The organism is Bacillus sp. Leaf49 (assembly GCF_001426125.1).
Taxonomy (GTDB): domain Bacteria; phylum Bacillota; class Bacilli; order Bacillales; family Bacillaceae; genus Bacillus; species Bacillus altitudinis.
Genome location: NZ_LMRK01000001.1, coordinates 1 through 461,373 on the forward strand (window position 1 = coordinate 1; position 461,373 = coordinate 461,373).

Consider the following 461,373-nt stretch of genomic DNA (forward strand, 5'->3'; position numbering starts at 1 on the left):
ATTTTTCACATTAGAATATAGGTTAAGTCCTCGATCTATTAGTATCTGTCAGCTCCACGTGTCACCACGCTTCCACCTCAGACCTATCAACCTGATCATCTTTCAGGGATCTTACTTCCTTGCGGAATGGGAAATCTCATCTTGAGGGGGGCTTCATGCTTAGATGCTTTCAGCACTTATCCCGTCCGCACATAGCTACCCAGCGATGCCCTTGGCAGAACAACTGGTACACCAGCGGTGCGTCCATCCCGGTCCTCTCGTACTAAGGACAGCTCCTCTCAAATTTCCTGCGCCCGCGACGGATAGGGACCGAACTGTCTCACGACGTTCTGAACCCAGCTCGCGTACCGCTTTAATGGGCGAACAGCCCAACCCTTGGGACCGACTACAGCCCCAGGATGCGATGAGCCGACATCGAGGTGCCAAACCTCCCCGTCGATGTGGACTCTTGGGGGAGATAAGCCTGTTATCCCCGGGGTAGCTTTTATCCGTTGAGCGATGGCCCTTCCATGCGGAACCACCGGATCACTAAGCCCGACTTTCGTCCCTGCTCGACTTGTAGGTCTCGCAGTCAAGCTCCCTTGTGCCTTTACACTCTGCGAATGATTTCCAACCATTCTGAGGGAACCTTTGGGCGCCTCCGTTACATTTTAGGAGGCGACCGCCCCAGTCAAACTGCCCACCTGACACTGTCTCCCTGCCCGATAAGGGCAGCGGGTTAGAAGGTCAATACAGCCAGGGTAGTATCCCACCGATGCCTCCACCGAAGCTAGCGCTCCGGTTTCCAAGGCTCCTACCTATCCTGTACAAGCTGTACCAACATTCAATATCAGGCTGCAGTAAAGCTCCACGGGGTCTTTCCGTCCTGTCGCGGGTAACCTGCATCTTCACAGGTACTATAATTTCACCGAGTCTCTCGTTGAGACAGTGCCCAGATCGTTGCGCCTTTCGTGCGGGTCGGAACTTACCCGACAAGGAATTTCGCTACCTTAGGACCGTTATAGTTACGGCCGCCGTTTACTGGGGCTTCAATTCGCACCTTCGCTTACGCTAAGCGCTCCTCTTAACCTTCCAGCACCGGGCAGGCGTCAGCCCCTATACTTCGCCTTACGGCTTCGCAGAGACCTGTGTTTTTGCTAAACAGTCGCCTGGGCCTATTCACTGCGGCTTCTCGGGGCTTTAACACCCTAAGAAGCACCCCTTCTCCCGAAGTTACGGGGTCATTTTGCCGAGTTCCTTAACGAGAGTTCTCTCGATCACCTTAGGATTCTCTCCTCGCCTACCTGTGTCGGTTTGCGGTACGGGCACCTCTCACCTCGCTAGAGGCTTTTCTTGGCAGTGTGGAATCAGGAACTTCGCTACTAAATTTCRCTCGCCATCACAGCTCAGCCTTCACGGGAAACGGATTTGCCTATTTCCCAGCCTAACTGCTTGGACGCGGATATCCAATACCGCGCTTACCCTATCCTCCTGCGTCCCCCCATTGCTCAAATGGTGAGGAGGTGGTACAGGAATATCAACCTGTTGTCCATCGCCTACGCCTTTCGGCCTCGGCTTAGGTCCCGACTAACCCTGAGCGGACGAGCCTTCCTCAGGAAACCTTAGGCATTCGGTGGACGGGATTCTCACCCGTCTTTCGCTACTCATACCGGCATTCTCACTTCTAAGCGCTCCACCAGTCCTTCCGGTCTGACTTCACTGCACTTAGAACGCTCTCCTACCACTGTTCGTAAGAACAGTCCGCAGCTTCGGTGATACGTTTAGCCCCGGTACATTTTCGGCGCAGAGTCACTCGACCAGTGAGCTATTACGCACTCTTTAAATGGTGGCTGCTTCTAAGCCAACATCCTGGTTGTCTAAGCAACTCCACATCCTTTTCCACTTAACGTATACTTTGGGACCTTAGCTGGCGGTCTGGGCTGTTTCCCTTTCGACTACGGATCTTATCACTCGCAGTCTGACTCCCAAGGATAAGTCATCGGCATTCGGAGTTTGACTGAATTCGGTAACCCGGTAGGGGCCCCTAGTCCAATCAGTGCTCTACCTCCGAGACTCTTACCTTGAGGCTAGCCCTAAAGCTATTTCGGAGAGAACCAGCTATCTCCAGGTTCGATTGGCATTTCACCCCTACCCACACCTCATCCCCGCACTTTTCAACGTGCGTGGGTTCGGGCCTCCATTCAGTGTTACCTGAACTTCACCCTGGACATGGGTAGATCACCTGGTTTCGGGTCTACGACCACGTACTCATGCGCCCTATTCAGACTCGCTTTCGCTGCGGCTCCGCATCTTCTGCTTAACCTTGCACGGGATCGTAACTCGCCGGTTCATTCTACAAAAGGCACGCCATCACCCGTTAACGGGCTCTGACTACTTGTAGGCACACGGTTTCAGGATCTATTTCACTCCCCTTCCGGGGTGCTTTTCACCTTTCCCTCACGGTACTGGTTCACTATCGGTCACTAGGGAGTATTTAGCCTTGGGAGATGGTCCTCCCGGATTCCGACGGAATTTCACGTGTTCCGCCGTACTCAGGATCCACTCTGGAGAGAACAACATTTCAGTTACAGGGCTGTTACCTTCTTTGGCGGGCCTTTCCAGACCTCTTCGCTTATATCGTTCCTTTGTAACTCCGTATAGAGTGTCCTACAACCCCAAGAGGCAAGCCTCTTGGTTTGGGCTGTTCCCGTTTCGCTCGCCGCTACTCAGGGAATCGCATTTGCTTTCTCTTCCTCCGGGTACTTAGATGTTTCAGTTCCCCGGGTATGCCTTCTCATACTCTATGTATTCAAGTATGGATACTACTCCATTACGAGCAGTGGGTTTCCCCATTCGGAAATCTCCGGATCAAAGCTTGCTTACAGCTCCCCGAAGCATATCGGTGTTCGTCCCGTCCTTCATCGGCTCCTAGTGCCAAGGCATCCACCGTGCGCCCTTTCTAACTTAACCATTTCTTACTTTAGAAAGAATCACTATGTGTGATGAACTTTGCATTGCATTCAATGTGAATGTATTACTTATTGTTATCTAGTTTTCAAAGAACACGTTGGTGGAGCCTAGCGGGATCGAACCGCTGACCTCCTGCGTGCAAGGCAGGCGCTCTCCCAGCTGAGCTAAGGCCCCGATTTAATAGAAGATGGTGGGCCTGAGTGGACTCGAACCACCGACCTCACGCTTATCAGGCGTGCGCTCTAACCAGCTGAGCTACAGGCCCATCTTTCATATCGAAGATATGATGTTGTAGGATCTTTTGCAAGTTCCTTCAAAACTAAACAAGACGAAAAACGYACGCTGCTCCATATATCCTTAGAAAGGAGGTGATCCAGCCGCACCTTCCGATACGGCTACCTTGTTACGACTTCACCCCAATCATCTGCCCCACCTTCGGCGGCTGGCTCCATAAAGGTTACCTCACCGACTTCGGGTGTTGCAAACTCTCGTGGTGTGACGGGCGGTGTGTACAAGGCCCGGGAACGTATTCACCGCGGCATGCTGATCCGCGATTACTAGCGATTCCAGCTTCACGCAGTCGAGTTGCAGACTGCGATCCGAACTGAGAACAGATTTGTGGGATTGGCTAAACCTTGCGGTCTCGCAGCCCTTTGTTCTGTCCATTGTAGCACGTGTGTAGCCCAGGTCATAAGGGGCATGATGATTTGACGTCATCCCCACCTTCCTCCGGTTTGTCACCGGCAGTCACCTTAGAGTGCCCAACTRAATGCTGGCAACTAAGATCAAGGGTTGCGCTCGTTGCGGGACTTAACCCAACATCTCACGACACGAGCTGACGACAACCATGCACCACCTGTCACTCTGTCCCCGAAGGGAAAGCCCTATCTCTAGGGTTGTCAGAGGATGTCAAGACCTGGTAAGGTTCTTCGCGTTGCTTCGAATTAAACCACATGCTCCACCGCTTGTGCGGGCCCCCGTCAATTCCTTTGAGTTTCAGTCTTGCGACCGTACTCCCCAGGCGGAGTGCTTAATGCGTTAGCTGCAGCACTAAGGGGCGGAAACCCCCTAACACTTAGCACTCATCGTTTACGGCGTGGACTACCAGGGTATCTAATCCTGTTCGCTCCCCACGCTTTCGCTCCTCAGCGTCAGTTACAGACCAGAGAGTCGCCTTCGCCACTGGTGTTCCTCCACATCTCTACGCATTTCACCGCTACACGTGGAATTCCACTCTCCTCTTCTGCACTCAAGTTTCCCAGTTTCCAATGACCCTCCCCGGTTGAGCCGGGGGCTTTCACATCAGACTTAAGAAACCGCCTGCGAGCCCTTTACGCCCAATAATTCCGGACAACGCTTGCCACCTACGTATTACCGCGGCTGCTGGCACGTAGTTAGCCGTGGCTTTCTGGTTAGGTACCGTCAAGGTGCAAGCAGTTACTCTTGCACTTGTTCTTCCCTAACAACAGAGCTTTACGATCCGAAAACCTTCATCACTCACGCGGCGTTGCTCCGTCAGACTTTCGTCCATTGCGGAAGATTCCCTACTGCTGCCTCCCGTAGGAGTCTGGGCCGTGTCTCAGTCCCAGTGTGGCCGATCACCCTCTCAGGTCGGCTACGCATCGTCGCCTTGGTGAGCCGTTACCTCACCAACTAGCTAATGCGCCGCGGGTCCATCTGTAAGTGACAGCCGAAACCGTCTTTCATCCTTGAASCATGCGGTTCAARGAACTATCCGGTATTAGCTCCGGTTTCCCGGAGTTATCCCAGTCTTACAGGCAGGTTACCCACGTGTTACTCACCCGTCCGCCGCTAACATCCGGGAGCAAGCTCCCTTCTGTCCGCTCGACTTGCATGTATTAGGCACGCCGCCAGCGTTCGTCCTGAGCCAGGATCAAACTCTCCGAGGTATGCAGGATGCATATCACACATGCGTTGCTACACGRTGTAGCGAACTTAGCATGTGATCATTTCCTGCCTCGTCAGCGTTTGACTGACTACCTATGATGTATCATAGGATTTTTTTATAAAAACTCGAATTAACAGGTACGTTTTGTCTTGTTTAGTTTTCAAAGATCATNTCGTCAGCGTTTGACTGACTACCTATGATGTATCATAGGATTTTTTTATAAAAACTCGAATTAACAGGTACGTTTTGTCTTGTTTAGTTTTCAAAGATCATCTTCGTTATCGCTCAGAAGCGACTTTATTAATATAACATTCTATCAAGATGAAGTCAACAACTTTTTTCTTGAATGTTATTTCTCAACCGCGCTGTTTCAGCGGCGAATACAAATATAACACCTTTTAAAAGAAGAAACAAGTATTTTTTCTAAATAATTTATTTTTCCTGATCTCTTCCTATATATTCGTACAAAAAGGGCTTAACTCCGTAATTCACTATTGTTGATCCTGTAGGTCTTTAGTATATTTATAATAGATTGAAATTAAATAACCGCAGGGGGAGCTTTGTGCTGAGAGTGAACAATTCGTTGTTCTGACCCTTTGAACCTGTCAGTTAATACTGAAGTAGGAATGTGGAATCACTTGCATACATGGATTGTATTCAAGCCGATATGTTTTTCTATGAATCACATACTCATCCTGACATGGTCTCTCCTTGCACAATTTGTGAAAAGGGGATTTTTTTATGCAGCAATCAAATCAATTAGTACGACTGATGGAGATCGCCATCATGACTTCTCTTGCACTTGTTTTAGATTATTTATCAGGTCTCTTTTTAAGAATGCCAAACGGCGGGTCAATTGCACTGATCATGATTCCTGTCATTCTCATGTCCATTAGATGGGGCGTGTCTGCTGGATTTATCATCGGTGTGTTAATCGCAGGACTTCAGCTGATGAACAATCCTATTATTGCTACACCTGTACAAGGATTTCTCGATTACTTTGTCGCATCTGTTGTGATTTGTTTAAGCGGGCTATTCTCAGGATCAATTAAAAAAGCCATTCAGGATAAAAAGCGAAAGAAACAATTCTTCTATATTATCCTAGCTGTATTTGTCGCCAGTTTCTTCAGACTGCTGACGTTCTTTATTTCAGGTGTTGTTTTCTTTTCTCATTATGCACCAAAGGGAACGCCAGGCTGGGTGTATTCTCTAGTTTATAACAGCACATATATGATTCCTTCATTTATCATTTGTAGTATTGTTCTTTGTTTACTCATCCCTAGTGCGTCTCGTTTGGTTTTTCCTCGACAAAAATAACCCAGCTGTTTCAGCGGGTTATTTTTTTTATGCATAATTTGCTGCTCTATTGAATCTATTAATAGTAGAAGATTTCATGCTGGAGGTACGACAATGAATCCTTACTCCATTATGCTGTGCTGTTACATCCTCAGTCTCGCCTACTTTTTGGCCAGTTTCTATGAGGCATTAAAAATAGCAGGTATGAAAGGTAAAGTAGAGGCTTCTCCTTTTATATCTTATATTTTACTCGCCACCCTTTTTACTTTTTTCTCTCATTATTACTGGAAGCTGACGATATAATTTGTTGAACATGATCGCTTAGGACAGACAGTTCCCATCCATACCCTATTTCTTCATGGTTCTCACCAGCCAGCTCGAACTGGCTGGTGACGGCAAAACTAGGTTGAAGTTTTTGATAAAATTGCTTCGCTGAATTTTGCTCAAATACCCAGAGCAGCATATTCTGATAGCCTTTCTCTATTAAATAATCCACACCTTTTGCAATCAAAGCCATACCCGCTCCTGATTTCTGTTTTCTCTGCAACAAATAGATGGCATAAAGCTCACCATCATATATTGAATATCTCTCATCACGCTGTTTTCCGAAGGAAGCAAAACCAAATACTCCGTCAGCATCCTCTGCGACAAACGTGCCTTCAAGCGACCTGCTTCTCCAGCTCTCTTCCCGCTCCTCTACATTTAAAGCATCTAAATACTCTTGTGAAATAATGCCGTGATAAGTCGTTTGCCAGCTCTTCACATGAATTTCGGCAATTTTAGGAATATCATTATGTACTGCATGTCTAACCTTCATCTGCACACCCCTTTTAGCCATTTCTTACTCTATGTTTCATATGATAAGTTGCTATTTTATAAAATTCAATCCTTAATGGATATTCGTTGACATTTTGTCAACACCCCTATATATTGGGTACGACTTCTTCTATTGAAGAGTTGAACTTTATGAAAAGGGTGAAGAAAGAGATGGAATTTAAAACAACTGAGCTTCGGCAGTTTTTAAAAGAACAACTGCAAATACGTTCTCTTTCATTAAGAGAACTCAGTACACAAACAGAAATTGATAAAGCCACACTGTCTAGAATCATGAACGGAAAAAGAACACCGACTTTGAACCATTTACAGCGGCTTTCAGATGCTCTACACATTTCTTTAGATCATCTATTGGCCACGGCTGGATTTTCAATTAAAAACGAAAGAGTTCACGGTAATACGTTCATTCAAGCCGTAGAAGAGATTGAGCGAACGCTGAAAGATCATGATGTCTATGACGGGACGTTCAGCGAGAATGAATTGAAACAGAAGTTAAATGAATATGAGACCTATAGTCAATCAGAAGAGGGAAAAGAAACGATCTCAGCAAAGTTTGAAAAAAAGATAGATACGATAAGTGGTGTTGGGCCATTTCTTGATCAATTGAAAAGCATGTACTGCTCGTTCATGAGCGGACGGGGGACTTCTCGAGAATTGATGTTGATGGGAGGCGCATTACTTTACTTCATTATGCCCGTTGATTTAATACCAGATTATATTTTTCCGATCGGCTATATTGATGACGCTGCAGCGGTGCAGGTCGTATTAAACCAGCTGACAAATAGGTCATAGCAGGTGACAGAGACATGAAAAAACAGAACAGCATTGACTTCGCATTATTATTCACTGTCATTTGCTTCTTTGTGATCAGCCTACTGGCTGTGTATAGCGGATCGGGACAGTATGAAACGCAAGATATGTTTTATTTCGTCAAAAGACAAGTTTTCTGGTATATCGTCGGCTTTGGCCTTATGGCGGCAGTTGCTTACTTTGATTATGAACTGCTTGAGCGGTTATCTTTTCGATTATTTGCAGGTGGTCTCTTCCTCATCATTCTCGTTCATTTTTTTGGCACGAATCAAAATGGCTCCCAAAGATGGATCAACTTGGGGCCCATGAAAGTGCAACCATCAGAATTTATGAAAATTTTTGTCATTCTTCTGTTAGCGGCTATTTTAAATCGATACAAACATCAGCGCTTTTCGTTTAAAGAAAGCATGATTCCTACAATGAACATCATATGCTGGACCGCTGTTCCTTTTTTCCTGATTTTAATTCAGCCAGATTTGGGGACGGCACTTGTGATCTTGTCTATCGCTTTTACACTGATGCTTGTGTCAGGCATTTCAAGTAAGATGATCGCTGCATTAATCGCTTCTTTTCTCGCGCTTCTTGCATTTTTGACCTACTTGCACAATGAACATTTTGAGCACTTTACAAAAGTGATTAAACCTCATCAGCTTGATCGCATTTATGGATGGCTCTCTCCTGATGAATTTGATTCGACATATGGGTATCAACTGAAACAAGCAATGCTTGGCATTGGGTCAGGACAATTATCAGGAAGCGGGTATACAAAAGGAAATCAAGTACAAGGGGGAAATATCCCTGAAGCCCATACAGATTTTATATTTGCAGTCATTGGCGAGGAATTTGGTTTTATCGGCGCCTCCCTATTGATCTGTTTATATCTTATGATGGTCTATCGAATGATTCATGTGGCTATGCATGCGAATACCCTTTATGGGCTTTATATATGTGCTGGGGTGGTTGGGCTGATCGTCTTTCAAGTCTTCCAAAACGTTGGGATGACAGTAGGGCTAATGCCTGTGACTGGTCTTGCCCTTCCTTTTATCAGTTATGGGGGCAGTGCGCTTTTAACCAATATGATCGCCATTGGCCTTGTGTTTAGTGTCAATCTGAGGTCCTCATCCTACATGTTTGGACGTAACTGGGATTGAAGGTGATGTCATCGATTCTTTCTCACCTAAAAAAAATCGACCACATTCTTGCTGGGACGATTGTTTGTCTTTGTTTCTTTGGATTGCTGATGGTGTACAGTGCGGGTTATCCTTTAGGCGAAATAAAATATGGACAGGGCAGCTACTTTTTCATGAAACAGTGGCAATGGCTTTTGATTGGGTTCTTCTTTTTCATCGCTGCGGCCCTGGTTCCATATCAAGCTTACCGTAAATGGATTCGGTGGCTTGTGATGCTGTCACTGTTATGTCTTATCCTTGTCCTGCTTCCAGGAATCGGTGTTGTCAAAAACAATTCACAACGATGGATTCAATTAGGCTCTCTGATCATCCAGCCGTCTGAGGCTGTGAAATTAGTGATGATCATCTATTTCGCCTATGTATATGCAAGGAAACAAGCGTACATCACATCCTTTAAAAAAGGAGTACTGCCCCCACTTCTTCTTTTAAGTCTAGCTTTTTTATTGATTTTAAGACAGCCAGATTTAGGTACAGCAGTTTCTATTTTATTGAGCTGCGGTATCGTCTTATTATGTGCTGGACTTAAAACACTCCACCTCATTCTACTAGGTTCGACGGCTGCGGCAGGAATCACTTTTTTTGCTGTGACCGCTCCTTATCGTTTGAAACGAATCACTTCTTTTCGTGATCCTTTCATGTATGAGGATGGAGATGGTTATCAGCTGATCCATTCTTATCTCGCCATGAATTCAGGAGGGCTTACCGGGAATGGTTTAGGCGGAAGCATTCAAAAACTAGGGTTTCTTCCTGAAGCCCATACAGATTTTATTATGGCCATCATTAGTGAAGAGCTGGGAATCATGGGGCTGTTGTTTGTGATGGGTGCCTACCTACTCATCATGTATCGCGCCGTTCGAATCGTTCAAGGTTTACAAGATCCATTTGGAAAACTATTAACGATCGGGCTTACTTTTCAAATTATGATTCAAGCAGCCTTTAATCTCGGAGCTGTCTTTGGGCTTCTCCCCATTACAGGCATTCCTCTTCCCTTTATTAGCTACGGCGGATCTTCATTGGTGTTCATGATGATATCTGCAGGCATTCTTGTGAATCTCTCTTCATCTATCAAAAGACACCGGCATGTGCCCCAAGTAAAATAGACACCCTCTATCAGAAGGTGTCTTTTGATTTTTATTCTTCTATTTGACGATCAGCGATTTCTTTTTTTCTTGGCTGTTTGATTTCATTCGTCAGTTCTTGGATGCTTTGTTTCACATTGCCTTTGCCAGAGAAATTCTCAATAATTTCTTTAACATCAATTCCAGAAGAAGCTTTCAGACTTTCTTGAAGACTGGACATAAGGTTTGTCGCATAGCTGGTCACTTTGTTGGCACCGCTGCCTTCCCCGTTACCACCTGTATCAACAACTGTAATTTTATCAATGTTAGAAAGTGGAGCAGATACTTGTTTCGCATATTCAGGTAGCATTTTCACAATCATATCAAGAATCGCCGCTTGACCATACTGTTCGAATGCTTCTGCAATTTTCTCTTTCGCTTCTGCTTCCGCAAGTCCTTTCAACCTAATGACTTCTGCTTCTGTTTCCCCTTTTGCACGATCGGCTTCCGCTTTGGCAAGCCCGTCAATCCGAACTTTCTCTGCTTCTGCTTTTGCCATTGCTTCAATGCTGTATTTCTTCGCATCTGCTTCTGCAAGACGCTTCGCTTTTTCCGCCGCAGCCGACTGCTCAACAGCATAACGGTCCGCATCTGCTTTCTTTTTCACTTCAGAATCGTATTGACGCTCACGACGCTGGATCTCTTTTTCTTCTAATTCAATTTGCTTCTGACGTTCAATGATTTTGACTTGCATTTCTTGTTCAGTTACGTGCTGACGATTACGAGCTGTTTCAAGATCGTACGCTTGGTCAGCGCTTGCTTTTGCTGTATCTTGTTCACGTCTGAATTCTGCTCTTTTCAGCTCATTGATTTTTTCTGCTTCAGCGATTTCAGTGGCACGCTCAAGCTCAGATTTCTTCGCATCTTTATCTGCTTCTGCACGTTTGATACGTGTTTCTTTATCTGCTTCTGCTGTCGCAATATCTGCATCGCGTTTCACTTGAGCAATTCTAGGTTTACCTAGTGATTCTAAATAGCCATTTTTATCACGGACATCTTTGATTGTAAACGATACAATGACAAGACCCATTTTCGCTAGATCTTGAGAAGCGACACGCTGTACTTCTTGAGAAAATTTCTCTCTGTTTTTATAAATCTCTTCAACTGTCATTGACCCTAAAATGGAGCGAAGGTGTCCTTCTAGTACTTCTCTTGCTTCATTTTCACGATCTTCTTTTGTTTTCCCTAAAAACTGCTCTGCCGCAGTGGCGATTTCTTCAATTGATCCGCCAATTTTAATGATCGCCGTTCCATCGGCCATGACTGGTACACCTTGTTCAGTATAGACTTCAGGCGTTGAAACATCTAGCTTGCTAGATAGTAAGCTGAGCGGCTCTGCTTGTTGAAAAACAGGGAGTACAAAGGTACCTCCACCTCTTACAATCTTAATCTTGTTTCCACCTTCATCCACGTGGACATTTTTACTTCCGAGGTAACTTCCTGTGACGATTAATGCTTCATCTGGACCAGCTGTCCGGTATTTCGAAACAAATACACCAATAAGTGCAATGAGAATCACAAGCACAATTCCAATAATAATTAATATGGTTGTTCCTGGCATAGCATTCCCTCCTATATTTCTTCATTTGGTATAACAGATAACACGCCTTTGTTCACTTCGACGACCAGCACCCGGGTTCCATATGGAATCTCCTCTTCGTCGAAACTGACGGCAGGCTTTGAGATTTTCCCGCTGTTACTAATTAACAGCACTTCTCCAAACCCATCTTTTGGTACAGATACAATGATCTCCCCAGTTCTTCCTTTTAGGTCGGCCTCCGTATATGAAAGGGATTCTTCAGCAGAGGAAAGCGGGACTAAGACAAATACATTTAAACAAGTAACGAGAACCACTGCGAGAATGGTAGATAATACGGCGCCAAGTCCACTTCCTACAATTGCTGTTTTTTCAGAGATAAATCCTCCAGCCGAGAAAAAGGTAAGAAATGCGAGGATCAATGTTGGTTGAAGGAACGGGACAGGAATCGCTTCAAACAACCCATCAAATACATCGCCAAAAAAGACGAAAACAAGCGTCAGGATTCCTGATACCATCAATATGTATAAGTACAGCGTCTGAAGAGGCAGCCCAAACACATCCATCTTCCTCACCCTTTCTTTATGAAATGAGCAGCCTTTCATTCATTTAGACCATGCTCACATCCAAGTGTATTCCTTCTAACAGGTAATACGAACCACTTTTGTAAAGGTTTCAAATTTCCTCGCAATTCTTCAAAGGAATTCAACGATAGCTCAAGAATGATTGTCATGTACCAGTATGTTAAAATTTGATCTTGAGGTGATGAAAATGAGTTTATTACATGATGCAAGACAAGAATTGTGGCAAGAGCTGCAAGGTTTGAACGAAGAACAATTGAATCAAAAATTATCTGATGATACTTGGAGTATTCAAGAGGTGGCAGATCATTTAAAGAAGATGGACCTAGTTGCAGCAAAACATCTAGCTGCCGAGGGGAAAAAAGCACCGATTAAAGAATATGAGCCAAAGCCGGTGGAAATGGCAGAGGATCGTTCAAGAAAAGCCACTGCGCCTAGTATTGTTGAGCCAGAGCGCAAGCATGTGACACCTACACATTTAAAAGATGAGCTTGATACAGCTCGTGAGAAATTAAATCAAATTTTATCAACGTTTACAGAGGAAGATTTCAAACGCGTGATTGCACATCCTGTGTTTGAAGAACTTTCATTAAAGCAATACCTTGATTTTATCGGCGCACATGAAAAGCGCCATATTCATCAAATTAAAGAAATTAAAGAACAGCTATAAGATGTAAAAAAGACTCCCTTTTGGGAGCCTTTTTTCATTATTACACTGTTTTAGGTGTTAAATCAAAGCAGCGGGCGTAAATCCAGTTGTATGCTTTTTCGTTCAGATCTCTTGGGTTTCCAACTGTTTGCGGATCTTTCATTGCTTCTTTAGATAAACGGTCGATCATATCTTTTGGTACACCTTGTTCTTCTAATGAAGGAACTTCTAGGTCTTCCACTAAATCATACATCCAATTCACTGCTGCTTTTGCAGCTTCCTCTGTTGTCATTCTGCTTGTATCAATTCCGAATGCTTGCGCAATTCGAGCGAACTTCTCTGGGTACCCTTTCCAGTTATATTCCATGACAGGTCCCATCATTGCCGCTACACATTGGCCATGTGCGACAGGAATAATACCCCCAAGCGTTTGACTCATCGCATGGGCTGCACCAGCTGATTCACTGCCATAGGAAAGTCCGGCAAGCATCGCAGCTTGTGCCATGCCATATCTTGCTTCCAAATCCTCTCCATCGGCAAAGGCACGGCGAATATAATGAGCAGCATATTCAATGGCCATGAGCGCTACCGCATCTGTAATTGGCTGAGCAAACTTCATCGTATAGCATTCGATCGCGTGCGCAAGCGCATCGATACCCGTCATTGCCGTCACATGCGGCGGCATTGATACATGAAGCTCAGGATCAATCACTGTTAGGTGAGCTGCAATGAGCGGTCCACCTGTGTTGAATTTGAATTCCCTTTCTTCGTCAGTGATCACTGCCCACTGCGTGACCTCTGAACCTGTACCAGCCGTTGTCGGAATTGTGGTTAACGGAGGGATTCTATTTTCAAGCGGTTTTTTCCCCTCAGCCGCTTCGTAATCAAGAACTGATCCTTCATGAGTCGCTTCCACACCGATAGCCTTCGCTGTATCCATTGAGCTTCCGCCGCCTACTGCGACTAAACCATTACAGCCTTCTTTTTCATATAACGCAGATCCTTCATTCACTAAACGGACTGGCGGATTTGGTTCTACTTTATTAAATAGAACCACATCAACTTGCGCTTCTTTTAATGAAGCAATCACTGGATCTACAACACCTGCTTGATAAATACCAGGATCTGTGACAAGCAATACCTTTGAAACGCCGTATGCTTTCACTTCTTCCCCAACATGTTTCACTGCCCCAATGCCATGCTTGATGACAGTCGGAATTTCAAACGTATGGAATTTTTGCATGCTTTCAATTTTCATATTTAAAGTCATATAGAATCTCCTCCAGATAAGTGATATTTATTTAAACCAATGAACCGCTTCTGGTTTTGTATTTCGATATAAATGTTTTAGTTCCGTATATTCTTCAAGGCCCGTACGTCCTAATTCACGTCCAAGACCTGATTGTTTATACCCGCCCCACGGTGCTTGGGCAAAATAAGGATGGAAGTCGTTGATCCATACCGTGCCTAATCTTAATTGACGAGCCACTCGTTCGGCTTTGCCGATATCAGAAGACCACACCGCTCCTGCTAAACCATAAATCGTGTCATTTGCCAGCTCGATGACTTCTTCCTCTGATCGGAAGGATTCGACAGTGAGGACTGGTCCAAACACTTCTTCCTGTACAATTCGCATGTCTGATGTACAGCCTGAGAAAATCGTCGGCAAGTAGAAGAACCCTTTTTGAAGCTCCTCTGCTTCAGGTCGTTTCCCACCTGTTTCTAATGTTGCGCCTTCGTCTAAACCGATGCTGACGTATTTTTCTACTTTTTCTCGATGCTCAGCTGAGATGAGCGGTCCGCTCTGGGTTCCTTCATCAAAGCCGTTGCCTAGCTTGATTTTTTTCGTACGCTTCACCAGTTCTTCTAAAAATTCATCATGAATAGATTCTTCCACTAACAAGCGTGAACCTGCTGAACACACTTGCCCTGCATGGAAAAACACAGCATTCATTGCCTGGTCAACCGCTACGTCTAAATCAGCATCTTGAAAGACGATATTCGGGTTTTTCCCGCCGAGCTCAAGGGCGATTTTCTTCACATTCCCGCTGGCTCCCTGCATGATTTTCTTACCTGTTTCAATACCGCCTGTGAATGAAATTAAATCGACTTGGTCATTGACAGCCAGCTCATCTCCAACAGTTGCTCCAGGTCCAAGTACTAAGTTGGCAACGCCTGCTGGAACACCCGCTTCTTCCATAAGTTTGAAAACTTTGATCGTGGTTAATGGTGTAATTTCACTTGGCTTTAGTACGATTGTATTTCCAGCTGCAAGTGCAGGAGCGATTTTCCAGCTCGCTTGAAGCAATGGATAGTTCCAAGGAGTGATTTGACCGCATACACCGACAGGTTCTCGGACTAATTCACTTTTTGAGTTTGGAATAGGCGATGCAATGATTTCCCCGCCATCCTTATCAGCAAGCCCCGCATAATATTGGAACACGTTCGCAATATCGTCCATATCCGCTTTGCTTTCTTCTAATGTTTTGCCGGTATCAAGTGATTCTAATTTGGCTAATTCATCTAGGTCTCGCCTAATCAATTCAGCAATTTTAAACACAATATTTCCTCTTTCAAGTCCAGGCATGTTTGCCCAATCACCTTGATCGAAGGTTTTTCTCGCTGCCTTAATGGCTAACTGCGCGTCATTTCTTGATCCTTCACTGACTGTCGCGATCACTTCTTGATTAAATGGATTGATGATATCTCTTGTGTCGTCACTCTTAGCGCCAACCCATTGTCCATCGATAAATAGTGTTTGACTCATAGAAGGAACCTCCTCTGATTCTCTTTGGTAAGTTTGTTAAATAAAAATTTAACGTTTTGAACATAATTAACTTAACATGTTCAAATTTTTCTGTCAAAGGGGGATATGCTTCTTTTATTTTGACATTTTGCATTCTTTCGTTAACATATAGTCCATAAAGATTTTTTTGAACGTATTGAATTCACTTAATAGAAAGCAGGGACAAGATGAAAAAGCAGGAACAGCCACAAGCAGAAGAACGCATTTTAGCTGCTAAAGATCTCGTCATTGATTCCATCGCTGAAACAATGGATCTCTATGGCATTACTAGAAGTGCGGGTATTCTATATGGGACGATGTATTTAAATGAGGAAATGACGCTGGATGAAATGCGTGAAGAGCTGCAAATGAGTAAGCCTAGTATGAGTACGGGTGTGAAAAAACTGCAAGACATGAATATTGTCAAAAAGACCTTCCACCGCGGCCGAAGAAAACACAGCTTTGTTGCTGAGAAAGACTTTTTTAAGTTTTTCATGAACTTCTTCCCGCAAAAATGGGAACGAGAGGTCGAGGTTAATCTAGCAGCGATTGAAGAAGCGCAAGAACGCCTTCAAGATGTAGCTCGTGATGATCAGGCGGAGGAACATGAAAGAGAGGAAGCAAAACAGCTCATTGAACAGCTTGAAAGCTCAAAAGCCTATTATGACTGGCTTAGACGATTAGCCCACTCGGTTCATTCGGGAGACATCTTTGACTATATTCCGATTGATCAGAAAGAAAAATAGCCGGGGTGTTTGTGTTTTACAGCTTGAATTTTACAGGAGGATTGATTATAATAAGTTATGTCGTAATACTTCGGGGCATTAGCTCAGCTGGGAGAGCGCTACGCTGGCAGGGTGAACGACATAACCCGAAGCAAACAGACGTTCTCTGATAAAGACTGATTTAATAAGGTTCTATGATGAGCCTTTCTGAATAAATATTTTCATTTCTGAACAAAACTGAAAGGGTTGGTCCCCAATCCGTCCCCATAAAAAAACAGACCATGCAGGGTCTGTTTTAATTTTGCCTATACGTTTTGAGAAGTTGTGTTTCGATCGATCATCGTCGTGTTTCGATCGATTTTTTGTATTTCTATTGATGTCGTGTTTCGATCAGTTGCAATAGTGTACACTCCTGCAGCTGCAATCACAGTAAGAGCAATCATCGTAAAACCCTTCTTAAAACTCATACAAACAATCCCCTCTCTGAATTTTGAGTTGTGTTTCTAATACCTTTTGATAAGCAGCTGTTGCTTCTTCAAATTGACCTTGTTTCCCATACTCATCTGCATACACTATATAGCATGCCTCAGCGTAAGCGAAAAGCTGTTTCTGTTCTAGATACTGAAACACTTCGGCCAGCTGCTCCTCATTTATATTATTAACATAAACCGCTTCTAAGAAGGTAAATAGATTTTCATAAAGCTTATTAGGGGCATCCTCAAGTATATTAGTTCCTTGTTTTAAAGATGCTTCTCCTTCTTTAAGTCTTCCTGCTTTAAATTGCGTACAGCTAATCGCAAAATACAATTTGGTAAGAAGCTCCGAATCATCATCTGCCTTTTGAATAGCCTTCTCAAAATAATTGATAGCTTCATCCCATTGACCGTCTCTATCAAATGTATGGCCAATGTTCAAAAATGCTTTAGTTAGGATTTTTTGATCTCCAATTTTCTCTGCAATTTTAATTGCATTCTTTAGATGAGGAATTGATTTATCGTGTCGAGCCAAATCATCATAATTTCCTGCAATTACAAATAAGCATTGAATTTTTCTAATCTTGTATAACTCATACTGATCGTAAATTTCAAGCGCCTTAATGATATGATGCATGGAAACATGAGTTTGTTTCATAATATAGTAGGCTTCAGCCACCTTGAAGTGAAACTCGGCTTGCTCAATATCATCTATAACTAGCGTAAGTTGTTTCTCGGCTATTTTATAGTATTGGATGGCCTGTACATATTCTTTTATACTAAACTCATACATTCCGCGAAAAAACGCATTGTAATACTGCAGCATGCCCGACAATTTATGATTGGAGTTTTCTATTTTATCAACTAAGTCTGCAATGGATAAAGAGCGTTGATCTGAGGGTTTAATATAATCAAGCATAAGCTGATGACGAAAGCACATCAATTGATAGTAAATCAGTAAATCCTGGTCTTCTTCCATTCGTTCAATTTCTTGTTCTACCTCAGCTTTCAAAATCTCTGCATCCGGTACACTAAATTGACGAATCATTTTATACCATTCATTTATTTTCACACCAACATGTGAAGAAAGAACCTTCTCCATCCCCTTACTCCCCTTCCACAAAATTCCCTTATATTACATATATTATTACATACAGGAATTTACAAAGCACCGAAAAGAAACCGCAAATAGAACAAAAAAAGAGCTCCTGTAAAGGAGCCATGTGAGTAATACATGAGTAATAGTGGTTTGATAAAGAAGTAAGTAAATCATTGAAATATACGAATTTTTTATCCCGTTTCCGCGGGTAAACCGTATATAAATTTATTATAACTCAAACTTAGACACAGAACAAACATTCGGTTATAATTTCTTTTGAGGTGGACTAAATGTGGAATACAGAAAAGGATCAAAACCGTTGGAAGATGAAGTTTATATTGCCTGAGCATAACGAAGCACTAAGGCAACTTCATCTTGCAAAACATAAGATTGAGCGGCCAACATTAAGCCCAGAACAGATTGAAGAATTTGAATATACAATAGCGACTGCTATGAGCGAAGACTCGACTCTGAATTTCGAGCTATTTGATGATGGGTTTGTTCGAGAGGTATCGGGACAAGTTGTATACGTGGACCATATAAAGAAACTGTTTCATGTAAAAGATAGCCGTTCTGATACAAATTTAATAAAATTTGCAGATATACTTAATGTAAAAACACTTTAAACAAAAAAGCCCCCATCCATTAAGGACAGGGGCTAATTTCTTTTCCTGTAGTCATATCTATAGATTTTTATTTTAATAGTTTTTCGAGAGCGGCTTTTGTCTTCGGTCCGTATATGCCATCAGGTGTTAAGCCATTCATGAGCTGGAATCGCTTGACTGCATTCGCAGTCTTGGGTCCATAGTAGCCATCAATACCGTTGTTTTTTGCCTTTTTATCCGGGTAGTAGTAAACAGCCGCTAGGGCTTCTTGTACGGCTTTTACTGCTGATCCCTTTGTAAGAGGATTCGTGACTTTTAAAATGCCGGTAGGCAGGTTGTATGACTTTTTAGCAGGCTTGGAAACTGCTGTTTTGGATGGTACTGCTGTTGTTGGTTTAACAGTCGGCTTTTTATTTGTGTGAGCAACGGCGATCCCAGCTTTGAAGCTGTCCCAACGATTAAGCAGCTTTCGCGGACAATTTTTGCCGCTCCATCTCTTATGTGGCACAACGTTGGCCAATGGAATGCCTTGCTCGGTCATCAGCTGACGAATTAGCCATTGGGCGTTCTCAACTGCCTTTTCAAAGTCCCCATCAGCATTCTCACAAATTTCGATACCAATTGATTTCATATTGCCGGTTCCCCGACCATCTCCCGCATGCCAACCGTTTTCGTTTAGCGGCAAATGCTGATAGATACAATTTTCATCCACAGTAAAGTGCCAGCTTACCCCCGTGCTAGATCGCTTAACAAAACTAGCGTGATTAGCTGCGTCTGCTCCTTTTTTAGTATTAGCAGTATTGTGGACCGTAATATATAAAGGCTTCATGTAGTTGCCAGGACGGTTCTTGTTGCTTTTCGGAATATAATCTTTAATGATTTTTACCACGTTCATCGTCTCCTTTTTGGTCTATTAAATATAAAAAGAGCCACCTCATGGCAGCTCCTTACTTCGTTAATCCTTTTTGTTGCAGCGCTTCTTTTTGCAGCTTTCCTTTCTCAGTCACATAGTTGTTTTTGAACCATGCGACAAGGGTTGTTACTAACGTAAAGACCATTGAGAAGGCAAGGTACAATGTCTCAGCCAACGAAGTGACTTGGTCCTCACTGATTGGCAAGATTGGCTTGCCAAATACGATAAGCGCCTGGTTGATTAGTGCCATAAAAAGAAGCACTGTACGGATCACAGTGCCTTTGTCGAAGTTTTTCATAATTGTTTCCTCCTACTATTTTAAATTCCGTTCAATTTTATCGAGTTTATCGATCACCACGTCATACTTCTCACTAAACTTTGCTAAGACTTCATTTTGTGCCTCAATTTGCTCATTGAGCTTGTTTTCTCTTTCTTTTGTCGTGTTGAGAACATAAAACAGAACCCAACAAAAAAGAACCGCAAATGGTCCTTGTGTCATCAAATATTGAGCCAAATCCATTTCCACCATACTCACCTACTCCCTCACTTGATCACCCCCTTAAAGAAGGCAAAATAAAAAGCCCCTCTAGGCTTCGTACTGTTCTCCCGTTATTTCTTGATAGTCTTCTTTGTTAATCCAACCGATTTCTACATAAAAGGCAATGTCTTCAGGACCGTAACACTTCCACTCCCAAAACTGCTTTATATCTGCAACTGTTGGATATATCATGATTTTTCACCACCCTTCAACTCCTGAATCTCAGTCATGAGTTGGGCCAATTGTTTCGCCATTTGTGCTTCGCGCAGTTTGGCTGCAGCTGCTTCCTTTGACAGTTCAGTCAATTGTTTAGTTAAGACCGCATTTTGCTGCTTTAGTAACTCAATATCATACGGCGGTTGCTCTGTTTGTAAGCTATCAATGTATTCTTGGGTTGCCGACTCACTCCATGTCTTACTTGAAGGATTGTATTTTGCGATGTACAACCCTTCTTGCGGTTGAACATCTGTAAAACCCTCTGGAATTTCAGCATCATCGGGTATTTCTTTATCTCCACTAGGTATATACTTAAATTTCTCATCGTACGCGTATATTGGCTTCATATGGTTTATCCCTCCTTTGCCTTAAACATACAATTCACGACAATAAACTCAGTATTGCTGCTTGTGCTTTGTATGCAAAAACGGCCATCAGTTGCGATATATTGTCTACTATATTGAGGTCCTTTAAAACCACCGGTACTTGAAGCGACTCCAAGATTATAGAATGGAGCAACTGGTTCACATCCTTCTGGTAACGTAAAGGCAGGTACATCACCTAATGTTCCTCCGGCAATTGCTCCCTTAACAGTAACAGTTCCAAGCGCATCCTTTGCAACACGTACCCGATAATCATTATTGACCTCAGATTGATATGTTTTCCAACCGTTGCCGATTGTAGGGTACTTCCAATTGAGTTTTGCATCTGCGTCAGTAATAACACGTTTCCAACCTGTGAAATTCCCCTCTGTATGGACTGTTCCGAACCAATGTAAATTATCAAAGCTTCGACAGACATGAATGTCTTTTCTTGTTACAGCAGTATCAACATCGATATTAAACCAACCTGAATCATTGGTTGTCGGCATGTTTGTAAGATATTGACCAGCTGCATAATAACGGCCAGGAGGCAATGATAAGACATCTGTTCCGTTTAATACTTTGGGGAGCGGTTTTCGTTCACCCGAATCTTGAGTCAATTTATAGAGTTGGCCATTGTTCCATTTATCTTTTTCAACTACTGTCGGCAGCTGCGTCCAAGTGATAGATATATGGTTAGAATTATAGTAAAAGTAATACGCATTACCTGACGTGTCTACCGCAAAGCCAGTGCCAATCTTATCTTGGCCAACTGTCTGTATTCCTCTTAAATAAGCATTGCTAGGTGCAGGGGAATCTTCTACCCCTGGGGATGCAATGAAAGTACAGGTCCCCTTGTCTTTTATCGCATCATAAATATTTTTGTCAGCTGGAACAGAGATCAAGTATTTGCCGTCATCAGCTGTGATTTTATATAGCTGCGATTCATTCCATTTCTTCTTCTCTGCTGCAGATGCATGCGGCTTGGTGTCATCAATATGGCCAATGATCTGATCTAACAATCCAGAGTCATTCTCAATCAACACTTTAACCATGTCATTGAACAGATCCGCATGAGCCTTGTCACTTGTTTCAAACACTTTAGGAGATTTAATGTCCATCGATGAGCACTCCTTTCCTAGTAAATATCATCAATCTCAAAGATGAATTCAATGTCACCATCTTTTTGCTTGTCTGTCATAGTGCGGATGGCGGTGAATTTACCGTCTTCGTCGACAAGTGCTATTTCGTTGATCACTTCTCCTGCCAGTTCTCCTTCAGCGATGGTGCACGTGTATCGGATCTTCGCCGGCTCCATGAATTTATAGGAATCAATGTCCTTTTGAACAAGTTCATTTTTGAGTTCTTGTTCTGTTCCATCCAGAGAGATTGGCTTTCCGTCCTTAGTTCCACCATTCCCAAAAGCCATCTTGACCACTTTTGTGAGCTTCGTTCCCTCCGCTCTAGCCTTCGCCATTTGTTGGCGAGCATAAAGCGTTGTAACGGTTAATTGATCAGCCATAATGATCCTCCTTTATAAATCTATTTGTTTGGACGTGGCAGCTAGATATTTTGAACCGTCGAGCGGTACCGATCCATCAAGCGTCCAATATTTCTGCTTAATGATTACACTTCCGCTTTGCTCATTTGATACATGAGCAGCCATGCGGAATGTCATTTTCTTTTTTTCTTTCCTAACATGATTGAAGCGTGATCGAAGCGTAAGAGCAGCTTGTTGATCCGTTTCGTGTTTGGCTCCTACCATGACATATCTTGTACGTCCAAGAACTTTCATTTCTTTTTTGAGCTTCATGGCCAGCTTTAAAGATTGCCGGAAGCGCACTGGAATATCTGTTGAATTGCGCGATCCGCTCAAATAAAAAGTGCCATTAAGTAAAAACTCTCCATTCAGCAAGATTGGGATGTGATCAAAAAAGCCCACTCTGCTACGCAGTGTGATCCTGTTACGATAGTCTTTGATTTCATGAACATCCGTATGATGAACGCTTGTGAATTTGTAAGCCAAGTGTGCAGGCTTTAAGTTTTCAAGCGTCTCTACAATGTATCTGGTGTTCTGCAGGTCATCCAAATTAACACGAAGGGAGAAATGATAGCGGCCTGTCGTTAGACGAACCACTGCGCTAGGGTTCTTCAAGAACCGGTTCACTGCTCTTTCTAGTGATGCATACGTGATCGGTGGAATGTTTGACATGAGATTCAATACACGTGCCCTTCTCAATTCAATCGAGTCACCTGACTCACGCTGCACCTTCAGCATTCTTTCCCATCGATCCAATCCCCATGTTGCTGTGATCGGAAAAAGCTGATCAGTCATATCAAAAATAGAATCGTCTAGCCTTTCCATTTCAGGGGCTTCGGATTTCATTAATTCATCAAATTCAGTGATCTCCGTTAGATAGGAAGGTAAATAGGCCTTCATATCATCATACTTGCTCATTGACGATCACCTGCCCTAGACGCGGAATCTCAATGTCCTGAAGCGGCAAGTTTTTGGCTTCACCGTTGATCAAGACATCCGCATAATCAGAGACACTATCCGCATGATACAAAATATCATTGATCGCTGACATTCTGATCACGTTCTCCTCAAAAGCAAGTGATTTCAGGAGAGACTTGATCTTCTCTTCTATCTCTTGTTGAGCATCTTCAAGTGAATAGTCCATTTTAAGCTCCACTGATAGGGACACCTCAACATCTTTCCACTTAGCACTCTCGATGGTTGCGGTGGCTCCAATCGGTGCTTGGCCTTCCCCTTCGCCCGGAACCGGATCAATGTACTCCCGCACCTTATTGACAAGCAAATCTGTCGCAACGTCAAAATTCCCGTCAGTGATGACAACTTTTACTGTGCCTTCACCATTCCAAAGTGGAAACACCTTCGCCCTGCCAACTCCTTCTACTTCTTCAGCCCACTTTTTATAATGAGCTTTGTTGGCACTAACAGCCTCCCGCCTTGCCCTCATCAAGTACCGCTCATAAAGAGCTTCATCGTCTTCTTCCTCTTGCCCTGGTATCTTCAATTCTTCAAAGATGACAGACTCTAATCCTGGTATGTTATCGAGTGATAAGAGCGGCAGCTCTGCAAAATTCCCATTGCCTACAGCACCAGTCGTTTCACATTTCAAAGTTCCATCAGATTCAAACTGAAAATATAGACTATCAATGTAGAACCTTGATCCCGTTGGTATTCTTATACCTTCGGGCGAGACTTCAACGGACCATACAGCACTTGTGGCCGCTTTACGAGTGATTCCAACTTCAGCAGCTCGTCTATCTAAAAATTCTCCCTGCGCTGTATCCGCAAAGACAAGATCGAATACCTGATCAAGCCATATATAAGATTGAGCAAGTTCCGCAGCTGCAGGAGCCAACGCATTCCATATGACGCTGTTTTCACGTTTATCAATATCATCGGGTATACGTTCCAACATGCGTTCCATGATGGCTTCATAAGACTGTTCTTCAAACATCTTCGCCAATCACCTCCTCGATCTCCAAGGTTCCCTCATCTGTCACAACATTAAAGACCACCTTAAAAGTTGCCCCTTCTTTAGTGATCTCAAAATCTTGCACACTTTCAATTCTTTCATCAACAAGAAGTGCTTCTTCTATTAGACGCGGGATCTCCATCTCCTTGTATTCATCAGTTGCTTCTTCATCAGATACCGATTCCTGCACCTCACAACCAACATCATGGCTGTAGATAGGATGTGCATACCGCTCTGTCCTAAGTGTGATGTAAACGAATTGGCGAATGGCATCGAGACCATTAATCTTTTCATTGGTTAGACGGCCAGTTTCAAAGTCGATTCGGTAGGTAGTCGAAGGTTCAACAATATCATCTTCATCTTCCTCAAAATCTTCAATTTCCTCTTCTGGAGAGAGTGCCATCATGAACCACCTCCTACTACTTTATCTAAGATGTAAAACATCTGACCGCCTGTCATCGCAAGGACCATGACACTATCGCCTTCTTCTAGCTCATCATCTTCCCCCTCATCTAATCGGGTTGGCCAGATAAAGAGTTCTTCAGGAATGATGAGTTTGTCATTTTCGTTGAGCCTAACACTAAGAGGAGAAACAGACACCACATCACCGAGTATCAATTCCATTGGTGATTGTGCATCAACAGCATCGACAGCCAATCGCTTAATTGCCTCGCTTAGTTTCATGTCTGGTTCCCCGTTGGGATCGTATTCTTTTCAACGACATCAATCGTCATGGTGTGTTTGGTTCCTTTAAATTCATGGCTGTCTTGATCGATCCAGTACGTTTTTTTGATACCGATATCAGGAATGATGATGCGTATTGGCATGCCGCTTTGCAGTTCAGGGATTCCGAGTGCTTGGATACTTTTGAGTTCTTTTTTCACGCCCTTTTTCTGTGAGAGACGAACATCAGCCCTCTTTTGCAGCTGTGCCTGATTGATTTCCCCTGACACTCTTTCGACGTGCTGCAGGATGCCGTATTTACTTCTAGCAGCACTATCATTCGCCACAGCCAGCATCTCAATCTCTTTCTTTTGCGTAACAGTTTTCGGCTTCGTAGGTTTGGTCGTTTTCTTATCTTTTTCTTTATCTTTGTCAGTAGTCTTAGATTTCTTTTTTTCCTTCTTCAGCACCTTAATTTTTTCCACATGTGTTGCTCTCATCTTCACACGTGTGGCTGTTTCCTCAATCGAGGTGCTGTACTGATAATCAATGAGATTCACGCCTGATTCAATGACCCATACTTCGGACGGATCAGGCCATGCTCTAAGCCCCATCTTTCCTTTAGCAGAATAGATTTGATAGTTACGTCCTGTTTGCTTTTTTGTTTCCCTGAGAGCTTGCAAGATGATGTCATATAGGCTTGTATCGTTTTTGAATACAAGTGATTTAATGACATGGCCAGTGTTAGCGATCGACGTCATCGGGATCTGAAAATCTTGACCAAGCCGCTTCATTATCTGATCAGCTCTCTTATTGGAAAAGACATAGACATCCTGGTTCTTCACCAAATACTGAAGCATGTCATAAGCAGTAAAAGTGAGCTTTTCATCTTTGGGCGTTCTTGCAAAGACTGTACCTCGAAAGAGTTCTTTTCCTTTCCACTTGAAAAGAACAGTGTCACCCTCTGTGATGCTGTAATACTTTTGAGAACCCTGTTTTATCACGATCGTTGCTTGTATTGAGCGGGGGGCCTGATACCTTTGCCCCCGAAGTGTCACACTCTCTGTCACAAGCTCATACATGGTGCCGCTTCTGATGGCAAAAAGCTCAATCAATGTCAGCCCCCCTATTGTGGTATTTTTAATTTTTGACCAGGGAAAATCCAATGCCCTGGTTGTCTAATATTGCGTCTACTTCGTTTGATCATCGCGGCTTTATTCGCATTCCAAATGCGCCGCCATTTTGTGCTGTCACCATAGAAGCGACCAGAAATATCCCACAATGTATCACCCTTTTTAACGGTGTACACCTTTGGTGCGCCTTTTGAGCTGCGTTTTTTGCTGCTCTTTTTGGCTTTTCGTTTGATTTTTCTAGGTGATGCGGTTTTGTATTCCTTCAGCTGCAGCGTAAATTCACGATCGCCCACATCATAAGTACCTTCGCTATGGTTAAAACTCTCTATGCTGCATTGCATATTGATTTTGGTCCCTGTGACAATAAAGCGTACAGGCTTCTTTGAACGCATCATTCGTTCAATTTTGGCTATTGCATTCTCTGGTGATGGAATGCTTTTATATTCAGCGATCGGTGTATACTTCTTCGGAAAAAAGGCTGTAAATGAAATTTGACGAGCTCCTGGTACATCCAAGAATGTGAGCTCGCCAAATTTTGATACTTTGATAGATTCAATTTGTACGTTGTTATTGAGTTCTAATTTCTCAGGAAGAACAGGGAATCGCAGTTTGTCCTTCCCTTGCGAAATCCATAATTGATATTTTGATTTAGCCATCGATCACGACTCCCTTCGTTCCTGTGTTGATCTCGACTTCTAGTTCTTCAGCTATTGATCGTTTGATCTTTTCAACAAGTGAATCTTCATCTTGGCCGTTATGGAAGTGCTGATCACCATTAAAGTTAATGATGACCTGTTTTGATCCGCTGGAAGCAGACGGTGCATTTGCTGTGCCAGCTGTTACTGTTTGCACCTGCCCTTGTGAAAGCTCAGATGATGCAGCAGTGGCCGGATCGTATACGTCCATTCCTAAAGCCTGTGCAGCTTGAGCCAACAAGTAGCGACCACGTATGCCACGCTCTTCAGGAATAATCCATTCACGCTTGTTTCCTTCACCGACTCTGGCGATTTGCTCTTGCGTGATTAGACCACCGTTTGCATAACCCTTATATGGTCCGCCATTTCTGATACTTCTTAATCCAGGCGTATTATAGACACTTCCATATCTGCCTTTGATGTAGTTGATAGCAGCTGCAGCATTATGGATTGGGTTCCAGATGTCGTTCATGCCGTTGACTTTATTAGAGTTAAAGGTCGGATCAATGGTCTGCATCAATCCTTTAGACGGCGTTCCTCTCTTCGCATTAGAATCCCATAGGTTGATCGCTTTCGGGTTTCCACGTGACTCATTCTGCGCAATCGTCATCAAACCAGGTAGCCAGCTCATAGATGTGCCGGTTGCCATTAGAGCAGCCATGAGCCATTGTTGAACACTCAGATTAGATGCACCCATACCACTAAATGCAGCGATTAAGGAACCAGCTTGATTCTCTGCGAATTTCTTCACGTCAACTGAATCAAGACCTTTGACGACTCCGATCGATGCGAATTTTCCAAGACTCATCATGACACGTGAAGGAGAATGAATGTCTAGCTCTTCCCTAAACGCCTGTTCTACCTTCTTGGCCATGTCCTTAGCCGCTTGTGTCACTTCACTTCCTTTTGACCTCATACCGCTATTAAATGCGTCAATCATTCCTGCTCCCCAGGTAGGTGACTCTTGGCGAGCGGATAAGAAAGGTTGTCTTACATTTTGATCTAAGAATTGACCTGTGCCAGTTGGTGTCATGTTTTGACCTGCAGCAAAGCCGGTGACAGTTTGCGCTCCATACTGCGGAGTCGATGTCTGAATTTGAGTAAATGGTTGCTTGATATTGGCTTGTTTCCACTGTTCAAGCGAAACGCCTTTGCTGTTTAACCCTTTTTCAAAATCAGTGCTAAACTGTTCCCCGTATTTTGATGCGTTGCCCGCGTCTCCAATTGATACTGAGCCACTTGCAGAAGTGGAAACTGATGAAGCAGCTGCCGGTCTCATTGGAGAAGATGAGCTTGCTGGAGATGTTGGTGAAGCACCGCTCGGCACTACGGACATTCCAAGATGTGAAGCAGCCTGAGCAAGCAACATCTTCCCTCGTCCTCGGTTGTTTTCAGTCGGGATGACAAACTCTTTCCCAGCCTCGCCGATCCATGAAAGTGTTGGCTTTGTGATATAACCACCGGTGGCTCTCTGATCTGGCTTTTTCCCCTTAGTAGGGACTTTTTTCATACCTGTTTTTTCTTCACCTATTCCTTCAAAGAATTTAAATCCTTTTCCAGTAATCTCTTTTGCTTTACCAACCACTTTACCAACTAAACCGAAAAACCCATTCCATATTTCTGTGAGTTTTTCAGCATGACCCTTCAACGGTTTAAATACTTTCTCTTCAAACCATCCACTCACTGTTTTCCAAATACCCTTGATAATTCTCCAGGCATCTTGGAATTTCTCCCAAACGAAGGAGATTGCCGGCTCTGCATATTTCTTATATGGCTGCCAAACGTACTCATCAAACCATTTGGCAAGTATAATCCAAGTGGTTTTAATCCAATTCCACGTATTTTTAAACAAAATCCATATAAAGATAATGGCTGGCAAAGCGTAAGTTTTAAACGGCTGCCACACATACTCATCAAACCAAGCTGCAAGTATCACCCATGTTGTTTTAATCCAGTTCCATGTACCTTTGAATAGATTCCAGATAAACATGATAGCTGGAATGCCATATGTCTTAAATGGTGTCCACACATATTCATTAAACCACTCAGACAATACTCCCCATGTCTCTTTGATCCAATTCCATGTATCAACAAGTTTATTCCATACCCATCCAATGGCTTCTACTGCATATTGACCATATGGTTTCCATACCTTTTCCATGAACCAAGTTGATGCAACACCCCATATGGTTTTAATAATGTTCCAAGCAACGGTGAAAACACCAACCACAAAGTTGATGATTGGTACAACAAAGTTATAGATAGGTATGAATACTTTTTCCATGAACCAGTTAGAGACTTTCTCCCAAGTGGTTTTAATTTTTGTCCATGCTTTTTCAAAAAAACCACCAATTGGTTCAGCAACGTTGTCATTGAACCAAGTAGAAATATCTTTCCATGTATCTTTAATCCACTTGATTGCATCCTCTGACCATTTGACGATCTCGTCCCATTTCTTCTTGATGGTTCCATTGTCGAACATCTTTCCAATCCATTTGCCAAGATCACCGCCAAAGATGCTCCCTAAGATTCCACCGATAACGGTTCCGATACCAGGTGCGATCATTGTTCCGATTGCAGCTCCACCGATACCGCCTCCTAGATTTCCTGTGAATCCACCGATCTTTTCACCTTTATTATCATTGTTGATGCCGATCAGTTCTGTGGCCGCAATCAGTGTACCGAGAATAGGAATACGTTTTCCGATGCTCTTTGCGCCTTTACCAATATTCCCTAAGAATCCACCGCCACGCCCTTGGTTTGGAGTTGTTGGACGTACCGGCTCACCTCTATTGATCCAAGGCTGGCGATATTCAGGAGGTCTTGGGTTCCTTGGCGGTCGCCCTGCTCCTCCAGCTCCTCCGATTACACCACCGCTTGTTCCTGCTCCCATTCCTCCTCTTAAACCTTTTCCCCATTTGTAGGCAGCAAAAGCGCCAGAAAGAATGGATTTGAGCGGCTTTAATAACGTGGCCACTTTTCCGAGGAATGCGAGTGCAAATGCATTAGCAATCAAAGCACCAGCAATTGATCCTTCTCCTGTTAGGGCATTCCAGTTGATCTCGCCAATTTTCTTGGCGATCCGAATACCTAATTGCACAGGATCAAGAGCTTCAAGAAACGATTCAATGAATATCTTTCCTGCCTTTGCTCCTGCATCAGTGAAACTGTCCTCGGATGATTTGTCATCAATACCAAGTAGACCATTGATCACACCGTTTATGATGCCACCGTAAGTCTTCCCGACATTCTCGGCCATTTTGAAAAGACCAGGTTTCCCCGTCTTCTCCCACCATTGGCCAAATACGTCTTTCGTATTATCAAGGACAAGCTTCCACCGAGTTTCAAAGTCCATTTTTCTGTATTTTTCTAGCTGTTCAAAGTGCTTCTTCAACTTAGGATTGTCTTTAAATTTGACCTTCAGTTCTTGTGTCTGCTTCTTGGAGAGTTTTTCTCCTGGGAACAAAATTTTGAACTGATCACCAATAAATCCGAATACGCTTTTGGTGGGATTTAAAAAGCTCTTCGCAAAGGCTTTACCAGCCTTTTCAGCTTTGTTTGATAGATCAGTCAGCACAAAGGAATATTCCCCACGCCACGTTCTAAATGCTTCGAGAGCGGGCTGAAACGCAGCTGCTAGTCCCTTACCCCACGGCATCAAAATAGAGTTGTTGATGAATGATTTAACACCCAAGAACAAGTTGGCTAGGTTGTCCGACATTTTGATCATCATGTCGTTGTATTTGCCAAATTCCTTCGTGACTTCTGGCCACGTTTTGGAGATGTCTTTTCCGCTCTTGGCAAGTTTTTCGAGCTTACCCCTGGCATCACCAGAGATCGCCCCCATTTCTTGCAAAGCTGCCGTTGCGTCACCGATAGGACGCCCCGATTTAATGCCGTCATATAAACGCCCCATCCATAACGCAACTTCGGAAAATGGCCGTTGAACACCTGCAGCAACGTCCCCGACTAGCTTCATGCCTTCTGTAGTCGATAGAGCGTTCCCTGTGAATACTTGAAGGACACGACTTGACTCGAAAATCTCATCACGAGTAAATGGCGTTTGCCCGGCAAAGGCTGTCAGCTCGTCCAGACGTGCATCTGCTTTTCCTCTGCTGCCGAGCAGTGTTTCAAAAGCCGTGGTCATGTTCTGTCGATCCGCTACCATTTTGAGCGGCACGACAATACCACCTGTTGCACCGGCACCCACTCCAAGCAAACCAAGTGTGCTGGTGACAGCTGACACGATCCCTCTCAATGGCTTTGTGATAAGATCAAGGACCTTGATTGTGGTTGTGTAAGTCCGTCCCAAATGGGTATTTGCAAATGAGACAGCTCCACGTACTGGAGCGGTGAAACGGTCGATCGCATTGATCGCCACCCTGTATTCAGTCCCTAACGTGTTCCGTGTATAAGACGCTATACGACTGACTGTTCGTCGAACCATATCAACGGCTCTAATGGTATAGCTGTAGCCCCGGCCAAGCTGACGCGCTGCATATGAAGCAATACGTCTGATCCCTGCGGTTGCACGATCATGAACCGTTATGGCAAACCGTTCTACTTTACCAAATTTCCGATCGATGTAACGACGCAACCGAACAAGTCCTGGTGTTGCCTGATCTTTAATGCGCATCAGCACACTATGAGTACGCGGCATCTTGCGTTGTAAGAAGCCATTGAACTTTCGTAGTGCTTTTGTGGCCAGATCATTTACATCAAGCGTCAGCTGATAAGTTCGCGCAAGATCGCGCAATACAAACCGCTGCACACGTCTTAATGCAATTGTGGCATTGTCCCTGATTCTTAAAGTGATTGGCCGCTCTGATCTGCGGCGCAATCTATCAAGTCGTTCTAGGTCCCCTCTGATCAAACGCAATTTACGCGTGATGCGGTCTTGTAAATCAAACCGAGCTGTCAAACGAGCCATGTCTTATCCCCCTTTCTTCGATTCTTTTTCTAACACTTCAAGTTTGTGGGCTATCAACCCAAACAAAAAGGCCTTGAATTGCCTTGGCGCTTCATAGACCTCTAAGAGTTCAGACGGGGAGTAATGAAGCTCATGCATGCAGTAATAGAGATACACAGCCTCTTTGTTCCCGTCTTTTATTAGTTTTTTGCTTCAGTTTCTAAGTCTTCAATTTCATCTTCAAACCCGTTGACCTCAATGGCTTTGTTTAACCAGTTCGCATATTCACCGCCGACAGACAGGACACGCTTTGCCACTTCGACTGGATCTTGTGTGCTGTATGCTTCGCGCAGTTCTTTTGATTTGAAATCAGGGTAAATAGTTGATTCAACCGCAATACGTGCATAGAAGCGTTGAGAATCCAAGTCTTTTACACGTCCACGACCTTTAACATTTTTGAAAGTCGTGTTTTCTTTCTCCAGTTCATCGATGCGCTCTGTTGTGATCGCTTTGAATACGAATGGAATCACTTTACCTTCTTTATCAACGAAACGCTTTGAAATGATTGATTTGACCTCTTCCGCTTCTGTTGTTTGTCCTGGCATAAAGAATGAAAGATCATATGTGTTGTTTGTTTGTTTTTCGCTCATGTTTAAAAACTCCCTTTGATTTGTTTTTTTGAATACAAAAAAGCACATCCATTTTTTGAATGTGCTTTCCAATCTTTTCATGTATAATATAAATCGTACAATTGAACGGCTTACTCAAGGGTGGTCTGGCTCATCCCCGTAAGAAAGGGGGTGATGCTTATGTCAACGTTTCAAGCGATTTCGCTCATGCTTTTATTTGGGATGTTTATCCTTGCCCTGTTGACGTATATAAACAAAAAATAGGCCTCCCTTGAGCCTGGTAAGTTCGTAGGGATTGCCTATCCTTGTTGCTTCACCTGATTTAAGCCAGCCCCTTGAAGGGCCTCATTGTACATTGCCGGGATGTTGACGCATCCTGGCTTCTTTTTATTTTATGCAAATTGCTTTGCATGTAAACAAATTTTTTCTCAAAATGAAAAGGGAGGGTTCACTATTATCCCTTTTATCCCATGTATCCCATTTATCAAAAGTATATCATATTTGTACAAAAAAAGTGAAAATACTTTATTTAAAAACATTCACTAGTCAGTTCTTTTGTTACATTTTCTATAGTGATTAAATTTTAAAAGGAATCCTTCAGCTTCTCAGGAAGATCAAAGTCCTCAAACGTGAAAGGAACCTCTTCTTCCAGTGCTTCTGAATCCACATCAAGCCCCGCGATCTTTGCAGAATCGAAGTTCACATCAAATAATGTGACACGCTCTGTGCCGCGGCCGGATGATTTGTCATCCAGTACAGCTTGAATAGTGAAGTATGGGTCTTCCCCTTTCTTCACATAGTTGAGCATGAGCTGAACGAAACGTGATGTGACTTTATAGAATGTCGCCGTTCCTGTTCCATTTGCCCCCGTTGTTTTATGACCAGTCATTCGGCGGCCCATGACATTGACCTCTGATTTATTCTTCTCCACGTTCGCCTCAAACGTTTTAATGAACGCCATTTCCTCACCATCGAGGAATAAGCGTCCTTCCTTACCTGAAATGGTATTCTGCGCTTTAAAAGCCATCTTATCTCACCTCTACATTGAAATAGAATTTTTCAGCTGCATCAACTGGTTGAACAGCTAGATCAATCAAGAAACCGTCACGATCTTCATTTAAAGCGATCATGATGTCAGTCTCAGAGTCAAAGCCAGTGATTCCAGATCCATCTTGGAGCTGCGTGAGATATTGCGTGATGAGTGTTTTCACCAGCTGCAGCCCATCATCAGATGCCGGAATGTCATTTCCGTTGGCTTTACGTAATTTAATCAGATTCTTCAATTCGCGAGTGAGATCGTTGTTGATCGCATCGAGCACACGAATGATTTTGTTTTTCCCGAATGTCTTGTTTTTCTCCGTTGTATAGCTTGTCAGAGAGTTGATGTCCTTCTCAACGCTTACTGTGCGATCACGAGCATCAAACGTGAACAAGAATTCGCCTTGCGACAAGCGGTATTCCACTTGATCATTATCAAGACGTTCTAACGTATCAACAGCCCCTTCATATTCAACAAAGGTTAACGACTGATTGAAGTTTGCTCCTGCAGACGCACCGGCAACCCATGCAGTTGCTTTGGCTGGCGTGATCTCTGTGCCATCTTCTAGCAGCACACCACTTGTGACATTGATAATTCCTTCATGATCCGCTGCATAGTTCGGTAAAACACCTTGCACCTTACGCCCTTGATCATCACGCAAACGTTTGACGAAGGCCACAAATGTTGCTTTTAGTTGCTCGCTAGTGTTATTAGGCAGCGCGATCACGTCAAAGTATTCTGTTTCAGCTGCTTCTAAGAAAGCTGTATAATCTGCCACGCTTGGCACACCATTTTTCCCGCCGCTTAGTGTTACACCAGCGGTGATCGTCACTTCACCTTCACCGGAGAATGAAACATATTTGTTTTGCTTCAGCTCTTTGACATCAGTGACAACCTGCTTATCAACAATGTCTGTACCAACGTAAGTCACCACATCACGCTTGGAGCTATCCAATACGTTTTCAGTGACTTGGATCGTGACCTCATTCCCTTTCTGTCCACCATAATTAGCAAGAACGTTGAAATTCTCTCTGATCTGAGCCTTTGCTGGCTCACCTTCATTCAGACGGTAAAGCAAGACCGTTTGTGCTTTTTTCTTCGCTTCTCGGAAAAGAAGCAGTGACTTGTCATCGATATTTAATCCGACTTTTTTATTTAAGTCCTCGATGCCTGAGATAGAGATGAACGACTTAGGCTCTCCCCAGCTCATTGTGATTGGAAGTGCAACGGTTCCGCGATCACCTAAAGTGATACGTTGCTGTGCTGTGGTTTTGAAATTGAAGTAGATACCAGGGCGCTTCTTTTCTGTACCTGGTGTAAAAGTACCTCCATTCATGCTTAAACCTCCTTAGACAAAAAAGCATCAATCTGCTTCTTTGCTTCTGTTTTTGTAATTGGTTGATCTTTGATATAAAAAAGAGCACCTTCAAGAATTTCTGGCTTTACGCCAAACAATTCCTTGCTGTGCTCTTTCAAGGCTTCAAATGAAAATGCTGCTTCTTTAGGAAGAACTGGAGCGACTTTCTCTTCTTTCACCTGTGATTCATTTTTATTCTTGGCCACTTTTTATCACCCCATCTGAAAAATTTATGTCGTCTAGGCTCGGTTGCTCTTCTCGGTTGTACCAATAGGCGCTATCCCATGTGAGGACAATCGTTGCCACGCCTTGATCACCATTCCTAGTTTCTGCCCTCTTAATGCGAACATATTGATCGAGCGGTTCACCTTCTTCACTGACCATCGGAATAATATTCCGATCAGCTGACAAGGCATCTACAATCGATTCAGCTGCATCATGAGCCTGTCCAGAATCTTTGTGAAACACTTTAATATGCAGCGTGTAGGTTTTAAGAAACGTTGAAACAGTATCGTTTTTTGTATTTGTCCATGCTGCAGGAAAGTACATCGATGGGACCTGAAACTGTTCAGGAATCTCTTTTTCATATACTTTCACCGGAAACTGCTTGTAACAATAATTCATGATGGCGCCGACTTCTTGATTCATTTAATCACCGCCAAATTGTTCATCGATCCATTGCTGCAGTTTGCGGTCTAATGATTGTTCAAACATCTGTTCAAAAATTGAAAGTGCATTATCCCAATAGCCGCTCCCCTCAACCCATTGAAATTTCAGGAGCATCCCTGTTTCAGCATTTGGGTCATATTCAAAACGAGCACCAACCCATCTACCAGGAACCCATCGTCTATCCTGATTCTTGGAGGGATCAATGGTAAAATGACCATCATTTGTGTACGACGCGTATTCTAGGTTTGTCCCTACATCCAACGTCAGACCGCCACTGCTCATCGAAAAGACGTTTTCTTGGTCGCCTTTTTGGAATGAGTTGAGCAAACGACGAGCATCCACCGTTTTTGTACGGATAACTTCATCTTGAACGATGTCTAGGAACTCATAACCCATCGCTTCCAACCATTCTTCATATTCAGCTTGCAAGCCGCCATTAACAGCGGCATTCAAGTCCTCAATGAATTGATCAAGACCATCTATCCTCATAGGCTTTCACTCCTCATCGCTACCACCTCAATGTGGTGATTTTTGATCCGTCTGGGCTTTTGGAGTTTCAAAGTAATACCTTCCCATACCACTTTATCGTTCAGGCGGACATCAGCAGTAATAGGAAAATGAACAAGGTACGATTGATGAATGGTTGCGTTTGGCTCCTGCTGTGTGATGGATTGGTTTTTCTCCGAAAAATAACATGGCTGCGCAACTTGATCAGGCTCATCAGGATATGAAAAGATTGGCTGCGCATCCTGAACCGGCACACCAAAACGATCTTTTGACAGCTGCTCATTCTTTAAGTGGAAAATATCGCATCGATCCGTTAATAATGATTGATAGCTCATAATGATCTCAACCTCAATTTGACGTTGCCTGGATCTTCTGGCGGTTCCCCCGGCTCAAAGAAATCTATCAACAGGTTATACACATCTGGCTTTGAAACAGCGTTACCATCTGCCAAGGTGTATGAATAGTCACCAATTTTTTCAGACTTGTACCCTTTGATAATTGATTCATCGCCGTTGATCAATGCGAAAAACTGTGCCATTTTAATCAATGCGATCTTTGCTTTTTCAGGAAGCGGCTGATATTTTCCACTTGTGAAATCATGACCTGCGATCTTAAATACCTCAGCTTCAGCCTCAATGATGTCACTTTTCAATAGTTCATCCGAGCGGTTTTTCACGCTCTCGAATACGGTATACGCCCTAACTTCTTCAGGAGAGATCAGCATCGGCCTTACTCTCCTGTTTTTTCTTGTTGCTCTTGGCGCTCAAGGATGAAGGCAATTCTCTCACTCTTATCTTTGAGCTGAGTCGGATCGCCGCCAAGATCAATAACAATGGCTTCTTGTTCAGTTTTGTTCATGCCCTTCAGTTCTGATTCAGTGTAGATTTTTTGTTCTTGTTGGGGTTCTTCTTCCTCTTTCGCAGGCTCTTCATCTTCTTTTGGTTCATCATCCGTTTTTGAATCATCAGCAGGAGCTTTCACTTTCTTACAAGCGAAAAAGTCATTGCCATCGAGATATTGAAAAACCTTTTTCTCAATCTCTTTCTCCTGATTTAAATGAAAGACATGCCCCATCACAGAGTATGTCTTTCCTTTGATCAATTCAGCTGTATACATATTGATCACTCCTTGACCTTGATGATCTTAGCAACAGCATCCTCTTCCTCAAATTTGCTGTCTAGCTTCGCTGTCAGAACAATAATAAATTTACGTCTGCGGATATCCTTTTCAACCTCAATGCGAATATTGCGTGAGAAGCCAAGGATAATGTTTTTCGGATGAGTAAGTAAGATGTCCGAAACATCTGTGCCGTCCTCTCCCATTCCATATGGTTGCATGTTTGCAATACCTTTGACTGGAACACCGAATGCGGAGGAAAGTCCACCTTGTACAGCTGCATCCCCTAGATTCGTTTGACGATCTGCTACTTTGTCTTTCCATTCGACCTCTTGTCCTGGGGAAGTGTAGAAACGGAATTCTTGTGGAACTCGCAAGTATTTTGGCGGAACAGCTTTGTATCCTTGTTTGAATACTTGGCGTGTAAGTGGTTCGCCAGCTACATCTACGATATGGGATGTTGCTTGCTTACGAATACCATCAAGTTGCGCTAGATATGCATCACTAGATTTCGTATCACCATTCAAAATCAATTCTTCAATATCAACGGCTGCACGCTCAGCGAGCATTTGCATGATGGTGTTCTGTAAATTATCACCCTCGATGTTGTTTTCAAGTGTGTCATATGTGATATTTACTTCAGCGATGACTTCTTTTGCATTCAGCTCCACAGTGCTTGTTGTTGGCGCAGACTTTTGTTCATTAGTTAAACCTACACCTTCCTGACCAGCACGTAGAATGCGCTGACCAAAACCAATTTTCTCGATTTTTTGTGCATCGCTATCCATTGGAATGACACGTGCATCTTGTAGCAGTGTTGGTGCATTTTGCACCATACGAATAAATGTGCTAGATTGGGTTGGATTCATTAGACCGCCTGTTTTTAACGTCCCAAGCGTCACTTCCGCTTTGTTAATTACCTCTTGATTTCTCACTCTAGTTCCTCCTTTTTCTTGGCTTAAAGCAAGCCGCCCCATACAGTTTCAGATTTTTGTAAGTCTTGTTGTTGTGCATCCTCTACACCATTACCTTGCGGACGTGCTTTTTCAAGTGCTTCGACTCTTTCAACTACTGGAGCCAATGCCTTTTCTACAGCTGCGGCCATTTCTTTTGCGACCTCTTCATCAATTTGTTTTTCTTGCGGATCAGGTTGCTGCTCGCCTTCGCCTTTTTCAAGGTCTTCCAGTCGTTTTACGACTGGTGCAATTGTTTCATCTAGCATCTTTTGCAGATCTTCTTTGTTCACTTCTTCTTCCTCCTTCTCTTCCGCTTGACTCAACAGATTGTCGATAGCGGCTCTTGCATTTTTCAATTCAGTTAAGTTAGCAGCTGAAAACTTTTTACCTGCTTTTGCGACTTCTTTAGGTGGATCAGTTTGGATACCAGCCAAGTCATCAGTAAGCAAAATCTCTTGTGTGATTTCCACAAAATCTTGCAGTGCTGCCCTCACCTTTTCAGGATCAGTCTCCAAGTCTTCATCGTCGTAAGAATCCCATTTATACAAAACGGAATTCAGCGCCTCTTGTGCCGCCCAAAACTCACGACGCATGCGGCCTTTGTCGTATCTGTTCTTTACTTCTCCTTTTGATAAAAAGAAGTTTTTGAGCAAAGAAAAAAGCCCCTTCTCTTCAGAAGCTGGCTCACGCTCTTGTTTTCCTATGTCTGCTGTTCCGGCCATTGAATATCCGGTGATCTCACCCTTTTGAATCTGTTCCCAAATTTCATCGGAAGCCTTCGTCACAAGGACCCACGATCCTTTCTTGATCATCTCATCGCCCATTTCAAAGTCAGACGGAGCGATATAAGATTCAACGACTTCCCCGACACCGCCTTGGAAATCATGCTGCTTGTCGATCTCACGTGCATCCTTCAGGAACCCATGAGCCGCTTTCTCAATTTCTTCTGGTGTCATAAAGTCTCCATGTGCATCAGCTACGTTTGGTTCGTATACAATTCCATACACAAGACGTTGCACATCATCAGCCTTCGCAATGACTTTGATCTCTTTTTGAAAGTCTGGCTGTTTTTCTGACTTCATAAAAAAGAACTGCTTTTGATTAGCAGCCTTGTCCACGTATGAAACGTGTGTGATCTTTGCATTTATTAATTCCCTTGGCATATGTTCACCCCCTTTCAAAAGAAAAAACTGTCTTTTAATCAGACAGTTTTTCACCACTCATATAATAATCGCCAGTAATTTTTTGCAGCTGTTTAATTAACTTAATTACTGATGAACAGTATCTCATAGCTTCCTTATAATCAAGAAACACTGCATGTGGGTTTTTAACAATATCATTTCTTAGACTCCATAAGCCCAAAATGTTATTAGCCATATTCTGAGAAATATGTTCTTTGTACAGAAGATCTCTCACTATTTCAGGTATATCTCTTAAGTTATTCTCGCTTAATCTAACTACTACATACCTTAATTCTGCCTCAAGCTCCAGCCAAGCTGTATAAACAGCTTCCTCAGGAGACTTTTTTGCCAAACGCTCATAATGTTTTACATATCCAACATCCAGTCCGTTTGTTTCAGCATTATTATGACTATTTTTATTGGGGGCACTTTCATGTTGCTCATCTTCTTTTACATCTTCATTTTGCTCAATTTCATCTAAAGTTTTTGCAAAATCAAGATGAAGAATATCTTTATATTTAAAACTCAACAAATTACCAACTCTACTAAGAATTACTGTTATAGGTTGTTTTAAAATCAAAACCACTATAATAGTTGCTAACGAACCTGAAGTAAGTATTGAAGAAAAGAACTCAAGCCAACTCATATTTCCCCTCATTCCCAAAGTAATGAGGATATTATACTATTTCATTCCATGTTTTGTAAGACTCTTCTTCTAATCTCTTCTTTTTCCTCAGCTGACAATCCTAGTATTACAGGGTCAACCACAGGACCAACCGCACAATGGCAGTTAACCCGCTCTTTTGGCGTGAGTTGTGTATCTCTCGGAAACATGCACCGCTCTCCGCTGCCTGGTATCTCGAATTCCTCATCCAAAGGAATGATCGTGCCATCCAGCTGCACATGACTTTCTCTGGACTGATTCTTTTTCCCGCCGCTGTGTTTCCACTTCTTCCCCGTTACCGCCGGGGATTGGACATAGGATTCATGTTGTGCTACGGAAGAAGCGGTCAACACTTCAGTTACAGCTGTCACACGTGCGCGCTTGCGGCTGAATTCAGGAAGGTCCTTCAGCTCCAGTTCAATTTCTTGTATAGAGCGCCCCTCTTTGATGCCCTCTTTCAGCGTTTGCTCTATGGCTGTATGAGTATTCAGCTGCATCAGCTGCGCCAATTCCTGTGACCATGATTCAATCCACTGTTCAGTTTTCTCAGAAAGCACCTTGAATGGAATATCTGCATCGATGGAATGCATGATCTTCTCAGCCAACTGTGTGACGGTGAGTGTTAGAAAGACAGCCGTTTCTTTTCCAAACAGCTCCGTAAATTCATCAGCTGCAAACAAGTCATTTTGAAAGAACGCTAGAATTGATTCTAACGTCTCCGAATCGTCCTTGGATATAAAACCATTCAGTTCATTCAAAAACGTCCTGCGTTGCAATCTGAGAAGTTTTGCGGTGGTTTTCTCATACTCTTCCACCAAAGAGGGAACGTCCTTCAGTTCAGGGAAATCAGCTACAGCTGCTTCTAGTTCTTCAACCTCATCCGATTCCGCTTTTTGCACAAAGGTATTGATGTTTTTTATCAGTTGATCAATCTTGCTCATTTGTGGATCTCCTCTAGTTCATCCCTAACATCTTTTAAGAGATGGATCAGATCTTCCTGGGAACCCGCAGATTTTTGAAGAACCGTATCAAGCAAGCTAGTTGATACCTTTGGCTTAGCCTCAATTGGTCGGTGATATTCTTCCTCTGGCCATTCTTCAAGTGTCTTACCAAGAATACGCCCAGCCAGATCACGCAGGTCGTTTGGCGAAACCGCTCCTGCTTGAATAAACGGCGTAAGAACCTTTGCGATTTCGAGCGGATCACGAAAGTCAGGACCATTCAAAATGAGCCGCACATGCCAGAGATCAAGATCAGGAAGAAAGAGTGTATTGAGCTTGCCTGTGATGATCATTCTTTCTGGCTGAAATACCTGTTCCTCTGTCGTCTTTCGAGCGGTGTCAGCTGTCGCCTTGTTATAATCCTGTGATTCGCCTGTGTAGATCGGCGGCAGACGGAAAGAAGAACGTATCTTGTTTCTCGTCTTCTCGTCGTATTCAAGGAACAGCGCATCCTCCTGAAGAATCTCGGCCAGTGATTTTATATTCACCTTCACATTAGCCGGCTCTTCATCGTTCGATAGCTCATCCTTCTTCGGAATCCCTTCCACTTCGAGCAACAGGAATTTATGTGCATTGTCTGATCCTTCGATGCCGTTCATGTATTCCTGCAGCTGTTCATATGACGATTCAGAAAGCATCCCATTTTCCACTGTGATGGCTGCCGGCACATGCCGCCCTTGTTTAAAGTACAGATAGTTCAGCTCTTCAGCTTTTCGCGCTCCGTACATATTGACGATGTTACCAATCCAACGGGGAACACCATATGTACCGCTACCAATCTTGAAGTGAATGACTTCGCTTGCTACAAGTTCAGGGGGAGTTTTTTCGCTATATTCTCCCGTAGCAGCGTTCATTGTCCTTGGATCGCCGTACTCCTTAAAGAAAACTTTTTTAGTGTTGACCTGTTGCACATACTTCCTGAATCTTTTCTTCCGTTGCAATGACTTCACTTGTCCGCTTTCTGTGTATCGGAATTCGACATCAACAGGATCACTCAGCTTACAAACTCGTAAGTATTGTGCATCCAGATATTCAATACCTGCAGGTTTCCCTGTACCTTCTCGCAGCACTTCGACAAATCCATTACCTGTTTTCTCTCGGTCTTCTATCACATAACCAAGGACCACTTCGGCTGACTCATCATAGTTCATATATCTGGCAAACTCTTCAAGCCTTGTCCATTCCTTCTCGGCTGTCTTCTTTTTGACCGGTTTTACATCTTCCGCATTAAAATCAAAGGCGTATTCTACCCCAAAGCCAAAGCCTAGAATATTTGTTTTATATGCATCTATACATTGTTGAAGAATGGTAGAATACTCGGCCATTTGTTTGAGCTCTTTGATATTGTATGGCGGCTCGATCACATCATCAGCATCGTAATTAAATCCATCATCATAAATCTGCTTAGTGGTTTCAGACACATTGGCCTTCATCACTGTTGCTCTGACCGTTTTCATCAGCGTGACCTCCTTTCTCTGTTCGGGCGTGTCCGCTCTTTTGGTTTCTCTTTCAGGTCCGTTACCTCATAGTCATCAAGCGCATACCAGATGGCCGACAACGTATGGGGATCAATCTTAAACTCGTCTTCTATGATGTTACCGTTTTTATCAGTCTTGTAAGTAAGCGGCTGAAGCTCATAGATTGTGTTTTTGCATGCATCTGAACAGATGATCTTCTTGAACCGCTTGATCTTCTTGGTGTACTGCAAGCGTGATCCTTGAAACTTATGAGCGGCCACCATGTTGTATCCCATCTTCCTGAAGTATGCGATTGTTTTCGGTTCAGCTGCATCTGCTTTGATCAGCTCTTTTGTTTTGGCAAATTCGATGAGCTCTTGTACAGTTTCATCATCGGTTGTGCCCTTTTGATAATACTCCCAATAGATGTATAGATATTTCTTCTCGTGATCGACAGCCAGTCGAATCAAAGCGTTATATGACTCTACGAAACCAAAGTCCATGCCCGCTCTAAGTAAAGGCCGATTTATATTTGAGATGGCCAGCATCACATCTTCATGCGGCTGCACCTCGAATTGTGGCAGCACACGAATTCCATTTATGCCAAAATGACCTTTTCTCGCAATTCGATAAAGGTCGGGATCATATTCTTTCAGTTCATCCAGCTGCTTAATATAGCTGACCGGAAGGAATAAGTTGTCTTCAGCTGTAGAATGATGATAGTACGTATCGTTGATAGCGATCGTTCGCTCTTTATATAACCTTTCATCATCCAGGATAAATCGGTTGTTTTGATCATCCTTAAAGAAATGTCTGTACGTCCAATTATCCTGACCGACAGGGTTCGTTGATAAGATCATGTGCAGCTGCAACGTTGGATGACGCAAACGACCAAGCAGCTCCTTGAATCCCTCGTACTTAACCTCAGAACACTCTTCAATCCAAATGATTGAGATGTTGTTGATCGACTTCAATTTGGTTGGCTTGTCAAGACCTTTGAAAATGATCCGGCTCCCGTTATGGAATTTAAGCATGAGCGGTGAAGTCCGGCATTGAATGACATGATCAAGTCCAAGATCATTCACGATCTCTTCAAACAGCGAAAAGGTTGAATCCCTGTGTGTGTCATAGACTTCACGAATCACAAGAGCGGTTCGCTTTTCATCTAGTAACTTCAGAATGAGCTTCAGGGCAATGTGATAACTCTTAGATGATCCATAACCGCCCACCAAGAATTGAAACTTCTGATCCCAATCAAAGAGAAAATCTTCAAAGTGTGGATTGACTTCCTTCTCCATCATTTGAACCATCAGCCATCACCTTTTTTCTTTGCTCTCTTTATAGTAATTTGAACCGAATCATCGACAGGTCGAGCGGTGATCCGCTCCAGCTCTGCCTCTCTCGTTCTGTTTGCAAGATCAAGACCTCTGAGTCTCAATTCATGCTCTGACATAGTTTTCATAATTTCGTGTTTCTGCCTAATGGCTTTAAGACGTTTGTCTGTTACTCGCGTCAATGCTTCCTCTATTTCAAGGATGCGGTCAATCACAGGTAATTGAGTTTCTTCCACCTCAGTGACTACAAGACGTTCATTGATGATTGGAACGTATTTGACAACACCATTCTCACTTGTCGAAGGTGCGACATCTTTTGTTTTTCTAAGTTGCTGAAGAACACGTCGCTGATTATCGGTTAAACCATTTTCATACTTCATGATTCTATGCATCATACGCCGCTCTCGAATACTAAGCTCACGTATGGTCAATTCAATTTGATAGAGCGGATCGGTCTCAATCTGCTCAAAGAGCTCTTTTTCTGTGTCGTCCATATAATCGAACATGATAGATTCATATTCACCTGTCCGCACAGAATTTCTGTTCCCTTTTGGAGCACCACCAGTATTCCCTTTTGCATTTTGGTTACCTGGTGGCGCTTTACCACCTTTATTCCCTTTGGCGTTTTTACTCCCTTTGGGAGCCCCAGGGCGTTTAGTAACGTTACCATTGGTTTTCTCTTTGGGTTTAGTAACTTTACCATTCAATTTCTCATCCCAAGAGTCTTGGTTCTTCCATTTGCGGATGAGCGATTGTGAACACTCTAATTCTTCAGCAATGTCTTTCAGCAAACGGGTTCCGTTGCTTTCTTTCCACAATTGGAACGCCTGATCTCTTTTGGGATTTCGCGGTCTAGCCATTACATATCACCCACCTCCGAACTGCTTAATTAAGTTTGAGTTGTTTTCAAATTTCATCGTTCTTGAGTAAATACATTTCTAACTCAATGAGTTTTTTCAGATCTTCCACAGTAGTCAATTTGATGTTTCCTGCTTTGAAATCTCTGACCCATTGTGCAATACCTGCCTGCGTGATCTTTCTTAAATTCGCAGTGGCTTTCTCTATATCCTCAGCTTGTTCAGCCTGTAATAAAAGCAGCATTTCTTCTCTTTCTTCATCATAACGAGAACAAATGTTCTTATTTTCTCTTGTCATACTCCCTGTCCTCCATTACAATATGGTTTGAGAGCGTGATATTTTCCCACAAACGCGGCCGCGTCTTGATCACGCTCTTAGGCAGGGAGCTTCTTTCTGTCTTTGAAGGGAGGGTGTTGTCAGCACCCTCTTTTTTTATTTACAACGAGTCAACAAGCTCTGGAGTGATACCTGTGAATTCCGTGAATCGCTTTTTAATAACGTCACAGAAGTACGGATCAAGCTCTAATAAAAAAGCTTCTCTATCTGTTTGCTCACATGTCATAAGAGTTGACCCGCTTCCCCCAAAGAAATCCACCACTTTATCACCTTTTTTACTGCTATTACTCAATGGGATATTTATTAGCTCAAGTGGTTTTTGAGTTGGGTGTACATACTTTGATGTGTCACCACGCGAAACCTCCCACACAGTTGCAGGACCAGTTTCTTCTGTCAAATCCGTTCTCCAAACTGTAGTTTGTTTTCTATCCCCGTACCAATTAGGGGAATAACCTCTTTTAAATGCGTAGAAAACAGGTTCATGCATATATCGGTATTGTGCCCAACCAAATGTCGGTGAATTTTTCACCCAAACGCATTGTGATCTTATATCAATAGCAGCATTACGCATTTCATTTTCAAAAGCACGTTGATATGATGCAGCATGAAAAATATAGATAGCCGCCTTATCATCCATGATCCTTGAATAATTAAGAAAAATCTCTCTTAAAAATGAATCAAATTGATCATCATTCATCGAATCATTTAAGATCGATGCATGGCCATCATCTTTCAACTTCTTGCTATCACTTTTAACAGCCACATTATAAGGTGGATCAGTAATAACTAGATCGGCTTTATATCCCGACATTAGACGATCAACGTCAGCCGCTTTTGTGGCATCACCGCATACTAAGGTGTGGCGGCCAAGCCGCCACACATCTCCATACTTTGTTTCAGGCTCACTGATTTGTGATAGAGCTTCAGAAACATCAAAGTCATCATCTTCTACAACTGTATTTCCGTTGTCTACAGACAGGTTTTCTAGCAGCTCCTCATATTCTTCTTGAGAATACCCAATGATGTTTGTATCAAAATTGTTTTCCTTCAGCTCTGATAAAAGAGCCTCCAGTTTTTCCTCATCCCAATCGCCTTCAATTTTGTTTAATGCAATATTGAGCGCCTTTTCTTCTTTTTCGTTCAAAGAAACCACAGACACTTTGATTTCAGTTGGGTTCGATTCTAATAAAATTTTGAACCTTTGATGTCCACCTACTAAATTACCTGTCTTCTCGTTCCAGATAAGCGGATCAATATATCCGAAATGCTCTATCGACGCTTTCAATTCTTCGTATGCTTTGTCACCTGGTTTCAGATCAACACGTGGATGATAGGCAGCGGGATTTATTTGGCTGACGGGTATATCTTTTATGATCAATTGAAACACCTCTTGTATGATTTCATGTTGTTTACTTAAACCATTGCAAATGTATCTGTTCTGCGATCCGTTTCATCATTACTGGAGGAACGCTCATACCGCATACATACTGCGTTGATGCATCCATAAAGTCATAATCCAACGGAAAAGATTGCATCAAAATAATATCCCTTTTTGAGATGTAATATGGTTCGTCATATCTAATAAAGACAGAACCGCTCGCTAGTGTTGGCGGAACTAAACTGTTTTTAACTAATACTGTATTGAAATTCCGCTCTTTACCTTCTGTTCGTTTAGTTATGTCTCCAATGTTGCCGTCAGATGGCTGCCGCTTAATCCATCTTTTATACGTTTTACTCGATTCATTCAGCCTTGACCCATGTCCACTTCTAAACTCTCCATATGTGATTGGTGGTTCATTGAAAGCCAATTTCAGTGGTGGTAAGTTCAAGTCCTTTCGGCGGCCAATGAAAAAGACCCGCTCTCTTCTCTGCGGGACTCCCATTGTGGCAGCGTTCAGCAAGAACAGCTGAACGTCATACCCTATTTCTTTTGCACGCTCTATGACAAGTTTCACATACCCTTTAGCTTTTCCTTTGATCATGCCGCTTACGTTCTCAGCTACAAAGGTTTTAGGTTTCAAACGTTCCACAGCATCTAGGTAATGAAAGAACAAATCGTCTAGTTTTTGGACAGCTTGGCCCTCTCTGAACGCCTTTTCTCTTCCCCAATCCTCTTCTCTTTTTCCGGCTGTTGAAAACACGCTGCATGGCGGCGATCCGTCAAACACATCAAGATTCATGAGTTCTTCAGGAAGATCGGAGAGCGGGATCTGATTAAACTCTCTAATGTCCATGAGATAAGGATATTTCGGCTTGTGATTCTTTTTATAGATTTTCATCATTTGCGGATCGATCTCGCAGTTTCCCAGCAACTCAAACCCTGCTAATTTGTAGCCCATAGATGAGCCACCACCGCATGAGAATGTACTGAACACTTTCAACCCATTGGAAGGGATGTTTTTAAGATCACTCAATTTCCATCTATAGTTCATGTCGTCACCTACTCATTGTATGCAAAACCGCATTTAGGACACGTATGTTCAAATTGATCGTCTCCAAAGTCATCTAAATCAATTTCTTTACTTTCAGATACAGTTCCACCTTGCCCTGTATGCTCCAGTTGCTGCAATATGTCCTCTAGTTCTGTATCACTGAATCCTGTTGCACTTAAATCATATCCTGATTTCTCTAGTTCCTTAATTAGCTCAGTGAGTTTGTATTCATCCCAATCACCATCTATCTTATTAAGGGCAATATTCAAAGCTTTTTCGTCTTGTTCATTAAGCGATACAACTGATACAAGAATTTCACTTGGATTGTCCTCCATCAATACCTTGAAACGTTGATGACCTCCTACAAGATGGCCAGTCCGTTCATTCCATACTAAGGGATCAATGTATCCAAATTTTTTTATTGAGTTTTTCAGAGAGTCGTATTCAGGATCTCCTGGTTGCAGATCAATTCGGGGGTTATATGGTGATGGGTTAATTTTATGTACGGGAATTGTTTTGATGTTCATCGCTGTTTCCTCCTATAAAAACAAATGATGCCGCCCTGAAGGCGGCATCAACTGCTTACTTGATGTAAAATTCGCTAGTGTGGAATGTTCCAAGGGTTGCAACATGATTGCCCTTTTTGTCATAGCGTTCTACGTCCACTCTGAATCGATAAGTGCCTTTCTTGTTACCGAATGATTCTTTGATGTCAAATTGGTCATAAAGTTTTTCACCTGGGTTAAGCGGGTTCGGGGAATTTGTTTTAATTGTCTCCCACTTCCCATTAACCTTTCTTTGTGGAATAAGGTTGGGACCAGCACTAAAGTCGTTGTGGTTTTGCACCGCAATTCGTACGACCTTATCCTCTCCAATTTTGTGATTAGCTTTTGTCGGGTTCGCCGACACTCCAAATCCTGATGCCATGCTCATCATCTCCCTTTTTTATTTTTGCGCTCCTATCCCTCACCAAAGCACGTGCAGCCATACACCCAAAAGACGACTGTTCCCATTAGGTTATCGTTTCCTCCGGATACGGCCCCCTTGTCTTTGATACGTTTCGCGTCTCGTTCCCATGATTTCTTCCCAATCTCGCTTTGTTATCGGATCAGCATCGCTCTTCTTACTATTAGAACCAGGAGCAATGCTTTTAAATTGCTTTAATGTCTCTTTAGAAACAGAATCCCTGATCTTCATTTCACTCGCTCCTTGCCGAATAAGCACCACCTTACGCTATTCGCTTAAATAGATTTTGATTTTGCAATGATGACTACACTCCGAGAGGATGCCAAGTACAGTCAATCATCAATTAAAATGAAAAACTGTCCTCGATACGGCTGCCGCAGACCAGCTGCTATCCAGGCTCAGAATGTCCCTCTCGTATGGCCACATTCCTCAACACCTTTGTTCCGTATCCAGATACGCCATTGATAAGGGAAAGGCGCGTCTCCCAATAAAAAAAGCGGACACCAATCAAGGCACTTAGAGTGCTCAATGATCAGCGTCCGCAGGTTCTTCCTTCTGGACAAAATATTCACGTTCGTTTTGCTTGTCTCTATCATACGATGATCCACTTAGGAAAAAAGGTCCCCTTTTTATCCCCCTTTTTGTCGGTTTTTTCAAAAGATATTTAAGTACCAAAAAGCCCTTACATATTTCTCCTTATCTAATATTATGTCATGATTACAATTTTTTTTAGGAGTGTGTTCAAATGAGCTATAGGCGATGTTGTCGTTGTGGAGAATGGTTAGATGTTTGTTGTTGTATAAAGACAGTTTGTGTTCCTGGAAGGCGTGGTCCTGCAGGAATACCTGGTAGACGAGGTGCTACTGGCCCTGCGGGTCCCCCTGGTCCTACTGGTGCTACTGGAGCTGCAGGGGCTCCTGGTGCTACTGGTGCCACTGGTCCTACTGGCCCTTCAGGGGCTACTGGCGCYACCGGTCCTACTGGTCCTTCAGGGGCTACTGGCGCTACCGGTCCTACTGGTCCTTCAGGGGCTACTGGCGCTACCGGTCCTACTGGTCCTTCAGGGGCTACTGGCGCTACTGGGGCTACTGGCGCCACCGGTCCTACTGGTCCTTCAGGGGCTACTGGCGCCACCGGTCCTACTGGTCCTTCAGGGGCTACTGGCGCCACTGGGCCTACTGGCGCTACAGGGGCTACGGGTGCTACCGGTCCTACTGGCGCTACAGGGGCAACAGGTGTTACTGGCCCTACTGGAGAAGCCTGCTGTCCATGTACAAATCTATTAGCTAACCCTGGATTTGATTTATCAGCTACTGGGGCACCACCCGCATCATGGACATCCGCTACAGCTACTGTAGTTGATTTCCCAGATGCTCATAGTGGTCGTTTTGTTGGAAGTCCTACAACTCCAACCATACAATCGGTTAGTATTCTAGGTTTAGACCCTAACCCTCCTGTTGGAACAGTAGCAACTCCTGGCTTTATCAACCAAATTGTTCCTGTTTCAGAAGGTTGCTGCTTTACTCTTACGTTTGCAGGTGATGTGCGAGCAGGAGGAGTATTAGTTGCATCGGTTTCCTTCCCACCTCAAACATGCCCACCATTAATCACTAATACGGGTACTGCTGAAGGAACAGTGACAACTAACCCAATATTTACAGAGGATATTCCGCATATTATAGCGGTATCTAACCAACCTCAAAGTGTCTTTCAAAATTATTCATTAACAGTTTGTGCACCACCAGGAGCGACTACGGCTTGTATCACTTTCCAAAATATAGGTAACCCTGCTCCAGGGAGTCAAGCTTTAGTCGACAATGTCGTCTTTAAAAATGCAGGTGGCCCATGCGATACGTGTGTTCAAAACTTTTAATATTAAAGAATTGGCAAAGGCATGTGAGTAAATATGGCTAGAAACTGCGGATGCGGAAGAAGAGTTTATAAAGAAGGAGATTTCATTGTTAAAACGAGCTGCCCTGAAATCACTTTAGAAATTATCCAAAAGGAAGATTTGTGTTTTCAAGTTAAAGGAAAAGTATCATGCAATACACTTCCTTTACAACATGTGAATGTAAATTTATCAAGTTCATCTGAAAGTATTTTAAAACCTCAAATATCTACTACTGATAAAGATGGAGGATTTTCATCAGAATTAAATTTATTAGAGAATTCAGCCAAGGAAGTTGAAGTTACAGCAACTGTGATATCTAATAAATCACCTGTAAAAAAGTCAATAACAATCAACTTTTAGTTTTAAAACTTTTTCTAAAGATTAATAAAAGATACACTAAGATTTCTTACAAAGAGAGGGGTTAATTTCACACTACCCCTACTCTTTTTCTTAAAGACTTTACTCTTGCAGTAATTAAATGATTCCAAGCGCTGTCGAAAGGTTAAACGTCGCTTGCTTTTTCAATTTGTAATACCGGTCCTTCTTCAGCCCCAACTCTTCACATACCTCTAAATCTTTTACGAATCGTGATGAGAGATACTTCATGCGGATGATGTCTTGCTCAATTTCATCTAGGCTGTTTTCTAGCGCTCTTTCTATCTGTCGAACCTTCAGTTCATTTAAAACTTCCTGGTTCCTGAGAGAAGGAAAAAGGCCTGTTGCGCCGTTTGCCTGCTGTTCCTTTCTGTTTTCCTCCTTCACCTTAAGGGCCCTATAGACCTTCAGCTCCTTGATTAGAGCATTTCTTACTTGTTTCTCATCGATACCTGGCAGTAGACACAATTGTTCAGCTCCCATGTTTCTCACCCTCCTTCTATAAACAATGAAAGACATAGACCAAGGCAATTTTGCACCGATCTATGTCGTATGATTTATTCTTCTAATTGCTGAAAAGCTGATTCAATCTTTTCAAGAATCCCTTTTTCGATTTCAGTTAGCTTATGGCCGTGCATTTTTGTGTGTAGAATGTTGTCCTTGATAGCAACAAGTTCTGATCTATCAAATTTGAAAAATCCTTTAAAGCAGTCAGGAAGAATATCTATTTCCACTTCGTCTCCAAAAACGTCTTCATGCAAGAAGAGAAACCATGTATCTTCGTGATGATGCTCCCCTCGTTCCAAAATGTCTTCTTTTGTTTCCGCGACTGTTTGGAGCAGAAAGCCGCTCTCGTTGATTAGTTTAGTTTCATCTGATAGGTTTGATAATTTAATTGTCATTTCCGCACCTCGAATGACGGCGTATAGATATGGCCTTTGACGCCTGTCCAATTTTTATATTTATAGATGGTCATCTTGATACGATGCGTACCGGATGTGTGATTGACTATATAAAATTCTTTTGCAGGTGTGGCGTTCTTAAATGATCCAACCAAGCTGAACCGCTGATCTTTCCATTTGCCACCTACTCGTTTTTGCAAAGTGAAACGATAATATACCGTTTCAGAACCCGTTTTACTTGCTGTGACATCAATACTCTTGGCTCGCGGCGTATATGAATTGGCATCCGTTGATACGCTGACTGTATGTCCTCCAATTGTTTTATATCCGCTCGTTACTGCCGCAGCAGACGGCGCACAAAGCACCGAAGCAACAATAATAGATAGTGTGATTAGTAGTTTCTTCATTGTTTACTCTCCCTTTTCAATTCGCCAATTTTAGAATATATAGCTGCCATCACTATGCCTGTTTTAGTGATTTCAGGATCATTAGCAATTAACTTGTTTTGATTTAACCTTACTAATTGCTGTCTGGTGATGAGTTGCAAATTGTCTAGTTTTACATTGAGCTTATTCCCGTCTAAAAAAATTAAACAATGGCCACTTGGGATCGGTCCGTTTTCTTCTTCCCAAAGCACCTTATGCTTATGTTTCCATCGTTCTTGCGAAGGCCCATCATCAGACACCTTGATCAATATATAACCGTCTCGATCAACTCTTTCATAACCTACAGGCTTGTAATTTGAAGGCCTGTGTCCTGGTTTGAAAGATGTTTTATTTCCGCTAACATTATAAATGCCTTTTGTACCTTTATTGAGCGGTGCATGCCCTTTGGGGAAATAACCGCTTAAACCGCTAGAGATTTTACGATTATGCTTCCAGGTCTTCACTTGTTGTCTAGTAACATTTAAACCAAATTTCTGGTTGATCAAATCTGCTAGTTCTTGATTGAGTAAACCTGCAGCATGTGAACGGATGAAAGATTCTTGTTCTTCAGTGAATAACCTCACCTTTATCCCTCCAGCATTTTCGGTTTCTCAAGATCTTTTGATTTGTACTCTGTATGAAATTTTTGCGCTTGTAATACTAGTGCTCCATTAGAAATTATGCGATTGGCCACATCAGTAACAGCTTTGGAACGTTCAATTTCTTCTTGAAGTTCCTCACCTTTTAAGTCTTCGTCACTCAACCGCTCCAGCTGCGCAAATAAATGGTTGTTCAAGTCTCCTAATGTATTTCTCATCTTCATTCATCCTCCTCATGTCTTGCCTTGATCCTTTCAAATTCTTCGGTTGTATAATCTACATGAACAGGATCGTAACAGTTAGTGAGATCATTAATATCAAGAGGAGCATTGTGTTGAGACACTAGGTTGTAAAAATCGGTTAAATCTTGATCACTTGGCTTCTCACGATCTTTTCTAATGAGACACAACGCATCTATAATTTCTTTTACATCTCCATTAGGATCAGTTAAATCCATAAAATCAGGTCCATAGCTTAGATAGCGTTCAGTTCGTTTGTTTTTAAATACAATCGCTGGCACAGTTTTCATATCAGAAGCCCTCCTGCAAATCTTGTATATCGCCTTGATAAAACGTCTGTTGCTTAATTACTACAAATGTAATAGGGGTACTTCCTAACTGTGTGTAGGACCCGAATTGTTTAAGTAGAGCTTGTTTCGTTTCTTCCGCCGTTGGGTAGTGATCCCACTTCCCACAAGTGAATCTATCTAACACTTTAAGAACAAAAATATTCTTTAATTCCACAATAATCTCCCTCTCTTTTTTCACTCTGCTCGCTTGGCCTGTTCATTAAATCGGCGCAGCAGCTCATCTTTAATTGTTTCAGCTTTTGTTCTTTGTCCTTTGATGTAAGGGCTATTGATGCGATCACCAGACAGCACCGCATCCCCTATTCGTCGTTTGATGTCTTTCAGAGCCATCCAAAGCCCTTCATATGACATGTTTTCAGGTGGTTTAAACTCCATATGATCCTCCCTCAGAACAGTGTCAGCTGTTCCTGGTGTTGTTCTTTTTGCTTTATTAAAAAATGCCTGGCTTCAAATGCTCCATAGTGTGAGCCAGGACTATCAAATTTTGATACATAATAATGAGCGGAACCGAGAGGAAAGAGAAAGTACTCTACGCCCTTATCTAGCGGTGTAAACTCATTAGTGAGACATATTCCCTTCAAGGTCATGCCACGATTTCCCATGGCAACCGTTCAACCCTTTTCATACTTCCAGCACAGCCGACTTTACCAAGATTCCGACGTGCTGCTGGATAGGATTGATATGTGTCATACTCGCTCCATTTTGCATCTGTTAAGAGATCAGAACGCCAATAGGCAACGTATCCGCTCGCTGTATTGACAATACAAAATTCAGCAAATGGTGATTTTGAATACCAGATTTCTTTCATTTTGACTGCCTCCCTGCAGGAGGAAGCTCCTGCTATTTTATTTTGTGTGAACTGCTGTAATTCAAATTGGTGAATTGGCCGTCACGTGTAGTGATTTCCGTTTTCCCGTAAATGGGTGCTTCGGCCAAAAATGCTTGATTGGAATGGCCATCTAGGATAATGACTTTCACTTCTCCTTTGGTCATAAAGTTATCAATGGAGATGGTTGAGTCTGTAAGTTTGTAAGGATTCTTCATGCGCACAAGGCCTCCCATGTTATAATGAATTGTCGAGATTCATTAGAGCCGGAGCCTTGTGCTTTGGTTCTTTTTATTTGTCCAGAAAAGCTTGCAGATCACGTACGCACATTCTAAAGAGATGTTCATCATTTAAGTCTAAGGACAAATCGATCAGAGCCTTTAATTCATCTTTAGTGATCGTTACATCCAAGTTTTTAGCCCAATGTTTAGGAACAGCCGTAGACTTTCCTTTAGGCGGCTTCACTAAAAGTTCATATTCAGAGATTTTCACGACGTAACCAGATATATGAAACATTCTGCGATTAACTTCACCCAAAGCTTCCACCCAATCGCCTTCTACAATCTTTCTCATTTCCTGAAGCTCCTTCCACACTTCGAGCAGTAAGGACCATTGAAAACCCGCGTGCTAAATTCCAACCAATAACCACGCTGCACCGAAACTATATTTCTACATTTGAAGCAAAAGAAGTGCTTGTGTTTGAAGAAGAATTTGATTTTATTAATCATCTGACTATCCTCCATCCTTTCCTAATCCGACTGTGCAGTTCATATTTTTTAAGTGGTTCATAGAGGTGGACGCGCTGTCCATCCTCTTCGCGATAAAGCAAGAACCACCGTTTTGAGCGTTTGCGTGCCACCTTATGCAGCCCCGTCTTCCTCATCTTTTTGATCATCTTTAGGAAGATCGTATTCATCTGGAACGCTATCCTCTGAACCCTTTTCGTCTTCAGCTGCTTCTTCATTCTTGGTTTGCATCGGTTCAGCTTCGTTGGCTTGATCCTGCTTCCAGTCCCACCATGTTTCAGCGAGCGGAGCAACTGCTGCTCGGTAGTCATTGATCAGATCAACGATTGCACCGGAGGACATCTCAAGCTCTGTGGCCAACTTGCGGTATGATTCACCCTCAATTCGCCGTTTCGCAATGTCAGCCATATTCTCTGGGAAACCTTCCTGTTCTGGAGCCATGCCTTCAATGATGAATTGATCCACCACTTCACGCTTAATCTCCATCGGTTTTTCTTCAATTTTTGGTTTTTCTTCAGGCAAACCAAGTTCAGCCTCTAACTGTTCCGGCTCAGGATCAGCTATGTGAACCACGCCGCTCTGATCCACTTGATAATTTACAATTGGTCGTTCAGTGTTTGCGTTAATCTGCACGTTATAGCGGACAATATCGCTCTCAATTTCAACACGCACATCGTTATCAATCATTTCAGCAAGGTTTTGAATGCCGTTTCCCAGCTCCTTCGTTGAAATTTCAAGAACCAATTCAGTGACGCCTTTAGGCTTGTGATTCACTTTTTTAACGAAACCATCAAAATTTATAAAAGACATATTTTGTTCCTCCTAGTAATTAAGAAATTTTTTTCAAAGCTTCTTGTTGATATTTTGTTAAATCTACTTTTGTTTTTAATGAACGTGCTATTTGAGCCAAGACGAATGCGTCTATCACGTTGTCACTTTTATGTTCAAATCCCCAACGTTTATAAACAGGTACAGGTATTTGATCTTTTTTAACGTTTCCTTTTCCTGTTGCGAACTTTTTCAAAGTGGTTGGAGGAACGTCAACATAATCTATTTTTTTGTTTATAAGCCTCGCCCTTATTAACCAACCAATGCCGTATTGAGTGTCTACTGACGATCCTTTAGAACCGTAAGAAAACCCTTCAATACATACAAAGTCAGTTGGTTCTATTAAATTTATTATTTGGCTGGCCAAGTCCATAAAGCGTTGCGGATCTTCTTCTACAACTGAGGTGATTTCTTTGGTAAGAATTACATTTCCCATTGCATCTTGAATCACGAGCCCTGTTTTCGTTGAAGGATCAATGCCGACAAATCTCATTGTTCTTTTCCTCCTAAAACATAACGACTTTTCGCATGGTACAAGTACCCCTCTTCATCTTCATGATCCCAACCGTTTTTCATATCAGCAGGCATGATTTTCACCTTTGTTTCACAGTTGTCACATGCGGTGTATCTAAAGCCCTTATAAACCTGCTTGTCCTCTTTCAATCCACACTCAGGGCATTGAAATTTAGTCTTCCATTTCATGCGGTCAGGTTCCGGATTTTCCTTTTGAACCAGGGCTATGCTTTTGACTTGATCCATCACGCTCACGTGTTCTCCGATGCTCGCATTCAAAGTCCGTTCATTATTCAAAAGAGCAGTTGATCTTGGTCTCGTTCTCTTTGGTTCTGTTGATTTCGTGGGAGCAGGAATAGTTTTCTTCTCATCGTTTGACTTAGACATGGATTGATCTTGATGAAATGGCTTGCTATGATTGGTCGCTTTGTCAGTATGAGTTGGTTCTATCGCTCTGTTAACTGATGATGGTGCAACTGCTGAAGCCCTTTGTCTTCCGTTTGGATTTAAAGAACCTCTATGCATATACATGTCTAGTTTAGTGATCAACTGACCGACTTCTTCAGCAGTGTAATTATCCGCTTCAAAGTTCACTTCTTTACCATTTGAAAAGTCTTGGATTTGTAGTTTAATCATTCTGCTTCCTCCTCAATCGCCATCCTGGCATTGTAAGTTTCAATATCGTTCCCTCGCTCACATTTGGCTGTAATGACTAGCATTTCGAGCTCATAGAGCGGTTTTGTTGCGAGACTTTCAATCTCATTTTGTTTATATCCAAGACGCTTCAGTTCTTTGTGCAAGAACTGTTTGCGTTGCTCGCTATTGATTGTCATGTTCATTCCTCATTTCACATTGCGGCTTCCATTTGCCGCGATAAATTTACAAACTTCCCGTACTCTTTCGCAAATGCTAAATTTACTGTTCCAGTCGCACCATTACGATGTTTAGCAAAAATGATTTCAATAATATTTTTAGATTCGCTTTGCTTGTCATAATAGTCGTCACGATAGAGGAACGTAACAATATCAGCATCCTGCTCGATGCTTCCAGAATCACGTAGATCGGACAACATCGGACGCTTATCTTGTCGCTGCTCTACTCCACGTGAAAGCTGAGATAACAGAACAATTGGAACCTCAAAATGCCTGGCCATAAGCTTTAATTCTCGTGTTATTTCCGCAACTTCATGGTTTTTACTTTCTGGTTTCCCAATAGGAGTGATCAACTGTAAATAGTCAATGATCACTAAATGATCTTGATCAGGGTGTTCGTTCTTGGTTTTTCTAATTCTAGAACGAATATCAGCAACGGTTTGAGATGGCTTATCATGAATATGAATATCCAGGTTTTCATATACGCCCATTGCTTTAAAGGAGTTCTCATGATCATCCTCACTAAAGAATTTTTTTGGATTTCTCCACTTAGTGTTCTCGATTCTTCCGATGTTGCTTAACATCCGATGTGTCAATTGTGTATCAGACATCTCAAGGGAAAAAATATCAGTTACACCTTTTTTATAAGCATTGTTAATAGCTAGATTTAGTGCAAAAGCGGTTTTCCCCACTGATGGTCGCGCAGCCACAATGATCAAATCACTTTTTTGCAGACCGCCTGTCATAGCATTAAGGTCTGCTAGACCAGTGTCTACTCCAGTGACATCACCTTTTTCTTCTTCCAAACTCATGAAGATTTCTGTCAAAACATCTGTTTTCGTTCGGGTTGTAGTTACACCCACTTCCTGCACTTCAATGGTCTTTTTATAAAGATCTGTGATGCCTTCATCGCATGGGGAGTTAGCAAAAGCTAAAGCCGCACTTTGTAAATCTCTAAGTCTAAAAGCATCGTAGATTAGAGTTTCATAAGTTCCAAAAGAATGTATTGAGGGAACAGAACTTGCTAAGTTAGTTAAGTATTCGAATCCCCCAACAGCCGCTAAGGCTTCACCCAAGGAAGCTGATATATTTGCTAGTTCAACCTGTCTGCCTAGCTTGTCCACTTCCCTCATCGCTTTAAAAATCTGTTTATGTCGTTCCTCAGCAAAATGTTTGGGCTCAAGTGTAGTTTCTTTGATAAGGTCGCCCTCAATGATGATACAACCCAATAAAAACTGTTCAGCCTCTACGTTTCGCAAATTTTGCATTTCTTACCCACTCTTCCTGCTTCTCTAGAAATTCATTTTTCTCTGGTTGGTTGACCTGTATCTCAGCAATGACAGGTGGGAATCGTTTTTCAGCGATATGTTGATTGATCTTTTTTAAAACAGGTTCATATGGCAGTGCAGTTAAATGCTCTAGCCAAAGCCTGATTCTTTCTTTTCCGATCGCATCTGTAGAAAGTTCAAATCTAGGGTAGGCAGCAGCTATCCTTGTTAAGATAGCCATCGCTTGGTCCTTTGTCATGCTAATCATCCTCCTCCAAATTTAATGCCATTTTCTTTTGCATAAGCCTCTAATACTGATAGGTTGTCTTGTTGTCTCTTTGGTTTAAATTCAGATATGTTGCTAGGTGGATTTTGTTTAGCATGCCATCTATCAAGGATGCCCTTCTCCAGGTAAGAAAACGATTTGATGCCGTCCGCTCTATGTCTTGGTCGGTATTGATCGAATATCTCGTCGATCCACACCAATATGTCTTCAAGGGGTATCTGCTCCTGAATGATCCTCTCAATGGCCTGTGCATCATTAGGAGTGATCATCAATCCTCCACCTCTTCGTGATAGATACTTGTCTTCGATTTGTTGGAAAGGAGAATCATTTCCTACTGGCGATCTCTCTTCTTCCTCTTCTTTATATTCTTTAATTCTTGAATTCTTTAATTCTTGTTTTGGTTCTGCAATCGTTCCGCAATCGTTCTGCAATCGTTCCGTTGAAGGTTCATTAGCCGTTCTGTAATTAGAATTGTTTTGACCGTCTAAGCCTTGGTATGACTCGTATTTCACTATGGTGAATAGTGTTCCAATATCCGTTTCGCAAACGGTGACCATACCGTTCTCAACAAGTTTCTTTATGGAACGTAAAATTGTACTTTTAGATACTTTTTTCAGGGCTCTTCGTTCCTTATAACCAAGGTCCTCACACAACTTAGAATAGGAGCGGATATACTGACCCTTCTTCAATTCAATGCCGTTAATTTTGATCCCGTCTTGATGGCTTGCTTTCAATAACAACAATGTAAAAAGCCTAAAAGTAGTAACATCATTCCAGATTTCATGATCAAATATCTTTCGATGTAGTTTAATCCATCCAGTAGACAAACAAATTCCTCCTTCCCAACTATTTGCGTTTGAGTCTACAAATAGCGTATTTGCCTTTGATGTCGATCAATTCGAGATGCGGTTCATACTTGGCCATATATGTCGTGATATACATCATCAATACCTTTTTCCGCATTTGCGGAGCGGCTGACATCGCCAACGTAATAAAACAATAAGGATAAGCTGTTTTAAAAAGCTCGCTCATAAGGGAACATAGACAACCTTTCCTGTTTCTTTTGCTATTTCTTGTTTGAATAGTTGCTCATCACTGTTTGTGTCAGATAGGTGCAATAACCATATTTCCTGCACTTTTGACAAGTCATTTGCAGCTAGGAATGTCTTTACATTCTCAAGGCTGAAATGCGACTGGATGAGCCGGTTACGCATGCTTTTGTGAATACTCCCATTCTCAATATTTGCATCCAAGATTGCTTCAGAATAATTGCACTCAACCATGATGTGCGTGAGTCCAGGGAACTTGTATTTGATGTAATAGGTATCAGTAGCAAAGAGGAGCTTGTCTCCGTCTTCATTAGCCAATAGGAAGCCATACGGCTCTGATACGTCGTGTTGAACATCAAAGGGCATAATAAGCCACGTGCCGACCCTAAATGTTTGTCGGGCTTTTACAAGATTGATTCTGTGATGATTTTCCACTCCAAGAGCTTGTGCCGTCCCAAGAGACATATAACAATCGATTCCTGCACGCAAAACATCTTTTATAGCCTTGCAGTGATCACCATGCTCATGAGTGATGAGACAACCAGCAAAGCTCATATCGAAATCAAAAGCACGTTGCATCTCTTTGAAAGTGATACCGCACTCCAAAAGGAGCGGGGTTTTACCATCAGTCACCCGATAGCAATTCCCCTTACTGCTTGACGAGATAGCTTCGATCTCAATCAAAATGGTGGCTCCTCATTCAATGCAGAAGGCTTTTCATCATGTCCATTTGATGATTGTGGCTCAGGCTCTTCACGTTGCTTTATTTCAGGTGTTTCTTGGTGCTGTTCTGAATCTTCTTCAGGTTCATTGAAACCAACATCAATAATTTCTGAATTAGCATTCTCACTAATTTCTTTTTTCACTTCATCCGGTGTAACATCAACCCGCTCATTGTCATACTCATTCTCGGTTGAATTATTGATTGCTTGGACAAGTAGATCGCTGTCATCGCTTGTGTTTATATATCTTTTGGCAGCACGATTAATCACTGTTCTTTGGGCCATTTCCTGCGGAAACTTTTTCTGAACCGCACCACTTGTTTTCGATTGACTCCAAGCAGTTTCGATTTCTTTCTTTGTCATCGGGGTTAGTAGCTCAATGTCATCAATGGTTTTTACAACTGCATAAGCTCCAATGATGTCTTTATCTCGGTTTTCAAGCTTCGTTTCATGTTTAATAAGTTTTTCTTGCCCTCCATCAATCTCATATTCAAAGACATCCCCTTCATAAATCACGTTTGACCATATATCCTTGACATTGGTCAAACGTTTCAGCACTGCTTGTGTGCCAAAATATGAGCGGTTCATCTGCAATTTATTCCCGTACACAATGAAATAACATTGAGTTTTTGCAGGGCTTAAACCTTGAACGACCATATCTAGCAAGGAATTGGCAATAGATTCTCTGGTGCAGACTTCTAAAGCAGGCCTCCCTGATTTATCCTTCACTTCTTGAAGTTTAAAAAATGCACTCTTTAATGCATTGCTAGCATTATAGTTTGATGGCAGGACTAACCCTTCATCTTGTAATCTGCCTAGACTATTGTTCACATCATCAGTAATGTTTTTTTGTATATGTGCCAATTGATTCTGATTACTCATCCGTATCCTCCTCATAAATAAATCTGACCTTTTTGCCTTTATGCTCTCTTAGAAAGGTCTTTAGCATTTCAGCAAAATCCGATGGACCTTTTAAGTCTCTTTCCAAGATTGCATCTTCAGGACATTCAGAAAGCGGGCGAACGTCCATGACCTGTTTACCATCAATCAGAAGTTTTTCACGTTTGCAATCTTCCCAACCTATACCTGAAAGAACTTTCACCTCTACCACTTCACTCATGCGATCACCTCACAATCTACAGTCAGCAAGTTGTCATCAGTTTCAACTCGCAGCTGCTTGTCTGGTTTGGAAACTATCAAGCTGATAACTTGTGCATTGACTTCTATCAGATCAGTAACCGCCTCGCTGTTATCAACGAAGATCGGCGCAGAAATACCATAATGCTCATTTAACGTATTAATGATGTCTAAACCGACATTAATACGTGCCGCATTGTTTAGACCTTTAGAGTAAGGCACGCCTTCATAAAGCGTTTCACAGGTTTCTGTTAAACCGCCGTTGACTTGCTCTTCAAAGAGCTTGAAGCGGGCAAATTTGAATTTGCTGTTTATCTGTTCTTCCATAAGGTTCATTTTGGTGCGTATAAACTCCTCAATGAGATAAGTTTCTTGTTCTACTTCGTTATATTCATCAGCCATTTTACGTTCTTCTTCCTTTAGCTCCTCAATTCGGTTGAGGGCTTTTTGAGCTTGATCGATGCGAGAAAGATCATTGCGGATCAAGGTCATTTCCTGCTGTTTTCCCTTGATCTGTTCATTAATGGCTTGAACAGTTCCACTTGTCTCCTGCTCACCAGACTGGATCTCGTTATTGATCTTTTCAAGCTCCTCTACCTTGGCTAGATACTTTGGATTATCGGAAAGCGGAGCAATGGACGCTTCAGCTTGCTCCATATCTTCTTTCAGTTTTTCAACGGCTGCTGTCGTAAATTTCTCTTCCAAGATCAAAAGCTGAATCTTCTCATCAACCTCGTATAACTCGTTCTGCTTATTGTCATATTCAATCCCTAATTGCTTTCCCTTATCGACTATGCGCTCTAGGGATTCACTTTTTTGTAAATTGAATTTCTCAATAGCAGCTTGAATTTTTTCTTTTGGCAATGCCTGTCCACATGTTGGACAATCTGTTTGATGATCCTCAAACGATTCTTCGTACTTTTTAGACCATTCTTCTCGCAACTCAAAGCGCTCTTTATCTATTTGAGATAGAAAAGATGTTAAGTGCTCTTTCTTCGTGATCAAATTACTGAGATCATTCTGGATTTGAGAAAGATCGTTTTTCGCTTTGTAGTAGGCTTCTTTTTTCTCATTCACTACCTGAAATCTTTTTGAGTCATACTCATTCATAATTTGTTGCAGATCGCCTTCGAGCTGAAGCATACGCTTCTTTCTATCTGCTCCTGCATCCACTCTGATAGAGCGGGCTTCTTTCTCCAGATGATCTATCGATGTTTGGAGTGCTTTTAAATCTTCTTTCAATTGCTCCTGGTCTATATCCGTTACATCTTCAATAGAACGATTGATTTCGTCAATCCTGACTGGAAATTGCTCTAGGAGTTTAGTGATCTTTTTACGTTTTTCAGCAAGTATGCTCTTTTGTTCATCGAGACTTCTTTCATCTAAGATTGAATAGAGATCGGATAAAGAACTGTTCTTTTTAATTACGTCCTCATCAGTCACAGCTCCGCCGATCTCCATGAGTACGCCCAAACGATCCTGCCACTTCATCTGTTCATTGAAATAAGAAGGAGAAGTTATCAGTTTAAAAATATCCTCAGAGATGATCTCATTGACCTTCTCAGCAAACTCTTTTTTCTTAACTGGTACACCATTCACATGATAATTGGTGGTATGGCCAGAAAAGACTTGCTTTGCTGATCCCCGTTTCTTGGTCCATTTCTCTGAATAGACCTTTTTCAATTCGACAGACTTTCCGTCGATTAAGAGTACAGCCGATACCTCATGATCAACGCCGCTTACCGCTTTGTTATCTTTTGAGAGCGTCTTGATCTCAAAGTCTTTTTTGTTTTGACTATCTTTATCAAAGAGCAGCCACATGAAAGCATCAAATAACGTTGTTTTGCCTGTAGCGTTATCACCATAGACCTTTGCACTTTCTCCACCTGTTTCAAGGGTGAATGATTTTACACCCTTGAAATTCGATAGATGGAGTTCTGCCAACCTGATATTTTTGGTCATGAACAAGCCTCCATTGATTTACAGTGCCAACCTGCTATAATAGGGGTTGACACTTTTATTTTCTTTTTTTGTAATTGGTTCACTTGTGGGAGTGAACCTTTTTAATTTGCATTCACAAATTTGAAGTCAAGTTTCTCCTTCAAATAGCGGTTCAAATTGTCTAAGAGGATCATTTCTCCAACATTCTCATCAATGACGTATTCATCATTTGAGAAAATCTCATCCCCGAAGTAGTCAGTTCCAACAACATCAACCACTTCAACGCCCTTTGGGTATCCAGTGGCATTTATTTGAGTGATCATTGGATGTTCAATGTTCACGTTAAAACACCAACCTTTCTTCGGATCGCATCGGCTTTGAGCTTTTTGAATTTCTCAAAAGCCTCTTGATTAGGGAAATAGAAGTGCGGATTTCCATTGTTGTCCATGAGAATGGAGCCATTTACTTTAGATAGTCTTACTTGGTCGCCAGTGTGATCACTGAATGGTTGTATAACCGCTTTTTCAAAAAACATAATCTTCTTCCTCCTATGATTTATTGATGCTTATTCGCATCGTCCGACTGCGGATGGTGCATGATTTGAGGGGATGGGGTGTGTGCGCATTGTCCATCCGCAAGCCGGACGACAAGAATAAAACTTGTCGTGCTCTTTAAAGAGCGATATAATAAATTCGATCATTTCGATATTCGATTTAAGCAGTGAGTGTAGGAGCTTGCTGCTTTTTTCTTTGTCCTAAACCTAGTTGAGACTTTAAACGGGTTTCAGTTTGAAAATGAGAAATCTTCACAGCCTCGTCATCACGTAACTTACACATTTCCTTTACTTCCTTAGCCTTCATCAACTTGCTTGCAGTGAACATGTATTTCATTTAAATCAACCCTTTCATTTTGTTTTTTAGTGATTTTGGATATGTTACTGGCGTAATCTTTGCAACTGACATCAACAATTGCACCTTTGCTTGTTTTTCATAGCGCTTGATTTCTTTTAAAGATTTAGATATATCTTGATGAGTCGTTAACGCCGTCTCGGTATCACCTTTCTTTAAAGCTTTCATCAATCGTTTTTGCAGTTCTTCGATGCAAATCATTTCTCTTGTTATTGCATCGTTATTGATATTTTTGAAAATCGTATTTCGTTTCTTCATCTTCATCCTCCAAACAAAGCCATAATGGCGGTAATTTGCTGTGTGACTGCCAGTGGATCAATGCCGCATAATGTAGCAATCATTGCTTCTTTAGCGTTTGTGGCTTCCATCCACCGTACATATGTAGGTACATCAAGTACCTTCTGATCATTTTCGATCTTTGATATGCAGCTGCGAGAGCGGCTAAGCATTTCCGCTAACTTCTCTTGGGAAATGCCTGCCTGCACTCGGGCTTTACGAAGCACCACACCCAACTTCACAACCTCCCCACCCCCTTTCAATGTTCCTATCTGGAACATGTTCCGAATTGGAACAGCAAACCTCATATATCCGCTGTATTCTAAGGTGGTAAATTCTTAATCAATCACTGGCTGAAAGTTGGATTCCATTTGTGACATTTGCCATTCTTCAAGAATTTCTCGTTTAAAGAAAATTCTTTTTCTTACTCGGAAGAACGGTATTTGTCTTTCACGAACCATTGTGTAAACAGTGTCGTGATGGACTCCAAGAAAATCAGCCGTTTCTTGAACGTTCATAGTTGATTTTTCCGGCATTTTGAGAACCTCCTTCAGAATTTGTAAACCATAAGAACCGCAAAAATCAATTTATTAACCGGTATTCTCTTTTTCATTTTGTAACTCTTGTGTACCACTTAACTCAAAAAAAATATCCCTTGGATCTTTATTTAAAACACTTGCAATTCTCAGCATAGTGAAACCAGATGGCTCTTGTCCATGAAGTTCAATCTTCGTAATGTTTGCGCGAGACATTTCAGTTCTTCTTGCCAATTCAGATATTGACATTCCAACACCTTTTCTGATCTCACGTAATCTGTTAGTGAAAACCATGTGTTACACCTCCTTGAACAAATAGTAACACAAGGTTTACAGTAGTGTCAATCATGTTTTACACATTTTTTGTTTTAAAGAATTTAAATATAATGTAAACTACGTATTACAGGTGATGCTAATGTCCAAACTTGGAGAATATTTGATAAAAGCAAGAGGAAAACTGTCTCAAAGAGAAGCTGCCAAACGAATTGGCATAAGTCATACCTACCTTGGGAAAATTGAAAACGGGAAAGACCCAAGAACAGGTAAAGAAATCAAACCAACTCCAGAAACACTAAAATTAATTTCTAAAGCATATCAATGTGATTATGAAGAATTAATGATCAAAGCTGGTTACATCGATGAGAGTGAGACAAGTAATTCTGAAAGTCCCAAACTGACTCAGTATCAAAGAAAGATTTATGAATGGGCAAAATCCCATGATGGATTGTTCTTTGATAGTAAACCGGAAGATGTGGAAGAATTAATTGAAGAATTTGAAGTGGTATACGAGTTGTTTAAAAAGAGAAAAGAAAGAGAAAAAAAACAGAACAAATGATTCCTTTAGGGGGCAATTATGAGGAAGAAATTAATGTTTGTAATTTGCCTATCATTGCTCGTTCTCTTAGCTGGATGTAACTCAACTAAGACGACAGATGAACCTTCTGCAAACTCACAAGAAAAAGTTTCAGAGAAAAGGCAAAAAGAAGCTAATGAAAAACAGACAAATGACAGTTACAAAGATGATGAAACAGGAGAATTATTTAATTACTTAAAAAGCCAAGAAAAAATTAAATCACAGAAAATGGGCCCGCTCAATATAAATTTTGAACATGTCAACTTAATGAAGTTGTCAAATATTCCTGATGATCGACTAAATGAATATCAAAGTTTAACTGATTTAGAACTAACAAACCCTTTTCATTTTATTGATATTAAATTTTCTGTAGAGAATACAGATAAAGAAACTATCAATTTTTCTGGTATTAGTCATATAATTTTAGACACTAAAGAACAGATTAAGGTCAGTAATAATAACCTTTATACTGACATTGAACAATATGATATGAAACTTTTTGGTAACGCGAAAAGAGAATATCAAATTGCTGTACCTATTGATTCTGATGTTTCTAAAATACAAAGCGTTAGAATTGTGATGAGTGCTCCATTTGACGAAAATTTGGATAGCGTTTCCGAACCAAAAGAATTAACAGTTAATTTAAAATAAATGCTCGATAAGAGTATTTATTTTTACCCAAAAATAGAACACCAGTTCCCAAAACTGACTTGAAGGAGCTTATTAAATTGAAATATATCTATACTCATTTAGAAGATAACGTTAATAGACTATATGCAGAAATGAAAATCTTAAATCCTTCTGAACAATCTATTGATACTATTTCTGAAAAATTAGGGATTGAAGTTTGTTATAAAGACATTTCATCAAGAGCCATAATTAATCAAGATACCCAATTTATTATCTTAGATAAGAGGTTGAATAAAAGCATTAGATGGGAAAAGTTTTGTCATGAAGTTGGCCACATTCTTTTTCATAAGGGAAATCAACTGATGATGCCCGATTCATTTAGGTTATATCAAGAATGGAAGTCGAATAATTTTATGTACCATTTTGCAGTACCAACTTTTATGTTGAGATCAGTAAATATACCTGTGGACCCTGACCAAGCAATTCAATTTTTAACTAAAACTTTTAAAGTCACTCCATCATTTGCGAAGCATCGATTAAACCTTTACAATCAAAAAGTTTTTTCTCAGACAAGGAGCGTTTTATATGGCTAGCATTGAAAAAAGAGGCAGCAATTCTTTTAGATTAGTTGTTGAAACTGGATATGATGCTAATGGCAAAAGGTTAAGAAAATATAAAACTATTCGTATAGAGGATCATAAACTGTTAAAAACAAAAAGAAAATTGCAGGAATACCTTTCAGATCAACTCTATCAATTCAAGATGGAAGTCAATTCTGGAGAATATATCGAACCAGAAAAACTAACCTTTGAATCCTTCATCTATAAGTGGAAAGAAAAAAAGCTCTACCAAAAGAGTGGAAAACCTTATTCTTTGACAACATCGGATGTTTATTGGAGTCTCTTAAAAAATCACATTCTCCCCGTTTTTGGACATATGAGGATAGAACGAATAAAGAGTTTACATATCGTAGACTTTTTAGATGATTTATCAAAGGATGGTGCAAGAAAAGATGGTAAGCCAGGAGGATTAGGAGAAAGATCAATATTAGATATTTTTAAATTACTACAGGTGGTTTTTAAAACCGCAGCTGAAGAATGGAAGATTATCAAGATTGATCCAATGCAGGGATTGCCCTTGCCGATCAACGAGAAGAAGGAAATGAACTATTTTGAAGCTGATGAAGCTGCTCAATGTATTAAGGTTCTATATGAAGAAGTTGATATCAAATGGAGACTTTATTTCTTAGCAGCGATGATAGGAGGATTGAGACGCGGTGAAGGACTTGCACTCGAATGGCATTTAGATGTAGATTGGGATGCTGGTGGATTTAAAATTAATCGTTCACTTTCAAAGACAGTTGATGGCAAACCACATGTGAAAGAACCTAAGTCCAAAAGTTCAAAACGATTTGTGCAGATGCCAGATTGGTATATGAATGAATTGTCTCTGTTTTATCATATGTGGAAAAGAGAAAAGGAAAAGCTAGAGGATGCCTGGGAGGGTGGGGATCACCAATACATTTTTCATAGTGGGTTTGGAAAGCCTTATTATTACACAACACCAACTACCCAATGGAAACGAATCACACAAAAATATAAAATAAAAAATATCCGTTTACATGATTTGCGTCACACTATGGTTGCTTTATTGATGGAAGCTGGTGAAAGCATAAGTGCTATTCAAAGACGTGCTGGACATGCTAGCGCCAGAACAACAACTGATATATATGGCCATGTAACAGATGAAATGAAAAAGAGTGCAGCGAGTCACTTTAACAAGTTTGATCCTAAACATCTGAGAAACACAAATTCAGAGATAGGAAATTTCCGTCCCCAAGTCGTCCCCAAGGTTAAAAATAATGCATAATACAAATTTGAGAGTTTTCTCATCAAAAATAAAAAAATAGCCTTCCCCCTTGTATTCTAAGGGGGAATTAAATATAATAATATTTGTTGAAACATCCCGGGGCATTAGCTCAGCTGGGAGAGCGCTACGCTGGCAGCGTAGAGGTCAGCGGTTCGATCCCGCTATGCTCCATTATCAAAAGCCTATCCAATGATGGATAGGCTTTTTCATTTGATTTTACTCATAAAAGCTTATTTGTCTGGTTCTTGAATTGATAACCAAAGACTCCTTTTATCTCAACATCCCCACAGCCTTCTTTTTTAGTCAGTTTAATACCATGGGGTCTATAAATGTAGCGCCCACTTGATAAAATTCGGTCTGTTGCACTTAGATCATATTGGTTACCTGTATACTCTTTGACTGATGACGGAAAATCCGTTCCTGATAAGGATGTTCTGTAGAGTGTTACCTCTAAAGTACAACCCTCTGCATTTAGTATAGAAAATTGGTAGCCATAAGTAGATGGATATTGTTCAGGATTATTTTGACCTCCTGGTACCCACAAATCTTTTTCCTGTTCCGTCATGATGAAATCAACTTCTACTTCTCGATAAATGGTCTTAGCTGCAACCTTATCCATATTAAAATGGAACATGACAATGAAACAAAGAGACATCATTACACATATCCGCTTCATACAACCCCTCCATTCATTTTTACCATTATACAACAAATAACGCCAAAAATGGTTTTATTTTACTTTTTTATAATAGATAAGGGTTGATTCATTCCATATGTGTTAACTTTCTATGACCTTTCTTAATGTTTCTTTGGTCTTTGGACCATATATGCCATCTGGGGTTAACCCATGCATCATTTGAAATCGAGACACTGCATTCGCAGTCTTGGGTCCGTAGTACCCATCGATTCCATTATTGATCGCTCCCTTATCAGGATAAAAATAAATCGATGCTAAGGCTTGTTGTACGGCTTTTACAGCTGACCCTTTTGTAAGAGGCTTCGTCACTTTTAAAATACCTGCAGGCAAACTGTATGTTTTTTTGACCTTGTTGGTTTTAGATGTTGATCTCGTTGATATGGTTTTGATAGATGTTTCTTTCACAGGTTTAGCTGTTGTCATTTGACTTGATGCTGATGCAATACCAGCTTTGAAGCCATCCCACCGATTTAACAGCTTACGCGGACACTCTTTCCCGCTCCAATGCTTATGCGGCACCACGTTTGATAAAGGAATTCCTAAATCCCCCATCAGTTTTCGAATGAGCCATTGGGCGTTTTTAACGGCTTGTTCAAAGTTACCGCCTGCATTTTCACAAATTTCAATTCCAATTGATTTCATATTGCCGGTTCCCCTGCCATCTCCTGCGTGCCAGCCATTTTCGTTTAAAGGTAAATGCTGATAAATGACCTGATCATCGACCGTGTAGTGCCAGCTAACCCCGGTACTTGCCCGAGCAACAAATGCTGCATGATTTGCCGCATCAGCCCCCCGTCCAGTGTTCGATGTATTATGCACCGTAATATAGAGCGGCTTCATCCTGTTTCCTGGTCTGTTGCGATTTTGTTTTGGGATGAGTGCTTGAATGATCTTCACCATATTGTTTCTCCTTCAAAAATTATTTTGTTAACCCTCTTTGTTTCAGGGCATCTTTTTGCAATTGACCTTTATAGGTCACATAATTATTTTTAAACCAAGCGATCACGGCAGTGACCATAGTGAAAATTGTGGAACCTGCCACATATAGTGCCTCTCCTACGGTTTGCACTTGCTCCTCGCTAATCGGCAGCACTGTTTGTCCAAACATGACAAGCGTTTGGTTGATAAGCGCAATAAAAAGAAGCACTGTGCGAATCACAGTGCCTTTGTCGAATGTTTTCATGATGTTTTCCTCCTATTTTAAATTTCGTTCAATTTTATCGAGCTTGTCGATCACGACGTCATACTTCTCACTAAACTTTGCTAACACATCATTTTGCGCTTCGATTTGTTCATTGAGTTTGTTTTCTCTTTCCTTTGTTGTGTTTAATACGTAAAACAGCACCCAACAGAACAACACCGCAAACGGTCCTTGTGTCATTAAATATTGAGTCAAATCCATTTCCACTACACTCACCTACTCCCTCACTTTGCACATTCTAAAAGAAGGCAAAATAAAAACGCCTATTCAGCGTTAGTTGCATATTCTTCGTTTGTTATTTCTTTGTATTGTTCCGGCGTAATCTTCTCGAAACGAACAAATTTTGCTACATCTTCATTTTCATAACACTTCCATTGATAGAACAATGAAATACTACGGAACCAATCCAATTACATAACCCCCTTTTCAGTCAGCAGCATGACAAGTTCTGATGTTGTTTTTGATTGTTCTTTTGCTCTCTTTTCTGACTCGGCCAGCTGCTCAAGCAAATCGGCGTTTTGCTGTTTTAATAGATCCATATCTGATGTTGGCAGCGGCTTTACCTGAAAGTGATCAATGTATTCTAGAGTTGCCGACTCATACCATGCCCTTTTCTCTTCATTGTATTTACCTTTATACAAACCATCTTGAGGTCTTACATCTGTATGCCCTTTTAGGATGTCTTCGCCTTCTTCAATTTCTATTTCTTCTCCCGGGATGTAATTGAATTTATCATCGTATTTATATATCCATTTCAATTTTATCCCTCCTGTGCCGATATGAATTTAAAGCCGAAAGTAATAAATTCATTTGTATTTGTCGTATTGGAAACGCTTTGTATATACACATTACCATCAGTATTAATATGTGTCCTGTGTGTTTGCGGTGTTGAAGCAGCACCAATACTTGATGCTACCCCTATAAAATGCATCCCCTGTATAGGACGATAACCACTTGGCAATGTGAAAGCAGGTACTTCAAAACCTATAGTACCTCCTGTCATAGCTCCAATTAACTCCACCTCTCCAAATGGATTCTTATAAAATTGCACTTTTTGAGTGCCATATTGTTTCCATCCGTTTAATAGAGTGGTTGGGGACTTCCATTCTATTTTCTCTGTGTCGGTTAACAAACGTTTCCAGCCAGTAAAAACACCATCAGTATGCACTGTTCCAAACCAATGCATATTGTCATAACTTCTAATGATATGAAGAGTCTTACGTTTACCGGCTGCTTCTAGAATATCTACATTAAACCACGAGGCATCGGTCGTCGTTGGCATATTCACTGCATTCGTTCCAGAGACATAATAAAAACCAGAGGGCAAGGTGAGTATATCTGTGCCAGTTGGAATAAGCATTCTAGTTCCATTTGCATTTAATAATGGATGATCGTTCAGCCTCTTCCACCCGCTCCATTCTTGCTGAGTGCCCGTGACATCAGTCGTTGATCGATTGATGTACATATCACCTGTATTATTTGCCCCTATAATCCAGCCATAGGTATTTTCACTAAAAACAGATAAGGCTCTCATAGAACTTCTTGTTGGCAGATCAGGGTGTGCTTCATGGATATACCACGAATGGACGCCTGGTAATTTTGTGAGCTTATCTAAAATACTAGGATCATTTGCATTAATTCTTTCGTAAGCCCTTCCGTCATCAGCAGTAATTTTAGATAATTGTCCTGCATCCCATTTATTTCTTTCATTTTGAGTAGGTAATTGAAGCCAGTTGATTCCGACATCATTCACATGATAGGAAAAACAAAATGCGTTGCCCGATGTATCAATTGCAATTCCTACACCGATGTTATTTTGACCTACTAACTGAAAGCCTCTTAAAGCCGCATTCCCGATTGCGGGAGAATCGACTACTCCAGAACCTCCTGGCGCATAAAATGAACAGGCACCTAAAGATTTAATTCCATTATAAATACTCCCGCCAGCAGGGATATTAACCAACTGGGCCCCGTTATCATTCGTCATTTTATAGAGCTGGGATTGATTCCATTTCTGCTTTTCTGTTTCAGCTGCATGAGATGTTGTGTCATTTTTGTGTTGATTGATTTGGTCCAATAGTCCAGCATCATTTTCAAGAATTACTTTAACCATGTTATTAAACAGTTCCGCATGGGCTTTGTCACTGGTTTTGAAAATACGAGGTGTCTTTATCTCCATCAGATTCTCCTTTCACCTTTCAGTTTTATTACATTATCTTGTACTGAACTTAAAACCAAATGTAATAAACTCAGTGGGATTGGCATTATTTGAAGAAGACTGCACACATACATTTCCATTCTTATCTATTAATGTACGATGAAATTGAGGTACTCCTGGTGTCCCTATACTTGAAGCAACTCCTATAAAATGCATCGCTTGCTGCGGCCGATATGGTGCAGGCAAGTTAAACACTGGATTATTTCCTAAAATCCCACCTTTTATCGCACCTACGATCTCGACTTCCCCTAAGAGATTCTTTCGATATTTAACTGGTAAATTAACAGGATCATATTCTTGCCAGTTGCCTTTAATTTCTTTAGGTGTTTCCCAAGCACCATCTAATAAATCGGAAAGCGTTATTTGCTTCTCCCAAGGTGTCCATGATTCTGCATTGTGTTTAAGAACTCTAAAGTAGGTGTTCTTCCCATAAACAGATTCATAAGCTATTTGAACTAATGTATTGCCATAACTCATGACCAATAAAAACACTCGATTCAAGGAAGAAGAGGGACCGTTTACTCCTGTATTATATATGAGATACATCCCTGTCTCAGTAAGGGTATTGTAGTCTGTCTCGCTAGAAAATCCATGATAAAAGGGCTTTCCATTATCTTGAGTGATTTTTACTAATTGACCGTTATCCCACCTGTTTCTATCGCTTTCTGTAGGCAGCTTTGTCCAAGTAATCGATGTATGACCGGTCTGATAATAAAAGGAATAAGCAATCCCAGAACTATCCACCGCAAAGCCAGTGCCGATATTTTCTTGTCCTACTGTCTGCAGTCCCCTGATTGAAACATTCGATGAAGCCGGGGAATCCTCCACACCAGCAGCTGCATAAAATGTACAAGTTCCTTTATATTTTATCGCATCAAATATTCTTCCGTCAGTTGACACATTGATCAGCTGTCTTCCACTATCTGCTGTGATTTTATAGCTCTGTGAATCATTCCATTTTTTCTTTTCTATTTCAGATGCGTGTACTTTCGCATCATTTGTATGTTTTAAGAACTGCTCTATTAATCTATGATCATTTTCAAGAAGTACTTTGACCATGTCATTAAACAAATCAGCATGTGCTTTATCATTTACTTCAAAAGGCTTTGGTTCTTTTACTTCCATTCAATTTTCACTCCCTTTCTTTGATGCTTGGTGCCATTTCTTTCAGCTGCTCTAGAGTAAGAATTCTTTGCTCATATCCTTCATTTAAATCTTCCATTGAACAATCACCTAGTTCGACTGCTTGTTTGACCAATTCAGGGGTCACCCATTTAAAATATAATGCCATTACCCAATAATTCATGATTCACTATCTCCTTTAAATAAAAGGATCTCATTTTTTAGCTTCTTTAGTTCGCTTGTTAAATGATCACATTGATGTTCAAGCTGTTTTCTCATTAGCTTTTCTTTAGCTACTTCTTGTGCTAGATAATCTAGCGGCAGAGGTGGTTGATATCTTGGATTGATTTGACATTCCTCCCACCATTCTTTCAATTCTTCTACCGTTGGCTCGGGCACATCTAGATGCCACTCGTTTATATACGAACCGTCTCCGTCATTTCTAAGTTCAAAATCTTTTTGCGGGTCTGCATCGGGGTATTTATACTTAATGGCTTCATATAAAATCATCAGAATCCTCCTATACTCTCGGGAAATTTCGTCCGCCTATTTCTGTAATGTCGAAATAGTTGTACCAGCCTGAATTTTCCGACACATATCGACTAACGTCTCCGTCATACCCTACATATAGGTACATTTCTAAATAGTCTCCCTTATTCGCTGGCACATTGGCAGCACCATAAAGCCCGGTACTTAAGCTCAATGTATCAGATGGGCTTGCAGGGCTTTGTCTATGGTGAGCAATATTTTTATATCTTTTTCCATTCAAATAGATCGATAATTCAAAGTTCGCGTATCGTTGAAAGCTTTCAATATAAACACCTGCATTCACTGAATACATTCCGTTTTCAGGGCAGATGAACCGATTATTTTTGATATCAAAATTGTTATGACTGTCTTTAATTTTTCGATTAAAAAGGACTTTTTGATACTCTCCTTTGGTTAATAACTGCTTTCCAGTTGTACCTATATTGGCATGACAAAACCCTGAGATTTTGTGCCATTCAGTCCAGCCAGACCCCGTCCACCAGTGACGACACCACGTACCTGTACTATCAAAATAGCTGCCTGCTTCGTTTCCAGTTCCATAGTAATATTGAATAAATCGAAAGTTACTATATTTTTCATTTTTCACAAAGCCAAATCTCGTAGGATAACCGGTATCATTCGCTTGTCCAATATCCATAAACGTAATACCTATTGGATATTCCTCGCCGCTGACTGATGCATCTTGAATGGCTTGATCGCCTGTTAATTTGAATAAACTTTCATTCGTGATCCCTGCTATTTGTTGACTGAGCGCATTGTCATTCTCCACAAGTGTGTTGACCATCCGGTTAAATAAGTTGGCATGGGCTTTGTCAGAGGTTTCAAACGGTAAAGGTGATTTTATGTCCACTTCTTTTCCCCTCCATTAATAAATATCATCAATCTCAAAAACAAATTCGATGTCGCCGTCTTTTTGTTTGTCTGTCATGGTTCGGATGGCGGTGAATTTGCCCGCTTCGTCGACAAGGGCTAGTTCATTGATGACTTCGCCTGCGAGTTCTCCTTCAGCGATGGTGCAGGTGTAGCGGATTTTTGCCGGTTCCATGAAGGTAAACGAGTCAATATTTTTTTGAATCAGTTCTTTTTTGAGTGCTTGTTCGGTTCCGTCAAGAGAGATTGGTTTTCCATCCTTTGTTCCTCCACTTCCGAACGCCATTTTGACGACTTTTGTGAGTTTTGTTCCTTCTGCTCGTGCCTTTGCCATTTGTTGACGTGCATATAGTGTGGTTACGGTTAATTGATCAGCCATTGTGATCCTCCTTATAGGTCTATTTTTTTAGAAGTTGCTGCTAGCATTTTTGATCCATCAAGCGGAATGGATCCATCGAGAATCCAATAATGCTCCTTGATCAGTAAACTGCCGTCTTGTTCATTTTGAACATGTACCGGTAAGCGGAACGTCATCCTCTTTTTCATTTGATGTGAAAGCTGGTTCTTTGCGCGCAAAGTCAGCGTAGCTGCTTGCTTCGTTTCATGCGATGCTCCAGTCATGACATAATTCAGACGATATGCTGTTTCTTTCTCTTGTTGAAGCAGCATTCTCATCTTTAATGAATGCCGAAAGCGAGCAGGGACCTCCGTAGTACCTCGTATCCCGCTGAGATAGAACGTTCCATTTAATACGAATTCACCATTGAGTAAAATTGGAATATGATCGAAAAAGCCCACTCTGCTTCGCAGTGTGAGCCGCTGGTGATGATCATTTGTTTCATGAACATCGGTATGATGAATGGCGGTGAACGTATACGCCAAATGTGCTGGCTTTAACGTTTCGAGTATTTCGACGATATATCTTGTGTTTTGCAGGTCATCCAGGTTGACACGCAATGCAAAATGATAACGATTGGTTGTAAGTCGGATGATCGCACTCGGATTTTTAAGAAATCGATTCACAGATTTCTCTAATGACAGATACGTAATTGGTGGGATGTTCGACATCATATTAAGTAATCGCGCTCTGCGCAGCTCAATCGAATCATCTGACTCTCGCTGCACCTTGAGCATTCTTTCCCACCGATTCAATCCCCACGTCGCTGTTAAAGGGAAAAATTGATTCGTTACATCAAAAATGGATTCATCCAATTGTTCAAACTCTGGCGCCTCCGTTTTTAGTAAATGATCCACATCATAAATCTCTGTGAAATAAGGCGGCAAGTAGTTTTTCATTTCATCAAGTTTGCTCAATAACCTTCACCTGCCTCAGACGTGGTATCTCAATGTCCTGTAATACTAAGTTTTTTGACTCCCCATTCAATAAGACGTTTGCATAATCGGACACACTCTCTGAATGGTACAAAATATCATTTAAAGCGGACATTCGAATCGTACTTTTTTCAAATGCGATTGATTTTAACAGTGCTTTGACCTTTTCTTCTATTTCTTTTTGCGCACCCTCAAGTGTCCAGTCCATCTGAAGTTCGACGGACACTTCTACGTCAATATCCAGCCACTTGGCGCTTTCCACAGTTGCTTTTGAGCCAATAGGAGCTTGCCCTTCTCCTTCTCCCGGTACAGGATCGATATACTCCTGGACCCTTTTGACAAGAAGCTCAGATGCTACATCTAGATTGCCATCTGTGATGACAATTTTGACCGTTCCCTCTCCATTCCATAGCGGGAACACTTTCGCTCTGCCGACACCAACCACTTCCTCGGCCCACTTTTTGTAATGTGCTCTGTTGGCACTGACAGCCTCTCGCCTTGCGCGTATTAAATACCGATCGTATAATGACGCATCATCTTCTTCCTCTTGCCCTGGTATCACCAATTCCTTCATGATCATCGACTCTAGACCTGGAATGGTATCAAGCGATAGCAGCGGCTGACCTGTTAATTGCCCATTGCCGGCTGTACCAGTTGTCTCGCATTCTAGTGTACCGTCCTTTGAAAATTGAAAATAAACGTCTTCAATAAAGAATCTTGATCCTGCTGGAATGTTTACGTTCTCTGGTTGAATGGTTACGGACCACACCGCTTTGGTGGCTGGCTTTCGTTCAATCCCTACTTCTGCCGCTCGGCGATCTAAAAATTCCCCCTGTGCTGTATCAGCAAAGACAAGCTCAAACACTTGATCAAGCCAAATATACGACTGAGCCAGTTCAGCAGCAGCAGGCGCCAAGGCATTCCAAATGACGCTGTTTTCTCTTTTATCTATGTCATCTGGCAGCCTGTCCAGCATTCTTTCCATCAACGCCTCATACGTTTGCTCCTCAAACATCTCCCTCCATCACCTCCTCTATTTCTAATGTGCCTTCATCTGTGACAATGGCTAGTTTGACTTGAAAGGCATCATTTTGCTTCGTGACCTCTATCTCTTCAATATGATCAATCCGCTCATCAACGACCAATGCTTCTTCTAGCAATCTTGGAATCTCCATTTCTTTGTATTCATCTGTTGCTTCTGTATCGGTCAATAGCTCCTGAATTTCAGTGCCAATGTCGTGACTGTAAATGGGATGTGCATAGCGCTCTGTTCGCAATGTCATATAAATAAATTGTCGGATCGCTTCAATGCCTGTAATGGCTTCATTTGTCAGCCTACCATTTACAAAATCTATGCGATACGTCGTCGAGGTTTCTACCTCTTCGTCTTCTTCTGTTTCCTCGATTTCTTCCTCTGGTGAAAGTGCCACATTCATCACCTCCCTTACAATTTGTCGATGATGTAAAAGGACTGCCCTCCTGCCATTGCAAGTACCATAATGCTGTCTCCCCTTTTCAACTCATCATCCTCACCCTTATTTAAGCGTTTAGGCCAAATAAGCAGTTCTTCTGGAATGATCAGCTTACTGTTTTCATTTAATCGGATGTGAAGAGGCGAAGCCATTGTGACCTCTCCAATCACCAGATCAATTGGAGAAGCTGCATCTACTGCATTGACAGCGAGTCGTTTAATTGCTTCACTTAATCTCATGCTTGATCACCCTTTGGCATGGAATTTTTCTCAACGACGTCAATTGTCATGGTGTGCTTCACTCCATTGAATTCATGCTTGTCTTGATCGATCCAGTAGGTTTTTTTGATGTTGAATTCAGGGATTTTCAAATAGATTGGCAGACCGCTTTGCAGTTCAGGGATTCCGAGTGCTTGTATGCTTTTCACTTCTTGTTTGACGCCTTTTTTTTCAGCTAGTCGTACTTTCGCTCTTTTTTGAAGCTGCGGCTGGTTGATTTGACCTGTGACCGTCTCCACATGCTGTAAAATGCCGTACTGACTCTGACCCGCTTTGTCCTGTTCGATCACCACAATATCTGATTTGCTACCTTTTTTCTTATTCTTGCCCTGTTCGTCTACAGACGTGCGCATCTTCACACGTGTTGCTGTCTCTTCAATGGAGGTGCTGTACTGATAACCGATGAGGTTGACCCCTGATTCAATGACCCACACGTCCTCTGGATCGGGCCAAGCTCTCAGCCCCATCTTGCCTTTAGCAGAATAAATTTGATAATTTCTACCGGTTTGCCGCTTCGTTTCCTTCAATGCTTTTAAAATGATGTCATATAAACTCGTGTCATTTTTAAAGACGAGAGACTTCATGACATGTCCTGTATTTGCGATGGATGTCATAGGGATTTGAAAGTCTGCCCCGATCCGCCTCAAAATTTGATCTGCCCGTTGATTTGAAAAAACATATACATCTTGGTTTTTCACTAAATATTGGAGCATATCGTATGCGGTAAAGGTCAGCTTTCCTTCAACAGGCGTCCTAGAAAACACGATGCCTCTGAACAGCTCTTTTCCTTTCCATTTAAAAAGAACCGTGTCTCCTTCTGAGACACGGTAATATGTTTGACTGCCTTGCTTTGTGATAATGTTCGCCTGAATAGAGCGAGGGGCCTGATACCTTTGCCCCTGAAGTGTCACACTCTCTGTGACAAGCTCATACATCGTACCGCTTCTGATGGCAAAAAGCTCAATCAATGTCAGCCCCCCTATTGTGGTATTTTCAATTTTTGCCCTGGAAAAATCCAATATCCCGGCTGTTTAATATTGAGTTTACTTCGTTTGATCATCGCTGCTTTATTGGCATTCCAAATACGCCGCCATTTTGTACTATCGCCATAAAAACGGCCTGAAATGGCCCAAAGAGTATCTCCTTTTTTAACAGTGTACAATTTTGGTGGTGTTTTTGAGGGTCTTTTCTTTTTGGTTTGTTTCGCTTTTTTCTTTCGTTTGATTTTCCTAGGCGATGCGGTTTTATATTCCTTTAACTCGATCGTAAATTCACGATCACCTATGTCATAAGACCCTTCCTTGTGAGTGAAGCTCTCAATGCTGCACGTCATATTGATTTTAGTCCCTGTCACAATCAGTCGCACAGACTTCTTTGAACGCATCATTCGTTCAATTTTCGCTATTGCATTCTCTGGTGATGGAATGCTTTTATATTCAGCAATTGGCGAATATTTCTTAGGAAATAATGAGGTGAATGATACTTGTTTAGCCGATGGTACATCAATAAAAGTCAGTTCTCCAAAGGAGGAGACCTTCACCGTTTCATTTTGTACGTTATTTGTGATCTCAAGTTCGGATGGAAGCACAGGGAATCGCAACTTCTCCTTGCCTTGGGAAATCCACAATTGATACACTGATTTACCCATCGATCACGACCCCTTTCGTTCCTGTCTGAAGCTCTACTTCCAGTTCGTCTACAAGCATTTGTCTAATTTTTTCGACAAGCGATTGCTGATCCTGTCCATTATGGAAATGCTGATCACCATTGAACTGGATGGTGATTTGTTTGTTGCCTGACGTTGTTGTATTCCCAGCTGACTGAGCTGAGGTGACTTGCTGCATCTGTGATTCTGGTAAAGGAGCAGATGCATTTGATGGATCATAGACTTGCATTCCAAGTGCCTTCGCTGCCTGCGTCAATAAATATCTCCCGCGAATGCCTCTTTCTTCTGGAATAATCCATTCGCGTTTGTTTCCTTCACCGACTCTAGCTACCTGCTCCTGAGTAATCAGCCCACCATTGGCGTAGCCTTTATAAGGACCGCCTCTTCTCATACTCCGTAATCCCGGTGTATTGAAGACTGTTCCATATCTGCCCTTAATGTAGTTAATGGCTGCTACGGCATTATGAATTGGGTTCCAAATATCATTCATGCCCTTGCCTTTATTGGAATGGAAGGTCGGTCCAATGGTTTGCATTAACCCTTTAGAGGGCGTTCCCTTCTTGGCGTTGGAATCCCACAAGTTGATGGCTTTCGGGTTACCATTTGATTCGTGCTGAGCGATTGTCATAAGACCTGGAAGCCAACTCATCGATGTGCCAGTCGCCATCAGAGCTGCCATGAGCCACTGCTGAACACTAAGACCTGAAGCACCCATACCGCTGAACGCTCCGATTAATGAACCCGCTTGATTTTCAGCAAACTTTTTCACATCAACTGAATCGAGCCCTTTGACGACACCGATCGATGCGAATTTCCCTAGACTCATCATGACACGCGAAGGAGAATGAATGTCTAGTTCTTCTCTAAACGCCTGTTCCACTTTCTTCGCCATTTCTTTGGCAGCTTGTGTGACTTCACTTGCTTTTGAACGCATGCCGCTATTGAAGGCGTCGATCATTCCTGAACCCCATCCTGGTGATTCTTGTTTGGCCTGCAGGAATGGTTGTTTGACGTGTTGGTCTACGTATTGGCTTGTGCCAATTGATGTGGCATTTTGACCTGTTGCAAAGCCACTAACCGTTCCAGAACCCCAAGTTGGTGATGCTGTCATCACTTGTTGGTATGGTGCTTTTACACGACTTTGCAAAAAGCTGTCAGTTCCTGTTGGTGTCATTTGCTGGCTAGTAGCAAATGCCGATACCGTTTGTTGTCCGTACTTTCCTGAATCTGATGTCATTTGATTAAATGGCTGCTGAATGTTTTTTTGCTTCCATTGATCAAGTGAAACCACCTTTTGATTCAGCCCTTGTTCAAAATCATGATTAAATTGCTCACCTATGCTGGCAGATTGGATGTTTCCATTCATTGAAACCGTTCCACCAATTGAACCGGCAGAAGCAGTTGGAGCTGCTGGAGCATTTGGCGTTATTGGAGCTGGAGAGCTAGAAACTGGACTTGCTGCTCCGCTGCTGCTTGGTACAACAGACATTCCAAGATGAGAAGCAGCTTGTGCAAGCAACATCTTCCCACGGCCCCGGTTATTTTGAGTTGGAATGACAAATTCGTTACCCGCTTCACCAATCCATGATAAGGTAGGCTGGGTGATATAGCCGCCTGTGGCTTTTTGATCAGGTTTAAAATCTTTCCGACCTTTTTCCCGACCTTTTTCAAATTTTACAATATGCCTACCAATAACTTCTGCGCCTTTACTTTTAATTAAATCCCATGTATCTCCTAAAATATTTTTACCCCAAGACTTTACATCATTCCACTTATTTGTCCACCAGTTCTTATTAAATAGGGTAGAAGAAGCAGTTGCTTTTGCAGCTGACCAAATTGTTTTTGATTGTTCCCATTTATTTTCCGACCAATTTTTTACATCATCCCACTTCTCGCCCCACCAATCTTTATTAAAGACAGTTTCACGGATTTTTCCTTTAATTGAGTTCCATATATTAACGGCACCATCCCATTTTTCTTTGGTCCATTTTTTTACGCTATCCCATTTTTCTCCCCACCACTCTCCGTTAAAAACGGTCTCACCAAGTTTTTTTGTGATAGAATTCCATATCTCGACTGCACCGTCCCATTTTTCTTGCGTCCAATCCTTGATAGCATCCCATTTCTCGCTCCACCATTCTCCATTAAATACAGTAGATTCTAAAGCTCCAGTAATGTACCCGGCCTGTTCTGCCCACCATTCTGAATTAAATAGTGTATTAGATGCTGTTGTTTTTATATCTTCCCATTTTTCACTTAAGTTCCCTAAAGATTTCTCTGCGGAGGTTTTAACACTTCCCCACTTTTCACTCCACCAATCCTCACTAAATAACGTATTTGAAATATTCTCTTTTAATTTTGAGGTATCAAATAATTCCCCAAGTTTTGACCCACCTAAAGTTCCGGCGATGCTCCCAGCAACACCCCCAACAGCAGCTCCTACAAACGGTATAGGAATTAGAGTTTGGCCTATTGCTGCTCCACTAATTCCTCCTGCAAGCCCTCCAGAGAATCCACCTACTTTTTCTCCAACGTTTTCTTTCGTTGTTCCTATCAAATCTGTAGCACTCAATAAGTTCCCCAAGATAGGCACTCTCTTTAAAAGCTGGCTACTTCCTTTTCCTATATTTTTAAGTACATCTCCTAATCCACTTAGCCCCCCACTACCTTTCATCAAGCCCGCAAGTCCGGCTACAGAGGCTACTATACCTGTGGTTTTCTTCAATCCACTAGGTACTTTTTCAAAAATCTTACCTGCACTTGTTTTAAGTTTTGCTAATCTACCTTGAGGTCTTCTATACCTCTCCGTTCTTGCTGTGGCGGTAGGATTTGAGGGTTGTCTTTGTGAACGACCATTTCTATTTCTTGTCCTATTAGAGCCACGCCTACTTAAACCACGAGCACAACAAGGGCAACAACTACTACGAAACAAACCTTTTCCATTTCGATTATTTTGCTGCGTATTAGGAGTTGGATTTGTTGGGGTTTCTGTCGTTTGATTTTGAGCTGATGAGTTAGTGTTGTTTTCGCTCGATTGGTTTTTCGGACCAAGGATCAAATCTAATCCTTTGTTAAACCATTTATCTAGATACTCTTCAGGATTGATTTTAATTTTCTCACTAATTCGTCCTATTACTTCTTGCTTGTATTCGTCTATTTTCGTTTCAACCCAAGGTAGCGCCTTCTCATCCCAAAATTTCCTTGGGCTTAATTTTTCCTTCAATTTATCTGAGACGTCACCTGCATATTTTTCAATTTCTTTTAACGCCTTGTTCCCCAAATTCCCCAGCCAGCTTTGTTTGTTTTCCTTCGTTTTTGTAGCAGCTGTCGCATTAGGTTTTTTTTTGATTTTCTTTTCTTTCACAACTGACTCTGCCTGATCTCGTTTTTTCAACTTACTCTTTGCATTGTCTTGAACAGATACTCTGATTTCGTGTTTAGCCATTGTCAAGCTTTTGAGTGTCTTTTTGATTCGTTGAATGGCAGCGGTGGCTTGGTCAACCATGTTTAATCTCATATAGTATGTTCTGTTCATGAGCTGAAGGATTGATTTTTTGATCGATGACATTTTTCCTGACAACTGATCATTCAGTTTGAACGTCAGCAGGATTGGACTTGCTTGTGATTGTTTCAAGCGATCTATACTGGATTTAATGACATCTAGTCCTTTTGCTTGAATCGATATGACCATCTGTTTCGGTATCATGTTCAGCTGGTTTGTTAATGATTTGAGATCACGATAGATTCCTTGATCTAGCTTCATGGATAATACAGAAAACCTTCTCATCGATAAATTGAGGTTCCTTAGCTTCTTTTCATCCATTTCCAGGCTTATTTTCACCGGTTTTCTAAATGGTTTGAGCTGCTTCTCAAACGTTTGAAATCGTTTTTGAATGCGCAACAGCTTCTTTGATACTTTGTCTTCTAATTCAAATCGTGCAGTGAGCTTCGCCAGTTTATTTCCCTCCTTTCTTTGCTTCTTTTTCTAGCATGTCGAGCTTGTAGCTGATGAGTCCGAATAAGAATGCCTTAAATTGTCTTGGTGCTTCGTATAAATCGAGGAGTTCTGATGGAGAATAGTGAAGCTCATGCATGGCGTAATATAAAAACACCGCTTCCTTATCCCCATCTTTTATTAGTTTTTTGCTGCGTCTTCTAAATCTTCAATTTCGTCTTCAAATCCATTGATTTCAATCGCTTTGTTTAACCAGTTTGCATATTCACCGCCGACAGATAAAACACGTTTTGCAACTTCAACTGGATCTTGTGTGCTGTAGGCTTCTCTTAATTCCTTTGAGCGGAAATCTGGATAAATCGTCGATTCAATGGCAATTCGTGCATAGAAGCGCTGGCTGTCTAAGTCTTTTACGCGGCCTCTGCCTTTGACATTTTTGAACGTGGTGTTTTCTTTTTCCAGTTCATCAATACGTTCCGTGGTAATCGCTTTGAAGACAAAAGGAATGACATTCCCTTTTTTATCAACAAAACGCTTAGAAATTGGTACTTTGACCTCTTCTGCTTCTACTGTTTGTCCTGGCATAAAAAATGAAAGATCAAATGTTTGTTTTTCGCTCATGTTTAAAAACTCCCTTTTGTTTGTTTTTTGAATACAAAAAAGCACATCCATTTTTTGAATGTGCTTTCCAATCTTTTCATGTATAATATAACTCGTACAATTGAACGGCTTGCTCAAGGGTGTCTGGCTCATCCCCGATAGGAAGGGGGTGATGCTCATGTCAACGTTCCAAGCGATTTCCCTAATGCTTTTATTCGGGATGTTTATCCTTGCTTTGTTGACGTATATAAACAAAAAATAGACTCCCCTTGAGCTTTGGTAGGTGAAAGGGAAAGTCTATCCTTAAAACTATCTAATTGATAAGCCAGCCCCTTGAAGGGCCTCATTGTACATTGCCGGGATGTTAGCGCATCCTGGCTTCTTTTTATTGTATGCAAATCGCTTTGCATGTAAACATCATTTTGTGTGTCATTTATTGCAATGTGCATTACAAATGCATTCATTTTTCATTACATTTGCATTATAGCATATTTGGTTTTTATTTAGCTAATTAATTAGCTAATTTCCTCCGCATTTCTTAGAAAGAATTCTTCAGCTTTTCAGGCAGATCAAAGTCTTCAAATGTAAATGGAACTTCTTCTTCAAGTGCCTCTGAATCGACATCTAGTCCAGCAATTTTAGCTGAATCAAAGTTGACATCGAATAATGTCACACGCTCTGTGCCTCGGCCTGATGATTTATCATCAATTACCGCTTGAAGAGTGAAATAAGGATCTTCCCCTTTTTTCACATAGTTGAGCATGAGTTGAACGAAACGTGACGTAACTTTATAGAATGTTGCTGTTCCTGTTCCGTTTGCCCCAGTTGTTTTATGGCCAGTCATTCGGCGGCCCATTACGTTCACTTCTGATTTATTTTTCTCCACGTTTGCTTCAAACGTTTTGATAAAGGCAAGCTCCTCACCTTCTAAGAAAAGACGACCTTCTTTACCTGAGATTGTATTTTGCGCTTTAAAAGCCATCTTACTTCACCTCCACATTGAAATAGAATTTTTCTGCTGCGTCTACTGGCTGTACTGCTAAATCGATGATAAATCCATCACGATCTTCATTGAGGCCAATGACGATGTCTGTTTCTGAGTTAAAGCCTGTAATACCGCTGCCATCTTGAAGTTGTGTGAGATACTGTGTAATCAGTGTTTTCACAAGCTGCACTCCATCATCAGATGCTGGAATGTCATTGCCATTGGCTTTGCGTAATTTAATCAAATTTTTCAGTTCAAATGTTAAATCATTGTTGATTGCATCTAGCACACGGATGATTTTGTTTTTCGCCATTTGCTGGTTCTTTTCAACCGTGAAGCTTGTCAAAGAGTTAATATCTTTTTCAACGCTCACCGTGCGGTCTCTTGCATCGAAAGTGAAAAGAAACTCTCCTTGTGATAAACGGTATTCTACTTGATCATTATCAAGACGCTCTAATGTATCGACTGCGCCTTCGTATTCAACAAAGGTCAGTGACTGATTAAAAGTCGCTCCTGCACTTGCTCCTGCGACCCAAGCTGTTGTTTGAGCAGGCGCGAGTTCTGTTCCGTCTTCTAAAACAACACCGCTTGTGACATTGATGATACCTTCTTGATCAGCTGCATAGTTAGCCACAACGCCTTGCACCTTACGTCCTTGCTTATTACGTAAACGCTCAATAAATGACGCGAATGTTGCTTTTAATTGCTCACTATTATCGACTGGGAGTGCAATAACATCAAAGTATTCCGTTTCAGCTGCTTCTAGGAAAGCTGTATAATCTGCGACACTTGCCACACCGTTTTTCCCGCCGCTTAAAGCCGCTCCAGCAGTAATGACCGCTTCGCCTTCACCAGAAAATTGAACGTATTTGTTTTTCACAAGATCTTTGACATCTGTGACCACCTGTTTATCGACAATATCTGTTCCAAGATAGGTGATGACGTCACGTTTTGTGCTGTCGAGTACATTTTCTGCCACTTGAATGGTAATCTCATTTCCTTTTTGACCACCATAATTGGCTGTGACCACAAAGTTTTCTGCGATTTCCGCTTTGGCTGGCTCTCCTTCGTTTAGGCGGTAAAGCAAGACCGTTTGCGCTTTTTTCTTCGCTTCACGGAAAAGAAGAAGTGACTTATCATCAATGTTAAGCCCGACCTTTTTATTTAAGTCTTCCATATCGGAAACGGAAATAAAGGTTTTTGGTTCTCCCCAGCTCATGACAAGAGGAAGTGCAACTGTTCCTCGCTCGCCTAAAGTAATTCGCTGCTCTGCTGTTGTTTTAAAATTAAAGTAAATGCCAGGACGCTTTTTCTCTGTACCTGGTGTAAAAGTGCCTCCGTTCATCCTTTAAACCTCCTTGGACAAAAAAGCATCGATATGCTTCTTTGCTTCTGTTTTTGTAATTGGTTGATGTTTGATATAAAAAAGAGCACCTTCAAGGATTTCTGGTTTTACCCCAAAAAGATCCTTGCTGTACTCTTTTAAGGCTTCAAATGAAAAGCCAAATTCTTTTTCTTCGCCCGCTGTTTGATCGAGCTGTGTTTTTTTAGTCTTGCTCACGTTTGATCACCCCATCTGAAAAATTGATATCTTCTAGGCTTGGCTGTTTATCTCGGTTGTACCAATAGCTGCTATCCCATGTCAGGACAATCGCTGCTACACCTTGATCTATGATTCTTGTTTCCACTCTTTTTATGCGGACATAATCATCAAGCACCTCTCCATCTTCACTGATCATCTGAATGATTTGACGATCAGCAAGCAATGCATCGACGACTGTTTCCGCCGCATCATGCGCTTTTTCTGTATCCATATGAAACACTTTCACTTGCAGCGAATAAGATTTCATAAAAGTAGACACTGTATCTGGACCACTAATGACAGTCACTGGCGGCACATAAACAGATGGCACTTGAAAACGCTCTGGCAGAAGACGATCATACATTTTCACTGGATAGCGTGTGTATATATAATGCATGATTGCCCCGACTTCTTGATTCATTCCATCACCTCCCAAAATGTCGATCGATCCAGCTTTGAAGCTTTCGATCCAGCGAGTGTTCAAACATTTGTTCATAGAGCATGACGGCATGATCCCAGTACCCATTTCCTTCAATCCATTGAGATGAAAGCATCATGCCAGTACTGGCATTCGGATCATATTCAAAGCGGTTGCCGTTCCATCTGCCAGGCACCCATCTTCGTTCTCCATTTGAAGAAATGGCATGTCCATCATTCACGTAAGAAGCATAATCGAGCTGTGTCCCTACTTCTAGCGTGAGCCCGCCTCGGGAAGTGAGAAAGTGATTCTCCTTGTCACCTTTTTGAAAGGAATTGAGGAGACGGCCTGTATCAACAGCCTTTTCTTTGATGATTTCATCTTGAATGATGTCTAAAAACTGTAAGCCCATTTCCTGTAACCACTCTTGATATTGCGCCGTTAAGCCGCCACTATTTGCCTGTTGGAGCTGGGATAGCAGCCGGTCAAGTCCATCAATTTTCATAGGTTTTCCTTTCTGACGGCCATCACTTCCATGTGATGATTTTTCACTCTTTTTGGCTGCTGCAATTTGAGTGAGATGCCGTTCCACACCATTTTGTCATGCAAGCGAATGTCGCTTGCTAAAGGGAAATGGACGAGATAGGACTGATAGATGACTGTATTCGGTTCTTCTTGCACGAGTGACTGGCTTTTTTCTACAACATAGCAAGACACATCTCTCATACTTGGTGTATCAGGATAAGAAATGTCCGTTTGCAGATCTCCTGCTGGTATACCAAATTTGCCGCGGACTGCCTCTTCATTCTCTAAGTGAAAAAGATCACAGCGATCCGTTAATAGAGAATCATAACTCATAATGATCTCACCTTTAAATTGGCGCTGCCGCCAGTTAGTGAAGGTTCAATATAATCAACAAGAAGGGCATACACATAAGGTCTGCCTTTCACTTTGTCCGCTGCCTTTGCATATGAATAATCACCCATTTTTTCTGAAGTCAATCCTTTTATCATGGATTCATCATCATTCAGCATGGCAAAATACTGGGCCATTTTTAATAAGGCGATCCTTGCTTTTTCAGGAATGGGCTGATATTTTTCATGTGTAAAATCGTGCCCGACAATTTGAAATACCGCTGCTTCTGCTTCAATAATATCTGCCGCTAGTCTCTCTACAGAACGATTTTTCACGCGATCAAATACAGAATAGGCTTGTAGTTCCTCAGCAGAAATGATCATAGCCTGCTGTCACCTACTCTTTCACTTTCATTACTTTGGCTACAGCATCCTCTTCCTCAAATTTGCTGTCGAGCTTCGCTGTCAGAACAATGATAAACTTACGGCTGCGAATATCTTTTTCTACTTCAATACGAATATTGCGAGAAAACCCTACGATAATGTTTTTCGGATGTGTCAGTAAAATATCTGATACGTCTGTTCCTTCTTCATCATATGGCTGCATATTGGCAAGACCTTTGACCGGAACACCGAATGCAGAAGAAAGTCCGCCTTGAATCGCCGCATCTCCGAGACCGGTCTGACGGTTTGCTACTTGGTCTTTCCACTCGACCTCTAAACTTGGGGATGTATAAAAACGGAAATCCTGAGGTACACGTAAATATTTTGACGGCATCGCTTTATAGGCTTGTTTGAACATTTGACGGCTAATTTCCGCTCCATTCGCATCGACAATATGAGAAACTGCCTGTTTTCGTACGCCATCCATTTGAGCTAAAAATGGATCTTGTGATGTTGTATCACCGTTGACGATCAGTTCTTCAATATCGACTGCCGCTCGTTCCGCCAGCATTTGCATAATGGTCTGCTGAATCCCGTCTTTTTCAATGTTGTTTTCAATGCTGTCGTACGTCATATGGATCTCAGCAATGACTTCTTTTGCATTGAGCTGGACAGTGCTTGTCGCTGGGACAACACGGTCTTTTGCATCAAGCGCTTTGCCTTCTTCTGCTGGGCGTAAAATGCGCTGACCGAAGCCGATTTTTTCGATTTTTTGTGAATCACTTTCCATTGGAATGATACGTGCATCATTTAAAACGGTTGGTGTATTTTGCATCATTCTAATGAATGTGTTGGATTGGGCTGCGTTCATGAGACCGCCTGTTTTTAAGCTGGCAAGTGTCATTTCAGCCTTGCGAATCAACTCTTGATTTCTCACACTTTTTCCTCCTTATTTAGGCTTATAGTAAGCCATCCCATATGGGCTTTGTCATATCATTTTGTGTATCGTGATTTGTTTGTTTAGAAATGCCCCGCGCTTTTTCAAGCATGTGTATCCGCTCTGAAATAGGCAGTAGCTGTTGCTGAAGCACTTCCTGAATCGCTGCTTTTTCTCTGCCTGCTGATTTCTCTAAGGAAGAGAGCTGATGACGAATTGGCGCAACCACTTGCTCCAGCACTTTTTGTACAGGTTCTTCTTCACCTGTTTGATCTGTCCCTTGTTTATCCGCTTGTTGTAAAACGTTGTCGATGGCCATTTTTGCTTTTTCTAGTTCGCGTACTTGATCAGTCGTTAATCCGGCATCTTGCTTTTGAACGGATGCTGGTCTTTCGCCAATCGTTTGGAGGACATCATTTGTTTTCAACACATCCTGCACAATTGGAATCAATTGTTCAAGTGCCGCTCTTACGCTAGACTCATCACCATCACTTGACTGCAACGTTTCCAGCAGATGATCTAAAACGCTCCAAAATTGTTGTGGCATATCTGCACCTTCCTCTTTCAAAAAGAAATTTTTCAGCAAAGAAAAAAGCCCTCTCTCGTTCGTTTCTTGAGATAGGAGCTGATCGTGTTCCTCTATTGCGATGATGTCTGCTGTTCCAGCCATTGAGTAGCCTGTAATATGGCCTTGCTGAATTTGGTCCCAAATATCTTGTGATGCCTTTGTCACAAGTACCCAAGATCCTTTTTGAATCAGCTCCCCGCCTACTTCAAAATCCGCTGGGGCAATGTATGATTCGACGACTTCGCCAACACCGTCTTGAAAATCATGCTGTTTATCAATGTGACGGGCATCTTTCATAAAACCGTGTGCTGCTCTTTCAATTTCTTTGGCCGACATAAAGTCTTGATGTGCATCAGGTGTATTCGGTTCATACACGACGCCATATACGAGGCGATGCGCATCCTCTGCCTTCGTCAGGACACTGACTTCTTTTTGAAAGTCAGGCTGCTTTTTCTTTGCTTTCATCAAGAAAAATTTCTTTTGGTTGGCGGCCTTGTCCACATAGGAAACATGTGTAATTTTTGCGTTTTTTAATTCCCTTGGCATATGTTCACCCCCTTTCAAAAAAAGCTCACGTCCTTCTATTTCTTCAGCTGGTTTGACTCGGATGGAGACAGACCATCAGCTGTTTTTATGCGGCTTTCTAAAGGTCGGTGGTAGAATTCTTCCGGCCATTCCTCTAACGTCTTACCAAGAATACGCCCCGCAAGATCTCGTAAATCATTTGGCGATACTGCCCCAGCCTGAATAAATGGTGTCAGAACCTTCGCTATCTCTAATGGATCTCTAAAGTCAGGACCATTTAATAGAAAGCGGACATGCCATATATCTAAATCCGGGAGAAAAAGAGTATTGAGTTTCCCTGTAATAAGATGCCGCTCTGGCTGAAACACTTGCTCCTCCGTTGTTTTTCGCGCGGTATCTGCTGTAGCCTTGTTATAATCTTGTGACTCTCCTGTGTAAATAGGCGGCAGACGAAAAGCGGAGCGGATTTTGTTTCTCGTCTTTTCATCGTATTCTAAAAAGAGCGCATCCTCTTGCAGGATTTCCGCCAAGGATTTAAAGTTCACTTTGACATTTGATACATCTTCTTCACCTGTTAATCCTTTTTCTGTCGGAAGCCCTTCTACTTCGAGCAATAAAAACTTATGCGCATGATCAGACCCTTCAATATCATCCATATAATCTTGTAGCTGCTGATAAGAAGTCTCTGACAGCATGCCGTTTTCAACAATGATGGCACCAGGTACATGCCTTCCTTGCTTAAAATAAAGATAATTCAGCTCTTCTGCTTTTCGTGCGCCATACATATTGACGATGTTGCCAATCCAGCGGGGAATCCCATACGTCCCACTGCCAATTTTAAAATGAATGACTTCTGTTGCTTGAAGTGGTTCTGGTGTAGCATCATCGTACTTGCCTGTTTCATAATTTAATATGCGCGGATCACCATACTCCTTGAAAAAGACTTTCTTCTCATTGATGACCTGCACATATTTTCGGAATCGTTTCTTGCGATTCATCGTCTTTAATTCGCCGTTTTCTGTGTAGCGGAATTCGACGTCGACTGGCTCACTCAGCTTGCAAATGCGGATATGGAGTGCATCCAAATACTCGATTCCTGCCGGCTTTCCTTGTCCATCGCGCAGCACCTCTAAAAAGCCATTTCCTGTTTTCTCCCGGTCTTCTAGGACATAACCAAGAATCACGTCAGCAGACTCATCATAGTTCATGTATTTCGTAAACTCTTCGAGTCTTGTCCATTCCTTCTCGGCTGTCTTCTTTTTGACCGGTTTCACATCTTCCGCATTAAAATCAAAGGCGTATTCCACCCCAAAGCCAAAGCCTAAAATATTTGTTCGATACGCATCTATACATTGCTGAAGAATCGTTGAGTATTCTGCCATGCTTTTTAATTCATTGATATGGTAGGGCGGCGGGACAATGTCATCTTTTTCGTATGAAAATTCATCCTCATACATTTGTTTTGTATGATCAGACATGTTGGCCTTCATAATCGTTGCTTTTAATTGTTTCATTGTATGGACCTCCTCTCTCGGTTTGGACGGACACGCTCTGAAGCAGTCTGTTTCAAATCGGTCACCTCATAATCATCTAGCGCATACCAAATGGCGGATAATGTGTGTGGGTCGATTTGAAATTCATCTTCCTCTAAGCGGCCGTTCTTATCTGCCTTATAGGTTAGTGATTGAAGTTCATAGATGGTATAAGGGCAAGCATCAGAACAAATGATTTTCTTAAATCGTTTGATTTTCTTTGTATATTGCAAACGTGACCCTTGGAACTTATGCGCAGCGACCATTTGAAATCCGTGCTGCCGAAAATAGTGAATCGTTTTAGGCTCTGCTGCATCTGCCTTAATCAGTTCCTTTGATTCAACAAATTCTTTCAAATCAACAGCTGTTTCATCATCCGTTTTCCCGCGGTCGTAATATTCCCAATAAATATATAAGTACTTTTTTTCATGATCGACAGCTAACCGAATGAGCGCATTGTAGGATTCGACAAATCCAAAATCCATCCCCGCTCGTTTCAGCGGTCTTTCAATCTGCCCGATCGCTTCTAATACGTCAGCATGCTGTCTGACCTCAAATTGCGGAAACACTTTTGTGCCATTGATACCGAAGTATCCTTTCCTTGCAATTCGATAAAGATCTGGATCGTATTCTTTCAGCTCATCCAGCTGCTTGACATAGCTTTTAGGAAGAAATAGATTGTCTTCTGCTGTTGAGTGGTGATAGTACGTATCTTTTATCACGATGGTTCGCTGTTTGTATAAGGTTTCGTCATCAAGGACAAAACGTTTCAGCTGCTCATCTCGAAAGAAATGTCTGTACGTCCAATTATCCTGACCAACGGGATTCGTCGATAACATCATATAAAGAGGTAAAACCGGATGTCTCAGCCTTCCAAGCAGTTCTTTAAACCCTTCATAAGAAACCTCGGAACACTCCTCAATCCAAATCATTGAGATGTTGTTGATCGACTTCAATTTCTCAGGCTTGTCCAGTCCTTTAAATAAAATGCTGCTCCCATTGCGAAAAGTGAGAGCAAGCGGTGAACTGCGGCACTTTACTAGATGATCGATGCCAAGATCGCTGACGATTTCTTGTAAAAGAGAGTAGGTCGACTCCCGGTGCGTATCATACACTTCTCGAATGACAAGTGCTGTTCGTTTTTCCTCAAGCAGTTTTAAAATCAGCTTTAAAGCAATGTGATAGCTTTTGGAGGAGCCATAACCGCCTACTAAAAACTGAAACTTTTGATTCCAATCGAACAAAAAGTGTTCAAAGTGAGGATTGACTTCTTTTTCAATCAACGGCGTCATGAATCGTCCTCTTTTCTTTTGATCATGATATGAAGATCTTCTTCTTTTTCCTCACGAACTGCTTTTTTTGTTTTTTCGATTGTCAGCTCAATTTGCTTCAGCCTTAATCTTCGTTCATCTTTTGCGTGAGCGAGCTCTTCAAACTGTTTAATCAGCCGTCTTAGTTCTCCCATTGCACGAGATTGGGCATTTAAAAAAGTAGCATGCCGATCCCATGAAAATTGAAACGAAAATTCCTCTGCCGTGATCTCTGGCTCTGGATGAATGCCTTCGCCTGTTTCTTCCTCTAATGAAGAAGGCAAGTACGTCGCCTTTTTCAGTTCTTTGATCATGTCATCTTGATCTGCTACATGCATGATGCGCTGCGCTCGAATAATGGCTGCGTATTGAATTTGAATTTGATCCCAGATGATATCAAGAGATGTGCGCCCATCCATTTTTTCCATGATTTCAATCGTTTCATCTGAAAGAAATTGATGAAAGATCGAGTGCGCCTGCTTTGACGGTGTTTTTTGTCTTTGCCAGCCGTATCGTCTTTTCCATGATTTAACGGTATGGATGGAGACGTTGTAATGATCGGCTAGTTGCTGGTACGTCATCCCTTTCATATAATCCTGCTTAGCCTCTATCCGTTTATCTTTCATTTACATTCACCTGCCGCCTCCTTTTAGTTCGAATGATTCCCTGAAGAGAAATCATTTGTGCCGGGCTAGCAAACATTCGTTTGGTCTTTCTAACTATAGGTGGCAACTGTAAGACAAGCTTTTGAAGATTGATGTGATGAAAGAAAAAACGCCTATTCAGCAGCTCTGAATAGGCGTTCTTGTACTTTTTTGGACATTTTGGTCCGAGCTCTTTCCATATGTTTTTGGACTGTTCCTTTTTTTACATCTAGCATGATCGCAATCTCGCTAAATGACAGACCCTGTGTTGTGTGCATAAAAAATACGTCCTTCTCTCGATCTGTCAAAACGGATAAGGCTTCGTCAATTCGCCTTTTGTCCCGCTCACTTACCTCTCTTTCTTTCTCTTGAATGAGGGTGTATTCATGTGATAAAGCCTCTAATACCTCTTGATTAGCAAGAATGGTGCGCTGATACACAGACCGTCTATCTAATCCTCTGCGTGCGCCTGGCTCTCTACCGATTTGAAGCCATTCCACCACGTATTCTAAATCACTGACCATACTGGCGATCATTTTTTGATCATGTTTGTCCTGATCTGACATCTGTTTCTCTTCTTTGTCTTTCAATTGTTCATATCGTTTTCTGGCATCTTTTAAACTTCTTTTATATTCAATCAGTAAATCTTGCATCTGTGCTCTCTCCCTTTTTTAAGAAAATAAAAAACGGACACCAATCAGCCCCTTTTTATAGGGTCTTGATCAGTGTCCGCAGGCTTTCCGTCTTGGACTTATTCAGTTGTTCTTGTTCATCAGACTAGCTGATTTTAAAACCAATCTCATGATCGACTCTTGCAAAATGCCCTTTTGCTGTTTGAATAATCGTTTTTCCATGCTCAGGTACATCCATCATATAAGCCGTTCCTACGTTTCCATCTAACACAATGACTTGAATCTTTCCTTTTTCCATTTCACCGACAAATGTCTGGTTTTCTTGAATCATGAGTTGTTTTGGCTCGTTCATATGCTTGTCTCCTTATTTGGTGGTGAGGATCTCATATCATCACCCATCGTATTTAAGATGATTTCCATTCGAGGACGCATGCTATAAAACTGTGAAACTCTTAATTCTACAATCTGTAAAGAGGCGTCATCGGCAATGGCATGAAGTGCTTCTTGTATATACTGCAAATTTGGTTGAAGAATGCAGATGTGTACTGGGCGTATCAAGCCTTTTTCAGCAGATGTACGCGTGTCTTGGCTGTTCGCTAGATCAATGGGCATATTGTAAAATAAGCGAATGTCGAGTGATAATGCGCCTTTTATTCTGCTTGAGCATTGCGCTTTTGCGGCTGCTTGAATTCTGTTTATCAATGTCTCTTTTTTGCATAAATGTTCTTTTTCAATGATAAAATGAAGGACCATGCTACGATCTCCCGTCATCCTTCGCCCACTGCCGAATGTCTTGTTCGTTTTGACCCGCATTGAGCAAACATTTCAGGAATGTCATGATTTGCTTCAATCGATTCATGTCGCATTCATCCTTTCCTTCTTATTGTCATCAACGTCTTTTTCTGCCATGAGGGTTATGTATGTGCGTTTTTCTTCTGCCGTGGGGAAAGCAAACATCGGCTCTTTTTGATGAAAAGTGATCCAGCCGCCAGCTTGTACTAGGCAATGCTGTGCTTCTTTTCGGGCATCAAATGTCATCTGATGTCTCATCATCATCAAATCCTTTCTCACGGTTCTCGTCCTCTAATCGATAACCATTTCGGGACATTTCATATGGCCAGTAACGTTTTGGATAGCCGAAATCATTCATTTGTGTCACCATCGGATGTTCGATATTCATTCTGTTTGTCTCCCCTTTTTAAGAACGGTCTTCCTTACGACTATTACTCTTTTTGTGTAACTTTTGACCAAAAAAAAGCTCTTGAACACCGATATTTAGCAAATCTGCAATATGCTTGGCTATTTCTAAGCTGGGCTTTGTTCGGCCCATTTCTATATTTGCATAGCCACTCGTGTACTTATATCCAAGTTTTTTCGCCATATACGTTTGTGTTTTTCCTTGTAATATTCGTTCTTCTCGTAAATTTTCAAGTTTCATGTTTCCACCTCTTACTCATTATGTGTAAGTTATATTTATTATGATAATATACACAAAACGAGTAAGTCAATCAAATTTTTATTCTTTTTGTGTATTTATTTATCTTTTCCGTGTAATTCATGATAAAATTTACACATAATATGAAAAAAAGGTGTTTCCGATGGATAATTTGACTGGAAAGATTCTAACTGAATTAAGAGAGAAACATGGATGGAGTAAGTCTACCGTTGCCAAAAAACTCGGATTAAAGGCGATGTCAACCTATGCTAACTGGGAATATGGATTGAGAAAGCCAGATGGTGAAATGATTGTGAAAATCGCCGAGTTATACGGGGTCTCAACAGATTATCTTCTCACAGGTAAAGACAAAAACGCCTCTGATGACGATCTTGCAGATGATCCTGATTTGCAAATTGCGTTTAAAGCTGCCTCCGATTTTTCTGAAGAAGCACGAAGACAAACCATCGACTTTATTAACTACATTAGAGAGAAAGAGAAACAAAAAGGCCGTCAGCCAAAACAGACAGACGACAAATAAAAGATCTCTTTTCATAAAGCATCACATAGCTGGGTAGATACCCAGCTTTTTTTATGTCTCTTTTTCCTCCTAAAAAAGAATGACATATGAATAAAAAATCATGTGTTTTTTGGGTAAAATCGTCTTCCCCTACATAATATGTGACAATTTTCACCAAAAATACTCATTTTTCCACTTATTTTGATTGACATATAATTCTATTATTATTAATATATGTATATACCAAAAAAAGGAGTGTTACCGATGAAAAAATTAATGAAAGCTTGTACATTGTCTTTAGCTGCTTTAGGTGCTCTTACGTTCTTCCAAACTGAAGGTGCTCATGCAGCTGCACAGCCTAAAGAACCAGTTATAGCAAAAGCTCCTATTATGAATAAAGTGATTACAGTGAACCGCACACTTACTGTAGGTTCTTCAATTGCTGTCTCACTTCCAGCTAGCCAAATTTCTGTATCAGGCGCAACGTATGCCATTCAATTAGACCAAACTGCTCCAAATTTCACTTGGATCCGTGCTGTACAACGCGGTTCTGTTACAGTTTCTTACTATAATTCACTAGGTGAGCTCGTCATTAACTATATTACTGTTCGTTAAGCGATTTTTTTCATATGAAAAGGCGATGACTACATGTTCATCGCCTTTTTGTGTTTTTACTTTTAAGCTGCTTACCAGTGCTTGCCAATCTCTATCTATTATGTTAACTTTTAATAAAAATAAGTTTACATATTGAGAGGGGCTTATGATGGGAAAAATAACGTCTTTGTCTTGGGAAACGATCGTGAAGAAAGCCATCAATCATGAACCAATTACGATGGAAGAAGGTCTAAATATTCTTGAAGCAGACGACGCAGAGTTGCTGCCTATTATGCATGCAGCTTATCAGGTGAGATTTCATTTTTTTCAAAAAAAGGTGAAGTTAAATATGATCTTTAACGCCAAAAGCGGATATTGTCCTGAAAACTGCGGGTATTGTTCACAATCGGTGATTTCAACAGCTCTGCTTGAGAGATATACAATGCTTGACCAAAAAACCATTGTGGCCGGTGCGCGTGAGGCGTTAAAAAGAAAAGCAGGGACTTATTGTATTGTAGCAAGCGGGAGAGCACCTTCGCACCGTGAATTAGATGAAGTCACCGCAGCAGTAAAGGAAATTACTGAGACGATGCCTTTGAAGGTGTGTGCATGCCTTGGGTTATTAAATGAAGAAAAAGCGAAACGGCTGAAGGAAGCGGGTGTTCATCGGTATAATCATAATCTCAATACACATCAAGATCATCATGCTCAAATTACAACGACCCATACGTATGATGACCGCGTATCGACCATTGAGAAGGTCAAACAGTCAGGGATGTCACCATGTTCAGGGGTTATTATTGGAATGGGCGAAACCAATCAACAAATTGTCGAAATGGCTTTTGCGCTTAGAGCCCTTGATGCGGATTCGATTCCCGTCAACTTTCTCCATGCAATTGAAGGAACGCCTCTTGAACATCAAGAACGTACACATCCGATCAAAGCGTTGAAGGTTTTGGCACTGATGCGATTTATCAACCCGGCTAAGGAAATTCGAGTATCTGGGGGAAGAGAGTTTAATTTACGAACGCTTCAGCCTCTCGCATTATATGCAGCGAACTCTATTTTTGTAGGCGATTATTTAACGACAAAAGGACAGCAAGTTCAAACCGATCATCACATCATTGAAGATTTAGGTTTTGAAATAGAAGAATGTGCGCTTTAAAAAAGTCTGCCGATGGATCGGCAGACTTTTGACGTTGAGATTAGAATCTTTTATGGAAATCGACAGTACCGCTTCCTTCTTCGCGGTCAAAGCTGCCAACAAAAGTCCAGTTAATATAGCCGCCGTCACCATTGTTGACAAACGTACCATCTTCAAATACCCAAATACCAAACGTAATGCCGTCATATTCAACACTATCATAATAGACAACATTGTTCAGTCCGCTAAAATCATGATCTTGGCTTAAGTTTTGAACAACTACGTTGTAATTTTGACCTGCTTCATAAAATGCACTGTATGCCGCATTTTTTACAAATCCATCACGATTTTGAGATGATTTTACTGCTTGTTCAATTTTATCGGCAATGGCTACTGGATCAATCGAGACACTTCCATCGACACCTGTTGTCGTAGCAGCTTCAGCCTTTTGACCAAAAGTCGTAAGAGATAAAGGGACAGCAACCATTGACGTAGCAATCACAGAGCTAACAAAAAATTTACTTGTTTTCCTCATTATTTCTAACTCCTCCTTTAATTGGTATGTTTATGTACTACCCTTTTCTTTGTCACTTAAACACTAATTTAAGAAAAAACTTCTTTTTCTACCAATTAAGAGGCTGTTTTTACTGTTTAAAAGGGCAAAACAACAAAAAAACTACTCTTTTAAAAGAGTAGTTTTCCATCATTACATAAACAGGATAAATAAAATCAGACCTAGGATGATTCGGTAGATCGCAAAAGGCACAAGTTTGATTTTATTAATCAGTTTTAGGAAGAATCGAACAACAAAGAGAGCCACAATAAACGCACTCACAAAGCCCACAATAAAGAATGGAAGCATGTCTGTTGTTAAATATTCGGCATTTTTAACAAGTGTTAAGAGGCTTGCTCCCGCCATAATCGGCATGGCCATAATAAACGTAAAGTCAGCCGCCGCTCGGTGATTCAGACCAAGAATAACACCACCTGCTATTGTAGAACCTGAACGCGAGAAGCCTGGCCATAGTGCTAAACATTGAAATAACCCGATATACAGCGCTTGTCTGTACGTCATATTATCCACAGAGCTTGTTTCTGTTTTACGTTTATTGATCCAATCAGCGACAAGCATCAGCACAGCCCCTAAAATCAAACCGACGGCGACCGTTCTCACATCAAACAAATATTTATCAATATAATCTTCAAATAAGAATCCTAAAATGACGGCTGGGACGAGTCCAACAGCAATTTGAGCAATGGTCAGCTTATGTCCGCTGCGTTTTTGTTCTTCTGTGATATTTTTCTTTAAGCCTAACAAGTTCAAAATACGATCTTTGAACACGATCATGACAGCTAAAATAGAACCTAACTGAATCACGACTTTAAATGTGTTTGCAGCCTCTGGCGTAATGATGTCTTTTGATTTTAGCCAAAGATCATCAACAATGATCATATGCCCTGTAGACGAGACAGGTGCATACTCTGTTAATCCTTCGACAATTCCTAAAACCAGTGCCACGAATAAATCCCATAGATTCATGATTTTCTTTCCTTTCAATTCTGATCTTTTGAACTGGCCAAACATCTATGTCCACATAAAGACAAGCTTCCTTTTTCGAAAGCTCGTCTTTATGATACTATATTTTTTTCTAAAAAAGATTATGACATCAAACCTTTTCTTCTTTATACAAATTGGATCGCATTTTGAACCAATCAAACAGGTGGGTCGTGATCACTTTCAGAACGGCATACGTCGGAATCGCAACAATGATGCCGACGACACTGAACAATTTACCTGCTGTTAATAGAACAAAAATAATCGTAATCGGATGGATATGAAGGTTTTTCCCCATCACCTGAGGAGAAATGAATTTCCCTTCAATGAGCTGAACCACTGTCCAGACAATGATGAGTTTTAAAAGCATCACTGGTGATGTCACAAGCGCAATCACAATCGCTGGTGTAATCGCAATGGTTGGACCAAGGTATGGCACTACACTTGTACATGCCGCAATAATCGCCAGCAGCAGCGCATAGTCAAGTCCAATAATCATATAGCCAATTAAAAGAAGAATACCGATACAGAAGCTGACAATGATCTGCCCGCGTATATAAGAACTTAGACGATGGTTCATTTCGTGAAGCACGATATGAGTATGGTCTCTAAACTTATTCGGGATAAATTTCAAGAAATAGTCAGGCAGTTTTTTGCCGTCTTTTAATAGATAAAACAGAATGAACGGAACCGTCACGATCGAGATGATAATTTCAGTAAGCGCCCCTAAGAAAGTGCCGACTCCAGTAAAAGTACTTTCCAAAATCTTCGTCGCTTGACTTGACGCTTTACTCACCAATTCAGAGACGTTAAAGTTCATCGTTTTCTGCACTTGACTAATAAAGTTGCTTCCAGTTAATTGTCTAATCTGTTCTTCTACCGTATCAACGTATTTTGGCAGATTATGAAACAGACTCATCGTTTGTGCTTGTAAAAAAGGAATAATAGATACAATGGTCACAGTAATGATCCCAATAATGACGATATATAAAAGCAAAATCGAAAAGATCCGTTTGACCTTAAATCTCTCTAATAAATTCACAATTGGATTTAATAAATAATACACAACCCCCGTTAAAATAATCGGTAAGGCAATGGTTTTGATGAGTACAATGAGCGGTGTGAAAATAAAAGATGCTTTCATGAAAACAAGGATATTCAACCCTATTAATAGCAGGATGAGTAAAAAGAGAACAAACTTGTTATCAAGAAAAAATTTTCTAAATCGACTGCTCCACATTTGCATAGAATTCATATCTTTCCTCCAAACACGGGCTATTTTATTAGTAAATTGTACACTACTTGATCATCATTTTGTGATCATTGTTTTAGCTTTTTTTCACGTTTCGCAATGGACATGGCCCATCCAATCAAAATCGGTTGTCCGATTAATCTCATCCATAACAAGGCTTGTTCTGTGCTCTCTTGCCCTGGAAATGGAATCCCTTCTCTCGCAGCAAATAGGTTCGCAGGGAAAATGAGCACCAGATAGACAGCGATCATTTTTGCTGCCACAATCCTTACGTTTGGAAGAAGCAGTAATACGGCCAACAGCCATTCCAAGCATGCGGTGGCATAAATGATACCATAGGGAAATGGCCATCCAGACATCATGCGGGCAAAGCCGCTTGGCTCTATCACATGAAAAACACCGGCTGCTATAAATAAAAGCGCGAATGCGTATGTACTTCCTATATGTAGGATGCGCTTCATGTTCGTTTCCTCCTCCCTCCTTCTCAAGTATTACCCGAATGAAGGAGGAAACTATCCACTTTTCGTACATTTATTTTCTTTATGTAAGACGCATCAGCTAAGGTAAAGGTTTCATCCGCTTTTCAATAAAAAAGAAGATTCTTTCATACAAACGCTTTCAAAGCATGTATAATCAGAGAAAAGCAGAAGGAGGGAATGTGATGATTCGATTTGCTGTCATCGGAACGAATTGGATTACAGATCGATTCTTACAGGCTGGTGAAGGAGTGGCGGATTTTACATGTACGGCCGTCTATTCTCGGTCTGCTGAAAAAGGACAGGCATTTGCAAACAAGTATGGCATTGATACCGTCTTTACTAATTTACAGCAAATGGCGGCAAGTGATGCGTTTGATGCTGTGTATATCGCAAGTCCAAACGCCCTTCACAAAGAGCAAGCGATGCTGATGATGGCGCATCAAAAACATGTATTATGTGAAAAACCATTGGCCTCTCACCGTAAAGAGGCTGAAGAAATGATTGCTGCTGCGAAAAAATATCAGGTGTGCTTAATGGAAGCGATGAAGACCACATTTCTGCCGAATTTTCTTCAAATCAAGCAGCATCTTGATCAACTAGGCCCCATTCGGCAAGTGATCGCTCATTACTGTAAATATTCCTCAAGATACGATGCCTACCGAAACGGTGAGATTCCAAACGCTTTTAAGCCGGAATTATCCAATGGCTCCTTAATGGACATCGGCGTGTATCTTGTCTTTCCCATCATTTATTTATTCGGGCTGCCACATCAAATCACCGCGAGAGGCTATACACTTTCTTCTGGAGTAGATGGGAGCGGTTCATTACTTTTACAATATGAAGGACATCAAGCACTTCTTTTCCATTCAAAAATCTCAACATCTCATGTATCTGCTGAAATTCAAGGGGAGGATGCCACGATGGTCATTGATCAATTCCATCGCCCTTCTCGTATCATCATCCATGATCGGAATGGACAGCAAACCGATATTTCTATTAAAGATGATCAACCGGCTATGTATTATGAAATCGATCACTTCATTCAATGCATCAAGCAAAAAAAGGGGCAGTCTCCAATCAATACATTTGCCTTATCTGTTCAAACCATGTCCGTCATGGACGAGGCGAGAAGACAAATGGGCATTATCTATCCAGCCGACAGACAAATGTAATGAGGCATTGAATGAACAAAGGGCGTTTTACAGCCCTTTGTTTGTTCATGTGAATCTAGTTTGCCGCTAATACATCGGCAAATGCTTTCACATATGGCGGAAGGTCCGGCGGGCGTCTGCTAGATACAATATGACCATCTGTCACAACCGCTTCATCAAACCATTCTGCTCCAGCATTCGTCATATCATCTTTAATACCAGGTGTACTCGTTACTTTTTTACCTTTCAGGATACCAGCTGAAATGAGCACCCAGCCGGCATGACAGATTTGTCCGATCGGTTTGCCCTTTGCATCAAACGTACGAACGATGTCTAATACTTCTGGATATCGGCGCAGTTTATCGGGCGCCCATCCCCCAGGAACGAGAACCGCATCATAATCATCTGCTTGAATGGAATAGAAGTCTGCATCTGATACAGCCGGCACTCCGTACTTCCCGATATATTCATGATCTGCTTTTTCGCCTACGAGATGGACAGTTGCCCCCTCTTCTCTTAATCGCAAAACGGGATACCATAGCTCTAAATCTTCAAAATCATCACTGACTAACGCAATGACCTTCTTATTTGATAAACGCATAACATCTCTCCTTTTCTTCGGATTTCCTCTATTGTACGAGATCATCTCTTAAAAAGAAAAGCGGTTCCCCTTGAGGAGAACCACTTTCTATTATTCACTGATCTTGAATTTTTTAATTAAGTCACGCAATTCTTCCGCCATTTGGGAAAGCGTCGTCGAAGAAGAACTAATCTCTTCCATTGATGCCAGCTGTTCTTCTGCTGATGCCGCGATATCTTGAATACTTGCTGAACTCTCTCTCGATACATCTGCAATTTCATTCACTGCTTTAGAAATTTGCTCAGATCCTTTTGAAAGCTCACGAACTGTCGTATTCATTTCATTGATTCTTGTCGCAATTTCTGCCGTTTGCTGATTGATTTGTGAGAAGCTTTCTTTTGTTTGGTCTGTAATTGATAGACCATTTTTTACTTCTTCATTCACAGATTTGAACATATTTTGAGACGTTTCAATTTCAGAGACAATTTCTTTGACGAGTTTTTCAATCTCTTTTGCAGAATCTGATGATTGAACCGCCAGCTTACGGACTTCTTCTGCTACAACCGAGAAGCCTCTGCCTGACTCGCCCGCACGTGCTGCTTCAATGGCTGCATTCAGAGCCAGTAAATTCGTTTGATCTGCTATACCGTTAATGACACCTAAAATGTTGGTGATATCTTTTGATTTATGCTCTAATCCGTTGATCACACTTTCAGCTTCTTTCACTGAATGATCAATCGTTTTCATTTGGCCAACTGTCTGTTCAACAAGCTGTCCGCCTGTTTCTGCGACTTTTTTTGATTGAACCGATGATTCTGTAATGACATCAGATGTTTGTGCAACTTCATTTAGCCCTTCGTTCATTTGTTTCAAGTGGGCTGCACTTTGTTCCACCATTTCACTTTGATTTTCGTTTCCGTTCGAGAATGTTTCAATGGATGATGTAATATGTTCGGTTGCTTTTGTCGTTTGACCTGCACTTGCCGTCAGTTCTTCCGACGATGACGCCACGTTTTCAACAGATGTCTGTACAGCTTGGATCACATCTCTGAGTGACTCACTCATTTCATTAAAACTTGTACCGAGCTGACCAATCTCATCCTTTGACCGGACATCAATTTTCTCTGTTAAATCTCCTTCGCTAATCTTCTTAGAAGAGGAGACAAGCATGGAAAGTGGTTTTGTAATAGAACGGATGATAAAGAAGATGAGAATACCGCCAATGATGAGCGCACCAGCTAATATAATGGCCGCCATGTTGAAGACTGGCTGCGCCGCTTCTTCTACTTCACTGACAAACATTGTACCAGCAATTTTCCAACCAGTCGCTTTGTTTGTTGTGAACTCCATTTGCTTTTCTTTCCCTTCAAACATATAACTCATTGAACCTTTGTCTTGTGTATAAAGCTTGTCTACCCAATCACCTGTTAATTTTGTTCCTGCTTTTTTCGTTGGATGTGCCACGTATGTTCGATCTGGGCTTCCGATAAAAGCATGACCTTCTTTACCAATATTGATACTATTAGACTCTTTTACTAGATTTGCAATGTCCAGGTTCATGGCAATAACACCAGAACCATCCTCTAGTTTTTTAGAAATCGTCACAACAAGCGTACCAGTTGATGCGGTTGGATATGGAGCGGAAACAGACAGCTCACCGTTTTTCGCCCAGCCATCTTTGTACCAATCCCGCTCAGTTGCGACATAATCAGCAGGCATTTTTTGATTTGGATATCTTGAAAACACTTTTCCATCACTTGAAGCAACAAAGATGCCTTCTGTGTCATCATTCATGCTCATGAACTGCTCAAAGCGTCCTTGAATATCAGTCGTTCCTTTTTGCCCCAGCTTTTTCTCAGTAATCCATTTGCTAAAGAAATCGGCTGCGTCTGTTTTTACTTTTACAACCTTCGTAATGTTTTTGTCCAGCTGTTCTACATTTTCCTTTGCACTTTGCATGATTTGATCATTTAAAGAGGTGCTCGCCGTATGATATGAAGAGAATGCCAATACGATAATTGGGCATAAAAGAATAAATAAGAAAGAGAAAACGAGCTTTTTTGATATCGATGGTTTTTTGAAATACTGTATGAAATTCATAAAAAAGAAAACTCCTTTTAGTAAGATAGTATATATATCGGAAGTACTACTAGGTTCTTTACTTTTTTAACTTATTAAAGTCTAGATAAGTCCAAAATACCCAAATTATGTGCAAACAACGGAAAAACACCTGACGTCAAAACGTCAGGTGTTCCAGATTATTGACAAAGGGCTAAAATGAACTTTATTTTAGCCCTTTGTCTTCTTTTCAGCGTGATAGAAAACCTTTGCAGCCCTAGGAAGGACGAGTACTGGCGCGCGCAGGACTGACACCGAATGCGAGGGTTTGTCTACACGCTGAAACCCCTAACGTCAAAACGTCAGGGGTTCTACTATGACTCTTATATTTTAAATTGTTTGATGAGCTCTCTCAGTTCTTCTGCCATTTGAGATAAAGTGGCGGAAGATGAGCTGATCTCTTCCATTGATGCCAGCTGTTCTTCTGCTGAAGCCGCAATATCTTGGAAACCTGCGGAACTTTCACGTGAAAGCTCTTTGATTTGATTGACTGCTTGTGAAATATCGTTTGAGCCATGAGAAAGTTCTTGGGCTGATCCGTTCATTTGTTTCATTTGTTCTGTCATTTCTGATGTCTTATGGGTGATTTTCTCAAAACTCACTTTCGTTTCATCTGTAATGTTTAATCCAGATTGCACTTCACCTGCTACTTGTCTAAACATCTTCTGCGACTTTTCAATTTCATCTACAATTTCGTTCGTTAGGCTTTCAATTTCTTTTGAAGAGCTGCCTGATTGCTCTGCCAGCTTGCGGACTTCTTCTGCGACCACAGAGAAGCCTCTTCCTGCCTCACCTGCACGTGCGGCTTCTATCGCTGCATTTAAAGCGAGGAGGTTCGTCTGATCTGCAATGCCGTTGATGACTCCAAGAATGCTTGTAATGTCCTTAGATTTCTGTTCTAGCCCTGCAATCACAAGCTCTGCTTCTTTCACTGCTTGTTCAATCGTTTGCATTTGACCTGCTGTTTTTTGAACGAGCTCTCCACCAGCCTGAGCGGTTTTGCTAGACTCGATAGATGATTCCATCATGTGAGAAGTCGTGTTGACCATATGTGATAAACTGCGATCCATGTCGTTTAGCTGGACAGAGCTTTTTTCAATCATCTCATTTTGATGTTCATTGCTGTTTGAGAACTGTTCAATAGATGAGGTAATATGCTCAGTTGCTTGGGCTGTCTGTCCTGCGCTAGCCGTTAATTCTTCAGATGAGGCAGCAACATTTTCAATTGAATTCTGGACGGCTTGAATGACTTGTTTCAGCTTTGCCGACATATCGTTAAAGCTCTGTGCAAGTTTGCCGATTTCATCATGTGTGCGCACCTCAATATGCTGGGTAAGATCCCCCTGACTGATTTTCTCAGCCGATTCAGAGAGCTCTATGAGTGGTTTTCGGATTGATTTAATAATAAAATAAATCGCGATTCCACCGATGACAATCGCAGCAGCTAGGATGATCATGGTTAAGTCAAGCACTGGCTGCGCGGCTTCTTTCACTTCGTTGACATACATTGTTCCCGCAAGCTTCCAGCCTGTCGCTTCATTTGTGTCATAAAACATTTGCTTCGGCTGTCCGTTGAATTCATATTCGAAACTGCCTTTTTTATTGTTATACATTTTTTCGATGAAATCGCCTGTCAGTTTCGTCCCGGCCTTTTCCGTTTTATGAGCAATGTAACGTTGGTCTGAGGTAGCGACAAACGCATAACCTTCCTGACCAATTTTGATGCTGTTTGTATCTTTCACAATTGTGTTCAATCGTACATTTATGCCGATAACACCAGAACCATCTGCTAACTGTTCTGATATTGTGATGAGCAGGTCATCTGATGACTTGTCTGTAAAAGGATCTGAAATGATGAGTTTGTCATCTCCCATTGATTGTTGAAACCATGGTTCATTTTTTGCGCTTTTGGCACTGCCTTTATGAATCTCGGAATATTCAGTTAGTTTACCATTCTGATCTGCAACAAATACTTCTACGACATCGTCGTCTGTTTCCGATAGTTGCTCTAATTTCACCTTAAGTAAATCCTTATTTTTAGAGGCCAGTTCCTTTTTTTTCACCGATTTAGATAAATAAGAAACAATATCAATTTTAGGCTGTACATCTTTATTGATCAGTTCATTTAATTGATTCACACCATTTGCAGCGCTAGACATAATCTCATCATTGAGAGACTTAGACGCCACTTCATAGGAAAATGCGGCCAACACAAGAATGGGCACTAGGAGAATCGCTAAGAATGCAGTAATTAATTTCTTTGACATCGTAAAGTGCTTAAAAAAGTTGATTTTTTTCATGACTCTACTCCTTTTGGTTTATGATTTGGGATCATCCCCCTCTATTCTTAGGTAATACGGATTATTTTTCAAGGTGTAATGTTCAAAAAACCACCAAAATAAGCATATTTACCTATTTCTTTCGATTTATTCACTTCAAAAAAAGAACCCCCTAGCTGGAGGTTCTTTTCATTTGGTTTATTCGACTTTAAATTTGCTAATCAAATCACGTAATTCTTCTGCCATTGAAGAAAGGGTGGCAGAGGATGAGCTGATCTCTTCCATTGATGCCAGCTGTTCTTCAGCTGAAGCGGCAATGTCTTGAATATTGGCGGAGCTTTCACGTGATACGTCTGCAATCTCACGGACAGCCTCAGAAACATGTGCAGATCCTTTTGACAACTGGACAACTGTTCGATTCATTGTTTGGAGCTGATCTGAGATTTCTTTGGTCATGTCGAAAATATTGTGGAAGCTGACTTTCGTTTGTTCAGTAAAGCTTAATCCTGATTGAACTTCTTGATTTACTGCTGTGAATACTTCTTGTGATACATCAATATCTTGAACGATTTCTTTGATTAAGTTTTCAATTTCTTTCGCTGAGTTGGCAGATTGAACAGCAAGTTTTCTTACTTCTTCTGCTACAACGGAGAAACCTCGACCAGATTCTCCAGCTCTTGCTGCCTCAATTGCTGCATTCAGCGCAAGTAAATTCGTTTGATCTGCGATGCCATTAATGACACCAAGAATCTGGGTAATATCTTTTGATTTGCTTTCTAGCGCACTGATGACATTCTCTGCTTTTTTCACTGATTGATCAATCACGTTCATTTGAGAAGCGGTTTTTTCTACTAGCTGTCCGCCTTCTCCTGCAATCTCTGTTGATTTGATGGATGAAGCGGTAATCGATTCGGCCGATTCATTCATGTGCTGAAGGCCTCTGTTCATTTCTTCTAACTCTTCTGAGCTTGATTCCACTTTATCATTCTGGCTTTCGTTACCAGTAGAGAATTGTTCAATGGCTAATGTAATATGCTCTGTTGCTTTACTTGTTTGTCCTGCGCTTGCGGTCAGTTCTTCTGATGAAGAAGCGACATTTTCAACGGAGGTTTGGACGGCACCAATGAGGGATCTTAATGAGTCAATCATCGTATTAAAGCCTTTACCAACTTGTCCTATTTCATCATCTGATTGAATCTGAAGTTTATCACGTAAATCACCATCGCTGACCTTTTTCGAGAAACGGGCCAGATTGGATAATCTATTTGAAATAGAGCGGACAATAAAGAAGATGAGGGTTCCTGCTACGATCAGTGTCACACTGAACACAATAATGGCTGTATTAAAAACGGGTTTAGCTGCATCCTCTACTTCTGATACGAGCATCGTACCGCCGATTTTCCAGCCGGTTAGTTCATTGGTGACATAAGCTACCTTTTTATCTGTTCCATTGAGTGAATAGCTGCCGTTTCCTTGTTTGTTTTTAAAAATAATGTTCGCCAAATTCTCATTGACTTTGCTTCCTGGCTTTTGGGTTGGATCTGCTAACACGGTTTTATCCTTCTCCATGATGAAAGCATATCCTTTTTGACCTATTTTGATTTCTTTTAGCTTTTGAATGAGGCTGTCAATTTCCATATCAAGACCAATCACCCCTGAGCCATCTTTCGTTTTTTGGGCAATGGTGATGACCATTTTACCTGTAGATGCTGCGACATATGGCTTCGTGATGACTTGTTTACCATCAGCACTCTTGGCCTCTTGATACCATGGACGCTCTCGCGGGTCATAGCCTTCAGGCATTTTTTGAACTGGGTATTGCATGAACAAACCCTTTTCTGAACCTGCATAAATGGCTGAGACATCTTTTTCATTAATTTTTCCATATTGCTGCAATTCTTTAATGGTAGCTTTTCTATTTTTTTCTTGAAGATTAGCCGCCTTGAGATCATCTGTAAACAGGGTCACAGCCTCTGCCTTGTTCCCAATATTCTCATCGATTAAGGTATCAAATGCATTGACCTGACTCATCGCACTGCCCATAATCTGTTTGTCTAACTCTGTCTTTGATGTGAAAAACGCACTAATGGTCAGTGCAACTGTTGGCAGTATAAGGACTACCAAAAAGGCAATAACTAATTTTTTAGAAATGGATGGTTTTTTGAACCATTGGATCATTTTTCCCATTTTCTCTTTCCCCCTTTACTTCTCTAAAGTTATTATCGGATGAAAGGTTTATTTTTAGAGGGCTGGAAATGACGTTTAAAAATAAAAAAAATACCCAGACAATTCTGGATATTTTTTCATCGTTTTTTAATCAATTTTAAATTGACTTGTCAGCTCTTTTAATTCCTCAGCCATATTGGCAAGTGTGACAGAAGAGGACGAAATTTCTTCCATAGATGCCAATTGTTCTTCAGCAGATGCCGCAATATCTTGAATGTTCGCCGCACTTTCTCTTGAAACTTGACGCATCTCTTGCATGGCTTGTGATACAAGTTTTGATCCGCTTGATAGGTCAACCGCTGTATCATTTAATTGAGTGAGCTTTTTCGACATACCTTCTGCCGCCTCATAGATATTTTGGAAGCTTTCTTTTGCTTCTTCTGTCATCCCAAGTCCTGCATTTACTTCTCGGTTAACAGCTTTGAACATCTCTTGAGATTTGGAAATTTCCAACACAATTTCTTGGATCAGTTTTTCAATTTCTTTCGCTGAATCTGCGGATTGGACCGCTAGTTTTCTGACTTCCTCTGCTACGACAGAGAAGCCACGCCCTGATTCACCTGCTCTTGCTGCTTCTATGGCTGCATTGAGTGCAAGTAAATTCGTTTGATCTGCGATGCCATTAATGACATTTAAAATGCTCGTAATATCTTTAGATTTGTATTCTAATTCTTTCATGACTTGTTCGGCTTCTTGTACAGATGTATCGATATGTTTCATTTGATTCGCTGTGCTTTCAACGATACGTCCGCCTTGTCCAGCCGCTTCTGTCGATTGAATGGAGACAGCAGTCACTTCTGATGAAGTTTGTGACATACCTTGTAATCCTTCATTCATTGCGACAAGCTGATTCGTGCTAGATTCGACTTTCTCATTTTGTGCTTCATTCCCATTTGAGAATTGTTCAATCGACATGGTGATATGCTCTGTCGCCTGACTTGTTTGGCTGGCACTAGCAGTCAGCTCTTCTGAAGCTGAAGCTACATTGTCGACAGATTGCTGGACCGCTCGGATAACTTCACGCAAAGATTCACTCATCTTACTAAAGCTTCTTGTGAGGTCTCCTATTTCATCCTTCGATTTGGTTTCGAGGGTTTCCGTTAGATCCCCTTCACTCACCTTTTCTGAGAAATCAACAAGCCTTCTAAGTCCAATTGTGATGGAGCGAACGATAAAGAAGATCGCAATACCGCCAAGGATAAAAGAAGAAATTAAAAGAATAATGGCAGAATTCCAAACTGGCTGTGCTGCTTCTTCTGTTTCTGATACAAACATCGTTCCAGCAATTTTCCAACCTGTTAAATCATTTGTTACAAAAACGAGACGTTTTTGCTCTCCTTTATTCTCATAAGTTGATGTTCCTTCTTTGCTGCTGTAAAGGATTGATGAAATATTTTCAGTCACTGCAGATCCTGATTTTTCTTCTGGATGAGCGACAATCTGTTTATTTTTATTTGCAATAATTGGATATCCTTCTCGTCCAATTTTAATATCTTTGATTTTATCGACGATATCCTGAACATCAATATCAATCCCAATGGCTCCCGATCCGTCCTTTAGACGCTGAGCGATTGTGACAACCATGCCGTTTGTTGTGGCAGAGATGTATGGATTGGTGACCACAGGTTCACCTTTTTCGTCCTGCATCGCCGCTTTATACCAGTCACGAGTTGTTGGATCATAGCCTTTTGGCATGTCCACTTTAGGGAACTGAATAAAGTCACGATTTTTACTTGCTGCATAAAACCCAACCACATCATCTTCATTGATTTTACTGTATATCTCAAAATGCTCATACAGTTCGTCCTGGTTTTTCTTTTTAAAGTCTGCAGCACTGGATGTTTCGGTAAACAGTTTGACTGCGTTCTCCTTATTCAAAAGCTTTTGCTCAATCATGTCATTCAGCTCATTGACTCTTGCGTTTGCTCCGTACATGATTTCATGATCTAATTCTTCTTTGGCAATCTGATATGAAATCGTACTGAGTGTAATGATAGGCAAGACGAGAACAAGTGTGAATGAAATAATCAGCCTTTTAGAAATCGATGGTTTTTTCAACCATTTTATGATACTTTTCATGTTTTTCCTCCTTTTAAACGTTATGTTTTATATCGGACAGCTTCATATTATTTTCATGTTTTTCAAATAAAAAGGATGACTTTTTGTTTATTTTCACAAATTGATTCCTTGCCCAAGCATCCCGCATACGCTAATACAAAAGGGGGCGTTTTTCATATGATTATCCTTTCAGGACAGCCAGTGACAAATGAGCAGCTGGCATCGTTTCAGCTAGAAGGACAAAAGCGGATCATTTTGATGCAGTTACAAGCCTCAAATGATACGTTCCGTTATAGGCAGGCATCTGATTTGTTATTTGAGGTGACTTTAAGATCGAATATCATGAATGCGGCAAGAGATTTGAATAAGAGCGGTGCCTCATTTGCTATCTTTCAAAGGTCCCGTGCGAATGACGCCTATTGGCGTGTATCAGAGGCCGGAGCGTTAGAACTGCGCTATCAAGTCGAGCCATCTACGGGGATTAAAGACATCTTTGAAAATGGCTCAAAATATGCCTTTGAATGTGCCACAGCGATTGTCATTGTGTTTTATATGGGAGTCTTGCAAACGGTAGGAGACGAGAAGTTCAATCGAAGACTTAGAAGTTTAACACTGTATGACTGGCACTATGATACATTGTCCATTTATACAGAGCGCGGAAATGATTTTATTTATGGGGATTGCCTATATTTCGAGAATCCAGAGTTTAGCTATCAACAGTCTCAATGGCGCGGAGAAAATGTGATTTACTTAGGGGAAGATCAATATTATGGGCATGGGCTTGGGATCTTAACAGCTGCAGAGATTATCGATAAATTAAATGCCAGAAGACGGCCAGGGGCGGTTCAGTCCGCTTATTTACTGCCGCAGACTACTAGGATGGATGTTATTTATCTCAGGCAAATGTTTGGCAGCTAAAAAAGGCCTCTTGTCTATAGGTTATGACAAGGGGCCTTTGTATGCCTTGCGTTTTCGGTAATCATGGAGCGTGCCAAGCATTGCGTTTGCTAGGATTTCCATTTCTTCTAGATGGTTTCTTGTGACTGGAGGGTCGTGCTGATTCCATTTCACATAACGAACAAAATAGTAATGACGAATGGGGGTAAGAACGGCAGGGGAGTGCGGAAAATCATCAAATAGAAATTCAATTTGTCCTTTTTTCCGATATGAATGTTTTAAGATTTCCATCCTGTCACACCACCCATCATCAAATTATATCTGCGTGAGTTCATGCATGATCTCTTCAACGGTTAAAATGGAATGAATACGGCCAACCCCCTGACCTGCCCAAAGAGCCATTTGTTCTGGGTTTCCTGCAGCAGCTGCCGCTTTTCGCATCGGTGTTGTCCATACATGCTGTATAGGATAGGGAAGAACCCGGTCTTCATTTCGTCTTTCTTCCTCCATCCACTGATTGACAATACCTCTGGCTTTTTTTCCAGAGAAAAGCCGTGTCATCGCTGTTTCACTGCCTTCTGCCTGTAACAGCGCCTTTTTGTACACATCTGCCGCAGCACTTTCTTGACTCGCTAAAAATCGTGTCCCTATTTGAACCGCACCTGCTCCAAGTGCTAGTGCAGCTTTCATAGTGGTCCTGTCTGTGATACCTCCAGCGGCAATCAATGGGATATGACAGACAGACCTGACATCACTGATCAGGCAGAAAAGTCCCTGCTGAGCATCTCCCTTTGAAGGTAAAAAGGTGCCTCGATGCCCTCCTGCTTCGCTTCCTTGTAGAACAATGGCATTCATTCCTTTTTCTTCCAAAAGCAGTGCTTCTTTTTTTGTTGTAGCTGTTCCGATGAGAAAGATCCCCTTTTGTTTCAGGTGATGAATTGTTTGTTCGTTTGGACAGGCAAATGTAAACGACACAGCTGGGACTTCTTCTTCTTGAAGAATGTTGATTTTTTGTTCATAGTCCTTCCATAATTCTTCTTCGCTAGGGATTATCTGTGCTTCTGGTATGACAGGCAGCCGATCTGTCCAAAATGATACATCTTCTGTTTTCGTTTCTGAAATGGGTTCAGGGACAAACACATTCACTTGAAATGGACGAGATGTCAGCTGTTTGACCTGTCTGATTTGCTGCCTCATCTTTTCGGGCTGTACATAACCACTTGCTAAGCTGCCGAGACCCCCATATTGTGAAACAGCGGCGACAAGCTGCGGCGTCACCGCTCCTCCTGCCATTGGTGCTTGAATGATGCCATGTTCAATTTGAAGTAACGCTGTGAATTCTCCCATCTTCTCCCCCGCCCTTACTCGTTAGATGACACCTGTACATAAAAGTGACGATGTCTCGGTCCGTCAAACTCACAAAAATAGATTCCCTGCCACGTTCCAAGCACAAGATCACCATGATGGACAAGAACGTGCTGAGATGCTCCCATATAACTAGCTTTCATATGCGCTGCTGTATTGCCTTCCATATGACGATCTTTTGAATGTTCCCACGGAAAGACTTCGTCAAGCCGGCGCAGCATATCACGTTTGACATCTGGGTCGGCATTTTCATTAATGGTGATTCCAGCCGTCGTATGTGGACAATAGACCATAACCGTTCCGTTTTGAATCCCAGTTTCCCGGACATATTGCTGAACTTCATGGGTAATGTCTATCATGTCAGCGTGTTTGTCTGTTTGTACGTTGATTTTTTTCATTTCACTGGCTCCTTTTGATCATGTCTATAAAACCATACCCTTTTTATGTGAAATCAATCACTGCCGGTTGGCAGAAACAAATCTTCTTACCTAAAGTTTACCAAGCAAAAAAACCTCGTCAATAGCTCCGAGGTTTTTAGGAAAAGTGAACCTTTTTTACTTCTATGGTTCGAATATGATGATCTTCTGCATCGACAATTTTAAATTCACAGCCTTCTGCTTCAATGATATCTCCAATGTCAAAATCAATTTTATGCGTCATCATCCAGCCGGCAATTGTATCAACATCATCATTTTCAATCGCTAAATCCAATAAATCATTTACTTCATCGATCAAGGCTTTCCCATCCATGACATAGTGGAAGTCACCTTTTTTCACAATATGCGGGGTTTCATCTTGATCATATTCATCTCGAATCTCACCCACAATTTCTTCTAATATGTCTTCAACTGTGACGAGACCTGCTGTTCCGCCGTATTCATCTACAAGCACCGACATATGAATCCGTTCCTTTTGCATCAAAATCAGCAGTTCTTGAATCGGTGTACTTTCAATGACACGAATGACAGGGCGCATTAAGTCTTCAATGGACACCTCTTGATTGAGAAAACTTGCTTTAAATACGTCTTTGCTATTGATCACACCAATGACATGATCTTTGTCTTCTTTAATGACAGGATAACGTGTATACCTTTCGTTCAGCATATAATGCGTCACGTCTTCCAGGCTCTGTTCAATTTCAATGGCAGAGATTTCTGTGCGCGGGATCATGATCTCTCTCGCCACTCGGTTATCAAATTCAAATATTTTATTGACATATTTGTATTCAGATTGGTTGATCTCGCCCTTTTCGTAGCTTTCAGACAGGATGAGACGCAATTCTTCCTCACTGATCGCCACTTCATGTTCTTTGACAGAATGAAAACCAAATAATTTCACAATGCCTCGTGCAGCCCCATTTAATGCTTTAATAAACGGGTACATGACTTTATAGAAAAAAATAAGAGGTTTTGCCGTCACAAGACTGACAGCTTCTGCCTTTTGAATGGCAATCGTTTTGGGAGCAAGTTCCCCAACGACAACATGCAAAAACGTAATGATCACAAAGGCAATGATAAACGATATGATGTCTGTCAAAGCGGAATGAAGCCCTGCCTTTTCAAAAAGCGGATGCAGGAAATGTTCCACTGTTGGCTCCCCTAACCACCCTAAGCCTAATGCCGTGATGGTAATGCCAAGCTGACAGGCAGATAAATATTCATCAAGGTTGGTTGTCAGTTTTTGAACATGAATGGCTCTCTTATCACCGCTTTCAATCAGCTGATTGATTTTTGAGCCTCTAATTTTCACAATCGCAAATTCAGTGACAACAAAAAATGCTGTCGCAGCAATGAGTAATAGGACTAAAAATACGTTTAAAATATACAAAAAAACCCTTACCTAACACGGGTAAGGGCTCACCTCCTCTGGCGTCAATTAATCATTACGGCCATTTAGGAAGATCATTACAAAACGGAGCAATTCAAACAGGGAGACAAGGGCCGCTGCTACGTACGTAAGAGCTGCGGCATTTAACACCTTGTTCACGCCTCTTTCTTCACTGCTTCTAATGATTCCTTCTGAAACAATGATATTCTTTGCACGAGAACTTGCGTTAAACTCAACAGGCAATGTCACTAGCTGAAAGAACACAGCAGCTGAGAACAGAACGATCCCAAGCCCGATTAAGTTAAGGCTGCCGAGCAATAATCCACCTAGGAAAAGAAGCGGGGCAACACCAGATGCAAAGTTCACGACAGGGAAGATCTTATGTCTCAAGACAAGCGCACCATAGGATTCCTGATGCTGCAAGGCATGTCCAACCTCGTGTGATGCGACTGAAATGGCCGAAATAGAATGGCCATAATACACTGGTTCAGATAAACGAACCACACGCTGCGTCGGGTCGTAATGATCAGTCAAAGTTCCTCTTACCGGTTCAACGGGTACATCGTATAACCCGTTGCGATCTAAAATATATCGAGCGGTTTCAGCACCTGTTTTCATACTGGCAGCTTCAACCTTTGAATACTTTTCAAAATTATTCTTTACTTTAAATTGTGCCCAAAAAGACAATCCCAATGCGGCAAATGTTAAAAAATAAAAAAACAGCATGCTCATCAGCTTCCTTTTTATTTTATATATTTATTTACAATTTTAATGACTTTTATGTAACGTGTACAGCAAAAAGCACTAGGTCTTTTTAAGGGGAATCACTACACCAATGAAAAAGAAGAACATTCCGATGCATGCTGTATAAAATGTCACCGTTCCATATAGGTCTTGAAAAAAACGAAGCCACGAGAAATCGTTCATAAAATGGTTCACCGCATTTAAATCAAACACGAGTAAAATCACCGCAGATGATAAAAAGTGTGCGCCGATAAAAAGAAGTACGGTCTTTTGAACAAACGACATTCGCATTCCCTCCTTCTTCTCTCTTATTTTAAGATATGGGTTCTGTTTCAATACATGACGATGATGAAAAATTGTTTCCTAATCGGGCATACTGACATTAGCAGTCTCCCTGAAAGGACGAGTTCGATGAAATCAAACCGTATCTTCATTGCCTGGCTAAGATGGCCTCTTTATGTTCGCATTGCGATCATCATCTGTTTCTTGCTTCTCTTTTTTGGACAATTAATCGTCATACTTGAACCAAAGCAGTATCATACGATCTTTGATGGGATCTGGTGGGCTCTCATTACAGTTGCGACGGTAGGCTATGGTGATTTTGTGCCGCAAACCATGCCCGGACAAATCGCAGGTATGGCGCTGATTCTGATCGGGGCAAGCTTTGTAACGGCTTATTTTGCCACACTCGCTGCCGCTGTGTTCAGTAAGCAGCACCATTATGTAGAAGGAAAGGTCGCTTTTAAGGGGAAAGGACATGTCATTATCGTTGGCTGGAATGAGAAAACGAACAAACTGCTTCAATCGTTTCAAACCATTGATCCCGCCATGCCGATTGTACTCATTGATGATTCCTTAAAGGAAGGACCTCTTTTAGAGAATGTCCATTTTATTAAAGGCCATGGTACAGAGGATGCCACACTTCGCAGAGCAAATATTATGAGTGCTGATACATTGATGATTACCGCCGACCAGCATGAAAATGAAGTGACGGCTGATATGCAGAGTGTCTTAACCTTGCTTGCGGCAAAAGGATTAAACCCTTCGTTATATTGTTTAATTGAAATTTTAACCGATCGCTATGTGAAAAATGCTGAGCGGGCTGGCGCCAATCAAGTCATCCATACTTCTGATGCCGTGAATCATTTAATGGTGGAGCATTTTCTTTTAAAAGAACAGCTCATGGCGTTAAAAATCAAAAGAAACATGACCCTCCATAAACAGATCACCATCATTCCAGTACCGGCTTCATTAGCTGGAGAGACATTCTTAACGGCACTTCATCACTTTTTAGAGCATCATGTGATCATTGTAGGCGTACAAAAAAAAGAAGGACCCATGATGAATCCTCCTTTTGGATATGAGCTTCATCCAGAGGATGAGCTGATCAGCTTTTAAAGCAGTACATCTTCTAATTCTTTGACGAGTGAAAAGCCAATTTCGGCATAAGCCTTTGACACATCTCCGTCTTTCTCTTTCGGTTCTTGGAATTGGTTAAAAGATGCCCCTACATTTCCAACCATCGCATGGTCATCTAATTTATCTTGATAGACATGCTTTAAGAGAAATGGATGTCCCATTTTCACCACAACGCCTGGCTGATCCAGCTGTCCTTTCTCGGCTGTAAACGGAACTCTGAGAAAGGTATAGCCGTCACGGTTGTCAATTTTATAATCAAAATATCCATGATCATAATCCCAATTCCCATTAATGACATATCCGAGCGGCTTCATATTTTCTTCTAAATGGTACAGTGAAAAGCTTTCACCAGTCAGCCTAGATGGTACATGAATCATACAGAACCCTCCTTTTTGTATAGGGTTCGTTAAAGAGAGGAATTCATACATTTACCTTTCGTGATTTGCACATTGTTTGTAAAAGCAGCATCAAATAAGCTTTGGCTGGATGATGCATTTGTCTCGTTCACACTGCCCGCTCCTGATGTCTCTTTCGTAGCACTCATTGGACAAATCCGCCCAACATTCCCAAAGTTAACGATGGCCTGCCCGGAAATGTCATGGATATAAATATGATTTGTTCTCATCGCTTCATCAACCTCCTCCATTGATTATTCTATGTACAGAGCTTAGGGAGGCTTGCACTGACACCATGAGAACATAAAAAAAGGCACACCTTATGCAAAGATGTGCCTTAGCGTGTAGACAAACCCTCGCATTCGTTGTCAGTCCTGCGCACTGGTGCTCACGAATGTCAAATTCGCTCCGCTCCAGTGCTCGTCCTTCCTAGACTTCAAAGGTTTTCTATCACGCTAAAAAGAAGACAAAGGGCTAAAATACAGTTCATTTTAGCCCTTTGTCAACAATCTGAGGCACATCTTATGAAAAGATGTGCCTTTTATTCTTATGATTGTTTGAGACGGCTCTCAAGTTCTGCCTTTTTCTCTTCGAAGCCCGGTTTTCCTAATAAAGCAAACATGTTCACTTTATACGCTTCTACTCCAGGCTGGTCGAATGGATTGACGCCTAGTAAATACCCAGACATCGCACATGCTTTTTCAAAGAAGTACACGAGATATCCGAATGTATAAGCATCCATTTCAGGAATTGTCACAATCAGGTTCGGTACTTTTCCATCCGTATGAGCAAGCATTGTGCCTTCAAATGCTTTTTTATTGACGAAATCAACCGTTTTTCCTGCAAGATAGTTTAACCCATCAAGGTCTTGTTCTTCTGCTTCGATGACAAGTTCATGTCGTGGCTTGTCTACATTCACGATGGTTTCAAACAAGTCTCTTCTTCCTTCTTGTACATATTGACCAAGTGAATGAAGATCCGTTGAGAAGTTCGCAGATGAAGGATAGATTCCTTTTTCATCTTTCCCTTCACTTTCGCCGAATAACTGCTTCCACCACTCCGCAAAGTACTGTAAGCCTGGCTCATAGTTAATCAGCATTTCAATTGTCCGTCCTTTATTGTAAAGAACATTACGGACAACCGCATATTGGTAAGCCGCATTTTCTGAGAGCTCAGATGAAGCGAAGTCTTCACTTGCTTTCGCAGCACCTTCCATCATTTGATCAATGTCTGCACCGCTTACAGCGATTGGCAATAGACCAACTGCTGTTAAGACGGAATAGCGTCCACCGACGTCATCAGGGATGATAAATGATTCATAGCCTTCTTCAGTTGCTAATGTTTTGAGTGCGCCGCGTGCCTTGTCAGTTGTCGCATAGATGCGTTTTTTCGCTTCTTCAGCACCATATTTTTCGATAAGGAGCTTTTTAAAGATACGGAACGCAATGGCTGGCTCTGTAGTTGTACCAGATTTTGAAATCACGTTAATGGAGAAATCGGCATCTTCTAGCAGATCCATTACATCTGTTAAATAAGAAGAACTGATGTTGTTTCCAATAAAGATGATTTGCGGTGTTTTGCGTTTGCCTTTTGGCAAACTATTATAGAAAGAATGGTTTAAAAACTCAATGGCCGCACGTGCGCCAAGATAAGAACCACCAATTCCAACAACGAGTAATACATCAGAATCAGATTTAATCTTTTCTGCACTTTTTTTAATGCGGGCAAATTCTTCGCGATCATATTGCTTCGGTAAGTCAACCCAGCCTAAATAATCACTGCCAGTACCCGTTTGTTCATGAATATTATGATGGGCCACCTTCACAAAATCTTTTAAATATGTAAGCTCATGTTCTTGAAAGAAAGGTAACGCTTTCGAGTAGTCAAATTGAATATGTGTCATCGCTTGTAAGCCCTCCATTACGTTAGTTCTGTCCCTTTCACATTAGCGGAACTAGCTATTGAAATCAAGTGATCGTCATTGGACAGCAAAAAGCCGCTCCTCATGAAGAGAAGCGGCCATCCAAATTATAGAGAAGCTTTCAAAATCGCTAAAATGTCATCACGGCCAAGTTTCATAAAGTTACCAAAACCACCATATTCCATTTCTTTTGCTGCGATGTCAGCAATTTTGTCCAGTTGATCTTCACCAATATCATAATCCGCTAAACGGCTCGGTGCACCGAGGCTTGTCCAGAAGGCTGACAGCTTGTCGATTCCTTCTAATGCGATGTCACGATCCGATTTTCCTTCTGTCTCAATGTCAAACATGTTCAACATGAGGTTTTTAAAACGTTCGACATTGTGATCAAGTGTATGACGCATCCAGTTTGGGAAGAGGATCGCAAGTCCACCTGCATGCGGAATGTCATAGACTGCTGATACAGCATGCTCAATCGTATGTGATGCCCAGTCGCCAAAATAGCCCATTTGCAGCGTGCCATTTAAAGCAATTGTTCCTGCATAAAGGATGGTTTCACGGTGCTCATAGTTTTGTAAGTCTTCAAGTAGCTTTGGTGCTGTCTCGATGACTGTTTGAAGAACAGCAAAACACATCCGATCTTGTAGAGGCGTGTTTTTGACATTATGGAAGTATTGTTCAAACACATGGCTCATCATATCAACCATGCCATACACCGTTTGATTCTCTGGCACAGAATATGTGTGCTCAGGATCTAAAATTGAAAAAGCAGGGTGCGTGACTGAACTGCCCCACACGTACTTTTCATTTGTTTCCCAGTTCGTGATCACAGAATCCGGGTTCATTTCTGAGCCTGTCGCTGCAAGTGTCAATACTGTGCCAAATGGCAGTGCTTTTTGAGCGGTCGTTTTCTTTGAAATAATATCCCATACATCCCCGTCATATTCTGCTCCAGCTGCAATGGCTTTTGTACAGTCGATGACACTTCCCCCACCAACTGCTAATAAGAAATCAATGTTCTCATTTTGGCAAATGTCGATCCCTTTTTGCACTGTAGTGAGACGAGGGTTCGGTTCGACTCCTGACAGTTCAAATACGTCAGCCTCTGCTTCATTTAAAGCGCTGATAACCTTATCATAAAGACCATTTTTCTTAATACTGCCTCCACCATATACAAGAAGCACTCGCTTTCCATAACGAGCGAGTTCGCTTTTTAGTCCGTCTAGTTGTCCTTTTCCAAACATCAATTTCGTTGGATTATAGTAAATAAAGTTTTCCATCTGTTCTACATCTCCTTAAAACATTTATATCCAAAAACATGAAAGACTACTGTAACATATGTACATGCAGAACTCAAAAAAGATAACTGCTTAAAAGCAGCTATCTTTTCCATGTTCGATTATAAAGAAGCGTTTAAAATAGCTAGAACATCTTCTTTGTTCAGCTTTTTAAATTGGCCAAATTCACCACGTGCCATTGCACGGTCTGCAATCAGATCAATTTTCTCATCGTTGATGTCATAGTCAGCTAAACGGTTTGGTGCTCCTAGACTTGTCCAGAAAGCAGAAAGTTTTTCGATTCCTTCTAAGCCAACTTCTTCGTCTGTTTTGCCCGCAGGGTCTACATCGAATACACGCACTGCTAATTGCTTGAAGCGACCTGGGTTTTCTTGAATGACATGTTTCATCCAGTTCGGGAACAAGATCGCAAGACCGCCTGCATGAGGGATGTCATACACAGCGGATACCGCATGCTCAATATTGTGAGATGCCCAGTCTCCGCGTGCGCCCATTGAAAGCATTCCATTCAGTGCAATGGTGCCTGTGAATAAAATCGTTTCACGAAGCTCATAGTTTTCCAAATCATTGATCAGCTTTGGTGCTGTTTCAATGACCGTACGAAGAAGTCCTTCACACATACGATCTTGGTAAGGTGTATTCTCCGTGTGATGGAAATATTGTTCAAACACGTGAGACATCATGTCGACCATGCCATAAATCGTATGGTTTTTTGGCACAGTAAATGTATTGACTGGGTCAAGAATAGAGAATTTAGGGAAGACAGCTGGACTGCCCCATCCGTATTTCTCATTTGTTTCCCAGTTTGTGATGACGGAGCCAGAGTTCATTTCAGAGCCTGTCGCTGCAAGTGTTAATACTGTACCAAATGGGATGGCTTCCATTGGGACATGCTTACGAGTGACGATATCCCAAGCATCTCCATCATATTTCGCACCAGCTGCGATCGCTTTTGTTGCGTCAATGACACTACCGCCGCCGACTGCCAAAATAAAATCAATTTGGTTCTCTTTGCAAAGCTCAACCCCTTTTTTAACCGTTGTTAAGCGCGGGTTTGGCTCAACACCAGCAAGCTCAGTAATTGTAGCTCCTGATTCTTTTAAGATACTGACAACTTGGTCATAAAGGCCATTTCGTTTAATGCTGCCTCCACCATATACAAGCAATACGTTTTTTCCGTAGTGTTTTAGTTCATCTGAAAGGGCTGATACTTCTCCCTTTCCAAAGATTAATTTCGTTGGGTTCCAATAAGTAAATCGATCCATGTGATCTCCTCCTCGCGCTACATTATGCGCCTCTTTCATTCCAAAAGTAAAGTAATTTGCTTTCATCCATTTTCTTACGCATAGTTTGGCTAAAAATCTGCAAAATATAAATGTATTGATACTGTAGCGAAAGGAGGAATCACGATGAGTGCTATTCAACGTATTGCCCTCGTGCTCACGATTATCGGTGCTATTAACTGGGGACTAATCGGCTTTTTTCAATTTGACTTAGTAGCAGCGATCTTTGGCGGTCAAGGTGCTGCATTATCACGTATTATTTATGGTCTTGTTGGAATTGCAGGTCTTGTTAACCTTGGTCTATTATTCAAGCCAAGCGAAGAAGCTGTCCGCCGTGACGAGCCGAATCCAGAGGTTCGCTAATGAAAAAGACATAAAAAAAGACTGCCTATGTGGCAGCCTAAGGCACCGTTTGAAGCGGTGCTTTTTTTATTTCTTGATAAGGTCTTTACGGTTAGATTGCTCAATCCACTCTTCAAGTTTATCTTTTAGTGTATTGAAACCTTGTGGTGCAGCAGCTTCTTCTTTCACTTGCTGTGGTCTTTGTTTCTTTGGTTTGCTTTCTTTTCTTTCTGGTGCATCTTGTGTCGCACGGATAGAAAGGCTGATTTTACCAGCATTTTCATCAACAGAAAGAACTTTCACTTGTACTTCGTCACCAATTGAAAGGTGCTCGTTAATGTCTTTTACAAAACCATGAGTTACTTCAGAAATGTGCACAAGTCCTTGAGTTTCTTCATCTAATGCAACAAACGCACCATACGCTTGTAATCCTGTTACTTTACCAGTGTAAACACTGCCTACTTCAAACTTTGTCGCCATGATAACAACTCCTAAATAAATGTTTTAATATTCGTTTATACGCAATTAAAAACTATATCACAGAACGGTCTTTTACGCAAAATATTTTTTAATTGGGTTTAGATCCGTTCAAAAGGGGGAATACCTGAAAACAAGAATGCTTTCTAGTATTCCCCCCTAATTTGAGAGGCATGAGTCCAGATGGATTGATGCCTTTTTTTTATTTTAAGATAGCAGGTGCCTCTTCTTGCACTTGTCTATTCTGCAAAAAACGCTGGATTCTTGAAAGTGATTCCTGCAAGTGATCGAGTGATGACGCATATGAACAACGAATATGTCCTTCACCACTTGGGCCGAATACATTTCCAGGGACAACTGCTACTTTCTCGCTAAGCAGCAGCTCCTCGGCAAATTGTTCTGAAGTCATGCCTGTGCTTTTAATGGACGGGAAAGCGTAAAACGCTCCGTTTGGCTGGTGGCAAGTGAGTCCAAGTTCATTGAGAGAGCCGACAAACAAATTACGGCGTCTTCTGTAGCTTTTCTTCATTTTCTCCACATCTTCAAGTCCATTTTTTAATGCTTCTTCTGCGGCATATTGTGCCATAGCCGGTGCACACATCATAGAATATTGATGTATTTTCAGCATGGCATCACGGAGGACTGGCGGTGCTGCCACATAGCCTAAGCGCCACCCCGTCATAGCGAATCCTTTGGAAAAGCCTGAAATCAAAATCGTTCTTTCCTTCATATCTTGAATCGCCGCCACACTCGTAAAAGCTTCATCGTAAGTCAGCTCTGCATAAATCTCATCTGTGATGATTAAAAGATCATGCTCCTTTGCAAACTGAGCAATATCTTCAAGCTCTTCTTTCGAGTAAACAGACCCTGTTGGGTTTGATGGAGAGCATAGCAAGATGGCTTTTGTTTTCGGCGTCAGCTTCGTACGAAGATCAGCAGAATCGGCTTTAAAATCTTTTTCAGCCGATGTACTTAAATAAACCGGTACACCGCCCGCAAGTGTCGTCAGAGCCCCATATGCGACGAAACAAGGCTCTGGGATGATCACTTCGTCCCCGCTGTTTAAAATGGCGCGAAAGGCCAAATCAAGCGCCTGGCTGCCGCCAACGGTAATAATGAGTTCTTCTTCAGGACTGTACTCAATGTGAAACCGCTTATATAAATAATGGCTCAATTCTTTTCGCAAAGAGAGCAACCCAGCATTTGCTGTATAAGAGGTCAGTCCTTGTTCTAAAGACATAATACTAGCTTCTCTCACATTCCAAGCTGTCACGAAATCCGGTTCGCCGACCCCGAGGGAGATAACCCCTTCCATTGTGGCTGCCAAATCAAAGAATTTCCGAATACCTGACGGCTGAATGCTTTGTACCGTTTCAGATAAATAATACTTTTTCATTTAAGGAGACACCACGATTCTTTTGTCATCGTCCCCTGTTTCAAAGACTTTCCCATCATGCTTATATCTTTTCAAAATAAAGTGGGTAGTGGTTGAAACAACAGAATCAAGTGTCGATAATTTTTCAGATACGAAGCGGGCGATATCAGACATGGATCTTCCTCTGATCACAACAGATAAATCATACACGCCTGACATTAAATACACGGACTCCACTTCTTGGAACCTGTAAATGCGTTCAGCAATTTCATCAAAACCGACGCCTCTTTTTGGGGTCACTTTCACATCAATCATCGCTGTAACGCCTTCGTGTCCGTCTACTTTTCGCCAGTCAATCATGGTCGAATAATCAATAATGACTTTTTGATCTTCGAGCTTTTGAATAATGGCTTCTGCTTCTTCTGATGTCACACCTGCCATTTTTGCAATTGTATTTAAATCGGCGCGGCTGTTTTCATCTAAAATCTCTAATATTTCAGTTTCTTTTTCGGTTAGTTTCATTGATTTCACACCTCTGATTGTAAAAAGCTAGTTTTAAAAAATCTTCTGAACATTATAGCACGTTTTTCCCATTATGCTAAGCAGGGAAAAGATTCTAATCGTAGCTTAAAATCCACTTTTTAGGGTACAATACAGTCACCTAACAGAGAGTGAGTATCAAATATCGGAGTTGATGAGTGTGGACATTGTACAGCCATCCTATATGAAAAGTAAATTCGGTTTAGATATCTATTACGAACACTATCCAAATGAAGGTAAGAAGACATTGATTTTGATTCACGGTCTTTTCTCATCTACCTTCAGCTATCGAAAGCTCATCCCGCTTCTGAAACAAGACTTCAATTTAATTGCGATTGATCTGCCTCCATTCGGGCAGTCCGAAAAATCGAATACGTTCATTTACAGCTATCGCAACATGGCAAAAATCATTATTGAACTAGCTGGTTATTTGCAGATTCAGCATGCGATCCTCGTGGGGCATTCCATGGGGGGACAAATTGCTTTATATGCTGCATCTGAGCGTCCCGACCTATTTGAAAAAGCTGTTCTTTTGTGCAGCTCAGGGTATATGAATAAGTCCAAAAAGTCGCTTGTTTACAGCACATATATTCCTTATTTTTATCTTTATTTAAAAAGAAAGTTGTTCAAGCAAGGTATTATGAAGAATTTAACCGCTGTTGTGCATGATCATTCGATTATTGATCAAGAGATGGTGGACGGATATTTAAAGCCTTTTTCAGATGACCAAATTTTCAGAGGTATTTTTCGTTTGATTCGGCACAGGGAAGGCGATTTAGCGTCAGATGTCTTGAAGAAAATGGAGACACCTGTCCTGCTGATTTGGGGGGAGGAAGACCGGATCGTTCCTATTCAAATTGGCGAAAGACTGCACAAGGATCTACCGCATTCAACCTTGCATGCATTAAAAAAAACCGGGCACCTCATCCCTGAGGAAAATCCGGTCTTTGTGTCTGATCAAATTGGTCATTTCAGCCTGTCTTAAAGCGAGCAGGAGTTACCTTCTCTTATGACAAAAAGCTGATTTGCGATATGCTGGCAGCTTTCCATCGGAAGAAGCTGATCAAACGAGTGATGGTAAATGGCTTGAATGTCTTTCGCGAAAGATAACGGGTCTTCTGCGTCGTATAAGGCACTGATGACGTCAGCAGGCTCCGTTTCGTAAAAGTCCTCTCCATATTGAAAAGGGTCCCATGCCTTAATGACTTGAATCATCTCTTCTACAGCTTGACTATCTTTCATGGGTATCACCGCTTATAATAAATTTTGTGATGTTTATTTTAGCACAACCAAGAATGGTTGAAAAACGGCTAGAGGTGGGTTTCATGAATTTCGACGAACAGATCATACGTAAAGGTTCAAAATCAGTCAAATGGGATCAAGCAGAGTCTTTGTTCCTGACAACAGATGCGCTGCCAATGTGGGTAGCAGATATGGATTTTAAAGCGCCCCAAGTCGTGCTTGATGCTTTAAAAGAACGATTAGATCACGGCGTATTCGGCTATGCATTTCAGGATCAGGATACGCAGCAAGCAGTAGCTGACTGGGTCAAAAGAAGACACGGTTGGACGATACAAACAGATGCCGTCACCTTCACACCAGGTATCGTGACAGCACTTAGTTTTGCGGTACAAGCCTTTACAGCTCCGAATGATGAAGTGGTCATTCAGTCACCGGTGTATACGCCCTTCTATCAAATGATTGAAAGAAACGGGCGTATCGTCTCAACCAACCCTTTAAAAATAGAAAACAACCGTTACATGATGGATTTTAATGATTTAGAGAAGAAATTAAGCAGGCCAGAAGCAAAGCTGATGTTTCTTTGTCATCCGCATAATCCTTCAGGGAGAGCTTGGTCAAAAGAGGAATTAAAGCGTGTAGGAGATTTATGTGTACAGTACGGTGTCACCGTCGTGTCAGATGAAATTCATTCCGATCTGATGCTTTACGGGCAGCCGCATGTGCCTTTTGCGAGCCTTTCTGATGAGATAGCTAACATCACGGTAACGTGTATTGCACCGAGTAAAACATTTAATTTAGCTGGTCTTCAGGCATCTGCCATTATCATTTCTGATGAAGAAAAAAGAACCCTTTTCACCAATGAAGTGCAAAGAAATGGATTGTCTAAACTGAATGCCTTTGCGATTCCTGCCATGGAGGCGGCCTATCGCCACGGAGATGAGTGGCTTGATTCACTTGTTCTTTATCTCGAAAATAATATGAAGATCGCAATGGATTATATTGATGAATATCTGCCGAGCATGCGTTATATGAAACCAGATGCTTCTTATCTATTGTGGCTGGATATTCGTAATTATGAGCTCACTCAAGCAGAATTGAAACGTAATCTGCTGAAAAAGGGCAAGGTCATACTAGAGCTCGGAAACGTATATGGGCACGAAGGAGACGGCTTTATTCGAATGAATCTAGGCTGTCCTGCTGGAACAGTGAAAGAAGGTCTGAAGCGCCTTCATCAAGCATTCACTCAATCATCCGAATAAAACCATTTCTATCAAAAGAACATCCTAACGGGTGTTCTTTTTAAAGAAAAAAACCCTCCTATTATCATATCTACTTTGTACATGAAATGATATAATGAGAGGAATTACAATTATTTACGAGGAGAGCATTTAAATGGAAATGTTCAAGGATTTTCTGCTCCATGTATCTTTTATTCTATTTCCAATCTTTTTATATCATGCACTATGGCTAAGCCGGACCCCTGCTCATTTCCCTAAAACGAATAAACTGCTCATCACCATATTTGCATCCATTTCATCAGCACTATGTATTATGTATCCAGTTGGTTCGATTTTAGATTTGCAGACTGGGCTTCAATCGATTCCCCTTGTACTGGCTATTTTATACGGGGGATATACCGCCGGAATCGTCGCTATCTTAGTTAGTTCAACCGTAAAGTTCGTGATGTATGGCTCTTTTTTATGGGTTGGATTGATTGTTGTACCGATTTACTTTTTCATTCCTTTCCTGCTTTACCGGAAATGGCGCCAATATTCTAAGCAGAGAAAGCTGTTATACGGAGTCATGATTGCGTTATCAAAAGGGATGTTTATTTACATTGGACTGCTTGTGGTCAGCTTAATTGAGTACAGCCCTGCATTCATTATGCAACAAAAGCTGCTCGAATTATTTTTCTCAACTCTTTACTACATATTCTTTCTTGTGCTGAGTATTTATTCCATTGAGTTTGTGAAAGAGAATGCGCAAATGAGAACACAGCTTGTCCAATCAGAGAAACTGACGATTGTGAGTGAACTTGCAGCAAGTGTCGCCCATGAAGTCCGCAATCCACTGACGGTGGTGAGAGGATTTATCCAACTGCTCTTTTCAAGTGACAATACGAAAGAGCCGTCAACCAATAAAGATTATAAAAATCTCGTTTTATCTGAACTTGACCGTGCGCAGGATATTATTACGAGCTATCTTGATATTGCGAAACAAAATTATTATCAAATTGAATCTCTCAATTTATCTAAATTACTTGAAGAGTGTGCATCGCTGATGACATCCTATGCGAATTTTAAGTCGGTCACGATTCATCAATCGATAGAACCAGACTTATACATCCAAGGGGATGAAACGAAAATCAAACAAGTCATGATTAATTTAATCAAAAATGCAATCGAAGCAGCGCCCGAACACGAAGGTAAAATCGAACTGTTTGCTTCAAAAGAAAATCATCGAATCTGCCTTTATTTCGTTGATAACGGTGTAGGCATGTCAGAAAGCCAAATGAAAAAGCTTGGTGAACCCTATTACACATTGAAAAATAAAGGAACAGGGCTTGGGTTGACAGTGACATTTTCCATCATTGAAAATCATCATGGAACGATTCGTTTCAAAAGCTCATTGCAGTCTGGTACAACAGTCACCGTGAAGTTTCCTGAAGATACAAGAAGAAAATGATCAATCCATTTTTTTTGTCCTTTTTTCATCGATCTGCTCCTGCTTCTTAGAAGCACGAACGATCAGACGAAAGCAAATAAATGCAGCAGCAAAGAAAAGCACCGTCGTGATTGCCGCAGGGATATACTCCCTTTTATCTTCAGGAAAATACAGTAGAAAGAATATGATGAACGACATGTTCCGCTCTTCCCCCTTTTGCTCGTTTACTTCACTATATTGGCTAAAAGAAAGGAAATACCTTCTTATGCGAAGGAAATGGAGGAATTTCATATGACAGACATTCAGATTGGACAAATCGTGAAAGGTTTTTACAAAACAGGTGTTTACATTGGGGAAGTGACAGACATTAAACCATCTACTTATCTCGTTCAAGTAAAAGCGGTTTTAACACACCCCACTCAAGGTGACCTGCATCATCCAAAAGAAGCGGACGTACCTTTTTTTCAGGAAAGACGGGCTTTGGCCTTTAGGGAACAGACGAACATCCCTCATCATATGGTCAAGCCTTATGATGGCGACATACCTGATTATCAAGTATCAATGAAAGACGCCGTAGACAAATTGAAAAAAGGGCTCAGTGCGGATGATTCCAAGTGGGCTGAAAAATCAAGAGCGTGCCTCTCTTCTCTTGAAAAAGATTATTTTCCAGAAGACGCCCGCTAATCTGCCGAATCAAAAAAGTGAGAGAAGTCAATGAGTTCACCAATTTTGGTTGTTTGCGGATTTTCCACATAGGATCGATCTTTTTCAAAAAGGGTGAACAGCTGATAAGTGGTCATGGCATCATCGAGTGCTTTATGATGCTTACCAGCTCCTTCACTGCCGTACTCCTTAGCTGCTTTCCGAAGTCCTGTGAGTGTTCTATCCCCAAAAAAGGTTTTATATTCAAAAGCCAGATCCCTTTGATTCCCCTTAAAAGGAAAACCAATATGATTGAGCATACAGTTTTGCTTCAGTACCTTCATGTCCATATTTCCCCATGTGATAATCTCACAGTCTTCTCCCCCATCGAGTGACACGAGCTTCTCGATAAACGCCTCAAAAGAAATCCCGCTTTCTACATCCTGCTGCGTAATGCCAAGGAACGATTTACAGCGCTTTGTCAGCTTCGGGAACTTTTTCGGTTTGACATAGCTTGAGAATGTGTCTATGATCGTTTCATTTGATGCTTTAACGACACCGGCCTCAATGATTTCCGGGAAAAAATTTTGCGGATGATATTTCCCATCAGGCATCGTAAATTCAAAATCGACCACAAGCAGCGTCTTCTGTTCCATCAGTCTCACCCCACTTTCTCGTCTGTTTTCCATCCTGCTACTATTATATTAAGACGGACTTTGAAATCACTTCATTTTCGTGAAAATAATGCAGATTCACTATGCCCAACCTATTCATCAGATGAAAGATCGTTTATTTTCCTTTATAATTATTAAGGAACACGAAATAAATAAAGAAGGTGGTCTTTATCACAAACAGGAAGAAAAACTTGTACATCATGTGGTTTGTGAACTTTTTTGTATCTGCCAGCATTACAATGATCGTCCCTTTTTTATCACTTTACATAGAGTCTCTTGATAGCAGTTATTCGAATGAATTTGTTCAAAGATGGAGCGGCTATGTCTTTGGGGTTACGTTTTTAACAGCCTTTCTCATTTCTCCAATTTGGGGACGGATTGGTGACCGGCATGGCTATAAAAAGATTTTGCTCATTAACGGCATTGGGATTGCAACAAGCATTTTATTAATGGGGCTTGTTCAAACCGTTTATCAACTATTTGCGTTAAGGCTTTTCATGGGGCTTGTGACAGGCTTTATTTCGACTTCGATGGCACTGATTTCTGCACAGACCGAAAAGGCAACAGCCGGTAAGACCCTTGGTACGATGCAGATGAGTAATGTTGCCGGAGGCTTATTCGGTCCATTAATGGGTGGATTTATGGCAGACAGTGTCGGATTCATTTATACATTTTTCTTAACAGCTGCTGTCATATATGTGTCAGCGATTGTCATTATCTTCGGTGTGAAAGAACAGCCGATCCGTTCAAAAGAAGCAAAACGGGTTTCTTACTCACGGAAGGACGTCCTTGTCCATATTTTCAAACAGCCTTTGCTTGTCGTCACCATGCTACTCACATTTATTACGCAAGTCGGGAACTTTAGTATTCAGCCGCTTTTAGCCTTGTACATTCATGATTTACACGGCCCAGTCAATCTTGCCTTTTATGCAGGGCTGGCGTTTTCTGCAACAGGGCTTGGCAATTTGCTGTTTACACGGAAATGGGGAGACCTTGGAGATCGTATTGGTCACGATAAGGTGCTGCTTGCCCTTCTCATCCTCTCCTCCATTTTATTCATCCCGCAAGCGATGGCAGATTCCTACGGGATGTTAGTGATCTTCCGTTTCTTATACGGGATGGCACTAGGCGGCATCATTCCTTGTACGACGGCCTATATTCGCATCAAAGCGCCTGCCTCTATGCAAGGGGAAGTGCTTGGTTACAATGTCAGCTTCCGCTTTCTTGGAAATGTCGTCGGACCCGTCATAGGCGGTATTGTGGCGAGTCATTACGGAATTCCAGCTGTCTTTTATGTCACCGCCGGCATTTTCCTTTTCGGGGCATTATTTTTATGGGCGGTCCGCTCACAATCAAAGACAAAAGAGAGGAGTGTCTGATCCATCATCAGATACTCTTTTCTTCTGTCTAAATGCCTTGTTTACTAGACTTCACGTCTATTCTTTTCTAAAAATAACCTTCTCGTAATCGCAAAAGAATGGTACGATATGGCTAGAAATCCGAAGAAAGTGAGTGACCTCATGTTTCGTGCAATCATTGGTTGGTTATTACTTGCTGCCCTCATCCCATTATTTGTTCTGACTTTTTATCTATCAAAGGAAGAAGCCGCAAGTGTAAAACCTGTTAACGAAGTGCTTGATCAAAAAATCAAGCTGGAAAAGGTAGACTTTTCCCAAAACAGTTATATGTATGATCGAGATGGTTCTCTTATCTCTGAGATCGTATCAAACGATGAGAACCGTGTTTTCGTGAAGTACGATAAAATTCCTGATTCCGTCAAGGAGCTGTTCCTCCGATCAGAGGACCGCAACTTTTATGACCATAAAGGCATTGACTTTATGGGCGTGATTCGTGCCCTTGCCGCAAATGTGAAAAACCATGGCATTAGCCAAGGCGCTAGCACCATCACACAACAGTTATCCCGTAATTTATATTTAAGTCATGAACGTTCATTCAGCCGAAAGTTTACAGAACTGCTCTATTCCTATGAGCTCGAGCGAAAATTTACAAAAGAGGAAATTCTCGAAAGCTATTTAAATACGATTTATTTCAGTAACGGGGTTTACGGTGTCGGTTCTGCGGCTAATTACTATTTTGATAAGCCGCTTAGTTCTTTGACGCTTGCACAGATGGCATTTATTTCTGCGATTCCTAACAACCCTACGCTGTATGACCCATTGAAACAATTCAAACATACAAAGAAACGCCAGGAACGGCTGCTTGGTATTTTAGAAAAAGATGGTGTCATTACGAAGAAGCAATACAAAAAAGCAGTGAAAGAAAAAATCAGCTTGTCCTTAAGTGAAAAGAAAAATCTTTACCCTGACTATGTGACATACGCCAATGAAGAATTTACCGATCTGGTGTCTGATCAGGAAGGCTTTACAAAACGATTGAAAAAAGCCAAAACAGCTGGCGCAAAAAAGGCGATTCAAAAAGAATTATCAGAAAAGGTTAGTGCATTGCTTCAAGATGGTGTGAAGATTTATACAGCACTAGACCCTTCCTTACAACAAAGAGCGGTCTATCAGCTCAATGCACAATTGCCTTATCAAGGTGTGGAAGGCGGTTCAGCAGTCATTAACCACCAAACCCACCAAATCGTCGCACTTGCTGGCGGGAAGAATTATAAAAAGTTTGATTTCAACTACGCCTATCAAGCGCAAAGACAACCAGGTTCCGCAATTAAGCCGCTGTTAGATTATGGCCCTTATATTGATCAAACCGGTGCCACGGCATCAAGCAAAATCAGTGCCGGCAAGTTTTGCAGTAGCGGATATTGCCCGCAAAACTATAATCATAAAACGTATGGAACTGTAACACTTGAAACAGCCTTTAAGAATTCTTACAATACACCAGCGATTCGTATGCTTGATACAGTCGGTGTCAAAAAAGGCTTCAGCTATTTAGAAAAGTTTTCATTCGAACATATTGTCGCAGATGATTACCGCCTCCCTTCTGCACTTGGAGGATTTACAAAAGGCTTCTCGCCGCTAGAAATAACCGATGCATATACCGTGTTTGGCAATCAAGGTGCCTATACGCGAAATCACTCCATTACAAAGGTCACAGACTTAAACGGCAAAACCCTTTACAAGTGGAAAGAGTCGCCGAAGCAAATCTACTCTCAGCGTACAAATGAAACAATGCGCAAGCTGCTTGCATCTGTTGTGAAAAGTGGAACAGGGAAAAAGGCGAATTTCAATTCTCCTTACATTGGGGGAAAAACAGGGACATCCAATGACTACAAAGACATTTGGTTTGTTGGCTTGACAGATCAATACACAATGGGTGTATGGGTCGGAAGAGATAGAGGAACCGTTGAATCGATTTATAGTTCAAGCCCGCACTTACGTATTTGGAAACAAACTATGCAATACGCTAGATAAACAGGAGGATTGATTGCAATGCATTCAACACAACCCTCTCACTTCATTTTATTTGACGGTGTCTGCAACGTGTGCAGTGGTGCTGTTCAGTTTATCATCAAGCGCGACCCGAATGAGCGGATGATGTTTGCTTCTTTACAATCAGATACAGGGCAGCGTGTTTTAAAAGAAAACGGCTTGCCTTTAGATGAGTTCAATTCATTCATTTATATTGAAAATGGGACCCTTTATATGAAGTCAACAGGCATCTTAAAAGCCGCACGGCATTTAAAAGGGATATACAGATGGAGCTATTTACTCCTCGCGATCCCTCGTCCAATCCGTGACTGGTTTTATCAGCTCATTGCAAAGAATCGCTACAAATGGTTTGGTCAAAAAACATCCTGTATGATGCCTACACCTGAAATTCAGAAACGGTTTCTTCCATAAAAAAAGCATCCTCCATCATCGGAGGATGCTTTCTTTCGTCTGATTAAGCTGGCAGACTCGCCATCACACTGTTATAAAGCTTAATAAATAAGTACAAAATGCCAATCAAAAACGTGGCCCAAAACAGCAGATTAAACATCATAAACCCAATTAAATTCAGCATGGAAAGTGATTGATAAATGCGTACCACAACCCAGATAAAATAGACGAGACTTGCTAAAACAAAAAGCCCAACAAGCAAAATAAGCTGCTGCGTCAATAGAAATGCAAGTAAGCTGGCAAACAAATAGACAACCGATGCAATCCGAATTTTCTTTAAGTTCTCCCCTTCAGGGTCCTTTGCAAAAAAGAGCAGCGCCAACTCTAACACCGTATCTGCAATGAGTTTTAAAGCAGATAAAATCATAAAATAAACAAGTGCAAATGCGGCAAATAAAGCAAGACGAATGCCCTGTTCAGAGAAAAATTCCAGCATTCCTTTTAAAATCCCTGCTTGGGTCAAGAAGTCAGTCGTGATACCTACTGTAAAAATAGAAAAGGCAGAGCTGAATAGCAAAATCGAAATCAGCGGAAAATATCCAGTCAAATATGTATTTTTCATAAATAGATCCTTTCTCATAAGCTCATTTTTATTATGGCTCACTTAAAACGGATTGACAAGATGCTTTCCAAGTAAACTGGAATCTAAATCAAATTTGTGATTTTGCACGTACATTCCTTCACAAACTTACATTTTCCCGTTAAAGTATTACTATTACGAAAAAATTGCGCGTTAGGGGTATACTCGTGAAAAAAACTTTAAGACTGCAAACACGGCTGACGATCTTTGTCTGTATTGTTGTCCTGATCTCCCTCTGTATCACATTCTTTACGATCTGGTCAGAAACAGCCAAAAATATTCATCAGCAGGAACGTGATATCGCCCTCTCCACTGCCAAAATGGTCGCAGAGGCTCCGATCACAGCAAAATCATTGGAAAAAGATCAATCATATACAGCACTACGGAAATATACAACCAATGTGCAGCGTATCACCAAAACCGAATTCGTTGTCGTCATGGATATGAACGGTATCCGCAAAACACATCCGAATCCGCAAAAGATTGGGAAGCGATTTGCTGGCGGTGATGAAAAACCGGCATTACAGGGTAAAGAACATATTAGTACCGCATCTGGAACACTTGGCAAGTCCATGCGTGCCTTTGTTCCTGTTTATAACCAAGATGGCAAGCAGCTCGGGGCTGTGGCTGTTGGGATTACATTAAAGGAAATTGATTTAATTATTCATCAAAGCCTGCTCCCGCTCTACTTTGTCACATCGCTTAGCCTTTTATCTGGCATTATCGGCGCACTCATTGTGGCACGTAAAGTAAAGAAGATTATGTTTGGACTAGAGCCAGATGAAATTGCCACCTTATTAAAAGAACGAAGCGCTATGCTAGAGTCAACAAAAGAAGGCATTCTTGCCGTCGATCAGCACGGTAAAATCAAGCTGGCAAATGCAGAAGCTAAACGTCTTTTTCATAATATGGGCATTATGGTTGACCCTAGAGAACAAGATGTACAGGCCCTTCTTCCTTCAAGCGGCTTAAAGCAAGTAATCGAAACACGGAAACCGCTGCTTGATCGCGATGTCAGAATGAACGGATTGGAGCTGGTCTTTAATGAGGTACCGATTACGGTAAAAGGAGAAATTGTCGGAGCGATCGCAACCTTCCGTGACAAAACAGAAGTCAAACATCTGGCTGAGCAGCTGAGCGGGGTGAAGATGTATGCCAATGCGCTTCGTGCCCAGTCACACGAATTTATGAACAAGCTCCATGTCATTTTAGGATTGGTTCAACTGAAGAACTATGATGACCTTGGCACCTATATTAAAGATATTGCGATTTATCAGCAGACAGAAACAAATGAAATCATCAACCATGTGAAAAACTCAGTCTTAGCCGGGTTTTTACTAGGAAAACAAAGCTACATCAGAGAACAAGGCGCAGCTTTAGAAGTCAATTGCAGTACACAGGTACCAAACTCGGAGGACCCAGCAGTCACACATGACCTTATTACGGTCATCGGTAATCTGTTAAATAACGCACTCGATGCCGTTTCCCATACAGAGAACAAAAATATTTCCATCTCATTCAGATATGTCCAAGAGCAGCTTCATATTGAAATTACAGACACAGGTGTCGGTCTGACAAAAGAAGAACAGGACATTATGTTTGATCAAGGCTTTTCAACAAAAGGAGAAGACAGAGGTTTTGGCCTTTACTTTGTTGACCAAAGCATCAAAAAACTGAACGGACATATGATCGTCACAAGCGAAAAAGGAGAAGGAACGACCTTTAGTCTCCGTATTCCATATAAACAAAAGGAGGATTCACATGATTAATGTGTTGATCGTAGAAGATGACCCAATGGTCGGGGAGCTGAATAAACGCTACTTGACCCAAATAGAAGGATTTGAATTAAAAGGGATTGCCACCTCATTTCAAAAGGCACTAGACATCTTAAAATCAGAAATCATTCACCTTGTATTGCTTGATATTTATATGCCTGGACAAAATGGGCTCGCCCTATTATCAGAAATTCGTGAGCAAAAGCATTCCGTTGACGTCATCGTCATTTCAGCTGCAAATGAAGTGGATGTCGTACAGCAAACGATGCGAAACGGAGCTGTCGACTATTTAATCAAACCTTTTGAGTTCGAACGCTTCCAATCAGCACTGGCAGAATATAAAAGAAAACATGCCCTATACCAAACGATGAACAGCATCTCTCAAAATGATTTAGACGCGAAGCTGTTTCATAAAAAAGCAGAGGCGGAAAAAGTCCTGCTGCCAAAAGGCTTAACGAAGAGCACACTCAAACTCATCTGGACAAGCATTCAATCATTCGGTCAGCAGGCTTTCACGACCGAAGACCTAGCCAATCATACAGAAATCTCCCAAGTTTCGATTAGAAAATACTTGAAATTTCTTGAGGATATCGAAGTGGTTGATGTGGAGATGGCATACGGGACAATCGGCCGCCCTGTTTTCCAATATAAACTGAATACAAGCAACATGAATTTGATACAGCAATATCTTTAATTTGACACATCTGACCTTTCACAAAGGCCAGATGTTTTTTTATGGCATACGATGTCACAAACCCCTTGATATCAGCGGTTTCACTGTAGTAGAGCACATCATAAAAGCGGCATTATATCATATTTCAGCACATAAAAAGACATCGAATTTAGCCTTTTAACATTTTTTTAAAAATAAAACAAATTTCTATTTATTTATTCGATGGGAAATGATAAATTATGATTGATTAGTTCAACGAGATATAAGTCTGATGTCTTACATCTTCTCTCCTGTTTCCATCAATTTTAAAAGAATGCAGGATAAAATACCCTTTTCAGAAGGATAGGAGAAGGCAAGAGTCGGTCTTTTTTCGCGAGACTTTTCTGAAACTTTTAAATTTTATAGGGGGTTATGTTTTGAAGAAGCGCAAAATTGGACTTGCATTGTCCTTAGTCGTAGCAGCAGGAACCATCCTTGGAGCATGCGGCAACTCTGGCTCAAACAGCGGTGAAAACAAAAAAGATAAAGATCAATTCACTGTTGCAATGGTAACTGATGTCGGTGGTGTCGATGACAAATCGTTTAACCAATCTGCTTGGGAAGGTTTACAAGCATTTGGGAAAGACAACAATTTAACAAAAGGTAAAAACGGCTTTGATTACTTACAATCTAAATCAGACGCTGACTATACAACAAACTTAAACACACTTGCTCGTGAGAAATTTGATTTGATTTACGGAATTGGTTTCTTAATGCAAGATTCTATTACTGAAATTGCGAATCAACGTAAGAAAAACCACTTTGCCATCGTTGATGCAGTTGTAAAAAAAGACAACGTAGCAAGCATTACATTTAACGAAAACGAAGGTTCATTCCTTGTAGGTGTTGCAGCGGCTCTTTCTACAAAATCAAACAAAATTGGTTTTGTTGGCGGCGTTGATTCTGAATTAATCAGAAAATTCGAAGTTGGTTTCCGTGCAGGCGTTGAAGCAGCTAATCCAAAAGCAAAAGTTGAAGTGAAATATGCTGGGGCATTCGATAAAGCAGACATCGGTAAAGCAACAGCTGAAAGTATGTACAAATCTGGCGTTGACGTCATTTACCACGCAGCAGGCGGAACTGGAACTGGTGTCTTCACAGAAGCGAAAAACCTGAAAAAAGCTGATCCTGACCGCAAAGTGTGGGTCATTGGTGTTGATAAAGACCAGTATGATGAAGGTAAAGTACCTGGAACAAAACAAAGTGTCACTCTTACTTCTATGATTAAGAAAGTAGACACAGCGGTACAAGACTTAACAACAAAAGCAAAAGAAGGTAAATTCCCTGGTGGCGAAGTGATCACTTACGGTCTGAAAGAAGGCGGCGTTGACATCTCTCCATCTCAAGAGAATCTTGATAAAGATGTATTGAAGAAAGTCGAAGAATGGAAACAAAAAATCATCAAGGGTGAAGTGAAAATCCCTGCAACACGTGATGAACTAAAAGATTTTAAAGCTTAATTTGTGCATCGGGATAAGCGCGCCTTATCCCCTTGCCTCTCCTTTACCTCCTCTTTATTCGTAAAAGGTGGTAAAAGAAAAGCTGCAGCCTTGTTTTGCAGCTTTTCTTTTGCTAGTTTTTATCTTCATCAGCACCCTAAAAAAGGAGCGGTTAAACCTGTGGATTATGTCATTGAAATGTTGAATATACGCAAAGAATTCCCTGGCATTGTAGCAAATGATAACATTACGCTGCAGCTAAAAAAGGGCGAAATTCATGCGCTGCTTGGTGAAAACGGCGCTGGAAAATCAACGCTCATGAACGTGCTTTTCGGACTGTATCAGCCTGAAAAAGGTGAAATCAAGGTACACGGAAAACCGGTTACAATCTCTAGTCCAAATGATGCAAGTGATTTAGGCATTGGAATGGTCCATCAGCATTTTATGCTAGTTGATACATTTACTGTGGCTGAAAACATCATTTTAGGAAAAGAGCCAAAGAAATTTGGAAAGATTGACAAAGAACAAGCCATTCAGCAAGTGCAGGAACTTTCTGACCGTTATGGACTGAAAATAGACCCTGCCGCTAAAGTATCTGACATCTCAGTCGGTATGCAGCAGCGAGCAGAAATCTTAAAAACACTATACCGCGGCGCTGACATCTTGATCTTCGACGAACCAACAGCCGTCTTAACACCTCAAGAAATAAAAGAACTCATACAAATTATGAAAAACTTAATTAATGAAGGCAAATCCATTATATTAATTACCCACAAGCTAAAAGAAATTATGGATGCCTGTCATCGCGTGACCATTATCCGAAAAGGGCAAGGTATTCGTACACTTGATGTGGAACACACAAACAAAGACGAGCTTGCCAGTTTAATGGTCGGCCGCGAAGTCTCATTTAAAACAGACAAAAAAGCAGCCTCCCCTGCTGAAGAAGTCTTGCAAATTCAAGATCTCACTGTCAAAGATGCGCGAGGAATTGAAGCCGTGAAACAACTCAATTTATCAGTGAAAGCTGGTGAGATTGTCGGAATTGCGGGTGTAGACGGAAATGGTCAATCTGAATTAATTGAAGCCATTACAGGTCTGAAAAAATCCGAATCTGGCACGATCATGCTAAACGGGAAAGCCATTCAAAATCTCCCGCCTCGTAAGGTCACAGAATCTGGTATCGGACATATTCCTCAAGACCGTCATAAGCACGGACTTGTCCTTGACTTTTCAATTGGAGAAAATATTTCCTTACAAACGTATTATCAGCGTCCATATTCGAAGTTTGGCTTGATGAATATGAAAAATATTTATCAAAAAGCAAAACGAATCATTGCTGAATACGACGTACGGACACCTAGTGAATATACAGAAGCACGTGCGCTATCAGGCGGTAACCAGCAAAAAGCCATTATTGGCCGTGAAGTTGACCGAAATCCTGATTTATTAATTGCCGCACAACCGACACGTGGACTTGATGTCGGAGCCATTGAGTTTGTTCATAAACGTCTGATTGAACAAAGGGATTCAGGCAAAGCTGTTCTGCTCATATCCTTTGAGCTTGATGAAATTATCAATGTCAGTGATAAGATTGCTGTTATTTTCGAAGGCAGCATTATTGCCATTGTTGATCCAAAAGAAACAACAGAGCAAGAACTTGGTCTGTTAATGGCTGGAAGTACGCAACAGGAAGTGGGGAAAGAAGCAAATGTCTAATCGCTTAACAAATCTGCTGATTCCGCTTATAGCCATTGTACTTGGTCTTTTCGTTGGGGCCATCATTATGCTGGCAAGCGGTTATAGTGTCATCGAAGGTTATAGCGCCCTTTGGAATGGCGTATTCGGTGAAACATATTATATGGGAGAAACCATCCGACAAGTCACTCCTTATATTTTATCAGGACTTGCTGTTGCCTTTGCATTTCGGACAGGCCTATTTAATATCGGGGTAGAAGGTCAAATGCTGATTGGCTGGGTAGCTGCTGTATGGATCGGCACAACTGTCCATGCACCTATGTATATCCATCTGCCTCTTGCACTGATCACAGCAGCTGCTGCTGGTGCATTATGGGGCTTTATTCCCGGATTTTTAAAAGCTCGTTTTTACGTACATGAAGTCATTGTCACCATCATGATGAACTACATTGCCCTTCATGTCACAAATTATTTAATCTCAAATGTCTTAACAAACAATAAAGATAAAACAGAAAAAATTGATGCAACAGCTTCCCTTCGATCTGGTTTTTTTGAGCAGATCACTGATTTCTCTAGAATGCATAATGGGATTTTTGTTGCCATTATTGCGGCTGTTGTCATGTGGGTTATTATCCAGAAAACCTCTAAAGGGTTTGAATTACGCGCAGTTGGGATGAACCAGCAGGCCTCTCATTATGCTGGGATGAACGTTCGACGCAACATCATTTATGCGATGCTCATTTCTGGTGCCTTTGCAGGTCTTGCAGGTGCGATGGAAGGACTCGGAACATTTGAATATGCTTCGATTAAAGGATCATTCACTGGCGTTGGTTTTGATGGAATCGCTGTTGCCTTATTAGGCGGAAATACAGCTGTTGGTGTCGTCTTAGCGGCATTATTGCTTGGTGGATTGAAAGTCGGTGCTTTAAACATGCCGCTTGAATCTGGCGTACCGACTGAGGTCGTTGATATTGTGATTGCGATCATTATTCTTTTCGTTGCCTCAAGCTATATCATCCGTCTTGTCATTCAACAATTGAAGAAAAAGGGGGGAAAATAAGTGGGATTTCTGCAAATTCTTGAAATCATCGTCCCGGCTACACTTGTTTATGCTGCACCACTTATTTTAACCGCTCTTGGAGGCGTCTTTTCAGAAAGATCAGGTGTCGTCAATATCGGTCTTGAAGGTTTGATGGTCGTCGGAGCATTTTCTAGTATTATCTTTAACTTAATGTTTGCTGATACGTTTGGTGCCTTGACCCCGTGGCTCGGTCTACTTGTTGGTATGGCCATTGGCGGCGTGTTCTCACTCATTCACGCTGTGGCCACGATTACGTTCAGAGCAGATCAAACGGTCAGTGGTGTTGCGATTAACATGCTTGCCCTTGGTGCTACGCTTTTTGTTGTCAAACTGATTTATGGAAAAGCACAAACGGATAAAATTACAGAACCTTTCTATAAAGGAGATATTCCCCTTTTAAGTGACATTCCGATCATTGGTGATATTTTCTTTAAAGATGTGTATTATACGTCCATTCTCGCATTGGTTCTTGCGGTTGTCGCTTGGTTTGTTTTATTTAAAATGCCGTTTGGCTTACGACTTCGTGCAGTCGGAGAGCATCCAATGGCAGCTGATACAATGGGAATCAAGGTATACCGAATGCGCTATATCGGCGTCTTCATTAGTGGTCTATTTGGCGGTCTTGGCGGAGCTGTGTATGCATCGACCATCGCTCTTGATTTCTCACACGCCACCATTACAGGACAAGGCTTCATTGCGTTAGCCGCCCTTGTTTTCGGGAAATGGCACCCATTTGGCGCTATGGGCGCTGCTTTATTCTTTGGATTTGCACAAAGCTTAAGCATCATTGGCTCTCTGCTTCCGCTGTTTCAAGATATCCCGAACGTGTACATGCTCATTGCACCATATGTGCTGACGATCCTAGCTCTTACTGGCTTCATTGGACGAGCAGACGCACCAAAAGCACTTGGTACTCCTTATTTAAAAGGAAAACGATAAATAAATACCATGTATGATCAATCCCCTGAAGGACAAACTATCTTCAGGGGATTTTTGTATGATAAAAACGACAAAACCCCCGTTTATTTTACTTTTATTACACTTAATTTAGTTTAATAAATAGATGAGTGTCACAGAATCTTCTACAATTGAGACAAATAGCATTTGGGGGTGTTTATGTGGCTAATACACAACAATTGAAATCGATTACAAACGATTCTGACAATAATAAAAGCGTTTTCCGAAAAATTCTTTCTTGGAAAATTGGTGTTATTGATCTACCTGTGTATATAGTACTTGCAGCGATTATTTTAACTGCCGCTTATTTTAATAAAATTCCAGCAAATATGCTTGGTGGTTTCGCTGTTATTATGATTTTGGGGATTTTCCTAGGAGATGTAGGACAACGTATTCCAATCTTAAAAGATATTGGTGGACCGGCGATTCTTTCTTTATTCGTACCATCGTTCCTGGTTTTTTTTCATGTTCTGAATCCAAACTCGTTGGAAGCGGTTACGTCTCTGATGAAAACGTCGAACTTCCTATACTTCTATATATCTGCTCTTGTAGTAGGTAGTATTCTTGGGATGCAACGAACTGTTTTAGTACAGGGCCTTATTCGTATGTTTGTTCCTCTTGTTGCAGGTACAATTACAGCTGTGGCTGCTGGAATTCTAGTGGGTCTTTTAGTTGGTTACACACCGCATCATTCGTTCTTCTTTATCATTGTACCGATTATTGCCGGTGGTGTCGGTGAAGGAATATTGCCATTATCAATTGCTTATTCACAAATTCTTGGTGTATCAGCAGAGTCATTAATTTCTCAATTGATTCCGGCTGCTGTCATTGGGAACGTCATTGCCATCATTTGTGCTGGCGCAATGAAAAAGCTTGGTGAAAAACGTCCTGAACTAAACGGGAACGGAAGACTTGTTAAATCAAAAGAAGCAAATGAAATCTTTGAACAGCCTGACATGGATACTAAAGTTGACTTCAGCTTAATGGGTGCAGGTGTACTTGTTGCTTGTACAACCTTTATCTTTGGCGGCTTATTAGAAAGTTTTGTTCATATTCCAGGTCCAATCTTAATGATTGTTCTTGCTGCATTAATCAAATACTTAAACGTGATGCCTCAGCATTTGCAAAACGGCTCACAACAGTTCTACAAGTTTGTATCGAAAAGCTTTACATGGCCTCTAATGGTTGGTTTAGGAATTCTATACATTCCACTTGATGATGTGGCCACTGTTATTTCGATTCCTTTCGTATGTGTATGTATTGCTGTTGTTCTAGGCATGGTTGGTTCTGGTTACTTTGTTGGTAAATTCATGAACATGTATCCAGTTGAATCTGCCATTGTGACGGGCTGTCACAGTGGATTAGGCGGTACTGGTGACGTTGCGATTCTTTCAGCTTCTGGAAGAATGGGCCTTATGCCTTTCGCTCAAGTCTCTACACGTCTTGGCGGAGCAGCAACCGTTATTTGCGCAACAATCTTACTTAGAATGTTTACTTAAAAAAAGAAACAAAAAGCATGTCCCTTACGAAAAGGACATGCTTTTTTTATATTTCTTTTCTCCCATACATCCTCATTCATCAGCTAATACAATTCGTATATACTCCCGAGGCTGAAAAGGATACTGTTTCGCCTGAGGATAGGTCATATGGAGGAGTTGTTCAGAAAATAGCGGCCATTCACTCCCGGCCTGCCACCTTTTTTGATCATTTCGTTCAATCAAGAATGCTCCTCCTAAAATCGTGCAGAATATGCTTAAGCTGATGGCGATCTTTCGTTTCATTTGATCAGCTCCTTTAAGAAAAGCATGTACGAAATACAAAACAATATACAACGAGTTTCATTTTTGATAAAATATTTTTTGTGGTCAAAAGAACTCAAAACAAATTCAATTTGTCGTAAATCAGTTCAAACCAATGCACTATGTCTGTATTTACGCTATAATTTTAATTACCAGTTCTTTAGAACGTGAATTTATATTGATCAAAGGAGGTTCATTTTCTTGCAGCTTATTCACTTCGCCATCCTATCACCTTTTTTATTTGCCTTTGTCGTCCCTTTTCTCTTTAAATACGTAAGGCGTATACATACAGGATGGTTTGTTCTCATCTTGCCTATTCTTTTATTTACCTATTTCATCCAAATGCTCCAGATCACCTCTAATGGACGAACGTTGTTCTCACAAGCTGAATGGATTCCCTCTCTAGGGATGAATTTCACTGTGTATGTAGATGGTCTCAGCCTATTATTTGCTTTACTCATCACAGGTATTGGTGCACTTGTGGTACTGTACAGTATTTTCTACTTATCAAAGGAAAAAGAACAGCTTGGCTCTTTCTATACGTATTTATTAATGTTTATGACCGCTATGCTTGGTGTTGTTCTCTCTGACAACATGGTCGTACTTTATTTGTTCTGGGAGCTAACGAGTATCTCTTCCTTCCTCTTAATTGGGTATTGGTATAAGCGTGAGCGTTCTCGTTACGGAGCAACCAAATCACTGCTTATTACTGTGTTTGGCGGATTGGCTATGCTTGGGGGCTTCATCCTCATTTACCTGATCACTGATTCATTCAGTATTCGCGAAGCAGTCAATCAGCTTCAGCTCATTATGGCATCACCTTATTTCATCCCTGCGATGGTTCTCATTTTACTAGGGGCCTTCACGAAATCAGCGCAGTTCCCATTTTATATTTGGCTGCCTGATGCTATGGAAGCACCAACCCCTGTAAGCAGTTATCTACATTCTGCTACTATGGTCAAAGCCGGTATTTATCTGGTTGCCCGCTTTAGTCCGATTTTTGCTATATCAGAGGTGTGGTTTTGGACCATTTCGATTGTCGGACTTATCACACTATTCTGGGGATCTTTCCACGCCGTTCGGCAAAATGATTTGAAAGCCATTCTGGCCTTCTCGACAGTGAGTCAACTCGGGATGATTATGCTCATGCTAGGAGTAGGCGCAGCTGCCATTCATGAAAACAACCCTGCCTTTTTTGGCGCAGCCGTTCTTGCTGCTATTTTTCATCTCATTAACCACGCAACCTTTAAAGGTAGTCTCTTTATGGCAGCAGGGATTATCGATCACGAAACAGGTACACGTGATATTCGCAAATTAGGTGGATTAATGACCATCATGCCAATTACCTTTACGATTACGTTAATTGGTACATTCTCGATGGCTGGACTCCCGCCTTTTAATGGGTTTTTAAGTAAAGAGCTATTTTTCACAAGTATGATCCGGATTTCTGACATCAGCTTTACGGATGTGTCAACATGGGGGGCTGTCTTCCCTGCTATCGCTTGGCTCGCTAGTGTGTTTACGTTCATCTACAGTATGATGATCGTCTTCAAAACATTTAGAGGCCGTCTGAATGTCGATCAATTAGAGAAAAAACCGCATGAAGCACCGATTGGTATGCTGATCCCGCCAATTATTTTAGCTGCACTTGTGGTCACGTTCTTCTTTTTCCCTAATATTCTTGCCTATTATGTCATTGAACCTGCCATTCAAGCGATCATTCCAGAAGCCATTCAAACAGGAAGCCGCTTTGCCGTAAAAATTGAAGCGTGGCATGGATTCCAGCCAGAGCTTTACATGACGATTGGTGTAGTTGCGCTCGGTACCATTGGCTATTTAACGTTGTCAAAATGGCGCCCAATGTACAACATATTTAAGGAAAAATGGTCATTTAACGCTTTGTATGATCGTTCGCTTATAGGTGTAGAAAAAGGGGCTTACCGCCTAACAAACAGCTATATGACAGGATTCCTTCGTGACTATCTTGTCTATGTATTTGGGTTTATGATTATCGTGCTTGGCAGCGTGATGTTCTACAAGCAAGCCTTCTCTTTTCAAACTGAGCATGCTGCATCAATCGGCACGTACGAAGTCATCCTTTCACTTGTGATGGTCGCAGCGACAGTCACGACTGTATTTGCTCGTTCACGCTTAACAGCTATTATTGCGCTAGGTGTTATGGGCTACACGCTGTCATTGTTCTTCGTGATTTTCAGAGCACCTGACCTTGCGCTGACACAGCTCATTATTGAAACCATTTCTGTCGCGCTGTTTTTACTTTGCTTCTATCATTTGCCAAAGCTGAGTCTGAAGCAAAAAACACGAAGGTTTAAATTAACAAATTTGATCATCTCATTAGGTGTTGGAGTCGTTGTCACCTGTCTTGCTTTCGCTTCAACAAGCCAGCAGTCTCTTGACACGATTTCAACGTACTTCATTGAAAACAGCTACAAACTGGCTGGCGGAGACAATATTGTCAATGTCATTCTTGTCGATTTCAGGGGCTTTGATACACTCTTTGAGATTACAGTGCTGGCCATTGCGGCACTCGGTATTTATGGATTATTGAAGGTAAAAGCACAAGGTAAACGGAAGAGAGGCGTACGGCGATGAGAAAGATTGATACGAATGATATGCTCTTACAAGTCACAACTAAAATTACAGCATTCATCATCTTGCTTTTCTCACTTCACCTATTTCTTGCAGGACATAACAATCCTGGCGGAGGATTCATTGGCGGTTTGATGAGTGCTGGTGCTGTCGTTCTTCTGCTTTTAGCCTACGACCTTAAAACAGTCAGACGCATTTTACCATTTGACTTTATTTATGTGGCTGGTGTCGGTTTGCTCGTTGCCATCCTAACAGGTATGGGATCTTTTCTGTTCGGAGCACCTTTCCTATCCCATGCATTCGATTATTTCCAACTGCCGTTTCTAGGGAAAACAGAACTGGCGACAGCGGTCCTGTTTGATATCGGTGTGTATTTAGTTGTTGTTGGTGTCACCATGACCATTATTCAAACGATTGGAGAGAAGGAATAATGGAATTTCTAATGTCTATTATCGTCGGAATCATTTTTATGGCAGCGACCTATTTAATGCTTTCAAAAAGCCTTCTGCGGGTCATCGTCGGTACTGCCGTTTTAAGTCACGGCGTCCATTTGCTTCTATTAACAATGGGCGGCTTAAAAAAGGGAGCACCTCCTATTTTGAAAGAGGGGCTCACATCCTATGTAGATCCATTGCCACAAGCATTAATTTTAACAGCCATTGTCATTGCTTTTGGTGTAACATCCTTTTTGCTCGTGATGGCCTTCCGTGCCTTCCAAGAGCTGAGAACAGATGACATGGATCAAATGAGAGGAAATGATCAGCATGAATAATCTCGTGATCCTGCCTATATTAATTCCATTACTAGCTGCTACATTATTGATTTTTATGAATAAAAACACCATGCTGTCGAGAGGCTTTAGTGTGTTTGCATCTCTTTTAGCCATTATCTGTAATGTCTATTTGGTCCAAACGATTTTCACAAACGGCATACAAACTCTTTACTTGGGCGGCTGGAAAGCACCGTTTGGCATTGCCCTTGTGGCCGATCAGTTTGCTGCACTTCTTGTGCTGACCGCTTCCATTGTTGGACTTGTCACAGTTCTTTTTTCCTTTCAAACGATTGGGAAAGAAAGAGAGCGGCTGTTCTATTATTCTGGTGTCCAATTCTTGTTAGCTGGCGTGAGTGGTGCCTTTTTAACGGGAGATATTTTCAACCTGTTTGTCTTCTTTGAATTGTTGCTGATGGCATCTTATATGCTCATTGTTCTGGGTGGTTCAAAGCCTCAGCTTCGTGAATCACTGAAATACATTGTGTTTAATATTATCTCATCGGCATTATTTATTGTTGGCGTAGCGTGTTTATATGCAGTCACAGGCACACTGAACATGGCTGATTTAAGTGTGAAAATAGCTGAATCTGGGCAAACAGGGTTAATCACCGTGATTGCCATTCTGTTCCTGATTGTATTTGGCTTAAAAGCTGGGGTCTTCCCGCTTTATTTCTGGTTGCCAGGGTCTTATCATGCACCGCCAGCAGCGATTTCAGCTTTGTTTGGCGCACTGCTGACAAAGGTCGGGCTATATGCGATTGCCAGGGTCTTTACGCTCATCTTTATACATGATACAGGTTTTACGCATACAATTATGGCCTGGCTAGCCGCTCTAACGGTTATATTCGGTGTCATTGGCTCTATCGCCTATTCTGATGTGCAAAAAATTGTGATTTATAACATTGTCACAGCTGTTGGTGTCATTTTGTTTGGGATTGCGGCCAATACACCGGCATCACTCCAAGGCGCCATTTATTACCTCATTCACGATATGGTGATCAAAGGAGCTCTATTTATGCTTGCAGGGGCACTGTTTGTGTATGCTGGAACCAATCATCTGAAAAAAATGGGTGGGCTGATTCAATCCCAGCCTCTACTCGGCTGGATGTTCTTCATATCGGCTTTATCACTTGCGGGTATTCCTCCGCTAAGTGGATTTGTTGGCAAGCTGAAAATTGTTGAAGGTGGGTTTTCTGCTGAGTACATGACGTTCTCTATCCTTGTTTTACTGTCCAGTCTTCTTGTCCTTTATTCTGTTATGAGAATTTTCATGCTCGCGTTTTGGGGAGAGGAACAGGATATGCGAAGAAGAAAGCCATCCATTAGAGGAATGGTGTATCCTGGGGTACTGCTTGTTATCTTATCGCTTGCGATTGGATTAGGCACAGAATTCATTGCACCTTATATCAATCAAGCTGCGGAAATGCTTTCAACACCAGAAAAATATATTCAAGCTGTGCTGAAGGAGTAGATGAACATGGCCTTTCAAATATTATTAAACGCTCTCCTCGCCTTTACATGGATGTTTATGAATGATACATACAGAGCTGCAGACTTTGTATCAGGCTTTGCACTAGGGATGATCGCCATTTTTATGCTACGGCGATTCTTCCCGCAACGTTTTTACGGCTATGCCCTTTATGCGATTTTCAAGCTCGTCATCATTTTTATCAGAGAGCTGCTTCTTGCCAATTTGAGTGTACTCAAGACGGTGTTATCTCCAAAGCTAAAGATCAAGCCTGGTATTTTCGCCTTTCGTACAGATTTAAAAACAGATTGGGAAATCACCATACTGGCTAATATGATTACATTAACACCTGGTACACTGGTCATCGATATTTCGGATGATCGTTCGATTTTATATATTCATGCGATGGATATTGAAGATGCTGAAAAAGCCATCCACGATATTCGGGTATCATTTGAAAAAGCGATTCAGGAGGTGAGCGGTAAGTAATGGAACTGATCTTGCAAATGTCACTTGGGATTCTTGCGCTGTCTACTTTGCTTTTTGTCATACGGGTCATCAAAGGACCTTCTATTCCTGATCGCGTTAGTGCGCTTGATGCGATAGGAATCAATTTAATTGGGATGACAGCCATCGTGTCTATCTTACTGAAAACCACGACGTTCTTTGAAATTATTTTACTGCTCGGTATTCTTGCCTTTATCGGCACTGTCGCTTTTTCCAAATTCCTTGAGAAAGGGGAAGTGATTGAAAATGATCGTCATCGCTAAAGCGATCGTAATTTTCTTTATTCTGCTTGGCGCCATCCTCTGTTTAATTTCAGCCATTGGTGTCCTTCGCCTGCCGGATGTTTACACACGTATGCATGCTGCATCAAAAGCATCGACACTTGGTGTTGTTCTCATTTTAGTTGGTGTGTTCTTTCATGAATGGTTTCTTGCAGGGATCATCTCTGCGAAAATCCTGCTTGGGATTGTCTTTATCTTTCTGACCGCACCAGTCGGCGCTCATTTGATCGGAAGAGCCGCTTACAACACTGGTGTGAAAATGGACAAACGAAGTGTCCAAGATGATTATGGCGGTTTCCGTAACTTTGTCATTAAACGAAAAGAAGACTCTTATTTATAAATGAAGAACCTGACATTCAGGTCTTGTTCACTTTACCCGCATGTTCATAAAAGGGTATTAAAAAAAGCTTCCGCTGCACCGGGAGCTTTTTTATATGCGATCAATGACAGCGAGTGTACATCTTGACGTACAGATATGACGGTCTCGATCATCTTTTATATCGATTTGGAATACCATTGTACGCCGTCCTACATGTACAGGAACAGCTGTAGCTGTCACCACTCCATCACGTACAGATTTTAAATGATTGGCATTGATTTCAATACCTGAACAGACCTGCTTCGTTAAATCCAAATGAGCAGCAGCACCCATGCTTGCCACTGTTTCTGCTAGAGCAGCTGATGCTCCTCCGTGCAGTAATCCAAATGGCTGTTTTGTTCGGTGATCGACTGGCATTGTCGCCACGCATCGTGACGTATTGCATTCCACAATCTCAATCCCCAGTGCCTCAAGCAGTGTATTTGAACCACTCACATCCATCAAGGCCCTCTCCCTTCACACGTTTACAGAACACTTTCCGATTTTGCAATTAACACCGCTTCTGTTCGAGATCCAACATTCAGCTTATTAAAGATGGAGGTCAAACTGTATTCAATCGAGCGTTTGCTCAAATGAAGCACATCGGCGATCTCTTGGTTTGTGTACCCTTTTTCCACTTCTCTTAAGATTAAACATTCACGCTCTGTTAACAGCTCATGATCCGTCTGCTGCGCCTGTTCTGGCTTCTCTTGCTGCTGTGAAATTAATTTCTTTAAATAGGATAGCTGAATGACAACTTCTCCTTGCAATGTGCGGTGTATGTATTCAATGATTTTGTCTTTTGTCTCTGTTTTACTTATTGCACCATGCAATCCAGCTCGAATGGCCTCTTCGAAATAATCATCTACTTCATATCCTGTATAAATGATAATTTTCACTTGTTGATTCGTTTCTAGAATTTGTTTGGCAATGTCCATTCCATTGATATCCCCGAGATTTAAATCCATCAAAATCACATCATAGATGGAAAAGTCATGCGTCTTTAAAAAGGCGCCTTCTGCATCAGGACTTAAACAATCGACTGATAGCTGCTGATCTGATTCTAATATGCTTTTTGTCCCTTCCATGACAGCCGGATGATCATCAATGACCAATATCTTCTTCATGTCTTCCTCCCTTTAAATCACTCACTTCCATTTTATATAAAAGACTTGGCAGATGCCAAGTCTTATTCCTTAAGAAATCGTTACAATTCCATTTCAATTTTCACCTTGAGCCCTTTTTCAGGTGCTGTGTGAATTTGAAGCTTTCCATTTAGAGCTTTGACTCGTTCCCTTATGCCAGAAAGACCCATGCTCATCGTGTGCTGATCAAGCTGGCTTGCATCAAATCCGACTCCATCGTCCTCATAATGGAGAACAACTTGATCTTTAATACAAATGAGCATCACTAAGACTTGGCTGGCCTTAGAATGCTTCAACGCATTGGATAGCAGCTCCTGCACTATCCGGTAAATATTCAGCTGTGAGTCAATATCAATGTCCAGTTTTTTATCAAAGCGGGTTGTATTCAGCCTAATATGAAATGGCGCTTCCTCTTGAATTTGCGAAGTCAGCTTCGAAATTGCCTTCACTAACCCCAAATCATAGAGGAGCTGCGGCCGAAGTTCATGACATGTTTCTCTCGTGGTTTGAATCACCTTAGACATTTGTTCATTCCATGAGATCAATGAATTTTCAATAGATGTTGGGCATTGGTTGTTTTGGAAATTGGTTAAGAACATCTCGGACTGTCTCTTCAGTGAAATCAAATCCTGCAGCACAGAATCATGAAGATCCCTCGCTAAATCTGAGCGCTGCTTCTCTTCCATGGCGAACATGACTTTCTTCAGCCAGGCGGGATTGGCTTCCCGCTGTTTCAAATCCTCCAGATGCTCCATCAATTCTTCAATCTTGACGACATTTTCTAAACTGACACTTGTGTAAAATGCCAATGTTTTCAGCCATGAAATTTCATCGCGGGTCAGCTTAGGTGTCCGTAAATTAGATAAACAGCAAATCACAAACGAGTGACCGCCCCGCTCACCAATTTTCATCATAAACCCTTTATCAAGCCCAATGATTTTACCAACTTCACCTAAAATATCTTGAAATTGATCCACATACTCTTTCCATAGCTGGCTTTCTTCTATTGATTCATCAATTTCAACAATTTGTCCATCTGCCTTCACTTCAAGCACAAAGGCTTTGTTCACAACAAGTACTTCTAAGATGGTGTATTTTAAATGATACAATACTTGATGAAGTGATGACGCCTCACGAATAAGCTGTGTAAATTTAAATACACTATCCTGATAATTATGCTTCTCTGAAAAACGCTTCAATCGAAAACGGAAATCGATAATTTCTTTAAAGTAGAAGACGGTAAGCATAAGAATGTACGTGATAATCGTAAATTTCACTGTATAGAAATTTGCATTTGGCTTTTGAATAAAATCAAAAAGAACAACCACTAGTATTGTCGGTGTAATTGCTAAAAAACCGTAGTATTTAATCCTTCCCATAAAGAAATCAACATTATATAGCTTATTTGACATAAATTGATAGACTAAGAAAAAAGGAATTAAAAGAACAAACGATGCAACAACATACGGTGAAATAAAATATATACCAAAAAAATAAGGAATGATAAAAAATAGCATGAATGGACTGAATGCTGAGATTAAAATGAGTGCAAATGCTCGAAGTACATTGCTGACTTCATTGTCTTTCAATTTTTTAGCAGCCCTTATAGTGATAATAATCGAAAGGAAAGCCAGAACAAAAAATGAAAGTAAATTGACATATGCTAATAGATCTACTGGTCCTGCTTTATTTTTATAGAATAAAACTAATAAAACGTTAGTCACTGGAACTAGATACAAATAAAAAAGAACTCGACGACGAATAATTTCTGTTCCTAATTCTTTTAAATATTGATACATAAAGTGCATATATAGTGGAGGTACAATATTCATTGTAACGATTACAAGAATACGACTGATAGCCTCTCCTTTTCCAGAACCACCAGAACTTACATAACCTATAGACACCGCCAAAAGAAATAAAGCTAAAATATAAGCTGACTCTTTTTGGTTTGCTTTATTCATTTTTAAAATCATAAATATACAAAATAGACAGATGGAATAAAGAATGACTGGTATTAGATAAATAAACAGATTCGCTTGACTCAATAACCTTACATTCTCTAAATCAATTTTATCACCATGTCTATCAACGACTAAACTTTTAACATTAGCTAAAAAACCTCTTTTAACTTCTTCAACTGGTTTTTTATTCCCATTCACTTCAAGTATGATATCGCCTTTCCTAACTCCAGCTAGATAGCTATCTGTAAAATTATCGACATCCACTACCTCAAGTTGACCCTGACTATTTTCCTTAACAGCTGCTCCAACAAAAATATTAAATACGTTGATATAAGAGATGTAAATCACATAGATGAAGCTAAGGATAACTAATATAACTGTTAACTTAGAGTAAAACTTTCTCATAATATTTATCTACTCAAGCAGTTGCCCATATGATTGCTTTAATAACGTCTTCTTTCTGGAATCCGTCAACAATAATACTTGCAGTTTCTTGATCAACGTGAAGCAATGATGCGTTCCCATTAGCAATTTGATTTAATGTTGAAGGATTCTCCACTAAATAACTAACCAATTCCTGAATTTTCATCTTCTCCATCTCCATTTAAAAAAAGTATCAGTTTTTTCTTTTTTGAAGCCTCTAAATGTAGTTTCTTGAATGCTTCTTTAAACTTATTTCTGAGAAGGTTTCTCATAATAAATACATATTGTTGAGCACCAGATTTTTTTAATTTATCCTTTAATTCTTCAGAGCCGGCACTCTTATCCTTTGATTGAAAATAACTGAGCAAGTCTGAACTAGATGGATTAAACTCATTTTTCAAGTAAACTAGCGGTAATGTTTGCATTCTTTTAAAGTCAACATTATCTTTATTAAAAAGACCTAGATAGTCATTTTCAAGCTGTTCCGCCATTCCTAGGTAATAAGCATATTCTTCTACCTTCTTTTCAAAAGAACCTGTTGCCAAAACAACACCTAACACACAAGGTAACACAAACAGTGACCCTGCTTTTAACTTCATGATATTTAAACAATCCTGCTCATTCTCTGGCTCCAGTGTCATATCTATATGCTGCCCTTGCATTGACTGAATGGAATAAGAATATACATTGTTTAAAAGCTTCGCTCCATGATCAAGCTTTGAAAACACATCAAAGCTCAATGCAAAGAGAACATTCGCCGCATTAATCGCAATTCCGCTCTGACATTTCATCCAAGGATACGAATCATTGTCCTGATCTTCAATATCATCTAATATATCGGCAGATAAGATGAGAAGTTCAATCCCTGCTGCCAGTTTTGTAATCGCTTGCTCGTCTTGTCCGCCAAATGCCTCATAATGTTGGTAAGCCAATTGTCCAAAAGGAAATTCATTCTTTATATCTGTAAATTCGAGAAGCAGCTTTTGTAAATCATTTTGCCTGACTGCATGTTGAATAAAATCAGACATTTTCTGCTTGATTTTTGTATTCTCTAGATAGTTTAGCATACTCGATCTTGATCCTCACCCTCTCGCCTCTTATTTTACTAAAAAGAAATAAGCAAATGTCCACTGACATCACTATTTAACAATTATATAATAATATATCCTTTTTTTGTATGTATTTGGATAAAAAAAAGACTTGATGGTTATCAAGTCTTTAAGAAATTTTCACATATTCATATTTGTCGTATTGATCAATGCTTTTGTTAATGTTATGAAGAGAAGCCGTTGTTTCTCTAATTTCGTTTTCAAGTTTCCATAATAATTGTTTAAGTTCTTCGATTTCATACTTTTCCATCGATTCCACTCTCCTTTTTTGGAAGATCAATGTATTTGTGTATGTTGATTGGGTCATAAGTATTTGATCTGTTACTAACAGTGTAAATGCTATTGAGTATTTTTTCACCGAAAAGTATGCACAAAATGTGTGCGTGATACCGCAAAATTCAATAGGTCTTTTTTCATCATTTTCAGACTTTTCAAATGATACTTTTATCTCAATTTCAAAGGAAATACGTCATTTTTGCGACATGAACAGGCATCATTCGTCACAATTCTCACGATACAGAACATACGATCCCCTCTGTTTCCTCGGTTTTTCATGTTATAGGTCAGACGACAGGCTCTACTGTAGACACCGCAATTTTTTGGCGACATTCACCGAAATTGACCGCAAAAGTACCTATTTTTATGATGAATATGCAAAGGTAGAAAGATCATTTTGATTCTTTATTCGGATTTTCTTCATACATTTAGAACAGATATCCGTCCAAATTCACTTCAATGAGAGAAGAGGTGACCATGTGTTTTACTATGTTCCTTATCCGCCTTTGCAGGTTCCCGCAATGGGGAACGCATACCCGCGAACACCTATGACTTTTCCTCCAGTAGATGCTCATGCGTTTCAAAAGGCTGCAAAGGAATCAACCCGTCTCGTGGCTGATGCATCCCTCATTACACAGCAGATTTCCGGTTCGCTTTCGTTTGGACAGCGAATCATGGAAGCTGCTGAACGTGCTGACACCGCAAGTGTGATTCGAATGCTGAAGCAGATTGGGGTGAAAAGCAATATCGATATCCGCTTTAGTCCAGAAGGCATCCGTATCTACTTATCCCTCTCTTCCAGTAGGCTTTTTCTACTTTTACAGTGGGGATAACAAAGAAAAAGACCGCTCTAGTGGGAGCGGCTTTTCTTAAGATTCAAACATTTTATGACACCATTCAATGGCTTCTATATAACAGCCGTAGGCTTCCTGCTTAGGGAGACTTCCACCTAACATCTCATCATACCATTCATTTCGTTCAATACGTTTGGCAACGTCTAACACTAGGAAATAGTCATTTTCATAGCCAAGCAGTGCCTCACCTACTTCATCCGAAAGAGGCAGTTCTTTCACAAGTTCAGTAATGTCCGCCCTGACAAGCGTATCAATGAGTGAAAACATACCTGTTAGCATATAAGAAGCGGGATGCTCTCGTTCAGTCCGACTAGCAATGAGTTCACACGTTTTGGCACGAATGAACGACATTTTGATGATTTCCTTTTGGCTTGAGTTGGCTTGGACATTCAGTTCTTTAAATGAAAGGATAAAGATCCATCGCCGTATTTCATTAAACCCAAGCAAGATAATCGCCTGACGAATACTCTTGATTTGATAAAGACGTCTCATACCGCCAGAATTCAGCATTTTTAATAATTGATATGAAAGGGAAAGATCACTTTCTATAAAATGCGTCACGGTCTGAATATTCGGCTGCTCCTTGCTCAGCTCATTCAATAGCTGGTGGTATGCGTGGAAGCTAGTCGATAAGGCTCGTCCCGAAATGACGTGCGGCTCACTAAAGAAATATCCTTGAAACAAATGGAAGCCAGCTTCTAACGCTTCTTCATATTCTTTTCGCGTTTCTACCTTTTCAGCAAGGAATCGAAGTCGATACTTTTTATATGTATGTAAAATGTCTCTTCGTTCTTCACATGTTGTTTTCAGAAAATCAATTTTTAAAATATCAATGCAATAGAGGAGTTCATCGAGTAACTTGTCATGAAAATGTGTTCCGCTCAGAAAGAAATCATCGAGCGCAATCGTGTATCCCCACTTTTTTAATTGCTTACATCTCATAATAAGTGCCGGGGTAATCGGTACATTTTCTAATATTTCGATCACAAGCTGATGTGGATCAAAATAAGTGAGCAGATCAGACGAAAGCAAGCTTTCGGTGAAATTGATGTAGCATCGTTTTCCTTCTGTCAGTGTTTCGATGCCAATGTTTAAAAAACTATTGATAATGAGGTCCGTTGTCGCTTGATCACCATCTTCAGCGCTATATGTATTGGTTTCACTATCTCGATAAAGCAGCTCGTATGATACGACTTGTTCTTTTCTGTTAAAAATAGGCTGCCTTGCAACAAACACCCTCAACTGCTCCATTCCTCCTTTATGCAATGACAAACAAGATGTGCTTTCAGTATACCAAATGATTGCCCATAAGGTTCATTTTGAATCGTCCAACATGAAAAAAAAGAGACCATCTGGCTTGATGATCTCCTTTCCCGGGGTAATCAGCTTTCATAAAGCTCTTTTTTGATTTTATTTTTCACATCATGGATAAACTGCATCTTATTATCCCAGCATTTTTGACTCAAATCGACTGGGTATTCTTCTGGTTTGCTGATTCGTTTGTATTCCTCCCAGAAGAGTCCGAGACTATCCTGCACATATGCTTGAATCGTTTGGATATCTGGATTATCATACACCAGCTTCCCTTGTTCAAAAATTGGGACATGAAGGTCCTTTGCCACAAAATTTGTCACAAATTTGCTGATAAATGTATGAACTGGATGGAACATTTTCAGCTTATCTTCACTTTGAACATCTTCTTCTTCAAGGGCAATGTAGTCTCCCTCAGAGTGATGATTCAATTGATTGATAATGCGATACACTCGTTTACGGCCTGGTGTTGTCACTTTCTCTGGGTTAGAAGAAATTTTGATCGTGTCATTCATCTGACCGTTTTCTTCAATCGATACAAGCTTATATACAGCACCAAGAGCTGGCTGATCGAATGCGGTAATCAGTTTCGTTCCAACACCCCATACATCAATTTTTGCACCTTGTGCTTTTAAGTTCATAATGGTGTGTTCATCAAGATCGCTTGATGCAATGACCTTGGCGTCATGGAATCCAGCTTCATCCAGCATCGTTCTCGCCTTTTTAGACAAGTAGGCAAGGTCTCCGCTATCAAGTCTGACTCCAATAAAGTTGATTTTGTCTCCGAATTCTTTCGCTACCTTAATCGCATTTGGAATGCCTGATCTGACCGTATCATATGTATCCACTAAAAAGACACAGTCTGTATGTGTTTCGGCATATTTTCTAAATGCAGTATATTCGTCGCGATATGCTTGTACAAGGGCATGGGCATGGGTGCCTGATACGGGAATATTGAAGCGTTTCCCTGCACGGACATTACTTGTTGCCTGAAATCCGCCGATCAGTGCTGCTCTTGCTCCCCACATGGCTGCATCCATTTCATGCGCACGTCTTGTTCCGAATTCTAATGCTGTCTCATCTTCAATGATTCCTTTAATACGAGCCGCCTTTGTTGCAATTAGCGTCTGGAAGTTCACGATGTTGAGCAGTGCCGTTTCAATTAGCTGCGCTTCAACAAGTGTTGCCTCGATGCGCATAATAGGTTCATTCGCAAAGACAATTTCTCCTTCTCGCATTGAATGAAGCGTCCCTGTAAAAGACAATCCGCTTAAGTATTCAATGAAATCGCTTTTATAACCGAGTTCATCTTTTAAATATGCAAGGTCGCTCTCGGTGAAGGAGAAGTCCGATAAATATTCAATCGCTTTCTCTAAACCAGCAAATACAGCGAAGCCGTTGTCAAATGGAAGCTTTCTAAAGAAGAGTTCGAAGACTGCCTTCTTCTCATGAATGCCGTCTCTCCAATACGTTTCTGCCATGTTAATTTGATAAAGATCTGTATGTAGTGATAAACTGTCGTCAATAAACCGATGCTCCAACTTCCATTCTCCTTCCCTTACTTAACCACTTTCGCACCAAGCGTATGCTCAAAGTGAGAAAGTGCCCACTCGTGCCCCGCTTCATTAAAACTCGCTACGGCATTCGCATGAATCACAAGTTCAAAGCCTTTATTGTATGCATCAACAGCTGTATGAAGTACACAAATATCGGTACACACTCCGGCTAGGTGAAGTTCAGTGATGCCACGCTCGCGCAGTTTCATTTCTAATTGAGTGCCTGCAAAAGCAGAGTATCTTGTTTTTTCCATATAATAGACATGATTTAAATGTGTTGACGTGTGAAATAGTGAACTTAGTTTTCCGTAAAGTTCAATTCCTTCTGTCCCGCGAATATTATGGGGCGGAAATAACTTTGTCTCTGGATGATATGGATCTTGCTCTTCATGATGATCGACGGCAAAAACAACAAAGTGTCCTTCATCAATAAATGAAGAAGTGATCTCTGTGATCTTCGACTCAATCGCCTGTCCAGGCTTTCCGCACGTCAGTTTTCCATCGTCTGCAACAAAATCAACTGTATAATCAATACAAATCAATGCTTTGCCCATCCGCATCTCTCCCATATGCTCTTTTGAATCATTATAGCTTATTCATTTCACTAGGGAAACCTATTCAACAGATTCACGAGAAAAAGCTTTTTGAAAAAGCTCATCTTCTATATAGATGTGCTCTTGATTGATCGCATGCGGCACCTCTATCACAAGCCCAAACGGTGAATGTGAGTCGTGATGGTTGACCACTTTAAAAGAACAACCAGCGGCATTTGCCATTTTGACATATGGAGAATAAGAAGCATATGACAATTCACCATTTAAAAGAACAGTGGCCTCTCGGTTTGCCTTCAATACTTGCTCTACCTCTTGATACGATTTATGTCTCGATACTTGCCCTTTTGTCAGAGCGAGAAGAGCACGTTCTCTTAATGAGCCGAGAAACATTCTTCGTTCATCGGGTTTTGTTTCAGCATGTCCAAATATCCCTTGCTGCAAATAAAAGTCTACGGATTCTTCTTTCATTGCTGTGTTCACTCCTGGTTTCTGAATTTACATTTCTGTGACCCAGTGCACAATTTTTTGTGCAAGTTCACGGGCTTCGTCTATTTCTACTCTTTTGTTTAAAGATTGTTCTAGTGCTTGCTCAAGCTGCGTTTTTTCGTCTTCATACGCGATAGAAATACTCCATTCCATATCAGGTACAGCGACAAGCGTTTTATATTCTTTTTTATTTTCATGTAAATATACATTGTAGGTTGTTGGTTGCCCGCTTGTCAGATGCGCTTTTCTTATTTTCATTTGATGTGTTTTCCCCCCTTTTTCTTCTTCCTTCTTCTATCCATTGTACCATAAAAAAAGACAGCTTCTGAAAAGGAGACCCTTTCAAAGCTGGCTATGCGTTAAAGCTCTTTTGCTGGCTGATCAGGTTTGAATCCCAAACAAATGTGACGTTCGGATTGTTGAAGAATTGAACAAAGTCTCCTGCATTATAGGTGCCTGAACCACCAGCGGAATGATCCACACTTTTTGGCGAAATAGCAAACACATCGCCGAAATGTGCAGAACCGTTTCCTATGACACGGTCAATATGAATGGGTCCAACAATTGCTGGCATCTTTCCACCACCTTTACTACCCTCATCATATGCCTAGCGGAACAATACGTGTCTATCCAACATAAAAAAGACAGCTGATATGTCATATGATCAGCTGTCTTTTATGCATTAAATGATTGAGGCTGGCCAAACAGTGTAAAGTCCCAAAGCATAGTGGCATTCGGATCGCTTGTCAGGGACATATAATCACCTGAATTAAAAGCTCCCGCTCCACCGGTCGAGTGATCTACAGCCAAAGGGGCAATGGCGAGAACGTCACCAAAAGTAGCCGAGCCGTTTCCGCCTAAAGACTCAATATGGATGGGTCCAACAATCGCAGGCATCTTCCTTCTCCTCCCTATTCGCTTATGTGAGTTATGTTATGCAAAAAGGGAAAAGTTGTGCATCTGCCCTAAACGTTTAAATGCTGTTCTTTTCGAGAGCGCTGACGCAGCTGAACCAATCTGACAATATTGAGTGTGATGGCTTTCAGCAACGCATAGACAGGAACGGCAAAAATCATGCCAAGGATTCCGCCAAAACTTCCTGCCCCAATTAATAGCAAGATAATTGTTAACGGATGTGTGTTGAGACGTTTTCCAATGATCAATGGAGAAATGACGTTTCCATCGATCTGCTGAACAACAAGAATGACAATAACAGTCACAACCGCTTTTCCAGGCGAATCAAGAAAAGCAATGAGCACAGCTGGCGCCGCACCAAGATATGGCCCAAGATATGGAATGACATTTGTCACCGCAATAATGATGCCGAGAATGAGCGCATATTTCACACCAATTAATAAGTATCCGATAAAACAAGCAACTCCGACAAATAAACAAACAACGATTTGCCCTTGTATGTAAGCAGCAAGCGTATCGTTTAATTCTTTAAAAATCTTCAATCCTTCCTTACGGTAAGGCATTGGCAAAAATTGAACGAGCTTGTCCGGAAACTTATGCCCGTCTTTTAGCATGTAAAATAAAATGAATGGAACGGTAATGACAGCGAGGGCAATATTCGCAATCACGCCAAACACCGCCGACATACTGGAAGCAATATTTTCCGGTAAATCTTTTAATGTCGAAACGATCGACTGTTCAAACTTCGAAACAGACACATAATCTTGGTTCATCATCCATGTAAATGTTTTAGAATGCGAGAAGTCGTTGATAAATTTCTGCATGTCCGTGACATACCCCGGGAAGCTTTTGACAAGTCCACCCACCTGCGTGACAATGACAGGTCCAGCAGCATTGACAACAAACGTGATAAGCCCGATGAATAGGAGATAAATAATCAGAATGGCGAGCGTCCTAGGTATCTTCTTCGACAAAAATCGAACAATCGGATTAAAGATGAAAAAGAGAATACCTGCCAGTAAAATAGGAACAAACAACGTTGAAGCAAATAAAATGATCGGCTGAAATAAAAACGAAACTTTTGTTGATACATACACAATCAGTAAAACCAGTAATATTTGGAATGTCCAAAAATGAACTTTAGATTTTAACAAAGATGCTCCTCCTGTTACGTATTGACCTTATTAAAAAACTACTATTCAACCCACCTTCTGTCAACTGCTTCTTGTTTTAGAACCATATTTTTTGAAAAAAAAAGAACAATTGGTATATCATGCACTTTTTCCAGATATACATTCTGTAAGCATTGAAAAAAGCAGACATCTATGCGTCTGCTTTTTACACTCTTTCACTGTGATCAGGCATCACCGACACGATTTGCTGGATCCGCACATAAAACACTGATTTTGCCCCCGCCTCAATCACAATATGATCCGGCATCACTTCCTTCAATTTTCCACGTACTGTATCTTTCACTGTTTGAACAATCAATCTCATACCGACTACTTTCTGCAATGTTTGATAAACATATGGATCAACTAATGAAACAAGCTGTGGACTTCCTTGTTGTGCCATGCTACCTGCCCCTTTACTTGTGTATTTACCCACAGCGTATGCAATGACCCATGTGAGTGTCACTCAGCAAACCCACAACATTATTACCGTATTTTTACATTTCGTATTTTTTTACAATTTTTAGAAGTATAATAGATTGGTGCTGCCAACATCTTAAATTATTTGAAGAGGTGAATGATCTTGAAAAAATTAATCTGTATCGTTGCTGTCATGCTCTTACTATCCTCTGCAAGTTATGCGCACGCAGGCACAATTGGAGATGCACCTGGTACACCAGGGAAGTGGTTTAAAGGCGAAGAACCGGTACAAAAAGACCTGTCAAAACCCCCACTTGTTTTTGTACATGGCATAAACAGTTCTTCCTCCACATGGTCTGATCGAAACGATATGGCAAAACAAGCTGTTCTGAACGGATACGAAAGCGCGTTCATAGATTTATATCCAGATCAGGACATGAAAAAGAATGGAAAACTATTAGCAGAAAAGTTAAAAGAAATCTATGAATTTTTCGGCAGAAAACTGATCATAATCGGTCATAGTAAAGGTGGAGTGGATACGCAGGCTGCACTCGTGTATTACAACGCTCATCCATATGTAGAGAAAGTCATCACACTTGGCTCTCCACATTATGGGACGCCGCTTGCGGATTTAGCCTATAGCAAAGGCGGAAGCTGGCTTGCGCAAATCCTTGGACAAAAGAGCGACGCGCTCTATTCTCTGCAAACCGGGATGATGGCAGCTTTTCGAAGTGAAACCGACCAGCTGGAGACGTTCCCTCATAAATATGTAACCTATTCTGGTTCAGATTGGGGAACCTTTGGCGGAGTGCTTTATTTAGGCGGCATGTATTTAAAAAGCTTTGGTGCAAACGATGGCGCTGTGACGGTCAGCAGCACAAAGCTAGCATATGCAAACAATATTTTAACAGGAAAATGGGATCACTTTTCGATCAAAAACGGCACAAGCATGTTCCCCGTATTTCAGGCACAGCTGCGTGCAAGTACCGCAAGCGCTGAAAGCGAAGACGAACAAGAGCAAGAACCAGTCTCTTCAGAGCTAAATACAAACGTTTATGTGAAAGGTGGAGAAAGTGAAAAGGATAAAACAGAAGCGTTCTATGTAGAGGAAGGAACGAATGGCCTATCGATTCAGTGGTTAAATGAAAGACAGGAAGCCAATCCGGAAATCGTTGCGCCAAATGGAGATGTCTTAACCAATTTGACGACATCCGAAGCATCATTCCCATATGAAGGCGCCTATTCACACCATGTGCAAATCAATAAACCCGTTCCAGGAAAATGGACGATTCGATCAAATTCAGGAAAAAAGGATCCTTATTTGCTACTTGTATCCTTTGATTCACCATTGAATGAAGAAATCAAAATCGCTGCAGCGAAATCAGGAGATGCATCGACACATTCGAGCAAGCTGATTAAACGATTAAGCAAAACTGTAGAGACCACTTATTTTAAAGATGCCGAGAAGGATCATCCACTGAAAACGAGCTCTTCATCTGCCGTTCAATTGAAAAAAGAAGGTGCTTATTCCGTCACGGTTCATTACACAGGTCTCACTGCGTCAGGGACGTCGGCATTTAACCGTACTGTGATCCGCACATTGTATGTGGATCAGCACGGAACGATTCATGGAGATATTCCATATTAAACAGAGCGTTTCATGGGCTGAAGCGCCTGCTGCACCTTCTCATCCAAATCAGCAATTTTTTTGAGCGCAAGTGATTCATCTATTTGTCTGTAATGATGGTGTCCACCAGGCTCTTCGTCCATTTCATCTGCTTTCTTCACAATTTGCTGGAGTGTGTCCTTATGCAGGTCGCCCTCTGGCAAATATGAATCTGTGTGAAGCAAAATCGCAAGGGCAATCTCTTTGGCTGCTTTTGGTTCCTCGCCGAGCCGTATGAGCAGTTTATGTGCCCGCTCTGCCCCTTTAATGGCATGAATATCATTTCGTCTATATGTCTCGTAATCCCATTCTCCGCCTGCTGTATACCATTCATAGTGGCCGATGTCATGCAAGAGTGCTGCTTTCACAGCAAGATCCGGGTTAATCCCCGCCTGCATCGCCAGTTTGAATGCGTGATAAGCACAAGCAATGGCGTGGGCTTTTCCTGAACGATTTAAATATTTTTGAGCGACTGGATGGGTGTAAACATCCATTAATGTAACCTTTCTCATGGAAACCCCTCCTTATCTATATTTTTAGCATCCTAACATATTCTGAAAAGAAACTCAAATGTTCTGTCATATTTCCGATGAGTCTCAAAATTAGCTTATGCTCGATAAGCTGTCTTTGCTTGTACAATACGAAAAAAGCAGCCGTTATGACTGCTTTTTTTCATACTCACGGGCATCATATACACAACCGCCAGCTGGGTCATCTGCTAGAAGGTCGAGTAAAATACCGGCCACTTCATCTGGGCTCTTTAACGTACCTGTTTCATGTAATTGCTGAAACCGTTCAATTTGTTCAAAGTCCTGTTTGGAGGATTTCCGAATCTCTCCCTGCATATCCGTATCAATCGTACCGGGTGAAAAGGAAAACGTGGTGACAGGATATGCTTCGTCCTGCTGTTCCTCATGTAAAGTCCTCATAAACATATCAAGCCCTGCTTTTGAACTGCAATAGGCACTCCATCCTTTGTACGGGTTTTTAGCTGCCCCAGAAGAAAGATGCACGATGGTTTTCTTCCCTTCAAGAGATTGTGTCTCCCTCACAAACACGTGACTGAGCAAAACAGGGATGACAAGGTTCAGCGTATAATGCTGATGAAGCGTATCTTCTCCGCCTTGCCCTGCACGCTTGATAGGAGTCACCATTCCTACATTATTGACAAGCAAGACGTCATCAGCGTCTGCGAGAGTTTGCGAGGACAAGATGCCCTGAAGCCACTTTGCAGCCGATACCTCATCAGTGAGATCGACCTGTGAATGCGTGAGGTGTGGATGGGATAGTGGCGACTCACTTCTTGCAGCGGTATACACGTTATCCCCGCGTGAAAGTAGCTGTTTGACAAGTGCTAAACCAAATCCTTTTGATCCGCCTGTGACGATTGAAATTCGAATGACAATCTCCTCCCTTGATAACACTATTTTAAATAGTGAATCGGTCTCACATCAAGCAATCTGCATCTGCATAAAGAAAAGCCTGCCCTTTTCATAAGGCAGGCTATTTCTTTTCCGTCTTCACATTCACCTTTGGAATGAGAATGATCATGACCATGATGCCAAAGGCGATCAAGATGCCAAAAATGATTGGTAGAAGCGCCGATCTCTGCTTTTCATGATCATCGCCAGAAGGCGTTGATACAGCCGAATCGCTGAAAGAGATATTCATCTCTTTCATCATACGAGCTGGCGTTTTAGGCGGATTGTCTTTCAGATCACTAAAAAGCTGCGGCGCAAGTTGACCACCAGAGGTCTTAGGCGGGTCAGCAAAGTGAATGTCCGTTTTGACTTTAGATGTTGTTTTGCTTTGTTCGTATTTCGTTTGATCCCTCAATATACTCGAATTAATATTGAGGTTCTTTTCTTGATATTCATTCGGCTTGACATTCGTATCCGTATCTTCACCTGTAGCAGCAAAAGCAGCAGGACTGAGGAGAAAAAGGGATATGACACCAAGTGCCATCCCTTTGACGAATAGATTAAGTCTCATGAGTGACATCACGTTCCTCTGTTTTGTCTTTCCATAGCTTCTTCACTAGTGGAATGACCATGAACAATATCGTTAAAATCAGTAGCCCTGTGATGCCCATACCGAAGTTGTCTCCATTTCCATATTGGATGGACAGATACACGTCTGTCACTGGATTTGTAAAATGGAAGTTTGGCATGACCAAATCAATTAACGGTGCAACAAAGAAGAAAATAAGCGCCGTTGCTGCCATCCATCCGGCAATTGAACCGAAAAGGAAAGCTGTGCGAATGAAGGCAGAGCATGCCACTAGCAGCAAAATCGTAAAGATCGACCATTGAATGGCTTGGTCATCAGCTAGTTTGTAAATGTTGAGTCCAAACAGACTGATCATGAGCCCGACTAGCAGATTTAAAATACCAAACAGTGCACCTTTGACCAGCATTGGCGCTGACGCATAGTACGAGCTAAAAAAGCCAATCAACAAACTGCTGATCATCACAATAACCAAAATGACTACTGGCGGTACAGTCTGCGTTTTTTCTTCTGGCACATCGCCGCTAATTTTCAGCGGATTGGCTAAATGGTTATACACATAGTTGCTGTTGCCTTGATCGTCTAAAGTGTTGCCTAAAATACCCTTTAAATCTTGTTGAACAAGCTTCGTAGAATTGACATTCTTACTCCAGTTTTCGTTCAACGTATCTGCTTTTTCTTGAACGGTTGTGACACTTTCTTCAATATTATTCGTATAATCCGCCACCCCTTTTTGGCGGTCAGTTAACGAACTCATATTTTCAGAAAGACGAAGCACTTCCTGACCAATTGAATCCTGTGCACTCACAACAATCGAACTGCCCGCAAGGTCTGCCGTATACACAGCATCTCCTTGATCAGCCATTTGTTCAGCTACTGTGTCCGCACTTTCAGAAATGGCATTTAACTCCTGTTCCATGCTTGCCTGCTGAGTCGAAATGTATTCTGCGTAGCCATCTGAGAATTTTTGCATCTCATCAATAAAGGTAGACACATCATCATTTGACGTCAGCATTTGATTTTTGAGTGTATCCCAGTTTTCCGTTTCTTCTTTTTTGATGGAAAGGATGGACTGGATTTCATCTCCTTTTGTGTCTAGTAGAGATGAGTTGTTTGTTGGTTGATATAGATTCCCAAGCATCATCTCTAGCTGAGACAGTTGATTGGAGTATTCCATTAACTTTTTGGTGCTTGTTGAATTTGTTTTAAACTCTTGATCAAATATTTTTGTATCCAAAGTGTTGCCAATCGGCGAGTTTACTCGTTTCAGCTCTTGCACTTTGTTTAAAATAGAGGATTCCTGATTTTTGATTTCATTCGGAATGACGTTATATCGATCTTGTAACCTTAGAATCATCTTTTCAAGCTTCTCTACTTTTTTCGTGAGGCTTTCAAGCTCCTTACTCATTTGACTTACTTTGTCTTTCAATTGGTCGTTATGAGCGGCCGATTTTTCTTGAATCTTCTTTTTCACTTCTTCTAAACGATTAGACAGTGCTTTTAGGTCATCTTTTGATTGATTCGTGCCGCTGTTATCTGGCTGAACAGCATCCTGACCATTTTCACTCTCTTTATCATCTTCATTAGTAGGAGGTGCAGTCTGATCTTCTAATTGATCAGCTAGATCGTTCATTTCCGATGAAATTTGCGAGAGTTCATTTGTTTCATCATCTAAGTTAATGCCAATCTCTTCTGGGTTCTCGTTATCTTGATCTGATTGCCCGTCATCATCAGGATCAGCTGGCTGCTCGGGCGCGTTCATTAGCTCTTCCCTTTTTGCCTCTAGCTTATTCTGCAAGGCGATGATCTTACTTTTATAGACATCTAAGTACTGACCTTCATAATTCTTCAACAGTTCTTCTTGAGACGCCTTCACAAGGTCCGTTAATCCCGACGATTGCTTAGGGATTGCTTCTTCCCTCGACTTTTGAACAGATTGAATTGCGCTGTCCGTTGTTTTAAGCTGACTTTGGACCCCATTGATATCGGTTTTGAGTCCGCCCATTTGATCGCTAAAGCTGCGGGCATTTTGGTTTTGAATCTCCGCAAGCTGTTTGAGTCCTTGCTGGATTTGTTTTTTGCTTGTCGATTGCGCTTTGATCAAGAGATCCTTTTGTTTGTCTTGATACTGCTGATATTGATCGACTACTTTTACGAAATCCTTTAGCTGGCTTTTCGCTTCTTCTGTTGTACTTAAACCGTCTTTATACTGTTTTTGTGAATCGGCCATCGCATTTTTTAGTTCTTCTATTTGTTTCTTCTGCTGCTGGACGGCATCAGATAGTTTGTTTGAATTTGGCTTATAGAAGTTGTACATCGTGTTTTGGAATTCGACCTCTTTGCCAACAATATGCTCAAACTCTTCTCTGACATTGCCGATTTCCTGTGATACAAAACTCCAATATAAAGTCGACATTTGTTCATTCATTTTCTTTTGAGCATTTTCTAGCTCTCTTTGTACTTTTTCTTTATTCACTGCATTGAGCTGATCTTGGATTGAGAATTGGATAGATGCCTTCTCTGGATGATCCTTATCATAGCTCAGCACATTTTTAGAGAAGTCAGATGGAATATAGAGAACTGCATCGTACTTTCTATTTTTCAGGCCATTTTCTGCCGCACTTCGATTGACGACTGTCCATGTGTAATCTGGACGCTCTGATAATGCCGCCACCACATCCTGTCCAAAACGAGCGGTATTTTCACTTTCGCTCGCCCCCATATCTTCATTGACCACGGCAATGTTACGTGTGGCATTCTTTTTCTGTTTTGCCGGATCATCCCCAATGAGATGGAAAAATAGAACCGGCAAGACGAGAATCAGTATCATGGTCGACACGATTTTGATGGAGCTTTTTTGCTGCTCTGTCATTGAACACTCTTCCTTTCTACCGCACATAAAGGAACCTGGATTTTCTTCTCTTTCCCGTTTTCAACCAAATATCCGAATCCTGGCTGAATCTCTGGTTCTTGTCTTGCATACGGAAGCGGTATGATGTTTTGCTCTGATTTTTTCATCAGTAACATGGCATGACGAACCTGTTTAATTTCGTTTGTCAGTGCATCATAGCCTTTACTGAATTCGGTATGATTTCCTGATGCGATCAGGCTGAAGCCTAAGTGTGCATATGATTTCATGAAATCTGCCAATTGATCTTGAAGACGCGGGTCGATTGTCTGCTGAAAACGCGTAATGCCATCAATCACAAGCACAATTTGAGAGAACGACAACTGATCAATCTCTCCCCGGCGCACAGCTTCGACGTACATCTCTTCACGCACCTTGAATAAACGATCTATTTCCTCTGCCCATTCTGTGATATCATCCTTTGTTTCAAGGTAATCAATGTTTTCTTCTTTTGCATAATGAGAGAGCCCCCGATCAATCGAATCAAAGACGGCCAGCTTCTCAGGTTTTGCTACTAATAGCTGATCAAGCATTAGTTTGGTCACATTTGTTTTCCCTCGCTGCGTTTGACCGATGATGAGGCAATGTTTATTCTTCTTCAAGTCAAAGTAAACAGGTGCAACAGATTCCTCATCTAGTCCGACTGGAATGTCATACGGCTGTTTTTGTTCTTCTAAGCGACTCTCTAGCTCCCAAATGGTCAGCTTATCAGGAAGCATCGGCACAGGTTTTGGTTTTTCAGCTGATTCAAAGCGAGCATCTAGAAGCTGGATCTCTTGTTTTAAATGCTCAAACAATTCGAGATCGTTCTCTCCTTCAACTGGCAGGAACATTTGGGCAAAATAAAGCTCTTCTTTGTTGATAATGACTCGTCCTGGAATTGGCTCTAAGCTGAATTTCGGTCTGCCAATAATGGAGTATGCCTCTCCTTGATCCATTAAGTAATGGACAATCTTTGTTTTCAAGTTGTTCATAAGAGATTGACGGACTGCGTTGACACGAGTCGCTGTGATTAAGAAATAAATGCCTAACGATTGGCCATCACGGCTTAACTGAATAAATTCAGATTCGAGTTCATGCATTTCGTCTTTCACAATGTCAAAGTTGTCAATCACGATAAATATGAATGGAAGCTTTTTCTCATTCAGCGCATTGTACATTTTGATATGACTCATTTCCTGCTGTCTAAATAAACGCTTGCGATATTCAACCTCTTCACGAAGACGCTTCATCGACTTTTGAATCTTTCTCATTTGATCCATTAAGAAATAATCAGCCGTATGCGGAAGTTTGGCAAGCGGTAGCAAGGTGCCGTTACCGAAGTCATAAATATATGCATGCCATTCTTCAGGTGAATATCTTTCTGCGAAGCTCATAAGCAGTGTTGTTGCAGCAAGTGATTTGCCGTAGCCGGATGAACCGAAGATACCAATATTTCCATCCTCCATCATTTGATAAGAAAGTGGATGCTGGCTTTGCTGATCTGGCTCATCGACAAGAGCGAAATGGAAGACGTGCTCCTCACTTGATGCATAACGTGTTTTTGGAATACGCTCTTCAAGCGGTGGAAGCCATGGACTCGGAAGCTTTTCAATTCCAAGCTCCTGTTGCATACGTTCAATTTCATCCACAACAGCGGAAATTTCCGTCACTGTCTCTTTTTTCACAGCCGGCTCTGTACTCACCCCTGATAATGGGATCAGTCCAGTGTCCGTTACAATGGCAATGTCATCTTCTGATCCGTAGCCATCTTCCATATACGGTGCACCGCTCCACGCCGATTGGAATAATTCATAGATTTCATTGTTCCCCACTTGCAAATATCCACGACCTGTCACGGTTATCGACGCGGCATCACTATTTTTCAAAATTTCCTTACTGTCTGATGCATCTTGTACCTTTAATGCGACTTTAAAGCGGGAGTTACTCCAAATTTGATCATCAATGACCCCGCCAGGCTTTTGTGTCGCCAAAATGAGATGGACACCGAGACTTCGTCCAATCCGCGCGGCACTAACAAGCTCTCTAATAAATTCTGGCTCTTCACTTTTTAATTCAGCAAACTCATCAGAGATTAAGAACAAATGAGGCATCGGCTGTTCCGCCTTTTTCTCTTTATAGAGTTTCGTATAGTCATTGATATGATTCACATGATACTGATCAAACAAGCGCTGTCTTTTCTTCAGTTCACTTTTAATAGAGGCAAGCGCTCTTTCACTAAAGTTTTTGCTGCCTTCAATGTTTGTGATCGTACCAAGTAAGTGCGGAATATTTCGGAACGGCTGCGCCATTCCGCCCCCTTTGTAATCAATGAGCAGGAACGCCACTTCATGCGGGTGAAAGTGTACAGCCAAGGATAAAATATACGTCTGTAAAAACTCACTTTTTCCTGATCCCGTTGTTCCTGCTAATAGACCATGTGGGCCATGTGCTTTTTCATGCAGATTCAGATCGACAATATCGTTTTTTCCTTTATAACCGATAGGCACAGATAATGACTTTGCTGTTTCAGATGTCAGCCATTTTTCACGAATGCCAATGTCATCTACCTGTTTGGCATGAAACAAGTCAAGGAAGGAGACTGTTTCTGGAATCGAGTTGGTCATCCCGACTTGATGATCTAATGTTCTTAAGGTTCTGGCAAACAGCTCATTGTCCGCTCGCTCATGTGCATCCAGCTGAAATGGAATTCGTACGGCCTTCTTATGCTGAATGAGAATATCTCCTTCTTCTTCGTTAATGTAACGAACAAGCGTTGAAATATTTTCTGCCAAGCTTTCCTTTGTTTCTGCCGCAAAGATAATTGAGATGCCTAAATCCGTCCGGCTGCCTTCTAGGTATTCTAAAATCACATGTTCCGCAATGAGTTCATGGTTTGTCACGATAAACACAAAGTGAGGCGTAAAGATTTTTTTCTCTTTTTCCTCTTCCAGATCACGCTCTCGCAAAATTTCATAAATAGAAGACAATAGCTGATCACGTGTTTGTTCGTTGTATATAAACCCTTTCCCGTATGTATGAGGAAGTTGGAAGTGCGGCAGCCATTTCATCCATTCCCAGTTCTCATACTCCTGTTCATTAAAGATAAAAACAAATCTCAAATCATGATAGCTGTGCGAGAAAGCAAGCTGGCCGACAAGCTGGTGAAGCTCATTTTTGACAATTGCTGGTTTTCCTATTAATCCGGTTGGACCGTCCGCAAGACCGAACGTAATCGGTACATCTTTTACCTCGCGATAGACGTTTTGCATATGCTGGGTTTGTTCCATTAAGTCATCGATGTCACGATTGGCCATATCGCCGCCGCTCGTCGATAATTCATAACTTGAAGGAACTGCACCTGTCCCTAGACGCAGCTGTAAAAAATCATCACTGACAAGCGTCTTTTCCCAAATACGCCCGCTGATTTCTGATGTCAAATATTTCATTTGTTCAAATGATGGATAATGATACGTTAAAATAAATTGTTGACGGTCATACAGCTCTTGCAGCTCTTTCCGCTTATTTTCTAAGTAAAGAGAGTAAACGCGTTGCCGCTTCTCTTCTCGTCTTTTGCGCTGTGATTTCTCTTTAAAATATTGAACGGACGATGTAATTAACGTCATAATAAACATTGCCATCGACACGACAATAAAGATGCCTCGCGGCTGTACAAGGGCCACGATCCCCATGACAATCAGCATGACAAGCGGCGGGAGAACCACAAGCCAAAGTCCTCTGCCGTTATTTTCACTCTCCTGTGAAGGAAAGCTGAAAGACACCCGGTCATCTGGCAGATCGTAAATCAAACGCGGTGTTCGTCTGTATAAAGGATATTTTTGTTTCGTTTCGGTACTCGGCGGCCTTGTTTTTTCTAAACGTGTTTGAAATGGTTCAAATGCTGTTACTTGCAATAAATCATCATCTTTCAATGACAGCGTCAAAAAGTTCCAAAACAGCTCATCTCCAGCAAGAAGCTGCTGTGGACCGTGCAGCTGTTTCCCGTTCACATAGATCGTTTCATCTTGGGGAATGACATACCAAGTGCCTTCTATTTTTTCCAACGTGAAGGATTTGGCATCTTGAAACATTGAATGAGCTTGTTCTTTCCACACATCCGCTTCATCTATTTCTTCACTTGAAATAGTCACTTCGACTCTATTTCCTAGGTAATAAATGGTTTGATCATGATGTGAATCCATCAACATGAGTGTGAGTGAACCAACCTGATATGGTTCATGTGGAAGTAAGTGACCTTTCTTTTTTTCGCCCTGATAAAGAGAAAAGCCGTCATTCGTTTCATCTGGAGATAAACGAATCAATCCTTCATCAAACGAAAGGGAAGGAATCGTTACTGTATGCTCTATTTCAGGTCCAATCACAGCTTCCCGGTTGAACTGCTCATCTAAACGGACGGTTTGATAATCTTCCTCATAAAAAACCCATAGAAGACTCAAACGCTCCACCTCCTCATCGGACAGCACCAACTGTCAGTTGTATCGAAAGAATTATTTTTTCTCATCTTTTTTCGTCTGAGAGGTTTTCTTTTTTGCATCAGATTCTTTCTCTTTTTTCTCCTGATCGGCTTTTGACTGCTCTTTTTGTTCAGCTGTTTCATCTGTTTGGCTTGCATCTGAGGAGTCATTGGTGCTCGTCTCCGTTGTTTCTTTTTCTTCATACTTCGCCATTTCCTTAATGATTGGGTCTAGCTGTTTTTGTTTTTCTTCAGCAGATAGGCTGTCGTCATTTTGAATTTCATTGCGGTAGGCGACGAGTGCTGTAAATATGTATCGGTCGTCCCCGAGCACCCTTGCAATATCCAGAGCTTCCTTGCTATTGCCTTGTCCAATATGAATCCAGAACAGGAAGTATTGCGGGTCTGTCTGCAATGTGTACGTATCCGTGATTTCTTTTTTGTGCTGGTCAAGCAATAGATTCCCTTGATTCGTTTGCACATACGAAATGGCCAGTTCATATTGAAGAGAGACTGGCATTTGATCGGCTTTGTATTTTTCGAGCGTATCCACCACTTGGCTGTACTGTTTGTTGAGATAATATTTGTTCGCTTCCACATACGCTTCTTGTTTCGGCATGGCGAAAAAGAACGTGTAAATGGTATACACCAATGCAGGAATCAAAAGAACAAGGAGACCAAGTCCAATGTATCGTTCGATCTTCCATTTCTTTTTTGGAATGGTTAAGAGCGTCTTTTCTTTTGCTTCGATGGCTTCTATTTTTTGTTGAATCAAAGCAGACAATTCTTCCAGCGACTGTGTATCACTTATTTCCTTTGCCTGCTCAGATAATTTCAACGTATCATGATAAGCCAAATATTCTTGAAACTGATATTCATGGTCCACCACTCGAAGAATGACGGCTTTGACCTCTTTTAACAAACGTTGTTGGTCGGTTTCATATGGCGGGATGCTTTCTTTGACCCCGTAATGCAAAAATGCAGGCGCTAAGCCTTGATGAAAAACAATGTTTTCAGGAGAAACAATAGGATGCAGCCGCTTCACGTCGTGTTTGCACACTGCATCGACAAGCTGGTATGAAAAAATCCATTTGCTTTTTTCATCCTTTGCATGGATGAAACGAAATTCCTGATAGGCAGGAGGCGGTTGAATCGAAATGATGACCTCACCTTCGGTTAATTGGATCTCTTTTTTAAATGAAGGATTGATGTCTTTAATCGGTGCCGCTTCTAAACCGTCTAAGAGTTTAATTGTCTCTCTTTGAAAAATGAAGGTGTAAGTGCCTTCCTCTTTTTTCATGATTGCTTCTAATTGTTCTTCTAAATAGGAACTCTTTTTATCTGCCATTTACAAAAGTCCTTTCATAGTATTTCCAGCCTGTCTCCTGTGGTGATTCCACAGTCTGACAGCTTATATTCGCCTGAAAACACAGCTTTCTTATTGACTACACGCACCCATCCGCCATCTCGTTTAGGTAGTGAGATTTGTTTTGCCTGCCAGGCGATATGGATGACTTGTTTAATATGTAAATAATTTGATAGTCTCAAATCAAACACACTGCCATCATAGTTTTTTAAGTCGATGGTAATATCGATATACACAAATTTCCACCTCACAAAATAGAAAGAGCGCCGGCATCAACTGACAGACTCGGCGCTTTTTCTGCTTTTCACACTTAGAAAGGAAATCCCCTTGATTAGCCGCGGATTTGGCTAGCGATGTCTTGGTCAGTGCTTTCAAGTGTATTTGCAGTTTGATCAAGCTGATTGCTGACATCTGTTAATAGATCAGACATTTTGATGAATGAAGGTTTAAGCTGTTCGTATTGATCAGCAAATGCTTCACTAGAAGCACCTTCCCACATTCCTTTTAGGTCAGAGATCATTCTATTTAGACGATCAACTTGGTTTAACACTTCTTGACTTTCAACACCATATTGCTTAGCGGTCGCTCTTAGTTCTTCTGGGGTTACGCGAATAATTCCTGACATATTCCTCATTACCTCCCGTGCATAGCCGCCATATAATGGGCTAATCCACTTATTTTTTGACGTTATTATTATAAAAACAGAAATGATACACAGTCAAACAAATCTGTTTTTATTTTACAAAATGAGTCTATAGAATTACTGTTTTTTCGCTCTTTATCTAGTATTTAACAATTTTTTGGTCATATATTCTTAATAAAAGGGCGTGCACTTCGATGAATCTTTCCGCCTATTGATTTTTTACTACATTATTATTGTACTATTTCTTTTTGTGATCAACGCATGACCAATGTGCTCATTTCTCAAGCTTTTTGTTTTTTTAATGATTATGGCATTTTTTTATTGATTTACGTACCTGATTCTCTTCATAATGTAAGTACGTGAAATATTCGAAAAAGCAGGGGTTTTTTATGACAAAAAAGACAGATCCGTTTAAGTATAGCCTTGATCGTTTAGAGGATGTGGCAGACCAAATTAGTGATGTGCTCAATTGCCCTATTACTATAGAAGATACTCATCATCGATTATTAGCCTATAGCACACATAATGATTTCACTGATCCCGCCAGAACTTCAACCATTATCTCCCGCCGTGTACCGGAAAAAGTCATTAATCGGCTTTGGAAAGACGGTATCATTCCTACACTCCTTAAAACAGATGAACCGCTTCGCGTACCTCAAATTGCAGAAGTCGGTCTATCCAGCAGGGTTGCCATTTCCATATGGAAAGACAAAGAGGTGCTCGGCTTTATCTGGGCGATTGAATCCACGCAGCCTTTTTCAGATGAAGAAATGGACCTTCTCAAGATGGCAGCACATGCCGTGAAAAACAAATTACTCAATTTACAAATTCGAAAAACGAAAACAGAAGAACGCAATCAGGAGCTATTTTGGAAGATGCTCACAGGACATATTCATGAAAAGGATGAGATGCTTGATCTCTTCTTGAGACTTGGGATGAGGTGTCCAGACACGTATGCCATTATTATCTTTCGCCTTCGTGATGAACTGACAGAAGATACGGAAAAGAAGCTCTCCTATCTACTTGAAACAACGCAGCAAGTGCAGGTGCTTTTAACGACTGTTGATTTTAACGAATTCATTATTCTTGTCTCGCCAAAAACAGAACATCCGCTTCAAGATATTAAACAATTCACAAGCGGCATGCTAAAGCAGTTGTCTGATCGGTATCAGCTCCATGACGTTCAGGCGGCCATTGGTGGAATTTACGATCACATTACTCATATTCAGCCATCCTATAAAGAAGCACTGGCCGTCTTAAAAACAAAAGAACGCTTTCCTGTGGAAACAGAACGTTTAAACAGCTTTTCTGAACTAGGTATTTATCAATACTTAGATGTGCTTGCAGAAAAAAGAAAGGGATCGTCTTATTCTAGTTACTCTTTATCAAAGCTTGAGGATTACGATCTCAGGCATCATTCCAACCTCGTCGAGACCCTTGAACGATTTATTGATTGTGACAGCAACGCCAATATCGCCGCAAAGCAGTTAAATATTCATATCAACACACTGAACTACAGACTGAAGCGGATTACGGACATTGCAGAAATTGATTTAAAAAACATGAATGAGAAAATGACCATTTATCTTGATATGAAGCTAAAAAACGTCCCTTTGTGAAATTTCACAAAGAGGCGTTTTTTAATTTTTTCATTCAACTGAAGAATTTTCTAAACTTTCAGGATACACTAGACATACAATATCAATAGATAAGCATAGGAGGAATTGATATGATCATCGGCATTCCGAAAGAGATTAAGAACAATGAAAACCGGGTCGCATTAACACCAGGAGCAGCATCTCAATTGCTTTCAGCTGGACACCAGATTTTAATTGAAACGAACGCTGGTTTTGGAAGCGGATTCACTGATGACGATTATGTATCTGTTGGTGCAGAGATTCTTGATCAAGCGAAAGATGTGTGGGCATCTTCTGATATGATTATGAAGGTAAAAGAACCATTACCAGAAGAATATTCATATTTCAGAGAAGGTCTGATCTTATTTACGTACCTGCATCTTGCAGCAGAGCCCTCCTTGGCTGAAGCATTAAAACAAAAAGGTGTGACAGCCATTGCTTATGAAACGGTAACGGACGGAAAATCACTCCCTCTATTAACGCCAATGTCTGAAGTTGCAGGTAGAATGGCTGCTCAAATTGGTGCTCAATTTTTAGAAAAGCCAAAAGGCGGAAAAGGCATTCTGCTCGCAGGCGTGCCAGGAGTATCGAGAGGGAAAGTCACCATTATTGGCGGCGGTGTCGTTGGAACAAATGCAGCGAAAATGGCGATCGGACTTGGCGCAGATGTCACTCTTATTGATTTAAATGCGGAACGATTACGTCAGCTGGACGATCAGTTTGGTCATCAAATGAAAACGTTAATGTCTAATCCTGTTAACATTGCAGATTCAGTGAGCGAGGCAGACCTGCTCATTTGTGCGGTTCTCATCCCAGGTGCCAAAGCTCCAACCCTTGTCACAGAAGAAATGGTGAAACAAATGAAGCCTGGTTCTGTCATTGTCGATGTAGCCATTGACCAAGGCGGGATTGTGGAAACAATCGATCATATCACAACACATGATCAGCCTACTTATGAAAAGCACGGCATTTTACATTATGCTGTTGCCAATATGCCAGGAGCGGTTCCGAGAACATCGACCGTTGCTTTAACAAACGTCACGGTCCCATACGCACTGCAGATTGCAAATAAAGGCGCTGCAAAAGCGATCAAAGAAAACAAGGCGATTGCTGAAGGCGTCAATGTGATGAACGGACATATCACCTATGAAGCTGTCGCTCGTGATCTCGGCTATGATTATGTGCCTGTTAGTAAAGCCCTTGAAACCTCTTCCATGACCGAAGCTTAATATCCAGCCCGCCCTTTTCAGGGGCGGGTTTTATTGTTAACCTAAAATAAAAATGAGTTGACAAAAGAACCTCTTCCCCTTAATCTATTTGTACAGATAAGACAGGGGGAAATATCATGCAAAAGAAGACAAGAACAGCTGACTTTGTGCTCGTCGGGATGTTTGCTGCACTCATGGCTATCGGAGCCAATATCACATCCATTGTGCCATTTTTGCAGGTCGGCGGAATCCCACTTACGATGCAGCCGTTTTTTTGTGTACTTGCTGGTCTTTTGCTGGGCAGACGACTTGGCGCATTGGCCATGATTGTCTATGCTCTTGTTGGGATCGCTGGTGCACCTGTATTCGCACAGTTCTCGGCGGGTCTCGGCGTTATTTTAGGAAAAAGCGGTGGCTTTGTGTTATCATACATTCCTGCTGCATGGCTTGCCGGATTCATTCTTGAAAAAAGACAAAACCCTGGTTTTGGCCGCTTTTTATTTGCAGCCATTGCAGGAACGACCGTGATGTATGTGATCGGGACAACTTATACGTACATCGCATTAAATGTATGGCTGAACGCACCAATCTCTTATCAAACCACATGGTTATTCATGATTTGGTTTATGGTAAAAGACTATGCACTGACCATCCTCCTTGCGATGCTGGCACCTAAAATTTATCGATCAGTTTCAAAAGCCACATCCTTTCGAAAAGAACAAACAGCTTCCTAATATCAGAAAAGGTTCCTTTACTCTATATGAGTAAGGAACCTTTTTTCATTTATAGCATAATTGCCGCAAGCCAGCCGAACAAGACGAGCGGGATATTATAAAAGGCGAATGTTGGGACACATGTACCCCAAATGTGGTGATGCTGTCCATCCATATTCAGTCCAGATGTTGGTCCGAGTGTACTGTCGCTTGCAGGTGAACCTGCATCTCCTACAGCCGCAGCTGAACCAATAATCGCAATAGTCGCCATTGGGCTGAACCCTAAGTGTAAACAAAGCGGTACAAAAATCGTCGTAATAATCGGAATCGTTGCAAATGATGAGCCAATGCCCATTGTCACTAGCAGACCCACCAGTAGCATTAAAATGGCCGCTAAGCTTTGGCTGTTTCCGATAAATTGAGAAGATGCCTTGACGAGAGATTCAATATCTCCTGTTTTCGTTAAAACATTGGCAAATCCAGCTGCAACAAGCATGACAAATCCGATAAATGCCATCATGTTCATGCCAGATGTAATCAGCGCATCTGCTTCATCGCGTTTCATCATTCCCGTTACAAACAAGACAAGCAAGCCTGCAAGCGCACCGAAGATCATCCCTTCGACTCCAAGGCTTTGAGAGAGATATAACTGAACAATAAGTGATACAAGGATCGCAAGTCCAGCAAAAAATAAGCTCTTTTTTGTATATGCTGATTTTTCTACATCCGTAATGTCACGATTTTCATATGTTTTTGGCTTACGATAGACAAAGAGTGAAACGATCAAGCCAAGAACCATGCCGCCTACAGGAATCAGCATCGCATACGGAATGTCTGCTAAATTCACTGTTAAACCTGCATCTTTCATGTTGTCACGAAGCATTCCGTGAAAAATCTGTCCAAAACCGACCGGAAGTAAAATATATGGTGCAGTAAGTCCGAAAGTCATCACACATGCTAGCAGTCTGCGGTCAATTTGAAGCTCGTTAAACACCTTTAATAATGGTGGGATTAAGACCGGAATAAAGGCAATATGAACAGGAACAACGTTTTGAGAAAAACAAGATACGATCAAAATGACCAGAATAATGAGCACTTTTGATAATGTTTTTCTTCTTGAATCGCCTTCTTTTCCAAGAAGCTTTACTGCTCCTTCGACCATGGCATCAGGAAGACCCGTTTTCGTCAGTGCGGCTGCGAATGCACCTAATAGTGCGTAACTAATCGCCACTGTCGCATTTCCGCCAAGACCGTCAGTGAACGCTTGAACTGTTCCCCCTAGACCTAATCCACCTGCAAGTCCGCCCGCTAAAGCGCCAAGTGCCAGCGCAATCACGACATTGACCCGCAGCAAGCTTAATATCAACATTAAAACAACCGCTAAAACAACTGCATTCATGGTGAAACCTCCGAAATCCTTTAGTTTACTAATGTAGTAGATAATTAAAGTACCAACGTATGTTACCATAGAAAATTTACTTCGTCAAATGGCGTATGTCCTACATAAAAAGCTCTGCCAGTTGGCAGAGCTTCCGTCGTTATTTCTTCGGTTCAAATCGTTCCACAAATGTTGCTAATGATCTGACCATCACACCTGTTGCTCCTGTTGGACCAAAGCATGAAGGCTTTTCTGTCGTGGCTGTTCCTGCAATATCTAAGTGAACCCAAGGGGTGTCTTCAGCGAATTCCCCAATGAATGCACCTGCCATGATCGCATGACCATCACGACCTGGTGAGTTATTCAGATCAGCCATTTTGCTGTTTCTTACTCGTTTTTTATCTTTTTCGGTGATTGGCAGCTGCCAAATCATTTCCCCGCATTCTTCTGATGCCTCTTTAAACTGGGCATACAGTTCATCGTTATTGGTCATCACGCCTGTTGTTTCATTCCCAAGTGCCACAATGACACCGCCTGTTAATGTCGCAACATCCACAAGCACAGAGGCACCATGCTGCTTCGCATAGGTCACACCATCTGCTAAAACAAGACGGCCTTCTGCATCCGTGTTAAGCACTTCGATTGTTTTGCCGCTTAGTGAGACAATGACGTCATCTGGCTTCATCGCATCTGCTGAGACCATATTATCTGTTGAGGCGATGACCGCAATGACATTCTGCCCTGGACGAAGTTCACCAATGATTTCCATTGCACCTAAAACAGAGGCTGAGCCGCCCATATCTGTTTTCATCCCCACCATACTTGCTCTTGGCTTTAAGGAATACCCGCCTGTATCATACGTAATCCCTTTACCGACAAGACCGATGACGTCTGTCCATTCTTCCTTGCCTTGATATTTCAATACAATCAGCTTCGGTGGTTCTGTTGAGCCTCTATTAACGGCTAGAATAGCGCCCATTCCGAGCTCTTCCATTTGTTCTTTATCTAAAATTTCAATCTCGAATTCATATTTATAAGCAAGCTCTGCCGCATAGGATGCAAGATCAGAGGACGTGAGCATGTTCGGCGGCATATTCACAAGTGTACGAGCCGAATTGACCGATTGTCCGTAGACTTCGCCCACTTTCAGACTTGCCTGAATTTCGGCAGCATCATGATCCGTTGTTGCATAAACAAATTCGATAAAGCGATCCGGTTCATTCGTTTTATGTTTAAAATCTTGTAATTCATATGTAGCTAAAAGGCAGCTTTCAGAAAGGGCATGGGCTGCATCTTGAACAGGCAGATCCTTTCCTGTAAATGTATCAAGCAAAACCGAAACTGCTTGCTTTTTATCTTGATGAAGCTTTTTAAATAAATGCGCAAACACTTCCTTTGCCTCTTCAAACGTGTAATCTGACTCCTTCCCAAGCCCGACAAAATAAATACGTTTAATGCCGGTTTCAGGGGATGGGAAAAATTTCGAAAGCTGATTTCGCTTAGACGAAATATCGCCTTCTTTTAGTAATTCAGTGATTCTTCCTCCATGTAATTCATCCATTTCTTTTGCTTTTCCTGATAATTGGCTCTTTTGAAAAAGTCCGATGGCCAGTGTATCTTTATGTTGCAACTCATTTGTCGAGAAAAACATATTTATCACACGCTCCTTCAATGAACTCCATATTTCACATTGGAACTTCTATTATATCAAAATTTATGTGCTGATACGATCATTGCCAGCCTGTCTTCCCTTGAAGAACATTTATATTTTGGCACGCGGAAGGGCATCATGAAAAAGCGGCAGCGATCCATAGCAGCCTGTCCATGGTCTCCTCGTTCCACATCTACTTTCTTTAATGTTATAATGAACATGGACTTGGCAACAGTTCTTACTGCCATCATTTTTTTATCTTACTAGGGTAAATACTTTATCATTTCGCACGTTATTTTTTCTTAAAGAGAGGATGTTTCTTGTTCATGAGCGTACTGACGAATTTTCCGCTGCTTGCCAGCCTTGCAGCCATCTTTTTTGCACAATTTGTAAAAGTACCGATTCAATTTATCATTTCTAGACGACTAGATTGGTCGCTCATTACAAGCACAGGCGGAATGCCAAGTTCACACTCCGCAGCAGTAACAGCACTCTCAACAGCAGTTGCTTTAGAGCACGGGCTAGGAACATCTATTTTTGCCATTTCCGCCATCTTTGCCATTATTACAATGTTTGATGCGACAGGTGTTCGCAGACAGGCAGGAGAACAGGCAACTGTCCTGAACAAACTGGTCACAGATTTTAACCGGTTTGTTGCCGAGGCAAAGAACTTCCCAAATGCGGAAGAAAAAGAGAAGCAAAAGAAATTGAAAGAGCTTCTTGGGCATAAGCCGATTGAAGTCTTCTTCGGCGGCTTAACAGGAATCTTGCTCACACTCATCTTAGATTATTACTTCATGTAGAAACGAAAAAGCTTTGGACCTTTTGAGATCCAAAGCTTTTTTATTCTTTATTGGCTTGAAACTGCTGCCGGAACACTTGCATCGATTCTGCTTCATTCAACTGATTTAAGTCTTTTTCTGTCAGCGTCCCTTCACCCTTTTTAATCACATAAACGTCCAGCACTTTTTTACCCCATTCTCTATACACATCATCAACCGTTTCATAATATAAATCAAGCTTATGACCTTTAATCGCTTTCCCAGTATCTGCGACTACACCATAGCCATAATTGGGGATAAACAGGACAGTTCCTATCGGAAAGACAGATGGGTCCGCTGCCACGGTTGAATATAAATCACGTTTTACTTTGACGCCTGAATATGTAATGCCATATGCATGATGTTCTTTCGTCTTACCTGTTGATTCTACTCCTGCTGTATAACCTGTGGCGACAACCTTTTGCTTCGGATAATCGTTCCAATTAAATGCTTCTTCGAGAGAAACAGCACGCAAATCATCACTTTTCACCGCCATCGTCTGCCTTTTTGGATGCTTTAAAAAAGAAGATACGTGCTTACCGGCATCGGTCTCTTTCACCCATGCAGCGAGATCACTTGGTTCTACGCCAGATATGCCCGTAAAGCTTGTCATCAAGGCAAGCATAAACAGACCTGTCATGAACAATCGTTTCATCCATGTTTTCATTTCTATTTGTCACTCCTCTACCCATCTATTTGTTTCCAAACAAAATGGAAACTATGCAAAGGAGAAACAAAAAAACCCACTTGCGTGTAGACAAGTGAGTTAAAACATTTGATAGCCTCTTTTACGAAGGGCATTGATGACAAAACCTGAGGCAATGGCACCAATTAGACCACTTAATAAAATGATGATATCTGCCGCAGCAAGAGAAACGATGCGGTCTCCTATCCCGGAAAAAGCAATGCCTGGTTCTCTTACATAAGCGATCATCTTTTGATTATTGATAATGAAAAGGCATACAATTGGATATAAAATTGCCATAATCCATGACATTCTCAGCAGCATATTCAGCAAAAAGCCAATGCCGAAGAATAACACGAAAAATAAAATAACTGAAATGATAACGACTGGTAAACTGATCACTTCATCTCCACCCCCAAATATCCCATCATTAGTTTAACTTGGAAATAGAGATGAAGTCAATCAATGGAAAAAGCCGTAAGATTAATGCTTCTTTCCTGTCCCTTTACATTCCTCACATGTTTCTGATCCGCCGAGCAATAACTGAAAATATCCTTTTCCTGAACAATACTGACAAGTTGACTTTTTTTCTTTCGTTTGTGCATTCATATTGCTCACTCCTTAATCTAAATTTTCTGATAATTCATCATAACATATTTTTCTGTCCAGTACCAAGTGAGAAAATATTCCGTCAAACATGAAAAAACGTGTACCACAGGGATACACGTTTTTGTCTATATCGGTTTAGAAGAACTTGAATTTTCCTTTTTTCAGAACAAGTCCTGGTCCGCCAACCATGAATAATGAACGGTTGTCGATGATTTTTTTCATTGCAGAAGCTTTTGTTCCTTGAAGTTTTTTACCAAACGCAACACCTACAGCGTCGTGTTCACCAAGAGAAGCAACTGTTCCTTTGATGTCTGGCTTAAAGCTTTCAAGCGTGCCACCTTTTACTAGTGCTGCAAGGTTTTTCGCTACTGTTTCACCTTGCTGCATCGCAATTTGTGCAGTAGGTGGGTATGGACGATTAATTTCTTCATTGATGATTAATGAGCAGTCACCGATGATGAATACATCTTCATTTTCTGGTACACGAAGATCTGGAGACACTTTTACGCGGCCGCGCATGTTTTCAAATCCAGCTTCTTCAACGATTGGGTTACCACGTACACCAGCAGCCCATACAACAGTTTCAGCTTTGATTTCTTCTGTATCATCGTCTTTTCCAACAATGATGCCCTCAGGCGTACATTCTTTGATCGCTGTACCGATTTTGAACTCAACACCTTTACCTTGAAGGTAGTTCATCGCATAGTCGATCAATTCAGGATCAAATCCTGGAAGAGCTGTTGGTGCAGCTTCTACACAGATAATACGCACGTCTTTTTGATCAATATCATACTCTTTGCAAAGCTCAGGTACACGGTTTCCAAGCTCACCAAGGAACTCAATACCTGTGAAGCCTGCACCGCCGACAACGATTGTCAGACGCTCTGGACGCTTTTCAGCTTCCGTATTATATGTCGCAAATTGAAGTTCAATGTGCTCACGAAGCTGACGAGCAGAGTTGATGTTAGAGATTGAGAATGCATATTCTTTCAGTCCTGCAATACCAAATGTTTCAGGAACAGCACCAAGCGCAACAACAAGGTAGTCATAAGAAAGTTCGCCATCTGATGTCACAACTTTCTTCTCTTCCTTATTAATGCTTTCAACTGTTGCTTGTACAAAGTTGACACGGGAACTGTTAATCACATCTTTAATTTGATAACGACAACGGTCATGATGAAGAGTACCTGCACTTGCTTCATGTAACCATGTTGTTTCGTAATGATAATTATGCTTGTTCACAAGAGTAATGTCCGCATCATTTGTGCCAAGCTGTTTTGTTAATCTTGTTACAGTCATTAATCCGCCATAACCTGCACCTAATACAACGATTTTCGGTTTATTCACTGGAATCACATCCACCTTTTTTAAATTTGCTGTAAAACGGATAAAGAATTACATATCGTTATTCTCAACCGCTTTGCGGCATTTTATGAAATTTAAACAAAAAAATAAGTATGTGAAAATCTGAACTTTCACCTACAAAAAACGAAAGCATTTGACCGTATCCGACAAAAATTCATAAAAAATTAATATTTAGTTCCCTTAACAATAATAGCGAGTTCTGCTCCTTTTTTCAAGGCTTTAAACTGAAAATCCTTAGGATAAACGGTCTTTCTCTCTTTTTTCCCCTTTTCACAGCATCGGCATCAAAAAACGACAAGTTTTTCAAAACAAGTCAAACGACGATATGTGGTATGATATGATATAGTGATAACAATTTTCATTTGGGAGGATTAAGGAATGCAAGAAGATTCTAAGGTATATGACATTACCGTTATCGGGGGCGGCCCAGTCGGATTGTTTACTGCGTTTTACGGGGGCATGAGACAGGCAAGTGTGAAAATCATTGAAAGCCTTCCTCAGCTCGGCGGTCAACTATCCGCTCTTTACCCTGAAAAATACATTTATGATGTGGCTGGTTTCCCAAAAATCCGCGCACAAGAATTAATTGATAATCTAAAGGAACAAATGGATAAATTTGATCAAACCATTTGCTTAGAGCAAGCTGTGGAAACGGTTGAAAAACAAGCAGACGGTATTTTCAAACTCGTTACGAATCAAGAGGTTCATTATTCAAAAACAATCATCATTACAGCTGGTAACGGTGCATTCCAACCGAGAAAGCTTGAGCTAGATGCAGCAGAATCATTTGAAGGAAGCAACCTGCATTACTTCATCAATGACCTGAACCAATTCGCTGGTAGACGTGTTGCTGTTCTTGGCGGCGGAGACTCTGCGGTCGACTGGGCACTGATGCTTGAGCCAATCGCAAAAGAAGTATCGATTATTCACCGTCGTGATAAATTCCGTGCACATGAGCACAGTGTAGAAAACTTGCACAACTCGAAAGTCAATGTGCTGACACCATTTGTGCCAACTGAGCTCATTGGTGAAGAACGCATTGAACAAATTGTGCTTGAAGAAGTGAAAGGCGATAAAAAACAAGTACTAGATGTGGACGATGTGATCGTCAACTTCGGTTTTGTTTCCTCCCTTGGACCAATCAAACAATGGGGCCTTGAAATCGAAAAGAACTCTATCGTGGTCAAATCCACGATGGAAACAAACATCGAAGGCTTCTATGCGGCAGGAGACATCTGTACGTATGAAGGAAAAGTCAAATTAATCGCAAGCGGATTTGGTGAAGCACCAACTGCTGTGAACAACGCGAAAGCCTACATGGACCCGAAAGCCCGTGTACAGCCGCTCCATTCCACAAGCTTATTTGAAAATAAATAAGAACGGATCAAAAAAAGGAGTTCCATCTGCGGAACTCCTTTTTTGTTTATTTAAAAATCCCAATATAGGCATTCGCCATTCCAAGTACCATTGCAGCAAGTAACACCACAACAATTCCTGCCACAACCAAAATTACCCGATCCTTCACACGTTCCTTTTTCGGAAGCGGCTTGTCTATCCCGCAAGATGGACATGTTTTGGACCGATACGGAATCAGTTCATGACAGTTCCTGCAATTGATTTGTTCACTCAAACCTCAGCAACCTCTTTTCTGATGACAGTTTATGTTTGGTTCTCATGATACTCTTTTCGAGGGGAAATAGCCAGTTGTGAGGACAAGCTGTAACAAAATTGAGCGATTTACAAATTGTTTAAGAAGGAATGGAATGAATGAAGGTTTGATTGGTTCAACCGATATAAGAAGTAGAAGATCGTCATGAAGGATAGGTGGAAAGATGATAAAGCGTTTCATGATTAGTTTAAGCTTGTTACTGATGATTGGCGGTTCAGTTGAAGTGTTTGCAAAAGACTATAACAAACATTATGCTCAATTCGCTGCCGGATTGAATATGGATGTTGATCAGCTAGAACCTTTTTTAAAGCGTGTATCCACTTCGGTTTTAGATGCTGGTTTGAGTGATCAAGAAATCAAACAGATACTCACCAACGTTCAAAAAATGAATAAAAACAATGAAACAAAAAGAATGGGCATCTTTGAAGTGGTGTACCATGAAAAACCAGCAAAGATTAAAATTGAAATTGAAGTCCATGTGGAAGATGGCAATAAAGAAGTGGTGATCTATATGTTTAGCACCCAAGAGTTGGTGGATGTCTTGGATAAAGAACTATTGAAAATAGAAGAAACAATTTGAGAAAGAGACGCTGAATGAGTGTCTTTTTTTCATTTTTACACCTTCATTGATCCCTTTCTATTGACCCTGACGTAACGTCATACTTTATAGTGAATATCATAAGGAGATGTGTTGAATATGAAAGTAAAAGAAGTCGCTGAATTGTTTGATATTAGTATTCGTACACTTCATCATTATGATCAAATTGGTTTGTTGACCCCAAAAGAAGTCACGGATGCTGGTTACCGGCTTTATTCAGAAGAAAACCTTGAAACACTACAGCAAATATTATTTTTCAGAGAACTGGGATTTAACTTAAAGGAAATAAAAGAAATCCTAAACAATCCGTCATTTGATAAACATGAAGCATTTATATTACAACGAAAAATGTTGATGGAAAAACGAAATACACTCGATAGAATGATTGAAAATATTGATAAGACGCTAAAACATATAACGGGAGAAATTCACCTAACAAATAAAGAGAGGTTCAAGGGAATGAACATGAAATTCAACCAATATGAAGAAGAAGCTCGCTGTCGCTGGGGGAATCAGTCCATTGATAACGTGAACTTCAAATTAAGTCGATTGTCGAAAGATGAACAACATGATTTATCTTTAAGATGGGATAGAGTTTTTCATAACTTAGCATCCCTCCGCAACCTCACTCCTCAATCCAAAGAGGTACAAGCCGCCATCAAAGAATGGTATGAATTTTTAAATAATCACTTTACTCAATACTCCCTCGAGGCATTTTATGGATTAGGTCAACTTTATATTCAAGATGAACGATTTACAAAAAATATAGATCAATATGGTGAGGGCTTGGCTTCATTCATGAGTGAAGCCATGAAAGTATTTGCTGATCAACAGAAAAGAGGTCCAAGCTGATGAACATCATCATTGAAGATACAATCGCTCAATACGAAAAATTGTTTTCGCTAAAAGAAAATAAAGAACACTTTTTTCGATACAACATGATGAGGCCTTTTGAAAAGATGTGGAATATGATAAACGTTCCGTTAAAAGCTACACAAAAAAATGGCTATGATGTCATCATGGCAACCAATATGCTTGGCTATCTTGATGTATCACAAACACAAACTGGTAAACAAGCGTTAAAAAAACTACAAGAAATTCAAGCTCTTCAAATGGCAAATACCACCTTGAACTATTGTATGAATTTTATCAAAAAACACAACCTTCATATAAATTCTGATGAATTGAGATTTGGTCTATATATAGCTGATCCGAAAAAGCTAGAACAACAAAAAGGGTATTGTGGCTTTGGAGGAATTCCGGGATTTATCCAATGCTCAATATATCCGAACTCTTATAACATCCCACGGATCCCCGCTCTAATTGCGCATGAATTCCATCATAATATTCGTTTTTCCTATTTTGAATGGGATTACGGAAATGTAACGGTTGGAGATTACTTAATTATAGAAGGTTTAGCTGAATCATTTGCAAAAGAACTTTATGGTGAAAAGATGCTAGGACCTTGGGTCACTTCTTTTGATCAACAGGACTTAGAATATTCAAAAGAAGTGATTAAAGACGCTTTATATACGAAAGGGTTTGCTGAGGTCAGTAGTTATATGTTTGGTGATAACATTGCAAAAGAACAAGGATATCAACCTGTCGGATTATCACCCTTTGCAGGCTATGCAGTAGGTTATCAAGCTGTACAATCTTTTATGAAAATGAATAATGTAGGAATTGAAGAAGCAACCGTACTTGATACAAATGAAATTTTAAAAAATTGCGGATTATTTTTCACCTAAACATTTTAATGAATTTCAAAGCAAATCGGTGTAATAATGAATTCTAATTATCGTACGAAACATACTGTATGCTCATGCTATATCTAATCATTTCAAATAGACTTGTTGAAAACCTTGTTAGAATTTTAAGCACCTTTAAAAAAGAACATAAAAAAACCTCCTCAAATTTATAATCTAATTGAGGAGGTTTTTATTCAAAATGGATTTACAGAATTCATTGATACTGAAATTCTAACACTCTTCCGGCGTACCGGTATTGGTAGCTGTTCTGAACGAAGAACCGCATCCGCATGACGCAATCGCGTTCGGATTGTCAATCGTGAAACCGCCGCCCATTAGTGATTGTTTGAAATCAATGATGGTGCCGTTCATGATATCAAGGCTTTCGGAGTCAACAAGAACCTTTATGCCGTGCTGTTCGAACTGCGTATCTTTCTCTGAGACTTCATGGTCAAAGCCCATCCCGTATGAAAGACCGCTGCAGCCGCCGCCTTTTACGCCCACTCGTAGGAACGCATTTTCTTCTTCATGTTCTTTCATCATATCTTTAATCTGCAATGCAGCAGCTTCTGTAATCGTTACTGGTGTACTCACGATCATCCCTCCTTTTGACTGGATGTTTCTTTTCAATTATAAACGTGATGTTGCCTTTTCTCAAATAAATGGTTTAGAGATAGAATGTGCCGTCACAAATCGTTTCAGCAGGTCCTGTCATCAGCACATGGTCATTGTCTTTCCAGCGAATGATGAGGTCTCCGCCAGCTAGATGAACGGTCATATCCGTTTCTTTTTTCGCATGTCCATTGACAATCGTTGATACAGCCGCAGCACATGCTCCTGTTCCGCACGCTTGCGTAATCCCTGATCCTCTTTCCCACACGCGAAAATGCAGTTCCGTTTCACTGACATGTTCCACAAATTCTACATTGACGCCTTCTGGAAACATGTCATGCTTTTCAATGATTGGCCCAAGCGAATCGAGCGGCGCCTGTTCAATGTCTTCTAAATAGAAAACGATATGGGGATTCCCCATTGAAACAGCTGTTCCATTTAAGGTCGTCGTGCCAAAATCAAGCGGTTCATTGATCGTTGTACTGGCCGGTTCACCAAGCATTGGCATCGCTTCTTTTTCAAAACGAGGTTTACCCATATCAACTGTCACTAACTGAACGTGACCATCCTGCACATGAACGGTCGCCTCAACGAGTCCTGACAATGTCTCAATCTGGAACGTTGTGTCTGTTACGATTTGATGCTCATACACATATTTTGCAACGCAACGCAGACCGTTACCGCAGTTTTTCCCCTCTGATCCATCATTGTTGAAAATGCGCATCTTCACAGGCGCAACATCTGATGGGCAAATGAGGATCATTCCGTCTGAACCGATACCTGTATAAACAGAAGAAACGCGGATCGCTATCTCTGACAGCTGCTCTTCTGGAAGCTGTTCCTTCATCTGATTGACGTATATATAATTGTTTCCTAGTCCGTGCATTTTCGTGAATTGAAATGATGTCATGAGCGTCCTCCAAAAATGTTGTTTCTTTATAGTATAAAAGGAGTCGATTCAGGAGACAATCTTATCATCCCCCGTTTTTCATACATAGAAGCTCTTTGCTGCCATGGCAAAGGGCTTTTATTATGCATATGCCTCTTTTTCTCTCGTGTGATGCTTCATTTTAATGATATTTTATTAGCATAACATATTGGATGCGCTTTCTATATTTTCCCCTAAAAAACGGAAACTGAATATATGAAAAAAATGCACCTCATGACCCATGTGGTGCATTTAAAACATGTCGTTTTCCTCTATAAAAGCATAAATACGCTCAACTAGCTGCTCTGCATTTTCTCCAGAAACAAATTCTCCATTCACAAGGGCAAATGGGGAGTCCATACATTTGCCGCAGTAGCTTAAACAACCGTATTCCATTACATCTAAGTTTGGGTCTTTTTCAAGTTTCTCTTTTGCTTCTTGAGACCCTTGTGCAAGATTACTTACACAAAATTCGATCAGTGGAAACACTGTGCTTCACCTCACATTTGCCTTACTATCCTACCGAAATTCCTTCTATTAGTCAAAACATGAGCTTCAATAAATCGTTACGCCTATTCCCCGTAAAATGTTTTACTATTTAGGACTAAGTAATGAATATGTAGGTTATTTTGAAACAATTATTGTGGTTTCACAGTAAATTCGATATAATTTTATTTGGTATTTTAACTTAAAGTTTTTTAGTATAAGTGTTTTTCAATGTCTAGGGGGAAAAGGAGAATCGTCATGAAAAATTTAGTCTTGATCGGCGGAGGTTACGGGAATATGCGGGTTCTCCACCGCTTATTGCCAAATCAATTACCTGATGATGTTACTATCACATTAATTGATCGAAATCCTTACCACTGTTTAAAAACAGAATATTATGCACTTGCTGCTGGAACGATCTCTGATCATCACATTCGAGTATCTTTTCCAGAGCATCCAAAGCTGGATATTCAATACGGGGAAGTAGAAAAAATTGATATTGAAAACAAACAGATCTTATTTAGCGACCGTGAACCGATTCCATATGATGATACGGTAATCGGACTCGGCTGTGAGGACAAGTATCACAATGTCCCTGGTGCGAAAGAACATACATACAGCATTCAAACCATTGATCAGTCAAGACATACGTATAACAAATTAAACAATTTGAGTGCAGGTGCAACGGTTGGTATCGTCGGTGCTGGACTTAGCGGGGTAGAGCTAGCCAGTGAACTACGTGAAAGCCGCTCTGATTTAAACATCATTCTTTTTGACCGCGGAGAACTGATTCTTTCCAGTTTCCCAAAAAGATTAAGTTTATATGTACAAAAATGGTTTGAAGAAAATGATGTGAAGAACATTAACTGCGCCAATATTACGAAGGTTGAAGAAGGAGTTGTGTACAACCATGACGATGCCATTGAAGCAGATGTCATCGTGTGGACAGCAGGAATTCAGCCAAGTAAAGTCGTGCGAGATATGGATGTTGAAAAAGATGCACAAGGCCGTGTCGTCTTAACTCCTCATCACAATCTCCCTGGAGATGAGCATGTCTATGTCGTAGGTGACTGCGCAAGCTTGCCTCATGCACCAAGTGCACAGCTTGCCGAGGCACAGGCAGAGCAAATTGTGCAATCTCTACAGAAACGCTGGAAAAATGAGCCACTTCCTGAGGCTTACCCGCAGTTTAAGTTAAAAGGCGTACTCGGCTCTTTAGGGAAAAAAGCCGGCTTTGGCTTAGTGGCGGATCGTCCACTTGTTGGTCGTGTTCCAAGACTCTTAAAATCTGGACTTCTTTGGATGTACAAGCATCACAATGGATAAAATGATGTGAATTTTTTCTCAAAGCTCCTTCTAATGAAGGAGCTTTTATTATGAAACGGCATGTACCGATGAATGGTTCACTTTGATAGGAGCAAGCGCAAGGATGCAGTCTTTACGAAACGTTCTGATCGTCTTCTTCGATAAACAATACGCTTGTATGAACTGTTCAGTTTGACGATGTACAATGATTTTTCGTTTCGAGCACTCTCCATTTTTCTTCATATAAATCATATCAATCGGTATTTGTTGATGAAGAGATTGTTTTAGTAAATAATTCATGATGCTCACGCTCCTTTCATCTCATTATAAACGAACAAACGTTCTAAATCAACCTAAAAAGGAACGTTTGTTCTGTTTATTTTCCTAAAAAAAGAACAGCTCATTCACTGCTCTCTTCGTACCCGTATTTCTCCATTTCTTGATAAATATCTTTTAATTTCGGATTGCCCTCTCCAACAATTTGATCCTCAACAAGGACAAGCGGATAAAAGAATTCATCATCAAGAATTCGTTCAGACAATTCTTTTTGGCGTTCGTTTTCAGGCGGGTGCTCAATATCGATATATGTGATGCGAAACGGCTGATTTGGATATTTTCGTTTTAATGCTGCATCTAGCCACTCAAATGTATCTTTTGAAGAAGGCAGATTCACGCAACTAGCGCACAGGACATCTCTTCCATATACATAAAGGTCAACGGTTTTGTTCATTTGACAAGCCCCCTATTCTTTCTTTATTTTAGCTGAATTTTCTGTATGAAAAAAGTCAAAATCACTTTTTGTTTCAAGATGAGATTGTGCTATAATGAGAAGGAAACTTTGAAACCAATCAATAGATTTTTATCGTCCAGATGAATATAATGGTGATATGTTGTGAAAGGAGCGATTATATCTAATGACTGAAGTCGAAATGAAAGACCAAGTACAGGAAGTACTGGACAAACTTCGTCCATTTCTATTACGTGATGGTGGAGACTGTGAGCTTGTAGACATTGAAGATGGCATTGTGAAATTACGCCTTCTTGGTGCATGCGGCAGCTGCCCAAGTTCAACCATTACATTGAAAGCCGGTATTGAGCGCGCATTATTAGAAGAAGTACCTGGCGTTGTAGAAGTTGAACAGGTTTTCTAATTCATATATGACATGAAAACGACCCTTACTGGGTCGTTTTTTAATTAGGATAACTTCTCTCTAAACCATTCTTGAATAAAGGTCAGTCTTTGAATACGCTGCCCAGGGTGGCCGCTTCTCGACAAATCATGAGAAGCCTTCGGGAATTTGACTAATCTCGTGTCTTTTCCAAGCTCCTTTAATGCCACAAAAAGCTGTTCTCCTTGATCGACTGGGCAGCGGTAGTCTTCATCACTGTGCAGGATGAGAAGCGGTGTATTCACCTGTTTTACATACTTTAGCGGCGAACGATCCCATAGCTTATCAACAGAGTCATAAATATCCCCATCAATCTGCCATTTTGTAAAGAAATAACCGATATCACTGATGCCATAAAAGCTAATCCAGTTCGAGATGGAACGCTGTGTAACAGCTGCACGGAAACGGTCTGTCTGTCCGACAATCCAGTTGGTCATAAAACCGCCATAGCTGCCGCCTGTTACGCCAAGCCTTGTTTCATCAAGAAAGTCATAGGCTTCGAGCACATGATCAACAGCCAGCATGACATCCTCATAATCAACGTCACCATAGCTGCCTCTTACACGGTCCGTAAACATCTGTCCATACCCATGACTGCCATGAGGATTGATGTACACAATCGCATACCCTTCAGCGGCAAGCATTTGAAATTCATGAAAATACGTATGACCGTACATCGCATGCGGCCCTCCATGAATTTCTAAGATTAGTGGATATGTCTTCCCCTCTTCCATCTGAGCAGGCTTCATCAACCAGCCATGTACAACGTCTCCTTCTTTTGACTGGAAAGAAATTGGTTCAGGTTCGGATATGACATGTTCCTTTAGAAAGTCATCATGCTCAAACGTGATTTGCTTGAGTGAGGATTCCCCTAAAGTCAGCTCATACAGCTCACTAGGCGAGACAGGCGAAAGACGGCTGATCAGCATTTTTGATTCGTCTGGATGAAGACTGAAATTCGTCACATGTTCTGCCTCTAAACGAACGGGATAGGCTAAGCCCTCAATAGAGAAATAATAAATTCCGGTACTCCCTTGATCAGAAACAAGCGCATAAAACCCCTGACTATCCTTTGTCCATTGTGGAAACTGATTAGCCTCACCCATAACACTATCCCCTGCCATACAGTTTCCTACATACATATCGAGCATTTCTGATAATTGAACGGTCTTTTTCTCCTTCAGGTCATGCAGCCACAATGATGGGAAGGTTGCATTCTGAAATTCACGTTCGTGTCCAATGTACAAAAGGCTTTCTCCATTTGGAGAAAATGATACAGTCGTGTAAGCGCCTGTTGATTGGGTAATTTTCTTGGATGTACCGTCCTCTAAGGAAAGGAGACAGATATCACTTATGTAAAACGTCTGAGGATTTGATTGAATATACGCAAGCCACTTCCCACAAGGAGAGATGACATGATTCACATGATGATGCGGCTCACTCGTAAGCATCTCTACCTCGCCGGAACGGACATCGATTTTTACAATTTGCGTCAGACGCCCATCTAAAAAGCCTCTGCCATCTGCTTTATAAGTCAAATCATCATATACGGCCGGAGCAAAGTCATCACGCTCTTCTTTTTTTTCATCATGAACAGATTCTTCTTGTTTTAATGAGACCGCTGCATAAATGAACGCTCCATCCGGTGAAAATACAGGTTGAGAGACGCCGTAAGGAATATTCGTTAAAGTACGAAAGCCGCCGCCATCGCTCTGAATGAGTGCGAGCTGAGGGACTTCCTTTGGCTTCTGCAAAATAAACGCAAGCTGCTTTCCGTCTTTTGACCATGCTGGTTGATGATGCTTTCCATCATCAAATGTCCATTGAGACAGCTCCCCTGTCTCTTCATCTCGAACCCATAAATGAATATTGTAATCATCCTTTTTTTCATTCACCGATACTTTTGTAAAAACAGCCTTTTTTCCATCTGGTGAATAGACTGGATGAGAAACAGACACGATTTGCGTTAAATCCTCTGCTGTTATCAATTTCTTCATCAATAGATCTCCCCCCTTTTATGTACCAAAAATAGTTCGCTTCTCTAAATAATAATCCCTGCTTTTGTTGTGAAAAACAAGGATAAAAAAAGAACGTGCTCATTTATAGCACGTTCTTCATTTGATTCACAGAATGATGCTCGACGATGACCCCTTCTACCGGCACCGTCAGCACATCTACTTCACAATGCGGGAAATTTTGGGCAAGCTGTTCTTTCAACGCTTCTCCCTTCCCTTTTTCCACTAAGGTCAAAATGGTCGGCCCAGCACCGCTTAATGCTGTTCCATACGCGCCTTTTAATGAAGCAACGTGCTCCACCTTTGATAGCTCTGGGACAAGCATCGTGCGGTATGGCTGATGAAATAAATCTTTATTCATCATTTCCCCTACAAGCGGCCAGTTCTGCGTCATTAAGGCGGCGACCAGGACGTTACTCACTGCACTCGCGCTCACGGCCTGTTTATAGGAAAAATCCTCTGGCAGGACATCACGGGCATCCTTTGTGAGCACTTCATAAAAAGGAATCACGACGACGACATCTACATCCACATGCTGTACTTTAACGGCATGTGTCTTGTCTTCTTCATGAAGACCGATGAGTAAACCACCGAATAAAGAGGCACCCGCATTATCTGGATGACCTTCTACCTCACTTGCAAAAAAGAGCTTCTGATCATCGGTCATCTTTAATTTAAGCAACTGATTGGCGAGCTCAATAGCGGCGACAATAGCAGCAGCGCTGCTGCCAAGCCCCCTTGCTAATGGAATATCACTCCACACTTTGACATGAACAGGCGGGAGTGTTTTTCCAAAGTCATCTGCGACCTTTTTAGCTGTTTGATAGATCAGGTTATCGGTGCCTGATGGAATACCAGACACGACATCTGTTTCTGCTTCAAACAGCCAGCTATCATGGTCATAGACCGATAGCTTTAAATAGCGGCTGAGCGCCATTCCGACTGAGTCAAAGCCTGGTCCTAAGTTGGCAGTGCTTCCCGGTACTGTGATTGAAAAAAGCATGGAGGCGTTACTCATACGCGTGCGGCCTTTTCTAAATGTTCCAGAATTTGATCTTCATCTGCATCCAGCGTGACCGGTTTGATGTGTGAAATATCAATCGCCGTATTCGGATCTTTTAATCCGTTTCCTGTCAGTACAGCGACGACTTTACTGCCTGGCTTAATTTCTCCAGATTTCACTTGTTTGAGTACACCTGCAATTGATGCACAAGAGCCTGGCTCTGCAAACACCCCTTCTTCACGTGCGATCAATTGATAGGCATGAAGAATTTCTTCATCTGTCACTTCATCAATTTTCCCGTTCGATTCATCTGCCGCTGCTACAGCTTGTTTCCAGCTTGCAGGGTTTCCGATGCGAATGGCTGTTGCGACTGTTTCTGGCTGCTCAATGACTTCATTTCGAACGATGGCTGCAGCTCCTTCTGCTTCAAAACCACGCATGACTGGCAGTCCAGTGCCTTTTTTCTCATGATATTCTTTGAAGCCTTTCCAGTACGCTGTAATATTCCCCGCATTTCCAACAGGAATCGCCAGTACGTCTGGTGCGGAGCCTAGCTGCTCACAGATTTCAAATGCCGCTGTTTTTTGTCCCTCAATTCGGTATGGATTGACGGAGTTAACAAGTGCAATCGGAGCTTTTTCACAGATGCTGCGGACAATTTTAAGTGCGTCATCAAAGTTGCCGTCAATGGCAATGATCTCTGCTCCGTACATGACAGCCTGCGCCAGCTTACCGAAGGCAATTTTTCCATCTGGAATGATGACAATACATTTCATATCAGCGCGCGCCGCATAAGCTGCCGCTGCTGCAGACGTATTCCCTGTCGATGCACACATGATCGTATCATTGCCTTCTTCTTTTGCCTTTGCGACAGCCATGACCATCCCGCGATCCTTAAAAGAACCTGTAGGGTTGACGCCTTCTGTTTTCACATGAAGTTCAATCCCAAGCTTTTCAGATAGCTTTGCGAGATGAATCAGCGGTGTATTTCCTTCATTTAATGTTAGTTTAGGTGTTTGTTCGTTTACTGGTAAGAATTCTTGAAATTCTTCAATGAGTCCATTCCACTTCATCAGCTTAAACCGTTCCCTTCTACTCGGTACGTGCTCTTCACTTGAACCACCACGTCGAGATCGTTTAATGTTTGCAGGATATTTGAGAAATCTTCTTCTGATGTTTGATGTGTAATAATCACAATTTCAGCCAGCTCATCATGCCCTTTGACAGGAAGCTGAAGGATCTTTTCAAAGCTGATGCCTCTTTCAGAAAAAATCGATGTAATGCGGGAGAAAGCTCCGACTTGATCTCTCACATGTATTCTTAAAAATTGTTGTGCAAATACTTCGGATGATGATTTGATTTTCTTCTCAAATTGCGGTGCAATAAATCCACTGCCATTCACACCAAGACGCATGTTTTTCATAACAGCGACTAAATCAGAGACAACAGCAGTTGCCGTTGGCAGGCTGCCTGCTCCAGGTCCGTAAAACATCGTTTCTCCGACAGCACTTCCGTAAACATAGACAGCATTAAATTCATTGTTGACGGAAGATAACGGGTGATGATCAGGAAGTAAAGTTGGCTGTACGCTGACCTCCACTTTCTCTCCGTCCCTTTGGGCAATTCCAATCAGCTTCATTGTATAGCCAAAACGTTTACTGAAATTAATGTCCTCATCCGAGATGTCAGAGATGCCTTTCACTTTCACATCCTCTAAGTCTACATTCATGGAAAAGCCGAGTCTTGCCAGGATGGCCATCTTTCTTGCCGCATCTAGTCCTTCTACGTCCGCCGTCGGATCTGCTTCTGCAAAGCCAAGATCCTGCGCTTCTTTTAATACATCTTCATACGCACTTTTATCGACATTCATTTTTGTTAAAATAAAGTTCGTTGTCCCGTTCACGATTCCCATCATTTTTGTGATGCGGTCAGAGGCTAAACCTTCCTCTAGTGTACGCAAAATCGGAATCCCACCTGCGACACTCGCTTCATAGTAAAGGTCACAGCCGTTTTCTTTTGCTACATGTAAAAGCTCTGTGCCATATAGCGCCATTAAATCCTTGTTGGCTGTAATGACATGCTTCTTCTCATTTAGTGCATCTATTAAATATTGTTTTGTCTCTTCAATGCCGCCCATCACTTCAATAATGACGTCGACCTCTGGATCTCGAATCACATCGTATACTTCAGTTGTGAAGACCTCTCTTGCCACATCCACATCTCTTTTTTTATCGGGATTGCTCACAAGCACTTTTTGTATTAATACCGGACAGCCGATCTGGTGCATTAATTTATCCTGATGATCTTGAATAATCTTAACGACACCGCTCCCCACTGTTCCTAATCCTAGTAGTCCAACTCGAATTGCCTTCACCTGAAATTCCACCTTTCTCCGTAAATGTCCTCTCTAAAAAGACATTTGTTAACCTAACACAGACATTCAATGTACACACATTATAAAGGGGTATCCTCATTTTGACAAGGTAATAAAATAAGAGAATATGAGAATGAAACCGCTTAACAGCTATTTATATCAAGATTCTATATTTTCAAAATATTTTTGTGAGAAAAGCTCCCGAAGCCGGGAAGCTTGAGATTACGCCTGAACTGGCGTTTTGGCTTGCTGATCTTGCAGGACAAGCGCAATATTTTCAGCACATAAATGCATCATGTTTTTTCTCGTTTCAACACTCGCACTTCCGATATGAGGAAGCACTGTCACATTTGGTAATGTCGTTAACGGGTGATCCGGACTGACAGGCTCCCTGCTAAATACATCCAGACCTGCTCCTGCAATTTTTCCTGTCGTGACAGCATCATATAAAGCATCTTCGTCTACCGTCTGCCCTCTGGAAACGTTGATGAAGTAAGCCGTGTTCTTCATCTGCTCAAATGCTTTCTTATTAAACATTTCTTTCGTTTCAGGTGTTAAAGGCGTCAAACAAACGATGAAATCAGACTGCGTAAGCAGCTCATCAAATGCGGCATAGGTCACACCTAGCTGTGCTTCTGCTTCTGGCTTTCTTGAACGATTATGATACAGAACATTCATATCAAAACCTTTTGCCCGCTTGGCCAGTGCGGTTCCAATACTGCCCATTCCGACAATCCCTAACGTTTTATGATGAACATCCGCACCGGCTAGAAGAAGCGGCCCCCAGCCTGTCCAGTTCCCATCCTTAATCCAATCACTCGCTTCGACAATTCGTCTTGCTGACGCCATCAAAAGCGCAAAGGCTAAATCAGCTGTCGATTCTGTTAAGACGTCCGGTGTATGACATACCGTGATCCCGTGCTTTTTAGCTGCCTTTAGATCAATATTGTCATAGCCGACCGCGAGATTCGCGACCACTTTTAGATTTGGAGCATTTGATAAAAGTGTCTCATCTACTTGATCTGACAGCATCGTGAGCAGCCCATCTGCTTGAGCAGCTTGTTTTTCTAACTCTTCTCTTGGACACGGCTCATCCTCGCTCGTCCACATGTCAATATGAGCGACTTCTTTTAATGGTGTAAGTGTTGTTTCATCAAGCTTTCTTGTGATATAGACATAAGGTTTCGTCAAGAAGAACACTCCTTTGGTTGATTTCTTTAAGCATAACGAAAAACGCCTCAAGAGAAAAGAGACGTTTCATCTGTTCACTGAAACTTCAAATCAGCGGATTGATGAATCCATCCAACAGGAGGAATGAGATGCCCACCGCTGCGCATGGCACTCAATTCTTGAAACACCTTGAGAAAATATTCGTAGCGGTTCGCATCATTTAAAACATAATCTAATCGTTCTTCATAATAAGATTTTTCATTTTCTCCTGACATATAATAACCTTCGACAATTTCAAAATAATGAAGCGGAAACAGAAGACGGCTGTATAACAGTCGCTTTGAAAATGATGAAAGAGGCGTAACCTGCTCATATTGCTGCAAAAAGGAGAAGCCCTCTTCAATTAAATCCTCCTTATGCTGGACAAAGGTTTCTCTTAAATATTCTGCGATGTCTCTTGTTGGATGGTCAAATACCCAGTCAACAGGTAAACGAAGCGGCTGCTCATGTGGCCAGGTCATACGTGAAAAGCGCTGATGACAAACAGTACCTGAATCACATTCTTTTGGTTCATCATCAAGCTCTGTATCCACTAAATATTGAATGGCATTTTCCGTTAATCCGAGATAATACGGAAAGGATTCAATGAATTTCTTTTCAAATCGTTCAAGTGGTTTTTGATGCATTTGCTGCATCCAAAAGCCTTCCAGCTGGTCTAACCGTTTTGCCCATAATTCCTTCCAAGCTCCGACACGTTTTGTTTCAGACACCTCATAAGGAAACCCTCTCCCTCTGACATGAAAAGCCGCCAGCTCTGGTGCGTGCTGAAATGAGCGGCTTGTGACCCGCGGTGCTGCCTTTAATAGAGCGTACAGTTCTTTTCCATGGGTAAAAGTCGGTTTCTCTTCGTTTGTTAATTCAAACACGGCAACGTATGGGTCACCGTCATTCAGTAAATACTGACTGATATGATAAAGCTCTGTGAGTTCTTCTTCTCGCAAATGAGACACGGGAACAATGATGAAGAGAGCTTTCGCCGTTTGAAAGCTCTGATAACTGCCATATGGCATAAATTGACGCACATCAATACCAAATGTGTGATAAATGGTTTCTTTCATGATTTCACCTGCGTTCATAAAATCAGTCTCTTATCATATCGTAGTCGCAGGTTGAGGGATTTATGAATACTATTTACTATCCGAAGCTTTTTCACACGTTGTGGACAAATTACGAGGATTGGGTGAGGAACATGCCGCATCATCATGAGATGAACGAAGTAGAAAAAACAGCAAGACGCCGTTTACAAGAACGAGGCGTAACCATTCAAGATATAGCAGACCTTGTCTTCTTTTTACAGGAAAAATATCATCCTGGCTTAGACATGACAGAGTGCATCCACAATGTGGAACGTGTCATCGCAAAACGTGAAGTCCAAAATGCCATCTTAACAGGCGTTGAACTAGATGTTCTCGCTGAGCAAAAAAAGCTGACAGAACCGCTGCAATCCATTCTTGAAACAGATGAAAGTCTATATGGGGTTGATGAAATTTTATCCTTTGCCATCGTTAATATTTATGGCTCCATCGGCTTTACGAATTACGGATATATCGACAAAGAAAAACCAGGGATTCTTGGAAAACTCAACGATAAATCCTCAGGCGAATGCCACACCTTTTTAGATGACATTGTCGGTGCTATTGCTGCGGCAGCATCAAGTAGACTGGCACATAGTGCAAGAAATGCAGAATAAAACACAAAAGAGGACGTGCGTCTGACGCTTGTCCTCTTTTCATTAAGATAATCGTTCAATCCACTCAGATAATGAATCAATGACATAGGTTGGCTGTTTGTCATATTTCTGAAGCAGCTCTTTTGTCGTGACGCCTGTATGGACAAGCAGTGTATCCATCCCTGCATTCATCCCTGCCATAATATCGGTATCATAGTTATCGCCCACCATGAGCGTCTCTGACACATCTGTCCCGAGCACCCGCATGGCCTGTTCCATAATGATAGACTCTGGCTTCCCGATAAATGTTGGCTGCACTGTTGTCGTAACCGTCAGCACAGATGTTAACGATCCATTTCCAGGTAACAGCCCTCTTTCTGTCGGAATGGCAATATCTCCATTTGTTGAAACAAATTGTGCACCTTGACGGATCGCAATGGCTCCTACCGCTAGTTTTTCATATGTAATACTGCGGTCTATTCCAACGACAACGAAATCAGCGTCTTCTTGACCAAACGACAGTCCTTTTTCTTCGATGGCCTGCTGAATGCCTTCTTCTCCGATCACATACACCGAGGCATCTTTCTTTTGTTCTGCGATATAGTTTGCCGTCGCCATACTGGTTGTAAAGACTTGGTCTTCCGTTGCTGGAATATCGAATGAAACCAGTTTCTCTGCTACTTGCTTCGGCGTGCGTGAAGAGTTATTCGTGACAAACAAATAAGGGATGTTCAACTCATTTAACTTGTGAACAAATTGCCCCGCCTCTTCGATCTTTTCTGTTCCTTTATACATCGTCCCGTCTAAATCAATTAAATAGCCTTTGTATTTCATGCTGCTTACAACTCCAATGGTTTATTTAAACGCTGATACTGGTCCAAGCTCCTGCTCCAAGTAAGTGCGAATTCGATTCGGGAAGACTTGCAGCGCCTGTTCTACCTCACTGATGACCTGCAACAAATCGTGATGAACCACTTCTTGGTATTGCTGAACAAGTGTTTTACGGCACGAGACCAGTTTTTTCAGGTGAGTGCCTTCTTCTGTTGGTACAACTTTTTCGTCCACAAGAATATCCATGATGTCGTCATAGCTTCCTGGGTCCCGCATGATAAAGCCGTCAATCATATCATTTCCTGTATCAAGAATACATTCGACGAGCAAATGAACAATTCGTTCCAGCGCTTTTTTTTCTAAAGGACTTGACCATGTTTGATGGCTGCGCATCAAATCATATTGCTCCTCAAAAAAACGTAATGTCTCTTCAATCTTCTTTCTGTCTACGAAATACATCATGACGCTCCCCTTTGCGTTATTTTCTAATCCGCTTTAAGACAAAATATGCACAGCCAAAATTACAGTATTCATAAATGTATTCATCGAGTGTACTGATTTTTGTATCAAATGTGGCCTTTTGGTTTTGGTCATCAAAGAACCCCTTCAGCCTTAGCTGGTTGTAGCCCCAATCCCCCACAATATAATCATACTTATTTAAAATATCTGAGTACCTTGCTTTAAACGCTTCCTCATCAAAGCCGTCTTTGATTTCTCTGACAAGATCAAAGGTAGCATTCTGAATGACGATCATCTTCTCACCTCTTTTTAAACGATCCACCTTTAATGATAATTCATTGGAACAACTCCATCAATTGCTAAAGCATGTTTTTTCCGATTTAGCCGAAGCTAAAGAAAAAAGGAGGTCACATTTATGATGAAACAACTGACAGCCACTATTCTCCTATGCATGCTTTTAGGCGGGTGCGGCTTTCAATCAGGCATGAACCGGCAAGTGGATGAAGATTCTTCCAGCAAGACAATCCGCCTGTCTGATCGTCATGAAGGAAATAATTCCAACATGCCAGAAGCAGATACGAATCGAGCAGGCTATGTTCGTTATCAGCGCCAGCAAGTAACCGATCAAAAGGAAAGAACCCCTGCTTTAAATCGTGAGCACCTTGCCCACGTGATTACAAGTTTAGCCATCCAGCTGCCAAATATAAAGGATGCAGCAACACTTGTCACAGACGAGGATGCCCTCATTGTGTATCGAACAGGCAACAAAAACCGAGATGAATCAGCCGATCAAGTGAAAAAAACAGCGGTTTCTGTTCTCCCTCGTTATTATCATGTGTACGTCTCTGATAACCCAGAGCACTTTCAATCCATTGCCAATTTTTCACGTCTTCAAACCAATTCACGTGATTTTGATCAAATTTTAACAAAAACGATTCAACAAATGAAATACTCTCCTCAAGGCGGAGATATTTCAACGAAAGAAGATGCCAATGGCATGACGAATTCCGATCGGACCATGAGACGAAACGCACCTTACGGCCAAAATTAATACGAGAAAAAACGCCAGAGAGCTCTGGCGTTTTCTTTGTTATGCTTGCGCCTGACGCTTCTTAGACGCTTCGTTTACTTGTTCGTCTGCATGATAAGAAGAACGGACAAGCGGTCCAGCTTCACAGTGGCTAAAGCCTTTTGACATGGCAATTTCCTTCAGCTCTGCAAACTCATCTGGATGGTAGTATTTTTGCACTTTCAAATGCTTTTTCGACGGTTGCAAATACTGACCAATTGCCATGATGTCGACGTTATTAGCAAGAAGATCATCCATAACTTCAATGATTTCTTCCTTCGTTTCACCGAGTCCAATCATAATGCTTGATTTCGTTGGAATGTCAGGCTGCATTTCTTTTGCACGACGCAAGAATTCCAATGAACGATCGTATGTAGCTCGTGCACGAACTCTTGGTGTTAACCTGCGAACTGTTTCAATATTGTGATTTAAAATATCAGGGCGTGTATCCATTAACGTTTTCAAATTATCATAATTGCCACCCATGTCTGAAGGGAGAACTTCAATTGTTGTGAATGGACTTTTTCTTCTAATGGCACGAACAGTTTCAGCAAATACGCCTGCTCCGCCATCTTTTTGATCATCCCTTGCAACCGCTGTTATAACAGCGTGCTTTAAATTCATCAAAGCCACTGAATCTGCCACGCGTTCTGGCTCTTGCAAGTCTAACTCAGTAGGAAGTCCGGTTTTCACCGCACAGAAACGGCATGCGCGCGTACAAACAGATCCGAGGATCATAAATGTAGCAGTTCTTCTCACTGCCCAGCATTCGTGAATATTCGGACATTTCGCTTCCTCACAAACGGTATGCAGGTTGTTTTCCCGCATCATTTTTTTCAAACCGGTATAGTTTTCATTCGTATTCAGCTTAATTTTAAGCCAGTCCGGTTTTCTTACGTGCTCTTCCTTCTTTGCCAATTCCATCATCTCCATATGAATTCGTTAAAGGTGCATATACAATCATCTTCCTGCTATATACGATGGATGCAGCTGTTGCCGCAAAAAATTGAATCTTCGGCCTAAGGCCTTTTCTTTAGACACTTTAACATAGTACAGATTGAACAACAAGGGAATGAGCTGCAAAAATACCCAAAAGACTCCTAAAATAACAGAAGAAAATTACTAACATTTTCTTCTTATGAAATAACGTGATCAAACCACACTAAACGGTAGAAGAGATGTTCGAAGAAAGGAGATGGACGTTTGTGAAAGTGGTTTTAGCGATCATCATCGCTCTTTCAATGATTCCCGCATCAGTCCATGCACAAGGGGCAAACAAACAGCCCGATGAATTAAAAAAGCGAATGGCACTGTATGAAAAGATCGCCATCACCACACAGGTCCCGTGGTATGTACTTGCTGCGGTTGATCAGTATGAACACAATATACGCAAAAGCAGAAGAGATTTACCAAAACAAACAGGTGTGATTGGTATCTACATTCCCCGGGAAATGTGGATAGGACCAGAAAATCCCAATAAGCAGGATACCTCTCCATTAAGCATTAAAGTGTTTGACGGTATTGGGCTTGATGGTAATGGGGATGGAAAAGCGGAAATCGATAACGATGAAGATGTCCTGTTCACGTTTGCTCAATACTTGCTCCATTACGGCAGCAGCATCGATCAATTAAAAATTGCGCTGTGGGATTATTACGGACGTGATCAAACCGTTGGAATCATTTCATCTTTTATGAAGCTCTATAAGCATTACGGCCATCTTGACCTCGGAAAGCATGCGTTTCCTCTTCCGGTTGGCGCTGACTACAGCTACAGGAGTACATGGGGTGATGCGAGAGGCTTTGGAGGCAGAAGAATTCATGAGGGCACTGATCTTTTTGCTCATTACGGTCTTCCTGTTCGTGCGACATCGTACGGCGTAATTGAAATGAAAGGCTGGAATCGCTTTGGCGGCTGGCGGATCGGCATTCGAGATATTCACAATCATTATCATTATTTTGCCCACTTAAATGGCTTTGCAAAAGGACTCAAAGCTGGGCAGATTGTAGAACCTGGTCAAGTCATCGGATCAGTCGGAAGCTCCGGTTACGGTCCACCTGGCACAGCAGGAAAATTCCCGCCACACCTTCATTACGGCATGTATAAAGACAATGGACGAACTGAATGGTCGTTTGATCCTTACCCTCATTTAAGGGCATGGGAAAGAGCCGAGCGGAAACGTCGATAAATAAAAGGAGAAGTTTAGCGATACCGCTTGCTTCTCCTTTTGATATGTATCAACATTTCCCCGGTCATCACTTGTCTACTGTTACTGCTTATGCTTCTCTTTCAATCCTAAAACTAAAAAAAGAATACCCATGATGAAAAAAAGGAGATACACAACTGTTACTTCGAGCGGAATCATGTCAAACATCCCTCTAAATAAGTCCACACTCAAACTGTCACTCCCAGCTAATAATATCGATGCTGACATATATTTAGCACTAAATACAATGGCAAATACCAAAAAACAAAATCCGCTTACATGAATTTTCTTCATATCAATCAAATCCTCCTCTCACTTTCATAACAGACGATCGTGAAAAATCAGTCTTCAGGATAGCTTTCACCATTCAGAAAAGGAAAACAATGAACATTTATCATGGCACGTGATCCGTATGGAATCAAGTGGTTAATTAGGATAAGATGAACAGATCACATGAAAAAAAGTCTAAGCATCACAACCAATGAAAGATTACTTCACAAAGAGTTAGGGGGTTGTTTTTTGAAAAGAGGAATGACCTTTACCATTCCAAATGAATACGGAGTCTTCCTTGGAGAAGTGCTAAAACCGATCGACATCACCAAATTCAGCTGGCGAATCGATACCGAAGACTCGAATATACTAGTTGATGGCCAAAAAGATGAAGAACTTTTTCCTGAAGGTAAAACAGAAATGGACGGTATAGAACTCAAACACCTCATTGAAAACAAGACGTATTATATGATTTTCGCCGATTTACAAGCATATCCAAAAGGGACATTGTCTCATATTAAGACCTATGAAGAATTTATTGAAAGCCAATGCGAGCTTGTTCTTTTAGTGGCCGATTGCTCCTATGTCACGATCTATTGCAAAAATAAGGGAACACTCGAATGGCTATACAAGAATGCAGTTGAATGTGGATTTGAAGACGTGACCTATATCACCGATGAAAATGATGCAAGGACAAGACTGTCTGTTTCGTAACAACAAAACGTTCATCACAAAAACACTATATGCAATCACAGCGTATGAAAAAAACAGCCCAATTCGTCCATTGGGCTGTTATTCTTTCTTCTCCTTTTTCTCTGGCAGAACAATCGATGGAGCGCCTGAATTTGTTCCGCTGCCATTATAATAATCTGGGACATCTCCTTGAACGGCTTGAATGGAGACAGGCACAGAGTTTTTGACGACGATGGTTTCTGAGGCGAATGGGATGATGACTCTCACCTTCACCTCAATGAGCACACTAATATCAATCAAGGCATTGTTGATGCCATAAGGCTTAATGTTTTTTTCAACGTCCGTATGCGGGTCACCAATGACACTGAAGCGTACAGGTACTTTTGGTCCTAGGTTGGCGATAAGTGCATTTCCGGACGCTTGCCCAAGCGGAATGTTATATATAATGCCGTCATGTCCATCTGTTTGATCCTTTAATGCTTCTTTTGCCTCTTTTTGAAAATTCCCCTTTTCAATGTCCTCTAGATTTTTTTGAAGGTGACGTGACAGGTCAGCCATTGCTTTCGATGTTGCTTGCGCATTGAAGTCGATAGTTGTCACTTTTCCGTTCTCACTTGTATTCATCACAACCATATCCTTCATATTCTCCTGATCATCTGCAAAATCCTGAACAGAATATTGGATGAGATGATTGGCGATTCGTTCTGTTTCTAGTTCAGCAATGTGAATCAACGTTGGTTTAATGGAACGATTGATGAAGAATAGGCTAATGACAGTTGAGAGCACAAAAAATAATATGGCAAGCAGCATGACATAACGAAATGGCAGAGGGCCCTTTTTATAGGGGCGATAACGACGGTTCAATCTCAATAAAAAATCCCCCCTTCTCCATTACAAGTGTATGCAGACAGGCGGGGGGATAGGAATCATCTGTTCATTTTATTTCACCATTTTTAATAATGCATCTCTTCCAATTGTGCCAGCATGAATGCCGAGCGACTCAGCGGCATATGTCACAGATTCTAAAGGTGCATCTAGCAATTGCTCGATGGTTCTTACACCGACTGCTCTTCCTGCGATGATTCCTCTATCTGCAAGCTTTTCATTTAGGAGCCCGACATCAAGTGCACCGCACATAATATAACCATGCTCATTTGTCACTGCCATGAAATTGGTCTTTGGCAGTTTGACGGTGACGGCTGTAAAGGAATGGCCATCAATTGTAATAGGTGTTAAATTCACCATATCCCTTCACTCCCTTCAACACAATCTATGTGAAGGGAGGGCAAGTGTTGTTAGGCTGGAGCGGATTTCACTTTGCATCCTTCAATCGCCAGCTCAGGACATCACGTAAAAATTCCGGCATAAAATATTCAATGTGTTCATGGTCACGTATATGAGGAAAAAGAGAGCCAAGTGTATACATATCCACTGTGCCAACTGTATAGGACACGTCCTCTTGGATCAGCTCGCCGTTTACATAGACCTCTTTTACTCGTTTGGCTTCGCCCTCTTCTAATGAATAAGTCAAACCGCTGTATAGCATTTTCCCCATCAGTTCGCCTCTAAAGCCAAAGCCTTTGATGCGTAGCTGTTCCATTTTTTCTTCACAGCCACGAGACACTGTTTCGACCAATTGCTTCCCAGTAAGTGTCACCCTGATTGGATTAATGGGATGCGGGCATATCCGGTGAATGTCTTCTCTTGTGACGATGCCAGCCTCTAATGAATCAAGCACCATCCCAGCATTCATCATGCCGATATCTGCCTCGCACCATTCTTTAATGGCATCTGTTAAAAGTTGCGGAAGCTGAGAGTCATCAAACCACTTTGTTTCGAGCTTTGATTTAATGGATGTCACTTTTTCCTGCATGAGTGACTTCGCTCTTCTTTCTGCTTTCTGTAAAGTCGTGATCGCTTCATCGGATTCACTGATCAGCTGGTCCACTGATTGCACCGTCGCTTTTTTCTCGATGAGCTCGCTACTGGCTGTGTCAATGGTCAGCTCGACACAGCCAATATAATGCCCATACTTTTCAGCACATGCAAGAAGAACGCCATTATCCATCTCGCCCTGTTCTAAAAGATGATGCGTATGTGAGCCTAAGATGATGTCGATTTCTGGGAAGTCATGGGCTACCTCTCGATCATGGATGATGCCTAGATGGGAAAGAAGAACAATGACATCGGCTTGTCCTTTCACTTCTTGTAGCATCTCCCGTATGCTCTCAAATGGGTCTGTAATGTCCCAGCCCAGCTTTTCATAGACAGGTGTATACGCAATGGTCACCCCTAAGACGGCGATCTTCAGTCCATTTTTCAACGTGATCACTTCATAAGGCTTTGCCCACGATGGTCTTTTGCCTTTTTCAAATAAATTAGATAAAATCACCGGGAATTGCGCGTCTTTGTACAATTGGTCGAGCTGCTCATGAGGCAACGTAATGCCTTCATTATTACCAATTGTGACTCCATCATAGCCAAGCTGATTGAGAAGTTTGACATTCACTTTTCCATAATCCGCTTCTGATACAAGGTTTACTCGATCCATATGATCGCCAATATCAAATAAGAGCATCTGATCGTGAACTTGACGCTTTTCTTCAATATAAGCTGCGATTTTTGGCCAGTTTTCAAAGTGGCTGTGCAAGTCGTTTGTATGATATAACCATAGCTTCTGCAGCATGTTGATCTCTCCCTCAAGTTGTCACTGAACCGTATCGTTCAAATTGAAAGCCACAGCTCTCGTTTAACTAAATAAATCTAACTGCTTCGGGGATAAGCTTGAATACGTCAAATCCAGCAAATCAATCATTTGCTGGCCATTCGCTGCCGCATCTCCGCCTGAGTTATTATTAAATACGACATATACATCTTTCGATTGTTGATGCAGGATGTCGAGGTTCTTTTTCCATTCCTTTAGTTCAGCTTCATTATATAAATATAAGTAACGAACTTCACGCCAGTTCTCATGATCTGCCGGGTGAAGCCAACCTTGTTTATTTCTTCCGTGGAAACGGACCAATGTTTTGTCACGGTGTGTGGCTTTTATGACTGGCGGTATAGACCCTTCTCCGACTTGCGGTTCATCACAGACGGAATGAATCCACCCTTCTTTCTCCATAAAGGATAAGGTTTGTTCATAAAACTCGTCTGAAAACCAAGTTCGGTTTCGGAATTCGAGTGCACAAGGAATGTCCCCCATCTTCTCCTTACACCATCTTAAATAGTGGACGTGCTCCTTTTTGCAATCAAACCATGGTGGAAATTGAAACAGAACCATCGCCAGTTTCCCTGCTCGAATGAGAGGAGTCAGTGAAAGAATAAAGGCGTCAAACATTTCTTCCTTTGAAGCAAACGGGATCTCGCCTCTTTGATGCCCGGTCATTCCTTGATATGCTTTCACAACAAATTGAAAGGCGTCTGGCGTATCTTTTATCCATTTTTCATGGTTCCGCTCAGGCTGAACAGCATAAAAGCTTGCATCCAGTTCCACAATGGGAAACGTTGATGCGTAGTGAAACAGCTTTTGAGAGCTGCCGATTCTCGGCGGGTACAGACTGTCATGATCGCCCCAGCCAGTTAATCCGATATAAATCATCTATCTCACCTCTTGCCACTTGCTTGTCTAAACGGATTTTCCCATTGAAAGTCTTTGTTTCTTGGGATACCCATCTTTCTGAAAGAAATTCTTCTGTCTACAACATATCATATTTACCCATTTTTCTGAATGAAGATGACTGATGTGACGTGATTTTGCCCTGCCATCTTTTTTGTGATATTACATCACAACTTTCTATCTAAATTGAATGGAGCTGATAACATAAAATTGATATCAGAGACTTTGACAGCGATTGTCCATTTTTTTATTCATCTTCACCAAAGGCTTCAACTCTAAAAAAAGGAGAATGAGTGGATATGAACATTGTCGATCATCATGTTGAAGCATTGCAAAAAGTGGCCCAAAGAATTCATCAGCCTGTCTATTTGATCAATCAGTATGGACGTATTCTTTTCACCTCACTCCAAGGTATGACAAATCCAGATTGGATACAAATGCTCCGCTTGTTTCACAGTACGCAGCAGCATTATTTTTCTATGGTTCATTCAAAAGAAAGCGTTTCTGTTTTTCCTATCTATATAAACGAACAAGCTTATGATTATTTAGTCGTTCTCGCCTTCATTCATCCTCAAGACGACATGGGGCTGCATTTGATAATTGAACAAGCTGTACATGCCATGTCCATTTCACGCATCAAACAACATGCCATCAAGCAATCGACAGAGCGAGCCAAAAATGAATGGTTTCGCAAATGGATGGAGGGCACGATTTCCTCAGAACAAGATGTTGCCTGTCTGGCACGCATGTTTGGATTAAACACAACGATTCCCTATTTATGTATCGTCTGTCAACTTGATCAGAGCAGTCATTTCACTTGTTTCCTTAAGCAGCAAACCCTTGTAGATGATGTGTTTGCTTTACTTGAAAGCACCCTTTCGCACTGTCCATTTCCCGCCTTTCTTTTTGTCAAAGGAGATATCGGCATCTTCCTTATAGAAGAGACTGGCGGCTGGCAGGCAATGAACAAATCGATCTGCTCTTTTTTAAAACAAATGCAGATCCTTATTAAACAGCATGTGAATGCCACCATTTCCTTTGGTGTAAGCTTAAGCGGTTATCTCATCACCGATCTGCCAAAAGGATTCAGTGAAGCTGCCCATGCTCTGCAATCAGGCCAGCTCTCATTACGAGCTGAATATATTCAGTTCTATCAAGCAAAAGATGTGTCAGATTTACTGAAGCTCATCCCATCAAAAGATTTAACAACATTCTATGAGCGGTACCTCCACCCATTATATGAACAATCACAAGTCGATCCGAACCTTCTCCACACCTTATCTGTTTATGTCGAAACACATTGCCATATTTCAGAAACAGCCAAACGTTTATCTGTTCATCGCAACACCGTGATATATCGACTGGAGAAATGTGAAGAACTGCTCCAGATCAGCCTAAAAGATCCTGACGCAACATTGCGCTTGCGATTAGCTTTGCGTATTCAAAAGCACCTTTCATCCGATTCCAATTGAATTTTTTTTTCTTACGCCTCATATATTTTGGAGGAGAAGTGTGAATGACAAGGAGTGGTGTCAAATGGATGATGAGATTCGTCACATCCCGCAACCGATTCGAGACGATGGGGCCGGCGCAACCGATTTAGGCCCGCGAGACGTTCTGCGCGATATGGAGAACCCAGATATGTTCGTTCCCCCTAAAACGGATGCGGGGACGATTCCTAATTTAAAATTTTCATATTCTGATACACATATGCACTTGAATCATGGCGGCTGGTCGAGGGAAATTACCGAGCGAGAGCTGCCTGTTTCAACAACGATTGCTGGTGTGAACATGCGGCTTACGCGCGGAGGTGTTCGTGAGCTTCATTGGCATAAGCAGGCGGAATGGGCATATATGATTTTAGGCAAAGCCCGGATCACATCTGTAGATGCAGAAGGACGGAATATGATCGCTGATGTAGAAGAAGGAGACTTGTGGTATTTCCCGCCCGGTATTCCGCACTCCATTCAAGGTCTTGAGGATGGCTGTGAGTTTCTCCTTGTGTTTGATGATGGTGCTTTTTCTGAATTTGATACGTTCACCATCACAGACTGGTTTGCTCATACACCAAAAGACATTCTTTCTGCTAATTTCGGCGTGCCAATCAAGCTGTTTGACCGCATTCCACATAAACAGCGCTATATGTTTCAAGGCTCTTCACCGGCATCCATTGAAAGCCAAACCGTCTCTGATCCATACGGCGGCATCAAACCGCCATTTACCCATCAACTCCTTCGTCAAAAACCAATCGTGACCTCTGGGGGAACAGTGCGAATCGTCGACTCACGCAATTTTCCAGTATCTAAAACCATTGCTGCTGCACTTGTGGAGGTAAAACCTGGCGGGATGAGAGAAATGCACTGGCACCCGAATAATGATGAGTGGCAATACTATTTAACCGGTACAGCCAAAATGACGGTTTTTGGAGCAGGCGGGACAGCTCGCACCTTTAATTACAGAGCAGGTGATGTTGGTTATGTTCCTTTCGGGATGGGGCATTACATACAAAATATTGGGCAAACGAGCCTTTGGTTTCTAGAAATGTTTAAAAGCGATCGATTTGCTGATATTTCATTGAACCAATGGATGGCCTTAACCCCTCCTCAATTAGTGAAGGAGCATTTGCATGTAGACGATGCATTGATTCATGCGTTGCATAAAGAAAAATCACCAGTCGTGAAGTATGAGCGATGACGAAAAAAACCGATCCATTTGTGCTGATCGGTTTTTTCTATGCTGTCTTTACGATACGGCATGGGAATGTTGCTGCGCTTTTTTCGCCCATAAAATAGAAGCAATGAAACTCATACAAAGCACCAGCGTTCCAAACATAAATGGCAGCTCAATATTCACATCAAATAAAATACCCGCAAGACTTGGCCCGACGATATTCGCAAGGCTCATAAAGGAGGTATTGAGGCCGCCTGCTACCCCCTGCTGATTCCCTGCCATTTTAGATAGTAATGTATTGAGGGCTGGACGAACAAACGAGGTGGCCGATAAAAACAAAATGGAGCCCGTAAAAATGAGCCAAAAGGAAGGGGCAAAGCGGCAGGCGATCAGCATAAACGCCGCAGCTAAAAGGGCATAACGGACGACACGCATTTCGCCAAATCGTTTCACAAAGGTATTTACTAAAGCACCTTGAACGATGACACCCGCAAGTCCAGCTACTGTAATGACAAATGCAATATCCTTCGGTGTAAAGCCATGTTTTTGGTCCACATATAAGCCAAAAATCGATTCAAAATGAATGATTCCGAAATTCAAAACAAAAGCTAAGATAAACAAAAAACCGTATGGCGTTTTTAAAGCCTGAATCATCTGCGTAAAAGGATTGAAATGAAGCTCTTTATTCAATCGTGCTTCTTCCTGCTTTTCCTTTGTTAAAGTTTCAGGTAAGAACAAGAAAGACAACAGCGTCGACAGGGCTGCAAAAGAACCAGCGATGAGGAAAGGAAAAGCAATCCCAAACTCAACCAAATAACCCCCAACACCCGGTCCAATGACAAAACCTAACGTCATTGCTGCACTAAATAGCCCCATTCCTTTCCCTCGATCCTTTTCACTTGTGATATCAGCAATGTAGGCAAACATGGCGGGCATCAGCAGCGCACCAGCAGCTCCGCCTAAAAACCGAGACACAAACAGCATCCAAAGCTGATCGGCAAATGCAAAAATAAATTGAGCTACCGTAAAGCCGGCAATCCCGGCAATAATCAATTTTCTGCGTCCAAATCGATCAGTCAGCGCTCCGGCGACGGGTGATAAAGCAAATTGTGTGAGGCCAGTTGCAGCAACGAGGAAACCAAGTGTTTTCCCAGTTGCGCCAAAGGCTTCAATATAACTTGGCATGACAGGAACGATCAGACCAAATCCAAGCATGGCAATAAAAATATTGAGCATCAAAATGTACAATCTGCCCATTTTTTTCATATTAAAACCTCTTTCTTCAAAATAAATGAAAATGATGACAAAAATGATAAGAACTTCTTCAGTATAGCGATATCGCTCTCTATAAGTCTAGTTTTTCAAAAAACAGCGTTTTTTCCCAAATAAAAAATACCCGCTGGTGGCGAGTATTTTGAGTATCCCTTTTTTATTCAGCTTGTTCATAGATGGAAAGAGCCGCCTGTAACCCGGCGCCACAATTGATGGCTGCACCATATTTCATCAAAATGGCTTCAAGGCCTGCTAAAACAAATAGAATATTTTCCTTTCGGCAGCTATAGCCCATTGAGCCAATTCTCCATATCCGTCCTGCAAGCGGCCCAAATGAACTCGCAATTTCAATTCCAAAATGATGAAGAAGATCAGCCCGGACCGCTTCTCCGTCGATATCACTTGGAATGACGATACACGTCACGACCGGCATTTTGCAGTCTGGATCACCAAATAATTCAAGCCCCATCGCTTCAAGTCCTGCCATTAAAGCCTTTTCATGAAACAAGTGGCGCTGAAAACGTTCCTCCAGACCTTCCTCTAGCACAAGTCGAACCCCTTCTCTCAGTGCATAAAGCATCGTTGTCGCTTCTGTATGATGATTTAACCGCCTCGGGCTCCAATAATCTTGCAGCTGGCTTAGATCAAAGTAATTGCTTTTGATTGGAGAAATGTCTACCTGTTTTTGCAGTTCGTCCTGTGTTGCAATCCCTTTTTCGACTTTCTTTCTCAATTGTACGACGTCTGCCACTCGTTCATTATATGTGATCGGTGACATCCCTGATGGAACAGACAAGCATTTCTGCGAGCCCCCAATTGCCGCATCGATTTTCCATTCGTCTACCTTGACCTCGACTCCACCAATTGTCGCCACAGCGTCTACAATAAAAAGCGCATCAAGCGCTCGGCATGCTTCACCAATTTTCTCAAGCGGCTGTAATCTTCCGGTAGATGTTTCACCATGAACCATCGCAACAATTTTCGGCTTGACTTGATGCATCTCTGCGATGATGTCGTCTTGCTTAAAAACCGTTCCCCATTCACATTCCATTGTATGTACCTCAGCACCATAGCGCTGTCCAATTTCAATCAGCAAATGACCGAAGCGTCCAAAGACCGGAACGAGCATCACATCTCCGGGCTCGATCACACTGGCAAGCACAGCTTCAAGTCCTGAGCGGGACGTCCCATCAATTGGATAAGCCCATTCATTTTCTGTTTGAAAAAGTGATCGTAATAAGGTCATCGTTTCGTTCATGATCTCTGTAAATGCAGGATCAAATTGACCAAGAATTGGTGTACTCATCACTCGAAGGACTCTCGGATCTACTTCGACAGGTCCTGGTGTCATAATGGTTCTAGTAGGTGTGTGTAGTTCTTTCACGTTATCCATCCTCTCCCTTGCTGTGTCCATCCTTATATGCCCACTTATACAGCAATGCTGATAAAATAGCAATCTCTTTTCTTACGAATTGATTACATAAAATTTACGATAAATCCATTTATTTCTTTATGGCAATATGATAGAACTAAAGAGTATACATTCCCTATGAAGGAGGAAATAGAATGAAAAGATCTTTATTTGGAACTGTGGCCGCCGGAATCATGATTTTCGGTACATTTGCCGCTCCGCTGCCTCCCGCTGCAAATGCTCAAGGCTTTACTCTGAATGAACCGAGTCAAACCATCACCTTTTCCCCGTTACAGCTACAAACCGAAACATCTGCTCAACATGCCAAAACAACCGCTTCAAGTCAAATTGATTCCTATTACCAATCTGCTGCTGGCAAATCTGGGCCTGCTCTTAAGAAAGCATTACACGATATTATTGATGATCATACGCAGCTATCCTACAGCCAGGTTTGGGATGCATTAAAGAAAACGGATGAAGATCCAAAAAATCCAAGCAATGTGCTCTTGCTCTATAGCGGTATCTCCAGGTCTAAGCAAGCAAATGGAGGAAACGTGGGACAGTGGAACCGGGAGCATGTGTGGGCTAAATCTCACGGCAATTTTGGGACGAGCCAAGGACCTGGTACAGATCTCCATCACCTTCGGGCAACAGACGTACAAACGAATAGCACACGAGGAAATTTAGATTTTGATATAGGCGGAAATGAATACAAGGGAGCGCCGGGTAACTTCTACGACAGCGACTCATTTGAACCTCATAGCCGGGTGAAAGGAGATGTAGCAAGAATGCTCTTTTATATGGCCGTCCGATATGAAGGCGATGACCGCTTCCCAGATTTAGAATTGAACAACAAAGTGAATAATGGAAGCGCCCCTCTTCACGGCAAAATGTCTGTCCTCTTGAAATGGCACAAGCAAGATCCAGTCGATCAAATCGAACGGAATCGTAACGAAATCATCTATCAAACGTACCAGCACAATCGCAATCCTTTTATTGATCACCCTGAATGGGTAAGCGATATTTGGGAATAAAAAAGAGAGGCACTGCTATGAGCAAGCAGTGCCTTTCTTTTTTTCAAGCGGACAGACGAGACAATAATCAAGGCTCTCTGATTTTTTCTCAAGCTTATAATACATACAGCAAGTCTTTCGATTTGATGTGTCTAGCAAACTTTCATCTAAATTTAAGCTGTGCTGAAAAGGATTTTGCTTCGCTCCGAAAAGATCACCCGATGCCTTCTTCAGAAACAAATAATCCTCCCGTACGCGCTCTTTCATTTTAGGCTCTTCCGTTTCTCGCATCATGCTACGGTAAAGAGAATTGATACGTACCGCTACATTTTCCCATAAAATTGAATACGGAAGTCTTGAAGTACGTTTCAATACATCTAAAAGTGGTGTGACACACTGCGTAAATAGCGTGCGGACGACCTGCTCTCTCCACTCATGACGATCTCCTTCTGACTGAACAAATGAACAGAGCGTTTCATCTAGCTCAATTTTACGATCTTCTCTAAAGACACACGCCTCTGGTGAAAACCGATAGACAGCATCATACATCGTCATCAAGTACAAAGTAGAACTAACAGCTAAATAGGCATAGCGTTTTGAAAACATGGACGCCGCCACTGCTATATTCGGTGCATGCATCGCTTCCTTTTCAGCTTCTAATAAACGTCTGATAGATGCTTCTGAAAAAAGCGCAGCAAGTGTGCGATCAGATGTCATTGGTCCATTTGTGATGTGTACCCCGAAATCAAGTAATTCTCTCTCAACCCACTCTGGCTTCATATCAAAACCCCCATCTTTCGTTTAACGATTTCGCTGTTGATATAACAAATAAATAAAGAACGGTGCGCCGATTGCAGCCGTAAACACACCTGCCGGGACATCTAACGGGAGAAAAGCCGTTCTCGCAACTAAGTCTGCCAGCATCACGAGAATACTTCCAACAAGCGCAGATGCTGGAACAAGCGCAATAAAGGAACGACCGATGATCATCCTTGCCACATGTGGCGCCATCAGTCCAACAAATTCAATACCGCCTGCGAATGCAACGGCAATACCGGCTAATGTCACACTCATCAGTAGAAAGAATAACCGCTTCGCCTGAACCTTGACTCCGAGACCTGTTGCAAGATCATCTCCAAGCTCCTTTACATTCATCGTTCTTGCCAGCACCATGACAATCGGTAAAATCATCAATACCCAAGGGAGCATTGCGATGACGTCCTTCATTGTAGAACCATATAAACTGCCCGTCAGCCAGATGTATGACTTGGTCGTGGTCATCGTATCGCTGAGCACAAGAGTAAACGTCACACACGCCTTCATAATGGCGGAAATCCCAATCCCCATCAAGACGAGCGTGATCGGCTTGACGCCTTTTTTCCATGAAAGCATATAAATCAGGCATGATACCGCAAAAGCGCCTGCAATGGCCCACAACGACTGATAAGCAATAGGCACAGTGCCCATCCAAAAGACGATGAACATAATGGCGCCAAACGAAGCACCGCTCGTAATTCCTATGATGTCAGGCGATGCAAGCGGATTTCGAATGAGACCTTGTAAAATAAGCCCCGATACCGCAAGTGCCGCTCCCACTAAAACCGCAAGCAGGGTCCTTGGAATCCTCAACGTATTTAATACAAACGTATTTCCCTCGCCTTGTCCGAAGATATGTAGCAGCACATCAGCAGGCGGAATAAACCGGCTGCCCATACAAAGGCTCAGAATAAATAAACCAAAGGCAATGCCTGTCAATAATAGTAAAATCAAAAACGTCCGCTTTGAAAATTGAAATGAAATGCGTCCGCCCTTTGAACGCACTGTATATGTTTTAGCCACCTGTCTTCAACCCCTTGCGCACGAGATAAACAAATAGAGGCGCTCCTGCTACCGCCGTCATGACACCAATCGGTACTTCCTGCGGCATGATCAGAAAACGAGCGGCAAGATCTGCGACAAGTAAAAGCGACGCCCCTACAACGGCACAATACGGCAGTACCCAGCGGTGGTCAGGTCCAACAAGCTTTTTCACAATATGCGGCACAAGAAAACCAACAAATCCAATGGATCCTGCGACAGCGACGGAACCACCTGCTAAAAAGACAACAAGTAACCCCATCGTCATCTTCAAAAGAAGCGTACGCTGGCCAAGCCCTTTCGCAATATCATCACCCGATAAAAGGACATTGATCGAGCGGCCAAGAAGCAGCGCCACCACAGTCGCCCCTAGAATATAAGGCAGCACAGGCAGCAGCATATCTATACTTCTTCCTGACACTGAACCAGCCATCCAGAACAGGATGCTTTGAATGGACTGTTCATTGACGATTAAAAGTCCTTGAGTAAAGGACGCAAACAGAGCAGATATCGCAGCACCTGCGAGTACAATTTTGACCGGTGTCAGTCCGTCTCTTCCAATGGAGCCTAGAAGAAAGACGAGCATACCTGCAATGGCAGCGCCTAAAAAGGCCGTCCACATATAACCTGTTAACGACTCGGTAGAAAAGAAAACAATCGAAATCACAATAAAAAAGAGTCCACCTGCATTAATACCTAAAAGATCTGGTGCAGCCAGCGGATTTCTCGTCAATGCCTGCATGAGTGCACCTGAAATCGCTAGACTTGATCCAACGACCGTCGCAATTAAAGCTCTTGATAATCTGGATGTCATGACAATGACACTGTTTGGATCTGACTCATCGAACTGAAGAAACGCATGGATAGTGGCTTTGAGGGGAATGGAGGTTTGCCCAAGAGAAATACTGAGCATAAAAAAGACCAACATCAATACGATGAATCCAGCAAATAGCAGTGCCTTGCTCGAATCCTTTTTTAATAAACTTCTCATCTGATTCCCGCTTTCAATCTGTTATGGAAAAAAGGAGAAAATGGTATGTTCACATTTTCTCCTCCGTTCTACTTATTGATCAATTCCTAGACGATCATAAATATCATCAAGCATCATGTTTGCAGCAATGATTCCGCCTGCCATGTTCCAAGTGATTTCATCCACTTTATGCACTTCTTTTGCTTTGACTGCGTCAAGCTGTTTCCATAAAGGATGACTTGTCCACTCTTTATATGTTTTTTCAGCAGCCTTGTCTTGTTCACCTATGAAATAGTAGATCACATCCGCATTCATTTGTGGAATGCTTTCCTTGTCTGTTAATTGGACAACATCTAGTTTTTTATCTTTAATATTCTTAGGCCCTTCAAATCCTAACTCTGTCAAAATCGAACCTGCAAATCCAGTTTGGTAGATTCGCGTATGATCCGCTCGGAAATTAACAACTGCGACATTCAATGGCCAGTTTTTAATGTCCTTTTTCGCCTTTTCTTTGAAATCAGCGACACGGTCATCCCACTTCGTCAGCAATTCTTTTGATTTATCTTGCTGATCTAGCGCTTCACCCATTAACTTTACTGTATCTTTAAAAGTATACACTGTGTCAGTTGCAACAGTTGGCGCGATTTCTTTCAGCTGATCAAATATTTCTTCGTGGCGAATCTTTGATGCAAAGATGACATCTGGCTTCAGCTTTTCAATTTCTTCTAAGTTTGGTTGTGTTTCCTGCCCAACAATTTTGACACCCTTTAAATCATCTCTTAAATATTTATACGTAGGTGCTTCAAGCCAAGATTCTACAACACCCACTGGTTTAATGCCCATAGCGACGGCTGCATCCGTTGCTCCTTGATACAACGTCACCACACGTTTAGGCGATCCTTTAATTTCAGTTGAACCGATAGCGCTTTCAACGGTTCTTGTTTTCTCATTACTATCTGACTTGCCTTCACTGCTATTACTGCCACAAGCCGCAAGTAGTACGATGGAGAGCACAACTAATAGCGACCAAAAAGATTTTTTGAACATGTACCTCACCTATCCATTCTATATGTAGTCATATCGTTTGATAACGATTCTCATTATCACACTATGATTTTATCATAGAAAAGGATGGTGTCAATGTAAATTTTTAAGAAAAAGGTAGAGTGTTGACTAGTTGTTTAGGTTAATTGGAACTTTTCCACATTTGGATTGTATGCCCAATCTTTTTTCCCGATTCTAGTAAAATGGACAAATGAGTATGGTTTTCTATCACTTGGTAAACAGATTGATTTTTCACCTGCTGATTTGGAAGCGTCAGATACGGATGAAATTTGTCTACGTCGTATAACTCATCCTCACTTCCAACAAACATGCCATAAGGCTGGTCCAGCCTTGCAAATTGTTTTTGAGGTGCAGATGGTGTTAAGGCAAGAGACATATTGATGGTGATGCCTGTTAAAAGAAGTGGATCTTGTGCAATCACCCATGATGGGTAGTGAAATCGTACAGCTTCTGAATGCCCCATCAGCCTTCCTTTTGTCATCGCAGATAGCACAAATTTCCAAACTTGAACTGTGGCAAAAGGGACTTGATTAGACTTCGCTGTGTCAGATTTGTAGCCAAATTCAGGAGCAATAAAAAAGTAACCATCTACTTTTCTTTTTTCATCCCAAGATAGATATTGAAGCAGCAATCCAGCTCCAGAGGAATGACCACAAAGATAAAGTGCTCCTTCGTGCTGCTGTTTGATGACATCCACAACTTGCGAAATATCTTGCCATACGTCAGTGACTTTGGGTGTATCTCCCTTTTTTCCTCCAGAATGTCCGTGACCTCTCAAATCCAGCAAAAACACATTCACGTGAAAATCATGCTGCAATGTATAGGCAATATGCTCATAACCAGCCAAGCTGTGAGCGCCTCCGCCATGAATGATGATCACATTGGTCTGCGTGTTTGTTTCTGATAAAAACGGATAATAAGCAAGACGTATGCCGTCATGTGATTGAATGAACTGTCTTTCTGGAATAGCTACAGGAGCTGCTTCCTGCATACTTGTAAATGAGAACGGTTCTGTTTCGTTCATAATTAACTTTTGATCCTCCAATTAGAAACGAGAATGGCTAGAGCATTGCTGGCCATTCTCATATTCGCATCCTATTTTGTCATATCCCTCAAAGGGAACGTCTTGCTCTCAATAATAGCGACAATTTGTTTTAACGCTTGGTTCGCTTCGGGAATAGGGAAGACAGGAAAGACGTGATTCATTTTTGGGTATTCGATATAGTTGATGGGAACACCCTGCTTGTCTGCCATCTCTTTAAATTTCCGGGCATCTGGGAGAAAGAATTCATGAGTGCCAATAAAAACAGAAATTCGTCCTAACGATTTGATTTCTCCATAGATCGGGCTGATCAAATGATGTGTTTCATCTGTATCACCTGCATAGGCTTTGCCCGATTCGATCAGTAAATCTAGGTTGAGCATTGGCTCTTTTGGAACCATTTTAGCGATATCAAGATGACTTAATGTCACATCAAGCCATGGTGATAATAGAATCATGTTTCCAGGCTGCGGGAGACCTTTTTTTGCTAAGTATTGAGCAAAGGCGAGCGATAAACCGCCGCCAGCAGAATCACCCATGATGACGATTTTTTCTGGTGTTCCTTTTTCTAAAAGAGCTTGGTAAACTGGGAGAACACTCTCGATTGCATCCATATACTGATGATTCGGTGCTTTAGGATAAACTGGCACATACACCGTACTATTTAATTGCTTCGTCAATCGATCCAAGAAACGCCAATGCCATACGAGCGGCTGCTCAATATAGCCTCCTCCATGTAAAAATAGCACCTGATGATCATCTGGCTGCAAATCTGATTTCAACATGTACGTATCGACTGAAAACGTGCTGCTTTTGGTGATGTGATATTTCTTTTTCAACTTCTCAGGCAGCACATAAGGTAATTGATTCGCCATTCTTCGTTCTTCTAAATACCCCTCAACATTTAGTTTCTTCTTTGTAAGTACAAGTAACCATTCAACAAACAAACTTTGAATACTTCGCATACGATCGACCCCTATAGATAGAATGATGACAATCAATGTCTAGGAAAAGAATGGTTTCTCTTTTTCTAAAGCATAACATAAGAACTTGTGAATCCGTTAACTGCTTTGGACAGAATACTTTTTCTATACATCTATTCATTTATGAACACCTGTCTATTTATATTATATTTTCTAGATACATCATCATCAATTGTCAATCTTTCAATCATTGTTCATTAATCAACACATATTCAAAAACTGTTCATTTAAACACAAAAAAGACGAGTGTTGACCACTCGTCCCAGATTGTTGACAAAGGGCTAAAATGAACTTTATTTTAGCCCTTTGTCTTCTTTTCAGCGTGATAGAAAACCTTTGCAGTCTAGGAAGGACGAGCAYCGAAGCGCAGGACTGACACCGAATGCGAGGGTTTGTCTACATGCTGAGACGAGTGTTGACCACTCGTCCTTCTTCTTCCTCACTTCACTTCCTCATGCTCATGAGCAGTATCTCTTTTGCTCGCGATAAAGAGTGCACAGGTCATCGCAAGAATGGCCAGTGCCCACCAGAATGTCGATACGGCCTGTTCATGATCAATGATAATCAAACGGATGACAGCTGTGATGCCAATATAAATAAAATAACGCAGCGGAAAATGAAAGTTGGATTTAAAGTATTTAATAATTAAGGCGATAAATTCAAAATACATAAAGAAGATCAGCAGCTCGCCAAGCATTCCATAATAGCTTTCTCCTTTGTTAAACACTGTTTTATAGACGAATTGTACGATGTACCATGTTTCACTAATTAAGAGTACGCTTAGCGCAATCGCTAGAAAGAACAGGCAGATATTCAGAAGGGCTTGCAGAAGATCAGGTACCTTTTGGAAATTGTTGAATCGTTTCATCAGATTGTTTCCCCATTCCATGATGTTGTTTTTGCTCTCTACATTTTGGTATTCCAAAATCGCAGCACGATGTAGTAGGTATCGTGTTTTTCTACACTTTCAAACTGTCCATGCATTCGGGACATCATCCGCTTGATGCTTCGTTCTCCGAGTCCATTGCTTTCCGGAATGATGTCTGTCTTTTTTATCGCATTGCTCACATGGATTTCAAAGACATCTTGGTCGGATAAAAAAGTGATCTGAATGTCCTTTTCAGGATCTGCGTATTTACGTAAGTTAGACATCACATTATCAAATACTCTGCCAAGCTCCTCGACATTCACATTAATATAGCTATCCGGCATTTCGCCTACAATATGGACCGTGAAATTCTCCTGATGCAGCAGGGCGACCTGATCTGATAGAAGATCATAAATCACTTCTTTCACTGCAACGGTTTCAAGCTCTGACTCGTGCTCTTTATCTAGCAGGAAATAGGCAAATAGATTGTCAGACAGATTCTTTAATTGCAGGGCTTTTCCATACGCACTCGCTATATACTTCTCCTTGCGGGTATCCGCTAGAGCCTCCTCTTTTTTCGCAAATTCCAGATTCATGATGAGTGATGTCAGCGGGGTCCTCATATCATGCGACATTTCGGTCACCAAGCTGCGGCTCTCTTCCTGCAGATCATCAATAGCCTGAAGCTTGTCCAAAAAGGCTGTTCTTAAATCCTCAATGCTCTTTGCAATCATGGCCAATTCATCATGCCCCTTCACTGTCATCTCATAATCGAGCTCACCGCCTTCAAGAATATGAATCTCTTCACGGATCGTTTGCAAGTACCGCAGACTTCGGCGAATGCCAACAAGCACAATCAGGAGAAAAATGAGTGTTGCACCAAGCAGTTCTAGTGTAAAGGCGAGATCGTGATATCGAGAGGAGTAAAATCCGTCTACCATAACCCTACCTTCTCCGTCGCTAAATTGAACCGGGTAAGAATGACGCTTTGCGTAGTCGGTCACCTTTTCTTTCCCATAGGCCAATTCGTCAGCGGCAGAGTAAATCGAGTCATATTGAAGCACTTCATCCTTGTAAACAGTGAGATTAATATAATCTTCTTTTTTCACCCACTCACCGAATGCTTTTCGATCCGTTGAAGTCAGCTCATGTTCTGAAACATAGCGGCTAAATGTTTGAATGTATCTAGCGGATTCTTCCTTATAGTACTCATCCGAACTTAAATATCCTTCAATCAGGTGATCGGTGATCTTTTGCAGTGTCAAAAAGACAACACCACTTACGATAGCAGCGACCAAAATGAGCAGTGACAGCTTTTTGGTCAGCGTATATTTACGATGTGCCAAACCGGTATCCTCTCCCCCATTCTGTTTTGATATACACGGGACGAGCCGGGTCATCTTCAATTTTCGCACGCAGCTTTCGGATATGCACCATAACCGTATTGTTTGAACAATAAAAATAAGGCTGGCCCCACACGCTTTCATAAATATTTTGAGCAGAAAATATTTTGTTTCGTTTGTTCATGAGCAGTTTTAATATCCGATATTCTAAATCAGATAACTTGATTTGCTGCCCACTTTTCCACACTTCATTAAATTCCTCACTCACCCTCAGGCTACCGCCAACTAAATAGGTTTCTTCCTGTTCCTTTTTTTCCTGATAGATGGTATATCTGCGCAATTGCGCCATGACCCTAGCGTGAAGCTCCTCTTCTGAAAAAGGTTTTGTCATATAATCATCTCCGCCAGCGAGTAATCCTTCTGTTTTATCCAATGTACTTGATCTGGCTGTCAGAAATAAAATGGGAACGTTTGAGGAGGCTCTTATTTGCTGGCACGTTTCTATACCGGAGATACCTGGCATCATAACATCCAAAATCACCAAATCAAGCGAATCATCTACAGCATACAATGCCTGCTTGCCATTCATGGCTCTCAACACCTCATACCCTGTACGTGTCAGGGATTCCTGCAAAAGATCACCGATCTCCTGATCATCCTCTACAACTAATATTCGATGGGTCATGTCTCAATCACCTCATCCTTCATGATGTTCATTCTTATATGTTATTACTATATATCATCTAGCTATGTGAAAAGATACACCATAAATCTTAAGTGTTTATGAATATGATCAATTGCCATCAAGTTGTCACATTTATTTTCAAAAAATTGGATCTTCATAAATGATTAAGAATTGGCCTGTATATTGATTCATTGAAGGATCTATCTTTAGATCCAATACACGAAAAGGAGCATTAATATGAATGTAAGCAAAGTAGAACACGGACAACCAATGAGTCTTAAAGAACGGGTGCATTTCTTGGACATCGTACGAGGATTCGCCTTAATGGGAATTATTTTGGTCAACTATTTTTTGATTGTGGATTCGGTCAAGGGATTTGAGATGGAGTCTAATGATGTATTTCACAACTTGGTGAATTGGTTCGCCTCAGGGAAATTCATTACGTTATTTTCTTTTCTATTCGGGGTTGGTTTTATGATATTTATGGATCGAGCCGCTCAAAAGGTGGACAGCCCGAACAAGTTGTTTGCTCGCAGATTAACGATTCTCTTAGGGATTGGTCTTCTGCATGTCACGTTTGTATGGATTGGAGATATTTTAACCTATTATGCTGTCGCAGGCTTTTTACTGCTTTTCTTTTACAAACGCACAGCCAAAACCATCCTGTACTGGCTGATCACACTCTTTGTGATTCAATTGCTCACGCCTCTTTTCTCAATGCTGCTCAACACCATCAGTACAGGATCATCAGGCAAGCCGGATTTTGCCGATTTTGAATTGACCAGTCACAACAGTCTGACTTATTTAGCATCGATAGGTGACCGGTGGACGGATATGGTCACGATGGCTTCGGGCTCATTTTCCACCGTCTATTCCATGTTCTTCATGTTTTTACTTGGTGTGTATTTTGTGAAAATGTCGTTTTTCAAAAACATGGAGACGAAAAAAGCGATTTGGAATCGTATTTGGATGATTTGTACAATCGCTTTTCTTATCACACAAGGCAGCACGATTATGACTGCGGTCACCCCTTTTGAACATACGCCATGGATGAACATTATCTCTGCACTTGAGCAAAACGGAGGATTAACTGGCAGTATGTTCTATATGAGTTCACTTGCGATGCTGTTTTTGCACGTTCCTCAGCTGCGAGGTGCTTTGATGGTTTTTACCAAGGTCGGACGGATGTCCCTGACCTGCTATTTGCTTCACTCGATCATTGGAACAGTGCTGTTTCTGAAATATGGAGCCGGACTTGCAGATCATCTTCAACCCGCTGGTACGTTCTTCATTGGCATTGGCGTGTATGCCTTCCTTGTCCTTTTCAGTACGTTATGGTTAAAGCGATTTAAGTCTGGACCGATGGAATTTATCTGGCGTCAGCTGACGTATGGAAAGATCAATGACAAATCGAAAACAAATACATTTCAGGCGGCGAAGTAATAGAAAAAAGGCGAATTACGACAGTTCGCCTTTTTTCATGTGTTGAGTTTTTGTGTTTCAGATACAATCCGTTCATTTTATATATTGATCCATCATTTCTCGCAATTGAGTCAAATAACTCTCTTTTAATTCATCGGGGTATTCAATTTTGATATGTTTCCCAAATGAGATCAAATAGTGAGTCATATACGATAATTCTTCTTGGTTGTACCCCCCTACAATATAAGGCGTATCATCAATGATCTCCAATCTCATATTCGGATAATGATTCTTCAAAAACTTCTCTTTCCCTTGTTCCGTTAATCGACATTTAAAAGAGATATCATGATAAGTTTTTTCGTACTCGAGCTGCAGTGCTTTTAATTCTTCCTTCGTAAAAGTGTCTTTCGTTTCTTCTTCGATCATCATGTCCGTCATACAATCACATCTGTAGACGCCCCACTTTTTATTCTGAACATCAAATGCTTCGGTAAACCAAATTCCATTTCGATAAAACAACTCAAGAAATTGTAGCCTGATCCTTTTATGTTCATATTGAGTGTATGTCATCTTCACGATTTGATCTTCCATCATTGCCTGCAATATCAAATCCAAATGATGTTGTTCACTCACTGGCGCGACATGATAGTAATGAATCACATCCAAAATCTCCGTGATCCGATGTTTTCTCTCATCAGACATTGTAGCAAACAGTTTTTGACGAATCTGTGAGTAAGACTTTTTAAACGGTGTTGCTGACAACAGATCTAGGGCTTTAAGAGCGAAAAAAATGGCTTGAACTTCATCTATTTGAAAATAGATCGGAACCAATGGAGATTGATTCACGAGCCGATATCCTCCATGTCTGCCATTTTCAACATAAAAAGCTAAGCCCATGGACTCTAGCTCTTCCATATCTCTTAAAGCCGTACGTTTAGAAATACCGAATTCCGCTTCTAAATCTTTTAATTGAAATGAGTATTTATCGCTTAAAAAAATAAGCTCTTGGTTTAATCGTTCTGATTTTTTCATTTGATTTTCCTTCTGAAAAAGGTGCCATGTTGTGTCACCTTTTTATTTTATACTCAGTTTATCAAAAGAAAAGGAGCATGTATATGCAAACACTAATCATTAACGCGCACCCAGATTTCACTCATCGAGAAAGTTATTCAAACAAACTGCAAACACTATTTTTAAAGCAGTTTAAAGAAAGATTTCCTCATGAGGAACCAACCATTTTACATTTATATGGAACTGAAATTCCTCGTATCGAAATAGACCAGCTGCTAGGAATTTGGGATAAGCAAGCATCTGAACAATCATTAACAGCTGCCGAAGAAAAAATCGCCGCTGCTTCATCTGCTCTATTGGCTCAATTCAAAGCACATCATCGAATTGTGATTGTATCACCTGTTCATAATTTCAATGTGACTTCACGAATGAAAGATTATATAGATAATATCTTTATTGCGAGAGAAACGTTTAAGTATACAGAAGAGGGTTCAGTTGGTCTGATGACTGATGATTATCGTGTACTTTTGCTTCAAGCAAGTGGCTCAATTTTCACAAATAACGATCGGTACACACCACTGGAATTTTCATATTATTATCTAAAGGAAATATTCCAAAACTTGATGGGTTTTCAACAATTTCATATTGTCCGGGCACAAGGAACAGCGATTTTAGATCAAAGGACTATCTTACAATCTGCATCTGATGATATGACGAAAACCTTAGATGCGTTTTATGCACATCGTTAACCTCTATATTTTCAAGACCCAGAACGAAAAATTTTGCTCACTTGTCATCAATCTTATTTTTCGTTTTGGGGTGACTCCTATCTACTAGTACAAATATTATTGATGACTAATGCTGCCGTTTCACTCGGGTGGCTAAGAGGGAAATGGTGGCCATACGGAACAAAATCAACCTTCCCAAGATGCGATGGCGCAGAATAGCCTCTGTCATACTCCCCCCAAATCATGTGTAAGTTATCCTTTGTAACTTCTTTAAAGTCACCTTGATCGGTTTTCCGTAATAAATGGTTAAGCTGAACCGTTGTATTTAAAATTCTAGGAGAAGTAAAGCTGTTTCTGATTTTTTCAATATAATTTTCAGGGATGCTCTTCGTGCTTTCAAACAAACCATTTCTTAATACATAACGCTCTATCAAATGAGTCGTTGCCAATCTTAATGTCCATTTGTTCAGAAATTGAGGAACATGAAGTGATTTTGCCTTTTGTTTAGCAACAGGCGGCTGAAGTAAAGTGATGGAATACTTCTTATCTATGTAATTTTGTGCTAAAGCTTCTAGAAGAATATACGCACCGAATGAATGACCGATTAGATGTGCACCATTCGTCGCTTTCTCTATTACTTTTTTCACTACATTTAAATAGATGTCTAGAAGATGTTTCGCTCGTTTAAATGGAGAACGCCCCAAACCAGGAAGGTCCAAGATCCATACAGGTTGACCTGTTTTCTCATGAAGCTCTTGTGCTAAAGGAAATAAATCTTCTCCATCACTCAATAAACCATGTAATAAAATAAACGGCTTCCCCTCTCCTTGTAATTGGTAAAGGGTGTTATTATCGCATAATGTTCGTTTAAATAAATGTTGGTGCTCACCATTTTGAGCCATCATTCGATAATCTAGATCCGCTACTACAGCAGGGAAAAATGTCATGACACTCGTCTTCTTAAACCAATCTTCTCCCATTATTTTTTTCGCTGAAACATTTGAAAACGTTCGTTTTGTCATAAAATTCAATCCGTCAGAAGGAATGTTTGTGAGTTTACTTACACCACTCTTCATGATAGCTTTCATCAGTGGCATTGGGACAGAGATGTTTGGTGCCTTCATATTCATACTTTCTGACATCATACTTAATAGTCCAGCAACGTTCTGATCGTGCTCTTTGTCTTCAACAAGTGTATATGTTTGAATAGCCGGCTGCTCCAACTTGAAAACCTGTACAATACACTTCGCAAACTCATCGTTTGAAATAAGTGGTAACCGATAGTCCTTACCTCCAGGAATCACCGGCATGAGCCCTCTTCGCATACTCTTTACAAGCAAACCCAATCCTGCAATTTGCTCTGTACTCCCTGTTTGACTACTACCAACGACAGTTGGCGGATTAATGACAGAAAGCGGATAACCTACTGCTGATGCCTGCTGACGAATATAAAGATCTGCTAAAAACTTTGTTCTCTCATAAGGATTTTTTATTTTCAAGTAATCGTTTCCTTCTTCAAACACGTCGATGGCAATCTTGCTATTTTGATCATCAAAGGGACTCATATAACCGACAACATGAATAAATTGCTGCAAGCCCTTCGATTGATGAATACTTTTAGCTAATTCACCAATATATTTGGCGCCATTTAAAAAGACGGAAGCTGCCTCTTTACTTGTCGCTTGAATATCCATGGGTCCTCCTGCGTGAATGATCACATCCGTTTTCAATACCCTCTCCTGATCTTCAGCACTTAGACCCAAATCGACTTTCGTCAAATCACCTTCAACAAAGTGCATCACTGACTCTTCTAAAATACCTCTTTCTTGAAAAATGCGTGTTGCTTTACTTTTTGACCTTACTAAAAGAAGAATGTTCACATCCTCTTTCGCTAATTCTTCGACTAATTGCTTTCCGATAAACCCTGTTCCACCCGTTAAAAATACTGTTTTCATGTGAAATCTCCTTTTTAGTACTACATAGTACTAATTTGATGTAAAAAAAATGCTTCTTTTATCGAAGCAAGTTAAATAAATGATCTGCTGTTTTTGTGATGACAGTGGCATCTTTCAATGTTTCTGAAATAAATAACGCTCCTTCAAGATTTGTCATAAAAAGTGATGCCACCTCATCAATATGAATCGTATGTCTGAATTCCCCATTCTCTACCCCTTGTTTCAGTAATAGAGAAACTTTCTCTTGTAATCCTGTGAAAAAAAGACCTATTTTTTCTTTTATTTGTGTGGCCTTTACAGGGCTTTGAATATAAAGAGTAATAAATGGACAGCCGCCCTTATACTCTCTCGCCTGAACTCCTTGTGATAATTGCTTTAAAAACAGTTGAATTCGATTTTCAACTGAAAATTGGGTCTGAGACAGTACGTCCTCCATTGCAGATTGATACATGTCAATCCAATAATCAACGACCCCTTCTAATAATTCTTCCTTATTAGAAAAGTGATAATACACATTCGACTTTGACACTTTGCTTACACGAACTAATTCGTCCATACTCGTATAAGCAAACCCTTTTTCTAAAAATAAAGTTGCAGCTACTTCAAGCACACGTTTTTGATTCATTAATTTCACCTTTGTCATAAATAGAACTATACAGTACTAAATTATATGTTGCAAGTATTTATGATCATTTAGAAAAGAGTTTGATGAAAAAGTTTTCTCAATGCGGTCAAACGCAAATGAGGAAACTAACAATAAGAGAGTTTCTTTTAATTATAATCTTCTCCTACCAGTAAAGTACTATACTTTGCTTTAAATTTTTCATACTTTCTCTCATCCTTAAATAATAAGAATGCCCCTCTGTCATCATAAATATGATAAATAAAATCTTTATTTATAAAGAATATTTCAGGATAACTACTATATTTGTCATTGAACCTCGGAGCCATACTTTTAAAATCTTGATTACATATAGCCTTGATTATTTTCTTGTACTCTATATGCTGTTTTTTTGTTTCTAAAGAATACTGAATGACTTTTCCATTCTCATCTTTAGAATTTTTTACATTGAGTCTGTATTTATTAATTTTTTTTGAATACTTACTATATACTCCTATCGGCCTCTGTAATGAATGCTCGCTTCGAACAATTGTGACGACGAACAATAAATCGTTCTCCCCAAAAAGTTCATCAAATATACTTATTGCAACATTATAAACCTTATTAAAATATTGAGGATTTAAATGGCCTTGATCATTAAACTGATACATATCTTTTTCGAGTTGAATATGAAGGCTTAGAGGTAACTCGTTAAAGGAATCATTAATTAAATCAATATTGAATTCACTTTGTAAATAATCTAGGTGAACCATATCTCATTCTCCATTCATTCTTTTATGTACAATTCTTATTTTATTAATACTCGACCACTTTTATTTAGTGTAGCTATACGCTCTCCGGATTTATTCATTAATTTGTAGTAACTTCCTCCATGAGAATTCCCTTTCCCAAAATCTCTTGAAATGGACCAACCAGATGTAGGATCTTTCCACTCTTGTTTACCTTTAACCTTCTTAGTGAAAAGAGAAATCTTAACTCCAGTATCATTCAATAAAGATTTTTACATTTTTTAGTCAACTTAGATGTAACCAATGAAATAGAAAAAGACGAACTTAAAAAGTTCGTCTCCTACACTAAAAGGTCTCTTGACCGGCACAAATTCGGCACGCTTCATCAACCTCTTATATCAATCATTTTCAATCCTCTGTATTAACCAATAGAACCTTCCATCTCAAACTTAATCAAACGGTTCATTTCAACGGCGTATTCCATTGGCAGTTCTTTTGTGAATGGCTCGATGAAGCCCATGACGATCATTTCTGTTGCTTCTTCTTCAGAAATTCCGCGGCTCATCAAGTAGAATAGCTGCTCTTCTGATACTTTTGATACCTTCGCTTCGTGCTCTAATGAAATGTTGTCGTTTAAGATTTCATTATAAGGAATCGTATCAGATGTTGATTTGTTATCCATGATGAGTGTGTCACACTCGATGTTTGAGCGTGCACCCTCTGCTTTGCGTCCGAAGTGTACGATTCCACGGTATGTGACTTTACCGCCTTGTTTGGAAATCGATTTCGATACGATCGTTGAAGATGTGTTTGGTGCAAGGTGAATCATTTTCGCACCTGCATCTTGGTGCTGACCTTTACCTGCTAGGGCAATACTTAATGTCATACCACGAGCGCCTTCACCTTTTAAGATGACAGCTGGGTATTTCATTGTCAGCTTAGAACCGATGTTTCCATCAATCCATTCCATTGTTGCATTCTCTTCACATACTGTACGTTTTGTCACAAGGTTGAAGACGTTGTTTGCCCAGTTTTGAATCGTTGTATAACGGCAGTAGCCGCCTTTTTTCACGATGATTTCAACAACCGCACTATGAAGTGAGTTTGTTGTGTAAACTGGAGCTGTACAACCTTCTACGTAATGCACGTGTGCGCCTTCATCAACGATGATCAGTGTACGTTCGAACTGCCCCATGTTCTCAGAGTTGATTCGGAAGTATGCTTGAAGTGGTGTATCTACTTTTACGCCTTTTGGTACGTAGATGAATGAACCACCAGACCATACAGCCGAGTTAAGCGCAGCAAATTTGTTGTCAGTCGGAGGAATGACTTTTGCCCAGTGCTCACGGAAGATGTCTTCGTTCTCTTTTAATGCACTGTCTGTATCTTTAAACACAATGCCTAGATCTTCAAGATCTTGCTTCATGTTGTGATACACAACTTCAGATTCATACTGAGCAGATACACCAGCTAAGTACTTTTGCTCTGCTTCAGGGATTCCAAGCTTATCAAAGGTTTGTTTGATTTCTTCTGGTACTTCATCCCAAGAACGCTCAGAGCGTTCTGATGGTTTTACGTAGTACGTAATTTCATCAAAGTTTAATGCATTTAAATCTCCGCCCCATTGTGGCATCGGCATGTTGTAAAAGTGCTCAAGAGATTTCAAACGGAAGTCGAGCATCCACTGAGGCTCTTCTTTCATACGAGAAATTTCTTCAACGATCTCTTTTGTCAGTCCGCGCTCTGAACGGAAAATGGAAACGTCTTTATCAGAAAAGCCGTATTTATATTCACCAACATCTGGCATTTTTTTAGCCATCCATTTTCACTCCAATCTTATGATTTGCCGTTATCTTCGGCAGATGCGCCTTTTTCAAGCGCCTTCCAGGATAATGTTGCACATTTGATGCGTGCCGGGAATTTTGCGACTCCCTGCAGCGCCTCAATGTCACCAAGATCAATGGAATCGTCGTATTCTTTTCCTAGCATCATATCGGAGAAAATCTGAGACATTTTCAAAGCTGTTTCAATATCTTTCCCTTTAATCGCCTGCGTCATCATAGAGGCAGATGCCATCGAAATCGAGCATCCTTCTCCTTCAAATTTCGCATCGATGACTTTTTCGTCTTCGATTTTCATCGTGAGACGAATGCGGTCACCACACGTAGGGTTGTTCATATCGACGACAATGCTGTCGTTTAACACACCTTTGTTTCTCGGATTTTTATAATGATCCATAATCACTTGTCTGTACAGTGTGTCTAAGTTTACATTAAAAGACATTCGTAAAATACTCCTTTGTCTTACGGAGCGCTGCCATGAGCTCGTCAATCTCCTCTTCTGTGTTGTACAGATAGAAGCTTGCTCTTGCAGTCGCTGATACACCAAGCCATTTCATGAGCGGCTGTGCACAGTGATGTCCAGCACGAATGGCGACACCTTCCGTATCTAGAACAGTTGAGGCATCATGAGGATGGACGTCGTCTAAGTTAAACGTCACAAGTCCAGCTCGGTGCTGCGGTCCGTAAACCGTGGCACCTTCAAGCTCCTTAAAGCGCTCAAGTGCGTAAGTCGCAAGCTGATGCTCGTAACGGCTGACTTCCTCCATACCGATGTCATTTAAGAAATCAATCGCTTTTCCGAGTCCAACTGCTCCTGCAATAATCGGTGTTCCCGCTTCAAATTTCCACGGCAGCTCTTTCCATGTAGAATCATATAGATCCACAAAGTCGATCATTTCACCGCCAAACTCAGCAGGCTCCATATTATTCAAAAGGTCCTTCTTCCCGTAAAGAACACCAATGCCAGTCGGTCCACACATTTTATGCCCAGAGAAAGCGAAAAAGTCACAATCTAGATCCTGAACATCAATTTGCATGTGCGGGGTGCTCTGGGCACCATCGACGACAATAATTGCACCGTGATCGTGAGCAATCTTTGCGATGTCTTTAATTGGGTTGATGGTTCCTAATACGTTTGAGACATGTGTGACAGCAACGATTTTCGTTTGATGTGTGATGGTTTGCTTCACATCTTCAAGCGACAGCGTGCCGTCTTCCTGTAACGGAATATATTTCAATGTGGCGCCAGTTGCTTTTGCTGCCTGCTGCCAAGGGATGATATTCGCATGATGTTCCATATGCGTAATGACGATCTCATCGCCTTCTTTAAGGTTTGCTCTTGCATAGCTGATTGCCACTGTGTTTAGTGCGGTTGTTGTACCTCTAGTAAAAATAATCTCCTGGACAGAAGAAGCACCAATGAATGCTCGAACTTTCTCTCTTGCACCCTCGTATGCGTCCGTTGCTTTTGTGCCAAGGGTATGAACACCCCGGTGGACGTTCGAGTTGTAAGACCGGTAATACTCATTCATTGCATCAATGACAACTCGTGGTTTTTGAGATGTCGCTGCACTGTCCAAATACACCAAATCATGTCCGTTCACTTGCTGATGAAGGATTGGAAACTGCTCACGAACGTCTTTGATATTCATTATTTTACTTTCCTTTCAATCACAGAAACGAGCTGCTTTTTAACTCCTTCAATCGGCAGTTCTTTGACGACTGGATTTAAGAAGCCATAAATGACAAGTCTTTCTGCATCTTCTTTGGAAATCCCACGGCTCATGAGGTAATAGAGTTGAATTGGATCAACACGCCCAACAGACGCAGCGTGCCCTGCTGTTACATCATCTTCATCGATTAAAAGAATTGGGTTAGCGTCACCGCGTGCTTTCTCACTCAGCATGAGAACACGAGATTCTTGCTCCGCATTTGACTTCGTTGCGCCATGCTCGATTTTACCAATCCCGTTAAAGATAGAAGATGCTTGATCCTTCATGACACCATGCTTCAAGATATACCCTTCAGAGTTTTTACCGAAGTGGATGATGCTTGTTGTGAAGTTTTCCGTTTGATTCCCGCGGCCAACAACAACTGATTTTGTATCACCGAATGTACCGTCGCCCATAAGCTTTGTGATGTTTTCAGACACAACGTCTCCATCATTCATCAGACCAAGCGCCCATTCGATTTTACTGTCACGACCATTTGCCATACCACGTCTATTCACATAGACTGTCACACCTTCTGCAAGATTATCCACTGCACCGTAAGTGACGCGGGCATTTGCACCTGTGAAGACTTCAGACACGATATTGAAGATCGCTTCTTCTGGTGTTGCCGTACTGATGTAGTTTTCGACATATGTCACAGCACTATGATCGTCTGCTACAACGATGACATGGTTGAACAACGTTGTTTCGTCATTTTCATGAAGATAAACGGCTTGAATTGGTGCCTCAAGCTCTACGTTTTTCGGTACATAGAGGAAAGCTCCGCCATTCACTAAAGCAGCATGTAAAGCTGTTAGTTTGTGCTCATCCACTTTCACTGCATCAGTCATGAAATATTTCTTCACTAGCTCTCCATGTTCGCGAATCGCTGTATGGATATCAGTGAAGATCACGCCTTTATCTTTTGCTTCACTAGAAAGAGACAAGTATGCTGGCGTTTGATCACGCTGTATATAGACTGTCTTATCTGTGTCCTCTAAATCAATAAGAGATTTCACTTCTTCAGGAAGCTCTTCTAAAGATCCAAATGGCGCACTTTCAACTGTATGCTGTTTGAAATTGGTTAAATTCCATTTTGAAATATTCGTTTTGTCAGGCTTTGGCATTGGAAGGTCTTCTGCTTTTTCAAGAGCCTGTAAGCGAAGGGAACTCATCCATGCCGGTTCCTGATGCTTCTCGGAGAAGCTTTTGACATAATCTTGATCTACTGATAATTTCGTTTCTAATGTCATCAATAATCCTCCTAACGCTTACGCTTCTTGACCAACAGTTTCGTCTTCAATTCCTAACTCTTTTTTAATCCAGTCATAACCTTCTGCTTCTAGACGCTGCGCGAGTTCTGGTCCGCCAGATTTCACAATACGTCCTTGCATCATAACATGAACGTGATCTGGTGTGATGTAGTTCAATAGGCGCTGATAGTGAGTGATCATTAAGCAGCCGAAGCTTTCGCCTCGCATTTTATTAATCCCTTTAGAAACAACTTTCAGTGCATCGATATCAAGACCAGAGTCGATTTCGTCAAGGATGGCGATTTTTGGTTCAATCATCATTAATTGAAGAATTTCGTTACGTTTTTTCTCCCCGCCTGAGAAACCTTCGTTTAGGTAGCGCTGTGCCATATCTGGGTCCATTTCAAGGAATTCCATGTTTTCGTCCATTTTGCGGATGAATTTCATGAGAGAGATTTCATCGCCTTCTTCTCTGCGTGCGTTAATAGCCGAACGAAGGAAGTCTGCATTTGTTACACCACTAATTTCAGATGGATATTGCATTGCAAGGAAAAGACCCGCTTGAGCGCGCTCATCTACTTCCATTTCAAGAACATCTTCGCCATCAAGCAAAATGCTGCCTTTTGTCACTTCATACTTAGGGTGGCCCATGATTGCAGCAGATAAAGTAGATTTACCTGTACCGTTTGGTCCCATTACTGCGTGGAATTCTCCACCTTTTATTTCTAGGTTTACACCTTTTAAGATTTCTTTCCCTTCAATCTCAACGTGCAAGTCCTTAATTGTTAATGTCGAAGCAGTCATATATCGATACCTCCAAAATAATCATTATTCTCAATTTATTCTCATTCTAATTTTATAACAAATTAAAAGTGAATACAACACATTCACGACAAGCGTGAGAGGATGCTCTCAAAATTCTAACAAAAAATACAGGTAGATAAAAGGATTTATGTCGAAAAGACTGTTTTCATAAAGAAAGGACGGGAAACTATTCTCCCCGCCCCTTAGCTATCAATAGCCTCGTATATTCATTTTTGCGAGCTGCCTTTTCTCATCTCGATAGGACTGCTCTCGTTTATATTCCACTTTCATCCTTAAGTCATGGTCTCTTTCGTACTCTGCATAGCTCATGCCATGAGCTTTATGCATGGCCTTTTCCATCTCGGCGGTATAATCCAATCCCAGTGTACTATGGTCCGAACAAATAATAAACCATTCCCTTCTTTGAGTGTAGCTTCATTGTATCAAAGGCACGCTGCTTCACTCAAAAGGGATATAGCGCGCTATGCTGGCATATTTTCTCACACAACCGGCTGAGAACGACTCAACTCCCTGATTTGGAAAAATACCATCTTATCCTTCCCTTAATGCGTCTGTCCTCCAAATTCATCAATACATTGCTGAACAACTGTGATGCCTTGACTTAGCGCAGCACCGCCGCCAAACGCTGCCGCCACACTGACGACCTCCAGCAAATTCTCTTCTGTTGCGCCTTGGTCGAGCGCTCCCTTTGTATGATAGATCATGCAATATTCATCTTGTGCATGAATGCTGATGCCAAGGGCAATCATTTGTTTTTCTTTTTGTGTTAAGGAATCGCTCTGAAAGCACTGCTCCGTAAATTCATTAAATTTCTTGCCAAACACCGGCATTTTCTTCTGAAATTCACCCATTGCCGTTTTATAATCCGTCAGTGATTGTTGCATCGATCCGCTCATATGTTGTTCATTCATCTTCATTCCATCCCTTCAAGTCATTTGTTCGTTTTTATTATGAGCGAGATTTGAAAAAATACACAAAAAAACCTCGCTTTGATGAAAGCGAGGTTGCAGATTATTGACAAAGGGCTAAAATGATCTTTATTTTAGCCCTTTGTCTTCTTTTTTCAGCGTGATAGAAAACCTTTGCAGTCTAGGAAGGGCGAGAACCGGAGCAGAGCGAATTTGACATTCGTGAGCACCGGAGCGCAGACCTGACAACGAATGCGAGGGTTTGTCTACACGTTGAAACCTCGCTTTGATGAAAGCGAGGTTTACAAGTTGTTATTCAGATACAGGCAATACTGCACCATCATACTTTTTGTCGATGAATTCTTTGATTTTATCAGAGTGAAGAACTTCCAATAATACCTTGATCTTCTCTGATTTTTCGTCACCTTTGCGAACAGCGACGATGTTTGCATACGGGTTGTTTTTCGTTTGCTCAAGTTCGATTGAATCTTTTTTCGGATTCAATTTATTTTGGATCGCATAGTTAACGTTAATAAATACAGCGTCGCCTTCACTGTTTTCATAAGCTTTCGCTGTTAGTTCAGGAGCGATTTTTTTGAATTTTAGGTTCTTCGGGTTTTCTTTGATGTTTTTGACTGTTGCGTTGATTGTATCTACTTTTGGATCAAGCTTGATCACACCAGCATTTTGTAATAGGGCAAGCATACGTCCTTGCTCAGCTACGTTGTTTGTCATGATGATCGTGCCGCCGTTTGGAATATCTTTTACTGATTTGTATTTCTTAGAGTAGATACCGAAAGGCTCAAGGTGAACGGCACCAGCACTTACTAGGTTGTAATCTTTGTTTGATTTATTTTCTTCGTTTAAGTAAGGGATATGTTGGAAAAAGTTCGCATCCACTTCTTTTTCAGCTAATGCTTTGTTGTACATTTTATAATCGCTCAGTACTTTCACTTTTAGATCGTAGCCTTTTTCTTTTAGAAGTGGTTTTGCTTCTTCAAGAATCTCGGCATGTGGTGTTTTTGAAGCGGCAACCGTGATGGTTTTGTTATCGCTTGCGTTATTTGATGAACCGCAAGCAGCTAAAATGCCTGCAAATGCTAGAAATAGTGCACTTAAAATCAATTTCTTCATGAATAATTCCTCCCTTAACGTTTATCAATTTTATTTGTAATCAAATCACCGATTATTTGAATGATAAAGACGATGATCAGAATAAACACAGTGGCTACAAGTGTGACATCTGTATTACCAGATTGGTATCCTTCTACATAAGCAAGGTCACCCAGTCCGCCTGCTCCAATTGCTCCTGCAATCGCAGTAGAGCCAATCAGAGCAATCGCTGTTACAGTAATTCCTGAAATAAGGGCTGGCAGTGATTCTGGCAGCAATACTTTGAAAATAATGGTCGACGTTTTTGCTCCCATAGATCTTGCTGCTTCAATGACTCCTTTGTCTACTTCACGCAGTGCAATTTCAACAAGACGTGCGTAGAAAGGAGCTGAGCCAATGACAAGGGCTGGTAATGCTGCATTTGGGCCTAAAATTGTATGCATTAAAAATTTCGTAAACCCTAGTAAAAGAATAATTAAAATGATAAAAGGAATCGATCTGAAAATGTTGACGACTGCGCCGATGACAGCATTGATCGGTTTATTTTCCCAAAGACCGCCTTTTCCTGTAAGGAAGAGCAGTAGGCCAAGAATAATACCGATCACAAAGGCAAATGCCAATGAAATGAGTGTCATATACACCGTTTCACCCGTCGCGTTCCAAATAACCTCTAGATCAACGTTCGGAAACCATTTCTCAAACATGTGTCATCACCTCGATTTCAACCTGTTTGCTTTGGATATAGGCGATGGCTTTTTCAACTTCGTTCTCGTCTCCATTAATATGGATAAAGAGTGTTCCAAACGCGCCTTCCTGCGTTTGAGAAATCTTTCCTTGCAGGATGTTCACATCGACCTTGAAGGATCGAATGATTTCCGTGATCAACGGCTGTTCGGCAGAATCTCCAATAAAGGACAACCTGACGACCTGACCTTCTTTTACTCTCTCTAGGACGTGCTCGATCGTTTCTTTTGCTTCTTCTGGTTCAGCAAGCTGTTTCACGAATCGCTTCGTCATTTCTTCTTTCGGCTGTCTGAAGACACGTAATACTTCGCCTTCTTCGACAATACGGCCATTCTCCATCACTGCCACACGATGACAAATTTTGCGAATGACGTGCATTTCATGTGTGATCAATACAATGGTGAGTCCTAGTCGTTTATTAATATCGGCTAAAAGCTCAAGGATGGAATCCGTTGTTTGTGGATCAAGCGCAGAAGTGGCTTCGTCACATAGCAGAACTTTTGGGTCATTCGCTAATGCTCTCGCAATCCCTACACGCTGCTTTTGCCCGCCGCTGAGCTGAGAAGGATATGCATTTTCTTTTCCTTCTAAACCGACCAATTTAATCAGTTCGTTTGCACGAGCTCTCCGTTTTGACGTTGGTACACCTGCGATCTCGAGCGGGAACATAATATTTTGTCTCACTGTTCTTGACCAGAGCAAGTTAAAGTGTTGGAAAATCATGCTGATTTCTTGTCTTGCTTTCCGAAGTTTCGCATTCGATACTTCATTGATCCGGTTGCCTGCCACTTCAACGATTCCTTCTGTTGGCAACTCCAGACCGTTTAATAGGCGAATCAAGGAGCTTTTCCCAGCGCCGCTATACCCGATAATTCCGAATATTTCACCTTTATCGATATCCAAGTTGACGTCTTTCACGGCATCAACATTTCCGCTTTTTGAAAGATACGTTTTTGATACATTCTGTAAATGGATCACAGTCTGTTCACCTGCTTTCTTGCTGAATCTATAGGTTGCCATCACATACGTTCAATTATTCTTCCGACTGTTATGACTCTAGCCTGACGCAAGGTCAGTAAAAAAGACCTAACTGCAACGCAAGCAGAAAGGCCTTTTATATCAAATACGCCTTTCTCTCATCTTTCAAAGCGTTGCGGCTTTGAGTGAATTGGCACCAATTTCAGCTATGCTGACGGTTGCCGGGTTTCATAGGGCACGTCCCTCCACCTCTCTTAATAAGAGAAAATATGTTGTTTTATGTGATGTTCATGTTTTTACTAACGTAGAATATCATGCTATCTGAGATATGTCAACGCTGTAAATCGCTAATTTCCAAGTAAACGACTACGTTATCATTTTTCGAAAAAAACCGTTCGTCAGCCAAAGTACCGCTTCTAGTCTTAGAAGAGCTCGAAATGAGCCTTTCACTTTCACTTGTCCTCTGCTGATCAGCTGCTGTAAGGACATGTCTCCATCTAATAATTGCAAAATCTCTTTTCGCTCACCATAAAAGATGAGATCCGATAACTCAATTGCAGGTAGTTTCTTCACTTCACCACGTTCATCCACAATCAATGTACAAGAGTCCGTTTCCGCCTCAAATGTAATCTTCAAGGATGATGATGAGAGCAACGGCTTTAACAATAATCGCTGCCCTGCACTTCCATGGGCTTTCACATTTTCCACATGTATAACCTCCCTGTCATTTGGTTATACATAACATTTCTCTACAAACATCGGCTTGTCCTTTATAAATAGCTCGACAAATTTTCAAATGAATTGCTTGAAATATGACAAAAAACCGCTTTATTTAGCGGTTTCAATCATTTCGTGAAGATATGGAACGGAGTGAAAGGCATAGCCTTTTTGCACGATTTCACCCTTTTTAAACAGGAGAAAGCAAGGGACACTTTCGATCTCAAATGCTTTTGCAAAACTTGGCGAGTAATTTAAGTTATTTTCATAAAAAGGAACTTCCGGCTGCATGGCATCAACCACTGCCAGCATCTTCTTTGCCAGCTGGCATGTTCCGCAAAATGGTGTATATAAGTACAAAAGAAATAAATCGTCCTCTATCTCCTTGAATTCATGCTCTTCAATCTCTTTCATATACGTCACCCTTATAAATATTTCGAATGAACATCAATGTTTGCAGCTAATAGAATAGATGCAATGTGGGCTGACGGTGAAGCGGCCACTTCGCGGTACGTTCTGTCGACAAAAAGATGCAGTGCTTCAGGGAATTCTTTTCGGAATTGCTTCCGCAGTTTGTCGCCAGCATCGTCACTGTCTGCTAATATGTAAACGTCTTTCCCGAATAAATCGTCCACAAGCTGATCCAGCTTCGATGTACTGATCGTGCCATTGGTGCAAATGATGGTAACAGGTTCACTTATGACTTCTTTTAGCTTCTGTTTATCTGATTTACCTTCTACAATGATGACCTTTTCTATCTCGACATTCATCACGATCACCTGGCCCTTTTGACGTTGATTCACTTCTTCCTTAGATTACAATCTTTCATTCGGGTTGTAAAGATTGGGCACTTGATCAACAAAAAGGCTGTAGCATTCACTCACTACAGCCTTATCTGTGATTAGCACCAGCCATTTTCATCGTCACAGTCTACATATTTTTCAGTCCCATGGGTCAACGTATCTGACAGACGATAAAAACGGTTTTGATCATAGGAATAACCTGATTTTAATTCATATTGATTTTCACTAATCATCGTGCCAATCTCTTCGTTTTGATGGTAAAGCACCATGCCGCTCTCTTTGAATCGTCCAGTGACATGCTCTGTTATATCCACCTGTTCTTTTTGAAAAGACAAATTGGACACCCCCCATAAAGGTAGAGTGTCCAATTTCACATGAATTAGTCTTCTTTTGTCATTTCTTCATATTGCTCAGCTGTCATTAAGTTCTCGATTTCAGACGCATCCGCTGGCTCTACTACGATCATCCAAGCTTTTTCGTATGGAGAGTCGTTGACGAACTCTGGACTGTCATCAAGCTCATCGTTCACTTCAACGATTGTGCCGTTAATCGGTGCGTATAGTTCAGAAACTGTTTTGACTGATTCTACACTTCCGAAAGGCTCGTCCGCTGTGATTTTGTCTCCTACTTCAGGAAGCTCAACGAACACGATATCCCCTAGCTCAGATTGAGCAAAATGCGTAATACCGATACGCACCTTATCTCCTTCTACTTTGACCCATTCATGTTCTTCTGAATAACGTAAATCTTTTGGTGTGCTCATTTCATACCCCTCCAGTCTTTTCTTACAATCTATATTGAAGATACCACAATCTGAATGAAAGTTACATCATTTCCAGACGCTTTTAAATGTATCTTCATTAAATCCAACTGTCACTCGTTTGCCGTCTGTTGTAATTGGACGCTTGATTAGCATTCCGTTAGACGCAAGTAATTCAAGCTGCTCGTCCTCTGACATTGCAGGAAGTTTATCTTTCAGCTGCAGCTCTCTGTATTTCTGACCGCTCGTATTAAAGAATTTCTTCAGCTCTAAACCGCTTTTTTCGTAAAGGGCTTTTAATGTTTCTTTATCAGGCGTCTCTTCGACGATATGTATGCTGTTGATGTCTTTATTGTGTTCTTCCAGCCATTTCTTTGCTTTTCGGCATGTACCGCAAGATGGGTATTCGTAAAAATCTAAAGCCACCATTTTCACCTCCTGCAAATAGTGACAACATTTTATCACAAAACATATGAAAAACCTAAATGTATGCTTACAAAAAGGTGCGGCATGATATCCGCACCTTTTCAGCCGTCTTATACGATATATTTCTCTGCTTCAAAGATTCGTTTCGCCACCTCACGCTTTTTCGCAATGACATTCATTGGCGTGAATCTTGTCAGCTTGCGAAGGGCTGACAGACTCATACGGAGTGAATCTCCTTCTTCCATGGCAATCAATGATTCTTTCGCATGAGCTTCAATTTTTAAAAAGGCTTCCTGCGTGAAAATTTGTGTATACGCAAGCTTTTGTGCATTTTTTTCTGTGCCTGATGCTGCGATTGCTTTTTCCGTACGCAAGACCGCCGACTCAGCAGCAAAGAGTTCATTGACGATATCTGCTATATTCACAAGGATTTCTTGCTCTTTGTCTAATGCTTTCCCATATTTCATGGCGGCCATACCTGCCACCATCAAGGCGATCTTTTTCGCATGGGCAAGTAAGTATTTCTCTTGATCAAGCGGCTGATCACCCGGCTCTTCCGGCATCATCATCATTAGCTCTTCCTGTAGGGTTTGCGCTTTTTGAAGAAGCGGAAGCTCTCCTTTCATCGCTTTCTTCAAGAAGGTGCCTGGCACAAGCAATCGGTTAATTTCGTTCGTTCCTTCAAAAATACGGTTAATTCGTGAGTCGCGATAGGCTCTTTCGACTTCGTATTCTTGCATGAAACCATATCCGCCGTGAATCTGCACACCTTCATCCACAATATAATCGAGCGTTTCAGAGCCAAGCACTTTACAAAGAGAGCATTCAATCGCATATTCTGCAATGGATTGCGCAATTTGTTTCCCATCCTTTTGCTCCTCGTCACTTAACAGACCCATTCTTTGTTCAAATAACCCGACTGTGCGGTATACAGCACTTTCCATGGCATAAAGCTTTGCCGACATGTTGGCTGCTTTTTCGCCAATTAAGCTAAATTGAGAAATTGGTGTTTTAAACTGCTTGCGCTGATTGGCATACTCTGCCGATAATTGAATGACTCGTTTTGATGCTCCGATTGTCCCTACAGCCAGCTTATAGCGTCCAATGTTCAAAATGTTAAAGGCAATGACATGACCTCTGCCTGCTTCACCAAGCAAATTCTCCTTTGGCACTTCGGCATCTTCAAGGATTAACGTTCTCGTCGATGACCCTTTAATGCCCATCTTTTTCTCTTCAGGTCCTGTTTTGACTCCAGGAAAATCCTTTTCTACGATGAAAGCAGAGAAGTGTTCACCATCAATCTTCGCATACACGACAAACACATCGGCAAATGCGGAGTTTGTGATCCATTGTTTTTCCCCATTGAGGACATAATGTGTTCCAGCTTCATTCAGGACTGCCGTTGTTTTCGCACCTAGCGCATCAGAACCTGACCCTGGCTCTGTTAGGGCATAGGCCGCAATTGTTTCTCCAGAGGCGAGTCCTGGCAGGTACTTTTCCTTTTGCGCTTGATTGCCGAACAGCACGATCGGCAAAGAACCGATCCCAACATGGGCGCCGTAAGAAAGAGAGAAGCTGCCTGCTCTTGCAAATTTTTCAGTAATGATGGCTGAGCTGATTTTATCTAGCCCAAGCCCGCCAAATTCCTCAGGAACATCAGCACCAAGCAGGCCAAGCTCTCCAGCCTTTTTCAAGAGACGAACAGAATGCTCGAATTCATGATTTTCAATTTGATCGATGTGCGGAACGACATCTTGTAAAATGTAATCTTCTGTTGTTTTCCCGATCATTTGATGTTCATCAGAGAAATCCTCTGGTGTAAAGATATGCTCATAATTCGTCTCATCAATTAAGAAACTGCCACCCTTTTTTACTTCTTCCATTGCTTTCATCCTGTTTTCCCCCTTTAGATCAATTCAAAAATGCCTGCTGCTCCCATGCCCCCGCCGATACACATCGTCACAATACCAAATTGTTCATTTCGCCGTTTCATTTCATGAATGAGGGACAGCGTGAGTTTCGTTCCTGTACAGCCTAGCGGATGTCCTAATGCAATGGCGCCGCCGTTGACATTTACCTTCTCTTCATCGATCCCTAAATGACGAATGACTTGAATCGCCTGAGAAGCAAATGCTTCATTTAATTCAAACAGCCCGATGTCCTTCAGCTCTAGACCAGCGATTTTCAGCGCACGCGGAATGGCTTCAACCGGCCCAATTCCCATGACTTCAGGTGGTACACCACCAACAGCAAACGCTCTGAACTTGGCGAGCGGCTGAAGAGAAAGAGAAGATGCTTTTTCGCGATCCATCATCATGACACATGCCGCTCCATCACTCGTCTGCGAAGAGTTTCCTGCAGTCACTGTGCCTTTTGTTGAGAAGGCAGGTCGTAACGTTGAGAGAACCTCCTCTGTTGTGCCCGCTCTGACACCTTCATCTTGTGAGAACGTAAATTGGCGTTCTTCTAGTTGATTCTGCTCTCCTACCCGTCTTTCTGTCACATCAACGGGAACAATTTCATCTGAAAATTTCCCTTCTTGAAGTGCCTTTGCTGCCTTTTGATGGCTCCTCACCGCAAAAGCATCTTGATCTTGCCTTGTGACCTGATACTTTTGCGCCACTTGCTCCGCTGTGTGGCCCATGCTCATATAGTATTCAGGCGCTTGCTCTGTCAAAAGAGCGTTTGGACGAATGGAGTGACCCATCATTGGGACTTGCGACATCGATTCGACGCCTCCGGCCAAAATGGTTTCTGCCTGCCCAAGCATAATTCGTTCACCTGCATAAGCAATTGACTGCAGACCAGAAGAGCAATAGCGGTTAATGGTAATAGCAGGTACTGTATATGGCAAACCTGCTAATGCCCCAATATTCCGGGCCACATTCAGCCCTTGCTCTGCTTCTGGTGTCGCACATCCGATGATTAAATCATCGATTGTTCCATCATAATCACCGGCACGCTTTAGCGTTTCTTTTACACACAATGCGCCCATATCATCAGGTCTGACATGTTTTAATGATCCCTTTTTGGCTTTCCCTACTGGTGTTCTTGCGCCAGCTACAATCACTGCTTCTCTCATTTTGACTCCCCCCTAGTTACGTAAAGGTTTTCCTTTAACGAGCATGTGCTGCATGCGTGCCTGAGATTTGACTTCCCCTACAAGACTTAAAAAGGCTTCTCTTTCAAGCTCTAATAAGTATTGTTCATCCACCTCTGTACCAAATGGCAATTTGCCGCCAGAAATGACATGCGCTAGTTTTTTCGCAATGGTCATGTCATGGTCTGAAATGTATCCAGACAATCTCATGTTTTCAGCAGCCAGCACCATTGCTGCGTAGCCTGTTCCCCCCATCACGGGCACCTTTCGCTTCAGCGGTGCACGATAACCCGCTTCATCAAGAGAAAGAACGAGTTGTTTCGCATCATGGATTAAATGATCACCATTCATGCTGATCCGGTCATTCACTCGGAGCATCTTCATATCACGCGCTTCCTCTGCTGATGTAGATACCTTTGCCATCGCAATGGCTTCAAAGGTTTGTAGCGTAGCATCTTGGATCGCAGTTGCTGATGGCTTTTCCGCTCCTTGCAGATGGCGAAGATAGAGTTCTTTGTTTCCGCCTCCGCCCGGTATGAGTCCGACTCCCACTTCGACAAGCCCCATATACGTTTCACTGGACGCTTGGATAGCGGCTGCTGGTAGACAAAGCTCCGTCCCTCCGCCAAGTGTCATACCAAATGGTGCAGCCACAACTGGACGGTCACTATACTTCACCTTCATCATCGCCTGCTGGAACCTGCGAATGACAAAATCAATTTCAAAGAAGTTGTCGTCCTGTGCTTCCATTAAAATTAAGGCGAGATTCGCACCAACACAGAAGTTCTTTCCTTGGTTACCGATGACCAGCCCTTTATAATTCTTTTCCGTTTCATCTACAGCACGATTGATCATATCAATGACATCAAGCCCAATGGCATTACTTTTCGAATGAAATTCAAGCAAGGCCACTTCATCCCCGATATCGATCAAGCTTGCACCTGTATTTTTAAAAATGACATCGTGTTTCTTTTTCAATCTAGCTAACGAAATATTTTTGTCGTTGCCCTTTTCCTGTTCATAAGCACCAGTCTGATAAAATGCACGGTCTCCTTCGGCATTTTCTTGATAGAATGTGTCATGTCCTTCTGAAAGCATATCTTGCACCCAGGTCGGGATGCTGTGCCCTTCCGCTTCCATTCGACTGACGGCTTTTTTCACGCCAATCGCATCCCACAGCTCGAACGGGCCATGCTGCCAGCCAAATCCCCATTTCATGGCGTTATCGATGGACTGAATATCATCCGCAATGTCGCCTTTTAGTTGAGCTGAATAAAGAAGAACAGGTGCGGTCATATTCCAAAGCAATTGCCCAGCACGGCCGTCTTGATAAATAAGCGCTTTCAATTTCGCTTTTGTCCCCTTTTGCTGCTTGGCAATGTCAATGCCAGGATCCTTCAGCTTTGTCCGTTCTCCGTATGTGAGTGTGACAGGATCAAGCTCTAAAATGGTCTTTCCGTTTTTTTGATAAAATCCTTGCCCTGCTTTGCTGCCGATCCACCCTTTTTCGAGCATTCTTTCCATAAACTCAGGCAGCTGAAAAATATCTTTTTCCTTTCCTTCTACCTGTTCATACACATTGCGGGCTACATGAGAAAATGTGTCGAGTCCCACCACATCAAGTGTACGGAAGGTCGCACTTTTCGGTCTGCCAATGAGTGGACCTGTAACAGAATCGACCTCTCCGATCGTGTATTTGTTCTCAAGCATTTCACGCACTGTGACAAGAAGCCCATAAGTGCCAATTCGGTTGGCAATAAAGTTCGGTGTATCTTTTGCTTCGACCACACCCTTGCCAAGTACATCTTCACCAAATGTTTTCATATATGAGAGTACTTCTGGATCTGTTTCTTGAATAGGAATTACTTCTAACAGCTTTAAATAACGAGCTGGGTTAAAAAAGTGAGTGCCTAAAAAGTGGTGTTTAAAATCAGCTGATCGGCCTTCTGCCATTTTTTCAACAGAAATACCGGATGTATTGCTGGATACGATGCTGCCTTCTTTGCGGTGTTCGTCGATGAGAGAGAATACGTGTTGTTTAATGCTGAGCTTTTCAGTGACGACTTCAATGATCCAGTCAGCATCGTGTAATAAGGAAAGGTGATCTGTGAGATTTCCGGGTGTGATGTATGATAGGTTTTTGGCTGAAGTAAGAGGTGCTGGCTTTTGCTTTAACAATTTTTTCATTGCGTCTTGGCTTAATCTATTCCGAACACTAGGGTGATCAAGCGTTAGCTTTTTTGCCGTTTCTTCCTTTGTCAGTTCATGTGGCACAATATCTAGCAATGTTACTGGTATCCCGATATTGGCTAGATGTGCAGCAATGCCTGAGCCCATGACACCTGAACCAATGACAGCCGCCTTGCGAATATGTTTGCCCATAAATATCCCCCTAAACATTTTGAATGAACAGTCATTCATTTTTTGTCCAAAAAAAAGCAATGCCTCTTTCTTTATCTTAAAAGATTTTCCGAAACAGTTCAATAGCAGATTTCAAAAATTTACACATTCTCATGCGTCTTTCTTTACAGCGTATGAATTAAAGACGAGGGGGAATTGTAAGAATGGAGGTGATGTCCACATGTCTCGTTTGCAAAAGAACCCATCAAAAGCAGGCGTAAGTGCTGCAAGTGTGAAAGGAAACGCAGGTCCATCACAAGAAGCAGACCTAGGCGGTAAAAAGACCAGTCAAAATCAGCAATATAAAAAGAAATCGTAAGGAGGAACACATCTTGAACAACCAGCAAATGAATATGCCCCCACAAGTGATTTCAGTAAAGGATTCCTTGTACCTAGAGGATATGCTGAACTGGAATTTGATCGCAATGAAAAAGGCCCACTTTATGGCCGAGCATTGTCAGGATCAAACATTGAAACAAGAACTCAATCAAGTGGGTCAAATGCACCATCAGCATTACACACAAATACTTCAACATTTAGGCAGCTCAGGGCAAGGCCAGTCTTCTGGCTTTATGCAATAGGAGGTAACAGACATGGAACAGCAAAACCAACAAAAAATCGGGAATCCACAAACGCCGGTTCCAACAACGACAAACATGAACGATCGCGACTTTGTCACAGACCTTTTGTCGACTGAAAAATATATGACAAGCGGATATAACACAGCGCTCAATGAATTCAGCCATGAATCTCTTTACCAAGATATTCAGCGAATTGCGCTAGAAACACAAAAAACGCAAAGACATTTATATGATGTCATGTTCAAATATGGCTGGTACTCTGTCGAAGCCGCTGACCAGCAGAAGCTCCAGCAGGCACATCAAAAATTCCAGCAAACACTGACTGATCAATCACCGTACGGATCATCACCCATGTCATAAAGAAAAACTGCCAGCTCGTACTGGCAGTTTTTTAACGGTCTTTATTCGCACGATGAGCTTCATTTAATTGCTTGATCCGCTGAATCGTTTCTTTGATGTCTTTTTTTGCCTCTGGATACATGTCATTAAAATGCTTGGCTAAAGGTGGCATGCTTTTGGCAATATGAGAATAGATGATCCACTGCGTGACATCTCTTTTCAGTTCCTCATTCGTTTCACCAAGCAGCAGCTCTGTATATTTATCAAGCAGGCCTTCGAGCTTTTCATCTAATTCATTTCCCATTGGTATTCCGCTCCTTTTTTCAGAAAAAAGCCTGACTCTGCGTGTAACAGATGTCAGGCTTTTCACATACGATTATCTTGCAGCAAGAAATGTCTCAGCTTGTGCCTGTTGGACAATACAGCGTCCTCTGCCGTGCGGGATACATAACGGTGTTCCGAATAAAGGATCTGTTGTGACTTGGCAGTTCATATCAAAGACATTTTTCACAAGATCACAGTTAATGACAGTTTCCGGTCTTCCTTCTGCATAAATCGACTTGTCTTTAATGGCCACAAGGTGATGCGCATATCTGCAAGCGAGATTAAGGTCATGCAGAACCATGACAATCGTGCGCTGCTCTTTTTCATTTAAATCAAAAAGAAGATCCAGGATTTCAATTTGGTGCGTCATGTCTAAATACGTTGTTGGCTCATCTAATAGAATAATATCCGTCTCCTGTGCCAATGTCATCGCAATCCATGCACGCTGCCTTTGTCCACCTGATAATGAATCAACCGTTCGATCAGCAAGATCTTCCATCTTCGTTGACTTTAGTGCGCGATTAACCGCTTCTTCATCTTGCTTTGACCATTGCTTCAGCCAATTTTGATAAGGATATCGCCCTTGCTTGACGAGCTGATGCACCGTTAATCCTTCTGGCGCTTCCGGTCCTTGCGGAAGAATGGCGAGCTGTTTCGCCACTTCCTTTGTTGGTAATTTGGCAATGGAATGACCTTCAAGCAGGACAGAACCACCCATTGGCTTCATGAGACGGGCCAAAGAGCGAAGTAGCGTGGATTTACCGCATCCATTACTGCCAATAAATACTGTGATTTCACCCTTAGGGATCGATACATTTAGTTCGTCTATGATCATTGTTTCTCCGTAACCTAAGCTTAAACCTTCAGTAGAAATGGCACTCATTCCGCTCAAACGCTCCTTTTCTCATCCAAATTTTTTATATTGAATATCGTCTATGTAGACGTCAAAGATCACTTATCTCAATTTAGTGTATCAGATTTAAGTGATCTTGAAAATCATTTTCAATTAAAAAATGAGAAAGTCTCGTTTACTTTTTCTTTTCGAATGAACGTTTTGTCCCATCTTCGAGCTTGATATCGACTCGTATCCGCTGATAATCATCATCTAAATTAAAAGCAGATAATAATTCATTGACATATGTTTCATTCAGCTTTGCACTAGGAATCGACATATCATTGAGCTTCATCTTCATTTCACGTAAAGCTTCTTCTCCTTCATAGCGGACACCATTCATATGATCTCGAATGAGTGCTTCTTCTCTTCCACCTGCTTGACGATAGGTAGCTTCATATAATTCGCTTTTTTGTCCATATTGTACGTGCAATTGCAAATGCTGAAATGGCAGTTCCTTCATTTGAACAGCGGACAGACTTTCAGCTTCTGCTTCATGTGAATGTTGTATTGGTTCGATTGAACGACAGCCAGACAGCATAAAGAACAGCACTCCTAGCAGTCCCGCCTTCTTCCAGCACATCATGTATTTCCTCCTATTTTATAGCATCGTTTTTTATTCTTCTCCAAGCCCCTTTTCGTTATTCAATAAAACAGCAGACTATGGTAGATTAAAACAAAAAGGAGAACCGGATGATGAATAAAACAGCCATTGTGACTGGTGCCAACAGCGGTTTCGGAAAGCTCATCACACTGCGCCTCGCTCAGCAAGGGTACACTGTGATTGCTGGCGTAAGACAGGAAACCAATGCGAAAAAGCTTGCCGAAGAAGTAAAGAACGCCGCTTTATCCGAATCGATACATATTGAAGCATTAGATGTGACAGATACACAGTCCATTCAAGCATTTCAAAAAAGGCTTAATGCCTATGCTCCGATTCACCTGCTTGTGAACAATGCAGGAACGGCCTATGCTGGTTTTGCTGAAGAAGTGCCTGTTGATCAGTACCGAGAGCAATTTGAAGTGAATGTCTTTGGTGTGATGGAAATGACACAAGCAGTCCTTCCGTTGATGACGAGCGGTGCAAAAATATTGAATATGAGCAGTATCAGCGGACTCATGGGAATGCCCGCACTCTCTCCATATGTATCGTCAAAGTTTGCGCTAGAGGGCTATACAGAGAGTTTGCGAATTGAGCTGGCTGCGTTTGGCATTCAGGCCGCTTTGATTGAGCCGGGTTCTTTCCAAACGAACATTTGGAACACCTCCATGAATGAGCAAATGACGCCGCCTGCAGAAGGTTCTAAATACACAGCTATTTATCAAAAGATGATGTCCTATATAGAGGCGCAAAAAAACAACTATGGAGATCCCGGCGAAGTTGCAGAGCTTGTGGTTTCGCTTGCAGAGAAGAAGCGGCTAAAAAAGCTAAGGTATCTTGTCGGGAAAGGTGTTCGGCTTTCATTCATAGCAAAGCAGCTCTTGCCTTGGAATGTATGGGAAAACATTATTTTACGGACACTATCCTCAAAAAAATAGGCACAAAAAAACAGGTGGATCGATTATCCACCTGTCAGCGTGTAGACAAACCTTCGCATTCTTTGTCAGTCCTGCGTGCTGGTGCTCACGAATGTCAAATTCGCTCCGCGCCAGTACTCGTCCTTCCTAGATTTCAAAGGTTTTCTATCACGCTGAAAAAAAGAAGACAAAGGGCTAAAATAAAGTTCATTTTAGCCCTTTGTCAACAATCTAACAGGTGGATCGTTTATCCACCTGTTTTCTTTTATTCGTTATCAGACTGCCCAAGGGTAATATCAAGATTTTTGTTCTTTCCATCACGGATGACAGTCATTGTCGTTTTATCGCCAATTTTTGTTTCTTTATAAAGGATTTCTTTCAGTTGTGAGCTATTCGCTACATCTTTTCCTTTGAACTTGATGATGACATCTCCAGACTTCAAGCCTGCTTTTTGTGCAGGAGATCCTTTAGAAACATCTTTTACATAGATGCCTTTACCGATTTGTTTATCAAATAGGCCAAGTGTATTTTCCTGATACGTTTCAGGCACTTGCTCAAGGTCAATCATTTGTACGCCAAGGTAAGGACGTTCGACTTTTCCATTTTTCAACAGCTGATCTACGATCGGTTTTACATCGTTACTTGGGATCGCAAATCCGAGTGATTCTACTCCGCTTTCGCTAATTTTCAAGCTGTTGATACCGATGACTTGACCGTCTGTATTGATCAGTGGACCGCCACTGTTTCCAGGGTTAATGGCAGCATCTGTTTGAAGCACATTCATCTCAACGGTTCCAGATGATGTATTGGCTTCAACGGTACGATCGAGACCACTAATAATCCCTTCTGTTACTGTACCAGAGAACTGCGCACCGAGCGGGTTCCCGATTGCGATGACTTTGTCTCCAGCACGAAGCTTAGAAGAATCTCCAAAACTTGCAACTTTATCAATGCCGTCAGCATTTATTTCCACGACAGCTAAATCTGTCATTACGTCACTGCCGACAAGCTTGGCATCTTTTGTTTTCCCATCGTATAGTGTGACCTTTAATTTATTGGCACCCTCGACTACATGGTTATTTGTGATAATGTATGCTTTTTTTCCATCTTTTTTGAAGATGACACCAGAACCCGTTCCAGCTTCTGCTTCAGTTGAATCACCGCTAAGACCGAACGAGTTTTGTGTAGATTGATAGTTTGAGACCCCTACAATCGTCGGCTCTAAATCTTCTACCATATCAGCAACATTCGTCGCATTGGTGATTTGTTTTGTTGAGAAATTTTCAGATGAAGCCGGTTCGCTTGATGCTGTTTGGGTTTGAGTGTTTGCCGCTGTATCTTGTGACTGCGGTAAAAGCGGTGTAATGCCAAGCACAAGACCGCCGCCAATAATCCCTCCAAGAATCGGACTTAGCCATGCAGCCTTTCGTTTTTTCTCCTTTTTAGACGAACGGTCATCAATCACTTGAGGAGACCCATTTGTCACCCTCTCCTGAGAGGCAGATGCTTCGTTTTCATGATGGTGAAAAACGAGTTCTTTCTCTTTTTCTGGTTCTTCTATTTGTTTCTCATTCTCTTGATGTGTGTGTTCTTGATCATTCATCTTTTTCTCTTCATCTTCTCTTCGGAAATCCATCGCTTGCACTCCTTTGCATCATTTTCATGAAATGCTTCATTCATATGTCTAGACAGGACTCATGTCCCCTTAATGGCAATATCATTGAAAAATTCTTTATGACAATATGTCAAATTATATAATACTTATTCATAGAAAAAAAGCAAGGTGTGCACATTGGTGAAAAGCACCTATTGATTAGCCTTTTGTCTATGCCCTTTTTTCCCTTGAGCTTATCATAAACAAACATTATGGGATAATGATGAGAAGAATATGTGAAATTGTGAAAAAAGCGTGTGATTGTTGACATGCCGCCTTTGTAACCCGTTATAATGACGTTGAGAGGATGTGGAAGACTTTGTCGTACACCATTTATTTAGTTGAAGATGAGCAGAATTTAAATGAACTGTTAACCAAATATTTAGAGAGTGAAAATTGGAATGTGTCCTCTTTTTTAACCGGAGAAGCGGCACGCGAAGCAATGAACAAGCCCCCGCATCTATGGATTTTAGATATTATGCTGCCTGATACGGACGGCTACACACTCATTAAAGAAATCAAAGCAGCCTCGCCTGACGTACCGGTCATTTTTATTTCGGCACGTGATGCAGATATTGATCGTGTGCTTGGCTTAGAACTCGGGAGCAGTGATTATATTGCGAAACCCTTTCTTCCGCGCGAGCTGATCATCCGCGTGCAAAAGCTGCTGGAGCTTGTATATAAAAACAGTGACACACCTCAGCAAAGCGTCACACCCGTTTCTTCCTATATCATTCATGAGGACGTAAGAGAGGTGTATGAAGGAGATCAGCTGATTAATTTAACGTCTAAGGAATTTGATTTGCTGCTCTTATTTACCCATCATCAAGGACATGCCTTTTCCCGGGAAGATATCCTCGTCAAGATCTGGGGGCACGATTACTTCGGGACAGATCGTGTGGTCGATGATCTTGTCAGACGGCTGCGAAAAAAAATGCCTGACTTAAAAGTCGAGACCATTTATGGATTTGGCTATAGGATGCTAAAGGGATGAAGAACAAACCACTCGCTTTTCAAATCTGGGTTGTCATCTCTGGCATTTTACTCACCATCTCGATTGTCCTGATCATTTTATTTTCAAATACATTACGCAGCTTTTTTACGAATGAAATTTATAAAAACATCGAAAACGAGCAGCAAGTGTTAACAGAATACCCTCTGAATCGAGACGGCTCACCAAAGTCGACACCAGAAAACCGATCGGTTCAGCACATTCTGATTCCGTCAGATGAATTAAATCAAATGGCTCAGTTTTTCCCGCATGCCTTTATTGAAAAAGTGCAGTCCTTTGTTAAAAAACAAAAAAGCGCAACAAAACGCTATTCTGAAGAAGTGAATGGTCAGCATATCTTTTTTGTGATCAAAAAAGTCTCAACAGGCAATACACAATATATTCTCTTGTCATATGCACCCGATTCTTATCGAGATGACTTGTCCTTTACACTGTTTAAACAGCTGATTTTCATCTTAGGAACGGTTATTTTACTAAGCTGGATTCCATCGATTTGGCTCGCCCGCTACTTATCACGTCCAATCGTCGCGTTTGAAAAGCACGTCAAACGCATTGCACAAGAAGACTGGGACGATCCTGTGATGGTTGACCGGCAAGATGAAATTGGCAAACTGGGGCATACGATTGAAGAAATGAGACAAAAGCTCATTCAAAAGGATGAAACAGAACGAACGCTTTTGCAAAATATATCACACGACTTAAAAACACCTGTGATGGTCATCCGCGGTTATACGCAGTCTATTAAAGATGGAATTTTCCCTAAAGGAGATCTTGAACAAACGGTGGAAGTGATTGAAGGCGAAGCGGAAAAGCTTGAGAAGAAAATCAAAGATTTGCTGTATTTAACAAAGCTTGATTATTTATCAAAACAACATCCGGCGCATTCTCCCTTCCTTGTGAGTAATACAATGCTGGAAGTGGTTGACCGTTTACGCTGGTCGAAAAATGAATTGCAGTGGAACGTGGACTTAGATGATGAGGCTGCACTTGAAGGCGATCCAGAACAATGGAGCAAATTATTTGAAAATGTATTAGAAAATCAACTTCGCTACGCAAAAAATAAAATTGATATTCATATGAAGCAGGAAGAGGATCAAATTCGCATCGTCATTCGTAATGATGGCCCTCCAATTGAAGAACACATGCTATCCAGCCTATACGAACCTTTTAGTAAGGGAAAAAAGGGCGAATTCGGCATTGGATTAAGCATTGTCAAACGAATTCTTTCGATGCATCAAGCGTCCATATCAATTGAAAATGATGAACTAGGTGTACGCTATACGATCACTGTTCCAAAGAAGAGGCTGTAGGTTTTACACCGCAGTCTTTTTTTAGATGAATGAATACCCATTGAAATCACGGTATGTGGCTTTGATCTTCTTGCCAGCTTGATACATCCATTTCTTTTCAATGGTTGTCTCTTTCGGCATTTTGACTTTTTCTACTTGAATTCCTTTTGCTTTCAAGCGTCTAATCATATCATCAATTTCTCTCATGGAACATCATCCTTTCACATTTTTTGACCGGTTGGTCACCTTACTTTATAATATAAAGAATTACACTGTAAAAAACAAGTTACAATCTGATTAATTTTTGAAAAGTTTTGTCGTTTATGACCGATAAGTCACATCTCTTTGCGCACGTTTCCTAAGACATTTGTCGCTCGGTAAGAAAGGATGACATTCATATTGAAAAAGAAAGAAAAAATGATTATTGAGGCTGGTATGAAGTTATTTGCCAGCAAAGGCTATAATACAACGTCTGTTCAGGAAATTGCGGATGAATGCCACATGTCAAAGGGTGCGTTTTACCTTTATTTCAAATCGAAGGAAGCACTACTTATTTCGATCTTGCATTACTATTACGATAAGGTATTTACCCGGATTCATGAGGTTCAAACAGAGGGCGGCACACCAAAAGAGGCCTACCGGAAACAGCTCACTGTCTATTACGATAATATTTTGCAGCAAAAAGATTTTATTAAAATGCAGCTAAGCGACAGGGCGCTCCCATTGAACGAAGAAACGCAACAGCTCGCAAAGCAAATTCGACTTGCGACGATTCAGTTGCACATTGATAACATTAAGCAAGTGTATGGAGATGCGGCCATTCCTTATATGGCTGATCTATGTTTAACGATTGAGGGCATGAGTCACGTTTACTTTGAGCTTGCCATTTTATATGATTTTCAGCTCGAAGCAGAGGAGCTTGCCGCAACAATGATTCACCGTATCGATGATCTAATGGGCGGTATGATGAAGCGCAATGACCATCCACTCATTTCTGTGGACCAAGCAAGCGACTGGTTCGGCCCGATTTATGAACGATCATTTGACCCGCTCACAGAATCTCTATTAAAAGAATTAAGAGAGCTGGCAGAAGCACATTATGAAGTGAAAGACGAGCCAGATTTATTTGAAGCGCTTGGCATTTTAGAAAACGAGTTAAACAAACAAAAACCAAGACAAGTCATCGTCAAAGGCATGCTTTATCAATTGAAATTATACACACCGCTTCAGCCGGTCTCCGGCTCCTTATTACGCATTCTAAAAGAAGATCATTTATAAAACCCAGGGCTTGCTTGCCCTGGGTTTATGATTGTGACAAACAATCAAACTTCTTTTCTGTGATTTCAGGAAGTTTCCATAAAAAAACCAGAGGCACAGAGGCCTCTGGTGTCTTATTTTGCTTTCGGTGTCACCATTTCTTCTGGTTTCACAAACTCTTCAAACTGCTCTTCTGTTAATAATTCTAATTGAAGGGCAGCTTCTTTTAGCGTTAATCCTTCTTTGTGCGCAAGCTTCGCAATTTTCGCTGCATTTTCATATCCGATGTGCGGGTTGAGTGCCGTCACAAGCATCAATGAATTGTTTAGGTTTTTCTCGATCGTTTCTAGGTTTGGTTCAATTCCAACGGCACACTTGTCATGGAATGAGTTCATACCATCAGCAAGCAATTCAACTGACTGCAAGAAGTTATAGATGATGACCGGCTTAAATACGTTCAGCTCGAAGTTTCCTTGGCTTGCGGCAAAACCGATTGTTGCATCATTCCCCATGATTTGTGCGGCAATCATTGTTAAAGCTTCACTTTGAGTTGGGTTGACTTTTCCTGGCATAATGGAGCTGCCTGGCTCATTTTCAGGAATGATCAATTCACCAATTCCGCAACGAGGACCACTTGCAAGCCATCTCACATCATTGGCAATTTTCATTAAGTCAGCTGCAAGTGCTTTAAGCGCACCGTGTGCATATGTGATTTCATCATGGCTTGTCAGCGCATGGAATTTGTTTGGTGAAGAATTGAACGTTTGACCTGTTAACTGGCTGATTTCTTCTGCCACGTATTTACCAAACTCAGGATGTGCGTTAATTCCCGTACCAACAGCTGTTCCGCCAATGGCAAGTTCTCTCATTTTTTCAGTAGATTCTAAAATCATTTCTTTTGAACGATCAAGCATGTACACCCAGCCGCTAATCTCTTGGCCCACTGTAAGAGGTGTTGCATCTTGCAAATGCGTACGGCCAATTTTCACGATCTCTTGGTATGCTTTTGCTTTCTCATCAAGCGTCGCTCTTAACTGGTCAATCGCAGGCAATAGCTTTTTGTACACAGCTAAAACAGCTGCCACGTGCATAGCCGTTGGGAATGTATCATTTGAGCTTTGGCTACGGTTGACATCGTCATTCGGGTGAATGCTGAATTCACTATTTTTATCTTTCAAGTAAGCAGTTGCTCTATTTGCAACGACTTCGTTCATGTTCATGTTACTTTGTGTTCCACTTCCTGTTTGCCATACAACAAGCGGGAAATGCTCGTCATACTTACCACTGATGATGTCATCACATACAGCAGCAATCGCTTCAGCTTTTTCACTTTCTAAGTTGCCAAGACGTTCGTTCGCAATCGCTGTGCTACGTTTCAAAATTGCAAACGCATTCACAACTTCCTTTGGCATTTTCTCAGAACCGATTTTGAAATTTTCTTTACTTCGTTGTGTTTGTGCACCCCAGAACTTGTCCTGTGGCACCTTGATTTCGCCCATTGTATCTTTTTCGATTCTAAATTCTGTCATTATGTATCCCTCCATAGCTTCATCACTCAACTCTATTCTATACAAAAAACGAAAATCCTTTAAGCGTTTTCAATTAAAATTTTATCTTTATTTTAATTTTAGTTCAATATAAACACGAACATCTTTGGAATATTTGTATTTTGGATTTGTTTTTCCGTAATCTTTTGACGTATAGGTCACCTCATAATGCTTGTCAAACGACTGTAGAATACGGTCGATCTCCTCTTTTGTTCCTGCTAAACGAATTTGCGCCATCTTCTTTCCTCCAACACCGTGATTCTTTCATATACCACAAAATAATGTAACACAGAATATTGTTTTTTCAAGCAGGTAATGCTAAGAAAAAGAAATTGAGGCGGGTGATCCATTTGAATCAAACTCCATTGAAAGAGCACTTATACGATAATCTCTCTGTCATTCTCCCTCAGTTAAAGGACATGGATGATTTGATCCATGAGAAAAAAACATTGCCTCATGGACAGGTTGTCTACTATTTATACATTAATGAAATGAACGAAACGATGCAGATTCAAACCTTCTTAAAGCTGCTATTGCAAGATCATGCCTCTCTGACAAAAGAGAAGCTAGAATCCAATTTATCGATGATGACTACCCGTACGGTGAAAACCTCTGAAGAACTAGTAGATGCTATTTTCCAAGGACATTGTGTCGTACTGATTAATGGATTTCAGCATGCTTATATTTTAGAAACACACGGAACGAAGAAACGTAATTTAGGAGATGCTACATCTGAAACCGTCGTAAGAGGACCAAAAATTGGTTTCATTGAAGATATCAACACGAACTTAGCTCTCGTCAGACAGCGTTTGAAAAACCCTGATCTCAAAACAGTAGATATGAAAATCGGCGAAAAGAAATACACCCAAGTATCGATCATGTACATTGATGGTATCGTTGAGCCCTCTGTTTTAAAAGAGGTAAAAAAGCGTCTCAAACAAGTCACCATAGATGATATTCAAGACTCAGGCGTTCTTGAGGAGCTGATTGAAGACAATGTGTATTCTCCTTTTCCGCAAATTCAAAACACAGAACGGCCTGATAAAGTGGCATCTGCTTTAAACAATGGACGCGTCGCCATCTTTGTTGATCATTCGCCTTTTATCTTAATTGTGCCTGCTTCTCTCGCGACGATTATGCAATCACCTGATGATTATTATGAAAGATGGATCGCCGCCTCTCTGATTCGTTTGCTGCGTTTTACGTCCATCTTTCTCACATTGTTTTTATCGGCCATCTATATTGCCCTTGTGTCCTTCCAGCAAGGTCTATTGCCCACAACTTTAGCTATTTCCATCTCAAGCACACGAGAGAATGTCCCCTTTCCTCCTATTGTGGAAGCACTCATCATGGAAATGACCATTGAGCTGCTGCGGGAAGCCGGGTTAAGACTGCCTAATCCACTTGGACAAACAATCGGACTTGTGGGCGGTGTTGTCATTGGGCAGGCAGCCGTACAAGCCCATATCGTCAGCTCCATTATGGTCATTATTGTCAGCGTCATTGCACTTGCATCCTTTACCTTTCCTCAATATGGGATGGGGATATCATTTCGTGTCCTTCGCTTTGTGTCCATGTTTGCTGCAGCTGCATTCGGTTTATATGGACTTGTCCTGTTTATGCTCGTCTTACTCACTCATTTGACAAGACAAAAAAGCTTTGGCATCCCATATTTTTCACCAGATTTTGTGTTCAGTTATAAAAATGAGGACAATTCCATCATCAGATTGCCTTTGAAAAATCAAAAGAAAGGGGAACGACATGGTCAATCATAAAGAGTCGATCACAAGCTATCAGGCAAGTGCCATTATCGCCAATACCACACTAGGCGCAAGTATGATGATTCTGCCAAGATCAATGGCTCAAGCTGCGCCTACACCTGACGGCTGGATTGCACTCTTACTCATGAGTGTGATATACATTGTGTTCATTTTTGTCAATGTGCTCATGATGAAAAAGGTCTCCTTTTCTTCCTACTATGACTATACAAAAGAAGGACTTGGGAAATGGATTGGCTCACTTGCCAACCTGTTGATTATTATTTACTTTCTCGGCGTTGCCAGCTATGAAGTACGAGCCATGTCTGAGATGGTGAAATTCTTTCTACTTCAAAACACCCCTGTAGCCGTGACGATGATCAGTTTTATTTTGGTTGGTTTTTACCTTGTGATTGGGGGGATTGGAGATTTTGCCCGGCTGTGCCCTTTTTTTCTGATTGTCACACTCATCATCTTATTTGTAGCCTACGGACTTAGTGTACAAGAGTTTAAGCTCGATAACCTACGGCCAGTTTTAGGAGAGGGCATTTCCCCTGTTTTCAATTCCTTGAATGCTTCGGCCATTTCGTTTGTCGGCATTGAAATGATGCTTTTCATGCCTGCCTATATGAATACGCAAAAACACACTTTTGCATATGGCTCCATCGGCTTTTTGATTCCTGCGATCATCTATATTTTCACCTATATTCTTGTGGTTGGTGCGCTCACGGTGAAAGAAACGGCGACTCTGACGTGGCCGACCATTGCCTTATTTCAATCATTTGATATTCAGGGGATTTTTATTGAACGGATTGAATCCTTTTTGCTGATTGTTTGGCTTGTCCAGCTTTATACGAGCTTTGTAGGATATACGTTTTTTGCTACGATAGGAGTCATCAAATTGACTAAATTCCCTAAAAAAATCGCGCTCGCCTTGATGGGCATTGTGATCTTCTTTGCCGCTCTTTTCCCAAAAGATGTTGATACGGTCCGAGACTATTTAACCTACGTAAACAACTTGTTCTTTCTTCTATTTGGTATACTCCCGTTTCTTTTATTTATCATCGTATTTTTCAAAAGGAGGCGGAAAACAGCATGAAAAAGAAAGCGGTTCTTGCGCTCTTCTCACTGATTCTATTATGCGGGTGCTGGGATAGTACAAATATCGAGGAGCTCAACATGGCAATTGGATTTGCTGTAGATAAAGGAGATGACGGACATAAATTGAAGCTGTCTATGCAGGTGCTCGTTCCGCAAAAAATTGAGCAAGAATCAAGCGTGAAAGATCCGACGAAGATTATTGAGACAAGCGGTGATTCCATACACCAAATTTTTCGTACAACGGCCCTAAAAACACACCGCATTTTTGCTCAGCAGCTGAGGGTTTATTTGTTTTCTCAAGACCTTATCAATGAAAATAATTTCGATTTGGTCATCAATCAATTCATTCGGGACAATGAAACACGAAGAGGAAGCCTTGTCTTTATGGCCTCTGAGAAGCCTGGAGATATGCTGAAAATCAATGACGACGGCCAGCCTGCCGCTTCCACCTTATACGATATTTCTTCGAATACAAAAACAACCATTCGTATGTTCAAGCCCGTTTCCTTAGGAGATATTTCTTCTGCTATGCAAAACAACGTATCCTTTGCCATTCCGAAAGTCAGTGTCAGTCAGGGCAAATTAATGCTGGATGGTGCCTCGATTATTCAGAACAAACGATTTCTCACCAACATCTCTCCTTTAGCGGTGCAGTCCTACAACCTGCTGACTGGAGATGCAACAGGCGGAGTGATTGAATTCCAATATGAACATAGCATTTATTCTTTTGAGATCTTTAAAATCAAACACAACATTGACACCCATAAAACAGCCAGTGGCAAATATGAATTTGATGTGTCAGTGGAGCTTGATGGAAGATTGTCTGAGGATTGGAATGAACGGGAAAATTCATTTAATGAAAAATACCTCCAAGAAATTGAGAAAGTCGTGGCACATCGACTTGAGGAAAATGTAAAAGATTTTATCGGGGAATTACAGCATGAGATCAAAGCAGATATTTGTGGATTTTATCAAAAAGCGAGTATTGCCTATCCGAAGGAATTCCGAAAAGAAGCAAAACATTGGGATGACATTTTTAGTGAATCGGATATTCGTTACAAGGTAAATGTGAAAATCCGTGACTTCGGGACTAAGGGCGCAACACAATCCTGATAGAGTATGTTAAAATGGTAAGAAAAAAAGGGTGTCAATCATGAAACGAGCTTTACTTTCGGCCGGCATTCTATTTTTGATTCTAGGAATACTTCTGTTAGTCGTGGTATTCATGCAATCAAAAGAAGATTTCTTCATTGAAGCCGACAGCTTTTCAAGCACATTTTTGATCGTGATTTATTATGGACAAACCCCTGCGCTCCTTCTGATTGGAGGCGGTTTATTTGTTGGACTTTCACAGATCATTGATTTGCAAGAGAAAAAAGCGGCAGTGGCAAAGGAAAGCGTCAAACTGCTTTCCGAGATGAAGAAAACCCTGGAAGACAAATCGGCCGAGGAGCAGGAGGCTTTTCCAGTTCCTGAGCTCCATCAACTATCCGAACGTCCAATCACAGGACAGAAGGACTAATTTTGCGCATGTTCCAGCAGCTTTCATTTGAAAGCTGTTTTTTTATTGAATCAGCTTATGGCGATGTGCATACACGGCTGCTTGTGTGCGGTCTTCTACATCAAGCTTGGAAAGAATGTTGGTAATATGCGTCTTGACTGTTTTGATGGTAATAAACAATTCCTCAGCAATGACCTTATTCGATTTCCCATCGGCAATCAGCTTTAATATTTCCATTTCTCTTGCGGTTAACGAATCGTGTAAAATGGACCCATTTGATGAATGGCGGAGTTTGTTCATGACCTTTCCAGCTACTTTTGATTCAAGTCTTGGTTCGCCGATACTCGCAGACCTGATGGCATCAGCAATTTCTCCTGCTTTCGATGTTTTTAAAAGATAGCTTAAAGCACCAGCCTCAATCACTGGATACACTTTATCATCATCAATAAAGCTCGTCAGTACAATAATCCGGGCATCCTCTATTTCCTGACAAATTCTTTTCGTTGCTTCGATGCCATCCATGCCTTCCATGACAAGGTCCATTAAAATCACGTCTGGCTTTAATTCAACCGCTAGTTCTACACCTTTTTGTCCATCTGACGCTTCACCGATGACTTCAATATCCGCCTGTGCCTCTAAAAAAGCAGCAAGACCCATTCTCACCATTTCGTGATCGTCAATTAAAAGCACTCGAATCATCGAACGTTCTCTCCTTTTCCTTCATCAAAAATGGGAACCTTCACATCAATTTGTGTGCCTTTTCCCTCAAATGACATAATCTCTGCGACACCGCCTACTTCACTTGTTCTTTCTCGTATCGATTCAAGTCCGTAGGAAGCAGTCTTCACATGATCTGTTTGAAAACCAATCCCGTTATCAATTATTTTCAGCTGAACTTGACGGTTTCGAATGAGCAGACGCACTGTCACCTTTGTCGCCTTTGCATGCCTAAACACATTGGAAAGGGCTTCTTGCACAATTCGGAACAGATGGTCCTCCACCCCTTTAGACAGCGGAGCATCATCTTCTATTTCCCAATCAATATCAATTGGCTGCTTTGCCTGAAATTCATTGAGTAGCTCAATCAAGCCTTTTTTCAAGTCTTTTCCTTCAAGGGTGATCGGTCTTAAATGCAGAAGGAGTGCACGCATCTCATTTTGTGCATCGCCAGCCATTCGTTCCACAAGACGCATTTGCTTTAAAATCTTTTCATCCTTTTCCTTCATCCCTTCAAGAATCGCAGACGTCATCATCGAAATGGCGAATAGCTGCTGGCTGACTGCATCATGCAGCTCACGCGCTAGACGCTGACGCTCTTCTGAGACAACCGATTTTTTCATTTGAACCTGCCATTCAGCTCGCTCATTTGAGAGCTTTTGTAAGGAGGCTACTTGCCCTTCCACTCGTTTCGCCATTTCATTTAATTGATCTGCCGCCAAACCAATTTCATCATCACCTAGAGAAGGCAGTCTATAGGCAAAATTCCCATTTTCAAACTTCAAAATCGACTCTACAAGCTGATCCAGCCGCTTCTTATGCTGATAGCCAAACACATGCCCCGCTGATACACCAATGGCGAGACTAATAATGAGCAAAATACAAAAAAACGGGATGCCGAACCACCGCGTAGACAGCAAAATCATGGGATCAAGCTGATAATAAAAAAACATCGGGAGTGTCGTCATGATGACAACACCAAGCGAGATACCGACTGCAAGACGAACAGATTGCCACTGGATGCCTAAATGCAGTTTCCTCATAAGTACCTCACATCCACATCCCCAATCAGGAGAGAAATGGAGATTTTCACTTTTCGCTTGCTCTCATCATAATCATTTGTCATGACATACACTTTACTGCCGAACCCACTTCTTTTTTCATCAATGATTTTCATATCACCAATTGCAGCCGAAGCACTCACACATACTTCAATATCCTGAGGTACATAAATATCGACATCTCCAATGAGCCCACTAATGACGATCGTGCTCTCTTCCTCAGCAATAATCGCCTTTGATAAGTCGATTTTGACATCGCCAATAAAACCTGAAATGGTCAAATCACTTAATTGAAATGGTTTTTTCATCAGCCTGACTTCACCGATAAAGAAATCATGTTCTTTGCGCGGCTTTGCCTGGCTTTTTGTTTTCTTCTGATCGCCCTCTTTTTCAAGATTGACTTTCAGTGAAGGCTTTCCATCGTCTGATGAATCCTTTTTATCGACATCAAAAACAGGTTTGTTTTTCAATAAACGATAGCCCGCATAGATCAAAAAGGCAGCAAATAAATACCCAGTCAAACTAAACGTGATATTTAGTAGAAATTTCAAGAAGAGAAAGCCTGCAAAAATATAGGAAACCGAACCGAGCCAACGTTTAGATCGAGAGTGCAGCCAATAACCAAATAGAGCAAAAAACACTGGCCAAAATAGGTCTGCCCCAATCCCAATAATTTTGAGAAAAAGATTAATACCAAAAATCACCACAATGATGCCTAAAATTTGATTTCTAGAAAAACGCAGTTGACTCGCCTCCTTCCTTTTTTCGTTTGTTTACCGCAATTTTAAGTTTCCGCTTGTCATCTCAATATCGACTAAGTGTGTCCCTTTCCCATGCGTGCCTGTAAAACCTCGGCCTTCACTATCCGCTTGGTCAAAATCATACGAATGATCAATACGTCCACTCGTTTTTTTCACTTGAACTTTGAAATCTCCCTCATCTGGCAAGTTCAATTTCGCACTGCCTGATGTCATGTGAAAGTCGACTGGTGAATCAATTGTATCAAAGCTTGCTGTCAGCCTGCCGCTTGTCATGCCTAATTGCAGCTTTCCTTTTACATCTTGAATATCAGCACGACCAGAAGTGGCACCAATATCACTTTCCTTCGCATCAATATGAGACACTGAAAGTCTGCCAGAAGTCGCTTTGATTTCCACACGATTTGCTGAGAAGTTCTCAGCTGTGAGGTTTCCGCTCGTTGATTTGAGCGTCACATCTTGAAGAGACAGCTTTCCTTCGCCATTTACTTCGCTCACGCCGATTCCACCTGTTATTTTCACATCTTTATGATAATCTGTTGGAATTTTGACTAAGAGTTCTCCTTTTTCAAATGCAGAGAAAAACAAAAATCCTTTATTTTCAGCACGGACTTTGAATGTTCCGCCTGTTTGTTCAGCATACATTTTCCCTTTTCCATTCACAACCATCACAGAAATATCCGAACGATCTTCCGGCTCCACCTTGATGCGAAATCCAGAAAGAGAGATATCTAATTGTTCAACCTCATCCTTTTTCGCTGAAGCTGTTGTGACCGCTTTATCACGAGAAAAGCTCAAATGAAAGAGATCTCCATTTTTGAAAAGCATCCCAATCATCAAAAAAACACCAACAAGTATACAAATTAGACCAATGAACCGTTTCATTTATATCATCCCTTTATCCTTTGACCTTTTTATTATAAGGAAAAGCGAAACAGAAAGAAATCAAATAACGGAAGAAAAATCCTGTTTTTCTTCCGTTTTGACACATTTCCATTAGTTTGCCGGCTGTTTCTCAAGCTGCTTTGATCGTTGAAGCTTTTGCCATTCCTTTTCAACCTCATCAGCGTAATCAAGATGAGCATATGCACCCTGATCAGCAAATTGTGCATAGCTGCCCGCTTTTGTCTCCATTTCCTCTATACGGTTCTCCATGCGTAGAAATTCTTTATAAGCACTTTCACTATCAACTTTATTCATAGATTCATTCATATGCTGCTTTGCCTGTGCGGCATTGGCTCTTGCAATCAGCGCTTGCTTCTTGTCTTTAACATCACGCAGCTTTGTTTCTAGATGCTGCAACTGTTCTTTCAGCTCTTTCAGCTGTTTAACAGATTGCTGATAGGCATCTTGATATTCATTGTGCTTTTCTTCAAAATACTTCATTTCAGTCAGTGCTTTCCGTGCAAGTTCTTCTTCTCCTGCATGAAACGCCAGCTCCGCCTGTTTCTTTCGCTTATCAGCAAATGCTTCTGTCTCTTCTGCTTTTCTCAAGAAACCTTGCTGAATGGTTTGCTGTTTGATAATCGCATGTTTCGCTTTGGCAATATCGTCCTCCATATCACGAACATATTGATTCAGCATGACACGCGGATTCTCCAATTTATCTAAACCTTCATTGACTGTTGCAACAAACATATCACGTACTCTTCTTAATACCATTTCATATTCCTCCCTTTATTTTTTCTTTAAAAAGTCTTCCCATTCTTGATCAAATGTCGTGTGCATGGGTTCTTCCATGTTCGGTGCCGTGTTTGGCTCCATATATGTTGTTCTGCCGGATGATTCCTTAGCAGATTCACCATTGATCATCTTCCAGCCAAAGTAGAGAAGTACTCCAGCAAATGCGATTCCGAGTAAAAATGGCAGCGACTGTGCGACGAGCAATACACCGATAATAGTGAGTATGACCCCTGTTGTTTTACTGCCTTTATCATATTTTTTGACACCTACATAAATGAGCCACGCCCCAATCAAAGTCGGGATCAGCCCGCCCAATGAACCACCAAAGAAGATGGATAAACCGATGAACATCAGGATTGAACCGATGATGGTTTTACTTGTGATTTTCATCTTCATGCCTCCTTTCTTGCTCCTTGCTTTAACTATAGTCAAAAAAGGAAGCCGGCAAAACGTGTCGTAGATTGATCTTTGGTTGCGACCAGAGTCGTAACATGGCTCAGACTGAACGGTTGAATCTATAGAAAAAGCACTCTTCGACTAGAAGAGTGCTTTTCCTCATTTAGAACGAAACACGTCTGCACTTCGTTCATATTCAACATCCGCTTCACCAAGCCGATGATTCACAATACGGGCGGCAGCAAATAAATAATCGGATAGACGGTTCACATATGTGAGCGTAACTGCTGGAATTTCCTCCTGCTTTGCGAGTGTCACAATATGCCGCTCGGCTCTCCTGACGACTGTTCGCGCTACATGTAAGAGGGCAGCACCTTCCTGGCCGCCAGGTAAAATAAATTTAGTCAGCGGCGCGGCTTCTTCTACATACACGTCCATTCGCTTTTCAAGGACTGTGACAGATTCTTCTTTTAACTTGCCTTCTTTCGGTGGTTTCACCGCTGCTAAATCACCGCCGCAGTCAAACAGTTCATGCTGAATGACCATCAGCTCAGATAGAATATCTTGAAACAATTCGCCATGCTGCCTTAAGTTTGCATGGGCTAGTCCAATCAAACTATTCGCCTCATCTAATGTACCGTACGCTTCTACTCTTGCGTCATCTTTATCAGCCCGCCCGCCAATCAAGCCTGTTTGACCTTGATCTCCGGTTTTTGTATAAAGTTTCATTGAGGTTCCCCCTTATCCATTGCTTGTTCCTTTTAGTATACCCTGAAGTGGAAAAGATGTATTTGTTTTATTATGAAACACTTTTATTCAAAACCTCTTCATTTCCACTTTATATGTTGAATGATGAAACATCACATTTTATAATAAATGAAAGCGCTTTTTAATTATGACAGATGGGTGGGATGATAGATGATTTTACAAAACAAAGTAGCAATCATTACAGGTGCAAGCAGAGGGATTGGCCGCGCCATTGCGGAGGCATTTGTCTCTGAAGGAGCTAAAGTGGTGCTGAACGGAACGAATGAAGTGCTATTGCAAGACGTTTGCTCCTCTCTGAATAAGGAAGAGACACGCGCTGTTTCTGTCGCTGGTGATGCTAGTTTACCAGCGACAGCTACCTCCCTCGTTGAGAAGGCAAAAAACCATTTTGGACAGATTGATATATTGGTCAACAATGCTGGGATCAATTTACGGAAATCAACAGTCGATACATCTGTTGATGAATGGAAAAGACTAATTGATATTAATTTGACGGGTACGTTTCTCATGTGTCAAGCAGTCATTCCTGACATGATCAAACAGCAAGGCGGGAAGATTGTCAACATGAGTTCAACTACTGGCAAAACCCCTCATCACAATGCATCACCCGCTTACGGCGTTTCAAAGGCAGGTATCAATTACTTAACGATGCATCTTGCCAAAGAATTAGCAGCACATCACATTCATGTAAATGCTGTCTGTCCTGGGCCAATTGAGACAGACATGAGCAAACAGTGGAGTGATGAATACCGTAGATCTGTTTTAGAAAGAATTCCTCTGAAAACAATTGGAACACCGCAGCAAGTCGCAAACGCCGTTACCTTTTTAGCCTCTGATCAGTCAGATTTCATCACAGGAGAAACCATCAATATGAATGGCGGAACGTATATGAACTAAATAAAGAGCCTCCATAGGAAGGCTCTCAGATTGTTGACAAAGGGTTAAAATGAACTTTATTTTAACCCTTTGTCTTCTTTTCAGCGTGATAGAAAACCTTTGCAGCCCTAGGAAGGACGAGCATCACCGAATGCGAGGGTTTGTCTACACGCTGAGAGCCTCCATTGGAAGGCTCTTTCTCTTTTACTATCGGTTCTCTCTCGTACCAGAAAGCATGATTGCCTGCCGAATGGCTTCTTCCATACTCGCAGAATCAGCCTTTCCTGTTCCTGCAATATCAAATGCCGTCCCATGATCGACACTTGTACGGATTATAGGCAATCCAACTGTAATGTTCACGCCTGATTCTAAGCCAAGCACCTTGATTGGTCCATGCCCTTGATCATGATACATCGCCACAACGATATCAAAGTCGCCTCTTGTCGCCCTAAAGAACAGTGTATCAGCTGGTAGCGGGCCAAATACTTGAACCCCTTCATCCTGTGCTCGTTCTACCGCTGGAATGATCTTCTCCTCTTCTTCTCCGTTTCCAAACAGACCATTCTCCCCGGCATGTGGATTAATCCCGCACACAGCAATTCTAGGTGCAGGGATACCAGACCGAACGAGGGTATCATGAGCCAGTTTAATCGTTGTGTATACACGCTCAGGATTGATTTTTAAGATGGCATCCATTAATCCGATATGTGTCGTCACATGCACCACTTTTAAATTAGGAGCTGCCAGCATCATGGCATAATCGTCCGTACCTGTCAGGTCAGCTAAAATTTCTGTATGCCCTGGATACATATGACCAGCCTTATGAAGTGCTTCCTTGTTTAACGGTGCTGTACAAATGCCGTCAATTCTACGGTCATTCGCAAGTGTAATGGCTTTTTCAAGATAGCGAAAAGCGGCATTCCCTGCTTCTTTTGAAATCTCTCCTACTGGAATATCACTTGTTAATAGATGAAGATCAAGACAAGGAACGGCACCAGCTTTTACTTGTTCCGCTTCCTCCGGTTCTTTAATACTGACAATCTCCACATCTGTATTCACAAAATCTTTCGCCCTATTTAATATATGGGTGTCTCCAATGACAAATAGAACGGCTTCTTCATGTAAACGGCTTTGCTGGAAGGCTTTTAAAATAATTTCAGGACCAACCCCAGAAGCATCTCCCATCGTTACAGCAATGATTGGTTTTGCCATTCGTCTACCCCCTCTATGTTTTTCAACACTTCAACCGCATGGAGCACAGAATCTTTTTGACCATATGCCCCTGCTTTTGTGACCGCATATACACTCGTATCAACGAGCCGCCCAAGCGGGATGCCGGGTTCAATTTCTTTCAACAGCTGAATCCCGCCTGCTCCAAGCTCATGGCATATCGCACGCGCCGTATCTCCACCAGTTAAAAAAAGGCGTTTCACCCCTGTTAATTCAACAATGTCTTTTGTGATCTTACCAAGACAGACAGATAAGGTACTTCCTACTTCTTGTCTTGTCATGCCATTCGCTTCACCGTATGCCAACATCTGTTCAACCATTTCTGGCCTTGCGTCTGTATAAAGGAGAATATCTTCATCCTGACGCATGAGCAGCTGATCCATGACTGATTTCCTTTCCCATGCTTCACGGCCGTTTAATACATTCAACGGGTTCACTTTCACCTCGAGACAATCGTGCTTTTCTCTTAAAAAAGCAAACTGCTCATTTGTTTTTTGAGAAGCACTTCCTGAAACGATGAGAACAGATTCATGCTTTTTTGCATGAGAAAGATTGCGGTGTTTCGCAACATAGGATGATAATGCGCCAGCGAGTCCAGCTGACCCAACCCAAAGCACTCTTTGATTGATCTTCATAAACAAATCAACGATCTGTGTTAAATCATGGTTCGTTTCTGCATCACACACAAACCATTGATGACCATGTTTTAATAAAGATGAAACGTCATGACTCGTTTCGTTTAGCTCTGAATAGATCGCTTGCTGCGAAAGATGTTTTGGCTTGATGTTTGTCTGCTCGTCAATTAAGTCTGAAATACTGGATGTCAGGACAGGCGTTTTTGGGTCCTTCGCTGCTTCTGATAGATGAACAGGCACACCCTCCACATAATGAATCCCATAGGCCGTAGATCTATTCGCATCGGGGTAAGCGGGGGCAATGACTGCGCAATCAAACCGGCCAAGATCCATTAGTGCCTGAAGCTCTACTCCTATATTTCCTCTTAACGTTGAATCTATTTTTTTAAAGAAAAGGTGCGAATCCCCTTGTAGAAACGGCTGAACCACTTGACTGACCTCATTATACGCTCTTTCAGAAGACATACTTCGTGAGTCTGTATCGACAATCAGTACATCTTCCTCCTTGTACCGGCTCATATCCTCAAATGACGGCTGGAACAGCACAGAGGCTTTTAAACCGGCCTTCACAAATTGAACACCTGTATCACTTGCGCCTGTTAAATCATCAGCCACAATGATCACCTTTTGCTCTAAGTTCGCTCCTTTTTTTAATAGATCGTTTGTCATTTAGACACCTCGGTCTCATTGCATATTATTCCTTTAACTTTCTCCACAGCGTCGTGCGGTTAATATTCAGCCGCTTTGCTGCTTTTGATTGATTCATATTTTCTTCTTCCAGTACCGTCCGAATGATTCGTCTTTCAATCTCGTCAAGCGTGCCATGTAAATAGCTGGACAGCTGTTTTTCTTCATTCTCAGAAGCAAGTTGCTCAATTGTCGGCTTTGCTTTACTCAACGTGATATATCCACTTTTTGTTGTCAGCACCAGTTCCTCCATAATCCGCTTGAACTGCCGGACATTTTCTCTAAATCGCTCGTTTTGAAAGGCTGCAATCACATCTGCTGACAGCCCAACAACCTGCGTCCCATAAAGAGAATTTAATTCAGCTATAAATAACCGGCTCATATCCTCAATATCTTCTGCCCGTTCAGATAACGGCGGGACATGAATGACGAGCTCCTGCAAACACGTGTATAGGTCTTCATGAAACGCCCCAGATTGCATCAATTTGAACAAATCAACTGTAGATGCAGCCATCCAGCGAATGTTCTGCTGATGATGACTAAGCTGCTCGGCCATGATGGGCTGCATAGCCATTGGGACACGATCAATATCCTTCAGAAAGATCGTCCCTTTTTGATGCACCGGAATTATGTTTACATCATCTAATTCAGCCAAACGGCTGCAATGCACCGTCATAAAGCTCTCATTTTTCCTCTCGCTCATTTGATGAATAGCAAAAGCAAGGCTTGATTTACCAGTTCCTTGTTCACCATAGAGACAAATCGATCGATCTGTTTGGCTGAACGCCTTTGCCCTTTTAATCACATCTTTCATATTTGAACTCTGCTCAGTAAAAAGAGCAAATGGATGTGCTGAATGAACAGGTGCAGCCAGCGTCCATATACGCTGCCCCTCCCTATTAATCACAGCAGAAGGCTTCTCAATCGTCAAAAGCAGCTCACCTTTAGATAATAAGCTTCCTTTGACATGCCACACTTGCTGCTGAAAGGAGATTTGAGAATATCCATTTTGTTTTCCTTCTCGAACTGCTTTTACTGCTGGTTCAAGCGCCGGGCACCAATCCATCACATCAACATGAGACGTAAACGGTGCAAATAACCCTTTTTCTGTCCATTCTTTCATTTGCTGATTGATAAAATAAAGCTGATTGTGTTGATCAATGATCAGCATCCCTTTTGACTCTTGGTCAATCATTTCACGAAAGAGGCGCTGCTCAGCTGTCGCCTCTTTATATAAACGGTACATTTGTTTTGCTTGATGAAACGCTTCTTTGACAGATTCACGTCCTGAGGTAATGAGCATGCTTTGCATCCCCAGCTCCTTGGCCGCTTTATCTGTAATCACATCACCCAGTACAACCTGTGTCCCTTGCTCCTGTAACTGCTGTAAAAGATCCCACACTTCTTCCTCTTGCTGTATCGTATAAATATCAATTTTGATCCCGTATAACTCTCCGATGGTGCGTACACCATGTGTAATATTTTCAAATCCAACTACTGCTTTTTTCCCTTGGTAATCTTTAATCAGCGTGAGGGCACGAAGCAAGTCGTAGCCTGACACAGGGATATCCACCACTGGAATGTTGACGTGTTTTTGAATAAGCGCAGCTGTCCCCCCGCGGCTCATAATAATATCCATTCCTTGAGCCTCGGCCTGTTCTGCCAGTGCAACACCAGACCTAAGATCTCCGACTTCAAGCTGGAATGTGATGCTTTTTTCTTCTTTGGCAAGGTCGATTAATACATCGCCTAATCCTTTATACGGCGCAATACCTAATACTTTTATATTCATGAAAAGGACCCCCATTTTTTATCTCTTCATCGTGAGACATACGTTGAGGGAGTCCAAATGTTAGCAAATTGAGACAACCCTCCAAACATCAATTATAAATGAAGAAAATGAGGGTTACAATTCACGGAAACACTGATCCCTTGCGGTTAAGACGTATGATGCATCCATTCTTCTTTCACACACACATACTTGATGGCTTGCCGGTAAAAAGTAAACGCAATGTGCAGGCTCCCATCTTTTCCTTCTATGATGGATGGATAGGAATATTCTCGATTCAATTTGTCCTTTGAGTTGTTTGTCATGGCGTAGCCATCACCAATTTCAAGGTTACGTCTGACGGGCCATGTCGCACCGTCATCCGTCGAGATGGCAAGTGTCATTGGCGCACGCGGTGTTCCCCAAAAGGCTGGACGCGCCTCTGTATCAACAGCCGTTCGTGTATCGCCTTCATCCTCAATTTCATCATACAAGGACGCTCTTCTTTCTGTTTGATCATCCGCGTTGATATGGTTATAAACGAGGGCAAGATGACCATTATGGAGCACCGTAAATTGAATGGATGAGTTATTGTTTGGCAGCTCTGTTGCTCTTGGCTCAGACCATGTCCGTCCATGATCCACTGAACGGCTCATATAAATCGAATCAGCAAACCGGCTTCTAAAGAGGGCAAGCAGGGAACCATCCGCACATTTTCCGATATTCATATGAACACAGCCAGTACTGTTGGGCACAGTGACCTCTTCCCAGGTCTTCCCTTGATCTGAGGAAATCTTCACAGCACTGACATCACGGTTTCCTGTCCATTTTACGCCAGGAATCGTTTTACAATAGAACACCGGAAGGAGCCAATCATCATTATCCAATACAACAATAGGCTGTCGTATAAACGTCCCCGGCTGATCAAATAAAGTACCAATCTCTCCCCAAGTCTCTCCTCTATCCTCCGATAAACGATATCTCACAAGAGCTGTATCTTGATTGCCAGAAAGTTGTGCTGTATAAAGCAGCCACAGCCTGCCATCTTTCTCTTGAAAAAGAACTGGATTTTGTTCAGATCTTGTAGAATCATCAGACAGCTTCACAGTTTTCGTCCATTGATTACTTCCTTGCTTGAGCCTTGACATATAGATAGAGATATCAGGAATTCCTTCTTGCGTACCGCCAAACCATACACACAGCAAATCTCCATTATCCAGTTCGATGAGATTAGCCGCATGGTTTTGCACGCAATCTGTTGGTAAAAAGGCTTCTTTTCTAGCTGCGTCTTGTTCATTTTGTCGCAATTTTCCATCTATTTTGATCATGATGTCTTCATTTGTCATCATAATTCTCCTTTCAGTGATTGATCCTTTTTAGCTGGCGGGCTGATCCATCGATCCATCACCAGAACTAGGAAAGGAATGATAATGGCCACATACATATTATCGATTCCAAATGGATTATCGAGTAAATACCACACCGTCGTGGCGATGCCTGAAGCGGCAAGACCAATGGTTGCTCCTCTATTTGAATTAAAGTATGGCAAGTAAAAGCCCATTGCTGCTACAACTGCAATCGATGTTCGAAGTGCTCGTGTAAAAAAGGAAAGTGACAGCAACTCTGGTGCAAGTGCGACCCCCACAAGCGGCACAATCCCAACCATGACGGCTACATACCGAGTCACCTTCATACGCTGCTCTGGTGATGGTTTCTTTTTCGGTACATAAAAGTCATCAATAATCAACGTGGTTGTAGCAAGTGCAACCGTCGAGACACCAACAAAAATGGATGCGACAAGCGATGTTGCCACAATAGCGCTCAAAATCGGATTCATATGCTGTAAAAAGACAGGGAAAGCATAAATAGGATCAATGTCTGGATATAAATAACGGGCTGCGACACCGATGATCCCGATCGCAATGGCAAGCGGCAAACAAAGGAGTGCTGCATACAGGGTCGATTTTTTCGCTTCTCGCTCACTTTTCGACGAGGTGATCGCTTGAATGATAAACTGCGTCGCAAAAATGGCCCCCATGTTTCCTATAAACCAAGCTCCAATCGTTCCCCAACCGATTGTCCCATCCCATGTAAAGAAATGGTCGGGTAATGTTTGTTTCATTGGCTCAAAGCCTTTTGTTAAATAAAGGGCTACCCCTAGTGTAATCAAAATCCCCGCATACTTCACAATTGAATGAAGGATCGTGACCCATGCAACCCCCTTCATTCCTCCGAAAGTAAAATAAAATGTACTCACAACCGCCGTGATGATGGCACAGGTCATTAAAGGAAGACCAAGAATGGATGCAATGGCAGCTGAACCACTTAAATAGTTTCCTAGATTCACCAAGAGCAGGGCTGCAATCATAATGACAGAGACAACAAGCTTTGTTGATTTCCCAAATTTTTGATCAATAATACCTGAAATCGTGTATTGTCCTGTTCGATAAAACTTTCCCACTAAGAAAAAGGAAAAAATAAAAAAAGCAATAGCAACTGTGATAACAGACCATGAAGCGGAAAGTCCGTGTGTAAAAGCAGATTCAGCTGTTCCGACAGTTGACTTCGTCCCAATGAATTCACTCATTAACAAAATACCGACCACAATAGCTGGAAGTGACTTAGCGGCATTGTTAAATTCTGAGTTAGACTTACTACGGAAACGCATCGTCAGCCAGGTCGTAAACAGAATATAGAGAATAATGACGATTAAAATAAATGTGATGACAGAACTACTTAAGACATTCACTTAAAATCCCCCTTTGTGTGCAAGCCGTATGAAGCAACTTCTCATGTCCCATCCCAGTGACGTATGAAGTGTTAAACGTGGAGCAGTTTCATGTAGACCTGTTCAATATCAGAGACAGACATCGGCTTCGGGTTGTTATCCATTAATCTCTTCACCTCTGAAGCAGCTTCAGCAAGTGCCGGTACATCTTCTTTTGACACACCGAAGGCTTTGAGTTGTTGAGGAATGTGTAAATCCGCTGTCCACTCTTCAATTTGACGAATCACTTGCTCCGCAAGCGTATGCTTTGAGCCTTTCTCTTCGATCCCTATCACTCTAGCAATATCTTCAAGTCGATCTTTGATATGATCTGCATTAAACGCCGTGACATGAGGAAGCAGCATGGAATTAGCGACACCGTGTGAAATTTTGTATTTCCCCCCTAACGGATAAGCCATTGCATGAACCGCAGCAGTTCCGGCACTTGTGAGCGCCATTCCCCCATACATGGCACCAATCAGCATATCTTCCCTTGCCTTCATGTTATCCCCGTGATGATAGGCCTCCTGAATACTTCCTGAAATGAGCCTCATCGATTCGAGTGCAAACATATCACTAAATGGATTGGCTTTATTTGAAATATACGATTCAAGCGCATGCGTAAACGCATCCATCCCTGTAGCTGCGGTAATGGCTTTTGGCAATTTGAGTGTCAGTGAGGGATCTAAGATCACAAGATCAGGCAAAAGGTATGGGCTGACCATGCCAATTTTTAATTCTTTTTCCGGAAAGGTAACAATCGCGTTTGGTGTCACTTCTGATCCCGTACCTGAGGTTGTTGGAATGAGAATCGTTGGAACTCCTCTTTTTTTAACAAGGTTCGTGCCAACGAGATCAGAAATTGGCTGATCATTCGTCTTTAGAACGGCTAATATTTTGGCCGCATCCAGCACACTCCCGCCACCAATCCCAATAACGGCTTCATGCTCCCCTTTTAAAAATGTCTGGAAGACGTCCTCGATATTTTCTTCCGTTGGTTCAGGCTTAATCTCTGTGCTGATCTCACTCGCAATCCCTTTTTTCGCAAGTTCTGTTTTGATTTGATCTGCGTAACCAAGAGATACGATGGATGGCTGCGTTAAAATAAAAATGGATCTCAACTTGCTAAGTCCTAATAGCTCTAGCTTCTCCCCAAGGAGCTCTAGAGAGTGAGCGCCAGAAACAATGTGTGATGCCGTTTGAAAGTGATATTGTGATATTGTCATCTCTTCACGACTCCTTTGCTGCTTTTGCTTGTATCCGATAATTCTCCATCATGTTCACCACAGCTTCTAAAGCTTCGCCGGATAATGCTTTGACCGGGCTTTTTGGCGGACCTACAGGAATCCCCGAAAGTTCAGCTGCTTTTTTCAAAGGTGCTGGTAACGTTCCTAATGTGAATGTGGCTCTTAACGGCTGCAGCTGCTGCTGAAATTGCTCACTTTGGTCAAGATTTCCTTGCTGAAACGATTCATAAATGCCAACGACGGTTTCTGGAAATACATTTGCCGTTGCCGCCACTGCACCTGTTCCGCCTAGCTTCAATGTCTCTAAAATGAGGGAATCCGTTCCTGCAAGCACGACAAACTCTTCATCCTTTGTAACATCGAGATACGCTTTGATATTGGCAATATCTCCACTACTGTCTTTAATACCTAACACATTCGGTAGGACGCTGAGCCTTGCAACCGTCTCTGGCGCAAGTGACACACCTGTTCTTGACGGAATGTTATAGAGCAAGATGGGGATGGTCACATTTTCTGAAATATGACGAAAATGCTCATACAGTTCCTCTTGTGATGGCGCAACAAAATAAGGGGTGATAACCGACAGGACATCTACGCCTAAATCTGCGAACTTGTTTGAAAGCTTAATGGTTGCCTCAGTACTATTCTCGCCTGCTCCCATGTATACAGGCACCCTGCCGCCCGCAGCCTTTACAACAGTTTCAGCAATTTGAAGCTTTTCTTCCTCTGAAAACAAATGAAATTCGCCGTTTGTCCCTAAAGCAAAGATGCCGTGCACACCAGAGTCGATTAAATGATCAATGAGTTGCTTTGTCACTTCTGGATGAAAATACTCTTCTTCTGTAAGCGGTGTCAAAATAGCTGGAATGATTCCCTGAATGTTCAAATGATCCTCCCCTTCCGATTGTTGCATTTTTAAACAATTAATTATTAAAACGCTTTCATGATTCTTATTATAAAAGTAATATGATTTATTTAGCAACATATTTTTCGTTTTTTTCAAATATTCAGTGGGTGACATAAGTAGATGTTGATGTTTTCAACAAAAAAAGTGAACCAGCCGGTTCACTTTTTCATTACATTTAACGTATGAAGAAGATGCTTCACTTTCAGTCTGACTCTTTCATGTAAATGAGCAGCATGCTCCTTTTCTTCTGCATTGGCAGCAGCGATACAAAGATGATGTACCTGGACACTTGTCTCTTGTTTAATGAAGTGCATCAGCTCGCCCATTAGCTGGACAGACGCACCATCTGATATCGTTCCTTTCAGCACAAGCCAAACGGACAGCTCTCCTTCTTGATGCATCCCATAAAGAAGGACATCTTCATCATCATCTTCAGCGGCGTATTGCTTTGGCCCATCAGATTGACCAAGAAATAAATTCCCTTCCTCATCATCCAGCATGTCATGGAGTGCTTCAGTTCCCGTTCCAAGGGACCGTGTCCAAAAGAAACCCCCGCTTTTCTCATGTGATGAAAGGATGCGCAATGGCCGATGAGTAGAAAATGTCATTCCGTTTGCGCCATATGTTTTCCACCCATCCGCTAAGTTCAGCCTTGAATGTTCAGAGATGGACGCAGGTTCAATTACCAGCTGAGGGTTTGCCCGCAGTGGATGTTGGAGAGGTGTTACATCTGTTTCATACACCCGGTTCACCCGTTCGGTGGTCAACACATGATGCGGTTCTCCCAGCATGTCCGTCTTTCCTTCATTCAGCAAAAGCAGACGGTCACAATACAAACTGGCAATGTTCACATCATGAAACACACCGATCACCGTTAAGTTAGAGGAAACCGTCTCTTGTTTAATCAAATCGAGTAACTCTTTTTGATAAGCTAAATCAAGAAAACTGGTTGGTTCATCGAGCAATAAATAGTCAGGGCACTGAGCCAGCGCTTGAGCTAAGTAAACCCGCTGCTGTTCTCCACCGCTTAACTCATGGATGGATTGATCCTTAAATTGAGCAATATCTGTTTGGTCCATCACCTTGCTGACAATCTCGATATCTTCTTTTGTAACAGATTGTAGCCACCCTTTCTGATAAGGATAACGCCCAAACTGGACCGTTTCTTCCACTGTAAATGAAAAGGCTTGATCGGTCTTCTGGGGAAGAACCGCCAATTTTTGCGCAAGTGCCTTTGGCCGGTAGGATTGAACTGGATGGCCACTTAGTGTTACTTGGCCGCTCTCAGGTGCTAAAATACCTGCGATCATTTTAAGTAGCGTCGTCTTACCGCTCCCATTCGGACCAAGGATGCCGAGGAATTCCCCTCGCTCCACTTCAAAACTCACGCCGTGAATGACCTCTTTTACACCATATCCTCCTCTAACTTCCTTCACTTGAATCATAGATGCGTCCCTCCTCTATATCTGCGGATGAGGATGATACCAAAGACAGGAGCACCAATTAACGCCGTAATGATGCCAATAGGCAATTCAGTCGGTTCAATGATCGTACGGGAGAGCACATCTGCTAAAACGAGAAAAGAAGCACCATTCAGCATCGACAAAGGCAGCAAATGACGATGATCCGTAATGGATAAAAGACGGATAAAATGTGGAATCACCAATCCTACAAATCCGATCGTTCCTGACACAGCCACCGCACTTCCAGTCAAAATCGAACCAGCAAGCAGCACCACATATTTGCTCCGTTTCACATGAACCCCTAACAGTTTTGCCTTTTCTTCGCCATATGTCATCACATTTAAATCTCTTCCCATCAGGATGAGTGCAAATGTACCAATGAGGAAAAAAGGAAGGAAAAGAGCAATATATCGCCAACCTCTCATAGACACACTGCCTAGAAGCCAATGAATAATCTCTTTTAAATCATCACCTGTTAACGCAATCATTAATGAAATGAGCGCTCCTAAAAAAGAGCTGAAGATGACCCCCGTCAAAATTAAAGAAGAAATGCTCATTCCTCGGTGAACCAGACGGGCAAAAAAGAGGACGAGACATAGTGTGACAAGCGCTGTTGTCATACTCAAAAAAGGCAGTGTAAAACTGCCAAGCAAAGGAAACTGCAAACTGAAAAACAATGTGGCTACAGCCCCCACAGATGCCCCTTGAGATACCCCAAGTGTATAAGGGTCAGCGAGAGGATTTTTTAATAAACCTTGAAAGGCTGCACCAGATAACGCCAGAGCTGCTCCGACTAACGCCGCTAATATCACTCTCGGCAGCCGGATATTCATCATAATATTGCGGTCAATTGCATCAATGGTTCCGGCCTCGATTCCAAATACTTCATGAACAAAGATCCGAAGTATAGAAGGAATGGGAATCCCTAAGCTGCCAAATGAGATTCCCATTCCAATGCTCACCACAAGAAGTAAAGCACTTGCTGTGTATGCGATGATGATTTTATTTGAACGTGTCAGGATAGATGCTTTTCGCAAGAGCCTCCACTCCTTCAACCAATCGCGGTCCCGGTCGTGATGCCAGATCCGTATTCAATTGAAAGACTTGTTTTTCTTTGACTGCTTTGATCGCCTTCCAGCCGTCTCTTTTTTTCAGATCAGCTAAACTTGCGCCATCAATCGTAACGATGGCATCAGGATTTCGTTTAATAATTGATTCTTCCGTCATTTGCACCCAGCCTGTTTGGTCGCCAGCAGCATTTTTTGCATGAATGACAGACAACATTTCGTCCATAAACGTTTGTTTACCTGTTGTATAAATTTCAGGCGCACCTGATACTTCGACAAAAACTGTTTTTTGTTTGTCTTTGGAGATGGATTCTGCTTGTTTTTTGATGTCATTCAGTTTTGATTTCATCTCATCTACAAGCTTCGTTGATGCCTCTTTTACGCCGGTTGCTTCACCAATCATATGGATAGACTTATAAACATCTTTGAAGGAAGCCGCATCATTGACAGTCAGCACTTGAATACCTGCATCTTCAAGCTGTTTAAATCCGTCTTTTGAGCTCATTTGTGATGCATGTGCTAAGACAAGATCAGGCTTTAAGGAAATAACCTTCTCTACATTGAAATCAAGACCGCCAATCTTCTCTACCTTTTCTACTTCCTTTGGATAGTTGTCAAAATCTGATCTACCCACGATTTTATCTCCAAGGCCAAGGGCATAGGCAACCTCTGTATTACTTGGAATTAACGAAACAATTCGTTTAGGCTGTTCTTTGATTTCAACTGTTTTACCAGCTGCATCTTTAATGGATACAGGAAATGCGGCAGCCGCTGTCTCTTTAGGCTTTGAACTGTTTGTTTTTTGGTCCGTTTCCGCACCTGCACACCCTGCTAAAACACCGATCACTAGTAACAATGATAGCCAAATACCAGTTAACTTCTTCATCAATAAACCCCCTGCTTTATGTACTGCTTGACGTCATCTCTTTCGTCAATTCTTTTCTAATTTCGGGAATATTATACTACAGTGCAGATAGGTTGTATATGCGACGGCCAATACGTTTTTTTGCCCTGATAAAAGAAAAACAGCCTTTGACGTGGCTGTTTTCACTTCCGCTATTGGTTGATATGTTCACCATTAATGACAACTTTCTGAAATGAAGGAGATACTGCATGTTCCAATGAAAAAGGGTACGTGACATCGTCAATGACACAGTCTTTCATTTTAAAGTGTGTGACCGGGGAATGTGAGTATGCGGCGATCTTGACACCATATCGCCCTCCGCTGCTTTTTAGCCCTTCTACTTCAATATGACGGACTACAGGCCTATGCGGACCGGCATCCCCTTCCTCATACATCATGTCGATACAGACCACCTCATGCTTTAAGCTTTTCACTAGATTGTTTTTAAAATAGATGTGTTCAATGGTACCGCCCCTGACAGAGTTGGTCTTAATGCGCAATGCCCTGTCGAGGTTCGGACTGTCCATGACATTATCCTCTGCATATACATACTTGACGCCTCCAGAGATTTCACTCCCGATCGTTACTCCGCCATGACCATCACGCATCGTATTTCTACGAATGACGATGTTTTCAGATGGAACACCGATTCTCCGGCCGTCCTCATTTCTGCCCGATTTAATGGCAATACAATCATCGCCATTATCAAAATAACAATCTTCAATGAGCACATGTCGACACGACTCTGGATTCACACCATCTGTATTTGGGCCATGACCGATGATATTCACCCCGCGGACGATGACGTTTTCACTTAACACCGGATGGACTTGCCACATCGGTGAATCCTTTACTGTCACTCCTTCAATGAGAATGTTTTGGCAATTGTATGGCTGGATAAAGCTTGATCTTAAATAATGTCCTTCGCCAAACACTCTTTCTTCCACTGGTATTCTTTTTTCAGCCATATCAAAAAGGAGCTGACGATCCCGATCTTGAGAGGGCTGACCATTTGTTCCATACTTCCAAGGCCACCAGTGGTGTTCATCCCCTCTCCCGTCCAGCGTGCCTGCTCCTGTAATCGCGATGTTTTCTGCATGATGGGCATAAATAAGTGGTGAATAATTATAAAGCTCAATTCCTTCATATCTTGTTAGGACAAGCGGAAGATAATGACGTGTATCTTGGCTGAAGGTCACATAGGCGTTTTCATGAAGATGAAGCTCTACATTGCTTTTCAATTCTAGAGCGCCTGTCAAAAATGTCCCTTCAGGAATCAGCACTCGCCCTCCTTTCAAACGATGTGCATCATCGATGGCAGACTGAATAGCATTTGTCGAAAGCTCTATCCCTTTGTTATCCGCGCCGTAATGAATGACATTGAATTCACGATCTGGGAACTTTGGCGCTTTTATCTGCTTTAACACATGATCTATGCCATTTGTTTCTTTGTCTTTTTTCCCTTGCTTTGCTAAACGTGCGAGTCCAATTCCTGTTAGTACTGTTCCTGCTGTCACATACATCAAATTTCGTTTTTTAGACATTTCATCATCCCCCAGACGCCTTAAAGTGTCACACCTGTTTTAAAAATAGCCAACTCTCTAAAATTGTTTTTTTCATGATTTAACAGCTTTCCACTCGCCACATCAATCACCGTGGCAATGAACTTCTCTAGCACCACATCTTCTGATACATCCTCAAGCAATTCCCCCGCATTAAAGTCGATCCAATGTTTTTTTGTTTCATATAAAGCGGTATTGGTCGATACCTTCATCGTTGGAACAAATGTGCCAAACGGTGTGCCTCTGCCTGTTGTAAAGAGGACGAGCTGACAGCCAGACGCTGCGAGAGCAGATGAAGCAACCAAATCATTCCCAGGCGCACTTAATAAATTCAATCCTTTTCGTTTTAGCAGCTCCCCGTATGTTAAAACATCCTTTATAACGGAAGTACCCGCTTTTTGTGTACAGCCGAGAGATTTATCTTCTAATGTCGAAATTCCTCCTGCTTTATTTCCCGGGGAAGGATTTTCATATACTGGCTGTCGATGATCCATAAAGTATTGTTTAAAATCATTGATCATCTGCACAATATTGTCGAATGTCGCTTTTGATTCCGCTCTCTCCATTAAGATCGTTTCAGCCCCGAACATTTCCGGTACTTCTGTTAAGACGGTGGTTCCGCCTTGAGCCACAATAAAATCGGACAGTCTACCTAAAAGTGGATTTGCGGTAATGCCTGAAAACCCATCTGATCCTCCGCATTTCAAGCCAATTTTCAGCTCAGATAACGGAATGTCTTCACGCTGATCTTCTTTCGCTGCGTCATAAATTTCCTTGAGCAAAGCGACACCTGTCTCAATCTCATCCCCTACTTCTTGGCTTCTTAAAAATTTCACCCTCGTCTGGTCATACTCCCCTAATGTAGCCTGAAAATCCTCAATGTCATTGTTTTCACAGCCAAGCCCTAGAACGAGAACCCCTCCAGCATTTGGGTGCTTTACGGCATTTTGAAGAATGGTTTTTGTGTTTTCATGATCATCCCCAAGTTGGGAGCATCCATAATTGTGCTTTAATACTAACGCCGTTTCAAAAGGATGGATGCTTCCCCCCATTTCAGCAGTAAATATTTGAATGATTTGATCGGCAATGCCATTGACACACCCAACTGTTGGGACAATCCAAAGCTCATTTCGTATACCACTTGCGCCATTTTTTCGTTTATACCCTTTGAATGTCAGATTCGTTTTTTCATAGGGGTTTTCTGTTAAAGAAGGTCGGTATTCGTAATCGAGCTTACCTGATAGATTCGTTTTGATATTGTGCGTATGCACCCATTCTCCAGCAGAAATCTTAGTGGCTGCATGACCAATGGGGTAACCATATTTGATGATATTCTCTTTTTCTTTAATCTCAACCAATGCAAATTTATGACCTTTAGCAACGGTTTCTTTTAAAATGATTGTATGACCTTGGTGCTGAAGCTCTTCGCCTTGCTCAAGCACTTTTAAAGCGATACCAACATTATCTGAAGGATGAATCACAACAAAGTCTCTCATGCCTTCTCCCCCTGACTTTCATATTGAAGAATTTGGTGAACAGCAGCTCTCATGCCATTTTCATGTATGAAGGTGAGCTGCTCGGCTACTGCATCCTTCAGCCCTGCGATCTTCGTCAAATCCATCCCCCATAAAACTTCGTTTGAAAGAAGTCGATCGACCATTGATTCATAGGAATGGTCCACTTCCTCCCATGCTTCCTTCATGAATGTCATCACAGACTCATCATCCTTTATTTGATCTGCATGGACTTGATAAAAATAAATCAAACTGCTCAGTGAGAACATAAGTTTCGTAGGCAACTGTTTTTTTAGCTCTATATAATCTAGAAGAGACGGGAGAATACGCGCCCGAAATTTCGATACACCATTTAAGGCAATATCAAGTAATTGATGTTTGACAAAAGGGTTGCAGAATCGATCCCAAACGGATTGTGTATAAAGCAGCAGCTCTTCTTCAGGAAGTGGCAAACCTGGCAGCACTTCCTCCTCAAGCATGCGGCGAATGAACACACCAACATGCTCATCATCCACCGCTTTTTTGACAGTATCCAAGCCACATGAATATGCAATCGGCACCATCGCTGTATGCGCACCGTTTAAAATGCGAACCTTGCTCATACGATAGGGAGCGATATCTTCCACAAAAAGTACGTTTAACCCTGCTTCTTGAAAAGGAAGCTCTTTTTGAACAAACGCAGGTGCTTCAATGACAAACAGGTGATAATATTCTGCTGTGACAAGCAATTCATCGATATACCCCTCTTCTTTTTGAACAGTCTCCGCTGCTTCCTGAGAAAATCCTGGGACAATCCGATCAACTAACGTATTACAGAACGTGTTGGCTTCCTTGACCCAAGCCACAAAATCAGGCGGAAGATTCCACTCAGCTGCCATTGTGATCACATATTCTCTTAATCGATCACCGTTTTGTTCAATCAATTCACAAGGTAAAATGATCAAGCCCTTTTTCTCATCTCCAGAAAAAGCTTTGAAGCGGTGATACAAGAAGGCTGTCAGCTTTCCTGGAAAACTTACTTGCGGCCGATCTTCTAATCGGTCCTCTTTTCTTAACACAAGTCCTGCCTCTGTTGTATTAGAAAAGACAAAGCGCACATTAGGACTTTCCGCTACATGTAAAAAGGCTTCATAATCTGTATATGTGCTGATTCCCCTGCTGATGGATTGAATGACGATCCGTTCGTTCATTTCTTTTTGGTCATGAAATCCTTGAATACATAAAGTGTACAAACCATCTTGTTCATTTAGAGCGGTCACTGATCCTTTTCGAGGAGGAACGACCACTGCTCTTCCTTTAAAATCTGTACAGTCGTTTAGCTTCTGGATCTGCCAATTCATAAATCCCCGCATAAAGTTTCCTTCGCCAATTTGTAGAATGGTTTCAGGATATTCAGCCACTGGGTACACATCTTTGGATAATCGTCTCAAACGCTTTTCCTCCCCCGCATTTTTTGCACACGTGAACATTTTCATTTAAAAGATGCTGATTACTGCATCTTTTTGACTGAATCTCTAATCATCAGCTCTGTGTGGACATACACTTTTTCCAGATGATCGTCTTCTTGCTTTTCACCGTTGATGACTGAAAGGATCGCTTCTGCTCCAAGCGCACACATTTTTCCAATTGGCTTTTTGACTGTTGTGAGGGCAGGCGTTGTATAAGATGAAAATGAAATATCATCAAATCCGATAATAGAGAGATCATCAGGACACCTTTTACCTTTTGCAAACAATGCATTCATCGCACCAATCGCCATGTCATCGTTTGAGCAAAAAAGGGCAGTTGGCGGATCATCAAGAGTGAGTAAGGCTTCCATTGATTCATAGCCGCTCTTCATATGATAGTCGCCTGTGATCATGTATTCTTTCTTCATGGGTACATGATGGTCAATGAGTGCTTGCAAAAAACCAGCTTTTCTTTCCTGTGTGGATTTAAACCCTTCTTTCCCTTCAATAATGGCAATTTGTTTATGCCCCTGCTGAATGAAATAGTGTGCAGCTTGATATGCCCCTTCACCATCATCCGCTAATATATTCATCACTTGATTACTTTCTACACGACGATTCAGTACAATAATGGGAATTCCCTGTTTTTTCACATGATGGATAAACGCTTCATCATGCTCGCTCTGGCTCATGAGCAAAATACCATCATACCGCTGTTTATGAATGGTTGTGTAATCGTGAAAATCGTCAATTCCTCTTACAACCAAATGATAGTTTTCTGTTATCACACTGTTGACGCCTTTTAATGCATCAACAAAGAAACTTGAGGATGTGCCTTCTGTTAAACTCGTAAAAAACAGACCAATTGTAAATGATTTTTGCGAGACAAGGCCTCTGGCATGGACATTCGGTGAGTAATTCAGCTGTTTTGCAATCGACAAGATGTTTTGTTTTGTTTTCTCTTTAATAAAAGGACTGTTATTCAAAGCCCTTGATACTGTGGTATGAGAAACGTTTGCCAATTTTGCTATATCTTTGATTGTGACTGTCATGCTATTCCGCCTTTTATGATTTTTTATCATCTTATCATAAAAACGCTTTCATATTCTTGCTTTTTGTTCATATCATCTTGCTTTTATGCGAAAGCTCATTTGCCCGTTCAAATTGAAAATACTGCTTTGCATTTTCATAGCTGATTCCTTTTACCATTCCCCCTAGCAAATTGAGATCATTAGGCGCTTCACCTTTTTCCACCCAATCTCCAATGATGTCACATAACAGTCTACGGAAATATTCATGTCTTGTGTAAGACAGGAAGCTTCGTGAATCTGTCAGCATCCCAATAAATCGGCTGATCAGTCCGATACTGGAAAGTGCCATCATCTGCTCTGTCATTCCCTGCTTTGTATCATTAAACCACCAAGCTGTTCCATGCTGCATTTTCCCAGGAGTCTTTCCATCTTGAAAACTTCCAGCTATTGTTGAAATCACCACATTGTCCCTTGGATTCAAGGAATAGAGGATGGTTTTTGGCAATGCATGTGCTTGTTCTAACCGATCTAATACGCGGCAAAGAGGCTTTGCAATGTCTTCATCATTCATTGCATCATATCCGGTATCTGGTCCAAGTCGCTTAAACATTTTCGAGTTGTTGTTTCTGAGCGCATTGATATGAAGCTGCATCGCCCATCCCCGCTGAGCATATGCCTGACCGAGTTCAATGAATGTGTGCGTTTTAAATTGAACCTTCTCCTTTTCCGTCAATGGATGTCCAGACATTCTTTTATGAAAAATGATCGTAGCTTCTTCTTCCGTCGTGTCTTCGTACGTCATTTCGTTGATGGCATGATCTGAAATCAAACAGCCCTGTTCATGAAAGAAATCGATTCGCATATGAAGTGCTTTTATGAAGTCTTGATAGGATTCGATCTTGATAGATGAAACCTCCGCCAGCTGCTGAACATACTCGATAAACAAGTCATTTGTGATATCTAATGCCTTATCTGGCCGAAACCCTGGCAGTACTTGCACAGAAAAGCCTTCTTCCCGCAGTTGTTGGTGATAAATCAGCGAATCAACCGGATCGTCTGTCGTCACAACCGTTTCAACATTTGATTTCACAATGAAATCTCTCGCACCAAATCCATCTCCTTGCAACTTTTCATTTACTTTTTTCCAGATGATGTCTGCGCTTTCTTCATTCAACAGTTCTTCGACATCAAAATATCGTCTTAGCTCTAGATGGGTCCAGTGATAGAGAGGATTTCCAATCGTCATCGGAACGGTTTTCGCCCATGCTAAAAATTTCTCATAATCTGAGGCATCTCCTGTGATATGTGTTTCAGGTATCCCATTTGCTCTCATGGCGCGCCATTTGTAATGATCTCCGTAAAGCCATGCTTCGGTTATATTTTGGAACGTTTTATTTTCATAGATTTCTTTTGGACTTAAATGACAATGGTAATCAATAATCGGAAGGTTCTTTGCAAACTCATGGTATAGCTTTTCCGCCGTTTGACTGTTTAATAAAAACTGCTCATCTAAAAAGGCTTTCATCAAACTCCCCCATCTCTTATAATGATGAAAATCAATTTGTTCACGTTAACAATTTCATTGTAATCGTTTACAAAATCGATTTCAATCCTAAAACAAGAAAAAACGATCTCCTTTAGAAAAGAAAATCGTTTTTTGGCTATTTTACAGATGGTGTTTTCTTTAGGATAATCGCAATAGTTGTTCCTTGACCTAATTCACTTTCTACTTGAATATCGCCATCGTGCAGCAAGACAAGCTCTTTTGCAATCGCCAGTCCTAATCCTGTTCCATTTGTTGGATCATTCGTATTTGTCCCTCTATAGTAACGATTAAATAAATGATCCACCGTTTCTTGCGCCATTCCGCGTCCGTTATCTTTCATTTCGATCCGAACTTCATCATTTGTTTCAGATAGAACAGCTTGAATAAGAGTACCTTTCTGGTTATGCTTCACTGCGTTTGCCAGCAGGTTCTCAATGACTCGTCTAAACCAGGCTTTATCGATCTCAAATATGACACCCTCTGTTTGATCTTCAAAGGATGACATATAATCTTCAGAAAGCGTGCTTCTTGAAAACTCGTCCATAATGGAGGCTAAAAATTCACCAAGCTCAACAGGTTTTCGATTAATAGGCAATGCACCATTTTTCAATCGATACGTGAGGTTTAAATCCTCAATCAAGGTCGACATGTATTCTGATTTCTCACGAATGACTTGTCCCATTTCCATGACTTCTTCCTTGGACCATTGGTATTGATCTGATTCTAGCATTAATCCATAGCCGTAAATCGTGCTAAGAGGCGTTTTTAGATCATGAGACAGCCCTGCGATCCATTCTTCCCTTGTGGTTTGAATTTTTCTTCGGTTTGCTTCATTCTCTTTTAACGTATTGGTGAGCTGATCCATTGTTTTGAGGATATCCTCAAACAGCCGGTACTCCCGCTTAATACGGCCCTTTTTATTTTTACTTACTGGAATACCTTTTCTATTTGTTGGCTCCTGCAATTTATTTCTTGATAAGAAAATCAGCCAGCGGATAATGTGATAGATCGGTAGCCCATAGCGATACGAGTACCATAATGTCATAACGATAATAATCGTAAGCGCAAGACCTGCAATCAAAAGCGTTGTATATTGGTTTAAAGCCTCTGTCTCTTTATCATAAAGCTCGTCTGGGCTGTATACTTTGTTTGGCACCGAAACAATCATATACAGATCTTTATTCACTCTGATATAAGACAGGTCACTTCTAAACTCCCAAGGCTTTGATTGATACTTGAGCAGTTCAACATCCGTTACGTTATTTTTCAAATTATTTTTGGCTCGGATACCTTTTAAGTATTTTCCTTCTTCATTAAACAGATGCACCGATCCATTCATTCTTTTCAAAAATTCTTTTGTTTCAACTGAATATTGAGACAATGCAGCCAGATTTTTTTCATGCTGCTTGAGATAATTGGCTACCTTTGTGCTGTTCGTTTTAAATCCATATAAGACGATAAAGCTTTCTTGATCAATCTCAATTGGCCAGAAGTACATCTTGTAATCTTTAAATTGTCTTTTTTCAAAGATCTTGATCATTTCATCCTTTTGATAGGATGTTGGAATGTTTTTAGGGAGTTGATAGCTATAGACGTTGCGTTTTTTGGAATCAATCACTTGTAGCCAGCCATCACGTTTTTCCACTGCTTGTTTGAGCTGATCATCGGCTTCCATTTTTCCATCCTCGTTAAAATAAAGCCAGCTCATGAGTGTATCTCCATCTGCCTTCGTTAAACCAGTTTCAGTCATATTCTCATAGCGTTTTTGAAAATAAAGATTTTCAGAGAATGTTTGCCCGATCGTTAGAATGACGATGACAATAAACATTTGTCCGACAAAGTGAAAGAAAAGTTTTGTTCGTAAATTCATAAACTATTGAAGAACCTTCACAGGTTGCGGAATGAACTTATAGCCCATACCACGGATCGTCACAATATATTCAGGCTGACTTGGATCTAACTCTATCTTTTCTCTCAGCTTTCGGATATGAACCATGACGGTGTTGTTGTCACCATATGACGGAACACCCCATACTTTCTCATAGATTTGATCTTTTGAAAGTACCACATTCGGATGGTCACAAAAATACTTCAGCAAGGACAAAAGCTGAGCTGAGCAAGCTGTCACCTTTCCCCTTACTTTCAACTCGGCTGCATGAGGATGGTACGAGAAATGAGCATATTCATATTGACTGTGCGCTTCTTCCTGCTCCTCCTGTAAGGAGATATAAGTTCGGTTTAAGTGCGCCTTAATTCTAGCTACTAGCTCTAACGGATTAAATGGCTTTGTGATGTAATCGTCTGCACCTTGTGCAAATCCAGTCAATTTGTCTACATCAGACGTTCTTGCTGTTAAATAGAAAATCGGTGCCTTCGTCATTTTCCTGATTTCAGGCAGAACATCAAAGCCTGACTTACCGGGCATCATCACATCTAGAAGTAAGAGGTGGATGTCCTCGTTTTTGACAATATCTAATGCTTCATCTGCATGATAGGCTTTATAAATATGTTGAAACCCTTCTTTTTTTAATACGCGTTCAACCATTTTTACAATTGCTTCTTCGTCATCTGCAATCAATATTTTTGCTGTTTCCACGCATCTCTTTCCTTTCTAGCTATGATCTCTAACCGTATATTACCATTGTCCAAAGTAAAAAAGTACCTCTTTTCTGCATAAAAGCGAAAAAAGATCAACTGGAGAAAATGGCATAACAAGGTAATATCAAAAAATGCAAAAAAACCCGGTCATACATACCGAGTTTTTTGTCCATCTATTATCCGTTCACAGCTTCAAGCTTTCTTTCATGATTCATTAAGTCATATGTTAAACAGATCGGCTTATTCGTTCTCGGATCAAGAACAATTTCTGCATCGATGTGGAACACCTGACTGAGCACCTCTTTTGTCATGACCTCATGAGGCGTACCATCTTTAATGACTTTCCCTTGATTGAGGGCAATCATGTAATGTGAAAAGCGTGCAGCATGATTCAGATCATGAATCACCATCAGCACCGTTCTGCCCTGCTCTCTGTTTAAGCGTTCTAATAGCTGAAGGATCTCCAGCTGATGAGCAAGATCTAAATACGTCGTTGGTTCGTCTAATAAAAGCAGCTCTGTTTCCTGAGCGAGTGCCATCGCAATCCATACCCGCTGACGCTGTCCACCGGAGAGTGCTTCAATTGGCCGGTCATGAAATGCAATCATTCCCGTCTCCTCAAGTGCCCATCTGATGATTCGTTTGTCCTCATTTGATAAACGGCCAAATCCATTTTGATGCGGGAAACGTCCGTATGACACAAGCTCATAAACGGTCAGACCACTTGGTGCTTCAGGCGTCTGCGGTAAGATGGCCATTTGTTTTGAAATTTCTTTTGTTGGTGTTTGATGGATAGCCTGGCCATTTAAATAAACAGCACCTTGATGGGACTTCATAATACGAGACATTGTTTTTAAAATCGTTGACTTCCCGCACCCATTCGGCCCAATTAATGTCGTCACCTTGCCTTTTGGGATGCTGATATTTAAATCGTCTACAATCAAACGGTCATGATAGCCAATACAAAGCTTTTCTGTTTCAAGTGATTTCATCTGTTGTACTCTCCTTCCTCATTAGTTCGTTTTCATCAATAAGTAAATGAAGTAAGGTGCGCCTAAGGCAGAAACGACAAGTCCAACGGGCACCTCTGATGGAGCAAGTATGACACGCCCAAGTGTATCTGCAAGTAATAACAGCAGTGCACCAATCATAGCGGACGCCGGTATCATCCCTTGATGTTTCGGTCCAACTAGCTTTCTTGCGAGGTGTGGTGCCGCTAACCCTAGGAACGATATACTCCCTGCAACAGCGACACTTGCACCGGCTAATGCAACTGCAATCAGCATGAGAAAACTTCTTTCTTTATGAACTGAAATCCCTAAGCCATAAGATATCTGATCACCCAAATTCATGATATTTAAGTAGCGTGCCCTCACCATCGCTAATACAAGAAAAATCAGCATCCACGGCACGACTGATAAGACATATGTCCAACTTGAGCCCCAAATACTTCCTGACAGCCACACAATGGCTTGGTTAAAATCATTTGGGCTCATCTTTAATTGAATAACCACAATCGCTGCCGAAAATGCAGCATTGATCCCAATACCAGTTAAAATCAATCGAACAGGCGTAATGCCCTTTTTCCACGCTAGCACATAAATGAGAAATGCAGCAAAGGCTGCCCCTGCGAAAGCGAAAAGCGGCAGTACAAATATCGTAAAATCACCTAAGTTCGACATCGAACCCTGAAAGGCAAAGATAAACAAAACAACCGCAAAACCTGCACCCGCATTTACACCTAGAATGCCGGGATCAGCTAAACCATTTTGAGAAACACCTTGCCAAATGGCACCTGATACAGCGATAGAAGCGCCAACAAGTAAAGCGATGACCATCCTCGGAAGTCTGAACTCGAATAATACAAGTTCATCCATTTCACTTCCGAGTCCAAAAAATGTTTTGAATGTATCCATCGGAGAAATCCGTATCTCTCCGGTATTTAAACTAATCAGGAACACAGCCACGATCGCTAAAAAGATCATGACCATCGTTCGTTTGTATTTCTTTTTCTTTGCCTGCTGCACCATTTCCATTTAAATTCCGCTCCTTTCACGTCTCGCTAAATATAAGAAGAAAGGAACGCCTATAATGGCTGTAATGGCACCAACTGGCGTTTCAAACGGCGCATTGACAAGCCTTGCCGCAATGTCTGCATAAATGAGCAAAATAGCCCCTAAAATAGCTGAGCAAGGGATAATCCAGCGATAGTCAACGCCGACCAAGAAACGCGTAACATGAGGAATCACAAGCCCGATAAAGCCAATAGAACCTGCAACTGACACGGCTGCACCTGTTAAAAGGATCACGACCAATATGCCAAGTACCTTGACTGTTCGTGTATATTGTCCAAGCCCTTTTGCTAATTCATCACCTAAGCTTAAAACCGTGATGGAGCGGGCAAGAATCATTGCGATGATCAGTCCTACAGCCGCAACTGGAATGATGATCTTAATATTGCTCCAATTCACACCAGCCACACCGCCTGCGTACCAAAAACTCATATCTTGCGCGACGTCAAATCGAATGGCAATCGCTGAGGAAATTGAGCTTAAAAGTGCGCCAACAGCCGTACCGGCTAATGCGAGCTTCACAGGAGTAAGTCCCCCTTTTGAAAGGGTTCCAACCCCAAATACAATAGAGGCGCCAAGTGCTGCACCCAAAAATGACCAAAGAATTAATGTAAAAGAAGATTGGCCTGGGAAAAAAGCAAACGCAATGGCAATCGCAAATGCAGAGCCATTTGTCACACCCATGATTTCAGGAGACGCAAGCGCATTTCTTGTCATGCCTTGCATGATGGCACCCGATACTGCTAAAAAGGCACCGACAAGTGCGGCACCAACTGTACGCGGCAGCCTTAGTTCCCTAATGATTTGATGTGAGGTTTGTTGTGAGTCAAAATGAAAGACGGCTTCCCATACCGTGTGTAAATGAATGTTTGCCGCTCCTAGCGATACTGATAAAAAAAGACCAAATGCTAAAGCAATGATTCCTATGATGACAACAGCTGCTGTACCAAAAGGCTTTGTCACAATATCTATCGCATCATCTTTAGCTGACAGCTGTTTATTCGATTGTGAGCCCAAAACCAGTCTCTTCCTTTCCGTTCATATCTATTCGTTATTAATGATAATGATTATCAATCTCGGAGTCTAGTATATCACTTTCTTCACGTTTTGAAATCCTTGTTCTAATAAATTTCTTTATTTTCATCAAAAAACCGGGAGAATTTCACCATTTTCATTTTGGTCATAAAATAGCCGATGCATTTTTTCTTCTATCATGTTAAGATATAATCGCGAATGAGAATCATTATCATAAACAATTGAATAGGAGCGAACTTTAGTGAAAAAACGAACTGGACTTCTTTTGATTTCCTTCATGACCCTTATGATTTTTACTGCTGCTTGCGGCAGCACTTCCAATAAAGAATCAGGAGCCAAAAAAAATGACACGATCACCTATCAAGATGTAAAGGGTGAAGTGAAACTGCCTCAAAACCCACAACGAATTGTGCTTCTGGCGGAAAGCTATTACGGGGATCTCGTCACACTCGGCAAAACCCCAATTGCTGCCACTGCGCCCATCTTTAAAAACCCTTTCTATAAAGGAAAAACAGATGGAGTGAAAAATATTGGAAAATCTCCCTCTGTTGAGAAAGTAGCCTCTTTGAAGCCGGATATGATCATTGCTTGGGGAGAAGATGAGAAATTTGATCAATACAAAAAAATTGCACCTACAGTTGCCATTCAATACAATCAATATTCGTTTAAAGATCAGCTAAAAGAATTCGGTAAAATGACAGGCACATCAAAAAAAGCAACGGATTGGATCACAAAATGGGATGCCAAAATTGCTGAAGTGAAACCAAAGGTAACAAAAGCTGTAGGAAACAAAACCGTTTCGATCGTATCACCATTCGATAAGGGCATTTACATTTTCGGTAACACTTTTGCACGCGGTGGTGAAATCATTTATGACGAGCTGAAATTAAAAGCTCCGAAGGCCGTCCAAAAAGAAGCCATCGACAGTGGTGTCGGTTATGCAAACATTTCTCTTGAAAAGCTTCCAGAATTTGCAGGTGATTATATTTTCACAAGCCCATGGAGTGGTTCAAAAAGTAATGGCGATCAAGTGTATAAAAGCAGCATCTGGGCATCACTTCCTGCTGTCCAAAACAAACGTGTATTTGAAACAGATACAGTCGGTTACTTCTTTAATGACCCTGTGTCACTAGAAGGTCAGCTCGAATTTATTGTGGATCGATTAACATCTGCCTCATAAAAAAATACGTTTCTCCAATGCTGGAGAAACGTATTTTTTAAACTGTACCTTTGGCAAATTTCTTGGACATGAATGGGTAGAGTAAAATGCCAACTAAGAACAATCCAATCCCAAGACCAAATGTTTTTAAATCAGCTGTGCCTGAAATAATGACCCAAGCGGAATACCCCATGGCCACAAGCGCAATGATCCCGTCTCTTGTCCGGTTTCCTTTTTGGAGCTCATATGTGTCACCTTGCATGATGACCTTAAAGCTGTAGATCGACGACACGATATACGGAATGAGATACGCAAGTGTCGCTGATGTTGTTAAGAAAGTAAAGGCTTCATTAATCGTACGTGACATGACTGAGAAAATAAACAGCTGTGACATGATATTTGTGACAGTCAAAGCAAAAACAGGACTGCCTTTTTTGTTTGTTTTTGCAAACACTGCTGGGAAATCGCCAGCTTTTGCTGCTTGATAAGGGACTTCAGAACCAAGCAAAATCCAGCCAAGCATCGAACCAAATAAACAAATGATCGCAAGAAGTGCCATGACAATGCCGCCAGCCGGCCCGATAATGAGCTGAAGCACGTCTACGAATGGTTTATCAGAACCTTGCAATTGATCATGCGGCAGAACGCCCATTGTAATCAAGGTAATAATCATATAAATAGACAGTGCAATTAAAAGTCCAGTAATCGTCGCACGTTTGACATCACGCTGCGAGGAGGCTCTTCCTGATAAAATGACAGCAGATTCGATGCCGATAAATGCCCATAGTGTGGAAATGGCCGCATGATGAATTTGGCCTCCAAGTCCGAGCACTCCTTCACCACTTGCTGCTTCAACAGGGAAGTAATAATGTTCAAATAATGCGGTTTGGAATGCAAATAAGCCTGCGACAATAAAAAGGACGAATCCAAGCACCTTTGAAAAGGTCGTAATAAAGTTCAGCTTACTTGCTGCGCTTAAGCTTGTAATTAAAATCGTATGAGTCCCCCATAGAAGGATTGTACATACGATAAACGTTGTGAGCTGACCAAGTGTGATCGCTTCTTTCCCAAAAGTAAAGACCTCCGTTTTCACGGTTAAAATTGGGAAAAAGGTTGTTAAATAACCAGCTAGGCTTGTGATAATGGCGACATTACTAATCCAGCTTGCCACCCAATATCCCCAAACCATTGTAAAACCGGCTGCTTTTCCTTTTTTCGGATCTTTAAAAAGCGCTCTTGCATAGCTTTGTGGTCCAGCTGTCAGCTGCGGTTTATGAATGGACAAATGTCCAAACACAAAGGCAATCATCAGTACGCCGCCACCTGTGACAAGCCATGCCATCGTCACACCTAAAGGACTTGCATGCTGGGCAAGTGTACTAGGCAGCATAAAGATGCCTGAACCTACCATATTTCCGACGACAAAAGCCGTCAATAACCAAAAACCCCATTTTTTTGTCTGTTCCATTTTCGTACCTCCGTTATATTCACTTTGGACCAGACCCGGCAGTATCTTCATTGATATATTTGTGAAGCAATGACTTGCATTCTTTATGTTCATGTTGGGTCACTTTCTTACCAGCATACCCTTTTCTTAGGCAATCAGAACATAAAAAAAAGCCTGAACAAAAGTCCATGCTTTTCAAAACATACACCTTGATCTCCGGATAGCCCTCCACGCTTCAAAGACGTGGCAGTCCTGCATTTGTTCAATGCAGACCCAGCATAAAGAAAGTTGGAGCTCTCTCTACACTTCGGCGCTGATGCCTTTTTTCTCATGATCAACGATTCCATCTCTCCCATGAGTGACTCATCATCCGCGCAACCTCTACCTCACTGAGACATAGCGTGAGGATTTCTATTCATTTTTACTACACGAAGGTTATCAAACATTCTCATATCTGTCAAAGGGAAAAACATAGAAAAAAGGCAGAGAAATGATTCTCCGCCTTTTTGTCAGCTTATTGATGGTTGTTTTTCTTCTTTTGGACAGCTTCTTGAAGCGGATCGCCTGCTAGTTCTTTACTTGCTTCTTCTAACAGCTGATCTACCTGCTGGTGGTCTTTCTCGCTTTTCGCCTTTTTATCCTTTTGGAAAAATGACATCGCTATTTCCCCCCTTTTCATAAAATGCCTTTGCCTGTTTAATTTGTGCTACAGCGCTCAGCATTATACAAAGAGGAGCGGTTCATTCATCGTGAAAGGTCTGTCTCATTTTTTGCAAATACGTTAGAAAGGTCTTTAAGTCTTCCTCTGTGAAGTCTGACATCATATGCTGAATCACCTTTCCAAAAAGACGTGTATGCTTTTCGTAAATAGCCAGCCCTTTTTCCGTGGCTTCTAGCCGGACAAGGGAATGATCGTCCTTGTCCCTCTCTCTCTGAATGTAGCCTTGCTCACATAATTTATTGAGGGCAATGGAAGCGGCACCTGGGTTGAGAGAGAGTCTTTGTTTGAGCTCTTCAGCATGTGATACTTTTCCTTGTATCAATATAGAAAGAGCATATATCTGTGGAGGCGTGATGTCTTTTTCTAACTCAAGTAACTTGCGGTTTAATTTACGGCTGACTTCATAATGTACAAGAACAATTTCTTTTAAAATGTCTGCATTACTCATCCGAATCGCATCCTTATCGTTAGTGTCAATATGACTTCCTTCTTATTATAGAATGTTTTTCCAAACAGCCAACTATTTTATCCCATTTTCTTTAGAAATAAGCCTTGCTGAATGGATTCACCCTTGATATAGTGAGTACTTGAACAAAAAACAGAACAGGAGTACGCATCATGACAGGAAAAACACATATTATGGGCGGAATTGCCGCCTCCACAGCCGTCGCCTATTATTACGGATTCGAACCAGTGACGATGGCTGCTGCTGGATCAGTAGGTGCCCTCATCCCAGATCTATGTCATACGAAAAGCAAAATCGGCAGGAAATTCCCGCTCCTTTCCACACTGATCAGTAGTGTATTCGGGCACCGCACCTTTACACATAGTTTATTATTTTTGCTGATCATTTATTTTATTGCGACAACATACATTCCAAATGACAGCCTCAGTACCGGGTTACTAGTTGGGATGGCAAGCCACCTCATCCTTGATGCAGGCACAGTGAACGGTATTAAATTTTTGTTCCCTGCAACCATGAAAGTACGTCTCCCCTTTTATGTCAAAACAGGCAGCACAGGAGAACAAGTCGTACTAGCTGCTCTGACCATTGTCACCTGCTATTACATGGCTGTCATTTGCGGGATATCCATCCCATTGCCGTTTTAGAAAAAGAAAAAAGAGTTTTGCAAAAAAGCAGGATATGAATTGATCATTCCTCATTTTTTTAGTAGTTTTAAGATAAGTGTTTTTGCCTTGCAGCTGAATACAGAATGGTGAGGAGTTACATAAATGAAAGCGTTTTTCAAAAATCACTGGTTTTTAGTGTACTCCATCCTCTTTATGTGGATGAAAACATACATCATTTATCAATTCGGATTTCATATACGAACGGCCAATCTGTTTCACGAATGGCTGCTTTTGATCAATCCACTTAGCTTTTTGCTCCCTTTGTTTGGGATTGCTCTTTTCTTAAATGAAACGAAACAAAAGGTCTTTTTATTGACCACAAATTTTATTTTGACAGCCATTTTGATATCGAATACGATCTTTTACGGTTTTTATATTGATTTCATTACCATTCCTGTCTTATTTCAAGCAAAGAACATGGGAGATATGGGCAGCAGTATGACTGAATTGTTTCATCCGCTATTTATACTCATGCTGATTGACTTTGTGGTGCTGGCATGGCTCTTAAAACGGAAACCGCTATCACCAAAAGCGTCTTTTAAGACAATCAAAACATACTATGTGGTTTGCTGCAGCTTGCTATTGTTCCATGTCAGCTCAGCTTTGATGGACCACCCTCGATTTTTGACAAGCTCATATGATCGAGAAGTCATTGTACGAAACCTTGGGCTGTTTCAATTCCATTTGTATGACGGTGCCGCTCAAACAGCACGAATTGGACAAAAAGCCTTTGCTGACGAAGATACACTTTCAACAGTGGCAAACTACACAAAAGCTGATTACAGTGCACCGAATGAAGACTACTTTGGACTTGCTAAAGGCAAAAATGTCGTGTTCATTTCACTTGAATCAACGCAGCAATTTGTCATGAATCAAAAGGTGAATGGACAATACATCACACCATTTTTAAATGAACTTGCCAAAAAAAGCTTCTATTTTGATGAATTTTATCAGCAGACAGAGCAAGGCAAAACGTCGGACTCAGAGTTTATCGTCGCAAACTCCCTCTATCCATCTAGCAGTGGCGCTGTCTTTTTCACAGCGAGTGACAACGAATATGACACACTGTACAAGCAATTGAAAAAAGAGAATTATCAATCCGTCCAATTTCATGCGAATAATAAAACGTTCTGGAATCGTGATGTGATGTATGAATCTCTTGGGATTGACCGCTTTTATGATGTCGATTCATTTGATGTCAATGAACAGAATTCGACTGGCTGGGGCTTAAAGGATATCGACTTTTTTGACCAATCCATCGATTATTTAAAAAAGCTGAAGACGCCTTATTACAGCACGTTTATTACCTTAACCAATCACTTCCCATTTGAAATTGATCCAAAGGATCAGTTCATTGATGAATACGATTCGACTAGCACCATTTTAAACCGCTATGTGACCACCGTCCGCTATCAAGATGAAGCTATCAAAAGGTTCTTTGAACGAGTGAAAGAAGAAGGACTATATGAAAATACAATGTTTGTCCTGATGGGAGACCACTATGGCATTTCAGAAGCACATCATGAGGCAATGGCAGAGCTGCTGAAGCAGGATGAAATCACACCGTTTGATGCGGTTAAACTGCAGCGGGTCCCTTTTTTGATTTACATTCCTGGGGTGACAGACGAGGCCCCTCAAACCATTTCTGAAACAGCCGGTCAAATGGATGTCAAACCGACACTTCTTCATTTACTCGGCATTGAATCAAAAGATTCTATTCAATTTGGGAATGATCTTTTCTCCAATGAACGGACACCGTTCGCTGTGCTGAGAAATGGAAACTTTATTACGGATGATTATCTTTATACAAAGAACACGTGCTATGATCAAAAAACAAAACAACCTGTTGAAGAAGATGAAGTATGCCAGCCTTATATAGAAAAAGCCAATAAAGAGCTGTCTCTATCAGATAAAGTGATCAACGGGAACTTACTACGTTTTTATCAGCATTAAAAGCTGCCCTCTGGCGGCTTTTTCTTTTCTCTTTTCCTGAAAGCCTATGAATGGTCAAATAAGTTTGATTATAATAAAGGATACACATGATGTTGAATGATAAAGAGGTGTGATCATGAAATATTTATTCTTAACCTACGTCACCATCTGTTTGCTCCTGACTGGGTGTCAAACGGAGTCGACGTCATCAGATCAAAGCAAAAAGACAGAACTTGTGATTTCAGCGGCGGCAAGCCTGCAGGATGCTTTGAAAGAGATTGAATCTGCCTATGAAGATGATCATCCAAACGTGACACTCACGAATAATTTCGGATCATCCGGCGCATTGAAACAGCAAATCGCTCAAGGAGCAAAAGCGGATCTCTTCTTCTCAGCAGCTGAAGAGCCTTTTGATGACCTTGTTCAATCTGGCGACATCGATCAGGATCATACAAAGGATGTCATACAAAATGAGCTTGTCCTCATCGTGCCAAAAGAAGGTTCCTCTTCTATCAAAACCTTTCGCGAGGTTGATCACATAAAAGGAAAGATAGCGCTTGGCACACCTGAATCTGTTCCTGCTGGTACATATGCAAAAGAGATTTTCACAAAACTGAATATATGGGACCAAGTGAAACAGAACGCTGTCTATGGCAAGGATGTTCGTCAAGTATTAAACTATGTCGAAACAGGAAATGTGGAAGCTGGTGTCGTGTATAAGACGGACGCGCTCGTTTCTCGCAAAGTAAAGATAGTAGATGAGGCAAATCAAGGCATGCATTCCCCCATCATTTATCCTGTTGGCATTGTAAAACAGACCGATCACATGAAAGAGGCGAAAGCATTTTTTCAATATCTCCAATCAGATCCGGCCGCAGCGATTTTTAAAAAGTACGGCTTTCAAGTGAAATAATGCCGATGCTGACCGAAGATTTTCTTTCACCTATCTGGCTGTCCGTACAAGTGGCTGCTTTCAGCGGGTTATTGGCTGTCGTTTTAGGAACGTCCATTGGTTTTTGGATGGCCCGTACATCTTTCAAAGGGAAAATGATCGTGGAAACGCTCCTCATGATGCCGCTTGTCCTTCCGCCAACGGTCGTAGGATTTCTGCTGCTCGTTGCGTTCGGGAAGAACAGTGTGATTGGACAAGCGATTGAATGGATCTTCCATCAGCCTGTCATCTTCACTTATTGGGCAGCAGTCATTGCATCGACAGTTGTCGCATTCCCGCTCATGTATCAATCAGCGAAGGCTGGATTTTCTACGATTGAGTCAGACATTGAAGGTGCTGCAAAAGTTGATGGTGCGCATTCTTTTCAGGTCTTTGCCTATATTACCGTCCCACTCGCACTGCCATCTCTTCTCTCTGGTGCAGTTTTAAGTTTCGCAAGGGCGTTAGGAGAATTTGGAGCGACTTTAATGTTCGCTGGCAACATTCCTGGGAAAACGCAAACCCTCCCAACAGCCATCTATGTGGCGATTGATTCTGGACGAATGGAACTTGCGTGGGCTTGGACGATTTGTATTGTGATCCTGTCTTTCCTCATGCTGTTGGCTGTGCGCCGAAGCAGGAATTAAAAAATCCCCTTCTCAAAAAGAGAAAGGGATTCAGATTGTTGACAAAGGGCTAAAATGAACTTGATTTTAGCCCTTTGTCTTCTTTTCAGCGTGATAGAAAACCTTTGCTGTACTGGTGCGTAGCGAATTTGACATTCGTGAGCACCTGCACGCAGAACTGACTGACAAAGAATGCGAGGGTTTGTCTACACGCTGAGGGGATTTTTTATTTATTCAAACCCAACCGTCATCGTTTCTGGATTAGACCCGACACGTTCGTTATTATTAAGTGCATTGATTTTTTCCATGTCTTCTTGTGAAAGCTCGAAGTCAAAAATGTCGGCATTTTGTTTAATGCGATCTTCATTGATTGATTTTGGAATGGTGACAACGCCGCTTTGCAGATCCCAACGCAAGATCACTTGAGCCACAGATTTGTTGTATTGTGCTGCAATTTCCTTTAATACGTCATGATCCAAAAGCTTTCCTTGCATCAGCGGAGACCATGCTTCAATTTGAATGCCTTTTTCTTTCGCATATTGTCGTAATTCTACAAGTGTCAGTTTTGGATGAAACTCCACTTGGTTCACCGCTGGAACAACCTCCGCATCTTTTAACAGCTCTTCTAAATGCTGCACGTAGAAGTTGCTGACACCAATCGCTCTTACTTTTCCATCTTTATAAAGCTTCTCAAGCGCACGCCATGTCTCTTTAAATGTATCTGCATTTGGTCCAGGCCAATGAATCAAATAGAGGTCTAAGTAATCAAGACCGAGCCGGTTTAAGCTTGCGTCGCATGCAGCGAGTGCTTTGTCATATCCTTGATCTGTGTTCCATACTTTTGACGTAATGAACAATTCTTCTCTTTTCACGCCAGATTCTTTAATGGCTTTCCCTACGCCTGTCTCGTTTTTATAAACGGCAGCCGTATCAATGCTGCGATAACCGTTTCGTATGGCTGCTTTGACGGCATCAACCACTTGGTTGCCGTCCTCCACTTTGAATACACCTAAACCAAACCATGGCATTTCTACTCCGTTATTTAGTGTTACGGTATCATTCAAGCTTTTGACCATGTTAACAACCACCTTTTCATAGATTCCATCTTTTTCATTATCTCATGTTGCGTTTGAAAACTCTATTATCAGGCGTTTCTCTTCGCTTCAATCGCTAGTAGCAAAGCACCTGTCATACCTGCCTTGTCCTCAAGTCCAGGAGAGACAATGTATGTATCAAGCGGCGGCATGTCGACATAATCATTGACATACGCAGCCAGCTTCTCTCGAATGAGCGGAAATAGCTGTTTTTGCTTCATGACGCCTCCACCCATGATGATGCGTTCTGGGCTTAATATCAGCGTGTATTGCATTAATGCCTGTGCTAAATAATCTGCTTCAAGAGACCAAACTTCATCTTCTTCGGTAAGCTCTTTAGCCGGCTTTCCCCACCTTGCCTCAATAGCTGGTCCTGCCGCAAGTCCTTCTAAGCAAGTACCATGCGCCGGGCAGACACCTGCGAACTGATCTGATTCATGCTGCCTGACCAGGATGTGTCCCATTTCTGGATGTGAGTGACCGTGGAGAAGCTCATTTTTCACAACAGCCCCGGCACCAATCCCCGTACCGACCGTGATATACAGACAGCTGCTTAGCCCTTTGGCGGCCCCTTTTGTCAGTTCACCTAATGCTGCGGCATTGACATCTGTCGTAAAGGACACCGGTACACCTAATTGTTTCTCCAGCTCAGGTATCAACGGGTAATGCTTCCATTCCACTTTCGGCGTATTCATGATGTAACCGTAAGAAGGATCGTCTTTCTGGACACAAATCGGTCCAAAGGAACCGACCCCTAATGCTGCAATTTCATGTTGCTGAAAAAATGGAATAAGTGATTGGATCGTTTTTTCCGGGTGCTCTGTTGGAATGGTTAATTCCTCTATGATATCCCCATGCTCATTGCCAATGGCACAGCAGAACTTTGTCCCCCCAGCTTCAATCGCTCCGTAATATGTCATCCTGCCTCTCCCCCTGCTCGTCTCTTTTTTTCATCATAAAACAAAGGGGAGAAGATGACAACATCATGTATTGGTCAGTAAGACTGCTTCCATGTCATTGATATATTCCCTTAAATGATGGGCAATATCACGATTGATTTCGCCATTTTCATATAAAGTTTGGATTTCATTCCGAATCGTCTGTACGGCTTGGAAGTTAAGCTCTTTCTTCTTCCGGTCAAACGTACGATCCTTTTGCTGGAAGAAAGAAGGACCATGTTCACAGCGGAAAATCACTTGATTGTAAAACCCAATGACTTGATGACACGTTTGTTGATTGTCTTCGGTCATATGGTGCTTAATAGAATCCACCGCAGCTTCAGCCGTTTTCTTGCGGATTTGTTTATACGATTCCTCGTTTTCTAATATGCCGCTCGAAATACGCTGATGTGGACGCCACAATTGAAGCCATTGTAGTAAGCGCAGAAACTTCACTTTTGAGAAACGAATTTTAAAAGAGTTGGAATAGAGCATTTCCAGCTCATGAAATCTCTCTTGCAGCTCATATGCTTCTTCTTTGTCGATTTTCTCTTCCTCAATCAACTGCTGAAGTTTCATCTGTTCTGCTTTAATACCATGCAGTCTGATTTTTCTCTCTTGTTTTCTCATACCAAACTGGTACGGTTCCCGCTGAATATTTCGTAGCTTCATTCGGAAATCATTGATGAGTGCAAGGGAGACTTCTCGATTGTCCTCATTCATTCCTTCTTTTAACGTTTTAATGGCACTTCTCAGTAGCTTCCGTTTTGCGTGCTGAATCTTTGTATCTAAGTCCACATCCACTTGCTTATCTTTTTTCTCCGATAAAATAGGCAGTAGCACACTCGCTAAAATGAGTGTACATAAAATGACGCCTGCTGCGAGGAAAATAATTAAATGACGCTCAGGAAATGGTGATCCGTCTGCAAGCGTAAACGGGATGGAGAAAGCACCCGCTAATGTAACAGCACCACGAACACCAGAGAATGTCATCAGCATGGAAGCACGCAGTTTCGGTTTTTTCGTGTTCTTCTTTTTCGATACACTCCAGTTCCCTGCCCAGAACAGCCATACCCATAGGAATCTGAGAATCATCAGACAGAATGTAATGATTAAAATGTAACTGATGACTTGCATATTATTAAAGGCTTCATCTTGGAAAATGACGGTCGATACATCAGGAATTTGTAACCCAAGTAAAACGAAAACAAGGCCATTTAAAATAAATAAAATAATATTCCACGTGTTTGAAGAAGCAATTTGCAGTTTTGCTAAATTCGCTTCCATTCGGTCTTGCTCGATGGCATGTGTCACACCACCGGCAACAACGGCTAAAATGCCGGATACGCCAATTTCTTCAGCTGCTAAATAAATCACAAACGGCGTGAGGATTTGCAGGATGATGTGCATTGTGACATCGTCCATGCCTAAACGGCGGAGAAAATAGCGGAAACGAATGATAAAAAACGACAGAATAAATCCGGTCAATAATCCGCCAGCAGCAATCAGAACAAAGCTAAAGGATGCCTCTGCAATGGAAAATGCCCCTGTAACCGTTGCTGCAATAGCAAATTTAAAAGCAACAAGTCCTGACGCATCGTTCATCAGCCCTTCGCCTTCCAGCAGTCTCATGATCCCCTTCGGCATATTCACACGGCTGGAAAGGGCACTTACAGCCACTACATCTGTCGGTGATAAAATCGCTGCAAGCGCAAATGCAGCTGGAAGTGGTATGCTTGGAATCATCCAATGGATGGTATATCCTGCGACAATGACTGTCGCAAATACGAGCCCTAAAGCTAATAGAAGAATGGGCGCTCTTAATTTCCACAGCTCGTCCCTTGGGGTACGCTTCCCATCATTAAATAACAGCGGTGCAATGAATAAAACGAAGAATAGCTCAGGATTTAAAGAAATATGTAAACCTGAAGGAAAAGCTGCGACCAATATCCCTAAACCCACTTGGATTAATGGTACTGGAATAAAGGGCAGAAAACGATTGATAATATTAGATGATGCAATGAGTGCTAGTAGTACGAGCACTGCCAAAAAAATCTCCACTAGTACATGTCCCTCCCATTTCATTTTTTCCGTCATGTTTTGCTTACATGCAAAGATGTGTTCATTTCTTTCTGATCCATCCGTTCGGTCATGAGCGTTTCTTTAGTATCCCGCAAAAAGCGAAACCAACACATAACAATCCATCTAGGCAAAAAAAGACTGAATCTACATATTCAGTCAAATGACAATATTTTCATCTCGTGTATTGTTCCAATGATGAATAAAGAATCTACTTTTATTTTACACGAAAACAGCTTGACCTGCTGACATCAAGCTCGAATAACACATAAAAAAAAGAGCGACATCGCCCTTTTCTTTACCTTTTATTTAAAAAATAAGACCTAGCGGGAAGCCGCCATTTGAATAAGTAGGAACAAACCCTGCATATGACGAGGATGACAAACAGCAGATATAAAGCAAGCTCTCCTTGCGCTAAGCCGAGTCCGACGAGTAAGCCGCCAAGGGCTGCCCATACTGCGTAAATCTCTGCTTTTAGCACAAGTGGCTTTCGTCCTGCTAATAAATCACGCACAATGCCGCCGCCGCTTCCAGTCAAAATGGCTGCCACAATGACCGCACTGAGCGGGAGCTCTCTTTGTACAGCAAATAATGCGCCTTGAATCGCAAAGGCTGCTAAACCGATCGCATCCGAGAAATTCCCCCACGTGCTCCAGTGCTTGAGCAAAAGCTTTGGAAATAGGAACACGATCGTAATGGATACAAGGGCAATGGTAAACATTTTGCCCTGTGACCATAAAGCAGACACCGGAAGACCAATTAATAGATTCCGAATCGCTCCACCGCCAAATGCTGTGACAATCCCTAAAATGTACACACCAAGAATATCGTACTCTTCTTCCATTGCGACAATCGCACCACTAATGGCGAATGCCACAATGCCAATAATACTTAACACTTCCCATGCCATTTTCCGCTTATCTCCTTACCATTGTCTGATCATCTAACACTCTCCCCTTAATGTATATCTGACACAAATGAAAAGCAATACAAATTTTCTTTAAATTTTATCTTTTTGCAAAAATAAAAAATAGCCTGCTTTTAAGCAGGCTCAGATTGTTGACAAAGGGATAAAATGATCTTGATTTTATCCCTTTGTCTACTTTCAGCGTGATAGAAAACCTTTGCAGTCTAGGAAGAACAGCTACTTTCGCGGAGCGAATTTGACATTCGTGAGCACCAGCGCACAGGAATGACACCGAATGCGAGGGTTTGTCTACACGCTGATAGCCTGCTTTTAAGCAGGCTATCTCCTCAATCTTCTTTTGCATTTAAAAGCAGCATACTAATGATGATCAGAATAAATGCAATGAGAGCTAAGAGTGGAATGGTGATAAAACCAAACCAGTTCAGATAATCAACGGAACAAGGAATACCGCTTAGACAAGGACGAATCGATGCAAAGCCTGGAATCTTTTGTTCCATATAATGATAGATGGAAAAGCAAGCACCAATTCCGGCCAAAGGGAGAACGTAGTACTTCACTTTGACATCGCCACGGAATGTAGCAATTCCAAGTAAAAGCACAAGCGGATACATGAAAATGCGCTGAAACCAGCACATATCACATGGAATAAACTTCTTTACTTCGCTTAAATACAGGCTGCTCATCGTCGCCACAATCGAGACGATCCAAGCGCTGTATAAGTAAATCAGTTTATTCTTCATGATTTTTTCCCTTTCAGCTCTTGATCAATTAATTCTTTGATTTCATCATAGTCGTAAAAGTTTTGGACTTGTTTATTGTTAATAAAAATTGTTGGTGTTGCATTTACTTTGTATTGATTCACCAGCTGATCATCTGTGTTCAGCTGTGGCTGATATGTTTTCTTTGATAGGTTATCTTTCAGCTTGTCCGTATCAATTTTCGTTGTCTTCTTCGCCAATGCGGTGAGCTTTGCTGGCGTTACCCATTCTGCTTCACTATCTGGTTGTGCGTTGTAGACCGCTTCATGAAATGCCCAGAAGTTTTTCGGATCTTCTTTCCACACTTCTTCAGAAGCCAGTGCTGCTAATACCGCACCGTCCCCATGAACAGGCAGTGGTAAGTTAATAAATGAGAAGGATACATCGCCATTATCTATGTAGTCTGCTTTCAATTTTGGGAAAATGTCAGTCTCAAATGATTTACATGATGGACATTTGTAATCCCCAAACTCGACAACTTGCACTTTTGCCTTTTGATCTCCCATGACAGGCTGTCCTTTAATAGACGGCTTACTGTCGACTGTTTGTGCTTCTTGGCTGTTGTTGTTACCGATCACAACGAAAATACCGATGAGAAGAGCTGCAATGATGGTTAATATAACTGCAAACTTGATGGATGAAGATTGATTATTTTTTTTACTCACAAAAGCACCTACCTTATCTTTTTCATTCATTCCTTCACAAAGAAAAAGGATAACAGCTCAGGAAAATGCCATTATCCAACTTCTTCTATTTTAACAAGAGGGGGTCTATTATGAAAGACGCTATTCATGAATTTTTCCTTACAATTTTATTTCATGACCCTCATCGCATTTAAAACAGCCAGTACAGTGACACCAACATCCGAGAAGACAGCTTCCCACATCGTGGCAATACCGAATGCACCAAGTATGAGAAAGACGGCTTTCACCCCAAGAGCAAACGCAATATTCTGCCATACGATGGCTCTCGTTCTTTTAGCGACAGCAATAGCTTCCGCTACCTTCGATGGCTGATCTGTCATAATCACAATATCAGCCGCTTCAACTGCTGCATCTGAACCAAGTCCACCCATAGCAATACCTATATCCGCTCTTGCCAAAACCGGTGTATCGTTTATGCCGTCCCCAACAAACAATAACTTTTCTTGAGATGCTTTTTTCTCATACATGTCTTCGATTTTGGCGACTTTATCCTGTGGCAATAATTCAGTGTGAACCTCGTCAATGCCGATCTGCTGTGCAACTGCATTTCCTACTTGCGCAGCATCCCCTGTAAGCATCACAGTTTGAATACCCGCAGCTTTTAGAGAAGATATCGCTTCAACTGCATCGTCTTTTACTTCATCTGCAATCAAGATAGATCCCGCAAACTCACCGTCTATTGCTAAATACACAACCGTTCCGCTTCGTTTTTCTTTTTCAAAAGCAATGCCCTCTCGTTCCATAAGACGATGGTTACCTGCCAATACATGGGCTCCGCGAATTGTCGCTTTGATCCCATGACCCGCAATATCCTCGTAAGATTCGATCTGGCTCTCATCAAGAGACGCTCCGTAAGCCGCCTTAATCGATTCTGCAATCGGATGCGAAGAATGCGCTTCTGCCAGCGCTGCAAAAGAAAGCAATTTCTCTTCTGACCATTTCTCATTCGCTGCTTCGATATGAGTAACTGTAAAGTTCCCTTTTGTCAAAGTACCTGTTTTATCAAACACCGCATAGCGGACAGAGTTCAAGGCTTCTAAGTAGTTACTGCCTTTCACTAAAATGCCTCGTTTTGATGCGGCACCAATTCCGCCAAAGAAACCTAATGGAATGGATACAACGAGAGCACATGGACACGAAATGACAAGAAAGACAAGTGCCCGGTACACCCAATCAGACAATTGAGCTGATGGGATGAGAAGCGGTGGTACAAAGGCAAGCAATAAAGCTAGCACGACCACAGCAGGTGTATAATATTTAGCGAACTTTGTGATAAAGTTTTCTGTCTGCGCTTTACGGCTGCTTGCATTTTCGACTAAATCCAAAATCTTCGTAACCGCTGACTCACTGAGCTCTTTTTGCACTTCAATTTCAAGAATGCCGTTTTGGTTCACAAATCCAGCAAGCACTTCTTTGCCTGCTTCCACATCTCTTGGAACAGACTCCCCAGTTAGTGCAGAGGTATCCACAAGAGAATAACCGTCTATCACGCGTCCATCCAAAGGAATTTTTTCACCTGGTTTGACGACAATACGGTCACCAGCTTTGACTTCTTCCGGCTTTACCTTTTTTGTTTCTTGCCCCACTTTGAGGTTTGCGTATTCTGGACGGATATTCATTAATTCGCTAATTGATTTTCTAGAGCGATTCACAGCTGCCCCTTGGAACAGTTCTCCAATTTGGTAAAACAGCATGACTGCCAGTGCCTCAGGATACTGCTGAATCACAAAAGCACCAACCGTAGCTATGGTCATTAAGAAGTTCTCATCAAATACTTGACCGCGCACAATATTTTTCAGTGCTTTCAAGACAACATCTCCGCCAACTAGTAAATATGCGGCGAAAAACATGATGAACTTCAGTAAGCCATTGTCAGGTATAAAATAAGCCGCTGTTCCAATGACTGCACCACCAATTAATTTCAGTACAATCGTTTTTAAATTCTTTGTTCCATGATCGTGATCGTGGTGATGTCCTTCTTCTTTTGGTGATACACTCACATGAGGTTCAATGGACTGAACGGTTTTTTCAATACGCTTTGACATCGTTTCTTGTGCATCAGCATGTGTCACAGTTAATGTACCCGTCGCAAAATTAATTGAGCAGGCTTCAACCCCTTCGAGTTTGCTGACACCTGTTTCAATTTTACGTGCACAGTTTCCACAATCGAGACCGCTTAATACGTATTCATCCTTCATCTTTTTCATGTTCTCACCTTTTTCTATATAAGTAGCCTTCCCTGATTCAATCAAACCTATCAGCTGCTGTAGATATTATATATGAGCACATATTCATATATTGAATTACCCTTATTATATGAGGAGTTCTTACAAACTGTCAATCATTTATAAGCAAATGTTTGAGATTTTTCGTATTCAAGGATGTCATGTGAACTTTCAATAATCCATGCTCGTGTCCCCTCTTCTTTGCATAACATAAAAACGATCGCTTGATGGGAATATTCAGCATTTCTCTTTACAAAAGAAGGACATACGGTTAGAATAAGATAAAAGTTTCCTTAAGGAAACAAATTAGCGTTAGAGAATCATTTCATCCTTTAGTCAAAATTATTAAATGTATGCATATATTTTTAAGAAACGCAATTGATGATCGAAAGGGGACGCAAGAGATGTCAAATGCTTTAACAATCGACCGCCTGTATGTCTCATACCATGGACAGGATGCACTAGAAAACGTCTCTCTTTCCATACAGGAAGGAACGATGACTGGAATCATTGGTCCAAATGGTGCTGGTAAATCGACTTTATTGAAAGCATGTTTGGATTTAATTGAAAAGGATCAAGGGGACATTCGTTTTTTTGAACAACCCTTTAAACAAGTGAGAAAACAGATCGCCTATGTACCGCAAAGAAATGATCTAGACTGGACGTTTCCTATCCATGTGCTGGATACCGTACTGCTTGGCACATACCCAAAGCTCGGATTGATCAAACGACCGAAAAAAGAAGACCGTGCCTATGCGTACCATTGCTTAGAAAAGGTTGGGATGCAGGACTTTGCCAAAAGACAGATTGGGGAATTATCTGGCGGTCAGCAGCAGCGTGTCTTCCTTGCACGAGCACTCGCTCAAAACGCACAGCTCTTTTGTTTAGATGAACCATTTGTCGGAATTGATATGGCAAGTGAAGAAACGATGATCCGCATTTTGAAGGAATTACGAGATGAAGGAAAAACCATTCTGGTCGTCCACCATGACTTAAGTAAAGCCGATGATTACTTCAGCCACCTCGTTCTTCTAAATAAAAAGCTGGTCAAAGCAGGGCCTGTCCATGATATTCTTCGTCCTGAGGTCATGCTCCAAGCATATGAAACACAGCTGCCATTTTTAAAATCAGCAGGAGGAGACGCGTAATGGAATTCTTAACCGGACTTTTTGAATATGCGTTTTTACAAAAAGCGTTATTTACATCCGTTATGGTAGGGATCATCTGCGGCGTCATTGGCTGCTTTATCATTTTACGGGGAATGGCTTTGATGGGAGATGCGATTTCACACGCTGTACTTCCAGGTGTCGCCATCTCTTATATGCTCGGCATTAACTTTTTCTTTGGTGCGGTTCTAACTGGTGTACTGACAGCCATCGGCATCGGATATGTCAGTCAAAACAGCCGTATTAAAAATGATTCGGCCATCGGGATCGTATTCACTGCTTTTTTTTCCATTGGGATCATTTTGATTACATTTTTAAAAAGTTCCAGCGATTTATATCATATCTTGTTTGGAAACGTACTAGCCGTTCGTTCATCTGATATGTGGATCACGCTTGGCATCGGCATTTTCATTTTGCTGGCTGTCATTGTTTTCTACAAAGAACTGCTCATTAGTTCATTTGATCCAGTGATTTCTTCCGTTTACGGTTTACCGAATCGCATGATCCATTATTTCCTCATGACCTTATTGACCTTAGTGACCGTGGCATCCCTGCAAACTGTAGGTATTATTCTTGTTGTTGCAATGCTTATTACACCAGCTGCCACCGCTTATTTACTGACAGACCGGCTATGGATCATGATTTATTTATCTGCTTTTTTTGGAGCAGTTTCAGCTGTCGTAGGACTTGGGCTCAGCTTTACGTATAACTTGTCGTCTGGTGCTTCCATTGTGCTGGTCGCGACCATATTATTCGGCAGTGCCTTTATCTTTTCACCGAAACAAGGGATATTGTGGAGATCCTTAAAATCGAAGCGAAAACGAACACAGCTAAAAAAGGAAGCGTCTATGTAAAAGGAGGACATATATGAAGAAGGTATTAGCAATCCGTTTGACCGCAGTATGTATTGCCCTTTTGGTCATCGTAGGCTGTTCTACTCAGCAAAAAAGTTCCGGAAAAGATGACGGTAAATTAAAAGTTGTCACGACCTACTCCATTCTTTATGACATTGTGAAGGAAGTAGGAGGACAGCATGTCTCTATTCACAGCATTGTTCCCATTGGTACAGACCCACATGAATTTGACCCACTGCCAAAGGATGTTCAGTATACGACGGATGCAGACCTTGTTCTATCTAATGGCTTGAACCTTGAAACAGGGAATGGCTGGTTTCAAAAACTGCTTGAATCGAGCGGCAAGGACGGGGATGATGCACCTGTAGCCGAGCTTAGTAAAGGTGTCAAAGTGAAGCATTTGTCTTCAAAAGGGCTTGAAAGCCAGCAGGACCCACACGCATGGCTGAATGTCGAGAATGGGATTCTTTATGCGCAAAATGCCAGAGATGCGCTCATTCAAGCAGATCCTGAGCATAAAGAGGATTACGAGAAAAATGCTGAAACCTATATCAAAAAGCTTCAAACGCTTCACGATGAAGCAAAAGACAAGTTTGATCAACTCCCAAAAGACAAAAAACTCCTTGTCACAAGCGAAGGGGCATTCAAATATTTTGCGGACGCGTATGGACTGAAAGCCGGCTACATTTGGGAGATCAACACAGAAAGTGAAGGAACACCTGGACAAATGAAGCGCATCATTCATTTTGTCAAAGATCATCAAGTTCCTGCCCTTTTTCTTGAAACAAGTGTAGATAAGCGCAGCCTTGAAAGCCTATCTGAGGAAACCGGAGTTCCGATTAAGGGGAAAGTATTTACGGATTCTATTGGCAAAGAAGGTGAAGATGGGGACAGCTACTATAAGATGATGAAATGGAATATTGACACCATTTATAAAGGACTGTCATCATAAGAAAAGACAGGTGGAGTAAATCCGCCTGTCTTTTTTGTCATCCTGCTATATTCTCCGGGTGTTTTTTCGGCCAAATGACGTAGCTGATGCTAATGATGAAATCAATGGTTAAGACCATCCCCCACACACTGACAAGCTGCATCAGAGATTCCGTTCGTTCTGGTGCTTGGATGAGATAGGTCAATCCATATAATAGCCCCGCTCCGATGACATAAGAGATGAAATGACGCGTCCAGCCCACCATTTCATACAAAGACCGCTCCTTCCCGTACTTTGGTTTTCCCTTCGGCTTAGGGCCTCCTGCAAAACGATAAGCAAACCGGGCATCCGCCCATTTCACCATTTGATGTCCAAAGGCAAGGCTCACACCAATATAGACAGCCGCAAGCCCGTGAATGACGCTCGCCACAGCCCCTTGCTTTAAATCTATATAAGTAGCCGCAAGAAGGATGAGATCTAAAATCGGCGTACAGACAAGAAAGAAAGCACCCCATTTTTTCTGTTTAAACACATAACGCAGTGTTAAGCCCATAAGAATAAACAGCCAAAAACCAATTTCACATGCCACAATCAATAAACCGACCAATTTCCCCACATCCTTTTTAACACGATTGTATTAAATAAAAAATAACACAACTGTGTTAAAAAAACAATAGCTGTGCTAAAATCAAGGTATGCCAAAAATCGTCGATCACCATAAACAAAAACAAAAGGTCGCTCAAGCTGCTATGAGAGTGATTAAACAAGAGGGATTGGAAAGCGCTTCTGTACGAAAAATAGCCGTTGAAGCTGGCATTTCAGCCGGCTCTATGCGTCATTATTTTTCCACACAGCAAGAATTATTTCTATTCTCCATGAATTTAATTCAGGAAAGAGTGAAGGAGCGAATTGCTAGGCTTCCATTAAACGGTTCAACAGAGGAAAATGTATTCACTTTATTGGAGCAGGTTCTTCCACTAGACGAAGAACGAATATTTGAAATGGAGGTGTGGCAGGCTTTTACAGTCAAAGCACTGACTGAACCAGATTTACAGCCGCTCAATGCAAAGATGTATGACGAGCTTTTTCAAACCGTTCAATTTTGCTTAATGAAATTGAAAGAGGATGAGCTACTGCTAGATCATATCGATCTTTTATTAGAAACTGAGCGGCTTTATGCGGTCATCAATGGGCTTGCGTTGAATGGAATTGTACAGCCCCATCGTTTACCGCCTCAGCTCATGCGCTCCGTGCTGCAGATGCATCTTCAATCCATCACAAAAAAAGACATGCCCTCCTTATAGAGAGCATGTCTTCAGATTGTTGACAAAGGGCTAAAATGAACTTTATTTTAGCCCTTTGTCTTCTTTTCAGCGTGATAGAAAACCTTTGCAGTCTAGGAAGGACGAGCATGAATGCGAGGGTTTGTCTACACGCTGAGACATGCCCTCCTTATAGAAAGCATGTCTTTTTTAATCTTCCATAAAAATGCGTTTCGCCTCGTAATAGAGCACCTGTACAAATTTCTTCACATTGATACGTGTGTGCTCTTCTCTTCCAGTTGTCTCTTTTGTGAGTTCACTCATTTTCTTACGCACAATGGTAAAATCGAAAAATTTTGATGCATAGTTTTCAAATGTTGGGTGAGAAAAATCGGTTAACCCGAGCGAGGCGATGTGTTTCAATGATTGGTTGATCGCACGTCTTACCCGCTGTTCCGCTGCTTTTGCTTCTCTTGCGATGTCTGCTGATGTAAAAGGTTCGTTTAATTTATCCTCTGTGATGCCAGTGAAAATTACTTTTAATGAAGGAAAAGAGTCGTGCTGATCGGCATGTAACGCTAAATACTGATCTGTGAAAAGAATCATATCTAGTAAATCCTTAGACCCTTTTTCGCCGACAATCCCAAGCTCCGCCAGCAAAAACTGACCTGCCTCTGCAAGACTTTTCCCACGCTGCTTCGTTTTCGTGGTCTGTCCGCGCTGCTGGAACTGCATGACCGATTTGAGCGAATGCTGAATATTTTCAATTGAGTGCTCTAAATGCAGACGTTCAATCATGAGGTGGAGCACACTTAAGACCTCTACCCGATTGATCGGCTTTGTCACATAATACTCGACACCGAGCGTATATGCCTGGCCGATGAGTTCCTTTGTTTCTACTTGTGACAGCATTAAATATTTCCCATGAAATTCATCCTTGATCGCTCGAATCGTCTCAAGACCGTCCCTTTCCGGCATCAGAAGATCAATACACAAGATATCAATATGCAAATCATTTAAGTAGCTCGCTGTTACTTCAGCACCATCCTCTGCTTCCCCTGCCACAATGCCAAGCTCTTCATCTTCAATGAGCTGTGCCAGTGAAGAACGAACAGCTTCATCATCATCAACAATAAAAAATCTCATCTCCCATTCCCCTCTTTTCTGCTGACTTGATCAATTGGTATCGTTAAAGTGAACATCGTTTGTTGATTTGGGATACTCTTCATTTCAACACTTCCGCCAAGCTTCTCGGCTGTGTCTTTCACATAGGAAAGACCGATGCCGCTTGATGGGTTCCCGGCTTGGTCGTATTTTAAAGTGAAGCCCGGTTTAAAGATCACATGATGGTTACGCTCTTTAATGCCTGGCCCGTTGTCACTGATTTGAAAAATCACATCATTCTCTTTCCGCAAAATGGATAGTGATACCTCTCCATTCACCGGAATGGCTTCAACGGCATTGGATACAATGTTATTTAATAAAGATAGAATGGTATACACGTGATAAGCGGGATGCTGCCCATCTTCATCATAATGAAAAACGATTTGTTTTTTAAGAGATTCCGCGTAATTTTCATGGATGCGGATCACAAGTCCAGCGATATGAGCAGGACTTGCATACTCCTGAAAATTTTCCTCATGAATCAGTTTTGATAAGGCAGAAAAAATCCGCTGATTATCCTTTTTGATTTCGTGTACCTCCCCTGCAATTTGCAGGGCTGTTTTTCCGAGTTTTTTCAAATCTAATGATTCCGTATCCTTTGCATGATGCAGAGATTGATACAATTGATATGAAGTAGCTGTAATGTGCTCAGCATGTGCAAGGGTTTTATAAAAATATGTAGATTCCGTATAAAGATTCGACAGCAGCATCAGCAGGTGTTCCTTTTCCTTCTTCATTTGTCGCTCTCTCGCCTGTTCTTCGTATAATCGAATCATCGTATAACAAGCCAACACGAAAAAGCTTCTGAAAATCGCCAATACAAATAGTTGAAACAGCGTTCTCACTGTTAAAATTTCATCAATGGCTCCCCTGAGTGCAATCATTTCGACTACACTTGCACATAGTTCCATGATGATCCCTGTTGCCCCAATGAGCCAAGGCTTATCACGGAAACGTCTGACCTGTAATACATAAAAAAGCGTACCATAGACGACGTAATACAGCAGGGAAGGAAATCTTAAAGAAACGGCCTCTTCCAGCGCTAGGTGGCCTGACACAGCGGTATCAAGAAGCACCCGGAATGCAAACACTGATCCCCCCGCAATGATGCCGCTTGCCCATGCCGGGAATTTTTTCATTTGAAGCAGGATAAAGAAAAAGACAACGGTTCCAAAGCTGACCCGAAAGCTATCCTCAAATGGATAAAATTTCAGCTCTCCCCCAATCGGAGTCAGAACAATGAGCATGATAATTAAATAAGGCTCTGTATTCAACCATTTTTTCAGTAGATTCAAACGCAGTCACATCCCTAATAATTGACGATAGTATACTATGTGAGCTTCAGAAAAACAAACAGTCCATGAAAAAACGCACACCGGACATTTGTCGGTGTGCGCTTCTCATGATGCCGCTTAATCTTCTAAACGATCCTTTTCTAAAAGTGATGCACCAGCAATACCTGGTTTCGTCATTTCAAAAGGATTTAAGATGACATCAAGCTCTTCCTCTGATAACACATCATTTTGCAGACAAAGCTCACGTACAGATACGCCTGTAAGAATCGCTTCTCTCGCAATTCGTGCAGCAGCTTCATAACCAATATGCGGATTGACCGCCGTCATGACACCAGCACTCTTTTCTACATATTCTTTTAATCTAGATTCATCTGCTTTTAGGTCACGCAAGCAGTTATCGACAAAGGATTCAAATACATTTTTCATCATGCTGAGAGACTGTAGTAAGTTGAATATTAAAACTGGCTCCATGACGTTCAGTTCAAGCTGACCAGCCTCTGATGCAAGGCAGATCGTGTGGTCATTTCCAATGACTTGGAATGCCACTTGGTTCATGACCTCAGGCATCACTGGGTTGACTTTCCCTGGCATGATAGATGAACCTGGCTGTCTCGGCGGCAAGTGCAGCTCACCAAAGCCTGCTCTAGGACCTGAAGCCATCAAACGAATATCGTTTGCCATTTTGGACATATTCATCATACATACTTTCAGTGCAGCAGATACTTCTGTATAAGCATCTGTATTTTGCGTAGCATCGACCAAATCTTCTGCTCCAACTAACGGCAATCCGCTAATGTCAGCTAGATAACCAACTACTTGGCGAATATATTTAGGATCAGCATTCAGTCCTGTTCCAACTGCTGTTGCGCCCATATTGACTTCATATAAATGCTGTCTAGACTGCTTGATTCGTTTAATATCACGAGCAAGAACCTTTGCATATGCACTAAACTCTTGACCAAGTCTGATTGGAACAGCGTCCTGAAGATGCGTACGTCCCATTTTGATGACATGATCGAATTCTTGCGCTTTTTCTGTCATGACTTGATGCATGTTTTCCATCGTATAAAGTAGTTTTTCAATCATATTCAATGTTGAAATATGAATCGCTGTTGGGAAAACGTCGTTTGTTGACTGCGACATGTTCACATGCGTGTTTGGACTTAGCTCAGTATATGCGCCTTTTTCCTTTCCTAGTAGTTCAAGCGCTCTGTTTGCAATGACTTCATTGGCATTCATATTCATTGAAGTGCCAGCCCCGCCTTGAATTGGATCGACAATAAATTGATTGTTCCATTTTCCTTCAATAACCTCATCTGCGGCTTGAACAATTTTTTCTCCAAGACCAGCATATAGTCGCTTTGTATCCATATTTGCAAGTGCGGCTGCCTTTTTGACAATCCCTAATGCTTTGATGAGTTCCTCATGAACATGGTAGCCAGTAATTGGAAAGTTCTCTACTGCACGTAATGTTTGAATTCCATAATACGCTTGAGTGTCTACTTCCTTTTCACCTAGAAAGTCTCGTTCGATACGAACTTGCTTGTCCTGTAGCTTCGTCATTTGAAAAGATCTCCTTTTACGCTGCTTTTGTTTGTTGTTTTAATTCCTCAATATACTTCTTCGATTTCTCTTGATCAAACACTTTTTCCCACTTAGACATGACAATGGCTGCAAGTGAGTTACCAAATACGTTAACAGTTGTACGAACCATGTCAAGGATACGGTCGATCCCAACGATGAAGGCAAGACCTTCAAGTGGCAGTCCCATTGCTCCAAGTGTTGTGATGACAACAACGATCGATGCACCTGGTACACCAGCCATTCCTTTTGATGTGAGCATTAAGATTAATAGTAACGTAATTTGCTCATAGATGGAAAGAGGCATGCCGTACATTTGTGCAACAAATATGGCGGCAATGGATTGATAGATGGCACTTCCATCTAAGTTAAAGGTATAGCCTGTTGGGATAACGAACGACGTGATCGCTTTCGGGCAGCCGAACTTCTCCATTTTGTCCATTAGTCTAGGCAGTACAGCTTCTGAACTTGCTGTTGAGAATGCAAGAATGATTTCTTCTTTTAACACTCTAAATAGTGTAAAGACGCTTGTTCCAGCTAATTTTGCGATAATGCCAAGTACGACAATAACAAAGAATGCCATTGTGCCGTAAACGACAAGTACCAGTTTACCTAGCGGGAGAAGCGCTCCGACCCCGAATTTGATCACCGTCACACTGATGAGCGCAAATACACCAAATGGTGCAAATTTCATCACTTTATTGGTCACCCAGAACATCGCTTCGAGGATGCCCTCAAAAAATCCTAACACTGGTTTTCCTTTGTCTCCAACTGCTGCAATTCCTAATCCGAATAACACTGTAAAGAAGATTGTTGGTAATAGATCACCTTCTGCAATGGATTGGAACACGTTTGTTGGCACAAGATGCACAATCGTTTCAGAGAAACTAGCTTTTTCGGCAGAAGACTTAGATGTCTCTTCATATTTAGAGATATCGCCTTTCTCCATGTTACTCATATCAATTCCTGTACCAGGATGGAAAACGTTTGCTGCAAGCAGTCCAACTGCTAATGCAATCGTTGTCACAATTTCGAAGTAAAGAATCGTTTTCCCACCGAGTCTTCCGATGGTTTTCATATCGCCTACACCTGCAACGGCTACAATCAATGCAGCAATAACAATTGGAAGAACGATCATTTTAATTAAGTGGATGAATATATCGCCAATCGGCGTTAACACATTAATAACGGTTTCATTTTGATAAAATAGTGCTCCTATGACAACACCCAAAACAAGTGCGATGAGTATTTGAGAAGCTAACCCTAACTTTTTCATACGTGGACCCCCTTTTTTTGATAACGCTTTCTTTGTTGCCTAATCGCATCTTAACGATGAACCTACAAAAAACGACAAAAAGGAACAAAAAGAAGTGAATTTTTTATGAAAAATCTTTTAAAAGGTGGGTTTTTCCACAAAATTGTTAAAAAAAGACTTCGCTTTTGGCGAAGTCTCAGGTTGTTGAGAAGAGCTAAAATGAACTTTATGTTAGCTCTTTGTAATAGAAATCCATTGAAGTCTAGAAAGGACGAGCACCGAAGCGCAGGACTGACACCGAATGCGAGGACTTCGCTTCTGATGAAGTCTCATGTTGCATATGATCAGCTGGCGGCTCTTGAAGAGGAGAAAGTTCGACATAAATCGCATAGCCTATCAATACAAAGGCTACATAAATCACAGCACTCAACGTCCACACCCATTTGACATTCAGCTTCATTTTGCCACACCCTCTCTGACAGGTTTCAATCGCTGTAATCTTAGTGCGTTCAGCACAACCGATACAGAACTAAAGGCCATTGCCGCTCCTGCAAGCCATGGTGCCAGGAACCCAAATGCGGCGACTGGTATGCCAATACAATTGTAAGCAAGTGCCCAAAATAGATTCTGTTTAATGTTTCTCATCGTTTTTCTGCTAAATTCAAGTGCATCTGCAATGGCATGGAGATCTCCAGTCATGAGCGTAATATCTGCCGCTTCCATGGCAACATCTGTACCTGTTCCGACAGCCATCCCGATATTTGCTGTTGCAAGGGCAGGGGCATCATTGATGCCGTCTCCAACCATCGCCACTTTTTTTCCTTGTTTCTGAAGCGCTGCAATATGAGCCGCTTTTTCCTCTGGAAGAACTTCAGCGATGACATGATCTATGCCTGCCTCACTCGCAATCGCTTCTGCTGTGCGTTTGTTATCTCCTGTCATCATCACGACGTGAATCCCTTGCTCTTTGAGACGAGCGACCGCTTGAGAAGAAGACGATTTGATTGTATCAGCAACGGCGACAATACCTGCTGGCTCGCCGTCAATGGCAATGAGCATCGCCGTTTTTCCTTGTTCTTCAAGCTCAGTCACAACTGCTTCTAGTGCTTCGCAGCTGATATGATGTTTCTTTAGGAGTTTCCGTGTGCCAATCAAAAGCTCATGTCCTGCAGCTCTTGCTTCAATTCCATGACCAGGATCTGCTTGAAAGGCTTCTACCTCGACCGCTTGGAGACCCCGATTCTTCATGCCTTCTGTAATCGCTCTGGCAAGTGGATGCTCTGACTGCTGTTCTGCCGATCCTGCTAACTGAAGCAGCGTATCTTCTGTCCAATTGGCAGACGCAATCACATCTGTAAGACTCGGCTCCCCTTTTGTCACAGTCCCTGTTTTATCTAGCACTACTGTATCTAGTGATTGGGTTATCTCTAAATGCTCTCCGCCTTTAAACAGAATCCCTGATTCAGCTGCCCGGCCGCTGCCTGCCATAATAGAGGTCGGTGTAGCAAGGCCAAGCGCACAAGGACATGCGATGACGATGACCGCTATAAAGGTTTCAAGGGCTGCTGTCACATTTCCTGGATCAACAAAGATATACCAAATCAGAAAAGTGAGCACAGCCAATCCTACAACAATGGGGACAAATATCCCTGAAATTTGATCTGCCATTCTTTGAATTGGTGCTTTTGAGCCTTGCGCTTGTTCGACGACTCGAATGATTTGTGAAAGAGCCGTTTCTTTTCCTACTTTTGTTGCTTTCACTTTCACAAATCCATTTTTATTGATGGTTGCCCCGATGACTGTATCTCCTGTGGTTTTATCAACCGGCAGACTTTCCCCTGTAATCATCGATTCGTCGATCGCTGTAGTTCCTTCGATGATTTCTCCGTCTACCGGGACTTTTTCACCTGGCTTGACGAACACAAGATCATTCACTTTCACTTCAGAAATAGGAACGGTCATTTCTTTCCCATCTCGCTCTATCACAGCTTCTTTCGCTTGTAAGCCCATCAGTTTTTGAATCGCTTCTGATGATCTCCCTTTCGCTCTTGCTTCCATTAATTTTCCGAGCACAATCAACGTAATCAGCACAGCACTCGTTTCATAATAGAGGGCCGCTTCATGTGTGCCTTGAACCGCTGACTGAATACTTTCATATAAACTATAGAAAAAAGCAGCCGATGTCCCTAGTGCCACAAGGACATCCATATTGGCACTTTTATTTTTCAACGCTTTATAAGCACCTACATAAAAAGGCCAGCCGACAATGAACTGGACGGGCGCTGCTAATGCGAGCTGAACCCATGGATTCATAAACGCTTCTGGCAACCAAATAAACGATGTGAAAGAAAAATGACTGACCATTGCCCAAAGAAGAGGCAATGACAAAATCATCGAGAACAAAAAGCGTGCCGTTTGTTTCTCAATCGCTACTTGGCGATGGTCTTTTTTCCCTTCCTCTGCATGCTCCTCGGCTGGTTCAATTAATGAATACCCAATGGATTTCACAGCCTCTTTTATGTCACTTGGAGATATTTTCCCTGGATGATATGTCACCTGAAGTGACTCAAGCGCAAAGTTCACTGATCCTTGATCAATACCATCCATCCGGTTGACTTTTTTCTCAATTCGGTTTGCACAAGCCGCACATGTCATTCCCTCTATATCAAATTCGGCTTGCTCCATCACCACATCATAGCCAAGAGATTGAATTTTTTGTTTTATATCCTCTGTTGTGAGTTGTTCTGTTTCATACACAATGTGGGATGTTTCAAGCGCAAAGTTCACACTGGCGTCGTCCACACCTTCCAACCTGTTCAAGCCCTTTTCAATGCGGCCTGCACAGGCGGCGCAAGTCATTCCCGTAATTTGAAAATCAATTTCTTTTTTCATTTATCTCACCTCTCCACATACTCCATGGGGGTATTGTTATTTTTAAAAAAATACGTGCTGTCTTATGCAGCACGTATGCTCATTTTATACGACATCATATCCCTGTTCTTCAATGACATCAGAGATCTGGTGTAACGTAATTTGATCTGGGTGAAAGGAAACCTCCACCTGACCCTTATCTAAATGGACTTTCACAGATTCAACACCTGCTAATTCTCCTACATTTCCTTCGACTGCTTTCACACAATGTCCGCAAGACATGCCTTGCACTTGTAGTGTTGATTGTTCCACTTCTCATCGCCTCCATCAATCATTTTCTATTTTTACTATACCCTAGTAGGGTATCATTGTAAACATAAATGATCCGCTTTTTGCTACGATTTTGTCAGCTTCGTGAAGACATTCATTAACTCCTCAATGGCTTCATCCCCATTACCGCTCTTAATGGCATCCGCTACGCAGTGATGTGTATGCTTTTCCATTAATTGAAGACTCACTTTTTTTAAAGCTGCATTGACAGCAGAAATTTGATTCACGACATCTATGCAGTAACGATCGTTTTCAATCATTTGCTGAATCCCTCGCACTTGACCTTCCACTCGTTTTAAGCGATTGATTAATTGATCTTTTTCCTTGTCAGCTCTAGGCGAAGCGATATGTCTTTCTTCTTGTTCTGTCATCTGATCACCTTTTTTCTATCATACTTGTGTTACATTCAATTAAAGCATATCTTCACCTGAAAAGGCAAAGATATGCTGTGATCACCGTTTGCTTATCCTAGTTTGTTAGTTGTTCAATATCTTGCAAAAGGCTGACCGATTGCTGAAGCTGCTTCATGAGGCCTTGCTGATCCTCTAAAATAGCTGCAGCATCGAAGTTGTCCATTTTCAATTGCTGTAAATAGGTTTGAATCTCCTCTGACAGCACTTTATTTTTCTCTATGATTTGTGCATGCAGGTCTTCTGCTATTGATGGGGCTGTGAGTTCATTAAATTCTTGAATGTCTGCTTTCAATGATTCCAGTTGCTGCGTCAAATCTGCTCTTTTGGCAGCATCTTGTACAGCTTCTTCCGCAAGCTGTGGAAAATCCTCTGTGAATTGCTGAATATCCGTCACATACTCATTCGCCTCTGTGACATATGTCGTTGTATCGTTCACTTGGTCTAACAGTCCTGAACATCCACTTAACAAAAACGTACCGGTTAATAGAAACGCCATCACATATTGTTTCAAGATCCATCATCCTTTCATCTGTATGTTGAAACCCCTCATTTGTCCAGCTCCCAACCACACAGATGCAAAAAGACCTTAAAAAAAGCCAGACCTTTGCCTCATGTGTGATAGGCAAAGGTCTGGCTAACATGTTCATGCCGGAATGACCGAGAAACAACGGATGTTTCTGTAATGACGACCAAACCGTAAAAGCTACTCCCCTTTAGGAAACCGTTCAAATGTTATGTTTATCATATCTAAATGAAGGACAACAGTCAATGAGAAGCAGGCGGAAGATCCTGCTTTTGGTATAGCATATAGTCCGAACCAGTTGATGCATAAATCCGATTACGTCCTTGGCGTTTTGACATATACAAGGCTTGATCTGCCTCAAATAGAAGCGTTTCTAATATAGAGGGATCATTCGCTGTATGGGCGACGCCAAAGCTTGCTGTCACTCTTACTTTTTTCTCATCTGTCTGAAAGAAACTCACTTCAAATGAATGTCTCATCTGTTCCGCAATATGACATGCCTCTTCAAATGAATGATGCGGCAGACAAATGGCGAACTCTTCTCCACCATATCGGCCAAATAAATCAGCCATCTTCAAATGCTGCTGACAAATGGACACAACATGACGCAACGCCTCGTCTCCAATATGATGTCCATGCGTATCATTGATTTGTTTAAAGAAATCAATATCAAATAGCAATATCGCAGTATCCTGCGCATCCTCTTCCAATAACATCTGCGTTCGTTCAATAAAGGAAGACCGATTGAAGATATTCGTCAAACCATCAATATATGCTCGACGCTCCAGCTCTTCCTGCAATAGTCGCTGCTCCGTAACATCGCTGATCACAATTTGCCTGCCCTCGACTTCGCCTCTTCTATTAAAAAGAGAAGAAGCAGTGAGATGATAATAGAAGGGCTGCTCTTTTTCCCACATTAAATCATACTGTGAATGATCCTTCGGAGAACGCAGCCACTGTATAAACGCTGGCTCTTTGATGATCCCTGAGAATATATCATCGATTTTATAGCCGATTCCCTTTTTAGCGAGCACAGGAATGATCAATGCAGCCGCAGGGTTATAATCAATCAGTGTTCGGTATCGATCCAATAGAAGAACACCTTCTGACATATGTTCAAACACACGCTCCATCGCAATGGGAGAGAGCTTAAAGAGATGAAAAGACATAATCGCCCATAAGTAGAGTGCGTTGGTTAAAAACATCACCACTGGTACTGGGTCAATGTGAAAAGGCGTGACACCTAATAAATAGATAAAAGAGGTCGTGATCGGTAATAATATTCCAACGAGCAAGATCAGCACCTGTTTCAAATATTCTTTCTTCACACGTAAAAACCAAAGCAGCATAAAAATAGCGAGCATAGAACAGCCAAATGTATAGACCCCATGAATGATATACCATAACCAATGGTAAAATCAGCTAATAAAAACCCGTCTACTGTATTCATCGTGATGCTTCGGTAAAAGAGTGAATGAAAAGAGTTGGTGAACACCAGAATGGTGGTTAAAATTGGAATCAACAAGAAGAGAAGCACGCGGCGCTTTGTTACATATTGATGGAAACCAGTAAACTGCAGCACAATCATCAGGCTGAACGGTGCAATAAACGGAAGACCTATGTATTGAAAACTAACCCAAAATGTAATTTCTTGAGGGGTGCGCGCCAATAATTCAAATGTATGTCCAAAAATATAAATCGCAGTTGCTCCAGACATATACATAAACAATTGACAGCCAATATACCGATGGCGATTTGCATGAGCAATGATTGATAATATTACGGACAGAATGCCAGAAACACTCATGATCACAATAAAATGTAAAACAATCGAATCCATGTAAACGCCCCAATTTCAGTTATTTAGAACTAGTCTAATCTTACTATATATGAGGACGTCTCAAATGGGAAGATGTGATTTTGAATTGGTTGGCGGTTTTTAAGATCTTTATGACATTTGTTTATTCTTTTTTCACGATACACTCCACAAGAGTCATAAGACATCTTTTTGACTAATTAAAAATTCGCCGAAAATTAACTCCCAGCTCAATATAAAACCTACTTTTTTCCCCTTTTTTATAATAATTACCACATCATATTTTTTTTACAGTACAATGATGACAGCATTAAACGGGAGGGGAAAACTTAATGAAGAACAACAATAGTAGTAAAATTTCTAAATTTTTTATAGTCTTGTTAACTATTATAATATCCACAACGTTCTTTTCTAATGTAAGCTCTGCGGAAGTGAAAAAATCAGATGATAACAACTCTGAAAAAAATCAACTTATTAATTCTGAACAAAAAGACGTTAAAAAGACAAAGGTCAGTATGAAAGACATAAAAAAAATAGAATCATATCTATATTTATCTAAAAAAGGAACACTTATTTTAAAGTCAGATTATACTGATTTGAATCTAGATCATTCAATAATTAAAGAAGTAAAGGCGTGGCTTAAGTACAGTAACCAATTAGTACTTGAAAAGAAAGCTGTTATTCAACCTGATTTTAGTATTAAAATGCTAGATGAATCTAACACTAATTCACTTGATCATAAGGTATCAACATTATCTAAAGGATGTGGGAAGAACGGTCACAATGTTTATTGGTGGGGATACAACTTATACTTTGATTGCAATGAAACCAGATCTTTATATCAGTCTTTCAAAGCTGGAGGGGGCGCTACTAGTGGAATCGCAGCCATTTCTAGATTTATACCCGTTCCTCCTACTCAACTAGCTAGTGCTATTGCCGGAGTAATAGGAGGAGGGCTTGTAGGCTTTGGTCAAATGATTCAAGATGAACATGAAGGACATGGCGTAAGAATAAGATTTACTGGATTAGGTTATGCGGCAGTTCCATCTGGTGTATTTCCACAATAACTAAGGAGGTAAAATAATGACCTTCATCATTATCATGGTAGGTTTATTTATGCTCATTCTTTTAGATAAACCGTTTCAAAAAAGGAAGTCTGGTTTATTATTCTTAGTATGTTATTTATTACTCATTTCATTGTATATCATTAATACTACGTTCATGAAATTTGTATCAAATAAGCTTTTACTTATTATAGCTATTTTTGTAGTTAGCCCTTTGTTTATTCGATTCTTGAAACCTTCACAAAAAACTGAACAGTAACTACTATAAAAGAAAAAGATGACGGTCCGTCATCTTTTTCTTTTAGGACTTATACTGATATTTCGATAGAATTATCATCGATTCACTTCTCCATATACCTCATTCAACATGTCTTCCATAATATAAGACTTAAATTCATCGTTTTCTAAAATTTTCATAAAGAATTCCTGATTGCTACTCATTCTGTCGATAACAAAATTCATAAATGTTTTTTCGAAAGCAAATTTGAAGTTTTCTTTTGTATTGTTTTTCGCTTTCTGACGAAGATCATCATCATTCAACATATCCTCTTTCACTTGTTCACGAGAAAGAAAATCTGTTTCTGTAAATGTTGTACCAAAGCGCTCATTTAACTTTTCTAACACGCTTGATAATCGCACCTTCTCATCTTCAGCTACACCACCAGCACCATGCTTCTGTGGATCAAGTTCAATGCCACCCGTTTTTTCCAACTCGATGCTTCCTTCGAATACCTTTTGATTTCGATAGTATTCAAGTGCGATATCATCAGCTAAATAAACGTCCTTATCACCAGTTGTACGAGGTAGTTTGCGCAACAAGTATGTTAAATAAATATATTGTTTGTGTAAGCTTAGATCAATAAACGTTACAACTTGTAGCACAAAACTATAAGTACGAATAAATTTTGTTGAGGCTTGTTTAAAATCAAACTGTTCTTCTTCTGAAAGCTTTTTATATCGCTCTACACCTTTGTCAAGAATTGCATTTAACTCTGTTTGCGCCTTAGTTGACTTTTTCACACCGTCTTTTACTTCAAGTTCATTAACCCTTTGCACCTCATCTTCCTTAAATACTTGATGAGGCTCGATATCAGCCTGCATATCATAAAGGATATTAGGGTCCGTAATTTCAGATAGACTTGTTGATTCATAATATGGTTGGAACGAAGCTTTCATAACCTCTGGTTCATTTACAAAATCGAGTACGAATGTGTCCTCTTTACCTGGGCAAGTTCGATTTAAACGAGATAGAGTTTGCACCGCTTTAATACCACTTAATGGCTTATCTACATACATCGTATGCAACAGTGGTTCATCAAATCCCGTTTGATATTTCTCAGCTACAAGCAATACCTTAAATTCATCTGAATTGAATTTATCAGGTAGCTCTTTTTCAGAGAAACTGTTCATGTCCGGCTCCGTATAATCAATTCCACCGTCTTTTACAGTACCTGAGAATGCCACAACTGTTTTTAAATCGTGATATCCCTTTTCATGAATATACTTATCAAAAGCAATTTTATAACGTACTGCATGTAAACGGCTTGCTGTCACGACCATTGCCTTGGCACGTCCACCAATTTTCCGCTGTACAAAATTCCGGTAATGTTCAATGATAATTTCTGTTTTTTGTTCAATGCTGTGTGGATGCAATGAAACGTATTGAGCAAGTTTTTTGGTGGCTTGCTTCTTCGATACTTCAGGATCGTCATCGACTGTCTTGGCAATTTTCCAGAACGTTTTATATGTCGTGTAGTTTTCAAGTACATCTAAAATAAACCCTTCTTCAATTGCTTGGCGCATTGTGTATTGATGAAAGGCCTCTGGCTTACCATCAATACCAACCGTACCAAACTTTTCTAACGTCTTGGGCTTGGGAGTCGCTGTAAATGCAAAAAACGATACGTTATCCTGTTTCCCACTTTTTAAAATGGCTTCCACAATTTTCTCGTCTACATCAGCTAAGTTTTCTTCGGCAATGCGGTCTTCCTCATATGCGGCTTCTAACGTCTTATCTGATAGAACATTTGTTAACGCAGTAGATGCTTTACCACCTTGAGATGAGTGCGCTTCGTCGATAATAACTGCATATTTTTTTCGCTCTAAACCCGCTACTTTCTCCAAAATAAATGGGAACTTTTGGAGTGTTGTAATAATAATGCGTGTTTCACTATTAATAGCACGTGCTAATTGCTCTGAATTTTTATCGACTGGTTCGACCATTCCTGCTTTATGCTCTAACTGATACACTGCGTCTTGCAATTGCTTATCTAACACTCGGCGATCGGTAATCACGATGACACTACTAAAGATCGATTCATTTTCCTCGTTATGTAGCTTAGCTAAACGGTGTGCAAGCCATGAGATCGAGTTCGTCTTACCAGATCCCGCAGAGTGCTGAATTAAATAATTATGACCGACAAGTTTTTGTGCAACATCTGCTTCTAACTTACGTACAACATCAAGCTGATGGAAACGAGGAAAAATGAGCATTTGACGCTCACCTATTGTTTCACCGTTTGAATCTTTAATGTCGTCTTTCTTAATAAAGATGAAACGATATATAATATCGAGCAAGCTATCAGGTGCTAAAATGTCATCCCATAAATAATGCGTTCGATAGTTGTCACCGTAAGTTAACGGATTGCCTTTCCCGCCGTTATTGCCTTTGTTAAATGGGAGGAAGTACGTTTTGCCTTTATCAAGCTTTGTTGTCATAAACACTTCATCTGGGTCAACGGCAAAGTAAACAGCAACACGCTCATTAAATTTAAATAGCTGCTCACGTGGATCACGATCATTCTTTAATTGTTTCATCGCATCTTCAACTGTTTGATTTGTTAATGGATTTTTCAGCTCCATCACTACAAGTGGTAAACCGTTTAAAAACAGCACCATATCTAAGCTATTTTTATGCTTATCACTGTAAAACACTTGGCGAGCAACATTAAAACGGTTTTTCCTGTACTGCTCATTTAATGTTTTATTCATATCGGTGGGTGGCTGGTTATACGCAAGTTGTAATGTGACACCACGATCTTTAATCCCTTTACGTAAACATTCAACCAAACCTTGTTTATGTAGCTGATCTTTAATGCGCTTTAACACTTGTTCTTGATAAGTAGGACCATACGATTTCTCTAACGTACGCATCCGCTTTTCCTGCGTATCTTCTAAAAATGCAAATAGCTCTTCTACGTCGATTGCATGCTGCTTGAAAAAGTTATTTGCCTCACCTTCTAACACACGCTTTTTATAGCCATTCATGATTAATGCTAATTCGATATTTGTCTCAAAACCTGTCTCTGTCGTATCGATCGCCATTACCATTCACCTCACTTCATCAAGTTCCATATCACGTACGTCGATTTTGCCTGTTACTGCTTCGTAGATAAGAGCTTGGCGGTATTCTTTTAGTTTTTCGATTTGCTTCACTAGATTTGATTTAATACTATCTATTTCACCAATTTTAATATCTAAGTAATTTAAAATTTCGGTTTGTTCAACTGTTGATGGTATTGGATAAGAAAAATTAACAAATGTCTCTTGGTATAAATGTTTAATTGTTGAACCAGTTTCCATAAATTTAATATATTTATCAAAAATAGCTGAACTTAATAGCCAATACATATATTTAGATAAATATTTATTAAGGAATGGTCTTGTAACGAACACACCGCTGTTCAAGATTGCTTTATATGGCATTTCTTTCACAATAGCCAATTTACCAATAGTACCATCTTTGGTTATCAATAAATCATTTTCCTGTAATTGAATAGGAGGCGCTTCATTATATCGTTTCTCGCTAATATGATAACAAGTATCCCAATTCACATATCCCTGTAAAAAGTCTGTTCCAGTTACTAAAAAAGGGCCTTTATCAATAAATTCATCCGACTTTAAACCTTGCCAACCTATTCGTCCTTTTACATAGGTAGTATACTTAATTTTTGTAACTTCCCAGTGCTCAGGAATCTCACCGATCCACTCAACACCTGAATCTTTCATTTTCACATTGGGATTTAAACCTTTTGTAACAGCTTCTGTGATGATCGATTGGCGTTGTTTTTCCAAAAGTGTCATCATGTTTCCCTTATTTTTAATAACTTCATCTACTAGTTTAATTTTACGGTTTAAAAATAAATTTATTCTTTTTTGTTCTATTCGTGTAGGTAAAGGATAAGAAAAATTTTCAAATGTTTCTTGATATAAATGTTTAATTGTAGAACCTGTTTCAAAGAATTTAATATATTTATCAAAGACTTGAGAATTAAGCATCCAATACATAAAATCAACTTCATATTTAGCTGATCTCGTTACAAAAATGCCACTATTTAAAATAGCTTTATCTGGCATATCTCTAACAATAGCTGTTTTACCAATAGTTCCATCTTTAGTAATTAATAAATCATTTTCTTTAAGTTGAATAGGTTGGGCTTCATGATATCTTTCACTGGAAATATGATGACAGCTTTCCCAATTAACATTTTTTCCGATAAAATCCTTTCCTGTAACTAAATAAGGTCCTTCATCGGTGAATTCATCAGATTTTAAACCTTGCCAACCAATTCTACCTTTAACATACGTTGTATACTTAATTTTTTCAATAGACCAGTTTGCGGGTATTTTTCCTATCCATTCTACTCCTGAATCTTTTAACTCTCTACTCACCCGATCACCTTCTTCAATTGCTCAGCAATCTCCGATTCTAATGCACGAATCTCGTCCATAATTTCAGTTGAACTGCGTAATGCTGTGTATTTGTAGAATTGGCGAGTGAATGGAATTTCGTAGCCGATTTTTGTTTTTGATTCATCAATCCATGCGTCTGGTACATGTGGTAATACTTCACGTGCAAAATAGTCATGAATGTTCTCTTTTAAAGGTACATTTTCAGTATCACGTAAGTCTGTATCTGGCTCGATGTCTGTTTTATTTTTCATACATACATCAGCTGTTTCATCTTTTTCTGATAGACCAGCTAAAATTGCTTTTAATACAGGTGCCCCAATAGTAATACCCGCTTGCTCCAATGCATCTTTTAGTACTTTCGTGAACTCGTCACGATTTTTATATACTGTATCGCTTTCTAACGTGCGTAAAACATATAAAATTTGCGTTTGCAGCTTCTTACCTTCTTCAATTTCAAAGTGACCTGCATCGCCTTTTTTCTTCGATATTGCTAAGTTCGCAAAGCCTTTTTGCTCTACAACACGTGCCAAGCGCTCTTCATTTACTTGGAAGTTTAAACGTAATGGACGTTCTACTGTAATTTTCGAATAACCAAAGTCTTCATTCTCAAAAATCTTCACGTACTCGTTTGGCTGTGCATCGCCGTATAAACGAACAATCTCGTTAATTTGCTCTTCTGTAATTTCGTTCCGTTTGCTCCCCATCGACTTTTTCATTTTTTTCGAGAAGTCTACTGCATTGACTAACCGTACTTTCCCTTTATAAAGAGGTGCTTTATTGTTTGTTAAAATCCAAATGTACGTTGCAATGCCTGTGTTGTAGAAAAGGTCGTTCGGCAGTGCCACAATCCCTTCTACTAAGTCGTTTTCAAGTACATACTTTCGAATTTCGCTTTCACCAGAACCTGCATCACCTGTAAATAATGGCGAACCATTCATAATAATGGCTAAACGAGAGCCTTGTGGGTTTTCTACTGTGACTGGCTTCATTTTTGATATTAAGTGCATGAGGAATAATAGCTGCCCGTCACTTGTACGAGGCGTACCAGGTCCGAAACGACCATCAAAACCTTGTTTCTCATGTTCATTTTTAATCGCCTTTTCATATGATTTCCAGTCCACTCCGTAAGGTGGATTTGAAATTAAGTAATCGAATGTATCATGTGGGAATTGATCGTTTGATAATGTGTTTCCTAAACGAATGTTACGTGCATCTTCACCTTTAATAAGTAAGTCTGCCTTACAAATCGCATAGGATTCAGGGTTAATTTCTTGACCGAAAAATTCTAAATGTGCTGTTGGATTTTGATTAAGTAAATATTCTTGCGCAACTGAACCCATACCACCTGTACCAGCTGCACAGTCATACAACGTTTGTGTTAAACCTGGTTTCGTTAAAATACTCGCATCATCATGTAAAAATAATAAATGTGTCATTAAACGAATAACTTCACGTGGCGTGTAATGATCCCCTGCTTCTGCATACTCATTGAAACGACGAATTAGTTCCTCAAATACATAACCCATCTCAATGTTTGAAACGGTTTCTGGATGTAAATCGATTTCACTAAAACGTTTAATCGTTAAGTATAATAAGTCATTTTGATCAAGCTTATCGATTTGGCGATCGAAATCGAAGTGCTCCATGATATCACGAGCCACTTTTGAGAAACCATTTATATAGTCACGTAAGTTATCAGCGATATTATCAGCGTCTGTTAATAGCTTGTTAAAATCATACTTACTTATGTTGTGAAAGTTTTGCTTAGAAACACGATTTAAAATCTGCTCACGTGCTTCATCTGTCATATTTGGATACTGCTCTGCTTTCACTAACACTTCTTCTTTTGTGCTTTCTAATACGCAGTCAAAACGGCGTAATACAGCTAGTGGCAAAATAATTTCACCGTAATCTTCTGGCTTATATGGCCCACGTAAAATCTCTGCAATTGACCAAATGAAGCTTACTTTATCTTGGAAGTTGATCATGTTATGTACCTCATTTTAAATTTATTTTCTCGAAAATAATTCTTGTAAAAATAATGCAATATATATTCAATTATAAATGTTCCAACAACAAAACGTAACTCCAAAAAATAGAAACTTTAACCAAAGACATTGGAATTAGTAACTCTTCAGATCAACCTGATATAAAGAACTCTTATTATTAGCTCGCTACATTGTAAATTTTATAAATCACCGACAATAGAAAAAAGCCAAAACCCTTGATATGAAAGGACTTTGACCTCATTGATTTCCTTCGAAATCATATGTATGGAGACGGTGGGAGTCGAACCCACGTCCAGAGACATCGATTACTTAAGCGTCTACGAGCGTAGTCAACATATTTACGTGTTCACTCATCCTCATGCCTGCTGACGGGCGCTTGGAGAGCTAGTCTGATGGATCTCTTCTTACGTCCTCAGACGAAAACGTAAGCGTAGCCTACTTCATTGGGCTCCTCACAGACACATAGGCGATGTCAGGAAGAGCTCGCTGCGCTTATTAGGCAGCTAGTGCTAAGTTTTGGTTAAAACTTTTAGTTTTGCCAGTTACATTTAGGTGCGTGTTAACGAGATCGCCTCTCGGCTCGCAGCCTAAGCTCGAACCATCCCTGTCGAATCCGTAACGTCCCCTTGTAAAAGGGATATACGGGATGGAAACGTTCTTTGCTTAACTGCTTCCGTATATGACTATTATAACAATCTCATCGCTCGAAACAACTGGTGATTTCTGTAAAAAGACGACGATGATTGTTTACTGCATAACATATTGTAGCATAATGCTTCCGCTCTCAGCAAGCCATCTGCATCAGGCTAAAATTGCTTTTGCCGGTCACGGAAAGCACGCTCGATTTCACGTTTCGCATCCTTTTTCTTCAGATCTTCACGTTTATCGTATTTCTTCTTCCCTTTACCGACTCCAATTAGCACTTTGGCAAAGCCATTTTTCAAATAGAGTTTAATGGGAACAAGTGAGTAGCCCTCTTCCTTTGTCGCACCAATCAATTTACTGATTTGTTTGCGGTGGAGCAGCAGCTTTCTCGTTCTGAGCGGATCATGGTTATAACGGTTACCCTGCTCGTATGGGCTCACGTGCATATTGTGAAGAAACACTTCTCCCCGTTCGATTTTGGCAAAGGAATCTTTTAAATTCACTTTTCCTGCTCGAATGGATTTGATTTCAGTTCCTTGTAATACAAGGCCGGCTTCGTATGTTTCTTCTATAAAATAATCATGGTTGGCTTTTTTGTTTTGGGAAACAACCTTTCCCTCTCCCTTTGGCATTGGCGTACACCCTCCTTTTGACACAGACACGGTCCAAATCGTACGGATTATTTTATCAAACAATCCAGCTTTCGACAATGCTGCTGCCACGTGGTCAAAAAGCAAATAGAGCGTGATGCCCTATTTGCTTTTTGTCACGTTACTTTTTCTTTTTGCGCTTTTGTTTCGGTGCGTTATCAAATACGCGTTTTTTCTTTTTCTTCTTTTTACGACCTGTAAACCAGTCGCCGCCTTTATCCTCTTTGCCTTTTTCCCCAGAGGCCTTTTGAGCTCCGCGTCCTTTTTTGGCTGGTGGATCTGTCCGTTTTTTGAACTTGAAGTCTTTTGGTGATTTACGGCGAGTGCCTTTCATCCCGACGATTTCAAAATCAATGGAATGCTCATCTTTATTCACACTCACCACTTTGACAGTAATTTCGTCACCGATGCGATATACATTCCCTGTCCGCTCACCGATCATGGCAAAGTGCTGTTCATCAAAACGATAGTAATCGTCTGTCATGTAGCTCACATGGACAAGACCTTCTATCGTATTCGGCAGTTCAACGAATAGTCCGAAATTCGTGACGGAACTAATCATACCATCAAACTCTTCACCGATTTTATCAAGCATAAACTCTGCCTTTTTCAGGTCATCTGTTTCGCGCTCAGCATCAACAGAGCGGCGCTCCATTGTAGATGCATGATCTGCGATTTCTGGCAACAATTGACCCCATTTTTCAAGGGTTGCTTCGTCTGTCTTTTTCTCTATTAAATAGGTTCTGATCAGCCTATGCACGATTAAATCCGGGTAACGACGGATCGGCGATGTGAAGTGTGTATAGAATTCCGTTGATAATCCAAAATGGCCAATGCTTTCTGGATCATACTTCGCCTGTTTCATTGAGCGAAGCATCACAGTTTGAATCACGACTTCTTCCGGCTGATCACGGACGGCATCAAGTACACTTTGAAGTGCACGCGGGTGAATGTTCGTTGACGTTCCTTTGACGATGTAACCAAACGTCGTCACGAATTCTAAAAAGCGCTGAAGCTTCTCAGGATTTGGTTCTTCGTGAATTCGGTAAATGAACGGAACATTCATCCAGTGGAAATGCTCGGCAACTGTTTCGTTTGCCACCAGCATGAATTCTTCAATTAGTTTTTCGGCAACAGAACGCTCACGAATGACGACGTCTTTTGCTGCGCCTTCATCATCTACAAGCACTTTTGCTTCCTTGAAATCAAAGTCGACTGCTCCACGCTCCATTCGCTTGTCACGCAGAATTTCTGCAAGCTTCTCCATCTCTTGGAACATTGGTACTAACGGCTCGTATTTGTCTAAAAGCTCTTCGTCTTGGTCAACTAAAATCTTATTCACATCGGAATAGGTCATTCTTTCCGTCGTTTTGATCACGCTTTGGAAAATTTCGTGTTTGACGACTTTCCCACTTCGATCAATGATCATTTCACAAGAGAGTGTGAGACGATCAACCTTCGGATTCAATGAGCAAATGCCATTTGACAGGCGATGAGGAATCATTGGAATGACGCGGTCGACAAGATACACACTCGTTCCGCGCTCATAGGCTTCCTGATCAATCGGCGAATTCTCTGTAACATAATGAGAAACGTCTGCAATGTGCACGCCGAGCTTATATTTGCCATCATCGAGCTTTTGCACGGTTACGGCATCATCCAAGTCCTTTGCATCTGCACCATCAATCGTCACAATCGTTTCATTGCGCAGATCACGTCTACCTTCAAGGTCCTTTTCATCGATCGTTTCAGGTGTGTCTACTGCCTGCTGAAGCGCTTCTTCCGGAAACTCACCTGGCAGCCCGTGTTTATGAATAATCGACAAAATATCGATGCCAGGGTCATTTTTGTGACCAAGGATTTCCGTCACTTCACCTTCTGCGCTCATTCTTCCTTCTGGATAGCTTGTCAGCGTGACAACGACTTTATGACCTTCAACCGCTCCGTTTTTAGCGGATTTTGGAATGAAGATATCGTTTGTGATTTTTTTATCATCAGGAATGACAAAACCAAAACTTTTCGTTTCTGTATAGGTACCGACAACCGTCTGAGTATTACGCTCTAGTATACGGATGACCGTTCCTTCTTTTTTGGTGCCATTTGATTTGTGGCTGACACGAACCATGACGGTGTCGCCATTCATTGCTGTGCCTAGCTCATTTGGCGGAATGAAAATATCATCCTGTCCAAACTCTTCTGGTGTCACAAATGCAAATCCTTTTGCATGCGCAGACAGCTTCCCTTTGACCAAGTTCATTTTTTCCGGTACACCATAGCGGTCGCTGCGGGTACGGACGATAAGCCCCTGATCCTCTAATATCACAAGTGCTTTGACGAGCTCTTTATAATCATCTGGATTGGTAATTTCCATCATGACTTCTAATTCCTGTACCGTTAATGGTTTGTACGCCTCTTCTTGCATAAACGCAAGTAATTCATCCATAAATTCTTCTTTTTGCACACTCTAACCCCCTATATATTTAAATTGACCAATCGAGTGATTCTAAGAATGCATATACATCCTGATGAACCTTCTCTCGCTCTTTATCAAGCGTGATAACATGGCCCGATTCTTCATACCACTTTAAATGTTTTTCATCAGTCTCTACTTCGTTATAAATAATGTTTGCACTGTCTGTATTAATCATATGATCATGACGTGCCTGAACAACAAAAGTAGGTGAATAAATCATGTCAACATTGTTTCTGACATCTGCAATGAGTTCTTGAAGAGCCTTGAGTGTACCCATTGGTGTTTTCTTGAACTCTTCCATCTCTTGCTCAATTTGATCCTCTGACTTACCCTCGAATTTTTTATAGTTACGGGCATAATCTAGTACACCCTGGTACATGACTTCTTCACTTTTTATGTACATAGGTGCACACATAGGTACAATTCCCTTTACAGGTACAGTGTAACCTAATTTCAATGAAAAAACTCCTCCGAGGGATAGTCCGCAGACCGCAATTTCCTCATAACCTTCGTCTTTTAAAAATTGATAGCCTTCTTCTACATCTTTCCACCAATCTGTAGGACCTGTATGAACAAGCTCCTCTGGCGGTACACCGTGTCCTTTGTATTGAGGTGCATGGCATGTATAGCCTCTTTCATTTAAATAGCGTCCAAGCATGCGAACATCGGCTGTATTCCCAGTAAAACCGTGAAGAAGAAGCACCGCCTTTTCTCCACCTTTAAACGTAAATGGTTTTGGTGTAACAACTTTCATGATGTGACTTCCTTTCCTTCTGATATGGTTTATATTTTCCACTTGTATGTATGAAACAAACACAAAAGAGTGCTGATAATAAAAAAAGGTCTGAAAAAAGATCAGACCTTCTGTTACTCGCGCCTACACGCCTAAATATGCCAATGCAAGTGTTAAGATGAAGAAAAGCACTGACAAAATGACAGTTAATCGGTGAAGAATCAAGTCAAGACCTCTCGCTTTTTGCTTACCGAAAAGCTGCTCGGCTCCACCTGAAATAGCGCCTGACAGTCCTGCACTTTTACTTGATTGTAATAATACAACGATGATAAGTGCGATACTGACAATTACGAGTAATGTGATAACAAATGCGTGCATAAAAACACCTCCAGACAAACTGGTACACATAACTTTATTTTACATGAAAACAAGGTGCATGTCACGAAACATCAAAATAAAGATTTCCTATATATTGTCGACTTTATTTGTCATTTTGATTCAATTTCGCTCCAATGGATTGTATGCAGCATTTTTTATATGCAATTTTTGAGGTTAAAAAACGTTTTTAGCGAGTTGCTTCTTCTTTTAAGAGCTGTTTTAATTCTACTAACAGCCGTTCAGCTCCTTCTGGACTCAGCACGACGTTGCCATTTCCATAGCTTTTGTTGAATTTCGTTATCTTGCCAGTTAATAAGCAGCTCTTATCTGCATCATATTTTTTCAGCATAATGGTTTGATCTTCAATGAAAATTTCTAATAGCTGCTCTTCTTTTATATTGAGTACCTTTCGCATTTCTGAAGGCAGAACAATTCTGCCAAGCGAATCAATGTGTCTTACCATTCCAGTTCTTTTCAATGAAGCCGCCTCCTTAATAATCATACGATGATTTCGTTTATTGACTTTTGTCAACATCTTCATAGTAAAATAAATCTTCAAATTTTTTATCAAAGTAATGAATCATTTTGCCAATGACAAGCTGTCCTGGTTTCCGGTGACCATTCAATACCCTGCTGAGTGTGGCAGGAGAAATGCCAATTTCATCTGCGAGCTGATTTAAAGACATATCGTTTTCAATCATATACTGCATCACAAAAGCCCGCCTGATCTGAATCTTTTCGACCATCATTACAACCTCCTATAGGATCAATATGTACAACATGTAGGACTCTCATATCTCCCGGATTCATTAACTTATGTCAACACTTTTACGCCCTTTCTATTTCCTTTGGTCAATGATCATACTAAAATAAGTCATATACTGAAATGTGAGGTTCGATGACATGAATCACTTTGGTGAACAATTACGCATTTTAAGAGAGAATAGAAAGATGTCTGTCAATCAACTCGCCATGTATTCAGGCGTAAGCGCTGCCGGTATTTCTCGGATTGAGAATGGAAAGCGTGGTGTGCCAAAGCCTTTAACCATAAAAAAATTAGCACGCGCTTTGAAGGTGCCTTATGAGGATTTAATGCTGCTTGCCGGTTATATTGAACAGGAAAAAGTGCATGAAATGAAACCGAAATATGAATCCATATTAAAAATCTATCAAACGGCGCTTCAAAAGGATGTAGAACATCTCCCTATTTTCGATGGAGACCAATGGGAAACACTCACCGCACAAGACATCAGCCAGCTGAATCAATACTTTCTCACGCTCATTAACCAAAAAAAGGCGAACAAATAGCGGGGCATAAACATAAGATACATCCACCATTAACTAATGTCAATATTTTCATGGTACACTTATTGCCAATAGTCAACAAATCGAGTACACTAGAGATAACTAATCTTTAACCATGTGAGGTTTTGAGTTGATGAACTTCGGTGCATATTTAAGAGCATTACGTGAGAAAAGGAAACTATCGGTGAACCAATTAGCGATGTATTCAGAGGTCAGCGCTGCTGGTATTTCTCGGATTGAAAACGGGAAACGCGGCATTCCGAAACCTCCTACAATTAAAAAACTAGCAGGTGCATTAAAAGTACCTTATGAGGACATGATGCAGGCTGCAGGGTATATTGAAGAAGCATCTTCTGGCTATGTCATAAAGGAAGAAGAAACGGCTTTTACCCAAATAAAAGAAGCGGCAGAGCAATATGAACTTGATGATCTTGAAATATTTAATGGGGACATATGGTCCACCCTTTCTAAACATGAGATAGAGGATTTAAATCGCTATTTGTTATTTCTACTAAACAGCCGTTCGTCATCGTAAAATGTTTTGATCATTGACAAGCTTTTTGCGCCGATTTTTGACAGAATTACGGTATAATGGGTTCAGATTGGAGTGAAGAAAGATGAATCAATCTGATATGTGCCCGCGGTTTGAAAAAGCAGTTGAGTTATTAAGTAAACGCTGGGTGGCACTGATTGTTTTTCAGCTTCTCTCAGGTTCACAGCGCTTTAGTGAAATCGAAGCAGCTCTGACCAATTTAAGCGGAAGGGTTTTATCTGAGAGATTAAAAGAGCTGGAAGCAGCAGGCATTGTAAAACGGGATGTTTTTGCTGAAACACCCGTGCGTATTGAGTATTCATTAACTGATATGGGGCGTTCACTTGCACCCGTTTTTGAGGAAATTGCGAAGTGGTCCTCTGAATGGATCACACTTGAATCATAAATGTATCCTGATGTGAGCCGCCTAATCATGATAAAAAAACCTCCCCTACAGATGTAGAGGAGGTTTTGTCTTTTCAAGCATTTATGCGGATGTCATGTTTTTTTCAGCTAACGCCTTGCTTTCTTTTTTCTTGTTGGTTGGGCTTAAATAGCGTTCAAGCCAGCCCATGACAAGGTCGGCAATAATGGCCATGAGCGCAGTTGGAATAGCACCTGCTAAAATAATGGCTGTTCCGTTTGTCGCGTTTGATCCTCTGATGATAATATCCCCAAGTCCTCCAGCACCAACAAATGTCCCAATCGCTGTAATACCGATTGCGATCACAAGTGCGGTTCTTAAACCAGCCATAATGACAGATAAAGCAAGCGGTAATTCAACCATTCTCAGCACTTGCCATTTCGTCATGCCCATCGCTTTCCCCGATTCTAAATAGGCATGCTCAATGCTGACAATACCTGTGTACGTGTTACGGATAATTGGCAGAAGCGAATATAAAAAGAGTGATAAGATGACTGTATTTGCGCCAAGTCCTAATACAAGCATCAACACAGAAAGCATCGCTAACGCTGGAATGGTTTGAATGACATTGGTTATCGCGAACACCCAATTGCTCAATTTGCGGTAATGCGCCACAAAGATGCCGACTGGTATTCCGACAATTGCCGCAAACAATACCCCATACGCTGACATGAGGAAATGCCGGTAAAATTCTTCTAACACATATGAACCGTTCTGTTGATAATACGCCCATAATTGCTGTAGTGTGTCCATCAGCTCTGACACCTCCCAATCTTACTCAAAGTAATTGTGTTTCTTTAGAAAATCTCTAGCAACAGTCGCTGGTTCTTTTAGTTCTCCATCGACTTGATAATTGAGCTCTTGCATTTGTTCGGTATCGATTTTTCCAATCAACCTGTTGATCACCTTGTCCAGTCCTGGATTTTCTTTTAATACCTTCTCAGGGACAACTGGTGATGCATCGTATGGTGGGAAGAATCGTTTATCATCTTTTAAGATTTTGAGATTATACGCTTTGATCCGGCCATCTGTTGAATAGGCAAGCACAATATCCATTTTTTCATTTTTCAATGCGTCATAGACTAGACCGATCTGCATCGGAAAAGTGCTTCCAAATTCAATTCCGTATGTTTTCACAAACCCTTCGTAACCGTCACCTTTCTTTTTCAGCCAAATATTATCCACACCGAAGCGATAATTTTTGGCATTCTTTTTTAAATCAGAGACTGTTTCTAGGTTGTTTTCCTTCGCCATCTTCTGCGTCACAGCAAAGGCATACGTATTATCAAACCCATAGGAATCAAACCATTTGTAATCATAGCGTTTTTTGAATTCTTTCTGGACGATTTCCATTGCACGCTTTGGATCTTTTTCTGCATCCATTCCTAGCGTACTTGTTAAATCCGTGCCTGTATATCGTGTTGCCGAAATGTCGACATCCCCGTTTTCCATTGCTTTCTGCTGGACGGTATTTGAGCCTAAATTCTTCACAATGGTTGTCTTTTTATCTGTGTAATGCTCAATGATGTCTCCCACCATATAGGCCATAATTTCTGATTCTGTAAAGTTTTGTGCCCCGATTCGCAGCGTGCTCCCTGAAGAGCCGGCTAGTCCAGGAAGTGAACAGCCACTTATGAATAGCAAGCATCCGGCAAGCAGTGCACTGATCCATTTTGTTTTTCGATTCTTCACATGAGCCAACTCCTTATGAAACTTCCTTCAATCCTTTTAAGCCTTCTGGTGTTACTTTTTTCTCAAGCTTCATCAATATAAGGTCAATGATGACCGCTAAAATAGTGACAGGGATCGCACCCGCAATAATGTATTCCGGCTGGTAAAGCTGAAGCCCAATTAAAATGTAGTCACCAAGACCGCCTCCACCGATAAAAGCAGCAAGTGTTGTCCACCCAATTAAATAAATCGTTGAGGTTCTGACCCCTGCCATAATGACCGGAACAGCAAGCGGCAGTTCAACAAGACGAATTTGTTCCCATGTCGTCATGCCGATTCCTTTACCAGATTCAAGCAAGTTTTTGTTCACACCTTGAACACCGGCATACGTATTTCTTAAAATAGGCAAAACGGAATAGAAAAATAGCGCAACGATCGCAGGTATTTTTCCAACTCCCAAAATAGGAATAAAAAATGCAAGAATCGCTAAACTAGGGAGTGTTTGAAAGATATTCACGATGCCGATGACAAAACCGGCGCCTCTTTTCATTCGTGTAAGAATGACGCCTAAAGGAACGGCCACGATAATGCCTAACACAACGGCAATTAAAGAAATGTATAAATGCTCCCACATTTTTGTGAGGAGTTCCCCACCATTTTTCTCAAGAAAATCGATGATTTGATCCATGTGTACACCTCCCTTAGTTCATTTCAGTGACAGCCTCCGGGGTATCTTCTCCCCAAATAGAGTCATATACGACATCTACAAGACTTGCACGTGTGACGATGCCTTTTAAGTGCCCTGTTGCGTCGACAACCGGTACATATTTAATGCCGCGTATTAAGATCTTTCGGACAGTATCTCTAAGAAGTGCACCTTCTTGTACTGTATAAAATTCTGTATTTAAAATATCGCCAACGAAGGCTGCTTTTCTGCGGTTTGCATCGATGGTTTCAATGTCGATATAGCCTTTCAGCACATGATTTTCATCAACGACAAGCAGGGAATCAACCCGCTTTTCTCTCATAATAAAGATGGCATCTGTCAATGTTTTTTCGACGGTAATTGTGACTGGGGACGTGTTCATCATTTGTTCCACACGTTCCATATTCGGGTTTGACTGAAGTAGACGTTCTTTCCCGATGAATTCTTCTACGAATTCGTTCACAGGGTTACGTAAAATATCATCTGGCGTGCCCACTTGGACAATCTCTCCATCTTTTAAAATGACAATGCGGTCTGCAAGTTTAATCGCTTCATCCATGTCATGTGTGACGAAAACGATTGTTTTATTTAACGTTTTTTGCAGTTTCTTAAATTCTTCCTGCAATGAATCTCTTGTAATTGGGTCAAGTGCTCCAAATGGTTCATCCATCAGGATTAAAGGGGGTTCTGCTGCGAGTGCGCGAAGAACGCCGATACGCTGCTGCTGTCCTCCACTGAGTTCATGAGGGTAACGCTCTAAGTATTCCGGCCCCATGTCAACGAGTTTGAGCAATTCACGCGCTCGTTCTTTTCGTTTTTCTTCCGGCCACTTCAGCAGCTTCGGCACAAGGGAAATGTTTTGTGCGATGGTCATATGAGGGAAAAGTCCAATTTGCTGAATCACATAACCAATTTCTCTTCTTAATTGGACTGGATCTTTTTTCATAATGTTTTCTCCCTCGATGAATATGTTTCCTGAGGAAGGTTCAATCAGTCGGTTAATCATCTTCATGGTTGTCGTTTTACCACAGCCACTCGGTCCAATAAAACAAATAAATTCTCCTTTTGCTATTTCTAAATCAATATTTTTGACAGCTTTTTTTCCGCCTTTATACGTCTTAGATACATTCTCTAGTTTCAGCAAATGAGACACCTCCAATTAGTCGGATATATATTTTCAGAAAATTTACACCTTATTTATTATAGTGCAAACTTTATAAAATAAAAAGTTTACGATGTGTTTGTATTGCATAAGATTTATTTAAAATTTTCAGTTAACGGCCTGATATGTACTGATCCCTCCTTTTTCCTCCAACTTACGAGCAAATACTCAATATTTATTGTTTTCATCAACAAACAGGTATATGATATATTGTGTTACAAATTGTCAGTCGTGAAGGGATGAAGCGGGGAATGGACAAGCAAGCGTTAGGCGCCATTCAAAAAGCACAGGATCATTATATTGAAAAAGCTGCCGAGAACATGAATGCCTTTGGTCTTTCTGCCACAGTAGGTAGAGTGCTTGGTATCATTCATATGAACCGTAAACCAATGACGCTCGGTGAGCTCTCAGAGGCGACCGGCATGAGCAAAACAAGAATGAGTCAAGTCGTTCGAGAAATGCTTGATTTGAATATTGCTGAAAAGGTTTATGAAAAAGGAATACGCAAAGATTTATATGAAGTTGAGCAAGATCAATATCAAACCTTCATTTCACTGTTTGCAGCCAATTGGTCACGTGTTGTCAGCAAAAATCGCAAGGCACATAAGAAGACATGCAAGGAATTGCTGGAGCTGCTTGAACAAGATGACCTGCCAGAAGAAACAGTAGATAAAATCAATCTTCTTCTTTCAGAAATCAAGGAAAGTCTCGATTATTATGACTGGATTAGCCGTTTAATTGAGTTCTTTGAAAGTGAAGAAGTATTTCAACATGTGCCAAAACCTTAAAAAAAGCTGTTTTATTTTACAATTTTGTAGAAAAAAACAGCTTTTTTATATACACTTATGACATCAGCATTGGGAACATCCCTTTGATGCCTGCGCCTATCATCTCAACTGCCACAACAGCTAGAATCAATCCCATTAATCGTGTCACGACATTCATCTCTGTTTTCCCCATTTTTCGCATAATGAAACTCGAATAATGAAATGCATAATAGGTCATGGCAAGTACGACCACAATGCCAATAAGAATCGCAAGCAGATGAAGCGTTACTTGGTGGCTTCCTGGGGTTAAGCTCATGACGGTCGCAATTGTACCAGGTCCTGCAATGATCGGAATGGCGAGTGGGGTCACCGAAACATCAGCCTTCTCTTTGCTCTCTGCCTTTTCATCCGAATGAGGGTTTTGAACATGTGATTCTTTTGCATTTAGCAAATTGTAAGCGATACCAAAAATAAAAATACCTCCGGCGATACGGAGTGCATGGATATCAATGCCAAACAATTTGAAAATGAGCCTGCCTGCCAAAAGAAAGGCAATCAAAATCATAAAAGACACAACAATCGCTTTTTTGGCCGTCTGGGATCGTTCTTTTTCTGAGTAGCCTTCTGTTAAAGTGATGAAAAGAGGCACGTTTCCAATGGGGTTTGAGACAGCAAATAGTGACACAATGACATGAATCATAAAGGAAATCAACAGACACCCTCCTTTTTTCATAGTGTCTGCTAATCTGATGCGAATATTCCCTTGTTCTGTTAAAACCTGGTTTGTTTTAACCGATGATAATAGAGGTTTAACGAAAGGGGAATAGAACATGAAAAAAAACATCACGATCATTGTCTTGTCTGTGATCATCCTAGGTGCAACTGGCTGGATTGTGTGGCAGCAGCAGTCGCTCACCGCATCAGAGAATAAACACCAACAAGAAATGAGAAAGAATGATGAGCAGCTGACACAATTAAAGTCAAAAGGAACGGATATGAAAGATGAAATGGATGGTCAAAAAAAGGAATTGTCCACCGTCACAAACAAGCTGAAGAAAGAAAAGAAGGCGCATCAAAAAGAAATCAAACAACGTAAAGCGCTTGAATTGAAAATAGACCAGCTTCAAAAAGAACTGGCATCAGCGAAAGCAACGGCTCAAGCGAATAAGCAGGCAGCACAAACGACTAGGAAAGCAACTGTCAAAAAGGACCCAAATGTCACCCATCATCCTCCTTCTCAATGGGTGCAGGATCAATATGATTGGGGTGTTAAACAAGGGTATATCAAAGAATAGAGAGGATGAAATGATTTGATACAGATTCGGCCATTGTCTCATGATCAATCTGTTCCTATGGATCTTTTACTATTAGCTGACCCTTCAACTGAAAAAGTCCTTGCCTATGTACAATCTGGTTCTTGTTATGTTGCTTTTCATAAACAGGACATGATTGGTGTGTATGTTCTGACGCCTCTGTCTCAGCAGACAGTGGAAATCATGAATGTCGCCGTGAAGGAGTCATGGCAAGGTAGAGGAATTGGGAAGCAGCTGATCCGCCATGCTATTTCAGAAGCCAAGGCAGCTGGCTTTCATACAATTGAAATTGGCACAGGCAACTCTAGTATTCAGCAGCTCGCCCTTTATCAAAAATGCGGTTTTCGCATGGCGTCTATCGATCACGATTTCTTTCTGAAACACTATGATGAACCGATTTATGAGAACGGTATTCAGTGTATGGATATGGTGCGGTTGTCACTCGTTCTTCAAGCAGACTGACTTCATTCAGCCTGCTTTTTTTATGTTCTGCTCTTTTTCACTGCATGAATCACATATTGAATCAAGAAGTAGAGAGCGGCACCCGCTAAAAAACAGACCACGCACCCAAAGAGCGTTGCCTCTGAGCTGAATTGATACTGTTCAATTTTCATGATATAAAATGGCATACCAAAGAGAGTTGGACTTGATTCAACATGATGAACCTCTAGCAGCATTAAAAATACTGGCGTCATAAACACAGCAAACACATAAAGCATCGCAAGCGTTAAGCCGCTAGAAAACGAATGAAATACTTTAACCATTTAGTTCTCTCCTTTCATCTCTTTTAAACTGGCGATGGCATTTTTCCCGTCTGGGCAAGCTGGATGCAGCATCACTGTATTTAATAAAGAAAAAAGCAGCAATGGATGCGTCAATGGATGCCCCCACATGAAGAAAAGCACACCCGAGCAGATCACTGGAAACACAGGACCTGCAAGTGCCACCATCACATTAAAACCCGGCCGTGAAAATTTCTCATGGACAATCGACACGTGCTTCCAATCGATCATCACCACAAAATCAAAGATGGGTTTTTTTTCGATTTTGTTGCACACCATCACCATCAGGATATGACCGAGTTCATGAATGAGCACAACTGCTATTAAGCAAAATAAAAGCGTCATCATCGTACAATCGGCCTCTTTAGCATGGCAGCATATATGAAGATGAAGAATGCGGCTGAACAAGCCATATAGGCAGTTGAGAGCAGCTGGGTATTTGCTGAAAGCCACTGGACTAAAAGCATATCCAACATACTGAACACAGCAATCATCATCACGATCACAAACAGTTTATTAAATTCACTAATCTTCACGACAAACCCGACACATGCCGCCATGACAGTGATCAATAAAATGGACAAACTCGCCAAACCGTGCCCTTCACTTTCGACCGCTATCATGAAATAAGCAAGCCCGATATAGACAAAATAAATCAATACATTCATTGTGTAATAAAATAAAATTCTTGATAATAAATAGGCACCCTTTGATGTATTTAACATAAAAATGGCTCGCTGATGGAGATGATATTCCCTGCCAATCATCAGAGGAAGCATAATAAGGATCTCCTTTAAGGCAAACTGCACAATAAAAGCATACAGCCAGCCAGTCTCTGCCGGAGTAAAGATCAATGGGAGACCTATCGTGAAACAGACAAGAAACAGGAACAAAATACCTTGTTCTTTAAACACAGCTGATCGGCTAAAATAAACAAGCTCCTGCCGCAGATGTGTGAAAAATGAAGAATCCGATCTGATTTTTTGGTAAGAAAACGACTTCACCTCTACCTTTAGCTGCAAAAACATCCGATTGACATAACAAGCCGCCAAGCCCTTCAGCCAAAACCACCCTGCACATAGAAAGATCATCAGAAATACAAGATAGATAGACGGCCATACGTGAATCATCTCAACCGCTTTTTGAAAAAGGAGAAACACGAAAGCACCAAGCGTCACAAATCCGAGCGTTTGCAGCAGTAAATGCTCTTTTGTTTTTGATATAAAATGGCTCACACCAATGCGTATCAGCATCCAAGAAGCAAGCGTATAGAGCGCCAATCCATAGCAAGTGATCCCTACCACAATGATCCAATACAAAGATAGTGTAACGCCGCTAATGATCAGTCCTAATAGGATGGGTAAAAAAAGCAGACCAAGCATGATGAAACAAAACAGCACCGGAAAGAAATACACACAAAGGACAAATGAGACACTTTGCATCGCACTATTCAAAAAGAAGAACTGATACTCTTGACGCTTCATTTTATGACGGGAAAAGACAATACCTGCTCCCAAAAGCAGCAGGGTCATTTTCACAAATTGAAGGTATAAAGCAACTGGTTCGTTCTCCCCTACTTGCATAAAAAAACGCAGGCTCATGACAACGTATATGGAGTAGATCAGCAACATAAAAACGGCTGCGGCGAGAAGCTGCAAAGGATATTTTTTGCCGAGCTGCTTGATTTTCGTTGTGAGCATGCCCCATTCTATTTTATGAAGAACGTGTCGTGTCCAAGTCATTGAGCAACCTCTCCACCTGCATATAGTAATCTTGATTCACTTCTTTATAAATATCCTCAAGTGCTTGATGAGGGAATGTTTTGTTTGTTTCTTGACGTGACATATCCAGCTTGATATCACCGTTTCTTAAGATCATGAGGTGATCATACAATGTCTCACCAAAGCCCAAATGATGGGTAGAAATGAGAATGCCTGCGCCTTGATCTCTCAGCTTCATGAGCACCTTTTTTAAGATGATCATCATATCTGGATCAAGTCCATTTGTAGGCTCGTCGAATACATAATAATCACAAGGCCTAAGGAGCTGTGAAATGATTTGGGTTTTCTTTTGATTGCCATGAGACAACTGGGCAATTGGCTGATCCATATAAGGTTTCAGCTCAAAAAGATCGACGAAGGCCTCTTCTCGAGGTCCATTTCGTTTGTCTGGAAGCTGGAGTAAATGAAAATATTCTCTCGGCGTTAAATAATCAAACAAAGCATGATCATCAGGAATATAGGAAACATGTTCTTTCAAAAAGGAGATATGTGCTGAGGATTGAAAATTCAGCTGTTTACCATGTAAAGAGACAAACCCCGTAAATGGTGTTAGTCCAAACATAGACTGAATCATCGTGGTCTTTCCTGCACCATTATGCCCCAAAAGCAGAAGCATACGTCCTTTCTCTACATTTAACTGAATATCGCGGAGAGAAAAGGTGCGGCTATACGTTTTTTCTGTTAAGTGTAATGTCAGCATCATGTCCCTCCATTTATTTCAGATAGAACAGATGACCCCGCATCTGTTCTCACCATTTGTTAGAAGCCGCATTTGATTTTAATATACAGGCCTAAAAACTTGAACTCTCCTAAAAATTTCGAGCCTTTTCCAAATGTTTTGCATGCCCAAATCAAAGCGGCAACTGTCACAATGCCTAAGATAGCGGCAAGGACATAAATCCAAAATGCATTTTTCTGTACGTTCTTAGAAGTTAGAATTCGTTGCTTCCTTTCATCATATGCTTCCAGTAGGTGAAGGACATACATGTACACGCCTACTGGAAAACGAAGGCTAAAAGGATTCAGCATCTCATCACCCCCTAATATATGTAAAATGATACCACCCCCATGCAAATAGCATAAGTTCAATTCAGATCATATTTTTAGTAGAGTTTTCATGATTTATTGCTTATAAATCGTCAAGCTCATCGTTTCGCCTCTGACTGAAGGATGATTTTTTACAAAAATAGGATATGACAAAGGAAGCAGAGCTAATTCGCTTGAGCTAGCTTTGCATCTTTATTTCAACATAAAAAAAGCGCTGCGATACGCTCTTTTCAAAAGAGCGCACGCAGCGCGTTGCTTTACATTACTTATTCAAGTTGTAGAATGTAGCAATGCCGTGGTATTGAGCTGTTTCAGCCAATTGATCTTCGATGCGAAGTAATTGGTTGTATTTCGCCACACGGTCCGTACGAGACGGAGCACCTGTTTTGATTTGTCCAGCGTTTGTTGCAACTGCAATGTCTGCAATTGTGCTGTCTTCTGTTTCACCAGAACGGTGAGAGATAACAGCTGTATAGCCTGCACGTTTCGCCATTTCGATTGCATCAAATGTTTCAGTTAATGTACCGATTTGGTTTACTTTGATGAGGATTGAGTTACCAACGCCGTTTTTGATTCCTTCAGAAAGCTTCTTCGTATTTGTTACGAACAAGTCGTCTCCTACTAGCTGAACCTTGCTGCCAAGACGCTCAGTTAATAGTTTGTGACCTTCCCAGTCGTTTTCATCAAGTCCGTCTTCGATCGAGATGATTGGGTATTTCGATACCATATCTTCATACCAGTCAACCATTTCAGCAGATGTTTTCACAACACCTTCGCCTGATAAATGATATTTACCGTCTTCTTTGTTGTAGAACTCAGAAGATGCAGCATCCATCGCAAGTTTCACTTCTTCACCTGGTTTGAAACCAGCTTTTTCAATCGCTTCTACGATTGTTTGAAGTGCTTCTTCGTTAGATCCAAGGTTTGGAGCAAATCCACCTTCGTCACCTACAGCTGTGTTTAAGCCTTTTGCACTTAATACAGATTTCAGGCTATGGAAGATTTGTGCGCCCATGCGAAGTGCTTCACGGAAGTTCGGTGCACCTACAGGCATAATCATGAATTCTTGAATGTCTACGTTGTTATCCGCATGCTCTCCGCCGTTGACGATGTTCATCATTGGCACTGGAAGCGTTTTGGAGTTGAATCCACCAAGGTATTGGTAAAGTGGAATTTGTAAGAAATCAGCAGCCGCACGTGCTACAGCGATAGATACGCCAAGGATTGCGTTTGCGCCTAATTTCCCTTTGTTTTCAGTTCCGTCAAGCTCGATTAACATTTTGTCAATTGCTACTTGTTCAGTGACATCAAAGCCTAAAAGCTCTGGTGCAATGATTTCGTTTACGTTGTTTACAGCTGTCAGAACACCTTTTCCAAGGTAACGGTCTTTGTCTCCGTCACGTAGTTCTACTGCTTCATATTCACCAGTAGACGCACCACTTGGTACTAGTGCACGGCCAAAGCCGCCAGATTCTGTGTAAACTTCTACTTCAACTGTTGGGTTACCGCGAGAGTCTAATACTTCGCGTGCATATACGTCAACAATGTATGGCATCGTTATTTCTCTCCTTTTGAATCAATTTGTTATTTTTGAATCAATGATGTTCCTGTCATCTCTTTTGGTTTTTCAAGACCAAGTAAGTCTAAAAGCGTTGGAGATAGATCGGCTAAAATGCCGCCTTCTCTAAGCGTCGCCCCTTTTTTCGTTACGATGACTGGAACAGGGTTTGTCGTATGTGCAGTATGTGGCTTTCCTTCTTCGGTAATGAGCACGTCTGCGTTACCGTGGTCTGCCGTGATGATGGCATGTCCGCCTTTTGCTAGGATTGCGTCGACTACAGCTCCTAAGCACTCATCTACTGCTTCAATGGCTTTGATTGTTGGCTCAAGCATACCTGAATGACCCACCATATCTGGGTTAGCAAAGTTCAGAATGATCGCATCATGCTTGTCCGCATTGATGTCTGCAACAAGCGCATCCTTTACCTCATAAGCGCTCATTTCTGGCTTGAGGTCATAGGTTGCGACATCTGGTGAATTGATTAAGATGCGGTCTTCTCCAGGAAATTCTTCTTCACGCCCACCGCTCATAAAGAACGTCACGTGAGGATATTTCTCTGTTTCAGCAATCCGCAGCTGCTTCAATCCATTTTGAGAAAGTACTTCTCCTACTGTGTTATCCAAATTCACTGGTTTGAAAGCCACATAGCCATCTACCGTTTCACTGAAGTGTGTGAAGCAGACGAAGTGTAAATCCTTCGGATGTGCTTCCCCGCGGTCAAACGAGCGGAAATCTTCATTTGTGAATGTGTTTGAAATTTGAATCGCACGGTCTGGACGGAAGTTATAGAAAATCACAGAGTCACCGTCGTTTACTTTTGCTACCGGCTCACCATTTTCTCTCGTAATGACAGATGGAATAACGAACTCATCGTAGATTCCATTTTCATAGGAGTCATCAACGACATCATAGATGTTTTGATAACTTGGGCCTTCACCATACGCCATCGCGCGATATGCTTTCTCCACACGATCCCAGCGCTTGTCACGGTCCATTGAGTAATAGCGTCCAGAAAGTGTTGCGACTTCTCCGACACCGATTTCTTTGATTTGTTCTTCAAGCTGTTTTAAGTACACTTTCGCTGTCTTCTGACCAACATCACGTCCGTCTAAGAAGCCGTGAATGTATACTTTTGTTAAGCCTTCTTTTTTCGCTAGTTTCAACAAGGCAAAAAGATGCTGGATGTGGCTATGCACACCGCCGTCTGACAAGAGACCGAATAGATGAAGGGCCTTGTCATTTTCTTTTGCATAAGTCATTGCATCTAGGAACGTTTCGTTTTTCTCAAATTCCCCATCACGAATGGCCACATTCACTCTTGTTAAGCTTTGGTACACGATGCGTCCTGCACCGATGTTCAAATGTCCAACTTCAGAGTTCCCCATTTGACCTTCTGGGAGGCCCACTGCCTCACCTGAAGCCGTTAAGGTTTGATGCGGGAATTCGTTCCAGTAGCGGTCGAAGTTCGGTTTCTTTGCTTGGGCAACAGCGTTACCGACTGTTTCGCCTCTTAAACCGAATCCATCTAAGATGATTAATGCAGCTGGTTTCTTACTCATATTGACCTTCCTCCAATAATTGAACGAAAGACTGAGGTTCTAAGCTTGCGCCGCCTACCAAAGCACCGTCAATATCGGATTCTGCCATATATTCTTTAATATTCGCAGGTTTCACGCTTCCGCCATACTGAATGCGAAGGCTGTCTGCCGCTTCTTGACCAAATTCGCTTGCAACCGTTTGGCGAATGTGCGCACAAACATCGTTTGCATCTTTTGCTGTAGAAGATTTACCTGTACCGATCGCCCAGATTGGCTCATAGGCAATCACAGATTCAGCGACTTGCTGCTTCGTTAAACCAGCTAGTGCTTTCTTCACTTGATCAGCGACAAGTTCGTTTGTTTTGCCTGCTTCACGCTCTTCAAGCGTTTCACCTACACAGATGATTGGAACGATGCCATGCTTGAATGCAGCATGTGCTTTTTTGTTCACTGTTTCATCTGTTTCAGCGAAAAATTCGCGACGCTCTGAATGACCGATCACTGAGTAGCCGATGCCAAGATCTTTAAGCGCAGCAGGGCTGATTTCACCAGTGAATGCACCATTTTCTTCAAAGTGCATGTTTTGCGCACCAATTTTAAGGTCTGTTCCGTTAGAAAGGCTGTTCAGCTTTTCAAGGAAAAGGGCTGGTGCACAGACAATAGATTCCACTTTGTCAGGAGATGGAATAGATGACTTGACTTCTTCAACGAAGCTTACAGCTTCACCAAGTGTTTTGTTCATCTTCCAGTTCCCAGCTATAATTGGTTTTCTCATGATTGACACTTCCTTATAGCAGTTTTGGTCTTATTTATCGTTTAATGCAGTCACACCTGGAAGTTCTTTGCCTTCCATAAATTCAAGTGAAGCGCCGCCGCCTGTAGAAATATGGCTCATCTGATCGGCAAGACCAAATTTCTCAACAGCTGCTGCTGAATCTCCACCACCAATGACAGAATATGTATCTTTTGCTTCTGCCAGTGCTTCTGCGATTGCTTTTGTTCCTTTAGCGAATGCATCGATTTCAAATACACCCATTGGTCCGTTCCAGACAACAAGTTTGCTGTTTTTAATAACATCAGCATACTTCTCTCTTGTCTCTATTCCAATATCAAGTGCTTCTAGATCACTTGGAATTTCAGAGATTGGCACAATGCTTGTATTCGCATCATTTGAAAAGTCGTCGGCTACCAGAACATCTGTTGGAATCAGGAAGTTCACGCCTTTTTCTTTTGCACGGTCCATAAAGGATTTCGCTAAATCTACTTTGTCTTCTTCTAATAGAGATTTCCCTACTTCGTGGCCAAGTGCTTTGACAAATGTATAAGCAAGCCCGCCGCCGATGATCAGGTTGTCCACTTTATCAAGAAGACTTTCAATCACACCGATTTTATCCTTTACTTTTGCGCCACCGATAATCGCTGTAAATGGGCGATCAGGGTTTGAAATGGCTTTTCCTAGAACCTCAAGCTCTTTTTGCATGAGGAAGCCTGAAACAGCCGGAAGATACGCTGCAATACCAGCTGTGGATGCATGTGCACGGTGTGCAGCACCGAACGCATCATTGACATACACATCGGCTAAATCAGCAAACGCTTTTGATAATTCAGGATCGTTCTTTTCTTCACCAGGATAGAAACGAACGTTTTCAAGCACTAGCACATCTCCTTCTTTTAAGTCAGAGATTTGCTTTTTCACGTTGTCGCCGTAAGCTTCATCTGCTTTTTTCACTTCTTGTCCAAGAAGCTCTTGCAGACGTTTTGCTACAGGTGTCAGACGCAGTTCTTCAGTAACTTGACCTTTAGGACGACCCAAATGACTAGCTAGTAGTACCTTTGCGCCTTGTCCTGTTAAATACTCAATCGTTGGTAATGCTGCGCGAATACGAGTATCATCCGTCACTTTTCCGTCCTTCATTGGAACGTTAAAATCTACGCGGCAGAACACAACTTTACCTTTTACGTCAATGTCTTTTACTGATTTCTTATTCATGCTCGTCAGGAGATCCTCCTTTATTCTGGTTTCCTTACGCATTGGACAAGTCTCTCTTTATCCTTTTCCCATTTTGCCCTCATCAAAACGAGAAATCGTGCAGAACGGATAAATACAGAGAAAAAGGGAAAGGGATGCTTCCCCTTCCCTTGTCCGTCTTCATTATATCGTGTCTCTAGGAAAGAACCAAGTGAGTTCCTTCAGTGTGAGAAATTAAAGACCTTGTTTTGCAATGTAAGCTGCAAGGTCAACAACGCGGTGAGAATATCCACTCTCGTTATCGTACCAAGAAATGACTTTCACCATGCTGCCTTCCATTACCATTGTAGAAAGAGCATCGATTGTTGAAGAGTTTGCATTACCATTGTAGTCACCAGATACTAATGGCTCTTCGCTGTAGCCAAGGATTCCTTTAAGTTCTCCTTCAGCCGCTTCTTTAAGTGCTGCATTTACGTCTTCAGCTGTCACATCTTGATTTAATTCAGCAACAAGATCAACTAAAGAAACGTTAGGTGTTGGAACACGCATAGCGCCACCGTTTAATTTACCTTTAAGTTCAGGCAATACAAGTGAAACAGCTTTCGCAGCACCTGTAGAAGTTGGGATGATGTTTTCCGCAGCTGCACGAGCACGACGGTAGTCTTTGTGCGGAAGATCAAGAATTTGTTGGTCATTTGTGTATGAGTGAACAGTTGTCATCATACCGCGTTTGATACCAAATTTATCGTTAAGTACTTTTGCAAATGGAGCTAAGCAGTTTGTTGTACAAGATGCATTAGAGATGACATCGTGGCTAGCTGCATCGTATTTGTCTTCGTTTACACCCATAACGATTGTGATATCTTCTTCGTTAGCAGGAGCAGAGATGATGACTTTTTTAGCGCCAGCTTCTAAGTGTTTAGCAGCGTCTGCACGTTTTGTGAAGAATCCAGTAGATTCAACAACGATTTCTACGCCTTGTTTACCCCAGCTTAATTTCGCAGGGTCACGCTCAGCTGATACTTCGATTGTTTTACCGTTCACTACTAAGTTCGTACCGTCTACAGAAACCTCTGCATCTAGTTTTCCGTGAACAGAGTCATATTGTAAAAGGTGTGCAAGCATGTTAGCGTCTGTTAGATCGTTAACCGCTACTACCTCAACTTCAGGATTGTTTAATGCTGCACGAAATACGTTACGTCCAATACGTCCAAATCCGTTAATACCGACTTTTACTGCCATGATGTTTCCTCCTTTTATAGGTCACAATGTTTTATATTGAGGGATCTATTGACTCCCTTAATAACTCTTTTGCGGCTCCTTCGTCTGTGACGAGAACCGTTCGGCGGGGTTTTTTGAAATAAGCTTCAATGGCCCCTGCCTTTGATGATCCACCTGCAACAGCAATGATGTGTGGAATGCTTTCTAAATCATCTAGCTGCATGCCGACGGAGTGCACTTTGTGGACGACCTCGCCATCACGATTAAAGTAATAGCCAAAGGCCTCTGTCACTGCGTCATGCTCATCAATCTTTTTTAAATCTTCAGCGGGTGTGTTTCGTCTCATCGCCATTGTTTTTGCTTCACCGATTCCATGAATGAGCATCGTGGATGATTTAATTGTTTGAAGCACTTCTTTGACGGACGGCTCTTCAATAATGGAAGAGTAAGCACCTTCTGACAGCTGTCCTGGAACAAACAGCAGTTTGTAAGTACCGGAAGCTTTTTCAGCCATGTGGGCACAAATGGTGTTTGCCTGATTTTTTACATTCTCCCCAAGACCGCCTCTCGCAGGGACAAACATCATGTCGCGATTTTTGGCATCAGGGGTCATCATTTCGGCAACGGCTTCCATCGTCGTTCCGCCAGTGACGGCGACGATATTATTTCCAGTAAACCTTTTTTTCATACATTGGACAGCAGCTCTTCCCATTTCTTGCTTCACCCACGGGGAATCATCGCTGTCACCAGAAACAATGATGACTTCTTCCAGGCCTAATTTCCTCTTTAATGTATTTTCCAAAAAGGTTAAACCTAAAACGTCCTTCATCATTCCTTCAAGCATTTCAAGCAAAGCATGACCTTCAGTCGTCAGCATCATACCGCTCGTTTTGACATCCAGCAGATTTTGTTCCTTTAAGAACTGAACTTCAGCTCTTAAGATACGTTCACTGAGACCAAGACTTGTCGCAAGACTTCTGCGACCAATTGGTTCAGCTAATCTGATGTACTGCAAAATGTCGTAGCGCTTTTGCATAACTGTGAGAAGATCTGGTAATAATTTTTTTTGAGCTTCCAATAAACGATTCATGGCTAACGACCCTTTCTTTTCACGTTGGACTAAAAACGTCCCACTGTGACAAAAAACGTCCCGCCACAGCCAAAAAAAATCAATCCCTGCTTTCTTTAATTATTTTAACAGGATCATCTTGCATTTTCAACTCTTACAAACACATTTAGACAAAAAATAGACACATTTTGACCGATAACCTGCTTGTCATCTAGCTTTCCGCTATTTTATTTTTTTCAAACTATTTATTTTCTTCTATATTGAATGCATTTGTCTTTGAAAAGGTGCAGGCGGTCAAAAGCCGCCTGCTTATGTTTTCGGTATCGTTTCTTTCTCTTCATTAAACCGTTTCGCATCTTCCTTCGGTTTAATCTTGAGGTAGTAAATGATGTAGCAGGCGGCCATAAATGGAACTCCGCAATAAAGACCAATCCGCTGATCCTCAATAAAGAATAAACTGATAAGAACAATGCCAAATGCGATAAAGCCTGCTAATGGCACAAATGGATAAAAAGGCGTTCGGAAGACAAGATCCTTTACATCTCCGCCCTCTTTAATGAATTGTCTCCTAAAGAAGTATTGGGATAAACAAATCGACATCCAAACCACGACAAGCACCATACCCGAAATGGATATGAGCCAGACATATACCGTTTTTGGTGCTGCAACACTCGTGAGCAGTGATAGAGCGGATACACCCATTGTCACCAATAAGGCATTGATCGGGATTTTACGTTTGGATAATTTTTTCGTGAAAACAGGTCCTTTCCCGTCTTTTGAAAGCGCCCAAAGCATACGTGATGATGCATATAATCCAGAGTTCGCTACAGATAAGACGGCTGTGATGATGATAAAATTCATGATATCTGCAGCGTATGGTATGCCAACCTTGTCCAACACCACAACAAACGGACTATCCACTGCGCCGGCGGTCTGCCATGGCAGAAGCGCTGCAAGAACCGCAATCGATAAAACAAAAAAGACCATCGTCCGCCAAATAATATTCCGAATAGAGCGTGGGAGTGTTTTTTCTGGATTTTCACTCTCCCCTGCTGCAATCCCTACAAGCTCTGTTCCTTGAAAGGAGAAATTGACTGTGACCATGGTTAATAAAATCGCAAAAACACCATTAGGAAAAAGTCCGCCATGATCCGTCAAATGGCGAAATAGAGGGGCAGGTTCCCCACCTTCCAAATGAATCATTCCGAAAATTGCGCCAATTCCAATGATAATAAACAATAAGATCGCAGCAACCTTAATGGCTGAAAACCAAAACTCGGTTTCAGCAAAGCTGCGAGCTGAGATGGCATTGATGGCAAATAAGATGACGCTAAAGGCAAGACACCAAAGCCAAACTGGGATATCAGGAAACCACCTTTGGAGTAGAATCCCTGCTGATGTAAATTCAAGTCCGATCGTACATGCCCAGCTAAACCAATAGAGCCAGCCGATCATAAAGCCTGTGGACGGACCAATATATTTGGTTGCATACTCCTGAAAGGAACCAGCTGTCGGCATCGCCACTGCTAATTCACCGAGACAGAGCATCACCAAATACATGAGTAACCCGCCAATGATAAACGAAAGAATGGCTCCCCCTGGGCCTGCCTGATGAATAATGAGTCCTGATCCAAGGAAAAGGCCTGTTCCGATAACCCCACCTAAGGCAATCATAAAGAGATGTCTGCTTTTCATGGAACGCTCTAGTTCATTATGCTGTTCTGGCTTCAAATCCGCTTCCCCACTTTCACTCTTCTATTCATCAACCTTTGACAAAATTCGCCGTTCATTGAAAGAGAAAGGGAGAATTTGAAGGCTTCTCCCTTGATCATTTATGCTTGAAATAACGCTTGGATATGAGCAATTGCCCAATCCAAGTCTTCTTTTGAAATGGTAAGCGGCGGTGCAAATCGAATCACTGTCTCATGGGTTTCTTTGCATAACAGCCCTGCTTGCTTGAGCTTCTCACAATAAGGTCTAGCTGCCTCAGTCAGTTCCATCCCAATAAATAGTCCACGCCCGCGTACTTCCTTAATGACAGGACTTTGAATGCGTGATAGTTTGTCTTTGAAATATTGCCCAAGCTCCAATGAGCGCTCGGCAAGCTTCTCGTCGATTAAAACATCTAGTGCAGCAAGTGATACTGCGCACGCAAGAGGATTCCCGCCGAAGGTAGACCCGTGAGACCCTGGATTAAATACACCTAAAATATCACGGTTTGCGACAACACATGAGATCGGGAATACCCCACCGCCAAGTGCTTTACCAAGAATCAGCATATCCGGCTCAATGTCTTCCCAGTCGCATGCAAACATCTTGCCAGTCCGCGCTAATCCCACTTGAATTTCATCTGCGATCAATAACACATGTTCCTTCTCACAGATCGCTTTTGCCTCTTTTATAAAGCCCTCAGGCGGCATGACAATGCCCGCTTCTCCTTGAATCGGTTCAAAGAGAAAAGCTGCTGTTTGCGGAGTGATCGCTTCGCGTAACGCCTCAATATCTCCATAAGGGATGAGCTTTATGCCTGGAAGCATCGGACCGAAACCTCTTTGATATTCTGCTTCCGAAGAAAGTGACACAGCCGTCATTGTACGACCATGAAAATTCCCGGTACATGCAATAATTTCTGCCCGATTCTCTTCGATCCCCTTGACATCATAGCCCCATCGTCTCGCTGCCTTTACAGCCGTTTCCACAGCCTCAGCACCCGTATTCATCGGCAATGCCATCTCTTTATTCGTTAATTTGCAAATCTTCTCATACCATGGGCCAAGCTGATCATTATGGAAGGCCCTTGATGTAAGTGTCACGCGGTCAGCTTGTGTTTTAAGCGCTTCAATAATGCGGGGATGGCGATGTCCTTGGTTCACTGCAGAATATGCACTGAGCATATCCATGTAGCGGTTGCCCTCAGGATCAGTCACCCACACTCCCTCAGCCTCTGAAATCACAATTGGCAACGGATGATAGTTCGCCGCACCGTATTGTTCTGTTTGATGAATTAATGCTTTTGTCTGTGTCATCGTGTATTCCTCCTTCTATATGCTTGCCTCTTTTGATTGGGATCATCTTCACTCTTATGTTATGCAAGGATCATGCCAACTTAGTGATCGTTCTGTGCCTAGGATTGTTCTCATCTTTAACGCAAAATAATTTTGCGTATGCAAATTTTTTTAGAGGAAACCGCAAAATTTTTCATGTAAAATAGAGGTAATGTCTGGAGGTGGCGCAAGTGAAAAAAGATCAGCATACCGCAAAGCTCGAAAATGAGATTGATCTATATAAACAAATGCTCGATTTAATTGATGTTGGGGTTCACGCCATTGACGAAAATGGCAATACCATTGTTTATAACAAAAAAATGATGGAGATCGAATCTTTAAAACGTTCTGATGTCCTTTATAAAAATGTCTTAGACCTCTTTGTGTTTCAGGATGAGATGCACAGTACACTTGTCCAAGCGCTGCGAACCGGGAAACAGACGGTTCATGCAAAGCAGACGTATCACAACTACAATGGAAAAGAAATCACAACCATTAACCATACATACCCGCTCGTTCGAGACGGTTTGATTCAAGGGGCGGTTGAAATTTCGAATGATGTCACGAAACTGGAACGGCTCATTCATCACAATATGAAGAAAAAAGGAAACACACGCTTTACATTTGATTCAATCATTGGGGAGAGTCCTGCCTTTTTAGAAGTGATTGAACATGCGAAACGAGCCACACGTACCTCTTCTTATGTGCTGATTGTTGGTGAGACAGGGACGGGGAAAGAGCTATTTGCACAAAGCATTCATAATGGCAGCAGCCGTTCATCTGGACCATTTATTACGCAGAATTGTGCAGCACTGCCTGATAACCTGATTGAAAGTCTGCTTTTTGGAACACAAAAAGGGGCTTTTACAGGGGCAACAGATCAGCCCGGTCTATTCGAACAAGCACAAGGAGGTACACTGCTTTTAGATGAGATCAACTCATTACACCCAGCTCTTCAAGCAAAACTATTGCGCGTCTTGCAAGAGAAACGTGTAAGAAGGTTAGGCAGTACAAAGGAAATCGCCATTGATGTGAGAGTGATTGCTAATATGAATGAGGACCCTGTGGATGCGATCGCAGGTGGACGGATGCGAAAGGATTTATTTTACCGGCTTGGCATTGTCACCTTGTTTATCCCGCCACTCTCTGAGCGAAAAGAAGACATCCCCACATTTGTCATGCATTTTATTCAAAAATATAATGAACTGTTTCAAATGAATGTGAAGGCGGCTGATGAAGAGGTACTTGCCCTGTTCCAAACTTATCATTGGCCAGGTAATGTAAGAGAGCTGGAGCATGTGATTGAGGCTGGAATGAATATGATGATGGACGAAACATACTTAAGCTTGCATCACCTTCCTTACCATTTCCGATTCAAGCAAGGAGAAGGTCATCCTAGTGAACACATGCAGATGAGTCCGGTGCAGCCTACAGCTGCAGCTGATACCTTCGTCTACACGAGCTCAGAACATACGACTGATTTCCAAACCCAAATGGAACGATTTGAAAAACAATACATCGTCCATTACTTAAATAAAATGGACGACAATATTTCACAGACTGCAAAGATATTGGGCATGAGCAGGCAAAGTCTGCAATATCGAATGAAAAAATTGCATATTTCTCTTCAATAATAGAGCTGTGCCCTTATGCGGCACAGCTTAGATTGTTGACAAAGGGCTAAAATGACCTTTATTTTAGCCCTTTGTCTTCTTTTCAGCGTGATAGAAAACCTTTGCAGTCTAGGAAGGACAGCTACTTTTACGGAGCGAATTTGACATTCGTGAGTACCAGCGCGCAGGACTGACAAAGAATGCGAGGGTTTGTCTACACGCTGAGCTGTGCCGCTTTTCGGCACAGCTTATTGTATATCTGGCTTTCCTTCCTGTTCTTGCAGCACATCACCAAGAAGTTGTTCTACTTTTTCCAAATGTGTGAGCATCGCCCGCTCTGCTTCTTCTGGCTGTTTGTCCATGATAGCTTGATAAATTCGTTCATGGTCCTTGTAAAGCTGACGTATGGACGCTTTTCTTGAGAATAACACGACTTTTCTTGTTTCTCGCATCGTTTCCATTAACAAGGTTGAGACCTGATTCATTAAAGCCTCTAGTAAATGATTCTTTGAGGCTTTGGCGATGGCAAGATGAAATGTGAGGTCTGCCTCCTCACCAATTTCTTTATGCGCTTCTGCACGCTTCATTTGTTCAAGTGCATCATGCAGTCGATGGAGGTCATCGTCTGTCCGCAGCAATGCTGCCTTTTTGACAGCACCTGATTCAATGATTGATCTCACTTCAAGAAGCTGCGCGATATCCTGCTGCTTCATCAAAAAAGCAGGAGATAAACAAAATGTGAGCTGCTCAGGATCGAACTGCTTCACATATGTGCCTTCTCCTTGCTTCATCTCTATTAATCCGATCGCTTTCAGAGCGGACAGTGCCTCTCTCACAGCGGAACGGCTGACTTGAAAGTTTTCAGAAAGTGCTTGAACCGAGTCTAGTTTTTCCCCTGGAAGTAGCTCCCCCGTTCGAATGGATTCGACTAATGCGTCCGCAATTTCTTCATATATTTTTTTCGTTTTAATTTGTTTATATTTCAATTGGTCTCACCTCATCACTGTTGTCTTCCTATCAGCTCATGCCCTATCTTATACTTTACCCCAAAACTCAGATCACACCTCTCCCCTTTTCTCAATTCTCAAGAAATCTTCGATCGCTCTTCCACTCATCAAAAAAGAAGCACGTGCCATTGTTTCTGGCATGTGCTTCTTTTTAATCATAGCGTTTCCGCAGCGTGGAAGACGGAAGGTTCATTTGCTCACGATATTTGGCAATGGTTCTGCGAGAGACACGGATACCAAAGGTTTGTTGAAGCTGCGTCATGATTTGCTGATCCGAATATGGTTTTTTCTTATTTTCTGATTGAATCAGCTCTGCAATGTGCGTCTTTACTGTGTAGCTGGATGCTTCTTCGAGCGAATGCCCTTCTAGTTTCGCTTGGAAAAACTGTTTCATTTCCATTAATCCGTAAGGGGTCTGCACCATTTTCCCTTTGACTGTTCGACTCACTGTCGACTCATGCACTTGTAATATATCTGCAACCCGCTTCATCGTAAGCGGTTTCATTTTATGCTTCCCGGTCAGGAAAAAATCAGTCTGTTGTAAGATAATCTCACGAACGACATTTGTCATCGTTTGTTTTCTCTGCTTCAGCGCTTGAACAAGCCAATTGTACTGCTGCTGCTTTTCCTTTAGATACGTGTATGCTTCATGCCGCTTTTGATCTTGAATCATGGCGAAATACCCTTCATTCATTTCAATGTCCGGAAAAGCACGCTGGTTCAGCTCGAATGTGATGTGACCTCCCGCAGCTGTAATCAACACATCTGGTTCTATATACACATCCTCTTCTTCATAAGAGAAATGAAGGCCTGGTCTTGGTTCGAGAAGCGACACCTCATCTTGTATGGCTTGCAGGGTTTTCAACGGCATACCTGTTTTAGCTGCGATTTCCTTCCAAGCCTTCCTTGCGAAAAGAAAGAAATGCCCTTCGATGATCAGCTCTGCTTCATACCAGCGATCCTTTTTTCGTCTAAGCTGGAGCAGGATGCATTCTTGCAATGATCTAGCGCCAATACCGGCAGGATCTAATGATTGAAGCTGATGAAGAACAGCTTCTACTTCTTCTGCCGAAGCCACTAGAGCAGCGGCCATTTGGTCAATCGGTTCATTTAAATAGCCATTGGAATCAATGGACTCAATCATGAATTGAAAAATCCTTTGATTCTTTTCACTTAAATTCAAATCAATGGCCTGTCTCTTTAAATACATTTGCAGGCTTTCTTTTTGATGCGTACGATACGGCTCTGTCATTCGATCTTGCGTTCTTTTATGATAAACTGGTTGATAGCTGTCCGTGTCTTTCCGCTCAATCAGAGGGTTCTCAAGCGCTAACTGATCAAGATACTCACCCAGCTCTGCACAATTCAATTGCAGCAGCGTAATCGCCTGCCTGAGTTCTTGCGTGAGTACCTGCTTTAATACTAATTCTTGTTGCAGTTTAAGGCTCATTGTCTCCCCTCCCTCTCATCATTTTACATGAAGATTGACGGACCGTATATACGAAATAGGAGTGATTTCCATGTCTGAACTTTTTTCTGTTCCATACTTTATTGATAACTTAAAACAGCACATTGCCATGAATCAACATGAAGACAAGATTCATGCCATGAACGCTTATTATCGTTCAGTGGTTTCTACACTTGTGCAGGACCAATTGACGAAAAATGCTGTTGTCTTGAAACGAATTCAGCATCTCGATGAAGCGTACCAAAAGGTGAAAAAAGAAAGCGAATAAATGGACGAAAAACAGCACCCTTTGTCACGATTGCAAAGGGTGTTTATCATGTAGGAAAAGCTTTTGATCAAGCTTCGATTTGTACATCATCAAAAAGCCGGACCGCCCTACAGTATAAATGATAAAGGCAAACCATAGTCCGTGATTGTGCCATATCGGAATGACTGCCGCTTGAACAGCCACAAACAAAATCATCGCAAACAGCATTGAATTCCTGACAGGAGCAATTTCTGTCGCACCTGTGAATACACCATAAATCACCAAGCCAAAACAAGCAGCAAACGGATAAAGAACGAGCCAATCGGCATATTGCAGTGTCACATCAAGAAGCTGAGGCAAATTTGTAAACAGGCTCAAAATCGGTACTTTAAAGAAAAAGTAAGCTGCCGCAATGACACATGCCATCACAACTGCCCATTGTCTCGAAAGGGTTAATGTTTTATCATAAAGCGCTCGGTCGTTCGCCCCTACTGATCTGCCGACAAGAATACTGGATGCATTGGCAAATCCATCGAACAAATAGGCCATGATGTAGTGAATTTGAAATAAAATGGCATTCGCCGCCAATTGCTCTGTTCCGAAAGAAGCTCCCTTTGCTGTAAACATGTTGATCACAACAAGCAGACAGATCGTTCGGATAAACAAGTCCTTATTCACATGCAACATTTTCTTTACTGCACGTGTGTCCATCACCTGCCGGAGAGACGGCATCCGAAAACCGTTTGACGTATGCTTCAAGATAATCCAGGCCCCTAACACAAAAGCAGTGAGTTCAGAGATCAATGTCGCCGCTGCCACACCCTTGACGGCAAAAGAAAACGCATGAACTAAGATCAATGCCAAGATCATATTCATGACATTGATCAAAATTTGTAAAGAAAGGGCTTCTTTCATTTTTGCCATCCCCATCAGCCAGCCGAGTATGACGTAATTCATCAATGTAAATGGCGCTCCCCAGATCCGAATATGAAAATAGTCCGCTGCATATTCGCGCACATCAGCAGCAGGAGAGATGATCCATAATGCGGATTGAATAATGGGCCATTGAAGAGCAATAAAACAAAGCCCGACGATAATAGCCAGCAAAAAAGGCCTTAGAAAAGCAAGAACACCCTGCTCCTCGTTCTGCGCTCCGTTTGCTTGGGCGGCAAAAGCAGATGTACTTACCCGTAAAAAGCCAAACAGCCAGTACAATGTACTAAAAATGAGACTGCCGACTGCGACGCCTCCTATATAAGCGGGGTTGGCAAGCTGGCCAACAACTGCTGTATCGACAGCTCCAAGTAATGGCGTGGTCATCGTTGAAATGGTTAAAGGGATCGCCAAAGCTAAATATGCTCGATGGTTCACGATGCCACCTGCCTTTCATGAAAAATAGCCTCTCTTAAAAGAGGCATTGAGGGAATGAAAAAGTTAACGAACCGGCCTGCCAATCGTTCGAGACAAAGGGTGGCTGGCGAGCGTTGCCTCCTTCATTTTCAGCACAGCTTCGTGCTCTGATAGAAAGAAATCATCCTTCGATTGAAACTGAGCCACAAGTTCACCCTGATCAAGAATCGCTAATTGATCACTTAAATGATAGGCCGCTGTCAAATCATGTGTGATAAATAAGTATGCAAGCTTCAGCTCTTTCTTTAATTCGACTAACAAATCTAAAATGACTGCCTGCGTAACCATATCTAAGCTACTGACTGATTCATCCAGCACAATGAGCTTTGGCTGAAGCACCAGTGCTCTGGCGATGTTGATCCGCTGTAGCTGGCCGCCGCTAAATTGGTATGGGTACTTGGACAAATCCTGCTCACTGAGCCCTACTCTTTCTAACCAGTGAATGAGTATATGCTGACGTTTTTTACGGGTCATTGGTTCATAGTTTTCAAGTGGCTCAGATAGAATTTGTTCCACTGTCCACCTTGGATTCACCGCTGAATATGAATCTTGAAATACCGCTTGTACATGTCGGCGGAAATGCTGATGTGTCCGCTGATCTGCACGAATGATATCCTGACCTTCAAACAGAACTTGTCCGGCCCTCGGCTTCTCTAGTCCAAGGATGATGCGGCCGAGTGTACTTTTCCCTGCACCACTTTGACCTAATAACCCTAGACAAGTGCCTTCTTCAATGGTCAAATGAACGTTTTTCAGGACAGGGGTTCTCCCTTTTGTCCTCATCAGAAACGATCGGTTGCCATATGAATGACTAACTGCTTTCACTTCTATTAAATGCAACGGTCTTCTCACCTCAAATCGTGCAAACAGCTGGCATGGATGGACGAGCTGCTAAAAGTTTCTTTGTATAATCATGCTTCGGGTGTTCAAAAAGCTCAAGAACTTCAGCCTTTTCAACGATTTTTCCTTGTTTCATCACCACGACCTCGTCTGCCATTTCTGCAATCACACTAAGATCATGGGTAATGAGCAAAATCGCCGTTCCGTATTCATGACGAATTTGATTCAAGTGCTCAAGCACCAGCTTCTGATTGTGTACATCTAATGCGGTTGTCGGTTCATCTGCGATGATCAGAGGCGGATGCATACAGGCAGCCATAGCAATCATGACACGCTGGAGCATCCCCCCGCTTAATTCAAAAGGGTACTTACTCAGTAATTGATCTGGATGCGGCAGGTTCATTTTCTCTAAGGCTTCAATTGCCTGGACCCGAGCCTTCCTTTTACTGACAGATGTATGCCGGCGGATTGTTTCAATCAATTGATGTCCAATTGTCCATACAGGCGTAAAGCTATTCATCGGATTTTGCATAATATATGAGAGATCTTTGCCACGAATAGACCGCATATGCTGTTCACTCAAACCGATCAATTCTCGACCTTGTAGAGTGATACTGCCAGTCACTTCCGTTGTTTTTCGATCAAGCATGTTTAAGATCGACATACTTGTCACCGTTTTTCCGCATCCACTCTCACCAATTAATCCAACAATTTGACCGCGCTTTACCTCAAATGCTATTTCCTGAACGAGAGAAATGGTTCCTTGCGGCGTTTTCGTATGCACATGCAGGTTCTCTATATTTAAAATAGACTCTTCCAACTGACTCATTCCTTTACACACGACGTTTGATGCCATATTTCTCTGAAAGGGCTTCTCCCAGTAAGTTGAATAGAATGACCACAGCCATAATCACAAGGCCCGGATAAAGCATCAGCTGAGGATTTGTTTGAATATAAGATTTTCCTTCATGGATCATCGCTCCCCATTCAGGCGTAGGCGGCTGAACCCCTAAGCCTAGAAAAGACATGGCGGAAATGTCCATAATCGCCCAGCCCATTTCAAGTGTGCCCACAACCGCGAGTGGCGGCAGTACATTCGGAATCATATGCTTTCTCATGATATTCCAATGGGAAGTACCGCTAATCTTCGCAGCTGCAATAAAGTTTTGTTCCTTTAAACTAAGCACCATCCCTCGAAAGACGCGGGCGTAATACACCCACTGCACAAGCATCAAAGCCAGCACCACTTGAGAAAGCCCTGGTCCAAAAATACCGACTAATCCAAGGATCAGTACCAAATTTGGAAATGCCATGACCCCGTCGCACAATCTCATCAATACGTGATCGATCCAGCCGCCTTTATATCCAGAAATCAGCCCTACGATTAAACCGATAGATAGAGAGGAAACAAAGATTAACAACGCACAGCCTAGTGAAATACGAGCACCATATAGAATACGAGATAAATTACATCTTCCCAATTGGTCGGTGCCTAGAGGATACTCCCATGAAGAACCCTTTAGCTTCATTGCAAGATTGACAGCCGCTGGGTCATGCGGAGCGATCCATGGTGCACATATCGTCACAATGAGCAGGAGACCGAGCAGCAGCACACAGATCGAGATCATCTTTTGATGATAGAAAAGATGTTTTACTTTTGTCATCATGGCTGGCGGCCTTCCTTTCTAGAAATACGGGGGTCAATGAGCAGCTGAAGAAGATCCACTATCAAGCTGCTTAAGATAAAGATACACGCCGCCATCAACACATAAAATTGAATGACCGGCAGATCCCGGTTAAAGATCGCTTCAATAAAAAATCGTCCAAATCCAGGCCATGAAAAAACAGCCTCTACAATAATGGTCCCTGTGAGCAGCTTGCCAAGATTCACGCCAAGTCCTGTCAGCATCGGTGATATCGCCATTCTGAAGACATGTTTGAACATAATCGATTGTTCCTTTAACCCTCTCATTCTCGCATATTGAACAAAAGGCTCGTGAAGCGTCTCACTCACACTCGCTCGCAATAATCTCGTATACATCGCAATTAACGGCACAGCCAGTGTAATGGATGGCAGTACAAGATGTTCCCATGTACCAACACCTTCAACAGGTAAAAGATCGAGTTTCACTGAAAAAAAGAAGATGAGCAAATACCCCAAAACAAAGGTCGGGATAGATGCTCCTAGGAAAGAAATCATCCGGCTCATATGATCTACAACGCCGTTTTTTCTCAAGCCGCTGAAAAAGCCCAGTGGAATACTGACACAAATTGCGATCAGCAGACTAGTGAACGCCAATTGAATCGTCGCAGGTATTCGATAGATCACCTCATCAAGCACAGGCTGATTGGTCATATACGACCGCCCAAAATCAAGACGGACGACTTTTTCAATCGTATGAAGGTACTGCATGTAAAAAGGTTCATCTAAACCAAATTCACTTCGTTTTTGGGCTAATACCTCATCAGTAGGCTGAATATGAACCGCTGCTAAATATGCCTCCGCTGGATCAACTGGTGACAGATGAATCATGCCAGTTGTGAACAGTGTGGCTAGTAGAAATACAGGAATGATAGATAACATTCGTTTGATGATATAGCGGCTCATTTGCTTACCTTCCTTCTGTTACTTCAGCTTGATGCCTGTGAAAGGGTGTTCATCTCGATTCGCAGGGAAATCAAAGTCCTTCACATCTTTTTGATAAACAGCTGTCTTTTTAAAATAAGAGATTGGCACAATCGCCCCTTGATCTTGCAAGGAAGATAAGACGGACGAATAAAGTGCTTTGCGTTTGTTTTCATTTGTTGTCGATGGAATCTCCGTCATTTCTTTGATCAGCTTATCTTTATTCGGATACGCTGAGATCGCCTCTTTGAATCCAAAACCATCTGATGAGACAACGTTCATAAATGTATGCGGATCATACGGCGCTCCGTAATTGCTAAAGAAGTTCATATCAAATTTGTTCGCTTTAAACCGCTGAACCTGCGTCGCCAGCTCGACACCTTCAAGTTTGACGCCAACGCCAATGGCTGCCCATTCTGCCTGCAGTGTTTCAGCCATTGTTTTTTGAATCGATTCTGCTGAGTCATACATCATACTAAACTCAAGCGTTTTTCCGTCTTTTTCGCGTATGGTTTTTCCTTTTGGAAGCGTCCAGCCCGCTTCATCCAGTAAAGCCTTCGCTTTGTCCACATCATACTGGAAAGATTTCACCCGGATGCCTGACGTATATGGCATGTTTGTCGGCAAGATGTGATCTGCTACATCCTCTAAGCCAGAGGTCACACCTTCCACCAATGATGTTTTATTGATCGCATACTGAAGGGCGTGACGCACTTTCTCATCTGACAGCTGATCGACTTTTGTGTTCATGACAAGCTGTCTTGTGGCTACAGGCTCTGACATCTTCGTTTCATACTTGCCGCTCGCCTCTAGTTGTTTAAAAGCATCAAGGCTAATCGTTCCTTCTCCATAAAGTAAATCTACATCGCCTTTTTCAAATGCCATCACTCTTGTTTCGGCATCTGGAATGACCTTCACTTTGATTTCTTTGATCTTTGGTTTCTCTCCCCAGTAGTGGTCATTTCGTTCAAAAATCGCGTAATCATCTTTTTTGTACGTCTTTAATACCCAAGGACCTGTCCCCACTGGTTTTTCGATTCCTTTTGATGTATCTCCGTTTTTCGGAAAACCTGCTTCGCCTAGGAAACGTACGGGGCGCACAACAGCTAACTCTTGAACAGTTGGATAATAAGGCTCAGTTAATGTGAGTTTAAACGTTTGCTTGTCCACTGCTTCTGTCTTTTTGATTTTCTTTATGACACCTAACCAGCTATGTACTTCTTTGTTTTTTAAAATCGTATCAAAATTCTTTTTCACAATGTTCGCATTAAATTTAGATCCATCTGAAAACGTGACATTGTCTCTAAGATGGAACGTATACACCTTGCCATCCTTGGAAACATCCCATGATTTTGCTAATTCAGGTTTAAGCTTTCCATTTTTCTGATAGCTCACCAATGGTTCGTAAATCATGGATTGGGCAAACAATTGTGATGGATTGTATATGTGTGGATTCATTTCGCCAATATCTCTTGGCCATGCCATGGTGATCATATCAGGATGATCCTTGTCTCCACCTGCTCCATTATTTGCTTGAGAACAGCCTACTAGTAAGAAGATCAGTAGGATAGGTAATATTGTATTTATTTTAATTTTCGGAAAATTACTCCAAATCGACATAAGTTGGTTGCTCCTCCTAATTGATGCTGATAATCATTTTCATTTTAAGGAGGAAGGACTCTGTTGTCAATATCATATTTGAAACGAAATGACAATATATATTCCTTATTATTCCACAAATTAAGGGATTTGTTAAAAAGAGAGGCAGGCTGCTGATGAACGAGCAGCCTATGAGGAGGGTAATGCTTTTTTTTGCAGGACGTTGTACAGTGTATCAATGACAAACTCCTGTTCCGCGTCTGTCATGCTTGTACCAGATGGCAGGCAAAGACCTGTCTCAAATAACAACTCAGATGCAGGGACTTCATCGGCTGTTGTATAAAAAGGACAACCATGAAAGAGCGGCTGCTGGTGCAGTGGCTTCCATACACGCCTTGCTTCGATCTGCTTTTGTTCTAAAGCATCTATCATCTCTACTGGAGACATCTGTGCATGATGATCAATGGTGAATGTGGTCAGCCAGCGGTTTGATGTGGTGTCTTGATATTCTGGCATAAATTGAAGACCATCAATATCGGCTAAAGCATCTTGATAACGCTCGAAAATGCGGCGTTTTTGCTGAACACGCTCCTCTAACACTTCCATTTGTGCAATTCCTACACCTGCGAGCAGGTTGCTCATCCGATAGTTATATCCCTCCTCTTGATGTTCATAGTGTAGGGCATGTTCTCTTGCCTGTGACGCGAGAAATCGGCAGCGGTCGATGGCTGCTTCATCATCACTGACAAGCATTCCGCCTCCTGATGTTGTAATGATTTTATTTCCGTTAAAAGAGTAAACACCGAACCTGCCCATTGAACCGCTTTTTCTTCCTTTATATATACTGCCTAACGATTCAGCCGCATCTTCAATGATTGGCACATCATATGCCTCACACACTGCTATGATTTCATCCATTTTCGCACTTTGTCCGTATAAATGAACGACAATGACCGCTCGGGGTCTTTTCCCAAGTCGTTTTGTTTCAGCAAAGGCTTTCTCTAACGCCAGCGGACACATATTCCATGTCTCTTTTTCTGAATCAATAAAAACAGGCGTCGCTTGTTCATATAAAATAGGATTTGCACTGGCAACAAATGTGAGAGTGGAACAAAAGACCATATCTCCCTTTTGAACGCCAAGGAGTTTTAAGGCAAGGTGAATGGCTGCTGTTCCTGAAGATAATGCCGCTCCTCTCTTCACCCCTGCATAATCCGCGACCACTTGCTCAAATTCATTTACAAGCGGTCCTAATGGTGCAATCCAATTGCTCTTAAATGCCTCCTCTATTTTCATCTGTTCTTTTCCACTCATATGAGGAGGAGATAAGTAGATTCGTTTCCTGTCTCTCATGATTTCCCACCTTCTCTTCGATCTTTGATCTCAATTGCAGGAACGCCTACGGCGACTTTCTGATCATGTATATCTCGGGTCACTGCCGCTCCTGCGCCGATTACTGCCCAGCTTCCAATGGTTCTGCCAGGTATGACAGCAGCCCCAGCTCCAATATGAGCACCCTCTCGCACAGAGACACAGCCGGTGAGCACAGCTCCCGGGGATAGGTGCGTAAAGGATTCGAGAAAGCAGTCATGCTCCACGATAGAACCGGTGTTGATAATGGCATGCTCACCGATCACTGCATCTGCTTGCACAACAGCCCTTGCCATCACAACCGTTCCCCCGCCAACCTTCGTTGACGAGCTCACAACTGCCTCTGGATGAATCAGTGTGGCAAATGCCCTCTCTTCAAATTCGAGACGTTCTTTGATCCTCTGTCTGATTTCGTTTTGCCCAATGGCAATAAGCCATTGCATATCAGGTATTTCATCTCTTACCTTTTGACTCATAGAAATCGGACCATACAGAATGCCGGTTTGAGGGTCAGCTTCCTCAAATCGATCGTCTAATACAGCACACAATGAGTACTCAGGATGCAAAAAAATCAACTCCTGAATGACCTTACTGTGTCCGCCAGCCCCTATTAAGCCAATGGGCTGCTCTTTACGTATCAGTTCCTTTGAATTTTTCAGCTGTTGCATGATTTGGCTGCTGCACCCCTTCTGTTTTGATGACTTTCAGCAAGGTCATCCATAAGATTTTCATATCGAGCCAAAACGATTGGTGCTCTACATACCAGAGGTCATAGGTGAATTTCTCCTCCCAAGAGAGAGTATTTCTCCCATTCACCTGGGCCCATCCAGTGATACCAGGCTTCACAAGATGACGCTTCGCTTGCTCCTCTGTGTACATTTGTAAATACTCCATTAAAAGCGGTCTTGGTCCAACGAGACTGATTTCCCCTTTGAGTACATTGACAAGCTGCGGCAATTCATCAAGACTGAGCTTACGAATAAAGGCGCCGGTTTTTGTTAATCGAAGATGGTCTGGAAGCAGTACGCCATGTTCATCGCGTTCCTCGGTCATCGTCCGAAATTTATAAAGCATAAACGGCTGTCCGTACAGACCAGGCCGTTCTTGTCGAAACACCACAGGCGCTCCGATTTTCCACCGAATGAGTCCATAGATGAGAAGGAAAAGAGGACTCCCTGCGATTAGCAGTGTCAGTGCCACGACCACATCTATTATTCTTTTCATCATTGCTTCTCCTTTCCACACTAGCGGGAGACAGCTCGTTCAATAGCAGCTTGTTTCACCTTACGCATGAGCTGTATCCGCTCTTGTTTTGTTCCTGCAAATTGATACAAATAGCCTAAGTAGAGAACGAAACATATTCCGCCAATACAAAATAGCTCCCACCATCTCGTCACATCATACACAGCCTGAATGCCGGCACAGATCCCCCATATGAACAGAGCCCCAAACAGCGGAACGACTGTATTTTTATAAAAGATGGTACTTTTCTGTTTCGTGATCTTGGCTGTATACAATGGGAGAAAGACGATATTTTTCATCAATAAAACAACGGCTCCTGCTGATGCAATGCCATATAACCCAAGCTGAAGTAGGTGAGTCAGTCCATAGGCGAACAGGACATTGGAACCGCCTAATATGAGTGTCACAACCGCCGGCACTTTAAATCGGTTAAAGGCAGTCGGTACATAGGTCAGCGGTAAAAACATCAACGTGAAACACAAATAAGCCGCATGAATCATCAGCAGCCATTTCAGCTCCTCAAAGGCTGGTCCAAGCCATAACAGCATGAGCGGACCGGCAAGACCTCCTAACAGAGCCGCGGGGAATGCTACAAATAAACCACTCCATTTCATGGCATTGGCGGCGTATTGAATGAGCCCCTGCTCGTCTTGATTTGAATATAATTTTGTGATCGTTGGCGCAAACACAACCGCAAGTGTCCCTGCAAGGGTGCGCAATAATAATGGAAATTGTAAAATGGCGGCATACTGTCCAGTCGCTTCTGCCCCAATCAGTAAGTTGGTCATCAATAAATCGATTTGTAAAAACAACAAAATGCCCATTTGTTCAAATGAATGCCACACCCCTGATCGAACCAGCGTGAGACTTGAAGATAAAGAAACGTACCGCCACTTAAACGAAAACCAAGGAATGAGTTTCTTAAAATAATAGAGACCCATTCCCAAAGCGGCGAAACTCCCCATAACGGCTGCAAGCGGAATATGCCAAATAGCTGGTGTCGTCACGGTAAATAGCAGCACAATCACAAGCGCCCTGCCAAACATCTGAATGGCCTGTCCAACACTCGATACATATAATTTGTTCGCATAAAATGGTGCCGCCCCAATACCAGACATGACGAAATTGAGCATAAATAAAAGACCCCCTAACACAAAGGCGATCTGTGTATCTTTTGCAAGATGAGCAGGCACATGGAGCCAATCAACCAGCTGCTGAGACATGAATAGACAAAGTAAAAAAAGACAGATGGATAAAAAAAGAGAACTGACAAAATAGGAAGCGAGATAGCGCTGCGCTTGTTCCATCTCTCCTTTATGAGCGGCAACAGAAAAAAAACGCACCACCACAGCACTTAATGAAGCCGTAATGACCGATAAATAATTGATCATATTTTGCGTCAGATGAATCAGACCAAACGCTTCCACTCCAAGTGTATGAACAATGTAAGGCGTTAAACAAACAGACATCAGCATCATCAAGATAAACGTCATCACATTTGCACTGACATTGTAAAGAAACGCACGGTTCATGGTGATTTCACGCAGTGTTTAAGGGCCTTCATCCAGCTTCCTCTCCCTTTTGTCCGCTTGTTTTCATATGCTGATGAATGGCCTTTTTCACCGCTTCCTCCGTTGGTTCCTTCAAAAGGGTCATAAACGGCAAGTGCGCTACCCATTCATATCCTTCCATGACTTTATGATCAAACGACCTGATGACAACACACGGTGTTTGTGTGATCGCACAAAAGATCATGCCATGCAGTCGATCTGTCACGACGACTTGTGCCTGTCTCAACTGCGTCCATAACGTGGATAATTCCTCTAAACGAGTCGTTCGATTTACTCGCTTACCAATGGTCGTTGTGATAAAACCAACTTGATCATACGTTTCTTTGATATGCTCCTGCAGTTGTTCTCGTTTCTCTTTCGTGAGATATGCCTCCTTATCCTCACGCAGACAAAGCAGCACTCCTTTACGGGTTTGACTCTTTGATGTTTCGTCTAATGTCAGGACCATATCAGGCTGTTTCCACACCTCTTTATTAGGAAAATGCTGCTTCATCCATTGATAGGTGGTTTGATCTCTTGCCATCAAAAGAAGCCTCGGGTGTTGTTGATATGCTTGAATAGCGCGGCGTTCTTCTCTTTTCCCTCTCTTTGTTTCTGTAAAATGAGCAGTAGCGGGCAGCTGAATGACGGGATAGGACTTAAAGGCATTCATAATAAATTGTCTTGTCCATTCTTCATATCGATATAAATCGCCCATGTTGCCCCCACCGATGATACAGACAATGTCCTCTGGGTGCCGCGCGTGCTTCAGTGGACGTGCTAGACGATACATCTCCTGCATGTCTACTTCTATGATTTGATAGTCTGGAAAGTGCTTTTGTAAAAAACAGCAGCTCGCATAGGCAATCGCATGATCACCTAAGTTGTCATGTGCCGGTAGCAGCGTGAGAATGATCTTCTTCTGATGACGCAGCTCTGGCAGTCTTTGGCGGCTCAACCTATATTGAAGTGGATACTTGACCTTTAAGAGCAGCCACTCTGCGGCATGTGCTTTTAATTGCTGGAATGTCACACTCATCACCCCGATTTTCTCGTTTGATATTCAATCCATTTTTGATAGCTTGAAGCTGCGGCAGAGAGCGGATACACCCACTGCAGCCTAGCAAGGAATAAGATCATTCGCTTTCGCACAGTCAGCTTCGATGGTTCCACTTGTTTCACAGCCTTCTGAAAAGCTTCATGTGTCACCATTTCACGCATATGACCAAGCTTTTTTTGAAAGGACAGGGAATTTTGGCTCTTCCATTCATTGAGCATACAATGCAGCGTATGATTCACGATAAAAAAACAAAAAGCCTTCTCATATGGTGTCAGCTCATCATGCTCTTTTAAAAACAAACGCTGCGTGTCATAAAACGCCAGTCCATGCTGAAAATACTGCTTTTGATATCGCTGGACAATGGATGACAAATGAACCCGGTAATAATAAAGCGGCTCATGAACAAAGGCAATGACACGTGATAAAGAAAAACAGCGCAGCGTGACATATTGATCTTCAATATTCTCAAGCTCACCTCTCAACGGAAAACGGATATGATGCTTTTCGATAAATGCCCGCCGATACAGCTTATTCCATGAAAATCCCGTGATCTCACCATGTAATAACGATTCTATTAAACTTGTCTTATCGGCTTTCTGCTGAGCTAACAGCGTCGTCGGTATGATCCGTTTTGACTGTTCAAACTGAATCCAATATTCACTAACAACAAGATCGGCACCAGTGTTTTCGGCTTCTTGATATAAAGCCTCACAGTATTGAGGAGCGAGAACATCGTCTGAATCAACAAAGGCAAGATACGTTCCTGTTGCTTCTTCTATGCCCCTGTTCCTCACCGCTCCCAGCCCTTGATTGGTTTGGTGAATCACCCGAAATCGCTCATCACGCGCAGCAAACGCTTCAAGGATGTCTCCACTGTGATCGGTAGATCCATCGTTAATGAGGATGACCTCTATATCTGAAAAGCTTTGGTCTGCAATCGATTGAAGACACTGCTCCACATATTGACTAGTGTTATAGACTGCGACCAATAGACTGATAGCTGGCATGACAGCAAGCCCCACCTTTCTTCAAATCTACTTTGTAAAAATCGTTCGGTACGGTAAAACAGAAGAATCAAACGGCATCAGCATGATGCTGTACAAAATATAGCAAACCGCAATTCCGATATACATAAAGAAATTGGTTCGCTGATCAAAAATCCGTGTGAAATAAGGCAGTAAAATGAGCTGATACAGACCAAAGTAAATATGAAATCTTGCATAAATGACATCCTTCGTTGCAAGGATGCCAAACAAAAATCCAAGCAAGCAAAAATTCACAATATAATCACTCTCTGGCGTCAGCTCACGAAGTCGTTTTCGACAAAAGAACGCAAGCAATAACGGCAAAATCAAGACACCAATTTTCGTCACATTCATTCCATTCGTATTCGTTGTCAGCCACTCCTCGTAATGACCATAAGAACTCCCTTGCAGCATCACCACAAACACGGAGACAAAGCGGTCATACAGAGCGGTTAAGCCTAGAAAAATCATACATAACACAAGCATCATCCAAGACCATGCCTTTGTTCTGACGATGAAATAGACTGGAATCATAATGAGTGCCGATGAATGAAACAGCGCGCATACAAGCACGAGCGGAAAATACCATTTCCACTGACCTTTGATGACAAAATGGATGGCATAAAAAAGAATCGCTGCCACCATATACTGCCGCATGCCATTAAACGAAGCGTAATAATGAAATGTGCCGAGAAATAGCAGCATACTAAGCTCAAATGGCCGTCCATATCGCACAAGTGTTTTGATAATAAAAAAATAGGTGATGATCCCAACTGTGATATACATGATTTGCGGCTCATGTGACAGTTGATTGAGCATCCACAAGATCAATGTAAAGCCCGGATCAGTGGCGGCCTTGTCTACACCGAATCCGAAAATATGCCAAGGCTTGTCATAGTTGACGGAGAACTCATACATTTGTCCATAGGTGACGAAATCAGTTCCTACTTTGTAGCGTATGCCCGCCACAATACAAAGAAATAAAAATGGAAAAAACACCAGAAGCTTGTTCGGCCGCCAGCCGCTTTGTATGGTATCATCACGTCTGCCATAAAATGCAGCAAAGCTCGACCATAAATAGACCATGATCATGTTCACCAAATAAACCGCCATCTGCCAATCCTTCCTTACAATCCATACACATTCATCACACGGGTGATGTTCTGTTTCACATCAAATCCTCTAAGGCCAAGCTGAGAAATAATCGTCTCCTGAAGAGGAGGGTCTGCATGGTAGGCTTCTAGTATGGCTTTCATCCACTCATGTGCTGAATCTTGCAAGGATTTCCGTTTCACAAGCCCACAACCTAAATCGACTTCCTTTGTGATATGATCTGAAATCACACATGGGAGTCCAGATGCCTGCGCTTCCACTAATACGAGCGGAAGACCTTCAAACAAAGACGGCATCACAAACACATCAAATGCTTTCATATACTGCGGAACCTCTGAGACAACGCCCGTAAACACAATGTCTTCCATTAATCCTGCTTTCACTGCATACGATTCAACCACTGGCCGGAGCGGCCCATCTCCTATGAGAACTAGCTGAAAGGAGACCCCTTGTTTTTTCAGTGTCTGCGCTAATTCGATGAAAAAAACATGGTTTTTCTGCTCATGAAATCGGCCAATATGTCCAATGATCAGTTTTCTCTCGTGAAGATGGAGGTCTTTTTTCATCTTCACCTTCGCTTCTGGCTCCAACTGAAAAAAAAGGTTCAAATCAATCCCATTTGGCAAAATGTCCACTCGTCCATCGTGCATTCTTTTTTGTCCAAATAAAAAGACACCGGCATCTTCACCGCATGCAACAAGCTTCGTAGAAAAGGCAAAGATCAGCTGACGAAATCCTTTGAGCATCAAATGATCCACCCGGCTAGGAGACTGTTTCCAAGCGGTATTATGTGAATGGCAAATGCGTATCTTCACACCTGCCAGTTTCGCAGCAAGGGCAGAAAAGCCCGTTTGAAAATCTGTATGTGCATGCACCGCCTGATAAGGTCCCGTTTGCTTAATCGTCTTCGTCAACGTTTTGACAAACGTCCATGGAGAGGACGCTCCAATACTTGGGACATAAAAAATCCGCCCGCCAAGCTGACGAATTTCCTCATCGTAATCACAGGCATCCTCCCGGTGGGTAATGAAATCAAATTGAAGAACATTTCGGTCGATTGCACGATAGATGTTCATGATCATCGTTTCTGCTCCGCCTCTGTTCATTCCGCTCACAACATGAAGTACACGCTTTGGCTCATTCATCCCGAATCGTCCTCCTTTTCACCATAGATCCTCCAAGTTTCCGTTGATGATAAAACCTCATGATCTTTGGTGACATACAGGCACGGATGACCGGCTTAAGCGCAAAGAGATAATCAAACGGCGACAATTTTAATTGCTTGCATGCTTTTAACACAAGCCAGGCATTGTCCATTGAATATTGGAATTTCCGGCGCTGAAAGGCCGCTTCATCCTCCCTTACAAGGTATAAGGGCTCTTGCAGATTAAAGCCTTTTCTCCCCGCAGCAAAAAAACGAATCCAAAGATCGATATCTTCCATCCGTCTGGTTGTTTTGACAGAACGATAGCCATTTAAAGCCTTGTAGGCAGAAGCTCTCATCATAATCGTCCCATGACAAAAAGGCGTTCCTCTTGCTAGCACCCTTCGATCAGGCTCCGAGACAAGTGCTCGAACGCCCTTCGTCCCTGACTCATCAAACACCGTCATCGCCGTACCAACCACATCATATTCTGGATGTGCTTCAAGGAAACGAACCTGTTTTTCTAATCGTGTAGACACTGATATATCGTCGCCATCCTGTCTTGCAATCAGTTCTCCATTCGCTTCAGTGAGACAACGATTTAAACTGGCGGCAAGTCTTTGATTATGTTCATTTCGGATGAGGCGAACTCTATCGGGATCACACATGGTATAGTGCAGCACTTTTTCATAGGTGCCATCTGTTGATGCATCATCACATATGATGAGCTCCCAGTTTTCATAGGTTTGACGAAGAATCGATTCAATGCTTTCTTCTACTGTCTCTTTGCAATTGTAAACACCCATGATAATCGATACTTTCGGCTGACGCATGCTCACATCACCTTCTCTTTTTGATCCATATACGTTGTGTAAATTTCCTCCATTGCACTTACCGTCTGCTCCTGTGCAAATGCGTGAGCCATAGAACGTCCCGCTTTCCCCATTAGGTGAAGCTGGTCCTTTTTATGATAGAGCTGCTGTAAATAAACGGCTAAACCATTCACATCATGCGGTTTGACTAAAAAGCCGTTCACTCCATGTTTGACGAGCTCACAATGCCCTCTATTTTCTGTTGCAATGACCGGCTTTTCAGCAGACATCGCTTCAAGCAGATTCATCCCAAGTCCTTCTCTCAAGCTGGTTGATACACATACATCGCTCAGATGCATCCACTCTTCGATGTGTTTGCAAAATCCCGCAAACTGTACATGTTCCTCAAGATTCAGCTGACAGACCAGCTTTTCATAGGACGACCGACTTGTCCCTTCTCCAGCAAATACAATTTTCACATGTGGTATATTCCGATACACCTGCGCGCAAGCTTTGATGAGCATTCCTTGATTTTTATTGTCATTTAATTCACCCGCACACAGCACGATAAAATCTTGCGTGGTAAAACCATATGCTTTGCGAAGGCGGTCTTTTTCTGTGTCATCAACTGGTGCAAACCGCTTCATATCCACACCCATACCGGGAACATAATGCACAGCCGCCTTCTCTTTTGACAAACGATCAGCTCTTTCATAGTCTTCTCCATTAATGGTGATGAGTGCATCCGTATATTGAACGAGCCATCTCTCAACTGGGTAATAAAGCAGCCAGTTTTGAAGCGGTGCCCCCTTCCAAAAGTGAAACCCATGCGCTGTGTAAAGAACTTTCGTCCCTTTTTTGCGTGTTGTTTTCGCCGCTAGCCTGCCAATGACACTCCCCATCGGTGTGTGACAATGGATGAACTGATAATGCTCTTTTTCTAAAAGCTTTTTCAGCTCCACATAAGCAAGCCGGTTGTGCAAATGAAAAGGAGAACGCTGAATCGGAATGGCATGCGCTTGATCCACATACGGCAGCTCCAGCTGGCCATTTGCCGCTGTATGCACTTCCCATCCTTGTTCCTGAAACCACCTGAAATACGGGAGATGGAACGCCTTAAAATGATAATCAACCGTTGCGCAAAACAAGACTTTTTTCTTCATTAGCAAGTGGCTCCTCCTCTCGTTGCATCGGTTCAGGCAATACATCATGCGACTCAATGGCGGCAAACAAGGCCTGTCTTAATTGATCGTCACTCATCATGTTAAATTCGTGAATAAAGCGGTTCAGCACATACGGATCACCATCCAAGGCATGGCCGATATGGATTTTCGGGAAAATTTGCTCCTGTGCTTTTTCATGCTGGTTGAGTAACTCCTCGTACATTTTCTCTCCGGGACGAATCCCCGTAAATGTGATGGGAATCTGGTCTGTGGTGTAGCCTGAGAGGTGAATGAGGTTTTCTGCGAGGTCGACAATTTTGACTGGCTCCCCCATGTCTAAAACAAAAATCTGCCTTCCTTCTGCTAGTGCACCAGCTTGAATAACAAGCCTTGATGCTTCTGGTATCGTCATAAAATATCTTGTCATGGCTGGGTGCGTGACAGTCACTGGCCCGCCTTTTTCAATTTGTTTTTTAAAGATCGGAATGACACTGCCCCTGCTTCCGAGTACATTCCCAAACCGGACGGCGACAAATTTCGTTTCACTGCTTGCCCCCATTTGCATAATCACCATTTCAGCAAACCGCTTTGTCGCTCCCATCACATTGGCAGGGTTGACCGCTTTGTCAGATGAGATGAGGACAAATGTTTCAACTCCGTGCTCATGTGCAGCTTCTGCCACATTTTTTGTCCCGATAATATTGTTTTTCACCGCTTCTTTCGGGCTGATTTCCATGAGCGGGACATGTTTATGCGCAGCGGCATGATAAATCATATCCGGCTGAAAATGACCAACGATTTCACTCATTTTTTGTTTATCTTGAATATCCGCAATTTGTGGATATAGGCTAATGCTGTCTCCATACAATTCTTTCAGCTCTAGTAAAATAGAATGAATGCTAAATTCTCCATGTCCCACAAGCACAATCGCCCGAGGGGAAAACACACAAATTTGACGACAGATTTCTGACCCGATAGACCCGCCAGCTCCTGTCACCATAATCGTTTTTCCTTTTAGGTGAACGGATAGACGGCTTGTATCTAATTGAATCGGCTCTCTTCCAAGCAAATCCTCTGGCTGTACATCCCGCAATTGATTCAGCGCATGGGTTCCTTTTAAAATCTGTTCCATTTCCGGCATAATCTGTGTTTTGATTCCAGTCGCTACACATTCCTTATATAGTCCTTTTAATGTGTGACTGCTTTTGGATGGAATAGCGATAATGATTTTTTGAATATCCATCATCGCAACAGCCGTTTGAATATGTTCTTTTCCCCCAAGAACAGGCAGCCCCATAATTTCAAGCTTATACTTTGTTTTGTCATCATCAATGAAAGCGACCGGCTCAATATGTACATCACTCGACTGCTGGAGCTGACGAACGATAATGGTCCCGGCTGATCCAGCGCCAATGATTAGTGCCCGCTCCTTTTCAACTTGAAACCGCTTCGCACCATCATGAAACAGCCTGGATGCCATACGTGATGCACCGATGAATAACACATGGAAAAGCCAGACAATGAATAAAAAGCGAAATGGCCATGTCTGCACAAAAATGTACAGCATCGTCATGGAAAATAAAAATGAACACGCAAAGGTCTTCATTAAAGAAAATAGCTCTCTAACCCCTGTATAAGCCCATACTTGCTTGTACACGTGAAAAATATACGAAAACAAATGGTGCCCGATAAGCAGACTGAGCGAAGAAATGACGAGCATTTCAAATGTATAAACGGTTAACGCCGCCTCTTGGACAAATTGAAAGCCAAAAAAGACGGCAACTAAGATGAGATATGAATCTAGTGCCACGATGATTGATAATCTTTGGGCGTAAGTCAACGCTCCTCCCCCTTTTTAAAACATCACTATTCTTACGTAAAATGGGCATCAAACCCGTCCTCACATCCCACTACCGATGACGAGCATCTAAGGCATATGTCATGCCCACAGCAGGATCGAGTGCCTCCGTTGTTAAAGATTAGGAGACATCACCTATCAATCTCTTTAATACATATAGTGCCTTCCCTTTTTCACTTTCTTGCCATTTAGCATCGCCCCAAGCAGTTTCCCTGTCGTACCCTCTAATACTTCTTTTGATTTCTTCACAGCGGCAATTTTCGTTTTACCACTTAAAACCACAAGAATGCTCCCATCCGTCCGGTTTGCTAATATTTTGGCATCGGCTACAGGCAGAAGCGGTGTGGAATCAACAATCACCATGTCATACTGCTGTTCAATCTCGTAAAATAGCTGCTTCATCACAGAGGAGGAAAGCAGCTCAGCGGGATTCGGCGGAATGGTCCCACTTGGAAGTAGCTCTAAATGCTCAATCGGTGTAGGCAAAATGGCTTCTTCCAAACTGCAATTATTTAATAGCACATTGGTCAATCCGGTGTGCGGACTCAGATCAAAATATTCATGAATGGCAGGTTTACGTAAATCAGCATCCATGAGCAAAACCCGTTTTTTCTGCTGTGCAAAAACAGCTGCCAAGTTTGCAGCCGTAAATGATTTTCCTTCCTTCGGCAAGGAGGATGTGACCAATATCGACTTCAGCCTCGTTTGAATCGACGTGAATTCGATGTTCGTTCGGATCGTTCGGAATTGTTCCGCAATGACAGAGTGAGGATTTAATACAGAAATACAGGATAAATCTCTTTTTTCTCGTTTTTTCCTCTTAAAAATCAATGTTCTGTCCTCCCGTTATGACGGACTGCTTGTCTTTTTTTGCCCTCCTGTCTGCATGCATCTGATAGACACTGCCGAGCGACGGCAATCCGATCTCTTCTCTTATTTGATGTGTTCGTTTCACCGTATCATCGAGTAAATTCATTAAGAAAATGAGTGTCATTCCCCCTAATACAGAGGCGCCTAGTGCCAGAACGATGTGAACGAATTTACGTGAGTTCATCAGTATCGTGTTGGACAGCTTGGCTTCAGACAAAACATTAATGCGATCCATATTCATGGTTTTTTTGATTTCTTCTTGCAACACCTCTGTGGCTGTATTCGCAATGGCTACTGCCTTCGCTCGGTCCTCATCTTGTACAGAAATATTTATGACCTCTGACTCATTTTCTGTACTTGTGGCAATTTTGTGTTTTAATCCTTCTGCCGATTCTGTAAGATTGAGTGTTTCTTTTACTTTTTCAATGACGATTGGACTTTTTAATAGGACTTGAAAGGTACGTGTATATTGAAGGTTCATCTGAATATCGTTTAAATTCGCTTGTGCATCACTGCTTCGTTTATGAACAAGAATTTGAGTGGTTGCCTGATATACAGGAGTCGAGACATAGAACTGATAGTAGGCTGAAATGCCCGTTACGATCAGGACAATCAGGATCAGAAGGGCCATTTTCTCTTTTATGACAGAAAACAGCTGCTTAAAACCTATATTCTCATTCATAGATACCTCCCGATTTCATCATAAAAAGGTTATATATGGTTTCTTTTTGTTAATGATTGGATTATAAAAGATAATACCCGCAAAGAAAAATGTCATAATAGGTCTTATAGTTCTTTTTAAAGAACGAAATCGTTCGTTTTCTTTTGTTTACTTCCTGTTTCTTACGTTTTTGAATTTTATAAAGAACAATTTATTTCTTATAATGAACGAAAAGGTCGCAGAACGATTCGCCGGGGAGAAGGGAGATCATATATCGAATGATAGGAAAGGTGATACGCATTTACCGAAAGAGGAAAGGATACTCAATTCAGCAGTTGGCTGAAGATGCCCATGTCTCTAAATCGTATTTGAGTAAAATTGAGCGTGGTGTCCATCGTAATCCATCTGTCCAGTTTTTAAAAAAGGTATCCTCATCACTAGACATTGATTTACAAGAGCTGTTTGATGCAGAAACGATGATGTTTCATTACGCTGAGGGCGGTGAACAGGAGTGGCGGGATCATATCGTTCATGCCGTCCAATCCGGCATGCCTAAAGAAGAACTGTATCAGCTGCTCCAAACCTACAGAAAGGAGCAGGAAGGAAAGACGTTACATGTCCATCAGAGAAAGCTGACCGACTCAAATATGTCAGAATGGAAGCGTCTCATGAGTGAAGCAAAGGCCATTGGCTTAACCATCGAGGAAGTGAAAGCGTTTCTTACCAATATGGGAGAACACCGGGCGTAAGCCACTGAGATCAAACCAATTTGCGGGGAGAGGCGCTTGTCGCTTCGATGAAATAGAGCCTTTTTATATGAAAAGGCTCTTTTCAGTTTATGGACAAAGGGCTAAAATGAACTTATTTTAGCCCTTTGTCTTCTTTTCAGCGTGATAGAAAACCTTTGCAGTCTAGGAAGGACGAGCACCAGCGCGCAGGACTGACACCGAATGCGAGGGTTTGTCTACATGCTGAGAGCCTTTTTGCATGAAAAGGCTCTGTTTTCTATTATTCTTCTTTTTTGGTTCGAGCTTTTTTCGTAATATCATTGTTCTTCCAATAGGCCCATAGTGATGTGATGCCAAGAAAGGCTAACGTAATGAATTGCTGCACACCTTCTTCATCAATTGGAATTGGGCTTTTTCCTGCAGCAGTGAGAGCGCTGTTCACAAGTGCCAATAAAAGCAGCACAAGCCTCGCAATAGTGCCTGCACTAATTTTTTGAACCTTCAACTGTAACCCCTCCCCTTATCCTTTCATACGGGCGATACTGCTCGTTCCCTCTCATATGTATGCAAAAAGCGAATGAATAGAAGAACGAATCAAAAAAAGAGACATCATTCCTAGATGCGGAATGATGCCTTGATTTATGTGCTGTTTATTTAGAGAACATCTTTTTTGCTTCATCCATTGCCATTTTGTTGCCTAGAGCTGAATAATCTAACCATGGCTGATCGGCAATCGGATACACTTGGTTTTTCTTCACGGCTTTTAGGCCTTTCCAAATCGGCGTCTGCTCTAACTGTTTGAATGCCTGTTGCGCCTTATCATCACGGTTCACGACGACAAAAATAGCATCTGCATCAAAGTCAGGAAGCACTTCTTGAGAAATGACTTCAAATGGACGTTTGCTGTCCAGTTTTTTCACACCATCTACAGGTGTCAGTCCTAAATCATCGTATAAAATTGGCCCCATCGGACGTTTCATACTAAATACTCGAAGCTCTTTTGCTGTTACACGAATCGCCATCACTTTTCCATTTCCAATCTTTTTCTGGATGAGTGATTTGACTTCTTTTGCTTCTTGATTGTAGTCCTTAATATATTGATCGGCTTCTTTTTCTTTATTGACGAGCTTGCCGATTTTTTTCAAATGATCACGCCATGTGCCATCATTTAAATTAAACACTTCGGTTTTGGCGATTTTCTTGTATTTTGATAAGTCTTGTCCAGCCAGTTCTTCATCGACGTAAATGACATCTGGTTTTAAAGCAAGCAATGACTCCATATCAGGATCTGCTGCGATGCCCAGCTTTTTCGTTTGGCTAAGCTGCTTTTTCGCATGTGGAAGGAAATCTTTTAAGTCTCCCCCTACAACAGAGCCAGCAGGTTTTATCCCGAGTGCTAATAAGTCATTTGTTAAATGAATCGACAAGGACGCAATCTTAGGTGTTCCGTTTTCATCTTGATTTGTTGTCTTCTTTGTTTCCTGTTGACCACAAGCGGCCAGAATCAAGAAACAGAGCGTTAAACCAAACACAAGTACTTTTTTCATGATGAGTTCCTCTTTCTTATTTTGTTTTTGTTAGTAAATAGAGAAAATAAGGTGCTCCGATAAAAGCCACAACCACACCCGCTGGGATGGCATTTGGGGCAAATATGGAACGTCCGAGTGTATCAGCACTGACCAAAATCAACAATCCGAGCAAGGCGCTCACTGGTAAAAAATATTGGTGCAGTGAGCCGACAAGACGCCTTGCCAAATGAGGTGCAACAAGGCCAATAAAACCAATTCCGCCTGTCATCGATACACTTGCACTCGCTAGACCAACAGCTAAGGTGAGAAGAAAAAGTCGTTTGCGCTCTACACGTACTCCGACACTTGAGGCGACGGCATCACCTAATGTTAACGCATTGAGTGTGCTGGACTGCATGAGCGTAAGCGGGACAAGACATACGATCCAAGGTAGGAGCGCAAGCACATGAATCCAGTCTCTTCCCCATACATTTCCCACAAGCCACCTTGAAGCGAAGGTGTATGTATCTTCATCCAGTTTCAATGACAAATATAACGTCAATGCACTAAACCCCGCAGCTACGGCAATTCCAACAAGGATCAGCCGGATAGGCACAAGCCCTTCATGCCTGTCGTACGCAAGAAGAACGATGACTGCCGCCGCAAGCAGACCTCCACCAAACGTAAAGAGCGGAATGAGTAAAGATGGATTTCCTTCTAGTACGTGAAAATACGTCACAAAGATGATTAAGCCGAATGCGGCTCCTGCATTCAGACCAATAATCCCAGGGTCAGCCAGTGGATTGCGGGATAAACTCTGCAAAATGCCACCTGCGATACCTAGACCTATTCCAGCTAGTATCGTCACGACGATTCGAGGCAGACGATAATCAAACAGCACCGTCTCACTTTGGAAATCTCCAAAGCCAAATAACGTTTTGACGACAACGAGAGGACTGAGTTTCAGCGTGCCGGTATTTAAACTATACAGCACGACAGCCGCACTCAGACAAAGCAAAACGGCTGTCACGACAAGAGCACGTCGTTTCTCTTTCATGACAGGTTCCTCCCTTCTTTTCTGGCAATATATAAGAAGAAAGGAACACCAACAAGTGCCACCATGACGCCAATGGCAAGCTCTCTTGGCGGATTTACTGTCCGGCTGGCAAGATCAGCGAAGACGAGAAGCATTGCGCCTAAAATCGCTGACATCGGAATGACGAAACGATAATTGACCCCAACCAGCTTTCGTGCAATATGCGGAATGACAAGTCCGACAAACCCAATAGACCCAACCGCCGATACAGAAACGCCTGCCAGCAGAACCGCAGCTGCCATACCTAGTATTCGCACTTGCCGGGTTTTCACCCCTAAATTCGCAGCTACATCTTCACCAAGTGATAATAACGAGAGGGATCGTCCTAATAACATCGCCCAAACGATGACAATGAGAATGACTGGAGCAAGGATCATCAGCTGCGGCCATTTGACACCTGCCACACCCCCTGCATACCAAAAAGCCAGATCCTGACTGAGATCAAAGTAAATGGCGATACCTGAGCTTAGCGCATGCAGCAATGCGGCAACAACAGCTCCAGCTACAGTGAGCCGAAGTGGGGTCAGCACGCCGCCAGCCGCCCCAATGGCAAAAATCAACAGTGTACTGAGAACGGCACCAAAAAAAGAAAATAACATCAATGCCGAATAAGGCATTCCTGGAAAAAAAGCAAAACAGAGAGCGACTACAAACATCGCACCGCCGTTAATGCCTAATATCCCCGCATCTGCCAGCGGATTTCTTGTAATGCCTTGCATGAGCGCACCTGCCACAGCAAACGCCGCTCCAACAAGCGCCGCTCCTAGCACACGAGGAAGCCTTAATTCATGAATGATCTGCTGCTCTGTTACATGAGACTGATAGTCAAACACAGCTGTCCAGACCGTTTGCAAAGACAATGACTTTGCACCGTAGGAAACAGCCAAAAACATAGCCGCCAATAAACCAATGACAGCGAGAAAAAACAATAAAAAGAACAAAATAGGTGATGATCGTTTTTGTTGAGATGTTCGCTTATCCGGCAAAATCGGTGTCATCCTTTTCTTCATTAAAAGTCAGTTTGAAAATGAGAATCATAATCATCAAAATTATAGCCGTCAGCCTCTGAAAAATCAATGTACGGCTCATTTTTTTTATTATTGAAGGTATTGGTAGACGGCAAATAAGAGAATTCTTTCCTTCTGCTTTTTCTCGTTGTGAAAGACCTATCAATTTTTACAGTATTTTAATAGGAAAATAGTTGACATTCCGCATGAAAATCCCCTAAAATTACAAAAGTAAGTCAATTGTTATAAAAATATTACAAACAGATGTCAAAGGAATAAAGAATGACCCGTCATGAGAGGAGAATTGAAAGTTGTGTCAGTAAAGGGAAAATGGAGTATCATCCTATTTGCGCTTGCCATCGTCATTGGAGCAGTTGCATTCTTTCAAAATCAGCAAGCAAGCGGTACAGAGAAGAAAAATGTGAAGCAGGATACGAATTATAAAAATGTTGAAATTGTCACTCTTGTAAATGACGGGAAGTTTATGAGATATGCGGTGAACTATCCACTTTTTCATCAAAAAAAGCTAGATGACAAGATTCAAAGCTATGCGAATTCAGCATTAGAGCATTTCAAAAAGACATTTAGTGAAGCAAAGGACATTGATGAAAACAAACGGTTTGAACTGAATATTGACTATGACATGGTGCACTATGCAAAACAATCTGCGGCCATTTATTTTACGACCTACACATATACAGGTCAGCAAAATGGGACCACTCATCACGTCACAATCAATTTCGATTTTCAGAAAAAAGACTTTCTTGACACAAAAGATTTATTTCAACCCAAAAAGGACTATTTGAAAAAATTATCCTATATTACATACACGGAGCTTAAAAAAGATAAAACCTTGTCTAAGGATCTATCACTCCTTCAAAAAGGAACAGCCCCTACTGATCAAAACTTCAGTCAATTCGCCTTAAAAGAGAAATATATAGAGTTCTATTTCCCAGCTTCTCAAGTAGCCGCAAAGGACTTAGGTCCGCAAACGCTGGCGATCAAAAAGACGTTGCTAAAAGATATCTTGAAGCCTGAATATATGAACAAGACCAAAAATCAGAATGAAATCAAAGAACCGAATCCAAAAAGAAAAGCCGTCAAGCTGCCGCAAAAGCCAAAGCTTGATCCGAATAAAAAAGCCATCGCACTCACATTTGATGATGGTCCAAACCCAGCCACAACTTCAACCATTTTAGCAGCGCTGAAGGAAAATAAAGGACACGCCACCTTTTTCGTATTAGGAAGCAGGGTTCAGTATTATCCTGGAATGCTTGCCGACATTTTAAAGAGCGGAAATGAGATCGGAAACCATTCATATAACCATCCTTTATTAACGAGACTCCCTCTAAAAGAAGCGGTCAAACAAGTAAAAGACACGCAGAAGCTGATTGAAAAGGCCAGCGGTTATACTCCTACGCACTTTAGACCGCCATATGGAGGAACAAATCCCGACATCAATCAAGCGGTGGGCATGAACGTTTCATTGTGGGATGTCGATCCTGAAGACTGGAAAATTCGCAACAGCCAGCAGATCACAAACCATGTCCTCTCACATGCAGCAGATGGCAAAACCGTACTCATGCACGATATTTATGACAGCTCTGCTCGAGCAGCAGTGAAGATCATACATGAACTCACCAAACAAGGCTACCAGCTTGTCACAGTCAGCGAACTTGAACAATTGAAAAAAGAACGAAACGAACAGACCCCTGCGCAGTAAACACAGGGGCTTTTTTTATGACTCTAACAACTTCTTTCTTTTTAACAATGCTTGAAACGTCTCTTCAAGCTCACGAGAAGGCTCGATGCTTAAACGACTGAGCACTTCAGACAGCTGCATATCAATCAGCAGGAGCTCTTCTTCTTTCTTTGTAGCAGCTGGCTTTTCTTCCTTTTGTTTATATTCTTCATAGGTGCCATCAAAGCGTTCAATGGTACCCTCGTGCACATGAAGAATACGAGTAGCCACCTGCTCAATGAGCCTCCTGTCGTGGGAGACAAACACAATCGTACCCGGGTAATCTTTTAAAAGTCCTTCAAGCGCTTCTACTGCCGCAAGGTCTAAAAAGTTCGTCGGTTCATCAAGCATCAGAACATTGGCATCACTGACGAGCAACTTTGCAAGCATCGTCTTCACCCGTTCCCCGCCGCTTAATACGTTCGTCAGCTTATACACATCGTCTCCCCGAAAGCCAAGTCTCGCTAAAACGGTGCGAACGATCGCCTCATCTTGAATCGCCTGTTCCAGTGCATTTTGTAAAATCGATTCATCTAGATTCAGTCCTGAAAGATCTTGGCTGAAATAACCAATCTTCACGGCTTCTGAACGAAAAATCCCGGGATGTCCGTTTACAAGCATTCGGAGAAATGTCGTTTTACCGCTCCCATTCTTCCCAATGATCGCGACTTTGTCTCCGCCTCTCACTTCTACATTCGCCTTTTTCCAAAGGACTTTATCTCCTGCCATGCCATCTACATGTTCGACACGAAAAATGGAGCGGCTTGCCACTTCCTTCATGGTGTGCTGCGTCATTTGAAGAGGCTGGACTTCCTTTACCTTCTCCACCTTTTCTAATTTCTCCATTCTTGTTTCGATGGATTTGGCTGTTTTTTGAAGCTTTTTTTGCTTGTTTGCATAATAAGGCTTCGCAATTTTAGGCCCCGAGGATTTCAGCTTTGGAGATGGCTTTGTCGCTTTGTCGGCCTTTTTCATTTTCTTTTGCATGGCATATTCTAACTGTTTTTTCTTTTGGGTATACGCCTCGTACGCCTCCACTTGCTGGCGATGTTCGAGTTCTTTTTGCCGGGCAAAATCGCTGTAGTTGCCTTTGTATGGCTTGAGTTTCCCATCCTCCAATTCCCAAATGTCTGTACATAACGCATCTAAAAAAGCACGGTCATGCGAGACGACAATCAGAGCACCTTGATGATGACGAAGCTTTTCTTCTAGCCACTCAATATGCTCCGTATCTAAATGAGTCGTCGGTTCATCGGCTAATAAAAGGGCAGAAGGCCGGCTTAAAGCTCTTTCAATATAAGCTTGTGTCATCTCTCCGCCACTTTGTCTGCCATCTCCTGTCTTTAGTTGAGGAAGCAGTGTACAAGTTGTAGTGTGTGCAAATGTGCCGCTGTCTGGTTTTTCCCTACCCGCCAGTACATGGAGCAATGTCGTTTTCCCACTGCCATTTGTCCCTACAAGGCCGATTCGGTCCCCTTGATGAATGGCAAGCTCCTCTATATCAAATAACAAACGATCCTTTCGAAATACTTTTAATTGGTGGGCTCTCAGTAACATCCAACCCTCTCCTTTCGTATCAGGAGACATGAAAAAGCCTCCCATTCTCAGAATAGGAGGCAAAATGGTGTACAAAAATAAGCGTATCGATACAGAATGACATGCGGTTCATCAAATGAGCACACATATCCCCCGTATCCATCACTTCAATCTTTGATTCCCAAGCTGTACCATCCTATTCCGAAGCTAAAAAATGAAAACGCAGCAAACATAGCAACACATATCGTTTGCTCACTGCCTTCGTTCTTTCATTTTGCTTACAGGTCATAGGATTAGTACTTCATTGCATTGGGTCACCCTTCCGTCGTTTATTACGTATACGATAAAAGATTGGTTATTTTTTGTCAAGCTGAAAAGGCATGAGTGAGTCTATTAGCTTGAGCGTAAATGGATGAGTCGCTTCAAACAGCTGGTCACTTTTACATTCTTCCACAAGTTTTCCCTCATGTAAAAAAAGAAGTCGATCACATAAAAAAACGGCTGCCTCTAGATCATGGGTAATCATGAGAATGGTCATATCTAACTCTTGCTTTAATGTCTCAAGAAGTTCCAATATTTGAACTTGGACAGAAACGTCAAGTGAGCTAAGGACTTCATCTAAGATGAGAATGGCTGGATTCGTCGATATGGCTCTTGCTATGCATACACGCTGGAGCTGACCGCCGCTTAGCTGATGAGCATATTGATTTAGCAAAGACGATGGAAGTCTTACTTGCTTGAGCAGGGACAACACTTTTTGGTTCACATCCATGTTTCGCTTTATTATTTGCATGGGTTCTGCTATGATCTCTTTCACTGTAAAGGAAGGATGGACAGAAGATAGATAATCCTGAAAAACAACACTCATTCCCCCCCGGTTCATCTTACGCCATGTATGAGCTGGCCATCCACCTATCTTTATCTCTCCGCCGTCTAATGTTTCTAAACCAAGCAGCGTACGTACTATTGTACTTTTACCACTGCCGCTCTCACCGACTAACCCGACACATTCACCCTCTCCAATCTGAAATGAAACCTGAGCTATGCGTGCTATGGATTCCTCTTTATGAAAAAAGCGCCCTTTATCTTCTCCATGTTTAAGTAGTTGATTTGCTGTGATCAGCATGGGAATGCCCTCACTCTCTTCTGCTGCTTGAGTGCTTCAAGGGGGGCCGATAACCGAAGCCTCGTTTCTAGTAAATGCCTCGTTTGAGGATGCTCAGGTGATGTGAATATCTCTTTTGCATGACGATGCTCAAGCAGCTTCCCTTGGTGCATCACCAACATTTCATCAGCGATTGCCTGAACGACACCTAAATCATGCGAAATGATGATCAAGGCAGCTCCTGTTTCTTCTTTCAGCGTCTGTAATTGCGTGATGACTTCACGCCGGTTATATGCATCTAATGATGCTGTAGGCTCATCGGCAATGATCACGTCAGGAGAAAGCATGATCGTAATGGCAATCATGACACGTTGAAGCATCCCTCCCGACAGCTCATGAGGATATTTTTTCATTAACATATGCGGATTGTTTAAATGGACACGTTCTAGCCCAGTGATCGCATGTGCTGTTCCTTCTTTGCCACGTAAGCCCAAATGCCGCTGGAATGTTTCAAGTATTTGATGACCAATTGTTTCAATTGGATTGAACGCATTCATGACATCTTGTGAAATGAAGCCAATTCGCTTTCCTCTCCAACGCTGTGCAGCCTGACTTGTCAATTTTTCACCGTCAAACAAAATGGTCCCAATCATCTCTAGCGAAGGAGGGATGAGGCCAATTAATGCTTTTGCCACGGTTGATTTTCCGCTTCCACTTTCTCCAATAACGCCTAAACAACGTTGTCTATGTAATGCAAACGTGATATTTGCCACTAAATCCTTTTGTTGAATCGGATCATGTACGGACAGGTTTTTTATCTCGATGAAAGGCAAACCGTCTCCCCCTTTTTTTGTTGCTAAGATGCATGGCAGGGTTCATGACCTGCTGAAGACTATCTCCCAAAAAATTCAGTGCCATGACCACAAATAAGATCGCAAGTCCAGGCGGAAGCATATGAACCGGGTGCGTCACCATGACATTCTTCGCCTCGTTGAGCATCATGCCCCATTCCGGTGTAGGTGCACTCACACCTAATCCAAGAAAAGACAAAGCAGAAATATTTAAAATAACCCAGCCTGCGTCAAGTGTAGCAAAGACAGCTATCTCTCCTGAGATGCGAGGAAATAGATGTTTTCGAAGGATATAAAAAGGTGAACCCCCAGATACTTTCACAAACTGAACAGATGGTTCATTCGTATATTGCAGGACTGACGAACGAATCATCCTTGTATACCAAGCCCATTTTGCAAGGACATTGGCTAAAATAATATTGAAAAGCCCAGGTCCCATAATGCCCACAACGGCCAAAATCATCACCTCTGCTGGAAATGACAGCATGACATCACATATTCTCATTAGAGCTCCATCAACTTTCCCTCTAAAAAAGCCAGCCATGAGTCCAAGTATCGTGCCAATGAGCATCGTGATACACATTGTCAGCACGGCAGCAAGCATCGTTGTCCGAATACCATATAAGAGCCGCGACAATACGCATCTCCCCAGCTGATCGGTTCCAAGGGGATATGTTAGACTCACACCAGCATATTTTTGAAGAATGTTCGTGTCAGTTGGGTCATGCGGCGCTAGAAACGGTGCAAACAGCCCAGCTAATGTGACAAGTACCAAAAGCCAGATAGACAGAATAGCCATTCGATCTTTTCTTAATTGATTCCATACGATCAAATTTTTTAGACCTCCTTTCTTAACTGCGGGTTCATGATCATTTGTATGACATCAGCAACGAGGTTGCACACAACGAACAGGCATCCCATCACAAACAAATAGGCTTGAATAATAGGGAAATCGGCGTGAAAAATAGCTGTTACACACAAACGGCCAACCCCTGGCCAAGCAAAGAGATTTTCAATAATGACGGTTCCTGCAATGAGCTTTGGTATTGACATACCGAGTGCTGTTACCGCTAGTTGAAGGGCATGTCTCATCACCTTCAATTGAATGGTTCGTTCCTTTAAACCACGAGCTCTTGCATAAAAAACAAAGGGCTCGTGCTGAAACTTTAGAATTTGATTTCGAATGAGTCTCACATAGGTCGATAAGTAGCCAAGTGATAAAGTCATCGCTGGCAAAAGAATCGATTTAAATCCTTCCATTCCACTCGTGTTGACCCAGTTAAATTTGACTGAAAAAAGCCAGATAAACAAAATGCCCAACCAAAAACTAGGCATGGAAGCTGCAATAAACACAAATGCTCTCACGATTCGATCCAACCATGTATGTGCCGCATATGCACACACCATTCCGAACAACAAACTCAGCACAATAATAAACAAAAGGGACATCCCTGCAAGCTGTAAAGTCGCAGGAAGTGCCTCCAAGATCAGATCAAGAACTGGCTCCCGCGTGACATAGCTGCTGCCAAAATCACCTGTTAATCCATCTTTAAGCCATGTGGCATATCGTAAGAAAAATGGTTGATCTAAGCCTAGCTCTTGACGCATGGATTCAACCATTTCTTCAGTTGGGGTTACTTGGTTCACACGTAAAGCGACCTCAGCTGGATCACTTGAACGCATCGCAAGCAGCACAAACGCAAAGAAGGTAATGAATACAATGAGTGGTAAAAGAAACAATAATCTTTTTATGATATAGCGTGTCATGTCTCCGCCTCCGGTTATGACGAAAAATACATTCGGTCAAAAGGAATTTCATACTGAGATACATGAAAACCTACACCTTTGAGGCGCTTATTATAAACAGCCTTTGTCACAGAATACGAGATAGGAATATAGACATTTTCATCATGAATATAAGTCAAAATATCTTGGTACATTTGTTTTCGTTTTTGCTCATCCGGCTCCACCAATACTTTCGTAATGGTCTCATCCAGCCACTTTTTCTTTTTCAATCCTAATTGAGCTTGGTAATCAGCATGGGATGCAACACGGAATGAAGAGACGTATGTTTGAGGGTCATAAGGAAGTCCCCACGATAGAGAGTACATAAGATCAAACTTTCCTGTTTTTTGACGATCTAAAAATGCCTGTTTTTCTTCACCTCTAATATCCAGCTTGATTCCAACCTGCTTGAAATCCTGTTGTATCGATTCACTAATCGTTCTTTCACCTGCATTATCCGAATTGTAATAAATGGTCACGCTAAGCGGCTTGTCTTTTTGATAGCGATAGCCGTCTTCTTTTAACTTCCAGCCTGCCTCATCTAATAATGCCTCTGCTTTCTTTTTTTGATAGGTTTTCTGTTTAAGCGGAATGTCCGCGTAAGGGACAGACGGAGCAAGCAGTGTATGTGCCACCTGTTCAGTTCCATTTAAAATCCCTTCTGTAATCATCTCTTTTTGAATGGCATATTGAAATGCTTCTCTTACTTTTGGATCTTGTGTTATTGGTTGATTGGAGTTGATTACAATAGATCTTGAACCAACAGGAGGACTCACAGTCACACCATATTGACCAGCTTCTTTTAAAGCCTGAAATGAATCTCCATCAATCATGTCACCATCTGCTCCAAATAAGAGATCAACCTCCCCTTTTTGAAGAGCGAGTAAAATGGTTTGATGATCCGGCATGACCTTCCATTTCACCGTTGAAATCTTTGGTTTCTTTCCCCAATAATGATTATTCACTTCAAAAATGGCATATTGATTTTTCTTATGTTCCTTTAACACATAAGGACCTGTACCTGCATAACCTTTGACGCCTTTTGATGTGGTGCCATCAATAAAGCTTTTGGGAGAAATAAAACGGAATGGACGTGTTAAACCAAGTTCTTCTAATGTTGGATAATAGGGCTCCTTCAATGTGAGAACAAAAGTATGTTCATCTACAGCCTTTGTGGATTTAATTTCTGACACGAGATTAAGCCAAGCATTTTTTTCAAGATTTTTGACAACTGCATCCATATTCATTTTGACAGCCTTCGCATTAAATGGCTCACCATCTGAAAAAGTCACGTTTTCTCGAAGATGAAATGTGTAGGTTTTTCCATCTTTAGAAATATCCCAGCTTTGGGCCAGGGCTGGTTGAATGCCTTTTTCCGTATTCACAACAAGCGATTCAAACACCATATTTTGAGCGGCCATCTCCCCGCTATATAGATGGGGATTAATGTCTCTTATATCTTTTGTACTTGCATACACCAGTTCATCATCTTCTCTTCCACTTAAACTGGAAGAGGTCTTATTTTCAGAACATGAAGCCAATAGAAAGCAAGCCATGACTGAAAACAACATCAAGGTATATGTCACAAAGGACTGCTTTTTCTCATCCTTTTTCTTTATGTAAACTGGTTGATCATTCATATGTACTTCCCCCAAACATTCATTTTATCGTAATCATTACGATTATCAATCGAAATGATTACGAATTGAATATTAGCATACAGATCTGGGAAATACAATGTCTTTTTCACAGAAAAAACAGACTCATGATTGAGTCTGTTTCGCTTGCATAAACTGATCAATGACACGTAATGCTTTTTCTGTTCCACCTGCTGTTTGGAAACTTTCTTCAATCTTTTCAATCCCAGCACGGTATGTGTCACTTCCGAGTACACTCTCTACAGTATCTCTCAACTGCCTTGCTGTCAGCTGGTCTTTATCGAGTGCACGAGCAGCAGAGAGATCCGTCAGTCTTTTTGCCACCATCGGCTGATCTTTGTCAACCGGGATGACAACCATTGGAACATGATAATGAATACCTTCATTGACACTGTTCATCCCGCCGTGGGTTACAAACACATCTGTCAGTTCAAGGACTTCAAGCTGCGGCACATAAGGCTCGATGAGAAAATGAGATGGCGCTTCTTTTAGGAGAGACATGTCGATTTTTTCACCAGTTGCGAGAATCACTTTTCCATCAAAGTCGGCAAAGGCATCAATACACATATTAAAGAATGCTTCAGTATCTCCAAGAACCGTTCCCATTGAAATAAAGACGATCTTCTCCCGCTCAAGCGCTTCTAATGGGAAATCGTGCTGGTCAGCACGTTTTAGAAAACTCGGTCCAATGAAAACAAACGAATCATCCAATGCATCAACAGACGGCTGAAAATATTCACTTGTATACACCATATTCAGTTCGCCGCGGTTTTTCATGAATTGCATCAAATGCTTTGGCTGAACGCCAAAACGTTCATGTATTTCTTCTAACAGATGAGCCGCCTTCTCATCTTTTCTGTATAGAGGGGTATCAAAATGCGCCTCCTGCAGCACAAAAGAAGGATTCGAACCGATGCCTGGAATCTGTAAGTAATCCCGCACAAGCTCACCTGCTCCAAACATATCAAAATAGACCAAATCAAATGAATGCTGTTGAGAAAGAGTTTCCACCACTTCTAAAATGTCTAATGACGTTTGTAGCATGGCATGAAAAAATGGCTGCATGGACTCCAAATCGTCTTCTTCCACACTTAATGTCCGAATATAATCTGGATGTATATGTATGTGAGCGCCTAAGCGTTTGATCCGTTTTTGATAATGTTCAGTTGTGACCACATGCACTTCATCACCTCGATCAACAAATGCTCTTATCATTCCTAACATTGGGTTCACATGTCCTTCAGCTGGGAACGTAATCATTAAAACCTTCGCCACAAGAATCCTCTCCTTATTGTCAATTCCCTTCCATGTTAATCTTATACAGTGATCAGGCTCAACAAATACGCCTGAAAAGGGGATAAATGAGTCTTATGGCTAGTATTTTAAGAGGATAGCAGAAAAAAAGACAAAGCCTCCTTTTTAAGTGCTTTGTCTTTTTTCTATTAATTTTTGAGCAGCATTTGTTTAAACGCAGCAGACTGTTTTTCAATTGAGATTGGATCAGCATAGATAAATTCTTTGATTGAATAGGATAAAACATGTCCTTGTTTCACTGCTTTATTCTTCTTCCATACACCGCTGCCTGTGATATCTAGATTAGGTGCTTTTCCATCCTTTGTTGGTACAAGTAAATAGTCACCTGTATACTCATTCATCTCTTCTAATGAAATACCGAGATACCCTTCTTTTGGTAGAGCTTTCTCTGCTTTTTCAGGCAAACTGAATCCATACCCTTGATAGATAACCTCTCCTCCACGACCAAAGTCTGTACCAAATAAGTACACCTGCTTAGGCTGCACATCCATAATGGAGAACGTCTTGTCTTCACCAATTTTTGCTTTGACCTCTTTGCCGTCTTTTTTCAGCTGCTCGTCCATTTCTTGTATTTGTTTTTTGGCTAACGATTCTTTTCCAAGAATCTTTCCGATTTCAATATGCATCTCTTTAAAGCTATGCTCACTTGTTGTGAAAGTGATTGTTTTTGCGATCTTTTTATATTTTTCAACTTGATCATTTTGTGAATACGCAATAATGAGATCAGGTTTCAGTTTGGCGATTGCCTCCACATTTTCTATCGGCACCCTCTTCACACCTGTTTCATCTAAAAAGGATGATTTAGGATAAACATCTGTCATGCCAACAGGTGTCACACCTAACTTTTTAAAATTTCCAAGCTGTGCTGTTAACACAACAATTCGTTTCGGTTTGTCAGGAATGGTGATCTTTTCACCCGTTTCAGTTGTATATGTACGAGTATTTGATTCTTGTTCTTTATTGTCTTTCTGCCCGCAAGCCACCAACAATACTGCCAGCAGACTCATAAGCCAAATCATTTTTTTCACTTACGAAACCACCTTTAATTGAGAATGATTATTAATTATAACATAAGCAGTGTGGTTTAGATGTAAAGTTTTAGCAGTGAACGCCACATACAAAAAACCCTCTTCTGATGGAGAGGGTTCGAGAAACCTTTTTCAATTGTGAACTAGGTTGAATGCACACGCTGAGAATCTATAAAGCCCCGACACGATAGATGTTATTACAGGATATTATGAAAGCAAAACACCCTTTAGTCGAAAAACATCATTCAAACATTAAAATTTTGGGGTCTTGATTGTAACAGTGAACAAGCATAGCATGTAATTGTCCTCTATGATGATAAACATGTGCTAATATCTCTAACAACCATTCATACCTTGTATATGTCACACCCCAATAAGAAGTGGTACGAGACAGTAGTTCTGTGTCCGATAATTTCATATAATTATTTTTTAATGAATGGAAATTAGTCATTAAACCATTTTCTATCGATTTTATAGTTTTATATGATACATTAGCATAAAATGTTTCCATCTCTTCTTGGGTCGCCTCATTTGCAATACGCCAGTCAGCTTCACAAATGATCGCAATGTGTTCCAGCAACTCTCCGATAGACTGCTTATGAGGTGTTGGTTTTTTTTGTAAATCAGCTTCTTCTAATTGACTTACTATTTTTATCAATGTTTTAACAGCTACTTCAATTTGATGTAAAACACTTTCACAATTCATTAGTGCCTCCTTATGAATGAATTCTGCCCTTTTCGTTGAACAAACTTTGAAAATATTGATGCACTGACTTTATACTCCAATAATAGATTAAGTTTACTTGATTACCTATCATCAAGAAGATTTGTCTTTTTAACAATATTAATCTGTGTTTTTCGATACAAAATGAACTCTCTAATAAATAGTGAAGTTCCTCTCAATTCACTCACACAATACCACTCATAAAAAAACAAAAAAACCCTTTATTTCAAAGGGTTTTCAAGTTCTTTCATAAATGATCCATCGGATACTCAAGACGCGCTCGGAGAACGTACACTTTATGTCTTTGATTACTGTTATAACTATATTTTAAGTTGATTTGGTGCAAAATTTGTGCAAAAAAAATTGCTGTTTCTACTTTAAATAAGACAAGATTTATTAAAGTTTTAGTAATGACCCTTAAAATTATTTGTTTTGATTTCTTTTTCCCAATCAGAAATTTCATTTTGAAGAGATTTAATATTGGCTTCAATTTCCTTGATGCTTTTTTCATAATTAATTCCAGACTGCAATCCTAATCTTTCCTGTTCAGCTTGTTCTCGCACAAGTCGTTTTTTAAAAATTTCAATTAAATCTTGATTGTGTGCAATTTTACCTTCAAGATATTTAACCCAATGTTCTTTTTCAACTGTGTTATTTTTACCATTATAAGTTCTCATAGATGGACTCCTCTCTTTAATTCAATTACTGGTTGTCGTTTTGAGAACTGCAGTATCTATATACAGCAACCCAAAACACGTATTTGTCTTTTACCCGTATATTAAAACAAGCTGACGAGCATGTAATACGAAGATACTTTAGATTCTAAAAGAATTAAATCCAGTAATTTCGCACGTTTTATTAAAATATTCTTTAAGCCATTTATATTTCATGAGAATTTGAGGTTTTTTATTATATTTATCAAGATTCTGAATAATGGAGTTTTTGGTTTTCTCTAAGAAATTTAAATATTCCTCTCTTCCATCTACATTTAGCTCTTGATTTAAGAAATCGACATAGAAATTGCCATCTTGGTCTTCTTTAAGTAGATCCAAATAGTCTTTATAATAATCGTGTTCTATTTCTGGTAAAGGATTACCATATCGATATACTGTTTCTAAATAGTTTGAACTCACTATGACCCTAGGATAAATCGCACAGTTACTTTCAAGATTGTATGCTTCATTCATAGCAGGACCAAACACAATATTCTCTTTATGATACAACTTTCCTGCTGTCATACCACCACGTATGCAAATTCCAAGATTCATTAAATTGATCTGTAAAAAAATAACTTCATTTAATAAAATCCAACCCTCACTATTATTTGAAACAGGCATAGAAATTACTATAGAGTCAGAAAAAACAGTTACTTCCTTACCCATATCTTTCAAAGATAAAGTTCCCTCATCGTTTTCCCGTTTTATCCTTGAAATATAGTTTAAAGCTTCGTGGATATTTTTCAATTGATCTTCATTTTCCTCTGATTCCTCAACAAAATTTTTAAATCCAAGAATATCGATAAAAACTATATATCTATGCTCATATTGTTTATTCTCTTCCAATTATTTCCCCTCTATCCATTCTAATTTCCTAAATTGTATAAAATAACCATAAAAAATACAAGCTTTTTGCTCATTCAATAATAAGAGTCGAAGAAGTCCTTACAAATCACTTTTCTGATACATATTGACTTATTGAAGTTTCCCCTATACCCGTCAACTTTGACAATTCAGCCTGTGACATATTTGTTTCATCCATAGCTTTTCTTAAAATTTCTGCAAAACCCAATCCATCTATCTCTACTCTGCTATTTGTTTTTTATCCATTCAATGTCCTCTTTTGTCCATCCATCTGGCAAACCATTTGGAAATGGATCATCTGCATACACTGGCTTCAAAAGAACCTCGTCATATTCCTTCGTTTCTGAATCCATATGGGCATACATATGAGCGCATAGCTCTAGTTGCTGTTGCACATCCACCATAACTCAAATCACCCCCATAGGCGGTGATTTGAGTTTCATGTCATACTTCCTAATGTAAGACCAAATAGGGCTATAAAACTTACGTCCCCCATTCATAAGATCATACGTGATTCTTTTGTCTTTTTTCTCGACCTGTTCATCATCAAAAAGGTGACCTGTGTGACGCTCAACGTTTATGTGTGGAAGCTCGTACGTAATGTCATACACTGATGTTTCGCCCTTCATTTCACTGCTGTGCTTCGTTTCTTCCATTTCAACTAAAGAACGGTTTCCGTTTTTCTTGTATGTCAAATAACTATCGACCATATTCGTCGGAACTTCAAAATCAAATGAAGGCGCAACCTTTCCGCCGATTTCATTTTCATAATGAAGATTTACTTCCCTTTCAAAGCCATAACCTGTTTCCTTTCTTGGAATTTGACTAATCGGTATACTTAACTTTTCATAAAACACCTTTCCCATCAAAGGCGTTTTTTCTGTCATACAAGGATGTTGTCATGACAGCTTCTTACTTTTCTCCACATCTCAAAAGATCCACAAATGGAAAATTTGTATAAAACGTAACATTACCGTTTACTCACTTTTAATTCCACGCACATAAAAAAAGCTAAAAACCCTTTATTTCAAAGGGTTTTTAGCTTTTTCACAAATGATAAATCGAATCCTATCGGATCCTATAGACGCGCTCGGAGGGATTCGAACCCCCGGCAGACGTGGTACCGGAAACCACCGCTCTATCCAACTGAGCTACGAGCGCACGATATATTTTTTGAACGTCAGCATATCAAATTATAAGGGAAATGCTGCAAGAAAGCAATGATTAATCGCTATCCCTGTCGATGCATTTTCTTCATTCCCATACATATACTCATATGATGGTTTGAAGTGGAAGAGTTTTGGGGAAAATGGATAGGGGTATTTGATTTTAGGTCAGCGTTTTGTTTGACCTTTATTGACCAAAAATGTATCATTGAATTACATACTTACCTAAAAGGTGAAGGAGGAACATTATGAATTTAATACCTACAGTCATTGAGCAAACAAATCGTGGGGAAAGAGCTTACGACATTTATTCTCGTCTTTTAAAAGACCGTATTATCATGCTTGGTTCTGCGATCGATGACAATGTTGCCAACTCCATCGTATCACAGCTTCTCTTCTTAGAAGCCGAGGATCCAGAAAAAGATATCTCTATCTACATTAACAGCCCTGGCGGTTCGATCACAGCTGGTATGGCCATTTACGATACGATGCAATTTATTAAACCAAAGGTATCAACTATTTGTATTGGTATGGCTGCATCTATGGGTGCGTTCCTGCTTGCTGCTGGTGAAAAAGGTAAGCGTTATGCCCTTCCAAATAGTGAAGTGATGATTCACCAACCACTAGGTGGTGCGCAAGGTCAAGCAACAGAAATTGAAATTGCGGCAAAACGAATCCTTTCTTTACGCGATAAACTGAACCAAGTACTTGCTGAACGTACTGGTCAGCCAATTGAAGTCATTGAGCGCGATACAGATCGTGACAACTTCAAAACAGCGGAAGAAGCACTTCAATACGGACTCATTGACAAAGTCTTGACCCGTAATTCAGAAGAACAAAAATAATCACAAAACAAACCGTCTGCTCTTTGAACAGGCGGTTTTTTGTTATGCATATGTTTTAAGACAGCTCCGTCCATTTCTGCTGAAGAGACGGTGTTTGATAGGAAGCCATCTGTGAAATCAATTCTTCCGGTTCTCCAGAGGCATGCAGCAATTGAAGGTGTGATTCATTCGAAAAACCTTCCTGTACACTGAACGTCACCATGTCGAGGAGCGGTTTGAAATACTGATTCACTTGATACAATCCGATTGGCTTTTGATGGATGCCAATTTGCGCCCAGCATAGCACCTCAAATAATTCTTCATATGTACCAAAACCACCTGGCATGGCAATAAACCCATCGGCCAGCTCGCTCATTTTCGCTTTTCGTTCATGCATTCCTTTGACTTCAATGAGTTCAGTGAGCTCTTGATGCACAACCTCTCCTCTAAAAAGCCCTTTTGGCATGACTCCGATCACTTGCCCGCCGTTTTTTAATACCTCATCCGCTATAGCGCCCATTAAGCCAATTCGTGAGCCACCGTATACAAGACGGATTCCTTGCTCTGCCATATAAGCCCCTAGCTCGACAGCTTTTTGTTTGTAGATGTCATTCACACCTGGATTCGAACCAGCAAACACACAAATCGTTTTCATCAAAACAGCTCCATCTCTCTCTATGATTTCTTCACCCACTCATTCTACTATAATTCATTGTAAAGAAACAGCCACTCCATCTATATATAGTGTAAAATTAGAAGATGAACACCATATAAGGAGCTGTATAAAGAGAATGCAAACAACTGAAATGGAAAAATGGATCAAAGATTTCTACAAAATGAGAAATTGGACAGAATACGGGCCGTTTATCAGGTTAGGTTTCCTGATGGAAGAAACAGGTGAACTCGCTCGTGCAGTCAGGGCGGTCGAAATTGGACGCGATCGACCTGATGAGAAAACACAGGAGGACGCCGCGTTAAGAAAGGACCTTATTGAAGAAATGGGGGATGTCTTAGGAAATCTACTTGTTCTAGCTGATCTCTATGATGTAACAGTAGAAGAGGTCTTCTCTTCCCATCAACAGAAACTCACACAACGGTTTTCTAGTGAAAAAGAGCAGGTAAAAAGCACGTGACCGACATGTCACGTGCTTTTTTTAGCCTTTTATAGCTGCTGTGGTGAAATATCATCCGTTCGTTCAAAGAAATGCTGCTTTCCAATGTGATGGAAAAGACCGGTACGATGCAAAAGCTCTTTTGGCTGTGATTGAAGCCCTACAATCATCAATTTTCCATTGTGATGCTTTAATCGATTGGAAATGTTCATCAGAACCGCTTCTGCTGAGGTGTCCATATAATTCACTTTGTTCATAAGCAAAATGAGTGTTTTCGGCTTTGTCTGAACATGATCCAAAATCGAATTTTCCAATGAATCGGTTGTACCGAAAAAGAGTGGCCCTTCAATCGAATACATACTAATCCCTTTCTGATCAGTCTCCCTTTCTAAGGCAGCCGCCGTTTCGATTTGAGGAACAGCAACATTTGTGTGGATATTCGTTGTCTGGCTCATTTTTTTGATAAAGGCGATAAACGCTAAAATGAGACCTGCAGTCACGCCAATAATCAAATCACCGATGACCGTCAGCAGGAAGGTCACGACAAGCACAAGGGAATCCGCATTTTTGACTTTGACAATATTGATAAACTCTTTTTTCTCACTCATATTCCACGCCACAAACATCAAAATCGGTGCCATGGCAGCAAGCGGAATCATCGATGCATATGGTGCAAATAACATTAAGATGAGCAAGACGACGACACCATGCACGACTCCTGAAATGGGGCTTGCTCCACCATTTTTAATGTTTGTTGCCGTACGAGCAATCGCTCCAGTCGCTGGAATCCCTCCGAAAAGCGGCGCCGCCATATTGGCAATTCCTTGCCCGACGAGTTCTTTATTGCTGTCATGCTTTGAGCCTTTCATATTATCAGCAACCATAGCTGACAAGATGGACTCCACGCCGCCCAAAAGCGCAATGACAATAGCCGGCGGCAGCAGATACATCATTTTTTCAATCGTCAATTCAGGAAAAGCGAAAGTTGGCAGTTGACGAGGGATTTCGCCATATGCAGAGCCGATGGTTTCAACTTGTCCTTGAAAAAAGAGAACAGCTATAAATGTTGAAACGAGTAGACCTAATAGAGCACCAGGTATTTTGGGAATGTATTTTTGCGCCGCCAAAATCACGATGAGCCCAACAATCGCTGTGAGAATGGCGAGACTGTTTGCGGTACCGAGATGGACCACGATCTCTCTCATATTGAGGAAAAAGCTTTCATGCTTTTCAACACCCTTTAATCCGAGGAAGTTGGCAATCTGTCCTGAAAAAATAATGACAGCAATGCCGGCAGTAAAGCCGATGATAACCGGACGAGGAATAAATTTCATGAGCTTTCCTAGTTTGAATATTCCGAATAAGACAAGCATACACCCTGCCATAAAACCAGCAATGAGTAAGTTTTCAATACCGTACTGGCTGACGATCCCGAATAAAATTGGAACAAATGCCCCGGTCGGTCCGCCAATCTGATACTTTGAACCACCAAACAATGAAATCAAAATGCCGGCAACGATGACTGTGTATAATCCGTATTCTGGTCCGACACCAGATGCAATGGCAAAAGCCATGCCTAAAGGAATTGCCACAACGCCCACGACAAGCCCAGCGATTAAATCGCGTCTAAACTTTGATGAATCATAACCTTCAAATCTTCCATAAAAACGCATGGTATGTGTTGGCCTCCTTCAAGTATGTGTAGATGATTTAGGTATATTGTGGGTCGATCTGTTTATCTTTTATAACGACATCCAGCTTTCCTGTTGCCGGATGAATCACTAGTCCATGAACAGCTACATCACTTGGCATGAGCGGGTGCTCTTTGACTAATTTCACACTTTGAGATACGCTCTCTTCCACTGAATCAAAGCCTGTCAGCCAGCCCTTTAAATCGACACCTGCGCTTTTCACAATGCTCAAACACTTTTCCTCAATTCCCCGTGCTTTTGCCTTTTCAAGTAAAGGGTCTGCCGCAAGGCCTGCCATTCCGCATTCATGATGTCCGACAATGCATACTTCCTCTGCTTTCAGCTCATAAATGGCTAGTAAAATACTCCGCATGACACTGCCAAATGGATGTGTGACGATGGCTCCTGCATTTTTAATGATCTTCGCATCACCGTTACGAAGCCCCATGGATTGGGGTAATAATTCCAACAGGCGTGTGTCCATACAAGTTAATATAACCAATTTCTTCTCAGGAAATTTTCCCGCCTTGAAAGGCTCATACTGTCTCTCTTTCACAAAATCTGCATTGTGCTGAAGAATCTGTTCTAATGTTGAATCCATCCTGTCATCTCCTATCTTTTTTAAGTGATTGTAACGCCTTACCTGGCCTCCTTTTCCCTTGTGTGTTCTCAAGCATAGAGAAGAAAAATGATAGAAAAAAAAGAAAAAAATGAGAAAACGATGAGAGAATATGTAAGCATTTTCTCTATTTTGCTCTTTGTTCCGCTTCAGCACAGGGGAGAGGCGGCTTTTGCTTACAAACGATAGCTCTCATTTCACCAAAAGACGATGAAAAGGTTTAGTAGAAAATGACCATCCCGTTTAATACACTGCAAATATAATAAATTTTCTATCAAAAAGTCTCGATCTATTTTCCAGTTTGTCAGATTATCTCTCGAAACATCTAGCATTTTTCTATGACTCATCTACTAATCACTCGCTTTTCTACATCGTAAAAAGATATCAGATGGCCATGTCATTTACTCTTTCACTATAAAAATCTCTTCTTTTCCGTTATTTCAGTATATTAAATATTGAGCAGCTCATATTCAAACGTGTACTGCCAAAATGGTTGCTTTATAATAAAAAGAGAAAGATGACCATATGAAAGGAGCGAGTTGATGATGAAACCACATATTTTTGTCGCCAAACCCTTACCTGCCGCTTTTGAAGACATGTTAAAAGAACATTGTACATATGAGGTATGGCAGTCAAAGGATCCGATCCCAAGAGATCTGTTATTTGAGAAGCTACAGAAGGCTGATGGCCTTTTAACATCTGGTACGAAAATTGATCAAGATTTATTAGATCATGCACCCCAACTCAAGGTGGTGAGCAATAATTCCGTCGGCTATGACAATTTTGATCTAGAAGCCATGAGACAAAGAGGCGTGATTGGTACGCACACGCCTTATACACTCGATCATACCGTTGCTGATCTTGCCTTTTCGCTCATTCTCTCTTCTGCGAGGAGAATTGCCGAGCTTGATCGTTTTATCCGCAAGGGAAAATGGACAAAATTTGTTCAAGAGGAAGATATATTCGGCATTGATGTCCATCATCAAACGCTTGGGATCATTGGGATGGGACGAATCGGTGAGCAAGTAGCCAAACGAGCCGCTCATGGTTTTGATATGAACGTCCTCTATCACAACCGGAGCCGAAACGAGAAAGCCGAATCGGCCTATGGCGCTGTATATTGTGCACTGGATGACTTGCTAAAGCAAGCTGATATCATTGTGTTAATCACACCGCTGACTGATGAGACGTACCATATGATAGGAGAGCGGGAATTGAAATTAATGAAGCCGACAGCTTTATTCGTGAACATCTCCCGCGGAAAAACCGTCGATGAGAAAAGCCTCATTCAAGCACTGCAGGAAGGGTGGATCAAAGGAGCTGGTCTGGATGTGTACGAGCAAGAACCGCTTCAGGAAGATCATCCTTTCAAGGAGATGGACAATGTCACGCTTGCCCCGCATATCGGTTCCGCTACTGAAACGACAAGAGACCTTATGCTGAAACGAGCCATTCATAATGTGATTCATGGAATTGACGGCAAAGCCCCTGTTGATATTGTGAAGGAGCTTGCCTCATCTTAATTGAAAAAAGGCGCAGGGAACTGCGTCTTTTTGTTTACGTCATCTAGAGACAGTAGGTCAAAAAGCCTCATTTTCACCAATCTCCTGATTCTTTACATTCTCTTCATATGCCGGTGCTATAATATGAGATAGACAAGCATCAAGAGGACGGCATCCCATTTCCTTTTGAGGAGGATCAAGATGAAAAAAATAAGTTCGATTTTTACTCTGTTCGCTCTGATTGCTGCCATTCTGTTTTCTGGATTTATCCCGCAGCAAGCCCATGCAGAAACACCACTTACACCAACAGCCACAAATGAAACTGCTTCCGTACAGCTTGCACCAGACCTTCGTACCCTTGCCGTCATTAATACCTTTGATGGTGTAGCAGATTACTTAATCCGCTATAAACGACTACCTGATAATTACATCACCAAATCACAAGCGAGCGCCCTCGGATGGGTTGCATCAAAAGGAAATTTAGCTGAAGTCGCGCCGGGCAAAAGCATCGGTGGAGACGTATTCTCTAATCGGGAAGGACGCCTTCCATCAGCTAGTGGCCGTACATGGCGTGAAGCCGACATCAACTACGTCTCCGGTTTCCGTAATGCTGACCGCCTAGTATACTCAAGTGACTGGCTCATTTATAAAACAACCGATCACTATGCGACATTTACGAGGATTCGTTAATCATTGTAAAAAGACAGCCCTAAGTCAAAAGGGCTGTCTTTTTTCATATTGTTTACGGAAGCAGTTTTTGTACGTACTCCTCAAACGGTTGTGAGAGTGGTTTCTTCGATACTTCGTCCTGTTCATGTATCGTGACATGATCCTCTGTCACGATCACACGACCTGTTGGTGTTAGTTTGGATGCAAGCAGCCTTTTGTTAAAAGGAGAGGCTTCATTTTCATAAATCTCATGCCGCAATTGCACAAGTGTATCTTCACCGACTTCTTTTAATGTGAAAGCATAACCTGTTTCAGCACCTGCTCCCCTATCCAATTGGAGTAGATGGGTTCCTTTTTCTGTTTCCTCTGCGTTCACGCGAAAACGAAGGGACGGTGCTTCCACCCATTCACCTGTAAAAGGGACGGGCTGAAGGGGTAAATTCACACCAAATCCTGCATCAATGAGGTAGCGCTCATGGTGATGTTGAAGGACGATGGCTACATGCGTCCCATCCAGTGCCCACTTCTCTGCTTCTTTGTTATATACGGTCCCTTGAACGAGCTGTACGGCGAGACCTGCCTCTTTTAAGACATAATATAAGAGCGGATTGAGGTCATAGCAAAGCCCACCTCTGCTGCCTTCCAGAAGATGATGCTTCAAACCTTCTTGATCCAAAGCATAGGCGTGTTTACCCACCACAGATCTATTTTCAAAAGGAAAGGTATAAGCCATCTTCCTTAGTAAATCCGGTAATTGATCAAACGTAATGGACGCGGCTTCGTATCCAATTTTCTGTAAAAAGGCTGATTGAATCACAACTTTCCCTCCTAAAAAAACTGAGCCCTTGAAAGAGACTCAGTTTTCTTGATTGATAAAATCCGTTAACGCATCGATGGCTTCTTGTTCATCTGCTCCATCAGCTATTAGTTTGACGGTGACCCCAGAGCTGATCGCAAGACTCATCAGTCCCATAATACTCTTCGCATTAACCTTTTTCCCATCTTTCTCTAGAAAAATATCAGCACCAAAACGATTGGCTTCTTGAACGAACAAAGCAGCCGGACGTGCCTGCAAACCCGTTTTCAGCTGAATTGTGACCGTTTTTTCCACCATATGATCTGCCTCCCTTTTTTATTTCCCTATTTGAGTGTAACAGCTTGTCCGTTTCTTAATTGTTCTGCAATTTGATCTAGCTTTCTTAAACGGTGATTAATGCCTGATTTGCTGATCTTGCCGCTTTCCACCATTTCGCCAAGTTCCTTTAATGTGACTTCTTGGTAGTCAATACGCAGTTGCGCAATTTCACGCAGCTTATCTGGCAGGGCGTCTAGTCCAATCTTTTCGTCAATGAATTGAATATTTTCAACCTGGCGCAGTGAGGCACCGATCGTTTTATTCAAGTTTGCTGTTTCACAATTGACGAGCCGGTTCACTGAATTCCTCATATCTCGGACGATGCGCACGTCTTCAAAACGAAGCAATGAGTTATGAGCACCCACAACACTTAAGAATTCCGTAATTTTCTCCGCTTCCTTCATGTATGTGATAAAGCCTTTTTTGCGTTCAAGTGTTTTACTGTTAAGATGGAATTGATTCATGAGCTCACATAGGGCATCATTATGTTCTTTGTATAGTGAAAAAATCTCAAGGTGATACGAAGAGGTTTCTGGATTATTCACAGAACCTCCTGCTAAAAAAGCACCTCTCATATAGGAACGCTTGCAGCATCTTTTCTTCACAAGTTCTTCTGAAATGTTGCGTTCAAATACAAATTGTTCACCTAATATCTTTAGGTCCTCTAAAATGGTTTTCGCTCGTTCTACCAGTCTGACAATATACACATTATTCTTTTTTAATCTCATTTTTTTACGAACGAGCAGCTCGACAGTCACATCGTATTTCTTTTTCAAAAGGGTATAAATACGTCTTGCAATGGCTGCGTTCTCTGTCTGTATATCTAAAATCAATTTTCGATTAGAAAAAGATAATGAACCGTTCATACGGATGAGGGCAGAAAGCTCTGCTTTTGTGCAGCAGTCCTTCACTTCCAGATTAGTCAGCTCTTTTTTTGTTTCGGATGCAAATGACATCCTTGCCACCCCCATTCCTATTTTTTCTGATGCAGCAAATCGACAAGCAGCGCAGCTACTTTCAACGTATCATGACGAATCACATGCTGGTCATATGTAATGATTTCCCCAGGGATGACTTCTAGTCCCATGGCTTTGAGTACATCTGTGTCGAATTGTACAGGCTGCGCCTGTTCTTCTGCATATTTTGCTTTGATTTCTTCTGGAATTTCTTTATTGTTCACAAATATCGTATCGATAAATGGTCGGTCCATATGATCGTTTAGTGCCTGCACATGATCAGCTGCACTGTAGGAAAGCGTTTCCCCCGGCTGCGTCATGACATTGCAAATATAGACTTTTTTCGCCTTAGAACGAATCACTTCTTCGCCAATATGCGGTACAAGCAAGTTTGGCAAGATACTTGTATACAAGCTGCCAGGTCCAAGGACGATCAAGTCGGCTTCACGAATGACTTGAATCGATTCTGGGAGCGGCTCAATCGTATCGGGTGTGAGGAACACTCGTTTAATTCGCTCACCATAGGTTGGGATTTTTGATTCTCCCGTTACCACTTGCCCGTTTTCTAATTCCGCATGAAGAACAACACTTGAATTCGCTGCTGGCAATACTTTTCCTCTCACATTTAAGACCTTGCTCATTTCTGTGACGGCATGAAAAAAATCACCGGTTATATTCGTCATAGCCGCAAGAATGAGATTGCCGAGAGAGTGGCCTGTTAAGTCATTCCCTTTATTAAAACGGTGCTGAAATAAATCTTCTACAAGCGGTTCGACATCAGAGAGTGCCGCAAGTACATTTCGAATATCGCCTGGAGGCGGAATATTCAAATCATGTCGCAGTCTACCTGAGCTGCCTCCATCATCAGCTACCGTCACAATGGCGGTAATGTCCACTGGCTTTGTCTTTAATCCTCTAAGTAAAACAGATAAGCCAGTGCCTCCGCCAAGAATGACAACCTTTGGTAGTGTCGTCATCTATTTTCTGCTTCTCTTTTCAATGTCCCGGTGAGTGACATGAGTATAGTAGTCATTTTTAAAATACTCCGATAAGTAGTTCGCTAGCGTCACTGATCGGTGCTGTCCGCCTGTACAGCCAATGGCAATAACAAGTTGGCTTTTTCCTTCTCGTTTATAGGACGGAAGCATAAAGCTGAGAAGGTCGATTAATTTCTCTGTGAACTTTTGCGTTTCACTCCACTTCATGACATAGGAGCGTACTTCTTCATCGTTTCCAGTCTGTGGACGCATGCTCTCAATATAGTAAGGATTCGGCAGAAATCTCACATCAAATACAAGATCAGCATCAATCGGCAGACCGTATTTAAAACCGAAGGACATCACATTCACTGTAAACACCTGCCCTTGGCTCGTGGCAAAGTGTGCAACAATTTTTTCTCGAAGCTGTTTGGGTTTTAAATCCGATGTATCAAAAATCATTTGAGCCCGGCCTTTTAACTCTTCTAACAGATCGCGTTCCATCTCAATTCCTTCGAGCGGCAAACCTGTTGTCGCAAGGGGATGAGAACGTCTCGTTTCTTTATATCTTGAGACAAGCACCTTATCGTTTGCATCTAAAAATAGAATCCTTGGTGTGATCCAGCCGATATCACTCATCTCATCTAAGGCAGCAATTAAGCTATCAAAGAATTCGCGTCCGCGCAAATCCATCACAAGGGCCACCTTGCTCATCTTTGAATTGGATTCCTTCATGAGCTCTAGAAACTTCGGTAAAAGTGATGGCGGTAAGTTATCCACACAAAAGTAACCTAAGTCTTCAAAGCTTTGGATGGCAACGGTTTTCCCCGCACCTGACATTCCTGTAATAATCACAAGCTGAATATCATCTTGTTTGTGCGTATTCATGCCTGCTCCCTCTCCTTCTTTATGAAAACGGTTCATTTATTAGTCTCCTTGAGGATCTAATCGATAAGCAATCAGCTCAAAATCTGGTGTATACGTAAAAGTGCCGTGGAGAAGTCCTTTCCCTTTCAACATGAAGTCAAGAATATGGGAATCTCCTGGAGCCATCGGCAAGCTGGGCACATCTTTTACATCATGCCATTTTAAAATGCCTTCCTCCGACTCTGATACGTTTTTTCCTGTAAAGGAATCTGCCATAAAGGTGAACATCATCCACTCTTGAACGATTTGATCGCCTTCTTTTATGATAAAGGTAAACACGCCTTTTAGCTGCGGATTTAAAATATAAATGCCTGTTTCTTCTCTAAATTCTCGAACGACTGAATCCTTGACCGATTCTCCGCTCTCCATTTTGCCGCCAGGTGCTACCCACCAGCCTCGTCTTGGCTTTTGCAGCAAGAGAACTTGATCTTCGTGATGCAGCACACAATTGGTTACTCGTTGCATCAGCTGTCACCTACTCTTTTATGTCTTTTTCTTATTATACAGGTTCATCATGACTCCCACAATGAACATGCCCGTTCTTCACTGAAAACAGACAGGTTTTCGTATGAATATGGTGACGGGCACTTTCTCTATTCTTTATTTTACAACATCTAACGGTTCTCCATGCGTCATTTGTGAACATCTCGTGAATTTCTGATTTTAAGCAAAAAAAAGGACACGGATTCACATCCGTGCCAAACATGTATTCCTTATAAAAGGGGGTCAATTACTAGTTTTATCATAACGGATAATTGTTTCACCCGTGTTACATTCCAGTTAAAAGCCCGTGACGCAATATTAAGGATTTACGACAGCTGTTTATTTCATTGCTTTTAGCTTTTCAGCAAGCTCTTCTACATAATGCTGTGCACTCTGTGCTGCAATACTTCCATCACCTGTTGCTGTGACGATTTGACGAAGTGTTTTCTCACGAATGTCTCCAGCTGCGAAGATTCCTTCAACTTTTGTTTCCATTCTTTCATTAGTCTCAATGTAGCCCTCTGCATTTGTAATCCCTAGATTTTCAAATGGTTTAGACAGCGGCAGCATACCGATGTAGATAAAGACGCCATCTGTTTTGAAGTCTTCTTCCTCACCTGTCACGGTATCAATTAATGTCACACTGCCGACTTTCCCGTTCTCTTCATTGATTTCTTTAACGGTTTTGTTCCACATAAAGTCGATTTTTTCATTATCAAATGCACGTGCTTGTAAGATGCTTTGGGCACGTAGTTTGTCGCGTCTATGGACAATTGTGACTTTAGATGCAAAGCGAGTGAGGTAAACACCCTCTTCTACTGCTGAGTCTCCTCCGCCAATCACGACAAGCTCTTTGTTTTTAAAGAAGGCACCGTCACATACAGCGCAGTATGATACGCCGCGGCCGCCAAGTTCTTTTTCGCCTGGTGCACCGATTTTTTTGTATTCAGCACCTGCCGCAATAATGACGGAACGTCCTTTGTATTCTTTGGAACCAGCTTTGACGATTTTGTACTCTTCACCATCTACAATTTCTTTAATATCGCCATACGCATACTCGGCACCGAATTTCTTTGCATGCTCAAACATTTTATTTGAAAGTTCCGGCCCTAAGATGCTTTCAAAGCCCGGATAGTTCTCGACATCTTCCGTATTCGCCATTTGGCCGCCTGGAATTCCTCTTTCAATCATCAGTGTTGAAAGATTTCCCCGTGATGTATAAACAGCGGCTGTCATTCCGGCAGGACCCGCTCCAATGATGATCGTATCGTAGATTTTTTCTTCTGACACAACTGTCACTCCCTCTTCAATTGCTGCTAGCATTTCTTATTAGAATGCCCTTGGGTGATGCTTCCATTCATGACAGAGAGCATCATTTCCACTCTTAGCTTTTATTCCTTACCCATATCCTATTAAATCTGCGGGTAATAAGCGAATCATTTGCTCATATCTTCAAAAAAAGAAAAAGCTTCCTTAAACTGCTGTTTAAGGAAGCCTGTTTACGGTTATATAGTAAGTAATGATTTATTCAACGACTCTTCTTACAACGCCATTGAATGCTTTTTTCCAGTAAGCGTTGCTCATAGAGTCAACTGAAACACCGCGAGAGCTGTTATCGTTCAAGAATGTACCGTTTCCTAAGTAAATACCAACGTGTCCATTTACTTTATACGTATCAAAGAACACAAGGTCTCCGCGCTTCATGTCAGATGCACTTACAGCTCTTCCTTTACCTACAAGCGTATCTGTTGTTGTACCGCCAACTGGTCCAAGGTTGATGCCAGCTGATGCAAATGCCCAGCGAACGAATGAAGAACAGTCAAAACGACGTGCGTCAATATCGGCTTGTGATCTGCCGCCGCCCCATTTATATGGAGATTGTCCTACAATGGTAGAACCTGTGCTGATTGCACCTTCGATTCCGCCTACGTTATTGCTGACAGGTGATCCACCGCCAGAAGATGGCTTTTTGCTTGGTGAACTGCTGCTATTGTTATTTGAAGATCCACTGTTATTTGAAGAAGAACCGCTGTCGTTATTAGAGCTGTTGTCTTCAGCTTGAACACTAGCTTGACGCTGCTGTTGTCTTTGTGCTTTTTCTTCTTTTGCTTTTTGAGCAGCTTCTCTTGCTTCTTTTTCAGCTTGTTTTTGAGCAGCGATTGTTGCGTCTTTTTCAGATGCAATGCTGTTTGCCTCAGTGTTTAACTCGCTGATTTGAGAAGAGGCACTTCCTTTTTGCTTTTTCACTTGCTTGAATAGCTTGTCTTTCTCATCAAGCTGTTTATTTAAGTCTGTTTGAAGTGTTTCAAGCTTTGCAAGCGTCTTTTGAACATCTTCAAGCTTTGTGTTTAATTCGTTTTCAGACTTTTGTAATTCCGCTTTGTCTCTTTCTTGTTCTTTAATGATTTCGCTGTCTGCGTTGATTAATGTAGATACAGCACCTGCACGGCTGATGAAATCGCTAAAGCTTTTTGCTCCTAGTAATACATCTATGTATTTCGTAGAACCACCGCTTTCTTGAAGCGCACGTACACGCTTTTTCAAGAATTCGTTTCTTTCTTCGATACGTTTTTCTGTATCAGCAATTTCTTTTTTCAGTGCTTTGATTTCTTTTTTTGTTTTTTCGTTTTCTTTTTGTTTTTCTTCGATTTGATCACTTGTTTTTAAAGCTTTTTCGTCAATTTCTTTTAGCTTTAGCGCAAGTGCCTCTTGTTTTGCCTCAAGCTTTGAAAGCTCTTCTTTTTTCTTTTGAAGATTCTTGTTTACCTCTGACTGCTTGCTGTCTAGTTCTTGTTTCTTTTGTTCAAAGTTCTGTGCATTTGCTTCATGAGTAAATGGAATAAATAAACCGCTCGCTCCAATGACCGAAGCTAAACCGAAAGTAATAAACTTTTTCACGTATAGTTCCTCCTTTGACAATTTCCCAAGCGACATGAGAAAGCAGCAAATTCTCTGCGACCAATCTGTGCTTCCTGTGTCTTTCTTCCTGATGATTCAGTCAGATGTTGACCAGATTGTTTCTATCACTAGGTGTTGCATTATGTATAGTAAAATATTTAAATATATGTCTTTGTTTTAATCCACGATTTTCATTATACATGACACATCGACAAAATGAGCTAATATTTTTATTACATTTATGTTTCAAATAGATGTCGAGATTGTCATACTTCGCCAAATCCTAGCAAATCCCACCTCTTTATCCAAGAAAAAAGCATGACCTTTTCGGCCATGCTGCTGTTATCTGAATCTATTTACCTATTCAAACCATGAACGCACAAATAATATTCTCATATTTTGACAGCGTTTGAACGCTGATCTGAAAAGAAGCTGCGATCTCTTTTTTGCTGACAGCTGATTCTTCTTGTTCATTCATCCATAGATAATAAGAAGCTGCTGCCCATGCAATGGCATTTTTCTTCTCTACGCCTGAAGCGCGTGCTTGCTGAATAATATGGAATAACCAAAAATATGGCATGTGGCTATCAGGCTGCACCGCTTCTTCCAAAGCAGATGCCGCCTGTTTTGCGAAGACCGCATCTTCTGAAAACGATCGTTCTTCCATTTGATCTTCAAATAAAAGTAACTCAATAAACTGCTGTTCAAAGGCCGTTTTCGCAGCGCGGGAATCAAGAACAGATTGCAAGACGTCACGTTCACCTTTTTGTTTGCTGACATAGTAGGCAGTGAGTCGTTCCTCAATTGAAACCATTGGCTCAGACTCCTCTGGTTTATCTTGCCACGGCTTGATTTCATCTGCATCAATATCTTCTTCCACCATCTTATCCCAGACGGTTTGCGCCAGCGTTTTGTGGCCCGTATAATAGGCTGCACTTGCCAGCCAGTATAAAAACGTACTATCACCTTGGAAACCTGTTTTATACAAAGAATAAAGCCATTTAAATGCCCATTCAAATTCTCCAACAAGGGCAAATGTCGCGCCAAGCTTATAACGCTGTTCACTTAATATTGGATACACGTGCGTTAATTGCTTCGCTAACAGATTGACCTTTTCTTCTTCTTTTTCATAATGATAGAAAACAAGCTGATTACAAAGGGCATGCAGATTACCGGGATTTTCATGAAGGACCCGGTTCAACATTTCTTTTGCCTGATCGATTTGGCCAGAATAAAAATAGGCCAAAGCGAGATTATTATACGCTGACCAAAACTCTGGATACTCAACAATCATCTGTTCCAGCATCTCGATTGCTTCATCCAGCCTGCCGCTTTCTAGCAAATGGTTGGCTTGATCCTGCTTTACAATCAGATCATCCTGATCATAAGGAAAATCTTCATCAACATCGTCACTCATATCAAGCAGATCGAGGAGATCGTCATTTTCATCTGCAAATTCCCCGTCTTCTTCCAGCGCAGCATAAGCAGTGGCGCATCTATATGCCTCTTGAAACAAACCGAGATTCGCATAATTATTGGCTTTAAAGTAGTGACACTCTGACATATTCTCATCCAAGTGTTCAAGGATAAAATCAAGCAGTTCATTTGATTGTTGGTAATGACCCATTTCAGTATAAATAATGGCAAGCTGCGACAGCATTTCTACATTTTCAGGCTCAAGTACGATGGCCCGCTGTATCAGCTTACTTGCCCTAGACAGATTTCTTTCTCTATATGCTTTTAGACCTTTATGAAAAAAGTAATGCCCATCTTGGAATAGCTGGACGACTTGTGTGTGATTATTTTGAGAAGTGTATTTACTCACCGATACCCTCCATTTCGAACAGTGTACCGTGTGTAGTATAACATACTTCATGAGTCGTCACATAGAACAAAAGGAAAGGAAGGATTTGTTTTTCATTTAAAAGCAAAAAGCCGGGGATACCCCCAGCTTTTCATTCCCCTTGATGGCGCTTTTTCAATACCTTTAATACATCATCAAGAGGCAGCTGCTGTTCACGTAATAACACAAGAAGGTGATACAGGAGATCTGCTGTTTCCCATTTCAATTCTTCTTGATCACGGTTCTTCGCCGCAATGATCACTTCAGAAGCTTCTTCCCCTACCTTTTTCAGGATTTTGTCGACTCCTTTTTCAAATAGATAGGTCGTATAAGCTCCTTCTGGCATTTCCATCTGCCGTTTCGAAATGACCTGTTCCAGTTCATTTAAAATGGCAAAGCGGTCTTGTTCTCCCCTTGGCTGTTTCACGCCATCTTCTGAAAAACAGCTATAGCTGCCTGTATGGCAGGCTGGGCCGCTTGGTGTCACTAGAACAAGCAGGGCATCTTGATCACAGTCATAGCGAATAGATGTAACACGCTGGGTGTGTCCAGATGTAGCTCCTTTGTGCCAAAGCTCATTTCTCGATCTGCTAAAAAACCATGTTTCCCCTGTCTCTAATGTTTTTTCATAGGATTCTTGATTCATATACGCCAAAGTAAGAACTTCCTTGCTTTGAGCATCCTGTACAATGGCAGGAATGAGACCTGCATCATTAAAGATTAATTCGTTTGCCTGTTTCATCTTACCTTCACCCCGTGTTCTCTCAAATATGTCTTCACCTCTTGAATAGAGGTTTCTTTATAATGGAAAATAGAGGCTGCGAGTGCGGCATCAGCTTCACCTTTTGTAAAAGCCTCCAGCATATGCTGCGCATTGCCAGCACCTCCTGAAGCAATAACTGGCACTGTGACTGCTTCTGATACAAGCCTCGTCAAACGATGCTCAAATCCCGTTTTCTCACCATCGGCATCCATGCTAGTCAGCAAGATCTCGCCTGCTCCTCTTCGCACGGCTTCTTTCGCCCAGTCACTCACTTCTAAATCCGTTTGACGGCGTCCTCCGTGCGTATAGACCATGTATGCTTGTTTCTCTTCATCGTATTTCGCGTCAATCGCAACAACTATACACTGTGAACCAAAAAAGTCGGCTCCTTCTGTTATTAGCTCCGGTCTTAAAACAGCCGCTGTGTTCACAGACACCTTGTCTGCCCCCGCTCTTAATATACGCTTCATATCATCAAGATGGTTAATCCCGCCGCCCACCGTGAACGGGATAGCGAGAGTGGATGCCACTTGTTTGACCACATCCACCATTGTTTTTCGGCCTTCATGAGAGGCAGATATATCAAGAAAGACGAGTTCATCCGCACCTTCCTCGTCATAGATCTGCGCTAATTCGACCGGATCACCAGCATCCTTCAACCCTAGAAATTGGATCCCTTTGACCACACGCCCTTCCTTTACATCAAGACATGGAATGATTCGTTTTGTCATCATATGCTGTCAAGCCCTTCAAACGCTTCTGCTAAAGTAAATTGCTTTGTGTACAGCGCCTTGCCAATGATTGCACCAGACACACCTGTCTGCTTTTGTGCTGACAGCTTTTGCAGATCACCTACTGCACTGACACCACCTGAGGCAATGACTTGTTTGCCAGTTGCTTCTGCTAATCGAACCGTACTTTCCACATTTGGACCAGACAGCATGCCATCCATTTGAATATCAGTGAAAATAAAGACCTCTGCGCCTTCCTTTGCCAGTTCCTTACCGAGTTCCTCCGCCTTCACTTCCGACGTTTCAAGCCAGCCTTCAGTCGATACAAAACCGTTTCGTGCATCAATGCCAATGGCAATTTTCTCTCCATATTGCGCCAGCATTTTTTTCACAAAAACCGGGTTTGACACCGCTGAACTGCCAAGAATGACTCTCGATACGCCATTGTTTAAATAAAATGCAACATCTTCTTCTGTACGAATGCCGCCGCCAATTTGGACATTCACATCTAATGAGGAAGCAATCGCCAGCACATGCTCGTGATTCACGCGTTTCCCTGCTTTTGCGCCATCTAAATCAACAAGATGTATCCATTTCGCTCCTTCATTTGCAAACCGTCTCGCCATGTCTAACGGTGAATCTCCATAAATGGTTTCTTGGTCATAGTCTCCTTGCACAAGTCGTACACATTTGCCATTTCTCATATCAATTGCTGGATATAATGTAAAATCACTCATTTGCTCACCCTCTGTTCGTTTGCTAATTGAATAAAATGTTTCAGCAGTGCCATTCCTGTTGTACTGCTTTTTTCAGGGTGAAACTGCGTTCCAAACACATTCCCCTTCCCAACAACGGCAGGTACTTGAACGCCATAGGGCGCACTTGCCAATAGATCTTCTGGATTCATGCCGCTCACATAATAAGAGTGAACAAAGTATGCAAATCCTTCCGGCACACCGTCAAATAATGGTGACGGCTGATGAAATGTGAGCTCATTCCAGCCCATATGAGGCACCTTCAGCCTTTGTCCATCCTGATCACGATCCTTCAAAAGAACGACACGTCCTTTTAAAAGGCCTAATCCTTTTGTTTTTCCTGCTTCTTCACTTTCTTCAAACAACAGCTGCATGCCTAGGCAAATGCCAAATAACAGCTTTCCTTCCTGCACGACTTGGTGGATAAACGCCTCAAGTCCTGTCTGTCTTAACAGCTGCATCGCATCACGAAACGAACCGACGCCTGGCAAAATGTACGCATCTGCCTTTTTCAGCTCCTCTACTTCAGAAGACACGATATAAGACGCTCCTGCTCGTTCCAGTGCTTTTGATACGCTAAACAAATTTCCCATTCCATAGTCAATGACGCCAATCATTAGAGCATCCCCTTTGTCGACGGAATCCCTTTAACACGCGGATCAATGGTTGTTGCTTCATCTAAGGCGCGTGCCATCGCTTTAAAAATGGCTTCAATCATATGGTGGGTATTGGTTCCATAGTGAACGATCACATGAAGATTGATTCGTGCTTCAAGGGCAAATTTCCAAAGAAACTCATGAACCAGCTCCGTATCAAAGGTGCCGACCTTCTGACTCGGGAAATCAGCTCTCATTTCCAAATGAGGACGATTGCTTAAATCAACGACGACTTGGGCAAGTGTTTCATCCATTGGAACAAAACTAGAGCCGTAGCGCTTAATTCCTTTTTTATCCCCGAGCGCTTCTTTAAACATCTGTCCAAGCACGATGCCAATATCTTCTGTTGTGTGGTGATCATCGACATCTGTGTCTCCTTTTGCATCTACAGATAAGTTAAAGTGCCCATGCTTTGTGAATAAGTCGAGCATATGCGTCATAAAAGGGACATCTGTTTGAATATCTGCTTTTCCTTCACCATCAATCTCTAGCGCTAACGAAATGTTCGTTTCATTTGTCTGTCTCGCTGTTTCCGCCTGTCTCATTTTGATTCCTCCCGCTTTCTCGCTTCAATCGATCTTGCATGTGCTTCAAGCCCTTCTAATCTTGCAAAAGCTGCAATGCTTTCGCTATGTGTTTCAAAAGCTTCTTTGCTATATGAAATGATGCTTGTTTTCTTTTGGAAATCCGTGACGCCAAGCGGACTGGAGAATCTTGCAGTCCCGTTTGTTGGCAGCACATGGTTCGGTCCTGCGAAGTAATCCCCTACCGGCTCTGGGCTGTAACGCCCTAAGAAAATTGCTCCAGCATGCTTGATTTGACCAAGTAGTGATGCTGGATACGCCGTCAGCACTTCTAAATGCTCTGGGGCTAACTGGTTCACGATATCAACTGCACGATCCAAGGATTCTGTCACGTAAATATGGCCATGGTCTTGAATGGATTGTGCTGCGATTGATTTCCTTGGCAAAGTATCCAGCTGCGCTTGCACCTCTGCTTGCACTGCTTCAGCCAATCCTTTAGATGGTGTCACCAAAATACTAGATGCCAATGCATCATGCTCTGCCTGTGAAAGCAAATCAGCTGCCACCTCATGTGCAGTTGCCGTTTCATCTGCTAAGACAGCAATTTCACTTGGGCCCGCAATCATATCAATGTCTACTTGACCAAATACTTCCCGTTTGGCAAGTGCTACATAAATGTTTCCTGGACCGGTGATTTTATCAACAGGCTGGATACTGTCCGTTCCATATGCAAGAGCAGCTATCGCCTGAGCACCACCCATTTTGTACATTTCTGAAATGCCCAGCTCCTTCGCTGCTACTAGTACAGCGTCAGACAGACGACCGTCTTTTCCTGGCGGTGTCACAAGGACAATTCGCTCAACGCCGGCAACAAGTGCCGGGATGACATTCATTAAAACAGATGATGGATAGGCGGCCGTTCCGCCTGGGACATATACACCGACCGCATCGAGCGGTGTTACTTTCTGACCTAGCATTGAGCCGTCCTTTTGGTGATAAAACCAAGAGGAGGTCAGCTGACGCTCGTGGTATGTTCGAATATTCCGGATCGCCGTTTGGATGATTTGGATCATCTCCGGGTCCAAACGTTCGTAGGCTTTTGTCTTTTCATCCTCCGTCACAAGTGGCTGTTCAATAGAGACACCGTCAAATTGCTTCGTGAAAGACCGTACCGCTTCGTCACCATTTTTTCTCACTTCTTCGATTATTCGCTGAACAGCCAATCGCTGCTCTTCCGTTCCTGTATCTAGAGAACGCTTGAGTGAGAGAGTGTCTGTCTCACCTTCTTGTATGTAGGTGATGTTCATGATGTTTCCTCCCCTTCTCCTTCGATGATTCTTGCCAGACGCTGCGCCATTTCATCGATTACCGCATCCTTCATTCGATAGCTCACAGGATTGACAATAAAACGTGACGTAATGTCACAAATATGTTCCGTTTCGACAAGCCCATTTTCCTTAAGTGTTTGACCGGTGGAGACAATGTCAACAATTCGATCGGCAAGTCCGATGAGCGGTGCTAATTCAATGGAACCATTTAGCTTAATGATCTCCACCTGCTCACCTTGTTCTCTAAAATAAGAAGAAGCGACATTTGGGTACTTTGTAGCCACACGCGGCGCGACACCGCCCCAGCTGGCTCCCGGCAACCCCGCTACAGCTAAATGACACTTGCTAATGTTTAAATCGAGCACTTCGTACACATCCCGTGCTTCTTCAAGCATGACGTCTTTCCCTGCAATGCCCACATCTGCTACACCGTGCTCTACATATGTCGTCACATCCATTGGCTTCGCTAAAATAAAGCGAAGATTTTCTTCCGGTACATCAATGATTAATTTTCTTGAATCCTCGAATTCCTCCGGCAGCTGATATCCAGCCTGTCTTAATAGCCCTGCTGCTTCTTCAAATATCCGCCCCTTTGGCATTGCCATTGTCAACACTTTACCCATTTTGCTCTTCCTTTCTAGCGCCGATAAAATAAGTCACTTGCTCAAATGCCTTGGTCATGGCATCAATATTTTCAATACCCGCTAAGTCTTGGAGAACAATCCTTTTGCCCTTTGTCCGCTCTTTTTCTGCAAAATCAAATGCTTCAAGCCGCTGTTCTTTACTAAAAATCACAGCCTCTTGGGGCTCATTTATTTCTTTTGCGTCGAGTGCCTCAAGAAGACGGTCTAATCGAAGTCCAAAGCCTGTAGCGGGTGCGGGTGCATCAAAGTGAGCAAGCAATTGATCATATCTTCCTCCACTTCCGATCACAGACCCAACATGATCCGCAAATACTTCAAACAAAATCCCCGTATAGTAGCTCATATGACTAACCATGCTTAAATCCAAACGGATATATTCTGTACAGCCGTAATCTTCAAGTGTCTCCCACAGCGCCTTTAACTCCGCAAGTACTTCTTTGCCCTCTTGTGACACCACAATTTCTTCAGCCTGCTGGGTCACTTCTTGACCGCCGCGCAGCTCTAAAAGCTGAAGCAGCCTTGTTTTATCGATGGATGAGAGCGGCAATTGTTTAACATGCTGCCTATATCCCACATAATTCTTTTCATATAAAAATCGGCGCAATACGTTCGCCCGCTCTGTATTCCCTAATACATCTAAAAACAAGGTCTCAGCCAAAGCCACATGCCCGATCGCAATTTTGAAGGATTGAAGTCCAGCATTTTTTAATGCAAACACGACAAGCGCTATGACTTCAGCATCTGCACTAATCGACCCATCACCGATCAATTCAATACCGACCTGCTCAAATTCAGAAGGTCTTCCGCCTTCTCTTTCCTGTGCCCGAAACACGTTGGCTGCATAACCGACTCGAAGCGGATACGCCTGTTCGTGAAGCTTTGAAGCCGCCACTCTCGCAATTGGTCCCGTCATATCAGGTCTAAGCACAAGGGTTTGACCATTTTGATCAAGAAGCTTAAACAGCTGCGTATCTGTAATCGCCGATTGAACACCGACTGTATCGTAAAATTCAAGCGTTGGCGTTTCCATTAAACGATAACCCCAACCATTCATGACCTCTGTTAAAGAATGCCTAACTCTTTTCTTCGTCTCATACAATCCTGGTAATGAATCTCGCATACCATATGGTTTTTCAAACATGAACATGTTCTTCCGCACCTCCAACACATTAAAACAAAAAATTCCGAATCCTTTAGTTCGCTAATATGATAATATGCTAACAAAATAAAGTAATTAAATCAATCATTTTTATTTTCCCCTTTTTTTCCTTAATCATTTGTTCATATATTACATTAAAATGACACCTAATCCTTTTTGATCTCTTTGCTTTAGGAACATGCTATAATACTTAAAAATATTGAATAACACAGGAGATTACAGTGAAATTCATCCAGACATTAATCTTAACTTTGTTGTGCGCATGTCTTGTTTATTTCGGCTTTATTTACGTTTCACAATTCGACCAAGTCAAGAAAACAACGTCACCACAAGAAGCCAAAGAAAAAGAAAATGATACCGCACTAGCAGCAGAAGAAACACGTTCTACGAAAAAAACAGAAACAACACATTCTAGTTTAAAAGGAAATAAAAAAGCCATGGACGTCATCCTCTTTAATCAAATGGATGCACCAAAGCTTTATAACGGATGCGAAGTCACGAGCTTAGCCATGCTTCTTCATTACAGCGGCTATGAGCATATAACGAAAAACGCATTGGCAAACGAGATTAAGCGTGTCCCGCTCAATTATGAGAATGGCTTAAAAGGAGACCCTCATGACGGGTTTGTAGGCGATATGGAGAATGGACCAGGTCTTGGTGTGTACCACGAACCCATTTATCAGCTTGCGAAAAAATATGTAGGTAATCAAGCCGTTGACTTAACCGGCAAGCCAGTCAAAAAGGCCATCTATCAATCACTTGAAAAAGGTTATCCTGTCTGGGTCATTACCACTTCGACCTTCGCCAAAACAGATAACATTGAAACATGGAATACACCAAATGGGAAAATAGATATCAGCTTTAATATGCACAGCGTGGTCATCACAGGCTATGACAAAGATCATGTCTACTTAAATAACCCTTACGGAGAAAAGAATCAAAAAGTAGATCGTGAACAGTTTGAGGATTCTTGGAAACAGATGGGCAGCCAGGCGATTATCATTAAAGCATAAACCACTTCTCCCATTGAGAGAATTTACACATGCATCAAAAACATCCTCCATACGAATGGAGGATGTTTTTGAATGATTTATTTTTTTAGTATTTCCTTCAGACGGTCTTCAAGCTTTTCAGCCGTCATCGCACCCCCGCCAAGGCTGATGTATTCATCCCCTTTTTTTAGTAAAAGTGTAGGATAGCCATTCACGTTCAATTGCTGAACCTTTGCAAAATCGGCATACGCATCATTGATCGTTTCTGTCTCCTTCATTCGTTCAACCAATACATCAGGGTCAAGTTGGTGTTTCATAGCGATATCTCTATAAGTTTCTTCATCACTTAGGCTTTTTCCGTCTTGATAAAAGGCCTTTTGCATAGATGAAGCCAAATACAATGCACGCTCTGGTGCGATGGATCTTAATGCAGAAAATCCAATTGCAGCAGCCTCAGAGTCTAAAATGAATGTTCCGTTTTCTAGCAACTCTTCGTAACGGTCTCCAAATTCGACACCTGTCAGCTGACTGATACGCTCATTTGCTTCTGAAATGTGTGGATAATTCTTTATCGGTAGACGACGCTCTCCTACAAATAAACCGCCCGATACAAGTGTCAGTGGTATCTCAGGGTGATTTTCGTGTAAAGCACGGATGCTGTTGGAAAATCCATAACACCAGCCACAATACGCATCCCATACATAGATGAAAGATTTTTCTTGATCATTCATAAGACAGACTCCTCACTCATCGTTTTTTAGCGACAATGAAACGCATGTTATTCTACTTATTCTGCTTCAGAAACCACAGTAAATCGTTCTCCAACATGAGCAGCTTGTTCTATCTCATCGACAAGTGCAACGGCGTAGTCAGCATAACTCACATAGCTGTCACCCTTTGAATTGACGATAAGATGGTCTTTGCCTTTCACATAAGCACCTGTCCGTTTGCCTGCTGGATTAAAGAAGGCTGCTGGACTTAAAAATGTCCATTTTAATCCTTCGGTCTTTTGAAGATCTATTAAATTTTCTCCTTGGTGTGAAGCAGTAGCAAAGTATTCCTTTGGAAACTCCGGTGTGTCCATCAGTCTAGTTGTTTTGGCCTCATCTACAAATAAACTTCCAGCACCTCCCACAACGATTAAACGCGTTTCTGGTGTCTCTTTCAAGAGATGAATGAGTTTTTTCCCTGCTTCTACATGAAGGTGCTCTTGTCCTGCTGGTGCACCAAATGCGTTTACGATCACATCAAAACCTTTGACGTCTCCTGCCTCTAAATGAAAGACATCCTTTTCTAAAACAGATGCTGATGAATTGGTCACTTTTTGTGCATCTCGAACGATTGCCGTTACTTCGTGCCCTCTCGATTGAGCTTCTTTTAAAATGTGTTGTCCTGCTTTACCTGTTGCGCCAATGATTCCAATGTTCATGTAAATTCCTCCTACAATATATTGTTATTTTGATCACTTGAGATGTAACCGCTATAGTTACAACAGAGGTAAAAAAAATTGAATAGATCATCCAATTTTTTTGATTAAAACCTGCGTTAGTTCACTTAATTTGATCTCAGCAAGCACTTGCTCCATCGCACTTTGAGCACGGCACAAAATTAATTCTAATACAGCTTGAATATTTGCACCGATCGGACAGTCAGGGTTAGGGCTTTCATGAATTTGAAACAACTCTCCCTCATCCACAACTTCAACCGCTTTATACACATCGAGCAGTGTCATGTCATCTTCACTGCGATTCAATTGAGAACCGCCTTTGCCAAGACTCGTTGAGATTAGGCCTGCTTTTTTGAGCTTACTCATGATACGGCGAATCACCACTGGATTTGTATTGACACTTCCTGCGATATCCTCCGATGTCTGTAAAGAACCTTTTTCAAGTGATAGCAAGGCCAGAATATGGACAGCGACAGTAAATCTGCTGCTGATTTTCATGTTTTCTCACCTCTGTTGTAATCATTATAGTTACACCATATTAGAATGTCAACAAAAAAGTCTGCCGAGCTACTCAGCAGACGTAGATTGACGTGCTTCCATTTCCTCTTTCGTATAAATCATCCGCATTGGATTTCCTCCAACAAAGGAGCCTGCCGGAACATCTTTGTTCACAAGAGTTCCTGCCGATACAATCGCACCATCACCAATTGTCACTCCAGGTAGAATCGTTGAATTTGCCCCAATTAACACTTCATCACCAATATAGACTTCCCCAAGCCTATACTCTTTAATCAAATACTCATGGGACAGAATGGTTGTGTTATAACCAATCACACTATTTCGGCCGACAGTGATTTTCTCAGGAAACATGAGATCGACCATCACCATTAAAGCAAACGCCGTATCCTCCCCGACTTTCATCCGAAGGAAGGTGCGATAAATCCAATTTTTCATTCCCATAAAAGGCGTATACCTTGCCATTTGAATAAAGATAAAGTTTTTCACAACCTTGAGAAAGGGGACCGTCCGATAGACTTGTCTAAGCGAATTGACCCCTTTGACAGGATAACGATCTGTTTTTCTCAACTTAATCAGCTCCAACAATCGCCAAGAGATCACTCATTTTCTGCAGCATATAATCTGGGCGATGCTTTAACAGGGCTTCTTCTCCCTTAATAGACCAAGCAACACCTGCTGTTTTCGTCCCTGCCGCTTGACCAGATAAAATGTCGTGATAATTATCACCAACCATGATCGCCTCATGCGGATCACTGCCGAGCTTGGATAATGCCAGTTGAACTGGTTCTGGATGCGGCTTTTCATTTTGTACATCATCAAGTGTGACAATGACCTCAAAAAATGGCTCCAATCCAGTCAGCTTTAATCCCATTAAGACCGTATCACGGATTTTTGTTGTCACAATACCAAGCTTAAACCCTCGATCCTGGAGGATTTTCAACGTGTCTAACACCGTCTCGTACTCCGTCACAAGCAGGTCATGCTGTTCATGATTAAACGTTCGATACATCTGGATCATGTCATCTGTCAGATTCGGATCCATTGCAGAGAATGTATCAAATAATGATGGACCAATGAAATGAAGGATATCCTCACGGCTGTATTGACCAGGGTAATAATGATCAAGCGTATGCTGAAATGAAGCAATAATTAATTCATTTGTATTGATTAATGTGCCATCTAAATCAAATAGCACTGTGTTAATAGTTGATTGGTTCATATAGCTTCCTTTCTAACAGCTGCATGTTCCCGCCTCCGCCAAATATAGCTGATGGCAGCTGTCAATAAAATAGCAGAAATAAGGCGAATAAGAAGAAGCGGCCAGACTGGAATACCTAAAGGAATGAAAATCAGTGTATCTTCGACCACCGCATGACACGCCACAAGGAAAATGAAAGCAAGCGTTAAATCCTTTTTGCTGACACCGTCCTCTTCCACTGCCTTCATCATGACGCCTGCCCCGTAGGCAAGACCAATGGTTAAACCAGCCACCATCGTCATAGACGTATTTTCTTTCATTCCAAGCATTCTCGTAAAAGGAGACAGCCACTTAGACAGCGTATGGAGCCACCCTAAGTCTCTCATAAATTGAATGATGATCATGAGAGGAATGACAATACAAGCCAGCTGCAGCACACCAAGAACAGCTTTCTGTAAAGCAAGAAGTACGATCATATACCAGCTAGAAGGCACATCAGCCGACTGAGCAGCTGTCAGCAAACCATATTGCGCCGGCTCCTCGCCTCCCTGCCAAACGAGGTGAATGACAATTGCTGACACGACGGCAAGACTGATTCTCACCAGCAAAATGACAGACACCCGCAGCCCAACCTTCGCCGCCACTGTTGATTCGATGATCAAGTTGTGACAAAAGGAGAGCATGACCGCTAAAATGAACACTTCCTTCACAGGCAGCTCTAATGTCAAGATGGCTGCAATACCCGCATACAAGTTCAGCATATTTCCTAAAACAAGCGGAATGGCCGCTTCCCCTGAAAGACCAAACAGGCCCATAAAAGGACGGATGAATTGTATCATCCAATCCATCACAGGTGTATGCTGCAAGATACTAACGAGAATGGTAACCGGAAAAATGACTTTTCCAAGTGTCCAAGTTGTCGATAACCCTGCTTTCAAGCCGTTTTTCCATGTCTCACCCATCTCTTATCCCCCTTGCTTAATTTGATGAGTTGTTCTCTTTATACCGTATAGATGCATATCCCTTGATTCTTCTAAACACAATCAGCAAAACAGCCACTGCAAATATGGCAATCGAAATCATCTGTGCAATTCGAAGATGCTCAGTCAGCATTAAGCTGTCTGTTCTCATTCCTTCAATGAAGAAACGACCGATTGAATACCAGATTAAATAAGACAAGAAAATTTCGCCTCGACGCAATGATGTTCTACGTAATAAGATTAATATCAAAACGCCTGCGATATTCCATAATGATTCATATAAAAACGTAGGGTGATAGTAGGTCCCGTCAATGTACATCTGATTAATAATAAACTCAGGCAGGTGCAAATTTTCTAAAAAGGCTCTTGAAACAGCCTCACCATGCGCTTCCTGATTAATAAAGTTCCCCCAGCGCCCGATGGCTTGCCCTAGTAAAATACTAGGCGCTGCGACATCGGCGATTTTCCAAAAGGACACCTTTCTCACTTTAGTAAAGACAATCGCTGTCAGCACCGCCCCTATCAGTCCGCCATGTATGGCAATTCCACCATTCCAAATCTTGATGATTTCATTTGGGTGCTGCTGATAATAATCCCATTCAAAGGATACATAATAAATTCGTGCACAAATAATGGCGATAGGAATGGCAAATAAGATGAGATCAATAAACATATCTTTATTGATGCCTCTTTTTTCACACTCCCTTAATGCGAGCCAGAGTCCAAGCAGGGCTCCGACCCCAATAATCACACCATACCAATGAACCGAAATAGGTCCGAGCTGAAAAGCAATCGGATCAATTGGTTGAATTGCTTCATTCATATAGACAGCTCCTATTCATCCTGGCCATTGTCTTCAATGACATCGGCAAGTTTACTTGTAAATTGTTCCGCTGCATTATGTCCCATTCGTTTCAATCTGAAGTTCATAGCAGCTACCTCGATGATGACCGCTAAATTTCGTCCCGGACGTACAGGGATGGTCAGCTTTGGTACATCTGTATCGATGATCCGCATTTTTTCTTCCTCAAGTCCTAAACGGTCATACTGTTTGCCTTGTTCCCAAAGCTCAAGGTTCATAACAATCGTAATTCTCTTATAGCTTCTGACAGCGCCCGCTCCAAATAAGGTCATCACATTAATAATGCCTAATCCACGGATTTCTAGAAGGTGCTCAATCAGCTCTGGTGCGCTTCCAACTAACGTATCCTGATCCTCTTGCCTGATTTCCACGCAATCGTCTGCAACCAGCCTGTGTCCTCTCTTCACCAATTCTAAAGCCGTTTCACTTTTTCCTACGCCACTTTTTCCAATTAACAGTACACCTACACCATATACATCTACGAGTACGCCATGAATCGCAGTCGTTGGTGCAAGCTTGCTTTCTAAGAAGTTCGTTAATCGACTCGAAAGTCTTGTCGTTTTTAAGCTTGAGCGTAAAACCGGCACTCCATTTTCATTTGAAGCTTCGATCAATTCCTTTGGTACTTCACGATCTCGTGACAAAATGATGGCAGGGGTAATATCTGTACAAAGAGACATCATTCTCTGCTTTCGTTCGCGTTCTGGGAGCTGTTCAAAAAAAGAAAGCTCTGTCTTCCCTAAAAGTTGAACTCTTTCTTTTGGGTAATATGTAAAATATCCAGCCATTTCAATACCTGGTCTGGAAAGGTCACTGATTGTAATGGGACGATTAATCCCTTCTTCCCCACTTACCAGTTCAAGATGAAATTGTTCCATTATGTCCTTCGTACGAACTTTCGGCACGCTTCTTCCTCCTTTTATCACAGGCGTTTCAGAAATACAGCTCTATTTTATCACTTTCAATGATGAACCCAAAACAGTATTTTATCCTGATCCTGTTTCAACACATTTACTGGTATAGACAACTATACTTAAAAAAGGTAAACTGAATCTAACGACGAGAATAAGGGGGCACAATCATGAGCAGTTCTTTATTGCTCTCCAATATTCATATTGTGACAAAGACAGAAATCATTAAAAACGGTTTTGTCGGTTTACGCGATGGCAAGATCGACTATATTTCAACATCACCGCCGACAGGAAATTATGAAAAAGTATATATTTCCCGGGAAAACTTTTATTTACTCCCCGGAATGATTGATATTCACATCCATGGGGGATATGGTGCAGATATGATGGATGCGACACCAGAAGCCATGAATACGCTTGCTGATCACTTACCCGCAGAAGGAACGACAAGCTTTTTAGCAACAACCATTACACAAAATCATCAAGAGATTGAGCAAGCACTTAAAAATGTCGCACAGTGGAGACCCTATAATGAAAAGCAAGCTGGAAGGCAGGCACAATGTTTAGGCATTCATCTAGAAGGTCCTTTTATTTCTAAAGATAAAGCTGGAGCGCAGCCTGCCCAATGGATTACACAGGCTAACCTTCCTCTTTTTGAGAAATGGCTGAGTGCATCTGATCAGCTGATTCGAATTGTCACTTTTGCACCTGAGGAAGATACTGATTTTGCATTTCTTTCCCTGCTAAAAGAAAAAAATATCATTCCTTCTATTGGACATACAAATGCTCCTCATGACATGATTGAACTAGCAGCAAAGCACGGTGCGCGTCATGTCACGCATCTTTATAATGCGATGAGTTCATTTCAGCATCGTGAGCCAAATGTTGCAGGGGCTGCGCTTACAAACGAAAAGCTTTTGACTGAGCTGATTACAGATGGCATTCATTCACATCCTCTTTCCGTAAAGCTTGCGTATTTGGCTAAGGGAAGTGAACGTTTGATCATGATTACAGACTCAATGCGTGCAAAAGGACTTGGAGAGGGAACCTACGAATTTGGCGGACAGACTGTGACAGTCAGCGGTGAAAAAGCATTGCTAGCAGATGGAACACTTGCAGGATCGATTTTACAAATGAAAGATGGGGTCAAACGTATGAGACAGATCACACAATGTGGATGGACAGAAATTGCTCAAATGACCTCAACAAATGCAGCCACTCAGCTCGGGATCGATCATCAGCTCGGTTCGATCGAAGTTGGAAAACTGGCAGACTTGGTCATTTGGGATGAATCTGGCGAACTCATGATGACGATCTGCCATGGACAAATCGTTTATGAAAAAAAGGAGGCCACACACTGATGAACATCATCGAATTTGCAGATAAAGATCAATTAGGAAAAGCAGCAGCTGCTTTCATTGCACGTACCATTGAATCAAAAACAGATGCAGTTCTCGGTCTGGCAACTGGCGGTACACCAATTGACACTTATAAAGAGTTAATTCAGTTGCATCAAACAGAACAATTGTCTTTCAAACAAGCAAGAACAGTGAATCTGGATGAGTACGTGGGAATTGATCCAAATCATGAAAATAGTTATATGACTTACATGAAGCGACATTTATTTGACCATATTGATCTCCCGTCAGATCAATATTTCCTTCCCAATGGTGCTGCTTCTCACTTGGAAGAAGAGTGCTTAAGGTATGATCAGCTCATTGAAGATTTAGGGGGCATTGATCTTCAGCTACTTGGTATCGGACAAAATGGACATATCGGGTTTAATGAACCTGGTACTCCCTTCGACTCAAAGACGCATGTCGTCCAATTAGATGAACACACTCGCCAGGCCAATGCAAGATACTTTTCTTCTATTGATGAGGTACCTACACATGCCATTACAATGGGAATTGCAAGCATTCTTTCAAGCAAAAAAATTCTCCTTCTCGCATCAGGAAAATCAAAAGCGGACGTGATACAATATTTAGAACGAACAGAGATTCACCCAGACTTCCCTGCATCTGCTCTAAAACTTCATGAAGATGTGACGATTTTTATTGATCGAGAAGCTGGTTCACTACGCTAAACACGAGAGGATTTTCACATGTTTATTGATAAGCAGTCACCTATCCCCATGTACCATCAGATTATGGAGAACTTGAAAAAGCAGATTGAGGATGGAACGTTAGCACCTGATACACTCATTCCTTCTGAAAGAGAATATGCCGAACGCTTTGGTATTAGCCGAATGACTGTCAGACAAGCCTTATCGAACCTTGTGAACGAAGGATATTTATACCGGCAAAAAGGAAAAGGAACATTTGTTAGCCGAAAGAAGTTTGAACAACCGCTTCAGGGCTTAACAAGCTTTACAGAAGATATGCGTCAACGTGGGTTCAACGCTTCAAGTCAGTTGATTGATTTCAAAAAAGTCGCATGCCCAGAGCACTTGCTGCAATCATTACAGCTGTCGAACAGTGAAGATGTTTATGAATTAAAACGAATCCGCCTTGCAAACAATGAACCAATGGCTATTGAAACGAGTTATATACCTGAAAAATTTGCTGGCGAGCTCACAAAGGACCATTTAACTGGATCTTTATATGAATATATAGAAACGAACACAGGTCTAACCATTGCCCATGCCAAGCAGGAGCTTGAAGCCAATGTTGCTTCAAAGGAAGAAGCTGACCTGCTGTCTATTTCTTTAGGGGACCCTGTCCTCTCCATTGTAAGAACAACTTATTTTCAAAATGACCTTCCATTCGAGTATGTCATATCCGTTTATAGAGGGGATCGATACAAGCTCACTCACACAATGGAAAGATAAAACTGTGCTCCTGAAAGCACAGTTTTTTATTTCCTAAGAAATGTTGATTGATCATCATTTTTTGTATTAATTTTCCATATAGGCGAGATCGCTTTCCCTTCGAAACGGTCTTTTGCGACAGTGTACCAATAATATTCTTGATTTGGCTTTAACCCTTTCCATTCAAAGGTTGCTTTTTTACCACTTTTCACACCTTTGACTTCTCCAAGAAGAACGTTTGTGTAGACATTCAATTCAAAATAATTGGTTTTAACGGATTTCATTTTTGGTGTTAAATCGACATCAATTGAAAATTCATCTTGATCTCCATACGTTTTTGGATCATAAAAATGTTCTTGATTCAAGTAGGGTGAGTATGTGGTGAAATGAAGTTTATTTTTTTCTTGATCTGCAGTGATCAGCCGCATAAAACCTTGACCGCCTTCAGGACCTGACTGGTAATCTGCAAGGATTTGATATACTTTTCTGTCCACTTTTCCATCATGATCATCGTCAATCTCATCTACTTTTCGACTGGCTCCGTGGTAGTGGCCACTAAATACTGCGACAATATTCGGGTGACGTTTTACCACTTGATGGAAGATCAAATCTCCAATTGGGCTTCGATTGCCGCTCACTAACAAATACTCATGGAAATTTAAAATGACAATTCGATCTGGATGTTCAGAAATGACTCGATTTAACCAGTCAATCTCATTTTGCTTGATCCCCCAGCCCATATACACCATCATATAATCATTGCCACCAGCAGAGATAAGATCATAATGACCTCGATTGTTTTGATAGGATTCACCGTAATACGGCTTGTCTTCAAAGCGTTTCGCTCCAAAATATCTCCCATATTCCCTATAATGGCCGTCTTTGTGCCTGACATCATGATTACCAGCTAATACACCGTAAGGAATATGATGCTGATCTAACACACGCATAAATGTATCGGCACGATTCCACTGCTTATCCTTTGAATCATCCACAATATCACCTGTATGGAACACATATTGAATATTTAATGGGTCCCTTTGATCTCTGATCCACTCGACCATTTTTTTGAAGATATGAGGATAACTTCTGGCATAATATTGAGTATCAGACATCCACACCATCTTATAAGGCTTTAACGTCTTACTGATCTCATCTTGTACAAGCAAATCAAACGTTTGATTTTTCATATACTGTCTGACTGACAGCAGCCCTTTCAGGTAAAATTCCTTTTCATCCTTGGCAAAGTGATGAGTGATTTTATCCCACTTTTCTTGCTGATGATTCCAAGCGTACATCGTTACCTTTCTCCCTGATAATGAGCTTCCTTTCCATACAGCCTCGACAACATCCTTTTCACGTACATCGTGATGAACCTTGATTTGAAAGCGATGATAAGGAAAATGCTGTAGATCTTTCGTTTCCACTGATTTACCATCAGCAAATGCAATGCGATTTCTTTCTCGATTAGAAAAAATCATTTCACCTGTTTCATTTAAATGTTTTGGCGGCTCTGTTTCCGCTGCATATTTGAAAATCTTCATGGACGGATGCAGCGATGTATATTGATAGGCACGGTAAAAGGAGTAATCTAACTGATCATTAGTAGGATCATTGGTTAGCACTGTTTGCTTAGATGATTCCTTTTTTGTCCTATCTGACACTCTCTCTGGCGTTTCAGGGTGTTCATGTACCGTCTTAAAAACCTTTTTCAAAGTTGATTTGTTTCCAGCGGCATCTTTTGCTTTTATCTTCAACGTGTGCTCCCCAGGTTCTAATTCGCTAGAGGACGTTTGATAAGGCAAAGAGATCGGTTTTCCATCTAAATATGCCTTCATCTCCGCTATGTCACTCCAACGATCCGTCACCTTTGCCTTTAACGTAAAGACGCCTTTATATTGGTCATTTGCCTGTATATTACTCTTGATTTTCGGACCCGTGTTATCGACTTTCACACGTACAGATTGAGATTCGTCTGCGGTTTTAGCCTGAACAACATGTACTCCTTCTTTCAGCCTTCTTGTATCCCACTGAATATAGCTTGAAGCATATGCTTGCTTCGGGATTTGAAACTGAAATGCTCTTACTTTCTTAGCGCTTCCACCGTCGCCCATTTTCCATTCCTCATGCTGGCTCGCATTTAGAGGCAGAATTTGAGTTCCATTCGATAAAATCATCTGGACATTTTTCAATTCAAAATCATCGTGATTTTCTCCAGGAAATCGGTCAAACGGCGATGACTTCGTCCCAGCATGGAATGATATCGTTTGTGGACCTGCCTTTTCTAAGTGTTTTTCTGGTATTGGTATCGTATAGGTGCGATACACTTTTGTCGAATCATCAAAAATGGAAAGTAAGTGCTTACCTATAGACACACCATTCTTAAAATATAAATTTGTCCCTTTGACATCAAATGCAAGATATGGATCTGCTTCAAGTGCAGGGAATACTTGTCGAATCGGTTTTCCATCTATCATTAATTTTATACTTTTTTTCTGATCTGCTGTTGCTTTTAAGTGAAATACGCCAGAAACCGTATCTCCTTCTTCTACATTCAATCGAAGGCCGTGAGCTTTGCTTACTTGTTCCACATCAATTGTTTTTTTCATTGTCATTGCTTGATTTTCGCCGTCTGACGCTTCAATCTGATATTCCAATCGTTCTTTACCGATGAGCTCAGGTGAATAAATAATATGGTGAAACAGCCGATCATTATGATCCTTTTGAAGCAGCACCTCTTTAAAATCTTCATGACGATTGGTTCGATATCGCAATTTGACCGTTTTGACGGACTGATCATCCTGCACATCTGCTCTCATTTCAATGCCTTCAGTTGGTTTTATCGGTTGATTGTCTGTCATATCTTCGATCACAGGTTTATGAACATCTTGTGATATTTCTTTTTTTTCAGTTGGAATTTGTGCTTTTAACACTTTTCCGGGTGTCGGCTCTTCCTCCACTTTCGAGATCAGCTTCATTTGTGTCGTACCATCCATTGGATACTTGAACAGTAACGATCTGTGCTCGCTAAACAATGAAGGCTTTAAACGATAGGATGCTGACGATACCTCTTCTCCTATATTTGTTGTGATAGAGACAAGGCGTGATTTAGAATTGGACAATCCTTTACTCTCAATGACCGATAGATGCTCGCCCTCTTTTAAATGGCTTTTGTACATCGCATTAAAGTCCGCTACCGTTAAATGCTCCTGCCCTTTTTTTCTAAGCCAAAATACGTACGGTTTCCCAGGAGAAATGGTGATCGGACTTGTGTGAAATGAATATATATCATCCATCTCCACGCCTTGCGCTGGATTGCGATAGCGAAGCTGGTAATGTCGAAGTGAAATGGGTGCATGTGTTGTGTTATACACCTCGATGAATTCAAAAGCATCCTTGCCTTTGCGGTTTTTTGAATTCACGACGATTTCTGTCATCAATAGCTCAGGAATTTGTGAGAGATCCTCTTCAAATCCGTTTAAGTGAACTGCTTGTTCGGTTGTTTTGATGACAGACTTCTGCGTCAAGAATTCTGTATAGTAATGAACTGTTGGATTCCACAATTGATCTGTCGGGATTTTCGCTGTGAATTCTGGTTTCACCCCCGGCAATCGTTCCATTGGGATCAATCGATATCCTAGTTCATCACTCTGTTTATAGTACAAGTTTGCAGACAAAATTTGCTCTGACTGACTAATAGATGCCCGAAATTGAAGATCACGTTTTTTTCCTTGAACCGGACGTACATCTACTTGAAATTGATCAAAGATAAAAGGTGAAAAGGGCTTATTTCGTATGTTCACTTGTGTTTGTGTCAAAGATCCTGCTGAAGCAGGCTGACTGAAACAAAAAAGAATGCTCAAAAAAAGCAAAAGAATGATTTGTCTGCTCACATTCACCATCGTGCACCGCCTCCCTTCGGATATTGTGTCTCCTGAAGACGGTTTTTATGACAGATGGAACGGGGAAACGATATAAATTCACACAAAAAAACCGTTAGCTTTTTTTCGCTAACGGTTCCACGATTCCTTTCTGTATGAGCAGATGGAAAATGGATAAAATGACAGCCATCCAAATGGCCGTTCCAAACCCATCAATGTTAAAACTATCTCCCATAAAGCTTGAGGTCATCATCAGTGTGATGGCATTAATGACAAAGAGGAACAATCCTAGTGAAAGTACTGTCACTGGCAGCGTTAAAATGATCAAAAACGGCTTTACTAAAATATTGAGCAAGGACAAAATAATACTTGCTACAATCGCTGCGCCAAAGCCTTCAATATACACACTACCAAGGCCTGGCAGAATGCCTGAATCAAAATATCCAGCAATGACGATTAAAAGTAATGCATTGACGAAAATACTAACGATCCATCTAAGCATTTAGTTAGTGCCTTCTTCCGGAACAACAAAATACCAGATGAAATAGATCAAGAAGATCGGCATAAATGCTGTCATAAATCCGATGATCACCGTTAAAATACGAAGCAGGGATGCATCGACACTTAAGTATTCAGCAAGTCCACCGACAACACCCGCTATTTTTTTATCTGTCGCTGAACGATAAAGCTTCTTCATGTAGAATCACTCCTTGTCTGATTGGTGCTTTACTTGGATTGAGCCTGTTTTTGTTTCTGCAAAAATGGATATATTGTGCTCCGCCTGTTGATTGGCCTTGATCATTTTCTCTTTTTGCAGCGTTTCATTTTTCTCTTTAATCATATTTGCATCAAGCAGCTCATGAGAGATCGATCCGAGATTGCTTTTCAGCTCCGCAGTCACTGCACAAGCACGCGGAATCTGAACGTCCACACTGCCTGTTGTCGTTTTTGCATAGATCGAACGGCATTTCTCATCTGACAGCTGAACAGCAATGTTCCCATTGAAGCTCTGTGCATCAATTGATTCACTTTTCCCGCGCAGGTCAATGAGCCCATTAATGGTTTCTACTTCAATCATACCACACTCGTGATCAGCCAGTTTGATTTGTCCATTTGCTGTTTCAATTCCGACTTTTTCTGCTTGTAAAGAGGCAAAAGAGACGACGCCATTTGTTGTTTTTGCAGCCAGTTCTTTTGTCTTTAGCTTTTCCCCGCGAATCGGTCCATTAAACAGTTTGACTTTGATTTTATCGTATTGGATACGTGGTACATACAGGGTGACATTGACCTTCATGGTCTTCTTTTCAGTTCGGATAAAAAATTTGTCCCCTTCAAGTCCGCAATCCAGATGTTGAAGAAATTGCTGTCTGGCCTGCTCTCCATCCTCTGCACGGTAAATTTTCGCATGACACTCTGCCCGAACATCCCCATCATCCCAAGGCATCAAATTGAGACTGCCGTTTGCCAATTGAATATCTAAATGGGACAGTGCCGCGTCTTTGAATTGAAAAATGTGTTCAACGTCGACGGACTGTCCAAAGTTCAAATCAAGATCTACATCTTTGACCTTTTTCACTGCCGAATCTAACCATCCAAACAGCTTTGCACCGAGGTTTTCAGTACCAGTTCCTTTATTCTCTGTTCCAGCTTTTTCTTCATGAAAGGTATGATCAGCCGTTGATTTTTCTAGTGAAATGGACTGATTTTCTTCTAGTTTTTCAAGCAGCGTAATCGCTTCTTTTGCAGATAATGTCCCGTCTTCTACTAATTTTAAAATGCGTTCTTTTTCATTCATACAAAGCCCTCCTACGATTTGATGGATTGAAGCACTTTAATACCTTGAATGATATTCCAAATGACAGAGATCAAAAAGCCAATGGCGACTAAAAAGGACAAGATAAGTACGGTGAACACTGGAACGAGTGAGTCGCTTGCCTGTGTCGTCAATAAAAAGGGGATAGCTCCAAAAACCAGCAGCACACACGCTGCGACTGGCAAAACATGTGACCACAATGCACGCAGCGAATGCCGTTTCGTTTCCTTTTGATCCACTACAAAATATGCCACGATCGGTACAATAAACGGCATGAAAAATACACTAAAATAACAAATAGATGCAATGATCGACTGATCTCTGTTCATATATATTCGCTCCTTCATGATGAAAATTCCTTTCTAACTCATACGTTTATGGCGTATAAAAAGTTTCAAACTCATTCGATTTACATATGACCTTAGACACAAATTATTTCTTTTTGCACCTAAGTGTAGATTCTTCATGGATTACCCTTTAAAATATGTTGAAAAGATGGTGATTATCATTATAGGGGGTAATTATTTTGACAGATCATCATAATGCTAACCACACGGCACAAACGCTTTTAGACCTTATACAGAAACAGAAAAGCATGAACAGCGATATGATCAAGGAGCTAGAGGCCATTCATCCGTCTCATCCGAAGTATGGTGATATCCGTTATTTAAAAGTACTGCTCGATAGTAGCAGCACTCATATTTTAAAGGATTTAACGCACCTCAGTAACTTAATGCCCAAGGAAGATGTGCAATAAAAGGAAAACCCCTCTTTTCCGAGGGGTTTTTCTTTATGAGGATGTCACACTTTCTGTTTCTTTGACTAACTGTTTCATTCGCTCACGATCACGCTCTAAAATCGGTCTTAAGTATCGACCGGTGTAAGAAGCTTCTTCTTTAGCAATGTGTTCAGGTGTTCCTGAAGCAATAATCGTTCCTCCTCCAGCACCGCCTTCTGGTCCTAGATCAACAAGGTAATCGGCAGCCTTAATAATATCAAGATTGTGCTCAATGACCAATACCGTATCCCCGTTTTCGACCAAGCGCTGGAGCACTTTTAACAACCTAGCAATATCATCCACATGAAGACCGGTTGTCGGTTCGTCTAAAATATACAAAGATCTTCCGTTTGAACGGCGGTGAAGCTCAGATGCCAATTTCACACGCTGCGCCTCTCCACCAGACAATGTCGTGGCAGGCTGCCCAAGTGTAATGTATCCTAATCCAACATCAAAGATCGTTTGCAGCTTCCGCTTAATTTTCGGGATATTCTCGAAAAATTGAAGTGCGTCCTCTACCGTCATTTCAAGCACATCGGAAATATTTTTCCCTTTATACGTGACCTCTAACGTCTCACGGTTATAACGTTTCCCGTGACACACTTCACAAGGCACGTATACATCAGGTAAAAAGTGCATTTCAATTTTAATAATGCCATCTCCACGACATGCTTCGCAGCGTCCACCTTTCACGTTAAAGCTGAATCGCCCTTTTTTATAGCCTCGTACCTTCGCTTCATTGGTTTGCGCAAACACATCCCGCACATCATCAAATACACCTGTATACGTAGCAGGGTTGGATCTTGGTGTACGGCCAATTGGAGATTGATCAATATCAATGACTTTGTCTAAGTGATCCATTCCTTTGATTTCTTTGTGCTGTCCTGGCTTCGCTTTTGCTCTGTGCAGTTTTTGGGCGAGGGATTTCAATAAAATTTCATTCACAAGTGTACTTTTCCCTGATCCTGACACACCCGTCACAGCGGTAAAGACACCTAAAGGAAATTTCGCATTCACGTTTTTAAGGTTGTTTTCTTTTGCCCCTTTAATTTCAATGAAGCGGCCGTCAGGCTTTCGTCTCTCAATCGGAAGCGGGATGAATTTCTCACCAGATAAATATTGTCCAGTCAACGATTTTGGGTCTTTCATGACTTCTTCTGGCGTTCCAGCTGAAATCACTTCTCCTCCATGAACCCCTGCACCTGGTCCAATATCAATGAGATAATCAGCGGCAAGCATCGTATCTTCATCATGTTCTACGACAATCAGTGTGTTTCCGATATCACGCATGTTTTTCAATGTCCCAATCAACCGGTCATTATCCCGTTGATGCAGACCAATCGATGGTTCATCTAAAATATAAAGAACGCCTGTCAGTCTTGATCCGATTTGTGTCGCCAAACGAATCCGCTGCGCCTCCCCGCCTGATAATGTGCCAGCAGACCGGCTTAATGTCAGATAATCTAACCCCACATTATTCAAGAAGGACAAGCGCTCTTTGATTTCACGTAAAATGAGCTGGGCAATCTGCAAATCTTTCTCAGACAACTCAATTTTCTCATAGAAATCAAGGGCATCAGATACAGACAAATCGGTCATTTCTCCGATATGTTTGCCATTGATGAGAACCGCAAGCGTTTCTTTTTTCAGGCGATATCCTTTACAGGTCGGGCATGGCTGATTGGCCATATATTTTTCCATTTGCTCCCGAATATAATCGGAGCTCGTTTCCTTGTAACGCCGTTCAATGTTACGAAGCACACCTTCAAACTCGATTTCATTTTCACGGACCTGGCCAAAATCATTTTCATATTTAAAATAAATCGGCTCAGAGCCGCTACCATATAAAATTTTATCAAATAAATGCGGCGGGATATCTTTTACCGGAATATCCATGTCAATTCCATAATGTGTACATACCGCCTCAAGAAGCTGCGGGTAATATTGTGAGCTTTGAGGCTCCCATGGGGCAATGGCATGCTGACGTAAAGTCAAATCCTTATTCGGAATCACAAGCTCTGGATCTACTTCTAGTTTAGAACCAAGCCCATCACAGCTTGGACAGGCACCGAAAGGGCTATTAAACGAGAACATTCTTGGCTCAAGTTCCCCAATAGAGAATCCGCAGTGCGGACAAGCATGATGCTCACTAAATAACAGCTCCTCTTGTCCAATCACATCAATCATCACACGACCTTCACCAAGTCGGAGTGCCGTTTCAAGAGAATCAGACAACCGTGCAGCCACGCCTTCTTTCACGACAATTCGATCAATCACCACTTCAATGGAATGCTTTTTATTCTTTTCAAGCTCGATCTCTTCTGACAGGTCCTCCATCTCGCCATCAACTCTGACTCGAACGTAGCCCTGCTTCCGAATTTGATCAAGTACTTTCACGTGAGTTCCCTTACGTCCAGATACAACCGGAGCAAGCACTTGTAGTTTCGTTCGTTCTGGATACTCTAAAATGCGGTCTGTCATTTGCTCAATCGTCTGTGATGTAATTTCGATCCCATGAATAGGACAAATCGGTTTTCCGACTCGAGCATATAATAGACGCAAGTAATCATAAATTTCTGTAACAGTCCCAACGGTTGATCGAGGGTTCCTGCTTGTCGTTTTCTGGTCAATACTAATCGCTGGAGAAAGCCCTTCAATCGCATCTACATCTGGTTTGTCCATTTGACCGAGAAATTGACGTGCATAGGCTGACAGTGATTCAACATACCTACGCTGACCTTCTGCATAAATGGTATCGAAGGCAAGCGACGATTTTCCCGAACCAGATAAACCCGTAATGACCACTAGCTGATCGCGCGGGATATTGACATCAATATTTTTAAGGTTGTGGGCTCTTGCCCCTTTCACCTCTATTCGTTCCATAGCCATCAGGCATTCATCCTTCCGCTTTTAGCTCTAGCAATAGATCTCTTAATTCTGCTGCTTTTTCAAAATCAAGCGCTTTTGCTGCATCTTTCATTTCCTTCTCGACGTTTTCGATCACTTTTTCTCGTTCTTTTTTGCTCATTTTTGACAACTTTGGTGCTGCTTTTGTTTCGTATTCTTCCGAATCCTCATGTACTTTTGTTGCCTTGATCACATCTCGAATCTTCTTATGGATCGTTTGCGGAGTGATACCAAATTTCTCATTATACGCTTCTTGCTGCTCACGTCTCCGCTTTGTTTCTTGTATGGCAATGTCCATTGATTTCGTCATATTGTCTGCATACATAATCACTCGGCCTTCTGCATTTCTTGCAGCACGGCCAATCGTCTGGATGAGGGATCTTTCTGAACGTAAAAAGCCTTCTTTATCCGCATCTAAAATCGCCACGAGCGACACCTCTGGAATATCCAAGCCTTCTCGAAGAAGGTTGATCCCTACAAGCACATCATATTTTCCGAGACGTAAATCACGAATAATCTCAATCCGTTCTAGTGTCTTAATTTCTGAGTGCAGATAATTGACCTTGATTCCGATTTCTTTCAGATAATCTGTCAGATCCTCAGACATTTTCTTCGTTAAAGTCGTCACAAGCACACGCTCATTTTTCTCAACCCTTGCATGAATTTCCCCAATTAAGTCATCGATTTGTCCTTCAATCGGGCGGACTTCAATGATTGGATCAAGCAAACCGGTTGGACGAATAATTTGTTCCACAACCTCTGGCGTTTTCTCAAGCTCGTATGGGCCAGGTGTTGCAGATACATGCACAATATGGTTAATGTGCTTTTCAAACTCATCAAATGTGAGTGGTCTATTATCAAGTGCTGACGGCAGACGGAATCCATGATCAACAAGCACTTGTTTTCTTGCCTGGTCCCCATTGTACATGGCGCGAATTTGCGGGATGGTCACGTGTGACTCATCGACAACAATCATAAAATCATCCGGAAAATAATCAAGCAATGTGTAAGGTGTTGAACCAGGCGGACGTAGGGTGAGATGTCTTGAGTAGTTCTCAATCCCTGAACAAAAGCCCATCTCTCTCATCATCTCTAGGTCATACCTTGTCCGCTGCTCAAGACGCTGTGCTTCAAGCAATTTCCCGTTTTCACGAAGCTTTTCCAACTGTTCCTCAAGCTCTTTTTCAATATTAATAATCGCTTTTTCCATCTTTTCTTCTCTTGTGACGAAGTGAGATGCTGGGAAAATAGCAACGTGGTCACGATCACCGAGAATTTCTCCAGTGAGAGCATCTACTTCACGAATACGTTCAATTTCATCACCGAAAAACTCCACTCTGATACAATGCTCATCTCGTGAAGCAGGAAAAATTTCAACGACGTCTCCTCGAACTCTGAAGGTTCCGCGCTGAAAATCTATATCATTACGAGAATACTGAATATCCACAAGCTTACGCAGCAGCTGATTTCGTTCAATTTCCATTTCAGTTCGTAAAGACAGCACAAGCTCTCTGTATTCTTCAGGAGAACCTAAGCCATAAATACAGGACACACTGGCAATGATGATGACATCTCTCCGCTCAAATAATGAGGATGTGGCGGAGTGCCTTAGCTTATCGATCTCATCATTAATGCTGGCATCCTTCTCAATAAATGTATCAGTTTGAGGCACATACGCCTCAGGCTGGTAATAATCATAATAACTCACAAAATATTCGACAGCATTATTCGGAAAGAATTCCTTAAACTCGCTGTATAATTGTCCGGCAAGTGTCTTGTTATGCGCAATGACAAGGGTTGGTTTGTTCACTTCTTTGATCAGGTTGGATACAGTAAAGGTCTTTCCCGTACCTGTAGCACCTAACAGCGTTTGATGCTGTTTCCCCTGATGGATGCCCTCCACAAGCTTTTCAATGGCTTTTGGCTGATCCCCTTGGGACTGATAGTTAGAAACTAATTCAAAGCGGTCACTCACATCAAAGCCTCCGTTTCGTTACGAAATCTATCTAATGAATATATTATCATAAAAGAACACAAAAATACGAACTAAAGTTCGTGTCTGACTTGATTTTTATTTCCAATACAACCATACCCTCTCTGCCATGGCTCATAACCCTCTAAAGAAACCTTCCTTTCAGTATGGAACATTTTGGAGTGAGATATTCGATCAGCAGAAAAACCACAAAAAAGAAAGCTGCACTCACTAGAATCGTAAGCACAGCTCCTGTATCAAAAACATTTTCTTTTCATCAAGAGGGATCACATCAATGATGTTTTTCAGCCTTCTCTCTTTTTTCGACTTCTTTCTTGGCCATAAACAATGCCCCGGCCACTAAAGAAATAATATCTAATCCTACGATAAAGTAGGTTTCTGTATAGCCTTTCATATACGAAGCAAATAAAAGCGCTGCTGTTAATGCAATGCCAACGTAATGATTATAAGTAACCTTTGAAAATAAAATAACGAGCAAGAAAGGAAAAACAAGTGCAAATATGGCTTTTGTAATCACAAAAACCCTCCCTCTACATGGTCTACTCCCTTGATTATAGTAAAGATTGGCATAATGAACAATTCACAGTTTTCGATTTCTCCTTTTTTCTTCATGTTCGGAGACTTTTGTTTTAGAAATAGAAGAAAATTAGTGAGATTGTCCCCTTTATAAAGATAGGTCTTTCCGACTTTGACAATAACATCCAATCAATCCTATGATTAAAATGATAGTGCGCACTATCATTTTGAAAAATAGAGAAACATACAAACCATTGGCTATTTGGATAAGGGGGCATTCCCATGTATTCAGTATTATTTCATGCGGCTGAAGAATCCGCATCACTCGCAGGGGCAAAAGGCGTGAATTTAATTAAATTAAACAATCACGGACTGCCAGTTCCAGATGGATTTATTATTAAAACCAACAGCTTTGAAAGCTTTCTTTCATATCACAATTTCCATCCAACTGATCAAAACCTTGCCCGAAAAATCACAGAAGCTTCGTTTCCTTCACAAATGGAGACAGAATTACTTTCATCCTTTCAATCATTGTTGAAAACATATCCATCCGTTGCAGTGCGATCCTCTTCTGTTGCGGAAGATCTCGAAGGCGCCTCCTTTGCAGGTCAATACGAGACCTATTTAAATATCAAAACAAATGAAGAATTCTTGCAAGCCGTCAAAGAATGTTGGTCGTCTTACTTCGCAGCAAGAGTCACAGAATATAAGGAAGAGATGATTGAGAACGAGGAAGAGATGCCGCTCATGGCTGTTGTTGTACAAGGATTGATCCATTCTGACATCTCTGGTGTCATCTTTAGTGAGAATCCTGTATCAGGAAAAACAAACGAAGTCATGATGACTGCAAGCTATGGACTAGGAGAAGCCATCGTCTCCGGCCTTGTGACGCCAGATACATTTATTGTAAACAAAGAAACGTACTCTATTGAAAAATCACTAGGAACAAAAGAAGTGCAAATTGTTCCCTGTCAAGAGGGCGTCATTGAACAACCCGTAAGTGAGGAGATGGCTGGCCAATTTTGTCTTCGAGATGATCAATTGATCCAAATCACGAAAATGACAAAACAAGTAGAAGAACTTTATGGACATGGAGTAGATATCGAATTCGGCATGTCAAACGGTACTTTTTATTTACTTCAAGCAAGACCGATTACTGCTTCTTTTTCCAATACAGCAAATGGCTCCTCAGGTGCAGCCTTTCAAATGAAACCTGAAGAGCTGCAAGACTTCTGGATCTCAATGGACGATCATATGCCTGGACCCACAAGTCCTCTTTTTTCAAGTTTGATCATACCTGCTTTAAAAAACGGGATGAAGAAAAACGGAGAGAAGTATCAAGTGCCAGACCTTAATATTAAAGATATCAAGCTTTATAGAGGACATCTGTATTCTTCACCGTCTATGCCAGAAGCGTCAGCTGAACCAGTTTTTGACGAGAGTCTATTCGAATTGTTTCCTCGTTTAAGCGAAAGAATGTATCGCATTTTAGAGCAAAACTTGTTCCCATTATACGAAAAGCTTGATCGGCAAATCACTCAATCGCTGACAATTGATGAAGCCATTAATGGCTTTCAAGAATTAAAGGAGATTTATCTAAGAGCGTATGACGACCATTTTGACATTGTCATACCTCAAGTCATTCTATCAGCGATCATTGAAGACATGCTTGTCTCATATGCTGGCGATCAAACACAAGTCGTCCTGTTGCATGAAATGATGATAGGTGTGATGAACAAGTCTCTTGAAACAGATCAAAAGCTATTTCACTTGGCAAAAGACGTCCTTCAAGATTCGGAGCTTCTTCAGGCATTTACAGATCATTCAGCGAATGCTGAACTATTATATGCACTCAATCATACAGAAAAAGGGAAAAACTTCATTTCCAAAGTAGAAGATTTTCTCCAAGTCTATGGTTGGCGGTCTGTTAAAAGCCATGATTTCACAGAGGAAACATGGGTGGAAAATCCTGAATTTGTCTTGGACATCATTAGAAACAACATTCGGTACCAATCTGATTTTGATGAAGAATTTGCACAAGCCGTGATCAAAAGGCAAGAAACGTATGAACAGTTTATCAGTCAAGTGACAGATGAAGCGTTTAAAACAAAATTTGAAGAACTTTATCATTTTGCACTCCATGCAGCCAATATTCGAGATGATCATCACTTTTACATTGATGCCATGTTAGATGCAAAAGCGAGACTCTATCTCTTAAAAATTGGTGAACTTCTTGTTCAAAAAGGAGCGATCCCTCATCAAGAAGACCTTTGGTATCTTTACGATGATGAAGTACTCAATGCGCTCACAACTTTGACCACATACGATTCGATCATTCAGCAAAGAAAAATTGAAATGAAGGAAAATGAATCCATCCAACCACCAGCTTATACAGGAACGCCTTCTGAAGCTGAATTACAGCAAGTAGAAAGAATGCTCGGTTCGCTAAGGGAAAATGAAAACAACACAGACGATGCAATCTATGGAATTGGTGCATCTAGCGGCATTACTTCTGGAAGAGTCAGAGTCATTACATCTGCTGATGAATTTTCACAATTTGAAAAAGATGACATTTTAGTTTGTAAAACAACGACACCTTTATGGACCAGCTTATTTAGAGACGCAAAAGCAGTCATCACCGATTCTGGCGGCATTTTGTCCCATTCCGCTATTATCGCTAGAGAATATATGATACCGGCTGTCCTAGGTACACGGATCGCAACTGAAAAACTAAAATCCGGTGACCTCGTGACAGTAGATGGAGCCAATGGGCGTATCCAGTTATTAAATCAGCATTCACGGGCATAGTCGTCACTGTTTGAATCATATTGGCGGTCACAGATTTTATCGGTATACTTACTTTGTTGCAAACACATTCATAACCTGAGGTGAGTATGCTTGTTAAAATCAACAAATCAACGGATCATTCGCGCAACAATGGAATTATTGTCTGAAAAGGGCTATCAAAAAACAACGACAAAAGAAATTGCGACAAAAGCGAATGTAAGTGAAGCGACAATTTTTCGTAACTTTAAAAACAAACGCGGCGTGATTGCTGCCATTATGAAAATGAAATCAACACCGACCAAAACCCTTGAAGCAGAATTTAAAGACGATTTATACACCGATTTAAAATTTCTCGGTAGCTATTTCCTTGAAGATTTGACTTCAAAAAAAGAATTTATCTATATCAGCATGAGAGAACCCGCTATGTTTAAAGATTTAACAGACCATGAAAAAATTTATCCTCAAGAATTGAGAGACATGCTGATTCATTATTTCAAAAAAATGGGCGCTCAGCATCGTGTATTAGAAGGAAAAGAAGACATCTATGCAGATATATTTATTAGCACGTATTTTGGCTTTTTCATTCAACAGCTAGAGCAAGACATTCAGCTTGTTTTAACAAAAAAAGAAGACTTTATTGAGACATGCACACACATTTTCATGAGAGGAATTTCCCCCACTTAATTGGGTGAAATTCTTCTTTTTTACAAAGGTGGTAAACACATTGAATCTTAAAAAAGAGAACTTGATCATTTATTCTTTGCTGCTTGGAGCTATTTTAGTTCCAGTCAATTCAACCATGATCGCAGTCGCTCTATCATCTATATCAACTTATTACGATCAATCCATATCAAACATTACTTGGGTGGTCACGATTTATCTAATTGTCATGGCAGTCACTCAACCTATTGCGGGTAAGCTGGGAGATATATACGGCCACCGCAGCATGTATTTAGCTGGTGTGATACTCTTTTTGATTGGCTCCATTGGATGTGCTTTCGCACCTAATCTTGCTTTTCTTATTAGCTTCCGATCAATTCAAGCGGCAGGCGGAGCTATATTAACGCCGAACAGCATTGCTTTAATTCGTGCAACAGTATCACATGAAAAGCTTTCTAAAACTATGGGTTTTTTCGGTTTTGGAGCGGGAATTGGTGCCGCACTTGGACCTTTTATCGGCTCTATTCTCATTCAGAGCTTTGACTGGCATTCCATTTTCCTAGTGAATATACCATTTTTGATTCTCACACTTGTGACAGGCGTTTTTATGATTCCGAAGATGAAACATACACGTTTACAAGCCAATGTAGATATCATCGGTTCGTTATACTTAACAATCGGGATCGCCACACTCATTTTGTTTACTAAAAGCCAAGTATTAAACGAATACATGATCTATGGCGTTCTAGCGGTCATTTCCATTCCTTTATTTTTCAAACACGTACGGAAAGTTACAAATCCCATCATTGATTTGACATTATTTAAAAACAGTGCCTTTACGAACGCTAACCTTTCTATCATGCTTAGTAATTTTGTGATGTACGCGATTCTTCTCATTATGCCGCTGTTTATGGAGCAAAAACTCGCGCTTTCTCATACACAAAGCGGGATTTTCCTTTCGATCTTTTCACTCTGTATGTCTATTAGTGGATTACTCGGGGCAAAGCTCCATCCAATAAAAGGTGCCAAAAAAATGATTCGATTTTCATTTCTCTGTCTTACTTTATCCGGTGTTATGCTGATCACACTAAGCAGCTACCCAAATTTACCACTCCTTATCATCACATTAGTCGCTGGGGGGATCTCATCAGGTATTGGCATGACTAGCATGCAGATGGCTTCTTTAACATCTGTTGATCAGAGTTTATCTGGTTCTGCATCTGGGATTTTTTCTACCTTTAGATATTTCGGAAGTATCATTTCATCTACTTTAATTGGTATATTAAGTGGTTTTCAATCTTTATTTATCGTATTAATGGGCGCAGGTATTCTTGGTTTCCTCCTCTCTCATCGTCTAAAAACGAAATCCACTTCTCATTCATCTGAACACTCTGCTTAACGACTCCCTTCGCTCTATTTAGGGCGGGGGAGCTATGATTATTTGTTACTGTAACCAATTATGAATACAATGATCAAACTGTGAAAATGATCTTTTACTCATGAAAAAATGTCATATGAATAAACGAAAAAGAAATTTCAGCTTTCATTTACCTCTACTTCCCCACCTAAAAACTTCTTTTCATTTCTTCCAGCATTCATAACTTCGATTTTTTTTCACAATTTTTGTGTTATGCTTTTTGAAAATAGAGCACCAAAGGAGCAGAAGGATGAAACGAGTGAAATATTTTTTAATATGCTTGTCAGTTCTACTATTTTTCCTAGCAGGCTGCGGAAAAGACCAGCAATTTACGCCCCCTGGCAGCTCTCAATCAATTGCTGTCATTTCTCAACTAAAAAAAGCCTCCTTTTCAATCGTTGATTTACAAAAAAATAAAATTGTCTCTTCCGTTGATTTAAAACATCCTCTCACTGATCTTGTTCACATCAACAAAGACGTGATCATTGCATCAAGTAAGGAAGGACAATCTCTTATAGAAATCAATTTAAAAAAAGGAACAGCAGCGGACTATATGGATGTGAATAAAGGTCTGACTTCACTCGCGTATGATGCGGATACCAACACTTTACTTGTGACCGATTCAGAGAAAAATGTCGTTTATTTTATCGATACAGTGCACAAGAAAATAAAAGCAACTGTGAAGACCGGGACATTACCCTCTTCTATGGCGTTGTCTTCTTCTGGAACGTTGTTTGTTTTAAATGCAAAAAGTCATTCTGTTTCAGTCATTGATATTGAAAAGAAAAAAAAGATACGAACGATTTCCGTCCTAGAACGGCCATCTGGCATTCATTTTGATGGGCATTCCATTTGGGTTGGAGGACATGGTAAACCGGGCACATTAAATAAGAGCATTTTTGCTTACGACCCTAAAACAGGTAAAAAACAGCGAGAAATCAAACTAGGTGTTATGCCAGTCGCATTTTTTTCAGAAAAAAACTCTTCTACTTTATATGTATTATGTCATGGAGACCATACACTATATAAAGTAAATACCGATAAAAACAAACTACTTTCCTCTGTTGAGACCGGTCAAAATCCGAATTATATCACTGCTGATTCCTCATCTATATATGTCAGTAACTTAGATGACAATTCAGTATCCGTCATTGACAAACATACATTTATGTTGAAGAACCGACTGAACATCCCAGCAGGACCTTATGCTATCATGTTGGAGGAAAAGAAATGAAAGAACAGATGAATATTTTAATAGTAGATGATGAATTAGATATGCTTGAGTTAATCGGATCCTTTTTGCAGAGACAAGGCTTTCACGTGATAACTGCAAATAATGGCACGGGCGCCTTACATCAGCTTGAAAAAGAGGCCATTGACCTTGTTGTATTGGATATTATGATGCCAGATATGGATGGATTCGAAGTCTGCCAGCGCATCAGGCAAACCTCCCAAATCCCCATTTTATTTTTAACAGCTAGAAGTTATGAAGAGGATCGCATTAAGGGGCTGGAAATTGGCGCAGACGACTACATCATGAAGCCTTTTAGTCTACGTGAGCTTGCAGCTAGAATTGAAACGACATTAAGACGAATTAGAGGTCTTTCTTTAAAGCGCAGTCGAATCATGATTGGTGACTTGGAGATCGATCAAGACGGCAGACAAGTCTATCTCAAGCAAAAGCCCATCAATTTAACAAGAAGAGAATTTGATTTACTTATGTTTCTTCTGCTCAATCAAGGCCAAGTCTTTTCCCGTGAACAGCTCTATCAAAAATTGTGGGAATCACACTCACCTAGTGGCTCTTTAAGAACAGTCGATACACATATTAAAACACTAAGACTGAAATTAAAGGAAGCGGAACGGTATATTAAGACCGTTTGGGGTGTAGGCTATAAGTTTGAGGAGGACAAATGAAGCCATTATCTATTAAAAGGAAAGTGCTTTTCTTAATCCTTTCCGTTATAGGCATCGTTGCTGCCTCAGCTCTTGCCCTGACTTATTACTTATACCAGCACTTATATATAGATAAACAGATTGACTCTTTAAGTTTACAAGGAAAGAAGCTGGCAGAAATCTATCACAAACACGGGAAAGACACGTATTTTACTGACAGAATGAAGTGGGCAAATGACTCAAGTCAGGCAAGTGTTATTTTTACTGATGATCCTATGGAGCTTTCAAGCGGTATTCCTTTCGATACGAATACAAACGATAACCTCATTACGTTTAAAGAACGCCAAAAGCTTCTTCAGGGGAAAACAGTTGTGTTAATTAGAGAACACCCCCAGTTTCATCAAGATATTCTCGGGATTGCCATCCCTGTGTTCTCAAACAAAAATGATTTATCAGGAACCATTTTCCTCTCTATGCCTTTATCTGATGTGTATGAACCGTTTGTTCAAATTCGATTAACGCTTGGCATCTCTATTTTAATTATCCTGCTTTTGATTTTCTTTATTGGATATAAAAGTTCTAATAAAGTCGTAAGGACGATCAATCAAATGAAAGAAATTGCAATGGAAATGGAATCTGGTGATTTTTCAAAACGCATGGCTGTGACCAAAAAAGGGGATGAGCTAAATCAGCTGAGCCGTTCCTTTAATAAACTGTCCTCTACGTTAGAAAAAGTTGAACAGCATCGCAGAGAGTTCCTTGCTAATGTCTCTCACGAACTGAGAACGCCTTTAAGTTATATGAAAGGCTATGCCGAAGGAATTGAAGAAGGCATTATTGATCAAAAGAAAGGCATGCAGATTATTCAAGACGAATCCACACGATTAAGCAGGCTCGTACATGATCTTCTTGATCTCGCGCAGTTAGAGGGGGAATCTTATCCACTAACGATGGAACCAATCGTCTTTGCGCAGCTTATTCATGATGTTCTTGATCAAATGACATTCATTACTAGTCAAAAGGGAATCTCGTTCAACCGAGAACTCGAAGAAGATTGTATTATTTATGGTGATAGCGATCGACTTGAGCAAGTCGTTCGTAATTTATTGGACAATGCCATCCATTACACGCCATCAGGAAAATCGATTTCGATTGAATTATTCGTTCACCAACAAACTGCTGAATTGAGAATCACAGATGAAGGCAGCGGAATTCCAAAAGGAGATCTCCCTCATGTTTCTGAGCGTTTTTATCGAGTGAATAAAGCCCGCACAAGAAAAGATGGCGGCTCTGGTCTTGGACTAGCCATTGTTTATCAAATTATAAAAAAACATCGTGGCACGTTCGTTCTTCAATCTGAACAAGGCCTAGGTACGACCGCTGTTATACAATTACCAAGTGCAGAGAGCACTGAAACTCCGCCTGTCTCCTCATAAAATAAGATGACATCTTAAACAAAACAGCTCTTTTCTAGAGCTGTTTTTATTCAACAGAAAAATAAAGAATTGGCCTTTTTTTATTAACAATTTATTCATATTTGCTTGTTACACTTTTTTCAAGTTAAGAAAAAGGAGTGACAAGCTTTTGATTAGACGCTTTCAGAAATTTGATCTTTATTTATTTTTCATATTGATTTTATCTGCCATTTTAAACATTTATAACATTTGGAACGACGATACGGTGAACGCTTATTATACAGCGGCGGTCACAAGTATGATGCAAAGCTGGCATAATTTCTTCTTTGCTTCGTTCGATCCCTCAGGTTATGTCACGGTGGATAAACCACCGCTCGCCTTCTGGCTGCAAACGATCAGCGCCAAAATTTTTGGCCTGCATGGCTGGAGTGTGATCTTACCCCAAGCTTTAGCTGGCATTGGATCTGTTTATTTAATCTACCGCCTAGTCAAACCTACATTTGGCCTGGCTGCTGCAAGAGTGTCAGCACTCATTATGGCGTGTACACCAATCGCAGTTGCTGTATCTCGTACAAATAACATTGATAGCTTACTCGTCTTTATTCTTTTACTCGCAACAGCCATGATGTTCAAGGCTGTGAAACAGCAGAAAGTGCTTTGGGCGATTGCTTCTTTTGCAATGATCGGTGTCGGTTTTAATACAAAAATGCTACAAGCGTATATGATTGTACCGGCTCTCGTTCTGTTTTACATCATTGCCTATCGAACGACATGGAAGAAAAAGTTGTTATCGCTGATGATTTCAATGATTGTTCTTTTAGGTGTATCTGCTTCATGGTCTATAGCGGTTGATCTCACTTCCAAAGACAATCGTCCTTATATGGGATCAAGTCAATCGAACTCAGCACTAGAATTAGCCTTTGGTTACAATGGTCTGCAGCGGTTGACTGGTCAACAGTCTGGCGGAGGCGGCACAAATCAAGGTGAGGGACAGCCACCTTCACAGCAGGGTGATCAGCAAAATGACAATGATTCATCCACCATGCCTCAGCCGCCATCAAATGGAACTCAAAACAACTCAGACAATTCAAACCAATCATCCAGTCAGGAACAGCCTTCAATGCAAGGACCACCAAGCAATGCAAACGGCACAACACCACCTGATATGCCTTCAGGCGGTAATGGTGATGGACCGCCAAATGGCGGGGGCGGAAAAATGGGAAATGGTTCTGGCATGTTTGGAACAGGAACAAAAGGGCCATTACGTCTGTTCCAATCTGAACTGTCCGATCAAATCAGCTGGCTGCTTCCATTTGCGCTCTTCGGTGCGATTGGTATCTTCTTCTCGACAGCCTTTGAAAGAAGACGCCTCAATACAAAACAAAAAGAAACACTATTTTGGTTAGCTTGGCTTATACCTGTTGCTGCATTCTTCAGTGTAGCTGGATTTTTCCATCACTATTATTTAATCATGCTGG

At 41.5% G+C, this 461,373-nt stretch carries 491 protein-coding genes, 4 tRNA genes, 2 rRNA genes, 1 other RNA gene, 5 pseudogenes and 3 riboswitches (1 of these 506 only partly in view); of the genes and pseudogenes, 113 read left to right on the forward strand and 390 right to left on the reverse strand.

Features of this window, described 5'->3' with window-relative positions:
• Positions 1-18: 18 nt before the first annotated feature.
• From ASG46_RS00005 to ASG46_RS00020, 4 genes are all read right to left on the reverse strand, one after another.
• Positions 19-2,949: ribosomal RNA gene (locus tag ASG46_RS00005) — 23S ribosomal RNA — on the reverse strand.
• Between the two features lie 98 nt (positions 2,950-3,047).
• Positions 3,048-3,123: transfer RNA gene (locus ASG46_RS00010), tRNA-Ala, on the reverse strand.
• Between the two features lie 14 nt (positions 3,124-3,137).
• Positions 3,138-3,214: transfer RNA gene (locus tag ASG46_RS00015), tRNA-Ile, on the reverse strand.
• A gap of 96 nt (positions 3,215-3,310) precedes the next feature.
• Positions 3,311-4,859 (reverse strand): 16S ribosomal RNA (locus ASG46_RS00020).
• Together the 16S and 23S rRNA genes with 2 tRNA genes alongside form the textbook arrangement of a ribosomal RNA operon.
• Positions 4,860-5,399: 540 nt before the next feature.
• A riboswitch (TPP riboswitch) is annotated at positions 5,400-5,502 on the forward strand.
• A gap of 97 nt (positions 5,503-5,599) precedes the next feature.
• Between ASG46_RS00020 and thiT the strand changes: the two genes are divergently transcribed.
• Positions 5,600-6,175: an energy-coupled thiamine transporter ThiT gene (gene thiT / locus ASG46_RS00025; protein ID WP_007500615.1), complete on the forward strand. Its 576-nt coding sequence runs from the start codon at positions 5,600-5,602 to the stop codon at positions 6,173-6,175.
• A 241-nt stretch (positions 6,176-6,416) separates the two neighbouring features.
• Here thiT and ASG46_RS00030 read toward each other — a convergent pair whose 3' ends face one another.
• The gene (locus tag ASG46_RS00030; RefSeq protein ID WP_024719667.1) at positions 6,417-6,971 is read right to left on the reverse strand and encodes a GNAT family N-acetyltransferase; all 555 of its coding nucleotides are present in this window, start codon (positions 6,969-6,971) and stop codon (positions 6,417-6,419) included.
• 149 nt (positions 6,972-7,120) lie between these two features.
• On the opposite strand from ASG46_RS00030, the gene ASG46_RS00035 reads away from it, so the two are divergent.
• The 3 genes from ASG46_RS00035 to ftsW are packed head-to-tail and all read left to right on the forward strand — an operon-like array spanning position 7,121 to position 10,088.
• Positions 7,121-7,780: a DUF1232 domain-containing protein gene (locus ASG46_RS00035; RefSeq protein WP_056702377.1), complete on the forward strand. Its 660-nt coding sequence runs from the start codon at positions 7,121-7,123 to the stop codon at positions 7,778-7,780.
• A gap of 14 nt (positions 7,781-7,794) precedes the next feature.
• Positions 7,795-8,949 (forward strand): rod shape-determining protein RodA, encoded by a 1,155-nt coding sequence (rodA, locus tag ASG46_RS00040; protein WP_017359008.1) that lies wholly within the window; start codon positions 7,795-7,797, stop codon positions 8,947-8,949.
• 5 nt (positions 8,950-8,954) lie between these two features.
• Positions 8,955-10,088 carry a putative lipid II flippase FtsW gene (gene ftsW / locus ASG46_RS00045; RefSeq protein WP_080688200.1) on the forward strand — a complete coding sequence of 378 codons (1,134 nt, stop codon included), beginning with the start codon at positions 8,955-8,957 and terminating at the stop codon, positions 10,086-10,088.
• Positions 10,089-10,119: 31 nt separating this feature from the next.
• Here the strand turns inward: ftsW and ASG46_RS00050 are convergent, their stop codons facing one another.
• Positions 10,120-11,667 (reverse strand): flotillin family protein, encoded by a 1,548-nt coding sequence (locus ASG46_RS00050; protein WP_007500611.1) that lies wholly within the window; start codon positions 11,665-11,667, stop codon positions 10,120-10,122.
• A gap of 11 nt (positions 11,668-11,678) precedes the next feature.
• A complete protein-coding gene (locus tag ASG46_RS00055; RefSeq protein WP_056702380.1) occupies positions 11,679-12,209 on the reverse strand; it encodes a hypothetical protein in 531 nt (176 codons plus the stop codon).
• A 205-nt stretch (positions 12,210-12,414) separates the two neighbouring features.
• On the opposite strand from ASG46_RS00055, the gene ASG46_RS00060 reads away from it, so the two are divergent.
• The gene (locus ASG46_RS00060) at positions 12,415-12,894 is read left to right on the forward strand and encodes a DinB family protein (protein WP_019743389.1); all 480 of its coding nucleotides are present in this window, start codon (positions 12,415-12,417) and stop codon (positions 12,892-12,894) included.
• A 40-nt stretch (positions 12,895-12,934) separates the two neighbouring features.
• Here the strand turns inward: ASG46_RS00060 and ASG46_RS00065 are convergent, their stop codons facing one another.
• Positions 12,935-14,143 carry an iron-containing alcohol dehydrogenase gene (locus ASG46_RS00065; RefSeq protein WP_008344050.1) on the reverse strand — a complete coding sequence of 403 codons (1,209 nt, stop codon included), beginning with the start codon at positions 14,141-14,143 and terminating at the stop codon, positions 12,935-12,937.
• A 27-nt stretch (positions 14,144-14,170) separates the two neighbouring features.
• A complete protein-coding gene (gene betB, locus ASG46_RS00070; RefSeq protein WP_056702383.1) occupies positions 14,171-15,640 on the reverse strand; it encodes a betaine-aldehyde dehydrogenase in 1,470 nt (489 codons plus the stop codon).
• Between the two features lie 206 nt (positions 15,641-15,846).
• Between betB and cudC the strand changes: the two genes are divergently transcribed.
• Complete coding sequence (gene cudC, locus ASG46_RS00075) at positions 15,847-16,404, forward strand: choline uptake/conversion transcriptional regulator CudC (protein ID WP_035389194.1); 558 nt, start codon at positions 15,847-15,849, stop codon at positions 16,402-16,404.
• A gap of 284 nt (positions 16,405-16,688) precedes the next feature.
• Here cudC and ASG46_RS20870 read toward each other — a convergent pair whose 3' ends face one another.
• Positions 16,689-16,850, reverse strand: coding sequence for a RapH phosphatase inhibitor (locus tag ASG46_RS20870; RefSeq protein ID WP_117616612.1), 162 nt, complete (start codon positions 16,848-16,850; stop codon positions 16,689-16,691).
• A complete protein-coding gene (locus tag ASG46_RS00080; RefSeq protein ID WP_056702386.1) occupies positions 16,840-17,958 on the reverse strand; it encodes a response regulator aspartate phosphatase in 1,119 nt (372 codons plus the stop codon). Before ASG46_RS00080 ends, ASG46_RS20870 begins: the two co-directional genes overlap by 11 nt.
• Positions 17,959-18,245: 287 nt before the next feature.
• Between ASG46_RS00080 and ASG46_RS00085 the strand changes: the two genes are divergently transcribed.
• Entirely contained in the window at positions 18,246-18,581 is a 336-nt protein-coding gene (locus ASG46_RS00085) for a YolD-like family protein (RefSeq protein ID WP_056702387.1), read from the forward strand.
• 67 nt (positions 18,582-18,648) lie between these two features.
• On the opposite strand, the gene ASG46_RS00090 is transcribed toward ASG46_RS00085, so the two are convergent.
• Genes ASG46_RS00090 through ASG46_RS00160 form a run of 16 tightly spaced genes read right to left on the reverse strand, consistent with a single transcriptional unit; the run spans position 18,649 to position 32,148 of the window.
• Positions 18,649-19,449: a peptidoglycan recognition protein family protein gene (locus tag ASG46_RS00090; RefSeq protein ID WP_056702388.1), complete on the reverse strand. Its 801-nt coding sequence runs from the start codon at positions 19,447-19,449 to the stop codon at positions 18,649-18,651.
• 58 nt (positions 19,450-19,507) lie between these two features.
• Positions 19,508-19,771 (reverse strand): phage holin, encoded by a 264-nt coding sequence (locus ASG46_RS00095; protein ID WP_056702389.1) that lies wholly within the window; start codon positions 19,769-19,771, stop codon positions 19,508-19,510.
• A 15-nt stretch (positions 19,772-19,786) separates the two neighbouring features.
• Complete coding sequence (locus ASG46_RS00100) at positions 19,787-19,999, reverse strand: BhlA/UviB family holin-like peptide (protein ID WP_025092921.1); 213 nt, start codon at positions 19,997-19,999, stop codon at positions 19,787-19,789.
• 60 nt (positions 20,000-20,059) lie between these two features.
• Entirely contained in the window at positions 20,060-20,203 is a 144-nt protein-coding gene (locus ASG46_RS00105) for an XkdX family protein (protein WP_041506910.1), read from the reverse strand.
• Positions 20,200-20,574, reverse strand: coding sequence for a hypothetical protein (locus ASG46_RS00110; RefSeq protein ID WP_056702390.1), 375 nt, complete (start codon positions 20,572-20,574; stop codon positions 20,200-20,202). Before ASG46_RS00110 ends, ASG46_RS00105 begins: the two co-directional genes overlap by 4 nt.
• Positions 20,575-20,579: 5 nt before the next feature.
• Positions 20,580-21,710, reverse strand: a complete 1,131-nt coding sequence (locus ASG46_RS00115; protein WP_056702391.1) for a hypothetical protein — start codon at positions 21,708-21,710, stop codon at positions 20,580-20,582.
• Between the two features lie 17 nt (positions 21,711-21,727).
• Positions 21,728-22,111, reverse strand: a complete 384-nt coding sequence (locus ASG46_RS00120) for a phage tail-collar fiber domain-containing protein (RefSeq protein WP_056702394.1) — start codon at positions 22,109-22,111, stop codon at positions 21,728-21,730.
• A gap of 12 nt (positions 22,112-22,123) precedes the next feature.
• Positions 22,124-23,047, reverse strand: coding sequence for a YmfQ family protein (locus ASG46_RS21555; RefSeq protein ID WP_056702397.1), 924 nt, complete (start codon positions 23,045-23,047; stop codon positions 22,124-22,126).
• A complete protein-coding gene (locus ASG46_RS00130; protein WP_056702411.1) occupies positions 23,034-24,080 on the reverse strand; it encodes a baseplate J/gp47 family protein in 1,047 nt (348 codons plus the stop codon). Before ASG46_RS00130 ends, ASG46_RS21555 begins: the two co-directional genes overlap by 14 nt.
• The gene (locus ASG46_RS00135; protein ID WP_047946132.1) at positions 24,073-24,501 is read right to left on the reverse strand and encodes a DUF2634 domain-containing protein; all 429 of its coding nucleotides are present in this window, start codon (positions 24,499-24,501) and stop codon (positions 24,073-24,075) included. The genes ASG46_RS00130 and ASG46_RS00135 overlap by 8 nt, the downstream gene beginning before the upstream one ends.
• Positions 24,501-24,782, reverse strand: a complete 282-nt coding sequence (locus ASG46_RS00140; protein ID WP_056702414.1) for a DUF2577 family protein — start codon at positions 24,780-24,782, stop codon at positions 24,501-24,503. Before ASG46_RS00140 ends, ASG46_RS00135 begins: the two co-directional genes overlap by 1 nt.
• Positions 24,779-25,876 carry an XkdQ/YqbQ family protein gene (locus ASG46_RS00145; protein WP_056702417.1) on the reverse strand — a complete coding sequence of 366 codons (1,098 nt, stop codon included), beginning with the start codon at positions 25,874-25,876 and terminating at the stop codon, positions 24,779-24,781. Before ASG46_RS00145 ends, ASG46_RS00140 begins: the two co-directional genes overlap by 4 nt.
• A gap of 11 nt (positions 25,877-25,887) precedes the next feature.
• Positions 25,888-26,550 (reverse strand): LysM peptidoglycan-binding domain-containing protein, encoded by a 663-nt coding sequence (locus ASG46_RS00150; RefSeq protein WP_056702419.1) that lies wholly within the window; start codon positions 26,548-26,550, stop codon positions 25,888-25,890.
• Positions 26,543-31,519, reverse strand: a complete 4,977-nt coding sequence (locus ASG46_RS00155; RefSeq protein ID WP_056702422.1) for a transglycosylase SLT domain-containing protein — start codon at positions 31,517-31,519, stop codon at positions 26,543-26,545. Before ASG46_RS00155 ends, ASG46_RS00150 begins: the two co-directional genes overlap by 8 nt.
• Before the next feature lie 3 nt (positions 31,520-31,522).
• Entirely contained in the window at positions 31,523-31,675 is a 153-nt protein-coding gene (locus tag ASG46_RS21210) for a hypothetical protein (RefSeq protein ID WP_226650603.1), read from the reverse strand.
• Positions 31,676-31,698: 23 nt separating this feature from the next.
• Positions 31,699-32,148, reverse strand: a complete 450-nt coding sequence (locus ASG46_RS00160; protein WP_056702424.1) for a phage tail assembly chaperone — start codon at positions 32,146-32,148, stop codon at positions 31,699-31,701.
• 186 nt (positions 32,149-32,334) lie between these two features.
• Between ASG46_RS00160 and ASG46_RS21215 the strand changes: the two genes are divergently transcribed.
• Complete coding sequence (locus tag ASG46_RS21215) at positions 32,335-32,391, forward strand: putative holin-like toxin (RefSeq protein ID WP_229200408.1); 57 nt, start codon at positions 32,335-32,337, stop codon at positions 32,389-32,391.
• Positions 32,392-32,710: 319 nt separating this feature from the next.
• On the opposite strand, the gene ASG46_RS00165 is transcribed toward ASG46_RS21215, so the two are convergent.
• The 21 genes from ASG46_RS00165 to ASG46_RS00265 all read right to left on the reverse strand — a co-directional run bounded on the left by ASG46_RS00165 (position 32,711) and on the right by ASG46_RS00265 (position 48,231).
• Entirely contained in the window at positions 32,711-33,154 is a 444-nt protein-coding gene (locus ASG46_RS00165; RefSeq protein ID WP_056702426.1) for a phage tail tube protein, read from the reverse strand.
• A 1-nt stretch (position 33,155) separates the two neighbouring features.
• A complete protein-coding gene (locus ASG46_RS00170; protein WP_056702427.1) occupies positions 33,156-34,502 on the reverse strand; it encodes a phage tail sheath family protein in 1,347 nt (448 codons plus the stop codon).
• Positions 34,503-34,504: 2 nt separating this feature from the next.
• A complete protein-coding gene (locus ASG46_RS00175) occupies positions 34,505-34,702 on the reverse strand; it encodes a hypothetical protein (protein WP_056702955.1) in 198 nt (65 codons plus the stop codon).
• A gap of 13 nt (positions 34,703-34,715) precedes the next feature.
• Positions 34,716-35,171 carry a phage tail terminator family protein gene (locus ASG46_RS00180; RefSeq protein ID WP_056702428.1) on the reverse strand — a complete coding sequence of 152 codons (456 nt, stop codon included), beginning with the start codon at positions 35,169-35,171 and terminating at the stop codon, positions 34,716-34,718.
• A complete protein-coding gene (locus tag ASG46_RS00185; protein ID WP_056702429.1) occupies positions 35,172-35,681 on the reverse strand; it encodes an HK97 gp10 family phage protein in 510 nt (169 codons plus the stop codon). It lies immediately after the preceding gene.
• A complete protein-coding gene (locus ASG46_RS00190; protein WP_056702436.1) occupies positions 35,678-36,034 on the reverse strand; it encodes a DUF3599 family protein in 357 nt (118 codons plus the stop codon). The genes ASG46_RS00185 and ASG46_RS00190 overlap by 4 nt, the downstream gene beginning before the upstream one ends.
• Positions 36,031-36,423, reverse strand: coding sequence for a protein YqbG (yqbG, locus tag ASG46_RS00195; RefSeq protein WP_056702438.1), 393 nt, complete (start codon positions 36,421-36,423; stop codon positions 36,031-36,033). Before yqbG (ASG46_RS00195) ends, ASG46_RS00190 begins: the two co-directional genes overlap by 4 nt.
• A 5-nt stretch (positions 36,424-36,428) precedes the next feature.
• Entirely contained in the window at positions 36,429-36,815 is a 387-nt protein-coding gene (locus ASG46_RS00200) for a YqbF domain-containing protein (protein WP_056702440.1), read from the reverse strand.
• 5 nt (positions 36,816-36,820) lie between these two features.
• Positions 36,821-37,750, reverse strand: coding sequence for a phage major capsid protein (locus tag ASG46_RS00205; protein ID WP_056702442.1), 930 nt, complete (start codon positions 37,748-37,750; stop codon positions 36,821-36,823).
• A 23-nt stretch (positions 37,751-37,773) separates the two neighbouring features.
• On the reverse strand, positions 37,774-38,934 hold the full coding sequence (locus ASG46_RS00210) for an XkdF-like putative serine protease domain-containing protein (RefSeq protein ID WP_056702445.1): 1,161 nt from the start codon (positions 38,932-38,934) through the stop codon (positions 37,774-37,776).
• 34 nt (positions 38,935-38,968) lie between these two features.
• Positions 38,969-39,598, reverse strand: coding sequence for a hypothetical protein (locus ASG46_RS00215; protein WP_034623542.1), 630 nt, complete (start codon positions 39,596-39,598; stop codon positions 38,969-38,971).
• 41 nt (positions 39,599-39,639) lie between these two features.
• On the reverse strand, positions 39,640-40,557 hold the full coding sequence (locus ASG46_RS00220; protein WP_056702448.1) for a phage minor head protein: 918 nt from the start codon (positions 40,555-40,557) through the stop codon (positions 39,640-39,642).
• Positions 40,554-42,074, reverse strand: coding sequence for a phage portal protein (locus ASG46_RS00225; protein ID WP_056702451.1), 1,521 nt, complete (start codon positions 42,072-42,074; stop codon positions 40,554-40,556). The genes ASG46_RS00220 and ASG46_RS00225 overlap by 4 nt, the downstream gene beginning before the upstream one ends.
• Positions 42,074-43,372 carry a PBSX family phage terminase large subunit gene (locus ASG46_RS00230; RefSeq protein WP_162242775.1) on the reverse strand — a complete coding sequence of 433 codons (1,299 nt, stop codon included), beginning with the start codon at positions 43,370-43,372 and terminating at the stop codon, positions 42,074-42,076. Before ASG46_RS00230 ends, ASG46_RS00225 begins: the two co-directional genes overlap by 1 nt.
• Before the next feature lie 11 nt (positions 43,373-43,383).
• The gene (gene terS / locus ASG46_RS00235; RefSeq protein ID WP_056702456.1) at positions 43,384-44,268 is read right to left on the reverse strand and encodes a phage terminase small subunit; all 885 of its coding nucleotides are present in this window, start codon (positions 44,266-44,268) and stop codon (positions 43,384-43,386) included.
• Between the two features lie 46 nt (positions 44,269-44,314).
• Positions 44,315-44,563, reverse strand: coding sequence for a hypothetical protein (locus ASG46_RS00240; RefSeq protein WP_056702458.1), 249 nt, complete (start codon positions 44,561-44,563; stop codon positions 44,315-44,317).
• 139 nt (positions 44,564-44,702) lie between these two features.
• On the reverse strand, positions 44,703-45,980 hold the full coding sequence (locus ASG46_RS00245) for a site-specific DNA-methyltransferase (RefSeq protein WP_056702460.1): 1,278 nt from the start codon (positions 45,978-45,980) through the stop codon (positions 44,703-44,705).
• A 31-nt stretch (positions 45,981-46,011) separates the two neighbouring features.
• A complete protein-coding gene (locus tag ASG46_RS00250) occupies positions 46,012-47,034 on the reverse strand; it encodes a DNA cytosine methyltransferase (RefSeq protein WP_056702461.1) in 1,023 nt (340 codons plus the stop codon).
• Between the two features lie 8 nt (positions 47,035-47,042).
• Positions 47,043-47,561, reverse strand: a complete 519-nt coding sequence (locus ASG46_RS00255; RefSeq protein WP_056702464.1) for a ParB N-terminal domain-containing protein — start codon at positions 47,559-47,561, stop codon at positions 47,043-47,045.
• A gap of 55 nt (positions 47,562-47,616) precedes the next feature.
• Positions 47,617-47,961, reverse strand: coding sequence for a hypothetical protein (locus ASG46_RS00260; RefSeq protein ID WP_056702466.1), 345 nt, complete (start codon positions 47,959-47,961; stop codon positions 47,617-47,619).
• A 90-nt stretch (positions 47,962-48,051) separates the two neighbouring features.
• Positions 48,052-48,231 (reverse strand): hypothetical protein, encoded by a 180-nt coding sequence (locus tag ASG46_RS00265; protein ID WP_056702470.1) that lies wholly within the window; start codon positions 48,229-48,231, stop codon positions 48,052-48,054.
• Positions 48,232-48,799: 568 nt separating this feature from the next.
• On the opposite strand from ASG46_RS00265, the gene ASG46_RS00270 reads away from it, so the two are divergent.
• Both ASG46_RS00270 and ASG46_RS00275 read left to right on the forward strand, forming a co-directional pair.
• Complete coding sequence (locus tag ASG46_RS00270) at positions 48,800-49,873, forward strand: collagen-like protein (protein WP_373870395.1); 1,074 nt, start codon at positions 48,800-48,802, stop codon at positions 49,871-49,873.
• A gap of 33 nt (positions 49,874-49,906) precedes the next feature.
• Complete coding sequence (locus tag ASG46_RS00275; RefSeq protein ID WP_056702476.1) at positions 49,907-50,251, forward strand: hypothetical protein; 345 nt, start codon at positions 49,907-49,909, stop codon at positions 50,249-50,251.
• 114 nt (positions 50,252-50,365) lie between these two features.
• Here ASG46_RS00275 and ASG46_RS00280 read toward each other — a convergent pair whose 3' ends face one another.
• The 28 genes from ASG46_RS00280 to ASG46_RS00425 all read right to left on the reverse strand — a co-directional run bounded on the left by ASG46_RS00280 (position 50,366) and on the right by ASG46_RS00425 (position 64,983).
• Positions 50,366-50,749 (reverse strand): ArpU family phage packaging/lysis transcriptional regulator, encoded by a 384-nt coding sequence (locus tag ASG46_RS00280; protein ID WP_056702479.1) that lies wholly within the window; start codon positions 50,747-50,749, stop codon positions 50,366-50,368.
• A gap of 74 nt (positions 50,750-50,823) precedes the next feature.
• The gene (locus tag ASG46_RS00285; protein WP_056702482.1) at positions 50,824-51,168 is read right to left on the reverse strand and encodes a hypothetical protein; all 345 of its coding nucleotides are present in this window, start codon (positions 51,166-51,168) and stop codon (positions 50,824-50,826) included.
• Positions 51,165-51,575, reverse strand: a complete 411-nt coding sequence (locus ASG46_RS00290) for a hypothetical protein (RefSeq protein WP_056702485.1) — start codon at positions 51,573-51,575, stop codon at positions 51,165-51,167. Before ASG46_RS00290 ends, ASG46_RS00285 begins: the two co-directional genes overlap by 4 nt.
• Positions 51,572-52,177: an HNH endonuclease signature motif containing protein gene (locus ASG46_RS00295; protein WP_056702487.1), complete on the reverse strand. Its 606-nt coding sequence runs from the start codon at positions 52,175-52,177 to the stop codon at positions 51,572-51,574. The genes ASG46_RS00290 and ASG46_RS00295 overlap by 4 nt, the downstream gene beginning before the upstream one ends.
• 2 nt (positions 52,178-52,179) lie before the next feature.
• Entirely contained in the window at positions 52,180-52,410 is a 231-nt protein-coding gene (locus ASG46_RS00300; protein ID WP_008360821.1) for a hypothetical protein, read from the reverse strand.
• Between the two features lie 2 nt (positions 52,411-52,412).
• On the reverse strand, positions 52,413-52,721 hold the full coding sequence (locus ASG46_RS00305) for a hypothetical protein (protein WP_056702490.1): 309 nt from the start codon (positions 52,719-52,721) through the stop codon (positions 52,413-52,415).
• A 234-nt stretch (positions 52,722-52,955) separates the two neighbouring features.
• A complete protein-coding gene (locus tag ASG46_RS00315; protein WP_056702496.1) occupies positions 52,956-53,156 on the reverse strand; it encodes a DUF6877 family protein in 201 nt (66 codons plus the stop codon).
• 208 nt (positions 53,157-53,364) lie between these two features.
• Positions 53,365-53,589: a hypothetical protein gene (locus ASG46_RS00325; protein WP_047946039.1), complete on the reverse strand. Its 225-nt coding sequence runs from the start codon at positions 53,587-53,589 to the stop codon at positions 53,365-53,367.
• Between the two features lie 32 nt (positions 53,590-53,621).
• Entirely contained in the window at positions 53,622-53,825 is a 204-nt protein-coding gene (locus ASG46_RS00330; RefSeq protein ID WP_056702503.1) for an XtrA/YqaO family protein, read from the reverse strand.
• Between the two features lie 73 nt (positions 53,826-53,898).
• A complete protein-coding gene (locus tag ASG46_RS00335; protein WP_056702507.1) occupies positions 53,899-54,180 on the reverse strand; it encodes a hypothetical protein in 282 nt (93 codons plus the stop codon).
• A gap of 287 nt (positions 54,181-54,467) precedes the next feature.
• Entirely contained in the window at positions 54,468-55,163 is a 696-nt protein-coding gene (locus tag ASG46_RS00340) for a hypothetical protein (RefSeq protein ID WP_056702510.1), read from the reverse strand.
• 19 nt (positions 55,164-55,182) lie between these two features.
• Entirely contained in the window at positions 55,183-55,674 is a 492-nt protein-coding gene (locus ASG46_RS00345; protein ID WP_056702513.1) for a hypothetical protein, read from the reverse strand.
• On the reverse strand, positions 55,671-56,330 hold the full coding sequence (locus ASG46_RS00350; RefSeq protein ID WP_056702516.1) for a hypothetical protein: 660 nt from the start codon (positions 56,328-56,330) through the stop codon (positions 55,671-55,673). The genes ASG46_RS00345 and ASG46_RS00350 overlap by 4 nt, the downstream gene beginning before the upstream one ends.
• A complete protein-coding gene (locus ASG46_RS00355; RefSeq protein WP_056702519.1) occupies positions 56,327-56,527 on the reverse strand; it encodes a hypothetical protein in 201 nt (66 codons plus the stop codon). Before ASG46_RS00355 ends, ASG46_RS00350 begins: the two co-directional genes overlap by 4 nt.
• A 14-nt stretch (positions 56,528-56,541) precedes the next feature.
• Entirely contained in the window at positions 56,542-57,834 is a 1,293-nt protein-coding gene (dnaB, locus tag ASG46_RS00360) for a replicative DNA helicase (protein WP_056702522.1), read from the reverse strand.
• On the reverse strand, positions 57,806-58,093 hold the full coding sequence (locus tag ASG46_RS00365; protein WP_056702525.1) for a replicative helicase loader/inhibitor: 288 nt from the start codon (positions 58,091-58,093) through the stop codon (positions 57,806-57,808). Before ASG46_RS00365 ends, dnaB begins: the two co-directional genes overlap by 29 nt.
• Positions 58,094-58,098: 5 nt before the next feature.
• Positions 58,099-58,947 (reverse strand): hypothetical protein, encoded by an 849-nt coding sequence (locus tag ASG46_RS00370; RefSeq protein ID WP_056702528.1) that lies wholly within the window; start codon positions 58,945-58,947, stop codon positions 58,099-58,101.
• Between the two features lie 201 nt (positions 58,948-59,148).
• Entirely contained in the window at positions 59,149-59,853 is a 705-nt protein-coding gene (locus tag ASG46_RS00380; RefSeq protein WP_056702533.1) for an MBL fold metallo-hydrolase, read from the reverse strand.
• Positions 59,850-60,773 carry a recombinase RecT gene (locus ASG46_RS00385; protein ID WP_056702535.1) on the reverse strand — a complete coding sequence of 308 codons (924 nt, stop codon included), beginning with the start codon at positions 60,771-60,773 and terminating at the stop codon, positions 59,850-59,852. The genes ASG46_RS00380 and ASG46_RS00385 overlap by 4 nt, the downstream gene beginning before the upstream one ends.
• A complete protein-coding gene (locus tag ASG46_RS00390; RefSeq protein WP_008360779.1) occupies positions 60,766-61,011 on the reverse strand; it encodes a hypothetical protein in 246 nt (81 codons plus the stop codon). The genes ASG46_RS00385 and ASG46_RS00390 overlap by 8 nt, the downstream gene beginning before the upstream one ends.
• On the reverse strand, positions 61,008-62,990 hold the full coding sequence (locus ASG46_RS00395; RefSeq protein ID WP_056702537.1) for a hypothetical protein: 1,983 nt from the start codon (positions 62,988-62,990) through the stop codon (positions 61,008-61,010). Before ASG46_RS00395 ends, ASG46_RS00390 begins: the two co-directional genes overlap by 4 nt.
• A 101-nt stretch (positions 62,991-63,091) precedes the next feature.
• Positions 63,092-63,310: a YqaI family protein gene (locus ASG46_RS00400; RefSeq protein WP_056702540.1), complete on the reverse strand. Its 219-nt coding sequence runs from the start codon at positions 63,308-63,310 to the stop codon at positions 63,092-63,094.
• The gene (locus ASG46_RS00405) at positions 63,307-63,504 is read right to left on the reverse strand and encodes a hypothetical protein (protein WP_056702543.1); all 198 of its coding nucleotides are present in this window, start codon (positions 63,502-63,504) and stop codon (positions 63,307-63,309) included. Before ASG46_RS00405 ends, ASG46_RS00400 begins: the two co-directional genes overlap by 4 nt.
• Before the next feature lie 178 nt (positions 63,505-63,682).
• On the reverse strand, positions 63,683-63,805 hold the full coding sequence (locus ASG46_RS21405; protein WP_259253392.1) for a hypothetical protein: 123 nt from the start codon (positions 63,803-63,805) through the stop codon (positions 63,683-63,685).
• Between the two features lie 54 nt (positions 63,806-63,859).
• A complete protein-coding gene (locus ASG46_RS00410) occupies positions 63,860-64,135 on the reverse strand; it encodes a hypothetical protein (RefSeq protein WP_056702549.1) in 276 nt (91 codons plus the stop codon).
• Positions 64,136-64,137: 2 nt separating this feature from the next.
• The gene (locus ASG46_RS00415) at positions 64,138-64,383 is read right to left on the reverse strand and encodes a helix-turn-helix domain-containing protein (protein ID WP_226650616.1); all 246 of its coding nucleotides are present in this window, start codon (positions 64,381-64,383) and stop codon (positions 64,138-64,140) included.
• A 108-nt stretch (positions 64,384-64,491) separates the two neighbouring features.
• A complete protein-coding gene (locus tag ASG46_RS00420) occupies positions 64,492-64,689 on the reverse strand; it encodes a helix-turn-helix domain-containing protein (protein ID WP_056702556.1) in 198 nt (65 codons plus the stop codon).
• Positions 64,690-64,743: 54 nt separating this feature from the next.
• Entirely contained in the window at positions 64,744-64,983 is a 240-nt protein-coding gene (locus ASG46_RS00425) for a helix-turn-helix domain-containing protein (RefSeq protein ID WP_056702559.1), read from the reverse strand.
• Between the two features lie 121 nt (positions 64,984-65,104).
• On the opposite strand from ASG46_RS00425, the gene ASG46_RS00430 reads away from it, so the two are divergent.
• The 5 genes from ASG46_RS00430 to ASG46_RS00450 all read left to right on the forward strand — a co-directional run bounded on the left by ASG46_RS00430 (position 65,105) and on the right by ASG46_RS00450 (position 68,212).
• Entirely contained in the window at positions 65,105-65,524 is a 420-nt protein-coding gene (locus tag ASG46_RS00430; protein WP_003213755.1) for a helix-turn-helix domain-containing protein, read from the forward strand.
• 18 nt (positions 65,525-65,542) lie between these two features.
• A complete protein-coding gene (locus ASG46_RS00435; protein WP_056702562.1) occupies positions 65,543-66,193 on the forward strand; it encodes a hypothetical protein in 651 nt (216 codons plus the stop codon).
• Positions 66,194-66,270: 77 nt separating this feature from the next.
• A complete protein-coding gene (locus ASG46_RS00440) occupies positions 66,271-66,765 on the forward strand; it encodes an ImmA/IrrE family metallo-endopeptidase (protein ID WP_056702567.1) in 495 nt (164 codons plus the stop codon).
• Entirely contained in the window at positions 66,758-68,041 is a 1,284-nt protein-coding gene (locus tag ASG46_RS00445) for a tyrosine-type recombinase/integrase (RefSeq protein WP_056702570.1), read from the forward strand. The genes ASG46_RS00440 and ASG46_RS00445 overlap by 8 nt, the downstream gene beginning before the upstream one ends.
• Before the next feature lie 98 nt (positions 68,042-68,139).
• Positions 68,140-68,212: transfer RNA gene (locus ASG46_RS00450), tRNA-Ala, on the forward strand.
• 49 nt (positions 68,213-68,261) lie between these two features.
• On the opposite strand, the gene ASG46_RS00455 is transcribed toward ASG46_RS00450, so the two are convergent.
• The 21 genes and pseudogenes from ASG46_RS00455 to ASG46_RS00545 all read right to left on the reverse strand — a co-directional run bounded on the left by ASG46_RS00455 (position 68,262) and on the right by ASG46_RS00545 (position 84,022).
• Positions 68,262-68,717 carry a hypothetical protein gene (locus ASG46_RS00455; protein ID WP_056702573.1) on the reverse strand — a complete coding sequence of 152 codons (456 nt, stop codon included), beginning with the start codon at positions 68,715-68,717 and terminating at the stop codon, positions 68,262-68,264.
• 102 nt (positions 68,718-68,819) lie between these two features.
• Complete coding sequence (locus ASG46_RS00460; protein WP_046344321.1) at positions 68,820-69,638, reverse strand: peptidoglycan recognition protein family protein; 819 nt, start codon at positions 69,636-69,638, stop codon at positions 68,820-68,822.
• A gap of 19 nt (positions 69,639-69,657) precedes the next feature.
• Positions 69,658-69,921 (reverse strand): phage holin, encoded by a 264-nt coding sequence (locus ASG46_RS00465; protein ID WP_008361671.1) that lies wholly within the window; start codon positions 69,919-69,921, stop codon positions 69,658-69,660.
• Between the two features lie 12 nt (positions 69,922-69,933).
• Entirely contained in the window at positions 69,934-70,146 is a 213-nt protein-coding gene (locus ASG46_RS00470; RefSeq protein ID WP_008344062.1) for a BhlA/UviB family holin-like peptide, read from the reverse strand.
• A gap of 56 nt (positions 70,147-70,202) precedes the next feature.
• Positions 70,203-70,349, reverse strand: coding sequence for an XkdX family protein (locus ASG46_RS20325; RefSeq protein WP_008344064.1), 147 nt, complete (start codon positions 70,347-70,349; stop codon positions 70,203-70,205).
• Positions 70,350-70,697: a hypothetical protein gene (locus ASG46_RS00475; RefSeq protein ID WP_008344067.1), complete on the reverse strand. Its 348-nt coding sequence runs from the start codon at positions 70,695-70,697 to the stop codon at positions 70,350-70,352.
• A gap of 2 nt (positions 70,698-70,699) precedes the next feature.
• Positions 70,700-72,118 (reverse strand): hypothetical protein, encoded by a 1,419-nt coding sequence (locus ASG46_RS00480; protein WP_008344069.1) that lies wholly within the window; start codon positions 72,116-72,118, stop codon positions 70,700-70,702.
• A gap of 33 nt (positions 72,119-72,151) precedes the next feature.
• Positions 72,152-73,282, reverse strand: a complete 1,131-nt coding sequence (locus ASG46_RS00485) for a pyocin knob domain-containing protein (RefSeq protein ID WP_050826541.1) — start codon at positions 73,280-73,282, stop codon at positions 72,152-72,154.
• A 7-nt stretch (positions 73,283-73,289) separates the two neighbouring features.
• Positions 73,290-73,463, reverse strand: coding sequence for a phage portal protein (locus ASG46_RS00490; RefSeq protein WP_017359001.1), 174 nt, complete (start codon positions 73,461-73,463; stop codon positions 73,290-73,292).
• Complete coding sequence (locus ASG46_RS00495; protein ID WP_008344076.1) at positions 73,460-73,789, reverse strand: XkdW family protein; 330 nt, start codon at positions 73,787-73,789, stop codon at positions 73,460-73,462. Before ASG46_RS00495 ends, ASG46_RS00490 begins: the two co-directional genes overlap by 4 nt.
• Before the next feature lie 10 nt (positions 73,790-73,799).
• A complete protein-coding gene (locus ASG46_RS00500) occupies positions 73,800-74,678 on the reverse strand; it encodes a hypothetical protein (RefSeq protein ID WP_008344078.1) in 879 nt (292 codons plus the stop codon).
• 15 nt (positions 74,679-74,693) lie between these two features.
• Positions 74,694-75,077 (reverse strand): phage tail-collar fiber domain-containing protein, encoded by a 384-nt coding sequence (locus ASG46_RS00505; protein ID WP_008344081.1) that lies wholly within the window; start codon positions 75,075-75,077, stop codon positions 74,694-74,696.
• Positions 75,078-75,088: 11 nt separating this feature from the next.
• Positions 75,089-76,012 (reverse strand): YmfQ family protein, encoded by a 924-nt coding sequence (locus tag ASG46_RS00510; RefSeq protein WP_056702576.1) that lies wholly within the window; start codon positions 76,010-76,012, stop codon positions 75,089-75,091.
• Positions 75,999-77,045, reverse strand: coding sequence for a baseplate J/gp47 family protein (locus tag ASG46_RS00515; protein ID WP_008344084.1), 1,047 nt, complete (start codon positions 77,043-77,045; stop codon positions 75,999-76,001). Before ASG46_RS00515 ends, ASG46_RS00510 begins: the two co-directional genes overlap by 14 nt.
• A complete protein-coding gene (locus ASG46_RS00520) occupies positions 77,038-77,460 on the reverse strand; it encodes a DUF2634 domain-containing protein (protein WP_050826544.1) in 423 nt (140 codons plus the stop codon). The genes ASG46_RS00515 and ASG46_RS00520 overlap by 8 nt, the downstream gene beginning before the upstream one ends.
• A gap of 14 nt (positions 77,461-77,474) precedes the next feature.
• Positions 77,475-77,741, reverse strand: a complete 267-nt coding sequence (locus ASG46_RS00525; RefSeq protein WP_017358996.1) for a DUF2577 family protein — start codon at positions 77,739-77,741, stop codon at positions 77,475-77,477.
• On the reverse strand, positions 77,738-78,748 hold the full coding sequence (locus ASG46_RS00530; RefSeq protein WP_056702579.1) for an XkdQ/YqbQ family protein: 1,011 nt from the start codon (positions 78,746-78,748) through the stop codon (positions 77,738-77,740). The genes ASG46_RS00525 and ASG46_RS00530 overlap by 4 nt, the downstream gene beginning before the upstream one ends.
• 11 nt (positions 78,749-78,759) lie before the next feature.
• A complete protein-coding gene (locus ASG46_RS00535; RefSeq protein ID WP_008344093.1) occupies positions 78,760-79,428 on the reverse strand; it encodes a LysM peptidoglycan-binding domain-containing protein in 669 nt (222 codons plus the stop codon).
• A pseudogene (locus ASG46_RS00540) lies at positions 79,421-83,401 on the reverse strand (transglycosylase SLT domain-containing protein); the annotation flags it as partial. The pseudogene ASG46_RS00540 and the gene ASG46_RS00535, both read right to left, overlap by 8 nt.
• Position 83,402: 1 nt before the next feature.
• Positions 83,403-83,540, reverse strand: a complete 138-nt coding sequence (locus tag ASG46_RS20875; RefSeq protein ID WP_008344097.1) for a hypothetical protein — start codon at positions 83,538-83,540, stop codon at positions 83,403-83,405.
• 41 nt (positions 83,541-83,581) lie between these two features.
• Positions 83,582-84,022: a phage tail assembly chaperone gene (locus ASG46_RS00545; RefSeq protein WP_008344099.1), complete on the reverse strand. Its 441-nt coding sequence runs from the start codon at positions 84,020-84,022 to the stop codon at positions 83,582-83,584.
• Positions 84,023-84,206: 184 nt separating this feature from the next.
• Between ASG46_RS00545 and ASG46_RS21220 the strand changes: the two genes are divergently transcribed.
• Positions 84,207-84,263, forward strand: coding sequence for a putative holin-like toxin (locus ASG46_RS21220; RefSeq protein ID WP_229200408.1), 57 nt, complete (start codon positions 84,207-84,209; stop codon positions 84,261-84,263).
• Between the two features lie 276 nt (positions 84,264-84,539).
• Here the strand turns inward: ASG46_RS21220 and ASG46_RS00550 are convergent, their stop codons facing one another.
• The 18 genes from ASG46_RS00550 to ASG46_RS00630 all read right to left on the reverse strand — a co-directional run bounded on the left by ASG46_RS00550 (position 84,540) and on the right by ASG46_RS00630 (position 95,810).
• On the reverse strand, positions 84,540-84,983 hold the full coding sequence (locus ASG46_RS00550; RefSeq protein ID WP_003213309.1) for a phage tail tube protein: 444 nt from the start codon (positions 84,981-84,983) through the stop codon (positions 84,540-84,542).
• Between the two features lies 1 nt (position 84,984).
• A complete protein-coding gene (locus ASG46_RS00555) occupies positions 84,985-86,331 on the reverse strand; it encodes a phage tail sheath family protein (protein WP_024719687.1) in 1,347 nt (448 codons plus the stop codon).
• A gap of 3 nt (positions 86,332-86,334) precedes the next feature.
• Entirely contained in the window at positions 86,335-86,547 is a 213-nt protein-coding gene (locus ASG46_RS00560) for a hypothetical protein (RefSeq protein WP_056702583.1), read from the reverse strand.
• Positions 86,534-86,989: a phage tail terminator family protein gene (locus tag ASG46_RS00565; protein WP_047946736.1), complete on the reverse strand. Its 456-nt coding sequence runs from the start codon at positions 86,987-86,989 to the stop codon at positions 86,534-86,536. Before ASG46_RS00565 ends, ASG46_RS00560 begins: the two co-directional genes overlap by 14 nt.
• A 4-nt stretch (positions 86,990-86,993) precedes the next feature.
• Positions 86,994-87,491: an HK97 gp10 family phage protein gene (locus tag ASG46_RS00570; RefSeq protein WP_056702586.1), complete on the reverse strand. Its 498-nt coding sequence runs from the start codon at positions 87,489-87,491 to the stop codon at positions 86,994-86,996.
• Positions 87,488-87,844 (reverse strand): YqbH/XkdH family protein, encoded by a 357-nt coding sequence (locus ASG46_RS00575; RefSeq protein ID WP_056702588.1) that lies wholly within the window; start codon positions 87,842-87,844, stop codon positions 87,488-87,490. Before ASG46_RS00575 ends, ASG46_RS00570 begins: the two co-directional genes overlap by 4 nt.
• Positions 87,841-88,224: a protein YqbG gene (gene yqbG, locus ASG46_RS00580; RefSeq protein ID WP_056702591.1), complete on the reverse strand. Its 384-nt coding sequence runs from the start codon at positions 88,222-88,224 to the stop codon at positions 87,841-87,843. The genes ASG46_RS00575 and yqbG (ASG46_RS00580) overlap by 4 nt, the downstream gene beginning before the upstream one ends.
• Before the next feature lie 13 nt (positions 88,225-88,237).
• Positions 88,238-89,161: a phage major capsid protein gene (locus tag ASG46_RS00585; RefSeq protein ID WP_008344119.1), complete on the reverse strand. Its 924-nt coding sequence runs from the start codon at positions 89,159-89,161 to the stop codon at positions 88,238-88,240.
• 22 nt (positions 89,162-89,183) lie between these two features.
• The gene (locus ASG46_RS00590) at positions 89,184-90,275 is read right to left on the reverse strand and encodes an XkdF-like putative serine protease domain-containing protein (protein WP_056702592.1); all 1,092 of its coding nucleotides are present in this window, start codon (positions 90,273-90,275) and stop codon (positions 89,184-89,186) included.
• A 35-nt stretch (positions 90,276-90,310) separates the two neighbouring features.
• A complete protein-coding gene (locus ASG46_RS00595) occupies positions 90,311-91,768 on the reverse strand; it encodes a phage portal protein (protein ID WP_056702593.1) in 1,458 nt (485 codons plus the stop codon).
• Positions 91,765-93,066, reverse strand: a complete 1,302-nt coding sequence (locus ASG46_RS00600; RefSeq protein ID WP_155518479.1) for a PBSX family phage terminase large subunit — start codon at positions 93,064-93,066, stop codon at positions 91,765-91,767. Before ASG46_RS00600 ends, ASG46_RS00595 begins: the two co-directional genes overlap by 4 nt.
• Before the next feature lie 8 nt (positions 93,067-93,074).
• Complete coding sequence (terS, locus tag ASG46_RS00605; RefSeq protein ID WP_008344125.1) at positions 93,075-93,722, reverse strand: phage terminase small subunit; 648 nt, start codon at positions 93,720-93,722, stop codon at positions 93,075-93,077.
• A gap of 152 nt (positions 93,723-93,874) precedes the next feature.
• Positions 93,875-94,393, reverse strand: coding sequence for a sigma-70 family RNA polymerase sigma factor (locus tag ASG46_RS00610; protein ID WP_024719695.1), 519 nt, complete (start codon positions 94,391-94,393; stop codon positions 93,875-93,877).
• 124 nt (positions 94,394-94,517) lie between these two features.
• The gene (locus ASG46_RS00615; protein ID WP_370648332.1) at positions 94,518-94,703 is read right to left on the reverse strand and encodes an XtrA/YqaO family protein; all 186 of its coding nucleotides are present in this window, start codon (positions 94,701-94,703) and stop codon (positions 94,518-94,520) included.
• Between the two features lie 17 nt (positions 94,704-94,720).
• Positions 94,721-95,125: a hypothetical protein gene (locus tag ASG46_RS00620; RefSeq protein WP_056702601.1), complete on the reverse strand. Its 405-nt coding sequence runs from the start codon at positions 95,123-95,125 to the stop codon at positions 94,721-94,723.
• Positions 95,126-95,227: 102 nt separating this feature from the next.
• Entirely contained in the window at positions 95,228-95,422 is a 195-nt protein-coding gene (locus tag ASG46_RS00625; protein WP_234823379.1) for a hypothetical protein, read from the reverse strand.
• Positions 95,400-95,552 carry a hypothetical protein gene (locus ASG46_RS21055; protein ID WP_008344135.1) on the reverse strand — a complete coding sequence of 51 codons (153 nt, stop codon included), beginning with the start codon at positions 95,550-95,552 and terminating at the stop codon, positions 95,400-95,402. The genes ASG46_RS00625 and ASG46_RS21055 overlap by 23 nt, the downstream gene beginning before the upstream one ends.
• 18 nt (positions 95,553-95,570) lie before the next feature.
• The gene (locus tag ASG46_RS00630) at positions 95,571-95,810 is read right to left on the reverse strand and encodes a helix-turn-helix transcriptional regulator (protein WP_008344138.1); all 240 of its coding nucleotides are present in this window, start codon (positions 95,808-95,810) and stop codon (positions 95,571-95,573) included.
• A gap of 160 nt (positions 95,811-95,970) precedes the next feature.
• Here ASG46_RS00630 and ASG46_RS00635 point away from each other — a divergent pair, with 160 nt between their 5' ends.
• From ASG46_RS00635 to bioB, 3 genes are all read left to right on the forward strand, one after another.
• On the forward strand, positions 95,971-96,348 hold the full coding sequence (locus ASG46_RS00635; protein ID WP_007500560.1) for a helix-turn-helix domain-containing protein: 378 nt from the start codon (positions 95,971-95,973) through the stop codon (positions 96,346-96,348).
• Between the two features lie 243 nt (positions 96,349-96,591).
• Complete coding sequence (locus ASG46_RS00640; protein ID WP_003213146.1) at positions 96,592-96,942, forward strand: hypothetical protein; 351 nt, start codon at positions 96,592-96,594, stop codon at positions 96,940-96,942.
• Positions 96,943-97,090: 148 nt separating this feature from the next.
• Positions 97,091-98,086: a biotin synthase BioB gene (gene bioB, locus ASG46_RS00645; RefSeq protein WP_017367939.1), complete on the forward strand. Its 996-nt coding sequence runs from the start codon at positions 97,091-97,093 to the stop codon at positions 98,084-98,086.
• Positions 98,087-98,126: 40 nt separating this feature from the next.
• Here the strand turns inward: bioB and ASG46_RS00650 are convergent, their stop codons facing one another.
• From ASG46_RS00650 to ASG46_RS00665, 4 genes are all read right to left on the reverse strand, one after another.
• Complete coding sequence (locus ASG46_RS00650; RefSeq protein WP_008344156.1) at positions 98,127-98,600, reverse strand: hypothetical protein; 474 nt, start codon at positions 98,598-98,600, stop codon at positions 98,127-98,129.
• A gap of 171 nt (positions 98,601-98,771) precedes the next feature.
• Complete coding sequence (locus tag ASG46_RS00655) at positions 98,772-99,605, reverse strand: undecaprenyl-diphosphate phosphatase (protein WP_024719699.1); 834 nt, start codon at positions 99,603-99,605, stop codon at positions 98,772-98,774.
• 127 nt (positions 99,606-99,732) lie between these two features.
• Positions 99,733-100,875 (reverse strand): AI-2E family transporter, encoded by a 1,143-nt coding sequence (locus tag ASG46_RS00660; RefSeq protein ID WP_007500555.1) that lies wholly within the window; start codon positions 100,873-100,875, stop codon positions 99,733-99,735.
• Positions 100,876-100,940: 65 nt separating this feature from the next.
• The gene (locus ASG46_RS00665) at positions 100,941-101,333 is read right to left on the reverse strand and encodes a DoxX family protein (RefSeq protein WP_008344160.1); all 393 of its coding nucleotides are present in this window, start codon (positions 101,331-101,333) and stop codon (positions 100,941-100,943) included.
• A 200-nt stretch (positions 101,334-101,533) separates the two neighbouring features.
• Here ASG46_RS00665 and ASG46_RS00670 point away from each other — a divergent pair, with 200 nt between their 5' ends.
• Complete coding sequence (locus ASG46_RS00670; protein ID WP_008344161.1) at positions 101,534-102,523, forward strand: Gfo/Idh/MocA family protein; 990 nt, start codon at positions 101,534-101,536, stop codon at positions 102,521-102,523.
• A gap of 55 nt (positions 102,524-102,578) precedes the next feature.
• Here ASG46_RS00670 and ASG46_RS00675 read toward each other — a convergent pair whose 3' ends face one another.
• The 7 genes and pseudogenes from ASG46_RS00675 to ASG46_RS21575 form a co-directional block, all read right to left on the reverse strand.
• Positions 102,579-103,103, reverse strand: a complete 525-nt coding sequence (locus ASG46_RS00675; RefSeq protein ID WP_008344162.1) for a type 1 glutamine amidotransferase domain-containing protein — start codon at positions 103,101-103,103, stop codon at positions 102,579-102,581.
• A gap of 90 nt (positions 103,104-103,193) precedes the next feature.
• A complete protein-coding gene (gene tlpB / locus ASG46_RS00680) occupies positions 103,194-105,182 on the reverse strand; it encodes a methyl-accepting chemotaxis protein TlpB (protein WP_056702603.1) in 1,989 nt (662 codons plus the stop codon).
• Between the two features lie 341 nt (positions 105,183-105,523).
• Positions 105,524-107,500, reverse strand: a complete 1,977-nt coding sequence (locus tag ASG46_RS00685; protein WP_041507691.1) for a methyl-accepting chemotaxis protein — start codon at positions 107,498-107,500, stop codon at positions 105,524-105,526.
• Between the two features lie 177 nt (positions 107,501-107,677).
• Positions 107,678-108,628, reverse strand: coding sequence for a methyl-accepting chemotaxis protein (locus tag ASG46_RS21560; RefSeq protein WP_370529239.1), 951 nt, complete (start codon positions 108,626-108,628; stop codon positions 107,678-107,680).
• Positions 108,623-109,666, reverse strand: a pseudogene (locus ASG46_RS21565) (HAMP domain-containing protein); the annotation flags it as partial. The pseudogene ASG46_RS21565 and the gene ASG46_RS21560, both read right to left, overlap by 6 nt.
• 126 nt (positions 109,667-109,792) lie before the next feature.
• Positions 109,793-110,743: a methyl-accepting chemotaxis protein gene (locus ASG46_RS21570; RefSeq protein ID WP_370529240.1), complete on the reverse strand. Its 951-nt coding sequence runs from the start codon at positions 110,741-110,743 to the stop codon at positions 109,793-109,795.
• Positions 110,735-111,784, reverse strand: a pseudogene (locus tag ASG46_RS21575) (cache domain-containing protein); the annotation flags it as partial. The gene ASG46_RS21570 and the pseudogene ASG46_RS21575, both read right to left, overlap by 9 nt.
• Before the next feature lie 156 nt (positions 111,785-111,940).
• On the opposite strand from ASG46_RS21575, the gene ASG46_RS00700 reads away from it, so the two are divergent.
• On the forward strand, positions 111,941-112,681 hold the full coding sequence (locus ASG46_RS00700; RefSeq protein WP_008345763.1) for a protein-glutamine gamma-glutamyltransferase: 741 nt from the start codon (positions 111,941-111,943) through the stop codon (positions 112,679-112,681).
• A gap of 21 nt (positions 112,682-112,702) precedes the next feature.
• Here the strand turns inward: ASG46_RS00700 and ASG46_RS00705 are convergent, their stop codons facing one another.
• The 6 genes from ASG46_RS00705 to ASG46_RS00730 form a co-directional block, all read right to left on the reverse strand.
• Positions 112,703-112,951, reverse strand: coding sequence for a hypothetical protein (locus tag ASG46_RS00705; protein ID WP_041507693.1), 249 nt, complete (start codon positions 112,949-112,951; stop codon positions 112,703-112,705).
• 24 nt (positions 112,952-112,975) lie between these two features.
• Positions 112,976-114,007, reverse strand: a complete 1,032-nt coding sequence (locus ASG46_RS00710) for a nitronate monooxygenase (protein ID WP_056408272.1) — start codon at positions 114,005-114,007, stop codon at positions 112,976-112,978.
• A 14-nt stretch (positions 114,008-114,021) separates the two neighbouring features.
• Positions 114,022-114,423 carry a secondary thiamine-phosphate synthase enzyme YjbQ gene (locus ASG46_RS00715; protein ID WP_047945337.1) on the reverse strand — a complete coding sequence of 134 codons (402 nt, stop codon included), beginning with the start codon at positions 114,421-114,423 and terminating at the stop codon, positions 114,022-114,024.
• A gap of 136 nt (positions 114,424-114,559) precedes the next feature.
• Positions 114,560-115,852 (reverse strand): hemolysin family protein, encoded by a 1,293-nt coding sequence (locus ASG46_RS00720; protein WP_024719710.1) that lies wholly within the window; start codon positions 115,850-115,852, stop codon positions 114,560-114,562.
• Positions 115,853-115,900: 48 nt separating this feature from the next.
• Positions 115,901-116,575, reverse strand: coding sequence for a zinc metallopeptidase (locus ASG46_RS00725; protein WP_024719711.1), 675 nt, complete (start codon positions 116,573-116,575; stop codon positions 115,901-115,903).
• Between the two features lie 81 nt (positions 116,576-116,656).
• Positions 116,657-116,881: a hypothetical protein gene (locus tag ASG46_RS00730; RefSeq protein WP_008345775.1), complete on the reverse strand. Its 225-nt coding sequence runs from the start codon at positions 116,879-116,881 to the stop codon at positions 116,657-116,659.
• A 126-nt stretch (positions 116,882-117,007) separates the two neighbouring features.
• Here ASG46_RS00730 and ASG46_RS00735 point away from each other — a divergent pair, with 126 nt between their 5' ends.
• A complete protein-coding gene (locus tag ASG46_RS00735; protein WP_041507696.1) occupies positions 117,008-117,994 on the forward strand; it encodes a potassium channel family protein in 987 nt (328 codons plus the stop codon).
• Here the strand turns inward: ASG46_RS00735 and ASG46_RS00740 are convergent.
• From ASG46_RS00740 to ASG46_RS00760, 5 genes are all read right to left on the reverse strand, one after another.
• Positions 117,991-118,392 (reverse strand): YugN-like family protein, encoded by a 402-nt coding sequence (locus tag ASG46_RS00740; protein WP_024719713.1) that lies wholly within the window; start codon positions 118,390-118,392, stop codon positions 117,991-117,993. The two genes, ASG46_RS00735 and ASG46_RS00740, sit on opposite strands and share 4 nt — an antisense overlap.
• A 29-nt stretch (positions 118,393-118,421) precedes the next feature.
• The gene (locus ASG46_RS00745) at positions 118,422-118,640 is read right to left on the reverse strand and encodes a spore germination protein (protein ID WP_024719714.1); all 219 of its coding nucleotides are present in this window, start codon (positions 118,638-118,640) and stop codon (positions 118,422-118,424) included.
• A gap of 317 nt (positions 118,641-118,957) precedes the next feature.
• Complete coding sequence (locus ASG46_RS00750; RefSeq protein ID WP_024719715.1) at positions 118,958-120,313, reverse strand: glucose-6-phosphate isomerase; 1,356 nt, start codon at positions 120,311-120,313, stop codon at positions 118,958-118,960.
• 125 nt (positions 120,314-120,438) lie between these two features.
• Positions 120,439-121,611 (reverse strand): iron-containing alcohol dehydrogenase, encoded by a 1,173-nt coding sequence (locus tag ASG46_RS00755; protein ID WP_039169723.1) that lies wholly within the window; start codon positions 121,609-121,611, stop codon positions 120,439-120,441.
• 119 nt (positions 121,612-121,730) lie between these two features.
• Positions 121,731-122,894 carry an iron-containing alcohol dehydrogenase gene (locus ASG46_RS00760; RefSeq protein ID WP_056702609.1) on the reverse strand — a complete coding sequence of 388 codons (1,164 nt, stop codon included), beginning with the start codon at positions 122,892-122,894 and terminating at the stop codon, positions 121,731-121,733.
• A 144-nt stretch (positions 122,895-123,038) separates the two neighbouring features.
• Here ASG46_RS00760 and ASG46_RS00765 point away from each other — a divergent pair, with 144 nt between their 5' ends.
• Positions 123,039-123,275: a DUF378 domain-containing protein gene (locus ASG46_RS00765; protein WP_008345792.1), complete on the forward strand. Its 237-nt coding sequence runs from the start codon at positions 123,039-123,041 to the stop codon at positions 123,273-123,275.
• A 66-nt stretch (positions 123,276-123,341) separates the two neighbouring features.
• Here ASG46_RS00765 and yugI read toward each other — a convergent pair whose 3' ends face one another.
• The 3 genes from yugI to ASG46_RS00780 form a co-directional block, all read right to left on the reverse strand.
• Positions 123,342-123,734 carry a S1 domain-containing post-transcriptional regulator GSP13 gene (gene yugI, locus ASG46_RS00770; protein ID WP_007500519.1) on the reverse strand — a complete coding sequence of 131 codons (393 nt, stop codon included), beginning with the start codon at positions 123,732-123,734 and terminating at the stop codon, positions 123,342-123,344.
• A gap of 199 nt (positions 123,735-123,933) precedes the next feature.
• On the reverse strand, positions 123,934-125,127 hold the full coding sequence (locus tag ASG46_RS00775; RefSeq protein WP_056702612.1) for an aminotransferase: 1,194 nt from the start codon (positions 125,125-125,127) through the stop codon (positions 123,934-123,936).
• Positions 125,128-125,628 carry an Lrp/AsnC family transcriptional regulator gene (locus ASG46_RS00780; protein ID WP_007500517.1) on the reverse strand — a complete coding sequence of 167 codons (501 nt, stop codon included), beginning with the start codon at positions 125,626-125,628 and terminating at the stop codon, positions 125,128-125,130.
• A gap of 178 nt (positions 125,629-125,806) precedes the next feature.
• On the opposite strand from ASG46_RS00780, the gene ASG46_RS00785 reads away from it, so the two are divergent.
• Positions 125,807-126,631, forward strand: a complete 825-nt coding sequence (locus ASG46_RS00785; protein WP_017367944.1) for an alpha/beta fold hydrolase — start codon at positions 125,807-125,809, stop codon at positions 126,629-126,631.
• On the opposite strand, the gene ASG46_RS00790 is transcribed toward ASG46_RS00785, so the two are convergent.
• A complete protein-coding gene (locus ASG46_RS00790) occupies positions 126,628-126,888 on the reverse strand; it encodes a YugE family protein (RefSeq protein WP_019744047.1) in 261 nt (86 codons plus the stop codon). The two genes, ASG46_RS00785 and ASG46_RS00790, sit on opposite strands and share 4 nt — an antisense overlap.
• 83 nt (positions 126,889-126,971) lie before the next feature.
• Here ASG46_RS00790 and ASG46_RS00795 point away from each other — a divergent pair, with 83 nt between their 5' ends.
• Positions 126,972-128,147, forward strand: coding sequence for a MalY/PatB family protein (locus ASG46_RS00795; RefSeq protein WP_056702615.1), 1,176 nt, complete (start codon positions 126,972-126,974; stop codon positions 128,145-128,147).
• A gap of 133 nt (positions 128,148-128,280) precedes the next feature.
• Entirely contained in the window at positions 128,281-129,573 is a 1,293-nt protein-coding gene (locus tag ASG46_RS00800; protein WP_024719721.1) for a sensor histidine kinase, read from the forward strand.
• On the opposite strand, the gene ASG46_RS21060 is transcribed toward ASG46_RS00800, so the two are convergent.
• Positions 129,574-129,750: a hypothetical protein gene (locus ASG46_RS21060; protein WP_008345810.1), complete on the reverse strand. Its 177-nt coding sequence runs from the start codon at positions 129,748-129,750 to the stop codon at positions 129,574-129,576.
• Positions 129,751-129,843: 93 nt separating this feature from the next.
• Here ASG46_RS21060 and ASG46_RS00805 point away from each other — a divergent pair, with 93 nt between their 5' ends.
• Positions 129,844-130,236, forward strand: a complete 393-nt coding sequence (locus tag ASG46_RS00805) for a kinase-associated lipoprotein B (RefSeq protein ID WP_056702618.1) — start codon at positions 129,844-129,846, stop codon at positions 130,234-130,236.
• On the opposite strand, the gene kapD is transcribed toward ASG46_RS00805, so the two are convergent.
• Positions 130,233-130,850, reverse strand: coding sequence for a 3'-5' exonuclease KapD (kapD, locus tag ASG46_RS00810; RefSeq protein ID WP_008345814.1), 618 nt, complete (start codon positions 130,848-130,850; stop codon positions 130,233-130,235). The genes ASG46_RS00805 and kapD overlap by 4 nt on opposite strands.
• Before the next feature lie 218 nt (positions 130,851-131,068).
• Between kapD and ASG46_RS00815 the strand changes: the two genes are divergently transcribed.
• The 3 genes from ASG46_RS00815 (at position 131,069) to ASG46_RS00825 (ending at position 134,686) form a co-directional block, all read left to right on the forward strand.
• The gene (locus ASG46_RS00815; RefSeq protein WP_220482436.1) at positions 131,069-132,247 is read left to right on the forward strand and encodes an MFS transporter; all 1,179 of its coding nucleotides are present in this window, start codon (positions 131,069-131,071) and stop codon (positions 132,245-132,247) included.
• 108 nt (positions 132,248-132,355) lie between these two features.
• Positions 132,356-134,257: a transglycosylase domain-containing protein gene (locus ASG46_RS00820; RefSeq protein ID WP_017358954.1), complete on the forward strand. Its 1,902-nt coding sequence runs from the start codon at positions 132,356-132,358 to the stop codon at positions 134,255-134,257.
• An 18-nt stretch (positions 134,258-134,275) separates the two neighbouring features.
• Positions 134,276-134,686: a thiol-disulfide oxidoreductase DCC family protein gene (locus tag ASG46_RS00825; RefSeq protein ID WP_035389247.1), complete on the forward strand. Its 411-nt coding sequence runs from the start codon at positions 134,276-134,278 to the stop codon at positions 134,684-134,686.
• 43 nt (positions 134,687-134,729) lie between these two features.
• On the opposite strand, the gene ASG46_RS00830 is transcribed toward ASG46_RS00825, so the two are convergent.
• Positions 134,730-135,287, reverse strand: coding sequence for a YufK family protein (locus ASG46_RS00830; protein WP_017367952.1), 558 nt, complete (start codon positions 135,285-135,287; stop codon positions 134,730-134,732).
• A gap of 185 nt (positions 135,288-135,472) precedes the next feature.
• Between ASG46_RS00830 and malK the strand changes: the two genes are divergently transcribed.
• The 7 genes from malK to ASG46_RS00865 all read left to right on the forward strand — a co-directional run bounded on the left by malK (position 135,473) and on the right by ASG46_RS00865 (position 144,463).
• Positions 135,473-137,074, forward strand: coding sequence for a malate sensor histidine kinase MalK (gene malK, locus ASG46_RS00835; RefSeq protein ID WP_008345824.1), 1,602 nt, complete (start codon positions 135,473-135,475; stop codon positions 137,072-137,074).
• The gene (locus ASG46_RS00840) at positions 137,067-137,774 is read left to right on the forward strand and encodes a response regulator (protein ID WP_035389249.1); all 708 of its coding nucleotides are present in this window, start codon (positions 137,067-137,069) and stop codon (positions 137,772-137,774) included. The genes malK and ASG46_RS00840 overlap by 8 nt, the downstream gene beginning before the upstream one ends.
• 395 nt (positions 137,775-138,169) lie before the next feature.
• Complete coding sequence (locus tag ASG46_RS00845; RefSeq protein ID WP_008345828.1) at positions 138,170-139,252, forward strand: BMP family lipoprotein; 1,083 nt, start codon at positions 138,170-138,172, stop codon at positions 139,250-139,252.
• 159 nt (positions 139,253-139,411) lie between these two features.
• Positions 139,412-140,947: an ABC transporter ATP-binding protein gene (locus ASG46_RS00850; RefSeq protein WP_008345830.1), complete on the forward strand. Its 1,536-nt coding sequence runs from the start codon at positions 139,412-139,414 to the stop codon at positions 140,945-140,947.
• Positions 140,940-141,986 carry an ABC transporter permease gene (locus ASG46_RS00855; protein ID WP_048002202.1) on the forward strand — a complete coding sequence of 349 codons (1,047 nt, stop codon included), beginning with the start codon at positions 140,940-140,942 and terminating at the stop codon, positions 141,984-141,986. The genes ASG46_RS00850 and ASG46_RS00855 overlap by 8 nt, the downstream gene beginning before the upstream one ends.
• Positions 141,987-142,946, forward strand: coding sequence for an ABC transporter permease (locus ASG46_RS00860; RefSeq protein ID WP_008345835.1), 960 nt, complete (start codon positions 141,987-141,989; stop codon positions 142,944-142,946).
• A gap of 179 nt (positions 142,947-143,125) precedes the next feature.
• A complete protein-coding gene (locus tag ASG46_RS00865) occupies positions 143,126-144,463 on the forward strand; it encodes a 2-hydroxycarboxylate transporter family protein (RefSeq protein WP_017367956.1) in 1,338 nt (445 codons plus the stop codon).
• A 72-nt stretch (positions 144,464-144,535) separates the two neighbouring features.
• Here ASG46_RS00865 and ASG46_RS00870 read toward each other — a convergent pair whose 3' ends face one another.
• A complete protein-coding gene (locus ASG46_RS00870) occupies positions 144,536-144,745 on the reverse strand; it encodes a hypothetical protein (RefSeq protein WP_019744044.1) in 210 nt (69 codons plus the stop codon).
• Positions 144,746-144,964: 219 nt separating this feature from the next.
• Between ASG46_RS00870 and ASG46_RS00875 the strand changes: the two genes are divergently transcribed.
• Genes ASG46_RS00875 through mnhG form a run of 7 tightly spaced genes read left to right on the forward strand, consistent with a single transcriptional unit; the run spans position 144,965 to position 150,741 of the window.
• Positions 144,965-147,376 (forward strand): Na+/H+ antiporter subunit A, encoded by a 2,412-nt coding sequence (locus ASG46_RS00875; protein WP_056702620.1) that lies wholly within the window; start codon positions 144,965-144,967, stop codon positions 147,374-147,376.
• Positions 147,373-147,804, forward strand: a complete 432-nt coding sequence (locus ASG46_RS00880; protein WP_008345843.1) for a Na(+)/H(+) antiporter subunit B — start codon at positions 147,373-147,375, stop codon at positions 147,802-147,804. The genes ASG46_RS00875 and ASG46_RS00880 overlap by 4 nt, the downstream gene beginning before the upstream one ends.
• Positions 147,804-148,145: a Na(+)/H(+) antiporter subunit C gene (locus ASG46_RS00885; RefSeq protein WP_003213576.1), complete on the forward strand. Its 342-nt coding sequence runs from the start codon at positions 147,804-147,806 to the stop codon at positions 148,143-148,145. The genes ASG46_RS00880 and ASG46_RS00885 overlap by 1 nt, the downstream gene beginning before the upstream one ends.
• Positions 148,138-149,616, forward strand: a complete 1,479-nt coding sequence (locus tag ASG46_RS00890) for a Na+/H+ antiporter subunit D (protein WP_056702623.1) — start codon at positions 148,138-148,140, stop codon at positions 149,614-149,616. The genes ASG46_RS00885 and ASG46_RS00890 overlap by 8 nt, the downstream gene beginning before the upstream one ends.
• Before the next feature lie 6 nt (positions 149,617-149,622).
• Positions 149,623-150,102 (forward strand): Na+/H+ antiporter subunit E, encoded by a 480-nt coding sequence (locus tag ASG46_RS00895; protein WP_008345848.1) that lies wholly within the window; start codon positions 149,623-149,625, stop codon positions 150,100-150,102.
• Positions 150,102-150,383 carry a Na(+)/H(+) antiporter subunit F1 gene (locus tag ASG46_RS00900; protein WP_008345849.1) on the forward strand — a complete coding sequence of 94 codons (282 nt, stop codon included), beginning with the start codon at positions 150,102-150,104 and terminating at the stop codon, positions 150,381-150,383. The genes ASG46_RS00895 and ASG46_RS00900 overlap by 1 nt, the downstream gene beginning before the upstream one ends.
• Positions 150,367-150,741 carry a monovalent cation/H(+) antiporter subunit G gene (gene mnhG / locus ASG46_RS00905; protein WP_003213369.1) on the forward strand — a complete coding sequence of 125 codons (375 nt, stop codon included), beginning with the start codon at positions 150,367-150,369 and terminating at the stop codon, positions 150,739-150,741. The genes ASG46_RS00900 and mnhG overlap by 17 nt, the downstream gene beginning before the upstream one ends.
• A 90-nt stretch (positions 150,742-150,831) precedes the next feature.
• On the opposite strand, the gene ASG46_RS00910 is transcribed toward mnhG, so the two are convergent.
• The 6 genes from ASG46_RS00910 to degQ form a co-directional block, all read right to left on the reverse strand.
• On the reverse strand, positions 150,832-151,221 hold the full coding sequence (locus ASG46_RS00910) for a hotdog fold thioesterase (RefSeq protein ID WP_017358943.1): 390 nt from the start codon (positions 151,219-151,221) through the stop codon (positions 150,832-150,834).
• 23 nt (positions 151,222-151,244) lie between these two features.
• Positions 151,245-151,886, reverse strand: a complete 642-nt coding sequence (locus tag ASG46_RS00915) for a response regulator transcription factor (protein ID WP_007500477.1) — start codon at positions 151,884-151,886, stop codon at positions 151,245-151,247.
• Positions 151,887-151,966: 80 nt separating this feature from the next.
• Positions 151,967-154,273, reverse strand: coding sequence for a sensor histidine kinase (locus ASG46_RS00920; RefSeq protein WP_056702626.1), 2,307 nt, complete (start codon positions 154,271-154,273; stop codon positions 151,967-151,969).
• A gap of 13 nt (positions 154,274-154,286) precedes the next feature.
• Positions 154,287-154,457: a competence pheromone ComX gene (comX, locus tag ASG46_RS00925; RefSeq protein WP_017358941.1), complete on the reverse strand. Its 171-nt coding sequence runs from the start codon at positions 154,455-154,457 to the stop codon at positions 154,287-154,289.
• Positions 154,435-155,358 (reverse strand): polyprenyl synthetase family protein, encoded by a 924-nt coding sequence (locus ASG46_RS00930; protein ID WP_046526551.1) that lies wholly within the window; start codon positions 155,356-155,358, stop codon positions 154,435-154,437. Before ASG46_RS00930 ends, comX begins: the two co-directional genes overlap by 23 nt.
• A 151-nt stretch (positions 155,359-155,509) precedes the next feature.
• A complete protein-coding gene (degQ, locus tag ASG46_RS00935) occupies positions 155,510-155,650 on the reverse strand; it encodes a degradation enzyme regulation protein DegQ (protein WP_003213123.1) in 141 nt (46 codons plus the stop codon).
• 505 nt (positions 155,651-156,155) lie between these two features.
• On the opposite strand from degQ, the gene ASG46_RS00940 reads away from it, so the two are divergent.
• Complete coding sequence (locus ASG46_RS00940) at positions 156,156-156,509, forward strand: hypothetical protein (protein ID WP_019744042.1); 354 nt, start codon at positions 156,156-156,158, stop codon at positions 156,507-156,509.
• A gap of 36 nt (positions 156,510-156,545) precedes the next feature.
• Here ASG46_RS00940 and ASG46_RS00945 read toward each other — a convergent pair whose 3' ends face one another.
• From ASG46_RS00945 to ASG46_RS00985, 9 genes are all read right to left on the reverse strand, one after another.
• Complete coding sequence (locus ASG46_RS00945; RefSeq protein WP_008345870.1) at positions 156,546-157,772, reverse strand: EAL and HDOD domain-containing protein; 1,227 nt, start codon at positions 157,770-157,772, stop codon at positions 156,546-156,548.
• Positions 157,773-157,912: 140 nt separating this feature from the next.
• Positions 157,913-159,382, reverse strand: a complete 1,470-nt coding sequence (locus tag ASG46_RS00950) for a nicotinate phosphoribosyltransferase (RefSeq protein ID WP_007500472.1) — start codon at positions 159,380-159,382, stop codon at positions 157,913-157,915.
• Between the two features lie 17 nt (positions 159,383-159,399).
• Positions 159,400-159,951 carry a cysteine hydrolase family protein gene (locus ASG46_RS00955; RefSeq protein ID WP_046526549.1) on the reverse strand — a complete coding sequence of 184 codons (552 nt, stop codon included), beginning with the start codon at positions 159,949-159,951 and terminating at the stop codon, positions 159,400-159,402.
• 60 nt (positions 159,952-160,011) lie between these two features.
• Complete coding sequence (locus tag ASG46_RS00960; RefSeq protein WP_056702629.1) at positions 160,012-160,419, reverse strand: YueI family protein; 408 nt, start codon at positions 160,417-160,419, stop codon at positions 160,012-160,014.
• Positions 160,420-160,446: 27 nt separating this feature from the next.
• A complete protein-coding gene (locus tag ASG46_RS00965; protein WP_008345876.1) occupies positions 160,447-160,695 on the reverse strand; it encodes a YueH family protein in 249 nt (82 codons plus the stop codon).
• Positions 160,696-160,789: 94 nt separating this feature from the next.
• Positions 160,790-161,011, reverse strand: coding sequence for a spore germination protein (locus ASG46_RS00970; RefSeq protein WP_008345878.1), 222 nt, complete (start codon positions 161,009-161,011; stop codon positions 160,790-160,792).
• 101 nt (positions 161,012-161,112) lie between these two features.
• Complete coding sequence (locus tag ASG46_RS00975; RefSeq protein WP_008345880.1) at positions 161,113-161,334, reverse strand: spore germination protein; 222 nt, start codon at positions 161,332-161,334, stop codon at positions 161,113-161,115.
• Positions 161,335-161,402: 68 nt separating this feature from the next.
• Entirely contained in the window at positions 161,403-162,506 is a 1,104-nt protein-coding gene (locus ASG46_RS00980) for an AI-2E family transporter (protein ID WP_008345881.1), read from the reverse strand.
• 184 nt (positions 162,507-162,690) lie between these two features.
• Positions 162,691-162,927, reverse strand: coding sequence for a YuzF family protein (locus ASG46_RS00985; RefSeq protein ID WP_003213721.1), 237 nt, complete (start codon positions 162,925-162,927; stop codon positions 162,691-162,693).
• 180 nt (positions 162,928-163,107) lie between these two features.
• On the opposite strand from ASG46_RS00985, the gene ASG46_RS00990 reads away from it, so the two are divergent.
• Positions 163,108-164,592 carry an esterase/lipase family protein gene (locus ASG46_RS00990; protein ID WP_039956281.1) on the forward strand — a complete coding sequence of 495 codons (1,485 nt, stop codon included), beginning with the start codon at positions 163,108-163,110 and terminating at the stop codon, positions 164,590-164,592.
• Here ASG46_RS00990 and ASG46_RS00995 read toward each other — a convergent pair.
• The 8 genes from ASG46_RS00995 to ASG46_RS01030 form a co-directional block, all read right to left on the reverse strand.
• Positions 164,589-165,122 carry an HD domain-containing protein gene (locus ASG46_RS00995; RefSeq protein WP_007500462.1) on the reverse strand — a complete coding sequence of 178 codons (534 nt, stop codon included), beginning with the start codon at positions 165,120-165,122 and terminating at the stop codon, positions 164,589-164,591. The genes ASG46_RS00990 and ASG46_RS00995 overlap by 4 nt on opposite strands.
• A gap of 144 nt (positions 165,123-165,266) precedes the next feature.
• Entirely contained in the window at positions 165,267-166,010 is a 744-nt protein-coding gene (locus tag ASG46_RS01000) for a (S)-benzoin forming benzil reductase (protein ID WP_056702958.1), read from the reverse strand.
• A 103-nt stretch (positions 166,011-166,113) separates the two neighbouring features.
• Positions 166,114-166,611, reverse strand: a complete 498-nt coding sequence (gene essA, locus ASG46_RS01005; RefSeq protein ID WP_056702632.1) for a type VII secretion protein EssA — start codon at positions 166,609-166,611, stop codon at positions 166,114-166,116.
• Positions 166,592-169,489: a type VII secretion protein EsaA gene (gene esaA / locus ASG46_RS01010; RefSeq protein ID WP_056702635.1), complete on the reverse strand. Its 2,898-nt coding sequence runs from the start codon at positions 169,487-169,489 to the stop codon at positions 166,592-166,594. Before esaA ends, essA begins: the two co-directional genes overlap by 20 nt.
• Complete coding sequence (essC, locus tag ASG46_RS01015; RefSeq protein WP_056702638.1) at positions 169,486-173,961, reverse strand: type VII secretion protein EssC; 4,476 nt, start codon at positions 173,959-173,961, stop codon at positions 169,486-169,488. The genes esaA and essC overlap by 4 nt, the downstream gene beginning before the upstream one ends.
• Positions 173,962-174,012: 51 nt before the next feature.
• The gene (essB, locus tag ASG46_RS01020; protein WP_056702639.1) at positions 174,013-175,326 is read right to left on the reverse strand and encodes a type VII secretion protein EssB; all 1,314 of its coding nucleotides are present in this window, start codon (positions 175,324-175,326) and stop codon (positions 174,013-174,015) included.
• A 14-nt stretch (positions 175,327-175,340) separates the two neighbouring features.
• The gene (locus tag ASG46_RS01025) at positions 175,341-175,580 is read right to left on the reverse strand and encodes an EsaB/YukD family protein (RefSeq protein WP_008345897.1); all 240 of its coding nucleotides are present in this window, start codon (positions 175,578-175,580) and stop codon (positions 175,341-175,343) included.
• A gap of 95 nt (positions 175,581-175,675) precedes the next feature.
• The gene (locus ASG46_RS01030; RefSeq protein WP_003213769.1) at positions 175,676-175,969 is read right to left on the reverse strand and encodes a WXG100 family type VII secretion target; all 294 of its coding nucleotides are present in this window, start codon (positions 175,967-175,969) and stop codon (positions 175,676-175,678) included.
• A 407-nt stretch (positions 175,970-176,376) separates the two neighbouring features.
• Here ASG46_RS01030 and ASG46_RS01035 point away from each other — a divergent pair, with 407 nt between their 5' ends.
• The 3 genes from ASG46_RS01035 to ASG46_RS01045 all read left to right on the forward strand — a co-directional run bounded on the left by ASG46_RS01035 (position 176,377) and on the right by ASG46_RS01045 (position 179,566).
• Positions 176,377-177,606 (forward strand): PucR family transcriptional regulator, encoded by a 1,230-nt coding sequence (locus ASG46_RS01035; RefSeq protein ID WP_007500450.1) that lies wholly within the window; start codon positions 176,377-176,379, stop codon positions 177,604-177,606.
• Positions 177,607-177,716: 110 nt separating this feature from the next.
• The gene (ald, locus tag ASG46_RS01040) at positions 177,717-178,853 is read left to right on the forward strand and encodes an alanine dehydrogenase (RefSeq protein ID WP_048002196.1); all 1,137 of its coding nucleotides are present in this window, start codon (positions 177,717-177,719) and stop codon (positions 178,851-178,853) included.
• A gap of 116 nt (positions 178,854-178,969) precedes the next feature.
• Positions 178,970-179,566 carry a biotin transporter BioY gene (locus tag ASG46_RS01045; RefSeq protein WP_017358928.1) on the forward strand — a complete coding sequence of 199 codons (597 nt, stop codon included), beginning with the start codon at positions 178,970-178,972 and terminating at the stop codon, positions 179,564-179,566.
• Positions 179,567-179,615: 49 nt separating this feature from the next.
• Here ASG46_RS01045 and ASG46_RS01050 read toward each other — a convergent pair whose 3' ends face one another.
• The 3 genes from ASG46_RS01050 to ASG46_RS20880 form a co-directional block, all read right to left on the reverse strand.
• Positions 179,616-180,944 carry a Na+/H+ antiporter family protein gene (locus tag ASG46_RS01050; protein ID WP_008345907.1) on the reverse strand — a complete coding sequence of 443 codons (1,329 nt, stop codon included), beginning with the start codon at positions 180,942-180,944 and terminating at the stop codon, positions 179,616-179,618.
• 139 nt (positions 180,945-181,083) lie between these two features.
• Positions 181,084-182,574, reverse strand: coding sequence for a leucyl aminopeptidase (locus tag ASG46_RS01055; protein ID WP_056702640.1), 1,491 nt, complete (start codon positions 182,572-182,574; stop codon positions 181,084-181,086).
• 56 nt (positions 182,575-182,630) lie between these two features.
• Positions 182,631-182,822 carry a hypothetical protein gene (locus ASG46_RS20880; RefSeq protein ID WP_142407259.1) on the reverse strand — a complete coding sequence of 64 codons (192 nt, stop codon included), beginning with the start codon at positions 182,820-182,822 and terminating at the stop codon, positions 182,631-182,633.
• Positions 182,823-182,900: 78 nt separating this feature from the next.
• Here ASG46_RS20880 and ASG46_RS01060 point away from each other — a divergent pair, with 78 nt between their 5' ends.
• Positions 182,901-183,377, forward strand: coding sequence for a divergent PAP2 family protein (locus ASG46_RS01060; RefSeq protein WP_008346791.1), 477 nt, complete (start codon positions 182,901-182,903; stop codon positions 183,375-183,377).
• 40 nt (positions 183,378-183,417) lie between these two features.
• On the opposite strand, the gene ASG46_RS01065 is transcribed toward ASG46_RS01060, so the two are convergent.
• The 4 genes from ASG46_RS01065 to ASG46_RS01075 all read right to left on the reverse strand — a co-directional run bounded on the left by ASG46_RS01065 (position 183,418) and on the right by ASG46_RS01075 (position 186,042).
• Positions 183,418-184,062: a 3D domain-containing protein gene (locus ASG46_RS01065; protein ID WP_017358926.1), complete on the reverse strand. Its 645-nt coding sequence runs from the start codon at positions 184,060-184,062 to the stop codon at positions 183,418-183,420.
• A gap of 99 nt (positions 184,063-184,161) precedes the next feature.
• A complete protein-coding gene (locus ASG46_RS01070) occupies positions 184,162-184,482 on the reverse strand; it encodes a YuiB family protein (protein WP_003212933.1) in 321 nt (106 codons plus the stop codon).
• Positions 184,483-184,563: 81 nt separating this feature from the next.
• Positions 184,564-184,689, reverse strand: a complete 126-nt coding sequence (locus ASG46_RS21025) for a YuiA family protein (protein WP_008346797.1) — start codon at positions 184,687-184,689, stop codon at positions 184,564-184,566.
• Between the two features lie 135 nt (positions 184,690-184,824).
• Positions 184,825-186,042 (reverse strand): NAD(P)/FAD-dependent oxidoreductase, encoded by a 1,218-nt coding sequence (locus ASG46_RS01075; protein WP_160758061.1) that lies wholly within the window; start codon positions 186,040-186,042, stop codon positions 184,825-184,827.
• 390 nt (positions 186,043-186,432) lie between these two features.
• Between ASG46_RS01075 and yumC the strand changes: the two genes are divergently transcribed.
• A complete protein-coding gene (gene yumC, locus ASG46_RS01080; protein ID WP_041091837.1) occupies positions 186,433-187,431 on the forward strand; it encodes a ferredoxin--NADP reductase 2 in 999 nt (332 codons plus the stop codon).
• A gap of 46 nt (positions 187,432-187,477) precedes the next feature.
• On the opposite strand, the gene ASG46_RS01085 is transcribed toward yumC, so the two are convergent.
• Positions 187,478-187,684, reverse strand: a complete 207-nt coding sequence (locus tag ASG46_RS01085; RefSeq protein WP_008346803.1) for a hypothetical protein — start codon at positions 187,682-187,684, stop codon at positions 187,478-187,480.
• A gap of 202 nt (positions 187,685-187,886) precedes the next feature.
• Here ASG46_RS01085 and ASG46_RS01090 point away from each other — a divergent pair, with 202 nt between their 5' ends.
• The 3 genes from ASG46_RS01090 (at position 187,887) to ASG46_RS01100 (ending at position 190,069) form a co-directional block, all read left to right on the forward strand.
• On the forward strand, positions 187,887-188,303 hold the full coding sequence (locus ASG46_RS01090; RefSeq protein WP_056702641.1) for a hypothetical protein: 417 nt from the start codon (positions 187,887-187,889) through the stop codon (positions 188,301-188,303).
• A 117-nt stretch (positions 188,304-188,420) separates the two neighbouring features.
• Positions 188,421-189,173 carry a MerR family transcriptional regulator gene (locus ASG46_RS01095; protein WP_169476060.1) on the forward strand — a complete coding sequence of 251 codons (753 nt, stop codon included), beginning with the start codon at positions 188,421-188,423 and terminating at the stop codon, positions 189,171-189,173.
• Positions 189,173-190,069, forward strand: a complete 897-nt coding sequence (locus ASG46_RS01100) for a DUF2268 domain-containing protein (RefSeq protein WP_017367976.1) — start codon at positions 189,173-189,175, stop codon at positions 190,067-190,069. The genes ASG46_RS01095 and ASG46_RS01100 overlap by 1 nt, the downstream gene beginning before the upstream one ends.
• A 231-nt stretch (positions 190,070-190,300) precedes the next feature.
• On the opposite strand, the gene erpA is transcribed toward ASG46_RS01100, so the two are convergent.
• From erpA to ASG46_RS01115, 3 genes are all read right to left on the reverse strand, one after another.
• Positions 190,301-190,663 carry an iron-sulfur cluster insertion protein ErpA gene (gene erpA / locus ASG46_RS01105; RefSeq protein ID WP_008357254.1) on the reverse strand — a complete coding sequence of 121 codons (363 nt, stop codon included), beginning with the start codon at positions 190,661-190,663 and terminating at the stop codon, positions 190,301-190,303.
• A gap of 73 nt (positions 190,664-190,736) precedes the next feature.
• Positions 190,737-191,591: a diaminopimelate epimerase gene (gene dapF / locus ASG46_RS01110; RefSeq protein ID WP_056702645.1), complete on the reverse strand. Its 855-nt coding sequence runs from the start codon at positions 191,589-191,591 to the stop codon at positions 190,737-190,739.
• A gap of 270 nt (positions 191,592-191,861) precedes the next feature.
• Positions 191,862-192,098 (reverse strand): YuzB family protein, encoded by a 237-nt coding sequence (locus tag ASG46_RS01115; RefSeq protein WP_008346813.1) that lies wholly within the window; start codon positions 192,096-192,098, stop codon positions 191,862-191,864.
• Between the two features lie 255 nt (positions 192,099-192,353).
• Here ASG46_RS01115 and ASG46_RS01120 point away from each other — a divergent pair, with 255 nt between their 5' ends.
• The gene (locus ASG46_RS01120) at positions 192,354-193,421 is read left to right on the forward strand and encodes an NAD(P)/FAD-dependent oxidoreductase (RefSeq protein WP_056702648.1); all 1,068 of its coding nucleotides are present in this window, start codon (positions 192,354-192,356) and stop codon (positions 193,419-193,421) included.
• Between the two features lie 48 nt (positions 193,422-193,469).
• Here ASG46_RS01120 and ASG46_RS01125 read toward each other — a convergent pair whose 3' ends face one another.
• Together ASG46_RS01125 and ASG46_RS01130 are read right to left on the reverse strand one after the other, a co-directional pair.
• Positions 193,470-193,700 carry a WYL domain-containing protein gene (locus ASG46_RS01125; RefSeq protein ID WP_017358919.1) on the reverse strand — a complete coding sequence of 77 codons (231 nt, stop codon included), beginning with the start codon at positions 193,698-193,700 and terminating at the stop codon, positions 193,470-193,472.
• Between the two features lie 100 nt (positions 193,701-193,800).
• Complete coding sequence (locus ASG46_RS01130) at positions 193,801-194,130, reverse strand: YuzD family protein (RefSeq protein WP_008346819.1); 330 nt, start codon at positions 194,128-194,130, stop codon at positions 193,801-193,803.
• Positions 194,131-194,251: 121 nt separating this feature from the next.
• Here ASG46_RS01130 and ASG46_RS01135 point away from each other — a divergent pair.
• Positions 194,252-194,551 (forward strand): annotated as a pseudogene (locus ASG46_RS01135) (NifU family protein).
• A gap of 44 nt (positions 194,552-194,595) precedes the next feature.
• On the opposite strand, the gene ASG46_RS01140 reads toward ASG46_RS01135, so the two are convergent.
• The 6 genes from ASG46_RS01140 to yutH all read right to left on the reverse strand — a co-directional run bounded on the left by ASG46_RS01140 (position 194,596) and on the right by yutH (position 202,267).
• Positions 194,596-196,566 (reverse strand): S9 family peptidase, encoded by a 1,971-nt coding sequence (locus ASG46_RS01140; RefSeq protein ID WP_056702961.1) that lies wholly within the window; start codon positions 196,564-196,566, stop codon positions 194,596-194,598.
• A gap of 103 nt (positions 196,567-196,669) precedes the next feature.
• Positions 196,670-197,602 carry a homoserine kinase gene (gene thrB, locus ASG46_RS01145; protein WP_035389295.1) on the reverse strand — a complete coding sequence of 311 codons (933 nt, stop codon included), beginning with the start codon at positions 197,600-197,602 and terminating at the stop codon, positions 196,670-196,672.
• Positions 197,599-198,660, reverse strand: a complete 1,062-nt coding sequence (gene thrC / locus ASG46_RS01150) for a threonine synthase (protein WP_008346825.1) — start codon at positions 198,658-198,660, stop codon at positions 197,599-197,601. Before thrC ends, thrB begins: the two co-directional genes overlap by 4 nt.
• Positions 198,660-199,961 (reverse strand): homoserine dehydrogenase, encoded by a 1,302-nt coding sequence (locus tag ASG46_RS01155; protein WP_017358915.1) that lies wholly within the window; start codon positions 199,959-199,961, stop codon positions 198,660-198,662. Before ASG46_RS01155 ends, thrC begins: the two co-directional genes overlap by 1 nt.
• A gap of 222 nt (positions 199,962-200,183) precedes the next feature.
• A complete protein-coding gene (locus tag ASG46_RS01160; RefSeq protein WP_056702651.1) occupies positions 200,184-201,152 on the reverse strand; it encodes a 2-hydroxyacid dehydrogenase in 969 nt (322 codons plus the stop codon).
• Positions 201,153-201,226: 74 nt separating this feature from the next.
• Positions 201,227-202,267: a spore coat putative kinase YutH gene (yutH, locus tag ASG46_RS01165; RefSeq protein WP_007500419.1), complete on the reverse strand. Its 1,041-nt coding sequence runs from the start codon at positions 202,265-202,267 to the stop codon at positions 201,227-201,229.
• Between the two features lie 113 nt (positions 202,268-202,380).
• Between yutH and ASG46_RS01170 the strand changes: the two genes are divergently transcribed.
• A complete protein-coding gene (locus ASG46_RS01170) occupies positions 202,381-202,881 on the forward strand; it encodes a phosphatidylglycerophosphatase A family protein (RefSeq protein WP_024719755.1) in 501 nt (166 codons plus the stop codon).
• 42 nt (positions 202,882-202,923) lie between these two features.
• Here ASG46_RS01170 and ASG46_RS01175 read toward each other — a convergent pair whose 3' ends face one another.
• Genes ASG46_RS01175 through ASG46_RS01185 form a run of 3 tightly spaced genes read right to left on the reverse strand, consistent with a single transcriptional unit; the run spans position 202,924 to position 204,445 of the window.
• Entirely contained in the window at positions 202,924-203,694 is a 771-nt protein-coding gene (locus ASG46_RS01175; protein ID WP_056702655.1) for a TIGR01457 family HAD-type hydrolase, read from the reverse strand.
• A 21-nt stretch (positions 203,695-203,715) separates the two neighbouring features.
• The gene (locus tag ASG46_RS01180; protein WP_024719757.1) at positions 203,716-204,150 is read right to left on the reverse strand and encodes a DUF86 domain-containing protein; all 435 of its coding nucleotides are present in this window, start codon (positions 204,148-204,150) and stop codon (positions 203,716-203,718) included.
• Positions 204,151-204,169: 19 nt separating this feature from the next.
• Entirely contained in the window at positions 204,170-204,445 is a 276-nt protein-coding gene (locus tag ASG46_RS01185; protein ID WP_008346837.1) for a YutD family protein, read from the reverse strand.
• Between the two features lie 120 nt (positions 204,446-204,565).
• Here ASG46_RS01185 and ASG46_RS01190 point away from each other — a divergent pair, with 120 nt between their 5' ends.
• A complete protein-coding gene (locus ASG46_RS01190) occupies positions 204,566-205,201 on the forward strand; it encodes a YhcN/YlaJ family sporulation lipoprotein (protein ID WP_007500413.1) in 636 nt (211 codons plus the stop codon).
• 39 nt (positions 205,202-205,240) lie between these two features.
• Here the strand turns inward: ASG46_RS01190 and lipA are convergent, their stop codons facing one another.
• A complete protein-coding gene (gene lipA, locus ASG46_RS01195) occupies positions 205,241-206,137 on the reverse strand; it encodes a lipoyl synthase (protein ID WP_008360456.1) in 897 nt (298 codons plus the stop codon).
• Positions 206,138-206,460: 323 nt separating this feature from the next.
• On the opposite strand from lipA, the gene ASG46_RS01200 reads away from it, so the two are divergent.
• Entirely contained in the window at positions 206,461-207,405 is a 945-nt protein-coding gene (locus ASG46_RS01200) for a M23 family metallopeptidase (protein ID WP_235562200.1), read from the forward strand.
• Positions 207,406-207,486: 81 nt separating this feature from the next.
• Here the strand turns inward: ASG46_RS01200 and ASG46_RS01205 are convergent, their stop codons facing one another.
• Entirely contained in the window at positions 207,487-207,717 is a 231-nt protein-coding gene (locus tag ASG46_RS01205; RefSeq protein WP_008346846.1) for a hypothetical protein, read from the reverse strand.
• A gap of 225 nt (positions 207,718-207,942) precedes the next feature.
• Here ASG46_RS01205 and ASG46_RS01210 point away from each other — a divergent pair, with 225 nt between their 5' ends.
• Positions 207,943-208,407 carry a DUF2691 family protein gene (locus ASG46_RS01210; protein WP_039168959.1) on the forward strand — a complete coding sequence of 155 codons (465 nt, stop codon included), beginning with the start codon at positions 207,943-207,945 and terminating at the stop codon, positions 208,405-208,407.
• A 78-nt stretch (positions 208,408-208,485) separates the two neighbouring features.
• Here ASG46_RS01210 and yunB read toward each other — a convergent pair whose 3' ends face one another.
• From yunB to ASG46_RS01230, 4 genes are all read right to left on the reverse strand, one after another.
• Positions 208,486-209,256 (reverse strand): sporulation protein YunB, encoded by a 771-nt coding sequence (gene yunB, locus ASG46_RS01215; protein WP_007500406.1) that lies wholly within the window; start codon positions 209,254-209,256, stop codon positions 208,486-208,488.
• 69 nt (positions 209,257-209,325) lie between these two features.
• Positions 209,326-209,631: a YunC family protein gene (locus ASG46_RS01220; protein ID WP_007500404.1), complete on the reverse strand. Its 306-nt coding sequence runs from the start codon at positions 209,629-209,631 to the stop codon at positions 209,326-209,328.
• A 67-nt stretch (positions 209,632-209,698) separates the two neighbouring features.
• Positions 209,699-211,072: a bifunctional metallophosphatase/5'-nucleotidase gene (locus ASG46_RS01225; RefSeq protein WP_056702661.1), complete on the reverse strand. Its 1,374-nt coding sequence runs from the start codon at positions 211,070-211,072 to the stop codon at positions 209,699-209,701.
• Positions 211,073-211,135: 63 nt separating this feature from the next.
• On the reverse strand, positions 211,136-211,987 hold the full coding sequence (locus ASG46_RS01230) for a DUF72 domain-containing protein (RefSeq protein WP_008346854.1): 852 nt from the start codon (positions 211,985-211,987) through the stop codon (positions 211,136-211,138).
• 317 nt (positions 211,988-212,304) lie between these two features.
• On the opposite strand from ASG46_RS01230, the gene ASG46_RS01235 reads away from it, so the two are divergent.
• Positions 212,305-213,477, forward strand: a complete 1,173-nt coding sequence (locus ASG46_RS01235; RefSeq protein ID WP_056702663.1) for a PucR family transcriptional regulator — start codon at positions 212,305-212,307, stop codon at positions 213,475-213,477.
• Positions 213,478-213,541: 64 nt separating this feature from the next.
• Positions 213,542-214,699 (forward strand): oxalate decarboxylase family bicupin, encoded by a 1,158-nt coding sequence (locus ASG46_RS01240; RefSeq protein WP_056702665.1) that lies wholly within the window; start codon positions 213,542-213,544, stop codon positions 214,697-214,699.
• Between the two features lie 48 nt (positions 214,700-214,747).
• Here the strand turns inward: ASG46_RS01240 and ASG46_RS01245 are convergent, their stop codons facing one another.
• Together ASG46_RS01245 and ASG46_RS01250 are read right to left on the reverse strand one after the other, a co-directional pair.
• Complete coding sequence (locus tag ASG46_RS01245) at positions 214,748-215,941, reverse strand: MFS transporter (RefSeq protein WP_019743815.1); 1,194 nt, start codon at positions 215,939-215,941, stop codon at positions 214,748-214,750.
• A gap of 163 nt (positions 215,942-216,104) precedes the next feature.
• Positions 216,105-217,340 carry a pyridoxal-phosphate-dependent aminotransferase family protein gene (locus tag ASG46_RS01250; protein WP_056702964.1) on the reverse strand — a complete coding sequence of 412 codons (1,236 nt, stop codon included), beginning with the start codon at positions 217,338-217,340 and terminating at the stop codon, positions 216,105-216,107.
• Between the two features lie 173 nt (positions 217,341-217,513).
• On the opposite strand from ASG46_RS01250, the gene ASG46_RS01255 reads away from it, so the two are divergent.
• A complete protein-coding gene (locus ASG46_RS01255; RefSeq protein WP_017367997.1) occupies positions 217,514-218,392 on the forward strand; it encodes an endonuclease I family protein in 879 nt (292 codons plus the stop codon).
• A 15-nt stretch (positions 218,393-218,407) separates the two neighbouring features.
• Here ASG46_RS01255 and ASG46_RS01260 read toward each other — a convergent pair whose 3' ends face one another.
• The 9 genes from ASG46_RS01260 to ASG46_RS01300 form a co-directional block, all read right to left on the reverse strand.
• On the reverse strand, positions 218,408-219,151 hold the full coding sequence (locus ASG46_RS01260) for an IucA/IucC family C-terminal-domain containing protein (RefSeq protein ID WP_035389315.1): 744 nt from the start codon (positions 219,149-219,151) through the stop codon (positions 218,408-218,410).
• A 21-nt stretch (positions 219,152-219,172) separates the two neighbouring features.
• Entirely contained in the window at positions 219,173-220,210 is a 1,038-nt protein-coding gene (locus tag ASG46_RS01265) for a FecCD family ABC transporter permease (RefSeq protein WP_056702667.1), read from the reverse strand.
• Complete coding sequence (locus tag ASG46_RS01270; protein ID WP_056702668.1) at positions 220,203-221,219, reverse strand: FecCD family ABC transporter permease; 1,017 nt, start codon at positions 221,217-221,219, stop codon at positions 220,203-220,205. The genes ASG46_RS01265 and ASG46_RS01270 overlap by 8 nt, the downstream gene beginning before the upstream one ends.
• Before the next feature lie 72 nt (positions 221,220-221,291).
• Positions 221,292-222,245, reverse strand: a complete 954-nt coding sequence (locus tag ASG46_RS01275) for an ABC transporter substrate-binding protein (protein ID WP_025207929.1) — start codon at positions 222,243-222,245, stop codon at positions 221,292-221,294.
• A gap of 139 nt (positions 222,246-222,384) precedes the next feature.
• Positions 222,385-223,287 (reverse strand): alpha/beta hydrolase, encoded by a 903-nt coding sequence (locus ASG46_RS01280; RefSeq protein ID WP_025207930.1) that lies wholly within the window; start codon positions 223,285-223,287, stop codon positions 222,385-222,387.
• A 71-nt stretch (positions 223,288-223,358) separates the two neighbouring features.
• On the reverse strand, positions 223,359-224,270 hold the full coding sequence (locus tag ASG46_RS01285; protein ID WP_056702680.1) for an alpha/beta hydrolase: 912 nt from the start codon (positions 224,268-224,270) through the stop codon (positions 223,359-223,361).
• A gap of 457 nt (positions 224,271-224,727) precedes the next feature.
• A complete protein-coding gene (gene psiE, locus ASG46_RS01290) occupies positions 224,728-225,156 on the reverse strand; it encodes a phosphate-starvation-inducible protein PsiE (protein WP_024719769.1) in 429 nt (142 codons plus the stop codon).
• 38 nt (positions 225,157-225,194) lie between these two features.
• Positions 225,195-226,502 carry a HAMP domain-containing sensor histidine kinase gene (locus ASG46_RS01295; protein ID WP_056702681.1) on the reverse strand — a complete coding sequence of 436 codons (1,308 nt, stop codon included), beginning with the start codon at positions 226,500-226,502 and terminating at the stop codon, positions 225,195-225,197.
• Positions 226,489-227,184: a response regulator transcription factor gene (locus tag ASG46_RS01300; protein WP_035701293.1), complete on the reverse strand. Its 696-nt coding sequence runs from the start codon at positions 227,182-227,184 to the stop codon at positions 226,489-226,491. The genes ASG46_RS01295 and ASG46_RS01300 overlap by 14 nt, the downstream gene beginning before the upstream one ends.
• A gap of 237 nt (positions 227,185-227,421) precedes the next feature.
• On the opposite strand from ASG46_RS01300, the gene ASG46_RS01305 reads away from it, so the two are divergent.
• The gene (locus ASG46_RS01305; RefSeq protein ID WP_056702682.1) at positions 227,422-228,627 is read left to right on the forward strand and encodes a DUF418 domain-containing protein; all 1,206 of its coding nucleotides are present in this window, start codon (positions 227,422-227,424) and stop codon (positions 228,625-228,627) included.
• A 72-nt stretch (positions 228,628-228,699) separates the two neighbouring features.
• On the opposite strand, the gene ASG46_RS01310 is transcribed toward ASG46_RS01305, so the two are convergent.
• Positions 228,700-229,638, reverse strand: a complete 939-nt coding sequence (locus tag ASG46_RS01310; protein ID WP_056702684.1) for a helix-turn-helix transcriptional regulator — start codon at positions 229,636-229,638, stop codon at positions 228,700-228,702.
• Positions 229,639-229,721: 83 nt separating this feature from the next.
• On the opposite strand from ASG46_RS01310, the gene ASG46_RS01315 reads away from it, so the two are divergent.
• Positions 229,722-230,366: an FMN-dependent NADH-azoreductase gene (locus tag ASG46_RS01315; RefSeq protein ID WP_056702686.1), complete on the forward strand. Its 645-nt coding sequence runs from the start codon at positions 229,722-229,724 to the stop codon at positions 230,364-230,366.
• A 77-nt stretch (positions 230,367-230,443) separates the two neighbouring features.
• Here ASG46_RS01315 and ASG46_RS01320 read toward each other — a convergent pair whose 3' ends face one another.
• The 22 genes from ASG46_RS01320 to ASG46_RS01420 all read right to left on the reverse strand — a co-directional run bounded on the left by ASG46_RS01320 (position 230,444) and on the right by ASG46_RS01420 (position 251,212).
• Positions 230,444-232,300 (reverse strand): alpha/beta fold hydrolase, encoded by a 1,857-nt coding sequence (locus tag ASG46_RS01320; protein WP_056702689.1) that lies wholly within the window; start codon positions 232,298-232,300, stop codon positions 230,444-230,446.
• Positions 232,301-232,358: 58 nt separating this feature from the next.
• Positions 232,359-232,925: a TetR/AcrR family transcriptional regulator gene (locus ASG46_RS01325; protein WP_056702693.1), complete on the reverse strand. Its 567-nt coding sequence runs from the start codon at positions 232,923-232,925 to the stop codon at positions 232,359-232,361.
• Positions 232,926-233,071: 146 nt separating this feature from the next.
• On the reverse strand, positions 233,072-233,674 hold the full coding sequence (locus ASG46_RS01330) for a DUF3885 domain-containing protein (protein ID WP_046526625.1): 603 nt from the start codon (positions 233,672-233,674) through the stop codon (positions 233,072-233,074).
• A gap of 397 nt (positions 233,675-234,071) precedes the next feature.
• Positions 234,072-235,469: a Fe-S cluster assembly protein SufB gene (gene sufB / locus ASG46_RS01335; protein ID WP_007500362.1), complete on the reverse strand. Its 1,398-nt coding sequence runs from the start codon at positions 235,467-235,469 to the stop codon at positions 234,072-234,074.
• 17 nt (positions 235,470-235,486) lie between these two features.
• Positions 235,487-235,933: a Fe-S cluster assembly sulfur transfer protein SufU gene (gene sufU, locus ASG46_RS01340; protein WP_008347017.1), complete on the reverse strand. Its 447-nt coding sequence runs from the start codon at positions 235,931-235,933 to the stop codon at positions 235,487-235,489.
• Complete coding sequence (locus ASG46_RS01345) at positions 235,923-237,143, reverse strand: cysteine desulfurase (protein ID WP_007500359.1); 1,221 nt, start codon at positions 237,141-237,143, stop codon at positions 235,923-235,925. Before ASG46_RS01345 ends, sufU begins: the two co-directional genes overlap by 11 nt.
• Positions 237,143-238,456 carry a Fe-S cluster assembly protein SufD gene (gene sufD, locus ASG46_RS01350; RefSeq protein ID WP_025207941.1) on the reverse strand — a complete coding sequence of 438 codons (1,314 nt, stop codon included), beginning with the start codon at positions 238,454-238,456 and terminating at the stop codon, positions 237,143-237,145. The genes ASG46_RS01345 and sufD overlap by 1 nt, the downstream gene beginning before the upstream one ends.
• 18 nt (positions 238,457-238,474) lie before the next feature.
• Entirely contained in the window at positions 238,475-239,260 is a 786-nt protein-coding gene (sufC, locus tag ASG46_RS01355) for a Fe-S cluster assembly ATPase SufC (protein WP_007500355.1), read from the reverse strand.
• 210 nt (positions 239,261-239,470) lie between these two features.
• Positions 239,471-239,608, reverse strand: a complete 138-nt coding sequence (locus ASG46_RS21065) for a hypothetical protein (protein WP_162839378.1) — start codon at positions 239,606-239,608, stop codon at positions 239,471-239,473.
• Between the two features lie 215 nt (positions 239,609-239,823).
• Positions 239,824-240,192: a carboxymuconolactone decarboxylase family protein gene (locus tag ASG46_RS01360; protein WP_003212803.1), complete on the reverse strand. Its 369-nt coding sequence runs from the start codon at positions 240,190-240,192 to the stop codon at positions 239,824-239,826.
• A gap of 309 nt (positions 240,193-240,501) precedes the next feature.
• On the reverse strand, positions 240,502-241,323 hold the full coding sequence (metQ, locus tag ASG46_RS01365) for a methionine ABC transporter substrate-binding lipoprotein MetQ (RefSeq protein WP_056702694.1): 822 nt from the start codon (positions 241,321-241,323) through the stop codon (positions 240,502-240,504).
• Positions 241,324-241,337: 14 nt separating this feature from the next.
• Positions 241,338-242,006 carry a methionine ABC transporter permease gene (locus tag ASG46_RS01370; RefSeq protein WP_008347031.1) on the reverse strand — a complete coding sequence of 223 codons (669 nt, stop codon included), beginning with the start codon at positions 242,004-242,006 and terminating at the stop codon, positions 241,338-241,340.
• The gene (locus tag ASG46_RS01375; protein WP_017359288.1) at positions 241,999-243,024 is read right to left on the reverse strand and encodes a methionine ABC transporter ATP-binding protein; all 1,026 of its coding nucleotides are present in this window, start codon (positions 243,022-243,024) and stop codon (positions 241,999-242,001) included. The genes ASG46_RS01370 and ASG46_RS01375 overlap by 8 nt, the downstream gene beginning before the upstream one ends.
• Positions 243,025-243,179: 155 nt before the next feature.
• Positions 243,180-243,288: riboswitch (SAM riboswitch) on the reverse strand.
• A 102-nt stretch (positions 243,289-243,390) separates the two neighbouring features.
• On the reverse strand, positions 243,391-243,732 hold the full coding sequence (locus tag ASG46_RS01380; RefSeq protein ID WP_008347033.1) for an SCP2 sterol-binding domain-containing protein: 342 nt from the start codon (positions 243,730-243,732) through the stop codon (positions 243,391-243,393).
• A gap of 120 nt (positions 243,733-243,852) precedes the next feature.
• Complete coding sequence (locus ASG46_RS01385) at positions 243,853-244,155, reverse strand: thioredoxin family protein (protein WP_007500346.1); 303 nt, start codon at positions 244,153-244,155, stop codon at positions 243,853-243,855.
• 11 nt (positions 244,156-244,166) lie between these two features.
• On the reverse strand, positions 244,167-244,511 hold the full coding sequence (locus ASG46_RS01390) for a toprim domain-containing protein (RefSeq protein WP_008347035.1): 345 nt from the start codon (positions 244,509-244,511) through the stop codon (positions 244,167-244,169).
• A 131-nt stretch (positions 244,512-244,642) separates the two neighbouring features.
• Positions 244,643-244,879, reverse strand: a complete 237-nt coding sequence (locus tag ASG46_RS01395) for a YusG family protein (protein ID WP_008347037.1) — start codon at positions 244,877-244,879, stop codon at positions 244,643-244,645.
• Positions 244,880-244,923: 44 nt separating this feature from the next.
• On the reverse strand, positions 244,924-245,307 hold the full coding sequence (gene gcvH / locus ASG46_RS01400; protein ID WP_008347039.1) for a glycine cleavage system protein GcvH: 384 nt from the start codon (positions 245,305-245,307) through the stop codon (positions 244,924-244,926).
• Positions 245,308-245,373: 66 nt separating this feature from the next.
• Positions 245,374-245,730 (reverse strand): arsenate reductase family protein, encoded by a 357-nt coding sequence (locus ASG46_RS01405; protein ID WP_008356673.1) that lies wholly within the window; start codon positions 245,728-245,730, stop codon positions 245,374-245,376.
• 110 nt (positions 245,731-245,840) lie between these two features.
• Complete coding sequence (locus ASG46_RS01410; RefSeq protein ID WP_017359285.1) at positions 245,841-247,622, reverse strand: acyl-CoA dehydrogenase family protein; 1,782 nt, start codon at positions 247,620-247,622, stop codon at positions 245,841-245,843.
• Between the two features lie 14 nt (positions 247,623-247,636).
• The gene (locus ASG46_RS01415; protein ID WP_019743167.1) at positions 247,637-248,812 is read right to left on the reverse strand and encodes an acetyl-CoA C-acetyltransferase; all 1,176 of its coding nucleotides are present in this window, start codon (positions 248,810-248,812) and stop codon (positions 247,637-247,639) included.
• Between the two features lie 12 nt (positions 248,813-248,824).
• Entirely contained in the window at positions 248,825-251,212 is a 2,388-nt protein-coding gene (locus ASG46_RS01420; RefSeq protein ID WP_056702695.1) for a 3-hydroxyacyl-CoA dehydrogenase/enoyl-CoA hydratase family protein, read from the reverse strand.
• Between the two features lie 199 nt (positions 251,213-251,411).
• Here ASG46_RS01420 and ASG46_RS20340 point away from each other — a divergent pair, with 199 nt between their 5' ends.
• Genes ASG46_RS20340 through ASG46_RS01430 form a run of 3 tightly spaced genes read left to right on the forward strand, consistent with a single transcriptional unit; the run spans position 251,412 to position 252,171 of the window.
• A complete protein-coding gene (locus tag ASG46_RS20340) occupies positions 251,412-251,549 on the forward strand; it encodes a YuzL family protein (RefSeq protein WP_008347049.1) in 138 nt (45 codons plus the stop codon).
• Positions 251,550-251,559: 10 nt separating this feature from the next.
• On the forward strand, positions 251,560-251,811 hold the full coding sequence (locus ASG46_RS01425; protein WP_060698253.1) for a hypothetical protein: 252 nt from the start codon (positions 251,560-251,562) through the stop codon (positions 251,809-251,811).
• A gap of 12 nt (positions 251,812-251,823) precedes the next feature.
• Positions 251,824-252,171 carry a spore coat protein gene (locus ASG46_RS01430; protein ID WP_007500333.1) on the forward strand — a complete coding sequence of 116 codons (348 nt, stop codon included), beginning with the start codon at positions 251,824-251,826 and terminating at the stop codon, positions 252,169-252,171.
• A gap of 31 nt (positions 252,172-252,202) precedes the next feature.
• Here the strand turns inward: ASG46_RS01430 and ASG46_RS01435 are convergent, their stop codons facing one another.
• From ASG46_RS01435 to ASG46_RS01445, 3 genes are all read right to left on the reverse strand, one after another.
• Positions 252,203-252,454, reverse strand: coding sequence for a YusU family protein (locus ASG46_RS01435; protein WP_056702696.1), 252 nt, complete (start codon positions 252,452-252,454; stop codon positions 252,203-252,205).
• 72 nt (positions 252,455-252,526) lie between these two features.
• Positions 252,527-253,357: an ABC transporter ATP-binding protein gene (locus tag ASG46_RS01440; protein WP_008347057.1), complete on the reverse strand. Its 831-nt coding sequence runs from the start codon at positions 253,355-253,357 to the stop codon at positions 252,527-252,529.
• Positions 253,358-253,502: 145 nt separating this feature from the next.
• Positions 253,503-253,949 (reverse strand): YusW family protein, encoded by a 447-nt coding sequence (locus tag ASG46_RS01445; RefSeq protein ID WP_026050144.1) that lies wholly within the window; start codon positions 253,947-253,949, stop codon positions 253,503-253,505.
• A gap of 113 nt (positions 253,950-254,062) precedes the next feature.
• On the opposite strand from ASG46_RS01445, the gene ASG46_RS01450 reads away from it, so the two are divergent.
• A complete protein-coding gene (locus ASG46_RS01450; protein WP_017368022.1) occupies positions 254,063-254,905 on the forward strand; it encodes an oxidoreductase in 843 nt (280 codons plus the stop codon).
• A 244-nt stretch (positions 254,906-255,149) separates the two neighbouring features.
• Here the strand turns inward: ASG46_RS01450 and ASG46_RS01455 are convergent, their stop codons facing one another.
• Complete coding sequence (locus tag ASG46_RS01455; protein WP_008347064.1) at positions 255,150-256,520, reverse strand: S1C family serine protease; 1,371 nt, start codon at positions 256,518-256,520, stop codon at positions 255,150-255,152.
• A gap of 337 nt (positions 256,521-256,857) precedes the next feature.
• Between ASG46_RS01455 and ASG46_RS01460 the strand changes: the two genes are divergently transcribed.
• Both ASG46_RS01460 and ASG46_RS01465 read left to right on the forward strand, forming a co-directional pair.
• Positions 256,858-257,532: a response regulator transcription factor gene (locus ASG46_RS01460; protein ID WP_017359278.1), complete on the forward strand. Its 675-nt coding sequence runs from the start codon at positions 256,858-256,860 to the stop codon at positions 257,530-257,532.
• Entirely contained in the window at positions 257,529-258,860 is a 1,332-nt protein-coding gene (locus tag ASG46_RS01465; protein WP_007500323.1) for a HAMP domain-containing sensor histidine kinase, read from the forward strand. Before ASG46_RS01460 ends, ASG46_RS01465 begins: the two co-directional genes overlap by 4 nt.
• Positions 258,861-258,881: 21 nt before the next feature.
• Here ASG46_RS01465 and spxO read toward each other — a convergent pair whose 3' ends face one another.
• Positions 258,882-259,046 (reverse strand): anti-adapter protein SpxO, encoded by a 165-nt coding sequence (gene spxO, locus ASG46_RS21070; RefSeq protein WP_008347070.1) that lies wholly within the window; start codon positions 259,044-259,046, stop codon positions 258,882-258,884.
• Positions 259,047-259,238: 192 nt separating this feature from the next.
• On the opposite strand from spxO, the gene ASG46_RS01470 reads away from it, so the two are divergent.
• Positions 259,239-260,117: a TetR/AcrR family transcriptional regulator gene (locus tag ASG46_RS01470; protein WP_017359276.1), complete on the forward strand. Its 879-nt coding sequence runs from the start codon at positions 259,239-259,241 to the stop codon at positions 260,115-260,117.
• Positions 260,118-260,230: 113 nt separating this feature from the next.
• Here ASG46_RS01470 and fumC read toward each other — a convergent pair whose 3' ends face one another.
• Together fumC and ASG46_RS20350 are read right to left on the reverse strand one after the other, a co-directional pair.
• Entirely contained in the window at positions 260,231-261,625 is a 1,395-nt protein-coding gene (fumC, locus tag ASG46_RS01475; protein ID WP_017359275.1) for a class II fumarate hydratase, read from the reverse strand.
• An 87-nt stretch (positions 261,626-261,712) separates the two neighbouring features.
• Positions 261,713-261,880: a YvzF family protein gene (locus ASG46_RS20350; protein ID WP_003213147.1), complete on the reverse strand. Its 168-nt coding sequence runs from the start codon at positions 261,878-261,880 to the stop codon at positions 261,713-261,715.
• Between the two features lie 113 nt (positions 261,881-261,993).
• Between ASG46_RS20350 and ASG46_RS01480 the strand changes: the two genes are divergently transcribed.
• From ASG46_RS01480 to ASG46_RS01495, 4 genes are read left to right on the forward strand one after another with little or no spacing between them, the layout of a single operon-like run.
• Entirely contained in the window at positions 261,994-263,418 is a 1,425-nt protein-coding gene (locus tag ASG46_RS01480; protein ID WP_056702699.1) for a spore germination protein, read from the forward strand.
• Positions 263,405-264,499: a GerAB/ArcD/ProY family transporter gene (locus tag ASG46_RS01485; protein WP_008347081.1), complete on the forward strand. Its 1,095-nt coding sequence runs from the start codon at positions 263,405-263,407 to the stop codon at positions 264,497-264,499. The genes ASG46_RS01480 and ASG46_RS01485 overlap by 14 nt, the downstream gene beginning before the upstream one ends.
• Positions 264,496-265,614: a Ger(x)C family spore germination protein gene (locus tag ASG46_RS01490; protein ID WP_008347083.1), complete on the forward strand. Its 1,119-nt coding sequence runs from the start codon at positions 264,496-264,498 to the stop codon at positions 265,612-265,614. The genes ASG46_RS01485 and ASG46_RS01490 overlap by 4 nt, the downstream gene beginning before the upstream one ends.
• Positions 265,615-265,654: 40 nt before the next feature.
• Positions 265,655-266,023, forward strand: coding sequence for a hypothetical protein (locus ASG46_RS01495; protein WP_007500307.1), 369 nt, complete (start codon positions 265,655-265,657; stop codon positions 266,021-266,023).
• Between the two features lie 42 nt (positions 266,024-266,065).
• Here ASG46_RS01495 and ASG46_RS01500 read toward each other — a convergent pair whose 3' ends face one another.
• From ASG46_RS01500 to ASG46_RS01530, 7 genes are all read right to left on the reverse strand, one after another.
• Complete coding sequence (locus ASG46_RS01500) at positions 266,066-266,701, reverse strand: response regulator (protein ID WP_007500305.1); 636 nt, start codon at positions 266,699-266,701, stop codon at positions 266,066-266,068.
• Positions 266,698-267,762 (reverse strand): two-component system sensor histidine kinase LiaS, encoded by a 1,065-nt coding sequence (liaS, locus tag ASG46_RS01505; protein ID WP_007500303.1) that lies wholly within the window; start codon positions 267,760-267,762, stop codon positions 266,698-266,700. Before liaS ends, ASG46_RS01500 begins: the two co-directional genes overlap by 4 nt.
• Positions 267,759-268,523: a cell wall-active antibiotics response protein LiaF gene (liaF, locus tag ASG46_RS01510; protein WP_035389364.1), complete on the reverse strand. Its 765-nt coding sequence runs from the start codon at positions 268,521-268,523 to the stop codon at positions 267,759-267,761. The genes liaS and liaF overlap by 4 nt, the downstream gene beginning before the upstream one ends.
• Before the next feature lie 30 nt (positions 268,524-268,553).
• Positions 268,554-269,423 (reverse strand): LiaG family protein, encoded by an 870-nt coding sequence (liaG, locus tag ASG46_RS01515; RefSeq protein WP_046527522.1) that lies wholly within the window; start codon positions 269,421-269,423, stop codon positions 268,554-268,556.
• A gap of 111 nt (positions 269,424-269,534) precedes the next feature.
• The gene (gene liaH, locus ASG46_RS01520; RefSeq protein ID WP_017359269.1) at positions 269,535-270,200 is read right to left on the reverse strand and encodes a stress responsive protein LiaH; all 666 of its coding nucleotides are present in this window, start codon (positions 270,198-270,200) and stop codon (positions 269,535-269,537) included.
• Between the two features lie 15 nt (positions 270,201-270,215).
• Complete coding sequence (locus ASG46_RS01525) at positions 270,216-270,611, reverse strand: hypothetical protein (RefSeq protein WP_050826601.1); 396 nt, start codon at positions 270,609-270,611, stop codon at positions 270,216-270,218.
• 165 nt (positions 270,612-270,776) lie between these two features.
• Positions 270,777-271,346, reverse strand: coding sequence for a cob(I)yrinic acid a,c-diamide adenosyltransferase (locus tag ASG46_RS01530; RefSeq protein ID WP_025207953.1), 570 nt, complete (start codon positions 271,344-271,346; stop codon positions 270,777-270,779).
• A gap of 189 nt (positions 271,347-271,535) precedes the next feature.
• Between ASG46_RS01530 and ASG46_RS01535 the strand changes: the two genes are divergently transcribed.
• Positions 271,536-272,282 carry an SDR family NAD(P)-dependent oxidoreductase gene (locus ASG46_RS01535; RefSeq protein WP_056702701.1) on the forward strand — a complete coding sequence of 249 codons (747 nt, stop codon included), beginning with the start codon at positions 271,536-271,538 and terminating at the stop codon, positions 272,280-272,282.
• Positions 272,283-272,468: 186 nt separating this feature from the next.
• Here the strand turns inward: ASG46_RS01535 and pdxA are convergent, their stop codons facing one another.
• The 20 genes from pdxA to ASG46_RS01635 all read right to left on the reverse strand — a co-directional run bounded on the left by pdxA (position 272,469) and on the right by ASG46_RS01635 (position 297,724).
• A complete protein-coding gene (pdxA, locus tag ASG46_RS01540; protein ID WP_019743886.1) occupies positions 272,469-273,473 on the reverse strand; it encodes a 4-hydroxythreonine-4-phosphate dehydrogenase PdxA in 1,005 nt (334 codons plus the stop codon).
• Positions 273,449-274,795: a four-carbon acid sugar kinase family protein gene (locus ASG46_RS01545; protein WP_056702705.1), complete on the reverse strand. Its 1,347-nt coding sequence runs from the start codon at positions 274,793-274,795 to the stop codon at positions 273,449-273,451. The genes pdxA and ASG46_RS01545 overlap by 25 nt, the downstream gene beginning before the upstream one ends.
• Before the next feature lie 25 nt (positions 274,796-274,820).
• Complete coding sequence (locus ASG46_RS01550) at positions 274,821-276,605, reverse strand: sigma-54-dependent Fis family transcriptional regulator (RefSeq protein WP_176544688.1); 1,785 nt, start codon at positions 276,603-276,605, stop codon at positions 274,821-274,823.
• 146 nt (positions 276,606-276,751) lie between these two features.
• On the reverse strand, positions 276,752-277,927 hold the full coding sequence (locus ASG46_RS01555) for a sialidase family protein (RefSeq protein ID WP_056702712.1): 1,176 nt from the start codon (positions 277,925-277,927) through the stop codon (positions 276,752-276,754).
• Complete coding sequence (locus ASG46_RS01560) at positions 277,927-279,330, reverse strand: sodium:solute symporter family protein (protein ID WP_025207958.1); 1,404 nt, start codon at positions 279,328-279,330, stop codon at positions 277,927-277,929. Before ASG46_RS01560 ends, ASG46_RS01555 begins: the two co-directional genes overlap by 1 nt.
• A gap of 71 nt (positions 279,331-279,401) precedes the next feature.
• Entirely contained in the window at positions 279,402-280,574 is a 1,173-nt protein-coding gene (locus tag ASG46_RS01565; RefSeq protein ID WP_048003205.1) for an iron-containing alcohol dehydrogenase, read from the reverse strand.
• A 4-nt stretch (positions 280,575-280,578) separates the two neighbouring features.
• A complete protein-coding gene (gene dapA, locus ASG46_RS01570; protein WP_019743891.1) occupies positions 280,579-281,481 on the reverse strand; it encodes a 4-hydroxy-tetrahydrodipicolinate synthase in 903 nt (300 codons plus the stop codon).
• A gap of 179 nt (positions 281,482-281,660) precedes the next feature.
• A complete protein-coding gene (locus ASG46_RS01575; protein ID WP_056702715.1) occupies positions 281,661-282,947 on the reverse strand; it encodes a heme ABC transporter ATP-binding protein in 1,287 nt (428 codons plus the stop codon).
• Entirely contained in the window at positions 282,944-284,002 is a 1,059-nt protein-coding gene (locus ASG46_RS01580; protein ID WP_019743893.1) for a FecCD family ABC transporter permease, read from the reverse strand. The genes ASG46_RS01575 and ASG46_RS01580 overlap by 4 nt, the downstream gene beginning before the upstream one ends.
• The gene (locus ASG46_RS01585) at positions 283,968-284,918 is read right to left on the reverse strand and encodes an ABC transporter substrate-binding protein (RefSeq protein ID WP_008347105.1); all 951 of its coding nucleotides are present in this window, start codon (positions 284,916-284,918) and stop codon (positions 283,968-283,970) included. The genes ASG46_RS01580 and ASG46_RS01585 overlap by 35 nt, the downstream gene beginning before the upstream one ends.
• Positions 284,919-285,088: 170 nt before the next feature.
• Positions 285,089-286,480, reverse strand: coding sequence for a glycoside hydrolase family 28 protein (locus ASG46_RS01590; protein WP_056702718.1), 1,392 nt, complete (start codon positions 286,478-286,480; stop codon positions 285,089-285,091).
• A 20-nt stretch (positions 286,481-286,500) separates the two neighbouring features.
• A complete protein-coding gene (locus tag ASG46_RS01595) occupies positions 286,501-287,994 on the reverse strand; it encodes a UxaA family hydrolase (RefSeq protein WP_046527686.1) in 1,494 nt (497 codons plus the stop codon).
• Positions 287,991-289,442: a tagaturonate reductase gene (locus ASG46_RS01600; protein ID WP_046344462.1), complete on the reverse strand. Its 1,452-nt coding sequence runs from the start codon at positions 289,440-289,442 to the stop codon at positions 287,991-287,993. The genes ASG46_RS01595 and ASG46_RS01600 overlap by 4 nt, the downstream gene beginning before the upstream one ends.
• A gap of 59 nt (positions 289,443-289,501) precedes the next feature.
• Positions 289,502-290,512 carry a LacI family DNA-binding transcriptional regulator gene (locus tag ASG46_RS01605; RefSeq protein ID WP_056702721.1) on the reverse strand — a complete coding sequence of 337 codons (1,011 nt, stop codon included), beginning with the start codon at positions 290,510-290,512 and terminating at the stop codon, positions 289,502-289,504.
• A 67-nt stretch (positions 290,513-290,579) separates the two neighbouring features.
• Positions 290,580-292,016: a glucuronate isomerase gene (gene uxaC / locus ASG46_RS01610; RefSeq protein ID WP_056702723.1), complete on the reverse strand. Its 1,437-nt coding sequence runs from the start codon at positions 292,014-292,016 to the stop codon at positions 290,580-290,582.
• 136 nt (positions 292,017-292,152) lie between these two features.
• Entirely contained in the window at positions 292,153-293,907 is a 1,755-nt protein-coding gene (locus tag ASG46_RS01615; protein ID WP_045034584.1) for a HAMP domain-containing sensor histidine kinase, read from the reverse strand.
• A gap of 3 nt (positions 293,908-293,910) precedes the next feature.
• On the reverse strand, positions 293,911-294,633 hold the full coding sequence (locus ASG46_RS01620) for a response regulator transcription factor (protein ID WP_024719803.1): 723 nt from the start codon (positions 294,631-294,633) through the stop codon (positions 293,911-293,913).
• Positions 294,634-294,811: 178 nt separating this feature from the next.
• The gene (locus tag ASG46_RS01625) at positions 294,812-295,627 is read right to left on the reverse strand and encodes an ABC transporter ATP-binding protein (protein ID WP_017368048.1); all 816 of its coding nucleotides are present in this window, start codon (positions 295,625-295,627) and stop codon (positions 294,812-294,814) included.
• Positions 295,628-295,648: 21 nt separating this feature from the next.
• On the reverse strand, positions 295,649-296,671 hold the full coding sequence (locus tag ASG46_RS01630) for a FecCD family ABC transporter permease (protein ID WP_007500263.1): 1,023 nt from the start codon (positions 296,669-296,671) through the stop codon (positions 295,649-295,651).
• Positions 296,672-297,724, reverse strand: coding sequence for a FecCD family ABC transporter permease (locus ASG46_RS01635; protein ID WP_008347113.1), 1,053 nt, complete (start codon positions 297,722-297,724; stop codon positions 296,672-296,674).
• 259 nt (positions 297,725-297,983) lie between these two features.
• Between ASG46_RS01635 and ASG46_RS01640 the strand changes: the two genes are divergently transcribed.
• Positions 297,984-298,922 carry an ABC transporter substrate-binding protein gene (locus tag ASG46_RS01640; protein WP_025207967.1) on the forward strand — a complete coding sequence of 313 codons (939 nt, stop codon included), beginning with the start codon at positions 297,984-297,986 and terminating at the stop codon, positions 298,920-298,922.
• A 37-nt stretch (positions 298,923-298,959) separates the two neighbouring features.
• Here the strand turns inward: ASG46_RS01640 and ASG46_RS01645 are convergent, their stop codons facing one another.
• The 3 genes from ASG46_RS01645 to ASG46_RS01655 all read right to left on the reverse strand — a co-directional run bounded on the left by ASG46_RS01645 (position 298,960) and on the right by ASG46_RS01655 (position 301,517).
• The gene (locus ASG46_RS01645; protein WP_025207968.1) at positions 298,960-300,369 is read right to left on the reverse strand and encodes an amino acid permease; all 1,410 of its coding nucleotides are present in this window, start codon (positions 300,367-300,369) and stop codon (positions 298,960-298,962) included.
• A 192-nt stretch (positions 300,370-300,561) separates the two neighbouring features.
• Positions 300,562-300,740, reverse strand: a riboswitch (Lysine riboswitch).
• Between the two features lie 122 nt (positions 300,741-300,862).
• Positions 300,863-301,006 carry a small acid-soluble spore protein SspJ gene (gene sspJ / locus ASG46_RS01650; protein WP_008347117.1) on the reverse strand — a complete coding sequence of 48 codons (144 nt, stop codon included), beginning with the start codon at positions 301,004-301,006 and terminating at the stop codon, positions 300,863-300,865.
• An 82-nt stretch (positions 301,007-301,088) separates the two neighbouring features.
• Positions 301,089-301,517 carry a MarR family winged helix-turn-helix transcriptional regulator gene (locus tag ASG46_RS01655; protein ID WP_007500254.1) on the reverse strand — a complete coding sequence of 143 codons (429 nt, stop codon included), beginning with the start codon at positions 301,515-301,517 and terminating at the stop codon, positions 301,089-301,091.
• 170 nt (positions 301,518-301,687) lie between these two features.
• On the opposite strand from ASG46_RS01655, the gene ASG46_RS01660 reads away from it, so the two are divergent.
• From ASG46_RS01660 to modB, 4 genes are all read left to right on the forward strand, one after another.
• On the forward strand, positions 301,688-302,179 hold the full coding sequence (locus ASG46_RS01660) for a metal-dependent hydrolase (protein WP_008347118.1): 492 nt from the start codon (positions 301,688-301,690) through the stop codon (positions 302,177-302,179).
• A 123-nt stretch (positions 302,180-302,302) separates the two neighbouring features.
• Positions 302,303-304,153, forward strand: coding sequence for an LTA synthase family protein (locus ASG46_RS01665; protein ID WP_056702727.1), 1,851 nt, complete (start codon positions 302,303-302,305; stop codon positions 304,151-304,153).
• Between the two features lie 115 nt (positions 304,154-304,268).
• The gene (modA, locus tag ASG46_RS01670; RefSeq protein WP_041507763.1) at positions 304,269-305,045 is read left to right on the forward strand and encodes a molybdate ABC transporter substrate-binding protein; all 777 of its coding nucleotides are present in this window, start codon (positions 304,269-304,271) and stop codon (positions 305,043-305,045) included.
• A complete protein-coding gene (modB, locus tag ASG46_RS01675; RefSeq protein WP_041507764.1) occupies positions 305,045-305,710 on the forward strand; it encodes a molybdate ABC transporter permease subunit in 666 nt (221 codons plus the stop codon). The genes modA and modB overlap by 1 nt, the downstream gene beginning before the upstream one ends.
• Positions 305,711-305,919: 209 nt before the next feature.
• Here the strand turns inward: modB and ASG46_RS01680 are convergent, their stop codons facing one another.
• The 7 genes from ASG46_RS01680 to ASG46_RS01710 form a co-directional block, all read right to left on the reverse strand.
• Positions 305,920-306,765 (reverse strand): aldo/keto reductase, encoded by an 846-nt coding sequence (locus tag ASG46_RS01680; protein ID WP_041507765.1) that lies wholly within the window; start codon positions 306,763-306,765, stop codon positions 305,920-305,922.
• Positions 306,766-306,833: 68 nt separating this feature from the next.
• On the reverse strand, positions 306,834-307,703 hold the full coding sequence (locus tag ASG46_RS01685; RefSeq protein ID WP_041507766.1) for an ROK family protein: 870 nt from the start codon (positions 307,701-307,703) through the stop codon (positions 306,834-306,836).
• Between the two features lie 63 nt (positions 307,704-307,766).
• Positions 307,767-309,782, reverse strand: coding sequence for a Na+/H+ antiporter (locus ASG46_RS01690; protein ID WP_047945413.1), 2,016 nt, complete (start codon positions 309,780-309,782; stop codon positions 307,767-307,769).
• A gap of 316 nt (positions 309,783-310,098) precedes the next feature.
• A complete protein-coding gene (locus ASG46_RS01695) occupies positions 310,099-310,710 on the reverse strand; it encodes a trimeric intracellular cation channel family protein (RefSeq protein WP_056702731.1) in 612 nt (203 codons plus the stop codon).
• Positions 310,711-311,054: 344 nt separating this feature from the next.
• Positions 311,055-311,468, reverse strand: a complete 414-nt coding sequence (locus ASG46_RS01700; protein ID WP_007500241.1) for a disulfide oxidoreductase — start codon at positions 311,466-311,468, stop codon at positions 311,055-311,057.
• A complete protein-coding gene (locus tag ASG46_RS01705; RefSeq protein ID WP_041508108.1) occupies positions 311,465-312,151 on the reverse strand; it encodes a DsbA family protein in 687 nt (228 codons plus the stop codon). The genes ASG46_RS01700 and ASG46_RS01705 overlap by 4 nt, the downstream gene beginning before the upstream one ends.
• Before the next feature lie 146 nt (positions 312,152-312,297).
• The gene (locus ASG46_RS01710; protein ID WP_056702967.1) at positions 312,298-314,397 is read right to left on the reverse strand and encodes a heavy metal translocating P-type ATPase; all 2,100 of its coding nucleotides are present in this window, start codon (positions 314,395-314,397) and stop codon (positions 312,298-312,300) included.
• Between the two features lie 422 nt (positions 314,398-314,819).
• Here ASG46_RS01710 and ASG46_RS01715 point away from each other — a divergent pair, with 422 nt between their 5' ends.
• From ASG46_RS01715 to ASG46_RS01725, 3 genes are read left to right on the forward strand one after another with little or no spacing between them, the layout of a single operon-like run.
• A complete protein-coding gene (locus tag ASG46_RS01715) occupies positions 314,820-315,563 on the forward strand; it encodes a metal ABC transporter ATP-binding protein (RefSeq protein WP_035701622.1) in 744 nt (247 codons plus the stop codon).
• Complete coding sequence (locus tag ASG46_RS01720) at positions 315,563-316,435, forward strand: metal ABC transporter permease (RefSeq protein ID WP_007500236.1); 873 nt, start codon at positions 315,563-315,565, stop codon at positions 316,433-316,435. Before ASG46_RS01715 ends, ASG46_RS01720 begins: the two co-directional genes overlap by 1 nt.
• 13 nt (positions 316,436-316,448) lie before the next feature.
• Positions 316,449-317,387, forward strand: a complete 939-nt coding sequence (locus ASG46_RS01725) for a metal ABC transporter substrate-binding protein (protein WP_056702734.1) — start codon at positions 316,449-316,451, stop codon at positions 317,385-317,387.
• 37 nt (positions 317,388-317,424) lie between these two features.
• On the opposite strand, the gene ASG46_RS01730 is transcribed toward ASG46_RS01725, so the two are convergent.
• Positions 317,425-317,973: a hypothetical protein gene (locus ASG46_RS01730; protein WP_041508109.1), complete on the reverse strand. Its 549-nt coding sequence runs from the start codon at positions 317,971-317,973 to the stop codon at positions 317,425-317,427.
• An 88-nt stretch (positions 317,974-318,061) separates the two neighbouring features.
• On the opposite strand from ASG46_RS01730, the gene ASG46_RS01735 reads away from it, so the two are divergent.
• The gene (locus ASG46_RS01735) at positions 318,062-318,670 is read left to right on the forward strand and encodes a TetR/AcrR family transcriptional regulator (protein ID WP_056702737.1); all 609 of its coding nucleotides are present in this window, start codon (positions 318,062-318,064) and stop codon (positions 318,668-318,670) included.
• A 168-nt stretch (positions 318,671-318,838) separates the two neighbouring features.
• Here the strand turns inward: ASG46_RS01735 and ASG46_RS01740 are convergent, their stop codons facing one another.
• The 11 genes from ASG46_RS01740 to ASG46_RS21225 all read right to left on the reverse strand — a co-directional run bounded on the left by ASG46_RS01740 (position 318,839) and on the right by ASG46_RS21225 (position 329,900).
• Positions 318,839-319,774 carry a response regulator gene (locus ASG46_RS01740; protein WP_007500228.1) on the reverse strand — a complete coding sequence of 312 codons (936 nt, stop codon included), beginning with the start codon at positions 319,772-319,774 and terminating at the stop codon, positions 318,839-318,841.
• The gene (locus ASG46_RS01745; protein ID WP_039168275.1) at positions 319,771-321,087 is read right to left on the reverse strand and encodes an ATP-binding protein; all 1,317 of its coding nucleotides are present in this window, start codon (positions 321,085-321,087) and stop codon (positions 319,771-319,773) included. Before ASG46_RS01745 ends, ASG46_RS01740 begins: the two co-directional genes overlap by 4 nt.
• Positions 321,088-321,204: 117 nt before the next feature.
• Positions 321,205-322,650 carry an aspartate ammonia-lyase gene (gene aspA / locus ASG46_RS01750; protein WP_035701391.1) on the reverse strand — a complete coding sequence of 482 codons (1,446 nt, stop codon included), beginning with the start codon at positions 322,648-322,650 and terminating at the stop codon, positions 321,205-321,207.
• 16 nt (positions 322,651-322,666) lie between these two features.
• Complete coding sequence (locus ASG46_RS01755) at positions 322,667-323,944, reverse strand: cation:dicarboxylate symporter family transporter (RefSeq protein ID WP_056702739.1); 1,278 nt, start codon at positions 323,942-323,944, stop codon at positions 322,667-322,669.
• A gap of 241 nt (positions 323,945-324,185) precedes the next feature.
• Positions 324,186-324,383 (reverse strand): hypothetical protein, encoded by a 198-nt coding sequence (locus ASG46_RS01760; protein ID WP_056702742.1) that lies wholly within the window; start codon positions 324,381-324,383, stop codon positions 324,186-324,188.
• The gene (locus tag ASG46_RS01765) at positions 324,380-326,815 is read right to left on the reverse strand and encodes a heavy metal translocating P-type ATPase (protein ID WP_056702747.1); all 2,436 of its coding nucleotides are present in this window, start codon (positions 326,813-326,815) and stop codon (positions 324,380-324,382) included. The genes ASG46_RS01760 and ASG46_RS01765 overlap by 4 nt, the downstream gene beginning before the upstream one ends.
• A gap of 84 nt (positions 326,816-326,899) precedes the next feature.
• Positions 326,900-327,106: a copper chaperone CopZ gene (gene copZ / locus ASG46_RS01770; protein ID WP_041507773.1), complete on the reverse strand. Its 207-nt coding sequence runs from the start codon at positions 327,104-327,106 to the stop codon at positions 326,900-326,902.
• 83 nt (positions 327,107-327,189) lie between these two features.
• A complete protein-coding gene (locus ASG46_RS01775) occupies positions 327,190-327,495 on the reverse strand; it encodes a metal-sensing transcriptional repressor (RefSeq protein WP_056702751.1) in 306 nt (101 codons plus the stop codon).
• A gap of 97 nt (positions 327,496-327,592) precedes the next feature.
• Positions 327,593-328,048 carry a DUF6376 family protein gene (locus tag ASG46_RS01780; protein ID WP_039168283.1) on the reverse strand — a complete coding sequence of 152 codons (456 nt, stop codon included), beginning with the start codon at positions 328,046-328,048 and terminating at the stop codon, positions 327,593-327,595.
• Between the two features lie 254 nt (positions 328,049-328,302).
• Entirely contained in the window at positions 328,303-329,388 is a 1,086-nt protein-coding gene (locus tag ASG46_RS01785; protein ID WP_350168486.1) for a histidine kinase N-terminal 7TM domain-containing diguanylate cyclase, read from the reverse strand.
• Positions 329,385-329,900, reverse strand: a complete 516-nt coding sequence (locus tag ASG46_RS21225) for a histidine kinase N-terminal 7TM domain-containing protein (protein ID WP_234925069.1) — start codon at positions 329,898-329,900, stop codon at positions 329,385-329,387. The genes ASG46_RS01785 and ASG46_RS21225 overlap by 4 nt, the downstream gene beginning before the upstream one ends.
• Before the next feature lie 308 nt (positions 329,901-330,208).
• Here ASG46_RS21225 and ASG46_RS01790 point away from each other — a divergent pair, with 308 nt between their 5' ends.
• A complete protein-coding gene (locus ASG46_RS01790; RefSeq protein WP_234925070.1) occupies positions 330,209-330,943 on the forward strand; it encodes a hypothetical protein in 735 nt (244 codons plus the stop codon).
• A 330-nt stretch (positions 330,944-331,273) separates the two neighbouring features.
• On the opposite strand, the gene ASG46_RS01800 is transcribed toward ASG46_RS01790, so the two are convergent.
• The 10 genes from ASG46_RS01800 to ASG46_RS01840 all read right to left on the reverse strand — a co-directional run bounded on the left by ASG46_RS01800 (position 331,274) and on the right by ASG46_RS01840 (position 343,269).
• Positions 331,274-334,264, reverse strand: a complete 2,991-nt coding sequence (locus tag ASG46_RS01800) for a type I restriction endonuclease subunit R (protein WP_056702756.1) — start codon at positions 334,262-334,264, stop codon at positions 331,274-331,276.
• A 6-nt stretch (positions 334,265-334,270) separates the two neighbouring features.
• The gene (locus tag ASG46_RS01805; RefSeq protein WP_056702759.1) at positions 334,271-335,611 is read right to left on the reverse strand and encodes a restriction endonuclease subunit S; all 1,341 of its coding nucleotides are present in this window, start codon (positions 335,609-335,611) and stop codon (positions 334,271-334,273) included.
• Positions 335,608-337,620: a type I restriction-modification system subunit M gene (locus ASG46_RS01810; RefSeq protein ID WP_056702761.1), complete on the reverse strand. Its 2,013-nt coding sequence runs from the start codon at positions 337,618-337,620 to the stop codon at positions 335,608-335,610. The genes ASG46_RS01805 and ASG46_RS01810 overlap by 4 nt, the downstream gene beginning before the upstream one ends.
• A gap of 283 nt (positions 337,621-337,903) precedes the next feature.
• Positions 337,904-338,267: a transfer-messenger RNA gene (gene ssrA, locus ASG46_RS20370) on the reverse strand.
• Positions 338,268-338,447: 180 nt separating this feature from the next.
• Complete coding sequence (gene smpB / locus ASG46_RS01815; protein WP_008347658.1) at positions 338,448-338,918, reverse strand: SsrA-binding protein SmpB; 471 nt, start codon at positions 338,916-338,918, stop codon at positions 338,448-338,450.
• 139 nt (positions 338,919-339,057) lie between these two features.
• On the reverse strand, positions 339,058-341,397 hold the full coding sequence (gene rnr / locus ASG46_RS01820) for a ribonuclease R (RefSeq protein ID WP_056702764.1): 2,340 nt from the start codon (positions 341,395-341,397) through the stop codon (positions 339,058-339,060).
• A 19-nt stretch (positions 341,398-341,416) separates the two neighbouring features.
• A complete protein-coding gene (locus tag ASG46_RS01825) occupies positions 341,417-342,163 on the reverse strand; it encodes an alpha/beta hydrolase (protein ID WP_008347663.1) in 747 nt (248 codons plus the stop codon).
• A 123-nt stretch (positions 342,164-342,286) separates the two neighbouring features.
• On the reverse strand, positions 342,287-342,520 hold the full coding sequence (gene secG / locus ASG46_RS01830) for a preprotein translocase subunit SecG (protein ID WP_003212746.1): 234 nt from the start codon (positions 342,518-342,520) through the stop codon (positions 342,287-342,289).
• A gap of 187 nt (positions 342,521-342,707) precedes the next feature.
• Entirely contained in the window at positions 342,708-342,998 is a 291-nt protein-coding gene (locus ASG46_RS01835) for an AbrB/MazE/SpoVT family DNA-binding domain-containing protein (protein WP_056702767.1), read from the reverse strand.
• A 37-nt stretch (positions 342,999-343,035) separates the two neighbouring features.
• Positions 343,036-343,269: a helix-turn-helix domain-containing protein gene (locus ASG46_RS01840; protein ID WP_008347669.1), complete on the reverse strand. Its 234-nt coding sequence runs from the start codon at positions 343,267-343,269 to the stop codon at positions 343,036-343,038.
• Positions 343,270-343,423: 154 nt separating this feature from the next.
• On the opposite strand from ASG46_RS01840, the gene ASG46_RS01845 reads away from it, so the two are divergent.
• The 3 genes from ASG46_RS01845 (at position 343,424) to ASG46_RS01855 (ending at position 344,763) form a co-directional block, all read left to right on the forward strand.
• Positions 343,424-343,828: a helix-turn-helix domain-containing protein gene (locus tag ASG46_RS01845; RefSeq protein WP_007500204.1), complete on the forward strand. Its 405-nt coding sequence runs from the start codon at positions 343,424-343,426 to the stop codon at positions 343,826-343,828.
• A gap of 130 nt (positions 343,829-343,958) precedes the next feature.
• Complete coding sequence (locus ASG46_RS01850; protein WP_056702770.1) at positions 343,959-344,360, forward strand: helix-turn-helix domain-containing protein; 402 nt, start codon at positions 343,959-343,961, stop codon at positions 344,358-344,360.
• A gap of 82 nt (positions 344,361-344,442) precedes the next feature.
• The gene (locus ASG46_RS01855; protein ID WP_056702773.1) at positions 344,443-344,763 is read left to right on the forward strand and encodes a winged helix-turn-helix transcriptional regulator; all 321 of its coding nucleotides are present in this window, start codon (positions 344,443-344,445) and stop codon (positions 344,761-344,763) included.
• A gap of 81 nt (positions 344,764-344,844) precedes the next feature.
• Here the strand turns inward: ASG46_RS01855 and ASG46_RS01860 are convergent, their stop codons facing one another.
• The 4 genes from ASG46_RS01860 to ASG46_RS01875 are packed head-to-tail and all read right to left on the reverse strand — an operon-like array spanning position 344,845 to position 348,302.
• Complete coding sequence (locus ASG46_RS01860; protein WP_008347676.1) at positions 344,845-345,534, reverse strand: ABC transporter permease; 690 nt, start codon at positions 345,532-345,534, stop codon at positions 344,845-344,847.
• A 21-nt stretch (positions 345,535-345,555) separates the two neighbouring features.
• Positions 345,556-346,473 carry an osmoprotectant ABC transporter substrate-binding protein gene (locus ASG46_RS01865; protein ID WP_008347678.1) on the reverse strand — a complete coding sequence of 306 codons (918 nt, stop codon included), beginning with the start codon at positions 346,471-346,473 and terminating at the stop codon, positions 345,556-345,558.
• A 13-nt stretch (positions 346,474-346,486) separates the two neighbouring features.
• Positions 346,487-347,140: an ABC transporter permease gene (locus ASG46_RS01870; protein WP_041507781.1), complete on the reverse strand. Its 654-nt coding sequence runs from the start codon at positions 347,138-347,140 to the stop codon at positions 346,487-346,489.
• A 13-nt stretch (positions 347,141-347,153) separates the two neighbouring features.
• The gene (locus tag ASG46_RS01875) at positions 347,154-348,302 is read right to left on the reverse strand and encodes a betaine/proline/choline family ABC transporter ATP-binding protein (protein WP_056702777.1); all 1,149 of its coding nucleotides are present in this window, start codon (positions 348,300-348,302) and stop codon (positions 347,154-347,156) included.
• 269 nt (positions 348,303-348,571) lie between these two features.
• Between ASG46_RS01875 and ASG46_RS01880 the strand changes: the two genes are divergently transcribed.
• On the forward strand, positions 348,572-349,108 hold the full coding sequence (locus ASG46_RS01880) for a GbsR/MarR family transcriptional regulator (RefSeq protein ID WP_056702780.1): 537 nt from the start codon (positions 348,572-348,574) through the stop codon (positions 349,106-349,108).
• Between the two features lie 55 nt (positions 349,109-349,163).
• Here ASG46_RS01880 and ASG46_RS01885 read toward each other — a convergent pair whose 3' ends face one another.
• Positions 349,164-349,799 carry a MarC family protein gene (locus ASG46_RS01885; protein ID WP_024719834.1) on the reverse strand — a complete coding sequence of 212 codons (636 nt, stop codon included), beginning with the start codon at positions 349,797-349,799 and terminating at the stop codon, positions 349,164-349,166.
• Between the two features lie 118 nt (positions 349,800-349,917).
• On the opposite strand from ASG46_RS01885, the gene ASG46_RS01890 reads away from it, so the two are divergent.
• Together ASG46_RS01890 and ASG46_RS01895 are read left to right on the forward strand one after the other, a co-directional pair.
• Positions 349,918-350,382, forward strand: coding sequence for a hypothetical protein (locus ASG46_RS01890; protein WP_056702783.1), 465 nt, complete (start codon positions 349,918-349,920; stop codon positions 350,380-350,382).
• Between the two features lie 15 nt (positions 350,383-350,397).
• The gene (locus tag ASG46_RS01895) at positions 350,398-350,862 is read left to right on the forward strand and encodes a GNAT family N-acetyltransferase (protein ID WP_017359218.1); all 465 of its coding nucleotides are present in this window, start codon (positions 350,398-350,400) and stop codon (positions 350,860-350,862) included.
• Between the two features lie 20 nt (positions 350,863-350,882).
• Here ASG46_RS01895 and ASG46_RS01900 read toward each other — a convergent pair whose 3' ends face one another.
• From ASG46_RS01900 to ASG46_RS01960, 13 genes are all read right to left on the reverse strand, one after another.
• Positions 350,883-351,164 carry a hypothetical protein gene (locus ASG46_RS01900; protein WP_008347692.1) on the reverse strand — a complete coding sequence of 94 codons (282 nt, stop codon included), beginning with the start codon at positions 351,162-351,164 and terminating at the stop codon, positions 350,883-350,885.
• A complete protein-coding gene (locus ASG46_RS01905) occupies positions 351,165-351,530 on the reverse strand; it encodes a hypothetical protein (protein ID WP_056702786.1) in 366 nt (121 codons plus the stop codon). It abuts the gene before it with no gap.
• Positions 351,527-352,924, reverse strand: a complete 1,398-nt coding sequence (locus tag ASG46_RS01910) for a hypothetical protein (RefSeq protein WP_056702790.1) — start codon at positions 352,922-352,924, stop codon at positions 351,527-351,529. Before ASG46_RS01910 ends, ASG46_RS01905 begins: the two co-directional genes overlap by 4 nt.
• On the reverse strand, positions 352,896-353,663 hold the full coding sequence (locus tag ASG46_RS01915) for an ATP-binding cassette domain-containing protein (RefSeq protein ID WP_024719839.1): 768 nt from the start codon (positions 353,661-353,663) through the stop codon (positions 352,896-352,898). Before ASG46_RS01915 ends, ASG46_RS01910 begins: the two co-directional genes overlap by 29 nt.
• 59 nt (positions 353,664-353,722) lie before the next feature.
• Positions 353,723-353,992, reverse strand: a complete 270-nt coding sequence (locus tag ASG46_RS01920) for a hypothetical protein (RefSeq protein WP_056702794.1) — start codon at positions 353,990-353,992, stop codon at positions 353,723-353,725.
• Between the two features lie 280 nt (positions 353,993-354,272).
• The gene (gene eno, locus ASG46_RS01925) at positions 354,273-355,565 is read right to left on the reverse strand and encodes a phosphopyruvate hydratase (RefSeq protein ID WP_003212752.1); all 1,293 of its coding nucleotides are present in this window, start codon (positions 355,563-355,565) and stop codon (positions 354,273-354,275) included.
• 29 nt (positions 355,566-355,594) lie between these two features.
• Positions 355,595-357,130, reverse strand: coding sequence for a 2,3-bisphosphoglycerate-independent phosphoglycerate mutase (gene gpmI, locus ASG46_RS01930; protein ID WP_017359214.1), 1,536 nt, complete (start codon positions 357,128-357,130; stop codon positions 355,595-355,597).
• Positions 357,123-357,884: a triose-phosphate isomerase gene (gene tpiA / locus ASG46_RS01935; protein ID WP_017359213.1), complete on the reverse strand. Its 762-nt coding sequence runs from the start codon at positions 357,882-357,884 to the stop codon at positions 357,123-357,125. The genes gpmI and tpiA overlap by 8 nt, the downstream gene beginning before the upstream one ends.
• A 30-nt stretch (positions 357,885-357,914) precedes the next feature.
• Positions 357,915-359,099, reverse strand: a complete 1,185-nt coding sequence (locus ASG46_RS01940; protein WP_024719840.1) for a phosphoglycerate kinase — start codon at positions 359,097-359,099, stop codon at positions 357,915-357,917.
• A gap of 213 nt (positions 359,100-359,312) precedes the next feature.
• Positions 359,313-360,320: a type I glyceraldehyde-3-phosphate dehydrogenase gene (gap, locus tag ASG46_RS01945; RefSeq protein WP_007500174.1), complete on the reverse strand. Its 1,008-nt coding sequence runs from the start codon at positions 360,318-360,320 to the stop codon at positions 359,313-359,315.
• 31 nt (positions 360,321-360,351) lie between these two features.
• Positions 360,352-361,389, reverse strand: a complete 1,038-nt coding sequence (locus ASG46_RS01950) for a sugar-binding transcriptional regulator (protein ID WP_056702797.1) — start codon at positions 361,387-361,389, stop codon at positions 360,352-360,354.
• A gap of 288 nt (positions 361,390-361,677) precedes the next feature.
• On the reverse strand, positions 361,678-363,063 hold the full coding sequence (locus ASG46_RS01955) for an amino acid permease (RefSeq protein ID WP_056702973.1): 1,386 nt from the start codon (positions 363,061-363,063) through the stop codon (positions 361,678-361,680).
• 137 nt (positions 363,064-363,200) lie between these two features.
• Positions 363,201-364,394, reverse strand: coding sequence for an ornithine--oxo-acid transaminase (locus ASG46_RS01960; RefSeq protein ID WP_024719842.1), 1,194 nt, complete (start codon positions 364,392-364,394; stop codon positions 363,201-363,203).
• Positions 364,395-364,603: 209 nt separating this feature from the next.
• Between ASG46_RS01960 and ASG46_RS01965 the strand changes: the two genes are divergently transcribed.
• Positions 364,604-366,046 (forward strand): sigma-54 interaction domain-containing protein, encoded by a 1,443-nt coding sequence (locus tag ASG46_RS01965; protein ID WP_017368078.1) that lies wholly within the window; start codon positions 364,604-364,606, stop codon positions 366,044-366,046.
• A 227-nt stretch (positions 366,047-366,273) separates the two neighbouring features.
• Here the strand turns inward: ASG46_RS01965 and ASG46_RS01970 are convergent, their stop codons facing one another.
• Positions 366,274-367,011 carry a FadR/GntR family transcriptional regulator gene (locus ASG46_RS01970; protein WP_017368079.1) on the reverse strand — a complete coding sequence of 246 codons (738 nt, stop codon included), beginning with the start codon at positions 367,009-367,011 and terminating at the stop codon, positions 366,274-366,276.
• Positions 367,012-367,183: 172 nt separating this feature from the next.
• Positions 367,184-368,482 (reverse strand): RNA polymerase factor sigma-54, encoded by a 1,299-nt coding sequence (gene rpoN, locus ASG46_RS01975; RefSeq protein ID WP_008347723.1) that lies wholly within the window; start codon positions 368,480-368,482, stop codon positions 367,184-367,186.
• A gap of 70 nt (positions 368,483-368,552) precedes the next feature.
• Here rpoN and yvfG point away from each other — a divergent pair, with 70 nt between their 5' ends.
• On the forward strand, positions 368,553-368,768 hold the full coding sequence (gene yvfG / locus ASG46_RS01980) for a protein YvfG (protein WP_017359206.1): 216 nt from the start codon (positions 368,553-368,555) through the stop codon (positions 368,766-368,768).
• Between the two features lie 24 nt (positions 368,769-368,792).
• On the opposite strand, the gene ASG46_RS01985 is transcribed toward yvfG, so the two are convergent.
• The 19 genes from ASG46_RS01985 to ASG46_RS02075 all read right to left on the reverse strand — a co-directional run bounded on the left by ASG46_RS01985 (position 368,793) and on the right by ASG46_RS02075 (position 389,112).
• The gene (locus ASG46_RS01985) at positions 368,793-370,118 is read right to left on the reverse strand and encodes an MATE family efflux transporter (RefSeq protein WP_056702800.1); all 1,326 of its coding nucleotides are present in this window, start codon (positions 370,116-370,118) and stop codon (positions 368,793-368,795) included.
• A gap of 63 nt (positions 370,119-370,181) precedes the next feature.
• On the reverse strand, positions 370,182-370,997 hold the full coding sequence (locus tag ASG46_RS01990) for an ABC transporter ATP-binding protein (protein ID WP_056702803.1): 816 nt from the start codon (positions 370,995-370,997) through the stop codon (positions 370,182-370,184).
• A gap of 13 nt (positions 370,998-371,010) precedes the next feature.
• Positions 371,011-371,826: a nickel import ATP-binding protein NikD gene (gene nikD / locus ASG46_RS01995; protein ID WP_200939609.1), complete on the reverse strand. Its 816-nt coding sequence runs from the start codon at positions 371,824-371,826 to the stop codon at positions 371,011-371,013.
• A gap of 4 nt (positions 371,827-371,830) precedes the next feature.
• On the reverse strand, positions 371,831-372,664 hold the full coding sequence (gene nikC, locus ASG46_RS02000; protein ID WP_017359202.1) for a nickel ABC transporter permease subunit NikC: 834 nt from the start codon (positions 372,662-372,664) through the stop codon (positions 371,831-371,833).
• Positions 372,661-373,605, reverse strand: coding sequence for a nickel ABC transporter permease subunit NikB (gene nikB, locus ASG46_RS02005; protein ID WP_056702809.1), 945 nt, complete (start codon positions 373,603-373,605; stop codon positions 372,661-372,663). The genes nikC and nikB overlap by 4 nt, the downstream gene beginning before the upstream one ends.
• 18 nt (positions 373,606-373,623) lie before the next feature.
• Positions 373,624-375,243 (reverse strand): nickel ABC transporter substrate-binding protein, encoded by a 1,620-nt coding sequence (gene nikA / locus ASG46_RS02010; protein ID WP_056702811.1) that lies wholly within the window; start codon positions 375,241-375,243, stop codon positions 373,624-373,626.
• A 168-nt stretch (positions 375,244-375,411) separates the two neighbouring features.
• Positions 375,412-376,575: a DegT/DnrJ/EryC1/StrS family aminotransferase gene (locus tag ASG46_RS02015; RefSeq protein ID WP_046527384.1), complete on the reverse strand. Its 1,164-nt coding sequence runs from the start codon at positions 376,573-376,575 to the stop codon at positions 375,412-375,414.
• Entirely contained in the window at positions 376,572-377,261 is a 690-nt protein-coding gene (locus ASG46_RS02020; RefSeq protein ID WP_046344511.1) for an acetyltransferase, read from the reverse strand. Before ASG46_RS02020 ends, ASG46_RS02015 begins: the two co-directional genes overlap by 4 nt.
• Positions 377,224-377,817: a sugar transferase gene (locus ASG46_RS02025; protein ID WP_017359198.1), complete on the reverse strand. Its 594-nt coding sequence runs from the start codon at positions 377,815-377,817 to the stop codon at positions 377,224-377,226. Before ASG46_RS02025 ends, ASG46_RS02020 begins: the two co-directional genes overlap by 38 nt.
• A 20-nt stretch (positions 377,818-377,837) precedes the next feature.
• Entirely contained in the window at positions 377,838-379,367 is a 1,530-nt protein-coding gene (locus ASG46_RS02030; RefSeq protein ID WP_008347745.1) for an MATE family efflux transporter, read from the reverse strand.
• Positions 379,368-379,395: 28 nt separating this feature from the next.
• The gene (locus ASG46_RS02035; protein WP_056702815.1) at positions 379,396-380,424 is read right to left on the reverse strand and encodes a polysaccharide pyruvyl transferase family protein; all 1,029 of its coding nucleotides are present in this window, start codon (positions 380,422-380,424) and stop codon (positions 379,396-379,398) included.
• Positions 380,424-381,452: a glycosyltransferase family 2 protein gene (locus tag ASG46_RS02040; RefSeq protein ID WP_056702821.1), complete on the reverse strand. Its 1,029-nt coding sequence runs from the start codon at positions 381,450-381,452 to the stop codon at positions 380,424-380,426. Before ASG46_RS02040 ends, ASG46_RS02035 begins: the two co-directional genes overlap by 1 nt.
• A 27-nt stretch (positions 381,453-381,479) precedes the next feature.
• Positions 381,480-382,583, reverse strand: coding sequence for an EpsG family protein (locus ASG46_RS02045; RefSeq protein ID WP_050826622.1), 1,104 nt, complete (start codon positions 382,581-382,583; stop codon positions 381,480-381,482).
• 14 nt (positions 382,584-382,597) lie between these two features.
• On the reverse strand, positions 382,598-383,728 hold the full coding sequence (locus ASG46_RS02050; RefSeq protein ID WP_056702824.1) for a glycosyltransferase family 1 protein: 1,131 nt from the start codon (positions 383,726-383,728) through the stop codon (positions 382,598-382,600).
• Complete coding sequence (locus ASG46_RS02055; protein ID WP_056702827.1) at positions 383,721-384,560, reverse strand: glycosyltransferase family 2 protein; 840 nt, start codon at positions 384,558-384,560, stop codon at positions 383,721-383,723. Before ASG46_RS02055 ends, ASG46_RS02050 begins: the two co-directional genes overlap by 8 nt.
• A gap of 2 nt (positions 384,561-384,562) precedes the next feature.
• Positions 384,563-385,702: a glycosyltransferase family 4 protein gene (locus tag ASG46_RS02060; RefSeq protein WP_056702830.1), complete on the reverse strand. Its 1,140-nt coding sequence runs from the start codon at positions 385,700-385,702 to the stop codon at positions 384,563-384,565.
• The gene (locus tag ASG46_RS02065) at positions 385,668-387,542 is read right to left on the reverse strand and encodes a polysaccharide biosynthesis protein (protein WP_056702833.1); all 1,875 of its coding nucleotides are present in this window, start codon (positions 387,540-387,542) and stop codon (positions 385,668-385,670) included. The genes ASG46_RS02060 and ASG46_RS02065 overlap by 35 nt, the downstream gene beginning before the upstream one ends.
• Before the next feature lie 165 nt (positions 387,543-387,707).
• The gene (locus ASG46_RS02070; RefSeq protein WP_008347761.1) at positions 387,708-388,391 is read right to left on the reverse strand and encodes a CpsD/CapB family tyrosine-protein kinase; all 684 of its coding nucleotides are present in this window, start codon (positions 388,389-388,391) and stop codon (positions 387,708-387,710) included.
• Positions 388,381-389,112 (reverse strand): YveK family protein, encoded by a 732-nt coding sequence (locus ASG46_RS02075; protein WP_007500132.1) that lies wholly within the window; start codon positions 389,110-389,112, stop codon positions 388,381-388,383. Before ASG46_RS02075 ends, ASG46_RS02070 begins: the two co-directional genes overlap by 11 nt.
• A gap of 257 nt (positions 389,113-389,369) precedes the next feature.
• Between ASG46_RS02075 and slrR the strand changes: the two genes are divergently transcribed.
• Positions 389,370-389,840, forward strand: coding sequence for an HTH-type transcriptional regulator SlrR (gene slrR, locus ASG46_RS02080; protein ID WP_045034019.1), 471 nt, complete (start codon positions 389,370-389,372; stop codon positions 389,838-389,840).
• A gap of 259 nt (positions 389,841-390,099) precedes the next feature.
• Here the strand turns inward: slrR and ASG46_RS02085 are convergent, their stop codons facing one another.
• The 4 genes from ASG46_RS02085 to ASG46_RS02100 all read right to left on the reverse strand — a co-directional run bounded on the left by ASG46_RS02085 (position 390,100) and on the right by ASG46_RS02100 (position 393,433).
• A complete protein-coding gene (locus tag ASG46_RS02085) occupies positions 390,100-390,324 on the reverse strand; it encodes a phage holin (protein ID WP_008347764.1) in 225 nt (74 codons plus the stop codon).
• Between the two features lie 145 nt (positions 390,325-390,469).
• On the reverse strand, positions 390,470-391,366 hold the full coding sequence (locus ASG46_RS02090) for an iron-hydroxamate ABC transporter substrate-binding protein (RefSeq protein WP_007500130.1): 897 nt from the start codon (positions 391,364-391,366) through the stop codon (positions 390,470-390,472).
• Between the two features lie 16 nt (positions 391,367-391,382).
• Positions 391,383-392,384, reverse strand: a complete 1,002-nt coding sequence (locus ASG46_RS02095; RefSeq protein ID WP_025208010.1) for a FecCD family ABC transporter permease — start codon at positions 392,382-392,384, stop codon at positions 391,383-391,385.
• Positions 392,381-393,433, reverse strand: a complete 1,053-nt coding sequence (locus ASG46_RS02100) for a FecCD family ABC transporter permease (protein ID WP_038475387.1) — start codon at positions 393,431-393,433, stop codon at positions 392,381-392,383. The genes ASG46_RS02095 and ASG46_RS02100 overlap by 4 nt, the downstream gene beginning before the upstream one ends.
• Before the next feature lie 310 nt (positions 393,434-393,743).
• Between ASG46_RS02100 and ASG46_RS02105 the strand changes: the two genes are divergently transcribed.
• Positions 393,744-395,153: a polysaccharide deacetylase family protein gene (locus ASG46_RS02105; RefSeq protein WP_056702835.1), complete on the forward strand. Its 1,410-nt coding sequence runs from the start codon at positions 393,744-393,746 to the stop codon at positions 395,151-395,153.
• A gap of 15 nt (positions 395,154-395,168) precedes the next feature.
• On the opposite strand, the gene abc-f is transcribed toward ASG46_RS02105, so the two are convergent.
• The 15 genes from abc-f to ASG46_RS02170 form a co-directional block, all read right to left on the reverse strand.
• Complete coding sequence (gene abc-f / locus ASG46_RS02110; protein WP_200939613.1) at positions 395,169-396,728, reverse strand: ribosomal protection-like ABC-F family protein; 1,560 nt, start codon at positions 396,726-396,728, stop codon at positions 395,169-395,171.
• Between the two features lie 334 nt (positions 396,729-397,062).
• On the reverse strand, positions 397,063-397,833 hold the full coding sequence (locus ASG46_RS02115) for an ABC transporter ATP-binding protein (protein WP_056702841.1): 771 nt from the start codon (positions 397,831-397,833) through the stop codon (positions 397,063-397,065).
• Positions 397,827-398,645: an ABC transporter ATP-binding protein gene (locus ASG46_RS02120; RefSeq protein ID WP_056702844.1), complete on the reverse strand. Its 819-nt coding sequence runs from the start codon at positions 398,643-398,645 to the stop codon at positions 397,827-397,829. The genes ASG46_RS02115 and ASG46_RS02120 overlap by 7 nt, the downstream gene beginning before the upstream one ends.
• Positions 398,608-399,495 carry a nickel/cobalt ABC transporter permease gene (opp1C, locus tag ASG46_RS02125; protein WP_024719866.1) on the reverse strand — a complete coding sequence of 296 codons (888 nt, stop codon included), beginning with the start codon at positions 399,493-399,495 and terminating at the stop codon, positions 398,608-398,610. Before opp1C ends, ASG46_RS02120 begins: the two co-directional genes overlap by 38 nt.
• Before the next feature lie 5 nt (positions 399,496-399,500).
• The gene (opp1B, locus tag ASG46_RS02130) at positions 399,501-400,430 is read right to left on the reverse strand and encodes a nickel/cobalt ABC transporter permease (RefSeq protein ID WP_024719867.1); all 930 of its coding nucleotides are present in this window, start codon (positions 400,428-400,430) and stop codon (positions 399,501-399,503) included.
• A 14-nt stretch (positions 400,431-400,444) separates the two neighbouring features.
• Positions 400,445-402,088 carry a nickel ABC transporter substrate-binding protein gene (nikA, locus tag ASG46_RS02135; protein ID WP_056702847.1) on the reverse strand — a complete coding sequence of 548 codons (1,644 nt, stop codon included), beginning with the start codon at positions 402,086-402,088 and terminating at the stop codon, positions 400,445-400,447.
• A gap of 123 nt (positions 402,089-402,211) precedes the next feature.
• The gene (locus tag ASG46_RS02140) at positions 402,212-403,381 is read right to left on the reverse strand and encodes a macrolide family glycosyltransferase (RefSeq protein WP_056702851.1); all 1,170 of its coding nucleotides are present in this window, start codon (positions 403,379-403,381) and stop codon (positions 402,212-402,214) included.
• 167 nt (positions 403,382-403,548) lie between these two features.
• Positions 403,549-404,439 carry an ABC transporter substrate-binding protein gene (locus ASG46_RS02145; protein ID WP_056702976.1) on the reverse strand — a complete coding sequence of 297 codons (891 nt, stop codon included), beginning with the start codon at positions 404,437-404,439 and terminating at the stop codon, positions 403,549-403,551.
• A 250-nt stretch (positions 404,440-404,689) separates the two neighbouring features.
• Positions 404,690-405,154, reverse strand: coding sequence for a DinB family protein (locus ASG46_RS02150; RefSeq protein ID WP_056702854.1), 465 nt, complete (start codon positions 405,152-405,154; stop codon positions 404,690-404,692).
• 422 nt (positions 405,155-405,576) lie between these two features.
• Complete coding sequence (locus ASG46_RS02155; RefSeq protein ID WP_056702858.1) at positions 405,577-405,849, reverse strand: hypothetical protein; 273 nt, start codon at positions 405,847-405,849, stop codon at positions 405,577-405,579.
• Between the two features lie 138 nt (positions 405,850-405,987).
• A complete protein-coding gene (locus tag ASG46_RS02160) occupies positions 405,988-406,734 on the reverse strand; it encodes a hypothetical protein (RefSeq protein ID WP_056702859.1) in 747 nt (248 codons plus the stop codon).
• Positions 406,735-406,840: 106 nt separating this feature from the next.
• A complete protein-coding gene (locus tag ASG46_RS21410; protein WP_138279274.1) occupies positions 406,841-406,930 on the reverse strand; it encodes a helix-turn-helix domain-containing protein in 90 nt (29 codons plus the stop codon).
• A gap of 49 nt (positions 406,931-406,979) precedes the next feature.
• Complete coding sequence (locus tag ASG46_RS20890) at positions 406,980-407,156, reverse strand: hypothetical protein (RefSeq protein ID WP_156376639.1); 177 nt, start codon at positions 407,154-407,156, stop codon at positions 406,980-406,982.
• 3 nt (positions 407,157-407,159) lie between these two features.
• Positions 407,160-407,618 carry a hypothetical protein gene (locus tag ASG46_RS02165; protein ID WP_156376640.1) on the reverse strand — a complete coding sequence of 153 codons (459 nt, stop codon included), beginning with the start codon at positions 407,616-407,618 and terminating at the stop codon, positions 407,160-407,162.
• Between the two features lie 219 nt (positions 407,619-407,837).
• Positions 407,838-407,913 (reverse strand) — tRNA-Arg (locus ASG46_RS02170).
• Positions 407,914-408,166: 253 nt separating this feature from the next.
• Here ASG46_RS02170 and clpP point away from each other — a divergent pair.
• On the forward strand, positions 408,167-408,763 hold the full coding sequence (gene clpP / locus ASG46_RS02175; RefSeq protein WP_024719872.1) for an ATP-dependent Clp endopeptidase proteolytic subunit ClpP: 597 nt from the start codon (positions 408,167-408,169) through the stop codon (positions 408,761-408,763).
• Positions 408,764-408,818: 55 nt separating this feature from the next.
• Here the strand turns inward: clpP and ASG46_RS02180 are convergent, their stop codons facing one another.
• Complete coding sequence (locus tag ASG46_RS02180) at positions 408,819-409,397, reverse strand: TIGR00730 family Rossman fold protein (protein WP_024719873.1); 579 nt, start codon at positions 409,395-409,397, stop codon at positions 408,819-408,821.
• Positions 409,398-409,533: 136 nt separating this feature from the next.
• On the opposite strand from ASG46_RS02180, the gene ASG46_RS02185 reads away from it, so the two are divergent.
• The gene (locus ASG46_RS02185; protein ID WP_017368102.1) at positions 409,534-409,875 is read left to right on the forward strand and encodes a MazG nucleotide pyrophosphohydrolase domain-containing protein; all 342 of its coding nucleotides are present in this window, start codon (positions 409,534-409,536) and stop codon (positions 409,873-409,875) included.
• A 29-nt stretch (positions 409,876-409,904) separates the two neighbouring features.
• On the opposite strand, the gene ASG46_RS02190 is transcribed toward ASG46_RS02185, so the two are convergent.
• Together ASG46_RS02190 and ASG46_RS02195 are read right to left on the reverse strand one after the other, a co-directional pair.
• A complete protein-coding gene (locus ASG46_RS02190) occupies positions 409,905-411,527 on the reverse strand; it encodes a SulP family inorganic anion transporter (RefSeq protein ID WP_045034007.1) in 1,623 nt (540 codons plus the stop codon).
• 37 nt (positions 411,528-411,564) lie between these two features.
• Positions 411,565-412,146: a beta-class carbonic anhydrase gene (locus ASG46_RS02195; protein ID WP_024719876.1), complete on the reverse strand. Its 582-nt coding sequence runs from the start codon at positions 412,144-412,146 to the stop codon at positions 411,565-411,567.
• A 563-nt stretch (positions 412,147-412,709) separates the two neighbouring features.
• Here ASG46_RS02195 and ASG46_RS02200 point away from each other — a divergent pair.
• Both ASG46_RS02200 and ASG46_RS02205 read left to right on the forward strand, forming a co-directional pair.
• A complete protein-coding gene (locus tag ASG46_RS02200) occupies positions 412,710-413,687 on the forward strand; it encodes a 2-hydroxyacid dehydrogenase (RefSeq protein WP_056702979.1) in 978 nt (325 codons plus the stop codon).
• Positions 413,688-414,029: 342 nt separating this feature from the next.
• A pseudogene (locus ASG46_RS02205) lies at positions 414,030-414,356 on the forward strand (ribonuclease); the annotation flags it as partial.
• Between the two features lie 52 nt (positions 414,357-414,408).
• On the opposite strand, the gene ASG46_RS02210 reads toward ASG46_RS02205, so the two are convergent.
• The 17 genes from ASG46_RS02210 to ASG46_RS02290 form a co-directional block, all read right to left on the reverse strand.
• Positions 414,409-415,152 carry an arylamine N-acetyltransferase family protein gene (locus ASG46_RS02210; RefSeq protein ID WP_056702864.1) on the reverse strand — a complete coding sequence of 248 codons (744 nt, stop codon included), beginning with the start codon at positions 415,150-415,152 and terminating at the stop codon, positions 414,409-414,411.
• A 39-nt stretch (positions 415,153-415,191) separates the two neighbouring features.
• Positions 415,192-415,449 (reverse strand): HPr family phosphocarrier protein, encoded by a 258-nt coding sequence (locus ASG46_RS02215; RefSeq protein WP_008348124.1) that lies wholly within the window; start codon positions 415,447-415,449, stop codon positions 415,192-415,194.
• Between the two features lie 26 nt (positions 415,450-415,475).
• Positions 415,476-416,426, reverse strand: a complete 951-nt coding sequence (gene whiA, locus ASG46_RS02220; RefSeq protein ID WP_008348125.1) for a DNA-binding protein WhiA — start codon at positions 416,424-416,426, stop codon at positions 415,476-415,478.
• 17 nt (positions 416,427-416,443) lie between these two features.
• Positions 416,444-417,403: a gluconeogenesis factor YvcK family protein gene (locus tag ASG46_RS02225; RefSeq protein ID WP_008348128.1), complete on the reverse strand. Its 960-nt coding sequence runs from the start codon at positions 417,401-417,403 to the stop codon at positions 416,444-416,446.
• Positions 417,404-418,291 (reverse strand): RNase adapter RapZ, encoded by an 888-nt coding sequence (gene rapZ, locus ASG46_RS02230; RefSeq protein ID WP_024719879.1) that lies wholly within the window; start codon positions 418,289-418,291, stop codon positions 417,404-417,406.
• A gap of 39 nt (positions 418,292-418,330) precedes the next feature.
• The gene (locus ASG46_RS02235; RefSeq protein ID WP_008348133.1) at positions 418,331-418,795 is read right to left on the reverse strand and encodes an 8-oxo-dGTP diphosphatase; all 465 of its coding nucleotides are present in this window, start codon (positions 418,793-418,795) and stop codon (positions 418,331-418,333) included.
• A gap of 357 nt (positions 418,796-419,152) precedes the next feature.
• Positions 419,153-420,103 (reverse strand): thioredoxin-disulfide reductase, encoded by a 951-nt coding sequence (trxB, locus tag ASG46_RS02240; RefSeq protein ID WP_024719880.1) that lies wholly within the window; start codon positions 420,101-420,103, stop codon positions 419,153-419,155.
• Positions 420,104-420,337: 234 nt separating this feature from the next.
• Positions 420,338-421,711, reverse strand: a complete 1,374-nt coding sequence (locus ASG46_RS02245) for a C40 family peptidase (protein WP_056702868.1) — start codon at positions 421,709-421,711, stop codon at positions 420,338-420,340.
• 364 nt (positions 421,712-422,075) lie between these two features.
• Positions 422,076-423,536 (reverse strand): tetratricopeptide repeat protein, encoded by a 1,461-nt coding sequence (locus ASG46_RS02250; protein WP_024719882.1) that lies wholly within the window; start codon positions 423,534-423,536, stop codon positions 422,076-422,078.
• A 130-nt stretch (positions 423,537-423,666) separates the two neighbouring features.
• Positions 423,667-424,296: a bifunctional phosphoribosyl-AMP cyclohydrolase/phosphoribosyl-ATP diphosphatase HisIE gene (gene hisIE, locus ASG46_RS02255; RefSeq protein WP_041091647.1), complete on the reverse strand. Its 630-nt coding sequence runs from the start codon at positions 424,294-424,296 to the stop codon at positions 423,667-423,669.
• Positions 424,293-425,051, reverse strand: coding sequence for an imidazole glycerol phosphate synthase subunit HisF (gene hisF, locus ASG46_RS02260; RefSeq protein WP_035389615.1), 759 nt, complete (start codon positions 425,049-425,051; stop codon positions 424,293-424,295). The genes hisIE and hisF overlap by 4 nt, the downstream gene beginning before the upstream one ends.
• A complete protein-coding gene (gene hisA / locus ASG46_RS02265; protein ID WP_041091644.1) occupies positions 425,048-425,785 on the reverse strand; it encodes a 1-(5-phosphoribosyl)-5-[(5-phosphoribosylamino)methylideneamino]imidazole-4-carboxamide isomerase in 738 nt (245 codons plus the stop codon). Before hisA ends, hisF begins: the two co-directional genes overlap by 4 nt.
• A complete protein-coding gene (gene hisH, locus ASG46_RS02270; RefSeq protein ID WP_056702871.1) occupies positions 425,782-426,420 on the reverse strand; it encodes an imidazole glycerol phosphate synthase subunit HisH in 639 nt (212 codons plus the stop codon). The genes hisA and hisH overlap by 4 nt, the downstream gene beginning before the upstream one ends.
• Entirely contained in the window at positions 426,420-427,004 is a 585-nt protein-coding gene (gene hisB / locus ASG46_RS02275) for an imidazoleglycerol-phosphate dehydratase HisB (protein WP_007500075.1), read from the reverse strand. Before hisB ends, hisH begins: the two co-directional genes overlap by 1 nt.
• Positions 427,001-428,290, reverse strand: coding sequence for a histidinol dehydrogenase (hisD, locus tag ASG46_RS02280; RefSeq protein WP_056702874.1), 1,290 nt, complete (start codon positions 428,288-428,290; stop codon positions 427,001-427,003). The genes hisB and hisD overlap by 4 nt, the downstream gene beginning before the upstream one ends.
• Positions 428,287-428,934 carry an ATP phosphoribosyltransferase gene (gene hisG, locus ASG46_RS02285; protein WP_007500071.1) on the reverse strand — a complete coding sequence of 216 codons (648 nt, stop codon included), beginning with the start codon at positions 428,932-428,934 and terminating at the stop codon, positions 428,287-428,289. The genes hisD and hisG overlap by 4 nt, the downstream gene beginning before the upstream one ends.
• The gene (locus ASG46_RS02290) at positions 428,927-430,102 is read right to left on the reverse strand and encodes an ATP phosphoribosyltransferase regulatory subunit (RefSeq protein WP_017368113.1); all 1,176 of its coding nucleotides are present in this window, start codon (positions 430,100-430,102) and stop codon (positions 428,927-428,929) included. The genes hisG and ASG46_RS02290 overlap by 8 nt, the downstream gene beginning before the upstream one ends.
• A 233-nt stretch (positions 430,103-430,335) precedes the next feature.
• On the opposite strand from ASG46_RS02290, the gene ASG46_RS02295 reads away from it, so the two are divergent.
• On the forward strand, positions 430,336-431,127 hold the full coding sequence (locus ASG46_RS02295; RefSeq protein WP_046344544.1) for a C39 family peptidase: 792 nt from the start codon (positions 430,336-430,338) through the stop codon (positions 431,125-431,127).
• A gap of 77 nt (positions 431,128-431,204) precedes the next feature.
• Here the strand turns inward: ASG46_RS02295 and ASG46_RS02300 are convergent, their stop codons facing one another.
• The 8 genes from ASG46_RS02300 to hprK form a co-directional block, all read right to left on the reverse strand.
• On the reverse strand, positions 431,205-431,837 hold the full coding sequence (locus ASG46_RS02300; RefSeq protein WP_056702878.1) for a DsbA family protein: 633 nt from the start codon (positions 431,835-431,837) through the stop codon (positions 431,205-431,207).
• A gap of 56 nt (positions 431,838-431,893) precedes the next feature.
• Entirely contained in the window at positions 431,894-432,535 is a 642-nt protein-coding gene (locus ASG46_RS02305; RefSeq protein ID WP_056702879.1) for an NAD(P)-dependent oxidoreductase, read from the reverse strand.
• A gap of 87 nt (positions 432,536-432,622) precedes the next feature.
• Positions 432,623-433,051 carry an Rrf2 family transcriptional regulator gene (locus ASG46_RS02310; protein ID WP_024719891.1) on the reverse strand — a complete coding sequence of 143 codons (429 nt, stop codon included), beginning with the start codon at positions 433,049-433,051 and terminating at the stop codon, positions 432,623-432,625.
• Between the two features lie 69 nt (positions 433,052-433,120).
• Positions 433,121-433,639, reverse strand: a complete 519-nt coding sequence (locus tag ASG46_RS02315) for an acyltransferase (RefSeq protein WP_017368116.1) — start codon at positions 433,637-433,639, stop codon at positions 433,121-433,123.
• A 1-nt stretch (position 433,640) separates the two neighbouring features.
• Complete coding sequence (ppaX, locus tag ASG46_RS02320) at positions 433,641-434,291, reverse strand: pyrophosphatase PpaX (protein ID WP_017357895.1); 651 nt, start codon at positions 434,289-434,291, stop codon at positions 433,641-433,643.
• Entirely contained in the window at positions 434,288-435,232 is a 945-nt protein-coding gene (locus ASG46_RS02325; protein WP_056702882.1) for a nucleoside recognition domain-containing protein, read from the reverse strand. The genes ppaX and ASG46_RS02325 overlap by 4 nt, the downstream gene beginning before the upstream one ends.
• Positions 435,233-435,248: 16 nt before the next feature.
• A complete protein-coding gene (lgt, locus tag ASG46_RS02330; RefSeq protein ID WP_017368118.1) occupies positions 435,249-436,073 on the reverse strand; it encodes a prolipoprotein diacylglyceryl transferase in 825 nt (274 codons plus the stop codon).
• Positions 436,074-436,084: 11 nt separating this feature from the next.
• Entirely contained in the window at positions 436,085-437,017 is a 933-nt protein-coding gene (hprK, locus tag ASG46_RS02335) for an HPr(Ser) kinase/phosphatase (RefSeq protein WP_003212943.1), read from the reverse strand.
• A 176-nt stretch (positions 437,018-437,193) separates the two neighbouring features.
• Here hprK and nagA point away from each other — a divergent pair, with 176 nt between their 5' ends.
• From nagA to ASG46_RS02350, 3 genes are read left to right on the forward strand one after another with little or no spacing between them, the layout of a single operon-like run.
• Positions 437,194-438,384 (forward strand): N-acetylglucosamine-6-phosphate deacetylase, encoded by a 1,191-nt coding sequence (gene nagA, locus ASG46_RS02340; protein ID WP_035701539.1) that lies wholly within the window; start codon positions 437,194-437,196, stop codon positions 438,382-438,384.
• Positions 438,384-439,109: a glucosamine-6-phosphate deaminase gene (nagB, locus tag ASG46_RS02345; protein WP_046527618.1), complete on the forward strand. Its 726-nt coding sequence runs from the start codon at positions 438,384-438,386 to the stop codon at positions 439,107-439,109. The genes nagA and nagB overlap by 1 nt, the downstream gene beginning before the upstream one ends.
• Positions 439,110-439,127: 18 nt before the next feature.
• A complete protein-coding gene (locus ASG46_RS02350; protein WP_056702884.1) occupies positions 439,128-439,853 on the forward strand; it encodes a GntR family transcriptional regulator in 726 nt (241 codons plus the stop codon).
• Positions 439,854-439,879: 26 nt separating this feature from the next.
• On the opposite strand, the gene ASG46_RS02355 is transcribed toward ASG46_RS02350, so the two are convergent.
• The 5 genes from ASG46_RS02355 to ASG46_RS02375 all read right to left on the reverse strand — a co-directional run bounded on the left by ASG46_RS02355 (position 439,880) and on the right by ASG46_RS02375 (position 445,855).
• Positions 439,880-443,734: a metallophosphoesterase gene (locus ASG46_RS02355; protein WP_056702886.1), complete on the reverse strand. Its 3,855-nt coding sequence runs from the start codon at positions 443,732-443,734 to the stop codon at positions 439,880-439,882.
• Between the two features lie 94 nt (positions 443,735-443,828).
• Entirely contained in the window at positions 443,829-444,215 is a 387-nt protein-coding gene (locus ASG46_RS02360; RefSeq protein WP_007500042.1) for a phage holin family protein, read from the reverse strand.
• Positions 444,216-444,410 (reverse strand): PspC domain-containing protein, encoded by a 195-nt coding sequence (locus ASG46_RS02365; protein ID WP_008348183.1) that lies wholly within the window; start codon positions 444,408-444,410, stop codon positions 444,216-444,218.
• 6 nt (positions 444,411-444,416) lie between these two features.
• Complete coding sequence (locus ASG46_RS02370; protein ID WP_007500040.1) at positions 444,417-445,508, reverse strand: DUF4097 family beta strand repeat-containing protein; 1,092 nt, start codon at positions 445,506-445,508, stop codon at positions 444,417-444,419.
• Between the two features lie 11 nt (positions 445,509-445,519).
• Positions 445,520-445,855 carry a hypothetical protein gene (locus ASG46_RS02375; RefSeq protein ID WP_008348186.1) on the reverse strand — a complete coding sequence of 112 codons (336 nt, stop codon included), beginning with the start codon at positions 445,853-445,855 and terminating at the stop codon, positions 445,520-445,522.
• Positions 445,856-446,052: 197 nt separating this feature from the next.
• Between ASG46_RS02375 and ASG46_RS02380 the strand changes: the two genes are divergently transcribed.
• Positions 446,053-446,283 carry a hypothetical protein gene (locus ASG46_RS02380; RefSeq protein WP_008348188.1) on the forward strand — a complete coding sequence of 77 codons (231 nt, stop codon included), beginning with the start codon at positions 446,053-446,055 and terminating at the stop codon, positions 446,281-446,283.
• Between the two features lie 33 nt (positions 446,284-446,316).
• On the opposite strand, the gene uvrA is transcribed toward ASG46_RS02380, so the two are convergent.
• The 3 genes from uvrA to ASG46_RS02395 form a co-directional block, all read right to left on the reverse strand.
• Positions 446,317-449,193: an excinuclease ABC subunit UvrA gene (uvrA, locus tag ASG46_RS02385; RefSeq protein WP_056702888.1), complete on the reverse strand. Its 2,877-nt coding sequence runs from the start codon at positions 449,191-449,193 to the stop codon at positions 446,317-446,319.
• Between the two features lie 7 nt (positions 449,194-449,200).
• Positions 449,201-451,186 carry an excinuclease ABC subunit UvrB gene (gene uvrB, locus ASG46_RS02390; protein WP_056702891.1) on the reverse strand — a complete coding sequence of 662 codons (1,986 nt, stop codon included), beginning with the start codon at positions 451,184-451,186 and terminating at the stop codon, positions 449,201-449,203.
• Between the two features lie 289 nt (positions 451,187-451,475).
• A complete protein-coding gene (locus tag ASG46_RS02395) occupies positions 451,476-451,721 on the reverse strand; it encodes a CsbA family protein (RefSeq protein ID WP_008348197.1) in 246 nt (81 codons plus the stop codon).
• Positions 451,722-452,002: 281 nt separating this feature from the next.
• Here ASG46_RS02395 and ASG46_RS02405 point away from each other — a divergent pair, with 281 nt between their 5' ends.
• The 7 genes from ASG46_RS02405 to ASG46_RS02435 form a co-directional block, all read left to right on the forward strand.
• Positions 452,003-454,528 (forward strand): PEP/pyruvate-binding domain-containing protein, encoded by a 2,526-nt coding sequence (locus ASG46_RS02405; protein ID WP_056702897.1) that lies wholly within the window; start codon positions 452,003-452,005, stop codon positions 454,526-454,528.
• Between the two features lie 90 nt (positions 454,529-454,618).
• Positions 454,619-455,191 carry a TetR/AcrR family transcriptional regulator gene (locus ASG46_RS02410; RefSeq protein ID WP_025208046.1) on the forward strand — a complete coding sequence of 191 codons (573 nt, stop codon included), beginning with the start codon at positions 454,619-454,621 and terminating at the stop codon, positions 455,189-455,191.
• A gap of 40 nt (positions 455,192-455,231) precedes the next feature.
• On the forward strand, positions 455,232-456,566 hold the full coding sequence (locus ASG46_RS02415) for an MFS transporter (RefSeq protein ID WP_035389643.1): 1,335 nt from the start codon (positions 455,232-455,234) through the stop codon (positions 456,564-456,566).
• Positions 456,567-456,834: 268 nt separating this feature from the next.
• Positions 456,835-457,818: a YncE family protein gene (locus ASG46_RS02420; protein WP_035389645.1), complete on the forward strand. Its 984-nt coding sequence runs from the start codon at positions 456,835-456,837 to the stop codon at positions 457,816-457,818.
• Positions 457,815-458,501 (forward strand): response regulator transcription factor, encoded by a 687-nt coding sequence (locus ASG46_RS02425; protein ID WP_024719907.1) that lies wholly within the window; start codon positions 457,815-457,817, stop codon positions 458,499-458,501. The genes ASG46_RS02420 and ASG46_RS02425 overlap by 4 nt, the downstream gene beginning before the upstream one ends.
• Positions 458,498-459,916: a HAMP domain-containing sensor histidine kinase gene (locus ASG46_RS02430; RefSeq protein WP_046526817.1), complete on the forward strand. Its 1,419-nt coding sequence runs from the start codon at positions 458,498-458,500 to the stop codon at positions 459,914-459,916. The genes ASG46_RS02425 and ASG46_RS02430 overlap by 4 nt, the downstream gene beginning before the upstream one ends.
• Positions 459,917-460,064: 148 nt before the next feature.
• Positions 460,065-461,373, forward strand: partial view of an ArnT family glycosyltransferase gene (locus ASG46_RS02435; RefSeq protein ID WP_056702900.1) — the 5' portion only. The gene runs 812 nt beyond the window's last position; only the first 1,309 of its 2,121 coding nucleotides appear in the window; its start codon is at positions 460,065-460,067; its stop codon lies beyond the right edge, outside the window.

Excerpts from the sequence above, each read along its gene's own strand:
- ASG46_RS01530 (WP_025207953.1), bottom strand. The coding sequence starts at position 271,346 with ATGAAACTTTATACAAAAACCGGAGATCAAGGTCAAACAGGCTTGATT.
- lgt (WP_017368118.1), bottom strand. The coding sequence starts at position 436,073 with ATGAATGAAGCAATTCAACCAATTGATCCGATTGCTTTTCAGCTCGGA.
- liaH (WP_017359269.1), bottom strand. The coding sequence starts at position 270,200 with ATGGTATTAAGAAGAGTACGTGATATGTTTGTTGCAACAGTCAATGAA.
- ASG46_RS21025 (WP_008346797.1), bottom strand. The coding sequence starts at position 184,689 with ATGAATGCACAAACGAAAGAAAAAAAGTCAACTTGTCAGTATTGTTCA.
- ASG46_RS02165 (WP_156376640.1), bottom strand. The coding sequence starts at position 407,618 with ATGGGAAAGGTGTTTTATGAAAAGTTAAGTATACCGATTAGTCAAATT.
- ASG46_RS00140 (WP_056702414.1), bottom strand. The coding sequence starts at position 24,782 with ATGAAACTAAGCGAGGCAATTAAGCGATTGGCTGTCGATGCTGTTGAT.
- ASG46_RS00260 (WP_056702466.1), bottom strand. The coding sequence starts at position 47,961 with ATGGCATCAGGATTTGGAGTGTCGGCGAACCCGACAAAAGCTAATCAC.
- ASG46_RS00615 (WP_370648332.1), bottom strand. The coding sequence starts at position 94,703 with ATGATTCAAGAAAACCAGACATTTGTCGGTGAAATGGAAAAAGGAAAG.
- ASG46_RS00490 (WP_017359001.1), bottom strand. The coding sequence starts at position 73,463 with ATGAATTATTGGGTAATGGCATTATATTTTAAATGGGTGACCCCTGAA.
- ftsW (WP_080688200.1), top strand. The coding sequence starts at position 8,955 with ATGTCATCGATTCTTTCTCACCTAAAAAAAATCGACCACATTCTTGCT.
- ASG46_RS01410 (WP_017359285.1), bottom strand. The coding sequence starts at position 247,622 with ATGAAAGCAATGGAAGAAGTAAAAAAGGGTGGCAGTTTCTTAATTGAT.
- ASG46_RS00265 (WP_056702470.1), bottom strand. The coding sequence starts at position 48,231 with ATGAAGATCAGGGATTCTGTTTCTAAAGAGACATTAAAGCAATTTAAA.
- ASG46_RS02150 (WP_056702854.1), bottom strand. The coding sequence starts at position 405,154 with ATGAATTGTGAAAGTGTTTTACATCAAATTGAAGTAGCTGTTAAAACA.
- sufU (WP_008347017.1), bottom strand. The coding sequence starts at position 235,933 with ATGTCTTTTAATGTAAACTTAGACACACTGTACAGACAAGTGATTATG.
- ASG46_RS01325 (WP_056702693.1), bottom strand. The coding sequence starts at position 232,925 with ATGAATCAAAAACGTGTGCTTGAAGTAGCTGCAACTTTATTTTTAGAA.
- ASG46_RS00550 (WP_003213309.1), bottom strand. The coding sequence starts at position 84,983 with ATGGCTTTTAAAGCGCAAAATACAATCTCAGGTAAAGAAGGTCGTCTT.
- ASG46_RS01735 (WP_056702737.1), top strand. The coding sequence starts at position 318,062 with ATGCCAAAAATCGTCGATCACCATAAACAAAAACAAAAGGTCGCTCAA.
- spxO (WP_008347070.1), bottom strand. The coding sequence starts at position 259,046 with ATGAGAGAAATTGATGATATGATTAGACGCTTGAAAGCAAAAGGAATT.
- ald (WP_048002196.1), top strand. The coding sequence starts at position 177,717 with ATGATCATCGGCATTCCGAAAGAGATTAAGAACAATGAAAACCGGGTC.
- ASG46_RS00635 (WP_007500560.1), top strand. The coding sequence starts at position 95,971 with ATGGATAATTTGACTGGAAAGATTCTAACTGAATTAAGAGAGAAACAT.
- ASG46_RS00735 (WP_041507696.1), top strand. The coding sequence starts at position 117,008 with ATGAAATCAAACCGTATCTTCATTGCCTGGCTAAGATGGCCTCTTTAT.
- liaG (WP_046527522.1), bottom strand. The coding sequence starts at position 269,423 with ATGAAACGGTTCATTGGTCTAATTTGTATACTTGTTGGTGTTTTTTTG.
- ASG46_RS01685 (WP_041507766.1), bottom strand. The coding sequence starts at position 307,703 with ATGACATATTACGGAGCGATTGAAGCTGGGGGGACAAAGTTCTGCTGT.
- ASG46_RS01900 (WP_008347692.1), bottom strand. The coding sequence starts at position 351,164 with ATGGTTAAAGTATTTCATTCGTTTTCTAGCGGCTTAACGCTTGCGATG.
- ASG46_RS01860 (WP_008347676.1), bottom strand. The coding sequence starts at position 345,534 with ATGGACACACTACAGCAATTATGGGCGTATTATCAACAGAACGGTTCA.
- ASG46_RS00330 (WP_056702503.1), bottom strand. The coding sequence starts at position 53,825 with ATGAAGAATCCTTACAAACTTACAGACTCAACCATCTCCATTGATAAC.
- ASG46_RS02050 (WP_056702824.1), bottom strand. The coding sequence starts at position 383,728 with ATGAATGAGCCAAAGCGTGTACTTCATGTTGTGAGCGGAATGAACAGA.
- hisIE (WP_041091647.1), bottom strand. The coding sequence starts at position 424,296 with ATGAAACAGGCAAACGAATTAATCTTTAATGATGCAGGTCTCATTCCT.
- ASG46_RS00180 (WP_056702428.1), bottom strand. The coding sequence starts at position 35,171 with ATGAATCAAGAAGTCGGCGCCATCATGAATTATTGTTACAAGCAGTTT.
- dapF (WP_056702645.1), bottom strand. The coding sequence starts at position 191,591 with ATGACATCATTTCAATTCACGAAAATGCACGGACTAGGAAACAATTAT.
- nagA (WP_035701539.1), top strand. The coding sequence starts at position 437,194 with ATGAGCAGTTCTTTATTGCTCTCCAATATTCATATTGTGACAAAGACA.
- ASG46_RS00425 (WP_056702559.1), bottom strand. The coding sequence starts at position 64,983 with ATGGTTTTCACTAACAGATTACGTGAGATCAGAAAAGGTGTTGGAATG.
- ASG46_RS00705 (WP_041507693.1), bottom strand. The coding sequence starts at position 112,951 with ATGGAAATCTTAAAACATTCATATCGGAAAAAAGGACAAATTGAATTT.
- ASG46_RS02060 (WP_056702830.1), bottom strand. The coding sequence starts at position 385,702 with ATGAAGAAAAAAGTCTTGTTTTGCGCAACGGTTGATTATCATTTTAAG.
- clpP (WP_024719872.1), top strand. The coding sequence starts at position 408,167 with ATGAATTTAATACCTACAGTCATTGAGCAAACAAATCGTGGGGAAAGA.
- ASG46_RS00630 (WP_008344138.1), bottom strand. The coding sequence starts at position 95,810 with ATGAAACTTGAAAATTTACGAGAAGAACGAATATTACAAGGAAAAACA.
- ASG46_RS21225 (WP_234925069.1), bottom strand. The coding sequence starts at position 329,900 with ATGGATTCGATTGTTTTACATTTTATTGTGATCATGAGTGTTTCTGGC.
- yumC (WP_041091837.1), top strand. The coding sequence starts at position 186,433 with ATGCAAGAAGATTCTAAGGTATATGACATTACCGTTATCGGGGGCGGC.
- hisH (WP_056702871.1), bottom strand. The coding sequence starts at position 426,420 with ATGATTGGCGTCATTGACTATGGAATGGGAAATTTGTTTAGCGTATCA.
- ASG46_RS21065 (WP_162839378.1), bottom strand. The coding sequence starts at position 239,608 with ATGCATAAAGCTCATGGCATGAGCTATGCAGAGTACGAAAGAGACCAT.
- ASG46_RS00035 (WP_056702377.1), top strand. The coding sequence starts at position 7,121 with ATGAAAAGGGTGAAGAAAGAGATGGAATTTAAAACAACTGAGCTTCGG.
- ASG46_RS00760 (WP_056702609.1), bottom strand. The coding sequence starts at position 122,894 with ATGGATCGATTTACTTATTGGAACCCAACGAAATTAATCTTTGGAAAG.
- ASG46_RS00240 (WP_056702458.1), bottom strand. The coding sequence starts at position 44,563 with ATGACAAGAGAAAATAAGAACATTTGTTCTCGTTATGATGAAGAAAGA.
- ASG46_RS00465 (WP_008361671.1), bottom strand. The coding sequence starts at position 69,921 with ATGAAAACATTCGACAAAGGCACTGTGATTCGCACAGTGCTTCTTTTT.
- ASG46_RS02185 (WP_017368102.1), top strand. The coding sequence starts at position 409,534 with ATGCAAACAACTGAAATGGAAAAATGGATCAAAGATTTCTACAAAATG.
- mnhG (WP_003213369.1), top strand. The coding sequence starts at position 150,367 with ATGATCGTCATCGCTAAAGCGATCGTAATTTTCTTTATTCTGCTTGGC.
- liaS (WP_007500303.1), bottom strand. The coding sequence starts at position 267,762 with ATGAGGAAACTGCATTTAGGCATCCAGTGGCAATCTGTTCGTCTTGCA.
- ASG46_RS02360 (WP_007500042.1), bottom strand. The coding sequence starts at position 444,215 with ATGCTTAGATGGATCGTTAGTATTTTCGTCAATGCATTACTTTTAATC.
- ASG46_RS00575 (WP_056702588.1), bottom strand. The coding sequence starts at position 87,844 with ATGAGTTATGATTCTCTATTAACGGATCGCTGTGATCTTTTTCACTTA.
- ASG46_RS00250 (WP_056702461.1), bottom strand. The coding sequence starts at position 47,034 with ATGAACTATAGATGGAAATTGAGTGATCTTAAAAACATCCCTTCCAAT.
- yugI (WP_007500519.1), bottom strand. The coding sequence starts at position 123,734 with ATGGCGACAAAGTTTGAAGTAGGCAGTGTTTACACTGGTAAAGTAACA.
- hisA (WP_041091644.1), bottom strand. The coding sequence starts at position 425,785 with ATGAGTGATTTTACATTATATCCAGCAATTGATATGAGAAATGGCAAA.
- ASG46_RS01185 (WP_008346837.1), bottom strand. The coding sequence starts at position 204,445 with ATGATCGTCATTCAGAATGCTACCTTTGATCTTGTCAGAGAAATCAAA.
- ASG46_RS02075 (WP_007500132.1), bottom strand. The coding sequence starts at position 389,112 with ATGAATGAGAATATAGGTTTTAAGCAGCTGTTTTCTGTCATAAAAGAG.
- ASG46_RS02200 (WP_056702979.1), top strand. The coding sequence starts at position 412,710 with ATGAAACCACATATTTTTGTCGCCAAACCCTTACCTGCCGCTTTTGAA.
- ASG46_RS00275 (WP_056702476.1), top strand. The coding sequence starts at position 49,907 with ATGGCTAGAAACTGCGGATGCGGAAGAAGAGTTTATAAAGAAGGAGAT.
- yutH (WP_007500419.1), bottom strand. The coding sequence starts at position 202,267 with ATGAACGCAGGTGAAATCATGAAAGAAACCATTTATCACACATTTGGT.
- ASG46_RS02035 (WP_056702815.1), bottom strand. The coding sequence starts at position 380,424 with ATGAGTGTGACATTCCAGCAATTAAAAGCACATGCCGCAGAGTGGCTG.
- ASG46_RS01790 (WP_234925070.1), top strand. The coding sequence starts at position 330,209 with ATGAAGAACAACAATAGTAGTAAAATTTCTAAATTTTTTATAGTCTTG.
- ASG46_RS02325 (WP_056702882.1), bottom strand. The coding sequence starts at position 435,232 with ATGGGTGAGACATGGAAAAACGGCTTGAAAGCAGGGTTATCGACAACT.
- ASG46_RS02025 (WP_017359198.1), bottom strand. The coding sequence starts at position 377,817 with ATGAAAAGAATAATAGATGTGGTCGTGGCACTGACACTGCTAATCGCA.
- ASG46_RS01845 (WP_007500204.1), top strand. The coding sequence starts at position 343,424 with ATGAATCACTTTGGTGAACAATTACGCATTTTAAGAGAGAATAGAAAG.
- ASG46_RS01285 (WP_056702680.1), bottom strand. The coding sequence starts at position 224,270 with ATGCGAAGTATTCAAAGTTTGTTTGTTGAATGGTTACTTGTACTTACA.
- ASG46_RS01890 (WP_056702783.1), top strand. The coding sequence starts at position 349,918 with ATGAAAAAAAACATCACGATCATTGTCTTGTCTGTGATCATCCTAGGT.
- ASG46_RS01175 (WP_056702655.1), bottom strand. The coding sequence starts at position 203,694 with ATGAAATACAAAGGCTATTTAATTGATTTAGACGGGACGATGTATAAA.
- ASG46_RS01825 (WP_008347663.1), bottom strand. The coding sequence starts at position 342,163 with ATGAAAGTTGTTACACCAAAACCATTTACGTTTAAAGGTGGAGAAAAG.
- ASG46_RS01060 (WP_008346791.1), top strand. The coding sequence starts at position 182,901 with ATGAGCGTACTGACGAATTTTCCGCTGCTTGCCAGCCTTGCAGCCATC.
- ASG46_RS01700 (WP_007500241.1), bottom strand. The coding sequence starts at position 311,468 with ATGAAGAATAAACTGATTTACTTATACAGCGCTTGGATCGTCTCGATT.
- ASG46_RS00915 (WP_007500477.1), bottom strand. The coding sequence starts at position 151,886 with ATGAAGAAGATATTGGTCATTGATGATCATCCGGCTGTCATGGAAGGG.
- ASG46_RS01485 (WP_008347081.1), top strand. The coding sequence starts at position 263,405 with ATGGTCAATCATAAAGAGTCGATCACAAGCTATCAGGCAAGTGCCATT.
- ASG46_RS01605 (WP_056702721.1), bottom strand. The coding sequence starts at position 290,512 with ATGACAGTCACAATCAAAGATATAGCAAAATTGGCAAACGTTTCTCAT.
- ASG46_RS00570 (WP_056702586.1), bottom strand. The coding sequence starts at position 87,491 with ATGAAAATTGATGGACTTGACCGGCTGCTATCCCAGCTCCAACAGGCA.
- ASG46_RS02090 (WP_007500130.1), bottom strand. The coding sequence starts at position 391,366 with ATGAAAAAAGTACTTGTGTTTGGTTTAACGCTCTGTTTCTTGATTCTG.
- ASG46_RS01760 (WP_056702742.1), bottom strand. The coding sequence starts at position 324,383 with ATGAAGCTGAATGTCAAATGGGTGTGGACGTTGAGTGCTGTGATTTAT.
- ASG46_RS02180 (WP_024719873.1), bottom strand. The coding sequence starts at position 409,397 with ATGAAAACGATTTGTGTGTTTGCTGGTTCGAATCCAGGTGTGAATGAC.
- ASG46_RS00795 (WP_056702615.1), top strand. The coding sequence starts at position 126,972 with ATGAATTTCGACGAACAGATCATACGTAAAGGTTCAAAATCAGTCAAA.
- eno (WP_003212752.1), bottom strand. The coding sequence starts at position 355,565 with ATGCCATACATTGTTGACGTATATGCACGCGAAGTATTAGACTCTCGC.
- ASG46_RS00620 (WP_056702601.1), bottom strand. The coding sequence starts at position 95,125 with ATGGTCCTTCATTTTATCATTGAAAAAGAACATTTATGCAAAAAAGAG.
- ASG46_RS00200 (WP_056702440.1), bottom strand. The coding sequence starts at position 36,815 with ATGTATACAGCTGAATTGATCAAAGGAAAGACATACTCTGTGATGGGG.
- degQ (WP_003213123.1), bottom strand. The coding sequence starts at position 155,650 with ATGGAAAAGTATGAAATCGAAGAACTTAAACAATTATTATGGAAACTT.
- ASG46_RS01130 (WP_008346819.1), bottom strand. The coding sequence starts at position 194,130 with ATGAACAAAACCGTTGACCTTTATGTATATGGAAGAGATGTCCTGTGC.
- ASG46_RS00130 (WP_056702411.1), bottom strand. The coding sequence starts at position 24,080 with ATGTTTGAAGAACAGTCTTATGAAGCCATCATGGAACGCATGTTGGAA.
- ASG46_RS00055 (WP_056702380.1), bottom strand. The coding sequence starts at position 12,209 with ATGGATGTGTTTGGGCTGCCTCTTCAGACGCTGTACTTATACATATTG.
- ASG46_RS00385 (WP_056702535.1), bottom strand. The coding sequence starts at position 60,773 with ATGAGTAATCAGAATCAATTGGCACATATACAAAAAAACATTACTGAT.
- ASG46_RS01235 (WP_056702663.1), top strand. The coding sequence starts at position 212,305 with ATGAACATTGTCGATCATCATGTTGAAGCATTGCAAAAAGTGGCCCAA.
- yqbG (WP_056702438.1), bottom strand. The coding sequence starts at position 36,423 with ATGCTGATCTCTCCTGAAGAAGTTAGGGCGTATACCGTATTCGAGAGC.
- ASG46_RS02095 (WP_025208010.1), bottom strand. The coding sequence starts at position 392,384 with ATGAAAGAGAAACGACGTGCTCTTGTCGTGACAGCCGTTTTGCTTTGT.
- ASG46_RS01440 (WP_008347057.1), bottom strand. The coding sequence starts at position 253,357 with ATGAGTGCCATTTCTACTGAAGGTTTAAGCTTAGGTTACGGAGAAACA.
- ASG46_RS20880 (WP_142407259.1), bottom strand. The coding sequence starts at position 182,822 with ATGGCAGTAAGAACTGTTGCCAAGTCCATGTTCATTATAACATTAAAG.
- ASG46_RS01030 (WP_003213769.1), bottom strand. The coding sequence starts at position 175,969 with ATGTCAGGAATTATTCGCGTAACCCCAGAAGAACTAAGAGCGACCGCT.
- ASG46_RS00065 (WP_008344050.1), bottom strand. The coding sequence starts at position 14,143 with ATGACTTTAAATATGAAAATTGAAAGCATGCAAAAATTCCATACGTTT.
- ASG46_RS01205 (WP_008346846.1), bottom strand. The coding sequence starts at position 207,717 with ATGAAGAAAATTCATGTAAGCGGATTTTGTTTTTTGGTATTTGCCATT.
- ASG46_RS01245 (WP_019743815.1), bottom strand. The coding sequence starts at position 215,941 with ATGAAAAAAATGGGCAGATTGTACATTTTGATGCTCAATATTTTTATT.
- ASG46_RS00790 (WP_019744047.1), bottom strand. The coding sequence starts at position 126,888 with ATGAAAGATAGTCAAGCTGTAGAAGAGATGATTCAAGTCATTAAGGCA.
- ASG46_RS00460 (WP_046344321.1), bottom strand. The coding sequence starts at position 69,638 with ATGGTGAAGATCATTCAAGCACTCATCCCAAAACAAAATCGCAACAGA.
- ASG46_RS02115 (WP_056702841.1), bottom strand. The coding sequence starts at position 397,833 with ATGCTGATCACAGCAAATCAACTACTTAAACATGGAGAAGATAAAGGG.
- ASG46_RS00970 (WP_008345878.1), bottom strand. The coding sequence starts at position 161,011 with ATGCCAGCAATTGTTGGACCCATTCATATTGACCGTGTCATAGGAAAC.
- ASG46_RS00170 (WP_056702427.1), bottom strand. The coding sequence starts at position 34,502 with ATGAATGGAGGTACTTTTACACCAGGTACAGAAAAGAAGCGCCCTGGT.
- ASG46_RS01880 (WP_056702780.1), top strand. The coding sequence starts at position 348,572 with ATGGACAAGCAAGCGTTAGGCGCCATTCAAAAAGCACAGGATCATTAT.
- ASG46_RS01755 (WP_056702739.1), bottom strand. The coding sequence starts at position 323,944 with ATGAAAAAGTTAGGGTTAGCTTCTCAAATACTCATCGCACTTGTTTTG.
- yvfG (WP_017359206.1), top strand. The coding sequence starts at position 368,553 with ATGTCTGAACTTTTTTCTGTTCCATACTTTATTGATAACTTAAAACAG.
- ASG46_RS00105 (WP_041506910.1), bottom strand. The coding sequence starts at position 20,203 with ATGATATATCCAACAGTTGCAGATATAAAGCAGTTTTGGGAGTGGAAG.
- ASG46_RS00290 (WP_056702485.1), bottom strand. The coding sequence starts at position 51,575 with ATGAAGAAACTACTAATCACACTATCTATTATTGTTGCTTCGGTGCTT.
- ASG46_RS01800 (WP_056702756.1), bottom strand. The coding sequence starts at position 334,264 with ATGGCGATCGATACGACAGAGACAGGTTTTGAGACAAATATCGAATTA.
- hisD (WP_056702874.1), bottom strand. The coding sequence starts at position 428,290 with ATGAACATCACCTACATACAAGAAGGTGAGACAGACACTCTCTCACTC.
- cudC (WP_035389194.1), top strand. The coding sequence starts at position 15,847 with ATGAAAAAGCAGGAACAGCCACAAGCAGAAGAACGCATTTTAGCTGCT.
- ASG46_RS01345 (WP_007500359.1), bottom strand. The coding sequence starts at position 237,143 with ATGAATATCAAAGACGTTCGTGAGCAGTTTCCAATCCTTCATCAGCAA.
- ASG46_RS01555 (WP_056702712.1), bottom strand. The coding sequence starts at position 277,927 with ATGACAAATGAAGACATCATGATCAAAATAGATGGAAAATTGCGACAA.
- ASG46_RS21555 (WP_056702397.1), bottom strand. The coding sequence starts at position 23,047 with ATGAGCAAGTATGATGATATGAAGGCCTATTTACCTTCCTATCTAACG.
- thrB (WP_035389295.1), bottom strand. The coding sequence starts at position 197,602 with ATGAGTAACGCCTCCATGCTTTTTTCAATCACAGTACCGGGAAGCACT.
- ASG46_RS02215 (WP_008348124.1), bottom strand. The coding sequence starts at position 415,449 with ATGGTGGAAAAAACGGTCACAATTCAGCTGAAAACGGGTTTGCAGGCA.
- ASG46_RS00445 (WP_056702570.1), top strand. The coding sequence starts at position 66,758 with ATGGCTAGCATTGAAAAAAGAGGCAGCAATTCTTTTAGATTAGTTGTT.
- ASG46_RS00665 (WP_008344160.1), bottom strand. The coding sequence starts at position 101,333 with ATGAAGCGCATCCTACATATAGGAAGTACATACGCATTCGCGCTTTTA.
- ASG46_RS00280 (WP_056702479.1), bottom strand. The coding sequence starts at position 50,749 with ATGGGAGCTGAACAATTGTGTCTACTGCCAGGTATCGATGAGAAACAA.
- ASG46_RS01720 (WP_007500236.1), top strand. The coding sequence starts at position 315,563 with ATGGAATTCTTAACCGGACTTTTTGAATATGCGTTTTTACAAAAAGCG.
- ASG46_RS00895 (WP_008345848.1), top strand. The coding sequence starts at position 149,623 with ATGGCCTTTCAAATATTATTAAACGCTCTCCTCGCCTTTACATGGATG.
- terS (WP_056702456.1), bottom strand. The coding sequence starts at position 44,268 with ATGGCTAGACCGCGAAATCCCAAAAGAGATCAGGCGTTCCAATTGTGG.
- ASG46_RS01240 (WP_056702665.1), top strand. The coding sequence starts at position 213,542 with ATGGATGATGAGATTCGTCACATCCCGCAACCGATTCGAGACGATGGG.
- aspA (WP_035701391.1), bottom strand. The coding sequence starts at position 322,650 with ATGACGAAGCTACAGGACAAGCAAGTTCGTATCGAACGAGACTTTCTA.
- ASG46_RS01430 (WP_007500333.1), top strand. The coding sequence starts at position 251,824 with ATGGAACAGCAAAACCAACAAAAAATCGGGAATCCACAAACGCCGGTT.
- ASG46_RS00995 (WP_007500462.1), bottom strand. The coding sequence starts at position 165,122 with ATGAGAAAGGTTACATTAATGGATGTTTACACCCATCCAGTCGCTCAA.
- ASG46_RS01840 (WP_008347669.1), bottom strand. The coding sequence starts at position 343,269 with ATGATGGTCGAAAAGATTCAGATCAGGCGGGCTTTTGTGATGCAGTAT.
- ASG46_RS21410 (WP_138279274.1), bottom strand. The coding sequence starts at position 406,930 with ATGGATGAAACAAATATGTCACAGGCTGAATTGTCAAAGTTGACGGGT.
- ASG46_RS02195 (WP_024719876.1), bottom strand. The coding sequence starts at position 412,146 with ATGGATTCAACATTAGAACAGATTCTTCAGCACAATGCAGATTTTGTG.
- ASG46_RS01625 (WP_017368048.1), bottom strand. The coding sequence starts at position 295,627 with ATGAAATCACTTGAAACAGAAAAGCTTTGTATTGGCTATCATGACCGT.
- ASG46_RS00655 (WP_024719699.1), bottom strand. The coding sequence starts at position 99,605 with ATGAATCTATGGGATTTATTCGTGGCACTGGTTTTAGGAATTGTCGAA.
- ASG46_RS01230 (WP_008346854.1), bottom strand. The coding sequence starts at position 211,987 with ATGATTTATATCGGATTAACTGGCTGGGGCGATCATGACAGTCTGTAC.
- ASG46_RS00325 (WP_047946039.1), bottom strand. The coding sequence starts at position 53,589 with ATGAAAGAAATCTGGTATTCAAAATCACCATTTGCTGAATTTTGTATT.
- ASG46_RS00900 (WP_008345849.1), top strand. The coding sequence starts at position 150,102 with ATGGAACTGATCTTGCAAATGTCACTTGGGATTCTTGCGCTGTCTACT.
- ASG46_RS01280 (WP_025207930.1), bottom strand. The coding sequence starts at position 223,287 with ATGAACGAAACAGAACCGTTCTCATTTACAAGTATGCAGGAAGCAGCT.
- ASG46_RS00750 (WP_024719715.1), bottom strand. The coding sequence starts at position 120,313 with ATGACACATATTCAATTTGACTACTCGAAAGCGTTACCTTTCTTTCAA.
- ASG46_RS00420 (WP_056702556.1), bottom strand. The coding sequence starts at position 64,689 with ATGCCGGAAAAATCAACTATGAACGTTCAAGAAACGGCTGATTTTCTT.
- ASG46_RS00740 (WP_024719713.1), bottom strand. The coding sequence starts at position 118,392 with ATGATTCATGTACCATCTAGGCTGACTGGTGAAAGCTTTTCACTGTAC.
- ASG46_RS02425 (WP_024719907.1), top strand. The coding sequence starts at position 457,815 with ATGAAAGAACAGATGAATATTTTAATAGTAGATGATGAATTAGATATG.
- ASG46_RS01260 (WP_035389315.1), bottom strand. The coding sequence starts at position 219,151 with ATGAAGCCAGAGTGGGTTGAGAGAGAATTACTTGATTTCGGGGTACAC.
- ASG46_RS00890 (WP_056702623.1), top strand. The coding sequence starts at position 148,138 with ATGAATAATCTCGTGATCCTGCCTATATTAATTCCATTACTAGCTGCT.
- ASG46_RS00225 (WP_056702451.1), bottom strand. The coding sequence starts at position 42,074 with ATGAAAACGGTCAGAGCAACAGTGATGAAGGCCAATGTGTCTGAAACC.
- ASG46_RS01680 (WP_041507765.1), bottom strand. The coding sequence starts at position 306,765 with ATGGTCAAAAGCTTGAATGATACCGTAACACTAAATAACGGAGTAGAA.
- ASG46_RS00985 (WP_003213721.1), bottom strand. The coding sequence starts at position 162,927 with ATGGCACAACAAGGAAGTCCACAGCTTGTTTCATTAGTTGATCCATAT.
- ASG46_RS01305 (WP_056702682.1), top strand. The coding sequence starts at position 227,422 with ATGAATGTAAGCAAAGTAGAACACGGACAACCAATGAGTCTTAAAGAA.
- ASG46_RS00230 (WP_162242775.1), bottom strand. The coding sequence starts at position 43,372 with ATGGAGAAGGAAGTCAATCCACACTTTGAAGATTTTCTCTTTGATTGG.
- ASG46_RS00685 (WP_041507691.1), bottom strand. The coding sequence starts at position 107,500 with ATGAAAAAAATCAACTTTTTTAAGCACTTTACGATGTCAAAGAAATTA.
- ASG46_RS01065 (WP_017358926.1), bottom strand. The coding sequence starts at position 184,062 with ATGAAAACATGGATGAAACGATTGTTCATGACAGGTCTGTTTATGCTT.
- ASG46_RS01270 (WP_056702668.1), bottom strand. The coding sequence starts at position 221,219 with ATGAGAAGTTTATTAAAAAAGGATTCGAGCAAGGCACTGCTATTTGCT.
- ASG46_RS01775 (WP_056702751.1), bottom strand. The coding sequence starts at position 327,495 with ATGACAGAACAAGAAGAAAGACATATCGCTTCGCCTAGAGCTGACAAG.
- ASG46_RS01565 (WP_048003205.1), bottom strand. The coding sequence starts at position 280,574 with ATGACAATATCACAATATCACTTTCAAACGGCATCACACATTGTTTCT.
- ASG46_RS00955 (WP_046526549.1), bottom strand. The coding sequence starts at position 159,951 with ATGGGCAAAGCATTGATTTGTATTGATTATACAGTTGATTTTGTTGCA.
- ASG46_RS01275 (WP_025207929.1), bottom strand. The coding sequence starts at position 222,245 with ATGTTCAAAAAATCTTTTTGGTCGCTATTAGTTGTGCTCTCCATCGTA.
- ASG46_RS02225 (WP_008348128.1), bottom strand. The coding sequence starts at position 417,403 with ATGACGACACTACCAAAGGTTGTCATTCTTGGCGGAGGCACTGGCTTA.
- ASG46_RS00880 (WP_008345843.1), top strand. The coding sequence starts at position 147,373 with ATGAGAAAGATTGATACGAATGATATGCTCTTACAAGTCACAACTAAA.
- ASG46_RS02045 (WP_050826622.1), bottom strand. The coding sequence starts at position 382,583 with ATGGCGGTTTATTTGGTGAACATGATCATGGTCTATTTATGGTCGAGC.
- ASG46_RS02290 (WP_017368113.1), bottom strand. The coding sequence starts at position 430,102 with ATGTTCATGTTTGAAAAACCATATGGTATGCGAGATTCATTACCAGGA.
- tpiA (WP_017359213.1), bottom strand. The coding sequence starts at position 357,884 with ATGAGAAAACCAATTATAGCTGGGAACTGGAAGATGAACAAAACACTT.
- ASG46_RS01420 (WP_056702695.1), bottom strand. The coding sequence starts at position 251,212 with ATGGGCAAACATATTCGCAAGGCGGCTGTCATTGGTTCAGGTGTCATG.
- ASG46_RS01910 (WP_056702790.1), bottom strand. The coding sequence starts at position 352,924 with ATGACTTGGACACGACACGTTCTTCATAAAATAGAATGGGGCATGCTC.
- ASG46_RS00535 (WP_008344093.1), bottom strand. The coding sequence starts at position 79,428 with ATGGGTAAATCAGTGTATCAATTGTGGATTTCCCAAGGCAAGGAGAAG.
- gcvH (WP_008347039.1), bottom strand. The coding sequence starts at position 245,307 with ATGAGCACACCAAAAGATTTACGTTATTCAGAAGAACATGAATGGGTC.
- ASG46_RS02305 (WP_056702879.1), bottom strand. The coding sequence starts at position 432,535 with ATGAACATTGGAATCATTGGCGCAACAGGTAAAGCAGGACAACACATT.
- ASG46_RS00095 (WP_056702389.1), bottom strand. The coding sequence starts at position 19,771 with ATGAAAAACTTCGACAAAGGCACTGTGATCCGTACAGTGCTTCTTTTT.
- ASG46_RS01550 (WP_176544688.1), bottom strand. The coding sequence starts at position 276,605 with ATGAATATAAAAGTATTAGGTATTGCGCCGTATAAAGGATTAGGCGAT.
- ASG46_RS00185 (WP_056702429.1), bottom strand. The coding sequence starts at position 35,681 with ATGAGGATAGATGGTCTTGATCAATTCATTGAGGACTTGAATGCCGCT.
- ASG46_RS01300 (WP_035701293.1), bottom strand. The coding sequence starts at position 227,184 with ATGACCCATCGAATATTAGTTGTAGAGGATGATCAGGAGATCGGTGAT.
- ASG46_RS01055 (WP_056702640.1), bottom strand. The coding sequence starts at position 182,574 with ATGTTTTTCTCGACAAATGAGTTGCAACATAAAGATACACTGGCCATC.
- ASG46_RS02310 (WP_024719891.1), bottom strand. The coding sequence starts at position 433,051 with ATGAAAATCAGCAGCAGATTTACTGTCGCTGTCCATATTCTGGCCTTG.
- ASG46_RS20875 (WP_008344097.1), bottom strand. The coding sequence starts at position 83,540 with ATGCATGAGCTTCACTATTCTCCATCAGAACTCCTCGATTTATACGAA.
- ASG46_RS02355 (WP_056702886.1), bottom strand. The coding sequence starts at position 443,734 with ATGGTGAATGTGAGCAGACAAATCATTCTTTTGCTTTTTTTGAGCATT.
- ASG46_RS01490 (WP_008347083.1), top strand. The coding sequence starts at position 264,496 with ATGAAAAAGAAAGCGGTTCTTGCGCTCTTCTCACTGATTCTATTATGC.
- gpmI (WP_017359214.1), bottom strand. The coding sequence starts at position 357,130 with ATGAGTAAGAAACCAGCTGCATTAATCATCTTAGATGGATTCGGTTTA.
- ASG46_RS02350 (WP_056702884.1), top strand. The coding sequence starts at position 439,128 with ATGTTTATTGATAAGCAGTCACCTATCCCCATGTACCATCAGATTATG.
- ASG46_RS02405 (WP_056702897.1), top strand. The coding sequence starts at position 452,003 with ATGTATTCAGTATTATTTCATGCGGCTGAAGAATCCGCATCACTCGCA.
- ASG46_RS00780 (WP_007500517.1), bottom strand. The coding sequence starts at position 125,628 with ATGAAACTAACCGAAAAAGAAACTGAAATATTAGAGATTTTAGATGAA.
- ASG46_RS00820 (WP_017358954.1), top strand. The coding sequence starts at position 132,356 with ATGGCTAGAAATCCGAAGAAAGTGAGTGACCTCATGTTTCGTGCAATC.
- ASG46_RS00715 (WP_047945337.1), bottom strand. The coding sequence starts at position 114,423 with ATGAAAAAAATCAACGTACAAACAGACAAACACGCTGACATGATAGAC.
- tlpB (WP_056702603.1), bottom strand. The coding sequence starts at position 105,182 with ATGAATTTCATACAGTATTTCAAAAAACCATCGATATCAAAAAAGCTC.
- ASG46_RS00435 (WP_056702562.1), top strand. The coding sequence starts at position 65,543 with ATGAGGAAGAAATTAATGTTTGTAATTTGCCTATCATTGCTCGTTCTC.
- sufD (WP_025207941.1), bottom strand. The coding sequence starts at position 238,456 with ATGACATTAGAAACGAAATTATCAGTAGATCAAGATTATGTCAAAAGC.
- ASG46_RS21405 (WP_259253392.1), bottom strand. The coding sequence starts at position 63,805 with ATGTGTAAGTTACGTGATGACGAGGCTGTGAAGATTTCTCATTTTCAA.
- ASG46_RS02365 (WP_008348183.1), bottom strand. The coding sequence starts at position 444,410 with ATGAAGAAGCTTTATCGTTCAGCGACAGATAAAAAAATAGCGGGTGTT.
- ASG46_RS01575 (WP_056702715.1), bottom strand. The coding sequence starts at position 282,947 with ATGATTCAAGTGAAGGAAGTTAGAGGAGGATATGGTGTAAAAGAGGTC.
- ASG46_RS00305 (WP_056702490.1), bottom strand. The coding sequence starts at position 52,721 with ATGAAAACTGTGCCAGCGATTGTATTTAAAAACAAACGAACTGAACGC.
- ASG46_RS02055 (WP_056702827.1), bottom strand. The coding sequence starts at position 384,560 with ATGCGTCAGCCGAAAGTATCGATTATCATGGGTGTTTACAATTGCAAA.
- ASG46_RS01360 (WP_003212803.1), bottom strand. The coding sequence starts at position 240,192 with ATGAATGAACAACATATGAGCGGATCGATGCAACAATCACTGACGGAT.
- ASG46_RS00755 (WP_039169723.1), bottom strand. The coding sequence starts at position 121,611 with ATGGAAAACTTTATTTACTATAATCCAACGAAATTGATGTTTGGAAAA.
- ASG46_RS02190 (WP_045034007.1), bottom strand. The coding sequence starts at position 411,527 with ATGCGTTTTTATGGAAGATTTGAAGGTTATGATTCATCAAAGTTTAGA.
- ASG46_RS00495 (WP_008344076.1), bottom strand. The coding sequence starts at position 73,789 with ATGATTTTATATGAAGCCATTAAGTATAAATACCCCGATGCAGACCCG.
- fumC (WP_017359275.1), bottom strand. The coding sequence starts at position 261,625 with ATGACAGAATTTAGAATCGAAAAAGATACAATGGGCGAAATCAAGGTG.
- ASG46_RS00885 (WP_003213576.1), top strand. The coding sequence starts at position 147,804 with ATGGAATTTCTAATGTCTATTATCGTCGGAATCATTTTTATGGCAGCG.
- ASG46_RS21055 (WP_008344135.1), bottom strand. The coding sequence starts at position 95,552 with ATGAATATCGAACATCCGATGGTGACACAAATGAATGATTTCGGCTAT.
- ASG46_RS00160 (WP_056702424.1), bottom strand. The coding sequence starts at position 32,148 with ATGAGCGAAAAACAAACAAACAACACATATGATCTTTCATTCTTTATG.
- ASG46_RS01695 (WP_056702731.1), bottom strand. The coding sequence starts at position 310,710 with ATGGCATGGGAAGTGTTAAGTATTATTGGCATTGTGGCATTCGCCATT.
- ASG46_RS00300 (WP_008360821.1), bottom strand. The coding sequence starts at position 52,410 with ATGAGAAATACATTAGGAGACTTGAACAACCATTTATTTGCGCAGCTG.
- ASG46_RS00395 (WP_056702537.1), bottom strand. The coding sequence starts at position 62,990 with ATGACCAAAAATATCAGGTTGGCAGAACTCCATCTATCGAATTTCAAG.
- ASG46_RS00910 (WP_017358943.1), bottom strand. The coding sequence starts at position 151,221 with ATGGATGTGAGTGGTTCAAATACACTGCTTGAGGCACTGGGGATTGAG.
- ASG46_RS00355 (WP_056702519.1), bottom strand. The coding sequence starts at position 56,527 with ATGACAATCAATAGCGAGCAACGCAAACAGTTCTTGCACAAAGAACTG.
- ASG46_RS01140 (WP_056702961.1), bottom strand. The coding sequence starts at position 196,566 with ATGAAGAAATTGATAACAGCAGAGGATTTAACGCAAATCGTGTCTGTT.
- ASG46_RS01950 (WP_056702797.1), bottom strand. The coding sequence starts at position 361,389 with ATGAATCGTTTATTGGAAGCTCAAAAAAAATTATTACCAGATCTTCTC.
- ASG46_RS00710 (WP_056408272.1), bottom strand. The coding sequence starts at position 114,007 with ATGGGAGAATTCACAGCGTTACTTCAAATTGAACATGGCATCATTCAA.
- uvrA (WP_056702888.1), bottom strand. The coding sequence starts at position 449,193 with ATGGCTATGGAACGAATAGAGGTGAAAGGGGCAAGAGCCCACAACCTT.
- ASG46_RS21560 (WP_370529239.1), bottom strand. The coding sequence starts at position 108,628 with ATGATTGACTCATTAAGATCCCTCATTGGTGCCGTCCAAACCTCCGTT.
- ASG46_RS00815 (WP_220482436.1), top strand. The coding sequence starts at position 131,069 with ATGTGGTTTGTGAACTTTTTTGTATCTGCCAGCATTACAATGATCGTC.
- ASG46_RS02015 (WP_046527384.1), bottom strand. The coding sequence starts at position 376,575 with ATGAGAGACAGGAAACGAATCTACTTATCTCCTCCTCATATGAGTGGA.
- ASG46_RS01250 (WP_056702964.1), bottom strand. The coding sequence starts at position 217,340 with ATGGATAACGTGAAAGAACTACACACACCTACTAGAACCATTATGACA.
- ASG46_RS01180 (WP_024719757.1), bottom strand. The coding sequence starts at position 204,150 with ATGTATTTCGTAGACAGAAAGAAGATTGAAGAGACATTACGTTTTTTT.
- thrC (WP_008346825.1), bottom strand. The coding sequence starts at position 198,660 with ATGAAGTGGAATGGACTCATTGAAGAATTTCAAGAATTCTTACCAGTA.
- ASG46_RS02155 (WP_056702858.1), bottom strand. The coding sequence starts at position 405,849 with ATGAGAACTTATAATGGTAAAAATAACACAGTTGAAAAAGAACATTGG.
- rpoN (WP_008347723.1), bottom strand. The coding sequence starts at position 368,482 with ATGAGCCTTAAACTGCAACAAGAATTAGTATTAAAGCAGGTACTCACG.
- ASG46_RS00315 (WP_056702496.1), bottom strand. The coding sequence starts at position 53,156 with ATGGAGTTTAAACCACCTGAAAACATGTCATATGAAGGGCTTTGGATG.
- ASG46_RS00080 (WP_056702386.1), bottom strand. The coding sequence starts at position 17,958 with ATGGAGAAGGTTCTTTCTTCACATGTTGGTGTGAAAATAAATGAATGG.
- psiE (WP_024719769.1), bottom strand. The coding sequence starts at position 225,156 with ATGAAACGATTCAACAATTTCCAAAAGGTACCTGATCTTCTGCAAGCC.
- ASG46_RS01655 (WP_007500254.1), bottom strand. The coding sequence starts at position 301,517 with ATGAGTAATGCAGACATTTTAAAAGAAATTGTTCTTGTACATTATGAA.
- ASG46_RS00855 (WP_048002202.1), top strand. The coding sequence starts at position 140,940 with ATGTCTAATCGCTTAACAAATCTGCTGATTCCGCTTATAGCCATTGTA.
- ASG46_RS00800 (WP_024719721.1), top strand. The coding sequence starts at position 128,281 with ATGGAAATGTTCAAGGATTTTCTGCTCCATGTATCTTTTATTCTATTT.
- ASG46_RS01645 (WP_025207968.1), bottom strand. The coding sequence starts at position 300,369 with ATGGAACAGACAAAAAAATGGGGTTTTTGGTTATTGACGGCTTTTGTC.
- ASG46_RS00115 (WP_056702391.1), bottom strand. The coding sequence starts at position 21,710 with ATGGACATTAAATCTCCTAAAGTGTTTGAAACAAGTGACAAGGCTCAT.
- betB (WP_056702383.1), bottom strand. The coding sequence starts at position 15,640 with ATGAGTCAAACACTATTTATCGATGGACAATGGGTTGGCGCTAAGAGT.
- ASG46_RS01660 (WP_008347118.1), top strand. The coding sequence starts at position 301,688 with ATGACAGGAAAAACACATATTATGGGCGGAATTGCCGCCTCCACAGCC.
- ASG46_RS01955 (WP_056702973.1), bottom strand. The coding sequence starts at position 363,063 with ATGAAAAGCAGACATCTCTTTATGATTGCCTTAGGTGGGGTTATCGGA.
- ASG46_RS01120 (WP_056702648.1), top strand. The coding sequence starts at position 192,354 with ATGAAAAATTTAGTCTTGATCGGCGGAGGTTACGGGAATATGCGGGTT.
- nikB (WP_056702809.1), bottom strand. The coding sequence starts at position 373,605 with ATGAGCCGCTATATCATCAAACGAATGTTATCTATCATTCCTGTATTT.
- ASG46_RS00930 (WP_046526551.1), bottom strand. The coding sequence starts at position 155,358 with ATGCTAAACTATCTAGAGAATACAAAAATCAAGCAGAAAATGTCTGAT.
- ASG46_RS01330 (WP_046526625.1), bottom strand. The coding sequence starts at position 233,674 with ATGGTTCACCTAGATTATTTACAAAGTGAATTCAATATTGATTTAATT.
- ASG46_RS00775 (WP_056702612.1), bottom strand. The coding sequence starts at position 125,127 with ATGAAAAAGTATTATTTATCTGAAACGGTACAAAGCATTCAGCCGTCA.
- ASG46_RS01855 (WP_056702773.1), top strand. The coding sequence starts at position 344,443 with ATGAATCAATCTGATATGTGCCCGCGGTTTGAAAAAGCAGTTGAGTTA.
- ASG46_RS00975 (WP_008345880.1), bottom strand. The coding sequence starts at position 161,334 with ATGCCTGCGATTGTTGGACCCATCCATATTGAGTCTTTAGGCGGAAAC.
- kapD (WP_008345814.1), bottom strand. The coding sequence starts at position 130,850 with ATGGAACAGAAGACGCTGCTTGTGGTCGATTTTGAATTTACGATGCCT.
- ASG46_RS00545 (WP_008344099.1), bottom strand. The coding sequence starts at position 84,022 with ATGAGCGAAAAACAAACATTTGATCTTTCATTTTTTATGCCAGGACAA.
- ASG46_RS01920 (WP_056702794.1), bottom strand. The coding sequence starts at position 353,992 with ATGCTGAATCCTTTTAGCCTTCGTTTTCCAGTAGGCGTGTACATGTAT.
- ASG46_RS01495 (WP_007500307.1), top strand. The coding sequence starts at position 265,655 with ATGAAACGAGCTTTACTTTCGGCCGGCATTCTATTTTTGATTCTAGGA.
- abc-f (WP_200939613.1), bottom strand. The coding sequence starts at position 396,728 with ATGTTACTGAGAGCCCACCAATTAAAAGTATTTCGAAAGGATCGTTTG.
- comX (WP_017358941.1), bottom strand. The coding sequence starts at position 154,457 with ATGAAAATTCAGGAATTGGTTAGTTATTTAGTGGAGAATCCTTCAACA.
- ASG46_RS01905 (WP_056702786.1), bottom strand. The coding sequence starts at position 351,530 with ATGATGACGCTTTTATTTTGCTTAATAGCAGTTGTGCTCATTCATGAA.
- ASG46_RS00730 (WP_008345775.1), bottom strand. The coding sequence starts at position 116,881 with ATGTCGTTTGTTCAAAAGACCGTACTTCTTTTTATCGGCGCACACTTT.
- ASG46_RS00210 (WP_056702445.1), bottom strand. The coding sequence starts at position 38,934 with ATGCCAAGGGAATTAATAAATGCAAAGATCACACACGTTTCATACGTG.
- ASG46_RS01615 (WP_045034584.1), bottom strand. The coding sequence starts at position 293,907 with ATGAATTTACGAACAAAACTTTTCTTTCACTTTGTCGGACAAATGTTT.
- ASG46_RS01500 (WP_007500305.1), bottom strand. The coding sequence starts at position 266,701 with ATGATTCGAGTGCTTTTAATTGACGATCACGAAATGGTGAGAATGGGT.
- sspJ (WP_008347117.1), bottom strand. The coding sequence starts at position 301,006 with ATGTCATTTTTCCAAAAGGATAAAAAGGCGAAAAGCGAGAAAGACCAC.
- ASG46_RS00870 (WP_019744044.1), bottom strand. The coding sequence starts at position 144,745 with ATGAAACGAAAGATCGCCATCAGCTTAAGCATATTCTGCACGATTTTA.
- nagB (WP_046527618.1), top strand. The coding sequence starts at position 438,384 with ATGAACATCATCGAATTTGCAGATAAAGATCAATTAGGAAAAGCAGCA.
- ASG46_RS01765 (WP_056702747.1), bottom strand. The coding sequence starts at position 326,815 with ATGAAAAAAGAAATTGATTTTCAAATTACGGGAATGACTTGCGCCGCC.
- ASG46_RS01710 (WP_056702967.1), bottom strand. The coding sequence starts at position 314,397 with ATGAAAAAGATGAAGGATGAATACGTATTAAGCGGTCTCGATTGTGGA.
- ASG46_RS00190 (WP_056702436.1), bottom strand. The coding sequence starts at position 36,034 with ATGAGCTATCAATCATTATTAACGGATCGATGCGATATTTTCCACTTA.
- ASG46_RS00165 (WP_056702426.1), bottom strand. The coding sequence starts at position 33,154 with ATGGCTTTTAAAGCGCAGAATACCATTTCAGGTAAGGAAGGACGCTTA.
- ASG46_RS00555 (WP_024719687.1), bottom strand. The coding sequence starts at position 86,331 with ATGAACGGAGGCACTTTTACACCAGGTACAGAGAAAAAGCGTCCTGGC.
- ASG46_RS00365 (WP_056702525.1), bottom strand. The coding sequence starts at position 58,093 with ATGACAAAGGACCAAGCGATGGCTATCTTAACAAGGATAGCTGCTGCC.
- essA (WP_056702632.1), bottom strand. The coding sequence starts at position 166,611 with ATGTCACTCATGAGACTTAATCTATTCGTCAAAGGGATGGCACTTGGT.
- slrR (WP_045034019.1), top strand. The coding sequence starts at position 389,370 with ATGATAGGAAAGGTGATACGCATTTACCGAAAGAGGAAAGGATACTCA.
- ASG46_RS01220 (WP_007500404.1), bottom strand. The coding sequence starts at position 209,631 with ATGGTGAATTTAACACCTATTACAATTGATGGCCATTCCTTTACAGCC.
- ASG46_RS00640 (WP_003213146.1), top strand. The coding sequence starts at position 96,592 with ATGAAAAAATTAATGAAAGCTTGTACATTGTCTTTAGCTGCTTTAGGT.
- smpB (WP_008347658.1), bottom strand. The coding sequence starts at position 338,918 with ATGCCAAAGGGAGAGGGAAAGGTTGTTTCCCAAAACAAAAAAGCCAAC.
- ASG46_RS02020 (WP_046344511.1), bottom strand. The coding sequence starts at position 377,261 with ATGCAACAGCTGAAAAATTCAAAGGAACTGATACGTAAAGAGCAGCCC.
- ASG46_RS00480 (WP_008344069.1), bottom strand. The coding sequence starts at position 72,118 with ATGGAGATAAAGACACCTCGTATTTTCAAAACCAGTGACAAAGCCCAT.
- ASG46_RS01100 (WP_017367976.1), top strand. The coding sequence starts at position 189,173 with ATGAACATCATCATTGAAGATACAATCGCTCAATACGAAAAATTGTTT.
- sufC (WP_007500355.1), bottom strand. The coding sequence starts at position 239,260 with ATGACTGCTTCGACATTAACAATTAAGGACTTGCACGTTGAGATTGAA.
- ASG46_RS00830 (WP_017367952.1), bottom strand. The coding sequence starts at position 135,287 with ATGAAAAATACATATTTGACTGGATATTTTCCGCTGATTTCGATTTTG.
- ASG46_RS00335 (WP_056702507.1), bottom strand. The coding sequence starts at position 54,180 with ATGAGAAAGATTGTAGAAGGCGATTGGGTGGAAGCTTTGGGTGAAGTT.
- ASG46_RS00595 (WP_056702593.1), bottom strand. The coding sequence starts at position 91,768 with ATGAAACAATTAAAAGCAACGATTATGAAGGCCAACATGTCTGATCAT.
- ASG46_RS02430 (WP_046526817.1), top strand. The coding sequence starts at position 458,498 with ATGAAGCCATTATCTATTAAAAGGAAAGTGCTTTTCTTAATCCTTTCC.
- ASG46_RS01225 (WP_056702661.1), bottom strand. The coding sequence starts at position 211,072 with ATGCTGCAGAAGCTATGGTTATATCATACAAACGACTTGCACAGCCAC.
- ASG46_RS01595 (WP_046527686.1), bottom strand. The coding sequence starts at position 287,994 with ATGAGAGACTTTGTTGTGATTCATCCTTCAGATAATGTTGGTATCGCT.
- sufB (WP_007500362.1), bottom strand. The coding sequence starts at position 235,469 with ATGGCTAAAAAAATGCCAGATGTTGGTGAATATAAATACGGCTTTTCT.
- ASG46_RS00840 (WP_035389249.1), top strand. The coding sequence starts at position 137,067 with ATGATTAATGTGTTGATCGTAGAAGATGACCCAATGGTCGGGGAGCTG.
- ASG46_RS00150 (WP_056702419.1), bottom strand. The coding sequence starts at position 26,550 with ATGGCTAAATCAAAATATCAATTATGGATTTCGCAAGGGAAGGACAAA.
- ASG46_RS00590 (WP_056702592.1), bottom strand. The coding sequence starts at position 90,275 with ATGCCAAGGGAATTAAAAAACGCAAAAATTACACATGTTTCCTATGTG.
- ASG46_RS01545 (WP_056702705.1), bottom strand. The coding sequence starts at position 274,795 with ATGACAAACGATCTATTAAAAAAAGGAGCGAACTTAGAGCAAAAGGTG.
- ASG46_RS00650 (WP_008344156.1), bottom strand. The coding sequence starts at position 98,600 with ATGAGGAAAACAAGTAAATTTTTTGTTAGCTCTGTGATTGCTACGTCA.
- ASG46_RS01370 (WP_008347031.1), bottom strand. The coding sequence starts at position 242,006 with ATGTTTGAGAAATGGTTTCCGAACGTTGATCTAGAGGTTATTTGGAAC.
- ASG46_RS01590 (WP_056702718.1), bottom strand. The coding sequence starts at position 286,480 with ATGTCTAAAAAACGAAATTTGATGTATGTGACAGCAGGAACAGTACTA.
- ASG46_RS20350 (WP_003213147.1), bottom strand. The coding sequence starts at position 261,880 with ATGGCGCAAATTCGTTTAGCAGGAACAAAAGAGGAGATCGACCGTATT.
- hisB (WP_007500075.1), bottom strand. The coding sequence starts at position 427,004 with ATGAGACAGGCGGAAACAGCGAGACAGACAAATGAAACGAACATTTCG.
- nikD (WP_200939609.1), bottom strand. The coding sequence starts at position 371,826 with ATGAGTCAGTTGGAAGAGTCTATTTTAAATATAGAGAACCTGCATGTG.
- ASG46_RS00625 (WP_234823379.1), bottom strand. The coding sequence starts at position 95,422 with ATGAGACATCAGATGACATTTGATGCCCGAAAAGAAGCACAGCATTGC.
- ASG46_RS00340 (WP_056702510.1), bottom strand. The coding sequence starts at position 55,163 with ATGTCTTTTATAAATTTTGATGGTTTCGTTAAAAAAGTGAATCACAAG.
- ASG46_RS01170 (WP_024719755.1), top strand. The coding sequence starts at position 202,381 with ATGCCGCATCATCATGAGATGAACGAAGTAGAAAAAACAGCAAGACGC.
- ASG46_RS02235 (WP_008348133.1), bottom strand. The coding sequence starts at position 418,795 with ATGCAACGAGTAACCAATTGTGTGCTGCATCACGAAGATCAAGTTCTC.
- ASG46_RS00390 (WP_008360779.1), bottom strand. The coding sequence starts at position 61,011 with ATGAGTGAAGTGGTAGAGGTGAAAGTTCTTTCAGGTATAGGTTGGGAA.
- dnaB (WP_056702522.1), bottom strand. The coding sequence starts at position 57,834 with ATGCAAAATTTGCGAAACGTAGAGGCTGAACAGTTTTTATTGGGTTGT.
- modB (WP_041507764.1), top strand. The coding sequence starts at position 305,045 with ATGCCGATGCTGACCGAAGATTTTCTTTCACCTATCTGGCTGTCCGTA.
- ASG46_RS00345 (WP_056702513.1), bottom strand. The coding sequence starts at position 55,674 with ATGAGATTTGTCGGCATTGATCCTTCAACGAAAACAGGGCTCGTGATT.
- ASG46_RS02040 (WP_056702821.1), bottom strand. The coding sequence starts at position 381,452 with ATGCCAGCTATCAGTCTATTGGTCGCAGTCTATAACACTAGTCAATAT.
- ASG46_RS01190 (WP_007500413.1), top strand. The coding sequence starts at position 204,566 with ATGATGAAACAACTGACAGCCACTATTCTCCTATGCATGCTTTTAGGC.
- terS (WP_008344125.1), bottom strand. The coding sequence starts at position 93,722 with ATGAAAGATAAACGGATAGAGGCTAAGCAGGATTATATGAAAGGGATG.
- ASG46_RS00085 (WP_056702387.1), top strand. The coding sequence starts at position 18,246 with ATGTGGAATACAGAAAAGGATCAAAACCGTTGGAAGATGAAGTTTATA.
- whiA (WP_008348125.1), bottom strand. The coding sequence starts at position 416,426 with ATGTCATTTGCATCCGAAACAAAAAAAGAGCTGACTAATCTGGAAGTG.
- ASG46_RS00060 (WP_019743389.1), top strand. The coding sequence starts at position 12,415 with ATGAGTTTATTACATGATGCAAGACAAGAATTGTGGCAAGAGCTGCAA.
- ASG46_RS00485 (WP_050826541.1), bottom strand. The coding sequence starts at position 73,282 with ATGGAAGTAAAAGAACCAAAGCCTTTTGAAGTAAATGATAAAGCACAT.
- ASG46_RS00765 (WP_008345792.1), top strand. The coding sequence starts at position 123,039 with ATGAGTGCTATTCAACGTATTGCCCTCGTGCTCACGATTATCGGTGCT.
- nikA (WP_056702847.1), bottom strand. The coding sequence starts at position 402,088 with ATGAATGATCAACCAGTTTACATAAAGAAAAAGGATGAGAAAAAGCAG.
- nikC (WP_017359202.1), bottom strand. The coding sequence starts at position 372,664 with ATGATGACAAAAGTAAAACATCTTTTCTATCATCAAAAGATGATCTCG.
- metQ (WP_056702694.1), bottom strand. The coding sequence starts at position 241,323 with ATGAAGAAATTGATTTTAAGTGCACTATTTCTAGCATTTGCAGGCATT.
- pdxA (WP_019743886.1), bottom strand. The coding sequence starts at position 273,473 with ATGGCAAAACCAATCATTGCTGTAACGATGGGAGATGCTTCTGGGGTT.
- ASG46_RS01385 (WP_007500346.1), bottom strand. The coding sequence starts at position 244,155 with ATGAAAGAGATTGAAGAGCATGAATTCAAGGAGATAGAGGACGATTTA.
- ASG46_RS00515 (WP_008344084.1), bottom strand. The coding sequence starts at position 77,045 with ATGTTTGAGGAGCAAACGTATGAGGCGTTGATGGAAAGAATGCTGGAC.
- ASG46_RS02145 (WP_056702976.1), bottom strand. The coding sequence starts at position 404,439 with ATGATTTGGCTTATGAGTCTGCTGGCAGTATTGTTGGTGGCTTGCGGG.
- ASG46_RS21570 (WP_370529240.1), bottom strand. The coding sequence starts at position 110,743 with ATGAGTGAATCTTTGCGTGAAGTTATCCGAGCGGTCCAGCAATCTGTC.
- hisG (WP_007500071.1), bottom strand. The coding sequence starts at position 428,934 with ATGGGTAAAGTGTTGACAATGGCAATGCCAAAGGGGCGGATATTTGAA.
- ASG46_RS00050 (WP_007500611.1), bottom strand. The coding sequence starts at position 11,667 with ATGCCAGGAACAACCATATTAATTATTATTGGAATTGTGCTTGTGATT.
- ASG46_RS02300 (WP_056702878.1), bottom strand. The coding sequence starts at position 431,837 with ATGAATGATCAAGAAAAATCTTTCATCTATGTATGGGATGCGTATTGT.
- ASG46_RS00350 (WP_056702516.1), bottom strand. The coding sequence starts at position 56,330 with ATGATTAAACTACAAATCCAAGACTTTTCAAATGGTAAAGAAGTGAAC.
- hisF (WP_035389615.1), bottom strand. The coding sequence starts at position 425,051 with ATGATGACAAAACGAATCATTCCATGTCTTGATGTAAAGGAAGGGCGT.
- ASG46_RS01850 (WP_056702770.1), top strand. The coding sequence starts at position 343,959 with ATGAACTTCGGTGCATATTTAAGAGCATTACGTGAGAAAAGGAAACTA.
- ASG46_RS00410 (WP_056702549.1), bottom strand. The coding sequence starts at position 64,135 with ATGAAGAAACGAAATACGATTTTCAAAAATATCAATAACGATGCAATA.
- ASG46_RS01035 (WP_007500450.1), top strand. The coding sequence starts at position 176,377 with ATGACAAAAAAGACAGATCCGTTTAAGTATAGCCTTGATCGTTTAGAG.
- ASG46_RS01740 (WP_007500228.1), bottom strand. The coding sequence starts at position 319,774 with ATGAGATTTTTTATTGTTGATGATGATGAAGCTGTTCGTTCTTCACTG.
- ASG46_RS00965 (WP_008345876.1), bottom strand. The coding sequence starts at position 160,695 with ATGAAAATAAGAAAAGCGCATCTGACAAGCGGGCAACCAACAACCTAC.
- ASG46_RS01585 (WP_008347105.1), bottom strand. The coding sequence starts at position 284,918 with ATGAAGAAGTTAACTGGTATTTGGCTATCATTGTTACTAGTGATCGGT.
- ASG46_RS02370 (WP_007500040.1), bottom strand. The coding sequence starts at position 445,508 with ATGAATGAAAAAGAACGCATTTTAAAATTAGTAGAAGACGGGACATTA.
- ASG46_RS01455 (WP_008347064.1), bottom strand. The coding sequence starts at position 256,520 with ATGGATTTCCGAAGAGAAGATGAAGAGAAAAAGATGAATGATCAAGAA.
- ASG46_RS00825 (WP_035389247.1), top strand. The coding sequence starts at position 134,276 with ATGCATTCAACACAACCCTCTCACTTCATTTTATTTGACGGTGTCTGC.
- ASG46_RS02030 (WP_008347745.1), bottom strand. The coding sequence starts at position 379,367 with ATGAACCGTGCGTTTCTTTACAATGTCAGTGCAAATGTGATGACGTTT.
- ASG46_RS00670 (WP_008344161.1), top strand. The coding sequence starts at position 101,534 with ATGATTCGATTTGCTGTCATCGGAACGAATTGGATTACAGATCGATTC.
- ASG46_RS02420 (WP_035389645.1), top strand. The coding sequence starts at position 456,835 with ATGAAACGAGTGAAATATTTTTTAATATGCTTGTCAGTTCTACTATTT.
- ASG46_RS01050 (WP_008345907.1), bottom strand. The coding sequence starts at position 180,944 with ATGAATGCAGTTGTTTTAGCGGTTGTTTTAATGTTGATATTAAGCTTG.
- ASG46_RS00920 (WP_056702626.1), bottom strand. The coding sequence starts at position 154,273 with ATGAGAAAGTTTTACTCTAAGTTAACAGTTATATTAGTTATCCTTAGC.
- essB (WP_056702639.1), bottom strand. The coding sequence starts at position 175,326 with ATGGCAGATAAAAAGAGTTCCTATTTAGAAGAACAATTAGAAGCAATC.
- ASG46_RS00215 (WP_034623542.1), bottom strand. The coding sequence starts at position 39,598 with ATGAGTTGGCTTGAGTTCTTTTCTTCAATACTTACTTCAGGTTCGTTA.
- ASG46_RS01090 (WP_056702641.1), top strand. The coding sequence starts at position 187,887 with ATGATAAAGCGTTTCATGATTAGTTTAAGCTTGTTACTGATGATTGGC.
- uxaC (WP_056702723.1), bottom strand. The coding sequence starts at position 292,016 with ATGAAAGCCTTTTTAGATGAGCAGTTTTTATTAAACAGTCAAACGGCG.
- ASG46_RS01415 (WP_019743167.1), bottom strand. The coding sequence starts at position 248,812 with ATGAGAGAAGCAGTGATTGTAGCTGGCGCAAGAACACCAGTAGGGAAA.
- ASG46_RS21060 (WP_008345810.1), bottom strand. The coding sequence starts at position 129,750 with ATGTCGTTCATCATATTCTTTCTACTGTATTTTCCTGAAGATAAAAGG.
- ASG46_RS02375 (WP_008348186.1), bottom strand. The coding sequence starts at position 445,855 with ATGAACAGAGATCAGTCGATCATTGCATCTATTTGTTATTTTAGTGTA.
- ASG46_RS01390 (WP_008347035.1), bottom strand. The coding sequence starts at position 244,511 with ATGAATGTCGAGATAGAAAAGGTCATCATTGTAGAAGGTAAATCAGAT.
- bioB (WP_017367939.1), top strand. The coding sequence starts at position 97,091 with ATGGGAAAAATAACGTCTTTGTCTTGGGAAACGATCGTGAAGAAAGCC.
- ASG46_RS00675 (WP_008344162.1), bottom strand. The coding sequence starts at position 103,103 with ATGCGTTTATCAAATAAGAAGGTCATTGCGTTAGTCAGTGATGATTTT.
- ASG46_RS00110 (WP_056702390.1), bottom strand. The coding sequence starts at position 20,574 with ATGAAGCCAATATACGCGTACGATGAGAAATTTAAGTATATACCTAGT.
- yqbG (WP_056702591.1), bottom strand. The coding sequence starts at position 88,224 with ATGATCATTTCTGCTGAGGAACTACAAGCCTATTCTGTATTTGATCGC.
- ASG46_RS01960 (WP_024719842.1), bottom strand. The coding sequence starts at position 364,394 with ATGACACAGACAAAAGCATTAATTCATCAAACAGAACAATACGGTGCG.
- ASG46_RS01715 (WP_035701622.1), top strand. The coding sequence starts at position 314,820 with ATGTCAAATGCTTTAACAATCGACCGCCTGTATGTCTCATACCATGGA.
- secG (WP_003212746.1), bottom strand. The coding sequence starts at position 342,520 with ATGCACGCATTTGTTATCACATTACTCGTAATTGTCAGTATCGCACTT.
- ASG46_RS20870 (WP_117616612.1), bottom strand. The coding sequence starts at position 16,850 with ATGAGTTTTAAGAAGGGTTTTACGATGATTGCTCTTACTGTGATTGCA.
- ASG46_RS00700 (WP_008345763.1), top strand. The coding sequence starts at position 111,941 with ATGATTATCCTTTCAGGACAGCCAGTGACAAATGAGCAGCTGGCATCG.
- ASG46_RS00430 (WP_003213755.1), top strand. The coding sequence starts at position 65,105 with ATGTCCAAACTTGGAGAATATTTGATAAAAGCAAGAGGAAAACTGTCT.
- ASG46_RS01310 (WP_056702684.1), bottom strand. The coding sequence starts at position 229,638 with ATGAAAAAATCAGAACGATTAAACCAAGAGCTTATTTTTTTAAGCGAT.
- ASG46_RS01445 (WP_026050144.1), bottom strand. The coding sequence starts at position 253,949 with ATGTGCTGGAAGAAGGCGGGACTGCTAGGAGTGCTGTTCTTTATGCTG.
- ASG46_RS20340 (WP_008347049.1), top strand. The coding sequence starts at position 251,412 with ATGTCTCGTTTGCAAAAGAACCCATCAAAAGCAGGCGTAAGTGCTGCA.
- ASG46_RS01450 (WP_017368022.1), top strand. The coding sequence starts at position 254,063 with ATGAATAAAACAGCCATTGTGACTGGTGCCAACAGCGGTTTCGGAAAG.
- ASG46_RS01525 (WP_050826601.1), bottom strand. The coding sequence starts at position 270,611 with ATGAAAATCACAAGTAAAACCATCATCGGTTCAATCCTGATGTTCATC.
- ASG46_RS01315 (WP_056702686.1), top strand. The coding sequence starts at position 229,722 with ATGCAAACACTAATCATTAACGCGCACCCAGATTTCACTCATCGAGAA.
- ASG46_RS01045 (WP_017358928.1), top strand. The coding sequence starts at position 178,970 with ATGCAAAAGAAGACAAGAACAGCTGACTTTGTGCTCGTCGGGATGTTT.
- ASG46_RS00660 (WP_007500555.1), bottom strand. The coding sequence starts at position 100,875 with ATGAATTCTATGCAAATGTGGAGCAGTCGATTTAGAAAATTTTTTCTT.
- rodA (WP_017359008.1), top strand. The coding sequence starts at position 7,795 with ATGAAAAAACAGAACAGCATTGACTTCGCATTATTATTCACTGTCATT.
- ASG46_RS00960 (WP_056702629.1), bottom strand. The coding sequence starts at position 160,419 with ATGAAAGAAGAATCCGTAGACTTTTATTTGCAGCAAGGGATATTTGGA.
- esaA (WP_056702635.1), bottom strand. The coding sequence starts at position 169,489 with ATGACAGAGCAGCAAAAAAGCTCCATCAAAATCGTGTCGACCATGATA.
- ASG46_RS00565 (WP_047946736.1), bottom strand. The coding sequence starts at position 86,989 with ATGAATCAAGAAGTCGGGGCAATCATGCATTATATATACACACGCTAT.
- ASG46_RS00405 (WP_056702543.1), bottom strand. The coding sequence starts at position 63,504 with ATGTTTTTTGAAAAAGCGGTTATACAACCATTCAGTGATCACACTGGC.
- ASG46_RS00610 (WP_024719695.1), bottom strand. The coding sequence starts at position 94,393 with ATGCAAGATTTACTGATTGAATATAAAAGAAGTTTAAAAGATGCCAGA.
- gap (WP_007500174.1), bottom strand. The coding sequence starts at position 360,320 with ATGGCAGTAAAAGTCGGTATTAACGGATTTGGACGTATTGGACGTAAC.
- ASG46_RS00505 (WP_008344081.1), bottom strand. The coding sequence starts at position 75,077 with ATGGCTGATCAATTAACCGTAACCACACTATATGCACGTCAACAAATG.
- nikA (WP_056702811.1), bottom strand. The coding sequence starts at position 375,243 with ATGTCGATTTGGAGTAATTTTCCGAAAATTAAAATAAATACAATATTA.
- ASG46_RS01870 (WP_041507781.1), bottom strand. The coding sequence starts at position 347,140 with ATGGATCAAATCATCGATTTTCTTGAGAAAAATGGTGGGGAACTCCTC.
- opp1B (WP_024719867.1), bottom strand. The coding sequence starts at position 400,430 with ATGACACGCTATATCATAAAAAGATTATTGTTTCTTTTACCACTCATT.
- ASG46_RS00255 (WP_056702464.1), bottom strand. The coding sequence starts at position 47,561 with ATGAACATCAAAACAATTCCCGTACATAAAATTAACCCATCACCATAT.
- ASG46_RS00120 (WP_056702394.1), bottom strand. The coding sequence starts at position 22,111 with ATGGCTGATCAATTAACCGTTACAACGCTTTATGCTCGCCAACAAATG.
- ASG46_RS01810 (WP_056702761.1), bottom strand. The coding sequence starts at position 337,620 with ATGATCAACTTCCAAGATAAAGTAAGCTTCATTTGGTCAATTGCAGAG.
- ASG46_RS00155 (WP_056702422.1), bottom strand. The coding sequence starts at position 31,519 with ATGGCTCGTTTGACAGCTCGGTTTGATTTACAAGACCGCATCACGCGT.
- ASG46_RS01725 (WP_056702734.1), top strand. The coding sequence starts at position 316,449 with ATGAAGAAGGTATTAGCAATCCGTTTGACCGCAGTATGTATTGCCCTT.
- ASG46_RS02100 (WP_038475387.1), bottom strand. The coding sequence starts at position 393,433 with ATGAAGAAAAGGATGACACCGATTTTGCCGGATAAGCGAACATCTCAA.
- ASG46_RS00745 (WP_024719714.1), bottom strand. The coding sequence starts at position 118,640 with ATGAGAACAAATCATATTTATATCCATGACATTTCCGGGCAGGCCATC.
- ASG46_RS00525 (WP_017358996.1), bottom strand. The coding sequence starts at position 77,741 with ATGAGATTAAGTGAAGCAATTAAACGACTCGCTGTCAATGCAGTAGAT.
- thiT (WP_007500615.1), top strand. The coding sequence starts at position 5,600 with ATGCAGCAATCAAATCAATTAGTACGACTGATGGAGATCGCCATCATG.
- ASG46_RS01255 (WP_017367997.1), top strand. The coding sequence starts at position 217,514 with ATGAAAAGATCTTTATTTGGAACTGTGGCCGCCGGAATCATGATTTTC.
- ASG46_RS01535 (WP_056702701.1), top strand. The coding sequence starts at position 271,536 with ATGATTTTACAAAACAAAGTAGCAATCATTACAGGTGCAAGCAGAGGG.
- ASG46_RS00030 (WP_024719667.1), bottom strand. The coding sequence starts at position 6,971 with ATGAAGGTTAGACATGCAGTACATAATGATATTCCTAAAATTGCCGAA.
- ASG46_RS01125 (WP_017358919.1), bottom strand. The coding sequence starts at position 193,700 with ATGAATTATTTACTAAAACAATCTCTTCATCAACAAATACCGATTGAT.
- modA (WP_041507763.1), top strand. The coding sequence starts at position 304,269 with ATGAAATATTTATTCTTAACCTACGTCACCATCTGTTTGCTCCTGACT.
- ASG46_RS01665 (WP_056702727.1), top strand. The coding sequence starts at position 302,303 with ATGAAAGCGTTTTTCAAAAATCACTGGTTTTTAGTGTACTCCATCCTC.
- ppaX (WP_017357895.1), bottom strand. The coding sequence starts at position 434,291 with ATGAACCAATCAACTATTAACACAGTGCTATTTGATTTAGATGGCACA.
- ASG46_RS01095 (WP_169476060.1), top strand. The coding sequence starts at position 188,421 with ATGAAAGTAAAAGAAGTCGCTGAATTGTTTGATATTAGTATTCGTACA.
- ASG46_RS00455 (WP_056702573.1), bottom strand. The coding sequence starts at position 68,717 with ATGAAGCGGATATGTGTAATGATGTCTCTTTGTTTCATTGTCATGTTC.
- ASG46_RS00285 (WP_056702482.1), bottom strand. The coding sequence starts at position 51,168 with ATGACAATTAAATTATCAAACCTATCAGATGAAACTAAACTAATCAAC.
- ASG46_RS00805 (WP_056702618.1), top strand. The coding sequence starts at position 129,844 with ATGACAGACATTCAGATTGGACAAATCGTGAAAGGTTTTTACAAAACA.
- ASG46_RS01200 (WP_235562200.1), top strand. The coding sequence starts at position 206,461 with ATGATTCCCGCATCAGTCCATGCACAAGGGGCAAACAAACAGCCCGAT.
- ASG46_RS01630 (WP_007500263.1), bottom strand. The coding sequence starts at position 296,671 with ATGGAAATGGTGCAGCAGGCAAAGAAAAAGAAATACAAACGAACGATG.
- ASG46_RS20890 (WP_156376639.1), bottom strand. The coding sequence starts at position 407,156 with ATGGTGGATGTGCAACAGCAACTAGAGCTATGCGCTCATATGTATGCC.
- ASG46_RS01320 (WP_056702689.1), bottom strand. The coding sequence starts at position 232,300 with ATGAAAACAGTATTTTTAACGGGTGGAACAGGGTTTATCGGAAAGCAA.
- ASG46_RS00135 (WP_047946132.1), bottom strand. The coding sequence starts at position 24,501 with ATGGCACTCTCTCCAGAAGAGGAAATTGAAGATTTTGAGGAAGATGAA.
- ASG46_RS01915 (WP_024719839.1), bottom strand. The coding sequence starts at position 353,663 with ATGCTGACATTACACTTAACAGAAAAAACGTATAGCCGCACCTTTTCT.
- ASG46_RS01465 (WP_007500323.1), top strand. The coding sequence starts at position 257,529 with ATGAAGAACAAACCACTCGCTTTTCAAATCTGGGTTGTCATCTCTGGC.
- rapZ (WP_024719879.1), bottom strand. The coding sequence starts at position 418,291 with ATGAATACGCACAAACAAGATGATATTCAGCTTGTGATTATTACAGGA.
- ASG46_RS01940 (WP_024719840.1), bottom strand. The coding sequence starts at position 359,099 with ATGAATAAGAAATCAGTAAAAGACATTGACGTAAAAGGTAAAGTTGTG.
- ASG46_RS00220 (WP_056702448.1), bottom strand. The coding sequence starts at position 40,557 with ATGAGCAAGATTGATCAACTGATAAAAAACATCAATACCTTTGTGCAA.
- ASG46_RS01435 (WP_056702696.1), bottom strand. The coding sequence starts at position 252,454 with ATGGGAAATGAATTAGATGAAAAGCTCGAAGGCCTGCTTGATAAATAT.